Raw genomic sequence first — 447,090 nt, 5'->3', positions numbered from 1 at the left:
CTGGCGCACTCGCCCAAGGGCCTCAGTGCCAGTGAGCTGCGATACAACCGGGCGGCCTTCATGCCGCGACGGCGGGAACTGGCCGAACGCTGGGCGTCGATGATCATGATTGATGCATTGTCGGTTGACGAGATCGTCCACAGCCCCCGGCGCAAACGGCGGACCTAGTTGCCGCGCAAGGCTGCCTTTTCGCGAAGCCATGCGGCGACCTCGTCCTTGTCCCAAAGCGAGCGCGAGCCGAGCTTGATCTGCTGCGGAAACCCGTCGTCATCAATGCGCTTGTAGACGGTCGAGGTGGCCATGCCGGTCATCTCGCACACCGCTTCGATGGAAATGAGCGGAGGACCAACCCCGGCCAGATCCCTCCCGTCCGATGGCGCTTGCTGGTCTGCTGGTTCCGGCACTGGCTGCGCTTGGCGGGAGACCGCTCGTGCGGCCCGCAGCTTCGGTTCGGTTACCATCTCGATTTGCCTGGCGGTCAGCGGTCCCAGCTCGGGCAACGCAGCCAGCCATTGATCGAAGCTCTCGGCACCCACCAGGATGCGATGAGTGGGGGCGGCATCGGGATCCGCCCAGCGTTCAGGATCGAACGCGCCGGTCGCAAAGCGCGAGAGCGGCTCGTCGATTTCCCACCATTCGCTCGGGATAGGCTGCACTTCGCCGCCGCCCAGCGGGCGCATGGAGCTCGCCAGTCGTTCATACACAAACGCCTTGGTCATGTCCTCGGATTGCAGCCTGATAAGATCGCGCGCAGCGTCGTTCGGACCATCGTCTTCCGGTTGCGCGAAGATGGTTGGCAGCTCGTAGGGCATGAACCCGAGCATTGCTTCCACAAGCTGACCGAACGCCCAGACGAGCGTGACGCGGCCGACCGAACTAACGTTGGAACGCTCTTCGTATGGCGACCAAGGGTGTAGGTTATGGCTCATGGCGAACAATTATCAGAGCCGGCGGGCTTGGCCATCGGGTTTCTCGACTGACTTGCAGTATCCCCGAACGATGGCAGCTATGCGCCCCATTCCCGATCGTTCGAGCCTGCTTCTGGACTTTCCGAAAGCTGCCGTTAATCGGGCGCCGGCCTCGCGTCACCTTTGCGCCCCCCCGCTCGGTCATAGCGTGCCGCCTGAAAGCGGAAATCCTTGTCAAGTCGCGGAGATGGCAGAGACTGGGACAGGCACGTCGTTCCCAGGCAGCAGGTTGAGCGTCAGCTATTGTCAAAAGCCGACGTTCAGCGTTGTGTGCGCGGCGTGGCGGTACGACTGAAGCTGGGCCAACAAGCGCCCGCCCGGTTTGGAACCGGGGCGTTTCATCCAGATAGCGCGCGGACCGAAAGTGCAAGAGCTATGGCTGTATACTTCATCTACCAATTGAGCGCTGGCGAGCCCTTGCTGAAAATTGGACGCGCCAAGGACATCTATCGGCGCCGCGACGCGCTGCAGACCGGCAATCCGCATACGGTGGTGCTAGTCGGGTGGATCCAGTCCGATGCAGACGGCCTCCTTGAGGCAGAGTTGCACCGCAAGCATCACGCGCGCCGCGTCGCAGGCGAATGGTTCCGTCTCGAGCCAACCGAAATCTTGGAGGATCTCATGCGCGCCGGCAGCGATGGCTTCGTCGCGCGACATGCCGACGCATTCGAAATAATCGGCCATGATCGTGACGCCTTTCCCGAATATCTTGGCGTCTGGGAATGGGGGGACCTCGAACTCGATGAATGCTGTCCATTATGTGGTGCCATGTGCGGGATGCATTTCCAGGAGGCGTCCCAAGCCTATCACTGCATCAGTTGCGGGCGTTTGGGCGACTTCTCCGATCAGACGCCAGACTTCGACACTGAAGAAGTAAATCGCACTTGGCTGGCGGACAATCCTCCGCTTCTTCCTGCAGGAATGGATCGGTTTGCGATCCTGGGCGGCGCACCGGATTATCCAGAGCATCTTCGCCGGAACGGACGTCTGCGCTAGTCCGTCAGCGCCGATCTGAGATCCGTGATCGCATCTACATCTCGATCCAAAGATGATCGATTTGGATCGGATTGAGGTCGGCGCGCCGGTTATGGCGCGATCGCAATGCTGCCATGCGCCGCTTGCCGTCATGAACGATCATTGCAAGCTTGTCGGCGGCCGACCAGTTCTCGGTCGCATCCTTGACGATACCGTCGATCCAGCTGGCGATTTCCGCTTGCCAATGGCCTATGTCGTGAGTCTGGACATAACCTATCATCGCGGCCTGTTCATGACTTGCACCGTGATGTCCGGCCTTGAAACGCTGCACGCCGCCGGTGGAGCTGAACCGGCTGATCAGATATTCGCGCTCGTCACGATCGCTGGCCGATGGCGTCGGCAATCGCTTGCATTCGATCGGAAGCAAGGTGCGGTATTCGGTATATTCGCGTCCCCTTATCCAGATCACTTCACCGCTCGGCGCGACGGCGAGGTCGATTGCGCGCCGCCCGTCCGCCTCGTCCGGTTCCTCCCGTCGGAATTGCAGAAAGTCCCAGCCCGGTGCATGCCGCGAAGCGCTGTTGAGGCGCGCGCACAGCTGCGCTGTAAGTTTCGTTTCACCCGTTGCTGCTTCGCGAAATGGGTCGTCGCGCCAGTCCGGAAGGACGCCGCCGATGAATGTCACCAGTGCGCCAAGCCACTCGCCGGGAAAATGGATGCCAGTTCCGAGTGACCCTGCCCGAGCAACGCTTTCCCCGTCATCCGCCAACATCTCAGAAGCCTTGCGCGCGCAAATCGGCGAGGATGTCGTCGGCATCGCGCAACGCGACCGAGCGTGTCCAGAAACGATGTCGATCAGGCTTCAGCAGGAAGACGAAACCCTGATCGTAAAGACGTGTGATCCGGGTGATCGTGAGGCCGGACCCGCGACGTTCGTACAAAAGGCCGTCAAGCTTATGCCGTAGCGCTTCGGCATCTGACCAGTCGACCTGTCCATCACCGAAAACATAAGCCCGGCAAATCGTGCCGGACCAATGATAGGATGGCAACGCCCGCAAAGGGTTGCGGCCGTAAACAGCGTTGATCTGCTCGAGGAGCGTGCTGTCGAATTGCTCGAGCGCGTCGGCCGGCGCACTGTGCATGAGCTTGGCGCGCGTTCCCAGTCGAATGAAATCACGCTGAAAGGCGACGATGTCGTCGGTCAGAATCCGTTCGTTGGCGCTCAGGTCGAGGTTGCCGTCCTCAGGGAAGGGGAGCGCAAAAATATCGGCATTGAAGACGGCGGTTGCCCGCTGTGTGAAGAGCCGGGTACTGATACCGGCGACATAAGCCTTAAGCGCGACATGCTCTCGGTCGAGCCACTCGGCGACCGATGTGAGCCGCGCGATGTCGCCAGGCGCGGAAAAACCGACAATCTCATTCTTGAAGGCGAGATAGCCGTCCTGCCAGAGCTCGCTGTGAAGGTCCTGATGTTCCTTGATCAGCAAAAGGGGCGGCTGAAAACGGCGGCTGGTCTTCGGATCCTTGATTGGCGCGTCTGGAACGACCGTGATCCGATCCGCCTCGATACCATCGGGGCCAAGCGCATCGGTCGGAAGAAGCGGTCGGCCGATTAGGTGGTCGATATTGCTCGACGCATTTTTTTGACCGCCGAAATAGCCCTCGCCGGCATCCCACCCTTGCTGCGATGCGTATTGCTCGAGGGTCGGAAACTGCCGCAGTCGCTCAATGAAATCCAGAACCCGGCTTCCGCCGAGCAGATTGGCTCGCCAGATATCACGTGATGCGACGGCGACCGCGTTGGCGAACCAATACATGTCATAGTAGTCGATGTCGAAGCCCTGCTCGGCGCTGGCCCGGCCATTTCGCCGAAATACGGCATGGAGCAGACGGCCGTCCGGGCTGGGCTGGGCCGCTTCCGCAAGGATGACCACGACCTTGGGATCCGCATCGCCCTTTTTGAAAAGACCGCGCACGGACACGAAATCGAGCACCTCGCGTACCGCCCAACGGCCGAAAAAGGCTTGCCGGAACGTGAGGGCGTGCTGGTTGTACAGGAAGCCGGACGGCTCGATCATGGCGAGCACTCCGTCTGGGGCGAGCAGCTCCATTGCTTCGTGCAGGAACAGATAGGCAAGCTGGTTGTCGGCCAAGCTGCCATGCGCCTTCTTGTAAGCGGCATAGCAACGTTTCGCGCCATCGGTCGTCAGCTTGGACTCGAATGGCGGATTGCCCACCACCACCGCGACCGGCGCCGTGACCAGTCCACGCGCCTTCGCTTCGAAGAAGCAGCTTCCGTGAAGCGTATGGTCACCCAGCGGCGGGAAGAGCTTTACGCTGGACCGGATATCCTCCGGTTCGAGCGCATCGCACAAGCTAAGGCAAAGGCTGAACGCAGCGAGCTCGACCGCGCCTTCCTCAAGATCGATGCCATGGACGCGCTGCAGGAGCGGACGAAGCTCGTCAACGCCGGGACGTGCCCAGCCATTGCGCCAGCGCCAGTGGAGCACCAGCCGCTTATAGGCTTCCACGAGAAACACCCCCGACCCGCAAGCCGGATCGAGGATTACGCCGTCTCCCTCCATGAGCGCGTCGATCCGCTTCCAGCTGAGCGCCTCCTCAAGGATCAGCCGGACCAAAGCGGGCGGCGTGTAGATCGAACTCGCTGTGTCCTTAACGAACAACTGGTAGATATTGCTGATCAGCTCGACCGGCAGATCGCGGAACGAGTAGAGCCGCCACAGGCTAAGCTGCCCAGACGAATCCTCATATCCTTCGACAAGCCGTGCATAGCTGGCCAAGCCCTCGCTTGCGGTCAGAGCCGCCTGCTCGGAATCCTTCAACCGGAAGACATGCCCATTGAAGCGCTCCTCGAGCGCTTCCAGCAGTCTCACCAGCGCCGGACCATTTCCCAACACCTGGAAAAACTGCGTCGCACCGGGCAGGGCGCGATCGAAATCGTCGGGCAACAGCACCGAGCGTTCTTCCAGATAGGCGATCAGCAGCGACAGTATGAGAAGCCGCCGCTGCAGGCCTGCGTCTAGCAGCTTGCGCTCGCTCATCTGCTTTGCGAGCCCGCGCACTTCGTCGACAAGCTTGCGATGCGCGGACTTCTTCGCCGACAGCATCAGCCGGCAGGCATCGGGATCGTCCCAGATCGCCCCGTTGCGGATGCGGCTCGCATCCCACCACACGTCTTGGGCGGCGATCTCCGCGCCGATCGTCAAGGTCCGGATCGGCCGGCAGACAGGCGTGCCGTCCGGCCCGAGAAAGTCGGGCTCGTGCGCGCACCGGAATAGCTGAACGCGGCCGGGCCCGGCCCGATAGACGATGGGAACGCCACCCCAGCTCCACAAGCGCTTGTGGAGTTCCGCAAACTGCCCATCATCGCCATGATCGGTTATGTCGAAGATCAGCGCCTGCGCTACCGGTGCGCGGCCATGGCGTCCGGCTTCGAAAAAGACAGCGCGCGCGCCATAGGCCGCCGCCTTCTCGACCACGGCGACCTCTTCGGGCGAGCGCCCGTCAGGTGCGTAGTCCGCAATGGCAACCAAGCCGTCGACGACGGGGAGATCGCCACCGCCGCCGATGGCAAATAGCCATTCTGCGCCGACAAAACTGGCGCCCGGGCTGTGAAGTGTCATCGCCGGCTCTTCAATGAGGATGCGGCCGGCCGCCAAGGCTGACGTCGGATCACGTCTGCCGCTTCTTCTTCGAGAGCGCGTAGCCCTCCTTGAGGAGGTCGGTCATACTTAGGCCTTGAGACGCAGCAAAGCCTTTGAAATCGCGCTTGAATTCCTCGGTAACCTTGAAGTTGAGCGTCTTTCCCTTGTCGTTGTCGGACCCGGATTCATGCTCGATTGTTTCGGTCTGCCGGCTGGCCATTGCGAAGATCCTCAAACGGCGACCGCCCCAAGGTCGCAACGCCAAGGCAGAAATACAGATTTCCGACTCTCTGACAAGACCGAAAGCCAGACTGTCAGAATATTGGAAAGCCAGAAATAATGAAATCTGGGTCATGTTCGCTTCCGTTACAGCGAATGGCAGGGCTTCGCATCGGAACACATAAAGAACATGAGCAATTGACGCTAGTTTGCGTCATCGCGCGTGCATCCCACGCCGCGCGTAGCGTAGATAGAGCCACGGTGCCCGCGCAAGCGGTCAGCTGCCAGCCTCGTCGGCCGCACCACTCCCGAAATGATAATCTGGATCATCCTCTCCTTGAGAGGATCGCCATGATAGATATCAGAGGAGGTCGATCCAGGGGGCTAGACAGAAGTTTCGCGGGAGCAGTGGCAAATGGAGGGGGAAGAGGCAAAGGTCATCGACGCGCGACAGCTGGTTCGCATCGAGGCTGTGCATCGCGGTTTCCTATATCAGCACATCTACGCGTCGATATGCCTGCTGATGGCGGGCGGCGCCGGGGTCGAGCGGATCATCGTCGAGCACGACGAGGACGTTGAGGTCGTCCTGCCTGGTCGGCATATCTATGTTCAGATCAAGACGCGCCAGGATGATCTGGCGAGCGGCGACATTAGCGGAGCGCTCGACCGGTTCGCCGAGATCCGCAAGGCGCACGCGGATGGCGACCGAGCCGGCGAGGCCTCCTTCGTCATCGCGTCGAACGCGGCGCCCAATGGGCCGCTGAAGGAGAAGCTGGCGGCCGACGATTGGCCAAAGGATGTGGCTCTGCATTGGCCAGAGGGTCCGAAGCCCGAGGATCCTTGCCTCCCGGTGCCGCCAGCAAGCGTCCCTGATGCAGTCGCGGGCTGCTCGGCTCTTGCAGCGGGCCTCCCGCTTGGGTTGCTGCGGCCGGACACCTTGACCTGGAAGCTGGCGAGCATGGTCATTTACGCGTCCGCGGGCGCTCCTCCGCGGACGGATCACGACTTTGCGCGGGAGGAACTTCCCGACCTGTTCGAGCAGCTCGCCGTCCAGATGCAGGAGCTTCCTACCCCGCCCGCGCCCTATCGGGCACAGATCAACGAGCCTGCCCTGCTGGGCGATGATGAGGTCCGGATCGTCTCGGGCCTTTCAGGTGCGGGCAAGACCGCCTGGGTCGCCGAGGCGGTTGTCCACGCGCCGCTGCTGGTCACCTATCTCGACGTGGTCGACATGCCAGGCGCGGCGCTGGCAACGGCCGTTGCACGCGAGGTCGCGGGCAAGATGTTTGGACGGTCGAGCGGGAAGCTTGGCGAGATATTCCTGCCCGGCGCCATCGGCCTCGACATGCTGGGGGCGCTCAGCGTCAAGCTCGGCGAAGAGGCGATTGCGGCGCATGTGGTGATCGACAATGCGCACCGCGTCCCGCCGAGCGATCTCGAGGCCGTCGCGGCGCGCGCACCGAATCTGCGCATCCTGTTGCTGTGCCAGCCGGGCGCGGCGGTGACCGAACTGGAAGCGAAGCTCGGCATCAAGGCGGAAACGCTGAACGGCTGGGATGAGGACACGATTGCCGCGGCACTGCACGATACCGGATGCCAGGCCGATTTCGCCGATTGCGAGCGGCTGTCACGGCTGACGGGTGGCTTGCCATTCTACGTCATCAACGCTGCAGTCGTGGCGGCGCGCGAATATGGCGGGGGCGTCCGGGATTTCTGTGCCGATGTCGAGGCGCAAACCCATATCGTCGAGACCGCGCAGGAGGTCATTTTGAAGCGCGCGTTCGAGTCCCTTTCGGCGGAGGATCGCGAGACTGTTGCTGTGCTCAGCGCGGCGGATGTCCCGCTTTCGCGGGACGAGGCGATGAACCTGCTGATGAGTGCCAGCGGCCTCGACAAGAAGACGGCTGCGCTGAGGCTGAAGGCCCTGCCCGCGACCGGCGCGATGGAGATGTTCGGCAATAGCGGCTTGAAGATCCACGACGCGATCCGCGTCCTCGGGGCGGCGGACCTCGGTGCCCGCGGCAAGGGGGCGGAGGAAAAGGCCAAGAGCGCGCTACTCCAGGTGATGATCACGTCGATCCGCGAGGATTGGTCCATCGCGAAGCTCGGTCTCCTGATCCGGCTGTTCGGACAGGTGGGCGATGCCCGGATCCTCGTGGAATTCGCGACCGACGAGCTGTTTCACGAGATGGGCGTTTGGCCGGAGATCGAGCCCTACCTGCTGGCGATCGCGGCCAGTGAGGAGGCCGACCCCGAAACGCGGCTATGGGCGCTCGACGGCCTCGCCTTCAACGATCTGCGTGATGGGGAAGCCGAGCCGGCGCTCGAACGAACCAATGTGATGCGTGCGCTACTCGAGGCCCATGAACTTGGCGACGATGAATGGCTCGCCTTTGGCATGAAGCGCATGCTCGCATTTTCGCGGCTGGGCGATGCCGACGGTGTGAAAGCTATGTCCGACGAGGTGGAGAAGCGCCTGCCGGACAAGTCCGAGCATCGCCGCGTATTTCGCTACAATCGCGCCTGGGCATTGTTCAAGCTGGACCAGCGTGAAGCTGCTGCCGAGGAGGCAACAGCGCTGGTCGGGGAATATTATGGGGTACTCGGTCTGACGCCAGGCGACGTATTTGGACGCAATGCGCCGGAGCTTCGGCCGTTGTTGCGGAAGGATAAGGACGTCACCGATACCGTTAAGCACCTCGCAGATACCCTCGATCTGCTGGCTCAATCGGTCGGACAGTTCAGCCAGCGGTCGGCCATGACCCGCATCCACGCGATGAAGTTCTACGAGCTGGCTCAGGCCTACAATTCGCTCGTGCGCGTAGGTCAGGATTTGGTGGACGAATTCGTCTGGGTTCACGACTTCACCGGGGCGCGGGAAATCCTCGAGAAGAATGTTTTTCCATTCATCCAAGCGATCGGGTTGGTGTCCTGGGTGCTTCCCGTTCGCGCGCTCTATGCTGTGGTGCTTGCTTATTGCGGCGACCATGGCGCTGCAGCGGCCGAGGTTGCGCGGTTACGCCCCTATGAAGAAGCGATGCCGCCGGGACATCGCGATGCTTTCCAGAACCAGAAGAAAATGATCGAGGATCTGCGTCTCCATGGCGGCCCACCCCAGCGCCGTGTGGAGATACCGGTGCCCCTGCAGGCCCTATTTGATCAGCGGCGGGGCGCCCCGCGCGCTGTCGAGCCGCGCCGGAAGATCGGCCGCAATGAGCGCTGCCCCTGCGGATCCGGCAAGAAGTACAAGCAGTGCCATGGCCGCTGATCGGAAACGCCCCGGCAGCGACGCGATGGATCAGCATGGCTTCATCTCCAGCGTCTTCGAGGCCGCCGGCGGTGAGCCCGTCGATGCACTGGTGCCTGCGGGCTACACGGGCAAGCGCGCGGATATCCTCTTCCGGACCGATGGCATCATTGCCGAGATCAAGTCTCTGATCAACGATCGGCGCAATGATCCCAAGGTCGGGGAAAAACTGGCGAAATGCTCGCGCGTGATCCAGCAGGCCCGGTGATTTTCGGCGAGGTCACCATCGGCCTGCATGACCTGCCCGGTCGTCTGGCAGAACGCGCGCTCCGCGAGGTGGGCGACCGGGTCCGAAAGGAGGTGTCGTCGGCCGGAAAGCAAATCGAGGCGACCCGGACGATCCTCGACATGCCTGAGACCTTTGGTTTGCTCTTGTTCGTCAGCCCTCCGGACAGGATCGGGCATCAGTCGATCGCGTGGTTGGTCAACGATATCGTCCGCCAGTCCGCGGATCGGTGCAAGCTCGATGGATTGCTCGTCATGGAGACCGCGCTCGGCCTCGGTGATCCGGAGGGGATCAACGCCAACAGCTTCTCATCGGTCTGGTCGATATCGGGCCGACCGGCTCTGGTCGCTTGCCGACAGGTGGCTGTCCTCGCGCTCGGGCTTGTCGAACATCGGCTAGGCTTTCCCTTATGCCACGATCGTCACGCGCACCGGCGATCCGGGCGGACCTGTTCACGCATCTTCGAACGGCGGGGCGGCCGGGTGGCGATAAATCCGGTCGCTGATGTCCGGGCCTCCCCAATTCCTGAACGTCGCGAGCACGTCGAGCAGCGGATGCTCTTCGACCGCGGACGGGCGGTTGAGTTCGGCATATAGAAGCTCGACGGGGCGACTGTGGAACAGATGACAGAGGCTGTTGGCGAGGACATCGGCCGCCACCACGATCGGGTTCTCATCGCCCACCGACGTGATCACCAGACTGTCGACCGTAGTCGTCACCTGAAGCTCGGGCGGGATTTGCGCTTCGAACCGCATCTGAGTGCTCACCACGGTCTTCGTGACCGTGTCAAAGCCGGTGGCGCTGCTGGTGCGAGGATCCATGTCGAGCAGGTCGGCTGCCTTTTGCCGGAACAGCTTCGCGATCGGCGCATCGACATTGTCGGTAAGCACCAAGATATCGACGGGTCCCGGATTCCGCTCCTCGATATAAGCGAGGATATGGCCGTAAAGGCCCGTGAACAGGATCGCGTGGAGCGACTCCGGCTTTTCGCGCGGACTGCCGACCTTGATCCTTGGATTAGGGTTGGAAGCCGCCATATCCGCCCGCACATTCGCGTGCAGCTGCTCGACGGTTTTATGCCAGCGGTGGAAACCGGCGACATGGATCGCGTACCAGAAGCAGGGCAATTTGAGATCGAGTATCACGGCGAACAGGCCTGCCCGCAGTCCCGCCTGCTGTGACGGTTGCAGATCGGTGATGTGCAGCTTGCCGTCATCACTGCGATAGGGCGCGATTGCCGCTTCGAGCCTCGGCTCGGCGTCGGACAGCATTTCCTCCGGCACAAACAGCCCGGCGAACACGCCGACCTGCCCGGGAAATTGCTCGTCTTGGTCGGCATAGCCCTTTGCGCCGGATTCGTCGCAGGCGAGAATGATCTTCATGAGTGTTCGATGTCCTAGACCGCCCGGCCGGCACCGCTGAGCGGCGTCGACAAGATGATGGTTTCATGCGGCCCCGCCGGTTCCCGCCCAAGGACGTGCAGCGCGTTCAATCAGCGGTGCCGCTGGCGCCCCTCGACAATGATCAGTCGCACGTCGGGCAACCTCGCACCGCCGTCGATGACGCCGAACGGTGTAGATAGGAGCACCATCGGGTAGTCCCAAGTTCATTGGTCAAGCGCGACCGCCGTCGCATGACGATCGACACCGCCGCGCCCCTGGAAGGTGTCATAAATCGAACTGGGGATGCAGCTCAGCGCCCCAGGCGCGGTGGATGGCTGCCAGCAGCACTTTGTCGTCCCAGATCCGCATTTCCCAACAGAGCATTTCAGGCTCGGGAAGCTGAACGGGGAATGGGACCAGTGCCGGTAGATCCATTGCTCGATCAGGTCGGCCGGCAGGTGTGCCAGCACTTCGCGGTTGCGCGACCACTAGACGTCGAAGGGCTCTTTCGCATGCGGTGATTCGCCAACTGGCCTAAGCGTGTCCGGCCAAGCGGTAGCCGGTAAATGATCGAGGTCGAATGACTCCATTGCGCAATCATAGCGAGCAGGAGCATGAGCTGAAGCCCAGTCGACCGGACGGGAGAAGCAGGTTGGAGCAAGAGAACGGACGCTGGGGAATCTGGATCGACGTCGAGGGGTTCAGCAATCTCTGGAGCGCGGGCGACCAGGCGCTGCGTGGCATCGGCCAGCTCACCAGCCTGATCTTCGCGATCGGACGGAAATGCTACTCCCGGGACGGCGAGCGCCTGTTCGCGCATCAGATGGGCGATGCCTTCTACATTGCCAGTGACTTCCATGAGGAGAGCCTCGACCGATGCGCCGCCCTCGCGGTCATGCTGATGCGCGGGATGACGGAGATCGGCTGCGTCGCCCGCGCGTCGATCGCCGAGGGCGACATGGCCGACTATAGCGGCTGCCGGCCGCGCGAGGTGCAGACCGAGGCGCACCGCAACGGCGATGCGGACGTGGTTTCCCTTGGCGACGGGCTGATGACGCTGCAATCAGTAATGGGCCAGGGCTTAATCAACGCGGTCACGCTCGACAAGCTGACCAACACCAAGGGCGCCATCCTCACCATCGCGGCAAGCAACGCCGGCCGACTGTCGCCGGGGTTCGTCACCCGCGCGCTGGCGGAGGCGCCCGGGATTATTTCGATCGACTGGGTCCACTCGACCTCGGAGCGGTTCGACGAGATCGTCGAGCGAACAAGGCTCCCAAACCCCACATCCGGCACGCTGGAGCAGCGGCTCAGGGACTATGTCGTGGAACACGGCCTGCAGCCGAAATGGAGCGATCCGACCTTTCGATATGCCGGCCTAGACGCCTGATCGCGATTGAGACGGGCGCCTCAAGCGCCCATAGCGGCTCAAAGCAATATAGGAAGAACAACCGTGTCCGAAGCAAAACGCGGGGCGGCCGAGCGTGCAGCCGACCATTTGGTTTGCGCGACACGAATGGCGGGTCTCAGTAGGAGCTGCCTCTCGTATCAATTGCACTACACATCTTGAGCTGATCGACAGCTGCCCGAGCAGATCGTCTAATTGAACGGCAGCTATCCGCTCCCATTCGCCCAAAACCTGCCATTCAGCAAACGGCCCACAAGAGGTCGTAACTACATCAATAGAGAGCCCACGGGCTGCGCCGATTAGGAAGAGGGTTCCCGCCTCGCTTGCGGAACAGCGCCCGCGCCGCATGACCCAGGCAGCGAGAGATGATGATCCGGCGATGTGCAACATGCCCCTGTGGCGCATGGTTCAAATGGAAGTGGGCTGCGAAGGGAGGGTCGATGCCCTTAGCCATGTAGCTGGTCGTGCGCCGGGCGCGTCCAACACCTACTTCACTTACATGAACCTGGCTCGGCCTGAAGCGCGCGAAGTATTTGGCCATAGCGCGGCGAACGAGATAGAGTAGGCGCTCGATCTGGTCGGCAGGCCATTCCAGCAGGGCGTGCACGTGTTTCGGGCCGTAATGGCGTGGTCCTTCTCTCCGGTTTGGCGGGTTCTCGAAAACGGCGATCGCAGCGAACGGGCGCTGGATGGCCTGCCGCTTGCAGTGAGCGTTCCAGCGGCGCCGGATGTTGGCCCAAATCTTCGTGCGGAAGATTTCGTAGTAATTTGCTTCGGGGTCGCGAGGCAGCGTGTTGAAGTTGATGGTCAGGAAGACATTGAGATTACGCTTGAGCGCGGAAGCGAAGCGCTCCGCATGAAGCATCGACCGGGCGCTCTCGGGCCGCAGGCAGGAGCGTTTCGGTAGTCGCTTCTTGAAAGCTTCGTGTGCCCATGGACGCATGTCGCTAGGATGATGACGATTGCTTGAATTTGGGTAAAACAGGCACTTATTGCAAAACGGTTCGCCCTACGCCCCCTGTTCTAGAGTTCCTTACAGGAGGGATGGATGAGGCGAGGCGAACTGCAAAAAAGGGGGGCCGGCGACAGCCCCCCTTTCTAGTCTATGTGATTAGATCCTGCGCTCTTCGCAGTCCTGCCCCACGAAGAGCGTGAGCAGGTGCTCGGTCAAAGCGCCTGCGCGCTGCTCGCGGGCGATCCTGTACCAGTCCTGCCACCGATCGGGCTGAGCGAGGAGCCAGGCATAGAAATGATCCCGGTGATGAGCCCGCTTGAACGAGATCGACCAGTGCGTCTCCGCCATGGGCAGCTTCGCATTGGCCGCGCCCAGGAGGACGATCATCGACCGGCCCGGGCCGCCACTGCGCATGAACCTGACCGTGTCCTTGGGCAGAGCGGCTTCCGCCTTCCGGATGGCCGCTTCCATCGCTTCACGGTCGGGTTCGGGGCGAAGCTGCGCGAACGGGTGGAGACCGGAAGGCCCGATCGGCATGGCCGCCCGGTCTGCGGGTCTCGTGCTCGCGAGCATGACGAGGATTGCCTGACCTTCCGGCGTCAGCTTGGCACTGGTGAGCGTGGGGGTAGGCTCGATCAGCCGTTCGCCGGACAGCCACGCGGCGTAATGCGCGGTTGCATGCCATCCGTCTCCGAACACGTCGGCCACCACCCCTTCCACGCACACCACCCTGCGATCGATCATGGCGAGCACGGCGAGAAGGAACTCGACCTGTTCCTCGTCCACGTGACCGAACTGGTAGTTGCCGGTCATGCCGAGGCGGTCGATCCACAGCGCCTCGCGCAGCGACCTCCACCTATGGCCATACTCGTCGACCAGCGGCGGCAGGCCGCGGACCTCATCGTCGATGTAGATCCAGTAGCCCCAGGGCAGGTTGGGGTTGCGGCGGTCCTCGTAGGGGATATCGTCATACCGGGTCATCGCGAGCCCTCCTTGTCGGGCCGGGGCAAGCCCGACAGTCCGCTGTCCAGCGTCGGATCCGACGATGCCCCGTTCTCCCAGTCAAACAGCTTGCGGGCGAGCAGGGTCGCCTGCTCGAACGCGAACCGGGCATCGCGGTAGGTCTCCCCACGCTCTGCCGCCAGCTTGCGCTTCCCGCCCGCCGGCACGAGGTCGCGCGGCCCGTCGAACGTCATGCCCAGCCACCAGGCGTCGTCTTCCTGCCGCGGATTCATCGCCGCCATCCGCTGGCCGTGCGCAATCCGCGCGGAGATGTGGCAGATGCTCACCGGTTCGGGTGCGCTCCGCTGACAGGGCTCTGCGCTGGAGATGGGCCGGTGCAGGCCCTCGCTGATCTCGCCGGGCACGGCCTTTGCCTTGTATCCACTGAGCGAGTGGTTGGGAGGCACACCCACGTGCGCGCCGTATTCGCCGGTGTATTCGCGGACGACGACGGAGGGATAGCCGGTCGCCTTGTCTGTCCAGGCGAACTTGTCCGGTTCGCCTTTCCACGGACCGCTGCCGATCGGATGGTGGTCGTTGCGGTAGGCCGCCTCGGGCACGACACTCGTCCCGGGGATGACGGTGGGCGGCAGGGTGCTGACGGTGAGCGCCTTGGCGCGGGTCTTGGCTGGCTTCTTGGCCATGATAAACTTCCTTCAGATACGAAAAAAGCCACCGGCGCGGATGTGCGCGGGTGGCTGGAATGGATGGTTGTTGTTGCCGCTGGGGCGGATGATGATCAGGGCGGCTTCATGGACTGGTCTCCCTTGCGATGCGTTGTCGTGCCTGTTGCTGCTGGCATCGCCCGAGCTGGTGCGGCTCGAACGAGGGTGCGTCCGCGGTCACACAGGCTCGAGGATGGCGCCCTTGAGCCGCGAGCGAACCTGAGCGGCCTTCGCCCACGGCGAGAACTTGCGATTGACGAACTCGCTTGCGGGAAGTCCGCTCGTGGCGGCTTCCGCAATACCAACCAGCGTATTGGGCTGGCAGCACTCGACCTCGCCGTGCGATACGAGATGGCGGATGAGCAGAACAGTCGTAGCCAGCACATCGGCAGCGCACTGATCGCTCACCTCGCGCCATTTGCCGCTTTCGACCAGCTTGCCGATTGAGCGACTGGGCGAGGGTTTGCACGGAATGCCGGTCGCGATGGCCAGTTCGGGGAGATGCGGCGGTTTGGCCTGCACAGTCACTGCGCGGCACAGGTCGATGCGCCCGCGGCAGTGGGGCGAAAGATCCCGCAGCTGTAGCGGCAGGCGCAAACCCTGCGATGCCGCACAGCGGCGAAGCACCGCAAGGTCCTTGGCCTCGCCACCGTAGGTGACGAACGTGAGACCGGGATCGGCGTCGAGTGCCTCGAACAGCCGAGAGACGATCTCCGGCTCGCATAGATCGTTGCCGCTGTGTACCACGAGCGGCTCTACGCGAGGCACCTGTTCGCCGGGTTCGAAGTGCAGGATCAGCCAGCAGGCCGTGGCGATGGTGTAGAAGGGCCAGATTATTTCGTCGCGCGCATCGCGGCCTTCCAGGCATTGGTAGGCATCGATGGCAGGCCGGTTCCACCCGTATTCGAAGTCGGCGACGAGGTAGGACCGCGTTTGGTTTGCGGGCGCAGGCGCGCGCTGCGCCAGATAGAGCTGCGCTTCGCGTTCGAGCGCGTCTCCCATGGTGAGCGAGAATGGCTCGCCGGAGGGCGCCATATTGGACAGATCGTAGGTCATGGATGGTCTCCAGATACGCAAAGGCCCGCCAGTGGCGGGCCTTTGCGAGATGTCGGTGTGGTGGGGGTGATCAGTGTCTGTAGCGCTGGTGCGCGTTCAGCGCGGTCGCTGCCGGCTCTGGGTGTCCGGCTTCGCGGAAGGCTGCCTTCTCGGCGGGGTAGTCGGCCATCGGCACATCGCGCCACCAGACCCGCTTCATCGCGTCCCAGGTATAGCCGCGCGCCTTGGCCCAGTCCTTGTCATCGAACGGCAGGCCATACGCCCGAACGCGGACACAGCCGGCATCGCTGCTCCGCAGCAACGCACCGAAGTAGGTCCCGGTCGCGGCACCGGCCGCTTCGTCGCCTCGGGTTCGCACCCTGGACTGCAATAGCTGATAGAGCGCCCAGATGTCGCCCTCGGCCCGGTGCGCGTCGTAGAACGCGCCATGCTCGAGAAGCAGGTGCTCGAGCTTCCGGCAAGGATAACCCAAGCCCGTCCAGTCGATCTCCGCGAGGCTGCAGGCCCACGGGAGGCTGACAGCTTGCGGCAGGCGCTTGTCCACGAACTTGATATCGAAATTGGAATGATGCCCAACAATCAACTCGCAGCGCGACAGGATGGCCATGACGGCCCTGTCGTCGATGCGCTGCCCCGCGACATCCTCGTCGGTCAGCCCGGTCAGCCGGGTGATCTCCGGAATCAGCGGCTCGCCCGGATCTTCGCGCCAGCTCATCGGCCGCGAATGGCCCAGCACGGTGCCGTCCGCGGCAAGAGCAACGTGCATGATGGCAAGCTCGATGATCTTGTCGACCCGGGGATCGAGCCCGGTCGTCTCGACGTCGACGATGGCGACTCGCCGCGCGCCTTCAGGCAGCTCGTCGGGCAGATCGTCATAGGGGCGCGGCAAGCGCTGCAGCACGCGGTAGTCGCTGCTCGCGCGCAGCAGCTCAGCCGCGGCCGTGAGGTCCGCGTGCGGGGATCGTAGTCTTGGCATTGTTGGTCTCCAGCAATGGAAATTGGCGACCGGACGAGGCGAAGGCCGAGGACGTTGTCCTCTTTTCCTTTCACCCCTTCCGGTCACTTCCTTCCGGCATTGCCGGGCCTTCCTTTTCTTGCTGCCGAGCGGAGCGATGCAGCACTTTTCCTGGGCGAGCTGCATGCGAGCGACAACAGAGGCGCCAGCGCGCTGCCATCCTCCTGCGGCAGAGAGCCCGCTAGGTGTCCGTTATATCCCTGCCTCGGTCACGCGTGAGATCGGCGCTGCGGCCATTGTCGCCCGCCTGCTGCCCACTCGATTGCTCATGATTCTGGACAGCGTCCAGCCAATCGAACTGCTTCAAATGGTAGGGCACCAATCGCCTAGCGATCTTCATGGCTTTCCTGTCTGCTCGCACCGCCGCAAGAGCGCGCAGCAAGGCTTCATCGTCGCTATCGCGCTCAGCCTTTATCCATGCGTTGATAAGGCGGTGCAGACCCCACTTTCGCTCGATGTAGTTTCCGCGATTTCCAAGGCGGTTGTTCGCGACGCGCACCCGCTCAGCCTCCGCATCGAACTCACCATCTCGTGCCGCAGTCGATGCGGGCTTTTCGTCCAAAGCTGCTGAGACTGTGGGTCGCGACGCCGGATCGATCGAAGGATTGCTAGCGAGCGCGGACCGCGTTCCGAGCGAACGAATCCGCGGCTCGTCGTCGATGGCTTTGGCGATTGGGGCTTGGACGATAGAACCACTGCTGCGGTCCTTTTTGTTGTCCACGGCGCGCGGGTCAGGTGTCGCTGGCGGCGATGGGTCGTTTGTATTTTTCGATGGCTCTGGCGTGGGCGCGGACGACTCAGCCCGTGCCTCACTGACGGCTGCCATCGGTTCTTGGCATCGATTAGCTTGCGAGGCCGTCTGCGACGCTTCGGTAGGAGTTGTAGCAGGCTCGGGTGCCGCGGCCACGTTGACCTCGATGGCGGGGCTGTCCTGCGTGTCAGCGATCGCTCGTTCGGATTTTTTACGTAAAGCTTGCTGGTGCTGCACGCGATAGGCCGCGAGGCGTTCGGGATCAGCCGAATGGTTGGCTGCGCGGATGCGCATATCGTTAGGCGCGTTAGCGAGCAGGATAGCGCTGCTGGTGATGGTGACGTTTTCGGGCGACTTTGCGATGTAGGCCGCCAGACTTGCCCTTTCATATTCCGAGTAGCGTAACGTCGTCTTCAGCTTCTGGGCCTGCATCGAGGTGATTTCGAACTGTTGTTCGACACCGAGGCGCTCAGCCACCGCCGTCGCCAGCCGGACCGTGGCGATCTTTCCATCGACATCGATCGCTTCAACGGCGGATAGACGACGCGCGGTCGCTTCCTTGACGATAAGCGCGCCGATGTCGGCCACAGGCTTGTTCGACAGTTCAACCCGCTCGGGCTCACTTTCGGGCAGCATCTGTTGCGCGCTGCCAGGTCCGGGAGACGGCGCCGGCAGTGACGTTTTGGGGCGTGAGGCGGGCGCCGTTTCGTCGTTAACAGTGGGCGGCAGCGGGGCCTGCGATGCAATCGGTTGGGAAACTGGAATTGAAGACAGCGGCGGTGCATTCGCGCTTACGTCTGCGGGCATCAGGCGCGCTAGCTTTTCAACGCTGGAGGTGATCTCCGAAACTGCGGGGGCAGGGCGGCTCTTGGCGTCGACCTTGCCGACGTTATCGACCGCGATATCTGTCGTCAGGGCGAGCCTTGATGTCTCCTCCGACACCGCCGTGGCCGGCTCCTGCAGTGACGCTTGCGTAGCTTCGCGTTTGTCCCGCTCTCGCATCAATTCCGTGATGCTTGTCCAGCGCTCCATCGCATCGCTCAGGTCGGGAAGAATGGTATCGTTCTCGATGCTGCGGAGCGCAGCGACAGCTTCGATCGTATCGGGAAATTTCGTAACGGCCGAGGTCGCCACCAACGCTATGCAATCGATCGCCGTCTCGATCTGTTGTGCATCGTCGATACGCCACCCGAGCGCGTCAGTTTCCAGCGCCTCCTGCTTCGCTTCCGTGCGCAGAACTTCGACGCGCTGGTACTCGCTGGAGAAATGCCTCTCGGCGGCCGCGAGATGCGCCTCGGCTTCTGCCTTGCGTCTCATGTATGCGAGCTTTTGGCGTACCTCCCGCGCCATCTCTTTTCGTTTCGCTTCCTTCTCGTCTTCCGGTTTGGATTCCCAGTCGGCGATGGCAACGAGAACGCGGCTGCAGTTGTCGATGACCGCGCGCGCTCGCGAGGTACAGCGCGCAAGCTGGAGCTCGACGAACGCGGCCATGAACCGCCTGTCGATGACGGCACGCTTGCCGTTTTCGAACGCATCGATGGTAGCGTCATATTTCGCGCGCGATTGGGACGCCTTCTCGAACAGGGATCGTGCTCGCCAGCGGGCAGTCTTTGCCTCGAGATCGACCAACGCCTTGTCACGCCGGTTGCGGATCTGGGAGATGCAATACTGCGCCTCGTGGCGCTCGTTTTCGATGCCCTTAAGCGTTGGAACGCCGAAGCGTTCGAGGCGCGTTGCCGCGGTGAAAAGTTTCTCGGCCGGCTTGCGGTCTATCTTCAGATCCTCGAAGCCCAGATGGCTCACCTTGCGATGACTGCCGGCAATGCGGAGTTGCTCGTTGCAGAAGCCGGCGTAAGCCTTCCTCAGCTCGGTGATGTAGCGCGGGTGATTGACCTTGCGTACCTTGTTCTGGGCGAAGGGTTTGCGCGTCCTTTCGTGTCGACTCTTGGTGCGAAATTTCTCCTCGATTTCGAAATCCCAGCGCGGCTCGTTGAGCCTCTTATCGGCCTCATCCTTTAGCACTTTTCGAAGGCGCTCGTGCTCCGCGATTTCCTCCTCGGTGGCGTTCGAGCGGAGCGGCGGGAGGTGATCGGCTTCTAGCCCCGTGAACAGCTTGGCGGGCTGGTCGTGGAAGAGGATGTGGATGTGCCAGTTGTTGTCGTGATTGTTGTGATCGGGCCTATGGATCACGGCGACATACGGCAGTTCTAACTTCTCCAGCATGGCGCACATATCCGCAAGCACCTGCTCCATCTGGCTGATCGATAAATCGGACGGCAGCGCGGCTTCAATCCGGTACTGGACGCGGCCGTGCCGCGGCGTCGTGAAGGAGTAGCCGTATTGGTCGAGCCTGTCATCGTTGCGGAACTTGTCTCCTCCTTTCTCTGAGAAATCCGGGACCACATCCTCGCCGAGCAAACGCATGATCTCGATGACCTTGTCGTTGCCGCCGGTCTCGATCGTTTGCGGCCCACTTTTGCCGACAGTCTTGTAGAATTCTTCGACGAATATTGGTGGGCAGTCGGGCGCCTGCGCGACTCTTTCCATGAGTGCGCCGCACTTGCCCAGGTCGATAGTCATCCTGTCGACACCGGGCTCGCGTTCGTGCTTCTCCACCGCACGCCAAAACATGGCGCGTGTGGCGGGATCGTCGGAGATATTTGTGCGGAGAAGCTTGCGTCCGTTTACCGCAACGGGAACGACCTCTTCGCGGTCGATATACGGGTCGGCTTCCGCGGCCGACCGGGCGGCGTTTTGGTTCTCGTTTTCGATGGGCTTGGCTGCATCGACCGTGTCCATTTCGGGCTCGACGACGATCACGACGGCGCCCTCGCGTTCGATGTAAATGGTGTGACTACTGGCGCGCTGATCCACGCCGCCGTCCTTGCCGGTTCCGCTCGGTTGTTTGACGATCCAGGTGACCTTGAAATGGATCGTCTCGACACCGGTTCTCGACATCGCCTTGATGTTCCTAACGATCGGCACTGGCAGCCGCGTGCGCTGCACCAGAACGTTGCCTTTCTGATGCACGATCGTGATCTCGTCGTCGGTCCAGTCGAGCTCACCGACATATGTGCGGACGATGATAGGTTTGCCCCCAACTTCTCCCGTGATGTGCGCGTCGCGCGGCAAGCCGTCGGCGATCTGTCTCTCGAAGATGCCGAGCAGGGATCGCCGGGCGAGGACCGCGTCAGCCGGTCCCTTGTTAGCCGAGCCTGTCTTGCCTCGCTTCGTCGATGGCGCTGGCGTCAGCGGATGCAGGGGGAGGCCGGTCGCATCGAGCGTTCCGGCGTCGATGTAGGCGCTGACCTTGGCCTCCAGGGCACGGAGTTCAGCGGCGACCGAAAAGGGTAGCGAGAGATGAGATTGCTCTTTCATCCCAACTTATTGGATAGAGCGTCCGAAACGACAAGCGCTCCGGAAAAGAAACTCGTCTCATCCGCACACGGACGATGAAGCCACGCGAGCGTGGCTGTCTAAACTGATGCGCCATAGCGCGTCAGTTTAGACGAATTGCGCGAAAGTTTAATTGGCCTTGCTTGGCTGGGGGTGAGCCGATCTTGCAGATCGACAGCCGGCATTTGAAAGTGTGCATACGCTGGAAGCGTTATGCATGCAACAAGGCGCGAAAACGGGCCTTAAACGCTCGAAAAGCCGAGTTTAGGCCCCGAAACGGCGCGAAAACGGCGATTAAGCGGATTTTGTCGTGTGCACGTCAGCTTTTCTCGCGTGCACACACTGCGACGGCGTTGTGGTCGTTGACTGGGCGGGTGACGCCCCCCGTCAATCGGGGGCAATGCCCCAAAACCGTCGTCCCATCCTATACGGTAGTGAGGAAGGTGCGGGAGTGGACCCGCCACCGTAAACGTAAGGACCGTGGACATGCTTGGCGAGGCATCAGGGCAACGAGGAAATGGAAGCGGAGACCGCGCTTCAGCGGGTCGACCGACACGAAGGGAATATGCCGCAGAGCAGCAGCGCCGCGAGGCTTGGCTCGACGCGCTCGGCCTGGTCGACCCCGGGGAGCGCAAGCTGTTCTCCCGGCTGCTCACCTCCGGGATGGATCTGACGAGCGTCCTGAGCGAGGCGGATCCGGTCGAGCAGGTTGCGCTGGCCATGGAGTTGGTCGAGGAGAACAAGCGCAAGTTCGACCGCATGGAGCACGCTTTCGTGCCAGAACGCACCGCCCTGCGCGACACCATGCGCGTCGGGTCCAAGGCCATGGCGACGATAGTCGAAGACCGCAACGATGTCCGCCGAGCGCTGCTCTTGGTCGCCAGGATCCGGGCGGAGTTGAAGGCAAAAATCGCACGTCTGACGCTGCTCGAGAACGAGTTACTGGTGCATTTCGCAGGGCTTACGGAGCGGCAAAACGCAGCCTTCCGGGCGCTGGATTCAGGCCCCGCCGTGATAGCTCGCGTGCTGGAATTTCATGGTCTCTTGCGGTCTAAGGCAAGGCAGGAAGACGCCAATACCGTGGACGATTTCATCGCCTGGTGCGCGTCTCGCGGAAAGGCGATCAAGGGCCGAGACGAGGTTCTCGAGGGGCTGCGAGAGGGTGCCCGGACGTACATCCAGTCACTCGAACCGGCAACGGAAGATCGCTACGTAGACGATGAGCCAGGGTCTTTCACAGAAGCTCAGGATGAGGTCGGAGAGGACCTGTCGAGCGACTTCGCAACCCTGACCGATACGCCCGCGGAGTGGGACAAAGTCCATAGCGACGATGCCGAAGGTGGGCATGAAATGGCACCAGCGAAACCCGACATATCGAGGTTTGAAGAGCCCGCCAACGTACCTTCGAAAACGGGTTCGTCGGCGACGTTGGCTGGGCTTGGTGCCGATGCGAAGGTACCTAAAGATGCGGATGTGGGGCTGAGCGTCCCTGCCATGTTCTGGTACGATCTTCCCCAGTGGAAGACCGGCTACGAAGTCCTGCCTCAGTGGAAGCAGAGCGAAGAGCTCCCGTCTTACGACGAGCTGTTTCTGCCGCCGGTTTCCACCATAGTCGACCTTGCCAAGTACGCGCAGATCGATGATTTCGACCCAATGAAGCTCGCTCTATGGGACGACCCTGCGGATGTGCCCTCGGGAGTTATGAGTTCAAATGCTCTCAACCCGCGGGAAGCGCTTGCCGTCGCCAGAAAGGCTATTGAGCGGGCATTGGAAACGTCCGTTCAAAATGGGCAGGATATCCAGGCGACCAATCCTCAAATCAACCTATTGGCGAGGTTCTGGACCTTCGCCATCGTAGCTCGCAATCGCCCCGAACTCATCATGACGCAGTGGGATGAAGGCTTTTTTGTCGGCGTCCGCGGACACCATCCCGTGCTGAAAAAGATAGGTCATTTCTGGATCAAGGGCGTGCTCTGAATGGCCAGCCCCTCTCACGCCCAGGCACCGACCTTCTGCAGATACGTCTCGTGTGACGGTAGACGCCCGGCGGTCTCCGCGTAGCGAGTGCGCATGTCCGCAAGCGCGGCGGTGAGCTGCTTTTCGACCAGCGCGTCGGCAACCGGATCGTAGCGATCGGGTGTGACGTTCTGGCCTAGCATGACCGCGACCCAGCTCGGGATGTTGAACATGTCAGCTTCCTTGGGGAACACTCTCCCGTGCGCCTGCCACAGGTCCATCCGGTGCTGGAGCGTGTCGGGAACAGACATTGCTGCCATCTGCCGCCAGAAGACTGAGTCCTCGCGCTGGTTGGCCTTGTAATGGAGAATGACGAAATCGCGCACGAACTCGAAGATGCTGCGCAGGTTGCGATTATACTCCTCGCGCTCCGTGGGGTTGATCTTGCGGTCCGGGAACAGGCCGATCAGTCGTAGCACGCCGTGCTGGATGAGGTGGATGCTGGTTGATTCGAGGGGCTCGATGAAGCCTGACGCCAAGCCTAGCGACACCACGTTGTGGTTCCACGCCTGCCTGCGCATACCGGTCGTGAAGCGGATCATGCGAGGGTCGGCGAGCAGGTCGCCCTCGACGTTCTCGCGTAACGTCCGCTCCGCTTGGTCGGCGTCAGTATGCGCGCTGCAGAAGACATGGCCGTTGCCGGTCCGGTGCTGCAGGGGAATGCGCCATTGCCAACCTGCGGCATGCGCGGTCGAGCGTGTGAAGGGTGCTGGGGCCTCCGTATTGGCGGTGGGCACTGCCAATGCGCTGTCCATTGGAAGCCAGTGGCTCCAGTCCTCCCAGCCTGTCTCCAGAGCCTCTTCGATCAGCAGGCCGCGAAAGCCCGAACAGTCGAGAAACAGGTCACCGGCGAGGCGTGTCCCGCCTTCGAATTCGACCGAGGTGACATCGCCGCTTTCGCCATCTCGGTGGAAGGCGACGATCCTGCCCTCGCGCCGAACAACGCCCTGTTGTTCGGCAATTCCGCGCAGGAACCGGGCATAAAGTCCGGCATCGAAGTGATAGGCCCAGGCGATATGCTGGAGCGGCGTGGGCTCGCCGGGCCGCGCCTTGCCGAACTTTCCACGGTGCGCGGCGGCTATGCACATCGAGAAATCCTCGAGCCCGGCATCTCCTCCCAGGGCCCGATAGCGCAGCCACATCTGATGGAACGGGACGCCGTGGAAGTCCTGTCCGTAGGCCCCGAACGGGTGCATGTAGCGATCGCCGACTCGGCCCCAATTGACGAATTCGATCCCCAGCTTGAAGGTACCGCGGGTCTCGCGAAGGAAATCCTCCTCGGCGATGTCGAGCATGGAATTGAAGGTGCGGATGGGCGGGATCGTCGCCTCGCCCACGCCGACGATACCGATGGCATCGGATTCAACGAGCGTGATCGTCCGATCTCGGCCGAGGAAGCGCGACAAGGCCGCCGCCGCCATCCAGCCTGCGGTACCACCACCAACGATGACGACGTTGCGCACCGGGTCATAACCCTGTGTGCCAGCTCCCTTGTCCATAACTTCCTGCATCCTACAGCCGTCTTGCAGCGCCTCGCAGTCGAAAGGCAAGGGCAGGAGCGTCGCCCCGAACACCGGGGATTTCAAGAAACACGCCCGCGGAAGTACGCCCGTGCGGGACTGGCCCCGCATGACCAAGCAGGTCGACGCGCTCAACATCGACATTACCAAGCGCCTGCAGCAAGACCCGACCGTCCTCCGGCACGCCCAGCGCTATCGCGAACAGATCGTCGCCCTTTCGTGTGTAGCGGATATCACGAGCGGTGAAGGCGGAAGTATTGCTCTCGCCGAAGGCGCCGGCGGTCACCTGGGTCGGACCTTCCCCGAACACATGTGCGGGGCGGGTGGCGAAGATGGCATCGCCGTTGATCCGCACCCAGCCGGCGAGTTCTTCGAGAATTGCGTGTTCGTCGTCGTCCAGCGTGCCGTCCGGGCGGATCGGTACGCTCAGCATCAGGTTGCCGTTCTTCGCCACCGTGTCGCACAGGCGATGGATGATCGTCTGCGCGCTCTTGTACTCGTGGCGGCGGTAGATACCCTCGTCGTAATACCAGTCTCCGATACAGGTTCCCGATTGCCAGGGTACGGGCGAGATTTCCGCCCGATCGCCTCGTTCGACATCCACGATCACCGCACCCGCTTTATCAGCCGGAAGCAGCTTCGCGGTCGCCGCCACGCGCTGCTCGCCGTCGTGCCATTCCAAGCCGCGGTTGTAGTAATGCGCGGTCACCTCGAGCCCGGCCGCGCCGAAGGGCAGATCCTCCGAATTGTCGTAATAGAAGAGGTCGGGGCGATAGCGGTCGATCATGTCGATCGCACGCGCTTTCCATTTTGCGACAAAGGCCGGATTGTTCGGTGGAGCGTCCTCGGTCCAGACGCGATCGTTGGCCTCGTGCCACGCGTTCGCATCGGCCACGGTATCAATTCCCGGCGGCATTGGCATCATCGCGCCGGTATAGAACTGTTGCGGATCAAGCCCCTGCCAAGACTTGCCCCGACCGTCCGCTTCGCGCAGCCGCCATGCATCGTAGCGCCGTCCCCGCAACGGCCCCTCCGGGTCGTAGCCGTAAGCGGCCTGGAACCAGTGCCACGCGTGCGAGCCATGGTTGGAAATCGCAAACTTCATTCCACGTTCTCGTGCCAGCCGCTCCCACGTTCCCACGATATCGCGACGCGGGCCGATACGCATGGCATTCCAACCATGATGCTGGCTGTCGAAGCAGTCGAAGTTGTCGTGATGCACGGCGAGCGCCATGAAATATTTTGCACCCGCACGCTGATAAAGATCGAGCAAGGCGCCGGGATCCCAGCGCTCGGCAGTCCAGCCGTCCAGCAGGTCGATGAAGCCGTGCTGCGTGGGATGGCCGTAATTCGCCAGATGATGATCGTATTTCCAGTCGCCCTGAAGGTACATTCGGCGGGCGTACCAGTCACCAGCCATCGGCACGCATTGCGGACCCCAATGGGCCCAGATGCCGAATTTAGCATCGCGAAACCATTCGGGCGCGGTGAAGTTGGCGCTGAGTGAGTCCCATTTCGGGGCAAAGCGCGGGGAAGTGATGCGAGAGGGTGGCAGCGGCGCGCAGGCCGCCGCCATGCCAGTGGAAAGCCCTGCTGCAAATTGGCGACGTGTCAGCTTCATGCCGCGTGCCGCGCGAACTTTGCAAACATGTCGGCCAGGGTCAGGCGGGTATCGATTTCGTTGAAAATCCGCATCGGTCGAGCTCCAGGGCGGGGGTTATAGGTGCCGTCGGCGGTAACCATCGGCGTCGGGCGCACTACGTAGGCGCTGGATGAGGTATCGGGTTCGAAAGAACTCATGAGGGCGGTGAGCGTCACCAGTGGGTTGTCGCCCAGAATGAAGGTTTCGCCCATATGGTCGGGCCAGCGATGGCGGACGTCGCTGAGGGCATCGAGCAGGAAAGTGCCAAGCGAACCTGCCCCTTCAAGCGCCCTTTCCAATTCGGGCATCGATACCATCACTTGTCGATAGGTCTGGCGCGGAACCTGCCAGATCTCGATGCCAGAATCGTTGAACACGAACTGCGTTGCGGCAATGTCGATGTGGAAATTGTATTCCCACGAGCCGCGAGACGGCACAGGCAACGGTGTCTCTTCCCATTCGGGGCCGCCAATCCACGCCAGGCGCATTCGACCCGCGATGTGCGGCGCTGCGCGCAGAGCCTCGGCGAGTTCGGTAAGACCGGCGCCGGCAGCATAGACAAGCGGCAGGTCGGTGTCGTCACGCTCGGCCTCGGCGATGATGCGCCGGGTTAAAGCGCTTGGGCTGCTGCCAATGTCGCTGACGGCGTTGACACCGATCAGCACCTCGGGTGCCTGAGACAGACCCATTGCGGCTATGAGAGCAAGGGCCCGCGCGGCAGCATTGTCAGCCTGTGTACGCGAGCCGTCGAGGAAGTCGTCGACGTGGATGTGGGACCCGACGATGAAGGGGATCGTGACAGACGGCGAGAGCAGGTGGTGCGCGAGTTGGAACAAGCCATCGGGATCACCGGAGAAGTCGTTGTCGCAGATCACGCGCATCCGTGGAACCTGCGGAGCGTGGGACGCCAGAGCCGACAGGGGGCGTAAAGCCTGCCACGTCAGCGCCGCAGCCGATAAGCCTAGAAGATCCCTTCGATACAACCTGTCTCTCCCGGTTGACAGCATTTGTATGACAAATTACCACCAACGGCAACAGTCTGTTTGGGAAGGTGAACGATGGGTTGGATCGCGAGAGGGTCGTGCTTAGGACTGGCATGCGCAATGCTGGCATCGTGCGCCACAGCCCCCGCGTACGATCCTACCGGCGCAAACCCGATCTTCCGCAACCGCTTTACCGCCGATCCGGCTCCGCTGACGGTCGGCGACACCCTTTATCTCTATGCAGGGCATGACGAGGGCAACGAGCATTTCCGCATCGATGAATGGGTCGTCTATTCCACGACCGACATGCGTCATTGGACAGACCACGGCGCGTTCTTCCGCCCGTCCGACATCGCGTGGGCGGAGGGGGAGGCCTGGGCGTCGCAGATGGTCGAGCGCGATGGGCGCTATTTCTTCTACTTCACCGTCGAGCACGACGATACAAGCCCGGGCAAGGCAATCGGGGTAGCCGAGTGCGATACGCCGGTAGGTCCTTGCCATGATGCGCGGGGCAGCGCACTCGTACTCGACAACCCCGCCACATGGCGTGCGTGGAGCGATATCGATCCTACCGTTTTCATCGATGACGACGGCACCGCCTGGCTCGCCTGGGGCAACTCCAACCTCTATCTCGCCCGGCTGAAGGACAACATGATCGAGCTCGACGGGGAACCGCAGGAGTTGTCGATCACGAATTACCTGGAGGGCCCGTGGCTGCACAAGCGCGGCGACCTCTATTACCTGACCTACGCCTCGATCATCGAGAACGTGCAGCCCAACGAGCGCATTTCCTACGCCACGGCGCCATCTATGCAGGGACCGTGGACCTATCGCGGCGAGTTGACCGGCGAAGCGACCAACAGCTTCACCATCCATGCCGGGATCGAGCAGTTCCTCGGCGACTGGTATTTCTTCTACCACAACGGCACGCTGACCATCGATGGGGTCGAGGGGATGCAATATCGCCGCTCGGTGGCGGTGGAGCGGCTGCGTTACGATGCCAACGGGCTGATGCTGCCGATCACCCAGACGCGCGAGGGTATCACATTGCCCGCAGGTACGCCGGGAACGCCGACCTCGGCCGACTAGGCGGGGCCGCGCACTTCCTCGAGAACGGCGGAGGCCCGTTCCATCAGGAAGCCGATATCGGTCCCCACAGAGACGAACTTGAAGCCCTCCGCGATCCGCTGGCGCGCATTTTCGGGCGAGACTGAAAATACGCCGGCGGGCTTGCCCGCCGCGTCGATCACTGACTTGGCGTGGGCCACGGCCTTGCCGACCTCCGGGTGCAGCGGCTGGCCGAGATAGCCGAGCGAGGCCGAGAGATCCGCCGGCCCGACGAACAGCGCGTCTACGCCTTCGACAGCTGCGATGGTCTCGATATTATCGAGCCCCTTGGCGCTTTCGATCTGGACGATCAGCGTCACCATCTCGTTGGCCTGGTGCAGATAGTCGACGTTCCTCCCGAAGGCCGCTGCGCGGGCGGTGGCGCTCGAGACACCGCGAAAGCCGTGAGGGGCGTAGCGCATGGCACGCACCAGTTCCTCGGCTTCGGCGGCGTCCTCCACCATCGGCACCAGGATCGTGTGAAAGCCCATGTCGAGATACTGCTTGATCGCGACGGGATCGCGCGCCGGAACCCGGGCGATGGGCTCCAGCGGAAAGGCCGAGACCGCCTGCGCCTGGGCTAGCAAACTATACAGCGAATTCGGCGAATGCTCGCCGTCGAACAGCAACCAGTCGAACCCGCAATGCGCGCAGATTTCCGCGGTGTAGGGGTCGGCCAGTGCCTGCCACATCCCGATCAGCGGTCGTTCGCTAGCCAGGGCTTGCTTGAAGGCAATCCTGCTCGGGCGGAACGTCATGGCAGACCTCGCTAGAACTCGTAGACCAGGGTGAAGCGCGAAAGCGTGTCGGTCTTTTCGGCACCGCCGGGCGGATCCGTGTCGTGCTCGACGGCATAGGAAAGCCGAGCGATCAGGCCGCCTCCTACGCCCGCTTCCAGCGCGGTGACCGAGGTGAACGAACTGTTCTCGCTCTCGATGTAGGCACTGGCGTCCTGCGCCAACTTTAGTCTTTGTGCGACTTGCCAATCGAGGTCGAGCGTGCCGAGCGTGGATACAGCGCTTTCCTCTCCGCCCGCCGCCAGTTCGGTATATCGCCATGCCGGCCCAGCCTCGACCGACAGCTTGAGATCGGACTCGTTCACTACCCGGTAGCCCAGACCGCCGGATACTGAATAACGCCGATCGAAGCCTTGAAACGGATCGGCTTCGAGCTGGGCAAGCCCGAACGAGAACACGTCGTCCGACAGCGCGAACCGTGGACGATAGGCCAAGAGAAACTGCGTACGATCGTAATTGTCGTTGGCGAGATAGTCGAACCGGCCAGTCAACCGGTGTTCCCACTCGTCACCCTGTCGGGTCAACTGGAAGGCAGCTGTGGCACCGACGTTCGACCCGTTGCCGGTATTACGGTAGGCACCGACTTCGCCCCGGCCGCGCCACAGTTCAAGCGGACCGGCCGCCTCGATGGCCGCCTCGCGGCTCTCCGCTTCTCGCGCTTCCTGCTCGCGCCGGCGGCGATGGAACTCTTCCTGCAGCGTGTCCAGTTCGGTTCCCGCTGCGGGGTTGGTGGTGCGGGCCAGCGCGATGACGCTGTCGACCTGACCGGCGTCACCCTGCCGGATGGCCTCCTCGATCATGGCGAGAACGGGCTCGGGCAGCGATTGGGCGGCTACGGTCGCCGGCGCGATAGTAAAGCCGAGCGCCAGTGCGAGCAGGCCGTGCCGCACCTTAGACATCGGACGGGTACCGCAGGGGGCCGGCACCGGCAGGCGGGTTGAAGACAGGAATACCCTGATCGTCATAGCGGACGTGCTGCACGCGCGTGTGACGATTGGGATCGTAAAGCGGATCGCCCTCGATATCGGCATAGCCACGTGCATGGAAGACCATCACGTCGCGGCCGCACTCGTCGGTGGTGAAGCTGTTGTGACCGGGCCCGAACACACACCGATCGGGCGCGCTCGTCATGACCGGCACGGGCGACTTGGCCCAGCTTGCCAGATCCATCAGGTCCGCATCCCTGTGCGCCGTGAGCATCCCCACGGCATACCGCTCGTCGGTAGCGCTGGCTGAATAGGTGAGGAACAGCTTGTCGCCATGCTTGAGCAGCGCCGGCCCTTCGTTGACCTTGTAGCCCTGGATCTCCCAGTCAAGGGTGGGCACTGTCAGCCTGAGCGGCGGGGCGGCAAAGGTCAATGGCGTGGCGAGCGGGGCGAGGTAGAGGTTCGAATTCGTCTCGATCCCAGGCTCGTGCTGTGCCCAGCACAGATAGTCGGTCCCGCGATGTTGGAATGAAGTCGCATCAAGGCAGAAGCTGTCCCAAGGTGCCTGCAACTGGCCGAGCACGGACCAGCGATCGTCCATTGGATCCTCGCCCTCGCAGGCCAGGGCATAGGTGCGAATGCGGAAGACCTCGTCGGCATCTCCGGCAGCGAAGTAGACGCACCAACGCCCACCGATCTGATGGATCTCAGGCGCCCAGATATGTCCGCCCATCCGTCCGCTGACAGGGCGATGCCATAACGTGATCTCTGCTGCGCGTGACAATCCGGCCAAAGTGTCCGAACGGCGCAGGATGATCCTGTCGTACTCGGGCACCGAGGCGGTAAACAGGTAGCGTCCTTCCCCATCGCGCGTGACCCACGGGTCGGCGCGCTGGAAGATGAGCGGGTTGATGACGAGCTCACTCTCGCAAGCCTGCGCCAGGCTGCGGCCGGGTATTGTGAGAGCGCCCGCTCCCGCGAGCGAGGACGCAAGGAAACCGCGGCGTGCGATCGTGGGATTGGAAGTCATTGTAAGGGGTTTCCTTCGATCACTGGCCAGCCTGCTTCGTCCCATCCGAGCTTCGCCAGCCGCAAAGTGGCCCGCCCGTCGTTGCGACTGTCGTAGCCGTGAAACACGAGATACTCCTCGCCATCGCGGTCCAGGAAATATCCGGCGTGGCCCGGACCGCGAAACCGGTCGTCCGCGTCGGCTTCCAGCAAAATGGTGCCACCTGCCTCCAACATCGAAGAGCCGTCGCGATCGAGGTAGGGCCCGCCAATGTCACGCGCCCGGCTCATGGCAAGTTTGTAGTCGCTCTGTTCGGCGCGGCAGCAGTGGTCGAAGCCGACGATGAGGTAGTACCACCCACCGTGTTCGACGATGAATGGCGCCTCGATGGCCCAATTGGCTGCGGCGTCACGACGGGCGATGCGCCGCGGCTGCGCGCCGGGCGGCGGGATGCCGGTGGCCGGGTCGAGCTCCACGAGCTGTATCCCGCCCCAGAAGCTGCCGAAGACAAGCCAATGCCTGCCCTCGCGGTCGATCTGAAAATCGGGATCGATGGCGTTGTAGTCTGTGTCGTCGCTCGATCGCACTACGAGACCCTCATCGCGCCAGCCATAGTCGGGCGAGTTCGGATCGAGACTGACCGACGTAGCAAGCCCGATGGCGGAGTTGCGTGACCCGAACGTCGATACCGAATAATAGAGCCGGTATTGCCCACCGACCCTTTCGACGTCCGGTGCCCAGAACCCGCGCGCCGTTGGCACCATTTCGCGCGCCCAATCCGGTATCACGGCTATGGGACTGGGGAGCGAGTGCCATTCCGCCATGTCGTCGGAATAGCGCGCGGTTAGAGGCAACCTGCCACCAAGTCCGGTGGAGTAGGCATAGTAGCGACTGCCTTCCCGGATCAGAACGGGATCATGCGCGGGGACGATATCCCCGGTCAGCGCGAGGCTGCCGACTGCCGGAGCGGTCGGCACCTCGACCGCCGCGCAGGCACTGGCGAGCGCGGCGGCGAGGGTAGCGACGACTGTCCGGACGGCAGAGAGCACTACCTGACTTCGAGCATCACGACCGACTTGGCCGGCAAACTGAGACGGATGGTGTCGCCATCGATGCGTGCGCCCGTGAAGGTTTGCACTGTCACGTTGTTAGGCTGGTCGAAGGTGTTGTGCGCATCCATCGCGGCCGCCGTCACCATCCTCCCGGTCACGGCCGAGCCGGTGGCACCGTCGAGCTCGATGGTCACTTCCTCGGCATCATGCGGATTGACGTTGGTGAGACCGATCCGCAGCACGCCGTCGGTGCCGCGCACCGAACTGGCACTGACCTCGTCCATGGACCATTCGTTGACCGAGTAGGTCGGGCTCTCGACCTCCACCGGATAGACCGTACCATCCATGTAACCCTGGTAGAGATCGAAGACGTGGTAGGTGGGGGTGAGTACCATGTCGGGCCCGTCGGTGAACATCATCGCCTGCAGCACGTTCACCATCTGCGCGATATTGGCCCCGCGCACGCGCTCGGTATGGCGGGCGAAAATGTCGAAGTTAAGCGAGGTCACGAGAGCGTCGCGTAGGCTGTTCTGCTGGCGCAGGAAGCCCGGATGGGTGTCGGGATCCTGGTCGTACCACGTCCCCCACTCGTCGATCAGCAACGCCACGCGGCGATTGGGATCATGGCGGTCCATCACCTCGGAATGCGCGGTGATGAGTTCATCCATGTGCGTCGTCTTGACCAGGGTGCGCGCCCACTGATCCTCGTCGAAGCCGATCGCCGAGCCCTTGTGTCCCCAGTCGTAGGGGATCGTGTAGTAGTGGACACCGATGCCGTCGAACATGTTGCCGGCGCGCTCCATCATGACGTCGGTCCAGTTCAGGTCCATGTCGTTGGCACCGCTGGCGATGCGCATGACGCTCTGGCCGGAGGGTACCTTGACGAAGGTGGAGTAGCGGCGGGTCAAGTCGGCGGCATATTCAGGGCGCATATTGCCGCCACAGCCCCAGAGCTCGTTGCCGAGGCCGAACATGGTGAGATTCCACGGCCGGTCGCGCCCATTGGCTGCACGCTCGCGCGCGAGGCTCGAGCCGATGGGCGTGGTCATGTATTCGACCCATTCGGCCATCTCGAAGGGCGGGGCGGAGCCGATGTTGCCCGATACGTAGGGCTCGGCGCCCAGTGCCTCGGCAAAGTCCATGAACTCGTGCGTGCCGAAGCGATTTTCCTCGGTTACATAGCCCCAGTGGGTGTTGATCCGCACCGCGCGGCCTTCCTGCTCGCCGATGCCTTCGCGCCAGTGATACTCGTCGGCGAAGCAGCCACCCGGCCAACGCACTACCGGCACGTTGATCGCGCGCAGGGCCTCGAGCACGTCGGTGCGCACGCCGTTTTCGTTGGGGATTGCGCTATCGCGGCCCACCCAGATGCCGTCCTCGATACCTGTGCCGAGATGCTCGGCGAACTGGCCGAAGATACGCTTATCGTAGGCCGGCTGCGGATCGTTGGCATTTACGGTGACAGTGGTTTGCGCAAGGGCAGGCGCGGCAAGAACGAGCGCCAGGGCGGCGCCGAAAAACAGCTTCATGGTATCTACTCCGTTGCGCGCGCCGGGCGCGCGAGGTCGGGGGTGGTGCCCGGCCCGGTGAAGGGCGTGAGGCGGAAAGTGAACTGGGTGTCCTCGGCGGCGGTGCGGTATTGCTCGAGCGGCAGGCCGAAATCACTCCACTGCGTGTCGCCGCCCACGCCCCATTGTGCTGCGTCGACGAGGAGAGAGCCCTGCCCATGCGGCACGATATCGGTGGAGCGCGCGGTGCCAGGCGCACGGCGCAACAGGTCTTCGTAAGGAAAGGCGAGCGCGTTCATCATCATCGGCTGCTCGCCCTCGATGCGAACACCCCGTCCGTCGCCGCCGACCTCCATCCAGCGCACATCGACCTTGTTGCCGGTTTCTTGCGGGCGAATGTAATCGTGGTTCTGATCGGCAAGCGCTCCGCGCCACAGGCCGATGGGGGCCGAGGTCCGGCGATCGACGTAGCTTTCGTGCGGGCCGCGGCCGAACCACTCCACCATATCGAAGCTCTCCGCCATGTCGTAGCTGAGACCGATGCGGAAGGGCGGTGGCAGGTCGTCGACGAGAGGCTGGAGTTGCCCCATCACCTCGACGCTGCCGTCGCTCGACATGGAGTATGTGGTTACGAAACGTGCCTGCCCTTCGCCGAGCAGGTGCGTGACGGAGATCGCCGATCCACTGGCATCGATGTTTTCGACGCGGCGCTGGGTGCTCAGCGATTGCCACACCGCCATGTTGCGGGCCGCCGGGGTTCCGTTGTCGTTGTCGGTCAGCGCTCGCCAGAAGTAGGGCTCGCCGCCATCGACCAGCTCGGTGCCTCCAGCGGCATAGCTGTCAATCAGGCCGGTGTTTCGGTCGATCACCAGCGACGCGCCGTTCGCAGAAAGCGTGTAGGCACCACGACCGCGGTCGAGCTCTACTCGGCCTTCCACCGCTTGCGGCTGGATGGGGGTGGGCACCTGCACGGCGAACTGCTCCCAGCCCAATACCGTTCCGCCCGGCACCTGCGGAATGGCCCCGTCAGGAGCCAGAGCGCGGACGGTGACATGATATTCCGCCCGCGGATCGAGGGCTATACCGGACAGGGGCAGGGTAAGCGTCTCGCTGGCGTGGGCGGCGAGAGAGCTGGCAGGCAGGTCGCCGCCGTCGATCCTTACGCCGTCGCGTTCAAGCGACCAGTCGAAGGTGTATCCGCCGAGATCAACGAAATCGAAGCGATTTGTGCGCGTAACGACACCGGTTGCCGGATCGAATTCAGAAAATTCGATAGGCGAGTAGACCTTGCGCAATTCGTATAGCGTCGGATTGGGCGTGCGGTCCGACTGCAGCATGCCGTCGCCGATCTCTATGTCGCCGTTGCCGCTGGGGTTGTTGCCGTAAATGCTGCCGTCCCCCCAGTATCGCCGCCCGTCTTCCGTATAGGCGTACATGGACTGGTCGACCCAATCCCAGATGAAGCCGCCTTGCAGTTGCGGGTGCGCGTAGATGGTGTCCCAGTATTCGGCGAGATTGCCGCCGGAATTGCCCATCATGTGTGCGTATTCGCACATGATCACCGGCTGGTCGAAGTTCCAGTTGGTGACGTAATCTTCCAGCTTGACCGCAGGATCGTACATCGGTGCGTAGATATCGGCGTACCAGTTAGGCCGGTGATCGTCGATGCCGTCCCAGGTGCCCCAGCCAAGGTAGCTGATCAGCCTGCTCGGATCGCGCGCGCGTGCCGCGGTGGCGGCCTGCTCGAAGGCCTGGCCGATGCCCGCCTCGTTGCCGAGCGACCAGAAGATGATCGAGGGATGATTCTTGTCGCGCTCGACCATCCGCATGACGCGGCTGACGTGAGCATCGACCCAGGCGGGGTCGAACCCGACCTGCCAGTGCGCGCGTTCGAGCGGACGGCCGTTGGCGTAGTCCATGTAGCCGTGGCTCTCGATGTTCGCCTCGTCCATGACGTAGAGGCCGTAGCGGTCTGCGAGTTCGTAGAGGTAAGGATCGTTCGGGTAGTGCGAGGTGCGGATGGCGTTGATGTTGTTCTGCTTCATCAGCGCGATATCGCGTTCCATGCTTTCGCGGCTGACGACGTGGAAGGTTTCCGGATCGTGCTCGTGCCGGTTGACGCCACGAATGGTGATCGGCTGACCGTTCACCATAACCTGCGCATCGCGCACCTCGACCGTGCGGAAGCCGATCTGCCGGGCGGTTGCCTCGAGCACGTTGCCACGCGCGTCGATGAGCTCGGTCAGCAGGGTGTAGAGCCGCGGGGTCTCGGCCGTCCAGTGATCGACACCGGGCACATCCGCCGACAGGGTGACGCTGCGCGCGTCGGCGCTGCGCGCGAGGTCTGCAGACCTTTCGAGCAAGCGGCGATCCCCGTCGAGCAACGTCATGCGGGCCCGCGCCGCGGTGCCGGAACTGACGGCCACGTCCACCGACAGCCGACCGTCGCGATAGGCATCGTCCAGTCCCGCGCGCACGAAGGTGTCCTCCACGCGGGTTTCCGGAACGGCATAAAGGTAGACCGAGCGCTCGATGCCCGAGACGCGCCAGAAATCCTGGTCTTCCAGGTAACTCCCGTCGGACCAGCGATAGACCCGCAGGGCGATGGTGTTGGAGCCGGGGCGCAGATACTCGGTAAGGTCGAATTCGCTCGGCAGCTTCGAATCCTGCGCGTAGCCGACCATCTCGCCGTTCACCCAGACGTAGTAGGCCCCCCCCGCGGCGCCGATGTGGAGGATGACATTCTCGCCCGACCAGCCCGCGGGCAGCGTGAAGTCGCGGCGGTAAGAGCCGACCGAGTTGATGTCGTGCTGGATCAGCGGGCGATTGGCCGGAAAGGGGTAGCGAATGTTGTTGAACATCGCCTGCCCATATCCCTCGGCTTGCCAGTCCGACGGCACGGGGATCTGATCCCAGCCGGAAGTGTCGTAGCCGGGGCGTTCGAAACCCTGCGGCGCTTCGTCGGCGCCCGGCGAGAAATGGAAGTCCCATGTCCCGTCGAGTGACAAGTAACGCGACGAACGTTCCGGCTCGCCCTGCAAGGCCAGTTCGCCGCTTTCGAAGGGGAAACCCGTGGCACGCATGGGCAGGCGGTTGCGCTCGAAGACTGTGGGATTTTCCCAGTCAGGGCGCGACGGATCGATTTGCACGGGATCGATCCGCGGATCCTGCGCCAGCGCGCCAGTCGACAGCGCAGCCGTGGATACCGAGGCCAGGCCCAGCGCAACCAGCGCGCGCAAGCTGTTCATTCGTCCGCTCCAAAATTGTTCTTGCTTGTATCTTGTCTGACAATATACTGACTCGTCCAAACGTCAAGCGTCAAACGGCGCTGAAAAAGGTTGCTTCCCCATGGCTGCAAGGCTCATAGATCCCGGCGGATTAGTCATGCAAACCTGGGAGGCATCTGTGCCCGCCACCAAGAAAGAGCCATCGCACGTCAAGATTTCGCGCGATCTCGGCGTGGCAATCGTCACCGGGCAGCACCAGCCCGGAGACATTCTGCCCGGCGAGATCGAGATTGCCGAGAAGTTCGGGATCTCGCGCAGCGTGGTGCGCGAGGCGCTGCGGATGCTGTCCGCGCGCGGCCTGATCGAGAGCAAGCCGAAGATCGGCACGCGGATCAAGGATCGCGATTCCTGGCATCTGCTCGACCCGACGCTGCTCGAATGGATGTTCGAGGCCGCGCCGCCGCCAAAATTCGTGCAGAGCCTGTTCGAGCTGCGCCTGATCGTCGAACCGGCGGCGGCGGAACTTGCGGCCAAGAAGAAGACGGCCCGCCAACTTGCGGTGATGGGTCACGCGATCGAGGAGATGGCCCGCTACAAGCTGTCCACGGCCGAAGGCCAGCTCGCCGATCAGGAATTTCATGCGGCCATTCTTGAGGCGACCGATAACGAACTGCTGGTCAACCTGTCGGCCAGCATCGGCGCGGCCGTACGTTGGACCACCTATTTTAAATATCGACAGTCGAAGTGTCCGCGCGACCCCATAGAGGAACATCGCGCCCTCTTCGAAGCTATCGCCGGCGGCGACGGCCCAAGGGCGCGCGAGGTAACTGTCGAGTTGATCGTCAACGCTGAACGCGACACGCAGGCGGCTCTGGCCGGGTAATCGGGGAGGAGCATCATGAAGAAGCGCACCCTGTCGATCGGTGCCGTTGCCATCCTGTCAGCCTGTGCCAGCGCGCCGCAGGAGCCCGAGATTTCGTGGGGCAAGGCGGACGTGCCATTTATCGATTACCGGGTCGATTCGATTGAGTGCGCCATGCTCGGCGCGACCCAGAATATTTCCGAGCGCGAAGAACTGGCCGAGATCCTTCGGGGTGTGCGCCAGCAGGAGCGGGATCTAGATATCAGGGGCGACGGGGCGGACCTCTACGACATGCTGCGCGACTACAACATGGTCTACCAGCGCAGCTTCCGCGGCAACGTGCCGGCCCTGCAGGGCGTGATGGTTGAAACCGTGCACCAGTGCTTGCGCGACCGTGGCTACGCTGAGTTCGCGCTGACGGGTGCGCAGGAAGGGCTGCTGCGCGAACTCGACCACGGCACAGACGAGCGGTTTCGCTACCTTCACGCGCTCGCCAGCGATCCGCACGTGCTCGCCAGACAGGCTGTTACACCTGATACGTCCGCCGGCTGGTAGAGCCTAGTGGCTGTCGCGCGGCAAACCTCGTTCCTGGGCGATGCGCTGAAATTTCTCCGCACCCTCAAGGATCGCACCCGACGACATTTGTCCTACATAATTGCGCTGGATTTCCTGCCACGGAGTTTGGCTCGCGGGATAGCTGTAACCGCCATCGGCTTCCAGCTGCCGCTGTCGCTCGGCCAGATCCTCGTCGGAGACAAGCATGTTGGCGGTCTTCGCGCGAAGATCGATGCGGATACGGTCGCCGGTCCGTAACAGGGCGAGGCCGCCGCCGGCGGCAGCTTCGGGGCTGGCGTTGAGGATCGAGGGACTACCGCTGGTCCCTGATTGCCGACCGTCGCCCACGCAAGGCAGGGCATGAACCCCTTCGCTCAGCAGGTAGGTCGGCGGGCGCATGTTCACCACCTCGGCGCTGCCCGGATAGCCCACCGGGCCCACGCCGCGAATAAACAGGATCGTTTCTGGCGTGATGCCGAGAGCAGGATCGTCGATCTTGGCGTGGTATTCCTCGGGCCCGTCGAACACTACTGCGGTTCCCTCGAACGCATCCGGGTCATCGGGGTTGGACAGGTAGCGGCCGCGAAATTCCTCTGAGATCACGCTGGTCTTCATGATTGCGGAATCGAACAGGTTGCCCGAGAGCACGACGAAGCCCGCCGCTGGGCGCAGCGGATTGTCGAAGGGCCGGATGACCCGCTCGTCCTCGATCTCGACACCCCGACAGTTCTCGCCGATGGTCTTGCCGTTAACCGTCATGGCGTTCTCCGCGATCAAGCCCTGCTTGATGAGCTGGCCCACCACGGCACAGACGCCGCCGGCACGGTAGTAGTCCTCGCCGAGATATTCGCCCGCCGGCTGCATGTTCACCAGCAGTGGAATGTCGAGCCCCAACGTTTCCCACTCGCGGATGTCGAGATCGACACCGATGTGGCGGGCGATCGCCGCCAGGTGGATCGGCGCGTTGGTCGAACCGCCGATGGCGGTATTGACGCGGATGGCGTTGGCGAAGGAATCCTTGGTCATGATGTCCGAGGGTTTGACGTCCTCGTTCACCAGTTCCACTGCGCGCTTGCCGGTGTGGTAGGCTACTTCCTGCCGATCCCTGTACGGCGCGGGAATGGCTGCCGATCCGGTAAGCGACATGCCCAGCGCCTCGGCCAGCGAATTCATCGTGGTCGCCGTGCCCATCGTGTTGCAATAGCCGGTCGAAGGGGCCGAGGACGCGACGAGGCGGATAAAGCCCTGGTAGTCGATTTCGCCCGAGGCCAGTAGCTCACGCGCCTTCCAGACGATCGTGCCCGATCCCGTGCGTTCGCCCTTGAAATAGCCATTGAGCATGGGCCCGACGGAGAGCGCGATTGCCGGGATATTCACCGTTGCCGCGCCCATCAGCATGGCCGGTGTCGTTTTGTCGCAGCCGATCGTCAGCACCACGCCATCGAGGGGATAGCCGTAAAGCACTTCGACCAGGCCAAGATAGGAAAGGTTGCGATCCAGCCCCGCTGTCGGCCGCTTGCCAGTCTCCTGGATAGGATGGACGGGAAATTCGATGGCGATGCCGCCTGCCTCGCGAATGCCCTCGCGCACGCGCTCGGCCAATACGATGTGGTGACGGTTGCAGGGCGAAAGATCGCTGCCGGTCTGGGCGATGCCGATGATCGGCTTATCGCTTTGCAGCTCTTCAAGGGTAAGCCCGAAGTTCATGTACCGCTCGAGATAGAGAGCAGTCATGTCGGCATTGTCCGGGTTGTCGAACCAGGCGCGGCTGCGCAGCTTCGATCCGGGCGAGGGGGACGCGGACATCTTGGGTTACTCCTCAGCCCGCGACGGAAACGCGGTAGATCATCGTGTGGCGATAGGTCTGTCCGGGATCAAGCCGCGCTGACCCGAAATCGGACTGATTGGGTGTATCCGGGAAAAGCTGTGGCTCCAGCGCGATCCCGTCGCCCATCCGGAACACCAAATTGTCTTCGCCGACCAGTTCGCCGACGAGGAAGTTTCCCGAATAGAATTGCAGGCCCGGTTCGGTGGACAGCACCTCGAGGACACGGCCGGAAAGCGTATGCTCGACCCGCGCCGCGAGTTCGGGGCGCGCCGTTCGACCCTTGTCGAGGATCCAGTTGTGATCCCATCCGTGACCGAGCACGATCTGTTCGTCCGCTCCGTCGCGAACGCCGTCGTACATCATGCGGCCATTGCGGAAGTCGAAGACTGTGCCTTCCACTCCGCGGCGCTCTCCGGTGGGAATCAGCGTCGCGTCCACCGGCAGGTATTGGCTGGCGGGGATGGTCAGGCGCTGGTCGTAGGTGCCGTAAGGCCAACCCTCGCCGCCCAGATTGAACAGCGCATGGTTCGTCATGTTGATGATGGTCGGCGCATCGGTCGTCGCCTCGAAGGCAATGGTGAGCGACCCGCGGTCGTCGAGACTGTAGGTCACGCGCGCATTTACGGTGCCGGGATAGCCTTGGTCGCCGTTGGGGCTGCTAAGAGCGAGGGTGACGCTCGCAACCGGCCCGTCTTCATCGACCGACACGATGCGCCAGTTGCGCATATCCCAACCCTCGGCCCCGCCGTGGAGCGAATTGACGCCATTATTGAGCGTGAGCTGGTAGTTCCGTCCGTCGAGCGAGAAGCGCCCACCGGCGATGCGGTTGGCGTAACGCCCGATCGTCTGGCCCCAGTAGTTGGGTGTTTCGAGATAGGCGGCGATGTTGTCATGCCCGATGGTTATGTCGGCGACGCGCCCCTCGCGGTCGGGCACGTTGAATTCCTGCAAGGTGGCGCCGAAGGTGATAATCTTGGCACTGACACCGTTCGTGCCGGTGAGCGTCACCGCCTCGACTGCTTCGCCCGATGGCAGGCGATCGAAGGTGCCGCGCTCTGCCGTGGAAGCGCTCGACGCGGCCGCCAGGGCCCCATGCGCCAGTGACGCAAGCGCCAGCGCCGCCCATTTGTACACTTTTGTCATGCATGCCCCTTCCCGTAGTTCCGGCACTTTTAGCGATTGACCGCCTTTGCGATTTCGATATAGTCAGACATATCGAAAATTTGCAAGTGGCGAATTTGGTCGCATTGCAAAAATACGGGAGCCTTGGACGATGCCAGTGCCAACAAATACCAGTGCCCGTGTCGCGCCTGCGTCCGGTGGAGCGACACAGCCGTACGGCAGGGCGCTGGCGCTGCTCGCCAGCTTGTTCTTCATGTGGGGCTTCATCACCGTCATCAACGGAACGCTCCTGCCGCATCTGCGCAGCGTCTTCGAGCTCAACTACTTCCAGACGACCGTCATCGAATCGGTCTGGTTCATCGCCTATGGCGTGATGGGTATGCCTTCGGCCTTCCTGATCGAGCGCATCGGTTACAAGAAGGCACTGATCATCGGACTGACGGTGATGGCGCTCGGCGCGCTCGGCATGATCGGCGCGGCGGAGCTGATCTCCTATCCGGTCACGCTGATCTCGCTTTTCGTCATTGCGAGCGGAATTACCCTCCTGCAGGTCGCGGCCAACCCCTACGTGGCGGTCATCGGACCGGCGGAGAGTTCGGAATCGCGCCTCACGCTGGTGCAGGCCTTCAACTCGATGGGCACGTTCTTCGCGCCCTATTTCGGCGGCTACCTCATCCTTTCGCGAACCACCGGCGGCACCTCGCTGGCCGGGACCGAGCTGACCGCTGCGGAACGCATCGCGGACGCTCAGGCGACACAGCTGCCCTACCTGCTCGTCGCGATCGTCCTCGCAATCATCGTCTTCATCATCTGGCGCGCCAACCTTCCGCAGATGGGCGAAAGCACCCGCAAGGCCAATCGCGAAGAGCGCAAGAAGCTGTCGCTGTGGTCGCACAAGAATCTGGTCTACGGCATTCCGGCGATCTTCATTTACCTGATCGCTGAAATCGGCGTTGCCAACCTCTTCATCAACTTCGCCATCCTGCCGGAAATCGGCGGGATCACGCCCGCCGATGCGGCGAAGTATCTCACGATGATGTGGGGCGGCATGATGGTCGGACGGTTTGCCGGCAGTTATTTGATGAGTCGCTTCAGTCCGAGCCGCGTGCTCGCCTGCTTTGCCTTGTTCGCCATGGTAGTAATGATCGGCGCGGCGACCCTGCAGGGACAGCTTGCGCTGTGGTGCCTGATCCTTGTCGGGCTTGGCCATTCGATCATGTTCCCGGCGATCTTTGCGCTGGGCATCAAGGGACTGGGCCCGCTGACCGAGGAAGGCTCGGGCCTGCTGATCACGGCGATCGCCGGCGGCGCACTGGTGGCCATCCAAGGCCTGCTCGCGGATGCCTATGGTCTCCAGACCAGCTTCTGGCTGACTGTAGCCTGCGAAGTCTACGTGCTCTGGTACGCGCTCTACGGCTCCAAGCCCACCAATGCGCTGCCGGAAGGTAATCTCGCCGCGCAGGGGGCCGACGAAACCCTGGCCTGACATGGTGCAAGTCGATCGCCGTCGATGGTTGGCGGGGGTGAGTTCGCTCGCCCTCGCCGGTACCATCCCGGCGGGGGCCTTGCGAGCGGCGACGGGCGGTTATCTTACAGCCCTCGTCGAGCCTGTTCCTCTCGACAAGGTGCGTTTGGCGCCGTCGATCTTTGCCGACGCCCAGGCCGCCAACCGCAGTTATCTCGCCTCGCTCGATCCCGAGCGCTTGCTGCACAACTTCTACCTATCCGCGGGGCTCGAGCCGCCCGCTCCGGTCTACGGCGGGTGGGAGGCGATGGGTATCGCCGGGCACTCGCTCGGCCATTGGCTCAGCGCGGTCTCGTTGCTGGTCGCCAATACCGGTGATGTCGAACTCGCTGCCAATCTCGACCATGCGCTGGCGCAGATGGCCCAAATCCAGTCGGCACACGGCGATGGTTACATCGGTGGGACGACTGTCGAGCGGGACGGCGAGATCGTGGACGGCAAGATCGTGTTCGAAGAAGTGCGCCGCGGCGACATTCGCAGCGGAGGCTTCGATCTCAACGGTGGGTGGGTTCCGCTCTACACCTGGCACAAGATCCACGCCGGGCTTATCGACGCCTATCGCCTCGCAAGACGGCAGTCGGCGATGCCGATCCTGCTGGGCATGTCGACCTATCTCGCCGAGGTGCTCGAGCCACTCGACGACGAGCAGATGCAGCGGGTTCTGCACGCCGAGCACGGCGGTCTCAACGAAAGCTACGCCGACACCTTTGCGCTGACCGGAAACCGGCGCTGGCTGCGACTGGCGCGGCGCATCTATCACCGCGCCGTGCTCGATCCGCTGGTGGCGCAGGAGGACCGGCTCGAAGGCCTGCACGCCAACACGCAGATTCCCAAGGTCATCGGCCTGGCGCGTCTGCACGAAGTCGCACCTGATGCGCGCTATGCAGGGGCCGCGCAATTCTTTCACAAGCGCGTGACGCAGCATCACAGCTACGTGATCGGCGGCAATTCGGAACGCGAGCATTTCGGGCCACCGGACCAGCGCGCGCATCGCATCGGCGAGGCGACGTGCGAGGCATGCAACACCTACAACATGCTCAAGCTCACCCGGCATTTGTACAGCTGGCAGCCCGATGCGCGGTGGTTTGATTTCTACGAGCAGGCGCAGATCAACCACATAATGGCGCACCAACGCCCCGACAATGGCCGCTTTGTCTACTTCATGCCGCTCGCTGCAGGGGCCAGGCGCATATATTCGGACCCCGAGGACAGCTTCTGGTGTTGCGTGGGGTCGGGAATGGAGAGCCACGCCAAGCATGCCGATTCCATCTGGTGGCACGACGCCGCGGCGTGCACGCTCTTCGTTAACCTGTTCATTCCCTCGTCGCTCGACTGGCCGGAGCGTGAGCTGGGCTGGCGCATGGCGAGCGCCATGCCAGACGAAGGCAGTGTGCGGTTATCCGTGAGCCGTCCCTCTCTTCGTGCGACGACGCTGGCCATGCGCATCCCCGCCTGGAGCGCCGCGCCGCAGATTGCCGTGAACGGCGTGCCGGTCGAAACCGAGATGGCAGACGGATACTCTCGCATAACGCGGCCTTGGGATGTGGGCGATACGGTCGACCTGACCCTACCCATGACGCTGGGCGTCGAGCGCGTACCTGACGACCCTTCGATCCTTGCGTTCACCCGCGGGCCGCTGATCTTGGCTGCCGATCTTGGCCCGGCCGACGAAGACTTTGTCGGCACCGGCCCGGTCCTCGTCGCAGGGCAGGGCAATCCAGCCGCCGCGTTGCGGTCCGCCTCCAAATCCGGGGTATTCACGACCGAGGGCGGGCTGGGGGAAACGCTCTTTCTGAAACCGTTCTTCCGGCAGTACGACCGGCGCAGCGCCGTCTACTTCCCCACCTTTACTTCGGCGGAATGGGCTGCGCGGCGGGGTGAATACATTCGCTCGCAAGAAGCTGCACAGGCGCTGTCCCGGCGGACCGTCGACACGCTCTATCTCGGCGAAATGCAACCCGAGCGCGACCACGATTTCGTTCCGGGCCGAAGCGAGGTGGTAAACTGGAATGGCAGGGCCGCGCGGCGGCTGCCGCCCGGCGACGAGATGCGCATGACTCTGGCTCGCCGACCGGGCGACGCCGTGCTGCAAGTGACGGTGTTCAGTGCCGATGCCGCTCGTCCGTTCGGCATAACGGTGGATGGCGCGCCGCTTGAATTGGCTTGGCCGGAGCCGTCGCCGGGCGACGGGTTCGTCACCCTTTCCTTTTCCTTGCCCCCGGTCGGCGAACAGGGGCGAGCCGAGGCTGTCATCGGCGTCCGCGCACTGCGGGAGCATGCGCTACTTTACGAGGTGCGCATGATGGAGCCCGAGGGTTAAAAATCACAAGCGCGCGGGCGGCAGCGGCAGGCCCGGTACATCGACGTCAAAGGCAAACAGGCTGCCCGCGTCGGGTTGCTCGGCAAGTTGCGCATCGGTCAATCCGGCGCGCGCGGTGGTGACATAGGCCGTTGTCAGATCGGGACCGCCGAGAGCGACTTTGGTTACGTTGGATGCTGGCAGCCGCACCTCGCGCAGGATTTCTCCGGTTGGCGAATACAGCCGCGCCCGCCAGCCGCCCCACAGGCCGAGCCAGACGTTTCCTGCAGAATCGATGCTGACCCCATCGGGATGCCCGTCGGCCGGATCGATACGCGCAAACTCCTCGACGCATTCGACCGCGCCGTTTTTGTCCAGCGTGGCCACGTCAATGCGTCCGCCGATCGTATCCACGTGGTAGAGCCGATCATTGGCAGGCGAAAGGCATGGGCCGTTGGTAATGGCGACCGGAGAAAGCCCGGAGTCGACCACGCGATTGCCATCCCAGCGATAGAAACGCCCGCTCACCGCAGTCTCACGATCGTCCATCGAGCCGAACCAGACCGACCCGTCCTGTGCCACCGTCGCATCGTTTAGCCGGTTGCCGGGCAGATCGCCCTCGACATCGGCGCGATGCGTGAAACTGCCGTCACGCGGATCGAACAGCGCGAGGCCGGTTTGCAAACCGGTCAGCAAGGTTTCGCCGGCTGTGGGGAGAACCCAGCCGACCTGCGCGGGTGCGGCCCAACGTTGCACCTCGCCGTCGCGCGGGCTGTAACAGAGAACATGGCGCTGCTTGATGTCGACGAACCAAAGCACGCCGCGCCGGGAATCCCAGGCCGGCCCCTCTCCAAGAGTTGCTTCGCCGCGCCACAACTGGCGTACCTCGGTCATTTCCATGTGCCTCTCCCGGTTGCGCTGCGGCAACATAGACCATATACCCTCGCAATTGTCAGACTTAAAGAGAGAATTCATGGACCAGCAGCACACCGAGACCTTCCGTGGAGTCGAAGCGGCGACCGGCGAGCCGCTTGAGCTCGCTTTTCCGGCGCAATCGGCCGCTGACGTTGCCCCTGTCTGCAAAGCGGCCGGGGCCGCCTTCGACGCTTATCGTGCTACCTCATCGGAGGCGCGTGCCGCCTTTCTCGAGGCGATCGGAGACGAAATCATGGCCTTGGGCGACCCTCTGCTCAAGCGCGCTGAATTGGAGAGTGGCTTGCCCGCGGCACGCCTTACCGGCGAACGCGGGCGCACGGTAGGGCAACTGAGGCTGTTTGCTGACCTGGTCCGTTCGGATCGCTGGCGCGGAGTGCGGATCGATCCGGCGCTGCCAGATCGCGAACCCCTGCCGCGTCCCGATTTGCGGTTGCGGATGATCCCACTCGGCCCGGTCGCGGTATTCGGTGCATCCAACTTCCCTCTCGCTTTTTCCACCGCCGGCGGGGACACTGCCTCGGCGCTGGCGGCTGGCTGTCCTGTGGTGGTCAAGGGTCACCCGGCTCATCCTGGCACCGACAGCATGGTGGCGGGCGCCATCGCTCGTGCCGCGGAGAAGACCGGAATGCCCACTGGCGTGTTCGGCCATGTGATGGGCACGGGCAACGAACTCGGCGCTGCTCTGGTGCGCGATCCCAACATCGCGGCGGTCGGCTTTACCGGATCGCGCGCGGGAGGCCTGGCGCTGGCCGCAATCGCGCAGGAGCGCGAGGTGCCGATTCCGGTCTACGCCGAAATGTCCAGCGTGAACCCGGTCGTGCTTCTGCCAGGTGCCTTGTCGGAAAATGCAGCGGCGCTTGGCGCGGCTTTCGTCGGATCACTGACGATGGGCGCTGGCCAGTTCTGCACCAATCCGGGGCTGGTCATTGCCGTGGACAGCCCGGATTTGCGCGCCTTCGAAGCTGCCGCTGCTGAGGTGGTCGCCGGTGCGGCCGGGCAGGTCATGCTCACGTCCGGCATCAGAGAGGCCTATCAGGCTGGTGTCGCTCGGCTCGAAGCCGCCGCTCCGGTGGAGTTGCTTGCCACGGGCGGCGACAGCCTCGCTTGCCAGGCCACGGCGCGGCTGTTCGCGGTAACGGGCCGTGCGGTGGCCGATGTGCCCGAACTGTTGGACGAAGTTTTCGGTGCGTCATCCCTTATCGTGCGCTGCGAGGATGCGGACGAATTGCAGAGCGTTCTCGCCGGGCTGGAGGGCCAGTTGACCGCCACGTTGCACCTGTCTGCTTCAGACCATGCGCAGGCGGCGAGCCTGCTGCCCATCCTCGAGCGCAAGTGCGGCCGCATCCTCGTGAACGGTTGGCCCACGGGAGTCGAGGTCGCGCACGCCATGGTTCACGGCGGGCCGTTCCCGGCGACGATCGACGGGCGCACCACGTCCGTCGGCACGCTGGCCATTGAGCGCTTCCTTCGGCCGGTGAGCTATCAGAACATGCCGGCCGACCTGCTGCCGCCGGAGTTGCACGACGATGCCGGGGTCCCGCGGCTAGTCGACGGCAAACTCGCTTGACCCGAACGGCAAAATCTATATTGTCCTACAAATAACGCAACGGGAGTCTGGAGTGGCTGGGGGCGAATATCTCGCCATCGACTGGGGCACGACCAACCGCCGCATCTACCGAATGCGTGCGGATGGCGAGTGCGTTGATAGCACGTCCGACGATCGCGGTGTCCTAGCTATCGACGCTTTAGACATTCCCGGCGAGATTCAGGCCATGCGTGAGGCCCATGGAGACCTCCCCCTTATCGCGGCGGGCATGGTCGGCTCCAGCCGTGGCTGGGTGGAGGTGCCGTATGTCGCAACGCCTGCTTCGCTGGCCGATGTTGCCGCCGCCTGCGCTCATCCAGCGCCCGGCGTCAGTATTGTCCCCGGCGTTTCTCATTTGGACGAGCGCGCAGCAGATGTCATGCGCGGCGAGGAGGTGCAGGTGCTCGGTGCCGTCGCAGCCGGGCTCGCGTCCGACACGGCCCTGTTTTGCCAACCCGGCACTCATTGCAAGTGGATCGCGCTGGAAGACGGGAAGATCGCCCGGTTCTCGACCGCCATGACGGGCGAACTGTTCGCTCTTCTGCGGGGCCGCTCGATCCTTTCCGAAATGCTGGGCGGCCCTGTTGCCGCCGGGCCGGCGTTCGCCGCCGGATTGCAGCAGGGGCTCGAAGGCGGTGACGCTTTGGGCGCGCTTTTCGGAACGCGGGCTCGGGTGCTGCTCGGTAGGCTGGCACGTGAGGATGCGGCGGCTTGGTGCAGCGGGTTGCTGATCGGGGCGGACGTGCGCGGGCAGGGCGACCTTGCCGGGCGCACCATCTACCTGCTCAGCGCCGGAAACCTTGCCGACCTCTACCGCACCGCGATCGAGCATGCAGGCGCCACGGTCGTGGCTATCGATTCTTCGATCGCTTTTCTCGCCGGTATTCACGCCTTGCAGGAATCGATCGTATGTCCGGCCTGACCTTCGACCAGGCATTTGCCCGCTGCCCGCTCGTTGCCATCCTGCGCGGGCTGACACCTATGGAGGCACCCGCCATTGGCGAGGCGCTAGTTGACGCGGGCTTCACACTGGTTGAGGTGCCGCTCAACTCTCCCTCGCCGCTCGACAGCATCGCCGCGCTCGCGCGCGGGCTCGAAGGGCGGGCGGTCGTCGGGGCGGGTACGGTCTTGTCGACTCAGGATGTTTCCCGCTTGGCCGACGCGGGCGGCACCTTGTGCATTTCGCCCAACACCAATCCCGCGGTCATCTCCGAGGCGGCAAGTCGCGGGATGGCGGCGCTTCCGGGATATTTCACTCCGACGGAGGCCTTTGCCGCGCTCGATGCGGGTGCGACCGCGCTCAAGCTCTTTCCTGCCGACGGCGCATCGCCAGCCATGCTGAAGGCCCACCGCGCGGTGCTGCCCAAGGATACGCGCGTGCTCGCGGTCGGCGGAATTGATGCGGGCAACATGGCTTGCTGGTGCGATGCCGGGGCCGACGGTTTCGGCCTGGGCTCCAATCTCTACCGGCCGGGCAAGACCGCGCAGGACGTCGCGCGCGACGCAGCGGCGATGGTGGCCACGATGAAAGACCTGATATGACCCAATCCCGACTGCTCCAGCACCGAGCCGACGACGGCTCCCGGCGCGTGATCATCGCCGACGACGAGGGAGCGCATTTTCTCGCCGGTCCTGCCACGGTGATCGAACTCGCTGGTGAAGCCATCGACAGGGGCATCTCGCTGCTTACGGCTGCGGAAAGTGCGCGCTCGGGCGAGGCGGTCGATCTCGACGCGGAATTCGACGCGGGACGTCTACTTTCGGCCATCGACCACTCGGATCCGGCGCGCATGATGCTTGCCGGCACGGGGCTCACCCACATGGGCTCGGCCGAGGGGCGCGACCTTATGCACCGCGAGATGGCGGAGAGCGATAACCAGACCGATTCCATGAAGATGTTCCTCGAAGGCGTCGAAGGCGGGAAACCCGCGAATGGCGCTACTGGGCAGCAACCTGAGTGGTTCTACAAGGGCGACGGTCAAGGACTGGTCGGGCCGAGCGATCCGCTCGTGTCTCCTGCCTTTGCCAGGGATGGCGGCGAGGAACCAGAACTTGCCGGCATCTATCTCATCGGACCCGACGGCACGCCATGGCGGCTCGGCGTCGCGCTGGCCAACGAGTTCAGCGACCACGTGACCGAGCGTCACAACTATCTCTGGCTCGCCCATTCCAAGCTGCGGCCCGCGGCGCTGGGGGCTGAACTGCTGCTTGGCGATCCGCCCGGCGACCTGCGCGGAACGAGCCGCATCCTTCGTGACGGCAAGGTTGCCTGGGAAAAGCCTTTCCTAACCGGCGAGGACAACATGTCGCACCACCTCGCGAACCTCGAAGCGCATCATTTCAAATACGCACAGTTCCGCCGGCCCGGAGATGTCCACGTCCATTTCTTCGGAACGGCCACCCTCTCGTTCGCAGATCACTTCACCACCCGCGATGGCGATGTTTTCGAGATATCGGCCGAGGGTTTCGCCCTGCCGCTGCGGAACCGGCTGCAACTGGCCGAGGCCGAGCAATGGAAAGTCCGCACGCTATGACAAAGCCCATCAGGCTCGCCGTGATCGGCATGGGCAAGATCGCCTGCGACCAGCACCTGCCTTCCATCGCCGGAACGCAAAAGTTCGAGCTTGTCGCGACCGTCAGTCGTGACGGCAAGCCGAGCGTCGACGGCGTGCAGTGCGTGCGCAGCATCGAGGAACTGGCCGACAGCGGTATCGGGATCGACGCCGTCTCGATCTGCACTCCGCCGCAGGTGCGCCACGATATAGCACAGTTCGCCATCGAACAGGGCTGGCACACCATGTTGGAAAAGCCGCCCGGCGCGACGCTCGCCGAGGTGATCGCTTTGCGCGACGCGGCGAAGGCGGCAGGTGTGACTTTGTTTGCCACTTGGCATTCGCGCTACGCGGCGATGGTCGAACCTGCTCGGGCCTGGCTCAGGGGGCGTGAAATCCGCAGGGCAAAGATAACCTGGCGCGAGGACGTGCGCGTCTGGCATCCGGGGCAAGAATGGATCTGGCAACCCGGCGGATTTGGCGTGTTCGACCCGGGAATCAACGCGCTGTCCATCATCACGCGCATCCTGCCCGAACCGCTCTTCGTCACCAAGTCGCAGCTCTTCTTCCCAGGTAATCAGGCGGCGCCCATCGCGGCCGAGGTCTCGATGCGCGATCGCAAGGGCGTGCCGGTCGAGATGGATCTCGATTTCCGGCAGGAGGGCCCGCAGCATTGGGACATCGATGTCGAAACCGATGCGGGCACGCTGTCGCTGAGCCACGGCGGCGCCAAGCTTTCGATCGCCGGGGTCGAGAACCGATCTGAGGAGAACGCCATGGAGGGCGAATATCCCGGTCTTTACAAGCGCTTCGCCGCGCTCGTGTGGGCGAGCGTTTCGGACGTCGATGTCAGTCCGCTGAGGCTGGTCGCCGACGCCTTCCTGTGTGGGCGCATCACGATGGTCGAGGATTTCATCGAATGAGGATCACCAGGCGCTCGATGCTTGGCGGCTCGGCTGCGCTTGCGGCGACGCCGGCCATGACGCGCGTTGCCCAGCTTACGGACGGCGGGGGCAGGGCGCTCGCGCCGACGCCCCCAATGGGCTGGAACAGCTGGAACAGCTTCGCCACCACCATCACCGAGGAGCAGGCGCTCGAGCAGGCGACCATCATGGCGCGCGAACTGCTGCCGTCGGGCTATGATATCTTCACCGTCGATATCCAGTGGTACGAGCCCAATGCCTCGAGCTACGAATACGACAGCTCCCCGGTGCCGACGATGGACGGCTACGGCAGGTTGTTGCCAGCGCCGAACCGCTTCCCGTCTTCCGTGAACGGAGCGGGCTTCCTGCCGCTGGCCGAGCGGGTAAATGCCCTTGGCCTGAAGTTCGCCGTCCACCTGATGCGCGGCATCCCGCGCCTCGCGGTCGAGCACGACTTGCCGGTGCTGGGCACGAATACCACCGCCGGCGCGATCGCCGATCGCTCCAGCACCTGTTCGTGGAATCCCGACATGTACGGGGTCGACATGACGAAGCCCGGCGCGCAGGCCTATTACGACAGCGTCTTCGTGCTGATGGCGGAATGGAAAGTAGACTTCGTCAAGGTCGACGACCTCTCGCGGCCCTACGACGACCATGTGCCCGAGATCGAGGCGATCCGCCGGGCGATGGACAATTCCGGCAGGCCGATGGTTCTCTCGATGTCGCCCGGCGAGACGCCGGTATATCGTGGTCACCATGCTGGGACCCATTCGCAGATGTGGCGGATTTCGGACGATTTCTGGGACGACTGGCGGATGCTGGACGCACAGTTCACCCGGCTCGCCAACTGGAACCCGTTCATGGGCGAGGGCGGTTGGCCCGATGCCGACATGCTGCCGCTCGGCCGGCTGGCTCTCGGCGACCGCGACACCAATTTCACGCCCGACGAACAGCGCACGCTGATGACGCTGTGGTCGATCGCCCGCTCTCCGCTGATCATGGGCGGGGACCTGCGCTATCTCGATGCGCCGACCAAGGCGCTGCTGACCAATCCCGAGGTCTTGGCAGTCAACCAGTCGTCGCGGCTCAACCAACCGCATTTCGTGCAGGATTTCGTGCATATCTGGTCGGCGCGGGCTGCCGACGGAGGCACATATGTTGCGCTGTTCAATCCACAGGATCACCCGGCCAGCGTCGGGATCGATCTGGCGGTGCTTGGTCTGGGCGGAACGCGCCCGGTCCGCGATCTCTGGACGCGACAGGCCGACGGCTCGGCAACTAGGCGATTCGAGCGCACCATCCCCTCGCATGGTGCGGGGCTCTACAAGCTGTCGTGAGGGTTCTTGCTGCAATCGCGCTGCTGCTCGGCGCAGCCGAGCCGGCGATGGCGCAAGAACGTCCGCGCGAGGTCGTTCTGCAGCCCGATCTCGACGGCCCCCGGACAGAGTTTGAGGGCTGGGGGACGGCGCTCGCCTGGTTCGCCAATATCACGGGCGGCTGGCCCGATGCGGAGCGGGAGCGCATCGCCGACCTGCTTTACGGCGATGAGGGACTGCGCTGGTCCATCGCGCGCTACAATATCGGTGGCGGGGCGCGGCCGGGCGCCATGCCGCTGACGCAGCCGGGCGCTAACGTTCCCGGCTTCTGGCGCCAACCAGAAGGTGCACATGGCCGCGACTGGTGGCGACCCGACGATCAGCGGATGTGGGACTGGTCAGCCGACGCCAACCAGCGCTGGTGGCTGGATGCCATCGCGAGGCGGGTCGAGGCACCGATCTTCGAGGCATTCTCCAACTCGCCGCCGTGGTTCATGACGGTGTCCGGAGAGGTGTCAGGCGCGCCGCGGCGGCTGCAGGACAATCTGCGGGAGGGTATGGAGGACGAGTTCGCCGAGTATCTCGTGCGCGTCACCGCCGAGCTTCAAAAGCGTCACGCCATAGCCTTCCGCACGTTGTCGCCGGTGAACGAGCCCGGCACGGACTACTGGTATGCCGGCAATCGCCAGGAAGGCTCGCACTGGAGCCCGGCACGGCAGGCGGCCATGTTCGATGCGACCTTCGCGGCGCTGCAGCGGCACGGACTCGAAACGGTCGTGTCCGGACCGGACGAAACCAATTCCGAACTTTTCGTGAGCGACTGGGAAGGCTATCCCCAGTCCACCCGCGAGCGGATCGGCCAGCTCAATGTTCACAGCTATGGGAACACCGGCCAAGTGGCGGTTCGCGATATTGCCCGAGCCGCGGGGATACGCCTGTGGATGAGTGAGGTCGATGCGCCGCAGCCGGGCGATCCCGAGAATTTCGAGGGCATGACTTCCGCGCTCTATTTCGCTGAACACGTTATCGGCGATCTGCGGCGGCTGGAACCCTCGGCCTGGGTGTTCTGGCAGGCCGTCGAGGATATCAGCGCACGCGACGGACGGCGGGGTTCGAATTGGGGATTGCTCAAGGCAGACCTCAGGAGCGGTCCAGAGGGCCCGCACGCAATCCATATAACGCGCAAGTACTGGGCAATGGCACAGTTCAGCCGGTTTATTCGACCGGGCTTCGAACTGTTGCCAATCGAAAATCAAGACAGCGTTGCAGCAATCTCGCCCGATGGACGGCAAATTGTCATGGTGCATGTCAATTCCGACGACGAGGCGCGACCGTTCGTCACACCGCAAGGCTGGCACCGCGACTTGATCGTCACCGACGCAATGCATACCGCCCAATGCAATTTTGACAGCGAGCTTCCTCCTCGCTCAATCTCGACCTTAGTCCTGACGCTCGATACAGGCGACAGGCCTTGCACCGCACCGGCGCATTAGTTGGACAAATTGCACATTATTGCATCTGCCGTGTCAGCGATTCGTGCGTTTGGCGTGCAATTTGACGAGGCCCTGTCGCTCTTTTGCAACGTATAAAAGGAGAAAATCACTTGTTGTCTGACTAGGAATGCAGTCGGCTTCGTTGATTCCCTTGCACTTTTTTTGAACGGTCGAGATAGCGGCACCATTTCATGCTTGTAAGTCAGACAAATGTGATTTAGCAAAAGTGTCATAACTGACATGGGGTTGGGAGATCCTGAAATGCGCCGTCTTTCGTTGCTATCGTCCGTCGCTGCCGTGCCCATGATGCTGGCCGCCCAATCCGCCTACGCCCAGGATACCGATCAGGACGATCCCGCCGTCGAGGCGCAAGAAGATGCCTCGCCAGAGGCGCCTGAGGAGGCGGATGCCAACCCGGGTGAGACTATCTATGTGTCCGGCATCCGCGCCAGTCTGGAATCAGCGCAGGGCATCAAGCGGGAATCCGATTCGATCATGGACGTGATCGTCGCCGAGGACATCGGCAAGCTGCCCGATAACACCGCAGCCGAAACCATCGCCCGTATCGCCGGTGTGCAGGTCAACCGCTTTAGCGACGAGGCGAGCGGCATCCTCATCCGCGGCCTGCCCGACGTCGCCACGTCTTACAACGGCCGCGAAATCTTCACAGCCGAACTTCGCCGCGTGCAGCTTCAGGATTTCCCGGCGCAGGCACTGGCGGGGATCGAAGTCTACAAGTCGGGCACCGCCGACATTATCGAGCCGGGCTTGGCGGGCTTGGTCAACGTGCGCACCCGGCGCCCGTTCGACTTCACCGACCAGGTCATCGCCGGCGGCATCCACGGCACCTACAACGACCAGAGCGAGAAGATCGACGGCGATGGCAACATCCTGTTCTCCGATCGTTGGGACGTGGGCGACGGCGAGTTCGGCTTCCTCGCCAACTTCACCTATGCGCAGCAGCAGTACTACAACGGCGCTCGCTACAACTCGAGCTTCATTCAGAACTCCTACTGGTCGGATATCGAGACGCAGGGCCAGAACGTTCGCAACCAGCCGGACTTTCCGAACGGTCTGTTCTTCTTCCCCAATAACATCGGCCTCTACAATGACGGCGGCAAGCGCATCCGCCCCTCGGCCAATTTCGCTGCGCAGTATGCACCCAGCGACGATCTGCAGTTCTATGTCGAGGGCGTCTATCAAGGCTACCGCGGACGCGGCTTCGCTGATAACTTCGACGTGCCGCTCGAGCCTTGGGGCCCCAACTCGACCCCGGCGGTATTCAGCAACGTAGTCCTGCTTGACGGCCAGTCGTACGATCAGATCATTCTCGATGGCTACGACCCGCCTTATCGCGACAATCCGACAGTGCCGCAGGCAGCCTCGCTGACCAAGATGTCCGGCTCCGATCCGCAGGGCTATCGCAATACCACGCAGGACGAAACGAACACCTATCAGGTCGCTGCTGGCGCGATTTGGGATGCGACCGATACGCTGACGCTTTCGGCCGACGTCGCCTATAGCTGGAGTCGCTATCAGCGGGACAACTACAGCCTCGACTTCCGCACGGTCGGCGCTCGCACCGTGAATGCATCCTTCGATTCCAACGGCGGTGTCGATTTCAATTTCCCCGACTGGGACCCGTTCGATCCGGCCGGATACATTTTCCGCGGCTATTACGAAGCCCGTTACGACGTGAGTGGCGACGGCCTGCAAGCCCGTGCCGATGCGAGCTGGGATACGCCCTGGGACAATTTCCCGCGGCTCAAGTTCGGCGTTCGGGCAACCACGCGCCACAGCGAGCTCACCGAAAACGGGTTCCGTTACGCCGATGTATCGGAAGCACGTATCCCGCTGGCCGACCTGCCCATTGGCGGGTTGACACCAACGATCAATCCGTTCCGTAATAACGTAGGATTCAACTCCTATCTGTCCGTACCGCGGAGCGGGATTTATGATAACCGGGAGGCCCTGCGTCAATTCACGCTGCAGACCTCCCAGGACCTGTTGGCCCGGTTCCCCGGTAATGGTTATTATAGCAGTCTCATCGAGGATTTCTCGACCGAGAACATCCAGATTCCCGAGACATCAGGTTGGATGGGTGACGAAAATACGTACGCTGCCTACCTTCAGACCCATTGGAATTTCGACGTTGGGGCGGTGCGCGTAGACGGTATCGCAGGTCTCCGGGCCGTCATCACCGACGGGAGCACCTTTGGTATCTCTACCGTGTGCCTGCTTAACGATGGCGGGACGCCGAACAATCCGACGGACGACTCCTGCGACGAAACGCTGACGCCGCGGACCGAGTACCAGAATTACACCGACTGGCTTCCCAACATCAGTCTTCGTGCGCGCTTCACCGATAAGTTGCAACTGCGCTTGGGATACACCCAGACCCGCACGAAGCCTGATTTCGGGGCGCTCAATCCCGCGCTCCAGATCCGCCCGGTAATCTATCAGCCTTGCCTCGAATCGACGGATCCGAACTACGATCCGACCGACACGACGAGTTGCCGTATCCCCGGGCGAACCTACCCGGATTATACCGGGTCGCAGGGTAATCCGGAGCTTCAGCCCTTCACCTCGAACAACTACGACGTGAGCCTGGAATACTATTTCTCGCGCACGGGATTTGCGAGCGTGGCGGCGTTTTACCGCGATATCTACGGCTTCACCACCGGCGTGACTCGGTTCAGGAACGATCCGGTCTATGGCACCCTGCAACTCAGCAGCCCGATAAATGCGGCTGACTCCTGGATCGAGGGCTTTGAGGTCAATTTCCAGACCTTCCTCGACGATTTCCTGCCCGATGCCTTCAGCGGATTCGGCGTGTCGGCCAACGTTACCTACCTGAAGGGCGAGACCCGGCTCCCGAACGGATACAACCCGGAAACGGATGTCTTTGAGGGCGAAGGAGAGTACGTTCGCATCCCGGGTCTCTCGGAGTGGACCTACAACTTGGCGCTTTTCTACGAAGCCAACGGTATCACCACTCGCCTGTCGTATAACCGTCGGTCGGACTGGGTGAACGGTTACAACACCGATCCGGACAACGGCTTCCAGTACACTGGCAACGGTACGCTGGCCCGCGACCGCCTCGATGCGAACTTCAGCTACGACATCACGCCGAACTTCACCGTATTCGCGGACGTCGCCAACATCCTGGCGCGGCCGTTCCGAAACTTCGTCGGCTATACCTCACAGGCGACCTTCCCGATCGACGTGCGTGACGAGGGCCGGTACTTCGGCGCCGGCCTGCGCTTCCGCTTCGGCGAGTGACACGACACCAGACTGCGGCCATCTCTCCTCCCTAAGGTCGCTAGAATTACCCGGTCGGTTTCTCCAGAAACCGGCCGGGTTTTTTTGTGCCTAGAGCAATAGGCTGTATCCGATGCGCGCGCATGCTTGCTCATGCCAGGGGAGGCACTGCTGATGTTCCGGCAATGTGTGGTGCCGGAAGGGCGGGGTCAGCGGGGTAGCGAAGCTTCACCCGTGATGGTGAACGTGCCCGCCAAGCCGGGTGCGCTGGTGCCGTCCTGTCCACCGCCAACCCACAGGCGATACCGTCCTGGCTGAACACGCATCGCGCCCGCGGCATCGGCAAAAGCCAAGTCGCGCGGAACGAGGGAAAAGCCGACTATGCCGCTTTCTCCGGGCTCGAGCGCTAAGCGCGCAAAACCCTTGAGCGAGCGACGCGGGAGATCGGGCCGATCGAGCGGCTCGAGATAGAGCTGCACGACCTCGTCGCCGGCGCGCGCGCCGGTGTTGGTCACCGCGACCGACACATCCATGCGCTCGCCCGCCCTGGTCTCGCTAGGGAGCACAAGGTTGGAATAGGCGAAGCTGGTGTAGCTAAGGCCATGGCCGAACGCGAATTCCGGCGCCCCCGTGTAGTAGCGATAGGTGCGGCCATCCATGGCGTAGTCGTCGAAAGCCGGCAGGTCGTCGAGGCCACGGTAAAAGGTGACCGGGAGGCGACCTGAGGGGTTGACGGTGCCTGCCAGCACCTCGCCGATCGCCTGTCCGCCCGCCTCGCCGCCATACCATGCGTGGAGCAAGGCGGCGGCATCCTCACCCGCCTGCCCGTAGGCGACGGCCGAGCCGGTCAGGCCGACGATGATGAGCGGCTTGCCGCTGGCCTCCATCGCCTCGAGCAGCTCGCGCTGCACGGCAGGGAGGGCGATGTCGGAGCGGTCGCCACCCTGAAAGCCCTCGGCGTCGACACGCATCTCCTCGCCCTCGAGCCCGGCGGTCAGGCCGACGAGCGCGACGATCACGTCGGCATCGCGCGCGGCGTCGCGCGCTTCGGCGAGCAGGGCGGCAGCCGGTGGGCGCCAGGTCAGCGTCAGCCCGGCACCCAAGCGTGGCGAGCGATGGGTAAAGGCAAGGCTGAAAGCGTGTGCCTCGCCAGCGCGCATGAAAACCGGCTCTGTCGAGAGCGGCACGCCCTGTCCGCAGCTCGCCCAGGCTCGCCGCGTCTCGAAGCCTTCAATGGCGAGTATGTAGCTCTGGTGATCGTCGGAAAAATCGCATTTCCGGTCGCCGACGGCGAACACGTATTCGCCGTCTGCGGGAACGGTGATCGTGCCGGTGAACTCTGCGCTGAAGGCTTCGCGCTGGACGCCGGGTGCAGGCGCAACGCCGTTCCAGTCGTTGTCGATCTCTGCCTGCGTGGTCGTGGCGGTCACGGGGCCGGCAAAGCCGTTACCGTTCCAGAAGCGTGCCTGCACGCCCGCGGGCCCGAACACGGTGCGTGGCACTGTCAGGCCAACTTCCTCAACGAACGGCGAGCCCTGCGCGAAGCTGACGTTCCCGGCTCCGAAGGCTGCGATGATGCCATCGAGCGGGAGGGCCTGGCCGACGGGCGTACCCTTGTAATTGCCGTTCAGCGCCTCGCGCGAAACGGCGGCCGGACCGACTACCAGCAAGCGCCTGCCGTCGGCGGCCAGAGGCAGGATGCCGTCGTTTGCCAGCAGCACGATGGATTCTCGCGCCGCCCGAAGCGCCACCTCGGCATGAGCAGCGCTGTGGTTCTCGGTGATCGGTATCTGAGCGTAAGGCACGCGCTCAGCCGGATCGAGCATCCCCAGTCGCAATCGGGCTTCCATCAGTCGCCGCATCGCCACGTCGACACGCTCTTCGCTGATCAGGCCGCGCTCGACCGCCTCGGGTATGGCCCAGTACTCGTTGCGGAAGTTGCAGCCGGTATCAGTGCCGGCGATGATCGAGGCGGCGGACGCGGCGGCGTGATCTTCGTGGGTGCGATGGCCGCTGACGAAATCCTCGATCGCGCCGCAGTCGGAGGTGACGAAACCGTCGAATCCCCAGGCATCCCGCAGAATGTCCTGCATCAGGAAACTGCTGCCGCAGGCCGGAACGCCATCGACCGCGTTGTAGGCGCACATCAGTGAGTCCGCGTCGCCCTCGATCATGGTGCGGCGGAAGGCGGGAAGATAGGTCTCGGCGAGATCCTGCGGATCGACATCGACGTCGAATTCGTGGCGCAGCGGTTCCGGGCCGGAGTGGACCGCGAAATGCTTGGGTGTGGCGATGGCGAGGCGGTAATCGGGATCGTCTCCCTGCATTCCTTGTACGAATGCCGTCGCGAGCACGCCGGTGAGATACGGGTCTTCGCCCAGCGTCTCCTGCCCGCGCCCCCAGCGCGGATCGCGGAAGATGTTGATGTTGGGTGACCAGATGGTGAGACCGAAGTACCGGTCCGTGTTGCCCTCGCGCTGAGCCTGATTGTAGCGTGCGCGCGCCTCGGTACCGATGACGCGCCCCTCGGCATGGAGCAGCTCGCGGTCCCAGGTCGCGGCCATGCCGATCGCCTGCGGAAATACCGTCGCCTCGCCGGCGCGTGCGAGGCCGTGCAGGCCCTCGTTCCACCAGTCGTAGGCCGGCAGGTCGAGCCGGGGGATGGCGGGTGCGCTGTTTTGCATCTGCCGCGCCTTTTCCTCGAGCGTCATGCGCGCGACGTAGTCCGCGGCACGTTCCTCGATGGACGCATCCGGATCGGCATAGACCTGCGCGTGCGCCGCAACAGGAACCAGCATGGCAGTGGCGAGTAGGGCGGCTCGGAACGGGGATCGGGTCATGGCAGGTTCCGGCTTCAGCGTGCGAACCAGCGCTCGACGCGCTCGGCCTCGGCGAGGGTGATGGGCATGACCGATCCGTGCTTGGGAGAGGAAAAGTTGGTCGTCCGCATCGGCGATCCGGGCTCGTTGAAGCGGCCGAGGTTGGTGAAGTGCTCGAAGTCGGTGGTTTCAGCAAAGCCCATGTTGTGCGGATCCACGCCGAATACGTCGTACATCAGCACGTAGGTGTCGGTGCCGTACCGTCGCCAGAGATTTGGCGCCTCGGCGGCGCGCTCCTCCGGATCGACCTTCTGGCGATCCGTGACGTAGCCCGAGTTGATCGACTGCGAGTGAGCCTCGCGGATGTTCCCGGGCGCGTCGTGCGCGACATAGAACATATGCCAGGTATCGCCCACGCGGGTGATGTCCGCGTCGATCGTATTTACGCTGGGATCCGGATAGTTGAGGATCTGCTGCGGCTCGGTCGCCAGGGTATCGAATGCCTCGTTGGCGTAGGACGAGACCATGTAGTTTGGGCTCGCCCCATCGCGCGTGGTGAAGTAGACCATCATCCGTCCGTTGTCCGGGTCCATGATGCTCTGCGGCGCCCACATGTTGCCGGCGTTGGCGTAGCGCGGGAACAGTTCCGACACGGGAACCAGCGCATGGGTCCAATGTACGAGGTCGTAGGATTTCATGAAGACGAGGTTGCGATTGTTGCCCCAGCCATACTGGTCGCCCGGCCGCTCCCATTCGGTATCGCGATAACCCTCGCGCTGGCCGAAGATGTGGAGGTCGGTCATCGTCAGATAGAAGGCGCCGTCCGCTCCGCGAATGATGTGCGGATCGCGGATGCCGTGCTGGTCGGCGATGTCGTAGCCGGAGAGGATGGGTTCGCCGCTATTGATGTCGGCCCAGATGTAGCCGTCCCGCGACGTGGCAAAATAGAGCGAATGCGTCGCGTCCTTGAAATAGCTCATCAGGTAGGCCGAGCGCTCGCCACTCGCTTCGCGCCGCACGGCTGCCGTCGGGCTGACCGTCTCCACGATCTGCAGTCGCGGCTCGCCGTTTGGGGGCTCGGCGGGGAGGGTAGCGCAGCCCGCAAGATGTGCCGCCGCAGCCAAGGCGGAAAACGGCGCGCGCATGGTCAGTCCTCTATGCGCATGATGGCGACGCCCCACGGCGCCAGATCGGTGTTCTGGAAGTCGGCTTGGGAAAGCAGGCTGGTTCCGCCGCGAAGGTCTGCCGGGACGGCAATCGCGTCGCGCGAGTAGTTGAGCAAATAGCGCACCCGGCTACCGTCTCTCAGCGTGCCCTCGCGCACAATCAATGGCCAGTCGGCATCCTCGTGCCAAGTGACGCCGGCCCTATGTGCCGTATCGGCCAAGAGGCCGGCGATCAGCGCGTCGCTGGGCATGAAACCGATGTAAGTGACCTCCCCAGCGCCGTAACTGTTGCGCGTGATCGCGGCATAGTCAGGCCAGGAATGGTGTTTGTAGCGGGCAAGCACTTCGGCCGTGGTGGGATGGAGGAATTCCATCCACCAGCGCACGTTCAGCGCCTCACCCTCCAGATCGTAGAGCGGCGTGTCGAGCGACACCTCCTGCGGCTCGGTGAAGGTCTGGTAGGTGACCCCCGCGGCCTCGGCGATCGCGCCGGGCTGCGTGGCATATCGGACCTGCGTGTTCTCGTCGGAGAAGCCGCTCTTGAAGGTGTAGACGAGATGCCCGCCGGCGCGCGCGTATGCGTTGAGCCGCTCGATCTCCTCGTCGCTGGCGGCATAGAGCGCGGGCACCACGATCATGCGGTACTGCGACAGGTCCGCCTCGCCGTCGGGGGAGATGATGTCGGCCTCGATGTTCTGGCGGTAGAGCGCGTCGTAGAACGGGCGCATCACCTCGTTGTAGCCGTTATTGCCGGGCAGGCGGAACCAGTCCATCGCGCTCAGCGAGGCATTACTGACGTAGACCGCCACCTGGTTGTGTTTTTCCATGCCGTGCAGCGCGGGTCCGAGCCTCGCGATATCGGCGCCGATACCCTGCGCGGCCTCGTAAAGTTCATTCGGCTGGTAATCCTGCGCAAGCAGCCCGCGCCAATAAGTTTCCACGGCATTGGCCGTCGTCGCCCAGTGCCAATAGGCGAGCATGTCGGCGCCCGAGGCGAGGTGGCTGAAAGCCTGAAGGCGCAATTGCCCTGGGTAGGGCGTCCACTGGGGGAAACCCTGCGCTTCTGTTTCCATGACGAAGTAGTTCTGCCCGTCGCGAAGCGAGCGGGTGAGGTCTCCGCCGAAGGCGATCTCGGCCCCAGTAAGGTCGTCCTGCGTCGGGTGGTAGATATCGACGCCAGCGACATCAAGCGCCTCGGCCGCCTCCCAGTGGTTTACCTCCGGCTGGACGCCATAGGAATGTCCGCGCCAGCCGAGGTCGAAGTTCTGGGTGACGAATTGGTCCGGGCGGGCATATTCGCGCACGATGCCGGCTTGCCAGGCGAGGAATTCGGTCACCAGATCGCGCTGGAACGCGGCAAAGGCATTGCCGACGCTGGCATTCATCGTGCCGGTGGTGGAGGGGAAATCCTCCCAGCTGTTGATGCGGTTGCTCCAGTAGTTCAGCCCCCAAGCATCGTTCAACTCGTCGAGCGTAAAACGCTCGCGCATCGCCGCGACGAAGGCTGCTTGCACGTTGGGCCCGGCAGTGTTGTAGGCCTTGGTCTCATTGTCGACCTGATAGCCGATAACGCTGGGATGATCGGCCACGTGGGCAATGAGCGCGCGGATCACACGTTCGGCCGCCTCGCGGTAATGCGGGTTGGTGATGTCCATGTTCTGGCGATAGCCGAAGCGCGCCTGCCCCTCCGGACGCGTGACGAGCACGTCGGGATGTTCGCGCGCAAGCCAAGTGGGGATGGCATAGGTGGGCGTGCCGACGATAACCGAGATACCGTTGGCCTGCGCCGCGGCCAGCATGCGATCGACATGGGTGAAATCGAAGACGCCGGGCTGCGGCTCGAGAGTGCCCCAAGTCGATTCAGCGATACGGACAACAGAAATGTTCGCCTCGCGCATGAGGCGAAAGTCCTCGTCGATGCGATCGACGGGGGTGTACTCGTCATAATAGGCGACACCGTAAAGGATCGTGTCTGGCAGACGGCTTCCATCCTGTGCAGCGACAGGGCCGCTCATCACAACGCCAGCGACCGCCATCGGAAGACCAAACCGCGCGACTATCTTTGCGAATCCCGATGGCACTTTGAACCTCCCAACATAATTGTCTGACTTTATCTAAAGGCGTGGGATGGTAAGGTCAACGAAGGATCCTAGGGCGGAGCGTCACGGCAAACGCAAGGTTGGTATCACAAGAGAGGTCGTGGCCTCGCTTTGACGTCGTACAGCAGGTGCCTTCAATTTTAGGGGTAGGAATAGGGGTAAAATTATTACGCAGAGTGGAGAGCCACAAATATTTCAAAAGCTTGAGGTCATCTTTCGAATCCCACCCTCTCCGCCAGAATCTTACCTCGGTGATCGCTGGCAAACCATCGCGAAAGCCCGGAACACACAAAATTCTGCGAAATTTTGCCTATTCGCTTTTGCGACCCGTTGGCGACGGTTTGCCCTATGGCGCACGCCGACTTTCGTGACGAATAATCTAATTAAGGGGCTCTACCGGCCAGTCGGATCGAAGCTTGATGCTCACGAAACACGCTGGCAGCTGAATAAGAAGCGACGCTTACTGAACCGGCGTGCATGGCAAATATAGCGGCTTGTATGTTATATTCCTCCGGTGGGCTTTCGGAAGATGGTGGGGTAAGCTGACATTCAACTAACAATCAACCGTGGTCGCTTCTAGGCGAACATTGGATGACCCTTACAGCTTGAACTTTCCGCTACGCCCTCGGCCTTATTCCAAACGCCTGCGCGCCGATCCATCGCGACGCGTCGTTAAGGATACCGATGCACACTGTGTCATCGCTCGGCATCATGATCGGCGTGCTGATTCTCTTCGCGGTCCGTCCGATCGAACTCAACTGCGTACACCAAGCCCGATGACGCGGCACAAAGTCCGTCTTTCTGGCACCGCGTGAGGGGCCTATTGGCCAGAATTATCCTGTGCGACGCGCCGAGCGTGCGGATGCTACCGGCAGCCAGCTCAAAAATTGATTCCAGGGCAAGTGCATTGCGTGCGGAACGATACGGTTAGCGACAGGTTACATCGCTGAACCAGCGAGGAACCTGCACGTGAAAATCATGACCATTGCGCTGGGCGGATGCCTTCGTGCCCCGCCCGTCGCCTATGGCATCACCGAGGATACCGGCGGGCACATCACTTACGTGCTCGGCGCGGCCGACACGCTGTCGCGCAATCCCAACGTGGCCCGGGTCGACATCGTTACCCGGCGGTTCGAGCATTCTGCCTACGGCGCCATCCACGCGCAGGCGGAAGAGTGGATCTCGCCCCGGCTGCGGATAGTGCGGATCCAAAGCGGCAATCCGGATTACCTTGCCAAGGAAGACCTCGCCCGAGATCGGCCCGGGTTTCTGGCGGCGCTGCTGGACCATCTCGCCGATCCTGCCCAGCGGCCCGACATCATCCACGCGCATTTCGCCGATGCCGCCGACGTGGCCGCGCAGGTGCGCGAGGTGTACGGAATTCCCTTTATCTACACCGCGCATTCGCTGGGCGCCGACAAGTGCAGGGCCGACGGTCACGGTCTCCAGCTGGCCGCGCGGCTGGCGGAGGAAGACCGCGCCATCGCCGCCGCCGACGCCATCATCGCCTCCTCGCGTGACGAGTGCGAACGCCAGCTGATGGCCTACCCGTCGGCGCGGGCGGGGCGCATTAATCGCCTGCGTCCCGGCATTGCTGTGGCGACGCCGTCAGCGAGCGACCTCGCCTCGGCACGAGGACTGATTGCCCCGTTCCTTCGCGATCCCGACCGCCCCATGGTGCTCAGCATCGCGCGCCCGGTGCAAAAGAAGAACCTGCTGACGCTGGTCGAAGCCTATGCCGGCAACCAAGTTTTGCGGGAGCGGACCAACCTCGTGCTGCTGGCGGGCCTGCGCAGCGGACTGCTGGACGGTGAGGCCGAGCAGCGCGAGGTCATGCTGGGTCTCGTCGATGCGATCGACCGCCACGACCTGCACGGCCAGATCGCCTGGCCGAGGTCGCACACGCGCGCGCATGTCGACGCGCTGTACGCGCTAGCCCGCCGATCGGGCGGCGTGTTCGTCAATCCCGCGCTGGTCGAACCCTATGGCCTGACGCTGATAGAGGCGGCGGCGCACGGGCTGCCGGTCGTCGCCACGCGCGAGGGCGGGCCGCAGGACATCGTGGCCGAGCTCGAGCACGGCACGCTCGTCGATCCGCGCTCCCCGGCCGAAATCGGCGCGGCGGCCGCGGAGCTCGTTACCCGGCGCGACCGCTGGCAGGCCTGTTCGACAAATGCTCTGCGCAACGTGCGCGCGATGAACTGGGACAGTTATGCCGAGGGATTCATGACGCTCGCCCAGCGGCTGATCCATCCCCGCCCCGACTGGCGCGCCCGCTCGCCGGAGCGGCTGCTGCTGAGCGACATCGACAACACGCTGACCGGTTGCCCGGCGGGCGCGAACCGTCTGGCGCGATACCTGTCGCGCCATTACGCCACCACCCGCTTCGGCGTCGCTACCGGGCGGTCGCTGGTAGAGGCGCGGCGCCTGCTGCTCGAATGGGGCCTGCCCGAGCCGGACGTCGTCGTCTCCTCCGTCGGCACGGAAATCTACTGGCGCGACGGCGACGACTTCGTGCCCGACGTCGCTTTTGCCACCAGGATTGCCGAGGGGTGGGACACCGCCGCTATCGAGCAGGCACTGGCAGGCATTCCCGGCCTCGTCCCCCAGGCCACCATCGAACAGCGCGCCTTCAAGCGCAGCTATTTCGTCGAAGGGCCCGAAGCCGCGCCCCTCGTCGAGGCAGGCCTTCGGGCGGCGGGCGTCAGGGCCCGGGTGGTTTTCAGCCACTCGCGGTTCCTCGACGTGCTGCCGGTGAACGCGGGCAAGGGCAATGCCATGCACCACGTCTCCCAGGTGCTGGGCCTGCCGTGCGAGCGCGTGATCGCAGCCGGCGACAGCGGCAACGATGCCGACATGCTCACCGCCTGCCCCGGCGCCGTGGTAGTCGCCAATTACGACGAGGACCTCGCCGAGGTGGCGAGCCTCGATCACGTCTACCGCGCGCGGCGCGCCCATGCGGGCGGGGTGCTCGAGGGATTGCTGTGGCACACCCGGCGCCATGCCCGGATGGAGGCGACCGATGTCGCAGCGTGACCTTATTCCCGCGCCCATCGGCATCTTCGTTCACCATCAGGGGCGCGGCCATGCCGAGCGCGCGGCCGATCTCGCCAACGCGCTCGCCCCGATGCGCGAGACCGTGCTGTTCAGCGCGCGCGACGATATCTTCCCGCCGCTGGCCGACGCCGTTTCGGTGCGCCGCATCCCCTCGCTGTTCGAGGGATCGGGCAGCGGCAACGCCTTCCTCGAGAGCCGGCCCACACCCGACATCTTCCACTGTGCGCCGCTCGGCTGGGCGACGATAACCGATGCCGTGGCGACCCTCACGCGCTGGTTCGCCGAGGCGCGGCCCGCGCTATTCGTCACCGACGTTTCCGCCGAACTCGGACAGCTGGCGCGCATCGCCTCCATCCCGCACGTCGCGGTGCTGCAACACGGGGACCGCGGCGATCCCGGTCACATGGCGGCCTACGACGCCGCAGTGGGGCTGCTGGCCCCGTTCGACGAGCGGCTCGAGCAGCCAGACCGCCCCGCCGGCCTGCGCACCAAAACCTGCTATTGCGGCGGCATCGGCGTCGGCGTCGAACACACCGATCGGGACGCGGCGCGTGCCGCGCTAAGGCTTCCGAGGGGTCGCCGGATCACGCTCGTCCTCGCGGGCGGCGGCGGGCAGGGTACGCCGACCGCGCCGCTGACGCTGGGCGCGCGCGCCGATGCGGAAGGGCACTGGGTGGTCATCGGCAAGACCTACAGCGAATGGCACGAGACGCCGCCGGGCAACCTCGAACTGCGCGGCTGGGTCGAGGATGCCCCGCGCTACCTCGCGGCCGCCGATCGCGTGGTCTCGAGCTGCGGCAACACCACGGTTCATCAGGTGCTCGCCACCGGCAAGCCGTGGGTGGCCATACCCGAATGGCGCTACTTCGCCGAGCAGGAGGCCAAGGCGGCGGCGCTGGGTGCGGCCGGCGTCTGTGCGACGGCCCCTACCTGGCCTTCGGACGCGGCGCGCTGGCAGGCGCTGTGGGATCGGGCGGACCGCGTCGGCAGCGAACTGGGACCGACTTTCGTCGATGCCGCCGCGGCGACGCGCGCCGCCGAGTGGATCGACGCGCTGGCGAATCGCTGCCAATCGGCGCCGCCGATGAGGCTGGAGGCGGCGGCGTGAAGGTCTCGATCTGCACCTTGGCGCACGGGCGCGCCGATCATTTGCGCAACCTCGTGCGGGGGCTGGCGGCAAGCGTCCGGCAGCCGGACGAACTGGTCATCTCGGTCCTGCAGGAAGACCTCTACGACCTGCCGTCAACCGCCTTTCCGATCCGGCAGGTTCGGCCGGATGCCAACGGGCTCTCGCTGTCGGCGGCGCGCAATTTTGCCGCCCGCCGGGCCGAGGGCGAGTTCCTGATCTTTCTCGACGTCGACTGCATTCCTCATCCCTCGCTGATCGGCGACTACGTGCTCGCGGCAAGCGAAGCCGAGGGCCTGTTCATGGGCGAGGTCGGCTACCTGCCCAAGGGCACTCCGCTCGACCCGCTGGATTTCGCCTTGCTGGACACCGTTGCGGTCAAGCATACCGAGCGCGCAGGGCCGCCCGAAGGCGCTTTAGGACCTTGCGGCGATTACCGCTGCTTCTGGTCGCTCAACTTCGCCATGACGCGCGCCGCATTCGACGCCGTGGGCGGGTTTGACGAGGGCTATTCGGGCTACGGCGGCGAGGACACGGATTTCGGACGCCTGTGCGCCGAAGCCGGGCAGGCTCTGTGGTGGGTTCGAGGGGCAAAGACCTACCACCAGTATCACCCGCACCACATGCCGCCCGTCCACCACATCGACAGCGTGATTGCCAACGCACGGTATTTCGCCGGAAAGTGGGGCGAGCCGACGATGCAGCACTGGCTTCGGGCGTTCCGGCTGATGGGCCTGGCCGCTCCAGGTCCCCAAGGTTGGCATCGGCTGCGCGATGTGTGCGAGGCCGACCTCGCGCTGACCCGCCAGCAGGAGCATGAGCCCTTCGCCTCGACAAGGGTGGTGCTCGAACAACTCGAAAGCCGTGAAAGCCGGTTGGCCACGGCGGAAACGGTGTCCGCCTAGCTGTTTCAACCACCTTGCCTCAGCCAATATTGCGTTATCGTTTGATAAGCCTTATTTGCATGGCCAACAGCAAGACGAAGGGAAGCGGCGACAATGGTGGAGCAGTCCTGCCCGAACACGTTCCGCTTCCTCATGGGCCGCGCACGCCATGCGCTGACGGCCGAAGAGCGGCAGATCGTGGAAGCGATGATCGGCGACGTCCAGCGGCTCGAGCACGGGCAGGAGGTCGTCGCCTGCGGCGACAAGGTCGATCGCAGCACTTTCCTGATCGAGGGGTGGATCGCCCGCCTGGCCTGGCGCGAGGAGCGCAGGCACATCGTCTCGCTGCAGATCGCGGGCGATTTCGTCGACTTACATGCCTTTCCCCTGAAGCGGCTCGACCATGACGTGATCGCCATCGGTCCTGCCAAGGTCGGCTACGTCTCGCATGACAAGCTGGAAGAGCTGATCGATGCGCACCCCCATCTCGGCCGGATGCTGTGGTTCCAGACCTTGCTCGACGCAGCGATTCACCGCGAATGGATCCTGACGATGGAACATCTCACGCTCGACGGCCGCTTCGCCCACCTGCTCGCCGAAATGTGGCACCGGCTCGAATTTGTTGGCCTGGCGGAAGAGGACGGCTACGCCATGCCGCTGACGCAGGTCGAGCTGGCCGATGCCTGCGGCACTACCCCGGTCCATCTCAACCGTATCGTGCGGCAACTTCGCGAACAGGACATCTGCCACCTCTCGCGGGGGCGGGTGACCATCAAGGATCGCGCGCGGCTGGAAGCAGTGGCCAAGTTCGACGCGCGCTACCTCTACGGTGATGGTCCGCTGAAACTGCGCGACGAACTTACGGTGGACTAGCCAGCGCCGCCAGGGTCGCCTCGCGCACCTGGCGCAACGGGTGGCGCACAATCGGCGGTGAGGACTCGGTCCGTCCGCCGGTTGCATAGCCCAGGGCTTCGTATGCCGCGTCGTGAGATGCCGCGTCCTCCCGGTATCTAACATTGCCGTCGCGCACGTGGGCCACATCGGGCGCGACCGGATCGAGGCCCAGGAAGGCCCACAGCGCCGCCACGTGGCACTCAGGGTCGGACACCAGGTCTTCGTAGCGCAGCACCATGGCCGCATGGAGATAGGTCAGGTCTTCCATCACCGTGTCGTGCGCCGCCCGCCAGTGACCGGAGAACGCGTCTTCCGGACCGATCCCCCACTTGCGCATGGCCAGATCGACGAAGGCCGGATGCCGGGTGACGACGACGAACTGCGCCAGCGGATAGAGCGATTGCAGCAAGCGCATCCGCGTGAGGTTTACCGGCGACTTCTCGACCCGCCACGCTGCGCCAGCCGGAAACCATGGATTCCAGTCCGCCTCCAGCCGCTCGCGGGTGGCGAGCATATCAAGAGCGCAGCCCTCGACATGATGTTGCGCCGGGTCGGTCGCGAAATGGCCGGGGATCCCGTGCCGCGCCGTGTGGGGGATCGCCCCTTGCAGGTAGCAACCCTCGTTCTCCGGTACCGGGGCGCCGGTGATCGCGGCGATGGCCGGATGCTGGGCCAGAAGCTGCGCGACGAGGCTGGTGCCGGACCGGTGCAGGCCGGCGACGAACACGTAGCGGTGCGGGATCACGCCGCGGCGCGCCGCTTGGCGGCAGCGGCCGTGGCCACGCCGTAGAGTCGCTCGTACCCGTCGATCATGGCCGCGATGGAGAACATGCGCTCGGCCCTTGCGCGCGCCTGGCCGGCGGGAAGGGCGGGCGGCTGTCGCATCGCCGCCGCAAGTCCGCCCACGTCGCCTGCCGGCACGATCGTTCCGCAATCGCCCACGACCTCGCGCATGGCGCCATTGTCGAAGGCGATGACGGGAACGTCGCACGACAGCGCCTCTGCCGCGACGAGACCGAAGGGTTCGTCCCACATTGGCGTCATCACCAGCGCCCGCGCGCGCGAAACCCGCTCACGCAGGTCAGCACCGCTGCAGTGGCCGAGGTAGCATCGGCGCTCATCGAGAAGCGGTTCGATCTCGTTGGCGTAATAGGCTGCATCCTCGATCGTCCCGACGAGGTCGAGCGCGACATCGGCTTGCCGGGCGGCGGCCACGGCCTGCGCCGTTCCCTTGTTCGGCGTTATCCGGCCGGACCAAAGCAGCGGACCCGTTCTATCGGCTGGCTGCCATGCCGCGGTATCGATACCGTTGTAGACGCACGAGAGGTTGGCAGGCGGCGGATCGGCCCACAGAGCGAGCTGGCTGGTCGAGGTGACGCTGACCTGCAGCAGCGGGTTGCCCGCTGCGCGCCGGACCGCCTCATGCATTGCCGCGAAGGGTGGCACGTGCTGCGAGGTCAGCATCGGGACACCGTCCCGTTCGGCCCAGGCGAGCAGCTGGGGGTAAAGCGCATTGTTGTGGACTACGTCGAAAGAGCCGGCCCCGATTGCGCTCCACGCCGCCGCGAAGGCGTCCGCCTGGAAGACGTTCAGTTCGGCGGTGCCCCGCCATTGGTGCCAGGGCAGCCGCTCTTCGTAAGGTACCGGGCTGATGGGGACCAGCCGCGCTGCGGTCGCGCTGCCGGGGGCTGCGAACAGGGTGACTGTGTGCCCCCGTGCCACCAGTCCTGCGCACAGGGCCGAGCAGTGTGCCTCCATCCCGCCCATAAACGGCGGCGCGACGGGATAGCGAATATGCGCGAGGACGGCGATTTTCACGGGCCGCTACTGCGCCAAGGGAATTTCTGCAGGGGCGCGGACAGGCATCGAGGGCATGATGGCCGGACTCGTAAAGGTCGCGGATATCCGCTGCAAGGCGGCTTGTGACGGGGCGTGGACGGCTCGAGTGCCATCACTCGACGGGCCGATCGGCTGTAGGGGCAACAACGCTCGTCGTCTCATTTAACTAGGCCGGCAAGGAGGAGAGGCGGATGCCCTCGAGCAGGGCGCTCAGGAACCGCGACGCACACGGGGTCGTAATAATTAGAAAAGCGGCAGATGCATTGAATTGGCTGGCCACGGAGCGTCGTTTTCGCGCTGGTATGTTCGCTTTGCTTCCTCGCGACGCAGGTTGCCAGAAAAAACGCGCCTATTCATATGTTTGCCCCATTGAGATATGATTATGGCGAGCGAGAAAAGCCGTCGGCGTTCGGAACAAAGGGATTGCGCGGGTGTTAAGTTGCTTTCCCTGAGCACCATAGCGTCGAAAGGCCAGCAGTCCCATGTCGAATATGCTTGCCGAACCGCCGCAAGAGGCCACTTGTAAATCCCGGCATCGATCGATGACCCGCGCGCCTGCACGTGCGAGCAGGCGAACGGTCGCCGATCCGCTGGCCAAGCCCGAACTTCTCGAAGCTTTTGCGGAATTCATTCGCGAACCCGAATTCCCCTGCGTCGGCGCGAAATCGGCGCTGGCTCGCGAGACCATGCGGATGATTCCCTGTTGGTCGATCACGAGCGCTTGGAGCGACGTTCTCATCCACCGCGAACTGCTCGACTGGGCCCATTCCTACCGTCAGAATCCCGGCCTGTTCCGCTCGATCGCGTTCGTTTTCTCTGGCCCCAACGATCTAGATGAGATTGGGTTCGAGAAAGCGCTGTGGGCCCGGATCCAGTCTTTGGCCGACAAGGATGCCTGGCTCGGCCAGCCGTACGACGAGAGGGTCAGTGCCGATCCCGGCGATCCGCACTTTTCCCTGTCGTTCGGCGGGGAAGCTTTTTTCGCCATCGGCCTGCATCCCGCGGCGAGCCGGCCGGCGCGCCGCTTCCGCACCCCGGTGATAGTCTTCAACCTCCACGACCAGTTCGAACAGCTGCGCGCCGCGAACCGTTACGAGAAGCTGCGCGAATCCATCCTTGCGCGGGACGAGGCGGTTGCGGGGTCGATCAATCCCATGCTGGCGCGGCACGGGACGAGCAGCGAAGCGCTGCAATATTCCGGCCGGCGGGTCGGGGGCGACTGGCAATGCCCGTTCCAGGATCCCCGCTCACGGGAAACAAGCGCCGTCGATCCGACAGACCGGCATTTCCGCCAGCCGACGATAGTCGACGGCGAGAAAGCACAGTGATGACGCGGACGCGCACCGTCAGGCGGCTTCGCGCGTCATCGGCGCGCGCTTCGTAAAACCGCTGGCAGGAGCGACGGCCAATGGATCTTCAGGCGTTGGCGGAATGGGGCGCCCCCGCAGCGACGATGATCGCCGCCATGATGACCGCCGCCAATCTCGGCGCGCGGGTTACCGGTTCGGGCTTCATCGTATTCACCGTGGGCTCGCTGCTGTGGTCATACATCGGCATGGCGACCGGGCAGACCGGCCTGCTGGTGACCAACGGTTTCCTTACCTTAGTCAACCTCGTCGGCATCTGGCGCTGGCTCGGCCGGCAGCGCGCATACGAGGACGGAGCGAGGGCGGCGGCGGAAAAGTCCGAAACGCGGCCCGGATCGAACCTGGTCGGCGGCGCGGGCTTTGCGGCCATGCCGCTGATCGACCGCGGCGGGGACAGGATCGGCCACGGCGTCGATGTCCTGCTCTGCTCCCGCGATCGCTCCATCGCCTACGTTGTTCTCGCGGTGAATGGAGGGAAATCGCTTTCGGAGCGCGTCGTGGCCGTAGGGGGCGAGGATCTCGACTGGCACGGCGATCGCGTGGTGTTGCGGCACGACAACGCATGGCTCGATCGCGCACCCACGCTGACGGACGGCGACTGGCCGGACGAAGCGGAGGCGCTGGCATGGCGTGGCGAAGCGTAATGCCCGCGCGCATATTCCAATCCCGCGATCAGCGACCCCGCCATTGGACATTCCCGTCACTTGTCCGGCTACGTGTCCACCCACCGACGAAGACAGCATGACCCAGATACAGTCCACCGCTCACCATGCCGCCTTCCTGGCCGATGCGATGGAAGCGGGGCCCGTCGTCTACGCCGCGCCCGACGAGGCTTCGGCAATGGCCACCGCAGAGCTGCTCCGCCAGTGCGCGCCGGATGCGACGGTCGTCCACGTGCCAGCCACCGATGCGCTGCCGGGAGAGGATGCACCGGCCTCGGCAGTCAATATCGGCCAGAGAGTCGCCGCCCTGCGCCAAGTTGGCGTCGCAATGGGCGAAAAGGCTGAGCGGATCGCGCTCGTCACCAGCGGCGAGGCGTTGGCCTATGCTTACGCGCCGCCTGGGCAGTACATCGCTGCGCCGCCCGAGGTCGCGGTGGGAGCCAGGATCGATCTTGAGGCGCTTGCCGAGGAACTCGAACAGATCGGCTACCGCTCGGACGAGCGGGTCGACGAGCCCGGCGAATTCGGCCTCCACGGGCAGGTCCTCGACGTCTTTCCGGTCGACGCGCAGCGGCCGGTCAGGGTCGAGACCTCGAAGGGCGCGGTCGTGGCCATCCGCTCCTATGATGCGATCGACCAGTTGACCCTCGCCGACCTCGACAGCTGCCTTATCGGCCGCGCCGCCGAGCCGGAACCGGGCAGCGAGCCTGTACCGCTGACGGCGCATCTGCCCACCGCGCAGCTCACCATCACCCCCGCTGCCGACAAGGCGCGGCGAGCTATGCTGCGGCTTGTCGCGGACGCCGGCCTGTCGCCCGCGCAAGGCGTCGGCTTGGCGACGGTATCGGAAAAGGACTGGAAAACGGCGCGCGAGGCGATGACAGCGCTGCCTATCGACCCGCCGCAGGAGATCGCGCCGCGGTTCGTCGAGGACGACGAGCCGGCTATGTCGGCGCAGGCTTTCGTAGCCGCACAGCGCGCGGCCGGACGCCGCGTCCTCGTCCTCGCCGGCCAGCGCGACCTGCGCTTCCTGCAGCGCCAGATGCCGGAACCGGGAAAGGTTGAGATCTTCGCGACGTGGGCGGAGGCAAGGGCGAGCGATGCCCCCTTCGGCGCGCTCGCCGTCTGCGCCGATCGGGGGTTCGTGACGGATCGACTGTGCATCATCGCCGGCGCCGACCTACTTGGTGGCCGCGCCCAGCGCCGCGGCGACAGCGTGTCCGCCGTCAGCTCGGCATGCCTCTTCGCGCTTTCCGACATTCACTTGGGCGACGTGGTGGTGCACGAAGAGCACGGCCTTGCGCTGGTGAGCGGGATCGTCCCAATGCCGTCAGCCGGTGACGGCGAAGCTGGCGATGCACTGCAGCTGACCTTTGCGAAGGATACGGTCCGGCTGGTCCCCGTCGCCGAGCTCGACCGGATCTGGCGCTACGGCGCCGAACCCGAGGCGGTGACGCTCGATACCCTGAATGGCACCTCGTGGACCCGGCGACGCGCGAAAATCGAGGCGGCGATGGCGCAGACCGCCCAGCAGCTTGTGGCAATGGCGGCCGAGCGCGCCGGACGGGAGGCACCGGTGCTGGATCCTCCGGTCGATGCCTACGAACGCTTTTGCGCCGGGTTTGCTTTCAGCGAGACGGCAGATCAGTTGCGCGCGATCGAGGCCGTGCGCGACGATCTGGCGAGCGGCCGGCCAATGGACCGGCTGGTGGTCGGCGACGTGGGATATGGCAAGACCGAGATCGCCCTGCGCGCCGCCGTTATCGCTGCGCTGAGCGGACACCAGGTAGCCGTGGCTGCGCCCACCAGCGTGCTCGCGCGTCAGCATTACGAGACCTTCCGCCAGCGTTTTGCCGACAGCGGCGTCGATGTCGCCATGCTCTCGCGCCTGACGACGCCAGCGGAGGCGAAGCGGGTGAAAGAGGGGCTAGCCGATGGCACGATCGCGGTGGTGGTCGGCACCGGCGCGGTGGCGGGCGCGGGAATGACCTACGCTAGCCTGGCATTGGTGGTGATCGACGAGGAGCAGCGGTTCGGATCGAAGGACAAGGACCGGCTGCGGGAATTGTCCGCCGGGCACAGCCTCAGCCTGTCCGCAACGCCCATCCCGCGATCGTTGCAGAGCGCGCTGATCGGTCTGCAGGACCTGTCGGTACTCGCCACTCCGCCGGCGCGCCGTCAGCCGATTGCCACGCGCATCGTGGAAAGCGACGACGCGCTGCTGCGTAGCGCCCTGCTGGGCGAAAAGGCGCGCAAGGGGCAGAGCTTCGTCGTTGTGCCCCGCATCGCCGATATCGACCCGCTGGCCAGGCGGCTGGCGAAGCTGGTGCCCGAGCTGTCCGTCATCACCGTGCACGGATGCATGAAGGCCGCCGAAATCGACGAAGCGATGGTCGGGTTCGCCACGGGGCAGGGCGACGTGCTTCTGGCGACCAATATCATCGAGGCCGGGCTGGACGTGCCGCGCGCCAACACCATGATTGTGCTCGACGCGGATCGGTTCGGTCTGTCGCAGTTGCATCAGCTGCGCGGCCGTGTGGGGCGCGGCCGGCGGCGGGGGACGATCGTGCTGATGACCGACCCGGGGCGCGAACTGGCGCCGCATACCGTCAAGCGGCTCGGCACGCTCGCGGCCTTCGATACGCTGGGGGCGGGCTTTGCCATCAGCGCCCGCGATCTCGACCTGCGCGGATCGGGCGACCTCGCCGGCGACGACCAGACCGGACACATGAAACTGATCGGCGGCGACCTTTATCAGTTCCTGCTCGAACAGGCAGTGCGCACCGCGCGCGGTGAAGCGGTGCCCGAACGCTGGACGCCGCGGCTCAACGCCGGGATCGAGGGCTCACTGCCCGCCGAATGGGTGGGGGAAGACGACATCCGCATCGGCCTCTATGCCCGGGCCGCGCGCATCGCGAGCCAAGGCGAGTTGCGCGCGTTCACGAGCGAATTGCGCGATCGCTTTGGCCGCCTCCCAGCGAAAGCGAGGTTGTTCGTGCGGATGGTACAGGTGCGGCTGCTGGCCAAGCGCGCGGGGATCGCCCGCATCGATGCCGGACCCGGCGCCATCGCGCTGAACCCGCGGCCCGGCAAGGACATCACCAGCAGCACGCTTCTCGCGAAACAGGATCGCCTGATCCTGAACGAAAAGATCGCCGATCCCGACGATCGACTGAAGCGCACGCAACAACTCCTCCGCGAACTTTAACCGGATGTTTTTTGGGTTGGTCCTGATCCGATCCGAACGCGAAATTTGTGCAGTGCAGCGGAACTTTGTGTTCATCTCGGCGTAAGCCTATTTGATTGGAGTCGATGGAATGTTTTTTGGGCAAAGCAACAGTCCGCCAAAGAACGAACTTCTCAACGTCATCACTCTTAAGTCGCGCAAGCGCGCCTTTCGCGTCGCCCTGGTCAGCACGTATCCTCCCCGCAAATGCGGCTTGGCGACGTTTGCGTCCGACGTTGTGGAATACGTGGGTGGGTCGCAGGAAAATGTACGGTTCGACGTCTGGGCAATGTCCAGGCCAACCGACCAATTGGCGCCCTCTGCTGCCGGTTCCATCATTTCTGACGATGTCGCCAGCTACCGGTCGGCCGCCGCGGAGATAAATGCGACCGCTGCCGACGCGTTCTGGCTGCAGCACGAATTCGGCATCTTCGGCGGACCGGACGGCGAGTTGGTTATCGAACTCGTCGACAGGGTCGCTGCCCCGTTGATCGTGACATTTCACACCATTCTTGAAAATCCGTCCGTCAACCAGCGCCGCATCGTTGATTATCTCGTGCGCCGTGCCTCGCGCATCATGGTCATGAGCCCCTTGTCCCGTCAGCGGCTTATCGACAACCATTCCGCTCCCCAGGAGATCGTCGAGGTCATCGAGCACGGGGCGCCCGATCGTCCTTTCGGCCGCGAGGAGGAATTCAAGGCCGCGCTGGGCGTGGCGGATCGCCCGGTCCTGACGACTTTCGGCCTGCTCGGACCCGGCAAAGGCCTGGAGACCGTGATCGAGGCGCTGCCGGCGATCGTGCGCGCCCATCCCGATGTCTGCTACCGGATCGTCGGCGCGACGCATCCCAACCTCGTCGACGAAGAGGGCGAGCGGTACCGCGAAGGCCTCGAACAGCTGGCGACCCGGTTGGGCGTGGCCAGTGCGATCGAGTGGGACAATCGCTACCTGGAAACGGACGAGTTGCTCGATCAGCTTGAGGCGTGCGACGTCTATCTCACGCCTTATCCCAATCTCGACCAGTCGACGAGCGGCACGCTCAGCTATGCCGTAGCGTTAGGGAAAGCCGTGGTTTCCACGCCCTATGTGCATGCCAGGGAACTGCTTGGCGATGGAGTGGGCGTCCTGGTGCCGGCGAAATCGTCGGAGGCCATCGCCGATGCGGTGAGCGCCTTGCTTGATGACCCCGAAGTGCTCGCGGCGCAGAAACGCGCAGCCTGGGAGCGCGGGCGGCAGACGATCTGGCCGCGCTTTGCCGATGCGGTGATGAAGATGGTCGAGCGCACCGTCGCCGACCCCGCCGCGCCGCCCGCGCGCCGGGAGCCGAGCTTCGAGGCGGTCCGCCGCATGAGCGATTCGACCGGCATGTTCCAGCACGCGATCGGTGCCATTCCCGATCGCCGGCATGGATACTGCCTCGACGATAATGTCCGCGCCCTGATGCTCGCGAACGTAACCTCGGCGATGTCGCCTGCCGAAAGCCTGGACCGCGCGACGGTCTACGCATCGTTCATCCAGCACGCCTGGAACCCCGATGTGGGCGCCTTCCGCAACTTTATGCGCTTCGATCGAGGCTGGTGCGAGGATCGCGGATCGGACGATTCCAACGGTCGCACGATCTGGGCGCTGGCGCGGACGGCTCTCGACAGCCCGAGCCGCGAGCTGCGCGAATGGGCCACGCGGCTCTATGACCAGGTTTTGGAGCATTCGGTCGAACTCGATAGCCCGCGCGCGCTGTCGTTCATCACGCTTGGCGCCGCGGCCATGCTGGGTGTGCGGCCCGGGCACGACCCCTCGCGTATCGCCGTGGAGCGCGGCGGCGACATTCTCGAGCGGCTTCTCCACGCCTCGCGCCGGCCGGACTGGAAGTGGTTCGAGAGCGTCCTGGCCTACGACAACCCGCGCATGCCGCAGGCGCTGATCGCCGCCGGCGAGGTGCTCGAACGCCCTGACTGGATGGAGCTCGGCCTGGAGACGCTGGCATGGATCTGCGATCGTCAGACCGCGCCGGGCGGGCATTTCCGGCCGATCGGCTCTGAAGGGTTTGGTTTACTCTACGAGCAGATGCCGTTCGACCAGCAACCGCTGGAGGCGCAGGCCGCTCTCGATGCCTGTGCCTCAGCGTTCCGCGTACGCCCGTCGCAGCGGTGGCAAATACACGGAACTGCCGCCTGGAACTGGTTCTTCGGGGCCAACGATCGCGGGGTCGTCTTGGCGGATCCCGTTAGCGGTCTTTGCCGCGACGGAATCAATCCACGCGGGGCAAACCTGAATTGCGGTGCAGAAAGTATCCTCGCGTTTCAACTCGGCTATCATTCCATGCTAGCGCTGCTGCCCAAGGATAAGAAGGATTCGGGGAAGCCGTTTGGAAACCAGAAACAAAACGGCTCGCGGCCCCTTGCATATTCATGACCTGCGGTTGCATGCAGACCCATCTCGTGTCGTCTTGCGGCCCTTCCATCTCGGGTGGCAGGCGCGCAACGCCGAGGGCAGCCGCGCGATGCGACTGGTCCGCGATGTCGCCAGGCTGAGCGAGGCGGAGGTCGACGCCGAATATCGAAAGGTACTGGCCGATTTCGGGGAGCGTCACTGGCAGACCGAGGCGATGTTCGCCGAGCGCTGGGATGAAGTCGAACGCTCGCTGGAACTGAAAGGCGAAGAGTATTCCCCGACCCGCGAAAAGCTGATCGGCGCCTATTTTTGCCACGAATACACTTATGCGGCGGCGGCACTGATGAACCCGTCGATCGTCCCGCACCACGACCAGAGCGGTTGTGCGGGCGGCGCGGTGCGCTTCGTCATGTCGCTGCGCGCAGTTGGTGAGGGCCATATCAGCTCGATCGTTTTTCGCGAAGGAATCGCGTTCCCGGACGGCCGGATCGACCTGTGGCCCCAGAACGCCTTTGGCACCTCGGTGCAGCTCGACGATTCCACCCTGTCCGACAGCGACCTTGGGGTGACGGTTCACCGCCATCCCGACAGCAGCCTGTCCAACACCGTCATCTTCCCCATCACCGAGCAGCAGCGCAACGGGCTGGAGGATCTGCGGCTGGTGCGCTTCGAGCACGCGCCCGGCGAACACGAATGGATCGGCACCTATACCGCCTATTCGGGTTCGACGATCCGCTCGGAACTCCTACGTACGACGGACTTCCGCCGCTTCCTGCTCGAACCGATCCAAGGGCGGGCCGGTCGCAACAAGGGCATGGCGCTGTTTCCATGCAAGGTCGGCGGATACTACGCGATGATCGGCCGGCAGGACGGCAAGAATCTCTATCTGCTGCGCAGCCGCCGCATCGATCGCTGGGACAGCGAAGGCGTGTTGCTCATGCAGCCCAAATACCCTTGGGAATTCATCCAGATCGGCAACTGCGGCAGCCCGATCCTGACCGACCACGGCTGGCTGCTGTTCACCCACGGCGTCGGCGCCATGCGCAAATATGCTCTGGGCTGCGCCCTCCTCGACAGGGACGACCCGTCCAAGCTCCTCGCCCGCACAGCGCAGCCCGTGCTGACCGCGGAGAACGCGGACCGGTCCGGTTACGTGCCGAACGTTGTCTATACCTGCGGGGCCATGCGCGTGGGCGAGCAGCTGATCATTCCCTACGGCATTTCCGACAGCTCCGTCGGCTTTGCGAACGTGGCTATCGACGATCTGGTCAAGACGATGAGCTGATAGGCGTGGGCTGCCAATCCGCACAGCCGCGCGACGAGCCAGCCCGCTCGCTTACTGTAAGAACGAGCCTCATCGGGAGCATGTCATGAACGTCGGTGAACTGATGGCCGAAAGCGAAGTCGCTTTCGGCACGAGCGGTGCCCGCGGAACCGTTGCCGCGATGACCGACCGGGTTTGTCATGGTTATACCGTGGGTTTCCTCAGATATCTCGCCTCCATCGGTGAATTTAGCCCGGGCGACAGGGTTGCGCTGTCAGGAGACCTGCGCCCCTCCACGCCCTGGATCCTCGCGGCCTGTGCCGCCGCCGTCGAGGACATGGGCGGCCACCCCGTCTACTGCGGATTGCAGCCGACGCCGACGCTGGCTGTTTACGCCTTTTCCGAGGGTATCCCCTCGCTGATGGTCACCGGCAGTCACATCCCCGCGGATTGCAACGGCATAAAGTTCTACCGCCCACACGGCGAACTGCTGAAGAGCGACGAGGCGCCCATGATGGCCCAGTCGGTGGAGGTCGCCGGGCGATCGTTCGCCGACGGCGCGCTGGCTGCTCCAGCCGCGCTGCCGGACCAGCCAGCGGAAATCGGACCCGCCTATGTCGCCCGCTATGTAGCGGCGTTCGGCTCCGGCGCACTCGAGGGAAAGCGGATCGGCGTCTACCAACACTCGGCGGTCGGCCGCGAAATCGTAGTGGATATCCTCGAAGCGCTCGGCGCTGACGTAACGCCGCTTGGGCGTTCCCTGCAATTCGTTCCGGTCGATACGGAGGCCATCCGCGAAGAGGACGTGGCCCTAGCCCGAGCATGGGCTGCCGAGCACGGGTTCGATGCGATCGTCTCGACCGACGGTGATTCGGATCGCCCCCTGCTTGCGGATGAGAGCGGCGAATGGCTGCGCGGCGACGTTCTCGGCGTCATCTGTGCCCGGCATCTGGGCGCGGATCGGGTGGTGACGCCCGTATCCAGCAACACCATGCTCGAAATGTCCGGCGCTTTCCCCGTCACCACGCGTACGCGGATCGGTTCCCCTTACGTCATTGCCGAGATGCAGACGCAGATCGCGAGCGGGGGCAAGCGCGTCTGCGGATACGAGGCCAACGGCGGATTCCTGCTCGGCAGTGACATCACTTTGGGCGAGGGGCCGCTGCGGGCATTGCCGACGCGGGACGCGGTCCTGCCCGTGGTCGCGGCTTTGGTCGAAGCCGGTGACAATCCGCTTTCCGACCTCGTCGCCGCCTTGCCGCGGCGAGTTACCTACAGCGACCGCATAGCGGGTATGGCCACGAGCGCGAGCTGGCAGTTCCTCGGGCAGCTGACCGCCGGAGACACGGCGCAAACCCTGACCGAGATCGAGCGGCACTTCGGCGATATCGCCGGCCAGCCCGCCGCCATTGACGAAACCGACGGCCTGCGCATCACGTTCACGTCGGGGGACATCATTCATTTCAGACCCTCAGGAAACGCCCCTGAACTTCGCTGCTACACCGAGGCGATTTCGTGGGAAGACGCCGTTGCCCTCAATACCGGCGCCCTCGCAAGGGTGCGCGCGATCGTCGCGGCAGGCCCTGCCTAGCGCCGCGTCCGGACAAGCTGGTAAAAAGAGCAAGGTCGTAAGCGTGGCCTAATCGGCAAGAGCACTGCGATGGAAGATGTACGCCGCCTCCATCCCGTATTGCGCGTGTCTAGATGGTGGCAACTTTCGAAATGGACACAGTGCGCTTGGTGGGAAAATTTCCGCCATGCTGCTGCGAGACCGGATCGAGCAGAGCGGCGTGACCATCGAACGGCCCTCGTCTTCGCTCGCGGATACGATCGTTTGCGCCGAGCCGGTGCGGTTGGAGCAGGTTATGGTGTTATGCTGCTGGTGCTGGGAACCTTCAGGGAAATGGCCCCGCTTATCCTCATCACCACGCCCATCTTCCTGCCGATCGCCACCGCGGTCGGGATGGACCCGGTGCATTTCGGCCTCATGCTGATGCTTGCACTGGGCATAGGCCTGCTGACGCCGCCGGTGGGATCGGTGCTATTCGTCAGATGCGCGGCGCAGGGCATCCCCATCGGCCAGGCGCTGAAGACGATCTGGCCGTTCTATCTGGCGCTGCTGGTGGCGCTGCTCTGCGTCATCGCGATCCCCGTCCTCTCGCTCTGGCTGCCGGCGGTCTTGGCCTAGGCGGCATCGCTTGCGGCCCGGTGCGCGATTTGCTCGCGCAGCCACGACAGGCCCGGGTCTTCCTGTCGCGTGGCATGGAACTGCATGATTTCCTCCATTGCGGGGATCGGGAAGGGCATGGGCATGACCTCCAGCGCGAGCCGGGGTGCCATGAACCGCGCCAGGCGTTCGTGCATTACGCACAGTCGGCTGGTGCCCGAGACCATGAAAGGCGCCTGCACGAACGAGGGCACGTGGACTTCGATGCGCCGTTCGATGCCGTGTGCTCGCAGCCATTCTTCGGCAAAGGTGTAGCGGCCCGAAATGCTGACGCCGACATGGCCTGCTCGCGCAAAGGTGGACGGATCGAGCGGGGAGGTCGCAAGCGGGCCATTAGCGCATGCCACCACGACGTGCTGTTCTTCGAAGATCGCCTCCAGCGGGTGGTCGGGATGGGCGAAGCCCCGCGGCGTAAGCAGCAGGTCCAGTTCGCCGTTGGCAAGCCGCACCTGGGATGCCGGGCCGGGCAGCGTGAATTCGAAGCTTACCGAGGGAGCCAACGTCTCGAGTTCCTGCAACAACGGGGTGAGCAGCACGGTGGTAATGTAGTCGGACGCAGCGATGCGGAAGCGCCGGTCGGACCGCTGCGGATCGAAGCGCCCCTTGCGCGCGATTAGGGAGCGCAGCTCGGAAATCTTAGCGGCGATGTCGGGATGCATGGCCATGGCAAAGGGCGTGGGGATCATCCGCTTGCCATGCTGGGTGAGGATATCGTCCTGAAAGCTCTCCCGCAGGCGCTTGAGCGAGGCGCTCATGGCGGATTGCGTCACGCTCAGCCGTTCGGCTGCGCGCGTGACGTTCCGCTCCTGCAAAAGCACGTCGAAGGCCACCAACAGGTTAAGATCGAAGCTGTCGAGCCGCATCAATCATCAGTAGCATTGATGATCTGTGACAAAAACAAAAAGTTGGACTGCTTTTCTATCCCTTGCGAATTTGTGCGTGCAGCCGGGCACTATGTGATCGGCGCGGGAGAGAGAAACCATCATGTTCAAATCGTATTTGCGCGCGACCGCCGCGCTGGTCATTCTGACCCCCATTGGCGCTCATGCGCAGGATATGCCGGCGCCGCAGAGTTCCAGCGAGGAGCAGGAAGCCGAGGCCGGTCTCAACACCATCATCGTCACCGCCCAGCGCCGCGAGGAGACGTTGCAGGATGCGGCGATCCCGATCAACGCCGTCTCCGGCGAGGAACTGGTGCAGTCGGGCGTGAACGACGCGACGGCGCTCAACAAGGTCGCTCCCGCTCTCTACGTCGTTGCCGCGGGCGGTGCGAATGCCGGTTATTTCGTGCGCGGCGTCGGCAATTTCAGCAACAACGGATACACCAATCCCGCCGTCGCCTTCAATCTGGACGGCGTCTATATCGGCCGCCCCTCGTCGACCGTCGCCTCGTTCCTCGACGTCAACAGGGTCGAGGTGCTCAAGGGGCCGCAGGGCACGCTCTACGGGCGCAATGCCACGGGCGGCGCAGTCAACGTCATTCCTAATATCCCGCGCCTCGGCCAGTTCGGTGGAGAGTTCGCCGCGCAATACGGCAACTACGACGCCCTGCAGCTGACCGGCGCGCTCAACGTGCCGCTGGCCGATGGTCTCGCAACCCGCTTCGCCGCCGCCTACAGCCGGAACGACGGATACTATTCGGACGGCACGGAATCGACCGAGGACCTCGCCTTTCGCGGGCAGATCCTGGCGGAGCTTTCGGACGATGTGACACTGCGCCTGTCGGGCGACTACTCGACGCAGCAGGGCAGCGGACGCGGCCTCAACGTGCAGGGCGTCTACTCGTTCACACCCTTCAGTCCCAACGCGACGGCGGGCAATTTCACGTTTGTCCCGGCACCCGCCAACGTGACCGAACCCTTCACCGGCCTGTTCGCGCCCCAGACGCTGGACTTCATCCGCAACACGGCTGTCGGCGCACCGCTCTATTCGCCGCTGACCGACTACGCCTATCCGTTCCGCGACGACAGCTACTGGGGCATCAACGCCGAATTGAGTGCCGACCTTGGATTTGCCGAGCTGACCTTCATCCCGGCCTATCGCAAGTCGGTGCTCGACAACGGCTTCAACGGTGCGCCGTTCAAGGGCGCGCTGAACGACAACGTGGCCGAACAGACGAGCTTCGAGGCGCGGCTGACCGGCGATGTCGGCCCGGTCGAATGGCTGGTAGGCGGCTATTATTTCGACGAGAGCGTCGAAGGGCGCGATTCCTACAACCAGTTCGCGACGGTCTCGTTCAACGAATTCCAGACAGATACCCGCAGCCTCGCCGCCTTTGGCCGCCTCGTCTTCAGCGTGACGGACGACTTCCGCCTGGTCGGCGGCCTGCGTTATACCGACGAGAGGCGCGAGATCGATGCGCGTGTCGACAATCTGGCGGCCGTCTGTCTCAATCGTCCTTCCGCCTTCGGCCCGCCCAGCTGCCCGCTGGTACCGACGATTCCGGTCGGACTGACGGTGGCGGATTCGCTGGGCCAGCTCGATCCGGCGCTGTTCCGGGCGCGGCCCGTGTTCACCGGCGGTCCGATCGTGGGCACCTATCCTTACGGACCCATCGGTCCGCGCGGACCCTATGCCCTGATTATCGTGACCCCGACCGATATCGAGCGCACCTCCGGCGACGACGAGATTACCTACAGGCTCGCGGCAGAATACGACGTCACGCCCGACAACCTCGTCTACGCCAGCTTCGAGACGGGTTTTCGCGCGGGCGGTTTCAACATCACCTTCGGGCAGGAAGAGTATGCCCCGGAATACATCGACGCTTGGACGATCGGATCCAAGAACGAGTTCTTCGACAACCGGCTGCAGCTGAACCTCGAGGGGTTCTACTGGGACTACCGCGGCCAGCAGCTCGCCGCGCTCGGCGTGGACGGACGGGGCAACAACTCGTTCTACACCCGCAACGTGGGCGAATCGACGATCCTTGGCGCGGAGATGGACTTCCAGGCCCTTGTGACCGACACCACGCTGGTGCGCGGCGGGGTGCAGTATCTCGATGCCACCTACGACAGCTTCACCTACAACCAGGTCGACCTGTCGGCTGCCGGCGATCCGCCCAACTTCCTCACCCCGCTGACGGGCTGCGATTTCACCCAGGTGCTGACCCCGCGCCGCTCATTCGACATCGACTGTTCGGGCCGCCCTGCGCTCAACGCGCCGAAGTGGACGGTGAACCTCGGCGTGCAGCAGACCGTGCTGCTCGGCGGGTTCGAGCTGACGGGCAGCGTCGATGGGCGCTACCGCAGCAATCGCGTGGCCGGCTTCAACTACCTGCCGACCAGCGAGACGGGCGACGATCTCACCATCGATGCCGCGATCACGTTGCGCCCGGACCTCGGCGACTGGTACGTCACCGCCTTCGTGCGAAACCTGACCGATGAGTTCGTGCCCACGCTGTTGCAGGTGGGCGCGGGCAACGTGGCCGCAGGTGGGTACGAGCCGCCGCGCCGCTACGGCGTGCGGGTGGGATACGAGTTCTGATGGCTTTGCGCGTTTCCTGCGCGGCGCTGGCCATGGCGGCGATGTGGATGGCACCGCTATCCGCTCCTGCCTTGGCGCAGGATGCGGGCGAGGCTGCCGCCACGGTGCAATGGGTCACGCTGGGGACGAGGGGCGGCCCGGTCGCCAGCGATACCCGTTCCCAACCGGCGAACCTGCTGGTCGTCGATGGCATGAACTACCTTGTCGACGCGGGCGACGGCACGGCAGGCCAGCTGGCCAAGGCAGGCTTGCCGACCGCCGCGATTGCCGCGGTGTTCATCAGTCACCTGCATTTCGACCACACGGCGGGCCTTGCCGGACTGCTCGGCCTGCGCTGGCAGACCAATGCGCCGCGTCCGCTCGTCGTTTACGGCCCACCCGGAACGGAGGACATGGTCGAGGGACTGGTGGCGTCGATGGTGCCCGGAACGACGGCTGGCTACGGCGTGCCCGGCGCGACCGAGCGCAATCCCGCTGACGAGGTCCGCGTGGTCGAACTGCGCGACGGCGAGAGCGTGGCAGTGGGGGCCATGCGCGTTACCGTCCGCAACAACACGCACTACAGCTTCGCGGCCGAAAGCGGCCTTGCCGATCGGTTCGAGAGCCTGTCATTCCGCTTCGACACCCCGACACGCTCCATCGTCTACACCGGCGACACCGGGCCGAGCCCTGCGGTCGAGGACCTGGCGCGCGGTGCGGACCTGCTCGTTGCCGAGATGATGGACGTCGAGTTTACCGTGGCCGCGGTGCGCCGCAATTCGCCGAACCTGCCGCCGCACATTGCATCCGAGATGGAGAGCCACTTACGCGGCCATCACCTCGTCCCCGCCGATGTCGGCGCGATGGCATCGCGTGCGGGCGTAGGAGCGCTGGTCGTCACGCATTTCGTCGGACTGGAGCCGGGCGAGGACGGGCACCTGGCTTACTTGCGGACAATCGCCGAAAGCTATGACGGCCCGGCTGTCATTGCCGGCGATCTGGAAAGGTTCTGATAATGCGCGACCTCGACATCCTGGTAATCGGCGGAGGGATCGGCGGCTTGACCGCGGCCATCGCGCTGCGCCGCGACGGTCACAAGGTGACGGTGATCGAAAAGGATCCCAACTGGGCGGTCTACGGGGTCGGCATCATCCAGCAGGGCAACGTGCTGCGCGCCATGCAGCATCTGGACCTGCTCGACAATTACATGGATGCTGCCGTCGGCTTCGATTTCGTGGCCATCCACGCGCCCGACGGCACGCAGGTCGCCCGCGTGCCGAGCCCCAGGCTCGTCGAGGGCGCGCCCGCCAACGTCGGCATCGGCCGTCCCGCCCTGCACAAGGTCCTGGGCGAGCGGGCCATCGCGGCCGGTGCCGAGGTGCGGTTGGGCATCACGGCAGAGATGATCGAGGACACGGGCGAGGGCGTCGACGTGCGGTTCTCCGATGGCAGCGGGCAGTCCTTCGATATCGTCATCGGCGCCGACGGCGTCTATTCCGATACCCGCGGCAAGATCATGCCGGATGCGCCGAAACCCGAATACACCGGGCAGGCAGTCTGGCGCTACAACCTGCCGCGACCCGCCGATCTCGACGCTCTTCACGTTTACAACGGCCCGACCGGGATCGGGCTGGTGCCGATCAGCGAAGAGCTGATGTACATGTTCGTCACCACGCCCGAGCCCGGCAACCCGTGGTACGAAAAGCAGGGTCTCGCCAAGGCCATGCGTGACAAGCTGGCGGGCACCGCGCAACCGATCCGCGATCTCGCCGAAGGCATCACCGACGACGAAGGCGTGGTTTACCGCCCGCTGGAGGCGATCATGCTGCCCGGTCCTTGGCACGCCGGCCGCATCGTGCTGCTAGGCGATGCCGTGCACGCGACGACGCCGCACCTGGGGCAGGGTGCGGGAATGGCGATCGAGGACAGCATCGTCCTGGCTGAGGAATTGGCGCGGGCTGAAACGCCCGAAGAGGCCTTCGCCGCCTATCGCGATCGCCGCTTCGAACGCTGCCGCTTCATCGTCGAGAGCTCGCTTGCGATCTGCCACGGCCAGCTGGGCAAGGGCCCCCCGGTCGACAACCACAAGGCCACCGCGGAGATGTTCGCCGTCACCGCGCAGCCGATCTGATCCCTCCCTTCCAAGGAAAGATGACATGAGCCGAGTGACCGAAATCCGCTACGTCGGGTATGGCGTTCAAGACTTCGAGACGGAGCGCAAGTTCTACGCCGAGGACTGGGGCCTCGTCGAAGTCGATGCGCGCGACGACATGGCCTGGTTCAAGACCCACGGCCACGACGAGCATCACGTCGTGCGCATCCACAAGAGCGGGACGAACTGCGTGGAGGTAATCGCGTTGGCCGCCGACACCCGCGAGGATGTCGATGCGTTGCAGGCCAGGGTAGCCGAGGCCGGCTGCAGGATCGTTCACGAAGCGCGCCAACTCGATGCGCCGGGCGGCGGATACGGCTTCCGCTTCTTCTCGCCCGACGGCCTGCCTTTCGAGGTTTCCGCCGAGGTCGAGGTTCTGGACAAGCGCGCCATGCAGCGCTGGGAAGGCATGCCGGTCAAGATCAGCCACATCGTGCTGCATTCGCCCGACCATCATGCCACGGTGAAATTCTTCACCGACGTGCTGGGCTTCAAGGTCAGCGACTGGCTGGGCGACTTCATGTGCTTCCTGCGCTGCAACAGTGCGCACCACCGGCTGGCCATCCTGCCGGGGCCGCCGTGCCTCAACCACGTCGCCTTCGACATGCTGGGCGCGGACGACATGCTGCGCGGTGTCTCGCGCCTCAAGCAGCGGGAGATCGACATCTTGTGGGGCCCCGGTCGCCACACCGCGGGCGACAACACCTTCAGCTATTTCTGCACGCCCAACGGGTTCGCGGTGGAATACACCGCCGAGCTGGAGGACGTCGATTTCGACACGCACGAGCCGCAGGTGCACGAGCCTGGTCCCCGGGTAATGGACCAGTGGGGCATCGGCGTCGGCGGCCCGCAGACCATGCCCAAGCCCGCGCCCGACCCCTGCCTGTTCCAGCCGGCGGAGGCCTGACGCCGTGGCACTTTACTCTCCCTTCCCGAACTACATCTGGAACCTCTCGGTCGCCATCGCGATGGAGAGCGGAGGGCGCATCGGCGAGATCGTCGATATGTGCCAGCCCATCCTCGATGCGGCCGACAGCGGCGCCGACGCCGGAACGCCGCAGTTCATGCAGGCCTGGGCCGCGATGGGCCACAAGTTGCTCGAACTGGCGGGCGAGGACGAGGCGAAGGGCCGTGCCTTTTCCGCCTCCGACAAGCTGGAGCGCGCTGCGCTCTACCTGCTGGTGGCCGAACGGATGCAGGGCCACGGCAGCGAGGGCCGCAAGGAGACCTACGCGCTCGCCCGCGAGACTTTCGATCGCTCGACCGGGCTCGGCAGGCTGAACCGGGAGCGGGTCGAAATTCCGCTGGTTGCAGGCACGATGTCCGCCATCTTCACCCGCGCGCCGGGCGAGGGGGCCAGGCCGTGCGTCGTCTTCTGTAACGGCCTCGATAGCTGCAAGGAGATGCTCTACTGGACCGGCATGCCGGCTGCCCTCGCGCGGCGGGGCATCTCGACCCTCTGCGTCGACCAGCCCGGCACCGGCGAGGCGCTGCGCTTGCAAGGCTTGCCCGTCGATCCGCACGCGGAAAGCTGGGCCAGCAAGGCGGTAGACTGGCTGGAAAGCCGCGACGAGGTCGACGACGCCCGCATCGGCATGACCGGCATTTCCCTCGGCGGTCACTTCGCTCCCCGCGCAGTGGCCTACGAACCGCGCTTCGCCAGCGGTGCGGTGTGGGGCGCAAACCACAATTGGCGCGAGGTGCAGAACAAGCGCATGGAGCGCGAGGGCGAGAACCCCGTCCCCCACTACTGGCAGCACGTGCACTGGGCCTTCGGCGCTGAAGGGCAGGAGGATTTCCTGGCGAAGTCCGAGGAGATGAACCTTAACGGCCACATGGACCGCATCCGCGTGCCCTTCCTCGTCACCCACGGCGCGCACGACCGGCAGATCAGCCCGAAATACGCGCACGATCTCTACGACCAGCTCGTCAACTCACCGCGCCGCGAAAAGGTGATCTTCACCGAGCGCGAGGGGGGCGTGGAGCACGTCGGGGCGGACAACATGGCCTACGGGAGGGATCTGATAGCGGACTGGTTCGCCGAGACGCTGGGCGGCCATACCGCGTGACAGGTCTCGTCCTCCACTTCGCGCCGCAGACCTGCGCGCGCGTCGCGCTGGTGGCGTTGGAGGAAACGGGCGCGCCATTCGAGACACGGCTGGTGCGCTTCATGGCGGGGGATCACCGCGATCCCGCGTTTCTGGCGCGAAACCCGGCTGGAAAGGTGCCCCTGCTGGAAGTCGATGGCGAACCGCTGACGCAGAACGGCGCGATCCTGCCCTATCTCGCCCGGCGCTTTCCGGAGGCGCGGCTGCTGCCCTACACCGGGGACGCGCTGAACGATGCAAAGATCCAGTCCCGCCTCGCCTGGCTCGCGGCGGACCTTCACCCGCTCGTCACCCGCATCAGGATGCCGCACTTCTTCTGCGATCTCGATGGTGCGCCCGGCCGCGTCAGGGCGCTGGCCATGGAAGCGATGGCCTTTCAGCTTGCCGATGCCGAGCGCACGTTGCGCGGGCGGCCGTGGCTCATGGGACAGGACTGGTCGATCATCGATGCCTACCTGTCGTGGGTGTGGTTTCGCATCGCCGGCGCCGGTTTCGAGGTTGCGGCCTTTCCCGCTCTTGCAGATCATCACCACCGCGCCGATGCGCGCCCGTCGGCACAGCGCGCGCTGGCCATCGAGGCGGCGGCGCAGGACGAACTCGAGCGGGCGGGCTTCTCCGTCCCGCTCTCCTGAAGGAGAGGAATCGCCATGCCCCGCCGTTTCGTCGACTTGTCGATCACGCTGTGCAACGACGTGGTGAGCGACCCGCCCTTCATGCGGCCCGAGATCACCTACCAGAGTCACGCCGACACGGTGGAGGAGCTGAACACCTTCTTCCCCGGCGTCACCGAAAAGGACCTGCCCGATGGCGAAGGTTTTGCCGCGGCGGAATGGGTGACGCTGACGACGCACAACGGCACGCATCTCGATGCGCCTTGGCATTTCCATCCCACGCAGGACGGCGGCAAGCGGGCGTTGACGATCGACGAGATACCGCTGGAATGGTGCTTCCAGCCCGGGGTCAAGCTGGACTTTACCGCCATGCCCGACGGCTACGTCGTCACTGCCGACGACGTGGAGCGGGAATTGGCGCGCATCGGGCACGAGCTTCGCCCGCTCGACATCGTGCTGGTCAATACGGCAGCCGGCAAGGCGCTTGGCGATCCCGACTTCGTCAATCGCGGCTGCGGCATGGGCTACGAGGCGACCATGTACCTCACCAGCCGCGGCGTACGCGTGACGGGCACCGACGCCTGGAGCTGGGATGCGCCTTTCGCGCACACCGCGGCCAAGGTGGCCGAAACCGGTGACACCTCGCTTATCTGGGAAGGCCACAAGGCCGGGCGCGACATCGGGTATTGCCACCTCGAGAAGCTGCACAATCTCGAGGTTTTGCCGGGCAACGGGTTTACGGTCAGCTGCTTCCCCCACAAGATCAAGGGCGCGAGCGCGGGCTGGACCCGCGCTGTCGCCATCTTCGAGGACTAGACCATGCGGCTCGCCACCCTTCGAGACGGCACGCCCGACGGCCGCCTGATCGTGGTGTCGCCCGATGGCGAAAGCTACGCCGAGGCTCCGGCGCAGACATTGCAGGCCGCGCTGGATGACTGGGACAAGGTTGCCCCGCAACTGGGCGCCCTGACGCAGTTCCCGAACCGGTTGGATCGCTCGCGGCTGGCAGCCCCCATGCCGCGCGCATGGCAGTGGCTCGACGGATCGGCCTACACCGCGCACGGCGATCTGATGGACAAGGTCTTCGGGGTTACCAAGCCGAAGATCGATTTCCCGCTGATGTACCAAGGAGCCTCGGACAGGTTCTACGGCGCCAGCGACGACGTGCCCTTTCCCTCGGAGGATCTCGGCATCGATTTCGAAGGCGAGTTCGGCGTCATCGTCGATCACGTGCCCATGGGCACTGATGCCGGGGCGGCGATGGAGCGCATCCGGCTGGTGGTGCAGATCAACGACTGGTCGCTGCGGTCGCTGGCGGGGCCCGAGATGGCCACCGGCTTCGGCTGGGTCTGGGCCAAGCCGCATTGCAGCATGGCCCCCTTCGCCGTTACGCCGGACGAACTGGGCGGGGCATGGCGAAACGGCCGCGTCTGCCTCGATTTGCTGGTCGACTGGAACGGCGAGCGCTTCGGCGCGGCCAACGGGGAGCCGATGGCCTACGGTTTCCACGAACTGGTCGCCCGCGCCGCGCGCACGCGCCACCTGGTGGCCGGTACGATCATCGGCTCGGGCACCGTTTCCAACGCCGACTTTCGCGAGGTCGGCTCCTCCTGCATCGCCGAGCGGCGCGGCATCGAGATCGTCGACGAGGGCGCACCTAGGACCGAGTTTATGCGGTTCGGCGACACGGTCCGCATGGAGGCCGTCGCTGCGTCCGGCGAAAGCCCGTTCGGCGTCATAGAGCAGAGGGTAGTGCAAGCTTGAAAACCCGAGTCTGCATCATCGGCGCCGGCCCTGCCGGCCTTTTGCTCGGCCACCTGCTGCGTGCCGAGGGGGTGGAGTGCGTGGTGATCGAGCGGCAGACGCCCGATTACATCCTCGGCCGCATCCGTGCAGGCGTGCTGGAGGAGATCACCGTCTCGCTGATGGCGCGGCTGGGGCTCGATGCGCGGCTGAGGGCCGAGGGCCTGCCGCACGGCGGCTTCAACCTGGCCGACGGCGAGCGGCTGATCCGCATCGATATCGCCGACCTGACGGGCAAGCAGGTGGTGGTCTACGGCCAGACCGAGCTCACCCGCGACCTGATGGCGGCGCGCGAGGAGCGCGGGCTGGAGGTCGTGTACGAGGCCGCCGACGTGGCGCTGCACGACGTGGAGAGCGATGCGCCCTTCGTCACCTACACGAAAGACGGCACCGAGCACCGGGTGGACGCACGCTTCGTGGTCGGCTGCGACGGCTTCCACGGCCCCAGCCGCAAGGCCATCCCCGCTGGCGTGGCGAAGGAATACCTGCGCGAATACCCCTTCGGCTGGCTCGGCATCCTGGCCGACGTTCCGCCCTGCAACCACGAACTGATCTACGCCAACCACGAACGCGGCTTCGCGCTCGCCAGTATGCGCTCCGAGAGCCGCAGCCGCTACTACGTCGACGTGCCGCTCACCGACCGGGTGGAGGAATGGAGCGACGAGCGGCTATGGGACGAGCTGGCAATCCGTCTCGGCCCCGAGGCCGCCGCGCACATGACCCGCGGGCCTGCCATCGAAAAGAGCATCGCGCCGCTACGCAGCTACGTCTTCGCGCCCATGCGCCACGGCAGCCTGCTGCTGTGCGGCGATGCCGCGCACATCGTCCCGCCGACGGGGGCCAAGGGCCTGAATCTCGCCGCCAGCGACGTGCACTACGCCGCCGAGGCGCTGACCGGCTACTTCCGCCGCAACGATGCCGAGGCGATCGCCGCCTACTCCGACACCGCGCTCGCCCGGGTGTGGAAGTCCGAGCGGTTCAGTTGGTCGCTCACCCGGCTCATGCACCGCTTCCCCGAGGACGGGCCCTTCGAGCGCGCCATGCAGGTCGCCGAACTCGACTACATCGCCTCCAGCCGCGCAGCGCAAACCGCCATCGCCGAGAACTACGTCGGGCTGCCGGTGTAGGGAGGTCGCTTCCGGCTGGACCATCCGAGCAAGCTCCGCGGCGGCATCGCCCGACAGTCGCGCGCTCTTCGTCCACGCCGCGCGGCGCGGATGGAAGCGCGTGCCTTCGTGAAACCATAGGCGCGCTCGTTCGCTGTCCCCTGTAAAGGAGGCACGCAGGCACATGGCGGCACGCGCATACTGGCAGGGACAGATCAGGCTGGCGCTGGTCTCGATCCCGGTGGAAATCTACACCGCGACCAAGAGCGGCGCGAAGATCAGCTTCAACCAGATCCACGAACCCAGCGGCAAGCGCATCGCCTACGAGAAGGTGGTGCCCGGCCTCGGCCCGGTCGACCGGGACGAGATCATCAAGGGCTACGAGATTTCCAAGGGGGAGTACGTCCTGCTCGAGGACGAGGAGATCGAGGCGGTCAAGCTGGAGAGCAAGAAGACCCTCGAGCTCGTCCAGTTCGTCGACAGCGACGAGATCGACCCGCTTTACTACGAGAAGCCATACTACGTCGCGCCCAAGGACGAACTGGCGGAGGAAGCCTTCGTCGTGCTGCGCGAGGCGCTGCGCAAGGCCAGGAAGGTGGCGCTGGGCCAGTTGGCCGTGCGCGGCACGGAGAAGCTCGTCGCCATCAAACCCTGCGGCAAGGGCCTGCTGCTGGAGACGCTGCGTTATGCCGACGAGGTCCGCAAGGGCCAGTCGTTCTTCACCGAGATCGACGACGCCAAGCCGAAGAAGGAACTGCTCGACCTGGCCACCGCGTTGATCGAGCAGAAGAGCGCGCCCTTCGATGCCAGCGAGTTCGAGGACCGCTACGTCGATGCACTGCGCCGCCTGATCGACAAGAAGGCCAAGTCGAGGAGCAAGAAGGCCATCATCGAGGATGCGGGCGAACCGGCGGGTGGCGGCGGCAACGTCATCGACCTGATGGCGGCGCTGAAGAAGTCGGTCGGCGGCGAGGCCAAGCCGGCGGCCAAGACGACAAGTCGCCGCACGAAGAGCGCCTGACCATGGCCCGGGCGCGCAAGGCCGATCCGCTCGCGCAATACAACGCCAAGCGCGACTTCACGAAAACCCCGGAGCCCGCCGGCAAGGCCGAGAGCAGCGCGAGCGGCAATGCCTTCATCGTCCAGAAGCACGATGCCACGCGGCTCCACTGGGACCTGCGGCTCGAGGTGGACGGGGTGATGAAGAGCTGGGCCGTGACCAAGGGCCCTTCGCCCGACCCCGACATCAAGCGCCTCGCCGTGCGCACCGAGGATCACCCGCTGTCCTACAACGACTTCGAGGGCACCATCCCGAAGGGCGAATACGGCGGCGGCACGGTCATGCTGTGGGATCGCGGCACCTGGAACCCGATCGCGGGCAAGAGCGCCGAGGATATCGACGACGGCCATCTGCATTTCTGCCTGCAGGGCGAGCGGATGCAGGGCGAGTGGCTGCTTATCCGCCTCAAGCCGAGGCCGGGCGAAAAGCGCGAGAACTGGCTGCTGCGCAAATTGCAGGACAAGCACGCGGAGCCCGGCGACGCGCTGGTGCAGCGCGAGCTGACCAGCGTGGCGACCGGCCGATCGATGGCGGAGATCGCGGCCGACAAGCAGGGCCAGTTCTCGCTCGCGGGCAAGAAGGACGATGCCTTCCTCGCGCAGATGCAAAAGGCCAGCGCGCACACCGCGACAAAGCGCAAGGCGCCGAAGAAGAGCGCGCCGCTGCCGAAGTTCCGCAAGCCCCAGCTCGCCACGCTGGTGGACGATGTCCCTACTGGCAACGGCTGGATGCACGAGATCAAGTTCGACGGTTACCGCGCGCTGATCGCTGCAAAGGCCGACAAGGTGCGCGTCTACACCCGTAGCGGCAAGGACTGGACCGACAAGTTCGCACCGCTGGTCGAGGCGCTCGCCGCGCTCGACCTGCCAAGCTGCCTGGTCGACGGCGAGATCGTGGCGGTGGATGCCAAGGGCAATCCCGATTTCTCCACCCTGCAAGGCGTTCTGAAGCGCGGTCACGGCGCGCAGGGCCCGGGCGATGCGCTGCAGTTTCACGCCTTCGACCTGCTAGAACTCGGCGGAGAGGACCTTGCCGACCTGCCCAACATCGAGCGCAAGGAGCGGCTGGAGGCGCTGCTCGGCACGGCGGAACCGCCGGTCTTCGTGGCCTACCACGTCATCGGCGCGGGCGAAACACTCTACCGCCGGATGTGCGAGGCGGGACAGGAAGGCATTATCTCCAAGACCGTGGACGGGCGCTATTCCGGCTCGCGCGGGAAGCGCTGGGTGAAGGTCAAGTGCACCCGGCGGCAGGAGTTCGTCGTCATCGGCTACAAGGCGAGTAGCGCGAAGGGGCGCCCGTTCTCCTCGCTGCTGATGGCCCAGCATGAAGGTGATGCGCTTGTCTACAAGGGCAATGTCGGCACCGGCTTCTCGTCCGACGACCTCGACGACCTTGCGGCGCGGATGGCGCGGCTGGAGCGCAAGACGCCGCCCGCCGAAGCGGACAAGGCCAGCGCGCGCGGCGTTACCTGGCTGACGCCTAAGCTGGTCGCCGAGGTCGCCTTTGCCGAGTTCACGGCGGACGGCAACATCCGCCACGGCAGCTTCCTCGGCCTGCGCGGCGACAAGAAGGCGAGCGCCGTCACACCCGAAAAGGCCGAGCCCGCGCCCGCAGCCCCTGCCGAGGTCGCGATATCCAGCCGCGAGCGGGTGATCTTTCCCGACGGCGGGCAGACCAAGGGCGACCTTGCTGATTACTACGCCGCGGTCGCCCCGATCATGCTCCCCTTCGCCGCCCGCAGGCCGGTCAGCCTGGTGCGCTGTCCGCAGGGGCGGGGGAAGAAATGCTTTTTCCAGAAGCACGACAGCGGTGCCTTCGGCGATGCCGTGCACCACGTGCCGATCCGCGAAAAGGACGGGGGCAGCGAGGATTACCTGTGGATCGACGACCTCCGCGGCCTGCTCCAGTGCGTGCAGATGGGCACGATCGAATTCCACGGCTGGGCTGCGCGCAGCAGCGAGGTCGAGAAGCCCGACCGCATGATCTTCGACCTCGATCCGGACGAGGGGCTGGACTTCGCCGAGGTCAAGAGCGCCGCCACCCACATCCGCGACCGGCTGGCCGACCTCGGCCTCGTCAGCTTCGCCATGCTGTCGGGCGGAAAGGGCGTGCACGTCGTGGTGCCGCTGTCGCCCGGCCACGACTGGGAAACGCACAAGGACTTCGCCCGCCGCTTTGCCGAGGCGCTGTCGCTCGCAGAGCCCGACCGCTTCACCGCGACGATGAGCAAGGCCAAGCGCAAGGGCCGGATCTTCATCGACTGGCTGCGCAACCAGCGCGGCAGCACCGCCGTCCTGCCCTACTCGGCCCGTGCGCGCAGCGGAGCCCCGGTGGCCGCGCCCATCGCCTGGGGCGAACTCAAAGGCATGGAGAACGCCCATCCCTTCTCCATCGACGATGCGCGGCGGCTGCTCGACCGTGCGGGCAGCAAGACGCTGGCCGGATGGGGCTTTGCCGAGCAGGCCTTGCCCGAGGTCTAGATGCAGCAGGTGCCGAATTTGCGCCGGATCGGGCCTTATCCCGTTTGCGGCTACGTCAATTTGCCCATAAAGTTGCGCGCGGACCAACCATGATCACACTCGACACCACCCTCGCCATCGACGGCGCGCCGCTGGCTGCCGACGAACGCTTTGCCGGCGTGCACGAAGCGAGCAAGCTCCTGAAGTCGCTTGCCAACGAATCGCGGCTGCAGATCCTGTGCCTGCTGTGCGAGGGCGAGCTGAGCGTGGGCGAGCTGTGCAGCCATATCCCGCTGTCCCAGTCGGCGCTCTCGCAACATCTCGCACTGCTGCGTGCAGAAGGGCTGGTGACGACCCGGCGCGATGCGCAATTCGTACTTTATTCGCTGGCCTCGCCGGAGGCGCGCGCGGTCATCGAGACGCTGCACGGACTGTTCTGCTCCGCCGAGGCGCGGGCGAAAGGCTAGTCGCCGTCGAACCCGAAGCGGTGCAGCGCCATGCCGGCCAGCATGGCCGCGCAGAATATCGCCGCGGGCAGCGGCGCGATGGCGAGGGCGGCAAGGCCCGGTCCGGGGCACAGGCCCGCGATGCCCCAGCCCACGCCGAACAGCACCGCGCCTCCGACCAGCCGCGGGTCGAGATCGGTGCGATCGGGCAGCGAGAACTTCTGCGCGAACAGCGGGTGGGCGAGGCGCTTCTGGACGGCCCAGGCCACCACCATGACGGCCACGGCACCGGCCATGACGAAGGCCAGCGTCGGATCCCAGTCGCCGAACAGGTCGAGGAAACCGATCACGCGCGCAGGATCGGTCATCCCGCCGACGGTCAGCCCGGCGCCGAACAGCGTGCCAGCCAGCAGCGTTACGATGACGGTGCGGATCATGGCCGGAACCCCAAGCCGAGCGCGTTGGCGATGGCCACTGTCGCCACGCCGCTGGCGATGAAGGTGGCCGTCGCTACCAGCGATCGCTGCGACAGCCGGCTCATCCCGCACACGCCGTGCCCGCTCGTGCAGCCGCTGCCGAGCCGGGTGCCGAAGCCGACGAGGAGGCCCGCGATGACCAGCGTGATGGGATCGGCGAATTGCGGGGTGAGCGTACCGGTGAACAGCATGACGACAAGCGCGCCGAGCGGCAGCCCGACTACGAAAGCGAATGCGGCTACGCGCGGCAGGGTCGAATCCGCCAGCCCGGTGGCCCGTGCGGCGAGGCCGGAGACGCCGGCAATCCGCCCGAGCCCCAGCAGCATCAGCGCGGCGGAGAGGCCGATCAGCAGCCCGCCGGCAAGGCCCGCCAGCGGGGCGGCATCGGGAAAGCCGGGCAGCGTCATACCGCATTCACCGGAATCTTGATGTAGCTCACTCCGTTGTCCTCCGGTTCGGGCAGGCGGCCGCCGCGAATGTTGACCTGCACGCTGGGCATGATGAGCTGCGGCATGGCGAGCGTGGCGTCACGCGCGGTGCGCATCGCGACGAATTCGTCCTCGCTCGTGCCGTCCTTGACGTGGACGTTGCCGCTGCGCTGCTGGCCCACCGTGGTCTCCCAGGCATAGACATCGCGCCCAGGCGCCTTGTAATCGTGGCACAGGAACAGCCGCGTGTCCTCCGGCAGGCGCAGCAGGCGGCGGATGGAGCGATAAAGCTGGCGCGCGTCGCCGCCGGGGAAGTCGGCGCGGGCGGTGCCGAAGTCGGGCATGAACATGGTGTCGCCGATGAAGGCGGCATCGCCGATCACGAAGGCGAAGTCGGCTGGCGTGTGCCCCGGCACGTGCAGGGCGATGCCCTCCAGCGTGCCTAGCGTGAAGCGGTCGCCATCGTCGAACAGGTGGTCGAACTGCGACCCGTCGCGCTCGAAGTCGGTACCGGCATTGAACAGTTTGCCGAACACCTCCTGCACCCGCACGATTTCGCGCCCGATCGCCAGCTTGCCGCCGAGCTTCTGCTGCAGATAGGGCGCCGCGGAGATGTGGTCTGCGTGAGCGTGGGTCTCGATCACCCAGGCGACCGACAGTACGTTCTTCTCGACATATTCGACGATGCGGTCGGCCGATCCGTTCGACGTGCGCCCCGCGGCGGCATCGTAATCGAGCACCGAGTCGATGATCGCGGCCGCCTTCGTCGCCGGGTCGTGGACCACGTAGCTGACCGTATTGGTCGCCTCGTCGAAGAAGCCGGCGATGGAGGGGCGCAGCGCCTTGTCGTCCTGTGCGCGCAGCACCTGCGCCGTGGCGGCATTCAGGGCAGGATCGGAGGGCGCGTTGTCAGGCATATCAGGCTTATCTAATATGCAAGCGCGACCTGTCAATGCATGGCCGGCCGGACCTAACAGTCTTGCTCCCCGCGCCGGCGCCTGTCGTGATCGATGACGGCGATGGCCTGCGGCACCGCTTCCTTGAGCATGGCGAGACGTTGGCGAAGCGCCTCCGTGTCACCGGCCTCCAGCGATTCCAGGGCCTTGCCCATCATCCGCTCGATAGCGAAGAGCATCTGCGTGCAGTTACGCGCAGCGTGGATATAGTCTTCCAGATCGTCCCTCTCGTCCATCGCCCGCGGGCTAGAGCAAATCGCCCGCAGCGCCAATTGATGCTTGTTAAGTTATCGAGAGGCGTGACCGAGGCGCTGTCGGAGGGCAGGTGACACTGCCCGGCGAAGGGTATAGGCGGTTTCGCCTGAACCTATTTCTAGCAAGGACTTGCCCCATGCGCCGCGCCCTTATCGCCCTCTGCCTCGCCGCCGCCCCGCTCGCCATTGCCGCCTGCACGACGATGGATACGCAAAAATCGGCCGGGCCGGAGGCCTACGACATGGCCGCCAGCCGCGCGAGCATCGCCGACGTAACCATGTCGCCCGACACCAGCTATCTCTCGGCGGAGGAACAGCAGGTGGTGAACCTGTTGATCGAGGCTTCGGGCTTCATGGACGAGATATACCTGCGCCAGCGCGGTGCGAACCTGCCCGCCATGCGCGACCAGCTCGCCCGCAGCGGCCGCAATGACCTCCTCGACATGTTCGACCGCAATTTCGGGCCCTGGGACAGCGTGGCCGACAACCACCCGTTCTACGGCACGCAGGAGTGGCCCGAGGGTGCGGGCTTCTATCCCGAGGACCTGACGCGCGAGGAGTTCGACGCCTGGCTCGCCGCGCATCCCGATCAGCGTGAGGCGATGATGAGTCCCTATACCGTGGTGAAGCGGGACGGGCGGGGTGGCTTCGTCGCCGTCCCCTACAGCGTCGAATACCGCGCCCAGCTGGAGCCCGCCGCCGCCCTGCTGCGCCGCGCCGCCGCCATCACCACCAACCCCAGCCTCAAGCGCTTCCTGAACCTGCGCGCCGACAGCTTCCTGTCGGACGACTATTTCGAAAGCGAGATGGCCTGGATGGACCTCGAAGGCACGCCCATCGAGGTCGCCATCGGCCCCTACGAGGTCTACACCGATCGCCTCTACGGCACGAAGACCGCGTTCGAGAGCTTTGTGACGCTGCGCAACCCGGAAGAGAGCGCCGCGCTCGACCGCTATGTCGGCTATCTGCGCGACATGGAGGGTAACCTCCCCATCGATCCGCAGTATCACAACTTCGCCCGCGGCTTTGAAAGCCCCATCGCGGTGGCCGACCAGATCCACGGCGGCGGCGACAACGTGCCGGGCGTGCAGACCATCGCCTTCAACCTGCCCAACGACGAGCGCGTGCGCGAGGCCAAGGGCGCGAAGAAGGTGATTCTCTCCAACGTGCTCGGCGCCAAGTTCGACCGCATCCTCGACCCCATCGCCGACGAAGTGCTGGCGCCGCCGCAGGCCGCGCTGGTCAGCCGCAAGTACATGCAGCTCTTCACCCTGTTCCACGAGCTCAGCCACTCGCTCGGGCCGGGCACCATCACGCTCAATGGCAGGCAGACGACGGTGAACGCCGAGCTGCGCGAGCAGTATTCGGCGCTGGAGGAGAGCAAGGCCGATGTCATGGGCATCTACAACCTGCTCTACATGATGGAGCGCGGCGAGCTGCCGATGGCGGAAAAGAGCGAACTGCTGCAGACCTATTTCGCCGGCCTGTTCCGCTCCATGCGCTTCGGCATCGAGGAGGCGCACGGCAAGGGCGCGGCGGCGCAGTACGGCTACCTGCTGGAGCATGGCGCCTTTTCGTGGGACGAGCGGGCGGATCACTTCGTCGTCGACGAGACGCGGCTGGAGAGCGGCATCACCGAACTCCTGCGCACCGAACTGATGCTGCAGGCGCGCGGCGACTATCGCGGCACCATCGCCTTCTTCGACCGCTACGCCCGGCTGGACGACCACGCCCGCCGCGTGATCGCGGGAATGGATCACATCCCGGTGGACATCCGGCCGATCTATCCGGACCGCATCTGATCTCTGGGCGCGCTCGTCGCATCAAGCGGCGGCGCGCCCACAGGCTTGAAGTTCCGGGCAATCCCCCCATCTTGGAGGGAGCTACCAGTCGCAATCGACGGTCCGACAGGCGCACGTTGCGCCCGACTTCCTTACCGTGAGCCTCCTAGCCGCAGCCGCGACCATGTCCGGCGCGCTGCACTCGAGCGTCAAGGATAGCATCATGGCCAAGCTAGGCACCATCCGTTTCTGGAACCCGGAGCGGGGCACCGGGACGATCGACCCCGACCACGGCGGCGATGCGCTGCCGTTCAAGTGGGCCGACTTGCAGGACGGCACCGAGCGGCCGGCACCCGAGCAGCGCTACAGTTACGAAACCTATGAGGTGAACGGCGGCGGCAAGCGTGCCGTCGACCTGCGACCGCTTGCCAACGCGACGCAGGAAGGTGCGCAGCCTCGTGCGCAGGAGCAGCAAGGCACCTACGCGCAGCAGCGCCAGCAGCGCGAACAGGCCCGTAATCAGCCGAACTGACACCAGGCGGGCGCGAGCAGCGCCGCGAAAAACGACAGGAAATCACCATGCCCATCAACAAGATGTTTCACGATCACCAGCGGGCGCTCATCCTTGCCGACCACGCGGCCACCGGCGAGGACCGGCGCGATCAGGCTGAACTGGCGACGCGCCTCGGCAACGATATCGCCGATTGGCGAGAGGATCGCGGCCTGCCGGTCATGACCAGGCCCGATGGCGACGCGGAGCCGACTGCGGACGGCGCATGACCGTGTCCCAAGGGAACGGCGCGTTCGGAAATCTGCCCGGCGGCATCACTGCCATATCCGCAACGCGCTATTTCGTTGGGCCCTACGCCTATGACAATCTCGCCGATGCCAAGGCGGAGAACCGCCGCCAGAACAGGCAGTTCAGGAAGCTCTGACCGGCCCTCGCATGGGTGCCGAAACCGACCCAGCCGCCGCTCTACCCCTACCGCATTTAGGCGGCGGGTCGTGCGGGCAGGAAGCGCGAATTTTTCAGAAGCAGTGCGCTGATTAGCGGCACCAGCAGGACGACGGGGCTGATTTCCATGAAGGTCATCGGCAGGCGGGAGAGCGGGTCGCCGTAATCGGGGTAGCCCATCGCCACGATGGCATCGACATAGGCATAGCCCGTCGCGGCAAGGTAGGCCTCCCACCCGGCGACGTAGAACAGCGCCGCGATCAGAGCCATCGCCGTGCCCAGACCCCATGCCGGGAGAAAGCGGATTACGCCGCCGAGCTGCTCGTCGCGGTACCGCTTCACGCCCGCGAAGACGAACCCCATCCCCGCAATCATCGACAGGAAGCCCACCGCCATCGCCAGCGTGCCGTGGCCGAGGCCGAGTGTCATGGTGCCGAGGAATAGTGCCTCGAGCGCGATACCGGCGAGAACGCCGTAAGTGAGGATGGTGCGGGTCATGGCAAGAACTCCCTGTCGTGGAGCATCATGCCTGCCGAGCGGCGCGGTGCAAGGCTATCGCCCGATTGGGTGATTTCGCCCCGATCGCCCAAATTCACGGCAAGAGATGTAGCTCGCGCGCGCGGGCAATGGCCTCCGTGCGGTTGGCCGCGCCCAGCTTCTCGAACAGGCGGGCGAGGTGGGTTTTCACAGTGTTGGGGCTGATGCCGAGATCGCGGGCGATGACCTTGTTGGCCTTGCCCAGCGCCAGCTCGTCCAGCACCTCCACCTCGCGCGGCGAGATGCCGAGGGTGGCGAGGGCACGCTCGTTGCGAGCGAAGGGCGCGGCGGCGGCGCGCGGGGCGAGCCGGTGGCCCAGCCACAGGCCGAGCGCGGCAAACAGCAGGGCGACGACAACGACGTAGAACTCGGTCGACCAGTCGCGCGAGACGTGCCGCCAGTCGAGCCAGGCGAGGAGCAGGGCGGCAAGCGCGGCCAGCGCGCCGTAGGTGAGGGCGGGGCGGATCGTCGCCCGCATCGTCAGCCCAGCCGCGTGACCCAGCCGTGGGTGTCCTCGACCGTTCCGCGCTGGATGCCGACGAGCTTCTCGCGCAGGGTCTGCGTCAGCTGGCCGGGGCCGCCGCTGCCGATGGTGAACTCGCCGTCGTGGCCCGCCACCTTGCCCACCGCCGTCACCACAGCCGCGGTGCCGCAGGCGAAGGTCTCGACCAGCCTGCCGCTGACCGCATCCTCGCGCCACTGATCGAGGCTGTACATTTCCTCGCGCACCGTCAGGCCTTGTTCGCGGGCGAGGGTGATGATCGAATCGCGGGTGATGCCGGGCAGGATCGTGCCGCGCAGGGGCGGCGTCAGGATCGTGCCGTCGTCGAACACGAAGAACAGGTTCATGCCGCCCAACTCCTCGATCCACTTGCGCTCGGCAGCGTCGAGGAAGACGGTCTGGTCGTGCCCGCGCGCGAACGCCTCGCCCGTGGGCACGAGGCTGGCAGCGTAGTTGCCGCCGCACTTGGCAGCGCCGGTGCCGCCGGGAGCGGCGCGGGTGTAGTCGCTCACCCACACGGAAACGGCGGGCGCGCCGGATTTGAAGTAGTTGCCCGCGGGGCTGAGGATCACAAGAAACTTGTAGCGCGTCGCAGGGCGCACGCCGAGGAACGCCTCGTTTGCGAACATGAAGGGGCGCACGTAGAGCGAGCCGCCGTCCACCGCTGGAAACCAGTCCTTGTCGGCCAGCACCGCCTGCCGCACCGCCTCGACGAACACGTCCTCGGGCAGGGCGGGCATGGCGAGCCGCTCGGCCGAGCGATTGAAGCGCGCCGCATTTGCATCGGGGCGGAACAGCGCCATCGTGCCGTCCGCCAGCCGATAAGCCTTCAGCCCCTCGAAGATCTCCTGCGCGTAGTGCAGCACCGAGGCCGCCGGATCGAGCGCGATGGGTTCGCGCGGGCCGAGCGTCGGGCTATGCCAGCCGCCCTTGTCCGCGTCGTAGTCGATCGAGACCATGTGGTCGGTGAAGACCTTGCCGAAACCGGGATCGGCAATCGCCTGTTCGCGCGTGGCGCCGGGGACGGGAGCGGGATGGGGGAGGCGGGTGAAATCCATGCCTGCGCGATTATCGGGGCGCGGCGGGGGTGGCAAGGGTGACGCGGCGGGCGGGACTGCCGGGTGCGGCCTGGCGCACGGTGTCCACGGCGCGGAACGAAAGCCGGTTCAAGGGTTTGGACCTGCAATCGACCAATCGACCTGAAAAGGGAGCGATGAGATGGCGAGTATCAAGACCGTGGTTGGAAGCTTCACGCTGGCCTGCGCCGCCCTCGCGCTGGGCGGATGCGAAACCGTGCCGTCCGCGCCCGCGACATTTCTCGACGGGACGCGGTGGGCGGTCATCGACGTGAACGGCGTCAACGTCTCCGACCGCAACGATTTTTATGTCAGCTTCTCGGGTTCGCGTTTCGAAGGGCGCTTCGGCTGCCGCACCGTCTCCGGCACCTACACCCTGCGCGTCGCGGCCAACGATGCCTACCAGCCGATTTTCCAGGGGAGCGAAGGGCGTTTTTCGGGCCAGCCCTGCCTCGGCACCCTGCCCGAGGAGATCGGCCCCGAATTGATGGCCAACGCGACCTTTTCGATCGCCCGGCCGGGCGAGGGTCGGATGAACTTCCTGCAACCGCCGACCGGCATCGCCTTCCGCCAACTCTGACCGGACGCACCAAATGAGAAGGCCAGCTCCACCGGGGTGGAACTGGCCTTCGCATGGTCAGCGGCCGTGTCGACCGCCCACGTAGCCTTACTCGGCAAAAGAAGAGATTACCGAATATGCTCCGCGTGGATCGTCACCGACCTCCCTGCTGAACCATGAGACATCGGATCACCTCCTTTCGCGCTTGTAAGCCAAGAACCGCCGTTTCACCGGGGCCCGGGACCGCCGATCACCGCCGGTCTTGACGCAATATGTGAGTCAGCGCGGCCACGAAAACAAGCCTTGTATTTCGCTTATTCACTGTCAGGATCGACCATTCCGGTTTCAGCCCCGGCAGTCCTCCACCACGCGCGAGATTTCCGGATAGGCCGGCACGTAGAGCGTGCTCGTGCCCGGCACCTCCAGCGCGAAGCGGCCCTTGGTAAAGGCCATCGCGTCGAGCAGGCCGTCGCTGGCCGAAAGCTGCGCCGCGATCGTCGGCGTGCCGCCTGCCATCGTGCCCGCGGTCAGCGCGCGGTCCTGCGTCTCGGTGCGGATGGTCATGGCGACTTGTCCGGTGGCGCTGCCGGCGCGGGCGATGGTCACCCGGCGGGTCGACCTGTCGCAGCTGATCGTCAGGCGCGCGCCTTGATTAGCCTCGCCGAACAGCGCCTGCGTGGTGGTGCCCGCGCTGCGATAGGTCCAGTCGCCGGGCGTCGCCGGATAGTCCATCCAGTTGTCGTAGCTGGGTACCGCGACCGGCTCGGGGATCGGCTGGACGACGGGCGATGCTGTGGGCGAGGGCGTGGGCACCGGCGTCGGCTCGGGCGAGGGGGGGATGCAGGCGCTGAGCGCCAGCGTGCCGACGAGGGCGATGGCGGATACGGAACGGCGGATCATGCTGGCGCGGCTACCTCGGGAAACGGGATCGGTCATGCCTTGGGCAACAAGCCACTGGCACGCACGGTTCCGCACCCCTATCGCCAAGCCCATGAACGAGGACAAGCCCCCGCAAAGACCCGGCAAGGTCAGGATCGACCAGTTGCTCGTGGAGCGCGGCGAAGCGGAGAGCCGCACGCGCGCGCAGGCGCTCATCATGGCGGGCCTCGTCTTTGCCGGGCCTGCCAACCGGCTGGAACGGATGACCAAGGCCGGACACCAGGTCTTCGCCGATGCCGTGATCGAGGTGCGCGGGCGCGATCACCCTTGGGTCGGGCGCGGCGGCATGAAGCTCGACCACGCCATCCGCGAGTTCGGCCTCGACGCCGGGGGAGCGGTGGCGATGGACATCGGCAGCTCGACGGGAGGCTTTACCGAGGTGCTGCTGCACCACGGAGCGTCGCGGGTCTTCGCGGTGGACGTGGGCACCAACCAGCTCGCCTGGAAGCTGCGGCAGGACCCGCGCGTAACCGTGCTCGAACAGACCAATGCCCGCGCGCTGACCCCGATGATGATCGATGCCGATTGCGACTGGGTGGTGTGCGATGCCAGCTTCATCGGGCTCGCCAAGGTGCTGGAGGTGCCCCTCGCGCTGGCCGCGGGCGACGCGCGGCTGGTGGCGCTGATAAAGCCGCAGTTCGAGGTGGCCAAGGGCGAGGTCGGCAAGGGCGGTATCGTGCGCGATCCGGCGCTGCACGCACGCGTCTGCGACGAGGTGGCGGAATGGCTGGAGGGCGTGGGCTGGCGCGTCGCGGGCCTGATCGAGAGCCCCATCACCGGAACCGAGGGCAACGTAGAATTTCTCGTCCACGCGGTGCGCGGCAGCCGACGTTGACCGGGCAGGTGCCCCGCGGGCGGACACCGGTCTCGAGCCTGCTTGCCACCCGCTCGTGCGCTCGCCACATTCGCCGGCAGGCCGAATCGCGCCGCCCGGAGAGCCCATGAATCGCCTCGCCTCGCCTGCCCAGCTTCGCGCCAGCCTGATCCGCTGGGCGCTGTTCCTCGTGCCGCTGACGATGCTGCTGGGCTTCGCTTCGGGGCAACTCGGCGGCGACCCGTCGAGTGCGTGGTTCCAGTCGCTCACCAAGCCCGCCATCTTCCCGCCGCCCAGGCTCTTCGGCATCGTCTGGGCGGTGCTCTACGCGCTGATGGGCTTCGCCTTCGCGCTCGTCTGCGCCGCCTGGGGCTCGCGCGTGCGCGGCCGGGCGATCCTCGCCTTCCTGGTGCAGTTCGCGGTGAATCTCGCCTGGTCGCCCGTGTTCTTCGGCCAGCACCGGATCGAGGCGGCGCTGTACATCATCGTGGGGATGATCGTGCTTGCGGCGATCACGACCGTGCTGTTTTTCCGCGTGCGCAAGTGGGCGGGGCTGCTGATGCTGCCCTACCTCGCCTGGATCACCTTTGCCGCGGTGCTCAACTGGCAGTTCCTCGAACTGAACCCCGACGCGAGCGGCGCGAAAGATGCGGGCGCGGTGCAAAGTTTCGAGTTGTAGGGTTTGTTTTGCGAGCCCGCCTCCGCGGGCTCGTCATCGCTAGATACGCTTCGAAGATGCGCCCGCTGCGGGCGCACGTTCGCGCTTGCGGACCTTCGGTCCGATACTTGCGCAATCCTGCCGAGTTCTCCACATAGCCCCCATGCAAAGCGAAAACCCCATCATCGCCGACTTCGTCAAGATCGCCAACTCCGCCGCGGGCACGCTAGCGGGCATGGGGCGCGAGGCGCGCGACGGTGCGCGTGAGCGGATGAAGGAGGCGCTGGGCGGCCTCGATTTCGTCAGCCGCGAGGAATTCGACGCGGTCAAGGACATGGCCGGCCTGGCGCGCGAGAAGGTCGACGTGCTGGAGGCCCGGCTCGCCGCGCTCGAAGCGAAGATCGCCGGCAGCACGTCCGATTAGGCAATCGCAAGTCGCGGGGAACGCTGCCGCCCTTTCGGCCATTAGGCTAATGAAGGGGCAAGTGCCATGTTCACCCAGCTCAATCCGCCAATCCCGCTCCATGTACTCGACAAGGGAGATGGCCAGGCCGTGGCCATTATCGACTATGGGCCCGAACACCACCTCGTGTGGGTGACGGCCATCGATGCGACGGGCGAAATCTGGTGCGCGCCCAATCCGCAGGTGCGGATGCAGGGGAACTGGACCATGGGCCGCAAGCGCGCACCCGATGCCGAACGGCAGCCGCCCCGCAAGCCGGACATCGCCCCAGTCGCCGCCTGACCTGTTGCCCGTGCGCTGAGGCTGCGCCAAGGTCGCGGCCATGCATGTGCGCGCCCCCGCCATCCTCGTCGCCGCCCGCCAGCACGGCGAAACGGCCGTGGTCGCACGCTTCCTGACGGCGGACTTCGGCCTCGTCGCCGGCTACGTCGCGGGCGGGCGCGGACGCTTGCTCAGGCCGGTTATGATCCCCGGCAACGCGGTGGACCTGCAACTCTCCGCCCGCAGCGAGAGCCAGCTGCCTTTCGCGAAGGCGGAGCTGGTCGCCAGCCGAGGGCCGTGGCTGGGCGAGCCGCTCGCCGCTGCCGCCATCGGCTGGGTCTGCGCGCTGACCGCCACCGCGCTTCCCGAACGCCAGCCCTATCCCACGCTCTACGAGGCGCTGTCGGGCACGCTGGAAGCCGTGTGCCATGCGCCGAGCGCGCGGGGATGGGCCAGCGCGCTGGTCGGTTACGAGGCACTTCTGCTGCGCGAGCTGGGCTACGGCGGGGCGACAGGCAGGCCGCAGGGCGACCTGCCGCAGGTGCTGGAGGCTATGGATGCGCTCGGCCCGCCGCTCGAGCACTACCTGCTTGCCGACCGGCGCGGCGATGTTATGGCGGCCCGCGCGCGGCTGCGCGGCTTGCTGGGACGGATCGCCTGAGATGAAGATCGCGTGTTTCGCCGGGGACGGTATCGGGCCCGAGATCATGGCCGAGGCGCGCCGCGTGCTCGCAGCCCTCGACCTGCCGGGGCTGGTGGTGTTCGAGGGCGACGTCGGCGGCGCGGCCTATCGCCGCCACGGCCATCCGCTGCCCGAAGAGACGCTCGACATGGCGCGCGCCGCCGATGGCGTGCTGTTCGGCGCGGTGGGCGATCCCGCCTGCGACGCTCTGGAACGCCACCTGCGGCCCGAACAGGCCATTCTCGGTTTGCGCTCGGCGCTCGGCCTGTTCGCCAACCTGCGCCCGGCGACCATGTTCGCAGGCCTTGAGAGCATGAGCGCGCTTCGCCCTGAAATCGCGGCCGAAATCGACCTGCTGATCGTGCGCGAGCTAAACGGCGACGTCTATTTCGGCGAAAAGGCCATGCGGACGCTGGATGACGGTCGGCGACAAGGGTTCGACTTCATGTCCTATGCCGAGGACGAGGTGCGCCGCATCGCCCACGTCGCCTTCCGCGCGGCGCGGGGGCGCAACGGCCGGCTGTGCAGCGTCGACAAGGCAAACGTCCTCGAAACCAGTCAGCTATGGCGCGATGTCGTGATCGAGACGCACGCCGAATATCCCGATGTCGAGCTCAGCCACATGTACGTGGACAATGCCGCGATGCAGCTGGTGAAGAACCCCGGCCAGTTCGACGTGGTGGTGACGGGCAACCTGTTCGGCGACATCCTGTCCGACCAGGCGAGCATGTGCGTGGGCTCGATCGGCCTCCTCGCCAGTGCGGCGCTGGGGGAGCGGCAGACGCAGTTTGGCACCTTCGGCCTCTACGAGCCCATCCACGGCAGCGCGCCGGACATTGCCGGGCAGGGCGAGGCCAATCCCATGGCCATGATCCTGAGCCTCGCCATGCTGCTGCGCCACTCGCTGGGCCGCGAAGAGGATGCCGCCCGCGTCGAGCGCGCCGTATCGCAGGCGCTGGCGGACGGGGTGCGCGGCGGCGACCTCGGCGGCACGGCGGGCACGCGCGAGATCGGCGATGCGGTGCTGGCGCGGCTTTGACCGCCCGCGTAAACCACATGGTTAACATTTCGCGCTAGCCAGCGGGCATGGACATGAGCCACACCGACCTTTCCACCGCCGCCGATGCCGCCACTCGCGAGCTGGAACTCGCCGTCGTCCTGCCGACGCTGAACGAGCGCGCCAACATCGCTCCGATGGTCGCGCGGCTGGAAGCGGCGCTGGGGCCGACGGGCTGGGAAGCGGTCTTCGTCGACGACAACTCGCACGACGGCACCGCCGAGGAAGCGCGCCGCATCGGCCGCGCCGACCCGCGAATCCGCGTGATCCAGCGCATCGGCCGCCGCGGCCTCGCCAGCGCGGCGATCGAGGGCATGTGCGCCACCGCCGCGCCGTTCGTGGCGGTGATGGATGCCGACCACCAGCACGACCCCGCGCTGCTGGTGGAGATGCTCGCCGCGGTGAAATCGGGCGCCTACGACCTCGCCTACGCCAGCCGCTTCGCCGTGGGGGGCAATGCCGACGGCCTTGCGAGCAAGGGCCGCGAGCAGGGCAGCCGGATCGCCAACGCGCTCGCCCGCAAGCTTACCGGTACCGAGCTGACCGACGCCATGAGCGGCTTCTTCCTGCTGCGGACCGAGCAGCTGCGGCAACAGGCCGTCAACCTTTCGGGCATAGGCTTCAAGATCATGCTCGACATCCTCGCCACCGCCGAGCCGCGCCTTCGTGTAAAGGAATTCCCGTTGAAATTCGCCGAACGCCTCGCCGGGGAAAGCAAGCTCGATCACGGGGTGGTCCTCGATTTCGTCGCCGGCCTGGCCGAGCGCTATTTCGGCCGCTGGGTGCCCACGCGCTTCGTGCTGTTTGGGCTCGTCGGCGGGCTCGGTGTGTTCGTCCACATGGCCGTGCTCGCGACCATCTACTGGCCTGAGACCATCGCCTTTGGCTGGGCCCAGGCCATCGCGACGATGGTGGCCATGACTTTCAACTTCTGGCTCAACAACCTGCTGACCTACCGCGACAAGAAGCTGACCGGACCGGACGGGTTCTTCTGGGGCTGGCTCAAGTTCTGCGGCGCCTGCTCGGTCGGCGCATTCGCCAACGTGGCGGTGGCGACCGTGCTCAACGATCAGGGCGTGGTCTGGTGGTTGGCCGCGCTGGTCGGCGTGGTGATCGCCAGCGTGTGGAATTACGCGCTATCGAGCAAGTTCGTGTGGGGACGGTTCCGGTAGGTCAGGCATCCATCCCCTGACCCCCGCTCATCCTGAGCTTGTCGAAGGATGCCGCGCCACCACCCAAGCTCCGCTCATCCTGAGCCTGTCGAAGGATGCCGCGCCAACGCTAGATTAATCCTGACGATTACGCGCCAGCCTGCTGATTTCGTCCCAGTCGCCCGCAATCAGCGCTTCCTTCTTCGCCCTGCTCCAACCCTTGATACGCCGCTCGCCGGCAAAGGCCTCGTCGCGGGTCGGGAAGCGTTCCGACCAGACCAGAACGACAGGACGCCGCCGCAGGGTATAGCCATCGATCGCACCTGAGTTGAGCGCGGCAATTCGGGCGTCGATGTCTTCCGTGTGGCCGGTGTAATACGAGCCATCAGCGCAGCGGACGATGTAGGCATAGAAGTCTTTCATGTGGCGACTGTCGTGCCAGCATTATTCGACAAGCTCAGGATGAGCGGAAGTGGGTAGTCGGATGCGCCTTTAAATCTCACCGCCAACCCGCCGTCCACGCCCAGCGCAGGAACGACTGGTCGCTCTCCAGCGGCGCGGCGGTGAGGATGGGGAACCAGTAGGCGAAGAAGGCCAGCGCGCCCAGCGTCAGCGCCCAGGGCACCAGCCGCTCGCCGCGCTGCCACAGGCGCTCCACCGCCAGCGCCAGCGCGCCGGAGACGAACATCCCGGCGAGGAAGTAGTGGAAGTAGAACTGTACCGCCTTGGGCGCGACGACCCATAGCAGCAGGCTGGCGGCGTAGAGCACGACCAGCGCCAGCAAATCCTTGCGCTTCTCGCGCCAGCCCGCCCATGCGCACCAGCCCATCGCGACGAGGCCGAACCACATGGTCACCGGGTTGCCGATCAGCATGACGCCGCGCTGCGCTCCGTCGACGGGTTCGTAGAGATACCAGATAGCACGGCTGTTCGCGACCCATTGCCACCAGTTGCTCTGGTAGGGATGCGGCTCGGGAACCTGCGTCTGCAGTGCCAGCATCTCGCGGTGGAGCGAGATCAGGCCCTCGACGTTCGAGACCGGCAGGTTCCAGTAAAGGAACGGCCAGAAGGTCAGCGCATAGACGAGGAGCGGCACCAGCCCCAGCCAAACGCCCGCCTCCCACAAGGGCATCCCCGCCACCGGCCAGCCGCGCCGCGAAAGCAGCAGCCGCCGCCTACCCGCCGCCAGCCGTCCGACGAAGAAGGCGAGGCCCGGCAGCACGGCGATGGGAATGGCGTTCCACTTGGCTGCCATCGCGCAGCCCAGTGCTACGCCGCACACCGCCAGTCGCCAGCGTCCCGTCTCGTTCTCGCGCACGGCGCCCGCGAACATCCACAGCGCCACCATGACGAAGGCGACCATGAAGACGTCGAGCATGGCAATGCGTGCGTGGACGAACAGCAGAAAGTTGGTGGCAACGAACAGCCCAGTCAGCAGGCTGGCCATGCGGGTGCGGCTGGAGAACCAGGCCGCGCGCATGGCGGCGAACAGGGCGAGCGTGCCGAAGACGGCGCTCATGATCCGCCAGCCGAGCGGCCGGTCGCCGAACAGCGCCATTCCCAAGGCGATGATCTGCTTGGCGAGCGGCGGGTGCTCGAGGTTGGTCGCCATCTGCAGGTCGAGAACGGCGCGCGCGGCAGGCAGGTAGTGGACCTCGTCGAAGAACGGCGCGCTCGGCACGGTCAGCCGCACGCAGGCGAGCGCGAGGAAAGCGAGGGCGATGGCCACGTTCCAGGCGAAGGGGTCGCGGGGGTGCTCGCTCGGCAGGCTCATGCGGGGGGCAGCGTTATCGGGGCGGGCGGGGAAGGGCAATTGGCAAACCGCGCATGTCCCCGTAACAGGCGCTCACGATGAAGAAGACCACCGCCACCGATCCCGCCGTCACCCGCAACTGGCGCCCCGCCACGCAGGCCGTGCGCGCGGGCACCCACCGTTCCGAACACGGCGAGACGAGCGAGGCGCTCTACCTGACGAGCGGCTTCACCTACGACAGCGCCGAGGAAGTCGCCGCGCGGTTTGCGGGCGAGGCGAGCGGAATGCAGTACTCGCGCTTCAGGAACCCCACGGTGGAGATGCTGCAGCACCGCATCGCCGCGATGGAGGGGGCCGAGGCGTGCCTGGTGCAGGCGAGCGGCATGGCGGCGATGACGAGCTCGCTGCTCGCCATGCTGTCGGCGGGCGACCACGTGGTGGCGGGCCGCGCGGCTTTCGGCTCGTGTCGCTGGATCCTCGACAACGTGCTCAATCGCTTCGGCATCACCCACACCGCCATCGACGGGACGGACAATGCCGCCTGGGAGGCTGCGATCCGGCCGGAGACCAAGGCATTCTTCTTCGAGACCCCCGCCAACCCGACGATGGACCTCGTCGATCTCGAATTCGTCTGCGGCCTCGCCCGATCGAAAGGCATCACGACGGTCGTCGACAACGCATTTGCCACCCCCGTACTCCAGCGCCCGATGGATTTCGGCGCGGACGTGGTCGCCTATTCGGCCACCAAGCTGATGGACGGGCAGGGCCGGGTCATGGCGGGCGCGGTCTGCGCCAGCCGCCAGTGGATCGAGGAGGTGCTCAGCCCCTTCCAGCGCAACACCGGGCCGATCGCCGCGCCGTTCAACGCCTGGGTGGTGCTGAAGGGTCTGGAGACGCTGCCGCTGCGCGCCCCCGCCCAGAGCGCCAGCGCGCTCACTGTGGCGCGGCATCTGGAGGAAAAGGGCCTGCGCGTCCTCCATCCCGGCCTGCCAAGCCACCCGCAGCACGAGCTCTGCCAGCGCCAGATGAGCGCAGCGGGCCCCATCTTCGCCTTTTTCGCGCCGGGCGGACAGTCGCAGGCGATGGCGCTGTGCAACGCGCTGGAGCTGATCGACATCTCCAACAACATCGGCGATTCGAAGTCGCTCATGTGCCACCCGGCCAGCACCACGCACTACAACATGGGTGCAGAGGGTCGCGCCGAGGCGGGCATCGAGGACGGGATGCTGCGGCTGAACGTGGGGCTTGAGGACGTCGAGGACCTCATCGACGACCTCGACCGGGCGCTAGGCACGGTGGGTATCTAGCTGTCGCAGCGCCGGGGTGGCGAAGGGGATCGTTAGCATGGTGCTCGCCACCGCGCACAGCAGCAGCGCGGTAAAGGTCGCCGGCGTGATGACCTGCTTGTCGAGCAGGACATTGGCAAAGATGATCAGGATCAGCGCCTTGGTCTGCAGCAGCCAGCCGATCAGCCGCGCCTCGCCGCGCGGCCACTTGAGCAATCGGCCTGCCAGCGCCACGCCCCCCAGCTTGCCGCCGACCGAGGCGACGAGCAGTGCGAGGGCAAACATGGCGACGGCCCAGCCGCCCGCGCTCCACTGGGTCTTGAGGCCGGTCGAGAGGAAGAACACCGGCATCAGCGCCAGCAGCACGGTGTCGCGGAAGCGGTCGACTCGCTCGGTTCCGAACCATTCCCCGTCAAGCACCGCGCCCGCGAGGAAAGCGCCGACCATGAAATGCAGCCCTGACCAGTCCGCCGCGAGACCGAGCAATGCCACCCAGACGAGCGCGACGTACCAGCGGTCGCGCTCCGCCAGCCGTACCATTGCGGCGCGCATCGCCCAGACGGCGGGCACGAACAGCGCGATGAAGGCCGCCTGCCGGCCCACGCGTTCCCAGTCGAGCAGGATGAGCGCCAGCACGCCCCAGATGGCCAGGTCGTCGAGGCTGGCATAGCGCAGCACGCGCTGGCCCAGCGGCTGGCGCAGGATGGCCAGCTTCTCGAGGAACAGCACGAGAATGGGGAGCGCGGTAACGGCGCAGGCCATGCCGACCCCGGCGACGAACTGCCAGTCCTGCCCCTCGGCGCCGACCCACTCGCCGCGCGCGTCCAGCAGCAGCAGCGCGCCGGCGACCAGTGCGCCCAGCGCCATGGGCGTGGTAAAGGCCAGCGCGGCGGTCGTGCCCGTCTCCCCGCGCCAGCGCCAGGCGGCCTTGAGGTCCAGCTCCAGCCCGGCGACGAAGACGAACAGCATGACGGCCCACATGGCGATGCCGTTCAGCATGGCGATGACGTCGGGCGTGAACAGCGTGGCGTGGAGTTGGGGCAGGGCCGCGCCCAGCACGCCGGGGCCGAGCAGGATGCCGCCGACGATCTGCACCACCACCAGCGGGGCGTAGTAGTCAGTCCGGCCGAGCCGCCAGACGGCGTAGGGCAGGGCGAAGATCGCCACCAGCACCGCCAGGAACATCTCGGTCTGCGTCAGCTGCGGCATGGGGCAGAGCGATAGCAAAGCGCCCCGCCGCCGCAAGCGGGCGCGCGGCACGGCCCGGACCTTTATCCCCCCTTGTCGCAGGGCGCGAAAGCGTTACCTTGGCGGGCATGGTTGCCGATGCCATCGCCGCGCTGTTCCAGCATACCGCCATCACCGACGGGGTGACGGTGCGCGTGTCGGTGAACTTCATGCCCGAACAATCGCGCATCGGCGCGAACCGCTGGTTCTGGGTCTATCACATCCGTATCGAGAACCATCGTGACGACGCGGTGCAGCTGCGCACCCGCCACTGGCGCATCACCGATTCGAGCGGCGCGGTGAACCTCGTCGATGGCGAGGGCGTGGTGGGAGAGACCCCGCTGCTGCAACCGGGCCAGACGCACGATTACGTTTCGGGCTGCGAGCTGACGACCAATCAGGGCGCGATGCAGGGGTACTATACCTTTGCCCGCGCGACCGACGGCACGCTGTTCGACGTGACGATCCCCTACTTCCCCCTGGCCGCGCCCACCGAGCAGGCGGAGTAATCCTCCCCGGAACGGGGAGGGGGACCACCGAAGGTGGTGGAGGGGCTTCGGTCGGGCTGTAGCGTAGCGTGCCCCTCCACCATGCTGCGCATGGTCCCCCTCCCCCGGTGGGGGAGGAATTACCGCACCCGCGCCGGTGCCACGATCACCGCGTTCGCCAGCAGCAGGTCCAGCCCGTCGAGGTAGCCGCGCACGGCGGGATCGTGGGCGAAGCCGATGGCGAGGCCTCGGCCGCTCGCCTGCGCGATCATGTAGGGCTTGTAGGCCATCTGCCGCCGGTTCTCGTCCCAGACGTAGCCGCTCGCCACCAGCCGGTCGGCGGGGGCATAGCGGACCACGTTGACGCCTTCGCTGAGCGTCAGCGGCGTGAGGATCAGCGAGCCGTCGGCAAACACGGTCGGCGGTGCGCGGTCGTATCCGGCGGCGAGGAAGCTCTCGGGATCGACCACGGTGTTGAGCAGCGCGCCGGGCAGCGTGTCCGGACGACGACCGTTATCGAGGATCGCCGCGCGGTAGTCGGCATCGCTCTCGATGGCGGTACCGGGCGCGGTGTCGCCGTCGTCCTCCTCGTCCTCGCCCGGCTCGCCGCCGAGCACGGTCTCGCTCTTGGTCGCGAACAGGGCATTGTCGCCGCTGGCGAAGGCGGCCAGGCTGTCGCCGTAGGCCACCAGCACGCCGCCGCCCTGCACGAAGCGGGCCGCCGCAGCGCGCGCCGGGGCGGGCAGGGCGAGGCTGTCGGGTACGATCAGCACGTCGATGTCGGAAAGGTCCGCGCGCGCCACGGTGCCCGTGCGGATCGCCGCGACGGGCAGGCCGAAGCGTTGCTCGATGACGTAGCGCGTGGCACCGGCACTCGTCGGGCTGATGCCGTCGCCCCACAGCATCGCGACTGTCGGCGCGGTCAGGAGGGCGAAGCGGTCGCTGCCGAGGTTCGGTCCGGCCTCGGTCCAGCCATCGGCGAGGGCCACGGTCTCGGCCCCGACCTCGCGCGCGATGGCGGTCAGGCGGGAGAGGTCGCCGCCATTCTCGGCGCGGCTGAAGATCACGCTTCCCCGCGGATAGTCGCGACCCGCCACGGTAAAGGCGCGGTCGCTCGCGCGTCCGCGCAGCCCGGCGGCAAGGGCGCGGGCGACGAGTTGTACCTGTCCGCTGTCGCTCCACGGCACGACCACGCCGAAACGGCCCGCTTCGTCCGCCCGCGCCGGAATGGCCGCGCCCGCCTGCACCGGAAAGCCGGAGGCGGCACCGGCGCATTCGCGCACGGCAAGCCCGCTCATCTGCCCGACTGACCAGGCGGTGGTGTCGTAGATTTCGTGCGGCATGTCACCCGCGCGGCGCGTTTCCTGCCGCGCGATGAACTCGGCGGGCAGCTCCACGTCGTCGTCGAGCAGGCTGCGGATCAGCCGCGCGCCGGGCTGGCGCATGGAGATGGACAGATAGCCCTCGGGATAGGATTGCCCGCAGGCGCTCGCGGGGCCGTTCACGCGGCCCACGGCAATGCCCTGTGCCGTCAGCCGCTGCGCCAGCGCCTCGGCGTTCCAGCGCCGCTGGGCGAGGTCGATGACGAAGGCCCCGCTGCCCACCGCGCCCGCCGCCGCACTTCGGCGATAGGCGGTGAAATCGCGCAGGAAGGCATCGGCGTTGCGCGCCACGGTCAGCGCGGTTTCCAGGGTGGTGGTGAAGTGGTTTCGCACGCCCTGCTCGTAGGTCAGCACGTCGCCGTCGCTGCGGTTCCACACGAGGCCGCGCGCGCTTCCCTGCTCGAAGGTCATGGCGACCGCGCCGTTCAGCGTCGGCCAGGTGTCGCCGTAGCCGGGATAGAACAGGTCGAAGGTCTCGCGCGTGTAGTAGGGCTGGCCCAGCGCATCGAGCGCCGCGCCGTTGGCCCGGCCAAGCTGGATGAGGCGCGCGCGCTGTTCGGGCGTGACGTAGGGGTTGAAGGGGTCGGCGTTGGGCGGGAAAAAGTAGCTCGAATCGCCGCTCATCTCGTGCGCGTCGACCAGCACGACGGGGTGCCACTCGCGGATGGCGGCGATCTTTCCGCGCGTTTCCGGCTGGGTCATGGCGAACCAGTCGCGGTTCAAGTCGAACAGGTAGTGGTTGAAGCGCCCGCCCGGCCACGGCTGGTCGTGCCCGGCGCTGAACGGTAGGCCGGAGGGGGCCAGACCCTCGGCGGCGTAGTAACTGCTGGTGAAGCGCGCCCGCCCGTCGGGGTTCTGCATCGGGTCGATCACGACGACGCTGTTGGCGAGGATGGTGTCCGCCGCCGCGTCCCCGCGGGCCGCGACGAGGTGGTAGGCGACGGCGAGCGCGGCATCGGTGCTGCTGATCTCGTCGCCGTGGACGCCGTAGCTAAGCCAGGTCACGGGCACGCTGTCCGCCCCCGGCGCGCCGCCGCCCGCGATGCGCTGCATGTCGGCGCGGATGGCGTCGAGGCGGGCCATGTTGGCGGGGCTGGCGATGACGGCATAGACGAGCGGGCGGCCCTCCCAGCTCCTCGCGTATTCCACGAGGCGCACCCGGTCGGGCGCGGCAGCGGCGAGCGCCTCGAGGTAGTCGATGGCCACCTCGGGCCGGGTGATCTCGGCGCCCGTGCGATGCCCGGCGACCTGCTCCAGCATCGGTACGGCGGGGTCGAACTGCCCGTCGCGGAAGCTCTGGGCGGCGGCGGGCGCGGCGCAGGCGAGGGCGAGGACGGCGGCGGCTAGCAGCGTGCGGATCATGTGGCGGAAAAACCCTTTCGGGAATGCCGTCTGTGCCCGCCCGCGCGCGCGGTCAAGCGGCTTGCCGCCGCGCGCGCCTCGCCATAAAGGCAAGGCAGCCATGAAGCGCACCCATCTGCCCCTGAACGCCCTGCGCGTGTTCGACGCCGCCGCCCGGCATCTCAGCTTCACCCGCGCCGCCGACGAGCTGGCGGTGACGCCCGCCGCCGTCGGCCAGCAGATCCGCGCGCTGGAGGACGTGCTCGGCGTCGTGCTGTTCCGCCGCACCAGTCGCGGGCTGGAACTGACCGACGAGGCGGAGGCCGGGCTCGACCCCTTGCGCGACGGGTTCCTGAAGTTCGAGGAGAGCGTGCAGGCGATGCAGGCCGGGCAGGCCAGCAGCAAGTACGCCATCGCCGCCCCGCGCGAATTCTACGCTCAGTGGCTCGCCCCGCGCATCGCCGCCTTCCGCGCCGGGCATCCCGAGGTGACGATCCAGCTGACCGCCGACGAGAACGCCGACTTCACCGAGGCCAATCTCGATCTCGCCATCCGCCTGGTCGAGGGGCCGGACGAGCTGGAGGGCGCGCGGCTGGTGGGCGGCTGCAAGGTCTGTGTCGCCGCCGCGCAAGATGTGACGGGCTGGATCGACTGGCCGACCTACGAGGCGCCCGAGGGGGCGGACGTGGTACTGACCGTGGGCAACGCCGGGCAGGTGCTCAGCTCCGCGCTCGCCGGGATCGGCCGCGCCTGGCTGCCGCTGCCGCTGGTGGAAGAGGCGCTGGCCGACGGTCGGCTGGTCGCGCTGGGCGAGCCGGAGGACTGCCGCCGTGCCTACTGGCTCGTCGCCCCGCGCCCGCAGTGGCGGCAGAAGAAGGTCAAGGCGCTGGTGGCGCACCTCACCGGCACCTGAGCGCCCATTCGGGCGACATCGGGGATTAACGATTGCCGCTCTAGCAAGGCCAAGTCCGCGCGGTTAGTGTCGGACCAGCGAAACTTGCAAAGGGGGCAATTTTCTCATGCGATTCGATTTCGGCCACTACCGTCTGGGCAAGACGGCGCTGCTGCTCGGCGCCGCCGCGCTGCTCGTTCCCGTAACCGCCAGCGCGCAGCGCAATCTCGACGAAGAGAGCAGCAACGTGCGTATGTACCAGGGCACCGTCGACAGCGCGCCGGCGGAATTCCGCGTCTCGGTGCCGGCCAACTCGGTGATGCAGATCGACGTGATGACGACCTCCGAGCTCGATCCCATGGTTACCGTCACCGATGCCCGCACCGGCGAGGTGATCGCCGAGGACGACGATGGGGGCGACGATCTCAATTCGCGCGTGCGCATCCGCGGCGAGGAGCGCGGGCGGGCCATCGTGATCTCCGTCAACAGCTACGATTCGACCTGGGTGGAAGAGGGCGAAAGCTACGGCGGCAGCTTCGACCTTCGTCTCGCCACCTCGGCCTTCGTGCCGCACCGCACCCGCGCCGTGACGTGGGGCGCGCGCGAAACGGGCACCGTCAGCGGCAGCGACGAGCCCGATACCTACACCTTCCGCGCTGCTGCGGGCGACCGGCTCGAGGTGGCGCTGGTCTCGCCCGATAACAGCGGGCTCGATCCCTACCTCGAACTGCAGGATGCTAGCGGCGAGGTGATCGCGTTCAACGACGATTCGAACGGCCTCAATTCCTACATCAGCCACCGGTTCGCCGAAGCCGGGACCTACACCATCGTCGCCAAGGGCTACGGCTCCAGCACCGGCGACTACGTGCTGCGCGTGCGCGAACGGCGCGATGTCGCGCCGCTGACGGGCCTGCAATCGATCGGCATCGGCGGCGAGGCGAGCGGCGAACTCGTGCCCGGCTATGTCGACGACGACTACACGCAGCCGATGTTCGTGGAATATGCGCTGAGCGAGGCGGCCAGGGCGGCGATCCGCGCGGGCAACGGGGCGGTCACCGTCCATGTCGACGCGGACGAGGGCGGCGATCCGGACTTCGGCGGCAATATCGATCCCTTCGTGCGCGTCGGCCTCGACACGCCGCTGGGCTTTGCCATGATCGCCGAGGACGACGACGGATCGGGCACGCTCAATTCGCTGCTGCCGCTCGATCTCGGCCTGATCGCCGACCGGCCCGACCTGCTCGACCTGCTGCGCATCCGCGTGCAGAGCCTGGGCGGGAACGGCGGCGCCTACACCCTGCGCCTTGCGGAGGGGCTGGAGGAACGTGCGGGCTACGACCTGGAATCCAACGGTCCTCCTCCGCCACCGATGATCATGACTTCTCCGACGAGTTGATCGGGATCGCCGGAAGCTGTCCCTTACGCCCATCTGGTTTAAAATGCCGGTGCCAAACCCTGCCTCGCGCAGGGCGCGGCAAGTGCGCGCGCGACAGATATTCCGCACTCGCGTCGCGCTGCTCTCGCAGGGCTAGGTTTTAACGCTTAGCCGCGACGTTCGGTTGCAAAAAGTGGTTTATCCTGTCCGAAATCCAAGGCATTCATGTTAGTCAGTTGCAAACCAGAGATTGATAATTGACATAAACCGGGTCGTGAATCGAAGGCGCGAAAGGCGCGATATTCACGGAGCAAGAATGTCGAGCGAGATCGTTGACGACGTTACCGCGGGCGAGATCGTACGCGCGTTTGCCGAATGGTCGGACCGGGCAAGCAAACGCCCGGTGCGCATTACGCGGCACGGTCGCCCCACCCATGTTCTGATGGGAATAGACCGGTTCGAGGCGATGACCACGCCGATCGATGCGGACGAAGATCAGGGTGAATTTTCTCTTCGCGGACTGGCGAACTATATCAGCGAAGGCGTTTTCGTTCTCGATGCGGAAGAACGCATCATGTTTGCCAATTCCTTTGCCCGTGCCTTTTGCAATATGCACGACACGGCCAATGGATGCCGTCTGACCGAAGCCTTGCCCTCCCTCGAGCATTCCGTGGCCATCGGCCAGGTGCGGCGGACGATTGCCACCCGCATTCCCGCCCAGGCCGACCTGCCGTCGACAATGGCCCCGGGGCGATGGCTCAATTTCCAGACCTTTCCCCTGCGCAATTACACCGCCTGCCTGTTCCGCGACATCACCGACGAGGTGGAAAACCACCGCCTCGCCGACGTGAAGGAGGCCATGCTTGAGGCGATCAGCCTGCATTCGGATGTCGGGTATGTCCGCATCAACATGCGCGGCATGATCGAGCGCACGGATCAGTCGATGAGCAAATGGATGGCGATGGATGCAGAGAGGCTGAAGGGTGTGCGGCTCGTCGATCTCATCGCGACAAATCATCGCGCGGCCATGTCGCAGAGCATCGAGAAGGTGCTGAGCGGCGGCGCGGCGCACCGCTGCGAAACGGTGATGGTGCCAAACCGCGAAGGCGAGGTGAAACTGCTGTGCTCCATCGTGCCCCTCCATGGCGCCTACGGCGCCGAGGGCGCGGTATTGGTCTACACCCGCAAGGATTGATCCGATTCGCCCAAGCTCAAGTCAGCGGCGAGATCACCGCGCGCAGTTTGCATGAAACCGCCATTGCCGCGAAGTTAACCACGCGACTGGATCGGGCAACTTTCCGCCATTTGCGAGCCCTGCAGTGATACGCAAATTGCAGGAAATGGGGCCGAACGCACGTTTCAAAACGCTTGAAGCTGTTCTGCCAGTCTGCAGGAATGGAAAAGTCCCTCACCGATCGCTTCCTCCGCAAGCTCCACGCCCGCTTGCTCGCCGACGAAACGGGTACCGCCCTCATCGAGGCCGCCATCTGCATCCCGCTCGTTATCACGCTGATGGTCGGGGCCATGAATTACGGCATGTGGTTCATGGCCGCGCATTCGGTGCAGCAGGCGGCGAACGAGGCGGCACGCGCGTCCCTCGCCGCCATCGACGAGGAGGATCGCGAGGCCATCGTCGAATATACCATCGAGGAAGGCGTCCTTAATGCCGGAGCGGTGCGGGCCGAGTTCGTTGAGTGGGAGACGAGCCTGGAAGACAACCGCTTCACGGTCCACGTCTCCTACGACATCGCGCACAATCCGCTGCTGACTTCCTCCCTCGTCCCCATGCCCGAGGGCGAGAAGATCATCCGCAGCGCCAGCGTCCACCTGAGCTCGATCTGATGGGAGCCCGCGCGATGACCATGCTCGCCCGCCTGCGCCATGACGAAAGCGGCACCGCCGCGGTGCTGGTCGCCACCGCCCTGCCGCCCCTGCTGGGCTTCGCCGCCCTGTGCATCGATTTCGGCTACCTCTACCTTGCCGAGCGCCAGCTGCAGAACCTCGCCGACGATGCCGCCACCGCCGCCGTCAACGCCGGGTTCGACGAGGGGGCCGAGGCCGCCATGCTCACGGCGCTGGAGGACAGCCACCTCGAGGACGTTTCGGTCTTCGCCTTCGAGGAGGGCGAATACCGCCGCGACCCGGAGATCGCGTGGCACGAACGCTTCGACGCCGACTCGCTCGATCGCAACGCGGCCCACGTGGTCTTGCAGCAGGAGGTTCCGCTGTTCCTCGGCAGCCTGCTGACCGAGGGCACCACCACGCTCGTCACCGCCGAGGCGACCGCGACGCGGCGCGACATGGCGGGCTTCCGCCTCGGCTCGCGGCTGGTGGCGCCCGACGGCATGCTCGCCAACGCGCTGCTCTCGGGCCTCGCGGGGACGGACCTCGGGCTGACGCAGGACAACGTGAACGCGCTGACGCAGGTGCCCGTGCCGCTGCTCGACTTCGCCCAGGCGGTGAACGCGCGGCTGGAGGAGCCCGCGGGCACGCTGGGCGGGGCGATGGAGCAGCCTGTCCCGCTGTTCGCGCTGGTCGAGGCCATGGCCGATGCCTCGCCCGATCCGCAGGTGGCCGAGCTGCTGCGCGACATCGCCAGCCAGCTGGGCGGCGACACGGTGATCCCTGCACAGCTGATCGAGCTGGGCGCGCTCGGCATGACCGACATCAACGACGGGCGCTCGGGCGGCTCGGTCGATGCCTTCGCGCTGCTGCGCTCGCTGTTGCAGGCCGCGCGCGGCGAGGATTACGACATTGCGCTTGGCGCGAACGTGGCGGGGCTCGCGAGTGTCACGGTGCGGCTGGCGGGCGGAACGTCGGAGGAGACGTCGCCCTGGCTCACGCTCGATGCGGCGGGCGACGTCACGCTGCGCACGGCGCAGACGCGGCTGCTGGTGCAGGCGCGCACGAAGTCGCTCGCGGGGCTGCCGGTGGCGCTGGAGATCCCGCTCTACACCGAGCTGGCCGCGGCCGAGGCGCGCATATCCGACATCGTGTGCGGTGCGGGCGACGGCTCGGACGGGGTGATCGTGGAGGCGACACCCTCGGTCGGCACGCTCGCGCTGGCGCGGCCCGATACGAGCGATTTCGGGGACTTCTCCAGCCCCGTGTGGCTGGAGCCTGCCGTGCTGCTGAACGCGCCGCTCGCCAAGGTGCGCGGCTTCTCGGAAATCTCGCTCGGCGGCGTGACCCCGAAGGAGATCCATTTCTCCCCCGAAGAGATCGCCCAGCCGGTCACCAAGACCGTGGGCACGACCGACGCGGTGCAGACCGCGGCGAGCTCGCTGGTCAGGGATGTCGACCTCAGCCTGCAGGTGGCGGGGATCGGGCTCGGCAGCTCGACCTATACCACGCTGGTGGGCAATGCGCTGGGGACGCTGGCCCCCTCGCTCGACACGCTGATGAACCAGCTGACCGGGCTGCTGGGCGTCAAGCTGGGCGCGGCGGACGTGACGGTGGACCGCCTGCGCTGCGGCATTCCGACGCTGGTGGGCTGAGGATCAGTCCTCCGCCCCTTCCTCGTCCTCTTCCTCGTCCCCTCCCTTGTCGTCGTCATACCCGAGCCGCCGGTCCTCCTCCGCGAACTCGGCCATCATCGCCTCGTTGGCGAGCTGGCGCTGGCGCATCAGGTCGAGCTTGGCGGTGAGGCTGGCGAGGATTTCCTCCTCGTCTTCGGCGTCCTCCAGCGCGAGGCGACGCTCGACCTCGACGGTGACCTCGCGGCGGATGCGCTCGTAGAGCGGGTGGCCGGGCACCACGCCCGCGGCATAGCGATCGGCCCGGCGCGCGCGCAGCAGGAACATGACGAGCGCCTCGTTATGCCGCCGCTCGGTGCCGAGCACCTTGCCCGCCGAGACCACCAGCCGCTCCTCGCCCAGGATCGCGCGCTGGATGGCGCTGTCCTCCAGCCGCGCGATGCCGTAGTCGACCGCCCGGTCCCACGCGGCAGAGAACTCCTCCGCCCCCGGCCTGCGCCGCAGCTTGTAGAGCGCCTCCATGCTCGCCCCGATGTGCCTGGCTGCCTGCGTGACGACGCCCGTGGCCGCGAGATGCGCGATGAACCGCCGCTGCCGGTCCGGCGTGATCGAATTGCGCCTGGGCTGCGCGTGCGGGACCGGCGCGAACTGCAACAGCGGATCGGTATCGGGCAACAACTCGGCGGCGGGCGCGGTGACGTAGCTGGTCGCCTGGCGCGGCGTGGCGCGGGTGTTGAGAGCGGCGGGGGGAGGGGGCGGGGCGTCGTGCGGGGGCTGGTGCGTCATGCCCGGGGGCGGAGCATGGGGCGGGGGGTGTAGGAAAGGGGTGAATAAGCGCAAATCAATGCGCTAGACGTGGCCTACTTACCTTAATCACAAATCGGTCAGGTATTGGTTCAAGAGAGGCCATCGAAATGCTTATCGTGAATCCATTCTGGGTTTCGAAAACAGGAATGTAGAAAATACGACTCATCAGATCAGTTCGCCGTTCGCCAGACTTCGACCCGAAAGGCTTCAAAATGGTATCGAGCTCGACCACCGAAACCATGTGATCAGCTCTCAGGGAGTGATCAAATACCTCATCTCCAAGTGTGTTCTCGCGTAACACAGCGCGTTCGTCTATCAAACAGGGTGTTTTTGGCTTTAACAATTCGAGAGCACCCAAACCCCATTCCTTGATTGAATGATTTTCGATACGAAAACGTATCCAAATGAAATTTGGATCATCTTCTTTAATTCTCGTTTCACAGAATATTTCCGGTCGATGTGCCAGTCTGGCCTGTCGTTTCGCGCTTCCTGAAAGATAGAGGGCTACAATTACAGCCAAAACTGATCCAAGCGCAGAAGCCCATTCAGCGTATGTCCCGAATCCCATGGCGCCAATCATTGCTGAGTGATCTTTGAAGACCTCAGCCTTTCTAACTTTGGCAGCTCACTCGAGAGCTCTCTTTTGGCCTCGGCTAGGTCGATTTGTGCTTGGAGATTGAGCCACATCTCTGCAGAAGTATCGAGGACGTACGCCAGACGGACTGCCATTTCAGCAGTAATCGAACGTCGCGAATTCAAAATTTGATTAACGCTGATGCGCGAAACACCAAGAGCATTGGCAAGTTGCTCCTGCGTCACGTTCATACCCTTCAAAACTTTGTTCTTTAGAACATCACCTGGGGTGGTAAGATGTGTGCGCATTTCAATCCTATTCGAGGTGAATGTTAAACGCTCCGAACTCATCTATCCACTCAAATCTTATGGCACGCACGTCGATTTGTACACGCCAAGTTTTGCCATCAATGAATGAGAGTTCAGCAAACATAAAATCAAGATCGCGAAGTGTGTGACAGGCCTTGAGCAAGTCGATTGCCATAGCCATCGGGGGGTCTGGCTCGACCAGATTCGGGTCGGAAATTCGATAGAGCAACGGTCGCTCCTTCAAGCATGTGGATTGCATAGCTTAGTGTTTTGCAAGCCCACGCCGAAGGTGGTGAACAGCCGGTTCGAAGACCATATTTAAAAATGCAGTCCCTCGGATTCTCGTCTTGCTTGCGCAATTCGAGTCCTTCAGTGCAAATTCGGATTTGCAGGAACTCCTCCAAGGTCTCATACAAAACCTCTGAGATAAGTTCTTCTGCCTCCGAAAGCAGTGCATCGTTCCGGAAAATGCTAAGATCGATTTCATCAAAGACCGATGAAATTACTTTACGGCGACTCTTTGCCGAGATAAAATTCTGGATCGCGACGCACCGATGCTGTCCGTCGATGATGAACATACTGGGGTCGGAGCGGCGAAGCCAATCGGTGAAAACGCTATCTATTTCACGTTGCAGCGTATCGTGGAAAAACTCGTTCCTTAAATCCTTAATCAAGCGGTCGGCCGCCGGATACTCTGACCCGCTGTTAGGTGTGTGTTTCACTTCTTTGCACCACATAGTGGTGCCAAGCTCACGAAGTATTTCAATGAACTTGGATTTTTGCGGCCGAGCCAATCCCACGCCTGCATTTCCGGCCTCGTGCCATGCAAGAGCGAGGGACGTATCAGAATCGCGAAAAACGCTGACAGCGATAGCTTCTCGAAAGCGATCATTCTGCGCGACGCGCGTTGGCGCATCGTAATTCGTGTAGGAACGCAGGGTCAGCTTCATTGTTATGATGTAATCAACAACGTTACAATTGTCAAGCCCCTCTCATCTAAGGTTGACCCCACCCCCAAATCCAACTAAGCGCGCCTCCATCCGGTCCCCGCTCCCGTAGCGAGTCCCGGTCAGATAGAGCTGAACATTGCCGGCCAGGTCCCGGGGCTCCTCGCGCTATGCAAGGGGCTCTTTTCTATTGGGGTGGTTCTCGCGAGCAAGCGAGGCATCGCCCGGGGTCGCCGTCAAAGTAACCCGGTGCCGCTGATATCCGGGTGGAGCGTTTCAGGCCTGTCCCGGACCCGATCCGGGACCGCGTGCCGCAAGCCACAGTGCTTGTGCGGTAGCGATCCCAGCTTTCGCTGGGATGACGGCTTTCGACCTTCCATCCGGTTTGCCATGGGTGCCAACAATTGGGTGACGGGGCTTTCCCTCTCACCGCTCGTGCTGGACTTGTCGCAGCATCGTCCTGGGCCTGGTGCCCGAAGAAAGGACGACCCTTCGACAAGCTCAGGGTGAGCGGGATGGGGGAAGGCTTTCGAAAAGCCCGCAGGTGAAGAGAACCACATGCCGACTATCAACCAGCTCGTGCGCAAGCCGCGCCAGCCCATCAAGACGAAGAGCAAGTCTGCCGCGATGCAGTCCGCCCCGCAGAAGCGCGGCGTGTGCACCCGCGTCTACACGACGACCCCGAAGAAGCCGAACTCGGCGCTGCGCAAGGTGGCCAAGATCCGCCTAACCAACCAGCGCGAGATCATCGCCTACATCCCGGGCGAGGGGCACAACCTGCAGGAGCACTCGGTGGTCCTGATCCGCGGCGGCCGCGTGCGCGACCTTCCCGGCGTGCGCTACCACGTGCTGCGCGGCGTGCTCGACACGCAGGGCGTCAAGGATCGCCGCCAGAGCCGCTCGAAGTACGGCGCCAAGCGTCCGAAGTGACCTGTCCGGGGGACAGGTCATCCTGAAAAGCTCGCCACAAGCGAGCGCAGTTCAGGATCCATGGTTCCGCCAACGCAGGTTTTGGTTTTTCGAGCTTCGGTTTCCTTTGCCCGATGGACCCTGAAACGAGTTCAGGGTGACGGGTAAGGGGCCGGGCTCCAGATTAAGGAATTCGTGCAATGTCACGTCGTCGTCGTCCCGAGAAGCGGGAAATCCTGCCTGATCCCAAGTTCGGTGATCAGGTGCTCTCGAAGTTCATGAACAACCTCATGCTCGACGGGAAGAAGGCCGTTGCGGAAGGCATCGTCTACACCGCGCTCGATACCGTCGAGGCCAAGGCCAAGACCGATCCGGTGCAGGTGTTCCACGATGCGCTCAACAACGTGAAGCCGGCCGTCGAGGTGCGTTCGCGCCGCGTGGGCGGTGCCACGTACCAGGTGCCGGTCGAGGTGCGCGCCGAGCGTGCCCAGGCGCTCGCCATCCGCTGGCTGATCACCGCCGCGCGCGGCCGCGCCGAGACCACCATGTCCGCCCGCCTCTCGGGCGAGCTGATGGATGCGGCCAACAACCGCGGCAACGCGGTGAAGAAGCGCGAGGACACCCACCGCATGGCCGACGCGAACCGCGCGTTCAGCCACTACCGCTGGTAAGCGGGCTGCCTGCGGGCCGTCTTTTCGCACCGCTCATCCTGAGCCTGTCGAAGGACGGCCTTCAAGCTGTCACATCGAAGACTATATGGGGCGCGACCCTTTCGCCCCCGAACCCGAACCCGAGGAATTGAACATGGCCCGCGAATATCCGCTGGAGCGCTATCGCAATATCGGCATCATGGCGCACATCGATGCCGGCAAGACCACCACGACCGAGCGCATTCTCTATTACACCGGCAAATCCTACAAGATCGGCGAAGTGCACGATGGTGCCGCTACGATGGACTGGATGGAGCAGGAGCAGGAGCGCGGGATCACCATCACCTCGGCGGCGACCACCACCTTCTGGACGCCCGAGGATGCGACCATGGACCCCCGCTCGGAGCCCGAGGCCCTGCGCGCGGACATGCCCAAGTACCGCATCAACATCATCGACACGCCCGGCCACGTCGATTTCACCATCGAAGTCGAACGCAGCCTGCGCGTCCTCGACGGCGCGGTCGCGGTCTTTGACGGCGTCGCGGGCGTGGAGCCGCAGTCGGAAACCGTCTGGCGCCAGGCCGACAAGTACGGCGTGCCCCGGATGTGCTTCATCAATAAATTGGACCGCACCGGCGCCGACTTCTACTACTGCGTAGACAGCATCGTCGAACGCCTCGGCGCCGTGCCGCTGGTGCTCTACCTGCCGATCGGCGCGGAGAGCAACCTCAAGGGCGTGGTCGACCTCGTCAACAACCGCGGCATCGTGTGGCAGGCCGAGGATCTCGGCGCCAAGTACGAGTTCATCGACATCCCCGAAGACATGGCCGACAAGGCTGCCGAATACCGCGAGAAGCTGCTCGAAACGGTCGTCGAACAGGACGATGACGTGATGGAGCAGTACCTCGAGGGCAACGAGCCCGATGTCGCCACGATCAAGAAGCTGATCCGCAAGGGCACCATGGCGCGCGACTTCGTGCCCGTGACCTGCGGCTCGGCGTTCAAGAACAAGGGCGTGCAGCCCCTGCTCGACGCAGTCGTGGACTACATGCCGAGCCCGCTCGATGTGCCCGCCATCCGCGGCGTGCTGCCCGACAGCGACGAGGAGGCCGACCGTCCCTCGAGCGACGAGGCCCCGTTCAGCGCGCTCGCCTTCAAGATCATGAACGACCCGTTCGTCGGTTCGCTCACCTTCACCCGCATCTACTCGGGCAAGCTCTCCAAGGGCACCGTGCTTAACAGCGTGAAGGACAAGAAGGAAAAGATCGGCCGCATGCTGCTGATGCACTCCAACAACCGCGAGGACATCGAAGAGGCATACGCGGGCGACATCGTGGCGCTTGCCGGCATGAAGGACACCACCACTGGCGATACCCTGTGCGACCCGGCCAAGCCCATCATTCTCGAGCGCATGGAATTCCCCGAGCCCGTGATCGAGCTGAGCGTGGAGCCCAAGACCAAGGCCGACCAGGAAAAGATGGGCGTCGCGCTCAATCGCCTCGCCGCCGAGGATCCCAGCTTCCGCGTGTCGACCGACCACGAGAGCGGCCAGACGATCATCAAGGGCATGGGCGAGCTTCACCTCGACATCCTCGTCGATCGCATGAAGCGCGAATTCAAGGTGGAAGCCAACGTCGGTGCGCCGCAGGTGGCCTACCGCGAGTCGATCGGCCGCGAGGTCGAGGTGACCTACACCCACAAGAAGCAGTCGGGCGGCTCCGGCCAGTTCGGCGAGGCCAAGGTCATCGTCACCCCCGGTGAACGCGGCCAGGGCATCGTCTTCGAGGACGAGGTCAAGGGCGGCAATATTCCGCGCGAATACATCCCGGCGGTCGAGAAGGGCATGCGCGAGCAGGCCGAGAGCGGCTACCTGGTGGGCTTCCCGATCATCGATTTCACCATCCGCCTGATCGACGGCAAGTACCACGACGTCGACTCCAGCACGGTGGCCTTCGAGATCACCGGCCGCGGCGCCATGCGCGAAGCGGCCCAGAAGGCCGGCATCAAGCTGCTCGAGCCGATCATGAAGGTGGAAGTCGTCACCCCCGAGGACTACCTCGGCGACGTGATCGGCGATCTCAACTCGCGTCGCGGGCAGATCCAGGGCACCGACACGCGCGGCAACGCGCAGGCGGTTGAAGCCATGGTCCCGCTTGCCAATATGTTCGGCTACGTCAACGAACTGCGCTCGTTCACCCAGGGCCGCGCGCAGTACACGATGCAGTTCTCGCACTACGACGAGGTTCCCTCGAACGTGGCGCAGGAGATCAAGGAGAAGCTGGCCTAAGCAGCCTTGCGCTACGAGGGCCAAGCGTCTAGGGGCGGCGCCTGATTCAGCAGGTGCCGCTCCGGACCGGTGACAATCATTTTCTGACTAACAGAGGTTTTAGAGACATGGGTAAGGCAAAATTCGAGCGGAACAAGCCGCACTGCAACATCGGCACCATCGGTCACGTCGACCATGGCAAGACCACGCTGACCGCCGCGATCACCAAGGTGATGGCCGAGGTCAACGGCGGTGAAGCCGTCGACTTCGCCAACATCGACAAGGCTCCCGAGGAGCGCGAGCGCGGCATCACCATCTCGACCGCGCACGTCGAGTACGAGACCGAGGCGCGCCACTACGCGCACGTCGACTGCCCGGGCCACGCCGACTACGTGAAGAACATGATCACCGGTGCCGCCCAGATGGACGGCGCGATCCTGGTCGTGAACGCCGCCGACGGCCCGATGCCGCAGACCCGCGAGCACATCCTGCTCGCCCGTCAGGTCGGCGTGCCGGCGCTGGTCGTGTACATGAACAAGGTCGACCAGGTCGACGACGAGGAAATCCTCGAGCTGGTCGAGCTGGAAGTCCGCGAGCTGCTCTCGAGCTACGACTTCGATGGCGACAACATCGCCATCGTCAAGGGTTCGGCCCTGGCCGCCCTCGAAGGCCGTGACGACGAGATCGGCAAGAACTCGATCATCGAGCTCATGAACGCCGTCGACGAGCACATCCCGCAGCCGGAGCGTCCCGTGGACCAGGCCTTCCTGATGCCGATCGAGGACGTGTTCTCGATCTCGGGCCGCGGCACCGTGGTGACCGGGCGTGTCGAGACCGGCGTTGTCAACGTCGGCGACGAAATCGAGATCATCGGTATCCGCGACACGCAGAAGACCACCGTCACCGGCGTGGAAATGTTCCGCAAGCTGCTCGACCGCGGCGAAGCCGGCGACAACATCGGCGCCCTGCTGCGCGGCACCGGCCGTGACGACGTCGAGCGCGGCCAGGTCCTGGCCAAGCCCGGCACCGTGAACCCGCACACCGACTTCGATGCCGAGGTCTACGTCCTCTCGAAGGACGAGGGTGGCCGTCACACGCCGTTCTTCGCCAACTACCGTCCGCAGTTCTACTTCCGCACGACCGACGTGACGGGCGAAGTGGTCCTGCCGGAAGGCACCGAGATGGTCATGCCCGGCGACAATGTGTCGATCGGCGTCAAGCTGATCGCCCCGATCGCCATGGACGAAGGCCTGCGCTTCGCCATCCGCGAAGGCGGCCGCACCGTCGGCTCGGGCGTGGTCGCGAAGATCACCAAGTAAGTCCCGCCCTCCGGGGCAGGTAAGGTCAGGGCCCGTTCCTCAATGCGAGGGGCGGGCCCTTGCCGTTTTATAGAAGCACCTTTCCGGCGCGTCGCAGCAGGCGGGCCGGGAAGCTGAAAATCCCCGGAAACGGGGGTTGTCAGCGGCGGGATCACCCCGTATAGGCGCCTCCACAGACGGGGATTCGGTGATTCATCGGACACCCGGCAAACGAAATTCACGGGAAGGCCGCCCGCGACGGGAAACCGGACAGCAGCGGGGCGGGCCTTTTTGTTTTGTGGCGGTTCAGGCCGTCATTTGGCTCTTTCGCATCGGTAGTTGGAACATGGACGCTCAGAATATCCGCATTCGCCTCAAGGCCTTCGATCACCGCGTGCTCGACCAGGCTACCGGAGAGATTGCCGATACCGCCCGCCGCACCGGCGCGCTGATCCGTGGTCCGATTCCGATGCCGACGCGTATCGAGAAGTTCACCGTGAACCGCGGTCCGCACGTCGACAAGAAGTCGCGCGAGCAGTTCGAGGTCCGCACCTACAAGCGGCTGCTCGACATCGTGCAGCCGAACGCCCAGACGGTCGACGCGCTGATGAAGCTCGACCTCGCCGCCGGCGTGAACGTCGAGATCAAGCTCGCCTAAGCGAGCGACGCGCTCCGGAGCTTCCGGGGCAAACCGGTTCCGCCAGGGACCGTGAAGACAGCGCCCGGTGACATAGCACCGGGACACAAGGAATACCGCCGGACAACCGTCCGGGCTGCGTTCCCCGTCTCGCCTTCCTCCGGGAAGGCAATTCAGCCCGGACGGGGCTTCGCATGACAACCAGGGCTGGAGCACGCACCCATGGGATGGTCCCGCGGGTGCCTCTGTAAGGAGCATGGATCATGCGCACTGGCGTGATCGCGAAGAAAGTCGGGATGACCCGCCTGTTCCAGGAAGACGGACGTCACGTTCCCGTGACCGTCCTGTCGCTGGAAGGGTGCCAGGTCACCGGAAACCGCACGGCCGACCGCGACGGCTACTTCTCTGTCCAGCTCGGCGCTGGCGAAGCGAAGCACAAGAACGTCAACAAGCCGCAGCGCGAAGCCTTCGCCAAAGCCGAAGTCGGCCTGAAGCAGAAGGTCGCCGAGTTCCGCGTCGATAACGAGGAAGGCCTCCTTCCCGTCGGCGCGACGATTACCGCGGACCATTTCATCGCCGGCCAGATGGTCGACGTCACCGGCCACACCGTCGGCAAGGGCTTTGCCGGCGCCATGAAGCGCTGGGGCTTCGGCGGTCTGCGCGCCACCCACGGCGTCTCGGTCAGCCACCGTTCGCACGGTTCGACCGGTAACCGCCAGGATCCGGGCAAGGTCTTCAAGAACAAGAAGATGGCCGGCCACATGGGCGACAAGCAGCGCACCCAGCAGAACCTGGAAGTCGTGCGTACCGATGCCGACCGCGGCCTGATCTTCGTCAAGGGCTCGGTGCCCGGCTCGAAGAACGGCTGGCTGCTGGTCAAGGACGCGGTCAAGCTGCCGCTTCCCGAGGGCGTGCCCTTCCCCGGCGCCATGCGCCGCAACGCCGACGAGACGAAGACCGAGGATGCGACCCCCGGTCTGGTCGAGAGCGGTGCCGAGCACGAGGTCACGACCCAGGTTTCCGCCGAGCAGCAGGAAGAACTGCTGAAGACCCAGGAAGCCGGCGCCGACGACGAAACCACTGCGACCGAAGGTGGCGATACCGCTGCCTCGGACGAGAGCAAGGAGTCCTGATCGTGAAGGTCAAGGTCCAGAAAATCGACGGCAGCGCCGTCTCGGGCAAGGGCTCGGAGGTCGAACTGGCCGACGACGTGTTCGGTGTCGAGCCGCGTGCCGACATCCTGCATCGCGTCGTCACCTGGCAGCTCGAGAACCGCCGTGCCACCGCCCGCCCGACGCGCGAGCGTTCGGACGTGGCCCGCACGGGCAAGAAGTGGGGTCGCCAGAAGGGCGGCGGCACGGCTCGCCACGGCGACCGCGCGGCTCCGATCTTCATCGGCGGCGGCAAGGCCCACGGTGCCCGCAAGCGCGACTTCGAGCAGCAGCTCAACAAGAAGGTGCGCGCGCTCGGCCTGAAGATGGCCCTGTCGAGCAAGGCTAAGGACGGTCTCGTGATTGTCGACAGCCTCGAACTGAAGGATGCCAAGACCAAGGCGCTCAAGGGCCATTTCGACAAGAACGGCTGGAACGGCAAGGTGCTGGTCATCGGCGGCGAGAGCGTGGATGACGGCTTCGCCAAGTCCGCCCGCAACCTGCGCGGCGTGAACGTGCTGCCGGCGATGGGCGCCAACGTCTACGACATCCTCAACCACGACACGCTGGTGCTGACCACCGACGCGATCGAAAAGCTGGAGGCGCGTTTCGCCCCGGCCGGAGGTGCTAAGTAATGGCCAAGAAGCAGGAAATGGACGCCCGTCACTACGACGTGATCCGCGCCCCGCACATCACCGAGAAGTCGACGCTACTGTCCGAGAACAACGCGATCGTCTTCAAGGTGGCGAACGATGCGACCAAGCCGCAGATCAAGGCCGCCGTGGAAGCGCTGTACGACGTCAAGGTCGCGGGCGTGAACACGATGGTGGTGAAGGGCAAGTCGAAGCGCTGGAAGGGCAAGCCCTACAAGCGCACCGATATGAAGAAGGCGATCGTCACCCTGGCCGAAGGCCAGTCGGTTGACATCACCGAAGGCGTGAGCTGATCCCATGGCACTGAAGAACTACAAACCGACGAGCCCGGCGCGCCGCGCCCTGGTCCTGGTCGACAAGAGCGGCCTGCACAAGGGCGGCCCCGTCAAGGCGCTGACCGAAGGCAAGCGCAAGACCGGCGGCCGCAACAACAAGGGCCACGTCACCTCGCGCGGCAAGGGCGGCGGCAACAAGCAGAAGTATCGTTACATCGACTTCAAGCGCCGCAAGTGGGATGTCGAAGGCACCGTGGAGCGGATCGAGTACGATCCCAACCGCACCGCCTTCATCGCGCTCGTCAAGTATGACGACGGTGAGTTGGCCTACATCATCGCCCCCAACCGCCTCGCCCCCGGCGACAAGGTCGTGGCCGGCGAGAAGGTCGACACCAAGCCGGGCAACGCGATGCTGCTGGGCCAGATGCCCGTCGGCACCATCATCCACAACGTGGAGATGAAGCCGGGCAAGGGCGGTCAGATCGCCCGCTCGGCCGGTACCTACGTACAGCTGGTCGGCCGTGACCGCGGCATGGTGATCGTACGCCTGAACAGCGGTGAGCAGCGTTACCTGCGCGCCGACTGCATGGGCACCGTGGGCTCGGTCTCGAACCCGGACAACCAGAACCAGAACCTGGGCAAGGCCGGTCGCAAGCGCCACATGGGCGTCAAGCCGCTGACCCGCGGCGTCGCCAAGAACCCGGTCGACCACCCGCACGGCGGCGGCGAAGGCCGCACCAGCGGCGGTCGTCACCCGGTCACCCCGTGGGGCAAGCCGACCAAGGGTGCCCGCACCCGCAACAACAAGCAGACGGACAAGATGATCATCCGTTCGCGTCACGCGAAGAAGAAGAGGTAACCCGGCATGGCACGCTCCGTCTGGAAAGGTCCGTTCGTCGACCTGCACCTTCTGAAGAAGGCGCAGGAAGCGCAGGATGCCAACAATTCGAAGCCGATCAAGACCTGGTCGCGTCGCTCGACGATCCTGCCGGATTTCGTCGGCCTGACGTTCAGCGTCTACAACGGGCAGAAGTTCGTGCCCGTGTCGGTCAGCGAGGAAATGGTCGGCCACAAGCTCGGCGAGTTCGCGCCCACGCGCAACTTCCCCGGCCACGCCGCCGACAAGAAGGGTAAGCGATAATGGGCAAGGCGAAGTCCCCCCGTCGCGTAGGCGAGAACGAGGCGCTGGCCGTCGGCACCACCATCCGTGGTTCGGCGCAGAAGCTGAACCTCGTGGCGGCGCTGATCCGCGGCAAGAAGGCGGAAGAGGCGATGAACATCCTCTCCTTCTCCAAGCGCGCCATGGCTCGCGACGCCAAGAAGGTGCTGGCCTCGGCCATCGCCAATGCCGAGAACAACCACGATCTCGACGTCGACGCGCTCGTCGTCGCCGAGGCCTCGGTCGGCAAGTCGATCACCATGAAGCGGTTCGCGACGCGCGGCCGTGGCAAGTCCACGCGTATCCTCAAGCCGTTCAGCCGGCTGCGGATCGTCGTCCGCGAGCAGGAAGAGGCGTAAGATGGGTCACAAGAGCAATCCGATCGGTCTGCGCCTGCAGATCAACCGTACCTGGGACAGCCGGTGGTACGCCGAGGGCGGCGAATATGCCAAGCTGCTCAAGGAAGACATCATCATCCGCAAGTACATCACCGAGGCCCTGCCGCAGGCGGCGATCTCGAAGGTGGTGATCGAGCGTCCGGCCAAGCTGTGCCGCGTGTCCATCTATGCCGCGCGCCCCGGCGTGATCATCGGCAAAAAGGGCGCCGACATCGAGAAGCTGCGCGCCAAGCTGGCCACGATGACCGACAGCGACGTCAAGCTGAACATCGTCGAAATCCGCAAGCCGGAAATCGATGCCAAGCTCGTCGCCCAGGGCATCGCCGATCAGCTGGTCCGCCGTGTCGCCTTCCGCCGTGCCATGAAGCGCGCGATGCAGTCGGCCATGCGTCTTGGCGCCGAGGGCATCAAGGTGATGTGCGGTGGCCGCCTGGGCGGTGCCGAAATCGCCCGTACCGAGCAGTATCGCGAAGGCCGCGTGCCGCTGCACACGCTGCGCGCCAACGTCGACTACGCCGAAGCCGAGGCGCTGACCGCCTATGGTGTAATCGGCATCAAGTGCTGGATCTTCAAGGGCGAGATCTACGCCCACGACCCGATGGCGCAGGACCGTCTCATGATGGAAGCGCAGACCTCGGGCGTGCGCCCCGCGCGCTGATTGCAGGATTTAGGAAAAAACCATGCTGCAACCGAAAAAGACCAAGTACCGCAAGGCCTTCAAGGGCAAGATCCATGGCGTTGCCAAGGGCGGTACGGACCTGAACTTCGGCTCCTACGGCCTCAAGGCCATGGAACCCGAGCGCATCACCGCTCGCCAGATCGAGGCCGCGCGCCGTGCGATCACGCGTCACATCAAGCGCCAGGGGCGTCTGTGGATCCGCGTGTTCCCCGACCTGCCGGTGTCGAAGAAGCCCGCCGAAGTCCGCCAGGGCAAGGGCAAGGGCTCGATCGAATACTGGGCCGCCCGCGTTAAGCCGGGCCGGATCCTGTTCGAGCTCGACGGCGTGCCCGGCCCGCTCGCCGCGGAAGCGTTCCAGCGCGCCGCGATGAAGCTGCCGATCAAGACCAAGGTCGTCGCCCGCCTGGGTGACACCTCGCACCTGGGAGCCTGACGATGGCCAAGAAGGACCAGAAGAAGACCGGCAAGATGGAAGATCTTCGCACCAAGAGCGATGACCAGCTCGCCGAGAACCTCGTGATGCTGAAGAAGGAGCAGTTCAACCTGCGCTTCCAGGCCGCGACCAACCAGCTCGAGCGATCGGCCCGGGTGCGTGAGGTCCGCCGCGAGATCGCCCAGATCAAGACGCTTCAGGGTGAACGCACCCGCGAAGCGAGCAAGGCGTAAGGAATTACCATGCCGAAGCGTATCCTGACCGGTGTCGTCACCTCCGACAAGACCGACAAGACCGTGACCGTGAAGGTCGAACGCCGCGTGAAGCACCCGCTCTACGGGAAGATCATCAAGCGTTCGAAGAAGTATCACGCGCACGACGAGAGCAACGAGTACGTCGTTGGCGATACCGTCCGCATCGAAGAGACGCGGCCGATCTCCAAGACCAAGACCTGGGCGGTCATCGACCGTCTGCGGGCGAGCAAGGGCACCGAGGTCGAGGCCGAACTCGACGTGAAGGAAGCCAAGCCGACCGGTGCTCCGGAAGAGAAGAAGGAAGCTGCCAAGAAGGCGGCGACCAAGAAGAGCGACGACGCCAAGACCGACAAGGTCGAAGCGGACGCCGAGTAAGACGTTTTCGGAACTCCCGGGCAGGCCAGGCGGCCGGTCCCGGAAAGCCAAGTGAGAAGGAACCGGATCGATGATCCAGATGCAATCCAATCTCGACGTCGCGGACAACAGCGGCGCCAAGCGCGTCCAGTGCATCAAGGTGCTGGGTGGCTCGAAGCGTCGGACCGCGAGTGTCGGGGACGTGATCGTGGTTTCCGTCAAGGAAGCCCAGCCGCGTGCCAAGGTGAAGAAGGGCGACGTTCACCGCGCCGTGATCGTGCGCACCCGCAAGGACGTTCGTCGTCCCGACGGCAGCGTGATCCGCTTCGACAGCAATGCCGCGGTGCTGGTGAACAAGAACGAGGAGCCGATCGGCACCCGTATCTTTGGCCCGGTCGTGCGCGAACTGCGCGGCAAGGGCTTCATGAAGATCATCTCGCTCGCTCCGGAGGTGCTGTGATGGCTGCTGCGAAGATCAAGAAGGGCGACACCGTCGTCGTGCTGACCGGCAAGGACAAGGGCCAGACCGGCACCGTCCAGGCCGTGATGCCGAAGGACGGCAAGGTTGTGGTGGAAGGCATCAACGTGATGACCCGTCACCGCAAGCCGAGCCAGACCAACCCGCAGGGCGGTATCGACCGCGTTCCTGCCCCGATGGCGATCAGCAACGTCGCCGTCGCCGACAAGGACGGCAAGCCCACCCGCGTCCGTTTCGAAATCAAGGACGGCAAGAAGGTGCGCGTCGCCGTGAAGTCCGGGGAGACCATCGATGGCTGATTACACCCCCCGCATGAAGCAGCGCTATGCGGATGAAATCGCGAAGGCGATGACCGAGAAGTTCGGTTACAAGAACGCGATGGAAGTCCCCAAGCTGTCCAAGATCACGCTCAACATGGGCGTGGGCGAGGCGAGCCAGGACAAGAAGAAGGTCCAGACGGCCGCCGAGGAAATGGAAGCTATCGCCGGCCAGAAGCCGGTGATCACCAAGGCGAAGAAGTCGATCGCGCAGTTCAAGCTGCGTGAAGGCATGCCGATCGGTGCCAAGGTCACCCTGCGCCGCGACCGGATGTACGAATTCCTCGATCGCCTGGTGACCATCGCGATGCCGCGCATCCGAGATTTCCGTGGCCTCAACCCCAAGTCGTTCGATGGCAATGGCAACTACGCCATGGGCATCAAGGAGCAGATCATCTTTCCCGAGATCAGCTACGACAAGATCGAGAAGGTGCGTGGCATGGACATCATCGTCACCACCACCGCCAAGACCGACGAGGAAGCGCGCGAGCTGCTCCGCCTCTTCGGTTTCCCGTTCCCGGTCGAGCAGTCGGCCGATGAAGAAAAGGCTGCGGCGTAAGCCGCACTAGGAGAGCTTAAGTCCAATGGCGAAACTGAGTTCCATCAACAAGAACGAGAAGCGCAAGGCTCTCGTGAAGAAGTACGCGGCCAAGTACGCGAAGCTGAAAGCGATTGCCGACGACGAGTCGCTCGACGACACCGAACGTCTTATGGCGCGCCTCAAGCTGGCCGAGCTGCCGCGCAACGCGAACCCCACCCGGGTGCGCAACCGCTGCAACACCACCGGCCGCCCGCGCGGTTACTATCGCAAGTTCGGCGTCAACCGCATCGAGCTGCGCAACCTCGGCAACAAGGGCCTGATTCCGGGCCTGACCAAGTCGAGCTGGTGAGGAGTATCCAAGGATGGCAATGACCGATCCCCTGGGTGACATGCTCACCCGCATCCGCAACGGCCAGCAGGCAAAGAAGGATTCCGTCCTCTCGCCCGCGTCGCGTCTGCGTGCAAACGTGCTCGAGGTGCTCCAGCGCGAAGGCTACATCCGTGGCTTTTCCGAGGACACCACCGGCAAGCACAAGGCGCTGCGCATTGAGCTGAAGTATTTCGAAGGCGAACCGGCGATCAAGCACATCGCCCGCGTCTCGCGTCCGGGTCGCCGCGTCTATTCGGGCTCGAAGGAGCTGCCGACGGTTCGCAACGGCCTGGGCATCACCATCGTCTCGACGCCGAAGGGCGTGCTCTCGGACAACGAAGCGCGCAACGACAACGTCGGCGGCGAAGTGCTGGCGGAGGTGTTCTGATGAGCCGCATCGGCAAACGTCCGGTGGAGCTCCCCAACGGAGTGACCGCCAAGATCGACAATGGCACCCTCACCGTGAAGGGCCCCAAGGGCGAGCTCTCGATGAGCACGTCCGACCTCATCGACTATTCGATCGAGGACGGCCAGATCTCGGTGCAGCCGGCCAACAAGACGACCGCCGCCCGGCAGTTCTGGGGCATGCAGCGCACGCTGGTGTCCAACCTGGTCGAAGGCGTCACCGACGGCTTCCAAAAGGTGCTGAACATCACCGGCGTCGGCTACCGTGCGCAGGCCCAGGGCAAGTCCCTGAAGCTGCAGCTCGGCTTCAGCCACGATGTCGACCTCACCGTGCCCGAGGGCCTCGAGGTGAAGACCCCCGATCAGACCACGATCGAGATCTCCGGCATCGACAAGCAGAAGGTCGGCCAGTTCGCTGCCGAGGTTCGCGAATGGCGCAAGCCCGAACCCTACAAGGGCAAGGGCGTGCGGTATCGCGGCGAGTTTATCTTCCGCAAGGAAGGGAAGAAGAAGTAAGATGGCAAAGCTCTCTCTCTTTGAACGCCGTCGCCGCCGCGTGCGGACCGCGCTGCGCAAGCGTGCGGGCGGCAAGCCCCGCCTGTCCGTGCACCGCACCGGCAAGCACATCTACGCGCAGGTCATCGACGATGTCGACGGCCGCACGATCGCCGCGGCCAATACCCTTGGCTCCGACACGTCGGGTGCCAATGTCGATGCCGCCGCGAAGGTGGGCAAGGATATCGCAGCCGCCGCCACCAAGGCCGGCGTGAAGACCGTCGTGTTCGATCGCGGCGGGTTCCTGTTCCATGGCCGCGTCAAGGCGCTGGCCGATGCCGCTCGCGAAGGCGGGCTGGAGTTCTGATGATGGCCGACGAAAACAACACCAACGAAACCGTGGTGGACAACGCGGGCTCGACCCCGACGCCGACCACGTCCGAGACCGAGGCCTCGATCAACCAGGATCCCGCGCAGGCGGGTGACGGCAACCCGCGCGAAGCGCGTGGCAACAGCCGCGGCGGCCGCGACGGCAACCGTGGCGGCCGCGACGGCAACCGTGATGGCCGTGGCCGTGGCCGTGGCCGCGACGATCGTCGTGGCGGCAACCGCGACGACGACGGCGGCGAGGAGCTGATCGAGAAGCTCGTCCACATCAACCGCGTCGCCAAGGTGGTGAAGGGCGGCAAGCGCTTCGGTTTCGCCGCGCTGGTCGTAGTGGGTGACGGCAAGGGCCGGGTGGGTTTCGGCCACGGCAAGGCCCGCGAAGTGCCGGAAGCCATCAACAAGGCCACCGCCGCTGCGAAGAAGAAGATGATCCGCGTCCCCCTGAAGGACGGTCGTACGCTGCACCACGACGGCAAGGGCCACTTCGGCGCCGGCCGGGTGAACGTGCGTTCGGCCCCGGCGGGTACCGGCATCATCGCCGGCGGACCGATGCGTGCCGTGTTCGAGAGCCTCGGCGTCCACGACGTGGTCACCAAGTCGATCGGCACCAGCAACCCCTACAACATGATCCGCGCCACTTTCGACGCGCTGGTCAACCAGTCGTCGCCGAAGTCGGTGGCCCAGCGTCGCGGCAAGAAGGTCGCCGACCTGCTCGGCCGCGGCGGGGCGAGCGCGGTCGAGGCGGAAGCCGACGCCGCGGCGATCGCGGAGTAACGGACAATGGCTACCATCAAGATCAAGCAGATCGGCTCGCCGATCCGTCGTCCCAAGGACCAGCGCAAGATCCTCATCGGCCTGGGCCTCAACAAGATGCACAAGGTCGTGGAGCTGCAGGACACCGCCGAGGTTCGCGGTGCCGTGCGCAAGGTGCCGCACCTGGTACAGATTGTCGACTGACGCTATGCGGGCCGCGTTATAACGACGCGGCCCGCATTAGTTTGTCAACATCGGGTGGCAGGAAGAGGTAATCTGCCTCTTCACTTGAGTGGATGCCATCACAAGGCTCCAATTTGACCCGATGTATCAAGCCAAATTTCAGGGCGGGAGCAAACTTATACATGCGATATCCTGCTAGGATCTGAGACATCCTGGATCCGCTAGCTTGCAATCCTCTAAGAGTGGATTCCGAAAATTCAGCCCAAATGATCGGTTTGTCCTGTGCAATTGTATCAGCCAAGCCCATTAGGACCTGCGGTTCAAATCCCTGAACATCAATTTTGATGGCATCGACTGGGTTTAAACCCTGATCTTTCACGACGTCGTCACCGCGCGCAACTGGCAGACGAACCTCGATCGCGTTGTTAGGGGCGAAATCAGGGTCGAAGCTCCCCACCCCTTGTCCGCCACAGCCAGCCGGTGGCTGATAGAAAACGAGCGTATCGGCTCTATCCGCGAGACCCATCGGCATTGGGTCGATATTAAGCCCAGAGTTTCGAGTAATATTTCCCTGAAGCCTGGAGAAAATTTCTGGATTTGGTTCGAATGCGATGACCTTATCGAAAAATCTGGCAAACGTTAGGCTATGCCCGCCAATATTGGCGCCAATGTCTAGCAAATTTCTCCTTCTATGCTGCGGAATAACAGATAAGAATATCTGTTTCTGCCGCGTCTCATAGCCCTTTAATGTTGCGATCTGCCATTCGATATAGCTCGATAAATCGCAGGTAATTTTGATGCCATCGTTTTCGACGACAATCTCCTCGCCCGCCATTTGCGGCACGAGCGCGCGAGCTACCCTTTCACCGCCGCGCAGCTGTCGAAGTGGGCTGAGAGAACGGACGAGTGCAAGCCGAGTTGCTGTGGCCATGACAGACAGGTTCCAAGTGTTTGGGGGAATACCTGATTTCGCACGGACGAACGTTTCTCGGCAAGCAATTTTTGCCAGACCGTCATTCAGTGGTGACAAAGGTTCGATGGAGATCTAAAGGCCCCACCTTCCCAATAGCGCGAACAAAGCGAAAGCGAGTGCAAGACATGAAACTGAACGACATCCGCGACAACGAAGGTGCCCGCAAGACCCGTATCCGCGTGGGTCGAGGCATCGGCTCGGGCAAGGGCAAGACCGGCGGCCGCGGCCAGAAGGGCCAGAAGAGCCGTTCGGGCGTGGCCATCAAGGGCTTCGAGGGCGGCCAGATGCCGCTCCACATGCGCCTGCCGAAGCGCGGCTTCAACAATTCCTTCGCCAAGGACTATGCCGAGGTGAACCTGGGCATGATCCAGAAGCTGGTCGATGCCGGCAAGCTGGATGGCAACGGCACTGTGGACCACGACGCGCTGAAGGCGGCCGGCGTGGCCCGCGGCGGCAAGGACGGCGTGCGCCTGCTCGGCAAGGGCGAGCTGACCGCAAAGCTCACCTTCAAGGTCGCCGGTGCCTCCAAGGGCGCCATCGAGGCGGTCGAGAAGGCCGGCGGTTCGGTGGAAGTCATCGACAAGGGTAAGCCCGAGCACGAGAAGAAGGCGGCCCGCGCCGAGGCCAACAAAGCCGAGCGCGCCAAGAAGGCCAAGGCCTGATCGGAAATTAGGCGGCGCGGGTTCGACATCGGGCCCGCGCCACCCTATCTAGCCTTCCTCAAGCCGGGAGGGACCGGCGACAGACCAGGATCGAACACATTCTATGGCATCGCGCGCCGACAATATCGCCAGCTCGCTCAGTTTCGCCAACTTCTCGAAGGCGACCGAGCTCAAGCAGCGCATCTGGTTCACGATCGGCGCGCTGATCGTTTTCCGCTTCCTCAGCTTCGTGCCGCTGCCGGGCGTCAATCCCGCCGCGCTAAGCGATCTCTACGACCAGACCCGCGGCGGCATCCTCGACATGTTCAACATGTTCTCGGGCGGCTCGCTCGAGCGGATGAGCCTGATTGCGCTCGGTGTGATGCCCTACATCACGGCATCAATCGTGGTGCAGATGGCCGCCTCGCTGCACCCCAGCCTGCTGGCCCTGAAAAAGGAAGGCGAGGCCGGGCGCAAGAAGCTAAACCAGTACACCCGCTATGGCGCGGTGTTGCTGTGCGCAATCCAGGGCTGGTTCCTCGCCAGCGGGCTCGAGGCCTACGCCGCGCAGAGCGGTCTTCCCGCCGTCGTCGAACCCGGCATCATGTTCCGTATCGTGGCCGTCATCAACCTCGTCGGCGGCACCATGTTCCTCCTGTGGCTGGGCGAACAGATCACCAGTCGCGGCATTGGCAACGGCGTCTCGCTCATCATCATGGCGGGCATCGTCGCCCAGTTCCCGACCTTTACCGCGAACCTGTTCGAAGGCGGTCGCACCGGCTCGATCAGCGGCGTCGTCATCGGCGGCTTCCTCGTCATGCTCGTCGGCCTGATCCTCGCCATCTGCTTCATGGAGCGTGCCCAGCGGCGGCTGCTGATCCAGTATCCCAAGCGTGCGACGCAGCGCGGCGGAATGCAGGCCGACCGCAGCCACCTTCCGCTCAAGCTCAACACCGCGGGTGTGATCCCGCCGATCTTCGCCAGCTCGCTGCTGCTGCTGCCGCTGACGATCACGCAGTTCGCCGGCAACTCGATCGACACGACCACGACCAGCGGCGCCTTCGTGCAGAGCCTCAACCAGTACCTCGCACACGGGCAGCCGCTCTACATGGCGCTTTACGCCGCGGGCATCATCTTCTTCTCGTTCTTCTACACCGCCGTGGTCTTCAACCCGGAGGACACCGCCGAGAACCTGAAGAAGCAGGGTGGTTTCATCCCCGGCATCCGTCCGGGCAAGCGGACGGCCGAGTATCTCGACTACGTCCTCACCCGCATCACCGTGATCGGTGCGATCTACCTGACGCTGGTCTGCGTCATTCCTGAATGGGGCATCGCGCAGACGGGCATCCCGCTGTTCCTTGGCGGCACCAGCCTGCTGATCGTGGTCAACGTGACGGTGGACACCATCAGCCAGATCCAGTCGCATCTGCTGGCACACCAGTATGGCGACCTGATCAAGAAGGCGAAGTTGAAGGGACGGATGCGCTAGGCTAGCGCACTGGCTTGCAGCAGCGGGGAGTCGCGCGGGCATGAATATCATTCTTCTCGGCCCTCCCGGGGCGGGCAAGGGCACGCAGGCCAACCTGCTGGTCGAGCATCACGGGATGCGTCAACTCTCCACCGGCGACATGCTGCGCGCCGCGGTCAAGGCGGAAACGCCCGTCGGCCTTCAGGCGAAGGCCGTGATGGAACGCGGAGAGCTCGTCTCGGACGAGATCGTCTCCGCACTGATCGATGCCGAGCTGCTGGCGATGGGAGAACACGTCGGGGCCATCTTCGACGGGTATCCGCGCACGGCCGCCCAGGCGCACTCGCTCGACGAAATCCTCGGGAAACACGGGCGCGAACTCGACCACGTGATCGAGCTCGCGGTGGACGAGGATGCGCTGGTGGATCGCATCACCGGGCGCTTCACCTGTGCCAAATGCGGCGAGGGTTACCACGACCGCTACAAGCAGCCCGAGGTTGCCGGGGTCTGCGACAAGTGCGGCTCGACCGATTTCAAGCGGCGTCCCGACGACACCGAGGAAACGGTCCGCACCCGTATGGCCGAATACCGCGCCAAGACCGCGCCGATCCTGCCCATCTACGAGGAGCGCGGCATCGTGCAGCGGGTGGACGGTATGGCCGCAATAGGCGACGTGACCTCGGCCATCGAGAAGGTCTTGGCCTCCGCCTGATCGGGCGGCTATCCCTAGGCCACGCCAAGGAGGGATAGCCATGCACGCCGCCATCATCACCATCGCTGCCCTGGGACTGCTGGTCGGGGCACCTGCCGCGGCGGAGGTTGTCGCGAGCGGCGAGGGCGGCTTCGCCACGCGCGACAGCGTGACCGTCGCCGCGCCGCGCGAAGCGGTATGGGACGTGCTGGTGCACCCCTCGCTCTACTGGAATCCGCAGCACAGCTGGTATGGCGAGGCCGATCGGCTCTTCCTCAGCCTTGGGCCCGGCGGCTGCTTCTGCGAGATCGTGAGTGGCGATCCGGAGAACACGACCAGCCCCGCGACCTTCGTCGAACACGCCCGAGTGATCCGCTCCGTGCCTGGCGAGATGCTGCGCCTTTCGGGTGCCTTCGGTCCGTTGCAGGGTGAGGCGCTGACCGGCACGCTGACTGTCGAGCTTGAAGCGGACGGGGAGGGGACGCGGATCGAGTGGACCTACGTCGTCGGCGGCTATTCCCGCTTCGCGTTGCCGGAGGTCGCGCCGGTGGTCGACATGGTTATGAGCGAGCAGATGAACCGCCTCGCCGCCGCCGTTGCCGCGGGCGGCGCGGCAGCCTCGGAATGAGGGATTTTGACTAGCGCCTCAAACGGCGTTATAGCCCCTGTCACGACGCGGACGCGGGTGCGGGCAGCGGATCACCGCTGGCTCGTTCCGTTCGTTCACCCGGCCTGTTGACGTGGAAGGGGAATCACCCTATCTGCGCACCTCATTCGTCCATCGCGATCGGATTCCTTGCAGGCGGCAGCCATCGTGCCCGCCTTCGGCAAGGGCATCCGGTTCCGGCGGACGGGTGCAGACCGCGATGAGATAGGGTCGGCCCCAAAGCCGTAATGCCCTGTGGAGCATGGAGAAATAAGTGGCTCGTATTGCCGGGATCAACATCCCCACCAACAAGCGCGTGATCGTCGCGCTGACCTACATTCACGGTATCGGCCCTGCGACCGCGACGAAGATCGTCGACAAGCTGGGCATCGATCACGCCCGCCGCGTCCAGGACCTGACCGACGCCGAGGTGCTGCAGATCCGTGAGACGATCGACGCCGACTACCAGGTCGAGGGCGATCTTCGTCGCGATACCGCGATGAACATAAAGCGCCTGATGGACCTCGCCTGCTATCGCGGCCTGCGTCATCGCAAGGGCCTGCCCGTTCGCGGTCAGCGCACCCACACCAATGCCCGCACCCGCAAGGGCAAGGCCAAGCCGATCGCCGGCAAGAAGAAGTAAGCCGTCGGGTTTCCCGACACGCTTTTACCTTCTCTCGAGACACGAGGAATTTGAACGATGGCACGCGAACCAGGCCGTATCCGGCGCCGTGACAAGAAGAACATCTCCAGCGGCGTGGCGCACGTCAACGCCAGCTTCAACAACACCATGATCACCATCACCGACGCGCAGGGCAACGCGATCAGCTGGTCCAGCGCCGGCATGATGGGCTTCAAGGGCAGCCGCAAGTCGACTCCCTACGCCGCGCAGGTCGCCGCCGACGATGCCGGCAAGAAGGCCGCCGAGCACGGTGTGCGCACCCTCGAGGTGGAGATCAAGGGACCCGGCTCGGGCCGCGAGAGCGCGCTGCGCGCCCTGCAGGCGGTGGGTTTCACCATCACCTCGATCCGCGACGTCACGCCGATCCCGCACAACGGCGTGCGGCCGTCCAAGCGTCGCCGCGTCTGATCGAAGCCTGCCGCGGGAGGCAACTTCCGCAACCAGTCATTCGCATCGGCCGCGGCGCATCAGCGCTCCGCGGCCTTTGCGCCAGAAATCCTAACTAGGGGAAGTCCATGTCCGTCAACACCAAGAACTGGCAGGAACTCAAGAAGCCCAACACCCTCGAGGTCAAGGAAGGCGGCGACAAGAAGCGCAAGGCCACCTTCGTGGCCGAACCGCTCGAGCGCGGCTACGGCCTGACGCTCGGCAACGCGCTGCGCCGCGTGCTGCTGTCCTCGCTGCAGGGCGCTGCCATCACCTCGATCAAGATCGAGAACGTGCTGCACGAGTTCTCCTCGCTCGCCGGCGTGCGCGAGGACGTGACCGACATCGTGCTCAACGTGAAGCAGATCGCGCTCAAGATGGAAGGTGAGGGTGCCAAGCGCCTGCAGCTTTCCGCCACCGGCCCGGGTGAAGTCACCGCCGGCGACATCGCCGTGACCGGCGACATCGAGGTGCTGAACAAGGACCTGGTGATCTGCCACCTCGACGAGGGCGCGACGCTCAACATGGAGCTGACCGCGGATACCGGCAAGGGCTACGTCCCCGCCGTGTCGAACCGTCCGGTGGACGCGCCGATCGGCCTGATCCCGATCGACTCGCTGTATTCGCCGATCAAGCAGGTGAGCTACAAGGTCGAGAACGCTCGCGTGGGCCAGGAACTCGACTTCGACAAGCTCAGCCTCACGGTCGAGACCGACGGCACTGTCACGCCCGAGGACGCCGTGGCCTATGCCGCGCGCATCCTGCAGGACCAGCTGACGCTGTTCGTCCACTTCGAGGACGGCATCCCGCAGCCGCAGAGCACCATGATCGGTCTCGCCGCCGAGCCGCAGGAAAGCGACACCAACCAGCTCAACCGCTACCTTCTCAAGAAGGTGGACGAGCTCGAGCTGTCGGTCCGTTCCGCCAACTGCCTCAAGAACGACAACATCATCTACATCGGCGACCTGGTCCAGAAGACCGAGGCCGAGATGCTGCGCACCCCGAACTTCGGCCGCAAGTCCTTGAACGAGATCAAGGAAGTGCTCTCCAGCATGGGCTTGCGCCTCGGCATGGACATCCCCGGATGGCCGCCCGAGAACATCGAGGAAATGGCCAAGAAGCTCGAACAGGAACTTCTCGGCTGAAGCTTCGACGCCGCCAAGCCGTGGCTTGGGGCGAGCTGAAGCGAAGCCGGCCGGCGGGCCTCGGCCCGTTCGACGTCACGGGATTTACTCCCGTGACGGCTTGGCACAAAGGGTAGTGGTGGTCCCCCTCAAGCGGCCACCGGGATCGGGGTACCTCACACGGCCCCCCTACGAACGGAGTGAAATACAATGCGTCACGGTATCAAGGGCCGCAAGCTCAGCCGCAAGAGCCAGCATCGCATCGCGATGTTCCGCAACATGGCGGCCGCGCTCATCAAGCACGAGCAGATCACCACCACCGTCGCCAAGGCGAAGGAACTGCGCCCCTACGTGGAAAAGCTGGTGACCCTCGCCAAGCGCGGTGGCCTCAGCAATCGTCGCCTCGCGCACGCCCGCCTGCTTGACGACGCGCAGTTGGTGAAACTGTTCGACGTTCTGGCCGAACGCTATGCCGACCGTGAAGGCGGCTACACCCGCATCATCAAGGCCGGCATTCGCCAGAGCGACGCCGTGCAGATGGCGATCATCGAATTCGTCGACCGCGACGTTGACGCCAAGGGCCAGGATTCGGGCCCGGTGATGAACGAGGACGAGTACGAGGACGCCTAAGTCTTTGCCTACAAGACAAGCGGGGCCGTCGGAGCGATCCGACGGCCCTTTTCTTTTGCGCGAGTAATGCCAGAGTGACGCGCATGATCCGCCATACCCTTGCAGCCGCCGCGCTGCTTTTCGCCACGCCCGCGCTCGCCCAGTCGCAGGCCGACCTCGATGCCCGATACGACCGCGCGCTGGCAGCGGGATACAAGGCGCTGTTCCTGTGCGGCGCACTTAACTCCGATGCGCGCCACGTGCGCGATGCCGCGTCGATTGAAGAGTGGGAGCTTACCGGGGTCTACTCCGCACTCGACCCGATCGTTCGCACGCTCGAGCACCGGCTCGAATACGGGACCGATACCTCGCTTGATTACGTCGCCGTCGACTGGAGCGAAACCATGCCGGCGCGCGTGGCGGTGGCCCATGCGATGACGGGCTGCTCGCTGCTGCCGATCGGGGCCGATGCGCCGACCACCGAAGAACCTCGCTCCATGCCGATCGACCGCGTCGGCGACGAGAGCGTCTATCCCTTGAGCCGTCGTATCGTGCGCCGCGTCGACGAAGTGGCGCGCGGGGCGATGGGCGGAGGATACGGCGCCGATGCGCGCACCACCGCAGTGCTCGTACGACAGGGCGATGTGACCTTGGGTGAGGCTTTCGCGCCCGGTTTCGACGCGAACTTGCCGCAGCGCACATGGTCGGTCGCCAAGAGCATGGCGGCCACGCTGGTCGGCGTTGCGGTCCGGCGCGGCGAGGTAACCGTGGAGGCCTCGGCGGGGCTTGGGTTGTCCGAGAGCGATCCGCGCCGGGCCATTACCATAGACCAGCTTCTTCGCATGGCATCGGGCCGGTATTCCGATACGCCCGGCAGCCGCACCGATCCGCTCTATCTCGGTGGCACGACCGTGGGCGAGAGCGCGCTTGGCTGGCCGCTGATCAATCCCCCCGGCAGCACTTTCCGCTACGCCAACAACGATACACTCGCGGCGGTTGTCGCCATCAGCCCAGGTTTCGCCGAGCATCCCCCCGCTGAACTCTTCAATTTCCTTGGCATGCACCAGACTGTCGCGGAGACGGACTGGCAGGGCGACTACATTCTCTCCAGCCAGGTCTGGACCACGGCCGCCGACCTTGCGCGCTTCGGCCAGCTCTACCTCAACGACGGCGTCTGGCGCGGCACCCGTGTGCTGCCCGAGGGCTGGGTCGACTACGTCTCCACCCCAAGCGGTCCGCAGCCCGGCGGCGCGCTCGGCTACGGTGCGGGGTGGTGGCTGATGAACAACAGCGAGGGCATTCCCGCCGACACCATCGCCGCGCAGGGCAACCGCGGGCAATACGTCGTCGTAGTGCCCAGCCGCGACGTCGTTATCGTCCGGCGCGGGGAGGACCCGGACGGCGGCAGCGGGTTCGATATCGTCGCCTTCACCCGCGACGTGCTGGCGGCGCTGCCCCAATAGATGGCCGGGGAGTAGGGCCTTGCGCATACAAGGTTTCATCGCCAACTTGTTCGCATACCGGATCGCAAACGATGAGGCCCCATGCACCGCAACCTGTTCGCCGCCACCGCGGCCGTCGCCTTTCTCGCCACGCCCGCTAGCGCACAGGACATGAGCGCCCCCGACTATCCGGAGACCCGCCGCGGCGAAGTGGTGGAGACGATCTTCGGTGAGGAGGTCGCGGACCCCTATCGCTGGCTGGAGGAAGACACGCGCAACAGCGCCGAGGTGGCAGACTGGGTCGAGCGACAGAACGCCGTCACCGACCTCTACCTCGAGCAGCTTCCCGCCCGCGCCTGGTTCAACGAGCGGATCAGCCAGCTCTACAACTACGAGCGCTTCGGAATCCCCGTCTCGCGCGGCAACCGCTATTTCTACACCCGCAATTCGGGCCTGCAGAACCAGTCGCCGCTCTACGTGCGTGACGGCCTGGATGGCGAGGAGCGGCTGCTGCTCGATCCCACCACCTGGGCCGACGACGGTGCCACCGCGCTCGGCGGCTGGGTGGCTTCGCCCGACGGCTCCAAGCTGCTCTACAGCGTGCAGGACGGCGGCACCGACTGGCGCACGATCCGCGTGATGGACGTCGCCACCGGCACCGTCGCCGAGGACGAGATCAAGTGGTCGAAGTTCTCCGGCCTCGCCTGGGTCGGCGAGGAAGGCTTCATCTACTCGCGCTTTCCCGAACCTGAGGAGGGTGCGGACTTCCAGGCGCTGAACCTCAACCACCAGGTCTATTACCACGCGCTCGGCACGCCGCAGAGCGAGGACGAGCTGGTCTTCTCCAGCCCCGACTTCCCCGAGCGCAATCATTCGCTCGGCGTATCGGACGACGGGCGCTGGGCCATCGTCACCTCCTCCACCGGCACGGATTCGCGCTACGAGGTACAGGCCATCGACCTCTCGCGCCGCGATGCGCTGGGCTGGACCTCGGTGCCGCTCGTCACCGGGTTCGAGCATAGCTGGAGCCTGATCGACAGCGTCGGCTCCAAGCTGTTCTTCACCACCAATATGGATGCGCCGCTCTACCGTGTCGTCTCCATCGACATGGCCGACGCAAACCCGCAGTGGCAGGAGGTCATCGCCGAGCGCGAACAGCCCATCGCCGGGGCCTCGCTGGTGGGCGGCCACCTGATCGTCGACTATCTGGAGGACGCGAGCTCCTCGGCCTACGTCTTCGACCTCGAAGGCAACCAGGTGCGCGAGATCGAGTTTGCCGGCCTCGGCAGCGCGGGCGGCTTCGGCGGCCACGGCGATAGCGACGAGACCTTTTACACCTATTCCAGCTTCAACCAGCCGGGCACCATCTATCGCTACGACGTGGCGACGGGCGAAAGCACCGTCTTCGCCGCGCCCGAAGTGGGCTTCGATCCAGCGGACTTCAGCGTGGAGCAACGCTTCTATACCAGCCGCGACGGCACGCGCGTGCCGATGTTCATCGTGCGCCGCGCCGATGTCGCCGCCAGCGGGGAGGCGGTGCCGACGCTGCTCTACGGCTATGGCGGTTTCGACATCTCGCTCACCCCCGGCTTCTCGCCCAGCCGCCTGGCATGGGTCGAGGCGGGCGGCGCCTTTGCCATGGCCAATATCCGCGGTGGCGGCGAATACGGGCGCGCCTGGCACGACGGGGGCCGCCGCGCAAACAAGCAGAACGTGTTCGACGATTTCATCGCTGCGGGCGAGTACCTGATCGCGGAAGGCATTACGCCCGAGGATGGCCTTGCCATCCAGGGCGGATCCAACGGCGGCCTGCTGGTGGGCGCGGTCGCCAACCAGCGTCCCGACCTGTTCGCCGCCGGCAACGCCGCCGTCGGCGTTATGGACATGCTGCGCTTCGACCGCTGGACCGCGGGCCGGTACTGGGTGGACGACTACGGCTATCCGGACCGCGAGGAGGACTGGCGGATCCTGCGCGCCTATTCCCCTCTGCACAACATCCGGCGCGGCGTGGACTATCCCGCGCTGCTCGTCACCACCGCCGACACCGACGACCGCGTGGTGCCGGGCCATTCGTTCAAGTACACCGCCGCCCTGCAGGAAGCGGGGCTGGGCGAGCGCCCCCAGCTCATCCGCATCGAGACCCGCGCAGGCCACGGCAGCGGCAAGCCGACCGACAAGGCGATCGAGGAAGCGGCTGATATTTCGGCCTTCCTCGCCTACTGGACGGGCCTGCACCCGGAAACCGTCAATATTCAGGAAAGCGAGTGATTTGCTGAATATTGGCTAACGGCCGAGTTCAGCATGGTGCCAAGCTGAATCGGGTAGAACAGTCTCACAGGCGGCAGATGAGGATCCGCCACACAAGGAGACGCCCGATGACAAAGTTCAAGACCCTGGCCAAAGGCACCTTCGCCACCCTAGCGGCTGGCGCGATGACGCTGTCGGCCGCCGCTCCCGCCGCCGCGCAGGATCGCTGGCGCGACCGCGATGACGACGGCATCGGTGCGGGCGAAATCATCGCCGGCGCCGTGGTGCTCGGCGGCCTTGCTGCGATCCTCGGATCGGGGCGCAACGATCGTTACGACGACTACCGCTATCGCAACAGCCGCGACTATCGTTACGACGACTATCGCAACGGCAGCTATCGCAATGGCTATGATGGCTACGGTCAGTATTCGAGCCGCCGCGCGGTGGAGCAGTGCGTGAGCGCCGCCGAGCAGTACGCCCAGCGCCGGCTCGGCAGCCGCGCCGAGGTCTACGAGGTCAACGACCTCGACCGCGAGCGTCGCGGTTACGAGATCAAGGGCCGGATCGCGGTTCAGGACAGCTATCGCTACTCTGACCGCCGCGGTCGCTACAACTACCGCGATTACAACCGCGGCTATCGCAACCAGGGCTGGGACGAGGGTCGCTTCGAATGCGACTATCGCGATGGCCGGGTCGTCGACATCGACTTCAGCGGCATCCGCGGGCTCTGAAGCTTTCCGGCTTCAGCTGACATCACAAGGCGGTTCAGGTTGCTTGCAGCCTGGGCCGCCTAGTCGTTCGCGCTTCACAGATCTTCAGGACGGGTCTCCATGGCAATCTCGCACAGTCGTCTTTCCGCCGTCGCCGCCTTAATCGCGGCGCTTTCCATGACGGCCACTCCGGCCGCCGCTGCCGACTTGCCGCGCGCGGTCACCGCTGCGCCGGTCGAGGTCGTGACCGGAGCGCCCGAGGCTGCGAACCAGTGGGGCTACGATCGCTATGGGCGGTACGATCGCTATGGCTCGCGTTATCGCCGGGGCCTCGACGCGGGTGACGTGCTGACGGGCGTGCTGGTTCTGGGCACCATCGCCACCATCGCCAATTCCATTCGCGGACAGCAACGTTACCGTGACCGCGACTACCGCGACCGCAATTATCGCGGCGACTACCGCTACGACAACCGCGACCGGCGCAGCGACTATGATAGTCGCGGGCTCGGCCGTGCGGCGGACATGTGCGTGGACGGGGTGGAGCGCGACCGCGGCCGGGTGGCCGATGTCGACAATGCGCGGCGCACCACGGACGGCTGGTACGTTTCCGGCACGCTGGAAAGCGGCGGCGGCTGGCAGTGCTGGATCGACAACGACGGGCGCATTGGCGACATCAGTGCGGGCGGATCGTCAGGCTACTCCGCGCGCGATTACGACGGCTACGGCACCTACGCCGATGCCGCGCCCGCGGGCGACCAGTGGAGCGCGGATGCCTACGCTCGCGCCCGGGCCAGCACGCGAACCCCCGCCGACGAAGGCTACACCTATCGCCAGCCGGCTGCCTCCGACAGCGGCTATGGCCAGCCCGCCTACCCGGGCGGCCCGGTCGCGGGCGAGGAAGGCTATCCGGTGGAGGACACCGGCGGCGAGTGGCAGGACGACGGGCGCTACGCGACCGCGCAGTCCCGGTACTAGCGGTCAGGCTTCCCGCGAATAGGCGGGCAATTCGATCCGCCACACCATCGCTGCGGCGCGCAGGGCGAAGCCTGCAAGCGCGGCGATTGCCATGGCCAGCGGCTGGGCGAGCCCGGCAAGCAGCAGCCCGGCGCACAGTGCCGCGGCAAGCGCGGCGGCAGTGACGTAGAGCTCGGGCCGCATGAGGATCGAGGGCACGCCTGCGATCACGTCGCGGATGATGCCGCCCACGCATCCCGTCACCACGCCCAGGATGACCGCGGCGAGCGGCGCGACATCGAAGGCCAACGCCTTGGCCGTGCCCAGCGCGGCGAAGACTGCCAGACCCACCGCGTCCGCCCACTCCAGCCAACGCCCCTCCCACCAACGACGCGGCAGGAACCAGGCGAAGGTGGCAGTGGCAAGGATGACCGGGGCGATCCAGAAATCGCGCAGCCAGAAGGCCGGCTGGCCGAGCAGCGCATCGCGCACCGAACCGCCGCCAACGCCCGTCAGCAGCGCGAAGAAGGCGCAGGTGACAAAGGTCTGATTGAGCCGCGCAGCCATCAGCGCGCCCGACAGCGCAAATACCGCCGTGCCGACGAGATCGACGAAGGGCGGCAGTACGGGGGCAATGACGAACGGATCCATCGTCAGCGCGCCTTGCGCCGGCGGAACATCAGCACGCACCCGATCAGCGATCCGACGACCCCGAGCGCGGCGAACAGGACAAGCACCCAATGGTTGAACGGCGCCTGTCCCTCAAGGTCACGCGTTTCCAGGTCCATGATGTGCAGGCCCCAGAAGAAGTCGTAGGTCCGCCACCACCTGGTGCGAAGCGCCTGCACCTCGCCGGTCTGGGCATTGATATAAAGGTTGGTATCGTCCGCGAAATGCGCCTGCCAGACGTTTACCGGTGCCCGGAAATCGAGCGGCACGGCATCGGCGGGGAAGTAGGTCACGCTCTCCAGCGCGGCCTCGCCGGCGAAGCTGGCTCTCGCGATCTCGCGCGCGTCGTCCTCGCTGACCGGGTTGTAGAGGCTTCCGTCGCGGGCGGAATAGCGGAAGCGACCGCCGTCCCCTTCGACCACGATCCATCCGGCGCCGTCGACGAAGTTCTGCAGGGTGACGCTCCGAACCGGACCGGAAAGACGCGGAAGGACCAGCCCCTGCGCCTCGACGGGCGGCAGCTCGACACGAAGGTCCGACCCGCGCACCGTCTCGATCGGCTGTATCACCATGATGAGCCCGGACACGGTCCACATCAGGATCGGCACGCCGACCAGCCAGCCGAGCCAGATATGCCACCGGGCGAAGCGGCGCATCGTTTGCTGATGCCCCATCGGCCTAGTCCGTCGCGAACAGCTTGGTGCGATCGGAAAAGGCCTTCATCTCGATGGCGTTGCCGCTGGGATCGGTGAAGAACATGGTCGCCTGCTCGCCCGGCTGGCCCTCGAAGCGCACGTGCGGCTCGATCTGGAATGTGACGCCGGCCTCCGTCAGCCGCGCCGCCAGCGCCTTCCATTCGTCCAGTCCGAGGACAATGCCGAAATGCGGCACCGGCACGTCGTGCCCGTCGACCGGGTTGGTGCCGTGCGCGTTCCTGGCCACCACACCGGGCGTTTGGTGGGCAACGATCTGGTGGCCGTAGAAGTCGAAATCCACCCAGTCGTCCGACGAACGGCCTTCCGGGCAGCCCATGATCCCGCCCCAGAATTCGCGCGCGGCGGCGATGTCGTGGACCGGAAACGCGAGGTGGAAGGGCGAGAGGCCCGGGCTGTCTTGGGTCATCGAAGCGGTATCCTGTGCAGGCCCAGCGCAAGGCCGAAGCCGAGTATCGGGGCGGCACCATAGCCTATCAGGGGCATGGGGTAAGGGGCCATCAGCGCGGTCACGACGAAGCCGAAGAACAGGCCGGCGAGGGTGAAGCGCTTGGCCCGGTCGAAGGGGATGGCGAAGAGGATCAGGCAGAAGCTGGCGACCATGCTGGCGGCCAATAGCACGGCAAACGCGATGCTGCCTTCCGCCGCCTGCGTCAGCACGTTTTCCACGAACGGCTGCGGCGGCATCTCGCCGCGCACGGCCATCCACAGCGAGGCGAAGAAGCCGACGATGGCGGTGCCCCCGACGCGCCAGTCGCGCTTGACGTGGTGCAGCCCGACGGCTGCGAATGTCAGCGCGAAGCCGGTCGCGGCATCGGGTTGCAGCAGCGCCGCGCCGATCCCGGCGAGCAGGAGAGGGGCGGCGAGCACGCGGTTTCTCGCGGCGAGGATGCACAGCGCAGGCGTCACCAGCATCCCTGTGTGCAGGCTGATCGGCCCGAGCGGAAACCAGCGGCGCACCGTGTGCTGGGTGATCGAGGTCGCCTCCGGCCCGACCCAGACGGCGGCCAGCATGATGGCTATCAGGACTGCGGCCAGGATGTGGCGGCTGGATGCCGTGTGCGGACCACGGCCCCACAAAACCCACGGAATTACCACGCTGAGCGCGAGGGCATTCGTCGATGTGTAACGCGCAGGGGCCTCTGCCCATGCCATCCAGAAGCCACCGACCGCCACGGGCAGAACCAGCGCGAGCTGCGCCGGCATACGCTGTCGGTCGGTGGAAAGGTCGCTCACATCAGATGTGGATCGGCTTGCCCTGCACGCCCATCGCGGCTTCCTTCACCGCTTCGGAGTGGGTGGGGTGGGCGTGGCAGGTGTAGGCGATGTCCTCGCTCGTCGCGCCGAATTCCATCGCGAGCGCGGCCTCGGCGATCATGGTGCCCGCCACGCTGGCGATGGCCCAGACGCCCAGCACGCGGTCGCTTTCCGCGTCGGCGATGATCTTTACGAGGCCGTCGGGCTCATGGTTGGTCTTGGCCCGGCTGTTGGCCATCATCGGGAACTTGCTGGTCTTCAGCGTGTGCCCGGCCTCCTTGGCCTGTGCTTCGGTGAGGCCGACGCCGGCGATCTCGGGCCAGGTGTAGACGACCGACGGGATGACGTCGTGGTTCACGATGCCCGTCTGCCCGGCGATGTTCTCGGCCACCGCGATGCCCTCGTCCTCGGCCTTGTGGGCGAGCATGGGGCCGGGGATGACGTCGCCGATGGCCCAGACGCCGTCGACCTTGGTGCGGAACTCGTGGTCGGTCTCGACCTGTCCGCGCTTGTTGACCTCCAGCCCGATAGCTTCGAGCCCCAGCTTGGCGGTGTTGGGCTTGCGGCCGATGGAGACGAGCACGCAGTCCGCCTCCAGCGTCTCCGCTTCTCCGCCCTTCGCGGGCTCCATAGTCAGCGTGGCCTCGCTGCCCGCAACGGTGCAGCCGGTGACCTTGGTGCCGAGCTTGAACTCGATGCCCTGCTTCTTGAAGATCTTGCGCGCTTCCTTGCGGATATCGTCGTCCATTCCGGGCAGGATCTCGTCGAGATATTCGACGCAGGTGACCTTCGCGCCAAGGCGCCGCCACACGCTGCCGAGCTCCAGCCCGATCACGCCAGCGCCGATCACGACCATGTGCTCGGGCACTTTTGGCAGCTCGAGCGCACCGGTGGAATCGACCACGACGAAGTTGGCGTTGTCCACCTCGACGCCGGGCAGCGGGGTGACGCTGGAGCCGGTGGCGATGACGACGTTCTTGGCCGTGACCGTCTCCTCGCCCACCTTCACCGTGTGCGCGTCCTGGAAGGTGGCATGGCCCTTCTTCCAGTCGACCTTGTTCTTCTTGAACAGGAATTCGATGCCCCTGGTGAGGCCGCTCACCGCATCGATGCGCTGGCCGTGGAGCTTCTCCATGTTGAGCCGGGGCGTCACCTCGATGCCCATGGCCTCCATCGCGCCATTGGCGGCGGCGTCGTAGTACTCGCTGGCGTGCAGCATGGCCTTGGACGGGATGCAGCCGACGTTGAGGCAGGTGCCGCCCAGCGTCTCGCGGCTTTCCGCGCAGGCCGTCTTCAGCCCGAGTTGCGCCGCGCGGATCGCGGCGACGTAGCCGCCGGGGCCGGCACCGATGACAAGGACGTCGTATTGATATTCGTCGGCCATTTTAAACTCCGCTCACCCTGAGCCTGTCGAAGGGTTGCTTTCGTTCCGTCCGCCGCGCCTGTCAAACAAGGCAGGGCTTCGACAAGCTCAGCCCGAGCGGGGATGGTTGTAATCTTACAGGTCGATCAGCAAGCGCATCGGGTCCTCGATCGCTTCCTTCATGATCTTGAGCGCGGTCACCGCCTCGCGCCCGTCGATGATGCGGTGATCGTAGCTCAATGCGAGGTACATCATCGGGCGGATGACCACCTCGCCGTTGCGGGCGACGGGGCGATCCTCGATGCGGTGGAGGCCGAGCACGGCGCTTTGCGGCGGGTTGATGATCGGGGTCGACATCAGGCTGCCGAACACGCCGCCGTTGGAGATGGTGAAGGTGCCGCCGGCCATGTCGTCCATCGTCAGGGCCCCTTCCTTGGCGCGCTTGCCGAAGTCGGCGATGGCGAGCTCGATCTCGGCGAAGCTCATGGCATCGGCGCTGCGGACCACGGGCACGACAAGGCCGTTGGGCGCGCTGACCGCGACGGAGATGTCGACGTAATCGTGGTACACGATTTCGTCGCCATCGATGTAGGCGTTGACGGCGGGCACGTCCTTGAGCGCAAGGCAGGCGGCCTTGGCGAAGAAGCTCATGAAGCCGAGCTTGATGCCGTGCTTCTTGGCGAACAGGTCCTTGTAGGCCTCGCGCGCCTCGATCACGGCGGTCATGTCGCAATCGTTGAAGGTCGTGAGCAGCGCGGCGTTGTCCTGCGCGCCCTTCAACCGCTTGGCGATCGTCTGGCGCATGCGCGTCATCTTGACGCGCTCTTCGCGCCGCTCGCCCTTGGCAGCGGCGGGGACCGGAGCCGGAGCGGGCGCGGCGGGTGCGGACGCGTCGGACGGCGCGGCCTTCTTCGCCTCGGCGGCGGCGATCACGTCCTCCTTGGTCAGGCGACCGTCCTTGCCGGTGCCCTTGATCGACGTCGGGTCGACGCCGTGCTCGATCACCGCGCGGCGCACGGCGGGAGACATGGTGACGGATCCGTCGCCAGCCGGAGCCCCTGACGCGGCAGCCTTGTCGTCCGGCAGGGCGGCAATTTCGTCCGAGCTCTGCTTGTCGGCCAGCGCCTTGTCCGCCTTCGGCTGCGCCGCGGGTGCCTTTTCCGCCGGCGCGGTATCGCCAGCGGTCACCAGCGCGATGACCGCGCCGACTTCGACCGTGGCGCCGACTTCGACCGCGTGCGATTCCAGCCGTCCGGCGACGGGCGAGGGTACCTCGACGGCGACCTTGTCGGTTTCAAGGCTGGCGATGGGCTCGTCCACGGCGACGGCATCGCCGGGCTGCTTCAGCCATTCGCCGACGGTGGCTTCGGTGACCGACTCCCCGAGCGTGGGGACCTTGACTTCGGTGGACATCAGTTAGCTTCCCAGATCGTTGGTGGCGTTGCGGCGATCGGCGCATTCGAGCGCGGTCTTGCCGCGCGTGGAGAGGCCGAGCGCGACCGAGACGAGCGCTTCCTGCTGCGCCTGGTGGCGCGCGGCGAAGCCGGTGGCGGGCGAGGCACCCGGCTCGCGCCCGGCATAGCACGGGCGCATCCCCTCGTGGCCTGCATCCGTCAGCGCTTCCTCGATGCGGCTCTCGACGAAGAACCAGGCGCCGTTGTTCTTCGGCTCTTCCTGGCACCAGACCACCTCTTCGAGGTTCGTCATGCGGCTGAGGCGCTCGGCCAGCGGCTGTCCGGGGAAGGGATAGAGCTGCTCGATCCGCACGATGGAGACATCGTCGATCTGCTCGTCGTTGCGCTTCTGCATGAGGTCGTAGGCGACCTTGCCGCTGCACAGTACGAGGCGACGCACCTTGTCGTCGGCGATGTCCTTCCGGTCGGAGAGGATGCGCATGAAGTGGCTGTCGCCGGTGAAATACTCGGCATCGCTCTTCGCATCCGGGTGCCGCAGCAGGCTCTTGGGCGTCATGATGATAAGCGGCTTGCGGAACGGGCGCAGCATCTGCCGGCGAAGAACGTGAAAATAGTTCGCCGGGCTGGTGATGTTGCACACCTGGATGTTGTCGTTGGCGCACAGTTGCAGGAAGCGTTCGAGACGGGCGCTCGAATGCTCCGGCCCTTGGCCCTCGTAGCCGTGCGGCAGCAGCATCACGAGGCCGTTGGCACGCAGCCACTTGGCCTCGCCCGCGGCGATGAACTGGTCGATGATGACCTGCGCGCCGTTGGCGAAATCGCCGAACTGCGCTTCCCACAGCACCAGCGTCTTGGGGTCGGCCATGGCAAAGCCGTATTCGAAGCCGAGCACGCCGAATTCGCTGAGCGTGGAATCGTACACCTCGAACTTGCCGTGGGGCAGGGTGGCGATGGGGATGTACTTGTGCTCGTCGTTCTGGTCGATCCAGATGGCGTGGCGCTGGCTGAAAGTCCCGCGGCCGCTATCCTGCCCGGACAGGCGCACGCCGAAGCCCTCGGTCACCAGGCTGCCGAAGGCGAGCGCTTCCGCCGTCGCCCAGTCGAAGCCCTTGCCGCTGTCGAACATCTCGCGCTTGGCATCGAGCACGCGGCCGAGGGTCTTGTGGATCTCGATATCGCCGGGAACCGTGGTCAGCGTCCTGCCGAGGCTGGCGAGCAGCTTCTTGGGAATCGCGGATTCCACGTTGCGGCGCGCGGTTTCGGGATCGGCCGGCTTGTGCAGGCCGCTCCAGCGACCGGCGAACCAGTCGACCTCGTTGGGCTTGTAGCCCTTGGCCGCCTCGAACTCGGCATCGAGATGGGCGGTGAACTCGTCGCGCAGCGCCGGGGCGGTGCCGGCATCGATAACGCCTTCCGTCTTCAACCGCTCGGAATAGAGGTCCGATACGCGCGGGTGGTTGCGGATTTCCTTGTACATCAGCGGCTGGGTGAAGCTGGGCTCGTCACCCTCGTTGTGGCCGAAGCGGCGATAGCACCACATGTCGATCACGATGTCGCGCTTGAAGCGCTGTCGGTACTCGATGGCGAGCTTGCAGGCGAAGGTGACGGCTTCCGGATCGTCGCCGTTGACGTGCACGATCGGCGCCTGAATGCCCTTCGCAACGTCCGAGGGGTAGGGGGACGAACGGGCGAACTTCGGGCTGGTCGTGAAACCGATCTGGTTGTTGACGACGAAGTGGATGCAACCGCCCGTGGCATAGCCGCGCACGCCGGAAAGCCCGAAGCACTCCCAAACCACGCCCTGTCCGGCAAAGGCGGCGTCGCCGTGGATCAGCACCGGCAGCACCTTGTCGTGCTTGCCGAGGTCGTCGTGCATGGCCTGCTGCGCGCGGGTCTTGCCCAGCACGACCGGGTCCACCGCCTCGAGGTGCGATGGGTTGGGCACGAGGCTCATGTGCACCTTGATGCCGTCGAATTCGCGGTCGGTGCTGGTGCCGAGGTGATATTTGACGTCGCCCGAACCGCCGACGTCGTCCGGGTTGGCGCTTCCGCCGGAGAACTCGTGGAAGATCACGCGGTAGGGCTTGGCCATGACGTTGGCGAGCACGTTCAGGCGGCCGCGGTGGGCCATGCCGTAGATGATCTCGCGCACGCCCGTCGCGCCGCCGTACTTGATGACCGCCTCGAGCGCCGGGATCATCGCCTCGCCGCCGTCGAGGCCGAAGCGCTTGGTGCCAACGTACTTCTTGGCGAGGTACTTCTCGTATTCCTCGCCGCGGATCACCGCCTGCAGGATGGCGCGCTTGCCCTCCGGCGTGAACTGGATCGTCTCTTCCGGGCTCTCGAACCGCTCCTGCAGGAAGCGGCGCTCCTCCACGTCGGAGATATGCATGTATTCGAGGCCGACGTTGCCGCAGTAGGTGTGCTTGAGCGCCGTGTAGAGCTCGCCGATGCTGACCCAGCCGAAGCCGAAGACGCCGCCGATGTAGACCTCGAGGTCCTCCTGCCCTTCGAACCCGTGGCACTTGAGCGTCAGGTCCTCGGGGATGGCGCGGTGGGAGATGCCGAGCGGATCGAGATTCGCCGCCAGGTGCCCGCGCACGCGGAACGAGCGGATGAGCATCATCGCGCGGTTGGAATCGTCCGCGGCCTTTTCCAGCGAGGCCTGGTCGGTGGGCTTGCCGGCCTTCGCCGCCGCCGGAGCGATGGCGAGAGCGAGTTCGGTCGGGTCGAGCGCGGCCGTCAGATCGCTCTCCCCGCCCGTCAGCGGCCAGCGCGGATTGCCCCAGCTGGGGCCCGCCTGCGGCCCGTCCTGCTGCGGCATGGCGGGGAGGAAATTGTCCGGCTCTTTACCCATGATCGTCTCTCGCTTCGCTGACTTAGCGCGTCAGGGCTATGCCAGTTCCTTGAGCAGCGCATCGAGCGTGGTGCCGAGCTCGCTGGGCGATTGCGCCACGCGGATGCCGGCATCTTCCATCGCCGCGATCTTGTCGTCCGCGCCGCCCTTGCCGCCGCTGACGATGGCGCCGGCATGGCCCATGCGGCGGCCCGGAGGGGCGGTACGCCCGGCGATGAAGCCAACCATCGGCTTGTAGCGGCCGGCAGCGCGCTGCGCCTTGATGAACTCGGCCGCCTCTTCCTCGGCGCTGCCGCCGATCTCGCCGATCATGATGATCGACTGCGTCTCGTCGTCGTCGAGGAACAGGTCGAGCACATCGATGAAGTTGGTGCCGTTGACCGGATCGCCGCCGATGCCGACCGCGGTCGTCTGGCCGAGGCCGACGGCGGTGGTCTGGTGCACGGCCTCGTAGGTCAGCGTGCCCGAGCGACTGACGACGCCCACGCTCCCCTTCTGGAAGATGGAGCCGGGCATGATGCCGATCTTGCATTCGCCCGGGGTCAGCACGCCGGGGCAGTTCGGGCCGATGAGGCGGCTCTTGCTGCCGGTCAGCGCGGCCTTGGCGCGCACCATGTCGAGCACGGGGATACCTTCCGTGATGCACACGATCAGCGGCACCTCGGCCTCCACCGCCTCGCAGATGGCGTCGGCGGCAAACGGCGGCGGCACGTAGATGACGGTGGCATCGGCCCCGGTCGCCTCGCGCGCTTCGCGTACGGTGTCGAACTGCGGCAGGCCGAGGTGCTCGGTCCCGCCCTTGCCCGGCGTCACGCCCGCGACCATCTGCGTCCCGTAGTCGAGCGCCTGCTGGGTGTGGAAGGTGCCGGTGTTGCCGGTCATCCCCTGGGTGATGACCTTGGTGCTCTTGTCGACGAGAATGCTCATGCGAGGTCTCCATCGAGGTTCTTGCAGGCCTCGAGCAGTTCCTCGACCGCGTCGGTGCTGACCTTCAGGTTGCCCTTTTCCTCGTCCGACAGTTCGATCTCGACCACGTCCTCGATGCCGTTCGCGCCGATCACGGCGGGGACTCCCACGTAAAGGCCGTCGAGGCCGTACTTGCCCTCGACGTAGGCCGCGACGGGGAGCATGCGCTTCTGGTCGCCGAGGTAGGCCTTGGCCATGGCGATCGCGCTGGTCGCGGGGGCATAGTAGGCACTGCCGGTCTTGAGCAGGCCGACGATCTCGCCGCCGCCCGAGCGGGTGCGCTGGACGATCTCGTCGATGCGGCTTTCGGAAACGCCCTTGATCTTGGCCATGTCCTTCACCGGGATGCCGTTGATCGTGGTGTAGCTGGTGACGGGCACCATGGTGTCGCCGTGGCCGCCGAGAACAAAGGCGTTCACGTCCTTCACCGAAACGTCGAATTCCCAGGCGAGGAAGGTGGCGAAGCGCGCGCTGTCCAGCACGCCCGCCATGCCGACGACCTTGTTGTGCGGCAGACCGGAGAACTCGCGCAGCGCCCAGACCATCGCGTCGAGCGGATTGGTGATGCAAATGACGAAGGCTTCGGGCGCATGGGCCTTGATGCCTTCGCCCACCGCCTTCATCACCTTGAGGTTGATGCCGAGCAGGTCGTCGCGGCTCATGCCGGGCTTGCGCGGCACGCCGGCGGTGACGATGACCACGTCCGCGCCGGCGATGTCGGCATAATCGTTGGTGCCGGTGATCTTGGCGTCGAAGCCCTCGACCGGGCCGCACTGGCTGAGATCGAGCGCCTTGCCCTGTGGTATACCCTCGGCGATGTCGAACAGGACGATGTCGCCCATTTCCGCCTTGGCCGCCAAGTGGGCGAGCGTGCCGCCGATCATGCCGGCGCCGATGAGGGCGATCTTCTTGCGTGCCATGAAGGTTCGGTGTCCTTGCTGCGGGCGCATCCAGACCAGCTGTTGCAGGCGCGCGACCATGCGCCTCGGGGGGAGCCGCGCACCGGATTCGTCGCCCGCCCTAGGCCCGCGGAAAGGCCATTGCAACCGCCTTGCGCGATTAGTTTTTGCTAACAGTTCGCAGTAGCCTTTGCGCTCGCGGAGCGCGGTTCACCCGGCCTTGCGCCGCGGGTGTGCGACGATCGTCTGCGCGTGCTCCTCGCGCTCCTGCGTCAGCAGCAGAGCCGCCATGTAGTCGGGCACTGCGCGGCTGAAATAATAGCCCTGGCCGAGCGTGCAACCCGCAGCCTTCACCGCCTGGACCTGCTCGATGGTTTCCAGCCCCTCGGCGACGATGTGCATGTCGAGGGTGCTGCCCAGCTCCGCGACGGCGCGGATGATCGCATCGCTGCGGCGCCCCGTATTCGCGCCGGACACGAAGCTGCGGTCGACCTTGATCGTGCGGAACGGGTGCAAGTGGATGTAGCGAAGGCTGGAATAGCCGGTGCCGAAGTCGTCGAGCGAGAAGCCCACGCCCTCGGTCGCGAGGTCGGTCATGAAGGCCGCGGTGTTCTCGTCGTCGTCGATGAACAGGCTCTCCGTCAGTTCGAGCTCCAGTCGCGCGGGGTTGAGCCGCGCCTCGCGCAGCGCCGCCAGGATGCCCAGCGCCGCGCCGGGAGCCTTGATCTGCGCCGCCGACAGGTTGACCGCCAGCGTGATGTCGTCGGGCCAGGTCGCGGCCGCCTGCGCGGCCTTGCCGGTGATCCAGTTGCCCAGCGTGATGATCAGCCCGCTTTCCTCGGCGATAGGGATGAACTCGGCGGGCAGCAGTTCCCCCTTGTCGGGATGGAACCAGCGCACCAGTGCCTCGAACCCGCGGATGCGACCGCTGGCGAGGTCGATGATCGGCTGGAAGAAGATCGACAGTTCGTCGCGCTGGATGGCGGTCCTGAGGTCTGCCTCGATCTCCTTGCGGCGAGCGAGTGCGCGGGTCATGGAATCGTGGAAGAAGCGCACCTCGTTCGCCCGCCCGCGCTTGGCGTGGTAGAGCGCGAGGTCCGCCGCCTGCATCAATCGCGGTATCGCGATGGCATCGTCCGGCATCATCGCCACTCCGATCGACACGCCGTTGCCGATCCGGTGGCCGTTGATCCGCACCGGCTGCGAGACACGCTCGGCGATGCGCCCGGCCATTTCCTGCGCCGCGAGCAGAGAGGGCAGGCGCGCGGCGAGCACGAATTCGTCGCTGGCGAAACGCGCGAGCACCGCGTCCTCGGGCGCGGCTTCGCGCAGGCGGCTGGCCACCTCCTGCAAGACTTTATCGCCGATCTGGTGGCCGAGCCCGTCGTTGACCTCCTTGAAGCGCCTGAGGTCGAGCCACAGCAGCGCCACCTTTTCCCCCAGCGGCAGGTCCGTGGCGAACGGCTCCATCGCCGCTTCCAGCCCCACGCGGTTGGCTAGTCCGGTAACGGTATCCGTCTGCGCCTGTTCGCGCATGGAGCGGGCGAGGTCCTGGCTCGCGCGGGCAAGGTCCTGCTGTTCGTCGAAGTGGCGCAAAACGGCAAGGCTTGCCCCGGCAAGGCCCAGCACCAGCACGGGGATAGCGGCCAGCAGCAAGACGTGCGGCACGCCGAGGGCCGTCAGCGCCACGGCCAGCATCGGCGCGGCCAGTAGCAGGGCCTGGGCCACAAGGAGGCGACGCGGGACACTGCGGCAGAGCGCCGGAACCCGGTCCAAGTCTCGCAGTAATCTCATGCGGATAGAATTACGCGATCGCAATCACCCGATGGTAAATCGCGCACTAGGGAAAAGCGCAGGCGCGCGGCCGCGCGGCCGCGCGGCAGGCGCCTCAGCGGCCGTTGTCGGCGATGCGGTCCAGGCTTCGCGCCATGCGTCGGTCCAGCGCGCGGCAGACTTCCAGCCACCAGGCGTAGGTCTCGCGATCGCCCGCGTCGGCTGCGGCAAGGGCCTGCCCGTGCGCGTCGCGCGCAGCGGCGAGGCCGTGCCTGGCAAAATGGCGCAAGGCAGCGTGGAGGTGCGGCTGGTTGAATCGCGGCCCGCCTTCATCGTTCGCCGGCAGCAGGCGTATCCGGCGCACCCGCTCGGCGGGCATCCGTGCGGCGATCTGCGAGGACGGGGCGGCGAAGCGGATGGACATCGGGATGCTGGTTCCTGCCGGTTGCAAGGGAACGCGGCGATGCGTTCCCGGGTTCGGCGGGGCCCTAGCGCGAGCGGCGCTAAACAACCGTTTGGCAGCATGGTTGCCGCGCTGTTAGCAAGTGTTTGCGGGGGTTTGCGGCCCTGGCGCCTACTGGCCCGGGGAGGCGATCCAGCGCCCGCTGTTCGCGTATTCGCTGCGCACGGCTCCGCTTCCGGGCAGCACATTGTTGACAGGGTCGGGCGTGGCTGCGGCGGGCGCGGCGACGGCCGTTTGCTGTGCCGGTGCAGCGGTGCGCAGCGGCGTTGCGGAGGCTTGCACGAAATTCGTCATCGCCGGCGCGTCGACCGGATCGGGCGCGACGGGGGTGACGCTGCGGGCGCGTGCCGGTGCCGGCTCCGCGCCGCGATATGCCGAGCGGAAGGCCGAGGGCTGGCCAGCCGCGCCTTTCCAGCGATAGAAGATGTGTGCACCGATGACCGTCACCGGATCGAGGCTGGGAGCCCAATAAGGATTTACCGCCAGCGTGTGGTAATGCGTGGCCGTGCCGACAGGTGCGTAGACGATACCCGCCAGCGCCTCGCGCGCGATGCGACTGGCGCGGTTCCAGGCACTCTGGCTCGGCTGGCGCGCCAGCGATCCGTCGCAGGTAAAAGTGAACTGGCACCCGGTCGACCGCTCGCTGCCTTGGTAGACGACACCGCACACGCTGCCGGGATAGGCCGGGTGGGCCACGCGGTTGAGCACCACCTGCGCCACGGCGCGCTGCCCTGCGTCGCTCTCGCTCGCCGCTTCGTAGTAGATCGCCTGCGTCATGCACTGTTGAGCGCGGACGTGGTCGCGGTCGGAGCCGACGATGCGCAGGGGGCTGGCGGCCAGCGGCACATCGGCCAGCGTGGCGGAAGCGAGCGCGGGCCTGCCGATGACCTGCACCGTTTCGTTCCCGCTCGTCTCGACCAGCTGCGGCACGTCCTCGAGATAGTAGAAGGCCGAGCCTGGAAAGCTCTGGCCCGCAGTCTCGAACGGCATGGCCGTGGGCGCACTCTCCACCTCGCTCTCGGCGAAGAGCGCGGCGGTGCTGTTGGCGGTGAAGGCGGGCATGGCCGCGGCGATCAGTACGACCGCCACCGGCTTGAACCAGGCACGCGCCCGCTCGGCCCAGGTCGGGCGGCGGCGACGGAAATCGCGCGCGGGGTTAGCAGGCATGACAGGGGCGGTGATCACCCGCGGGCCCATAGGCGCAGGGACCTTGCCAGGCACTTGCCGCGTCTGGCGCGTCCCATTGCGGGACGGCGGTTAAGGACGATTCACCAAGATGCGCGCCTGCTTGCGCGGCATGCGGCGCGCGCCTACAGGACCGGCGACGTCACGGGTGTCGGGCTGTGCGCAAGCGCGGCCGGACCGAATAGGGAAGGGGGTTCGAAGCCTCCGCTGCCCCCGCAACTGTGACCGGGGAGCGACCCGCTCTCATGCCACTGTCCACTTCCGAGTCATTCGGCTGGGCGGGAAGGCGAGCGGGGAGCCGTGATCCGGGAGCCAGGAGACCTGCCTGCGACGGTCGTTCTGCCACGGGCGGGGTGCACCGACGGCAAACGGAGAGAGCGCGCAAGCGCTCCCTTCCGTCATGGGCGGCGAGCTCGCTTATGATAGGAGGTATCGTGTTCAATTATCTGTTTTCGGCTGTTTCCCTGCTTGCCATTTCCGTGCCCGCCGCGGCGCAGGAGGCGCTGCCGCCGGCCAGCGACAGCGTGACCGACGAGACGAGCATCACCGTCACCGCCACCGGCACGCGCACCACGGTGCAAGGCACGGGCCAGTCCGTCACCGTGATCGGACCGGATGAGATCGAGCGCGTCCAGAGCGCCGACCTGGCCCGCGTGCTCGAACGCGCTCCGGGCGTCACCTTCTCCCGCAACGGCGGGGTGGGCAGCTTCACCGGCGTGCGCCTGCGCGGGTCCGAGGCCGAGCAGGTGCTGACCGTGCTCGACGGCGTGCGCGTGGCCGATCCGGCGGCACCCTCGGGCGGGTTCGACTACGGCACGCTGCTGGCGCTCGATCTCGACAAGGTGGAGGTGCTGCGAAACTCCAATTCCACGATCTGGGGCTCGGACGCGATCGGCGGGGTCATCGTCGCATCAAGCCGGGCCGAGGGCGGCGTGGCCGCGCGGGCCGAATACGGCAGCTACGACACGCTGGACGCGATGGTTTCCGCCGCGCTTTCCGACGCTGATACAGGCTTTCTCGGCGTCTCCGGCACCTGGTTCCAGACTGACGGATTTTCCGCCGCTGCGAACGGCACGGAGCGAGACGGTTTCGAGCAATGGACCGTAAATGGCCATGGCCGTTACTATTTCTCCGATCGCTTCGAGGTCTTCGCCCGCGCGCGCTATGCCGAATCGATGCTCGACATCGACGGCTTCCCGCCGCCGAACTATGCTCTGGCGGACACCGACGAGGTGCAGGACACCACCCAGCTGTTCGGCAGCGCGGGCGCGGTCTACGACAGCGGGCCGCTGTTCCTTTCCGCCGCCTACAGCCGCGCCGAAACGGACCGCGACAACCTGGACGGTGACGGCGTCGAAACCTTCACCAGCCAGGGCACGTCCGACCGCATCGACCTGCGCGGCGAGTGGCGGCCGTTCGGCCCGTTCCTGCTGAACTTCGGCGGCGAGACCGAGTGGACGAGCTACAAAACCCTGTTCGATGCCGGCAACGACACGCGCATCTCCGGCGCCTACCTGCAAGGAGGGCTCGAATGGCGCGGGATCGCGGCGCACTTCGGCGCGCGGGTGGACGACCATGCCGACTTCGGCACGGAGGTGAGCCTCGGCGGCGATGCCAGCTATGCGTTCGCCCCGGACTGGCGCGTGCGCTTTTCGGTCGGCGAGGGCTTCAAGGCACCGACGCTGTTCCAGCTCTATTCCGATTTCGGCAACCTCGCCCTGCAGCCCGAGCGCAGCCTCGGCGCGGACGTGGGTGTCGTTTACGGCGACCGGGTATTGACGAGCGGCAGGGTTTACGCCGCCGTAAACGCCTACCGCCGCCAGACGAGAGATCAGATCGCCTTTATCGGCTGTTTCCTCAGCGCCGATCCCATCTGCGTCGATCGCCCCTTCGGCACCTACGACAATGTCGCCCGTTCCGCCGCGCAGGGCATCGAGGTCGAGGCGCGCGTGGGGCTGGGCGACGCGCTGGTGCTGGGCGGTGCCTATGCCCTGACCGATGCGAAGAACCGCGTGACCGGGCTCGTCCTGCCGCGCCGCCCGCGCCATGCCGCCACGCTGACCGCCGATCTCACGCCGTTCGACCGGCTGACGCTGGGTGCGGACCTAAGGATCGTCTCGTCCAGCTTCGACGATGCCGGAAATGCCGTGCGGCTGGACGGCTACGAGACCCTGGCCCTGCGCGCCGCCTTCGGTCTGACGGACCGGATCGAGGTCTTCGGCCGGGTCGAGAACCTGTGGGATGAGGATTATCAGACCGCCGCAGGCTACGCGACGAGCGGCCGCGCCGCCCACGTGGGGGCGAGGCTGAAGCTGTGAAAGCGGCACTGGCCGCGCTGCTGCTGCTGGGCGGCTGCGCGGCCTCGCCGTCCGCGCCGCTGGCTGACATAGCGCGCCCCACCATCGTCAGCCTCAACCCCTGCGCCGATGCAGTGCTGGCCGAAGTCGCCGCGCCGGGCCAGCTGCTGGCGATCTCGCACTGGAGCAAGGACCCGGAGACGAGCTCGATGGAGCCCGCCGCGGCTGCCCGTTTCGACGCGACCGGCGGCACGGCGGAGGAGGTCATCGCGCTGGGGCCGGACGTGGTCGTGGGCGATACTTTCATGGCCCCAACGCTGCGCGACGCGCTCGAGCGGGCGGGTATCCGGGTCGAGACCGTGGGCATCGTCGCCGACCTGCCCGCAGCCGAGGCGCAGGTCCGCCAATTGGCCGGCGTAGCGGGGGACGAGGCTCGGGGCGAGGCCATGGTCCGGCGGATGGATCGCGCCTGGAACGCGCCCCCTCCGGCAGACGCTCCGCTCGATGTGCTGGTGTGGCAGGACGGCGGCATCGTGCCGGGCGAGGAGACGCTCATCGCCGCCATGCTGACGCGAACCGGCTTTCGCCTGCACAGCGCCGCGCGCGGATTGGGGCAGGGCGCATACCTGCCGCTGGAGGAGGTGCTGGCCGATCCGCCCGCGCTGGTGCTGACGACCGGCGACGAGCGGATGCTGACCCATCCGGTGCTTGGGCAGGTGCCCGGCCTTGCGTACGCTCAGCTAGACGGCAACCTGCTATACTGCGGCGGTCCGACCATCCCGCGCGCGCTGGCGCGATTGCGCGAGATCCGGCGAGAGGCCGCATGACGCGCCCGGTCCTCGTCCTCGCGGCGCTGCTGGCGCTCGCCGTGCCGCTCTCGCTGCTGGCAGGGCGGGTGTGGATCGATCCGGCCTCTACCCCCAACGCCGCGCTGATCCTTGCCGAGCTGCGCCTGCCGCGCGCGGTGCTGGCGCTGGTGCTCGGCGGCGGACTGGGGGCGGCGGGCGCGGCGATGCAGGGATACCTTCGCAATCCGCTCGCCGACCCCGGACTGTTCGGCATAGCGCCCGGAGCGGCGCTGGGCGCGGTGCTGGCGCTGTTCATTGGCGTGAGCGCGGCGTGGATGCTGCCTGCCTTTGCGCTCGTCGGCGCGGGCGGGGCGATGGCGCTGCTGGCGCTGATTGCCGGGCGTACGGCGAGCCCGGCCAACGGCATCGCGCTGTTCACGCTGGCGGGCATGATGATCGCCAGCCTCGCGGGCGCGCTGACCAGCCTCGTCATCAGCCTCGCGCCCAATGCCTTTGCCATGAGCTCGATCGTCACCTGGCTGATGGGCGCGCTGACCGACCGCAGCTGGCAGGACGTCTCGATCGCCGCGCCGCTTACCGCGACAGGGGTGGTGCTGCTGTGGCGCGCGGGGCGTTCGCTCGACGCTCTGACGCTGGGAGAAGCTGCGGCGCGCTCGATGGGCGTGGACCCGCGGCGGCTGCTGTGGCTGATGGTCGCCGGGACTGCGCTGACCGTTGGAAGCGGCGTGGCGGTGGCGGGCATCATCGGCTTCGTCGGGCTGATCGTGCCCCACCTCGTGCGGCCCTTCACCGACCGCCGCCCCTCCAGCCTGATCGTGCCGAGCGCGCTGGCGGGCGCGCTGCTGGTGCTGGTGGCGGACATGGTCTGCCGCGTGCTCCCGCTCGTCACCGAGCTGCTGCTGGGCATCGCGCTGTCGCTGATCGGCGCTCCGTTCTTCCTCTGGCTGCTGCTGCGGATGCGAAGGGGGCTGGCATGAGCCTGGTTGCCAAAGACGTGGCACTGGCCGGACGCCTGGCCGGCGTATCCGCCGCGCTGGAGCCGGGGCGCATCACCGCCATCTGCGGCCCCAATGGCGCGGGCAAGTCGACGCTCTTGTCCGTGCTGGCGGGCTTGCTGGCACCCGATACGGGCGTGGCGCGGCTGGGCGAGCGGGCGCTTTCTTCATTGCCGCCGCGCGAGCGGGCGCGGGCTATCGGCTACCTGCCGCAGACGGGCGAAGTCGCCTGGGATGTCAGCGTGAGCAATCTCGTCGCGCTGGGTCGCCTGCCGCATGGCGACAAGGGTGACGAAGCTGTGGCGCGGGCGCTGGGGTCTTGCGACCTCGATGCCTTTGCCGCGCGCCCGGTCTCGACGCTGTCGGGCGGGGAGCGGGCGCGGGCCTTGCTGGCGCGGGTGCTGGCGGGGGAGCCCGAGTGGATACTCGCCGACGAACCGTTCGCCGCGCTCGACATCGGCCATCAACTTGCCCTGCTGCGCGTGCTGCGTGCCGAGGCGAAGGCCAGGCGCGGTGTCGTCATCGTCGTCCACGATCTTACCATCGCCATGAACCACGCCGACCGCGTGCTCGTTCTGGACGATGGCGCGCTGGCGGCGGACGGATCGCCGGACGAGGCCTTGTCAGACGAAATCATCGCCCGTGTCTGGGGCGTCACGGCCCGATGGACGGGGGAACCGCAAGCACGCGCACTCGTCGTCCACGGATGACACGCGAGGAACTCGAAGCCCGCTGGTTCGCGCTCACTCGCGAGGACATGCCCGCAGTTGCCGCCGAGCGCGGCTGGCCCGTTCGCTTCGACCACTGCTTCCAGCGCATCCTGCTCGACAACGCGGTCGGCAGGCCGTGGCGCGAGGTCATTGCCGCACCTGCCTATCGCGAGGCACCGGACGAGGTGCTGGCGCAGGCCGTCGCGCTGGGGGAGGCAGCTCTGGCGGGGAGCGCGGACCTGGCCGCGCTCAACCGGCGGTCGCTGGACCTGCGCGGCAAGTTGCGCGCGTGAAAGAAAAGGGCCGCCGGATCGCTCCAACGGCCCTTCTCGATTGTCGCTTCGAGGATTACTCCGCGCCGGTCGCGCCGATGTCTTCCTGCGAGTTGTCGTCAGCAGCCACTAGACCACGCGCTTCGAGCAGCGGCTCGACGCGCGGGGCGTGGCCGGTGAAGTCGCGGTACATCTGGTCGTAGGTCTTCGAATGACCCTGGCCGAGGAAGGTGCGACGAATGCGGTCGCCCATCTGCCGGTTCATGCCGCCGTTCGCCACGACGTATTCGTAGGCATCGTGCGCCAGCATCTCGGTCCAGGTGTAGCTGTAGTAACCGGCCTGGTATCCGTGGTTCCAGATGTGCCGGAAGTACGGCGTCTTGTAGCGCGGCTGCACGAGATCGGTGCGCAGGCCAAGGCGGCTGAGCGCCTGCCCCTCGAAGGCCATGACGTCGGTCGGCACTTCGCTAGGCGAGAGTGCGTGCCACTCCATGTCGAGCAGCGAGGCGGCAATGACCTCGCCGAAGCTGTAGCCCTGATCGAAGCGGCTCGAGCGGTCGATGGCCTGCACGAGGCGGTCGGGGATTACCTCTCCGGTCTGCCAGTGACGGGCATAACGCTGCATCACCTCGGGGCGGGCGGCGAAGGGCTCGTGGAACTGGCTGGGGAATTCCACCCAGTCGCGCGCAGTGTTGGTGCCCGAGAGCGAAGTGTACTCCTGGTCGGCGAACATGCCGTGCAGGGCATGGCCGAACTCGTGGAACATGGTCGTTACGTCGTCCCAGGTCGCCAGCGCCGGCTGTCCTTCGGCGGGCTGGGCGATGTTGAGTGTGTTGGAGATGACAGGGCGCAGGCCCAGCGCGCGGCTCTGCTCGACGTAGTTGTTCATCCACGCGCCGCCCGACTTGTTGTCGCGCGCGAAGGGGTCGAAGTAGAACAGCGCCAGGTCCGACCCGTCGGCATCCTTGACGGTGTAGACCGTGATGCTGTCGTCGTAGACCGGGATGTCGCTGCGCTTCTCGAACGTCAGGCCGTAAAGCTGGTTGGCCATGTAGAAGACGCCGTCTTCCAGCACGTTGTCGACGACGAAGTATTGCTTCAGCTCCTCGTTATCGAGCGCATAGCGTTCGCGGCGGACCATCTCGGCATAGTAGGGCCAGTCCCATGCCTGCAGCGTCAGGTTGGGGTCTTCCTGCCGGGCGCGGGCCTGCAGCACGCCGGCCTCGCGGTCCTGCGTGGCGCGCAGGGCGGGCACCATCTGCGTCATGAAGTTGATCGCGGTCTCCGGGTTCTGGGCATAGCGATCGTACATCTGCCAGGTGGCGTAGTCCGGCGCGCCGAACAGCTCGGCGATGCGCGTGCGCAGGCGGATGATCTCGGCGATGTTGGGCAGCGTGTTGTTCGCGCCGCTCTGGTTGCGGGCGATGCTGGCGTTGTACAGCCGCTCGCGCACGGAGCGGTTTTGCAACTGGCCGAGCAAAGGCTGGCTGGTGGTGTTCGACAGGCTGAGCAGATACTTGCCGCGCTGGCCACGCTCCGTGGCGGCGGCAGCGGCGGCGGCGATCTGCGCGTCGGACAGGCCGGCGAGCTCTTCGCGACTGTCGACGATCAGCGCACCGGCGGCGGCACCATCGGTGATGTCGGTGCTGATCTCTGCCTGCAGGGCGGAAAGGCGCTCGTTGATCTGGCGAAGCTCGGTCTGTGCCGCCGGGGTCAGCTGTGCGCCCTCGTGGACGAAGTCGGCGTACATGGTCTCGAGCAGCATCGCGCTCTCGGGCGTCATGCTCATGGCGGCACGGTTGTCGTAGACCGCCTTGACGCGCTGGAACAGGCGGGGGTTGAGATACATGGCGCTCGACAGGGCGGCACGCTGCGGGGCGAGCGCGGCATCGGCGGCGTTGAGCACGTCGTTGGTGTTCGCGCTCACCAGCTGGTCGAACGGCGCGGTGGCGCGGGCATAGACCCGTCCGGCATCCTCGAGCGCGACGATGGTGTTGGCGAAGGTCGGCGGGTTGGGATTGTTGGCGATGGCCTCGATCTCAGCCATGTTGATGGCGATCGCCTCTTCGATGATGCCCTGCCACTGGTTGTCGCTGACGCGGTCGAACTGCGGCGCCTGGAACGGCAGCGGGGATGGCTGGCCAAAGATGCTGGTCGCGGCGGGAATCTCGGGGTTGTAGGCGACCTCGCCCGGCATGGTGGCCATATCGCCCTCCGGCATGGTGGTGGTGCAACCGGCGGCCGCGAGAGCCATCAGCGTGGTGGAGGCGAGGAGGGGTAGTTTGCGCATTCGGGCGACTCTCTCTTGTGTTTTAAAACTAGCGATACCGGCTTGTTGCAGCTTTTGGTTGCGACGGAAACCGGTTTGAAACGGGTATAGCAGGAGCGGATGCCTCCAAGCTGAACGGCGAAGGCCGGTTTCGGTTTCCCGCGCTCCGTCAGAGAGGTGTCGCGGGGGCTTCCTGCGCGGCAACCTCGCTCGCCGCCTCGGCCGCCTCGGCAAAGGCTTGGCGGTTGACCGTGACCAGCCGCGGTCGCCCGCCCTGTCGGTCGGCGACCAGCCACAGCGAGCCCAGCTTGAAGAAAGCGCCCTGGTCAGGGACCACGGTGATGTCTTCGAGCGACAGGTCCTGCATCATCTCCAGCATTTCCGGCGAAAAGACTTCGTCGAAGCCCTCTTCCGCCAGTTCATCGGTCAGTTCGCGGCGGTTGCCCTCCGCATCGATGTAGAGCAGTGGCAGGCCAAGTTCGCGCACCAGTGCCGCCCGGTCATTGGCCGCGGCGGCGGCACGAATTGCCGCGAGCGCGGCCTCGAACTCGCTGGCGCTGGTGCCGGTGGCGCAGGAGATTGCTCCGCCCTCCACGCTGTCATGGGCACGGTCGAAGTCGCGGTTCGGTTCCGCCTGCGCGTCCCAGATGACCAGCAGGCAATCCTGCGCCGCGTCGAGCGACCCCTGCGGAAGGCCTGCGACGATGGTCTCTTCGCGTGACTGGGTATTCGGATCGGCACCGTTGCAGCCCGCCAGCATCAAGATGGCGAGCGCAATGGTGAATATGGCGAGACGAGGTTTCATCGGTCTCTGTCATTGGTTGGCGTGGCCCGCCGAGACAAGGGCGGACGCGATAGAATTGCGTCGATCAGGTCCGGATGTTGCCGGACACGCTCATGTGCGCGGGCCGCGGGTCGGAATAGGCGGCTTCCTGGAAAATGGCCGCGCGGCGCTCGCTCCGAAAAACGAGGCCGTTCGCTACCGAACCGCCTGCGTGGTGATAATTGAGCTCATCCGCGATGCCTTGGTAATCGCGCTCGGCGATCGCCTTGTTCAGACGCGGACTTTCGCGTTCCGATACGTTGCCGCTGCCGACGTTGTAGACAAGGTCGACCAAGGCATCGAACTCGTTCTGGTAGAGCGCCAGGTCGCCGACGAGATTTCGCACACCCTCTTCCGCCGTCTTCAGATCGCCCTCAAGCAGCGCGAGCGCGCGTTCGTACGAAATGCGATCACCGACCTTCAGATTGTCTTCGGGCGTCACGAGATGACCGACCCCGACCGTGGGATAGCCGGCCACGTCGCGGTAGACTGTCAGGCGCACGCCTTCTTCCTCGGCCAAGGCTTCCTTCATCGCCTCGCTTGCCGTCAGCGTGAATGCGGGCATCCGCACGTCGTAGGGGTTGGTGGCGACGCTGACCGAATAGCTCGCCCTGTCGAGGTCGACCATGCCAGGGCTCGCCGCCATGACCGCGGCCGACATGGCGAGCGCGGCCTTGCGCTTGATCATCCGGTTGCCCAGCTCGCGCGCCCGGCGATCGGCGCTGGACTTGCGGCGCAGGCGGCGGTTGAATTCCTGCACCATCTCCATCCGCATCCACTGCAGCGCGGAGCCCAACTCCTTTTGCGCGGCGGTCGGCGTCGTGCGGGGCGGGGCGGGGGGATGGCTCGAGCCGTCGGCGGAGACGAGGCTTGGCCCGCTCCTTTTATCCTGAGAAGTCACGCTGGACATGGCATTCCAATTCTTTGTTGCGGGCGGCGCTGCCTGAGTTTCGCGTGGCGCACCTCGCCCCTTGGGTTCTCGTTCAAACAACCAACGGGCAACGGGGACGACAGGTCCACGCTTCATCCGAGGAATCCACCATCCTGCACCGTATCGCTTGACGACGCGAAAGACGTCCGCACGCGCGGTAAATTATGGGAATTGCGCGATTTCCTGGTAAATCGCTTCCGATCTGCCGAGCTCGCTCTCGAACAGGGCGAAGCTTTCGGCCCGCCAAGATGGCAAGGCGAGCGCGCCGTTGGCCGCCAGCCAATCGCCGATCGGGGCACTGCCCGCGTTCAGCCGGGCGAGCGTGATATGCGGCACGAACCTGCGCGTTTCCGGCGACATGCCTGCGCGTCGGCACGCTATCTCTACGCTGTGCTGCAGGTCGGCGAGCGACGCGCTCGGCTCTACCCTAGCCCACAAGGCGCGCGGGCGGTTTCGTCCCTCGAAGTGACCGACCCCGGCCACCTTTATCTCGAACGGGTGCAGCGACACGCTCTCCATGGCGGTGATGACATCGGCAAAGGCATGGCGGTCGACCTCGCCGATGAAGCGCAGGGTTACGTGCAGGTTGTCGGCATCCTGCCAGCGCGCGCCCGGGACGCCTTCCATGGTATCGAGCAGGGCCTCGCAAACACTGTCCGGCGGGCGGAGGGCGATGAAGATGCGGCGCAGCGACATGCCAAGGTTCTAGTCGTCCGCGTGCCAACGCGAAAGGCCGGCCCCCACGCGTGGAGCCGGCCTTCCCGGATACATTCGATGGCTAGTGTCAGAAACCGAAGCCGGCACCGACCGAGAAACCGCCATGACCGTTGGTGTCGAGCGTTCCGCCGGCCTTCACCACGCCGCGCCCGTCGTTGAAGGTCGTCGACAGGCCGATGGCGAAGGCTGTTTCGCCGCGATAGTGGCCGACGCCGCCGCCCAACATGGACTGTCCCGCCTCCATGGTCTGCGGGATGCCGGCCACCGCCATCGCTGCGGCACTTCCGGCAAAGGCTTCGTCGCGCAGTTCGGCCAGATCGAAGCCCAGCGCGTCGATCCCGGCACCGAGCAGGGCGAACTGCTCGTCGGTATAACTGACGGCATCGGCCAGCACGCAACTGAGCCCGTTGTTAAGCTGCGCCACGTTGACCGCGTCGTTGGCAAGCGTTCCGGCGGCGACATTATGCAGCCGTACCGGCTCGGCGACATTCGCGCCCACCAGCGTCACGTCCTGCGTTACCGTGCCGCCGTTGGCCTGCGTCGGCGTGGCTGCATTGGCGTACTGCACGGCGGCGCGCGGGCTGTTGGCATAGCTGGTGTTGAGTATCGCGATATCGGCGGTGTTGCGATCGATGTCGGTCCGGTTCACCGCGACCTGCGCATTGGTGGCCGCCAGCTGCCCGCCATTGACGGCATCGGTCGATCCCGCCGCCAGGTTGCCGGCTGCAACGTTCGTCACTCGGACCGCACCGCCGCCTGCGCCTTCGAAAGCCGCAGTATTGGTCGGCACCGCGCTGGGGGTGGAGCCATCGGCATCCGAAACGTAACCCACGGGAACGTTGTCGACCTGCGCCTGCACCTGGGCGATGTTCGTGGTGTTCGTCGTAACCTGCGCCCCGATGGAGACGATGTTCGACGTGTTCGTCGTCACGCGGTTATCCAGGTTCGCTATGTCACCTTCGTTGACGGTCACGCGGGCGCCCAGGTTGGTGATGTCGGTTTCATTGACGGTCACCCGCGAGCCGAGGTTGGTGATGTCGCCCTCGGTCACGGTCACCCTTGCATCGAGCGCGAGCACGTCACCCTCCACCAGCGTCACGCGCCCGTCGAGGTTGGCAATGTCGCCCTCGTTCACCGTCACCCGCGCGTCGAGATTGGTGATGTCGGTCTGCACGTTCGTTATGCCGGTGGAGAGATTGGCGATGGCCGTGGTATTGGCAGCGATGTTGGTCTCGTTCTGCGTCACCCGCCCGTCGAGCGCGCTGACCGCCTGATTGGTGGCGAAGAGCTGCGCGCCATTGACCGCTTCGGTCGAGCCGGCACTGAGCTGCCCCGGCGCCACGTTGCCGATCGTCGTTCCGCCCGCTCCGTCCAGCGTGATACTGGCGTGGGTGGGATCGTCGTACATCACCGCCATGTTCTGCAGGTCCGCGATATCGCCCGTGTTCGCGGCGACCTGGCCCTGCAAGGTGGCGATATCGCCGGTGTTCGCGGTCACCTGTCCCTGCAGCGTGCCGATTGCGCCCGTGTTCGCAGCGACCTGTCCCTGCAGGGTGCCTACATCCGTTTGCAAGGCGCCGATGGCTGCCCCGTTAGTCGCCACGTTCGCATTGGTAGCGGCCAGTTGCGAGCCATTGACGGCATCGGTGGAGCCGGCGGCCACGTTACCCGCGGCGACGTTGGTCACCAGCGATCCGCCTGCGCCGCCCAGCGTGACGCTGGCCTGCGTGGCGTCGTCGTACTGGACAGCGTTGGCGAGACCGGAATTCACGCTGTCGATGGCGGCCTGTACCTGGCCCACGGTTGCCGCGTCGCTCGCGGTGGTTCCGGGAGCGACATTGGTGATCTGGCGAAGCGCCCCGGCAGCACCGACGGAGACGCTGCCGACGCTATCGAACGTGCCGGGAAGGAAAGCGGCGGTATACCCGGTGAGTGCCCCGCGGTCGGCGAGACTTCCCGCGCCGAGTGCCACGCTGTTGGAAACCGTCACGCGGGCATTGGTGCCGAGCGCCAGGGCATTGAAAGCGCCGGGATCGGTGATGGCACCGTTGCCGAAGGCGATGGCATCGAGCTCCGCGGCGCTGGCGGGAGCTCCGCTGCCCAGCCCGGTGATCTGATTGCCACCGATGGCAAGGCCAGCGGGGGTGTTGAGCGTATATCCGTCAGCCGCGAGGTTGCAGTCTCCGGGCGAGACGATGTTGCCGTCGCGGTCGAGCACCTGGAGCGAGATAGGATCGCCATTGGCGAGCGACTGCGTCGTCGCGGCCACGCCCAGGTCGACGTCGGGAATCGAAAGTAGCGGCAGCAGCGCGATCTGCACGGTCAGCAAATCATCATACAGCGCCTCCAGCCCGCTGGCGGTCGGCACGACGGTGGTTTCGAGGATATCGCGCAGGGCGCTTTGTTCCAGCGTGATGCCGGTACACACGTCGACCACCGGCTGCAGCGCTTGTGCCCGGGCCTGCGACTGGAAGGCGGGCACCGTCATCACGCTGGTGGCGACCGCTGCCATCGCGGCGGCCCGCAGGGACATGGAGCGCACAAGGTTCTTCGAAGCATAAGTCATATCATATTCCTTTCTTCTTGGGAGAGTTGGGCGGATCATTCCCAGTCCTTGCGTAATGCCGCCTGCGCGTGCCGAAGGGCGACGCCCTGGCATTTGAATCCTCGTCGCAGATGACGGTATTTCCGGCTCAGCGCGAGGTGATCGCGGGCGATCTTCTCGGCGCGGTAAAGCATCGTAGTGTCGGGCAGGTCGCGTCGGTCCGTGGTCGCATGGTCGAGGACCAGGAAGATGGTGGGCCATTCGACCCGATAGCGCAGGCGAAGCCCTATCCATTTGTCGTGGAACACGGCCTTCTGCACGTTCGGAGAGGACCGGAGAGCGGCGATGAAATCGCCCGCCCATTGCAGTTGCCTGCATGCAGCCCCCTCCTCGAGCGAGGCGGCGTGGAGAATCTCGAAGCCTACTTCGTCGACGCAGACGAAGGCTGCGCAGGTCGATCCATATGTCGCCTTGACCAGGCAGAGCAGGTTTGCCCAGAAATCGACCTGGCCATCTACAAGGAACGACGTCCGGTTAAATGCCGTACATTCCGGCTCACTGGAATAGTAACGAAGGTCGCTATCATGGCCATACTTCTCCGACCGAACGAATTTCGGTAATGAGAAAAGGGGCTTAATCAGGCGAGTATTTTAATACGGCAAAACTTCGTGATGCGGGATTTTAGTGAGAATTCTACGGCAGATCTTTAAGCAGTTTTTAACCGTGTTATATTTGATGCCGCAGTGCCGGTAGATGCGTAGAGCACGAGCGCACTGGCGAAGTTAGGCACACCCAGTTTCCTGATGATGTTCGACCGGTGCATCTCCACCGTTCGGGTGCTGAGGTCGAGCGCATGGGCTACTTGCTTGCTCGACTGCCCGAGGGCAGAGGCTTTAAGCACGTCAATCTCTCGTTCCGTCAGGCCGGTCATCACGCGGTCCTGCTGCCTCTCCCGGCGCGCGGCCTGCTGCTGCTCCGAAATCGCCATTTCTGCGCGGACGATGGCATCGAGAAGTTCGGCGCGGCGGATGGGCTTTTTAAGAAAGTCGATCGCGCCCTCTCGCATGGCTGCCACCGCATCGCTGATGTCGCAGTCTCCGGCGAGCATGACGACCTTGTGGCTTCGTTCGCAATCGCGATTGACCTGCTTCTGGAGTTCAAGTCCGTCCAAGTCCGGCAGGCAAATGTCGATGACGACGATACCGACGGGCAGCGCGGAACATTGCGAGAGAAACGATGCCGCGTCGGAGAACCATCGTGTCTGGGCGTTTCGGCCTGCTACGATCTGAACAATGCGATCCTTGTCGGTTTCGTCCCCCTCGACGATGTAGATCCACACGTTTGGCTCCATTCTGATCCTGAAATACATAAAATTTGTAATTTAGCTTCAAGAACAAACGTTTGCGCGCACTAAAAGGTTTCCATTACCGTATTTCTACGGTAGGGGCTTAAGTCTTCGCAAAGTGTCTGGCGGCTATGACGTGAGACGACGGCCGGTGCGCCGCTGACTATGTCAGCAGCCTTGACCTGCGCGAACATTTGCGGAACATGGGAGCTTCGCCGGGGTGCGGCAGACTGAAGTCATGCGCCCCTCTGGAATAGCCCCCCGCAAGCCCCCACTTGGACCGACATGGCACTCAGCAACATTACCGTGAAGGGTGCCCGCGAGCACAACCTCAAGGGCATCGACATCACCTTGCCGCGCGATGCGCTGATCGTGATCACTGGTCTGTCGGGCAGCGGCAAGAGCTCGCTCGCCTTCGACACGATCTATGCCGAAGGGCAGCGGCGCTATGTCGAGAGCTTGAGCGCCTATGCGCGCCAGTTCCTCGAGATGATGCAGAAGCCCGATGTCGAGCACATCGATGGCCTCAGCCCGGCCATCAGCATCGAGCAGAAGACGACGAGCCGCAATCCGCGCTCCACCGTGGCGACCGTTACCGAGATCTACGACTACATGCGCCTGCTGTGGGCGCGGGTGGGCGTGCCTTACAGCCCCGCCACCGGCCTGCCGATCGAGGCGCAGACCGTTAGCAACATGGTCGACAGGGTGATGGCCCTGCCCGAAGGCACGCGCGCCTACCTGCTCGCCCCCGTGGTGCGCGGGCGCAAGGGCGAATACCGGCGCGAGCTGGCCGAGTGGCAAAAGGCCGGCTTCACCCGCGTGCGCGTGGACGGCGAGTTCTACGCGATCGAGGAAGCCCCCGCGCTCGACAAGAAATTCAAGCACGACATCGAGGTGGTGGTCGACCGCATCGCCGTGCGCGAAGGCATCGAAACGCGGCTGGCCGACAGTTTCGAGCAGGCGCTGAAGCTGGCCGAAGGGCTGGTCTACCTCGACCTGGCGGACGGCGTTGTGCCGGGTCGCGAGGGCGAAGCCGAGGGCGGCGGCGCGATGAAGGGGGCGGGCCTTCCCGCCAACCGCATCGTGTTCTCCGAGAAGTTCGCCTGCCCCGTCAGCGGCTTCACCATCGAGGAGGTCGAGCCGCGGCTGTTCTCCTTCAACGCCCCGCAAGGTGCCTGCCCGACCTGCGACGGCATCGGGGAAAAGCAGCTGTTCGACCCCCAGCTCGTCGTCCCCAACGAGGACCTGACGCTGAAGAAGGGCGCCGTGGTGCCATGGGCCAAGAGCAACCCGCCGTCGCCCTATTACATGCAGGTTCTCGGCAGTCTGGCGAAGGAGTACGGCTTCAGTCTCGATACCCGCTGGGCCGACCTCAGCGCCGAGCAACAGGACGTCATCCTGCATGGCACCAAGGGCCGCCGCGTGCCGCTGACCTTCAAGGACGGGCGCAAGCAATACACGGTCAACAAGCCGTTCGAGGGCGTGATCGGCAACCTCAACCGCCGCATGGCGCAGACCGAGAGCGCCTGGATGCAGGAGGAGCTGGCCAAGTTCCAGACCGCGCAGCCGTGCGAGACCTGCGGCGGCAAGCGGCTCAACGAAAAGGCCTTGGCGGTAAAGGTGGGGCAGGGCGCTGGCGCGACCGACATTGCCGTGCCCACCAAGATGAGCGTTTCCGCGGCCAAGGACTGGTTCCTCGCCCTGCCGGACCAGCTGACCGACACGCAGAACCAGATCGCCCGCGCCATCCTCAAGGAAATCAACGAGCGGCTGGGCTTCCTCGACAACGTCGGGCTCGATTACCTCAACCTCGACCGTACCAGCGGCACGCTGTCTGGCGGCGAGAGCCAGCGCATCCGCCTCGCCAGCCAGATCGGCAGCGGCCTGTCAGGCGTGCTCTACGTGCTGGACGAGCCGAGCATCGGCCTCCACCAGCGCGACAACGACCGCCTGCTGGAAACCCTCAAGCGCCTGCGCGATCTCGGCAACACGGTGATCGTGGTCGAGCACGACGAGGATGCCATTCGACAGGCCGACCACGTGGTCGATCTCGGCCCCGGCGCGGGCGTGCACGGCGGCGAGGTGGTGGCGCAGGGCACGCTGAAGCAGGTGCTGAAGAGCAAGAAGTCGCTCACCGCCGCCTATCTCAACGGCACGCGCGAGATCGCCGTCCCGGCCAAGCGGCGCAAGGGAAACGGCCACAAGCTGACGGTGCACAATGCCCGAGCGAACAATCTCAAGGGCGTGACCGCCTCGATCCCGCTCGGCACCTTTACCTGCATCACGGGCGTATCGGGCAGCGGCAAGTCCAGCTTCACCATCGACACGCTCTACGCCTCGGCCGCGCGCACGCTGAACGGGGCGCGCGTGGTGGCGGGCGCGCACGACAAGGTGACCGGCCTCGAATACTGCGACAAGGTCATCGAGATCGACCAGTCGCCCATCGGCCGCACCCCGCGCTCCAACCCCGCCACCTACACCGGCGCCTTTACGCAGATCCGCGACTGGTTTGCGGGCCTGCCCGAGAGCCAGGCGCGTGGCTACAAGCCCGGACGCTTCAGCTTCAACGTCAAGGGCGGCCGGTGCGAGGCGTGCCAGGGCGACGGACTCATCAAGATCGAGATGCACTTCCTGCCCGACGTCTACGTCACCTGCGAGGAATGCGGCGGCAAGCGGTACAACCGCGAAACGCTGGAGGTGAAGTTCAAGGGCCTCTCCATCGCCGACGTGCTCGACATGACGATCGAGGACGCCGAGAGCTTCTTCAAGGCCGTACCCCCGATCCGCGACAAGATGCACATGCTGAACGAAGTCGGTCTCGGCTATGTCAAGGTCGGCCAGCAGGCGACGACCCTGTCGGGCGGCGAGGCGCAGCGCGTGAAACTCGCCAAGGAACTGAGCCGCCGCAGCACCGGACAGACGCTCTACATTCTCGACGAGCCGACCACCGGCCTGCATTTCGAGGACGTGCGCAAGCTGCTCGAGGTGCTCCAGCGGCTGGTCGATCAGGGCAACAGCGTGGTGGTGATCGAGCACAACCTCGACGTGATCAAGACGGCGGACTGGATCGTCGACCTCGGCCCCGAGGGCGGCGTGCGCGGCGGGGAAATCGTGGCGGAGGGGACGCCGGAGGACGTGGCACGGAACCCGCGCAGCTTCACCGGCCAGTACATGGCGCCCCTGCTGGATCGACAGGTCGAGGCGGCCGAGTAGGAGGGCGCTTCGCCCCGGGTCAGCGGGGACCTTGCGTCCCGCTCCCCCCAGCCTTTATGGCAGCGCCAGACACCAGCAGGACGGGACCCTCGCATGACCACCGCCAGGAAGGCGCCGGAATACACGGTGAAGCCGCTTTTCGCGGAGCCGTATTTCGTCATGAACCTGAAGCACGCGATCAGCCCCAGGCAGGTCAAGTTCGTGAAGAGCCTGGCGATGAACGAGAACCAGGTGAACCAGATCTCGCAGGAACTCTACCTGTTCGAGAGGCCCGAGATGGCGAGCGTGAAGGCCGCTGTGGCCGAGGCGCTCGCGGTCTACGCGCGCGAGGTGATGGGGATCGCGCACCGGCTCGAGGTGACCCAGAGCTGGTCGCTGATCAATCCACCGGGCGTGGGTATGCACGGGCACACGCACTCGAACTCGCTCATCAGCGGCTCGCTCTATTACGCGCCCATGCCCGATCCGCCGGGCAACATGATCTTTGAGCGGTTTAGTGGCTATCGGCAGATCGAGATGCAGGTGGGGACCGACCGGACGAACATTTACAATGCGCCGCGCAACGCCGTGGTGCCGAAGGAAGGCGACCTGATCCTGTTCTCGAGCGCGCTTCTGCACTACGTCGAACAGAACCTGTCGGACGAAAACCGCTACTCGATCGCCTTCAACACCTGGCCGCGCGGCACGATCGGCAGCCTGCGCGACGTGAGCGAACTGAAAATGTGAGGCGAGGGCGGGCGCGCCGGCTCAGTCGAGCAGCGCCAGCTCCACAGTGCCGTGGCCCGCGCGCACGATGCCGACCTGCTCTGCCGCAGCGCGGCTGAGGTCGATGGTGCGATTGCCTGAGAAGGGGCCGCGATCGTTGATGCGAACGACCACGCTGTCGCCCGTACGCGGGTTCGTCACGCGCACGCGGCTGCCGAAGGGCAGGGTGCGGTGCGCGGCGGTCAGCTCGCGGTTGCTGAAGGTCTCGCCGCTGGCGGTGCGGCGGCCGTTGAAGCGGTCGGCATAATAGGAAGCAACGCCGCTGTCGAGGGTGGTAGCCGCATCCACTGCGGGCTCGACTTCGGTGATGTCCACGGCGTGCCCGGGCAGTAGCGGCTCCACCGGCGCGTCGAATGCGGCAAAGGCTTCCTCGAAGGCGGCTTCCTCGCTGGGCACGAAGACGGGGGTTGCGGCAGCAGCGGCAGCGATAGAGGCGGCGGGCGCGGGCGCGCGCTCGTCCTCGGCATGACCGGTGCCGGTGGCCGCGATCAGGGCGAGCCCTGCGAGGGCTGCAGCAAGGCGAGGCGCCGTGCGGCGGAGAATAGCTTTTCCGTCCATGGGCGGGGCCAATAGCCAGCGAACCTTACCAGTTCCAAACCTGCCACTCGGCTCGTCGCTGGCTGGGCTCGCTTGGGCGCGACAATGGGGCGATAATGCGGCGAGCTGCGGGAATATGAACGGTTGTTCAGGCGCGACAGGCGCAGTTTGCTCCGCGACTCGCCCTAACAACAACGGCAAACAGGCGGTCGAACAGCGCGCAGACAGAGAAATGGGGCCGGTATCGCTACCGACCCCACTCTCACCGGCGGTGGGCCTCCGAAGAGACGCTTATCGCCTGGCGTGTCACCGATCGTTCCGTTGCCCGAAGGCCCGGTTGCGTCCGGTTATGTCGCCCGGCGCTCGCGCCGGTGCCGGAGCAGGTCTTCCGACCAGCGAGTGCCCGAAGGCCCTCAGCTCTGTCATCTGTCCTGTCCGAGACCGGTTTGGCCACCTGGTGCCTCAAGCGTCCCCTTCGACACCGAAATGTCTCCAGTTCCTCGGCACCGGATGCTTCATCCGGCCTGTCCGATGGCGAAAACTCTTGGTTTCAACGGTCCGCTTGGTCTGCGCTCTCCGAAGAGATGGCTTGTCCGCGCTTTCCTCCACCATGACCTTTACGTCATCGCGTCTCGGACTTTCAGCGTCCTCCCTGTATCCGGATCGGCAGGCGATCCTTCGTGGCGGGGACGTTTCCGTCTTCGATGATTGGAGAATGCGCCTGACCACCGAGTCGGGCAAGGGCGCGAGCGTCGACTTATCCACTTTTGGCCGGAATGCCAGTGGACAAGCATGGATAAGTCAACGGCTCGGCGTTTCAGCCGAAACTATCCCCGGATTTTGCGAAAACTCAGAGGTCTCGCTTGCCGAGAAGGCGCAGACGCAGCGCGTTGAGCTTGATGAAGCCCGCGGCATCCGCCTGGTCGTAGGCACCCGCATCGTCCTCGAAAGTGACGTGGGCCTCGGAATAGAGCGAGTTCGGCGACTTGCGCCCCACCACCATCGCATTGCCCTTGTAAAGCTTGAGCCGCACCGTGCCCGACACGCGCTCCTGCGAGAGGTCGATTGCCGCCTGCAGCATCTCGCGTTCCGGGCTGAACCAGAAGCCGTTGTAGATGAGCTCCGCGTATTTCGGCATGAGCTCGTCCTTGAGGTGCGCGGCGCCGCGATCCAGCGTGATCTGCTCGATGCCGCGGTGAGCGCGGGCGTAGATCTCGCCGCCCGGCGTCTCGTACATGCCGCGGCTCTTCATACCGACGAAGCGGTTCTCGACGAGATCGAGGCGGCCGATGCCGTGCCTGCGGCCGAGCTCGTTCAGCGCGGCGAGCAATGTCGCCGGGCTCATCGCCTCGCCGTTCAGCGCCGTGCCGTCGCCCTTCTCGAAGTCGATCGTGATATATTCGGGGGTATCGGGTGCGTTCTCGGGGTGGTCGGTGCGTGAGTAAACGTAGTCGGGCGTCTCTTCCCACGGATCCTCCAGCACCTTGCCTTCGGACGAGGTGTGCAGGAGGTTCGCGTCGGTCGAGAACGGGCTTTCGCCGCGCTTGTCCTTGGGCACCTGGATCTGGTGCTTTTCCGCCCAGTCGATCAGTGCCGTGCGGCTGGTGAGATCCCACTCGCGCCAGGGGGCGATCACCTTGATGTCCGGGTCGAGCGCGTAGGCCGACAGCTCGAAGCGCACCTGGTCGTTGCCTTTGCCGGTAGCGCCGTGTGCGACGGCGTCGGCGCCGGTCGCATGGGCGATCTCGACGAGGCGCTTGGAGATGAGCGGGCGGGCGATGGAGGTGCCGAGCAGGTAGTCGCCCTCGTACCGGGCATTGGCGCGCATCATCGGGAAGACGAAGTCGCGCACGAATTCCTCGCGCAGGTCCTCGATGAAGATGTGCTCGTCCGGAATGCCCATGGCGCGGGCCTTGGCGCGGGCGGGCTCGATTTCTTCGCCCTGGCCGAGATCGGCGGTGAAGGTGACCACCTCCAGCCCGCGCTCGGTCTGCAGCCACTTGGCGATGACGCTGGTGTCGAGGCCGCCCGAATAGGCGAGGACGACTTTCTTGATATCGGACATGCGCGCTTCCTTGGAGACTTCAGCGCGCGCGATTAGCAGCGCCGGCGGCGCGCCGCAATCAAGGTATCTCGCGCGCGCCGAGCTGCGGATTGCGCCGGGTGATGTAGTTGAGCCAGGCCTTCGGGCGGCGGATATACTCGCTCGGCACGTCGGCGCGCAGGCCGGCGAGCTGCGCCATGCGGGCCACGAAGTGGATGCAGTTGCGCTCGTCGAGGTCGTAATAGCGGCCCGGATAGTCGCGCCAGGCGATGACCTCGGCGCGCATCCGGCGGTAGGTCTGGTCGCTGATGGTGACCGAGAAATGGCGGTTGGTCTGGGCGATAGTGGCGGGCGTCTCGGACAGGATCATGTGCTGGGCGGGGCCCTGCGTGATCGCCTCGGCGCTGTTGCGCGCTGAAAAGCCGTAGTTCTCGTTTACCCGCGTCCCGTTCGCCAGCGTGCCTTCGAAGATGACGAAAGTGTGCGGATAACGGCCCCAAAGGACCGAGCCGTTGAACGACTGGAAATGCACCTGCACCTCGGCGAGGGCGGGGGTGGCCACGCCCAGGCCGGCGAGCACCAGCAGCAGGGCGGCAAGAAGCTTGCGAAGGATCATGGCGAGGTTTGCGTCCCTTGATGTTGCCGCTGGCCCAGATCGCGCAGCAGCCCGGGCAGATAGAGCGCAAGGCCGCCCGCGCGCAACAGGTAGCTTGCGAGAAGCGCCAGCCACACGCCGGTATTGCCGTGCGGACGCAGCGCCAAGTCGAGGGCGATGTAGAGCAGCGTGGCGATGAACGCGGCATTGCGCAGCGCCGGCCCGCGTGTCGCGCCGATGAACACGCCGTCGAGCATCCAGCTCGGCATCCCGATCAGCGGCACCAGCGCGGCAAAGGGGAGAAAGGCGCGGGCGGCGGCCCGCACCCCGGCATCGGTGGTGAGCAGGTCGATGACCGGGCCGCCCGCCAGCAGGAAGAGGGCCGAAAAGGCGAGACCGCTCGCCAGCGCAAACTCGCCCGTCAACCGCACCGCGCGCCCGAAGCCCTCCCGGTCGCGCGCGCCCACCGCCGCGCCCACGCGCTGCTCGGCGGTAAAGGCGAAGGCGTCGAGGATGAAGGCGGCGACGTTGACGAATTGCATTAGCACGTGGTTCGCCGCCAGCGCCTCGGCCCCCTGCCGCGCCCCGGCATTGGCGAACCAGGCGAACAGCGCGAGCAGGGCGATCGTGCGGATCATGATGTCGCGGTTGACGGCGAAGAGGCGGACGAGGCGTTCGCGGTCGAGCAGCAGGGCGCGCGGGGTGCGGCGGGCAAGGGCGAGGATGTTCGCTCCCGTCACGTGCCCGACAAGAACCAGCCCCACGGCGAGCGCGAACCACTCGGCCAGCGCCGTACCGAGGCCCACGCCGTATGCGCCCATGTCCAGCCCCCAGACGAACCACAGGTCGAGCGCGACATTGGCCGCGTTCATAGTCACTTGCAGTGCCAGCGCCGCGCGCGTGCGGCCGAGGCCGAGCAACCAGCCGTTGAGCGCGAAGACGGCAAGGGCGGAGGGAGCGCCGTAGAAGCGGGCCTCGACGTAGGCGCCCGCATCCGCCGTCACCGATTCGCCGCCCGCCATCACGGCAAAGGCGAGGCGGGCGATCGGCGCGCTCAGCAGCAGGATCAGTGCGCCGAGCCCCAGCCCGATGCCCAGCGCGCGCAGCAGCAGCGCCTCGACCTCGGCGCGCTCGCCGGTGCCGTCGGACTCGCCCAGAGCTTGGGCGGTGAGGCCGGTCATGCCCATCCGCAGGAAGCCGAAGCTCCAGAACACGAGGCCGATGATCGTCGCCCCCAGCGCCACCCCCGCCAGCGCCGCGGCATCGCCGGTGCGCCCGATCACCGCGGTATCGACCACGCCGACCAGCGGCACGGAAGCCTGCCCGAGCATGATCGGCCAGGCCTGCGCGAAAACGGCTTTCCGCGCCAGGGGGCGGCTCAGTGGCGGCGCGTCAGCCTTCACCGGCGAGAAGTGCGGCTTCGGCTTGCTCCATGTACCCGCGCGTCAGCGGCAGGGCGCGACGTTCGCGGGCGAACTGGATCTGGTAGTTGCACATGCCGCCATGCTCGAAGACCGTGGCCGCGCCCGCGAGGTAGAAGGTCCACATTCGGAAGAACCGCTCGTCGTGCAGCGCAACGATGGCATCGCGGTTGGCGAGGCAGTTGGCGTACCAGGCGCGGATGGTTTTCGCGTAGTGCAGCCGCAGCATCTCCACGTCGGTCGCCATCAGGCGCACCTTTTCGCTCGCCGCGACGGTTTCGCTGAGCGCGGGGATGTAACCGCCGGGGAAGACGTATTTTTCGGTAAAGGCGTCGGTCCTGCCGGGGCTGCCAAGCCTGCCGATGGTGTGGACCAGCATCGCGCCTTCGGGCTTCAGCAGTCGCGCGCAGCAGCGGAAGAAGGTCTCGAACTGCGGGCGGCCTACGTGTTCGAACATGCCGACCGAGACGATGCGGTCGAACTGCTCACCGCGCTCGGCGAGGTCGCGATAGTCGACCAGCTCGAAGCGCACCTTGTCGGCGACTCCCGCTGACTCGGCGCGCTGGCGGGCGAGGGCCAGCTGTTCCTCTGACAGGGTGATGCCCGTCACCCGCACGCCGGCGCGCCGGGCAAGGAAGATCGCCATGCCGCCCCAGCCGCAACCGATGTCGAGCACATGACAGCCGGGCTCCAGCCGCAGCTTGGCGGCGATGTGGGCCAGCTTGGCCTCCTGCGCCTCGGCCAGCGTCATGTCGTCGCGCGCGAAATAGGCGCACGAATACTGCATGTGCTCCGCATCCAGCATCAGTTCGTAGAGCGGATTGCCGATGTCGTAGTGGTGGGCGACGTTGCGGCGCGAGGAACCGGGGCGGTTGACCGCGGCTAGCGCCGTCTTGACCCGCCCGCGCAGCCGCCGCGCGAGGCTGGGCGTGCCGAGCCGGGCCTTGTCCTCCCAGCGGTTGTTCATCCGCACGAGGCTGACGAGCGCCATGACGTCGCCTTGCTCAATTACGATACGCCCGTCGATGTAGGCTTCGCCAACGCCCAGGCGCGGGTCGAGCAGCACGTCGCGCGCGACCTTGTCGTCGGCAAAGCGAATGGCGACGTCGGGGAAGCCGGGCTCCGGCGCGCCGAAGGTGCGGGCCGTGCCGTCGGCATGGGTCAGACGCAGGGTGCCGCGCCGGATCATGCGCGCCAGCAGCTTGTCGATCAGCTTGTCGGAGGCCGCCATCGCCGGGCTCGCCCTATTCCGCCGCCTGCTTCAGCGCGGGGTCGAGGTGCCAGCGCGGCGGCTCCTCCAGCCCGCGCAGGCGCTCGCTTTCCTCGTACATGAAATCGCGCGTCATCGGGATGGCAGCGCGATCCTTCACGTAGACGAGCTGGTGGTTGACCAGCGTGCCGTTGCGGAAGCTCTGCTCGGCCCCGGCAAGATAGAACAGCCACATGCGGTAGAACTGTTCGTCGTACATCTCGACGATCTCGTCCTTGTGCATGACGGTGCGGTTGTACCATTCCTCCAGCGTGAGGCTGTAGTGGAAGCGCATGGCCTCGTAATCCATCAGCTGCCAGCCGTACCGCTCGCTGACCGAGACGAGCTCGCTCACCGCCGGAATGTAGCCGCCCGGGAAGATGTACTTGCGCGTAAAGGCGTCGGTGAAGCCCGGAGGGCCGGTGCGGCCACACAGGTGGCTGACCATCACGCCGTCGGTCTTGAGAAGGCGCGCGGTGTGCTCGAAGAAGTGCGGGTAATGCGGCACGCCGACATGCTCGAGCAGGCCGACCGAGCTGATGCGGTCGAACTGACCGGTCACGTCGCGGTAGTCCATCAGCGCGAATTTTACCTTGTCGGAGACGCCCGCTTCCTCGGCGCGTTCTTTGCAGAAGGCGATCTGGTCGGGCGCCAGCGCCACGCCCAGCACCTCGCAGCCGTAGGTGCGGTGGAGGTAGAGCGCGAAGCCGCCCCAGCCGCAGCCGATGTCGAGCACGCGCATCTTCGGCCCGTTCTTGGGCGTGATGTAGAGCTTGGCGGCAATGTGCGCCTTCTTGTCGAGCTGGGCCTTTTCCAGGCTGTTCGACGGGTCGCGGTAATAGGCCATGGTGTACTGCCGGTCCTCGTCGAGGAACAGCTCGTAAAGGCGGCGGGTGAGGTTGTATGTGTGCTCTGCGTTCTTGCGCGCCTTGCCGCGCGGGTTGAGGCTGTCCGCCTTGGCGACGGCCTTTTGCGCCAGTCGCTTCACCGTGCCCTGCGGCTGGATCGCCTTGTCGCCCAGCGCCTTCGACTGCGCGGTGAAAAACAGCACGAGATCGCGCAGGTCGTGCGGCTCGTCGATCTCCATCCAGCCCCACATGAAGGCCTCCGCCGCGCCGAGTTGCGGGTAGCGGGCGATGTGGCCGGAGGCCTTGGGGTGGGTCAGTCGCACGTTGATCGGCGCTGCGTCGCCGGCATCGGAGGTGCCGTAGTTGTAGACCTTGCCATCGTGATCGGTGATGACGAGGCGACCGGCGCGGATGACCTTTTGCAGCAGTTTGTCGAGCAGCCACATGGCCTTCTGTCTCCCGGAATTCGATTGGTTTCGCTTGAAAACCGTTTGTGCCGGGATTTGCGGCAAGTCAATTCTCGGGCTAGCCAGATGGCCATGACCTTCGAAGACCATGTCTCGGCCGTCGACCATGCGGGCAAGCGCGACGAGGCACGCGCGCTCGATGCGCTGTTCCGGAAGGTGAGCGGACAGGTGCCCGCGATGTGGGGCAAGATCGCGGGCTATGGCACCTACCACTACCGCTACGACAGCGGGCGCGAGGGCGATTCCTTTCGCGCCGGCTTCGCCACGACCAAGGCCAAGCACTCGCTGCACCTGATGGGGCTTTACTGCGACGCCGAGGCGGGCGAGGCGAGCAAGGCGCTGCTGGCTAAGCTGGGCAAGCACTCCACGGGCGCGAGCTGCGTCTATATCAACAAGCTGGCCGACGTAGACATGGGAGTTCTCGAGGAGCTGGTGCAGCTTAATTGGAACGCGATGAACCGGGCCTATCCGCCCGCCTGAGCGTCAGATCCCGGCATACCACTGGTAGCCGCGATCCTCCCAGTAGCCGCCGTTGCCGCCGTACAGGCCGTCCAGCGTGGCGACGGCCTCGATGCGGGTGAGATACTTGGCGTGCTTGTAGCCCAGCTGCCGCTCGATCCGCATCCTCAGCGGCGCGCCGTTGCGTTCCGGCAGCGGCTCGCCGTTCAGAAGGTGCGCGACGATGGTCTGCGGATGGAAGGCATCGTCCATGTCGCAGCTCTCGTAATAGGGCGCGCCGCCGAGCGTGTCGGCGCAGTGGAAGACGATGTAGCGCGCTTCGTCGGTGGGCCGCGCCATTTCCAGCAGGGCGGAGAGCTGCGGGCCGGTCCACTCGCCAATGGCGCTCCAGCCCTCGACGCAGTCGTGCCGGGTGATCTGGGTGCGCTGGGGCAGGGCGCGGATATCGTCCATCGACAGCGAGAGCGGCTGGGCCACCAGTCCGTCCACCGCCAGCCGCCAGTCGGCGAAGCCTCCGGCGGCGGAGGCGCGATAGGCCTCGCCGGCAACCTCGGTCGTGCCGTTCCCGCGGAAGAACGGGCTGATCTGGCTGCGTGCGAATTCCGGCGCCATGGTGATGCGGCCGAAGCCGAGCGCGCGGTGCAGCCCGCGGTTCCAGCTTTCCGCCGTGTCGACCACAGCGCCGAAAGCATCGGTCTTGCCGATCTTGGAACAGCCGGCGAGGAAGGCCGCCGCGCCGGCGACGATGAAATTGCGCCGCTTCATTCCGCTCGCCCCCCGGTGATCATGGCGCGAAGTTGGCCGACAGGCCCGCTCAGCAGCACCAGCGCGATATGCAGCAGGAAGAAGCCGAACAGCGCCCAGGCGGCGAGGAAGTGGATCGAACGTGCGCTTTGCCGTCCGCCGAACAGGTCGGTGAGGAAGGGCAGCGCCGCCTCGCCACCGGGGCTCATCACGATCCCGGTGCAAATCATCAGTGGCAGCAGCACAAGGATGACCCCTGCGTAGGTAATCTTCTGCAGGATGTTGTACTTGCCGCTGCCGTGATCGAAATTGAGCTTCAGGTGCTCGCGAATGTCGACGGCGATGTTCGAGGGCCGCCACTCGCGCGCGCGGGCGAAGATGTCGCGCTGCATGTGCCGGTTGAGAAAAGCCGCGATCATGAAGGCGAGCAGCGAAAAGGCGAAGACGATGGCGAAAACCGTGTGCCAGTCGCGCGCGCCCGCCAGGCTGTAGTAGTCGGGGATGGTCGCCCATCCGGGGAAGCGGGGGACGGCGAGCCACTCGTCGCCGGGCGCGAAGCCCTCGTGCCCCCAGTAGAGGCGCGGGTGGGCGTTGGAGATGTTGAGTCCGCTCATGAACAGGATGCCGAGGCTGAGCGCGTTGACCCAGTGCCACAGCCGGGTGCTGAGCGCGTGACGTTTCTCGGGCTTGCTCACGATGCGCGGTCCATGCGCTCGAGGTAGATCACATCGCGCGGCTGGTCGAGCAGGTGCTGGCCGGAATCCACGAATAGCGTCTGGCCGGAGGCAAGCGGTCCCTCGGCGAGGAACAACATGGCGTCGGCGATCTCGTCCGCTCCGGTGCGGCGATGGAGCAGGTTCATGCGATGCGAACGCTCGGCCTCTTCCTCGCTCTGGTCGTGGCTGGCGAGGATGGCGCCGGGCGCTAGGCAGTAGACGCGGTCTTCCCCATCGGCGTGCATCGCCAGCATCCGCGCGGCGACATCGGCGGCGGCCTTGCTCATGGTATAGCTGAAGAAATCGGGATTGAGGTTGGCGAGCTTCTGGTCCGTCACCTGGATCACCCGCCGCCCGGCCGCGCTGTTCGCATGGGCGAAATAGGTCTGCGCCATCAGTGCGGGCACGGCGGCGTTGACCAGCGCGGCGCGGGCATTGGTTTCCGGGTCGAGATCGGTGACTGTGTCCGGATCGAACAGCGCGGCGGAATTGACCAGGCAGCGCCAGTCGGCCAGCCGTCCGGCCAGATCTTGGATCATGTGCGCCGCAGCCTGGGTGTCGGCGAGATTGCAGGAGACCACCTCGGCGCTCGGCAATTCGGAGGCGAGTTCCTCCGCCTCCTCGCGCGATCGGTGACAATGGATCGCCACGTGCCAGCCCGCCGCGGCGAAGTGCCGCACGGCGACCGCTCCGAGGCGCTTTGCACCACCGGTGACTAGAACCGCAGGCCGGGTCATGCGTCTCCCGTCGGCACCTTTTCCCGCAGGTCCGCCAGCCACACGTCGGCCACGGCGTCGCTGGGCGCGCGCCAGTCTCCGCGAGGTGAAAGCGCACCGCCGCTGCTGACCTTCGGGCCATTCGGAAGCGCGCTGCGCTTGAACTGGCTGAATTGGAAGAAGCGCTTGACGAAGTTTTCCAGCCATTTGGAGATGGTGCCAAGATCGTACGCATTCTTGCCGCCGTCCGGAAAGCCATGCGGCCACAGACCGGCATCGCGGTCCTTCCAGGCGTGCCAGGCGAGGAAGGCGACATGGCTGGGCGAATGGCCCCAGCGCAGCACGTGGTGTAGGAAAAAGTCGTTGAGTTCGTAGGGGCCGATCACGCTCTCGGTCGACTGGATCGTGCCGTCGGCCGCGGCGGGGACGAGCTCGGGGCTGATCTCTGTGCCGAGCACGTCCTCCAGCGCCGCGTCCACCTCGGCATCGAACTGGTCGGTGCGGGTGGCCCAGCGGATCAGGTACTGGATCAGCGTCTTGGGCACGCCGGAGTTGACCGCGTAGTGGCTCATCTGGTCGCCCACGCCGTAGGTACACCAGCCGAGCGCCAACTCGGAAAGGTCGCCGGTGCCGATGACGAAGCCCGAATGATGGTTGGCGAGACGGAACAGGTAATCGGTGCGTAGGCCCGCCTGCACGTTCTCGAAGGTGACGTCGTGGACCGGCTCGCCCTCGGCGAACGGGTGGCCCATGTCGCCCAGCATCTGCCGCGCGGCGGGGCGGATGTCGATTTCCTCCGCCGTGGTGCCGAAGGCCTCCATCAGCTTCCAGGCGTTGGCCTTGGTGCGATCCGACGTGGCGAAGCCGGGCATGGTATAGGCGCGGATGGTGCTGCGCGGCAGGCCCAGCGTATCGCAGGCCTTGGCCGCCACGATCAGCGCATGGGTGGAATCGAGCCCGCCCGATATGCCGATGACGAGGCTCTTTGTGTTCGTCGCCCGGATGCGGCGCATCAGTCCGTCGACCTGGATGTTGAATGCCTCGTAGCAGTCCTCGTCCAGCTTGTCCGCGCGGTTGGGGACGAAGGGGAAACGGCGCACGGGGCGCTGCAGGCCCTTGTCGCCGGGCGTGTGGGCGTGATCGAAGCCGATGGTGCGGAAGCTGTCCTCGGGCCGACCGACATCCTCGGCGGCGTCGTTGAAGGTCCCCATGCGCATCCGCTCGTTCAGGATACGGCGGGTGTCGACGTCCACCACGCACAGTTCGGGCTCAAGGTCGAAGCGCACGCTTTCAACCAGCAGGTCGCCCAGTTCGTAGATCATGCCCTGGCCGTCCCAGGCGAGGTCGGTCGTGCTCTCGCCAAAACCGCTGGCGGAATAGGCGTAGGCGCAGATGTTGCGGCTGGAACTCGCGCGCGAGAGCAGGTGGCGCTCGTCCGACTTGCCGATGGTAATGTTGCTGGCAGATAGGTTCAGGAGAATCGTCGCACCCGCGAGCGCGGCCATGGTGCCGGGTTGGACGGGGCTCCAGAAATCCTCGCAGATCTCGATGCCGAAGGTGAAACCGGGCAGGTTCTCGGCTGCGAAGATCAGGTCGGTGCCAAAAGGAACTTCGGCTCCGTTGACGTCAAGCCACAGGCCCTGACAGGCATTGCCGCGCGCGAACCAGCGCTTCTCGTAGAACTCGCGGTAGTTGGGCAGGTAGCTCTTGGGTACGGCGCCAAGCAGAGTGCCGTCCGCGATGACGAGCGCGCAGTTGTAGATACGCCCGCCCCGCCGCAGCGGCGCGCCGACGACGAGCACGGGGGTCAGGCCCTCGCTTGCCTCGCGGATGGTCTCTATCCCGGCCTCGACCGCATCGAGCAGCGCGGCCTGCAGGTGCAGGTCGTCGATGGCGTATGAGGAAATGCAGAGCTCGGGATAGAGGAGCAGGTCGACCGCCTGTTCGTGCGCCTTTCGCGCCTCGGCAAGAATGCCCTCGACGTTGTAGGCGACATCGGCGGTGCGCGTGCGCGGCGTGGCGGTGGCGACGCGCACGAAGCCGTGCGTGTGGAGGTCGAAGAAGGGGTGCTCGCTGGCGCTCATGCCGCAAGGCTTAGCGGCGATTCCGTGCGAAACCTAGAGCGGCCCTATCGCGACAGCGGAACCGGCTGGGGGCCAACCGCGAGCACCACTTGTTCGCGCAGGTCGGCAGGCAGGGCGGCGCGCATGGCCGCGTGCTCTGCGTCGCTGGCGGTGGTGAAGCGAAAGCGATCGGTTTGCACCTCGTAACCGCCGCTCCAGTTCCGGAAACCGCGCCAGGAAGCGATGATGCGATCCTGATCGCGCTCGATCTCCGTGCGGGTGCGGGTGACCTCGAAGAATTCCAGATCGCCGCGCAAGACCTCGGGCGCGCGGGCGAGGAAGGCGGCGCGGTCGTAAGGCGGGCGCACGTTGAGGACGATGGCAAAGGTCGGCTCGTGCCGAATCCACAGGTCGGAATAGCCTTGCGGCGGGTTTTCGTAGAGCGACGTGTTGAAGGCAACGGCCGCGTCCATGACGATATGGCGACGCGCGGCTTCCTCGTCGGACAGGCCGTAGCGTTGCTGGAGGTAGCCCCCGGACGGATATACGCGGTCGCCCACGGCTGCGCCCAGGGGGGCCGCCGGTTCCTGCGGCTCCTCGGCCGGCGCGGCGGTGCACGCAGCGCACGCGAAAAGGGCGGCAGCCGCGAGGCCACCGCCCTTTCCGGTAATCGCCGGGCGAAGACGCCTCAGCGGCAGCGCGCGGTTCCGCGTTCGATCTCGCGGCCGAGCACACCGCCCAGCGCAGCGCCCAGAAGGGTGCCGACCGTACGGTCGCCGCGGGTATCGATCATGCGACCTACCAGCGCGCCACCGGCGGCACCGATGATGAGGCCGGTCGTCCCGTTCTCGCGGCGGCAATAGTAGCGGCCATCGTCACCCTGCCAGTAGCTGTCGTTGCGGCTTACGCGGCGCGGCTCATAATAACGGCCATACTGGTCGTACTGGCTGTTGTAGCGACGCTGATCGCGGCGATCGCGGCGCTGGTCGCCGTAGCCATAGCTGTCGTAGCCGGCATTGTGGGCGCGGTGGCCGTGTGCAGGCGCCCATGGCGGCGGGCCGCCCTGCGCCATGGCGGGGACGGCAGGGATGGCCAGCGTGGAGGCCGCGGCGAGTGCAAGCAGGGTCTTTTTCATCGGTTTTTACCTTCCTTCGATTCGACATCGCTCCGGTGTCTGAGAGCGTTGTCGTTCATCGAAAGAGAACCGCAGATGAACAAATCGTTGGGTTAATTTTTGGTGGACGAGCCGTTGCAAGGCTGCGCCGAAACGATGCTCACAACCGCTTGTATGGCCTTTCCAGCCGCTTGCGCGCATCGCGTACGAGCCGGTCCGACACGCGCGGCAGAGCAATCAGCTGGGCAAGGGTGGCGGCGTCGGCGTGCGTCTTGCCATACACAGCGAAGAAGGCGCGGCGAAGGGTCCAGTCCGGCGATCCGCCCTCGACCTTGTCCAGCGTGTCGCCTGCCTGTGCTGTGCCCTTTTCCAGTACGCGGAAGAACATCCCGGTGCGTCCGCTCTCGACCATCGCCTTGACCACGCCCTTTGTGCCGAGATGCCGTTCGATGGTGGCGCAGGGCTGGCGCGGCTGGCTCGCCTCCAGCAGCGCGGTGCCGAGCCGGAAGCGGTCGCCGATGCAGACCTGTTCCTCGCCGATGCCGGAAGCGTGAAGGTTCTCGCCCATGCCGCCCGGACCGGCGAGCGCGGGCAGGTCGCCGAAGCGTTCGCGCAGCCAGGCGTAGTGCTCGGCAGGGAAGAGATGGACGGCCATGGCCGGATAGCCGTGAAAGCGGCGATTGACCTGCGTGTCGCCGGTCACGCCCGAAAGACTAACGACAACCGGACCCTCCAGCGGCGTCTTCGCAATGGCCGACACCGTGCCGCCCGGCAGCGGGGCGGGGCGACCGGCGCAGATCGCGCTGACGATCACGCTTCGGCGGTCTCCGCAGCAGCCTCGCGATCCAGCTCGGCGCGGCTCTTCTTCTCGGCGGCGGTCTTGAGCTGTCCGCATGCGGCATCGATATCGCGCCCGCGCGGGGTGCGGACGGGAGCGCTGATGCCGGCCTCGAAGACGATCTCGGAAAATCGCCTGATCCGTTCGGGCGTCGAGCACTCGTAGGGTGCGCCGGGCCAGGGGTTGAAGGGGATGAGGTTGACCTTGGCGGGCAGCCTGTAGGCCTTGAGCAGCCGGACGAGTTCGCGCGCGTCCTCGTCGCTGTCGTTCTTGTCCTTCAGCATCACGTATTCGAAGGTGATGCGACGGGCATTGCTGGCTCCGGGATAGTCGGCGCAGGCCTGCAGCAGCTCCTCGATGCCGTACTTCCTGTTGATCGGCACGATCTCGTCGCGCACGTCCTTGGTCACCGCGTGCAGGCTGACCGCGAGGTTGACGCCGATTTCCTCGCCGCAGCGATCCATCATCGGCACCACGCCGCTGGTGGATAGCGTGATGCGGCGCTTGGAGAGGGCGAGCCCGTCGCCGTCCATCACCAGGCCGAGGGCGCCCTTCACGTTGTCGAAGTTGTAGAGCGGCTCGCCCATGCCCATCATCACGATGTTGGTGAGCAGGCGGCCGTCGGAAGTGTAGGCGCTCTCGCTTTCGTCCTCGAGCGCATCCATGCGGCCCTTGGGCCATTCGCCCAGCGCATCGCGTGCCAGCATGACCTGCCCGACGATCTCGCCCGGCGTCAGGTTGCGCACCAAACGCATGGTGCCGGTGTGGCAGAAGCGGCAGTTGAGCGTACAGCCGACCTGGCTGGACACGCACAGCGTGCCGCGGTCCGCGTCGGGGATGAAGACCATCTCGAAGTCGTGGCCATCGGCGGTGCGCAGCAGCCACTTGCGCGTGCCATCAGTGCTGTGCTGCGCCTCGACCACCTCGGGCCGGCCGATGATGAAGCGTTCCGCGAGCCAGGGGCGCATGGTCTTGGCGATGTCGGTCATCGCTTCGAAATCGGTGACGCCGCGGTGGTAGAGCCAGTGGAACACCTGCTTGGCGCGCAGCTTGGCGGCCTTGGCGTCGAGCCCGGCCTCGGCGAAGAGTTCGGCGATGCGCTTCTTGGGCAGGCCGATCAGGTCCACGCGGCCATCGGCGCGCGGCGTGATGTCGCGCGCGACGGGAACGGGGTCGATTTGCCCCGGAATGGACATCAGCTGGGTATCGGCCATGGGAGGCGGTCATATAAGGGCGCAGTCACGTTTTGGCCAGCAGCCATAAGCCGATTGTCGTCGTCCCTTCGTCTCACTGGTGCGTCACTCCGTCGCTAACGATATAACCGTCATCGGTAATTATGTTGCGCAAATGTCACGCACTGATCGTTGTGTGACGTTAATGAAACCGGAGGCCGATCTAGCCATTCACCCTGTCCAACCCACGCGGATTTTCGTGGGAAAAACGGAGTGATACCAATGAAGAAGTTTGCCGCTCTCCTCGCCGCTGGTACGGCCATGGCCGTCGCCACCCCGGCCCTCGCGCAGGACAATTCCACCTTTACCGGTTTCCGCGTCGAAGCCCTCGGCGGTTATGACGTCAGCAAGGCCGGCAGCGATGTCGACAACGACCTGAACGACGAGGACGATCAGTCGATCGACGGATTCATGTACGGCGTCGGCGTCGGCTACGACTTCGCTTTCGGCGGCGTGCTGGTCGGCCTCGAGGGTGAGATCAGCGATTCGACCGCGAAGACTGAGTTCAACGACGGCGATCTCGAGGACTTGGGGCTCGGCGTCCGCGTCGATACGGGCCGGGATCTCTACGCCGGTGCGCGCGTCGGCTTCCTGGCTGGTGACAATGCCCTCGTCTACGTGAAGGGTGGCTACACCAACGGCCGTTACAACCTGCTCGCTGCAGATGGTACTAACGAGATCGAGACGAACCTCGATCTCGACGGCTTCCGCGTGGGCGCCGGTGCCGAGTATGCGCTTTCGGAGAACATGTTCATCAAGGCCGAGTATCGCTACTCCAACTATAGCGAAGGCGAATTCGACTTCCAGAACAACGGTTTCTTCGACGACGATACCGGTGAGAGCGGCCGCTTCGACGCCGATCTCGATCGCCATCAGGTTGCCGTGGGTGTCGGCCTGCGCTTCTGATAGCACGGATTGCACGGAGAATCGGAAAGGGCCGGGGGCAATCTCCCGGCCCTTTTCTTATGCCTATCTTCGCCCGGCGCAGCCCAGCGCGGCGGCATCGAGCGCGGTTGCCGCACCGTCGAGACTGTAGCGGTCGGTGAAGCGCCTGCCCGCGGCGTCGGTGGCGGAAACGCTCATGCTGCCAGCCGAGCGCATGGCGGCGACAATGGCGGCATCGGCCCGCGCATCGGCGGCCCAGGCATCGCCACCGCCCGCCACGAGGTCGAACTGCGCGCCGCTGATGGCGAGACGCACGCGCGGCTCGCTCGCCGCCCGCCGCCCGAGCCGGAAGCTGACCTGCCCACGCACTCCGCGCGCGGGCCAGGTGCCGACGCTGGCAAAGGCGCGCGCGTCGCGCCGGTCGCGTGTCGCCTCGGCCTCGGCGATGGCATAGCAGCGCGGGGTCTCCGGATCGCGAAAGGCGCCCCACTGGCCGAACACGCCCAAGCTGTCTCGCGCGGCCAGGGGCGTTGCCAGAAGCAGCAGGGCAAGAGCGGCGAAAAGGCGCATGACAGCGTCCTATCGCGGGCCGCTCACGGGGTCAAAATCGAACTCGGTTCGTCGTGTTTTTGTGGCCGAATTCGCGGCTTTCTGCCATATGAATGGGGACGGAGGGGGTACTCCTAGAAAACCCGATTTGACCAGGGATGTCCGCGGTTCGCAACCGCGCGGCAGTTGAGAACATGAGCCTTTTTGCCGACTACAACCTGCCCTTCGCGGTGGCGCTGGGGCTCATGGTGCTGCTGGGTCTGCTGCAACTGGTCGGGATCGGGGACTTCGATCTGGACGCCGATGTGGATGCCGACGTGGGCGATCCGACGAGCGCCGGTCTGGGCGGCGCCATCACCACGCTGCTGGGGCTCGGCAAGGTGCCGCTGTTCGTCTGGCTGATGGTCTGGTTGCTGCTGTTCGCCGCCATCGGCGTGGGCGTGCAGGCCTTTGCCGACAGTCTGACGGGCGCGCCGCTCTCACCGATGCTCGCGGCGCTCGTCGCGGGCGGGGCGGCAATCCCGGCGACTGCCATAGCCGCAAGGCCCGTGGGGGCGATCATGCCGAAGGACGAGACTACCGCCGTCACGCTCGACAGCCTCGTCGGGCGGCGCGGGAAGATCACCACCGGGCGCGCCACGAAAGGCAGCGCGGCCCGCACGAAGGTCTACGACCACCACGGCCAGGCGCATCACGTCATGGTCGAACCGCACGAGGATGCGAGCGAGATGCTCGAAGGCGACGAGGTGCTGATTGTGCGCCGCGATGGGCAAACCTTCTACGGAGTGCCCCTCGCCGAGCGCAAGCTCGCCCCGATGTGACCCTCACCTCGGCTGAACCAGATAACGATAAGGAGAAGACATGGAAAACCTGTTCGATAGCGGCCTGATCATGGTGGGCGGGGTCATATTCCTCGTCTTCGTGTTCCTCGTGTTCCTGACTAAGCTCTACAAGCGGGCGTCGAAGGAAATCGCCTTCGTTCGCACCGGCATGGGCGGTGAGAAGGTCGTGATGAACGGCGGCGCGCTGGTGCTGCCGGTCTTCAACGAGACGATGCCGGTCAACATGAACACGCTGGTGCTCAGCGTCGTGCGCCGCGATGCCGAGGCGCTGATCACGCTCGACCGCCTGCGGATCGACGTGAAGGCGGAGTTCTACGTCCGCGTGAAGCCCGATGCGGAGGCCATCGCCATGGCCGCGCAGACGCTGGGCATGCGCACGATGCAGCCAGAGCTTCTCAAAGATCTCGTCGAAGGCAAGTTCGTCGACGCGCTGCGCAGCGTCGCGGCGGGCATGACCATGAACGAGCTGCACGAGCAGCGCGCCGATTTCGTGCAGAAGGTGCAGCAGGTCTCGTCCAACGACCTCGCGATGAACGGGCTGGAGCTGGAGAGCGTCTCGCTCACCGGGCTCGATCAGACGAGCATCGAGCACTTCAACGCCAACAACGCCTTCGACGCAGAGGGCCTGACCAAGCTGACCGAGCAGATCGAGGCGCGCAAGAAACTGCGCAACGACATCGAGCAGGACACGCGCGTGCAGATGGAGACCAAGAACCTCGAGGCCGACCAGAAGAGCTTCCAGATCAAGCGCGACCAGGAATACGCCCGGCTGGAGCAGGAGCGCGAGGTGGAGATCCGTCGCGCCGCGCAGGCGGCCGAGATCGCCCGCGAACAGGCCGAGCGCACCCGCGAGGCCGATGCCGCGCGGATCGAGGCGAAGAAGCAGGTCGACGCGCAGCAGATCGAGGCCGACCGCCTCGTCGAGGAAGCCCGCATCGACCAGCAGCGCGCGCTCGAGATCGCCCGGCAGGAGCAGCAGATCGCGGTGCAGAACAAGAGCCGCGAGGAAAGCCAGGCCAAGGCCGACGCCGACGAGGCCCGCGCCAAGGCGGTCGCCGCCGAGGAGCAGGTCGTCACCAGCCGCGAGAGCGAGGTGGCCGAGCGACAGAAGAAGATCGAGCTGATCGAAGCGGCCAAGATCGCCGAGCGCGACGCGATCAAGATCAAGGTCGAGGCGGAGGCCGAAAAGGACGCGGCCACCAACCGCGCCGCCGCGGTCAAGTTCGAGGCGCAGGGCGAGGCCGAGGCCGAGAAGCTGCGCGCCGAAGCCGCGCGCGTGCGTTTCGAGGTGGAAGCCGCGGGCCAGCGCGCCGTGAACGAAGCGGCGAACATCCTCTCGATGGAGCAGATCAGCCTGCAAACCAAACTGGCGCTGCTCAAGGTGCTGCCCGAGGTCATCCGCGAGAGCGCCAAGCCGATGGAAGCGATCGATTCGATCAAGATCGTGCAGGTCGACGGCCTGACCCAGCGCACCGGGCCAGTGGGTATGGGGGCCGGTTCGACCAACGGGTCGGGCGGTGGCCAGGGCTCCGGCAACCTCGCCAACGACGCGGTGGCCGCCGCGCTCGCTTACCGCGCGCAGGCGCCTGTGCTCGACGGGCTGATGAAGGAGCTTGGCCTCGACGGCAGCTCGCTCGGCAAGCTGGTCGAAGGCGCGGCGGACGGGACGGGAACGGCCGCAGAGGCGCGCTTCGATCCGCCGAAAAAGGTCAGCGATGCCAAGCCCGCCCCCAGCCTCTTCGCCCGTGAATTGGCGGACAAGGACGATGACGGGGACGACCTCGGGGATGACGACGACGCGGCGCAGGCCGCCGAGTAATCGCCACGCAAACGAAGGGGCGCGCAACACCGGTTGCGCGCCCCTCTTTCTTTTCAGGATCAGGCGGTCAGCGCGTCGATCTCGTCCACCTGCTTCTGCAACTGGCCAGCAGCCCACTTGTTGAGCAGCCACACGCCGAAGAACACGGCAAACGGCGCGGCCAGCCGGATCGCCATGCCGGGAGAGGGCAGGGCCCATTGTTCCACCGGCGTCGCCAGCATGGGCGAGGCCATCAGCACCAGCATCCCCGGCACCAGCGGCAGCAGGTACCAGCTGAAGACGCTGTTCAGCGCATCGCGCTGGCGCACCAGCTCGCGCCGCTGGAATTCGAGCAGCGAGAGCGCACCGCCCTCGCGCGCCGGGTCGAGCGGAGTGCCGCGGCGCCTGAGCTGCCACATCACGTAGGCCGCGCCCAGCGCCACCATGGCCGCGCCGATCTTCATGGCGACGAAGGGCGCCAGCACCGCCATCACGGCAAAGGCGACGATCACGAAGCCGCCCGCGATGTATTCGCGCAGGTTGCGATTGGCGATGGTGTGGCGGAACTTGTCGGCACGGGCGCGCAGTTCCTCGATCGGCGGCAGGGCGGCGGTGGCGGCGCCATCGCGGTGCCAGCTGTCGCGGGCGAATTCTTCGGGGGTCATCGGTCGGTCTCCTCGGTCTGGAAAGCTTCGGCCAACAAGGCCTTCAATCGGGAAATGCGGGTGGCGACGGCGCCGGCGGACAGGCCGGTCACCTCTCCGATCTCGCCCGCGGTCAGATCTTCGAGATAGAGCAGCATCACCTGCCGGTCGGCGGGCTTGAGCCGATGGATCGTGGCCATCAGCCTGTCGGCGGCGCGCGCCTCGCCCACCTCGCGTTCAGGGTCGTCGGAAGCGGCGAGGGCATCAAGCTCGTCGAGGTCGGCCAGCGCGCCGGGCCTTGCGCGCCGGCTCGCCTGGATGTGGCTGACGCCCACGTTGTGGCCGATGCGATAGACCCAGCTCCTGACGGAGCACTGGCCTTCGAAGTAGGCGAAGCTGCGCCACAGCGCGGCGTGGATGTCCTGTACCAGGTCGCGGGCGAGATCCGGGTCGGCCTCGTATCCGCGCGCCAGCCGCTCGATGGCCGCGCCGTACTGCGTTGCAGCGCTGCGATAGGCGGCGTCCTGCGTGGTGAATGTCGTGTCCAAGCTGAAATTCCCTCGTTCCATGCAAGGGTAGTCGGCAGCGCGTGGCCGGTCTTACACGGAGTCCGCAAAAAAGATTTCAGCCGGCGGGATAAGTGATGGCGACGACTTCCCACTCCTTTTCGCCGCCGGGAAGCCGGACGCTGCGGCAATCCCCCACGCTCGCGCCTCGCAGCGCCCGCGCGATGGGGCTGGACCAGCCGACGAGGCCTTTCGAGGCGTCCTGCTCCTTGTCGCCGACCACGGTGAGCGTTCGCTCCTCGTCGTCCTCGTCCGCAATCGTCACCGTCGCGCCGAAGAAGACGCGGCTCTTGTCGGGCTGCGCGGACGGCTCGACGACGCGGGCGTGCTTCATCACCTTGGCGAGATGCGCCAGCTCCCTGTCGATCTCGCGCATCCGCTTTCGGCCGTAGAGATAGTCGCCGTTCTCGCTGCGATCGCCGTTCCCCGCCGCCCAGCTGACGATCTCCACGATCGCGGGCCGCTCGGTCCCGAGCAGGTGATCGTATCGCGCCTTGAGCGCCGCGAGACCGGCGGGGGTTATGGGGCTGGTGTCTGACATGCGCGCGGCGATACCGGGTCGCGTTACCAAAGCAAGGTTCGCTCTTGGCAACGCGCGCCCGCTCGTCTTTGAGCTGACGGCCATGTCCGCCATCACTTCCGATCTCGCCCTGCTGCTGACAGGGGCCCTGTTGTTGCTGACCGTCGCCGCCGGATCCCTGTCGAGCCGCTTCGGACTGCCGGCGCTCTTCGGCTTCGTCACCTTGGGGATGCTTGCCGGGGTCGACGGGCCGGGCGGCATCGCCTTCGACGATTTCGGTCTGACCCAGCTGGTCGGCACGGTATGTCTCGTCTTCATCCTCTTCTCGGGCGGCATGGATACCGCGTGGAAGGACGTGCGGCGGGTGGCGACGCCTGCGCTGGTGCTGGCGACCTTCGGGGTGATGGTGACTTCGGCCATCGTCGCCGGTGCGGCGGTCTGGCTGCTCGGCTTTGCGCCGTCGCAGGGGTTCCTGCTGGGCGCAGTCATCGCTTCCACCGATGCCGCCGCGGTCTTCGCCGTCCTGCGCGCATCGGGCCTCGATCTGCATGGCGACGTGCCCGCGCTGATCGAGGTCGAATCCGGTTCGAACGACCCCATGGCGATCTTCCTGGTGGGCGCGGCCATCCTGTTTCTCGCCGACCCGCAGGCGAGCCCGCTGGCGCTCGTGCCCTCCTTCGCCGTCCAGATGACGCTTGGTGCACTGGTCGGGGCGGGCTGCGGCTGGCTGCTGCCCGTCATATTGAAGCGTTTGCCCTACCGCTACGGCGGGCTCGCCTTCGTCATCGGCGTGGCGCTTGTGCTGGTTGCCTATGGCGCGGCGCAGGCGGTGGGCGGAAACGGCTTTCTCGCCGCCTATGTCGCAGGGCTGGTGGCGGGCAACCGCGCCTTTGCCGCAAAACACATCGTGACGACATTTCAGGACGCCCTGGCATGGCTGGCGCAGGTAGTAATGTTCCTTACTCTCGGTCTGCTCGTCACGCCGTCGAACTTCGGCGCCGTGCTCTGGCCCGGCCTTGCCATCACGCTCATCCTGATGTTCGTGGCGCGGCCGCTGAGCGTATTCCTCTGCCTGCTGCCTTTCCGCCGTTACGACTGGCGGGCGAAGATCTTCGTGTCCTGGGCAGGCCTGCGCGGAGCGGTGCCCATCGTGCTCGCCACCTTCCCCATGGTCGCCGGCGTCGAGGGCGCCTTTGCCATTTTCAACATCGTGTTCTTCGTCGTGCTGCTATCGAGCGTGATCCAGGGTCCGACGATCGGCTGGGTTGCAGGACGGCTGGGCGTGGCGAAGGACACCGGCAGCGCCACCCGAGCGCCCGTTAACTGATTCACGCCGTCCTATAGGGTCCTGCTGCGCGCGGCGAGGGGGCAGGAATAGGAAGCCGACGTCCGCCAGATTGGCGCTCTTCCATTCCTCGCGGCTCTGTGCGAGCGGCGCGCTCCCAGACCAACTTGGAGCAGTAAATCCATGTCGACCCCCGCCATGCCCGTATTCCTCGCCGCGCTCGCCGGGGCGCTCGTCGGCGGCTGTGCCGTGCTGACTGCCGTGGGCACGCAGGCCCGCGCCGACGAGGACACCGTGCGCATGGGCCACCTGGTGGTCGAGCGGCTGGACATCGTCGAGCCCGACGGCACGATCCGCCAAGCGCTCTATAGCAAGGCGCGCGATCCCGGCATCCTCATCCGCGGTCAGCGTTTCCCCCATCCCTCGCGCACGCAATCGGGAATGCTTTTCTTCAACGACGAGGGGAGCGAGGTCGGGGGGCTGGTCTATGCGGGCGAGCGCGCCGCGGACGGCACCCCGTCGAGCGGCGGGGCGCTCAGCTTCGATGCATATGAGCAAGACCAAATCGTGCAAGTCATCGGCGTGAAGGATGGCGAGCGGCAGCTTTCCGGCATGGCGGTGAACGACCGCCCCATGGCCCCCATGGACTTCGGGCTGCTGGCCTCACTGCCGGCCGACGCGAGCGAGGAGGAAGCCGCGCGCGTGCTCGCCGCCGCCAACGCGCAGAACACGCGGCGTGGCTTCTTCGGGCGGACATGGGACGGCACCTCGCTCGTCGAACTGCGCGACGGCGAGGGGCGCAAGAGGCTCGACATGCGGGTGACGCCCGGCGGCGAAGCGGCGATCCGCTTCTACGACGAAACCGGCACCGTCACGCGCACGCTGGAGCCCTAGCGCAGGAAGTCCGTCACCGCGCGGCTGCGGCCCATGCTGGCGCGGTCAGGGTAGAGCGCTTCGTAGACCACGGCGTTCTCGATCACGCGCTGCACGTAGTTCTTGGTCTCGAAGAACTGGATCTCCTCGATCCAGCGCAGCCAGTCGCCGGTCTGGCGGGGGTCGCCGTTCTCGCGCAGCCAGCGATTCACGTTGCCCGGCCCCGCGTTGTAGGCGGCGATGGCGAGGGGGTAGCTGCCGTCGTAATAGGCGAGCAGCCGCTCGATGTGGTTGGAGCCGAGCCGCATCGCATACTGCGGGTCGTCCATCAGGCGGCTGGCCGAATACTCGACACCCGCGCGGCGGGCCTCTTCCTGCGCGGTCGCGGGCATGAACTGCATCAGGCCGCGCGCACCTGCGTGGCTGATGGCGTTCTCCGCGAACTGGCTTTCCTGCCGGGCGAGCGCGTGAACGAGAGTCCAGTTGGCTCCGGGAGGGGTTTGCAGCGTCGGGAACCCGATCCGGGTGAAGCCGGAATGGCCGTCGGACGCGGCATAGTCGGAAAGGTTCACCGCCAGGTCGCGCCGCCCGATGTCGCGGGCGAGTTCGGCGACCAGCATATGCTCGCCCACCGTCGTCGCCTGGTCGGAGATGGCGCGGTAGAAGCGGATGCCGGTGGACCAGGGCGCGTCGCGCGCCACTTCCGCCACGGCGGCGGTGATCGGCGCCGCGGCAAAGGCCCGGCGTTCGGCATCGGTCGGCTGGCCGTTCGGCGCCTCGGCATAGGCTGGCAGCGGGCGGCCGAGGCGCTGGAGCGCCATGAGGCCGTAGAACCGGTCGGTGTACTGCGCCGCCATCTCGTAATAGCGGTTGGCTTCCGCCGTGTTGCCCGCGCGCGCCATGGCCTCGCCGGCCCAGAAGAAACCCTTGGAGCGGGTCTGGCTGGTGCGCGCGCTGGCGCCGTACTGGTAGAACAGCGGCGCGGCGCTACGACCGTCGCCGAGATGCCAGAGGGCGTTGGTACCGCCCGCCCACATCAGCGAGGTGTAATCGTCACGCAGCTTGTATTCCATGCCGCTGATGTCCTCGCTTGGCCCGAAGGCCTCGAGGGCGCGGGCGGCGACGCGCGGGGTATCGGCGCGGCTGGCGGCGCGGCCCACGGCGAGCAGTTCCTCGATCCACGCGGTGCGATCGAAGGGCAGGGCGGCCAGCGGCGGGGAATCGACGATCAGGCGCACCGCCTCGCCCGCGCGGCCTTCCTGCCGCAGCTCGCGGCTGCGGTTGTAGAGATAGCCGGGGTCGGTCCGGGCAGAGGGATCGGAGGTGTAGCCGTCGCCCGACTGCAGGATGTTGAGCCGCGTCTGGAAGACGCCCGCGCGGGCAGGCGACACGCGCATCAGCTGGCGCGCGGCGGCGCTTGCATCGCGCTGCCACAGCAGCGCGTCCATGCGCCGGTCCTGGTCTTCCTGGGTGAAGCCTGCACCGAAGTTGGCCGAGAGCGCGGCCTCGGCCGTCGGGCTCATTTCACCCCCGCGCCACGCCTCGCGCGCCCAGCGTTCGGCGGCGGCCTGGTCGGTACCCATCAGCGCTAGCGCGTAGTGCGCCTTGGCGTAGTTGGTGACGGGCTCGTGATCGCGGAAGAAATCGAGCAGCAGCTGGGCATCGACGAACTCCTCGCGCAGACGACGCTCGGCGCGCGAGCGCAGCGTCACCTCGTCGGGGTAGCCGGGGTTGGCGATCAGGAAGCTGGCGTACTGGGTAAACGGCAGCTGCGCCTGCGTATCGCCCCACAGCGACTGCCAGCGGGCGATCTCGCGCGCGACCTGCCCCGGCTGTTGCGCCACCAGGTTCGCCCGGTTGCGATCCCACTCGGCGCTGTCCTGCGCGAAGGCAGCCGGGGTGGTGAAGGCGGTGGTGGCGAGCGCGGCGAGCAGAATACGTTTGTCCATGCTGGACATGATGGGGAGGGCCTCCTTATCAGGCGCTGAACGCGAAGTTCGTTTCAACAGCAATCCGCGAGGCGCATCAATGTTTTCCGGCTCCATTCCCGCCCTCGCGACTCCTTTCCGCGACGAAACGTTCGACGAGGCGGCCTATCGCCGTTTCATCGACTGGCAGATCGACAACGGCTCGAGCGCGCTGGTGCCCTGCGGCACGACCGGTGAGAGCGCCACGCTCGACAACGACGAGCACCACCGCGTCATCGCCGTCTGCGCCGAGCAGGCCGCGGGCCGGGTGCCGGTGATCGCCGGGGCGGGCAGCAACGACACGCAGACCGCGCTGTGGCACTGCAAGGAAGCGCAGGTCGCCGGGGCCAACGCGCTGCTGCTGGTCGCGCCTTACTACAACCGCCCGTCGCAGGAAGGATTGCTCGCGCACTTCAGCTATCTCGCCGAGCGGGCCGAGCTGCCGATCGTGCTCTACAACGTACCCGGCCGCACGGTGACCGACATCCTGCCCGCCACGGTGATCGAGCTCGCGCGCCGCTTTCCCGGCAAGATCGTGGCGCTGAAGGATGCGAGCGGAGACCTCCAGCGCGTGGTCCAGCAGCGCATGGGCGCGCCGGAGCTGTGCCAGCTGTCGGGCGACGATCCGCTGGTGCTTGCAGGCTACCCGCTGGGGCAGGTCGGCTGCGTCTCCGTCACCGCCAACGTCGCGCCCAAGCTTTGCGCCGAGTTCCACGCCGCAGCGGCAAGCGGCGATTTCGAGACGGCGCGCGAGTTGAACGAAAAGCTCTACCCGCTGCACAAGGCCATGTTTGCCGACGCCTCTCCCGCGCCGGCCAAGTACGCGCTGAGTAAGCTGTTCGACTGGTTCGCGCCGGATGTGCGGCTGCCCATCGTGCCCTGTTCGGACGCGGCGAAGAAGGCGGTGGACGATGCGATGGACTTCGCCGGAGTCGTCGCATGATGCGCCCGGCCGCCCTTGCCATCGCCGCCCTCGCGCTCGGCTCGTGCTCGACGATGCCGGAGATGCCGCACAACTCGCTCGACGCGCTGGCACGGCAATATCTCGCGGTGCAGCTCGCCATCGGGGAGAAGGATCCCGGCTACGTCGATGCCTATTACGGGCCGGAGGAACTTGCGACTCGCGCGGAGGCGCAGGACGATTCCACTTCCATTCCCGAATTACAGGCGCGCGTGCTCGCGCTCGACACCACGCTCGCCGCGCTACCGGTGGCAAATGCCGAGGAGGCGAGCCGGGTGCGCTACCTGCGGGCCATGCTCGCCAGCGCCAAGGTGCGCCTGCGGATGCTCGGCGGTGAGCGCATTCCGTTCCAGGACGAGGCCGAGGGGCTGTTCGGCGTCCGCCCCGAGCTGATCGACCTCGCCACGCTCGATCCCGTCATTGCGCGGATTGAGGACCTAGTGCCGGGCGATGCGAGCGACGGTCCGTTGAACGAGCGGCTCAATGCCTTCCAGGACCGTTTCATCATCCCCGCGGACCGGCTGGACGCAGTGATCAATGCCGCCGTCGCCGAGTGCCGCACGCGCACCCTGCCGCACATCGCCCTGCCGCCGGGCGAGCGCTTCGACCTCAGCCTCGTCACCGACAAGCCGTGGGGCGGGTTCAACTATTACCAGGGCGATTATCACTCGGTGATCGAGATCAATACCGACCTGCCCACCCGGCTCGACCGGGCTGTGGATGTCGGCTGTCACGAGGCCTATCCCGGCCACCATGTCTATTCGACGCTGATCGAGCGCGACCGGGTGAATGCGCTGGGGCAGGTCGAATTCACGCTGCTGCCGCTCTACAGTCCGCGCGCCATCATCTCGGAAGGCAGTGCCAATTACGGGCGGCGCCTCGCCTTCCCCGGCGACACCCAGCTCGCCTACGAGCGTGACGTGCTCGCGCCGATGGCGGGCATCGATACGCGCGACCTTGCCGCATATTACGAACTGCGCGATGCCCTGCATGGACTGGCGCCCGCCTACTACACCATCGCCGCGGGCTACCTCGACGGCACGATGACGCGCGAGCAGGCGATCGCGGCGCAGATGCGCTATCGCCTGATGAGCCGCCAGCGCGCCGAGCAGAACCTCAGGTTCATGGATACCTACCGCAGCTACGTGGTGAACTACGGGCTGGGCGAGGAGATCGTGGGCAATGCGGTGGAGGCCGGGGGGGCGGACATGGCGACCCGCTGGGATCGCTTCACCCGTATCCTCAATACGCCCACCCTGCCGGAGGACCTGCTGCCATGACCAGACGTGCCGTTCCCGCCGCCGCGCTGGCGCTGATGCTTTCCGCCTGCGCCATCCCCACGACGCTCACCCCGCAGATCGCGCCCGCCTCGACCGCTTTCGCGCAGGCGCAGCGGATCGAGGTGACGCTGTCGAACTTCGCCTTCGCGCCGCAGACCTTGTCGCTGCGGGCCGGGCAGCCCGTGGTGCTGGTGCTGACCAACGCCAGCAACGGCGGTCACAACTTCGCCGCGCCCGATTTCTTCGCCGCCACCCAGATCGCGCAGAGCGATGCCGCGGTGATTGCCGACGGGCAGGTGGAGGTCGCGGCCAATTCCAGTGTCGAGCTGCGGCTGGTGCCGCGCGCCGGGGCCTACGATGTCGAATGCACGCATTTCGGCCACTCGATCCGCGGCATGATCGGCTCCATCGTGGTGCGCTAGGCCGGCGGCCTAAAGCGGTTCGCGGCCCGCCTTTTGCGCCGCCGCGCCATCGGTGGCCTCGCCGTCGGCCTCCATGTCCTCGACCTCGTCCTCGTCCATCATCGGCGCGGCCGGACCCTTCGGCTCGCTGACGCGGATGGCGGCGTCGAGGGAGGCAATGCGTTCGCCCGCGTGTTCGGGGTTCTCGAGCTCGGCGACGTGGAACATGGCATCGCCCTGGTAGACGACGGGCAGCGTCGCATGGCCGATGACGATGCCGCCGATGGGGCTGGTGACGTCCATGCAGTCCTCGCCGAACAGTCCGCCCACGCGCGCCAGCACGTCGCCGTGCTTCACCAGGTCGCCGGACTTGCACAGACGATGCGACACCCCGCCGCGCGGGGAACGGACCCAGCGGGTGCTGTTCGATCGGCCGGGCGCGGGCACGCTCGCCATGGCGTCGTCGCCCGGCAGCATCCCGACATGCGCCAGCACCCGCAGCACGCCGCGCGTGCCCACCTCGGCGCTGTAACGGTCGAAGCGCAGCGCCTCGCCCGCTTCCAGCAGCAGCATCGGCGTGCCGCGCTCGTGCGCCAGCTGCCGCATGGAGCCTTCGCGCAAAGGACTCTCGATCACGATCGGCGCACCGAACACGGTGGCGAGCTCGATCAGCTTCTCGTCCCCCGCCGCGATGCGGATCTGCGGCAGGTTGTAGCGGTGCACCGCCGCCGAATGCAGGTCGATGCCGAGAGTGGAGCGGCAGATCACGTTCTCGAAGAAGCAATGCGCCAGCTGCGAGGCGAGAGAGCCGTTGGCGTTGCCGGGAAAGCTGCGATTGAGGTCGCGCCGGTCGGGCAGGTAGCGGCTCTGCGCGATGAAGCCGTAGATGTTGACCGCCGGGGCAAGGATGATCGTGCCGCGAAGCTGCGCGGCATCGATGCGCGGGATCAACTGCTGGATGATCGCGGTGCCGGTGATCTCGTCGCCGTGGATGGCGGCGGAAACGAACACCGTCGGACCGGGCTCGGCGCCGTGCACCACCTCCAGCATCAGGTTGGCGGAAAGCCCGGTCAGCGTATGGCTGACGGGCAGGGCAATGCGCTCGCGCGTGCCGCGCTCGACCACGATGCCGCCGATCTCGAATGCCTCCGCCATGGGCTGCTTGTGCGGCGCTGCCGACGGGCTGGCAAGCGGCCTTTGCAATCCGTCTCGCGCGCGCCTACATCGCGCCTCCCATGGCCCGCCCCAAACCACCCACCTTCGACAAGCAGAAGATCGTCGCCGAGAACCGCAAGGCGCGGCACAACTATTTCATCGAGGATACCTTCGAGGCGGGCATCGCCTTGCAGGGGACCGAGGTGAAGGGGCTGCGCGGCGGACAGGGCTCGATCGCGGAAAGCTATGCCGAGGTGAAGGACGGACAGGTCTGGCTGGTCAACGCCACCATCCCCGAATTCAGCCACGCCAACCGCTTCAACCATGAGCCCAAGCGGCCGAGGAAGCTGCTGCTGCACGCGCGCGAGATCGACCGGATGCTGGGCGCTGTGGAGCGCAAGGGCATGACGCTGGTGCCGCTGACGGTCTATTTCAACGGCACGGGCCGGGCAAAGGTGGAACTGGCGCTGGCCAAGGGCAAGCAGGCCCACGACAAGCGCGCCACCATCAAGGACCGCGACTGGCAGCGCGACAAGGCTCGGGTAATGCGCGAGCGCGGGTGAAAAGCTGCGTCGTGCCGTTAAGCGGGGATTGCGAACTTCTCGTCTAACACCACCTACCACTTGCCTGCCGAATCTGGCAGGGCGCGCGCGGAAACCATGGTGAACAAGGCGATCAACTGGCTCGGCAGGAAAATGCCGAAGATGCCCGAGCGGGAGGAGATGGCGCGCAACAAGTACCTTGCGCCCATCGCCCACCGTTTCCTGCGCTCCGAGCTCTGGCGTTTCACCCGGCGCAGCGTGCCGCGCGGCGTGGCGCTGGGGGTGTTTGCGGGGTTCATCATCCCGGTCGGGCAGATCTTCCTCGCCGCCTTTCTCGCCCTGCCGGCGCGGGCGAACGTGCCGGTCGCGGCGCTTATCACCTTCGTCACCAATCCCTTTACACTGCCGTTCTGGCTGCTCGTTGCCAACAAGGTCGGGCAATTCACGCTGAAGATCGACCCAAGCGCGATGGGCAGCGCCAAGACCGCGCTGGAGCAGGGCTGGTGGGCCGAATTCGGGTGGTGGCTGCAGACCGCCGGCGTCACCGCCTTCGGCTTCGTGGTGCTGTCGGTCGTCGGCGCGGCGATCGGCTACCTGCTGTCGAGCTTCCTGTGGCGGTTCGTCGTCGCGCATCGCTGGGGCAGGCGACCGTGGCGCCGCCGCAGGCTGCACGCACCGGAATGAAGCTCTCCGACCTGCAGGGATCGCGCGGTCTCGTCGACGGACTGGCCGTCGCCGCCGCGGTACTCGCCAGCGTGGTGATGATCCAGCTCGCCACCGGCAGCTCCACGGTGACGCTGGCCTTTACCGGCGGTCTGGTGGTGCTTGGACTCGCTGCCTTCGTGGCCGGTCGCACCGCCGTTGGACGGCCCGCGGTCAGCGAGGGCGATGCGCCCGACTGGTCCGTCACTGTCGCCGCCATCGAGCAGCCCGACCTCGCCATCGCCATTACCGACCGCGCCAACCGGCTGGTCTGCGCCAATGCCGCGTTCGAGCTGTGGTTCGGCTCCGACTACGGCCCGCCGGTGCTGCCGGTCGACGGCACCAGCGGCGAGAAGCTGGCGCGCATCGCCCGCGCCGCCTGGCGCGACGGCAAGGGCGAAAGCGTGACCGTGGCCGACGAACAGCGCAGCTGGACCGCGACCGCCGAACGCGCGGGCCGCGCCGACGACTACCTCGTCTGGCGTTTCGCCCCGGTGGTTCGGGCAGAGCCCGTCGCCGCCATCGGCAAGCATATCTCCGGCCTGTTCGGGCGGGTGCTAGGGGCGGCGGGCATCTCGGTCGCGCTGGTCACGCCCGGAGGCATGGTGCGCGCCGCCAACGCCTCGCTCGCCCGCCGCGCGCTGGGGGACGAGAACGCCAGCATGGCCGGGCAGGAGTTCGTGCAACTACTGCGCTCCGACGACCGGGAGCGCATCTTCTTCGCGCGGGAGGGCAAGAAGGGCTCGCCCCAAACGCTGGTGCAGGTGCCGCTCGTCGACCCGGACGAGGCCGCGCGCGAGCGGATCCCCGGCAAGGCGATGGCGGAAAGCCCCTCGCTGATGCTGCTGATCGATGCCGGGATCGGGCTCGGCGGCTGGGGCGGGGAGGCCAAGGGCCAGGCGGCGCAGCTACAGGGCCTGCTCGAGCAATTGCCGCTGGGCCTCGCCACGACCGACCGCGAAGGGAAGTTTCTGTTCGCCAACCCCGCTTTCCAGCGCGCGGCGGGCGTGGCAAAGGGCCAGCTGCCGCCCTATCCCAGCGATCTCGTCGTGCCGCGCGATAAGACCGCGCTCTCCGACGCGGTGCGCCGCTATGCGCAGGGACCCGCCTCCAGCGGCGACATTGCCGTGCGTATGCGCTCGGAGCCGGACGAGCCGGTCAGCATGGGCATGGCCGGGGTGCGCGGGCTGGGCGAGGCGGCGGTGCTTCTCAGCCTCGCCGATACCACCGAGGAAGTGCGCCTGAAGCGGCAGGTGGCGCAGGCGACCAAGATGCAGGCGGTGGGCCAGCTGGCGGGCGGCGTGGCGCACGATTTCAACAACGTGCTGACCGCCATCATCGGTTATTGCGACCTCATGCTGCTGCGCCACACGCCGGGCGACAGCGACTACGACGACATTCAGCAGATCAAGGCCAATTCCAACCGCGCCGCCAGCCTGACGCGCCAGCTTCTCGCCTTCAGCCGCCAGCAGACCTTGCAGCCCGAGGTCATCCAGCTGCCCGATATCATCTCCGAAGTAAGCCAGCTGCTGAAGCGGCTGCTGGGTGCGAAGATCACGCTGAAGGTGCGCCACGACCGCGATCTCGGCCACGTGCGCGCCGACCCGCGCCAGCTCGAGCAGGTCATCGTCAACCTTGCCGTCAACGCGCGCGATGCCATTCAGAGCAAGGGCGGAGAAAGCGCGACCGGCACACTCGCCTTCGCCACGCGGCGGGTCGAGGCGAAGGATATCCGCCGCATGGGATCGGAGATCATCCCGGCGGGCGATTACACCGTTCTCGTCGCCGAGGACACCGGCGGCGGCATTCCGCAGGACATCATCGGCAAGCTGTTCGAACCCTTCTTCACCACCAAGGAGCAGGGCAAGGGCACGGGGCTGGGCCTCTCGACCGTCTACGGCATCGTCAAGCAGTCGGGCGGCTTCATCTTCGCCGGCAACGCCAAGGGGCCGGACGGCACCGTGAAGGGCGCGCGCTTCACTATCTACCTCCCCGTCCACCATGCGAGCGAGGAGGAACTGGCGCGCGGCAAGGCCGAGGAGGTGCAGGCGCGCGAATGGTCGGGCGGCGGCTGCATCCTGCTGGTCGAGGACGAGGACATGGTCCGCGCCGTCGCCACGCGCGCGCTGGAACGCGAAGGCTATGCCATCGTCTCGGCCTCGGACGGGGACGAGGGGCTGGAGCTGTTCCGCGGCGAGCCCGACAAGTTCGATCTCGTCGTCACCGACGTCGTCATGCCCAGCATGGACGGCCCGGCGATGGCCAAGGAAATCCGCAAGGTGCGCGGCAACATCCCGGTCCTGTTCATGTCCGGCTATGCCGAGGAACAGCTGCGCGCCGATATCGACATCGACCAGATGCATTTCATCGCCAAGCCGTTCAGCGTGAAGCAGATCGGCGAAAAGGTGAGCGGCGTGCTGCGCAAGGCGGCGGCGCGGGCGGACTGATCCCCTGTTGGAAATTATTTTCGTTCCACTCTTGTTCTCATGGAACAAAGTGGGTACATGATCCTTCCATCGAGGCAGGGCAGGCCGGGTGAAAACCCCCGGCGCGGCCTAGCGAACAGGCGGAGACGGTGTCATGGCAAGTGCGAATCTGAAGCTCGTCGAAAAGGAAGGTAACGTGGACCGTCAGAAGGCGCTCGATGCAGCGCTCGCACAGATCGATCGTGCATTCGGCAAGGGCTCGGCGATGAAGTTGGGCTCGAAGGAAACGATGAACGTGGAGGCGATCTCCACCGGATCGCTGGGCCTCGACATCGCTCTCGGCATCGGCGGCCTGCCCAAGGGCCGCGTGATAGAGGTCTACGGACCGGAAAGCTCGGGCAAGACCACGCTGGCACTGCACGTCATTGCAGAGGCGCAGAAGAACGGCGGCACCGCGGCCTTCGTGGATGCCGAGCACGCGCTCGACCCGGTCTACGCCAAGAAGCTGGGCGTCGACATCGACGAACTGATCGTCTCGCAGCCCGACACGGGTGAGCAGGCGCTCGAGATTACCGACACGCTGGTGCGCTCCAACGCCATCGACGTGCTGGTGGTGGACTCGGTCGCCGCGCTGGTGCCGCGTGCCGAGATCGAGGGCGAGATGGGCGACAGCCATGTCGGCCTGCAGGCGCGCCTCATGTCGCAGTCGCTGCGCAAGCTGACCGGATCGATCAACCGCTCCAAGTGCATGGTGATCTTCATCAACCAGCTGCGCATGAAGATCGGCGTGATGTACGGCAACCCGGAAACCACGACCGGCGGCAACGCGCTCAAGTTCTACGCCTCGGTCCGCCTCGACATCCGCCGCACCGGCGCGATCAAGGACCGCGACGAGGTGATCGGCAACTCCACCCGCGTGAAGGTGGTCAAGAACAAGGTGGCCCCGCCGTTCAAACAGGTCGAGTTCGACATCATGTACGGCGAAGGTATCTCCAAGATCGGCGAGATCCTCGACCTCGGCGTCACCGCCGGGCTGGTTGAGAAGAGCGGTTCGTGGTTCAGCTACGACAGCATCCGCATTGGCCAGGGACGTGAGAACGCCAAGACCTTCCTGAAGGAAAACCCCGAGATTTGCAGCCGCCTCGAAGCCGCCATCCGCGGCCGGACCGAAGCGGTTGCCGAGGAGATGATGACGGGCCCGGACGCGGACGCCGACGACTGATCCTCAAGAAGGTGTAGCTGCCGGCTCCCCACCTGGAACCGGCAAACCCTGCCACACCTTGCGAAACCGGAGCCGGCGACGGCGGGTCAGCCCGCCACCGCCGGCTTCTTCGCATCTGCTCGTTGTCCTGCGCCGCGCGTTCGATATAGGAGTGCCGCGAAACTAGGGGGACTTCATGACGGGCAAGAGCGAGTGGCAGGGCCGGGTGGGAGGAACCTGGTCGCAGGAATGGCCGCGTACCGATCGCTCCTTCGCGCAGGTGACCGAGGCCTTGCTCGGCCGCGTCCGCGCCGCAGGAGCGAGCCGCGTGGTCGACATCGGCTGCGGTGCGGGCGAACTTTCGCTCGCCATCGCGCGCGGACAACCCGAGTGCTCGGTCACCGGCATCGACGTCTCTCCGGATCTCGTCGCCACGGCCCGTTCGCGCGGCACGAACCACGCCAACCTCCGCTTCGATTTGGCCGATGCCGCGACCTGGCAGGCACCTGCCGGCGAGCGCCCCGACCTCTACGTTTCGCGCCACGGGGTGATGTTCTTCGACGACCCCGCCAGTGCCTTCGGCCATCTCGCCGAGCAGGCGGTGGAGGGGGCGGGCCTCTTGTTCTCCTGCTTCCGCGATCGACAGGACAATCCCTTCTTCACCGAGATCGTCCGGCTCCTGCCCGAGCCTCCTGCAACCGCCGATCCTCGCGCGCCCGGTCCGTTCGCCTTTGCCGATCCCGAATACGTCGCCGGACTGCTGGCCGCCGGCGGCTGGAGGGGAGTGTCGATGGAGCCGCTCAACGTGGCAATGGTCGTGGGTGCCGGCGCGGATCCGCTCGCCGATGCCGTCAGCTACTTTAGCCGCATCGGGCCGGCGGCCAGCGCCGCTGCCGAGATGGACGTGGCCGCGCGCGAACGATTCCTCGGCCGCATCCGCGACACGGCGGAGCGACGTCTGTCTGACGGGATCGTCGCCTTTCCCGCTTCGGTATGGATCGTTACCGCGCAGCGCGCCTGACGATCGGCGGCGCGCCCGCCGGGGTGGGGGCGCACAGCCCACTTGTCCCCACGCGCGCCAGCGCCTAATTCGCCGCCATGCACTCGACCAACGACATCCGCCGGACCTTCCTCGATTACTTCGCGTCCGAGGATCACCTCGTGGCGCCGTCCGCGCCGTTGGTGCCGTACAACGACCCGACGCTCATGTTCGTCAATGCCGGCATGGTGCCGTTCAAGAACGTCTTCACCGGCGTCGAGACCCCGCCCGCGCCGCGCGCTGCCAGCAGTCAGAAATGCGTGCGCGCAGGCGGAAAGCACAACGATCTCGACAACGTCGGCTACACCGCGCGGCACCTCACCTTCTTCGAGATGCTGGGCAACTTCAGCTTCGGCGACTATTTCAAGGAACGCGCGATCGAACTCGCGTGGACCCTCGTTACGAAGGATCTCGGCCTCGATCCGAACCGGCTGACCGCCACCGTCTACCATACCGACGACGAGGCCTTTGACCTCTGGCGCAAGATCGCCGGCCTGCCCGAAAGCCGCATCATCCGTATCCCCACCAAGGACAACTTCTGGGCGATGGGCGCTGACGGTCCGTGCGGCCCGTGCTCGGAAATCTTCTGGGACCACGGTGACAGCGTGGCCGGCGGCCCTCCCGGCTCGCCCGACGAGGACGGCGACCGCTTCGTCGAGATCTGGAATCTCGTCTTCATGCAGCACGTGCAGGAGAACGACGCGATCGTGGGAAACCTGCCGCGCCCCAGTATCGACACCGGCATGGGCTTGGAACGCATCGCCACCGTGATGCAGGGCGTTCACAACGTGTTCGAGACCGACACCTTCCGCACCTTCATCGCGGCGAGCGAGGAGCTCGTGAAGGCGAAAGCGACGGACGAGACCATCGCCAGCCACCGCGTGATCGCCGATCACCTGCGCTCGACCAGCTTCCTCATCGCCGATGGCGTGCTGCCGTCGAACGAAGGCCGCGGCTATGTGCTTCGCCGCATCATGCGCCGCGCCATGCGCCACGCGCACCTGCTGGGCGCGGACAAGCCGCTCATGCACCGCATGGTCCCCGCGCTGGTGGGCGAGATGGGGCAGGCCTATCCAGAACTCGGCCGCGCGCAGGCGCTCATCACCGAGGTGCTGGAGCGCGAGGAGACGCGTTTTCGCCAGACGCTGGAGAAGGGCCTGCGCCTGCTCGACGACGAAAGCGCCGACCTCACCGAGGGCGACAGCCTGCCCGGCGAAACCGCTTTCCGGCTCTACGATACCTACGGCTTCCCTTATGACCTTACCGAGGATGCGCTTCGCAGCCGCGGTATTGCGGTGGAGCGCGAGGGTTTTGATGCCGCCATGGCGCAGCAGAAGGCGGCGGCGCGCGCGGCCTGGAAGGGTTCCGGCGCGGCCGCCGACAGCGAGGTGTGGTTCGACATCGCGGAGCGCGAGGGCGCGAGCGAGTTCACCGGCTACAGCGCCACCGAGGGCGAAGGCAGGGTGGTCGCGCTGGTCGTTGATGGCAAGGAGGTGCAGTCCGCCGACGCCGGGCAGGAGGTGACCGTGCTCACCAACCAGACCCCGTTCTATGGCGAAAGCGGCGGCCAGATGGGCGACACCGGCACCATCACCGGCGACAATCGCCTGCATATTGCCGTCAGCGATACCGCCAAGCCGCTCGGGCGCCTGCACGCACACCACGGCCGCATCGAGGCGGGCAAGGTCGCGGTTGGCGATACCGTGCACATGGCCATCGACGCCGAGCGACGCGACCGCGTGCGCGCCAATCATTCCGCCACGCACCTGCTCCACGCGGCGCTGCGCCATCACCTGGGCGAGCACGTGACGCAGAAGGGCTCGCTGGTGGCGGAGGATCGCTTCCGCTTCGACTTCTCTCACCCCAAGCCGCTGCTCCCGTCCGAGATCGCCGCGATCGAGGCCGAGGTGAACGGCGAGATCCGCGCCAATGCCGAGACCGTCACCCGCCTGATGAGCCCGGACGAGGCCGTCGAGGCAGGTGCGCTGGCGCTGTTCGGCGAGAAATACGGCGAGGAAGTGCGCGTCCTCTCCATCGGCAGCCCGGATCACGGCGGTTCAGGACGCAACTATTCGGTCGAGCTGTGCGGCGGCACCCACGTGCGCGCTACCGGCGACATCGGCCTGTTTCGCATCGTCGCGGAAAGCGCGGTGTCTTCCGGCGTGCGGCGTATCGAGGCGCTGACGGGCGAGGCTGCGCGCCAGTGGGTCGTGGGCCGCGAGGAGGCGCTCAAGTCGGTCGCCGCCACGTTGCGCACCGCACCCGAGGAAGTCGAGGAGCGTGTCGCCGCGCTGGTTGACGAGCGCAAGCGTCTGGAGCGCGAACTGGCCGAGGCGAAAAAGGCGCTGGCGCTGGGCGGTGGTGGCTCGGGCGAGGCGCAGGCGGACGAAGACGTCGGCGGCATCGCCTTTTCCGGCCAGGTGCTTGAAGGGATGGACCCGCGCGAACTGCGCGGACTGCTCGACGGTGCCAAGACGAGGCTTTGCAGCGGTGTCGCGGCAATCGTCGCGGTGAATGAGGGCAAGGCGGCGGTTGCTGTCGGCGTGACGGACGATCTCGCCGGTCAGGTCAGTGCGGTCGATCTCGTGCGCGCCGGGGTCGAGGCCGTCGGCGGCAAGGGCGGCGGCGGTCGGCCCGACATGGCGCAAGGCGGCGGACCCGACGGGGACAAGGCCGCCGCGGCCATCGCCGCCGTGCGCGATGCCCTCGCCCGGGTCAGCGTCTAGCCGACCCGGTTTCCGGACGCGCCGCGGCGGTCGGGTTCGCTGCCGCGCGGCACGTTCTTCATGTCGCGATCCGGACGACCGTGAGCATCGTCGCCCGCGACGTTCTTGGGCGCGAACTTCTCGGCATTCGGCGTCGGCTTGGTGGGATCGTCGGTGTGGCTCATCGAAAGTCTCCTTTCCCCACCAACGCCCCAGTCGCCCGGACGGTCCGAGAAAGTCAGCCTTCGACGCGCCCCGTGCGAAGTTTGGGCGTGTGCGCGATGGCGCCGCCCTCGCGGATCTCGGCGCGGAACTCGTCGCGCTTTTCGTGGATCGAGGCGATGACCGGCCCCATCGCCACGCCGAGGTCGACCAGCGCGGCCTCGCTCAGTTGCAGCGAGCTTTCGAGCGTTTCGGGCACGGCGGTGGTTGCACCGCTGCGGTAGAGCTCGGCCGCGTGGCCGCTGTCGCGCGCGCGGGCGATGATCGGCAGGTCGGGCCGAAGGGCGCGCAGCTTGCGGGTCAGCCGGCCGGCCAGCACGTGCTCGTCCATCGTCAGGATCACCGCGGGCGCCTGCTCGATGCCGAGCCCGCCCAGCGCATCGTCGCGCATGGCGTTGCCGTAGATCGCGTTATAGCCCTCGCGCCGGGCCCGCTCCACGATGTCGGGGTCGAAATCGATGGCGACATAGGGCTTGCCGTGGACGCGCAGCATCTGCGCCACCAGCCGGCCCACGCGGCCCAGGCCCACGATGATGGCGCGCGGCTCATCCTCAGCCACGTCCACCGGATCGAGCACGGGGGCGGGCTCCACCTGCCTGGCCACCAGCTTGCCGAGCGCGGCCAGCAGCGGCGTGACGGTGAGGCCGACGGCGGTGACGATCTGCCAGAACTGCGCCGTCTCGCGGTCGATCAGCAGCGCCGAACCGGCCGCGGCGAGGATGATGAGCGTCGTCTCCGAAGGGCTCGCCATCAGGATGCCGGTCTCGGTAGCGGTGGCCCGGCGCGCGCCCATCAGGCGCAGCAGGACGCCCGTCACCACGGCCTTGAGCGACAGCACGGCGACCACGGCCAGCACGATTGCCGGCAGCTGCGCCCAGACCACCGCAAGGTCGATGCTCATGCCCACGGTCATCAGGAACACGCCTAGCGCGAGGCCCTTGAACGGCTCGATGATGCCCTCGACCTCGGAGTGGTACTCGGTCTCTGCGATCAGCAGGCCCGCCACCAGCGCGCCGACGATTGGCGACAGGCCGACGAGCGCGGTGGCGAGGCTCGCCCCAATCACCACGAGAAGGCTGGCGGCGAGGAACAGCTCGGGGCTCTTGGTGCGCGCGGCCTGGGCGAAGAGATGCGGCAGCAGGTAACGGCCCGCGACCATCATCACCGCCACCACCAACGCGCCCTGCCACAGGACGCCGACGATTTCGCCCATGCCCTCCTCGCCCACCGCCGGGCCGAGGGCGCCGAGGAGGAAGATGATCGGGACGATCATGATGTCCTCGAACAAAAGCATCGACAGCGCCGCGCGGCCCACCGGCGTGGTCGTGCCGCTGATAGGCAGCACCAGCGCAGTGGAACTGAACGCGAGGGCGAGGCCGAGCGCCAGAGCGCCAGTCCAGTACTGTCCCATCGCCCACAGGGCCGTCGCCAGCAGCCCGCCCGAGACCAGCACTTCCAGCGCGCCGAGGCCGAAAACCAGTTTCCGCAGCTGCCACAGGCGGTTGAAGCTCAACTCCAGCCCGATGGTGAACAGCAGCAGAATGATGCCGAACTCGGCGAAAGGCTCCAGCGCCTCGGGCTGGGAGATGGAGACGTAGTAGAGCCAAGGAGCCTCGCCCACCAGTCGCCCGAGACCGAAGGGTCCGACCAGCAGTCCGATCAGGATGAAACCGATGATCGGGGTGACGCGAAAGCGCGCGAACAGCGGGATGACGATGCCGGTAGCGCCCAGGATCACCAAGGCATCGCTCATTGTGGTGGAAAGTTCGGCGCCGTGCATCGGGCGTCTATTGCAGATGCGAAGGGCGCGCGGCAACGGGCAAAGCGGTAACTGAACCCTAGCCAGCACGCGCGCTATCGTTACACAGGGCAGCCATGCAGACGCCCACGATCATCGCGCTCGCCCTCTATTTCATCCTGATGCTCGCCATCGGCCTCTATGCATGGAAGCGCTCGACGGCGGACAGCGAGGGCTATCTGCTTGGCGGGCGCAACCTCAGCCCCGCGGTCGCGGCGCTCTCGGCCGGAGCCAGCGACATGAGCGGCTGGCTGCTGTTGGGCCTGCCGGGCGCGCTCTATGCCACGGGGCTGGTGGAGGCGTGGATCGGCATCGGCCTGTTCGTGGGCGCGCTGGTCAACTGGATCGTCGTCGCGCCGCGCCTGCGCCGCCAGACGGTGGAATACGGCAACGCGCTGACCATCCCCGAATTCCTCGCCAACCGCTTTCCCGACAAGGCCGTGCTGCTGCGCGTGGTCTCCGCGCTGGTGATCGTCGTGTTCTTCGCCGTCTATTCGGCAGCCAGCTTGGTCGCCGGCGGCAAGCTGTTCGAGACGATGTTCCTAGATGGCGAGGTGCTGGGCATGAGCCCCTATTTCGCCGGCGTCCTCGTCACCGCGCTGGTGGTGCTGGCCTATACCGCGGTGGGCGGGTTCCTGGCGGTGAGCCTGACCGACTTCGTGCAGGGCCTCATCATGGTGACCGCCCTCGTCATCATGCCGCTGGTGGTGCTCTACGGGCAGGGCGGGGGCGGGCTGTCGCAGATGCGCGAGACGCTGGCCGGGGTCGATCCGGGCTTTCTCTCGCTGTTCTCGGGCCTTACGCTGATCGGCTTCCTCAGCGCGGTGACATGGGGCCTCGGCTATTTCGGGCAGCCGCACATCATCGTGCGCTTCATGGCGGTGCGCGAGGGTGGCATTCCGGCGGCGCGCAACATCGGCATGACGTGGATGGCGGTGGCCCTGATCGGTGCCATCGGCATTGGGCTGGCGGGCCGGGCCTATGTCGAGCGCAACCCCGCCGTGGCGCTGGAGGACCCGGAGACGATCTTCATCCTGCTCGCCGACCTGCTGTTCCACCCCTTTGTCACCGGCTTCCTGCTGGCCGCGCTGCTGGCGGCGGTGATGAGCACGATCTCGAGCCAGCTGCTCGTCGCCTCCAGTTCGCTGACCGAGGACTTCTACCGCCTGTTCCTGAAGAAGGACGCAAGCGAGCGCGAGGCGGTGACGGTCGGTCGCGTCAGCACGGTGCTGGTGGCCATTGCGGCCATCGCCATCGCGAGCGATGCGGACAGCGGCGTGCTGTCGCTGGTGAGCAATGCCTGGGCGGGCTTCGGCGCGGCCTTCGGACCGCTGATCATTCTGGCGCTGACCTGGAATCGCATGACCGGTGCGGGCGGCGTGGCCGGCCTCGTCACCGGGGCGCTGGTGGTTATCGTGTGGATCTTCAGCGGGCTGGGCGAGGCGACGGGAATCTACGAGATCATCCCCGGCTTCATCGCCGCCTGGCTGGCGATCTGGCTGGTCAGCCGCGCCACGGCCGGAGCCGTGCCCGCACGCGCCGGAGAATGAATCCTCGCTATTTTCGCGGCAAGTCCCTAAGTAGGGATCGCTGACGTCGAAATTTGCGACGGACTTCGAGATTTGCCGACCGCCGATTGCCTTTCAGGCCCCGGCGTAAACCAGACGACGACTTCCTTTCTTCGGACGAACTGACGCGACGACCAGCCGGCAATCTCGCCGGCGGGCACATACGTTCTCGAAAGGAACACATCATGTCGAAAACCGGCACCGTAAAATTCTTCAATGCCGACAAGGGCTATGGCTTCATTCAGCCGGACGACGGCTCGAACGACAGCTTCGTGCACATCTCGGCCGTGCAGGCCGCGGGCATGCAGACGCTCGATAAGGAGCAGCGCCTGAACTACGAGGTCGAAACCGGCCGCAACGGCAAGGAAAGCGCGATCAACCTGTCCTCCGCGGACTGATCGAACCGGCGGGCGCGGGGCATCGGCCTCGCGCCCGCCATCCCTCCGGCGCGCAGGAGACAGTCATGGCCGATACTTACGAAATGTGCTGCGAACGTGCCGATGCGGCCGCGCTCGCTGCAAGCAATGCCCAGCTAGACAACGTGCGGGACAGGGAGCTTCGGGCCGAGAAGACCTGGCGCGGGCTGGCCGAAAAGGCGCGCTCGGTCGCCGAGTCGCGCGAAAAGGTGGAGCGGGAGAAGCTTGCCGAGCGTCAGATGCTGGCCCGGCAGGCCGACGACCCCGTAGAGGCCGCGCAGGAAGCTGCCGAATAAGGCGGGTCAGCCGCCGCCCGGCCCATGCTGGCGCGTGGGCGGAGGGCCGCTCGGCTCGGTGGCCGTGTCGCCGTCGAGCTTTTCCTTCTGCTCCCACTCGATACGGTAGAGATCGAAGCGCCGGTCGGCCAGGTTGCGTACCGTGCCCTCGGCCCTCGCCCAGGCGAGGTCTGCCAGGTTCACGTCGCTGATCGTCAGCGTCTCGACGTTCTCCGATGCCTCCGCCGCGATGCCGTCGCGGGCGAAGGGGAAGTCGCAGGGGGTCAGGATGCAACTCTGCGCGTACTGGATGTCCATGTTGGCGACGTTGGGCAGGTTGCCGACGTTGCCGCTCAAAACCATGAAGCACTGGTTTTCGATCGCGCGCGCCGCCGAGCAATAGCGCACGCGCATGTAGCCCTGCCGGCTGTCGGTGCAGAACGGCACGAAGATGATCCGCGCGCCCTCGTCCACCAGGCGGCGGGCGAGTTCGGGGAATTCGCTGTCGTAGCAGATCAGCACGCCGATGGGGCCGCAGTCGGTCTGGATCACGTCCACCGCATCGCCGCCGCGGATGTTCCACCAGTAGGCTTCGTTCGGCGTGGGGTGGATCTTCTCCTGCGTGTGCACGCTGCCATCGCGCAGGCAGACGATGGCGATGTTGTGGATGTCGCCGTCCTCCATGCGCGTGGGATGGCTGCCGCCGATGATGTTGATGTTGGACTTGAGCGCCATCTCGGACAGCGCCTCGCGGATGCGCGGCGTGTATTCGGACAGGCGCTCGATACTGGCGATGGGACTGAGTTCCTCTTCCTCGGCGCTCAACAGCATCAGCGTGAACAGCTCGGGGAAGAGGATGAAGTCCGCCTCGTAATCGCTTGCGACATCGACGAAATAGCGGATCTGGCCGATGAACTCGTCGAAGTCCTTCACCGCGCGCGCCTGCAGCTGGCAGGTGGCGACGCGCACGTTCTCGACCCCGCGCGGGACACGCGGGCGCGGGCCCGATTCTTGGTCGACGAAGGGATTGCGCCAGATCATCTGCACGGCGTTGCCGCGGCTGCGCTTGTCCTCGGGCAGGTAGCCCTTGAGCACGCCCACCGGCTCGAAACCGTTGGCGAGCTGGAAGCGGATGACGGGATCGTGGATCTTGCCCGCCACGACCTGGTCGAGATAGTCCTGCGGCCCGTCCACCCGGCGTGCCATGCGACCGTAGTTGGGCATTCGCCCACCGAAGACGATGCCCTTCAGCTCCAGCTGTTCCGCCAGCGCGCGGCGTTCCTCGTACAGCCTGCGCCCGATGCGCGTGCCGCGGGTCTTGGGATCGACGCAAAGCTCGTAGCCGTAGAGCCAGTCGCCATTCGGATCGTGCCGCGCGCCATAGCCGTTGCCGGTGATCTCGTCCCAGCTGTGCGGCATCAGCGCCTTGTCGCCGCCGATTCGCATGGTGGCGCAATATCCGATCAGCTTTCCGTCGAGCAGGGCGACGAAGCAGCCTTGCGGATAGTTGTTGATCTGCCCGCGGATCTCGCTGGCGGTGTAGGGGGCAAAGTCCTCGTACACGCGCTTCGCCAGCGCCGCGATGCGGCGGATGTCGGCGATTTCGGCCTGGCGGATCTCGAGGCGGGCCTTGGTCACTCGGGGTCTCCGGTAAAAAGTGCGTCCACATCGCCGCCGTTGGCTTCCAGCGCGGCGGCAACGCGCTTGCGGCCCTCCCAGTAGGACAGGGCGGGGTGGTTCTCGCCGCGCGCCATCATGGCCTCGGCCTCGCCATCGGACAGCGTACTTTCCTGCGCGACATGGTCGGCATAGCCCTCGGTCAGCCACTGCGGTTTCAGGGCGATGCCAAGGCCGTAGCGGCGGCGCTGGATGCCGTGGACGAACTCGTGCGCGAGAATTGCGGAGAGCGTGCGGGTGGCGGAGCCGTTGTCGACGGTATTCGCCGCCACGTCGGCATCGTTGACGATCACCGCCTCGCTCACCGGACGGGTCAGGCCGAAGCCGCCGCGCGAGGTATTGGCGAGCCACAGCCAGCGCCAGCCGCCGTCGGTGAGGAAGACGGGCCGCCGCTCGTCCGGTTCGGCGATCGGACTGGCGGCGAGCAGTGCGCGCGTCTCGCCCGCCACCGCGCCCAGCCTAGCAGTATCAATCGGCCGTTCCGACCAGACGGTGCCGATTTCACTCTCGGCCTTGTAGGGAAAGGCCAGCAGTTGCGGCGCGGCGAGCGGGGAGAGCGCGATCAGCGCCGCCGCTCCGCCGGCAATGCCCAGCCAGCGCACGGTGTTAGCCGAGTCCCTGCGCCGCCATTTCCTTTTCCAGCCCCTCGACGATGGCCTCGAAGAACTGCTCGGTGGTCATCCACGGCTGGTCCGGCCCGATGAGGAGCGCGAGATCCTTGGTCATCTTGCCGCTTTCCACGCTCTCGATGCACACGCGCTCGAGCGTCTCGGCGAACTTCACCACGTCCGGCGTGCCGTCGAAGCGGCCGCGGTACATCAGGCCGCGGGTCCAGGCGAAGATGCTGGCGATCGGGTTGGTGCTGGTCGCCTTGCCCTGCTGGTGCTGGCGATAGTGGCGGGTGACGGTGCCGTGCGCAGCCTCGGCCTCCACGGTCTTGCCGTCGGGCGTCATCAGCACGCTGGTCATCAGGCCGAGCGAGCCGAAGCCCTGCGCCACGACGTCCGACTGCACGTCGCCGTCGTAGTTCTTGCAGGCCCAGACGAATTTGCCGCTCCACTTGAGCGCGCTCGCCACCATGTCGTCGATCAGGCGGTGTTCGTAGCCGATGCCCTTTTCGGCGAACTTCTCCTTGAAGCCCTCGGTGTCGAAAACCTCCTGGAACAGGTCCTTGAAGCGGCCATCGTACTTTTTCATGATGGTGTTCTTGGTGGAGAGGTACACCGGCCAGCCACGGTCGAGGCCGTAATTGAAGCTGGCCCGCGCGAAGTCGCGGATGGACTCGTCGTGGTTGTACATCGTCATGGCGACGCCGGGCTGGTCGAAGGTATGAACCTCGAGGTCGATGGTTTCGCCGTTGTCGCCCTCGAACACCATGCGCAGCTTGCCCGCGCCGGGGATCAGCGTGTCGGTGGCGCGGTACTGGTCGCCAAAGGCGTGGCGGCCGACAACGATGGGATCGGTCCAGCCCGGCACCAGGCGTGGCACGTTATCGATGACGATGGGCTCACGGAAGATCGTGCCGCCCAGGATATTGCGGATCGTGCCGTTGGGGCTGCGCCACATGGACTTGAGATTGAATTCCTCGACGCGCGCCTCGTCGGGCGTGATGGTGGCGCACTTCACGCCTACGCCGTATTTCTTGATCGCCTCGGCGGAATCGATGGTGATCTGGTCGCCCGTCTCGTCGCGCTTCTCGACGCTGAGATCGTAGTATTTCAGGTCCACGTCGAGATAGGGCAAGATCAGCCGCTCGCGGATCCATTCCCAGATGATGCGGGTCATTTCGTCGCCGTCGATCTCGACGATGGGGTTCTTTACCTGAATCTTGGCCATCGGTTTCCCTGCTGTGAGCGTGGAGTTTGGCCGCGTCCTAGCAGACGCTTACCGGGGCGCAAGGGAGGGGGCGGCAATCCGGGCGCGGTCGGCGAACCCGGCGACGAGCGAAGGCGCGATGCGGGCAAGCGCAAGCGCGGCGCGTGCGCCGAGGCGGGTCTCGGCGGCGTGCCATGCGGCAGAGGCGAGGGTGACGGGCAGGCGGGCGCTGGAGGCGAAGGCGCGCTGGTAGGCGGGGGCGGCGGCGGGTCCGCCGTGGGTCCAGTGCTCGGCCGCCATGGCGCCGCTGGCGAGTGCGATGGAGATGCCTTCTCCCGCCAGCGAGGGGATCACCGCGGCCTGGTCGCCGAGGCGGAACAGGCCGGGGGACGTATCGCGGGCGATGAAGCCATAAGGCACCGCGCCGATGGTGTCGCAGCGCACCTGTCGCCAGTCGTCACCGAGGCGGGCGGCGAGGGCGGGGTTGGCCTGCGCCAGCCGCGCGAACAGCGCCTCGGGCGAGCCACCGGCCTTGGCCAGCGCGCTCTTGCGCATGGCGAGGCAAAGGTTGGCACTGCCGCCTTCCTGCAGCACGATGCCGACATATCCGCCGGGGAAGAGGTGCAGCTCGATTGCGCCGCCGAGCAGGCGCAGGCGCTCGGGCGTGGGCGGGAGGCGCAGGCGCAGGCCGAGTGCAGTGTCCTTGGCCTCGCGCGGGCGGGTTTCGCCGCGAACGTCGTGCTTGCCGGTGGCGAGGAAGAGGCTTTGCGGACGATAGCTGGCGGCGCGGCCCTCCACAGCGAGGCCGTCGACGGCGCGCACGGCGTCGAACTCCAGCTTTGCGCCGCTCGCCAGCGCGCGGGCGCGCATGGCAGTGTCGAGCGCGTGGCGGGAGAGGCCCCAGGCGGCGTGCGGCAGGTCGAGCGCGGCCTCGCGTGGGCCGTCGAACAGGCGCAGCCGGGTTACGCGGTGCGCGCCGAGTGCCGCAGGCGATAGGCCGAGCGAGGCGAGTTGCTCCGCCGTGCGCCAGCTGAGGAAGCCGCCGCACAGGGGATCGCCGACCTCTTCGTCACGGTCGAGCAACAGCGGCGCGGCGCCCGCCTGCCCGAGCCGGATGGCCGCCGCGCAACCGGCGGGCCCGGCTCCGACGATCAGCGGGTCTTCGATACGCACAGGCGAAAGGGGAAATACCGCTCGATCCGCTGGCCCTCGACGCCGGCTTCGGCGAGCAGGGCGGGCCATTCGGCAGGACGGTAGGAGCGGGCGATGGAGGTGCGCCCGTCGGCGCGAACGATGGGATGCCAGCGCGCCGCCCAGGCGAGCAGCGGGTAGCCCGAATAGCTGACGGCGTGGCGGTGGAGGTCGTTGATAAACCACCCGGCACGCGCCTCGGCCTCCATGAAGCGCATGAACAGCACCAGCTCCTCGCGGCTCATGTGGTGGGCGACGAGGCTGGAGACGACGACGTCCCAACTGCCGCCGAGCAGATCGGCGTAGTCGCCGGTGTGGTAGGAAATCGGCAGACCCGCAGGTGTCGCCTCGCGCGCGACTACGGCGCTGTTAGGGTTTAGGTCGACGCCGACCAATTCGGCTGTCTTGCCATTCGCCTCTGCCCATTGCGCGATCCGGCGCAGCATGTCGCCCTGGCCGTAGCCGACATCGAGCAGGCGGAAGCTGTCGCGGCCCGCAAGCGCGCGCTCGAGAAAAGCGAGGGTGGGGCGATAGGCAAGGGTGGCGCGGTTGACGCGGGCGAGGTCGGCCAGCACCTCGCGATATGTCGCCTCCGGCAAGGCCGGATCGTCCATCAGTTCCTCGGTTTCGAGGCGCTGGGCCAACATGCCGCTCATTCCCCGTCGTCCCAATGAAAGCGCACCCCTTCCATCGCCAGCCCCGGCCCGAAGGCGAGGGCGAGGCCGTTGCGCGGCCGCTGTTCCATCATCCGCTGGATGACAAACAGGACCGTGGCCGAACTCATGTTGCCGACTTCGCGCAGCACGGCGCGCGAGGTATCGAGAGCATCGGCGGGCAGGTGCAGCCCGCGTTCGACCGCGTCGAGGATCGACTTGCCGCCGGGATGGACGGCCCAGGCGTCCGGCTCGCCGCCGGCGCGCAGTTTCTCGGCCATGCGCTCGTCCGCCAGGGCTTCGGCGAGGCGGCCCGGCACCGCGCCCGAAAGATGCATCACGAAGCCCGTCTCGCCGATGGTCCAGGTGATGAGATCGCCCGAATCCTCCAGCGCCGCGGAGAGTCCTTCGCCCAGCACCAATCCCGGCCCGCTGCCGGTGACGAGCGCGGCGGCGGCCCCGTCGGCGAACTGGCCCATGGCGAGGAGCTGTTCGAGCGTCGCGCCGTCCTGCAGGTGGAGCGAGCACAGCTCCACCGATACGGCCAGCACTCGCGCCGCCGGGTTGCCGCGCACGATGTGGCCGGCGGTCCTGAGCAGCGTGATGCCGGCGTAGCAGCCCATGAAGCCGATGCTCACCCGCTCCACGCTCGGCGAGAGGCCGAGGCGGCGGGCGATGACCTGGTCGAGGCCCGGGGCCATGAAGCCAGTGCAGCTGGCGACGACGATATGGGTGATGCCCGCGAGGTCGGGCAGCTTGTCGATGGCCGCCAGCGCCAGCTCGGGCGCTTCGGCGGCGTAGCGCCGCATCCTTCCAGCCGTGCCGGTGGGATTGGCGGCGTCGTAGAAGCTGCCCGCCTCCATGGCGATGTCTGCGGGTTCGAGGACGGAGTAGCGGTGGTCGATGCCGCCGCGCTCGGTCATGCGGCGAAACAGCTTTTCCTCGCGCGGATCGGCAATCTGCCGTGCGGCATACTCGTTGTAGCTGGCGTGCGCATCGCGCGAAGGTGTGGCCGTGCCGAGCGCGTTTATGCGCGGCACTCCCTGCGGTTGCAGGGCGATGGCACCGCGGGCGACCAGTTCGGTGACGTCATTCATCCACGCCACCAACGGTCCGCGGCGCGCTTCGTGCCATCAGCCGCAGATTTTCGCCTTGGCCGCGTCATACTCCGCTATCAGCTGCGCGGCGAGATCGGCGGTGGGGCGCACGTCCTTGACCGCGCCGACGCCGTGGCCGGCAGACCAGACGGTCTTCCACGCCCGCGCTTCCTCGTTCAGCGACATCTCGCCCGAATGCTCGTGCGAGGCGGCGGCGAGGCTGGGGGTCATGAAGTTGGCGCCGACGCCCGTCACCTTGTCGGTGTAGGTGATGTCCTTGGCGCTCGCGCCAATCATCATCGCCTTCTGCTCGTCGGAGGCCATGCTCTCGCTTGCGGCGATGAAGTGGCTGCCGAGGTAGCCAAAGTCCGCGCCCATGGCCTCTGCGGCCAGGACATGGCCGCCGTGGCTCATCGAGCCCGACAGGATGATGGCACCGTCGTAGAACTCGCGGATCTCGCTGACGAGCGCGAAGGGGCTGAAGGTGCCCGCATGCCCGCCCGCACCGGCGGCGACGGCAATGATGCCGTCCACACCGGCCTCCACGGCCTTTTCCGCGTGGCGACGCATGATGACGTCGTGGAAGACGAGACCGCCGTAGGAATGCACCGCGCTCACCAGGTCCGGCACCGCGCCCAATGAGGTGATGATGAGCGGCACCTCGTACTTCACGCACAGCTCCAGGTCCGCCTGAACGCGCGGGTTCGAGTGGTGGACGATGAGGTTCACGCCATAGGGCGCATCGTCCGGGCCGAGGCGATCCTTGATCTCGACCAGCCAGTCCTCGAAGCCTTGCGAGGTGCGCTGGTTGAGCGCGGGAAAGGTGCCGCAAAGCCCCGCCTTGCACGTCTCCACCACCAGGTTCGGTCCGGAGACCAGGAACATGGGGGCGACGATGGCGGGGATACGCAGGCGGCTGGCGAAAGCCCCAACCCTTTCGTTTGGGCCACCGGCGTTCATCAGAAGGCTTCCGCCGGCATGTCCATCATGCTCGCCTTGCCGCTGCGGATCGCCATGAACTGCGCGGTGGCAGGCGGCAGCAGGCGGTCGAAGAAGAACTGCGCGGTGACGAGCTTGGCCTTGTAGAAATCGGCCTCGCCCGTGCCTTCGGCCAGTTTTGCGTGGGCGACCTTGGCCGCCTTGGCGAAGCAGTAGCCCATGGCGACGAAGCCCAGCAGGCGCAGGTAATCGGTCGCCGCGGCGGCCGCTTCCTCGGGGTCCTTCATGCCCTTCTGCGCGATGTGCCCGGTGGCGAGCTGCAACGCGCCGAAGCTCTGCTGCAGCGCGCCCACCATCTTGCCGATGTTCGCATCCGCGCCGTTGTCCTCGATGAACTGGCTGACCGGGTGGAAGAAGCTGCGCAGGTTGCGGCCCATGCGGTCGGGCAGCTTGCGGCCGACCAGGTCGAGCGCCTGGATGCCGTTGGTGCCTTCGTAGATCATGGCGATACGGGCATCGCGGGCGAACTGCTCCACGCCGCTTTCCTGGATGTAGCCGTGTCCGCCGTAGACCTGCACCGCGAGGTGCGCGCTCTCGTGGCCGAGATCGGTGAAGAGCGCCTTCACCACCGGCGTCATCAGGGCGACGAAGTCCTTGGCGCGGGCGCGGGCTTCGGGCTCCTTCGCGGCGTGCTCGGCATCGAGCGCGCGACTGACCCAGGCGCTCAGCGCCCGGCAGCCCTCGTTATAGGCACGCATGGTCATCAGCATGCGGCGCACGTCGGGGTGGACGATGATCGGATCGGCGGGACCGGACGGGTTCTTCACGCCCGAGAGCGAGCGACCCTGCAGGCGGTCCTTGGCGTAGTAGACGGCGCTCTGGTAGGCGATCTCGCCTACGCCGAGGCCCTGGATGCCCACGGCCACGCGCTCGGTGTTCATCATGGCGAACATGGCCTCGAGGCCGCGGTTCGGCTCGCCCACGAGCCAGCCCTTCGAGTTCTCGAAGCTCATCTGGCAGGTGGCCGAGGCCTTGAGGCCCATCTTGTGCTCGATGGCGGTCGGGCCGGCACCGTTGCGATCGCCGAGCGTCCCGTCGTCCTTGGGCAGGTACTTGGGCACGAGGAACAGGCTGATCCCCTTCACGCCCGCGGGCGCATCGGGCAGGCGGGCGAGGACGAGGTGGACGATGTTGTCCGCCAGGTCATGGTCGCCGGCGCTGATGAAGATCTTGTTGCCGGTGACGAGGTAGCTGCCGTCGTCCTGCGGCACGGCCTTGGTCCGCAGCATGCCCAGATCGGTACCGCAGTGGCTTTCCGTCAGGCACATGGTGCCGGACCATTCGCCGTTCGCCATCTTAGGCAGGTAGAGGTTCTTGAGGTCGTTGGAGCCATAGGCCTCCAGCGCCACCATCGCCCCGCCGGTGAGGCCGGGGTAGAGGCCGAAGCTGAGGTTGGTGGAACAGCTCATCTCCTCGACCATCTTGGCGAGGGAGTGCGGCGCGCCCTGGCCGCCCCACTTCTGGTCGACGACCAAGCCGGCCCAGCCCGCCTCGCAGAAGGCCTTGTAGGCTTCGGGGAAGCCGTCGGGCGTGCGGACCACGCCGTTCTCGATCCGGCAGCCCTGCTGGTCGCCCGGCCAGTTCAGGGGCAGCAGCACGTCACGGCACAGCTTGTTCGCTTCCTCAAGGATGGCGGAGCGCATGTCCTCGTCGAAATCCTCGAACCCTTCGAGATCGCCGAAGCCGTCGTCGGTGTGGAGTTCCTCCAGCACGAAACGCATGTCGCGGATGGGAGCTTCATAGACTTGCATGGGACAGGTCCTTTCGGGTTTCGAGAACGTGGGTCAGTTACGGAGCGGCTTGCCGGTCTCGAGCATCTGCTCGACCCGGGCCTGCGATTTGGGATCGCGCACGAGCTTCATGAAGCCCTCGCGCTCGAGCTTGAGCAGGTCGGCCTCGGTGGTCACTTCGGTGATGTCGGTGTTGCCGCCGGTCAGGATGTGCGCCAGCACGCCCGCGACGGTCTCGTCGTGGGGCGTGGCCATGCCCTGCTTGCGGAAGCTGTCCACCGCCAGCTTGAGCGCCGCCGCGCCGGCGGGGCCGGGCAGGCGATACTCGGGCTTTTCGGGCGGGGTGTAGCCGTCGACCATGGCCAGCGCGCGCTGCTTGGCGTCGTAGAGCAGGCGGTCGCGGTTCATGGTCACGCCGTCGCTTTCGCGCAGGAACTTGAGGTCCTTGGCTTCGGCGGCGGACTTGGCGACGGTGGCTGTCGAGACGATCTCGAATACCTTGCTGACCGCGGGCATGGGGCCGCGCGGCTGGCGCTTGTCATCCTGCCAGCGGCTCAGCATCTCGCCGCAGCCGCCCCAGCCGGGGATCAGGCCCACGCCGGTCTCGACGAGACCGATGTAGGTTTCCGCGTGCGCCTGGATGGCATCGGAGTTGAGGCACACCTCGCAGCCACCGCCGAGCGCGAGGCCAGCGGGTGCGGCGACGACGGGGAAGGGGGCGTACTTCAGCGCCTTGTAGGCATCCTGCCCGCCCTTGATGAGCTTCTCCACCTCGCCCCAGGCCGCGATGTTGAGCGCGAACATGGCGAGGCCGAGATTGGCACCGGCGGAGAAGTTGGAGCCTTCGTTGTAGACGACGAGCGCCTTGTAGTCCTTCGCCACCATCGGCACGGCCTGGGCGATCAGCTTCATGACCTGCTCGTCGAGCGCATTCATCTTGCCGGTGAATTCGAGCGCGACGACGCCGTTGCCCACGTCCCACAGCGCGGCGCTGCCGTTCTTCAGCAGCGGCTCGGCGGTGCGCTTGATGTCCTCCAGCAGCAGCACGCCCTCGGGCCGCTCGATGTCGTGGTAGGCGCCATCGGTACCGAAGTACTGCCGCTTGCCGTTCTCGATGCGGTAGAAGGTGCCGTCACCCACGGCCTCGAGGATCGGCGGCACGGCGATGCCGTCCGCCTTCAGGCGCTCGACGAAATGGGCGGCGCCGATGTTGTCGATCATCTCGAACGGGCCGGCCTTCCAGTTGTAGCCGAGGCGCATGGCATCGTCGACGCCGGTGACCGTGGCGGTCGCTTCGGGCACGATGGAGGCAGCGTAGGCGAGAGTCGGGCCGAGCACGGACCAGGCATAGTCGCCGACCTTGCCCTTGGCCGAGATCAGCGCCTTCAGATCGCCTCGCGCGGCCGAGCCGCCGACGAGGCCGGGACGCGCGGCGGCACGGTACTCGCCGCTCTTCAGGTCCTTGGCCATCTTGGTGCGGCTGCCGTCCTCGGCCTTGGCCATGGAATAGAAGCCGCCCTTGCCCTTGCGGCCGGTATATCCGTCGGCGATCATCGCCTCGATCAGCGGCTCGCTGCGGGCGATCTTCTGGTAGGGATCGTCGGCGGGCAGGGTGCTGGTCAGCGACTTCATCAGGTGCGGCATCAGGTCGATGCCGATGAGGTCGATCAGGCCGAAGACGCCGGTCTTGGGCACGCCCATCGGCTTGCCGCCGATCTCGTCCGCTTCCTCGACACTGATGCCCTGCTCGAAGGCGGAGTTGACCGCCTGCTGGATCCAGAAGGTGCCGACACGGTTGGCGATGAAGCCGGGCGAGTCCTCGGCATCGACCACACTCTTGCCAAGCTTGCGGTCGACGAAATCGCGCACGCGGGCGACGGTCGCGGCATCGCTCTGCGGCCCCGCCACGATCTCGATCAGGCGCATGTAGCGCGGCGGATTGAAGAAGTGCGTGATGAGGAAGTCGCGCTTGAAATCCTCGCTGCGACCGTCGGTAAGCTGCGCCAGCGGAATGGTGCTGGTGTTGCTCGATACCGCGGTGCCGGGCGTGCGGACGGCCTCGAGCTTGGCGTAGAGGTCCTGCTTGATGTCGAGCCGTTCGATGATCGCCTCGACCACCCAGTCGCAATCGGCGACCTTGTCGAGGTGGTCCTCGATATTGCCGGTCTCCACCAGCTTGGCCGCGCGCTTGCCCATGAAGGGGGCGGGGTCGGTCTTGAGCATCTTGGCGACCGCGCCCTCGGCCACGGCGTTGCGGTTGGTCGCACCCTCGGGCACGATGTCGAGCAGCAGCACGGGAACGCCCGCATTGGCGACCTGCGCGGCGATGCCGGCGCCCATAGTGCCCGCGCCGATCACGCAGACCTTCTTGATGGTCTTGTCGCTCATTCCGCGGCCTCCAGGATGGTGGCGATGCCCTGGCCGCCGCCGATGCACTGGGTGGCGAGACCATAACGCTTGCCTTCGCGCTTCAGCAGGCTGGCGACCTTGCCGGTGATGCGCGCGCCGGTGGCGCCGAGCGGGTGGCCGACGGCAATCGCGCCGCCGTCGAGATTGATGCGGTCGGCCTTGATGCCGAGGTCGCCGATGCAGGCGAGCGCCTGGCTGCCGAAGGCCTCGTTCAGTTCGACCACGTCGATGTCGTCGATGGTGAGGCCGGCACGCTCGAGCGCCTTCTTGCTCGCCTCGACCGGGCCGATGCCCATGATCTCGGGCGCGCAGCCGCTGATGGCCATGCTCTTGATCCTGGCGAGGACCTTGAGGCCATTGCGCGCGGCATAGTCGGCGCTGCACACCAGCAGGGCGGCGGCGCCATCGGTCAGCGGGCTGGCGGTGCCGGCGGTGACGGTGCCGTTGGCGTCAAAGGCGAGCTTGAGGCCGGAAAGCCCCTCGGCGGTCGTCTCGGGGCGCGGGGTGCCGTCGGTGTCGACCACGGTGCCGTCGGCGAGCGTAATCGGGACGATCTCGTCCTTGAACTTGCCTTCCTGCATGGCGACGCCGGCCTTGCGCTGGCTCTCGACGGCGAAGGCCTCCTGCGTCGGGCGGTCGATCTCGTACTTCTTCGCGAGGTTCTCGGCAGTGTCGCCCATGCCGACATAGGCCGCGCTCTTCTCGGCCAGCTTGGGGTTGGGCATGGGGTTGAAGCCGGTCATCGGCACGCGGCTCATGGCCTCCACACCGGCGGCGATGAACACCTCGCCCGCGCCAGCGGCGATCTGGCCGGCGGCATAGTGGACCGCGCTCATCGAGCTGCCGCAAAAACGGTTCATGGTGATGCCGCCGATGCTTTGCGGCAGGTCGGCCAGCAGCACGACGAGGCGGGCGAGGTTGAAGCCCTGCTCACCCTCGGGGAAGGCGCAGCCGAGCACCAGGTCCTCGATGTCCTCGGCCTTCACGCCGGTGCGCTCGATCAGGCCCTTCACCGTGTTGGCGGCCAGGTCGTCGGGACGGACCTTGGCGAGCGCCCCGCGGTGCGCGGGATGGAAGGGAGAGCGGACATACCCTGCGATGACGACGTCGGTCATTCTTCATGCCTTTCAGGTTTGAAAGCGATTCGAACGCGCGGATTGACCTTTCGCGTCGAATGCTTACGATAAAGTCTGTTACTTGACGTATACGTTAAGCAGACCGGAATCAAGAGGGAAGCTCATCATGGTCGCCGCTCAGGCCGCATCGCATCCGATCGACACCAGCCGTATCCTGGCCGCCGACGGCACCCTGCGCCCGCGCCTGTTGACCGAGCTGCTGGATCACGCGGTCACGACCTATCCCGAGCGTGTCTGCGTCGATTTCCTGGGGAGGGAATGGACCTACGGCGCCATCGGTTCCCTCGTCGACCGGGTCGCCGCCGGGCTGCAGGCGCGGGGGATGGAGAAGGGCGACCGCTTCGCGCTTTGCCTGCCCAACACGCCCTATTCGGTCATCATGTACTTCGCCGTGCTGCGCGCGGGCGGAACGGTGGTGAACATCAATCCGCTCTACACCGAGGACGAGCTGCAATTCCTCGTCACCGATTCGGGCGCGAAGTGGGTGGCGGTTCCCGATCTCGAACAGCTCCACGCCAAGGTCGCCTCGGCTTGGGGCAAGGGAGACCTGGAAGGCATCGTGCTGTGCCCGATGGCCGACGTGCTGCCGTGGGCGAAGTCGATCGGCCTGCGCACGCTCAAGCGGTCCGCGCTGGCGAAGAAGCGCAAGGGCGTGACTTATATCGATTACCGCGATCTGGCCGCCCACCGCGCAGCGCCCGCACCGGTGGCGCAGGATCCGCACGACGTGGCGGTGCTGCAATATACCGGCGGCACGACCGGGCGGCCCAAGGGCGCGATGCTGACCCACGCCAACCTTGCCGCCAATGCCGCGCAGATGCTGCTGCACGTGGGCGAGGAGCGCGACATGCAGGAACGCTCGCTGGGCGTGCTGCCGCTGTTCCACGTCTTCGCGCTGACCTGCGTGCTGAACTACGGCATCCTGACCGCCGCCGAGCTCGTCCTGCTGCCGCGCTTCGAGATCGACGAGGTGCTGAAGACCATCAAGCGCAAGCCGCCCACGCAGATGTTCGGCGTGCCCACGATCTACAACGCATTGGGCAGCCTGCCCGACGACAAGGTGCCCGACCTTTCCGCGGTCCGCACCAGCATCTCGGGCGGGGCACCGCTGCCGCTGGAGGTGCGCCAGCAGTACGAGAAGCGCACCGGATCGCCGGTGGCGGAAGGCTATGGCCTGACCGAGGCGAGCCCGATCATCACCAGCAACCCGCTGCTCGGCCGCACGCCGGTGAAGGACAATTCCGCCGGTCCGGCCTTTCCGCACACCATCGTCGAACTGCGCGATGAGGAAGGCAATCTGGTCGAGGGCATCGGCCCGGACCATCGCGGCGAGATCTGCGCGCGCGGGCCGCAGGTGATGAAGGGCTACTGGAACCGGCCCGAGGACACCGCCAAGACCTTCTTCGGCGATTCGCTGCGGACCGGGGACATCGGCTACCTCGACAAGGACGGCTACCTGTTCATCGTCGACCGCATCAAGGACCTGATCCTGTGCAGCGGTTACAACGTCTATCCGCGCATGATCGAGGACGCCGCCTACGAACATCCGGCGGTGAAGGAGGCGGTCGCCATCGGCGTGCCCGACGACTATCGCGGCGAGGCACCCAAGCTGTTCATCGCCCTGCACGAGGGCGAGGAGCTGGACGCCGGCACGCTCGACGCCTTCCTCAGGATGCGGCTCAACAAGATCGAGATACCCGCCAGCTACGAGTTCCGCGACGAGCTGCCCAAGACACTGGTCGGCAAGCTGGAGAAGAAGGCGCTGGTGGCCGAGGAAAAGGCGAAGCGCGAGGCCGCGGCCGCCGCAGCCGGAAAGGACGCGCAATGAACGATAGCGTCGCCCGCATGAACGAGGCGCAGGGCAACGAGCCCCTGAAAAGCATCGCCGAGGCCGCCGACGCGCTCGCCGTCACCCAGCGCACCTTGCGCTTCTACGAGGACAAGGGCCTGATCTCGCCGCAGCGGGTGGGCACCATGCGCGCCTACTCCAAGCGCGAGATGGGACGGATGCAGCTGATCCTGCGGGGCAAGCGGCTGGGCTTCTCGATTCGCGAGATAGGCGAGTTCTTGGCGCTCTACGATCAGGACCCGGACCAGGTGGTGCAGGCCAGCCGGATGTTGGAAGCCACTCAGCATCGTCTCGGCGAACTGCGTCGCCAGCGCGATGCCATCGACCAGACCATCGCCGAGCTCGAAAGCATCGAGGCGATGTCGCGCCGGCACCTGGCGGAGCGCGGCGACTAGATTTCGTCAGACCGGGAAGCGAATGGTGGGCGTAGCAAGGATTGAACTTGCGACCCCTACGATGTCAACATAGTGCTCTACCACTGAGCTATACGCCCGCACCATTCGGGTGCCGCATCGCCCGGTGGGGCTGCACGGCAGGCGGGCCATCTAGCGCCGCCTCATCAGCGATGCAAGACCCTAGAGCTGGGCGACCAGTTCATCCTCGAACAGTCGCTCGACCTCCATCACCAGGTCGTTCAGGTGGAACGGCTTGGACAGCATCCGGGCCTGCGGCGCATCGCGGCTGGCACGCAGCGAGACGGCGGCGAACCCGGTGATGAACATCACCTTCGTCTGCGGGCTCAGTTCGTTGCAGTGCTGGGCGAGCTCGATCCCGTCCATTTCCGGCATGACGATGTCGGACAGCAGCAGGTCGAAGATCTCGATCTTCATCAGCGGCAAGGCTTCCACGCCCGAGGCAACCGCGACGACCGAGTAACCCGCCTTTTCCAGCGCCCGCTTGAGGTAGCTGCGCATGGCGAGGTCGTCTTCGGCCAGCAGGATGCGGATCATGCGAAATCTCTCTCTCGTTCGTCGGTGCCTGCAGCCCCATACGCTTGAAGATTTGAGAAAGTCTTGTCCGCTCTGGCACCTGCCCAGCTTTGACACAGGGGATAATCGCGGCCACGCAGGGCCCGGTATGGACCGGAGAGAGACAGGTTTGGGCGAGTCGGCCAAGGCGGCCTTCGGAAGCATTCCCGGCACCGAGGGAATGCCGGCCTTCTCGCTGCGACGGCGGCGCGATGCGGCCATGCCGGTGCTGATCGCGGTGCCCCATGCCGGGCGGCAGTACACCGATGGCCTGCTGGCGCGGCTGCGCCATCCGGGCGAGGCATCGCTGCGGCTGGAGGATCGCTACATCGACCTCGTCGCCGAGGGGGTTTCCCGCGCCACCGGGGCGCCGCTGCTGGTCGCTCATGCGCCGCGCGCGATGATCGACCTCAACCGCGCGCCCGACGACATCGACTGGGACATGGTGGCAACGGGCGATTCGCCGACCGGCGTCGCTCGCGGCGCGGCAGGACGGCGGGCGCGCAGCGGGCTGGGCCTCGTTCCCCGCCGCCTGCCGGGGCTGGGCGAACTGTGGAGCGGGCAACTGGCGGAATCGGAGCTGACGGCGCGCATCGCAGGCGTGCACCGGCCCTACCACCAGGCCCTGGCGCGCACGCTGGAGGCCCTGCGCGACCGCTGGGGCGCTGCGCTGCTGGTCGACCTGCACTCGATGCCGCCGCTCGGCCCGAAGCGCGGCGCGGACCCGGCGGCGGACTTCGTGATCGGCGACCGCTTCGGGGCCGCTTGCGACAGCCGGCTGGCGCGGGTCGCGCTGGACTATCTGGAGCGCGAAGGCATGCTCGCGGTGCACAATCGCCCCTATGCGGGCGGCTACGTGCTCGACCGCCACGGCAGCCCGGCACGGCGGATAGACGCGCTGCAGCTCGAGGTATGCCGCAGCCTCTATCTCGATCGGCACTTGCGCGAGCCGGGCGCTGGGCTGGCGGAAACGGTGCGCATCGTCAGTGCGCTGGTGCGGCGGCTGGCGGACGAGGTCGCGGGCGGGGCGGCACCCTCTAAACTGGCTGCGGAATAACCCGTAAACCTTTCACTTCCCAAAGAAAAAGCCACCTCGCGCATGTCGCACGAGGTGGCCAAGGTTCAGGGAGGAAGTGTACCGAAGTACACTTATCCGATCAGGCCATGAGGGGAGCGCCGACCGGACGTTTGCAAGATGGGAAATCCCGCCCGCCGCTTCAAGGGTAAACGAGAGGCGCGGGCCGTTTCCGGACCGCGCCTCGTCGCAAATTCGGTGCCTTTCGGCGTTGGGTCAGTGACCTTACTGCCCGTCGACTATCGGGGTCTCGGCGGGCTGCGCGGCGGCGCCGTTGAACATGTTGGCGTTGATGGGCCCCCTGCCCATGTCCACCTGCTTGGCGAAGATCGTGCTCATCAAGCTGAGCGAGAACAGGTGCGCGAAGATCAGCGGCAACAGGCCGTTCTGGTTCCAGGTGCGCAGCTGGTCGCCGCGCAGCTCGCGCAGCTTGTCCTGGTTGACCATCGAGAACCCGCGGTAGGTAAACGGCTGGTCCGGAGCGTCGCGACGCTGGATTGAGATTTCGCCGTCCATCAGCAGGTCGTGCTTCTTGAGCTCTTCCATGAACAGGCCGGTGCGGTTGCCCGCTTCCTCGAACTTCTCGCAGAAATCGAGCAGCGCCTGGGTGTGCTGGCTGGGCTGCATGTCGTCGGCGAACAGGCGCTCGCCCTCGTCGAACTGGCCGACAAGATCGCTGGTCGGATCGAAGCAGAGCGAGAGGTTGTCGCTGTCCTGCTGCAGGCGCGCGAGCAGGAACGGATAGCGGCGGATGTAGGCCGGGATGTAGGGAGTGCCGATGGCCGAACCGTCGTCGTTGAAGAAGACGTTCACGCCCTCGTTGAGGCCCATCAGCGCCAGCGGGACGGGCCGCTCGCCGACCGAGAACACGATCGGATAATCGCGCTGGGCGAGGGGGAATTCCTCCACCGTCAGCGGGATGGCGTGCTGCTTGGCGACCCACGGCGCCTTGTCCGTGGCGCGGCCCTTCCAGTCACCGTGCTGGTTGCTGTTCAGGGGGACGAGCTCGTTGTAGAGGAGCGGCAGGGTGGGGTTCGGCGCGCTGGCCATGTGGTCTCTCCGGCAGGGAATGGTTCGGATGGCACTACGGGCCGGGAGGCGATCCCCCGCGTCCTTTGCGCCTGGATTCAGGGTGCCGCCCTTAGAGGGTGGCGGGCGCGGGTGCAAGCGCGCCGCTGGCGCCATCCTCCGGCGCCACGAGCTTGCCGGGATTCAGCAGTCCCGCCGGGTCGAGCGCGCGCTTGACCTGCCGCAGTAAGGCGAGGTGTACCGGGTCGGCGAGGCGCTCCAGCTCGCCCAGCTTCAGCTGGCCGATGCCGTGTTCGGCACTGATCGAGCCGCCCCAATGCGTAACCAGGTCATACACTTGCGCGCTGATGTTCTTGCCGTCTCCAGCATGCCAGGTGAGTGCATCGACGCCGGGCGGGGCGATCACGTGGAAGTGGACGTTGCCGTCGCCAAGATGCCCGAAGGCGACCGCCTCGGTGCCGGGCCAGTCACGCTCGAGGATGGGCACGGCGGCCTCGACGAAGCGGGGCATTTTCTCGGTCGGCACCGAGATATCGTGCTGCACCGCCGGGCCCTTCTCGCGCTCCGCCGGGGCAATGGAATCGCGTAGCAGCCAGAACGCCTCGGCCTGCGTTTCGTTGGCAGCGATCACGGCGTCTTCGAGCAGGCCCCTCTCCAGCGCGCCTTCGAGCATGGTCCCGGCCAGCGCGGGCAGGGCGGCTGCGCCCGCGCGGTCGGCGACCAGCTCGATCAGCGCGTGCCAGGCATGACGCTCGCCGAGCGGCTGGCGCGCGCCGGGCAGGTGCGCGACCACGTCGTCGAGCGTCGACTGGGCCAGAACCTCGAAGCCTTCCAATGCGGAGCCCGCCGCGTCCTCGCAGTGTAGCAGCAGTTCGCGCGCGCCTTCCAGCGAGGGCACGCCCGCCCAGATCACCACCCGCTCCGCCACCGCGGGCACCAGCCGCAGTGTGGCGGCGGTGACGATGCCCAGCGTGCCCTCCGAGCCTATCAGCAGCTGTTTCAGGTCCCAGCCGCGATTGTCCTTCTTCAGCGGCACCAGCCCGGAGAATACCGAGCCGTCGGCCAGCACCGCCTCCAGGCCCAGCACCTGTTCGCGCATGGAACCGTGGCGCAGCACCTGCGTGCCGCCCGCGTTGGTGGAGACGAGCCCGCCGACGGTCGCCGAACCCTTGCCGCCGAGCGTCAGGGGAAAGCGCAGGCCGCTGCCCTCGACCGTATCGTGCAGGGTCTGGAGGATGACGCCCGCCTCGCACACGATGCGCCGCGCATCGGGATCGAACTCGCGCACCGCGTTCATGCGCCGCAGCGAGAGGAGGATCGCCCGGCCGCCCTTGTCGGGCGTAGCGCCGCCGCACATCCCGCTGTTGCCGCCCTGCGGCACGACGGGCACCTCGTGCTCGCCGCACAGCTTCACCAGCGCGCTCACTTCGGCGGTCGAGGCGGGGGAGGCGAGGGCGAGCGCGCGCCCGGTGAAGCGCCCGCGCCAGTCCGTCAGCCACGGGTCCAGCAAGTCGGGATCGGTGGTCAGCCCGCGCTCGCCCAGCAAGGCCCGCGCCGCCGCCAGAAAGGTGTCGTTGCTCATGCCGCGTCATCTGCCATCGGGCGCGCTGGTTGCAAAGGGCTGGGGCGGGTTAAGCCGTCATTCAATCCGCGGGCGTAGGGATGCCAGCCGTTCGCCCGATGAAACGTCTCCTAGCCCTTGCCGCGCCCGCCGCCCTCGTCACTGCACTGCTTGCGGGCGGACTGGTGGCGCAGGACACCGCGCCGCCGCGACCGGGCCAGCAGGCGGCGCCGACCATGGGCTTCGAGCCCGCCTCGACCGCACCGTTCGACGTGCTTGGCCGCGCGCGAGAGCCGCAGTGGGGCAATCAGGTGCGGATCGAGCGGCGCGTCGTCATCCGCATCGGCCCCGCCGCGCCCGCCGCGCGCAATTCCATGATGGCCGAGCTGCCCCGCCGCCAGATGCGCGCCCGCTATGCCGAGGTGGACCACGGCAGTTGCATCGAGCCGGGCAGCGTCGTCGGCGTGCAGCCCACGCCCGACAATCGCCTGCTTTTCTACACCGACCAGCGCCAGATCCTCGCCGCCCGGCTGGCGGACGGCTGCTCCGCCCGCGCCTTCTATGCCGGGTTCTACATCGAGCGGAACGAGGACGGGCGGCTGTGCATCGCGCGCGACCAGCTGCGCAGCCGCGCCGGGGCGAGTTGCCAAGTGACCGGCTTCACCCGCCTGGTCGCCGCCGCCGACTGAGCCGCTTTCCCCAGCCGGACCTATCCGTAAATCTTGACTTTTCGCCCGCACGCGGCTTAGGGCGCGCACAACCAGCCGACGGGCGCTCCCCCTGCCTGCTCAAACATCCGGAAACCATCGATTTGACCACTTTCGCCGATCTCGGCCTGTCACCCGAATTGCTCAAGGCCGTCGAGGAGGCGGGCTATACCGAGCCGACGCCCATCCAGGCCGAGGCGATCCCGCCCGTGCTGATGATGAAGGACATCATCGGCATCGCCCAGACCGGCACCGGCAAGACGGCCAGCTTCGTGCTGCCGATGATCGACATCATGGCCAGCGGCCGCCGCCGCGCGCTGATGCCGCGCAGCCTTATCCTCGAACCGACGCGCGAACTGGCCGCGCAGGTCGCCGAGAACTTCGAGAAGTACGGCAAGAACCACGACCTCAAGATGGCGCTGCTGATCGGCGGTGTGCAGATGGGTGAACAGCTGAAGGCGCTGAACGAGGGCGTCGACGTGCTGATCGCCACGCCGGGCCGCCTGATGGACCTGTTCGAACGCGGCAAGATCATGCTCAACGGCTGCGAACTGCTGGTGATCGACGAGGCGGACCGGATGCTCGACATGGGCTTCATCCCCGATATCGAGTTCATCTGCTCCAAGCTGCCCGAGAACCGGCAGACCATGCTGTTCTCGGCCACCATGCCGCCGCCCATCGCGAAGCTGGCCAAGACCTTCCTCACCAATCCCAAGCGGATCGAGGTGAGCCGCGCGGCAAGCACCAACGAGAACATCACCGCCTTCAAGGTGCCGGTCCCGAACCGCGAGAAGGAATCGACGCTGCGCTGGCTGCTGAAGAACGACCTGGTGGAAACCGCCATCGTCTTCGCCAACCGCAAGACCACCGTGCGCGAGCTAAACAAGAGCCTGCAACGCGCGGGCTTTTCCAGCGGCGAGATCCACGGGGACATCGACCAGGCGACGCGCAACAAGGAACTGCAGCGCTTCAAGGACGGGGACATCAACATTCTCGTCGCCAGCGACGTCGCCGCGCGCGGGCTGGACATCAAGGGCGTCTCCCACGTCTTCAACTACGACACGCCCTGGCACCCGGACGATTACGTCCACCGCATCGGCCGCACCGGCCGCGCGGGCAACAAGGGCCGCGCATTCACCTTCGTCGCCCCCGAGGATGCCGAGGCGATCGAGAACGTCGAGAAGCTGACCGGCGCCAAGGTGCCGGTGTTCGGCAAGAAGGACGTGCGCGTCGAACTGCCTGCTCCGGCGGCGAAGAAGGCCGAACGGCGCGACGTGACCGACGATGCGCAGGACGAGCCGCGCGACGAGGATCGGGGCCGTTCGCGCAGCCGGTCCGCCGGTCGCTCCCGCGACGAACGCGGCGGGCGGGACGAGGGCCGTGCCCCGCGCCGCGCCGAGCGCGAACCGCGCGAGGGGCGTGTGCCCCGGGCGGAACGCGCCCCGCGCCGCGAGCCGGAGGACGATCCCGTGCCGGCAGGCGAGTGGAACGGTCCGAAGCCGGGCTTCCTCGGCATCGGTTTCGACTGATCCCGCGCAAAACGCGGTTAATCCGCGTTAACGCTTCACCGCAACCACCACGCGAGCCGTCCCGCAAACGCGCGGGGCGGCTGTTTTCGTTCATCTGCCAGCAGGGTGAGGGCCGACAGCCGTGCCGTGAGCGACAGGGCGCCCATTCAATTCGGGGGCGAATTGCAGTTCCAGCAGGAGAACATTCTATGAAATCCCTCCCCTCGATCCTCGGCATGACCGCGCTCGCGGTCGCCAGCTTTCCCGCCGCCGCGCAAAGTGTGGACGATCGTTATTCGGCCACGCAAGACATCACCGTCAGCGCCGATGTGCCCTCCGATCTCGAAGGCATGGCGGACGGTCCCGACCTGGAAGGCATGATCGCTGCGCGCAACGGCACCACGCTGCGGATCGCAAACGAGGACGGCACCACCAGCGACGTGCGACTGTCGTCCGCCACCGAGGTCCGCTCGCGCGGCGGGTTCCTCGGCCTCGGCCGCACCGAGCGGGCGACCAGTTCGCTGCTCAACGGCCTGCCGGTGAAGGTGGAAACCGTGCAATGGGGCTCCAGCCTCATCGCCAGCCGGGTGGTCTACGACAATTCTGACCACGAGGTCGCGGCGATGATCCGTAACGGCACCGCGCAGGGCTTCGCCGAGCAGACCGCCGCCACCGAGGCGCTGCGCGGCCGCGTGGCGAACATCGATCAGTACAACATTCACGGCGTCACCAACGTCTATTTCGACACCGCGCGCCACAACCTAGACGGCAACGACATGGCGAGCCTATGCCAGGCCGCCAACCAGGCGCAGAACACGGAAAACGCGCTGCTGCTGGTGGTCGGCTACACCGACAACGTCGGCGACTACGACTACAACCAGGAGCTCTCCGAGCGTCGCGCCACCCGCGTCGTCAACTACCTTCAGCAGGAATGCGGTTGGGAGCCGTGGCGGATGCTGACGCCGACCGGCATGGCCATGTCCGACCCCACGGCGGACAACTCGACCGAGGCGGGCCGCGCGCAGAACCGCCGCGTGGCGGTTAACATCCTCGTCAGCAAGGCCGTCGACGGCATCTGATTACCCTAGCCCATAGGGTCGCAAGGAAGGGGCGGGCTGCAAGGCTCGCCCCTTTTTGCGTGCGGGCTATTCGGCGGGCCTGTCCCAGCCGTCGCGGTAGCGTTCGAACCAGCCGAGGATGGCGGCGGCCTTGGCGGCGCTCTGCGACGGGCGCGCAGCGATCGAACCATGGCTGGCGCCCGGCACCTGCACCAGCGCGGTGGGCACGCCGACGAGGCGAAGGGCGGAATAGTACTGCACCGATTCGCTAACAGGCGTGCGGTAGTCCTCTGCCCCGACCACGACCATCGTCGGCGTCTCGACATTGCCGACCAGCGACAGCGGCGAATGTGCCCAGAACGCCTCCTGGTTTGTCCACGGATAGCCGCCGACCCAGTACGGCCCGAAGTAGGCGCTGCTGTCGGCGGTCAGCGCCTGCGTCGTCCAGTTGATGACCGGCTTCTGCGTCACCGCGGCCTGGAAGCGGTCGGTCTGGCCGACGATCCACGCGGTCAGCACCCCGCCGCCCGATCCGCCGGTGACGAACAGGTGGTCGGGATCGGCCACGCCCTCGGCGATGGCGGCGTCCACGATGCTCATCAGGTCGTGATAGTCGTCGCCCGGATAGTCCTTGTCGATGAAATTGGCCCACTCCGCCCCGTAGCTCGTCGAGCCGCGCGGATTGGCCGAGAGCACGGCGTAGCCGGCGGCGGCGTAGAGCTGGTTGTCGGTGGCGAAGTGCGGGCCGTAGGCCGCGAAGGGTCCGCCGTGGATCTCCAGGATCAGCGGCACGCGGGTGCCCGCGGCGTAGCCCGGCGGCAGGGTCAGCCAGCCCTCGACCTCGCGCCCGTCGACGCTGGAGGCGGCGGTGATGCGGCGCACCTCGCCGAACGACTTGGTAGCGCGCAGGCTGGCGTTGAGGTCGGTCAGCATCCGCGCCTCGCCCCCGGCACGCTGCACCTGCACCTCGGCCGGGCGCTGCGCGCTGCCGCCGGTAAAGGCGATGGTGTCGTCGTCCGAGACCGAAAAGCTGCCGCCTGTGTAGGGCCGGTCGAGCGAGCCGCCGCCGAGCCCGCTGGCGACAACGCGCGAGCTCCCGTCGAGGCCGAAGCGCGCGACATAGGTCTGTCCGCGATCGTCGTATTGCGCGTAGATGCCGCGTCCGTCCGCGTCCCACGTGATGCCGCCGGGATCGTAGTCCCAGTTGCCGGTCAGCAGGCGACGATTGCTGCCGTCGATGTTCATGACCCAGAGCTCGCTCTGTTGGTAGGCGCGGCCGTCGTCGTCGTTGCCGAGGTAGGCGACCATGCGCCCGTCGGGCGAGACCTGCGGCGCGCCGTCGGGTCCGTCGCGGCTCGTCAGGCGGGTGAGCGCACCGCTGGCGACATCGAGCGACCAGACCTCGCCCTCCACCGGGTCGGTCTGCCAGTCAGCATTGCGGTTCGCGCCGAACAGGATACGCCGTCCGTCGGGCGTCCAGCTGAGCGGGCCGTCGTCGTGGTTGGTGCCGAAGGTCAGCTGGCGCGGCGCGCCGCCGGTGGCGGGGATGACGAAGATCTTGGAATAGCCCGGCGTCAGGACGCCCGCCCCGTCGGCGCGAAAGGTGAGGAGGTCGGTGACTTCCAGCGGCGCGGCCCATTCGGCGCCCTCGGGCCGGTTGGCGGGCGCGGCGCCGAAGCTGGGCGCGGCATCGTCCACCTGCATGGTGTAGGCGATCTGCCGCCCGTCGGGCGACCAGGTGATCGAGGAGGGGCTGGAAGGCAGGCCGGTCAGGCGCACTTCCTCCCCGCCGTCCATCCAGCGCACCCACAGCTGCGCCCCGCCGCCCTCGGTCGAGATGTAGGCGAGCCGCTCCCCGTCGGGCGACCAGACGGGCGAAAAGGCACCGCCGTTGCGTCCTGCCAGCGGCGCCTCGGCCCCGGTGCGGGTGTCGATCAGCCAGATCGAACTGGTGGCGCGGTCGGTCATCACGTCGTTCTGGCGGCGCACGTAGGCGATGCGGCTGCCGTCGGGGCTGATCTGCGGATCGCTGGCCCAGGCGAGGTCGAACAGGTCCTCGCCGGTGAAGCGGCTGTTGGGCCCGGTGCGCGCACTGCCGCGGGCGGCGGCGGACATGGGGGTGGGCGTGATCGTTTCCGGGCTCGCCTCGGCCTCCGGGGTGATGACAGCGGGCTCGGCCCCTTCCTCCTCCTGCGCCTGTTGCTGCGCGTGAGCGGGCAGGGCGACGACGGCGAGCGTTGCCACGGCGGCGAGGAAGGTGTGGCGCATGAACTGTCCTTGATAGCTATAGTTGCGCGAGAATTAGCCGCGCGCGGCGCTTCGTCAATCGCCCGCCGCCACGCCCCCCGGCGGCAGGTTGGCGAGCAGGTAGTTGGTCATCGTGCGATAGAGGTGGCGGCTGGTGTTCTCGCGCTCGTAGATGCCGTGGCTGCGATTGGGATAGACCATCACCGAAAAATCGCGGTCGGTGGCGATCAGGCGGTCGATCAGCTGCTCGGTGCCCTGGTAGTGGACGTTGTCGTCGCCGGTGCCGTGGATCACCATGAGGTTGCCTTCCAGGTTGCCGGCAAAGGTGATGGGCGAGCCCTGCGCGTACTCGGCCGCATTGTCCTGCGGCAGGCCCATGTAGCGTTCCTGGTAGATGGTGTCGTAAAGGCTCATGTCCGGCACGGGCGCGACGGCGATGCCGGTGGCGTAGACCTGCGGGTAGCGGAACATGGCGTTCAGCGTCATCGATCCGCCGCCGCTCCAGCCCCAGATGCCGACGCGCTCCGGATCGAGGTAGGGGCGACTTGCCAGCATGGCCTCCACCGCCTGCGCCTGGTCGGCCGAGGCGAGCACGCCCACCTGTTCGTAGATCACCTTGCGCCAGTCGCGCCCGCGCGGGGCGGGAGTGCCGCGGTTGTCGACGCTGGCGACGATGTAGCCTTGCTGGGTCAGCAGGGTGTGCCAGGCGAAGCGGCTACCGACCCAGGCGTTCTGCACCGTCTGCCCCCACGGCTCGCCATAGACGTACATCAGCAGCGGGTATTGCCGCGAGGGGTCGAAGTCGGGCGGAAACATCATCCAGCCGTCGATCTCGGTGCCGTCGGGAATGGTGACGGTGAAGAACTGGCTCGCCCCCCGCGGAGTGCCGGCGAGCGTCTCGCGAATGCCGGCGTTCTCCACCAGCGTGCGCTGCACCGCGTGGTCGGGCAGCGAGATCAGCTCGGTCGTCGGCGGCGTGTCGAACTGCGAGACAGTGTGGATGGCCCAGCGCGCATCGTCGGACAGGCTGTAGCCGTGCGAGGCCGCAGGGCCGGCGGGGGTCAGCCGCTCGGCGCTGGCATCGCCCGCCAGCGGCGAGCGGTAAAGATATCGCGCTGCGTGATCCTCGGGCGAGGCGAGGTAGTAGACATAGCCGCCATCCGTATCGATGCTGACGAGCGAAATCACGTCGGTGGCGGGGGGCGTGATGGGCTCCGCCGCGCCGGTCGCGCGGTCCACGCGGTAGAGCCGCCGCCAGCCGTCGCGCTCGCTCATCCGTGTGAAATGCCGGCCTTCGTCGAAGAAGGTCACGTCGAAATCGACATCGACCCAGGCATCGTCGGTCTCGGTGAACAGGGTGCGCGGCTGCCCGGTGGCGGCATCGACCAGCATCACCTCGTCGCGGTTCTGCAAGCGGTTCATGTACTGCACCAGCAGCTCGTCGGAACTGTCCGCCCATTCCATCGCGGGGACATAGGTGTTGCGTGGATCGCCCTCGAGGTCGGCCCAGGTCGTCTCGCCGCTTGCCACCTCCACCACGCCCACGCGCATGGCGGAGTTGGTGGTGCCGGCCTTGGGGTACTGCAAGGGAACGGGCTGGGCGTAATTGCCCGCGAGGTTGTCCATCATGTAGAAGGTGCCCACGCCCTCGGTGTCGAACTGCCAGTAGGCGATGCGGCTAGAATCCGGGCTCCACATGAAGCCGTCGCGCAGGAAGAATTCCTCCTCGTTCACCCAGTCGCCGGTGCCGTTGACGACGAGGTCGGTGCCGTCGGTGGTCATGGCGCGGGTCTCGCCGGTCGCGATGTCCTCCACGTAGATGTTGTTCTCGAACAGGTAGGCGACCTGCCGCGCGTCGGGCGAGACCTTGGCGTACATCAGCGAGGCTTCCGGCCGGTCGGCGCCGATACGGCGCAGGCTGTCGTCCGACAGGTCGAGCAGCCAGTAGTCGCCCAGCGGCTCGTAGCGGCGGAACGGGCGGGTGTTGGTGTGGATGAGGACGTAGCGCCCGTCGTCGGACCACGCGTAGTCGCTGATCGAAAGCGGCTGGCCGCCATCGGGCGTCAGCTGCTCGGCGGTGACGAGGATGTTGCTTTCGCCGGTGGCCGGATCGTGGCGGACGATGTCGCGGCCGCCCTCGCTGGTCGTCGAGGCGTCGACCGTGGTGTAATATCCGGCACCCGAGCCCTCCATCCAGCGGACCGGCACGGAGCGTTCCGATTCGAACACGCGGTCGGTGAAGATGGCATCGATGGTGAGCGGGGTCTGCGCAGGCTCTGCGTCCTGCGCCAGCGCGGGCGGAGCCGCTGCCATGAGCGCGAGCGCCGCCAGCCCCATGCGAAATGTGAAAGTGCCCACGTTCGTCTCCCCGATTTCGGGAGAAACTACTGCGTGGCGGGCGTCATGCAAGCGTTACGAAGCTGTCGATCACCCGCTTGGTGCCGGCCTTGTCGAATTCGATTTCCAGCTTGTTGCCTTCTTGGCCCATGACCTCGCCGTAGCCGAACTTCTCGTGGAATACGCGCGCGCCTATTTCCACGTCGGTGCGCGGCTTGGCAGCGAAGCTGGCGGCGCTGCGCTTGTTCTCGGGGATGCGGGCCTGCTTGGTATCGTAACCGGTGGCGAGCGCGCGTTGCCAGCCGGGGCCGCGGGCGCTGGAGCGGTCGGGGCGGCTTTGCGAGACATGGGCGAAAGGATCCTCGCTCTCCGACCAGTTGGCCTGCCACAGGCTGCGCCCCCCGGTCATGGTGGTCTCGCTCTCGATGTGGTCGGCGGGCAGCTCGTCCACGAAGCGGCTGGGGATGCTCGATTGCCAGGTGCCGAAGATGCGGCGGTTTGCCGCGTGCATGATCGTGCAGCGCCGCCGCGCGCGGGTGATGGCGACGTAGGCGAGGCGGCGCTCCTCCTCCAGGCTGGCGAGCCCGCCTTCGTCGAGCGCGCGCTGGCTGGGGAAGACGTTTTCCTCCCAGCCCGGCAGGAAGACGTGGTCGAACTCCAGTCCTTTCGCGGCGTGCATGGTCATGATGGTGACCTTTTCCTCGTCGTCGCGGGCATCGTTCTCCATCACCAGCGCCACGTGTTCGAGGAAGTCGCCGAGCGTGGGATATTCCTCCATTGCGCGCTGCAGTTCGACGAGGTTTTCCGCGCGGCCTGCGCTCTCGCTCGATCGGTCGGCCTTGAGCATGGCGTCGTAACCCGATTCCTCGAGCACGTTCCGCAGCAACTCGGACGGGGTCATCGCCTCGGCCATGCCACGCCAGCGCAGGAAGTGGCGCATCAGCTCGGCGATGGTGCCGCGAGCGCGAGCGGGAAGTTCGTCACTGTCGGCCAGTTCCAGCGCGGCGGCGGCGAGCGGCTGCTGGGTGCGGCGCGCGTGCTGGTGCATCTTTTCCAGCGTCTTCGCGCCAAGCCCGCGCTTGGGCTGGTTGTAGATGCGCTCGAAAGCGAGGTCGTCCGCCGGCTGGGCGATGACGCGCAGGTAGGCGAGGGCATCGCGGATTTCGGCGCGCTCGTAGAAGCGGAAGCCGCCAACGATGCGGTAGGCGAGGCCGATCTGGATGAAGCGGTCCTCGAACTCGCGCGTCTGGTACTGCGCACGCACGAGGATGGCGACCTGTTCGAGGCTGGCGCCCTCGCGCTCCAGCCGCTCGATCTCCTCGCCCACGCGGCGCGCTTCCTCGGGCGCGTCCCACACGCCGATGACGCGCACCTTTTCGCCAGTCGGCAGGTCGGTCCACAGCGTCTTGCCGAGCCGATGGCTGTTGGCGGCGATGAGGCCGGATGCGGCGGCGAGGATCTGCGGGGTGGAGCGATAGTTCTGCTCCAGCTTCACCGTCTTTGCGCCGGGAAAATCCTTTTCGAAGCGCAGGATGTTGGCCACCTCCGCCCCGCGCCACGAATAGATCGACTGGTCGTCGTCCCCCACCACGCAGATGTTCTTGCGCTCCTGCGCCAGCAGCCGCAGCCACAGGTACTGGACGGCGTTCGTATCCTGGTATTCGTCGACGAGGATGTACTTGAAGCGCTTCTGGTAGCTCTCCAGCACGTCGCGGTGCTGCTTCAGCACGTTGAGCATGTGCAGCAGCAGGTCGCCGAAGTCGCAGGCGTTCAATGCCTTCAGCCGCTCTTGGTAGAGCCGGTACATCTCCTGCCCGCGCCCGTTGGCGTAGCTTTCGTTCTCCACCGCATCGAGGTCCGCGGGATTGAGGCCGCGGTTCTTCCAGCGGTCGATCAGCCCGGCGAGCTGGCGCGCGGGCCAACGCTTGTCGTCGATGTCGTTGTCCTGGATCAGCGCCTTCAGCAGCCGCAGCTGATCGTCGGTGTCGATGATCGTATAGTTGCTCTGCAGCCCCACCAGTTCGGCATGGCGGCGCAGCATCTTCGCGCCGATGGAGTGGAAGGTGCCGAGCCAGGGCATCCCCTCCAGCGCGCCGCCCGTCAGCTTGCCCACGCGCTCGCGCATCTCGCGCGCGGCCTTGTTGGTAAAGGTGACGCAGAGGATCTCGCTCGGCCAGGCCAGCCGCTCGCGCACGATGTGGGCGAGGCGGTGGGTGAGCGCGGCGGTCTTGCCCGTTCCCGCGCCCGCCAGCATCAGCACCGGGCCTTCCGTGGTCATCACCGCCTGCTGCTGCGGCGCGTTCAGGCGTTGCAGCCACTCGGGCACCATGGCGGCGGGCAGGGTTTCGGGCGAGGTGTCGGACACGGGTGAACAACTAGGGAACGCAGGCGACGCGCGCAAGGCTTGGCGGTGGCCATCGACAGCGGGGAGGCGGCGCTGCGACGGGGCGAGTTGCAGGAACCGCAAGCCTTTCCCGTCCGTTGCCCCGACATCAAGACAGTTGGAGAAATGCCATGAAGACCATCTTGCTCGCCGGCGCTGTCGCGCTCGCTTCGATTTCCCTTCCTGCAATCGCGCAGGCGCAAACGGTCGTGCTGACCGCGCCCCAGCAGACCATGTACGATGCCTGGCCGATGGAACGGCGCACCATGTACGATGCCTGGCCCGCCGGCGTGCGGACCTATTACTGGACGCTGCCCGCCGACCGGCAGAACATGTGGTGGATGATGAACGACGCCGACCGCATCCGCATCTACGAAATGCCGGTGAACGCGCGCGATGCCGCATGGCGCCAGCACATGGAAATGCACGCGGCCATGCCGAACGCCAATGCCAGCGCTACCGCGATGACCACGCCCTCGCGCACCACCAACAGCAGTGCGATGCCCGCCATGCGTAGCGGCGGCATGGTGCAGCAGACCGGTGCTGCACACAGCGGCGAATATCCGCCGTGCCGCGGCGCGGTGCAGGACAGCTGCGTCAACCCGCGCGAGGCCGGGCTCAACTACGGCAACCGCCCGCTCGACCACTGGCCGGGCCAGCCCGCCAGCACGATGCGTCGCGGCAATCGCAACTGATCGGCGTCACGATGCAGCAAAGGGCGGTGGAGCGCAGGCTCCGCCGCCCTTTCGTTATGCGGAAACGGCGCGCAACAGGGTCAGTTTGGCTCGGCCGACCTTTCGTTCGCTCTCGATCGTGAGGCCGGCGATCTCCACCTTTTCGTTGGCGGCGGTCTCCAGCGCTATCCACGTCGCCTCCCCGATCCAGCCGAGCCGCAGCAGGCGGTGCAGCGCGACTGACCCCGCGCCGGTATCGTAGGGCGGGTCGAGAAGCACGAGGTCGCGGGCGATCTTCGCCGGGCCGAGGCCGGTGACAGAGCCCGCCACCACTTCGCACCGGCTTTGCGCGCGCAAGGCGGCGATGTTCTCGCGGATGGCGCGCAGGGCGGCAGCGTCCTGCTCCACGAACAGGCAATTGTCAGCCCCCCGGCTCAGCGCCTCCAGCCCCAAAGCGCCCGATCCCGCGAACAGGTCCGCCACGCTCAGCCCCTCGAAACTGCCGAGCCGGCTGGCGAGCATGGAGAACAGCGTCTCGCGCGTGCGGTCGGCGGTGGGCCGCGTCGCCTCGCCAGCGGGGGCGCGCAGCAGGCGGCGCCGCCAGTCGCCGGCGACGATCCGCATCCCCGGAGGTTTGGACGCGGGCGCCTTCATGCCTTCAACGTGCTACGGAAGCGTTCGAGGTCTTCCTTGCGGATTTCCACCGCTTGCCCGCGCCGCAGCTGGTCGAGCGCGAAGGGGCCGTAGCCCACGCGGATGAGGCGGCTGACCTCCAGCCCAAGATGCTCGAGCACGCGGCGCACCTCGCGGTTCTTGCCCTCGGTCAGCGTCAGTTCGATCCACTGGTTGCGGCCTGTGCGGCGCTCCAGGTTCGCATCGATCCGGTCGTAGCGCATGCCTTCGACCTCGACGCCCTCCATCAGTTCCTCGAGCTGTTCCTGCGTCACGTCGCCGAAGGTGCGCGCGCGGTAGGTGCGCTTTACGGCGGTGGCGGGCAGTTCGAGCTGGCGCTTGAAACCGCCGTCGTTGGTCAGCAGCAGCAGCCCCTCGGTATTGAGGTCGAGCCTACCCACCGGCATCAGCCGAGGCGTGTCCTTGGGCAGCGCGTTCCTGAGCGCGGTGTAGATGGTCGGACGGCCGGAGAAATCGCGCTCCGCCGTCAGCAGGCCGGACGGCTTGTGAAAGGCGAACAGGCGCGTGCGTTCTGGCTTGGCGACTTGCTTGCCGTCCACGCTCACGCCGCGCAGCGACGTGAGAAAGGTGGCGGGCGTCGTGACCACCTCGTCGCCGATCTTGACGCGCCGGTCCTCGATCATGCGCTCCACCTCGCGGCGGCTGGCAACGCCCGCGCGGGCGAGGAGCTTGGCGATACGGTCGCCTTCTGGCCTGGGTTCATCCGACATGAGCGCGCCATAGGCGTTGAAAGCCCGTTCATCCAGCCTTCCAAAAGCGCCGATTAGGTCTAGACCGGCGAAAACGCATCGGACGAGGGTAGCATATGGTCGAAGCCGCAGCAGACGACACCGTGGTGACGAAGAAGGCGAAGCCCGGCTGGGGCACGCTGCTGCGCTCGCTGCGCAATCCCAAGAGCGGGTTCATGCTGCTGTTCGGCTTCGCGCAGGGCCTGCCGCCCGCGCTGTTTCTCGGCACGCTCTATGCCTGGCTGTCGGAGGCCGAGGTGGACCTGGAGACCATGGGCGTCTTCAGCCTCGTCGGGCTCGCCTATGCCTTTCAGTTCCTGTGGTCGCCGCTGCTCGACAAGGTGGACATTCCGGGGCTCAGGCGCCTAGGCAAGCGCAAGCAGTGGATCGCGCCGATGCAGCTTATCATCGGCATCGCGCTGGTGGTGATGGCCGGGCTGGATCCGAAGAGCGCGCTTGCGACCTTCAGCCTGCTCGCCGCCATCGGTGCCTTTGCCAGCGCCACGCAGGACATTGGTATCAACGCCTGGCGCATCGACGTGGCGGACGAGGTGGCGACGCTCGACATCCTCTCCACCATCACGCAGATGGGCTTCCGCCTCGCCAGCCTGGTGGGCGGCGCCTTCGGCCTCATCATGGCCGACCGCTACGGCTGGCCCTTCGTCTACGTGCTGTTCGGCGGCTTCATGCTGGCGATCGGTTTCGCGGCCCTGTTCGCGCCCGACGCGCGCGTTTCGGGCGACCGCGCGGCCAACGCCGCCGTCGCCGATGCCGAGGTGGCCGAACTCTACAACGTGGGCGAGGTGACCGAAAAGGTCCGCAACCGCGCCCTGCTGGCCGTCGGCGTGCTGTGGACCTGGGCCATCGGCACGGTGGTGGTGTTCATGGTCCGCTCGATGACCGCCGCGCCCGAAAACCGGCCCGACGTGACCGAGTTCACCACCTTCTACGGTCCGCTGATCGTGCTCGCCACCATCGTGCTGCCCGCGTTCATCGCCGCCTGGGTGGTCAAGCAGCAGCGCGAAGGCCGCCACGTCATCGTCGCCGCGCCGGGCGTGGGCGCAGGGCACGGCGTCAAGTTCACCGACCACCTGTATCGCGCGCTGGTTCAGCCGCTGACCGAGTTCGTCGGCCGCATGGGCTGGTCTCTGATGCTGATCCTCGCGCTGGTGCTGACCTACCGCATCACCGATTCGGTCTGGGGCGTGTTCGCCTATCCGTTCTACCTCGGCGAGCTGGGCTTTACCGGTGAGGACGTGGCCTTCGCCTCCAAGATCCTCGGCATCATCGCCATCCTGCTCGGCCTCGCGATTGGCGGGTGGATGATCACCAAGCTGGGGCGCATGTTCATGCTGACCTTCGGCGCGGTAATCGCGGCAGCGACCAACCTGCTCTACGCCGACCTGGCGGTGGGCGGCGCGCGGATGCAGGCGGCGAGCGATGCGATCGGCTTTACCGCGCTGGTCAACGGCATGGCCGGCTGGTTGCAGCCGCTGTTCTTCGTCGCCGCGCCGCCGAGCGAGGGGCTGGCGCGCCTCGCCTTCACCATCTTCTGGGAAAACCTCGCCATTGGCATCGCCGGCGCGGCCTACATCGCCTGGCTCTCCAGCATCGTCGCCAAGCGGTACGCGGCGACGCAGTTCGCGCTGCTGGCCTCGCTGACGTTGCTGATCGGCACGCTGGGCCGCGGCGCGCTCGGCCAGATGATCGAGGAGCGGGGCTACTACTACGTCTTTATCTTCACCGCACTGATCGGCGTGGTTGCGGTGGTGCTGTGCGCGCTGGAATGGGCGCGCGAGGCGCGTGCCGGCCGGCGCAGCGGCGTGGTCCAGCCCGATCCCTACGCGGGCGAGGCCGTGGCCGCGGAGTAGGGGTCAGTCCGGATACTCGCGGTTCGCGGCGAGCACCTTGCCCGCGAGGTAGAGCGAGCCGCAGATCAGCACGGTGCCGCCGTCCGCACGGTGGGGCAGGCCGGCAAGCGCGGTCTCGAGGTCGGGCGCGCTCGAGGCTTGCGCCACGCCCGCTTCCATCGCCAGCGCCGCCAGTTCTCCCGTCGCCACGTGGTCGCTCCCCTGGATCGGCACGGCGGTAACGCTGGCAAGGTGCGGTGCGACGATGGCGAGGAACCTCCGCGCGTCCTTGGCCGCCATCATCCCGATGACCGCGTCAACCGGCTTCCTGACGCCCTCGAGGTAGCGCGCCAGCGCCTCCGCCGCGTCCGGGTTGTGGCCACCGTCGAGCAGCACGCGGCGCGGGGCGACGAGCTCGGTCACCGGGCCCTTCGCCAGCGTCTGCAACCGCGCGGGCCAGCTGGTCGACACGATCCCGCGCTCCATCGCGTCGAGCGAGACCTCGACCCTGTCCTGGTGCCGCAGCATCGCGACGGCGAGCGCGGCGTTGTCGGCCTGGTGCGCGCCGGGCATGGTCGGCAGCGACAGGTCGAGCCGGCCGCGGTTGTCGCGGTAGTCGATGCGGTCGGCGCGCACGTCGGCCCGCCAGCGCTTGCCGCGCATGTGCAGCGGCGCCCCGGCCAGCGCCGCACAGCGTTCGACCATCGCCTCGACATCGGGCGCATAGTCCTGCGTGACGAGCGGACTGAGGGGCCGGGCGATGCCCGCCTTCTCGAACGCCACGCGCACAAAGGGTTTGTCGGGGGACGGCGCGGCGGGGTCGGGCGTGAGCAGGAAGGCTTCGTGATCGACGCCCAGCGAGGCGATGCCGCAGGCGGCGGGGCGTTCCAGCACGTTGGTCGCGTCAAACCGGCCGCCGAGCCCCACCTCGATCACGCAGGCGTCCGCCGGTTCGCGGTGGAAGGCGAGGAAGGTGGCCGCCGTCGTCACCTCGAAGAAGCTCGGGTCGAGCCCCGCGGCGGCGTCCAGCACCTCTTCCAGCAGGCTCGCCAGCATGAAGTCGGAGATGAGCTCCCCGCCCACGCGAATGCGCTCGTTGTAGCGTACGAGGTGCGGCTTGGTGGCGACGTGGACCAGCAGGCCCTGCGCCTCCAGCATGGCGCGCAGGAAGGCGCAGGTCGAACCCTTGCCGTTGGTGCCCGCGACGTGGAACACGGGCGGCAGCTCGGTCTGCGGATTGTCCAGCCGGGCGAGCAGTTCGCGGATCGTCTCCAGCCCGATGCGCCCCTGCGGCAGGCTCAGCGCGCCGAGCCGGTCCAGCTGGCGCTGCACCGCCGGGTTGTCGGAGATGGCGAAGTCCTTCATGCCGCCCCCCAGCGCTTCGTCAGGCTGCCTGTGCCGGACTGAGATAGCCGAGAAGGCTCGCCAGCGTCTGCTTGAGCTCGTTGCGATGGACGACCATGTCGACCATGCCGTGCTTATGCAGGTACTCCGCGCGCTGGAAGCCTTCGGGCAGCTGCTCGCGGATGGTTTCCTGGATCACTCGCTGGCCGGCGAACCCGATCAGCGCGCCGGGTTCGGCCACGTGAACGTCGCCCAGCATGGCGTAGCTGGCGGTGACGCCGCCGGTGGTCGGGTCCGCCAGCACGACGATGTAGGGCAGGCCCTTTTCCTTCAGCCGCCTCGTCATCACCGTGGCGCGCGGCATTTGCATGAGGCTGAGTATACCCTCCTGCATCCGCGCCCCGCCCGCGGCGGTGACGCAGACGAAGCCGCAACGCGCGTCGATCGCGGCCTGGGCTGCGAAGACGAAGGCATCCCCCACGGCCATGCCCATGCTGCCGCCCATGAACATGAAATCCTGCACGCCGATCACCGCCTGGTGGCCCTCGACGGTGCCGATCCCGGCGGTGAAGGCGTCACGGTGCGGGTTGGCCGTGCGCGCGGCCTTGAGGCGGGCGGGGTAGGGCTTGGTGTCCTTGAACTTGAGCGGATCTTCCGTGACCTCGGGCGAGGGGAGCAGGCGGAAGCCTTCGTCGAACAGCATTTCCAGCCGCCGGTCGGCGCCGATGCGGCCGTGGTGATCGCACTTGGGGCAGACGTTGCCGTTTGCCTCGTACTCCTTGACGAAAATCATCTCCTGGCAGCGCGGGCACTTGATCCAGAGATTGTCCGCCGTCTCCCGCTTGGGAGCGAAGGGCAGGCGTTCGCGTACTTTGGTGAGCCAGCTCATGGATTGGCCTTTCGCGCAGAATGCACGGCCTTGGCAAGTCTCGCCGTGAGGTCCCGGAGATGCCGGGGCGCGTGGGTGCCGTGCTGCTCGACCAGCCGGACGAGCGCGCTGCCGACGACGACACCGTCCGCCACGCGGGCGATTTCCGCGGCCTGCTCAGGTTCGCGCACGCCGAATCCGACCGCGACGGGCAGTGCGGTGTGGCGCTTGATGCGGCTGACGTTGGCCTCGATGTCGGCGATGGCCGCGCTCTGCAGCCCGGTGATGCCCGCCACGCTGACGTAGTAGAGAAAGCCGCCCGAGCCATCGAGCACGTCGGGCAGCCGGGCGTCGGAGGTCGTCGGGGTGGACAGGCGGATGAGGGCGATGCCCTTGTCGCGCAGCGCGGGGCCCAGGTCGGGGTCCTCTTCGGGTGCCAGATCGACGCAGATGACGCCGTCGACGCCCGCGGCGGCGCAATGGTCGGCGAACCAGTCCGGCCCGCGCCGGATCATCGGGTTGGCATAGCCCATCAACACCAGCGGCACCTGCGGATGGCGCTGGCGGAACTCGGCGGCGTGGCGCAGCACCTCGGCGGTGGTGGTGCCAGCGCCCAGCGAACGGATGTTCGCCGCCTGGATCGCCGGGCCGTCCGCCATCGGATCGGTGAAGGGCATCCCCAGCTCGATCACGTCCGCGCCGCCCTCGACCAGCGCATCGAGATTGGCCGCTGTGTCGCCGTCGCCTGCGGTGATGAAGCAGACGAGGGCGGGGTGGGGGGCGGAGAAGGTGGTGGCGAGGCGGGTCATCGTGCCACTCTACGTCCTGCCAGAACGCTGAAGACAGCTGTTAAAAGAAGGGCTCGCGCAATATGCTCCGACCAATCGAAAAAATAAGGCGTGAACTGCTCAAACAACATGCCTACGGCGACCGACACGACAAGAAAAATCGGGAAACTCCAAACAGCTGTTCGGATTGCTTTGCTGGCCTTGAAGGTCACATCTCCACTCCCAGCGCCTCGGCGACAGTGAAGATGTCCTTGTCGCCGCGACCGCACAGATTGGCGAGGATGATCGCGTCCTTGGGCATGGCGGCGGCGCGCTGGGCGATGGCGGCGATGGCGTGGCTGGGTTCAAGCGCAGGGATGATCCCCTCGGTGCGGCAGAGCAGCTGAAAGGCCTGCAGCGCCTCGGTATCGGTGGCGCTGGTGTATTCGACGCGGCCGGTTTCCTTGAGCCAGGCGTGTTCCGGCCCGATACCCGGATAATCCAGCCCCGCGCTGATCGAGTGGCCTTCGGTGATCTGGCCGTCCTCGTCCTGCAGGAGGTAGGTCTTGTTGCCGTGCAGCACGCCGGGGAAACCGCCTGCAAGGCTGGCCGCGTGTTCCTCGCCGTGCAGCCCCTTGCCCGCCGCTTCCACGCCGAGAAGTTTGACGCTCGGATCGTCGAGGAAGGGGTGGAACAGGCCGATGGCGTTCGACCCGCCGCCGATGGCCGCCACGGCGAGGTCGGGCAGCCTGCCGGTGCGGTCGAGCAGCTGCGCGCGCGCCTCCTTGCCGATCACGCTCTGGAAATCGCGGACGAGCTCGGGATAGGGATGCGGGCCCGCCGCAGTGCCGATGATGTAGAATGTGTCGTGGACGTTGGCGACCCAGTCGCGCAGCGCCTCGTTCATGGCGTCCTTCAGCGTGCCGCGCCCGGCGGTAACGGGGCGGACCTCCGCGCCCAAGAGCTTCATCCGGAACACGTTGGGCGACTGCCGCCGCACGTCCTCGGCGCCCATGTAGACCACGCAGGGCAGGCCGAAGCGCGCGCAGACGGTGGCGGTAGCGACGCCGTGCTGGCCCGCGCCGGTCTCCGCGATGATGCGCGTCTTGCCCATGCGGATCGCGAGCAGGATCTGCCCGATGCAGTTGTTGATCTTGTGCGCGCCGGTATGGTTCAGCTCGTCGCGCTTGAACCAGATCTGTGCGCCGCCCAATTCCTCGGTCAGACGCGGCGCGAAGTAGAGCGGGCTGGGGCGACCGACGTAGTGCTCCAGCAGGTCGTCGAACTCTTCCTGGAAAGCCGGATCAGCCTGCGCGCGGCGATACTCCTTCTCCAGGTCGAGGATCAGCGGCATCAGCGTTTCGGCGACGTAGCGGCCGCCGAACTGACCGAAATGGCCGCGCTCGTCGGGCTGGTTGCGGAAGCTGTTGGGTGTATTCTCGGTCATGGCGTCAAACCCTCGCCGGCTGCGCGTCGCGCGCCGCCGCGCAGAACGCCTTGATCTTGCCCACGTCCTTTACCCCCGGTGCGCTTTCGAGGCCGCTCGAGGCGTCGACCAGCGGCGCGCCGGTGAAGCGGATGGCATCGGCCACATTCTCGGGCGTGAGGCCGCCCGCGAGGCCCCAGTCGACCTGGTGGCGGTAGTTCAGCAGCAGCCGCCAGTCGAGCGTCAGCCCATTGCCGCCCGGGAGGGCGCCCGGCACGGCCTGCGCGGCGGCATCGTAGATGATCCGGTGCGCCGCGCCCTTGAACCGCTCCGATCGCTCCAGCGTGCCGCGATCCTTGAGGCCGACGGCCTTCCAGATCTCCAGCGTGGAATTGTCGCGCAGCAGTTGCAGCCATTCCACCGTCTCGTTGCCGTGCAACTGCAGCACCTCGGGCTCGATGGCCTGCAGCGCCAGCGCGGTCGCCTTGGGGTCGAGATTGACGGTCAGCAACACCGCCCGCACGCTCTTGGGCAGGCGCTGGCGCAGCTTGGCGGCATCGCTGATGCCGATGTGGCGCGGGCTGTCGGGGAAGTGGACGAAGCCGACGTGCGTCGCCCCCGCCTCCACCGCCGCGTCGACGGTTTCGGGCGTGGTCAGGCCGCAGATCTTGATGAGGGTTTCGGGCATGGGGATGCAGATAGCCGCAAGCGGCGCGCGCGCAAGCCTCGCCTGGGCTAGAGCGTCCCTTCGATTTCTCGCGCGGCGGCAAGCGGATCTTCGGCGCGGCTGATCGGGCGGCCGATGACCAGCACCGAGGCGCCGTGATCGCGTGCCTCCCGCGGAGTGACGACCCGCTTCTGGTCGCCCGCGGCCTTGCCGCCGGGGCGCAGGCCGGGGACGACGAAAAAGCCCTTCTTCCACTGGTCGTGAACCGCCTTCACCTCGTGGCCCGAGCACACGATGCCGTCAAGGCCGCTCGCCTCGGCCAGCTCGGCAAGGCGCAGGACCTGGTCGTGCGCGCTGCCGGGTACCCCGGTGCGGTTGAGGGCCGTGTCGTCGAGGCTGGTGAGCACGGTGACGGCCACGACCTTGCAGTTCTCTCCCGCCGCAGCCTTGGCATCCTCCATCATCGCGCGCCCACCGCCCGCGTGGACGGTGACGATGGCGGGTTCGAGCACGTGGATCGCCTGCATCGCGCCCGCCACGGTGTTGGGGATGTCGTGCAGCTTGAGGTCGAGGAAGATCGGCAGCCCGACGTGCGCGATCTCGTGCACGCCGTGGTGGCCGTGGGCGCAAAAGAATTCGAGCCCCAGCTTCACCCCGCCGACGTGGCCCTTGACCTTCCGGCACAGCGCCACCGCCGCATCGAGCTGCGGCACGTCGAGCGCGAGGTAGACGGGGTTGCCCATGCGGGTGGCCCTATGCGCCGGGGGCGCGGTAGGTGCCCGGACCGGTCGTCGCCCCGGAGGTGGCGGGCGGATCGGCTTCCACCGCGTCGGGCACGCCATCGCCGTCGCGGTCGGTGCGGGTGGGGGTCGTCACCGTGCCATCGGGCGTGAGCGGGTGCGGATCGGCGCGATCGGGGATGCCGTCGCGGTCCGCGTCAAGGGCGCCGCCATGCGCGACGGGCGTGACGGCGGCGGTGCGTGCGGCGTTCTCGAGACTCGCGACCTTGCGCTGCAGCCGCCACCTGGTGCCGCGATAGAACAGCCACATCGGCACGAAACCGATCAGGAAGCTGACGATCACGATCGCCGGGATCTTCGTATCGACCACGATGCCGTCCCAGATCCGCACGGTGACGGTCGGGTCCCAGTTGGCCAGCGAGAACAGCAGCAGCGCCACCAGCAGCAGCACCCAGATCACGGTCTTGACGATTTGCATGGCGGCGTTCCTTCGCTTCTCGTTGCCCGGCGGATGCTAGGCAAATGCACGGGGCTTGGAAAGAGGCCCCGACCTCACCCGAAAACGCGGTCGAACACGGTGTCGACGTGCTTGAAGTGGTAGGCGAGGTCGAACTTCTCTTCCAGTTCCGCCTCGGACAAGGCGGCGGTCACATCGGCGTCGGCCTTGAGCAGCTCCAGCAGCGAGAGCCGCCCGTCCGATTCCCACACCTTCATCGCGTTCCTCTGCACCAGGCGGTAGGCATTATCCCGGGTCACGCCCGCCTGCGTCAGCGCGAGGAGCACGCGCTGCGAGTGGACGAGGCCGCCCATGCGGTCCATGTTGGCCTGCATCCGCTCGGGGTAGACCAGCAGCTTGTCGACCACGCCCGTCAGCCGCGCCAGCGCGAAGTCGAGCGTGATGGTGGCATCGGGCCCGATGAACCGCTCGACGCTGGAGTGGCTGATGTCGCGCTCGTGCCACAGCGCGACGTTCTCCAGCGCGGGGAGCGCGTAGGCGCGGATCATGCGGGCCTGGCCGGTGAGGTTCTCGGTCAGGATCGGGTTGCGCTTGTGCGGCATGGCCGAGCTGCCCTTCTGGCCGGGCGCGAAATATTCCTCCGCCTCCAGCACCTCGGTCCGCTGCAGGTGGCGGATTTCCACCGCGAGCCGCTCGATGCTGCTCGCGATCACGGCGAGGGTGGAGAAATACATCGCGTGCCGGTCGCGCGGGATGACCTGCGTGCTGACGGGCTCCACCGCCAGCCCCAGCTGGTCGGCGACATAGGCCTCCACCTCGGGAGAGATATTGCCGAAGGTGCCGACCGCGCCGCTGATGGCGCAGGTGGCGATCTCGGCCCGGGCGTTCACCAGCCGCGCGCGGCAGCGGTCGAACTCGGCATAGGCCTGCGCCAGCTTGAGGCCGAAGGTGGTGGGCTCGGCATGGATGCCGTGGCTGCGGCCGATGGTGGGGGTGTAGCGGTGTTCCTCCGCCCGGCGACGGATCGCGGCGAGCAGGCCGTCCATGTCCTCCAGCAGCAGGTCGGTCGCGCGGGCGAGCTGCACGGCGAGCGTGGTGTCGAGCACGTCGGAGCTGGTCATGCCCTGGTGCATGAAGCGCGCTTCCGGCCCCACCTGCTCGGCCACCCAGTCGAGAAAGGCGATGACGTCGTGCTTGAGCACGGCTTCCTTGGCATCGATCGCGGCGACGTCGATGCCGGGGTTGGTGCCCCACCAGTCCCACAAGGCCGTGGCCGCCGCCTGCGGCACCACGCCGAGGTCGGCAAGCTTCTGCGTCGCGTGCGCCTCGATCTCGAACCAGATCGCATACTTCGCCTCCGGCTCCCAGATCGCGGTCATGGCGGGGCGGGCGTAACGGGGGACCATGGGGAGACTCCGGATTGCGGGCGAGAGGTTCGCCGGAGCCGCTAGGGGGGCGGGGCGGTTATGGCAAGGTTGGGGGGAGCCGCTCAGCCCTTGCGCTGGCGGGCGCGGGCGGTGCGCTTGTTGGCCTTTTCCGCGCCGGAGAGCGGGTTCACCAGTTTCTCGTAGAGCCCGAACAGGTGCTCCACCCGGTCGCGGTCGCTCTCGAAGGGGGCGCGCCGATAGAGCCGATCTACCGCCACATCGAGCGCGGCGTGGGCCTTGCGCAGGTTCGCGGGCATGGTGTCGGGATCGTAGAGATCGGCGAGGCTGGAGGTCGGATGCGCGGCGCGCGCGTCGAGCACGGCCTGCGCGAGCGCCTCGATCTTGTCGCGCTGGGCGGGGGAGGCTTCGGGCCAGGGGAAGGTGTTGTAGACGGTTGGCGAATAGCTGTAATCGCTCTTAAGACGTCCCGTTACCGTGCGCATCCACGCCATATGCATCCACGAAGTTAGCACGCCCAAGTGGTATGCTGTTCCCCCGACGACAATTTGAAGTTTGTTTGAGGCCACAACTTCCGGCGCCAAAAAATCGATCGGAATGTAGTCGCGTGTTTCTGATGAAACCTCTGGCAATGCGACATAGGACTCGTTCGGTTGCCGGTCTTGCGTGAAGATTGTCGGATAGTCCGCATACCGTCGCACTGATTCAGTTGGGCTTTGTGCTCTCCCAATTCTTACGCGTTCGAGGCGTTCCCTTATCTCCACGGATGACCGCAGTTCTTTTGGTGAAGCCTCCTTAAGCCAAAGACACCATCGCCAATTCCCAGAAATGAGCTCCTCGCCGCCGACAAACGGTCTGAGCCATTTAACAATTCCTGGATCGCGAGCGAGGGCGCGATCTCTTTCTCCAGCATCAAGGATTAAATTGCTTGTGGTCACATATCGACCGTCCACTTTTAACCGCGCACCATCGGTCGGTTGGCTCCCCTTTATCATCCTCGGAAGATCCGGCGGTGCCGCCGTGCGCGCTGGCAATGTTACAAACGGACCATCGATCAGATAACCGTTGATCTGTTTAACAGCGACGACAAACGGTTCTGCCCGAGGATTAGGATAATCAAAAATTTTGGGAGCTTTTGGTTCGGTGAACGTCAAACCAATGATCACACAATGAACTGCGGCTTTGCCGGAAGCTTCGTTTGACCAAACGAATGTGCGGTGTGCGAAGCTAATTTGTATCCCGTCCGCGAATAGAGCTGGCCAGAGTATGCCAGCCTGCTCACCTTGAGATATGGAATTTGTGGCGACGAAGGCGATTTCAATTCGCTTGTTTGCCTTGCCGTAGACGACTGCCTTCTTCAGCCATGCGGTCACATAATCCAGCCGATTGACTTGACCAGTTCTCCCCCAAACGCGGTGCATCCCAGCTTGCTGCTCGGGGGTTCGCCACTGGTGACCAATAAACGGCGGGTTCCCCATCACGAAGCTGCACTGCTCCGCCGGCAGCACCTCGTTCCAGTCCACCTCCAGCGCGTCGCCGTGGCGGATGGTCGCGCCGCCGGTCAGCGGGATGCGGGCGTAGTTGAGGCGGAAGGCTTCATTGATGGCGTTGTTCGCGATGTGGTCGGCCATCCACATCGCCACCTCGGCGATCATCGCGGGGAATTCCTCGTACTCGATGCCGTAGAACTGGTCGACCGTCACGCGGGTCAGCAGCGCGGCGTCGATACGCTGGTCGCCGTAGAGTTCCTGCAGGCATTCCAGCTCCAGCTGGCGCACCTCGCGGTAGGCGATGACGAGGAAGTTGCCGCAGCCGCAGGCCGGATCGAGAAACCGCATCCGCGACAGCCGCGCCTGGAATTCGAGCAGCGACTTTTCCTTGGCCGTCTTGCGCGCCTTCAGCGTCTCCAGCTCCTCGCGCAGTTCGTCGAGAAACAGCGGGCCGATGACCTTGAGGATGTTCTCCTCGCTGGTGTAGTGCGCGCCCTTCGCCCGTCGCTCCTTGGCGTCCATAACGGACTGGAACAGGCTGCCGAAAATTGCCGGGCTGACCGCCGCCCAGTCGTGACGGCAAGCGTCCAGCAGGTCCTCTCGCATCTGCGCGTCGAAGATGGGCGTGCGCAGGTTCTCGCGGAACAGCCGCCCGTTGACGTAGGGAAACTGTTTGAGTTCGCCCGACAGATTGGCCTGCCGCTCGTCCTCCGGCGTGTCGAGCACCTCGAACAGTTCGTTGATGACCCGGCCCACATTGCTGCCGTCTGGCAGTGTGTCGTTCTCGACCAGCTGGAGGAAGATGTCCTTGGGCTGGAAAATGCCGGTATCGTCGGCGAACATGCAGAACAGCAGGCGCACGAGAAACCGCTCGAGATCGTGGCCGGTGTAGTTGTTCGCCTCCAGCGCATCGTGGATGCGGCCCATCAGCTCGGCAGCCTTGATAGTGACCTGTTCCTGCCGCTCGAAGGTGACGCGGCGACCGAACATGAAGTCGAAGGCCTGCACGTGCTTGTGCAGGTCGGCGAGCTTGAAGCGCAGTTCCTGCTTGGCCTCGAGATCGACCAGCACCCAGTTCTGGAAATCGCACACCAGCACGAAGCGCGGCTTCTCGGTCGGGTGCAGGCCGTCAATGTATTCGAGTGCCTGCTGCTCGGCGGCGACGAGGTTCTTGCCCAGCGATTTCATCTCGACCAGCACCTGCCCCGGCCAGAAGAAATCGATGAAGCCGCGCTCCTTGTTGAGCAGGCCGGACACGCGCCGCTCGTATCGCCCGATCTGGCGGGAGGAGAGGCCGAACATCTTGAAGAGGTCGTTGACGAACAGCTGCGCGTCGGCACGCTCGTCCGACGAGTTCGCGTGCCGCTCGCTGAACGCGCGTGCCCGCCGTGCCAGTTCGTCGTAGCCCAAACGCATCGGATCGCCCCTTCGCCCGCCTTCCTAACGCCCCCGACCCACCCCGCAAGCCAAACCCCGCAAGACAAAGCCCTTTCCTACAGCGCGCCGCCGTGCTCCCTCGCTCGCGCTCTTTCAGATCGTCCGCTCGCCGCCGCCCGCTCCCTTGGTTTGCTGCAAGGGCCGCGTCTGTATCAACTTCGTCAACTTGCGCGGCCGGATCGCGCTGCGACTCGGCTTCCGCGGCGCCTAGATCACTCCCTTCGCCCGCAGGCTGACGTGCCCCTCGCGCCCCACGATCACGTGGTCGTGGACGATGATGCCGACGTGGCGGCCGGCCTCGGCGATGGCCTGGGTGATGCGGATGTCGGCGCGGCTGGGCTCGGGGTTGCCGCTGGGGTGGTTGTGGACGAGGATCAGCGCGCTCGCCCCCACGTCGAGCCCGCGGCGGATCACCTCGCGCGGGTGGATCGCGGCCTCGTCCACCGTGCCGTCGCCCACCAGGTGGTCGAGCAGCAGGCGGTTCTTCGTGTCGAGGTAGAGCACGCGCACCCGCTCGATCGTCAGGTGCGCCATGTCGATGGCGAGGTAGTCGAGCAGCGATTGCCAGCTGCCGAGCACCGGCTTGTTGGTCAGTTCGCTGCGCGCCATGCGCCGGGCCACCAGCGCCGCTATCTTGAGCTGGGCAATGCTGGCGTCGGACACGCCCTTCACCTGCCTGAGCGCGCCAGCTTCCGCGTTCAGCACGCCCGACAGGGTGCCGAACCGCGCCAGCAGGGCCTTGGCCATGGGCTTGGTATCCCCCCGCGCCAGCGCCCCGAACAGCAGGTATTCGAGCACCTCGTAGTCCGCCAGCGCCTCCGCCGCGCCCGACAAGAGCTTCTCGCGCAGGCGCGCCCGGTGCCCCGCTCCCGGCGGCTTCGGCGCTGATCCTGCGGCATTTTCCGCCATGCGAAGTTCATCCCCCGTGCTGCATCTCGCGCATTGCCTTTGCGGCAGGGACCGCGCAAGTGTCGGGATGCGATGGCGCAGGATGATGCTCTGACAGTCGAAGCACGCCCGCGCGGCCGCAAGCGGCGCATCGCGCGCGGCGGGGGTCTTGCGCTGCTCGTCATCCTGCTGGCGGTGATCGCCGCGGCCTGGCTGATGCGAAAGACGCTCGCCGACGATTTCATCGCGCAGACCTTCCGCGACAACGATATCGAGGCGACCTGGACCGTCGAGAGCATTTCGCCCCAGCGGCAGGTGCTGACGGACCTCGTGATCGGCGACCCTGCGCGCCCCGATCTGACCATCGACCGGCTCGAGCTGTCGATCCGCCCCCGCTTCGGCCTGCCCGACGTGACCGCGCTGAAACTGGTGCGCCCCGTCATCCGCGGCACTTATCGGGGCGGCCAGCTCAGCTTTGGACAGCTCGACCCGCTGATCTTTCCCGAGGAAAGCGGCGAACCGTTCGAGTTTCCGAACCTCAGGCTCTCCGTCGAGGAAGGGCGGGGCCTGCTGCTGACGGACTTCGGCCAGGTCGATCTCGCGCTGTCGGGGGGCGGGCACCTGCGCGGCGGGTTCGCGGGCGTGCTGGCGGCGACGTCCGAGCGGCTGGACGGCGGCGGCTGCACCGCGAATGCGCCGCGCCTGCATGCCCGCCTGTCCATCGACGCCGAGCGTCCGCGCCTTGCCGGGCCGCTGCGCTTTGACCGGCTGGCTTGCCACGAAAGCGAGCTGGCGGTGAACGACGGCACGGCAATCCTCGACGTCCGGGTGGACCGCAACCTCGAGGACATGGCGGGCACCTGGCGTCTCGCCACCGCCGACGCCGCCTTCGCCGGCAACCGGCTGGCGGTGATGGCGGGCGAGGGCGAGGCGAGCTGGCGCGGCGGCGAGCTGGCGGCGACCTATGATCTTGCCGCGCGCGATCTCGGTACCGTCGCCGGTAGCGCCCGCATCGCTGCGCTGGAGGGTCAGGTCAGCTTCCGCGACGGGGCCTGGGCGGCGCTTTATGATCTCGCCGCAAGAGAGGTGGCCTCACCCCACGCGAGCTTCACCCGGTTGGAGGTGGACGGGCGGGTCCGCACCCTGTCCGACCTCGCGCGCATCGATGCCGAGGGCGAGGTGAGGGGGATCGGGCTTTCCATGGGCGGGGACCTCGACGGGGCCATCGCCGGTGCGGCCGAGCGAACCCGCGGGACGCTACTCGCACCCTTGCTGGACCGCCTCGGCCTCAATCTCGCGCGCGAACTGCGCGGCAGCACGCTGGCCGCAAGTTTCGACGCGCGCAGCACCGGTGCGCTCACCAGCGTGGCCATTCCGGAGGCGCGGTTGCGCGGCGGCAGCGGGCGCACGGTTCTGGCTCTATCGCGCGGGCAGCTGACGCTCGGCAGCGCGACCTTGCCGCGATTCGCCGGCAACTTCGCCACCGGCGGCGAGGGGCTGCCGCAGATCACAGGGCGCATGGAGCAGGCGGCGGGCGGCGCGCTCGACCTGCGGCTGGCGATGCGCGAATACGGTGCCGGCCAATCCAGCCTCGCCGTGCCGCAGATGCGGGTGGTGCAGGCGCGTGACGGGCGCGTGGCGCTCGACGGGCGGGTGCTGGCGAGCGGGCCGCTGCCGGGCGGCTTCGCGCAGGGGCTCGACCTGCCGGTGGACGGCACCATTGCGCCGGACGGCTCGCTGGCATTGTGGAACGGCTGCCGCGCGGTGCGCTTCGAACGGCTCGCCTATGCCAACCTGACGCTGGACCGCCAGTCGCTGACGCTGTGCCCCACCAATGGCCGCCCGATACTCGCCTATGGCCCCGGCGGTCTGCGGCTGGCGGCGGGGGCGAGTTCGCTCGATGTGTCGGGCAGACTGGCGCAGACGCCCATCCGCGTTCGCAGCGGCCCCGTCGGCGTAGCCTATCCGGGCGCGCTGGCCGCCCGCAATCTCGACGTGACGCTGGGCCCGGCGAGCAACGCCCAGCGTTTCCGCATCACCGACTTGCGCGCCGATCTATCGGGTGATGCCATCGGCGGCGACTTCGCCGGGGCCGACGTGTTCCTCGCCAGCGTGCCCCTCGACGTGCTCGGGGCCAGCGGAACCTGGCGATATGCCGGGGACCGGCTGACGCTCGCGGACACGAGCTTCATGTTGCACGACCGGCAGGACGACGCGCGGTTCGAGCCGCTGAGCGCCCAAGGGGCGAGCCTGTCGCTTTACGACAACCGCATCGTCGCCGACGCCGCGCTGCGGCATCCGGGCAGCGGGCAGGTGGTGACCGAGGCGCATATCGAGCACGACCTCGCCAGCGGCACCGGCTTTGCCGACCTGCCCGTGCCCGGCCTGACCTTTGCCGTGGGCGGCCTCCAGCCCGCCGATCTCACTCGTCTGGCGCTGGGCGTCGTCGCCAACGTCGAGGGCACGGTCGCGGGCGGCGGGCGCATCGACTGGGGCGCGGGCGGGGTGACCAGCACCGGCAGCTTTTCCAGCGACTCGCTCGACCTCGCCGCCAGTTTCGGCCCGGTGCAGGGGGCGAGCGGAACGGTGGTCTTCACCGATCTCCTCGGCCTCACCACCGCCCCCGACCAGCGCATCCGCGTCGCCAGCGTGAACCCCGGCATCGAGGTGTTCGACGGCGAGATAGGCTTCCAGCTGGTGAACGGCGAGCGCATCGCCATCTCCGGCGGCACTTGGCCGTTCATGGGCGGCACGCTGACGCTGCGCTCCGTCGACATCAATCTCGGCGTCGAGGAATCGCGCACCTACGTGCTCGACATCGTCGGGCTGGAAGCGGCGCAGTTCGTCGAGCGCATGGAGGTGGGCAACCTGGCCGCCACCGGCACTTTCGACGGCTCCGTGCCCATCGTCTTCGACGCCGAGGGCAACGGCAGCCTGGTGGGCGGCCGCCTGCTCTCGCGCCCGCCGGGCGGCAACGTCAGCTACGTGGGCGAACTGAGCTACGAGGACCTCTCGTTCTTCGCCAACTACGCCTTCCGCACGCTGCGCGACCTGCAGTACGACCGGATGGAGATCCTGCTCAACGGTTCGCTGACGGGCGAGCTGGTGACGCAGGTGAACTTCAGCGGCATCCGCCAAGGCCCGACGGCGGAACGCAACCTCGTTAGCCGCGTGATCGGCGACCTGCCGATCGAGCTGCGCGTCAACATCCGCGCGCCGTTCCTCAAACTCATCTCCTCGCTGCGCGCGCTGAACGACCCGACGGCCGTGCGCGATCCACGCTCGCTCGGCCTCATCGGAGCCGACGGCGAAGTGTTGCGCGAAACCGTGGACCAGGCCACCGTCGACCGGCTGGACGAGGAGGCCGCCGAGGATGCGGCCTGCGAACTGCTCGGCGGCGCGGCCTGCGAAACGGACGAAGACCATACTGCCAACATTCAGCCCCAGGAAAGCGAACCCATGCCATGACAGGTCTCAAATTGACGAATTGCGTCCGCAGCGCGCATAACCGCCGGATGATCGGGGCAAGGCGCGCACGGGCGGTGATGGCGATGGCGGCGGTTGCGCCGCTCGCGGGGTGCATTACCTTGGAAGCACCCGACGAGCCGATCGTGATCGAACTGAACATCAACATCACGCAGGAAGTGATCTATCGCCTGGCCGAGGATGCCGGGAACACGATAGACGACAATGCCGAGATCTTCTGATCCGGCGACACGGAGTAGACGAGATGAAGACGACCATGAAAGTCCTGCTCGGCGCGCTGGCCCTCGGCCTTGCCGCGACCCCGGCGCTGGCGCAGCGCGACCCGGCCTATGCCGCCGCGCGCTCCGCCGGGCAGGTGGGCGAAAAGATGGACGGCTATCTCGGCATCGTCGGCGCGGCGACGCCCGCGCTGCGCGCCATGGTGGACGACATCAACATCCGCCGCCGCGCCGTCTACGCCCAGCAGGCACAGGCCAACAACGCCACGCTGGAGGAATACGCCTTCACCGCCGGCTGCCTCGCCATCCAGCGCACGCAGGCGGGCGAGATGTACCAGGCCCCCAACGGCAGCTGGGTCCAGCGCGGCAGCGGCCCGGCCCAGCGCGACCCGCGTTGCCCGTAGGCCAGCCTGCCGGACAACCAATTCCCGCCACCGGTTGACTCGCCACAACCCCCCGCCTAAGGGGGCGGCGCCCTTGGCGGGCACCTCTTCGCCCATGCCATTTCCCATTACGGAGGATCAGGCGTGAGCGACGAGAAACCCGCTCGGGAACCCATCGGTGAGGATGCGCGGATCGACGCGCTCGAAGCGCGGCTCGCTGCCGCACGCGAGCGGGAAAATCAGCGCAACCGGCCGCAGGTACAAGGCGTTGATGCGGGCGGCAAGGCTGCCAGCCGGGCGCTGTCGGACCTGCTCGGTGGGCTTCTTGGCGGTGCGCTCGTCGGCTGGACCATCGGCTGGTTCTTCGGCGTCAATCCGTGGGGTCTTTTGGGCGGTCTCGGTGTCGGCATCGTGGTCGCCTTCTGGAACATCATTCGCAATTCTTCGCGCCCCCCGGCCTCGGGTGGCGACACGCAGGACGGATAAGGACGCACAGTGCTGGCAGCTGCCGAAACCGCCAAGGTCGATCCGATGCACCAGTTCACGGTCGAGCCCCTGCTCGGCCACGACTGGAACGTTGCCGGTTACAACCTCGCCTTCACCAACTCCGCGCTGTGGATGCTGATCACGGCGGTGGCGCTGTTCGTGTTCATGCTGGGCGGCATGCGTCAGCAGCTCGTGCCCGGTCGCTGGCAGATGATGGTGGAAAGCTTCACCGGCTTCATCGACGACATGCTGGATGCCAACATCGGCAAGAACGGGCGCAAGTACCTGCCCTACATCTTCAGCCTGTTCATGTTCATCCTGTTCGCCAACATCCTCGGCCTCATGCCGCTGGGCGTGGTGGGCGTGCATCCCTTCACCTTCACCAGCCATTTCACCATTACCGGCATCCTGGCGATCCTCTCGTTCGCCATCGTGCTGATCGTCGGTTTCTGGAAGCACGGCCTGCATTTCTTCAGCCTGTTCGTGCCCGCCGGCACGCCGCTGCCGATGGTCTTCGTGATCGCGCCGATCGAGTTCATCTCGTTCCTCTTCCGCCCCTTCAGCCTCGGCCTGCGACTGTTCGTCGCCATGATGGCCGGCCACGTGCTGCTGGAAGTGCTCTCCAGCTTCGTGATCGACGGCTGGAACGCGGGCGCCGGGTTCGGCGTGCTCGTGGGCATTCCCAGCTTCGTGCTGATGGTCGCCATCTGCGCGCTGGAAATCCTCGTCGCCGGTATCCAGGCCTACGTCTTCGCGCTGCTCTCGTCGCTCTACATCAACGACGCCGAGAACCTGCACTAAGTTCACCGTTTCAAACGCTTACAAGTACACTCGAAAGGAAATTCTCATGGATCTCGAAGCTGCCAAGATGGTTGGTGCCGGTCTCGCCGCGATCGGTGCGGGCATGGCTGCGCTGGGCGTGGGCAACGTGTTCGGCTCGTTCCTCGATGGCGCGCTGCGCAACCCGGGTGCCGCCGACGGCCAGCAGGGCCGCCTGTTCATCGGCTTCGCCGCTGCCGAGCTTCTCGGCCTGCTGGCGTTCGTCGTGGCGATGATCATCCTCTTCGTCTGATCCACCCGATCCGGCCGGGCGGTTCGCGTCCGGCCGATCGTCCTGACCTGACCTGTTGCCGATAGGCGGAATCCGTCCATGCCCCAGATAGATCAAATGTTCGAAATCTGGTCCAGCCAGCTGTTCTGGCTGGCCGTGATCTTCGGGCTCGTGTTCTTCGTCGTGGGCAAGGGCATGGTGCCCAAGGTCACCTCGACGGTCGACGCGCGCGACACGCAGATCGCCAGCGATCTGGCCGCTGCCAAGGCCGCGCGCGATGCGGCGGACGAGCAGGAAGAGGCCTGGCGCACCCGCGAGAACGCCAACCGCGAGAGCGCGCAGGCCATCGTGGGCGAGGCCAAGGCCAGGGCCCAGGCCGCCACCGAGGCGCGCCTGGCCGAGGCGCAGGGCGGGATCGATGCTCGCCTTGCAGAGGCCGAGGCGCGCATCGCCGCCAGCCGCGATGCCGCCGCCGCCGAAATCGAAACCGTCGCCGTGGATGCCGCGCAGGACATTGTCCGCCAGTTCGCGCATGTCTCGGTCGACGAGGCCGCGGCCCGCGCCGCCGTGCAGGAGGCCATGACCCGTGGTCAGTAACGAACCCATGCCCGAAGTCTTCGCCACCAGCGAGGCGCAGATCGAGGTAGCCGATGCCCACGGCGGTGCCGGTCAGCACGCCTCGCCCGAACTGCTGGGCCTCGCGCCCTACCAGTGGGTCAGCGTGGCCATGCTCGTCCTGCTGCTGATCGCCTTCCTCGGCGCCAAGGTGCACAAGACCGTGGCCGGCGGCCTCGATGCCAAGATCAAGGCCATCAAGAACAACCTCGACGAGGCGAAGCAGCTGCGCGCCGAGGCCGAGGCCCTGCGCGAGGAATACGCCGCCAAGATCGCCGGGGCGGAAAAGAACGCGGAGGCCATGCTCGACAATGCCCGGCGCGAGGCCGAGGGCATCGTCGCCAAGGCCGAGACCGACACCGCCGCGATGGTCGCCCGGCGCGAGCGCATGGCTCAGGACAAGATCGCCGCTGCCGAGCGCACCGCCATCGACGAACTGCGCACCCGCGCCGCCGAGGCCTCGACCCGCGCCGCCGCGCAGCTGATCGCCGCCAACCACGATGCCGCCGCCGACCGCGCGATGGCGGACGAGGCGATCGCCAGCATCTGACCTTTGTTGATCCGGCGGGGCGGATAGTCTTGCGGTCTGGGGCGTTACCCTTCTGAACACTCAGGAGAATGCCCCATGGCCGCCGATACCAAGATTTCCGCCATCGCCATCAATTGTTCGCTCAAGTCGAGCAAGGCGGGGGAGGCCAGCTCCACCGACGCGATGATCGCGGTGCTCGAAAAGGCGTTCGGCGAGCACGATGTCGAGATTGCCGAGACCATCCGCATCGCCGACTACGACGTGAAGCCCGGCGTCACCTCGGACGAGGGCGAGGGCGACGACTGGCCGGCCTTGCGCGAAAAGATCCTCGCCCACGACATCCTCGTCTTCGGCGGCCCCATCTGGATGGGCCAGATCGGCTCCATCGCCAAGCGCGTGCTGGAGCGCATGGACGCCTTCCTCTCCGAGACCGACGATGTTGGACGGATGCCCAGCTACGGCAAGGTCGCGGTCGCCGCCATCGTCGGCAACGAGGACGGCGCCCACTGGGCCAGCGCGCAATTGTTCCAGAGCCTCAACGACACCGGCTGGACCATCCCCGCCGTCGCCGCCTGTTACTGGGTGGGCGAGGCGATGGGCTCGAAGGACTTCAAGGATCTCGAGCACACGCCCAAGAAGGTGACCCAGACCGCCGCGATGACCGCGGGCAATGCGGTGCACCTGGCGAAGCTGCTCAAGGCCGATACCTACCCCGGCAGCGGCGACTGAGCCGCCTCGGCGAGCAGGGCCAGCAACGCGCGCGTTTTCAGCGTTTGATAACGGGTCCGCTCGCCGCCGGACCTCGCCAGCGCGTCTCGCTTGGCGGCGGCATAGAGCATGCGCGCCTGATCATCCGCTTGTAGAAGGTCACGGAAGGCGAGGTGTTTCGCGATTTCCGGTGCGCCTCGTGCGAAGCCATGAAGATGCACGGGCATCTCGCCATCGACCCGGCGCACGAAATACCGCCGGCCAGCGATTCCGTATTCGCCGCGTGCCTCGTAACCGAGTTATTCGAGTTCGGGCGTAGCCTCGTCCAGCGGCTGGAGCGCGTCGGTGACCAGCAGCACGTCGATGATCGGCTTGGCCACGAGGCCTGGCACCGCGGTGCTTCCGATGTGATGGGCCTCGCCCTTTGCCAGCGCCGGGATGGCGGACAGGGAGTCCTGCGTCCGCCGGAATTGCTCCGCCCAGTGCGGCTGCCAGTCGTCGAGCACCACCACGCCTGTCAGAACGCGTCCTTCGCCGCCCTCAGCGCCGCGAACGTCTCGTGCGGAGCCTCGCCGCCCCAGTGTGCCGCCATCTCCGGATCGTCGGCGCGCAGGAAGGGGTTGGTTTCAAGCTCGCGGGCGAGGGGGAAGGGTACGGTCGGCTCGCCGCGCTCGCGCAGGGCCTCGACCTCGCGGGCGTAGTCGAGCAGGGCGTCGTTGCCCTGGTCGGCATGAAGCGCGAAGCGGGCGTTCGCCAGCGTGTATTCGTGGGCGCAGTAGATCGTCGTCTCGGGGGGCAGGGCCTTGAGGCGGGCGAGGCTGTCCCAGAACTGCTCCGGCGTGCCCTCGAACATCCGCCCGCAGCCGAGCGCGAACAGGCTGTCGCCGACGAAAGCGATGCCGTCCGCCGGCAGGTGATAGGCGACATGGCCTGCGGTGTGACCACCCACGTCGATCACCCGCGCTTTGTGCGCTCCGAGTGTCACCACCTCGCCGTGCGCCACCACCCGGTCGATGGGGGAGATGCGCTTCACCTCGTCCGGCGCGATGACCTTGGCGCCCGTCGCCGCGACGATGGCCGCGTTGCCGCCCGCGTGGTCGGGGTGCCAGTGAGTGTTCCAGACCTGCGTGATGCGCCAGCTCTTCGCCTCGGCCTGCGCCAGGTATTCCGCGCCGTCGGGCGTGTCGATCGCGGCGGTCTCTTCGCTGGCCGGATCGTGGACGAGGAAGCCGTAGTTGTCGGACAGGCAGGGGAACTGGTGGATTTCGAGCATGGGCGCACTCTAGGCCCAGCCCTGAAAGTAGGAAAGGCCCGCCTGCCGATCGGGCAAGCGGGCCTTCCGATAGCCTAGCCGAAGCTATAGCTTACTTCTTGTCGGCGTCCTTGTCGGCGCCGCCCTTCAGGGCCGCACCGAGGATGTCGCCGAGCGAGGCGCCCGAGTCGGCCGAGCCGAACTGCGCCACGGCTTCCTTCTCCTCGGCGATCTGATGCGCCTTGATGGAGAAGTTGGGCTTCTTCGAACGGTCGAAGCCGGTGACCATGGCATCGACCTTCTGGCCCGCCTGGAAGCGGTCCGGACGCTGCTCGTCGCGGTCGCGGCCGAGATCCGAGCGCTTGATGAAGCCGGTCGCGCCGTCGTCGCCGACCTGCACTTCCAGGCCGCCGTCGCGCACTTCGAGCACGGTCACGGTGACCACCTCGCCGCGGCGCAGCGAACCCGCCGCACCCGCTTCGGTCGGGGCACCCTTCTCGAGCTGCTTCATGCCGAGGCTGATGCGCTCCTTGTCGATGTCGACGTCGAGCACCACGGCCTCGACCTCTTCACCCTTGCGGTGCAGCGCCAGCGCATCCTCGCCCGAGATGCCCCAGGCGATGTCGGACATGTGGACCATGCCGTCCACGTCGCCCGGCAGGCCGATGAACAGGCCGAACTCGGTGGCGTTCTTGACTTCGCCGGTGACGGTCGAGCCGACCGGGTGAGCATCGGCGAACTCTTCCCACGGGTTGCGCTGGGCCTGCTTGAGGCCGAGCGAGATGCGGCGCTTCTCGGCGTCCACTTCCAGCACCATGACTTCGACTTCCTGCGAGGTCGAGACGATCTTGCCGGGGTGCACGTTCTTCTTGGTCCAGCTCATCTCGGAGACGTGGACGAGGCCCTCGATGCCCGGCTCCAGCTCCACGAAGGCGCCGTATTCGGTGATGTTGGTGACGGTGCCGTTGACCTTGGCGCCGACCGGGTACTTCGCGCCCACGCCGTCCCACGGATCGCTCTCCAGCTGCTTCATGCCGAGGCTGATGCGCTGGGTATCCTGGTTGATGCGGATGATCTGCACGGTCACGGTCTGGCCGATCTCGATCACTTCGCTGGGGTGGTTGACGCGCTTGTAGCTCATGTCGGTGACGTGGAGCAGGCCGTCGATACCGCCCAGGTCCACGAAGGCGCCGTAGTCGGTGATGTTCTTGACCACGCCGTCGGTGACCTGACCCTCGGCCAGACCCTCGATCAGCTCGCTGCGCTGCTCGGCACGGGTTTCCTCGAGCACGGCGCGGCGCGACACGACGATGTTGCCGCGGCGACGGTCCATCTTCAGGATCTGGAAGGGCTGCGGCATGTCCATCAGCGGGGTGACGTCGCGCACGGGGCGGATGTCGACCTGGCTGCCGGGCAGGAAGGCCACGGCGCCGTCGAGGTCGACGGTGAAGCCGCCCTTGACGCGGCCGAAGATGCGGCCCTCGACGCGCTTGCCTTCGCCGAATTCGTTCTCGAGCTTGTCCCAGGCGGCTTCGCGGCGGGCGCGGTCGCGGCTGAGCATGGCTTCGCCGTCGGCGTTCTCGACACGGTCGACGAAGACTTCGACTTCGTCACCGACGGAAAGGCCGTGGCTGCCGTCTTCCTCGCCGCGCTCGAATTCGCGCAGGGAGATGCGGCCTTCGCTCTTCAGGCCGACGTCGACGAGCGCCATGCCGTTCTCGATGGCGGTGACGGTGCCCTTGACGACACGGCCTTCGAAGCCGCCGTCGGCGCCGCCGAGCTGTTCGTCGAGCATCGCGGCGAAATCGTCGCGGGTGGGGTTGGCAACAGATGCCATATTCAGTTCCTTCACGTTTGCTACCGGCCACGGGTTCTACCCGGGTCTTGGTCCGCCTCCCGAGCACGATTGCGCGGGCGTACGGGGCAAGAGGCCGATGTCCGCGCGGGGCCGGATGCCACCGTGCGGGTTCCTTGCACCCAGAGATGTAAGAGAACGGGCGCGCGCCTAGGCGAAATGCCGCGCAAAGGCAAGCGGAATGGCGCGGGCCAAGGGCGCGGCGAAGTTGACAGTGTCAAGCGGGCGGCGGGTCGGGAATGGCGGAATTGCGCGCCTTGCGGCCGGTCGCGAAGTTGACAGATCGCGTGGGTGGCGCGGAAAAGCGGCTGCGTCATGGCCAGCGCGTCGTGCGCCGGCCCGATCCCTGTAGGAAAGCGCGACTGTCGCCGGCTCAGCCCGCGCCCTCGTGGTCCATGTCGCCGATCACCGTCCACGTGGCGGGATAGATGTCGAGATCGGCGCTATCGAGGCCCTTGATCCACTGGCGCGGGCAATAGACGCGCGCTCCGCGTTGCATGGCGAACCAGCCCGCCCACCACGAATAGGAGCTGTTGGCGATGACCAGCGCGGCGCAGCGCGACATCCGCACGAGGTCTGCCCAGGGGCTCTCGCCCGCCACCGGCTCCATGAACTGCGCGCCCGCGAACAGGTCCTGCTCGCGGCACCAGGGGATGTCGTCGGAGAAGACCACTAGCGGCGCACCGGGCAGCGCTTCCCGAGCCTTCGCGAGAGCCTCGCGGTAGTAGGCAAGCGGGTCGGTTAAAACGTAACCGGGATTAACAAGGTAATCGCCACGTCGGACATGAAGGTTTATGGCATCATCTGGCGAGCGGGATTCAAACCTGGAGAATGTCTGGTCGATTTTCGTGTCGGCAAATATTCGATCTTCATTTCCCGCAAAGTAGCGAGGTGATTGAAAGCATCCGACAAGATATGCACCGTCGCAGATATCTTCGAAGTCTTCGAAATACCCCAAGCTTGGCTCGACATAATGCCTGCGTCTTTCTTGTTTCAACCAGCGATATCCGCGCAACGGAAGCCCGTGCGCTCGAAAAGGCTTCGGGCGAAGTTGCTTTATCCTCTCTGGGATGCCGATTTCTTCCAGGCGGAACATCTTGTCCGCTTCGGTGACTGACTGAAAGTGCCGTGCATCGATTATCAGTTTGGTTCCCAAGTTCATAGCCAGCGATTTGCCAGCGGCATATTGGAATAGTTGGTTACCTAAACCGCTGTTACAGATAGATGTTATAGCCATTTTCGATCGCTAACGTTGAGGGTGCACGCTGCGCTTTTGACGATCCGTTCGACACTGTCTACCCGCATTGCATCGCCCTTCCAAATCATCGCGAATGTTTCGCCTCGAACCACAGGTGCGACGCGTGGAGTAAACCCGACTAGAACCCGCTCGACGATGAGATTAGGAGTCAATCTGTGAGGACCTTGACAGAAACGCTCGCCAGCTACGGCGAATACCACCGCGACCATCGCAACGTGGCAACCCACGCGCTGGGCATTCCGCTGATCGTGCTGGCGGTGGAGGTGCTGCTCTCGCGGCCTGTGTGGACGCTTGGCGGCCTGGTGCTGACCCCGGCCATTGTCGGCAGCGCGCTGGCGGCCCTTTGGTACCTGCGGCTGGACATCAGGGTGGGCCTGCTGATGAGCGGGCTGCTGTCGTTGTTCTGCGCGGCGGGCCACTGGATCGCGCAGATATCGACGGCCGCGTGGCTGGGCGGCGGCGTTGCGCTGTTCGTGGTGGGCTGGGCGCTGCAGTTCCTCGGCCACCATTACGAGGGGCGCAAGCCCGCCTTTCTCGACGACCTCAGGAGCCTGCTGGTCGGCCCGCTGTTCGTGGTGTGCGAGGGGCTTTTTGCGTTGGGGCTGATGCCGAGCCTGCGGCGACAGGTGGAGGGCGCCTGACTGCGGCGCCCGGAGGTCAGTCGCCTCTCGCGTGCTCCACCGCCGCAATCGCCGCGGCTATGGCCTCATCTACGGTCATCTCGCTGGTGTCGAGGACGTGCGCGCCCTCGGCCTCGCGCAGGGGCGCCTCGGCACGGTTGCGGTCGCGTTCGTCACGGGCGGCGAGGTCGGCCATGATGTCGGCGAGCTCCACCTCGCGCCCGCTCTCGCGCATCTCGCGGAAACGGCGTGCCGCGCGCGCGGCGACGCTGGCGGTGACGAACAGCTTGGCCTCGGCCTCGGGCGCGATGACTGTGCCGATGTCGCGCCCGTCGAGCACCGCGCCGCCCGGCTGCAGGGCAAAGGCGCGCTGCCGCTCGTAAAGCGCCTGCCGCACCGCCGGGTGGACCGAGACGCGGCTGGCGAGTCCGCCGGTCGCCTCGCTGCGCAGCTCGGGATCGGCCAGCAGGTCGTCGGGGAAGCGGGTAGCGGCGAGCGCCGTCCCGGCCTCGTCCGGATCGCCGCCGAGCCGCGCGACCTGGTAGCCGACGGCGCGGTAGAGCAGGCCAGTGTCGAGGTGCGGCAGGCCGTAATGCCGGGCGAGTGCGCGCGCCACGGTGCCCTTGCCGCTGGCTGTGGGGCCGTCGACGGCGATGATCATTGCGCGTCCTCGCGGCTGTCCACCCGGTCCATCCACGCCCGCAGCAGCGCCTCGGTCTCCGCCGGGCGCTCGCCGGGGAAGCTGTGCGATCCGCCGGGGACCACGGCCAGTTCCGCGCCGGGGGTCAGCGTCACGAAGTCGAGCACCTGGTCCAGCTGCGCCTCGTCGTACTGGCCGACCATGAACAGCGTGCGGCTGCCGTCCACACGGACGAGGAGCGGCGTGCCGTCGTAGCCGACGAGGCTCCCAGAGGCGCGGAACTCGCTCGGGCCCCACATGGCGTTGTAAAGCACGGGGTTGAACCCCTCGCCATTGTAGCGGGCGCGGTATGTGCGCGCTTCGGGCGGAGGAGCGGGGCGGTCGGGGCGGCCGTTGTAGGCGGCGTAGAAGGCGGCGGTCGCGGCCTCGCAGACCTCGGCGGCGGGCGGGGCGGGGCTCTCGCAGGCGAGGATGTCGGCCTGCACTTCGTCCGGCAGCTCGCGGATCAGCAGATTGGTGCCCATGATCCAGTGCGGGGTGGAGATGAAGGTGCCGCCGAGCACGGTGCTGGCCACGTGCTGCGGAAAGCGGGCCGCGTATTCGAGCGCGATGGCGCTGCCCCACGAGTGGCCGACGACGTGCCAGCGCTCGACGCCCAGCGCCGCGCGGATCGCCTCCAGTTCGTCCACGAAGCGCTCGACGCGCCAGTTGGCGGGGTCGTTCGGGTGGTCGGACTTGCCGCTGTCGAGCTGATCGTAGAGGATGACCGCGCGCTCGTCGGCCAGCGAGAGCAGGTTGCCGAAGCCCATGTGCGTGCCGCCCGGCCCGCCGTGGATGAATACCGCCGGGGGATGGCCTGCGTCTATGTCGCCATTGACCCGCACCCACACGCGGCCGCCCTCCACGGGGACCATCAACTCGCGGTCGGGCGCGGACCAGTCGGCGGGGGTGGCGGGCAAGTCTTGCGCGGCAGCGGGCGCGGCGAGCAGGGCGAGGGCGGCAAGGGCGGTCGGCAATCTCATGCGGTATCCTCTCCGGCCCCGCGCGAGCGCAGCGCCTTGACCAGCCCCCACAGCGCGATAGCGGCCCAGAACCCTTCCAGCACCAGCGAGGGCACGTTGGTGTGTACCAGCAGCGAAACCGTCAGCAAGGCCGCACCCGCTAGGTTGGTGCCGTGGAGGATGAAGGGGTTGGGCGCCTTCACCGCGGTCAGGTAGAAATAGGCGCCGATGATGCAGGCGGTGCCGACAAATCCGATGACGGAGTAGATGTCGAGCGGGGTCTGCATCACGGGTGCGAGGCGAAGACCGACTGACCCGCCTCGCCGAATGCGATGACCTGGTAGGGCTGCGCGCGGTCGCCCATCTCCATGCCGGGCGAGCCGGCGGGCATTCCGGGCACGGCGAGGCCCGTCACGCCCTCGGGCCGTTCTGCCAGCAGGCGGGCGACGTCCTCGGCGGGCACGTGGCCTTCGATGACATAGCCGTCAACCACCATGGTGTGACAGCTGCGCAGTTCCTGCGGCACGCCGAGCCGGTCCTTGATGGCGCCCATGTCCGCGCTGTCGGTGACGGTCACGCTTTCCGGCACGGCTTCGTCCATGTGCCGCGCCCAGGCGAGGCAGCAGCCGCAATTGGGGTCGCGGAACATCTCGTAGGTGGCGGCCTGCGCGGCCTGCGAGCACGCGGCGAGGGCGAGCAGGGCGAGCGAGAGGATACGGCGGGGAATCATGCGTGTTCTCCGTGCATGGCGCGTGTCAGCAGCGCCTCGAATGTCGGGAAGCTGGTTGCGATGGGGCCGGTGTCGTCCACCTGAACGCCGCGCTCGCTGGCGAGGCCCGCCACGGCCATGCTCATGGCGATGCGGTGGTCGAGGTGGGTGACGACGCTCGCGCTCTCGGGCGTGCCGGGGAGGGGATCGCCGCCCGTGCCGTGGATGACGAGGCCGTCCTCGAGCTCCTCCACCCGCGCGCCCGCCAGCGACAGCGCCTCGGCCATGGCGGTGATGCGGTCCGATTCCTTGACGCGCAGTTCCTCGAGGCCGCTGGTCGTGGTCGTGCCCTGCGCCAGCGCGGCGGCGACGAACAGCACGGGGAATTCGTCGACCATGGCCGGGACAACGGCGGGATCGACCTCGACGCCGGTCAGCGCCGAGTGCCGCACGCGCAGGTCCGCCACCGGCTCGCCGCCGACCTCGCGCCGATCGAGTTCCTCGATGCTCCCGCCCATCTGCCGCAGCACGTCGAACAGCGCGGCGCGGGTGGGGTTGAGGCCGACGTTCTCAATCACGAGGTCGCTGCCCGGCACCAGCAGGGCGGCGGCGGCGAAGAAGGCGGCGCTAGACGGATCGCCGGGGACGGTGATCGTCTGCGGTATCAGGTCTGCCTCGCCGTGGATCCGGATAACACGCGCGCCTTTATCCTCGCCGACTTCGAGGTTCGCCCCGAACCCGCGCAGCATCCGCTCGGAATGGTCGCGGGTGGGGACGGGCTCGATGACGGTCGTGATGCCGGCGGTGTTGAGTCCGGCGAGCAGCACGGCGCTCTTTACCTGCGCGCTGGCGACGGGCAGGCGGTAGGTGATCGGCACGGCGGGCGAAATGCCGCGCAGCAGCAGCGGCAGGCGGCCGCCCTCGCTCGCCTCGAAGCTGGCGCCCATCTGCGAGAGCGGCTCGATCACCCGGCCCATCGGCCGCTTGGAGAGGCTGGCATCACCGGTGAACACGGCGCGGATCGGATGGCTGGCGACCAGGCCCATCAGCAGCCGTGTGGAGGTGCCCGAATTGCCCATGTCCAGCGCGCGGTCCGGTTGCAGCAGGCTGCCCACGCCGACGCCGTGAATGCTCCACACCCCGTTGGCCCCGCGTTCGATCGTGGCCCCCATCGCCCGCATGGCGGCGGCGGTGGCGAACACGTCCTCGCCCTCCAGCAGGCCCGTCACCCGCGTCTCGCCCACCGCCAGCGCGCCGAGCATGATGGAGCGGTGGCTGATCGACTTGTCGCCCGGCACCGCCACCCGGCCCGTCAGCGGTCCGCTTGCCGCGAAGCGTCTGGGGGAGGGCGGGTTGGAATGGCTCACGCGCGTGCCTATCTGCTGCTGGACGCGCGCGGCTTTGACAGGGGCAGGCCCCTATGGCAAGGCGCGCCCGCTTCGCGTTTCCGCCAGCATGACAGGTGGCCGGGCGCGCACACGAATTCTCCGATTTTTGAGGACATCACCATGGTCAAGCCAGAATGGGGCACCAAGCGCACCTGCCCCAAGTGCGGCACGCGCTTCTACGATCTGAACAAGGAAGACCCCGTCACCTGCATCGAATGCGGCAACGAGTGGACGCCCGAGCCCGTGCTCAAGTCCAAGCAGCCGATTCCCTTCGACGAGCAGGACAAGGCCAAGAAAAAGGACGAAAACGCCGATTCGGACCTGGCCGATGACGATCTGGAAGACATCGACGTCGACGACGACGAGGATTCGCCGGATAACGACGTCGACCTCGGCGGCGACGACGACCTCGGCGTTGCCACCGGCGACGACGACGGCGATGACGAGAATTGAGGATTTGGGCCGGGCGCTGGCTTGACGGCGTCCGGTCTGATATTAGCTCTTGTCACGAGGCCGGTCCTTCCATAAAGGGCCACCTCCGCAGCGCCGCAAGGCACTGCACGCATGAATGGAACGGGGCCTTAGCTCAGCTGGGAGAGCGCAACACTGGCAGTGTTGAGGTCAGCGGTTCGATCCCGCTAGGCTCCACCATTCTACTGTCTTTTGCCCCGTGTCGGGCTGCAAATCGCGCCGCCTTGCGCTTCCGGTGCTCACGGACTTGAAGTCCGCTCCGCGCCGGTTCTCAGGCAACACGATTTTCGCTTCCGACACACGGCAAAATCCAGCAGAATGGCCCTGACACAATCGCCCGGTTTTTCGGGTGGCACGACAAGCCGGTCTCATCCGGGACCGCACGCTGGCCGACGAGTTCTCGTCCGCCGGCGTTTTTCGCGTTTTGGAGTATCGCATGTTCGATAGCCTGTCCGACCGTCTCGGTACCGTCTTCGACCGCCTGCGCGGTCGCGGTGCCTTGTCGGAACAGGACGTGCGCGATGCCATGCGCGAGGTGCGCGTCGCGCTGCTGGAGGCGGACGTGGCGCTGCCCGTGGCGCGCGACTTCATCGCCCGCGTCACCGAGCGCGCCATCGGGCAGGAAGTCCTGAAGTCCGTCACCCCGGGGCAGATGGTCGTCAAGATCGTCAACGACGAACTCGTCGCGATGCTCGGCGGCGAGGAGGCCGTGGGCAAGGGCCCGATGGGCGAGGGCGAGGCGCTGAACCTCTCGGTCGCGCCGCCCGCCGTGGTGATGATGGTCGGCCTGCAGGGCTCGGGCAAGACCACCAGCACCGCCAAGATCGCCAAGCTGCTGAAGGACAAGCAGGGCAAAAAGCCGCTCATGGCCTCGCTCGACGTCAACCGCCCCGCCGCGCAGGAGCAGCTGGCGGTGCTGGGCGAGCAGGCGGGCGTCGCCACCCTGCCGATCGTCGCCGGGCAACAGCCGGTCGACATCGCCCGCCGCGCGCTGGGGGCGGCCAAGCTGCAAAATTTCGACGTGCTGCTGCTCGACACCGCCGGCCGCCTGCACGTGGACGAGGCGCTGATGGCGGAGATGAAGGCGGTCGCCTCCGTCTCCACGCCCGCCGAAGTGCTGCTGGTCGTCGATTCGCTGACCGGTCAGGACGCGGTCAACGTCGCGCAGAGCTTCTCGGACGAGGTGCCGCTGACCGGCGTGGTGCTCACCCGCATGGACGGCGACGCGCGCGGCGGCGCGGCGCTCTCGATGCGCGCCGTCACCGGCAAGCCGATCAAGTTCGCCGGCACGGGCGAGAAGCTCGATGCCATCGAGCGCTTCCACCCCGCGCGCGTGGCCGACCGCATCCTGGGCATGGGCGACGTCGTCAGCCTGGTGGAGCGTGCGGCGGAGACGATCAAGGCGGAGGACGCCGAGGATCTCGCCAAGCGCATGATGGCCGGCAAGTTCGACCTGAACGACCTGCGCAAGCAGCTGAAGCAGATGCAGAACATGGGCGGGCTGGGGATGCTGGCGGGCATGATGCCGGGCATGAAGAAGGCCAAGGCCGCGATGGCTTCCAGCGGCATGGACGACAAGGTTTTGGTCCACATGGACGCCATCATCGGCTCCATGACCGAAAAGGAACGCGCGCGTCCCGAACTGCTCAACGCCAAGCGCAAGAAGCGCGTGGCCGCGGGCAGCGGCACCTCGGTGCAGGAGGTCAACAAGATCCTCAAGATGCACCAGGAAATGGGCCGCGCGATGAAGCAGATAAAGAAGATGGGCGGGCTGAAGGGCCTCGGCGCGCTGCTGGGCGGCGGGGGCGGTTTCGGCGGCGGCGGCGGGCCGATGGGCGGTGGCGGCTCAATGCCCGGCCTGCCCGGCGGCCAGCTGCCCCCGGACATGCAGGATTTTCTCAGGAAGAAGTAATCGATTTCAACGGTTTGATTTGGAAAGGTAGACTACAATGGCAATCTCTCTCAGGCTCGCGCGCGGTGGCGCCAAGAAGCGTCCGTACTATCGCATCGTGGCCGCCGACAGCCGCCGCGCTCGCGACGGCAAGTATCTCGAGCAGATCGGCACCTACAACCCGATGCTCGCGAAGGACGACGAGAACCGCGTGAAGCTGGACGAGGACCGCGCCCGCTACTGGCTCGGCGTCGGCGCGCAGCCGTCCGACCGCGTCCACCGCTTCCTCGATGCCGCCGGCATCCTCGAGCGCAAGGCGCGCAACAACCCCAAGAAGGGCGAGCCGGGCGAAGCCGCCAAGGAACGCGCCGAGGAGAAGGCTGCCAAGGCCGCCGAGGCCGAGGAAGCCCGCAAGGCCGCCGAGGAAGAGGCCAAGAACGCTCCCGCCGCTGAAGAGGCGCCCGCCGCCGACGAGAGCAGCGCCGAGAACGACGCGACCGGCTCGGTGAAGACCGAAGAGACCGCCGAAGCCGTGGCCGAGGCCTCGACCGAAGCCCCCGCCGACGCGACCGCCGAGGACGCCGCTGCCGTGGCCGAGGAAGTCAACGAGGGCGGCCCGCCGCTGCCGGAAGACGCCCCCGCTGCCGAGGGCGGCGAAGACAAGGCCGAGGGCTAAGCCTTGGCCAAGGACAAGCCCGTCATCCTGGCCGCCGTCGCCGGCGCGCACGGGGTGGCGGGCGAGGTCCGCCTGAAGCTGTTCGGCGAGCGGCTGGACGGCCTCAAGGCGCACAAGACCTTCAATGCCGGAGAGACCGGGGGCGCGTTGACGCTCAGCAAGGTCCGCGACGACAACAAGGGCGGCGCCGTGGCGCGCTTTGCCGAAATCACCGACCGCACCGCCGCCGAGAAGCTGCGCGGCACCCTTCTCACCGTTTCGCGCGATGCCCTGCCGCCGCTGGGCGAGGGCGAATACTACCACGCCGACCTCATCGGCCTCGCCGCCGTCAGCGACACGGGCGAGGCGCTGGGCGAGGTCGTTGCTGTGCACAACTTCGGCGCGGGCGACGTAATCGAGATCCGCCGCGAGACCGGCAAGCTGTTCATGGTCCCCATGCACGCCCGCGCTGTGCCCTGCTGGGACGAAACGACCCTGACCGTGTCCGCCGACTTCGCCGAGGAATGAGCGCGCCGCCAGTCCGGATCGAGATGGCTCCTGCCGATGCGTCACCTGCCGTGCCTTACGAAGTTTGGGCCACGGCTGCTGGCATGGCCATCGTCTTCGGGATCGTGCTCAGCCTGATCGTGTGCCTGCCGATGCGCCGGTTCGCCACAGATCAGCGCCGCGCGGTCTTCGCGCGCAATTCCGTGCTGCGCGCCGGGTTGATAGAGTTCGTGCTGCTCTTGATTTTCGGCATATTCATGAGGGGCTGGGTGAACGGAGCGGCGATTTTCCTGACCATGCAGTGGCAGGCCTGGGTGCTGATCGCAGTGTCGCTTTTCACCGTATGGCTGATGGCGCTGCTGCTGGCGCCGCGGCGGGATCCCGCAACTTTCGCCGAAGTTTTCGACTAGCGCAGCAGCGGTCGCTCGTCCGCCAAGTCGTTGCGGATGGTGGTGGCGGCCACGCCTGCCTGGCCCATCGCGTGGCTGATCTGGTCCAGCCCCAGCACCACGTCGCCCGCCGCGAAAAGGCCGGGCACGCTGGTGCGCTGGTGGTCGTCCACCTTGATGCATCCGACATCTGTGCAATCCGCGCCCGCATCCTGTGCAAGCTGCGAGCGCACGTCGCTGCCGAGCGCGGGATAGACGCTGTCGAACTCCTGCCAGCCCTCGGCGGTCTTCACTGCCAGCTTATCGCCGCGCAGTTCATAGTCGCCGCATGGCCCATCGACCCGCGCGACGCCCGCCTCGTCCAGCTTGGCGAGGCATTCAGAGCCGAGATCATGGTCGTCGGTGGGCGAGATCAGCGTCACATCCCTAGTGAAGCTGCGGAGGAAGATCGCCTCCGCCGTGCCGTGGCTGCCGGTGCCGATGATGCCCACGCGCTTGTCGGTCACCTCGTAACCGTCGCAGACCGGGCAATAGCGCAGCAGGCCCTTGAACAGCGCCTCGTCGTGGAAGGCGTCGTCCATGCCGGGCGGGTGGCGGTTGAAGACGCCGGTGGCGAGCAGCACCTTGCGTGCGCGAAAGGTGCCCTCGTCGGTGCCGACCACGAAGCAGTCGCCGGTCTTGGCGAGGTGCTCGACGCGCTTCTCCTCGTGCACGACGCCGTACTTCTCCGCCTGCTCCAGCATCCGCCCGACCAGATCGAGGCCCGCGATGCCGTCCGGATATCCGGCATGATTGTGCGTGCACGGAATCAGCGCCGCGCGGCTGGTGCCGCAGTCGAACAGGCGGATCGAGAGGTGATAGCGCGCGAGATAGATTGCCGCCGTCAGCCCCGCCGGCCCGCCGCCCACGATGATGCAGTCGTCGATGTCTTTGGCGTCGATTGTCTCGTCCATGTGCCGCCAACGCGCGGGATGGCAAAGCGTTGCGCGGGGCGCTAGGCGCTTGCGGACATGACCTTCGCCGCCACCATCCTCACTCTCTATCCCGAGATGTTACCCGGGCCGCTCGGCGTTTCGCTCGCGGGGCGGGCGCTGGAGCGGGGGGACTGGTCTTGCGAGACCGTGCAGATCCGCGACTTCGCCACCGACAAGCACCGGACCGTTGACGATACGCCCGCAGGCGGCGGGGCGGGGATGGTGCTGAAGGCCGACGTGCTGGCCTCCGCCCTCGACAGCGTGGCGGGTGAACGCCCCGTCCTTGCCATGACGCCGCGCGGCAAACCCATCACGCAGGCGCGCATCCGCGAGATCGCCGCCGGGCCCGGCGTCACCCTGATCTGCGGCCGGTTCGAGGGGTTCGACGAGCGCCTGTTCGAGGCGCGTCCGCACATCGAGCAGGTCAGCCTCGCGGACGTGGTTCTCTCGGGCGGAGAGCCCGCCGCGCTCGCCATACTCGATGCTTGCATTCGCCTGCTTCCCGGCGTAATGGGCGCGGCCTTGAGTGGGCACGAAGAATCGTTCGAGGACGGTTTGCTCGAATACCCGCAATATACCCGACCATTCGAATGGGAAGGGCGCACGATCCCCGAAGTGCTGCGATCGGGGGATCATGCGAAAATCGCCGCGTGGAGGAAAGCCCAGGCGGAGAACGATACACGGTTACGCAGGCCCGATCTTTGGGAGCGCCACGGGGGTGCTCCGGGTCAGCCTGCCTCTGGCGCGCGGCGTGAAAATAAGGATACGGACCAGTGAACCTGATCCAGACTCTCGAGGCCGAAGCGATCGAAGCGCTCGGCAAGGACATTCCGACCTTCCGCCCCGGCGACACGCTGCGCGTGGGCGTCAAGGTGAAGGAAGGCAACCGCGAGCGCGTGCAGAACTACGAGGGCGTGTGCATCGCCCGTTCGAACCGCGGCATGGGCTCCAACTTCACCGTTCGCAAGATGAGCTTCGGCGAGGGCGTGGAGCGCGTCTTCCCGCTGTATTCGCCGATCATCGACAGTATCACCGTGGTCCGCCGCGGCGTGGTGCGCCGTGCGAAGCTGTATTACCTGCGCGGCCGCACCGGCAAGCGCGCCCGCATCGCCGAGCGTCGCGAGAACGTCAGCCAGTAAGGCGCAGCGTCTCTCCGCAGACATTGCGAGACACGAAGAAACGGGGCGGCTTTCCGATGGGAAGGCCGCCCCGTTCTCGTTTCCTCATCTTGGGCATCGATGAAGCGGCCAGGCCGGACTCCAGGGGCGGTCCGGTCGAGGCTGCGAGGGTCACGCTGCGCCTCGATTGGTTAAGACGGGGTTGCCGAGCATGGTTGACGCCGGGTTAAGGGCAACCGCACGCGAAAGCCGTTTCCGCCGTAACCGCCTTTCGGGTTGCACCTGCGAAACGGGGCGCTAGGCAGGCGGCTTCTCACAAACAGACGAGGCAGACGATGGGTTACCGGGTAGCGGTGGTGGGTGCGACGGGCAACGTGGGGCGCGAGATGCTCGCGATCCTGGCCGAGCGCGAATTCCCGATGGACGAAGTGGCCGCCGTCGCCAGCTCGCGCTCCGTCGGTACCGAGATCGAAGTCGGCGATTCGGGCCGCATGGTGAAGTGCAAGAACATCGAGCATTTCGACTTCGCCGGCTGGGACATCGCCCTGTTCGCCTGCGGCAGCGAGGCGACCAAGGTCCACGCCCCGCGCGCGGCGGCGGCGGGCTGCGTGGTGATCGACAACTCCAGCCTCTACCGCATGGACCCCGACGTGCCGCTGATCGTGCCCGAGGTGAACCCCGATGCGATCGACGGCTACAAGGCCAGGAACATCATCGCCAACCCCAACTGCTCGACCGCGCAGCTTGTGGTGGCTCTAAAGCCCCTGCACGACGCCGCCACGATCAGGCGCGTGGTCGTCAGCACCTACCAGTCGGTTTCCGGCGCGGGCAAGCAGGGCATGGACGAGCTGTTCGAGCAGAGCCGCGCGATCTTCGTCGGCGACCAGGTCGAACCGCGCAAGTTCACCAAGCAGATCGCCTTCAACGTCATACCGCACATCGATGCCTTCATGGATGACGGGTCGACCAAGGAAGAGTGGAAGATGGTGGTCGAGACGAAGAAGATCCTCGACCCCAAGATCAAGCTCAATGCCACCTGCGTGCGCGTACCGGTCTTCGTGGGCCACTCGGAAGCGGTAAACATCGAGTTCGAGAACGAGCTGTCCGCCGATGAGGCCAAGGACATCCTGCGCGAGGCGCCCGGCATCATGCTCGTCGACAAGCGCGAGGACGGCGGATACGTCACGCCGGTCGAGGCGGCAGGCGACGGCGCCACCTACATCAGCCGCGTGCGCGACGACCCGACCGTGGACAACGGTTTGACCTTGTGGTGCGTATCGGACAACCTGCGCAAAGGCGCCGCGCTGAACGCGGTGCAGATCGCCGAGCTGCTGGGCCGGCGGCACTTGCAGAAGGGATGATGATGCTGCGCCGAACCGCTTTCCTTAGCTTGGCCCTTGCCCTGGCGGCCTGCACGCCGGCCGCCGACGACAGCGCCGATACCGCCACCGATGCGGGCGCGTCGACGGCAGAGGTCTCCGACGATGGGGCGGACGCGGCGCCGCGCGCCGGCACGCTCGACCTCCTCGCAACCGGCATCACCGTGCCCGCGCAGGGCGGGTTCGAGGAATATTCGGTGCCCTTCGGCTCTCCCCGCGCGGCGACGGAAACGACGCTCGGCACGGTGCTGGGCGAGCCTCGGGCCGCCAACCAGCCCAACGATTGCGGACTGACGACCACCAGCTACGAAGGCATGGCGCTGCACTTTCGCGACGACGAATTCGTCGGCTGGTACGCCAACGCGCCCTATGTCCCGCAGCTTTCGCGCGAGGAAATGCTGGCCGATCCCGCGGTCGAGATGGCCGACAGCACCATCGACGGGGAATTCACCATCGAGCGCGGCGGCCAGATCATCTCCGGCGTGTTCGCGGGCGACGAGGTGCGCGGGCTCTGGGCGGGCGACAACTGCATCGCGCGTTGACGCGGTGAGCCAGATCCCCAAAACCGGCGGCTGCCAGTGTGGCCGCGTCCGCTACCGGGCCAAGGTCGACCCTGCCGATGCCTACCTGTGCCATTGCCGCATGTGCCAGCGCGCGACCGGCGGCGTGTCCATCGCCTTCGTCAATGCCCAGCGGGTGGACGTGACGTGGGAGAGCGGGCCGGACTGGTACGCCAGTTCTCCCATCGCGCGGCGACCCTTCTGCTCTGCCTGCGGCACGCCGCTCGGTTTCCAGTTCGCCGATGATGGGGCGAAGATGGACCTGACCGTCGGCAGTTTCGACGATCCCTCCGATTTTCACCCCAAGCACCATTTCGGCGTGGAATCGATGCACGAGGCGTGGCTCGATACCTCGCACCTGCCGCGCTATCGCGCCGACGAGTACGATGTCCTCTCGCAAAAGTGGGAGGAGTCGGGCGCCTCTCCGCCGGAAAACTAGGCCGCGCGTGGCTTCGGCCCGCGCATCAGCATGACCAGCGGCACGGCGGCCAGGCTGAGCCACATCATCACAGTAAAATCGTCGAGGTAGGCGATCATCGCCGCCTGCCTCGTCACCTCGCCGTTGAGGGCTGCGAGCGCGGCATCGCCATAACCCTGGTACCGGTCGAGCGCTGTCAGGTCGATGGCGCTGGTGGCCTCGGCCGTCAGGTGCTCGGAAAGCTGGGCGTGGTTGACCTGCAGGTTGCTCGCCAGCAGCGTCACCATCGCCGAAATGCCTACCGAGGATCCGACCGAGCGCGTCAGGTTGAGCAGGCTCGACCCGTCGGTCCGCAGCTCGGGCGGCAGGGTGGCAAAGGCGCTGGTGTTGAGCGGGATGAAGACCAGCCCGATGCCTAGGCCTTGGAGAAAGCCGGTGGCGACGAAGTGCCAGCGATCCGCCTCCAGCGACCAGCCCGCCATCAGGTGCAGCGACCAGGCGCCGATGAGGAAGCCCAGCGCCACGATCCACCGCGCGTCGAAGCCGCGCCGCACCAGCAGGCCGGAAACCTGCATCGAGATGAGCACGCCCACTCCGCGCGGGGCGAGCACGAGGCCGGTATCGATGACGTCGTAGCCGAACAGGTTCTGCAGCATCGGCGGAAGCAGCGCGAGCGTGGCGAACATGACCGCGCCGACGACCACCATGAACAGCAGTGCCACCACGAAGTTGACGTCGGCGAACAAGCGCCGGTCGAAGAGCGGTTCGCGCGCGGTGGCGAGGTGGATTGCCGCCACCCAGGCGCACGACAGCATGACGCCGGTGTAGATCCACGTCTCCAGCGAATCGAACCAGTCGACCACCGCGCCGCGGTCCAGCAGCAGTTGCAGGCTGGCCAGCGCAATCGCGAGCATGGCGTAGCCGAACAGGTCAAAGCGCCGGTCGCGCGAGGGGCGCGAGGGCAGGGTGGCGAGCAGGATGGCGATGCAGACCGCGCCCATCGGCACGTTGACGAAAAACACCCAGCGCCAGCCCGCGGTCTCGGTCAGCCAGCCGCCTAGCACCGGGCCTAGGATCGGCCCGATCATGATGCCCATGCCCCACAGCGCGATAATCTGCGGCTGTCGGCTGGGGCGCGTCGAATCGAGCAGCGCGCTCTGGCTCAGCGGCGCGATGAAGGCGCCGCCCACGCCCTGCACGGCGCGGAAGATGACCATTTCGGTCAGGTTCTGCGCCATGCCGCAGAGCATCGAGGCGGCGACGAACATGACCACCGAGATCAGGAACAGCCGCCGCGAGCCGACGCGGTCGGCCAGCCAGCCGGTGATCGGCATGGCGACGGCGCTGGCGATGATGTAGCTCGTCAGCACCCAGCTCACCGTGTCGGGCGTGGCCGAAAGGCTCGCCTGCATGTGCGGGATGGCGACGTTGGCGATCGTCACGTCGAGCACCTGCAGCAGCGAGGCGATCATCACGCCGACGATCAGCAGCGCCGGGTTGGCGACGGGCAGGAAGGCGACGTCCGCCGTCTGCGGTTGTGAGGCCGGAGCGGCCGCGGCGGCCCGCGTGGGCGCGGCGCTCGCCATGTCAGTCGGCGGTCAGGACCGTGACGTGGGCGGAAAGCCCGGCGATCAGCGTGCGATCGCTACGCTCGTCGAGCGCGATCCGCACCGGCACGCGCTGCGTCACCTTGACCCAGTTGCCGCTGGCGTTCTGCGCCGGAATCACGGAGAATTCCGAGCCCGTTCCCGCGCCGATGGAGGCAACGTGGCCGGTCAGCACGAGATCGGGATAGGCGTCGAAGCGCACCTCGGCCCGCTGGCCCACGGCCATCTCGGCGAGGTCGGTTTCCTTGAAATTGGCTTCCACCCAAGTGCTTGCGTCCTCCACCAGAGTGAGGACGGGAAGGTTGGGAAGGAGCTGCTGGCCGACCTGCAAGCGGTCCGCCTGCGCCACTCGGCCTGCGGCAGGCGCGTGGACCTCCGTGCGGCGCAGGGCCAGCGCCGCGCCCGCGCGCTGCGCTTCGGCGGCGGCGACTTGTGGGTTCTCGCCCGGCACCGCGCTGCCGGTGGCGAGCCGCGCGCGCGCCTCCGCCTGTCGCGCCTCGGCCTGGTGCAGCGCCTCGCGCGCCTGGGCGACGGCGTGCTGCGCCGCGTCGTAATCGGCTCGGGTGGTGAAGCCGCGGTCCCACAGCTCCTGCTGGCGCTGGAAGCGGCTCTGGGCAAAGGCGATGTCCTCGCGCGCGGCGGCGATGTCGACGCCGGTAAGCGCGCTGCTGCCTTCCAGCGCCGTCACCTGCGCCTGAGCCCCGGCGATGGCAGCGTCGGCCTGCTGAATTTGCAGTCGATAGCTCTCGGGATCGAGGCGGAACAGCACCTGCCCGGCCATGACCTGGTCGCCTTCGCCAACCATCACCTCGACGATGCGCCCGCCGACCTCGGCGGAGACGGCGACCATGTCCTGCTTGACGTAGGCGTTGTCGGTGGTGACCTTGCCCTCCAACCCCTGCCAGTAGACGATGCCGCCCGCCAGCAGCGCCAGCGGCACCGCCAGCATCAGCGCCAGCCTGCCCCAGTGTCGCTTCGGTTTCGTATCGAGGCGCGGCTCGTCGGGCAACGGGACGTGCTCTTCGGCTTCGAGCTCTGGGGTGTAATCGGCCATGCGGTTTCCTGGCGGCGCGGCGACGCGCCCACGGCCATGTAAGGAATCGAGTTGCCAATCGCAATCTATTGTCGCTGCCGCTTGCACGGGGCCGTGCGTGCTGCCACGCGAGGGATGATGGCAGATTTCACCACCACTTTCATCGACAGCGCTGACGCCACGCGCATGGCCGTTCACCGCATGGGGCAGGGAAGGCCCGCGCTGTTGCTTCACGGGCTGTTCTCCGACGCGAACACCAACTGGATCAAGTTCGGCACCGCCGCACGGCTGGCCGAGGCCGGGTTCGAGGCGATCATGCCCGATTGGCGCGTGCACGGTGCCAGCGAGGCGCCGGTGTTGCCGGAGCGCTATCCCGCCGGCGTGCTGGTGGGCGATGCCCTTGCCATGGTCGAGGCGCTGGAGCTGGCGGACTACGACCTCGTCGGCTTCTCGCTGGGCGCGCGCACGGCGGTGAGCGCGGTGATCGACGGCCTGACGCCGCGCCGGCTGGTGCTGGCAGGCATGGGGATCGAGGGGCTGACAAACTGGGACCGGCGCGCCGGCTTCTTCGTCGACATGATCGACCGCTTCGACGAGATCGCGCACGGCGACCCGGCCTTCTTCGCCCGCGCCTTCATGAAAACGCAGGGGATCGACCGGGTGGCGGCGCGGCTGCTGCTTACGCAAGGGGTGGAGCCGATCGATGCCGCGCAGCTGGGCAAGCTCTCGATGCCGACCATGGTGCTGATCGGCGACGAGGATCGCGACAACGGCTCGCCCGACGAACTGGCCGCGGCCCTGCCCGACGCGCGGGTGGTCGAGGTGCCGGGCACCCACATGTCGAGCGTAATGAAGCCCGAATTCGGCGCGGCCATCGTGGACTTCCTTTCCCGCCCATAGGCGCTAGTCTGCCGGCGAAGGGGAGAGCTATGCGAAGCGTGCTTTTCGGGCTGGCGGCAACGATGCTGGCCGGCTGCGCGACGGCAAATGGGTCCGCGCCGCGCGACGGGACGATGTTCGTCGCCAACAAGCGAGATGCCAGTCTCAGCCGGATCGATCTTGCCACCGGCGCCGAAACGCATCGCGCGACGACCTGCGAGAACCCGCACGAGCTGACGGTCTCGCCCGACGATCGGCATGTCATGGTGGCATGCTATTCGGGCCGGACGCTGGAAATCTATCGCATCGCGAACCTTGCTCCGGCCGGGCGGCTGACGCTGGGCGAGAATGCCCGCGTACACAGCGCCATATGGCTGGAGGGGGACCGGGTGATCGCGGGCGCCGAAGGGCGCGGCTCGCTCTACCTCGTCGGTCTGACCATGACGGACCGGGGCATGCCGCCTGCCATGTCCCTGCAGGAAATCAGCGAGGGCACCGCGCCGCCGGGACCGCACCTGCTCACCGTCGCGCCCGATGGCCAGACTGCCTGGGGCACCGTCATCCCGCGCGGTGAAGTCGTGCGCTACGACCTCGCCAGCGGACGCGAGACCGCACGCCGCCGCGTCGGCAACCAGATCGAGGCCCTTGCCCTGTCGCCTGACGGCGCGCATCTGTGGGTCGCTTCGAACGAGGACAGTCTGGCCTATCGCCTCGATCCGGTGACGCTCGAAACGCGTGCTTCGGTGGCGACCGGCGCGGTCCCCATCCGGCTTGCTATGCACCCGTCGGGACGGTGGCTAGTGAGCAGCAACTACGGCGGTGGCGAGCTCTCGGTCATCGATACCGTGACCGACCGCATGGTCCGCACGATACCTGTCTCCGGCACGCGCGAGGCGGCGCAGGTGACGCTGGTCTTCAGTGCCGACGGCAGCCGGCTTTACGCCGCCGAGACCGGCACAGATACCGTGGCCGAGATCGACTTTGCCAGCGGCACCGTGTTGCGCCGCATCGCAACCGGACCGGGCGGCGACGGGCTGGCGGTACTCGACTAGCGTGCCTACATCGCAGGCATGAGATCCTCGTTCAAACTCGCCGGACCGCTGGCGCTGCTCGCCGGCACCGTGATCCTCGGTGTCCTCATCCTGCTGCCCGTCCTGCTGCTGGTCGGCGCCGCCGAGGTGAGCGCGGCCATGCTGGGGGCCATGCCGTGGCTGTTCGCGGGCGTGGTGGGGGCCAGTCTCGTGCTGTTTGGTCTTCCGGCGCTGCTGTCCCGCAAGCGCGCGAAGCCCGGTATCGGGTTCCTCGCCAGCGCCACGGTGCTCGGCGCGCTGCTGTGGATCTGGTCGCTGGCCTTTACCTACGAGAGCTGGGGCATCCTGCCCGTCATCCTCGGCCTGCTGCTGGCGGGCGTGGGCATCGTGCCCGTCGCCCTGCTTGCCGCGGTGGTCGAAGGCGCGTGGGCGACGCTCGCCATGCTGCTGGCGCTGATGGCCTGCGTTTATGCCTGGCGGGCGATCGGTGGCCGGCTGCTGGCAGGGGCAGTGGCGCGCGCCGGGGAGCGGGTCGGCCAGTCGCCGGGCCAGTCGCCGGGGCAGGGCGAGGGCGCAATCATTGAAGGCAAGGTGGTCGAGCGCGACTAGCGCGCCGTAACGAAAAAGGGCGCCGCCATCGCTGGCAGCGCCCTCTTTATCTGTCCGTCAGGAGCGAGAAGCTCAGGCCTCGTCGCTGCCCTCGTCGGCGTCGGTTTCGGCCGGGGGGAGGTCGCCCAGCTCGCGGTCCGGGTCGATGGCTTCCTGGAAGCCCTCGCCGGCGCGCGCGTCGGCTTCGTCCTCGGCGGCCTGGGCGAGGATGTCCACGCCCTGGCTCTGCAGCTCGGCCTCGTCGTCGGAGCGGGCGACGTTCGCCTTCACCGTGATCTCGACTTCCGGGTGCAGGGCAACGGTCACGTCGAACATGCCGATGGTCTTGATGGGCGAGCCCATGACGACCTGGCGCTTGTCGATGTCGTGACCCTTGGCCTTCAGGGCCTCGGCGACGTCGCGCACGTTGACCGAGCCGTAGAGCTGGCCGGCGTTGGACGCGGCGCGGATTAGCACGATCTCGGTGCCGGCGACCTTCTCGCCCGCCTTCTCGGCTTCGGAGCGGCGCTCGGTGTTCTCGGCTTCCAGCTTGTCGCGGTTGGCCTCGAACACCTTCTTGTTCGCTTCGTTGGCGCGCAGCGCCTTCTTCTGCGGCAGCAGGAAGTTGCGGGCGTAGCCGTCCTTCACGGTGACGACGTCGCCGATCTGGCCGAGGTTGCCCACGCGCTGGAGGAGGATGATATCCATGTGCCTGTCTCCCTTACTTCACGATGTAGGGCAGCAGGCCCAGGTGACGGGCGCGCTTGATCGCCTTGGCCAGCTCGCGCTGCTTCTTGGCGGAAACGGCGGTGATGCGGCTCGGCACGATCTTGCCACGCTCGGACATGAAGCCCTGGAGCAGGCGGACGTCCTTGTAGTCGATCGCGGGGGCGTCCTTGGCCTCGAACGGGCAGGACTTGCGGCGGCGGTAGAACGGGCGGGCCATCAGTCGCGGTCCTCACGGTCGGAACGGCGCTTCTTGTCGCGCTCGTTCTTGCGCATCATCACGGAGGGGCCTTCCTCGTGGTCTTCCACGGCGATCGTCAGCCAGCGGATGATGTCTTCGTTGATACGGTTCTGGCGCTCGAGCTCGGCCACCAGCGAGCCGGGCCCGTCGATGTTGAGCATGACGAAGTGCGCCTTGCGGTTGCGGTCGATCTTGTAGGCGAGGGACTTGAGGCCCCAGGTCTCGGTCTTCACGACCTTGCCGCCCTGGCCTTCCACGATTTCCGTGGCGCCGGCAGCAAGCGCGTCGACCTGAGCCTGGCTCAGATCCTGACGCGCGAGGAACACGTGCTCGTATCGAGCCATGTCGCGCTTCCTTTCATTTCATGCCGATCGCTGGCATTGGCACGGCGAATTCCGTGCGCGCCCCTCCGGCTTTCTGGATTTCCCTGCGGCCCACGGCCATCCGGGAAGGCGCGCACATAGCGGGATTGGCGCGGAATGCAAGTCTGCTAGGCTGGCCCGCGCAAGGAGGGGAGACGCGATGCGGATTGCTGCAACCATCATTGGAGCCATTGCCATGACCGCCACCCCCGCCGCCGCGCAGGAAGCTCCGCCCCGGCTCGTCCCCGCATTCACCATCGTCGCCGAGATCGGCCCGGCGGAGGAACTCGGCGCCACCGCACGCGGACCGCGGCGCATCATCCCCATCACCGGCGGCACCATAGAGGGGGAGGGCATCAGCGGCACGGTCCGCCCCGGCGCGTGGGACTGGCAGGTCGACCGCGCCGACGGCTGCACCGAGCTGGAGGCGGTCTATTTCGTCGAAACCGACGATGGCGCGGTCATCAACGTCAACAACCGCGCCACGATCTGCCCGCCCGCGCAGGGGGAGGAGAGCGCGCCGGTTTTCACCCGCCCAATTTTCGAGGCGCCGCTGGGCGCGTATCAGTGGCTGGGGCAGGGCACTTTCGTGGGCCGCCTCGGCCTCGCCACCGATCACCCGGTGCCCGCCGTGCGGATCGAGGTTTTCCGCGTGCAATAGCGGCCCGGCACTGGACAGCGCCCTCGTGCGTTGGAAAGGCTGAAACCGCACGACCATTCATCTCCCGGAGAACCGCACCATGCCCGGTGGCCTTACCGCCCTGCTCGACGACGTTGCGATCATCGCGCGCGCCGCTTCCGCGAGCGTGGACGACATCGCCGCCGCCGCGGGCAGGGCAGGCAGCAAGACCGCGGGCGTGGTGATCGACGATACGGCGGTGACGCCCAGCTACGTGACCGGGCTCTCGCCCGCGCGCGAGTTGCCGATTATCTGGCGCATCACCCGCGGCAGTCTGTTCAACAAGCTCGTCATCCTGCTGCCCGGCGCGCTGCTGCTGAGCGAGTTCCTGCCGCAGGCGATCGTCTTCATCCTGATGCTGGGCGGCTGCTACCTGTCGTACGAAGGCGCGGAAAAGGTGCTGGAGAAGCTCGGCGGCGAGAAGCACGGCAAGACCGTGGACGACGTGATCGAAGACCCCGTCGCCTTCGAGAAACAGCGCATCGCGGGTGCGGTGCGGACCGACCTCATCCTCTCGGCAGAGATCATGGCCATCACCCTCAACGAGGTTGCGGCGGAAACGCTGGTGACCCGCGCGGGCGTGCTCGCCATCGTCGCCGTGCTGGTGACCGTGGGCGTCTACGGCGTCGTCGGGCTGATCGTGAAAATGGACGACATCGGCCTTCACCTGACCAAGCGCAGCAGCAGGCTGGCGCAGGGTTTCGGGCGCGGACTGGTGGCCTTCATGCCGCACCTCCTCACCATCCTCAGCTTCGTAGGCACCATCGCCATGCTGTGGGTCGGCGGCGGCATCATCCTGCATGGCCTGGCCGAGATCGGCATCGAGGGGCCGGAGCACTGGATCGAGGGCATCGAACATGGCGTGTCCGCCATCGCGGGCTCCGCTGGCGGCGTGCTGGGTTGGCTGACCTTTGCAGGACTGGCGGCGCTGACCGCGCTGGTGATCGGCGGGGTAATCGTGTTCGTGCTGCACAAGGTGCTGGGCGTCGGCCACGACGACAAGGAAGCGGCCGCCGCGCACTGATCGGAGCGGGTCAGGCCGCCCGGCGGCGTGCCTTGCGTTCCTCGTCCAGCCAGGCATCGCGGTTGTCCCAGCCGCGCCCGTCGCTCGCTTCCACGCGCCCGTCAGGGTGGACGACGAACCACGGATCCTCGTCCGCCGCGCGCACATCGAGCGTCAGCGGGGTCAGCCGCCGGTCCTTGCCGACCTGCCAGCCGAGCACGTTGCAGGTGACGAGATCGACCTGGTTGTCGTCGAAATAGGCGGAAACGAGGTAGGTGCCGGGTGCCGCGTCGAGCAATCCCACGCCGCCCTCGCGGTAGTTCTTCTGCATGGGGCGCTGCGCCTCCCTTTCGTGGGAGGGTTGTGCCTTACAAACGTTGCAAAAGGCTTGCCGCGAATTCGGTCAACGTGTCGTCGCGCGCGCCCATGACCACGACGCGGTCGCCGGCCCTGGCGTTCTCGACGATGAAGTCGCCGCAACCCTCGCGGGTGTTGATGTGCAAGGCCTTGCCGCCGGCGGCATGGATCATGTCGACGATCCGCTCGCTGCCGACCGAGCGGTCCACCGTGCCGCCGAAGTAGACAGGGTCGCACAGCAGGGTGAGATCGTCGGGGCCGAGTTCCTGCGCGAAAGTCTCCGCCAGTTCGTGGCCCATCTGGCGCAAGGGGCCATAGCCGTGCGGCTGGAAGAAGGCGATGACGCGGCCCGGGTGCGCCTTCAGCGTCTTTAGGGTCGCGCGGGCCTTTTCCGGGTTGTGGCCGAAATCGTCGATCACCGTTACGCCGCTGGCCGAGGTGCCGAGCACGTCGAAACGGCGGGCGAGGCCCTTGAAGCTGCCCAGCGCCGCCACCGCATCCGCCACCGGCACGCCAGCGGCGTTGGCGGCTGCCACGGCGGCGAGCGCGTTCGACAGGTTGTGCCCCCCCGGCATGGCGAGGGTCAGCGCGTGCTCGCTGCCGTCGCGCCGGTCGACGACCATCGCCGCCTGCCGCGTCGGCCCGTCGGCTACGCTGCCTTCCACCACTCCGAGCGCAGCGCAGGTGTTCGTGATGCCGAACGTCACCGGCTCCTTGGCGCGCGCCACCAGCCGGAAGGCCTCGACATCGTCGGCGTTGACCACACCGCGCTCCGCCCGCTCGAGGAAGTCGCCGAACAGGTCGCGCAGTTCGTCCATGCTCTTGTGGTCGAGGCTGACGTTGAGCAGCAGCGCCACGGTGGGGCGGTAAAGCGCGATGGAGCCGTCGCTCTCGTCCACTTCGGAGACGAAACAGCCGCCGTCGCCGACCACGGCGCTGGCGAAGGGACGGTCCTCGGTGACGAAGTTCTTCATCACCGCGCCGTTCATGATGGTGGGCGACTTGCCCGCACTCTCCATGATCCAGCCGAGCATGGCGGTGGTTGTGGACTTGCCGCTGGTGCCGCCCACGGCGAGCGATCGCGGCGCGGCGTTGAACAGGCGGGCGAGCAGTTCGGCGCGGGTCAGGCGTTGGCAGCCGAGTTCGCGGGCGCGGGCTACCTCCGGTACGGTGTCCTCGATGGCGGCGCTGGCAACGAGAATCTGTTCGGCCGAGGTAATGCCGCTGCCGTCCTGCGGGAAGAGGCGGAATCCCTGCCGCTCCAGCGCGGCGAACTTCTCCGGCGTGCGCCCCTGGTCGAAGCTGCGATCCGATCCCGCGACCTCGCCGCCCATGCCCTTCACGATCTGCGCCAGCGGCAACATGCCCGATCCGCCGATGCCGCAGAAGAAATAGGGGTGGGCGACGACGTCGGTGTCCTGATTCATGGGGATGTGCCTATGCGGGCGGTGGCGCTTTGTGAAGCGGATGTTAGGGAGGGCGGGCCATGACCCGCGTCGCCCTCGTCTGCCCCGGAAAGCCCATCCGCCGCGAGCGCGCGGACGCCGTGCTGGCCTTGGCGGCAGCGGAATTCCCCCACGTAGAGCTCGCCTTCCACCCGCAATGTTTCGTGGAGCACGGCCACTTCGCCGGCGACGACGCGATGCGCCTCGCGGCCTTCGTAGAGGCTGCGAACGATCCCGACGTGGACGCGGTGTGGTTCGCCATGGGCGGCTACGGCGCCTGCCGCATCGCGCCCGAAGCCATGGCCGCACTCGGCGAGGCAACGCGTGCGAAGACTTACCTCGGCTATTCCGACACCGGCATTCTGCTCGGCGGCCTCTACCGCCACGGCATCGGCCGCCCGGCCCACGGCCCGCTCGCCGGCGACATCCGGCGAGAGGGCGGGGAGGACGCCATTCGCCGCGTGCTGCGCTTCTTCTCGGGCGAGCCCGCGCCAGAGCCGCTCGACGCCGCGCCCACGGTTGCCTTCAACCTCATGACGCTCGCCATGCTGGCGGGCACCGAACTCATGCCCGACCTCACCGGCCACGTCGTGATGGTGGAGGAGGTGGCCGAGCATCTCTACGCCGTCGATCGGCTGTTCTTCCACGTCACGCAGGCGCTGAAGGGCGCGGCGGGCCTGCGGCTGGGGCGCGTTTCCGACGTGCCGGAGAATGACCGGCCCTTCGGCATGGACGAGGTCGCCATCGCCCAATACTGGTGCGCCAAATCGGCCATTCCCTACCTCGGCCGTGCGGACATCGGCCACGACGCAGCCAACATCATCGTGCCTTTCGGCGCGCGCAATTGACAAGGATTTCCAGCATGATCGCATTCCTCTTTCCCGGACAGGGCAGCCAGAAGGTCGGCATGGGCCACGATCTCGCCCAGGCCAGCGCCGCCGCGCGCGAGGTGTTCGAGGAGGTGGACGATGCGCTGAACCAGAAGCTGTTCGCGCTGATGGGCGAGGGGCCGGAGAGCGAGCTGACCATGACCGCCAATGCCCAGCCCGCGATCATGGCCAACGCCATGGCCGTGGTGCGCGTGCTGGAGGCGGGCGGCTTCGTGCTGTCGGAGAAGGGTACGGCGGTCGCCGGACACTCGCTGGGCGAATATTCGGCGCTGGCGAGCGTGGGTGCCTTCGATCTCTCGACCACTGCCAAGCTTCTGCGAACCCGCGGCATCGCGATGCAGGACGCCGTGCCGATCGGCGTGGGCGGAATGTGCGCGCTGCTGGGGGCCGATCTCGAAAAGGCGCAGGCGCTGGCCGATGCGGCGGCGCAGGGAGACGTTTGCGAGGTCGCCAACGACAACGATCCGGGGCAGGTCGTCCTTTCCGGCCATCTCGCCGCCATCGACCGCGCGGTGGAACTGGCCAGGGACCACGGCATCAAGCGCGCGATCAAGCTGCCGGTCTCGGCGCCGTTCCATTGCTCGCTCATGCAGCCCGCCGCGCTGCGGATGCAGACCGCGCTCGGCAACACGCCGCCCGCGCCTTTCCGCCTGCCGGTCTACGCCAACGTCACCGCCGCGCCTGTTACCGACGCGGCGGAGGAGCAGCGCCTGCTGGTCGAGCAGATCACCGGCCGCGTGCGCTGGCGCGAAAGCATCGCGGCGATGGCGGACGCAGGCATAACCCATTTCGTGGAACTGGGCGGCAAGGTCGTCGGCCCGATGGTCAAGAAGATCGCACCCGATGCGACGGTGACGAGCGTGGTGAGCATGGACGAGATCGAGGCGCTGGCGGGCAGCGTCTGATCCGAACGGGAGGGCAGTACGGAATGACAATCCGCACGACATCGGCCGCCGCGCTGGCTCTGATGCTGACGCTGATTGCGACGCCGGTCGCCGCGCAAGGGACCGGGCTCGCGTGCATGGGCACGACCTATTCCTCCGAACAGTTGGCCTCGGTGCCGCGGCTCGGCGCCAGCGTCAGCGCGTCCGAGGATGTCGTCGGCACGATCATGCGGGGCGCCGGGGATCTCGCAGCGCCTGCGGTACGGACCTGCGCCGAGCGCGAGGGCTGGGACCAGGAGCGGATGCAGGCCGCCATGTTCTACGAAATGGGGCGCCTGGCGGAAATCGCGGTGCGGGGGTCTTCCGTGTTGACGCAGGGCCAGATCGCCAATCTCGATGCCGCGCTGGAAAGCGGCGACACCAGCCGCCTGTGGGAACTCGTCGAACGACAGGTGACCGAGGCGATGGGCGGGCCGGCAGCCGACCTGACGCAGGCCGACATCGCCTATCTGGGCCAGTATGTCGTCGATGCCGGAGTGATGGCGGACGAGCCGCCCGGCACGTCGCCGCTCGAGACCGGTCAAAAGGTCGGCGTGCTGCTGGCGACCATGGCGCTGCAGCGCATGGCCAGTCGCGAGTTTCCGTGACCCACCGGCGATAAATCGGCGGTTCAGGTCGCGAACGGTTTTTGTAACAGTGTCACATCAGGCTGAAGGGGAACGCCTCATGACCTTGCCGATCCGCGTCTTGCCGCTGCTCGCGGTTGCCACCGGGCTGCTCGCCGCCTGCCAGTCGGTCGCGCCGGGCGAAAGCTCGCTCGTGGCTGGCGAAGCCACGGGCGGGGGGCTCGAGGCCTTCGACGGCGAGGCGGACTTCGAGCGCTATGTGCGCCGCATGCAGGGGCTTCAGCAGCAGGAGCGGGAAGAGGCGCAGAACATCGTCGTCACCGGGTCTTCGGTCGTGTCGGCCCCGCCACCCCCTCCGCCTCCGCCACCTCCGCCACCGCCACCTCCGCCGCCTCCGCCGCCCGCTGCCTCTGTCTCCTACGATTCGCCCAGCCCGATGATCGCGGTCACGTCGGAGCGGGCAGGGGGCGAGCAGATCACCAACACGCAGGAGCAAGGCGTCGACGAGGGGGCGATCGTCAAGGACGCGGGCGACTATCTCGTCATCCTGCGGCGCGGGCGCATCTTCACCGTCCGGCATGATGGCGAAGGGGGCGGCAACGTCCTCCAGCCCGCAGGCCAGATCGATGCCTTTCCGCCCGGCACCAACAACGCCCGCGGCGCCTGGTACGACGAGATGCTGGTGCGCGGCGACCAGGTCATCGTGATCGGCTACAGCTACGGAAATTTCGGCACGGAGATCAACCGCTTCCGTCTCGGCGACGATGGCTCGTTGACCTACCGCGACACACATTACCTGCGTTCGGGCGACTATTATTCGTCCAGCAATTACGCCAGCCGCATGATCGGCGACGAGCTGATCTTCTACGCGCCCGTCGGCCTCAACTGGAGCGACTGGCGCTCCACCATGCCCGCGCTGCGCCGGGGCGGGGAGGATGGCGAGGTCGTGGCGCTGGTCGACCCGCAGGACATCTACGTCACCGAGGGGATGCGCCGCGGTAAGATGGTCCCGCAGATCGCGCACACCGTCACCCGCTGCGATCTCTCCGCCGCGGAGCTCGATTGCGACGCGACCGCCGTTCTGGGCGGCTGGGGCCGCACCTTCTACGTCTCGCCAGGTTCGGTGTATGTCTGGACGAACCCGCAGTCCGGCTACGGCCGTGCGCGAGCCATGCTCGGCCAGCTCTTCCGCCTGCCGCTCGACGGATCGCGCCCCGGCTCCGTACCGGTCGAGGGTGCGCCGATCGACCAGTTCTCCTTCACAGAGGACGCGGGCGACGGCGTGCTGCGCGTCGTGCTGCGCGCCGAGGGCAACGGCGAGGGGATGTGGGGCAGCGAGTTCTCGGGCGGGGACTTGGGCCTGCTCACCGTGCCGCTCGCCGCCTTTACCGACGGCACCCGCGAACTGCCCCAGCGCGCGCTGCGCGAATTGCCGAGCGTCGCGGGCTATCGCTTCCAGAACCGCTTCGTGGGCGACTACCTGCTCTACGCCGCGAGCAATTACGGCAACGAGACCGACGCGCGCTACTTCTACGCCGTCCCGGTCGACGGGCGCGAGGCGCAGCGCATCGAACTAACCCACGGCGTGACCCGTTTCGACGTGATGGGCAGCGATGCCATCGCCATCGGCCCGGGCCGCGAGAATGCTCTCGGCTTCTCGGCGGTGTCGCTCGGCCAGCAGGCCCGGGTGGAAGACACCTATCTGCTACCCGCCGCCAGCGAGGGCGAGGTGCGGAGCCAGGCCTTCTTCTACCGCGCAGACCCCGGTTCGCCGGGAGGCGTTTCGGGCACGCTCGGCCTGCCGGTCAGTCGCACGCGCACCGGCACGGGCGGCGAGTTCCTCGGCAACGGCTCGGCGATCTTCTTCCTGCGCCGCGACGACCGGGCGTTCTCGCCCGCAGGCGACCTCGCCAGCCGCGCCAAGGCGAGCGTGGACGACAATTGCGTGGCGAGCTGCGTCGACTGGTACGGCAACGCCCGGCCCATCTTCCTGCGCGACCGCGTGTTCGCCCTGCTCGGCTACGAATTGGTCGAGGGGCGCCTGGACAACGGCCGCATCCGCGAATTGCGCCGCGCCAATTTCATCCCGAGAGAGGCGCGGGCCGAGGATTGACCCCGGCCCCGTGAAGCGCAAGAGCACCGGCCAGCTTTTTGGAGATGGTTCGATGTTTGCACTCACCGGAATGAACGCCCTCGTCACCGGCGCCAGCGGCGGGATCGGTTCGGCGATCGCCACGGCGCTGGCCAGGCAGGGCGCGCGGGTGGCGCTGTCGGGCTCGAACGGCGGCAAGCTGCGCGCCTTTCGCGAACAGCTGATCGAGGAGGTCGGCGGCGAGCACGTCGAGATCACCTGCAATCTTTCCGACGCGACGCAGGTGGAGGAACTGGTCCCCGCCGCGCTCGATACGCTGGGCGGGCTCGACATCGTGGTGAACAACGCCGGCATCACTCGTGACAACCTCGCCATGCGGATGAAGGACGAGGAGTGGGACGAGGTGATCCGCATCAACCTCGAGGCCGCCTTCCGCCTGATGCGCGCCAGCGTTCGCCCGATGATGAAGGCGCGCTTCGGACGGCTCATCAATATCACCAGCGTCGTGGGCGCGACGGGCAATCCGGGGCAGATGAACTACACGGCGGCCAAGGCCGGCCTCGTCGGCATGTCCAAGAGCCTCGCGCAGGAGGTCGCCAGCCGCAACATCACCGTCAACTGCGTGGCCCCCGGCTTCATCCGCTCGGCCATGACCGAGGCGCTGGACGACAAGCAGAAGGACGCGATCAATGCGCGCATCCCGATGGCGCGCATGGGCGAGGGCGAGGACATCGGCGCCGCCGTCGCCTATCTCGCCAGCCGCGAGGCGAGCTACGTCACCGGACAGGTGCTGCACGTCAACGGCGGCATGGCGATGCTGGGCTGAGCCTCCTTCCAGTTTTCCCCAGCGAATCCGGTCTCCCGCGGCCAAATCCTTGCCCGTATCCGCCCTGCCGCTAAGGGTAATCGGGCAATTTACCGGCGCTGGCAGGCGATTCCGGGGTCTCCCGGACAACACGGCGCACGAATGGGGAAGAACTTGCGATGAAGGTCACCATCGAACGCGCCGAGCTCCTGCGGAGCCTCAGCCACGTGCAGAGCGTGGTAGAGCGGCGCAACACCATCCCGATCCTCTCCAACGTGCTGATCGAGGCGGAAGATGGCGGCCACGTCCGCATGATGGCGACCGACCTCGACCTGCAGGTGGTGGACAACCTGCGCGCCAACCGGGTGGAGCGCGCGGGCGCCATCACCGTCTCGGCCCACCTGCTGTTCGACATCGCGCGCAAGCTGCCCGACGGCAGCGAGGTCAGCCTCGACTGCGCGGAAAATCGCATGGAGATCAAGGCCGGGCGCAGCCGCTTCAAGCTGCCGACCCTGCCGCGCGACGATTTCCCTGTGATCGTGGAAGGCGACCTGCCGACCAGCTTCGAGGTGCCCGCCAAGACGCTGGCCGAGCTGATCGACCGCACGCGCTTCGCCATCTCTACCGAGGAAACGCGGTATTACCTCAACGGCATCTTCCTCCACGTTTCGGACGAGGACGGCGGCGTGCTGAAGGCCGCGGCGACCGACGGCCACCGCCTCGCCCGCTTCACCCTGCCGCGCCCCGCCGGGGCCGAGGGCATGCCCGACGTCATCGTGCCGCGAAAGGCCGTGGCGGAGCTGCGCAAGCTGCTGGAGGAAGCGACCGAGGGTAGCGTGCAGGTCGACCTCAGCCCCAGCAAGATCCGCTTCACGCTGGGCGGCGAGGGCGGGGTGGTGCTGACCAGCAAGCTGATCGACGGCACCTTCCCCGATTACAGCCGCGTGATCCCGACCGGCAACGACAAGCTGCTAAAGGTCGATCCCAAGAGCCTGTTCGCCGGCGTCGACCGCGTGGCGACGATCGCCACCGAGAAGACCCGCGCGGTCAAGATGGGCCTGGAAGCGGACAAGGTGACGCTGACCGTCACCAGCCCCGACAACGGCAACGCGGTGGAGGAAGTGAGCTCGCAGTACGGCTCCGACCCGCTGGAGATCGGTTTCAACGCCGGCTACCTCAAGGACATTCTCGCCCAGCTCGGCAACGACACGGTGGAACTCCACTTCGCCGACGCCGGCGCGCCGACGCTAATCCGCGAGAACGAGAAGAGCGCGGCGCTCTACGTGCTCATGCCGATGCGGGTTTAAGGTGTCGACGAGTGATGAGCATCTGGCAATCCTCTTTATCGTTGCCTTTCCCTTTGCATTCATCGCGTTGGGTTGGCTTGTCTTGAAGTTGCTGCATTTGCTTTCGGGCTGGGAGTGGCTCGAAAACAAGTACCCCGATCGGGTTGATAACGCGCTTTGGCGAATTTCGCGGGTTAGCGGAGTAATGGGAAACGCTCCGCCTTTTGGTACTAGTTTGTCGCGCACGTTGACACTCGAGGTCTGCGACGCCGGCATTCGCGTTCGCAACGGTTTCCCATTTTCGCTGCTTTGGCATCCCTTCTTTGTTCCTTATGAGGAAATTGAGATCAGATCGCACCACATTCTCTTCAGGTACTACGTAAAGATGATCTTCGGGCGACCGGAGGTAGGCAATCTCGCTCTGCGTCCAAGCGCCGCGGCCAAGTTGGCCCGCGCCTCGCAAGGGAAACTTGACTTGCCCTGCGCTTAAGTCAGGGCCCTGATCATCGCCTCGATATCGACGAACTTCTCGCGCGGCGATCCCTCGCGCGCAGCGCGCTCCTCGGCTTCCTCGATGCGCTTCCAGTCCTTGAACGTCACCACGTCCAGCCCGCGCTCCGCCGCCAGCGCGTCGAAGCCCGCGCGGCCCTGCTTGCCGCCGTTGCCGAGCCTGCCCGCCGCCACGTCCTCGGCGATGGCGTCGACCACCGCGAACCCGTCGGGCTTGTTGGTGCCGATGGTGCCCGACGGCCCACGCCGGGCCCAACCGACGCAGTATAGGCCGGGTAGGATCCGCCCAGCGTCGTTGGCGAAGCGGCCCTCGCGCTCGTCGAAGGGGACACCGGGGATGGGGTGGGTGCGATAGCCGATGCAGGAAACGACCATGTCGGCGCGCAGCCGCTCCACCTCGCCCGTGCCCACCGCGCGCCCACGCTCGAGCACGGTGCGCTCGACCTCGATCGCCTCCACCTTGCCGTCCCCCAGCAGCGCGACCGGCTGGGCGAAGAAGGCGAACTCGATGGCGACGCGCTTTTCGGCGCGGATATGTTCGGGGGTGGCGGCGAATTCGCGGATCAGGGTGACGGACTTGCGCAGGCCGGGCTCGAGCATGGCATCCTCGCCCGCGTCGGGAAGGTCGCGAGCATCGACGTGGGGCGCGGCGCGTTCAAGGTGCGCCAGTTCGCCCAATTCCTTAGGCGTCATCATGATCTGGTGCGGGCCGCGCCGGCCGAGGATGATCACCCGCTCGATCCGGCTCGCCTCCAGCGCCTGGTAGGCATGGGCGACGATGTCACTGCCCGCCAATTCCTCCGGCGTCTTGGCGAGGATCCGTGCCACGTCGAGCGCGACGTTGCCCATGCCGATGACCACCGCCGTGGTGCCCGATAGGTCGGGATTGAGTTGGGCGAACTGCGGGTGGCCGTTGTACCAGCCGACGAAGGCCGCGCTGCCGAAGACGTTGGAAAGCTCCGCCCCCGGCAGGCCCAGCTCGCGGTCGCTCGGCGCGCCGGTCGCCAGCACCACGGCATCGTAGAGCGATTGGATTTCGGCCACTTCGACGTCGCGGCCAACGGCCACGTTGCCGACGAAACGGACGTTGTCTGTCAGCGCGGTCTTCTCGTAGCGGCGCGAGACGCCCTTGATCGACTGGTGATCGGGCGCGACGCCGGTGCGGATGAGGCCGTAGGGCACCGGCAGCAGGTCGAAGATGTCGACGCGAACGTCGTCTCCGAAGGCCTTTTGCGCCGCTTCCGCCGTGTAATATCCCGCCGGGCCCGAGCCGATGATCGCGATATGCCGCATAGGTTTCCCGCCCGCCTCCAGCGCCCTCTTCCGCGGCCATCTTAACCATTTCGCCTGCCGCGGCAATGCGCCCGACCACCGCCTTGTCCGGCGTCCGGAAGAGCCCTCGGAAAATTGCCGAGGATTAACCGTTCCCCAAGGGGTTTGCGGCAAGGCAGTGCCATGAACCGTGCCACACGTCTGGTCAGGCAACAGGCATCGCAATCTTCCGAGCCCGCTCGCGAAGAGAAGCGATCGAACGTGCCTGCTCCGGTCAGGCCGGTCGCACCGCCGCCGCAAGCCCGCCAGGCGCTGCGGCGCGACCAGTCCGAGCGCGATCCCGAGGCAATTCGCCCGCGCGGCGATCTCGACCGGCGGGACCATTCGCGGCGCACGCCGGAAATCGACCGCGCCTTCAACGCGCCCGAGCTGTTCAATCCGGAAAAACACTGGTTCCCGCGGACCTGGCCGTACCTGGTGCTGAGCATGGTGGCGACCATCGCCTTCTGCACCATCGCCTCGGTCAAGTTCCCGCGCGTTACGACACTCGCCATCATGCTGGCCGCGATCGCCTGCGCCGCGCTGGTGCGGCAGGTACACGACCTCGTGCTCGAGCGCGGCCGCGTCGCCAAGACGTTGGGCATGGTCGCTGTCGTCGTGGTGCCGATGTTCCTGTTCGGCCTCGGCCTGACGATATGGGCCCGCAACGGCGGCATCGCCTGGGACGTATCGCTGGCGGGATTGCTGTGCATCAGCGGCATCGCCGCGACCTATCTTCGCCGACAGCCCGCGGCGATTTTCGGGGCGCAGCTGGCGCTTTGGAGTGCGGCCGTGGTGATCCACTCCTCGCTTGCCGGAATGATGGGCCTCGCCGTCGCCTTCGTCGTCGCCGCGCTGGTGACGCGGGAGCAGATGAACGTGCAGCGCGTCGAACGCGACCGGCTGGACGCGCAGGAACGAGCGATGACGCGCGCGCGCGACATTCTCGCCGATTACGAGGAAACCGGGCAGGGCTGGTTCTGGGAAACCGATCGTCGCTCGCTGCTGACCTACGTGTCTCCACCCGTCGCCAAGGCGCTCAAGCGCAATCCCGACCGCCTGCTCGGCCAGCCGCTGACCAAGCTGTTCGATCTCGAGGATACCGGCGACGAGGGCGAGCGCACGCTGAAATTCCACCTTTCCGCCCGATCGGCCTTCGGCGAGCTGCCGGTGCGTGCCGCCATCGACCAGGAAGAACGCTGGTGGTCGATCAGCGGGCGCCCGATTTACGACCAGTTCGACAATTTCGTCGGCTTCCGCGGCTCTGGCACCGACCTGACGGAGAAACGGCGCAGCCAGGAGCAGGCGACCCGCCTTGCGCGCTACGACGCCCTGACCGGCCTCGCCAACCGCTTCCAGATGTCGCAGGCGCTCGAACGCATCCTCGAGGCGCCGGTGGAGGCGAACCGCCATTGCGCCGTCATGCTGCTGGACCTCGACCGGTTCAAGCAGGTCAACGACACGATGGGGCACCCGGCGGGCGACGCGCTGCTCAAGCAGGTGTCGGGGCGGTTGGAGCGGGCGGTCGGAACGATGGGCCAGGTCGGTCGGCTGGGCGGCGACGAGTTCAAGGTGATCGTGCCCACGCGGGTCGAGGAAGCGACGCTGGTGGCGCTCGCCCGCGAGATCATCCACTCGCTGTCGCAGCCCTATTCGATCGACGGACAGCGCGTGGTGATCGGTGCCTCGATCGGCATTGCCGTTTCGCCGGAACACGGCGACAATTCCGAGGAGATCATCCGCAACGCCGACCTTGCGCTCTACGCTGCGAAGGACGGCGGGCGAGGGCGCCACCATTTCTATGCCGAGGACCTGCACGCGGCGGCAGAGGCCAAGGCCAAGCTGGAAGAAGACCTGCGCGACGCGCTCGCCAACGGCGAGCTGGAACTGCACTACCAGCCGGTCGTGTCGATGGCGACGGACCGGATTTCCGGCTTCGAGGCGCTGCTGCGCTGGCATCATCCGGTCAAGGGATGGATACCGCCCGACAAGTTCATCGCCATCGCGGAGGACAGCGGGCTGATCCAGCCCATCGGCGAGTGGGCGCTGCGCCAGGCGTGCAGCGATCTTGCCCGGTGGCCGGACGAGGTGCGCGTGGCGGTGAACGTATCGCCGGTGCAGTTCTCCAACACGCAGCTGCCCGCCATCGTCGCCAGCGCCATCGCCAGCGCTGGCATTCGCGCATCGCGGCTGGAGCTGGAGATTACCGAGAGCGTGTTCCTGGGCGACGACGAGGGCACGGACGCCATGTTCTCGGCGCTCAAGCGCATCGGTGTGCGGCTGGCGCTCGACGATTTCGGCACCGGCTATTCCTCGCTCGGCTATCTGAAGAAGGCGCCGTTCGACAAGATCAAGATCGACCAGAGCTTCGTGCGCGGCATGACCGAGCCAGGCAGCCGCAACGGCGCGATCATCACCTCCATCACCAGCCTCGCCAAGTCTTTGGGCATGGACACCACGGCCGAGGGCGTGGAAACCCACGACGAGCTCGACCTCATCCGCAAGCACGGGTGCAGTCACGTGCAGGGATACATCTTCGACAAGCCGCTAGACGCCGAGCAGACCAGGGCGCGCATCGAGAGCGGATTGCAGGCCATCGCCAAGGGCCCCAAGTCGAGCCGCGCCCCGCGCCAGACGATGCTGCGGCGCGTGGTGCTCGACCATTCGGGGCATCTCTACAACGGGCAGGTGCGCAACATCTCGACCACAGGCGCGATGATCGAAGGCCTGTGGAACGTGCCGCCGGCCACCGTCTTCGCGCTCAGGCTCGCCGAGAATTTCGCCGTCGCCTGCATCACCATCTGGAGCGAAGACGACCGGATGGGGGTGCGCTTCGCAGAGCCGTTGCAACGCGACAAGGCGGGCCAGCTCATCGCGCTGCACGGCAAGCCTCCGCAGCATGCGGGGACCACCGACGAGCAGGCATCCGGATAAGGCCGCACACTTAGCGAAATCGTAAGGAGCCATGCGTAAATTGCGAATTTACGGATGGGCGTGCCGTCATCGGACGGCGCGCGGTTGTCCGCGACGCGTCGAAGGAGCCGGGTGCGATGGGAGTGCGTGGCATGTTCAGGACCTTGGGCGGCCATGGAGCCGATCCCGTCCGCGTGCCCGATGCCGAAGCCGCCGCCGCTGCCGTCGCTACCGTCAGCCCGCTCAAGGACAGCGAGCGCCTCGCCCTGCTAGACAGCTTCGAACAGAGCGGCGTTGCCTGGCTGTGGTCGACCGATGCCGAGGGGCGGGTGACATACCTGTCTCCGACCGCCAGCGAATGTCTCGCCGGTGCGGGCACGATCCTCGGCCAGCCGTTTGGGAAGCTGTTCGAAACCGTGCGCGATGGCGATCACGAGCACGGCGGCCGGCCGCTGTCCTTCATGATGAGCGCGCGCACCAGGTTCAGCGATCAGACGGTGCGCTTGCAGCGCGTCGAGGGCGCGTCGCCCGAAGCGGGCAAGGAAATGTGGTGGAGCCTGTCGGGCAAGCCGCATTTCAATCACAAGCAGGAATTTCAGGGCTATCGTGGCAGCGCGAAGGACGTGACCGCCACTTACCAGCAGCAGCGCGACCGCTCGCGCATGGCCGAATACGATTCGCTGACCGGCCTCGCCAACCGGCACCGGATGAATCGGCGGCTCGATGCGATCCTGACCGCCTACCGCGTGGAGAAGCGCAGCTGCGCGCTGGTCATGCTCGATCTCGACCGCTTCAAGGCCGTTAACGACACGCTGGGCCATCCGGCGGGCGACGAGCTGCTTCGGCAGGTCGGGCAGCGGCTCCAGCGCATCGTGCCCGAAAGCGCGGAGGTGGGCCGCCTGGGCGGCGACGAATTCCAGATCATCCTGCCCGATATCGACGATCGCGGCCGGCTCGGCGATATCGCCAATCGCATCATCCAGATGATCTCGCAGCCCTATTCGATCGAAGGCAGCCGGGCGACGATCGGCACCTCGATCGGCGTCGCCGTCGCGCCGTACGACGGGATCGAGCCGGCCGAACTGGTCAAGGCCACCGACCTCGCGCTCTATGCGGCCAAGGGCGGTGGACGCGGACAGTTCCGCTTCTATTCCAACGATCTCAAGGAAACCGCGCAGGATCGGCGCGAGATCGAGGAGGACCTGCGCGACGCGCTGGCCCGAGGCGAGCTGGAAATGCATTACCAGCCCTCGGTCGACGCGCGCACCCACATCGTGCGGGGTTTCGAGGCGCTGATGCGCTGGAACCATCCCGAACGCGGCATGATGAGCCCGGCCGTTTTCATCCCTATTGCCGAGGACAGCAACCTCATCGAGGAACTGGGCGAATGGGCGCTGCGGCAGGCGTGCAAGGACGCCGCGCAATGGCCTTCCGACATCTGCGTGGCGGTGAACGTCTCCGCCCAGCAATTCGCCAACGACGATCTGCCTCAGATCGTCTCACGCGCGATTGCGGCGGCGGGCATTGAGCCCAGACGGCTAGAGCTGGAAATCACCGAGAGCGTCTTCATGGGCGATGCCGGGACCACCGATGCCATGTTCCAGCGGCTGCGCAAGCTCGGCGTGAAGCTGGCGCTCGATGACTTCGGCACCGGCTATTCCTCGCTCAGCTACTTGCGCCGCGCGCCGTTCGACAAGATCAAGATCGACCAGAGCTTCATCCGCGGGTGCAGCGAGCCGGACGACACGGCCTGCGCGATCATCACCGCCATCGTCTCGCTGGCCAAGGCGATGAACATGACGACCACCGCGGAGGGCGTGGAGGCGCTCGACGAGCTCGACCAGATTGCCGGTCTCGGCGCAGACCTGGTGCAGGGTTTCATCTTCTCGCGCGCGGTCGGACAGGAAGACGTGCTCGACAAGCTGGAAAGCGGAGAACTGCGCTACGAGCCCGTCGGCCCGGCCAAGCACCGCGCCGATCGCCGCACGCTGTTCCGCCGCGTGGGCGTGATCCACGAGGACCACCACTACAGCGCCATGCTGCGCGATCTCTCGCGCACCGGCGCTCGGATCGAGGGGCTGGTGGACGTGCCGGTCGGCACGCAGCTGGTGCTCGACCTCGGCGAGGGACAACTGGTCGTCGGCACCGTCCAGCGCTCGCAGGACGCGACGCAGGGCCTGTCGTTCGAGACGCCGCTGGTCAGCGACGGGGCAGGGGGCCTGTGCACCCGCCACCGCGTGTCTCCCTACATGCTTGCCTCCGCCGGAATGCCGCTCCAGGCCCTGCCTGCGGGCCACTACGCGCCCCCGGTGGAGCGCCGCTCCTCCCAGTCGCGCCCGCGCTTCCTGCAGGTGGACATCACGATGGGTTCGGCCCGCGCCGGATAAAATTGCAGCATGCTGGCGACCCCGCTAGAGGCGCGCCATGACCGACCTGTCTCTCATCCGCAATTTTAGCATTATCGCCCACATCGACCACGGCAAGTCCACCCTCGCGGACCGTCTCATCCAGGCGACCGGCGGGTTGACCGACCGTGAGATGAGCGAGCAAGTCCTTGATAACATGGACATCGAGAAGGAACGCGGCATCACCATCAAGGCGCAGACCGTGCGCCTGAATTACACCGCGAAGGACGGCAAGACCTACGAGCTCAACCTCATGGACACGCCCGGCCACGTCGACTTCGCCTACGAGGTCAGCCGCAGCCTGGCCGCGTGCGAGGGCGCGCTGCTGGTGGTGGACGCGGCCCAGGGGGTGGAGGCGCAGACGCTCGCCAACGTCTACCAGTCAATCGAGCACGACCACGAGATCGTCCCCGTCATCAACAAGATCGACCTGCCCGCTGCAGAGCCCGACAAGGTCAAGGCCGAGATCGAGGAGATCATCGGCCTCGATGCCAGCGAAGCCGTGCTCACCAGCGCCAAGAGCGGCATCGGCATCGCCGACGTGCTCGAGGCCGTGGTCGCCAAGATCCCGCCGCCCAAGGGCGACCGCGACGCGCCGCTGAAGGCCATGCTGGTCGACAGCTGGTATGACCCCTACCTCGGCGTGGTCATCCTAGTGCGCGTGATCGACGGCGCCATCCGCAAGGGGCTGGACGTGAAGTTCATGCAAGGCGGCACCCAGCACCTGGTCGACCGCGTCGGCTGCTTCACCCCCAAGCGCACCGACCTGCCGGAGATCGGCCCGGGCGAGATCGGCTTCATCACCGCGCAGATCAAGGAGGTGGAGCAGGCCCGCGTCGGCGACACCATCACCACGGTCAAGGGCGGGGCGGCAGAGGCCCTCAAAGGGTACAAGGAAGTGCAGCCCGTGGTCTTCTGCGGCCTGTTCCCGGTCGACGCGGCGGACTTCGAGAAGCTGCGCGAGAGCATCGGCAAGCTGCGCCTGAACGATGCGAGCTTCAGCTACGAGATGGAATCGAGCGCCGCGCTGGGCTTCGGCTTTCGCGCGGGCTTTCTCGGCCTGCTGCACCTCGAGATCATCCAGGAGCGCCTGAGCCGCGAATACGACCTCGACCTCATCACCACCGCGCCATCGGTCGTCTACCGCGTCCACCTCGGCAAGACGAAGAACGAGGACGCGAAGACCATCGACATCCACAACCCCGCCGACTGGCCCGACCCCAACCGCATCGACACCATCGAGGAGCCGTGGATCAAGGCGGTGATCTACACGCCCGACGAATACCTCGGCGCGATCCTGAAGCTGTGCCAGGACCGCCGCGGCATCCAGACCGACCTCACCTACGTGGGCGGCCGCGCGCAGGTGACCTACGAGCTGCCGCTGAACGAGGTCGTATTCGACTTCTACGATAGGTTGAAAAGCATCAGCCGAGGCTATGCCTCCTTCGATTACGAGCAGATCGGCCTTCGCGAAGGCGACCTCGTGAAGATGAACATCCTCGTCAACAACGAGCCGGTCGACGCGCTATCGCTGATCGTCCACCGGGGCGTTGCCGAGGAACGCGGCCGCGGCATGTGCGAGCGCCTGAAGGACCTCATCCCCCGCCACCTGTTCAAGATCCCCATCCAGGCCGCGATCGGCGGCAAGGTGATCGCCCGCGAAACCATCGCCGCCCTGCGCAAGGACGTGACCGCCAAATGCTACGGCGGCGACATCACGCGCAAGAAGAAGCTGCTGGAGAAGCAGAAGAAGGGCAAGGCGCGGATGCGGGAGTATGGCAATGTGAGCATTCCGCAGGAGGCGTTTATTGCGGCGTTGCGGATGGGGGAGGAGTGAGGGGTTTTCATCCGTCAAATACGAAGTACACCGTAAGGGTGGCAGCTGCGCCTTTCTAAGAGCGGTCGCGGTGGCTGAGGTCTTGGAGGGGCCGAGAGAATGTATCCAGTATTTTTCTCGGTATCGTCTCAGGATATCGCATTTGCAGAGGCGGTTTGGGAATACTTCTCCGCCGACAAGATCTACCTTTATTCAAAATCTGGAGAGGAAGGCGTCGAACTCTGGGAGGAGATAGCCGAAAGAGCGCTGCCTGAGAGCCGCCTATATGTGGCATTCTGGTCGAAGCATTTTGTGACAGCTCCTGGCGCGGTGGCAGAGCTGCACCAAGCGGCCCAGCTCGCCAGGCAGGGAGTTCTCAAGCCTTTAGTCCTTCGCTTAGACGATTATCCAATCAAATACGATCCAGCTCTGGGCGTACCTCGGGATATATTCGACTCCTTAGATTCGATATTAGATGTACGAACCTCAAGAACATCTATCAATGTGCAAGATGCGCGGCACTTGGTCGATAAAGTGTCTGAGACGCTACTATCCCAAGATCATCCACAGCTGATCAGAGGAGATGTGGAAAACGTTATTTCGGACATCTCGAAGAAGGACAGATTTCTCTCGTTTCCGGCCCTTTGGTTGTCTGGTTATAACGGCGTAGGACGTCAGACATTAGCGGCCAATTTCCATCGACGGTTTTCGCCGAATGCGCGGCCCATCGTCGTTGATGTGAACGAAACGTCTCTCCCAAATCAAATAAAGTTACGTCTCGATGACGAGGGTCTCGGCGCTACCATTGATGAGCTTCGAGACGAGGTGGAAAATGCAGAGGACATAGATGGTCTATTAAAAACAATTGGGAGGATTCACGACTCTGGAAATTATGTTGTCTTAAGGCAGAGACGCATCGTCGAGGAGGGGCTGGAACTGCCTGAGTGGATGGACGATGTAATCAATGGATTGACCGCAAGTACCCGGCCAAAAGTGTACGTCATCTCGCAGATGCCTCTTTCAGCTACGCGGCGTGCGAGGTGCGAAGGGAATCTGGCTGATTACAGAATTTCCACTGTAGCCGAGGATGAGCTGAAAGAGTTTGCTTATAAGCTCATAGGCCATTTCGATAAGCATCCGGAGCGTTGGGACGAGCAAAGCATCGATGCTGTAATTCGCGCGGCAGCGGGCACAGTTGGAATGCTGGTAACCATCATCCGATCGGCATCACGCATCCAAGACTTTGACCAGATTGGCGAGATGGTCGGCCGCGAAGCTGACAAAATGGGTGAGTCCATCTCAGTCTACGCGAGATGGGCGTTTAATCAAATTGAAGAACTCGATTCCGAGAAGAAGGTGCTCGTCTTCCTGAACGATGTCAGCCCGTGCGATCCAATAGATTTAGAAGCGGCCATCAAGCCTAACCGTCCCATGACGCGGATTCTTGGGAAGCTTCTAGACTTAGGACTTGTCGAAAGAGATGTTGCAGGTCTTTACAGACTTACACCGCTTCTTTCACGGCGCCTTAGCCGAGACCTTATCAGATCAGACCTATTGGTATGGCAGCGAGCTACACTGCGTAGCTTCGCTTCTACGGGGCTCGAGATTGACGACGGCGAACACGAGTACGTGCGAATTGAGGCGCGCCTCCAAGCTGCAATGTGGGCCGGCGAGACGGAGCTACCTGAGGGGATACGAGATTTCCAATCAGCTGCGCATTGGTTTCAAGCCGGTGTGCGACTTTATCACGCTCGTCATCGCGATGCAGCATATCGCGTTCTCAAAAAGGCTTTCGAAAAAAGATCTGCGTTTCGGGATGCGTCGCGGTTCGAGCTCATCAGATATTTTGGCCTCAGCGCGGTCCGAAATCACAAGGACGCCGAGGCCGATCTCTGCATCACTCTATTAAAATATGACCATAGGACGTCTGATCTTGCGATCTATCTTGAAGCTTTCAAGCTCGAGACGCAGCGTCACTACATTCAGGCGGCGAAGAAGTATGAAGATGCGCTAACCGCCGCAGCGGGAAAAAGTGATAGGCAGCAGAGGATACTTAGAGCTCTGGTTTATTGCATATTGAACACTCCGCATCCGGATTACGTCAAGGCTGAGAAGTACGCGAAGCAATCGGTCCGATTGAAGGAGACAGTGTTCAGTCTGATGGCGTTGGCTCGAGTGTACTTGGAATGGTACTATAGGCCCAGAGGTTCTTCGGTGCCAAGGAGTGTCCGCGAGCAATATGATCTAATATTAGATAAGTTGCGGGATGAACGAATCGGAGGCAGCGCATATCATGAGGTCCGCGCACAGGAACTTGAATATTTGAATAGATACCCGGAGGCCATTGCCGAGCTAGACTTTGCCTTGCGAGTTGATTCGAGATTTGAGCTGCGAACAGATCGCTGGATGATGATGGCACGTTCGCGAGATAAGGCCATTGCTGTACAGGTAATCGATGAACTTGAAGCAGCGTCGCGTGATCCGCGCTACGTAGGAACTTGGGGCGCGCATCTACGGCGTTTAACGGAAATATATGCTAAGGCTCTGTCGGTGCTGGGTCGTCTCAACGCAAACAGGCTTGCTCAGTTTGCGCCTTCCTTGGAAGGCCACGTAATCGCGTCAACCGTTTCTCGTGCGCGGACGGACCCGTGACTCGAGAGTTATGTGACAGCGGAATTACGGGACAGTATAGTTATCTCACCCCGCCGCCCGCTCAATCAGCGCCAGCGCCGCCTTCGGGTCCGCATCCACCATCCCCAGCAGCGTCCGCGCGGGGGCATCCGGCGAGCGCCGGTGCTGCTCCCAGTCGCGCACGGTGCCGACCGGCACGCGCAGCATGGCGGCGAACTTGGTCTGGCTGAGCTTGGTCTTGGCGCGGATGGCCTTGACGTCGGGGCCTGCGGCGACGCGGCCCTTGGTGGTGTCGCCTTCCATGTAGGCGATGGCATCGGCCAGTCCGGCCGCGATCTTGTCGAATGCTTTACCCATTACATTTGGGCCTCCATGCCCGTTACCCGGTCCTGAGTGACCTTGGTCATTACCTCGCGCTTAGACTGCCCCTCAAAGTTCCCGTGAACGAGCGAAGCGCGTTGCGCTCGCCTTGGGTCAGGTTTGCTTTCTCGTCTTTGCCGAACACGGTCAGCAGGAACACCGGAATGTCGCTGCCGCCGAAGTACCAGACGATGCGATAACCGCCGGACTTTCCTTTGCCGCGACCAGCAAGTCGCGCCTTGCGGACGCCGCCCGTGCCCTGCATCACATCGCCCGCTTCCGGATTGTCCGCGACCAGATCGACCGCAGCCACCATCTCGTCCACGCTCATCCCGGCGTCCTTGGTGGCGCGCAGGTAGCTTTCGGTCTCGATGACGGTCTGCATGAAGGTGGTCATACGGCAATGCCGTAGTGTTGGCAAGACCGTTTGAAGCGTGTTGCCGCGCTGCCTTGCCGTCGGCCCACCCCCAGCCCCTCCCGCAGGCGGGAGGGGAGGCTATCCCTCCTCCCGCCGCGCCCTGTTGCGCGCCGCGCCGCCGAAGGGGTCCTGGGCGGCGGACCAGTCTTCGTAGGTCGGCGGGCCGGCGGGTTCGGGGTCTCGTTTTGCGCCGGGTAGGTAGGGGAGCATCTGGCGGGACGGGGCGTGGGGGTTGGGCTTCTCGAGCGAGAATGTGCCCGGGCCGTCGCCCGACCCCTCGTCGTCCCCGTCGCCCCGGCCCAGCCGCGCGTCGTCCATCCAGCTGTAGCCTTCGCGGCGGTCGCGCTCCATGCTGGCCTGCCAGGCGGCGTGCAGGCGGCGGGTGCGCGGGCTCATCAGGGTGTCGGCCTGCGCCTTCATCCGCTCCAGCTTGGCGGTGAGGCTGGCGAAGATGGCCTCCTCGTCTTCCTCCGCCTCCAGCGCCTTGGCCTTTTCCCACTCGGCGCGCCATTCCTTCTTCAGCCGCCGCAGGGTCTGCTTGTCGACCGCGTTCATGCCGCGCGCCCCGTCCGCGGCGAAGCGCTTGGGTGCGCGGTTCCTCAGCATGAACATCAGCAGCCGGTCGTTGTAGATGGTGCGGGTGCCGACGATCTTGCCGTATGAGTAGACCGGCTCCTGCACGCCGTTCAGCGCGCGGTCCATGGCGACATCCTCGACCCGCTGCATGCCGATGTCGAGCGCGGCCTCCCACGCCTTGCGGAAGGTGCCCGCCTCCGGGTGGCGGCGCAGGAGGTAGGCGCTCTCGGGCGTCATCCCCACGCTGTTGGCGGCTGCGCGGATGGAGCCGTAGTCGGCCAGCGCCTCGATGAATTCGCGTTGCCGGTCGGGCGTCCACCCGTCGTAGCGCTGGCACTTGCGCGGCACGGGGGCGAATGCGGGCAGGGTGGTGCGGGGCTTGGCGGGCATGGCCCGCGCCCGTGGAGCGCCCGCAAGGCTGTAGGAAAGCGGTTTGTCGCCGCTCTCCCCGGCTGGCCCTGCCGGTTCGCCTTACTGGTTTGCGGTGTTGGCCGTGCTGAGCTCTGTGTCGATGTTGTTGAACGTGGTCGACAGCTCGTTGCCCAGGCTCTGCAGCGCGGCGATCGCGGCGACGGCGATCAGCGCGGCGATGAGGCCGTACTCGATGGCGGTGGCGCCGGTCTCGTCGGCGCGGAGGCGGTGGAAAAGGCTCGTCATGGCATGGTCCGGTTGCTCGTCCGCACCGCTTGCGGACCGCCGGAAAATGCGCGGCAAAGGGTTGGCGTCGGCTCAACCGGAATGGTTAACCGGGCCCTGATGCGCCGCGCGTCAGTTGCGCGGCACGTTGGCTGCGTCGTGGTACTGGGTGCCGACGGTCTCGTAGTGGCTCTCGACGGAGTTCCCCATCGTCATCATCGTACCCAGCAGGGCGATGCCGATCTGCATGGCGAGGAGGCCATACTCGATCGAGGTCGCGCCGCGCTGGTCGGCGGCGATACGGATTGCAATGCTTTTCATGGCCACGGCCCCCCAGTTGCCAAGTGTCGTTCGAGCGGAGGTTTAGGCGGACAAGGTAAATGCGCGGTTTACAAGGACAGGTTGCGAGTACTCATGGCCTGGTGGCATCGGTAACAACTCAACACGCGCAAGCCGGATGAAGGCCGTCTGGGCGGAAGCCTCGCCGCTTCGTGATCGGACGCGGTCCGTCGGCTAAATAAAAGTCAATCCGGCCAAAATCAGCGGAAATCGCGCAGTTCTGCCATTGTCGGCCTGCCTCGTGGGATTGTTTCAAAAATGTCACACGTAATCGTCTCGTTTGAAACCGGGCGTGTCTGCGATTGTGTGTGACAGGGCGAAGTGCTTTGGGGCTGCGTCAGGAAGGAGGGTTTGGTTGCCAGACCCTGCCGACGGGTAATTGCTCGCGGCGTCCGGTGCCTCTTTCCAGTCAGTTTCCTACTCTTACCAGGAGCGTTTGAATGTTTACTCCCAAGACCAAGGCAGCGTTGCTCGCCAGTTCGGTGATCTACGGGTCGCTGATCGCCGCGCCCGCGATGGCGCAGGCCGATCCGTCGATCGAGCCCGCCGCCGCCGAAGATCGCATCGTCGTCACCGGCTCGCGTATCGAGCGCCGCAACACGGAAACCGCCGCTCCCGTCGCCGTCGTCGACGACGCCGAGTTCGAGCTGTCGGGCACCGTCAACGTCGAGAACGTCGTCAACCAGCTTCCGCAGGTTGTCCCGGGCCTTACCTCGGCTTCGAACAACCCCGGTAACGGCACCGCCACGCTGAACCTGCGCGGCCTGGGCGCCGCGCGCTCGCTGGTCCTGGTAAACGGCCGTCGCTGGATGTTCTTCGATACCTCGCAGCTGGTCGACCTCAACACCATCCCCTCGTTCCTGATCGACTCGGTCGACGTCGTAACCGGCGGTGCCTCGGCCGTTTACGGTTCGGACGCGCTCGCGGGCGTCGTCAACTTCCGTCTGCGTCACGTCGACGGCATCGAAGCCGGTGGCCAGTACTCGATCACCGATCGCGGTGACGGCGACCGTTACGAAATCCACGGCGCCATCGGCACCGATTTCTCCGACGGTCGTGGCCGTGCCACCGTCTTCGGCGAATACTACAACCGCGACTCGATCTTCCAGGGCGACCGCGAGTTCTCGAACTTTGCCCTCGGTGGCGAAACCTTCGGCGAGCCGCTGCAGCAGTTCGGTTCCTCGACCCTGCCGGCCCTGCGGTTCAACGCGCCGGGCAGCACTGCGGTCAACGGCACCACGTTCCTGCTCGGCAGTGGTCTGACCATCGACGACGCGATCTTCGACGTCGGCAATGGTGCTGCACGTGCGCGCGCCGGCGACACCTACAACTATGCGCCGGTGAACTACCTGCAGATCCCGCAGGAACGTTACCTGCTGGGTGGCTATGCCGAATACGAGATCACCGACTGGGCGGTTCCGTATGCCGAGGTGGCCTTCGTCAACAACCGCGTCGCGACCGAACTGGCCGCCACTCCGGTGACCGGCACGTTCAACGTGAACCTGGCCGCGGTGCAGCCGTTCGTCAGCACGGCCGTGTTCCAGCAGCTGCAGACCCTGGACGCGCGTGAAACCGCTGCCAACGCCGCGCGTATCGCCGCCGGCCTGTCGCCGCTCAACGGTGCCGCTCCGGGCGTGGTCAGCGCCTCGCTCCAGCGCCGTGTGCTCGAAACCGGTTCGCGTAACTCGCTCGACGAGCGTAACGCCTTCCGCGTCCTGGCCGGTATGCGTGGCGACATCACCGATTACCTGCAGTACGATGCCTATTACACGTACAACCGTACGCGTAATGCCAACATCCAGGCCGGTAACATCTCGCGCTCGGCCTTCCAGAACGGCCTCAACGGCACTGCTCCGACGATCAACATCTTCGAAGAAGGTGGCCTGACGCAGGACATGGTCGACCAGATCTCGATCCTGGCGCAGAACTCGGACATCTCCACCCTCGAAGTCGCCTCCGCGGCGATCTCGGGCACGCTGGGCGACTTCGCCCTGGGTGCGGCGGAGCCGGTCGGCTTCGCGCTGGGTGGCGAGTATCGCCGGGTTGCCTCGCAGTTCATTCCTGACACCGCGCTGGCCTCGGGCGACGTCATCGGCTTCAACGCCGGCGACCCGACCGAAGGTTCGTACAACGTCAAGGAAGTCTTCGCCGAGATCAACGTCCCGTTCGAGACCGAGAGCGGCATGCGCATCGAGCTTTCGGGCGCCGGTCGTTACTCCGACTACTCGCTCGAGCAGATCGGTGGCGTCTGGACCTACGCCGGCGGCGTCGAGTTCCAGCCGATCCCGGACGTGACCTTCCGCGGCCAGTACCAGCACGCCATCCGCGCGCCCAACGTGGCCGAGCTGTTCCAGGGAACCGCCATCGGCTTCCCCGGCGCAACCGACCCGTGCGGCCGTCCGGATGCGACCTCGGGCACGCTGCGTGACCTGTGTCTCGCCAACGGTGTTCCGGCTGCCAACCTCGGCCGGGCGGCGATCATCCAGCCCAACACGCAGATCCCCGCGCTGTTCGGCGGCAACCCGAACCTCCAGGAAGAAACCTCGGACAGCTACACCTTCGGTGTCGTGCTGCAGCCGCAGGCCATTCCGGGTCTGACGGTCACGGCCGACTACTTCAACATCAAGATCGAGGATGCCATCACCACGATCTCGTTGCAGCAGTCGTTCGACCTCTGCTTCGACCAGTTCCAGGATCGGGCGAACCCGCTTTGCGATCCGTTCTTCGCGTTCGGTAACATCCGTAACGCCGAAGGCGCGATCGACGTGGACGCCACCCCGGTTCTCGGCGGTCAGAACATCGCCGAGTTCGTGGTTTCGGGTGTGGACCTTCAGGTCAACTACGGAATGGACCTCGGGTTCTCGCTGCTGGGTAACGGCTCTTCGGACCTGAACCTGAACTTCCTGGGTACCTGGACCGAGGAAAGCTCGTTCCTGGCTACCCCGGATTCGGACCTGCTCGACTGTGCCGGCATCTTCGGTGCCTCGTGCGGCCAGCCGACCCCGACGTTCAAGTGGACGGCCCGTGCGACGCTTATCGACGGTCCGCTCACCTTCTCGACCCGCTGGCGCCACCTGTCGGCGGTCGACGATGACGATGCCACCGTCGATTACGGCGATTTCAACGGCTCGGAGCGTATCCCGGCCTACGATCTCATCGACCTGACCGCGGCGTTCGACATTCGTGAGAACGTGACCCTCACTGCAGGTGTGAACAACGTGTTCGACACCCTGCCGATGACGCCGACGTTCGATGGCATCATCGTCAGCAACACCAACAACGGCACGCTGCTGGGCGACAACCAGGAGCAGGCCAACACCTACCCGTCGGTCTACGACACGCTGGGTCGCGACTTCTTCGTCTCGGTCGACTTCCGCTTCTAAGCGAACGACCGGGCGAGACATCGCTCAGGAAAAAGGGGCGGGGGACCTTCGGGTCTCCCGCCCTTTTTCGTTGGAGCTGACAGGACGCGACAACCTGCCGGATTTTTGGAAAGGGAGTCAGCCGGGCTTGCGCAGGGTCAGGAAGCTGGCGAATGGCTTGGCGGCGCGGTCGTCCCTGAGGTCTCGGCACTCGCCGGCTGTCAGACCTGCTTCGACCAGATGCGCGACCATGCGCTCGCCCGTGCCCGATCGTTCGGCGGCGGCCGAGAGAGTGGCGATACAGGTTAGCTCGTGACGGCCCCGGACGGCGATCTCCTCGACCGTCGCCCTCACCTCGGCTGGATGGGCGTGGGCACCGCCAGCCAGCGCGCGCCTCGTCGCCTCGGCGATTTCCCACGCGGCGGATCCCGGCCCGAACATGCGGGCCGCCCGTTCGGGACCGCTGGCGACGTCGGGCGGGATAATCGTCAGGCCGCTCAGCCGCAGGCGCAGGCTCGCCAGCGCCTTGGCAGGCAGCGCTTCCTGCTCGATGGCCCAGGCGATGCCCTCGGCGCGGGCACGGTTATGTGCGACGATGAGCGAATCCTCGCGGTGGACGATGAGGCCAACCACGCCTCCGGGTTGCAGGACCCGCGCAATCTCGCGAGCGGCGGCGTCCACCTCGCCGTATTCCAGCCCGAACTGGCTGGTGACCGCGGCAAAACTCGCGTCGGGAAAGGGCAGGGCGTCCATCTCGATCCCGCCGCGCAGCTTCGCGCCGCGCGGGGCGGGCGGCAGGGCCTTGGCCTGGTCGATACCCACCGGCTTCAGGTCGGACCGCGCGCGCAAGAGGTCGGCCATGACGCAGCCGTCGCCACTGGCAATGTCGAGCACCCGCGCCTTGCGCGGCAGACCGCGAGCGAAGCCGGCCCAGGTTTGGCCAAGAGCGGATTGCATCGGCGGGGACGCGCCGGGCAGGCAGCGGGAGCCCGCCGAGCCGCCATTGGCCCAGAAGGCGCTCCAAGCCGCGCGACCATTATCCCCCGTCGTCATCCCACAGGCATGATGCCGTCAGGTCACGTCGAAGGCAACCGTCATGCGCCGACCGCGGGCAAAGGCGCGGGTGCCGTGGTAGAGCGTGCTGGGAAACAGCGCGAGATGGCCGACCCGCGGCTCCAGCGCGGTGATGGGCGGAAGGTCGAGGCGCAGGTCGGGGGCAGGCCGACCGAGCTCGATCCAGCCGGCGCGATCGTCGCCCGTGCCCAGGTCACCGGGCAGCACGAGATACAGCGCCGATGAAACCACGCCTTCCGGATGCAGGTGCGGCGCATGGTAATCGCCGCCGTTCGCCAGCCGCACCGACCAGGACCCGGCCAGTTGCCACCCGGCATCACGTCGCGACAGCAGCGGGTGGGCCGGATCGGCCGGGGGCAGCTGGCAGCGATAGTCCTCGACGCTCGCGGTTATCGCGTCACGCAGGGCGGCGAGCTCGGGTTCCTGGCGGTGGAAAAGAATGCCGCGTGTCTGCGTTCCCCCGCGCAGCGACTGGCCGAGCGGGAAGGGCGAGGCATCGTGCAGCGCGTCGAGCACGCGGAGGGCTGGCGGCAGAACCGTTTCGGCATCGGGAAGCGGCACTATTCGTATCAGGCCTTCCTGCCCGTGGAGCCACTCGTGCCGCGGATCGCCCGACAGGCGCCAGCCGAGATCGCGCAGCGCCCATGCGGCGATCATGCGCGGATCGAGCGTCAGCGCGCGCGCAAGGACACGCTCCGCCCGGTCGAGCTCCCCGCGCCGCAGGGCATGGCGGCCCTCCTGCATGAACCGAGTCTCGCTCTCCAGCGCCAGAGCGGCAAACAAGGCCTCTGCGGCCTCATCGTGGCCCGCCGCGCCAAGATAGCTTGCGTGAAGGAGGCGCAATTGCGCGTCGTCGGGAAAGGCGGCGCTGGCGCGCGCCATGACCTCGGCGGCTTCCTCGTCGCGGTCGTGGCCGGAGAGGACGCGCGCCCATTCGATTGGCACGGCGGGATCGCCAGGCACGCGCAGCGCCGCTCGCGCAAAGTGCGCAGCAAAATCGTCCTCCCCCGCCGCCAGCCTCAGCTGGGCAAGGAACCGCAGACCCTCGGTCCAGCCCGGCAACTGCTCCGCCACCTGCTCCATCAATGCGCGCGCGCCTGCCGCATCGCCCGCGGCATCCATGGCCTGTGCCTTGCCCAGCCAGAGATCGGGGTCGCCGGGGTTGACCGCCAGCGCCCTGTCGAAACGGGTCAGCGCATCGGCTTCGCCGCGCTCGAACGCGGTGCGCGCGCGGCCGTGCAGCGCGCGCGGGCGATGGGGTTCGAGGGCGAGGGCGCGGTCGTACCACAGCGCCGCCGCCGCCATGTCGCCCAGCGCGCGTGACACCGTTCCGCGCGTCGAGCAATAAACGGCGCTGGCCATGCCCGCGGCCTCCACCGGCTCCATTTCGCGCAGGGCATCGGCGGCGCGGCCCGCGGCGCTGAGCGCAATGGCGTGGTTCAGGCGAAAGTCGAAGGCATCGGGCGCCAGCGCGGTGGCACGGGCAAAGTGATTGGCGGCGCTTGCCGCGTCGCCTGCCTTCATCGCGGCGTTGCCGGCGCTGTTGGCCTGCGCCGCCTCCGCCGACACCGCGCCTGTCTGCCTCACCGGTCGCGCAGCCAGCCGCTGATCGCGTAGCGGCCCTTCGGCGCGAAAGGCGGGACATAGGTGACCGCGTGGCTCTGCGGCACGGCGAACAGGTTCAGCGTGTTGAACAGCGGGCGAAAGCCCTGAACAATGTCGCCCGCTTCGTCGTAGAACACGAGGTAGCCGCCCCAGTCCGGGTGCCAGTCGTCGATGGTGAGGTTTAGCACGTAGGCGACGCGCCAGCCCTCGGCCACGTGGCTGTCGATGTGGCGGCCGAGGAAATGCTGCGGGGCGAAGCAGGTGGCGCTGCCGTCGGCCTTGGCGAGTTCGGGAATGCCCGTCACCTCGCGCATCAGGTCGAGGAAAGGCTCGGCATTCAGGTGTTCGAGCAGGATCTGGTGCGGGCCATCAGGGTCCCAGCCCTGCTGCACGCTTTCCACCAGCGAATAGCGCAGCGCGCGGTAGGCATAGTCGCCGCCCGCCGCGGCCTTGTCGGTCGCCTGGCCCATCGCCAGCGCCTGCTGCTGCACGGCGGGATCGCGCATCGCCTCTGGCGTGAAGGTGCGCGCTTCGCCGTGTGTTCCGGCCTGCAGGGCAATGCCCCACGGCGTGGCGCGCGTCAGCACGTCGCGCACCTCGCGCGCGGTCTCGGGTGTCAGCACGTCGGCGATCTGCAACCGCGTGTCGCGCGCGAAACGGGCGGCAAGCGCTTCGCGGTCGAGCGCGGGATTGAGTTCGAACAGGGCCTTTGCCATCGCGCCGGTCTATAGGCAGCGGCGACGCAGATCGCCAGTGGGGAGAGGCGCAGCGCGAGATGCCGACTTCACTTGGCGTTCAGCCCGCGGGTAGCTATAGGCCTGCCATGATTTCGACGAAGACGATGCGCGTTGCGCTTGTTGCGGCGGCTTCCGCCACGGTCCTGACGGGTTGCGCGCGCGGCGGCGGCAGCGGGGCCAATTCCAACGACCTCGCCTATGTCGCGCGCGACGTGGAGACGCTCTATAGCGCTGCCAAGGACCGTCTCGACCGCGGCGATCTCGAAACGGCCGCTGCGCTGTTCGACGAGGTGGAGCGCCAGCATCCCTATTCGCCCTGGGCCCGCCGCGCCCAGTTGATGAGCGCCTTCGCCTATTACGCCAATCGCGATTACAACGAATCGATCCAGGCGGCGACGCGCTTCCTCTCGATCCACCCCGGCAACCAGGATGCGCCCTACGCCTATTACCTGATCGCCATGAGCTATTACGAGCAGATCAGCGATGTGGAGCGCGACCAGGCGATCACCCGTCAGGCACTCAGCGCGCTGACCGAGATTACCCGCCGCTATCCGAACACCGATTACGCCGCCGACGCGCGCGCCAAGATCGACCTCGTCAACGATCACCTCGCCGGCAAGGAGATGGAGATCGGGCGGTTCTACCAGCGCACCGGCCAGTGGCTCGCCTCCGCGCTCAGGTTCCAGAACGTGATCGAGGACTACCAGACCACCAGCCACGCGCCCGAGGCGCTCTATCGCCTGGTCGAATCGAACCTTGCGCTGGGCGTGCCGGAAGAGGCGCAGCGCTATGCCGCCGTGCTCGGTGCCAACTATCCGGGCAACGAGTGGTACGAGCGTGCCTACGGCCTGATGGAAGAGCACACGCCCGAGCGCGTGGGCGGCTAGGCCGCTTCGGTCAGCCTCAGGCCGCGGCGTTCTCGCGCCGATAGGTATCCAGCATCGCGCTGAGTTCGGGGGCGTGGAGCGATTGCTCCAGCCGCACTCCCGCGCGCCCGTCGTGCGCCCAGCGGATCGTGCATTCCAGTTCGGTGCCGCACTCGGTCAGCAATCGCACGCTGTCGCCGGGACGAAAATCGACCTGGTCGAGATTGCTCAACCGGGCACCCTGCTGCGACAGCTCGATCAGCAGGCACGGCGCGCTCTTGCGCCCCTCGCCCTTCAGGCGCGCGGGCATCCGCAAGGCATAGCGGCGATGGGCACGAATGGTGAGCACCGACATGAGAAAACGACCCTCCTCAACTTCCGCCCCCATTGCGCCACATAAACCTTAACAATTTCCGACTCCTCCACCCAATAGCGACGAGCCATCGTTGCGCCGCGACGGGCCGAGCCTTATTGCATGGAGGCAACGCCCATGCTCACTACGCTCGCCATCCGGAACATCGTGCTGATCGACGCGCTCGACCTCGCCTTCGGGCCGGGGCTGGGCGTGCTGACGGGCGAGACGGGGGCGGGCAAGTCCATCCTGCTCGACGCACTGGGGCTGGTGCTGGGCGAGCGGGCCGACAGCGCGCTGGTCCGCGCGGGCGAGGATCAGGCGAGCGTTACCGCCAGTTTCGAGTTCGATCGCCTGCCCGCCGCCGTGGCCGATGCGCTGGCGGCTGCCGAGGTGGAGGTCGAGCCGGGCGAGGCGCTGATCGTGCGGCGGCGACTTAAGGCGGACGGCGGATCGAAGGCTTGGGTCAACGACCAGCCCGTTGGCGTCGCGCTGCTGCGCCAGCTCGCCGGATCGCTGGTGGAACTGCACGGCCAGCATGACGATCGCGGCCTCGTCAATCCGCGCGGCCACCGCGCCTTGCTCGATCGCTTCGCCGGGGCGGACACGGTCGGGGTGGCGGCGGCGTGGGAGGCATGGCGCAAGACGCGCGAGGCGCTGGCATCGGCGCGCACGGCCATCGAGCAGGCCAAGGCGGACGAAGACCTGCTGCTCGCGCACCTAGCCGAACTGACCGCCATCGAGCCGCAGGAGGGCGAGGAGGAGACGCTCGCAGGCACGCGGGTCGATATGCAGAAGGGCGAGAAGCTGCAGGGTGACCTCGAGGAATTGCGCCTCGTCTGGGACGGATCGGATTCGCCGCTCGCCCGCCTGCGTTCGGCGGCGCGCAAGCTCGACCGCATCGCGCCGGAACACACGCTGCTGGCGGAGGCTCTGGCCGCGCTCGACCGCGCGGTGATCGAGGCGGGGGAGGCGGAGGAAAAGCTGGAGGCCGCGGCGCAGGCGCTGACGCACGATCCACTCGAACTCGACCGCATCGAGACGCGCCTGTTCGAACTGCGCGCGCTGGCCCGCAAGCATTCGGTGCAGGTGGACGAGCTGCCGGCGGTGATGCAGAGCTTGCGCGCCCGGCTCGACGCCATCGAACAGGGCGATGCCGATATCGCCGACCTCGAGCGCGCCGAACTGGCGGCGGGCGAGGCCTACCGCGCGGCGGCCGAGGCCTTGCACGCGGCGCGCGTGGCGGCGGGCGAAAGGCTCGACGCGGCGGTGGCGGCCGAACTCGCGCCGCTCAAGCTGGACGCGGCGCGCTTCCGCACCGAGGTTCGCGAATTGCCGGAGGAACGCTGGGGCGCATCTGGCATGGACGCGGTCGAATTCCTCATCGCCACCAATCCCGGCGCGGATTTCGCCCCGCTCGGCAAGATCGCCAGCGGCGGCGAGCTCAGCCGCTTCATCCTGGCGCTGAAGGTGGCGCTGGCCGAGGAAGGCGGGGCCGCCACGATCATCTTCGACGAGATCGACCGCGGTGTCGGCGGCGCGGTGGCGAGCGCCATCGGTGAGCGTCTGGCGCGGCTGGCAAGCGGCGGACAACTGCTCGCTGTCACCCATTCCCCGCAGGTCGCCGCGCGCGGCGGCACGCACTACCTCATCGCCAAGTCGAACGAGGGCACGGTCACCCGCACCTCGGTCGCGTTGCTCGACGAGGGCGGACGGCAGGAGGAAATCGCCCGGATGCTGAGCGGCGCGGAGGTCACGCCCGAGGCGCGGGCTCAGGCGGATCGGTTGCTGGAGGATATTTCATGAGATCGCTTCTGACGCTCGGCCTGCTGGCTGTTTCCGCCTGCGTCGTCACGCCCCCCGGGGGCGAGCCCGGCGCGCTGCCGTCGCTCGCCGCGCGGCAGGATGCGCCTCGGCTCGCCATGATGGAGCACGTGCTGGCGCGCTATTTCTCCGCCGACATCACCGACCGTCCCACGGTCTGCGCCGCGGTGCACGAAGGGCGGGAGGCGGTGGCGCTTTCACCGGAGGACGAGACTGCGCTGATCGCACGCTTCCCGCAGCTCGCTCCGTTTGCGCGCTGCACGCCGACCGCCGAAGGATGGATGGACCGGGAGACCGAGGAGCCCGCGCTGGTGCACACGATCCACGGATTCACCTGTCCCTCGGCCACCCGTTGCACCGGCTATGCAAGCTACAATGTGCGCGGCGCGGTCTCGCCGAGTTACCTGTTGACCGCCGAGTGGCGCGGCGGCGAATGGCACTTCACCACAGATCCGCAGATCATGGCGCAATAGCCCATGCCTGAACTGACGGAAGCCGAGGCCGCGAACGAGTTGATGCGGCTGGCAAAGGCCATCGCGCGGGCGAACAGGCTTTATCACGCAGAGGACGCGCCGGAGATTTCGGACGCGGAATACGATGCGCTCGTGCGCCGCAACGCAGAGCTGGAAGCGGCTTTCCCGCACCTGGTGCGCGCGGATTCGCCGTCGCAGGCGGTGGGGCATGAGGTAAGCGCCTCGCCGCTCTCCAAGGTCCAGCACGCGGTGCGGATGATGAGCCTCGACAACGCCTTTTCGGACGAGGAGGTGGCCGAATTCGTCGCGCGGGTGCGGCGGTTCCTGTCGCTCGGCGAGGATGAGCCGGTCGACTTCACCGCCGAGGACAAGATCGACGGCCTGTCCTGCTCGCTGCGCTACGAAAAGGGGGAGCTGGTGCTGGCGGCCACGCGCGGGGACGGCAGCACGGGCGAGAACGTGACGGCCAACGTCGCGCATATTTCCGATATTCCGCAGCGACTTGCGGGCAATGTGCCAGACCTGTTCGAGATTCGCGGCGAGGTGTATATGAGCAAGGCGGACTTTGCCGCGCTCAATGCGGCGCAAGCGGATGCGGGCGGCAAGCTGTTCGCCAATCCGCGCAACGCGGCGGCCGGCTCCCTGCGGCAGAAGGACGCGAGCGTCACCGCCGCGCGGCCGCTCAGGTTCTGGGCACACGGCTGGGGCGCGGCGAGCGAGGTGCCGGGCGAAACGCAGGCCGAGGTCGTGCGCGCCATCGCAAGCTGGGGCCTGCCCGTCAGTCCGCTCTTCGCGCGGGTCGAAGGCGTCGAGTCCATGCTCGTCCATTATGCCAAGATCGCCGCACAACGCGCTGAATTGCCGTACGAAATCGACGGCGTGGTCTACAAGGTCGACCGGCTCGACTGGCAGCAGCGGCTGGGCTTCGTCGCAAAGGCGCCGCGCTGGGCGCTGGCGCACAAGTTCCCCGCCGAGCGGGCCGAGACCGTGCTTGAGGCCATCGACATCCAGGTCGGCCGCACCGGCAAGCTGACCCCCGTAGGCCGCCTCGCGCCGGTGCTGGTGGGCGGGGTGACGGTCACCAACGTGACCCTGCACAACCGCGACGAGATCGCCCGCCTTGGCGCGCGGCCGGGCGACCGGGTGGTGATCCAGCGCGCGGGCGACGTAATCCCGCAGGTGGTGGAAAACCTGACGCGCGGTGAGGATCGCCCCGCTTTCGTTTTCCCCGACCATTGCCCCGAGTGCGGCAGCGAGGCCGTGGCGGAGGAGGGCGAGGTCGACGTGCGCTGCACAGGCGGTCTCATCTGTCCGGCGCAACGTACGGAAAGATTGAAACATTTCGTCAGCCGTGCCGCGCTCGACATCGAGGGGCTGGGGGAGAAGACCATCGACCACTTCTTTGCGCTCGGCTGGCTGGAAAGCCCGGCGGACATTTTCCGCCTCCGCCGGCGCCGGGCGGAGATTGTCGCGCTCGAGGGCTGGCAGGACAAGTCTGTGGACAACCTGTTGGCATCCATCGAGGCCAAGCGCGCGCCGGATGCCGCGCGGCTGCTCTTCGGGCTGGGCATCCGTCACATCGGCGCGGTGACGGCCCGCGACCTGATGAAGCATTTCCACGAGCTTCCCGCCCTGCGCGCCGCTGCCGAGGCCGCGCGTGCCGGAGATGCGCAGGCCGAGGCCGAACTCACCGCCATCGACGGCATCGGCGGCGCGGTGGTCGAGGCGCTCGGCGATTTCTTCCACGAGGATCACAACGTCGCCGTGTGGGACGACCTGCTCGGCGAGGTGACGCCGCCCCGATACGAGGTCGCCACGGTCGACAGCCCCGTCGCGGGAAAGACCGTGGTCTTCACCGGCAAGCTCGAAACCATGAGCCGCGACGAAGCCAAGGCGCAGGCCGAGCGGCTGGGTGCCAAGGCGGCCGGCTCGGTCAGCGCGAAGACCGACCTCGTGGTCGCCGGGCCGGGCGCGGGCAGCAAACTGAAGAAGGCCGCCGAGCTCGGCATCGAGGTGATCGACGAAGCGGGCTGGGCGGCAATCGTCGCCGCCGCGAGCTAGGCTGAACGGCCGTTCGTCAAAAGGCGTGGAACCGCGCACGGGTACGGTGACTTGATCCGCCATGCGCCGCCTGCCTCTCCTCGCTGCCCTGCTGCTGGCCGGATGCGTCACCGAGGCACCGTTGCCGCCGGACGCTGGCGGACCGGTTGGTCAGCTCGATCCCGCCGATGTCGAGCGGATCGTCTTCGAGGCGGCGCGCGATCGCTATGGCGCGGCGCTGGTGCGCGAGGCGCGAGATGCGCGCGAGCACGTGATTGCCTTTCGCGCCCATGGCGGCATTCCCGTGCCCCCGCCGCCGGGCGAGCCGTTCCCGCCTCCGCCCGCCCCGTCGATGGCGCTCATGATGAAGCGCGGGGGGCAATGGCTTGTCGCCGAAACTGGCACTTGGCGGCAGGCGCGCTCCGCGAACGTGGCCGAAATGCTCGCCATCGCCGCCTCGGCAGACTTTCGCGCCGAACCCGTCCACGTGCCGCCGTGCCCGGACTATGGCGCGGTCCGCCTCGTCGCGCAGCTGGACGGCCTTTCAGGAGTGGCGCGCGATCATGGCTGCCCGAGCCGCACCGACCGCTTCGTCAGCGCCGCGCTCGGCGCCTAGTCGTTCGGCATCAGGTGGATTTCGCGCACGCAGCTCGTCTTGCGCTGCGAGAGCGCGAAGACGACTGCGGCAGCCACGTCCTCGGCCTGCAGCTTGCCGGGCTTGGCCTCGTCGAAGAAGGGCGTGTCGACCATGCCGGGCGAGATGACGGTGCAGCGTCCGCCCCATTCGCGCATTTCTTCGGCAAGATTGCCGGCGAAGCCGTGCACGAACCACTTGGTTGCGCCGTAGATCGAGCCCTTCAGGTGGTCGCGCCCGGCCTTCGATCCCGTCACAACGAAATGCCCCTTGCGCTTGCGTAGCTCGGGGAGCGCGGCGTGGGCGGTGTAGAGCACGGCCATCACGTTGAGATGAATCATGTCGTGCCACTCGGCGGGATCGCCGTCCTCGACACCCGGCGTGTCCACGCCCTTGCCGGCATTGGCGAAGACCGCGTCGAGCCCGCCGAATCGCTCCACGGCCTGCGATACCGCGCCCATCACCGCGTCGCGGTCGGTCACGTCGCAGGCGATGGCCATGGCACCCTCGCCGATCTCCTCAACAAGCGCGTCGAGCTTGTCCTGCGAGCGGGCGAGGAGAGCGACGTTCCAGCCCGCCTCGGCGGCTGCGCGGGCGGTGGCGGCACCGATGCCGGAGGAAGCACCGGTGATGAGCAGGGTCTTGGTCATGAGAAAGATCCGTAAAGGCTGAATGCGACGAGAGCCGGAACGCCCGTCTGGCGCTCCGGCTCCCGATAAGACGGAGGGCGAGGCTTTATGCCTTGGCCTGCAGGTTCTGGCTGCGCTCGGCGAGCTCGCTCATGTTTTCGTCGGCCTGGTAGCAGTCGGCGGTGATTTCATCGAGCTTGGCGACGTGGTCGGACTTGCCCAGCGCCTCGGCAAAGGCCTTGGCGGTGCCGAAGCCGCAGATGCCGTAGTGACACATGCGCTGGTACTGCGAGATGATGACGACATCGCGCACGTCGTCGTCGGAAATTTCGGCCTCCAGCGCGTGCTTCTTGGCCTCTTTCACCAGGCCTTCCATGCCCTTGCAGTGCTCCTTTTCGGAGACGCCGCATTCGTCCAGCAGGCCCTTCACCGTTTCGGTGTGCTTGTCGATGCCGTCGGCGCTCTTGGTGAGGCGCTGCTTGAGCTTGTCGTCCTTGGTGGCATCCGCCAGCTCGCGCACGCATTTCGCCATCTGGTCGTTGGCGGACCAGTTGTCCTGCAGTTCGTGGGTGTAGCAATCGGTCAGGTTCTTGGGGGCCGACATCGGGTTCTCTCCTGTTGGAGGCGTTAGCGGAATCGCTGCTTCGCCTGTGGACCCTACGGTTGCCGCGCCCGTCCTATCCGGTGAGCATACCGGCTATCGACCAAGCGAGCGCCATAACGGCCAGTCCGAGTTATCCGATTGATAATTGTGGGTTCTTGTCGCTTCGATCTTCGAGCGGAGAGACAGGGGGAGGGGCCGGGATCCACTTCATCACGCCGCCCGCCAAGGGCGTCCACCGGCCCATCGGCAGCCCCGCTTCGGCCAGCCGCGCGCCCACCCAGGTGTTGCAGGTGTTGGCCATCGAATAGCCGCCCGTCGCCTCGTAATAGCTGTCGAGCACGAAGGTGCCGTGCAGCTCTTCGCGCAGTCCCTCGGCAGGCGGCAGGTGGCGTTCGATCGCGGCGACGAGGCGGGCGTATTGCTCGCGGCTGATGGTGACGGGGCGGTAGTTCTGGCCGGGCGCGGGGCGGACGTAGGGACTGACGCGGATCAGGGCATCGCCGCCGACCGTGGCGATGCGCAGCGCGGTGGTGGCGGTCAGGTCGCCCCAGGTCGGCACCTCCGTGAAGACCTCGCGCTCGCCGTAGCCGATGGCGAGGTGGGTGGGCATCTCGCCGTAGTAGGGCGCGATCCGGGCGGCGCTGGGAAAGGTCTCGCGCCAGTCCTTGATGTCGTTGGCGACGGGCACGACGATGCCGGTGTGCATGCCGTTGGTCTCGACCATGATCTCGACCCCCTCGGCGGGCTCGCGCCAATGGCCGTTGACGGGCAGGGAACTGCCGATCCAGCCCGCCAGCAGGTAGCCGCCGACGATCAGGGCCAGCCCGGCTGCCAGCCCCAGGGTGGCCCGAAGCGCGCGCTTCGTCAGCCGCGATAGCGCTGGCGCAGCCACAGGATGGACCAGTCGCCCGAAACGATGCGCCGCTGCAGTCGGAAGCCCGCGCGGCGATAGGCGTTCTTCACCGCGTCCTCCTGCCGGGTGAGCAGGCCCGCCAGCAGGATAGAGCCGCGCGGGGCGACGGCATCGGCGAAGTCCCAGGCCATCTCGATCAGCGGCGCGGCGAGGATGTTGGCGATCAGCAGGTCGAAGGGCGCGGCGGCCTCGAGCAAGGGATTGTCCATCCCGTCTGCGACGAGCATGGTCAACTCGCCCGGTCCCTTACCGATGGCGACGCCATTGCGCGCGGCATTCTCCAGCACGGCGGGCTCGCAGACCGGATCGTTGTCGCTGGCCGTGGCAACGGCGCGGGGCCACAGGTCCATGGCGGCGAAGGCCAGCAGGCCCGTGCCGGTCCCGATGTCGGCCACGTGGCGCGGGCGCAGCCCGGCGGCGTGGATGGCGGTCAGCATGGCGAGGCAGCCCGCCGTCGTTTCGTGGTGCCCGGTGCCGAAGGCCTGCGCGGCGGGGATGCAGAAGCTGGTGACGCCCGGCTCGTCGCTTGCCGGATGCTCGGGCGTGTGGACGTGGAAGCGGCCGGCCCGGATGGGTTCGACGCCGCGCTGGCTCTCGGTCACCCAGTCAGCGTCGGGCAGCTTCTCGGCGCTCAGTTCGGGCGGATCGGCGTCGAACAGCGTGAGCACGGCGGCGCGCTGGGCCTTGCGGGGCTTGTCCTCGCAATAGGCGTCGAGCTGCCAGATCGTACCGTCGTCGGGATCGACCTCGAACCCGGCGAGGGTGATCGCTTCGTCCCAGCCCTCGGCGCGCTCGAGCGCGGCCTCGACGATCTCGCGCGGGGCGATGGCGGAAAGTTTCCAGCTCATCGCCCGGCCTCGCGGGCAAGGAGAGCATCGAAGCGGGCCTCGGCCCCGCGGGCGTAGGTGGCGCAGGCCTGCGGGACGGCGAGATCGCCTGAAGCCAAGCGCTCGTCCATCGCGCTTTGCGATGGATGGGGTGTCAGCAGGATGTCGCAGGGCAGGGCGGCGACGGCGGCGAACCCGCGGCGGACCTGCGCGACGTAGTCCGGATGGTCGGAGAAGCGGTAGCCCTCGGCGGCGGGGGTCGAGAGCGAATCGGCGTAGGCCATCGTGCGGCACACGCCGTCCTCGCAACTGCGCCAGGTCCAGCTCGCCGAACCGGGCGTGTGCGCCGGGTTGGCGTGGACGGTGAAGGCGAGGGAGCCGACGCGCAGCGTCTCGCCGTCCTGCATGGCGCGGGCGACGGGGAAGCCTTCGAACGGCGGGATGCCGCCGGCCTGAGGGTCTTCGGGGAGCGGTTGGCCGCTTGCCATCTGCGGCGCGGCGGCGGCGAGCACGGCGGCGCGGGCACCTGTGCGGCGCAGGATCTCCGCCGTCGCGCCGACATGGTCGAGGTGTTCGTGGCTGGACAGCACCCATTCCACGTCCGCCGGATCGGCGCCGAGCGCGGCGATGTTGGCGAGCACGAGGTCCGCCGCTTCGGGCATACCGCTGTCGAGCAGGACGTGGCCGTCGGGCGAGGTCACCAGCAGCGCGGTGATGCCGCAGGTGCCGACGTCGTAGGTGTTGCCGAAGACATGGACCGGCGGCGCGGGCGCGACCCAGCTCCCCTGCATGTCGGTGATGCCCTCGCACCGGGCCTGCTTCTGCGCGAAACTGGCGGGGGTGAGCACGGGTTCGGCGGGCACAACAGCGCAGGCGGAGAGCAGCGCCAGCACGGGTGACGAAGTTGACATCGTGACGATGGCCGGTCGCCGATGTTTACGAAGCGAAATCATGCAGTAAGACCCGTTTTGCGAAGTTGACACTTCACGTGTTTCGGCGGGAAAACGCAGGTCACGCCAAGGCCGCCGCCTTGCGTCCGGCGCTGCCTGTAGGAAAGCCTCACCTGACGAAGCTCGCGCCGTTGGCGTCGATCACCGCGCCGGTCATGCTGGCGGGCGCGTCGAGCGCGCAGAAGACGGCGATGTCGGCAATTTCCTCGGGCTCGGCCACGCGGCCCAGCGGAATGTCGGCGAGCAGCCCCGCGCCACCCCGGCTGGCAAGATAGTCGTCCGCCATGCTGGTGTCGGTGAAGCCCGGGGTGATGGCGAAGCTGAGGATCCCCTCGGCGGCATAGCCCCGGGCGATGGACTTGTGCATGCCCACCATGCCCGCCTTGGCCGCGGCATAGTGCCAGTGCGCCGGGCTGTCGCCCCGATAGGCGGCGCGGCTGGCGATATGCACGAGGCGGCCTCCGCCCTTTTCGCCCTTTTGGGCGCGCTCCTGCCAGTGGCGCACGGCGAAGCGGCTGAGCTGCGCGGCGCTCGTCAGGTTGATGCGCAGCGTATCCTCCCAGTTGTCGAGCCATTCGATGTCCGAGCCATCGAGCGGATTGGCGGCGAACATGCCGGCGTTGTTGACCAGCACGTCGATCCGGCCGTCCAGCATCTCCAGCGCGTCCTGCCACAGCACCTGCGGGGCGGGCGGGTCGGAGAAGTCGGCAGGCACCGTCTCCTCGTCGATCTGGGTGGTGGCGTGGCCGACGACGCGGGCGCCGCGCTCGCGAAGCTGGTCGGCGATGGCCTGGCCGATGCCGCGGCTGGTGCCGGTGACGAGAATATGGGTCATGCCGCCCGCCATAGCGAGGCCGGGTTATGGGCGAAAGGCCGCGCTTGCCTCGCGCCGAGCAATCGCTAGAGGGAGGGCACCCTAGCAAAGCAACGGAATTGTCATGGCCACCCGCCCGCTATCGCCGCATCTCAGCATCTGGAAATGGGGGCCGCACATGGCCGTCTCCATCCTCCACCGAGTCTCCGGCGACGGGATGGCGCTGGTCGGCCTCGCGGTGCTGGTCTGGTGGCTGGGCGCGCTCGCCAGCGGGCCCGATGCCTACGCCACCTTCTCCGCCCATGCGGGCAGCTGGTATGGCATCGTGGTGCTGATCGGGCTGACCTGGGCCTTCTTCAACCACGCGAGCTCGGGCATCCGCCACTTCGTGCTCGATACCGGCGCGGGCTACGAGCTGGAGAGCAACCGCCTGTGGTCGTGGGTGTCGATGGCGAGCGGCGTGGTGCTGACCGCGATCGTCTGGCTGTTCATCATCGTCGAGAAGGGCATCTGACCATGCGGCACGGCACCTCCATCGGCCGCGTGCGCGGTCTCGGCTCCTCGCACCACGGCGCGCACCACTGGCTGGTCCAAAGATTCACCGCGGTCGGCAACCTCGTCACCGTGCTGTTTCTCATCGTTTCGCTGATCATGCTGCCGGATCTCAGCCACGCCACCGTCACCGGCTGGCTGGCGAGCCCCGTCCCGGCGCTGATGATGGCGCTGATGATCGTCTCCACCTTCTGGCACGCGCGGCTCGGCCTGCAGGTGCTGGTGGAGGATTACGTCCACACGGCGGGCAACCGCTTCGCCGTCATGCTGGCGCTGAACCTCGCGACCTTCGTGGGCGCGGCGGCGGCGCTGTTCTTCCTTTTCATGGTGGTGACTGGGGCGGGAACGCCCGCTCCGGCGCCCGCCGCGCCCGCAGGGGGCATGTGACATGACCGAGACCTCCACCAGTACCCAGCCCGCCTACAAGATCATCGACCACACCTACGACACGGTCGTGGTGGGCGCGGGCGGAAGCGGCCTGCGCGCCACGATGGGCAGCGCCGAGGCGGGCCTGCGCACGGCCTGCATCACCAAGGTCTTCCCCACCCGCAGCCACACCGTGGCGGCGCAGGGCGGCATCGCCGCCTCGCTCGGCAACAACAGCCCCGATCACTGGACCTGGCACATGTACGACACCGTCAAGGGGTCGGACTGGCTGGGCGACCAGGACGCCATCGAATACATGGTGCGCGAGGCGCCCGCCGCGGTCTACGAGCTGGAGCACGCGGGTGTGCCCTTCAGCCGCAACGAGGACGGCACGATCTACCAGCGCCCCTTCGGCGGGCACATGCAGAACATGGGCGAGGGCCCGCCCGTGCAGCGCACCGCCGCCGCGGCGGACCGCACCGGCCACGCCATGCTCCACGCGCTCTACCAGCAGAGCCTGAAGTACGACGCCGATTTCTTCATCGAATACTTCGCCATCGACCTCATCATGGCGGGCGAGGGGGCGGACCGCCGCTGCGTCGGCGTCATCGCCATGTGCCTCGACGACGGCACCATCCACCGCTTCCGCGCGCAGGCCGTGGTGCTGGCGACGGGCGGCTACGGCCGCTGCTACTTCACCGCGACGAGCGCGCACACCTGCACCGGCGATGGTGGCGGCATGGTGCTGCGCGCCGGGCTGCCGATGCAGGACATGGAGTTCGTGCAGTTCCACCCAACCGGCATCTACGGCGCGGGCGTGCTGATTACCGAGGGCGCGCGGGGCGAGGGCGGATACCTCACCAACTCCGAGGGCGAGCGGTTCATGGAACGCTACGCGCCGAGCGCCAAGGACCTCGCCAGCCGCGATGTCGTGAGCCGCTCGATGGCGCTGGAGATGCGCGAGGGGCGCGGCGTGGGTCCGGAGAAGGACCACATCTACCTCCACCTCGACCACATCGACCCGGCGGTACTGGCCCAGCGGCTGCCCGGCATCACCGAGAGCGGCAAGATCTTCGCCGGCGTGGACCTCACCCGCCAGCCGCTGCCCGTCACCCCGACGGTGCACTACAACATGGGCGGCATCCCGTGTAACTATCACGGCGAGGTCGTGACGCTGGGGCCGGACGGCAATCCGGACCACGTCGTGCCCGGCCTGTTCGCCGTGGGCGAGGCGGCCTGCGTCTCGGTCCATGGGGCGAACCGCCTCGGCTCCAACTCGCTGATCGATCTCGTGGTCTTCGGCCGCGCGACCGGGCACCGCCTGCGCGACATCGTGAAATCCGGCGCCTCGCAGCCCGAGCTCGCCAAGGACAGCGCCGATTTCGCGCTCGGCCGGCTCGACCATTTCCGCCACGCGAGCGGAGGCTCGCCCACCGCCGCGGTCCGGCGCGAGATGCAGCAGACCATGCAGAAGCACGCCGCCGTCTTCCGCGACAGCGCGCTGATGGCCGAAGGCGTGCGCCAGCTCGAGGCGACCAACAAGCGGATGGAGGACATCCACGTCACCGACAAGTCGCTGATCTGGAACAGCGACCTGATCGAGACGCTGGAGCTCGACAACCTCATGGCCCAGGCCAACGTCACCATGGCAAGCGCCGAGAACCGCAAGGAAAGCCGCGGCGCCCACGCGCACGAGGACTTCCCCGACCGTAACGATGCGGAGTGGATGAAGCACACCGTGGCCTGGTTCGAGGGCTGGGGCGGCAACGGCGGCAAGGTCACCATCGATTACCGTCCCGTGCACGAGTACACGCTGACGGACGACGTGAGCTACATCGAGCCCAAGAAGCGGGTGTATTGAGGCTTCGCGCCGCAGCAGTCCGTATCGCGTCCGCCGTCATGCTGGCGGGCTGTGCCACGGTGCAGCCCGCCAGCGGCGACGAGCCTTTCTACACCAAGCAGGTCGAGGCCGCCGGCATCCCGATCCGCTCCAGCGCCCGCGTTTCGGACGAGGCGCTGACGGCATCGCGTGCGATGATCGCCGATATGCTCGCGCATCGCCCCGACCTCGCCGCCCAGCTGGTCCGGCAGGATTACACCGTCTCGGTCATCGGCTTGGAGGAAGCGCTGCTCGACCTGCCGGAGAACGCCGGCTGGAGGAAGCCCGCGCGCGACGATCCGCGCCTGACCCGCTGCGAGCGCATCCATTACGACGAGCGCATCGGCCGCCTGACCGACCGCGAATACTGGGACGCCCGCGCGCGCGGGATCGGCGGGCAGCGAACGGCGGTGGCGGAGGAGGACGTGCTCGGCCTGCCGATCAGCCGCTATTACGGCGAGACGATCCTCGTCCACGAATTCGCCCACAACGTGCTTTTTGCGATTCAGGCGGCGGACCCGGCGCTCTACGCCGAGGTCGAGGCCGCCTATGCCGATGCGCGGGCACAGCGGTTGTGGTTCAACGAATACGCCATGACGACGGTGCAGGAATACTGGGCCGAGGGTACGCAGTTCTGGTTCGACAGCAACAAGCTGGTGGTGGTGGACGGACGCCGCGTGCTGAACCACGACGATCTCGCCGCCTACGACCCCGCGCTCTACGCGCTGCTGGCGCGGGCCTATGCGCCCACCCACCGGCTGACCGGCGACCCGTTCTGGATGCACCCGGCGCGCGTGCCGCCCGGCCCGATCCCGGAGAACACCGCCGAGGTGTGCTGACAGGGATCGCCCACGTCCAGCTCTCTCCGGCCGAGGAGCCGAACGTGCAGGACACCCACACGCAAAAACCTCGAGCGATGCTGGCGCAATGGGCGCGGCGTTCATTTCGCAGCCACCGCCGTGCGTTACCGGTTGCGAAATCCGCACGAGGTGCATAGGCAGTCCGCTCGCCGGTCCGCTGACCGGTCCGGCGCAGCAATCAAGGGTCCCGACTTTGCTCAACTTCCGCAAGATCATCGCGATGGCGGCAGTCTCGCTGCTCGCAGCCTGCGCCTCCACCCCGCCGGTCGGCGGTGCGCCGAACACGCAGGTGGCAACCGTGTCCGATTTGCCTACGCCCGGCGTGGCCGACCTGGCACCCAGCGTCACCGATGCGCAGCTGCGCCCGCTCGACGTGCTGCAGGTCGATCTGTTTGGTGTCGAGGATCTCAGCCGCGAGGTGCAGGTGGGTGCCAACGGCACCTTCGATTACCCGCTCATCGGCGCGGTCAATGCAGTGGGTCGCACGCCCGAGGAACTGGCGCGCGAGCTGGAGAGCCGTCTGCGCCAGTCCTACGTGCTCGACCCCAATGTCACCGTGCGGTTGAAGGGCCGGGCGCAGCAGTACGTTACCGTCGGCGGAGAGGTGTCCTCGCCCGGCCGCTTGCCCATAGAAGGTCCGGTCACACTCATGGAAGCGGTGGCGATGGGCGGCGGCTTGGACGAATACGCCAAGCGCGACGAGGTGCTGGTGTTCCGCACCGTGGACGGCGAGCGTTACATCGGCGTCTACAATCTGCAAGGCATCCAACGCGGCAACTACGCCGATCCCACGGTCTACCCGAACGACATCGTGATGGTCGGCGATTCGCCGGGCCGCCGACGGCTGGAGAACATCCTGTCGCTGGCTACGGCCATCAGTTCGCCGCTGGTCATCCTGGAGCGGGTTCTCCAATAGGTTCCGGGCCAGGGCGCGGGGATTCCCCGCCTCCGCCTTATCCTACTCCATCCGGTGGGCGTCGACGATGACGACCGGGTCGGCGAGCATCTGCCCGCGCATCCATCCCTCGCCCTTCGCCGGGTCGACCGGGGCGGCGTGGATGGCGGCGACCACGTCCATCCCCTCCACGACACGGCCGAACACGGCATAGCCGTTGCGCCAGACGGGGTCGTCGGCCTCGGGGTTGGCGTCCAGTCCGGTCTGGTCGCCCAGCATGATCGAGAAGTCGCCGTTGGCCGTGCCGGGATCGCCCATCGCCATCGACACCGCCCCGCGCACGTGGCTGAGCCCGGTCTGCGTCGTCGGCTCGTGCGCGATGCCGGGCAGCACGCGCGCCGGATCCCACTGCGTTCCGCCCTGGATAAGGCCGTTGGGCTGCTCGCCCCAGTCGAGCGGCAGGGCGCGGGAGAAAACAGTCCCGTCGAAGCGTCCCTCGTCCACGTAGCGCAGGAAATTGCCCGCGGTGATCGGCGCGCGCCCGGTTTCCAGCGCGATGACGATGTCGCCCATCGTGGTTTCGAGCACGACGTCCACCGTGGCTGGCGCTGCCTCTTCCTGCGCGGCGAGCGGGGTGGCGACGAGAAGGGCGGCGAGGGCGAATCGTTTCAGCATGGCGACAGTGTGCCGGGAGGCGGGTGAATCGCCAATGACCCGCAAGCCTTCGTCGGCCAATCGGTTCGTCGCTCAAAAACAACGGTTCATCGCTCATTCAATTCGTCGTTCACAATGCACGCTTCGTCGCACAACATGAGGAGACGAAACGATGGCCCGCGAGCGAACGGCAGGGATGAAGCTGGTGATGGTGGGGCTCGTGGCGGCGGTGCTGATGGTGCCGCTGTTGATGGTCTATGGCCTCGTCTACGACCGCGAGAGCCAGTCGCGGCAGGCCGAGGCGCAGATCACGCGCGGCTGGGGCGGGGCGCAGGTCGTCACCGGGCCGGTGCTGGTCGTGCCCTACAGCGATACCTCGGTCGAGTACGAGGAGGTGGGCGGCGAGCAGCGCGAACGCCGCCGCCAGGTGCGCCGCGAGCTGTTCGTGTCGCCGACCGCGCAGCAGGTCGAGACGACGATCGATCCCGACCGCAAGGGCTACGCCATCTATGAAAGCGTGGTCTACGAAGGCACGATGCAGGGCACGGCGCGATTTGCCCTCACCGACGATCTCGCCCGCCTCGGCATCGCGCGCGGGGCGCTGCAGCTTGACCGGGCGGAGCTGCGCTTCGGCGTGTCCGACCCGCGCGGGCTCAACCAGGCGGCGAGCGTCACCGCCAACGGCCGGCCGGTCGCGCTCAGCCCCGGCAACGGCCCGGCGGCGACCGATGGGCGCGGCTTCTCGGCCCCGGTGACGTGGGACGGCACGGCGCCGCTGACCGTCGGCTGGCGCTACGGCCTGCGCGGCAGCCATTCGCTGGCTCTGGTGCCGCGCGGCGGGCAGACGCAATGGCGCGTCACCTCGTCCTGGCCGCACCCCAGCTTCACCGGCAGCTTCCTGCCCGACGAGCGCGCCATCTCCGGCGACGGTTTTACCGCCACCTACGCCGGCATCACCAACCTCGCACTCGGGCGGCGGCTGATCGAGACGCGCGATGTCGGCGCGCCCGTCGCAGATGGCATGGAGGTGCCTAACGACATGGAGCCCGCCTACGACGAGCGGCGCGGCGATAACCCCGCGACCATCGCCACCATCGGCCTGACCGACCCGGTCGATCTCTACAGCCAGGTCAATCGCGCGGTGAAATACGGCTTCCTGTTCATCGGCTTCACCTTTGCCGCCTTCCTGATGTTCGACGTGGTCGGCGGGGCGCGGGTGGCGACGGCGGAATACCTGCTGACGGGCGCGGGGCTGGTGCTGTTCTTTGTGCTGCTGCTGGCCTTTGCCGAGGTGATCGGCTTCGCGTTCGCCTACGTGGTGGCAGCCGCCGCGATCATCGGCCTTCTGACGGCCTACAGCGCCGCGGTGCTGGGCACATGGCGGCGCGCGGGCTTCATCGGCGCGATGCTGGCGGGCCTTTATGCCGTCCTGTTCGTCCTCCTGAGCATGGAGACCTGGTCGCTGGTGATCGGCGCGCTGCTGCTCTTCGCCGCGCTGGCGGGCGTGATGTATGCCACCCGCCGGGTCGACTGGTCGGCGGTGGGCGGCGACAGGGCGGACGAGGCTCTCGCCGACTGACGCTGTGCCAGATGCGAAAAGGGAGCTGGGTCAGATCACCTCGGCGATCAGGCCCAGCTCCTTCGCTTCCCGGCACGAGAGATACCAGTTGCTCGGAGCCTTTTCGCGCACCTGCTCGAAGCTGACCTGGCTGCCCTCGACGATCTGGCGGAAGCCCTGCTCCTCGATGGCGATCGATTGCTCGATCTCGTTCAGTGCGGCCTTGAGCTGCGCGGTGCAGCTGCGCAGCGGGCCGGAAAGCTCGATGGTCTTGGAAATCTGCCGCTCGTGCAGCAGCAGGCTGGTATCCTTGGTCATGAAGCGGTGCGAGACCGGAAAGCCCGCCATGAAGGTCGCACCCGCGGAATAGACCGCCGCCTTGCCGAGAAAGCAGATGTCGCGCCCGCATTCGCGCAGCAGCCGCACGTCGTCGGCCATCGCGCGGGCGACCTCGGGGTTGCCGCCGAGCGTGGTGATGGCGACGAGCAGCGGCTGGTCTGTCGGCGCGGCGCCGAGCTGGTTGCGAAATTCGGCATACATCGCCTCGTCCACGCTGCCGATCAGCCGGATCTGCGGCCAGGTAAGGATGTCGTTCTTGGAAAAGCTCATGGCCGGTCAACCGCTCCGGCCCACCGCCGTTCCGCAGGGTTTCAGCGAAAGCGCAGGTTTTCGCGCGAGAGATCGGCAAGGCTTCGCTTGCCCATCAGCTGCATCGCGCGGGTTATCTCGGCCTCGAGCAGGTCGACGGCGCGCTCCACCCCCGGCTCGCCCGCGGCGGCCAGCGCGTAAAGGTAGAGCCGCCCGCCGCTGACTGCCCTCGCGCCAAGGCTCAGCGCCTTGACCACGTGCGTGCCGCGCCGCACCCCGCCGTCGAGGATGACCTCGACCCGGTCGCCCACGGCATCGACGATCTCGGCCAGCTGGTCGAAGGGCGCGCGGCTGCCGTCGAGCTGGCGGCCGCCGTGGTTGGAGACCATGATCGCATCCGCTCCGATGTCCGCCGCGCGGCGCGCGTCGCCGACCGACATGATGCCCTTGAGGCAGAAGGTGCCGCCCCAGTCGCTCCGCAACTTTTCCGCCGCCTGCCAGTCCAGCCCCGGGTCGAGCATCGAATTGAAGTAGTCCTGGATGGAAATCGACTGCCCCGATCCCGCCGCGACATGGGTGGAAAGGTTGGGCAGGTCGAATTTCTCGCGAAAGAGGAAGTTCGCCGCCCAGCCCGGGTGCGTGGCGTAGCTGAGGAGGTTCGCGGGCGTGAAGCGCGGCGGGGTCTGGAACCCGGTGCGCTTGCACCGCTCGCGGTTGCCGGAAACGACGGTATCGACCGTCAGCGCCAGCGCATCGAACTTGGCCGCCCGCGCCCGCTCCACCAGCGCCGCGTTGAGGCCGCGGTCCTTGTGGTAGTAGAATTGCAGCATCTTCGGGCCGGACCATCGCGCGCCGACCTCCTCGATGCCGACGGTCGAGAGGCTGGACACACCGAACCACAGGTTGTGCCGTTCGGCCACGGCGGCGACCGCGCGCTCGCCATGCCAGTGGAACAGGCGTTGCAGCGCCGTGGGGCTCAGCATCAGCGGCATGGCGACCTGGCGGCCCATCACCGTGGTGGAAAGGTCCGGCGAACCGGCACCGGCGAGCACGTCGGGCACGAGGTCGACGGTGTCGAAGGCCGCGGTGTTGCGATCCTTCGTCACTTCGTCGTCCGCCGCGCCGTCGATATAGTGGAACACGGGGTAGGGCAGGCGTCGACGGGCCAGCGCACGAAAATCGGCGACGTTGTGGCAGTCGGCGAGGCGACGGACCTTGTGCCTAAGGGCGATGCTCATGCCGCAACCTATCGAGCGACGGACAACGCTTGTCGAGTGCGGCTTTGCATTCACAGCGCATTCAGTTTACAAACGTAATCGTCGGAGCGACAACCAAGAGCGCCTGGGGAGGGCGTCATGAGCGAACGAGACGAGAGCCTGTCCGCCGAGCGCATCAGCGAAGCCGAGCACGCCGTGATGGAGGCGCTGTGGGAGAAGAGCCCGCAGACCGCCGCCGAGGTGTGCGACAATGTCTGCGATCGGCGCGGCTGGTCGATCCCCACGGTCAAGACGCTGCTGTCCCGCCTCGTGGCCAAGGGCGCGCTCGCCACCGAGCCCCAGGGCCGCCGCTTCCTCTACACCCCCACCATCGAGCGGGCCGCTTATGTCGGCACCGAGTCGCGCCGGCTGGTCGATCGCCTGTTCGGCGGCCGCGCCGCGCCGCTGTTCGCGCACCTCGCCGAGAGCGAGGCCCTGAGCGCCGAGGACATCGCCGAGATCGAACGCCTGCTGGCGGAGATGAAGAAATGAGCGCCGCAGTGGGACTGATCGGGCCGAATTGGGTGGGGCTGGGCAGTGTGGGCCTGACCGACTGGCTGGTCGAAACCTTCGTCTACACCGGCCTGCTGATCGCCGCGGTGCTGCTGCTGCGCCGCCCGGTGGCGCGGCATTTCGGGCCGCAGGTGGCCTATGCCCTGTGGGCGCTGCCGTTGCTGCGACTGGTCATGCCGCCGCTGGTGCTGCCCGCCTGGATGGCGCCTGCCGAGACAACTTCCGGCGTTGCGGGAGAGGCGCTGGTCGTCATCCTGCCCCAGGCCGCTGCCGCCGGATCGCAAACGGCCGCGCCAGCCGCAGGATTGGGCGTGGCCGACGTGCTCGTGCCGCTGTGGCTGGCGGGGGCGCTGGTGTTCGTCGCGTGGCGCGTGCGCGATTACGTGCGGATGCGCCGCAGCCTGCTCGCCGATGCGCGGCCGATGGGCGAAGCGGGCAAGGTGCGCCTCGTCGAGACGCCGATGGTCGCCGCGCCGGTTGCCTTCGGCATTCGCGACAAGGTGGTGGCGCTGCCCGTCGATTTCATGGGCCGCATCGATACCAGGGCCCGCGACATGGCCATTGCCCACGAACTGGCGCACCATCGCGGGCACGATCTTCTCGCCAACATCGCGGCCCAGCCGCTGCTGGCACTGCACTGGTTCAATCCGCTCGCCTGGTGGGGCTGGAGAGCGATGCGACGCGATCAGGAGGCGGCCTGCGATGCGCGTGTCGTCGCCGGGCGCGCGCGGTCGGACCGGGTGGCCTATGCCGAGGTGATCGCGGGCTTTGCCGCCGGTCGTCACCTCGCTTTGGCTGCTCCTATGGCCTGCCCTGTGCTCGGCGAGAAGTCGATCATCCATCGTCTCAGGAGCCTCACCATGACCGAGCATTCCCTCTCCCGTCGCCGACTCGGCGTTGCCGCCATCGCCGCCACCGCGCTGGCGCTGCCGCTGACCGCCTCGATCACCTACGCCCAGCCCGACGAGCAATCCGCCTCAGGCGAGCACTCGCGGGGCGTGACGCGGCTTGCTGACGGATCGCGCCAGTGGCGGCAGGATACCGTCGAGGAGGATGGCTCGCGCCATACGGTCGTGATCCGCGTGAGCGAGGACGGCAACGACGTGACCACGCACGTCGTCAGCGACAGTCACGGCGACAGCGACCAGGCGATGATTGCAGCCGAGCACGCCGCCGCGATGGCGGACCACGACGCCGAGATGGCCGATCTCGACGCGGAACTGGCCGATCTCGATGCCGAACTGGTCGGCCTCGATTCCGAAATCGAGAGCGAGGTGCGGGCGGCCATGGCTGAGGCGCGCGAGGCGTCACGCGAGGCCGCCGCCGAGGGCCGCCGCGCTGCCGCCGAGGTGCGCCGCATCGCCGTGGTTCGCGATGGCGCGCTGGCCGATGCCGGTTGTTCGGGCGACGAGCCGGTTATCGAACGCCAGCTGAGCGACGGCAGGCGCGCGATGATCGTGTGCCGCGGTGCGGTGAATGCCCAGGCCGTGGCTGGCCTTCGCGAGGCGCTCGCAGAGATCCGCGCCGAGCGCGATATGCCAGCTGCCGCGCGCGAGCAGATCATCCGCCAGCTCGAACGCACGATCGAGGAGATGGAGCGCGGCCAGCGCGGCGCTTTCCGCATGGAGGTGACGCTGCCCGGCACCGGCGCTCCGGACCGGATCGCCGCGCTGCGCGCCATGCCTGTGCCGCCGATGCCACCCGCGCCCCCGCCGGTGCCAGCCGTCTGGACAGGTGCGAGTGCGACGGGCGTCGTCGTGCCCGCCGTCACCGTCCGTTTCTCGGCCACCGCCCCCGTTCCGCCGAAGCAGGAGGGCTAGGCCCTAGCTGCGCAGGTAGCGGTTGTCGCAGGCTACGTCGTCGCCGCTTTCGATGCCCAGCCGCAGCGCTTCCATGCGCTGCTGGCTGGTGCCGTGGGTGAAGTTCTCGCTGCTCACCCGGCCGCGGGTGAGCGTGTCGTCGCCGATGGCGGCGGCGGCGGCCATGCCTTCCTCGAAGTCGCCCGGCTCGACGGCGGAGCGGTTCTTGCCCGCCCAGACGCCGGCGTAGCAGTCCGCGTGCAGCTCCATGATGACCTGCAGCTGGTTGGCCCCGCGCGGGTTCTGCTGCTGGGCGCTGCGGATCTGGTCGGCGAGGCCGGTGATGGCCTGCACGTGGTGGCCGTATTCGTGCGCGATCACGTAGTAGCGTGCGAAGTCACCGCCGCGCCCGCTCATCTGGCCGAGCTGGTCGTAGAAAGCGGTATCGATGTAGATCGTCTCGTCCGCCGGGCAGTAGAACGGACCCATGCCGACCGAGCCCGCCCCGCATCCGGTGCGGAAATTGCTTGCGGTGGCGAAGCGCAGCGTCGGCTGGCGGAATTCAAGGTTCTGCTGCGCGAACAGCGGCTGCCAGGTCTGGTTGAGCGACTGCAGCGCGTTGCAGGTCTCGGTCGCATAGGCGTTGCTGGTGCAGATGGCCTGCTCGTCCTCGCTCTGCGGCTGGCTCTGGCTGGCGCTGCCGCCCTGCACCGATTCCATCGTGCCGAGCATGGAGGCCGGGTCGATGCCGAAGACCAGTGCGCCGATCAGCACGACGATCAGGCCGCCGCAGCCGATCTTGCCGCCGGGCATTCCGCCCCCGCCGCCGGTGGTGCCGACATTGATGTTGCCGGTGTCGAACGGATTGAGCCTCATGCCTTTTTCCCCTGCGCAGGAATTTTCTGTTTTCGCTGGACCGTGGCGGTTGTCGCTCTAGGACCGGCGCAAGTTCCAACCGCAGGACAGACCAAATGTTCCTTCAAGGCAAGCGCGCCCTCGTCACCGGATCGACCTCGGGCATCGGTCTAGCCGTGGCCCGCGCCCTCCATGCCGAGGGGGCCGCGGTGGTGCTGAACGGCTTCGGCGACGCGGACGAGATCGCGGCGATGTGCGAGGAACTGGATGCGGTTCATTCGGGCGCTGACCTCACCAGCGCGGCGGGGGTGGAAGAGCTGATGGCGGCGGCGGGCGAGGTCGACGTGCTCGTCAACAATGCCGGCATCCAGCACGTCGCGCCGGTGGACGATTTCCCGGTCGACAAGTGGGACAAGGTGATTGCGCTCAACCTATCGGCCGCCTTCCACACCTGCCGCCTTGCGGTGCCGCACATGAAGCGCGCAGGGTGGGGGCGCATCGTCAACGTCGCCAGCGCGCACTCGACCACCGCCAGCCCGTTCAAGAGCGCCTACGTCGCCGCCAAGCACGGCATCGCTGGGCTGACCAAGGCCGTGGCGCTGGAACTTGCCGAGCGGAACATCACCGCCAACTGCATCAGCCCCGGCTACGTCTGGACCCCGCTGGTCGAAGCGCAGATCCCCGACACCATGGCCAGCCGCGGCCTGACGCGCGAGCAGGTGATCAACGACGTGATGCTGGAACGCCAGCCGACCAAGAAATTCGCCCAGCCCGAAGACATTGGCGCGCTCGCCGTGTTCCTGTGCCGCGACGTGGCGGCGAACATCACCGGCGCGAACTACGAGATCGACGGGGGCTGGACGGCGCAGTAGCGCGGGCGGGAGAGCAAATCCCCCTTGAAGAATCACCCCCCGCTATGACAGGGGGCCGGATGGCTCAGATACTCACCAGCGACATCCCCACCGGCCTCACCTTCGACGACGTGCTCCTGCGTCCGGCCGAGAGCGACATCCTGCCCTCGCAGGCCTCCACCAAGACGCAGCTGACGCGGGGCATCGCGCTCAACATCCCCGTGCTCAGCGCGGCGATGGACACCGTCACCGAGAGCGAGATGGCCATCGTCATGGCACAGCTGGGCGGCATCGGCGTGCTCCACCGCAACCTGACGATTGAGGAGCAGTGCGACGCGGTGCGCAGGGTCAAGCGGTTCGAGAGCGGCATGGTGGTCAACCCCATCACCATCGGCCCCGATGCCACGCTGGGCGAGGCGCAGGCGCTGATGCAGCAGCACCGCATCAGCGGCATTCCCGTGACCGACGCGGGCGGCAAGCTGTGCGGCATCCTGACCCACCGCGACACCCGCTTCGCCGAAAACCCGGCGCAGCCGGTGCGCGAGTTGATGACGGCGGAGAACCTCGCCACCGTCAGCGAGGGCGTGACGCAGGAGGAAGCGCGCCGCATCCTCCACCAGCGCCGGATCGAGAAGCTGCTGGTGGTCGACGACAACCGCCGCTGCGTCGGCCTCATCACCGTCAAGGACATCGAGAAGGCCGTGCTCAATCCTGATGCCACCAAGGACGGCGCGGGCCGCCTGCGCGTGGCGGCGGCGACGACGGTCGGCGACAAGGGGTTCGAGCGGACCGAGGCGCTGGTCGATGCCGAGTGCGACGTCATCATCATCGACACCGCGCACGGCCACAACAAGGCCGTAAGCGAGGCCGTGGCGCGGGTGAAAAAGATGTCGAACGAGGTGCAGGTGGTGGCGGGCAACGTCGCCACGGCGGAAGCCGCGCGCGCGCTGGCCGATGCGGGCGCGGACGGCATCAAGGTGGGCATCGGCCCGGGCTCGATCTGCACAACGCGCATCGTTGCGGGCGTGGGCGTGCCGCAGCTGACCGCGATCATGGAGAGCGTTTCGGGCGCTGGCGGCGTGCCGGTGATCGCCGACGGCGGCCTTCGCACCAGCGGCGACGCGGCCAAGGCGCTGGCGGCGGGCGCCTCCGCGGTGATGATCGGCAGCCTGCTGGCGGGCACCGAGGAAGCGCCGGGCGAGACATTCCTCTACCAGGGCCGCGCCTACAAGGCCTATCGCGGCATGGGCAGCGTGGGCGCCATGGCGCGCGGCAGCGCCGACCGCTATTTCCAGCAGGACATCAAGGACCAGATGAAGCTGGTGCCCGAGGGGATCGAGGGACAGGTGCCCTACAAGGGCCCGGCGCGCGACGTGGTCCACCAGCTCGTCGGCGGGATCAAGGCGGCCATGGGCTACACCGGCAGCGCCACCATCGCCGACCTCAAGGACCGCGGCCAGTTCATCCGCATCACCAATGCGGGCCTTTCCGAGAGCCACGTCCACGACGTTTCCATCACCCGCGAAGCGCCGAACTACCCGACCCGGTGACGGGAGCGCCAGACGACCTGCTCGCCCGCTGGGTGGCGGCGCGCTCGGTAGCGCGGGGGCTGCCTGCACCGGTCGCGGATCGGGGGGGATGGCGGGTCGACACCGCGAGCGAGGCCGAGCTTTGCCGCTGGGTGTTTCCGCGCGTCGGCGAAGGTTTGCGCGAACTGGGCCGCGAAGTCGTGGAGCCGCGTCGGCTGATCAAGCTGTGCGGCACGGTCGCAGAACTGGCTGACGCCTTGCCGGACACTTGGCAGGTCGAGAACACCGGGGCCTTCATGCGTTTTGCGGGCAATCATGGCGCACCGGCTCTGCCCAAAGGCTACCGGCTGCACGTGCAGACCACTGGTGAGATCATATTTGCCGCCATCCATCACGGTGAGGACGAGGTCGCCAGCGGCTACGGCGCCGGCAAGGATGGCGCGTTCGTTTTCGACCGCATAAAGGTCGATCCCGCGCATCGCCGGCGCGGGCTGGCCAGCGCGCTGATCGCCGCTCTCGGCGCGCGGTCGGGAGAGCGCCACCAACTGCTCGTCGCCTCGATCGAAGGCATCCCGCTCTACCGCCATCTCGGCTGGGATTTGCTGAGCCATTATGCGACGGCGCAAATACCCGCTAGGGCGCGCGCATGACCCCTGCCGCCCGTATCCAGTCCGCCATCGAGGTGCTCGACGCCGTCATCGCCGCCGCTAGGACGCGCGGGGCACCCGCCGACCGGCTGCTTGCCGACTGGTTCAAGGCCCACCGCTTCGCCGGATCGAAGGACAAGCGCGCCATTCGCGAGCTCGTCTACGACGCCATCCGCATCTGCGGCCCCGTGCCCGCCAGCGGGCGCGCGGCCATGCTGGCGCTGTCGCGCGAGAGCGAGGCGCACGACTGGATCGAGCCCATGTTCGATGGCTCGCAGTACGGCCCAACAAAGATCGCTCCGGGAGAGCAAGCGGCGGAGGTGGGCTATGCGCCGGAGTGGCTGGAAGACCGCCTGATCGCCAGCGGGCTGGACGAGGAGGAGGCCGCCGCGCTCCTCGACCGCGCTCCGCTCGACGTGCGGGTCAACCGGCTGAAGACCAAGCGCGAGGCCATCGAACTGCCGGTCGAGGCCGAAGAGCTCGCCGCGCCCGATGCCCTGCGCCTGCCCACCGGCGCGCAGGTGCAGCAGTGGGAGGCGTTCGAGAAGGGTCTGGTCGAGGTGCAGGACCTCGGCAGCCAGCTCGCCTGCGCGGCCGTGGGGGCGCAGCCGGGGGAGAGCGTGATCGACCTGTGCGCGGGCGCGGGCGGCAAGACGCTGGCACTCGCCGCCGCCATGGCGAACCGGGGCACGCTGGTCGCCGCCGACACCGACCGCCGCCGCCTCAGCCAGCTCGGCCCGCGTGCGGAGCGCGCCGGAGCGGAGATCGGCGATACCGTGTTGCTCGATCCGGGCCGCGAGGCAGAGGCGCTGGCTGGCTGGGTAAACGCGGCGGACCGCGTGCTGATCGATGCGCCGTGCTCGGGCACCGGCACCTGGCGGCGCAATCCCGAGGCGCGCTGGCGCCTCACGCCCGCCGAGCTGGAGAAGCTCACCGCTCTGCAAGCCCGGCTGCTGGAGATCGGCGCCGGGCTGGTGCGGCCCGGCGGCAGCCTCACCTACGTCGTATGCTCGCTGCTCGACGAGGAGGGGGCGGGGCAGGTCGAGGCCTTTCTCGCCGCAAATCCCGAGTGGCGCGCCGCGCCGCCGGAGCTGCCGTTGGGCACGGCACGCGGCGCTGGAATCCGGCTCACGCCCGCGCACGACGGCACCGACGGATTCTTCATCGCACGTCTAGAAAAGGCGTGATACCAAGCCTCTCGAATGACCGACCCCGACGCCCCTCGCGCCTCCGGTCGCCCGACTGGCTTCAAGGAGCAAATCATGCGCTACGCCCCCTTCGCCGCCGCCCTCTCGCTGTTCGTGGCGGTTTCCGCCAGCGTGGGCAGCGCGCAGGACTACCGCGCCGTGGCGCTGGTGGGAGAGGGTCGCGCCCAGCTTGCGGGCGGTGAGACGCAGGCCGCCATCGACAGCTTCGAGGCGGCGCTGGCGATCGATCCCGCCTACACCGACGTCTACATCGACCTCGCCAACGCGGCACGGGCCGAGGGGCTGCAGGGCAAGGCCATCCATTTCTACCGCGAGGTGCTGGAGCGCGATCCGCAGAACGTCGCCGCCATCGCGGGCGAGGGCGAGGCGCTGGCCGAGCGCGGCGCGCTGACCGCCGCGCGCGAGAACCTCGCCACGCTCACCAGCCTGTGCGGCGCGACCTGCACGGAAACGATGGCGCTCGCAGCCGCCATCGACCGCGGCCCCATGCTCGCCACCAGCGGCACCGACGACGGGGTGACGCAGAATTAACGCGGGCGGGCTAGGTAGGCGGCCCATGCACCGCTCGCGCCTCCGCTCCGTCTGCTACGCCGTCGCCACCGGGATGCTGCTCGGCTGCGGCAGCGTGCTGGGCATTTTCCTTCTTGCGACGCCGGGTTATGCCAACGAGGCCACGGGCGGCACGGCGGGAATGCTGGCGCTTATGATGCCGGGCACGATCTTTCTCGGCCTGCTGTTCACGCTGCCGAGTGCCTGCGCGCTGGTGTTCACGATGGCCGGCATCCAGCGCAGCGGGATCGACGTTTTGGCACCATGGCGCTGGGCGCTGGGCGGGTTTCTCGCGAGCCTTCCGGTCGCCTGGCTGTTCGGCTTCATGCTCAGGGAGAGCCTGTTCGACCTGCCGAGCGCGCACATGATCCTGCTCGGCTTCGGGGTGCTGAGCGGTCTCGCCGCGCGCTGGGGCTACCGCGAGGTGGCTGACGATAATTTCGAGCGGAACGCGGCCACCACCGTCTCGTAGATCGGCTTCTTGAACGGCACGATCAGCTCGGGCAGCAGCTCGGCATCGACCCATTTCCACTCGCAGAATTCCGGGTGCTTGTGCGCTTCGAGATCGATGTCGCCGTCCTCGCCGGTGAAGCGCACGAGGTACCAGGTCTGTCGCTGCCCGCAGTACCGGCCGCCCCACAGCTTGCCCTGCAAGTCGGCGGGGAGATCGTAGAAAAGTTCTTTCGCCATCCGGTCGACGATCTCCAGATGACGCGGCTCGAGCCCCGTCTCCTCGCCCAGTTCGCGCAACATGGCCGCATCCATGTCCTCGCCTGGATCGACGCCGCCCTGAGGCATCTGCCACCAGTCGCCTTCCTTGTTGTCGATCCGCTTGCCCACGAACACGCGGCCCTCGCCGTTGACGAGCATGGTGCCCACGCAGGGGCGGTATTGCGAAGAGTCCTTGTCTGTCATGCATGCGCGTCTAAGGGGGAGGGCAGAACAACGCCAGCCATTGCGCACCCACAGAAAAACTTGATTGTGGGCGCGTTTGCGGGACTCTAGCCCGCAGCCTTACGCTGGCAGCGGCAGGAAAGACTTTCGATGGCAACCCAGACGGCCGACGCGCGGCCCGACCTCTCCTCGCAGGATGCGATCGTCGTGCGCTTCGCGGGCGACTCCGGCGACGGCATGCAGCTGACGGGCGGGCAGTTCACGCTTTCCACCGCGCTCGCCGGCAACGACCTGTCGACCTTCCCCGATTTTCCCGCCGAGATCCGTGCGCCGCAAGGCACGCTGTTCGGCGTCTCGGCCTTCCAGATCAACTTCGGCAGCCGCCAGATTTCCACCGCGGGCGACGCGCCGGACGTGCTGGTGGCGATGAACCCCGCCGCGCTGAAGACCAACGTCGCGGCGCTCAAGCCCGGCGGCCTGATCATCGCCGACACCGGCGCCTTCACCAAGCGCAACCTCGACAAGGCGGAGTACGAGACCAATCCGCTGGTAGACGGCAGCCTGGCGAAATGGGAGGTGCTGGCCTTCGACATTTCCGAGCGCACGATCGAGGCGGTCAAGCCCTTCGGCCTCGGCAACAAGGACGCACTGCGCTCCAAGAACATGTGGACGCTGGGCCTCGCGCTGTGGATGTTCGACCGCAGCCGCGAGCCGATCCACCAGTGGCTGCGCGACAAGTTCGCCAAGAAGCCCGAGATCGCCGACGCCAACATCGCCGCGCTCGACGCGGGCCATGCCTACGGCGAGACGGCGGAGCTGGCCGGACCGCTGCGACAGGTCTCCATGCCGCCGGTCGAAAGCGCGCCGGGGCTCTATCGCACGATCACGGGCGCGGAAGCCGTATCGCTCGGCCTCGTCGCGGGCGGACAGCTGGCCGAACTGCCGCTGTTCTTCGGCGGCTATCCCATCACGCCCGCGAGCGCGATCCTGCACCATCTCGCCCGGCTCAAGGAGTTCGACGTCACCACCTTCCAGGCGGAGGACGAGATCGCCGCGATCTGCGCCGCCATCGGGGCGAGCTATGCCGGCTCGCTCGGCGTCACTTCCTCGTCCGGCCCCGGCATTGCGCTGAAGGGCGAGGCGATGGGCCTAGCCATCATGGTCGAGCTGCCGCTGGTGATCGTCAACTCGCAGCGCGGCGGGCCTTCGACGGGCCTGCCTACCAAGACCGAGCAGAGCGACCTCTACCAGGCCGTCTACGGCCGCAACGGCGATGCGCCCATGCCGGTCATCGCGGCGCGCAGCCCCGCCGACGCTTTCGAGGTCGCCATCGAGGCCTGCCGCATCGCGGTGGAATACATGACGCCGGTCATGCTGCTGACCGACGGTTACATCGCCAATGCCGCAGAGCCGTGGAAGGTGCCCGACCCGGCGAACTACGCGCCGTTCCCGGCCGTGTTCTGCGACAAACCCAACGACGGTGACAACTTCCTCCCCTACAAGCGCGACGCGAAGGGCGCGCGGCCGTGGGTCAAGCCCGGCACGCCCGGCCTGATGCACCGTGTCGGCGGCATCGAGAAGCACGAGCTCACCGGCAACATCGACTACTCCCCCGCCAACCACCAGCGCATGACCGAACTGCGCGCCGCAAAGGTCTCGGGCGTCGCCGTGCCGCCGCAGGACGTGGCATTGGGCGACGAGACGGGCGAGCTTGCCGTGGTCGGCTGGGGCAGCACCTACGGACCGATCCACCAGGCGGTGGGACGCTGGCGCGAGAAGGGCCGCAAGGTCAGTCACGTCCACGTCCGCCACATCTGGCCGCTGCCTGCGAACCTCGGCGAGCTGCTCGCCGGGTTCGACCACGTGCTCGTCCCCGAGATGAACACCGGCCAGTTCAAGACCGTGCTGCGCGATCAACTTCTTATCGACGCACAGAGCCTCACCAAGACCAGCGGCCAGCCCTTCCAGATCGCCGAGCTGGAGGCCGCCATCGGCGCCTACTTCGACGGCATCGAAGGCAACGAGGGCGGTGAGGTGCCGGTGAACAAGCAGCAACTTCCCAGCCCGCTGGCGGAGAACGAATAGATGAACGCGCCCGTCAAGATCGAGACCACCCTGAAGGACTGGGAAACCGACCAGGAGGTGCGCTGGTGCCCCGGCTGCGGGGACTATGCCATCCTGAAGGCCGTGCAGCGCACGCTGCCCACGCTCGGCGCGGACCCGAAGAACACCGTGTTTGTCAGCGGCATCGGCTGCTCCAGCCGCTTTCCCTATTACATGGAGAGCTACGGCTTCCACACCATCCACGGCCGCGCGCCCGCATTCGCGACCGGCGTGAAGCTGGCCAATCCTGATCTCGACGTGTGGCTGGTGACGGGCGACGGCGATGGTCTCTCCATCGGCGGCAATCACATGATGCACGTCCTGCGCCGCAACGTGAACATGCAGATCATGCTGTTCAACAACGAGATCTACGGCCTCACCAAGGGCCAGGCGAGCCCGACCAGCCGCGTCGGCACGCGCAGCCCGTCCACGCCCGTCGGCAGTTTCGATGCGCCGATCAACCCGTGCAGCTTCGCGCTGGGTGCCAACGCCCGCTTCGTCGCGCGCGGGTTCGACGTGTCGAAAAAACTGCCCGAGGTGCTCGCCGCCGCCCACGCGCACGAGGGCGCGGCCTTCATCGAGATCTTCCAGAACTGCATCGTCTACAACAAGGACGTGTTCGACGCCTTTGCCGCGCCCAAGGGAGCGGAGGACCAGCAGTTGTGGCTGGAGCATGGTGAGCCCATGCTGTTCGCCGGCGGGGCGAAAGGCATCGCGCTCGACCGCGAGGCGCTGGAACTGAAGGTGGTCGAGGTGACGGACGGCGACTGGCAGGCGGCGGACGTCCTCGTCCACAACGCGAAGAACCGCTCCATCGCCCACATGCTTGTGGAGATGCCGTTCGGCCCGTTCCCGATGGCGCTGGGCGTGCTCTACGACGATCCGCGCCCGACCTACGAAGCCGCCGTCGCCGACGAGCGCGAGCGGGCGACCAGAGGCAAGACCCGCGACCTCGCCGCGCTGCTTGCGACCGGCCAGACCTGGACCGTCAGCGGAACCGCCGCCGACCCAGTGTAGGGCCGCCGCGAATTATTCCAAGAGCTTACTGCACTTGCGATAGGCGGACATGACGCGTAGAGCCGCCCCGCCTCTGCGCGCATATGATGATTGCAAGCGTGGCCTCACAAGCGTTCGATAAAGACAATTTTGGGGATAGTCCCGCAATGCTGATGGCGGGCCAGAACGAGCTGATCCAGGATCGGAGGAGTCTCTATCACTCCTTCACTCTACAGGTGCTGGCCAGCACCGTGTTCGGCGCAATGGTGCCGGCCATCCTGTGGTTCGGCGTAGAAACGGCGCTTTTCGAATTTGCCCCCGTCCGGACCAGCGTCTTAGGCTCAATGCTCGCCACTCTGCTGGGCATCGTTTCGGCGCGCCGTGTGAATGTCTATCCGGGCGTCAAGCAGCTCGGCTCGATCATTCCGAGTTTCATCGCCTCCTACGGTATCGTTGCCATCGGCATTCTCGTATTGCGGCTGGGGTATTCGATCCCGGTCTTCGGCGTTGGTTTTGTTACTTCGCTATCGATCTACCTGGCCTTCATGACGCTGGCGACGCGGTCCGACCAGAACGTGTTCTACACGGTGCCGGGCGGTCGGATAAACCGGCTCGCCAACGTCGGGCTGCACACCCGGCGCCTGACCGAGCCCATGCTACCGAACCACCGGGGTGCCATCATTGTGGCGGATCTGCATGCAGATCACGATGACTCATGGGAGCGAATGCTGGCTAATGCGGCGCTGCAAGGCGTGCCGGTCTTTCACTTCAAGCAGGTGTACGAAGCGGCGACGGGCAAGGTGCAGGTCGAGCACCTGTCGGAAAACAGCTTCGGTTCGCTGCTTCCGAACATGAGTTTCATGCGGATCAAGCGCATAGCCGACGCGGGCTTGATCCTGCTTGTCGCGCCGTTCCTCCTACTACCGCTGGCGTTGGTGGCCGTTCTCATCAAACTCGATTCGCCGGGTCCCGTCTTTTTCCGCCAGTTTCGCATGGGCTACCGTTCGCAGCCGTTTCGCGTGCTTAAGTTTCGCACCATGCGGGTCGCCACCGAAGAATTGGACGAGGAAACCCGCCGCCGCCTTGCGATGACCGGCGACAAGGACCCGCGCATCACGCGGCTCGGCGCCTTCCTGCGCAAGACCCGCATCGACGAATTGCCGCAGATGTGGAACATCCTCGCCGGCCACATGAGCTGGATCGGCCCGCGGCCCGAGGCGGTGGAACTGTCGCGCTGGTACCAGCAGGAAATCGCTTTCTACGATTACCGCCACATCGTGCGCCCCGGCATCACCGGCTGGGCGCAGGTGAACCAGGGCCACGTTACCGAGCTGTCGGAGATCGACGACAAGCTGCAGTACGATTTCTTCTACATCAAGAACTTCTCGTACTGGCTGGACTTCCTGATCCTCGCGCGCACCGCGCTGGTAGTGCTGACGGGCCACGGCGCGCGCTAGGCGCGCAGCAGCCTTCGCGCGAGCAATTCCCAGTCGCCGAGCACGCGCGCGCGGGTGAAGTGGCGGTCCACCAGCGCGCGGGCGTTGCGGCCCTGCTCGGCGCGGCGGGCGGGGTCGTCCGCCAGTTGGCGCAGGATCGCGGCCATGCGCGCGCTGTCGCCGGGCGCGACGATGGCGCCGCCGTCGCTCGCCGGGATCACGTCGCCCAGTTCGCCCGCCTCGCTGCCGACGAAGAGCACCGGCCGCCCGCTCGCCGCCGCGCCGTAGAACTTGCTCGGCACGATCAGGCCCTCGAGCGCGGGTTGCAGCGCGACCCAGTGGACATCGGGCACGGTCAGTGAAAGGTGCAGGCGCTCGCGTGGCTGGTAGGGCTGGAGGTCGATGTTGGCGAGGCCGCGCGCGGCGATCTCCCGCTCCAGCCTCTCGCGCAGGAAGCCGCCGCCCACGAACAGGAAGCGGACGTCCTCGCGCCCCTCGCGCTGCAAGGCCTCGGCGGCGGCGAGAACGGTGTCGATCTCGTGCGCGCGGCCGAGATTGCCCGAATAGCCGACGACGAGCTGGTCGTCTCCGTAACCCCATTCGCGGCGCAGCGGATTGTCGGCGGCGGGCACGGGGACGATGGCGGCATCGTCGGTCATGTTGGGGATGACGGCGATGGTCTCGTCGGGAATGCCCTCGCGCCGCAGCAGGTCGGCCATGCGGTTGCCGATGGCCACGTTGCAATCCGCGGCGGCGAGCGAGCGATTGCGAAGCGCGCGCACAATTCGCGTGACGAGGCCTTGCTCGCGCACCATGCCGAAGGCGACGGCGACCTCGGGGTAGAGATCCTGCAACCAGTTCGCCCGGCGTGCACCCTTGAGCCCGGCGGCGATGCCGATGGGCCAGGAGAGGACCGGCGGATCGGTCTTGGCCACCACCACGTCCCCGCGCTTGGCCAAGGCCAGCACCTTGAAGAACGAGGTGACGTAGAAGCCGAGATAGTCGGCGATGCGCCCGACCACGGTGCCGCGTCCGAAAGCCGGGGTCGCGACGCGGTGAAGTTCGACGCCGCGATGGCTCTCGCGCGCCGGGAAGGGGCCCTCGTCGCCCTCGTAGGCGAGGCGGCTGGCGACGATCTTCACCGCGAACCCGGCCTCGGCGAGGTGCACTGCGACGTCGGTGAGGATCTGCGAGGTCGCGCTGCGATCGGGCCAGGCGTAGCGGTTGACGAAGATGAGGCTGGGCTCGCGGGACATCGGGCGGCCTCTAGGAATGTTGCCGGGGTCCGTCTAGCGTTCGTGCACAGGGCAAAAGGGCAACAGGCTTGGACAATCTTACCCATTCGCTGGTCGGTGCGCTGATCGGGCAGGCGGGGCTGAAGCGGCGCACGGGGCTGGCCATACCGGCGCTCATCATCGGGGCCAACCTGCCGGATGTCGACGCCGCCTGCTTCTTCTGGCTGCACGGGACGGAGCCGCTCGCCTTTCGCCGTGGCATCACCCACGGCCCGCCCGCGCTGGTTCTGCTGCCGCTGGTGCTGGCGGGGTTGCTGTGGGGTTGGGACCGCTGGCAGACCGCTCGCGGGACGAGACCCGAGGCGCGGTTGCCGGTCCGCTTCGACTGGCTCTACCTGCTGGCGCTGATCGGTTGCCTGACGCACCCCGCGCTCGACTGGATGAACGTCTACGGCATCCGCCTGCTCGAGCCGTTCTCCAGCCGCTGGTTCTACGGCGACGTGCTGTTCATCATCGACGTGTGGCTGTGGCTGGGCATGGGCATCGGGCTGTGGCTGTCACTGCGGCGGGAGAAGCGGGGCGGGGACTGGCGGCGGACGGCGCGGGTTACGCTCTCGGCGGTGCTGGCCTACATCGGATTCCAAGCGTTCGGTGCTTGGCACGACGAGAACTTTTATTCCTACGCACCGATAACGCCCACCAAGACAATCAGCAGTCCCCGGCCAGTCTGGGGCCGCGACCTCATATTCTGGAATGCGCAGCAATTTGCCGTCGAAACACGTATGCAGGACACTCTTCCGCTCACAACCTGCGACCTCGCCGCCGCCCGCGCCGCCGACCGCCAGGTCGACGCCTTCCTGTTCTGGAGCCGAGCCCCGGTGCTCGACCGGTTGCCGGACGGCTCCTTCATGCTCGGCGACGCGCGCTATTACGGCGTCGAGCGCGGGCAGTTCAGCGTGCCGGTTCCCTCGCGCTTTTGTGCAGGTCGCTAGTCGGGTCGAGCCGCTCGGCCGCATGGCTGTCCGCCGCCGCCCGGGCCGGGTGATAGAGCAGCGCCGCCGCGAGGAAAGCCCAACCCGCTCCGCCAAGCCACCCGGCGAGTACGTCGCTCGGAAAGTGAACGCCCAGCATCACGCGGCTCCACGCGACCATGGCCGACAGCACCATCGCGCCCACCACCAGCGTGTAGCGCACCGAATGGCGGCGGCTGAGCGCGGCAAAGGCCAGCGCCATGCCGATGTAGACGACGGCGGCGGAGAAGCTGTGCCCGCTGGGAAAGCTCTCGCCGCCCGCCTCGGTCAGGTGCGGCACGATCTGCGGGCGGTCGCGGCCGACCAGCAGCTTGGCGCCGGTGTTGGCGAGCCAGCCGCCGATGACGGTGAACGCGAACAGCACCGCCTCGCGCCGCAGCTTGAGGAAGACCAGCGCCACGACGGCGGCGAGCGCGAACAGGTTGCGCAGGAACACGCCGCCGAGCGCGGTCACGTCGCGCACGCTTTCGAACACCAGCTCAGGCCCGCGCGGGTGCAGGTCCGCGCCCGTGCGATAGGAGAGCAGTCCCCAGGTATCGAAGCCGCCGGTGAGGCCGTGGGTCACGGCATAGACCACGGCGGCAAAGCCCGCCCAGAACACCGCCGCGGCGATCAGCGCCTTGCGCCGGTCGATGGTAAAGCCGCGTTCCGGCAGGCGCACGCTTTCGGCGGGGAGGGGCGCTTGGCCCTCGATCGCATCGCTGGTCATGCCCCTTGGAACCGCGCGGGGCGCTTTCCCGTTCCCCCGGCATGAGCTCCCCGCAAATCGTCTGGCTCCGGCGCGACCTGCGCCTTTGCGACCACCACGCCTTCACCGCCGCCGCCGAGGCCGGGCCCGTCATCCCCGTTTATGTCCTCGACGACGAGACTCCCGAAGACCGCAGGATGGGTGGGGCAAGCCGCTGGTGGCTGCACCACTCGCTTGCCGCGCTGGCGGACGATCTCGGCCGGCATCGCTCGAAGCTGGTGCTGCGCCGCGGCCGCGCGTCGGACGTGCTGGGGGCACTTGTCGAGGAAACGGGCGCAGAGGCCGTTCACGCGACCCGCCACTACGAGCCGTGGTGGCGCGAGGCGGAGGAAGAGCTGGCCGAGCGGATCAGGCTGTGCCTTCACGACGGCAACTACCTGCTGCCGCCCGGCACCGTCACCACCGGATCGGGCAGCCCCTACAAGATCTACTCGCCCTTCCGCGACGCCATGCGCGAGGCCATCGACGGCTTCGATCCGCTGCCCGAGCCTTCGCTGACCAACCCAGACACTTGGCCCGAAAGCGACGACCTTGCCGACTGGGGCCTCCTCCCCACGAAGCCCGACTGGGCGGGCGGCATGGTGGACGTCTGGGACGGCACATTCGGCACGTCCGCCGCGATGGCGCGGTTCGAGCGGTTCCTGGACGGGGTCAAGGATTACGGCGTCGATCGCAACCTGCCCGCCGAGGACGGCACCAGCCGCATGTCCCCGCACCTCCATCACGGCGAGGTCAGCCCGCGCATGCTGTGGGACGCGATGAGCCGGTACACCACCGACGGCGCCAACACCTTTCGCAACGAACTGATCTGGCGCGACTATGCGCAGAACGTCATCCAGCAGTTCCCGAAATATGCCGAGGAGCCCTACCGCGACGGCTATGACGACAGCTTCTGGCGCAATCCCAACCGCGGCCACCTGATCGCGGAGGAACTGGAGGCCTGGCAGCGCGGGCTTACCGGGTACCCCATCGTCGATGCCGGGATGCGCCAGCTCTGGGCGACGGGATGGATGCACAACCGCGTCCGCATGATCGCGGCCAGCTTTCTCGTGAAGCACCTGCTCATCGACTGGCGCCACGGCGAGCAATGGTACTGGGACTGCCTCGTCGATGCCGACTACGGCAACAACGGCGTCAACTGGCAGTGGATCAGCGGCACGGGCGTGGACAGCAACATGTTCGTGCGGATCATGGCGCCCCTGTCGCAGAGCGAGAAATTCGACGCGGCGGACTACATCCGCGAATGGGTGCCCGAGCTGGCGGACCTGTCCGATGCCGAGATCCACGACCCGTCCGACAAGTGCCGCCCCGACGACTATCCGGCCAAGATCATCGGCCACAAGGAAGCGCGCGAGCGGGCGCTGGAGACCTACCGCGCCAGCAAGCGCTGACGGGGGATTGCCTCGCTTCTCGCGGCGCTGGCCCATTGAACGGACGGCCCGCCCCCGTCATAGAACGGGGCATGGAGGCAGGCAAAGCGAGGGGATGGGCGCTGATTGAGGCCGGGCGGCGCTATGCGACCGAGCCGGGGTTTGCCGCGCGCCTGCTCGCGCCCGCCGTGGGCCGGCTGGTCGACCGGATCGACGCCGGGCTCGCCACCGGCACGCTGCGCGCCACCTTGCCCGACGGCTCACGGCGCACGCTGGGTGGGCGGGCCAAGGGCTTCGAGGCCGAGGTGACGCTGCACGACTGGCGCGGCCTGTTGCGCGTGGCGACGGGCGGTTCGGTCGGGCTCTACCAGGCATGGGCGGCGGGCGAGTGGTCGAGCCCGGACCCGGCCACCTTTTTCGCGCTGTTCGTCGCCAATGCGGGCACGCTGGGCGACACGGCGCGCGCCAAGGGTCCGTGGCGCTGGATGGCGCGCTGGCTGCACCGCCTGAACCGCAACACCAAGGCGCAGGCCGAGCGCAACATCCACGCGCACTACGATCTCGGCAACGATTTCTACGCCGCCTGGCTCGATCCGACGATGAGCTATTCCTCGGCATTGGACTACCGCGCGGGCACGGACCTTGCCGCCGGGCAGCACCGCAAGTGGGACCGGCTGGCCGAACGACTGGGCACGCCCGAACGGATGCTCGAGATCGGTTGCGGCTGGGGGGCGCTGGCGGGGCATTTCGCGCAAGGCGGTGCCGAGGTCGATGCCATCAGCCTCTCCGATGAACAGCTCGCCTGGGCGCGTGCACATCATCCCGGCCCGCGCTTCCTCAAGCAGGACTATCGCGACACCGCCGGCCAGTACGACGCCTTGGTCAGCGTCGAGATGGTCGAGGCGCTGGGGCGCGAATACTGGCCCGCCTTCATGGACTGCGTGGCGCGCAACCTGCGCCCCGGCGGCCGCGCCGCGATCCAGTTCATCGCCATGCGCGACGACCTGTTCGACGCCTATGCCCGCAGCGCCGATTTCATCCAGGCCTATGTCTTCCCCGGCGGCATGCTGATCCGCACCAGCGAGTTTCGCGCGCTGGCCGAGGCGCGCGGGCTGGCATGGCGGGAGGAGGAGCACTTCGGTCTCGACTATGCCGAGACGCTGAAGGAATGGCTTGCCCGCTTCGATGCCGCCTGCGACGAAGGCCGCCTGCCGCGCGAATTCGACCGCCGCTTCCGCGATCTCTGGCGCTTCTATCTCATGTATTGCGAGGGCGGCTTTCGCGGCGGCGGGGTGACGGTTGCACAGGTGACGCTGGTGAAGGAGGACGCATGAACAAGCTGCTCGGACTGACGATAGCACTCGCGCTGGCGGGCTGCGCGCAGCAGCAAGTCGCCGTCGAGGCAACGCCTGCGCCAGTGGCTCCGGCCTCGTCGGCCATGGCGCTGCCGACCGATCCCAACCCCCTGTTCTGGCCGCGCGAGGTGCGCGCCGTCGCCTTCCAGAACCTCGACCAGATGCCGCAGATGGCCGCATCGCGCACGATCGCGGCGGGCGGGGCGGTGCATCCGCTGCCCGCAGGCGCGCCGCTCGACATGGGCGATTTCGATCTCGAAGCCTTCATGGAGGCGCAGGGCACGGCGGCCATCGTCGTGGTGCTGAACGGCGAGGTGGTGCTGGAGCGCTACGGCCTCGGCTTCGGGCCGACGGGGCGCTGGACGAGCTTCTCGGTCGCCAAGAGCCTCAATTCCACGCTGGTCGGCGCGGCAGTGCTGGACGGCGCGATCGAGAGCCTGTCCGATCCGGTCTCGCGCTACATTCCCGACCTCGCGGGCTCGGCCTACGACGACGTGACGATCCGCCAGCTGCTCACCATGACCTCGGGCGTGCGCTGGAACGAGAACTACTCCGACCCGCAGTCGGACGTCTCGCGTTTCAATAGCCACGTGCCCGAACCCGGCATGGACGCGACGGTCAGCTACATGCGCACCCTCCCGCGTGAGAACGAGCCGGGCACCCGCTGGCGTTACAGCACGGGGGAGGCGAACCTGATCGGCGTGCTGGTCTCCAGCGCCACGGGCAAGCCGCTGGCGGACTATCTCTCCGAGAAGATCTGGCGCCCCTATGGGATGCAACAGGACGCGACCTGGCTGCTCGGCCCGACCGGGCACGAGATCGCCGGCTGCTGCGTGCAGGCGGCCACCCGCGACATGGCGCGCTTCGGACTGTTCGTGCTCGGCGACGGCATGGCGGGCGGCGAGCGTGTCGTGCCCGAGGGCTGGTTCGCCGAGGCGACCTCGCCCATCGTCTCGCTCGGCGAGGATGCCGGCTACGGCTACCAGTGGTGGACCTACGGCGGCGGCACCTATGCGGCCAACGGCATCTTCGGGCAGGGACTGTATATTGATCCGGCGCGCGATCTCGTCATCGCCACCAATGCCAACTGGCCGCAGGCGACCGGCGGCGAGGCTCCGCGCCAGCGCGCCGCCTTCATCCGCGCGGTGCAAGCCGCGGTCGACGCGCGCGCCCGGTAAAGCATAGGGTGAATGGCGCGGTAGCATTATTTTTACATGCCGCGCGTAGGGCGGGCGCGTGGTTGAACTTGCTCCCCGCTCCATGCTCGGCGCCTCCGCGGTGACGCGCGTCCTGCTCGTCATCGGCACGCGGCCGGAGGCGATCAAGATGCTGCCCGTGGTCCGCGCGCTGCGCGCCGTGCCCGAGGTCGACCTGAAGGTCGTCACCACCGGCCAGCACCGCCAGATGCTCGACCAGGTCTTCGCCGTGTTCGGCGAGCGCGCCGACATCGACCTCGACCTGATGACGCCGGGCCAGACGCTGTCCGACATCACCGCCCGCGTCATGCGCGAGATGGACGCCCTTATCGCCGAACACGCACCCGGCATCATCCTCGTCCACGGCGACACCACCAGCGCCATGGCCGCCGCGCTTTCCGCCTTTTACAACCGTGTGCCCGTGGGCCACGTGGAGGCGGGACTGCGGAGCCACGACATCCACCGTCCCTGGCCCGAGGAATACAATCGCGTCAGCATCGACGCGGTGGCGGAATTGCTCTGGGCCCCGACCGAAGGCTCGGCGCAGAACCTGCGGAACGAACGACCCACGCAGCGGCGTATCGAGGTGACCGGCAACACCGGCATCGACGCGCTGCTCCACGTCGCGCGCAGCCTCGAGGGCGACGAACTCGCGGGCCTGCCCGTCGCGCTCGACCCGGCCAAGAAGCTGGTGCTCGTCACCGGCCACCGGCGCGAGAGCTTCGGTGACGGGTTTGCCCGCATCTGCGACGCGCTCGCCGCCATCGCCGCACGGGGGGATGCGCAGATCGTCTATCCGGTCCACCTCAACCCGCAGGTCAAGGACGTGGTCGAGGCGCGGCTGGGCGGCATCTCCAGCGTGCATCTCATCCCGCCGGTCGACTACGTGCAGATGGTTGCGCTGATGCAGGCGGCGCATATTGTCCTGACCGACAGCGGCGGCATCCAGGAGGAAGCGCCCGCGCTGGGCAAGCCAGTGCTCGTCATGCGCGAGGTGACCGAGCGCCCCGAGGCGGTCGCCACCGGGGTCGCCAGCCTGGTGGGCACCGATACGCAGGCCATCGTCGAAGCGGTCGCACGCCTGCTGGACGACGAGGCCTACTACGCCAGCCGCGCCCGCGCGGTTTTCCCCTACGGCGACGGCACGGCGGCGACGAAGATCGCTGCCAGCGTCGCGGCTTTCGTGAAAGAGCAGGTTCGATGAAAGTCTGTACCGTTGGCCTGGGCTACATCGGTCTGCCGACCGCCGCCATGCTGGCGAGCCGGGGGCACGAGGTCGTCGGCCTCGACGTGAACGAGCGCGTGGTCGCCGCGGTCAATTCCGGGCAGGCGCATTTCCAGGAACCTGACCTGCAGATGCTGCTGAGCGCAGCGGTCGATACGAAGCGCCTGCGCGCCACGACGACGCCGGAGCCGGCCGAGTTCTTCCTCATCGCCGTGCCCACGCCCATGGTGGACGAGGGGCCGGACATGACCTTCGTCGAGGCCGCCGCCCGCACCATCGCGCCGGTGCTGGAGAAGGGAAACGTCGTCATCCTCGAGAGCACCTCGCCCGTCGGCAGCACCGAGCGGCTGGCGGAAATCTTTGCCGAGGAACGGCCTGACCTCACCTTCCCGCGCTACCGCGACGAGGACCGCGAGGCCGACGTTGCGCTGTGCCATTGCCCCGAACGCATTCTTCCCGGCCAGATGCTGCGCGAGCTCGTCAGCAACGATCGCATCATCGGCGGCCTGACCACCGACTGCGCGCAGAAGGCGGCGCGGCTTTACCAGAGCTTCGTGATGGGCACCTGCTACATCACCGACAGTCGCGTGGCCGAGCTCTGCAAGCTGTCCGAGAACGCCTACCGCGACGTCAACATCGCCTTTGCCAACGAGCTTTCGATCATCTGCGACAAGCTGGGCACCGACGTGTGGCAGGTGCGCGAGCTGGCGAACCAGCACCCGCGCGTGAACATACTGATGCCGGGCGCGGGGGTGGGCGGGCACTGCATCGCGGTCGACCCGTGGTTCATCGTCTCCAGCGCTCCGCAAGAGGCGCGGCTCATCCGCACCGCGCGCGAGGTGAACGACGACAAGCCGCACCGCGTGGTGGCGCAGGTCCGCCGCCTCGCCGACAAGTTCAAGGTGCCCACGGTCGCCTGCTACGGCATCACCTACAAGCCCGACGTCGACGACGTGCGCGAGAGCCCGGCGATGGAGATTGTCGAGGCGATCGCCGACATTGAAGGCGCGGAGGTGCTGGTGGTCGAGCCCAACCTCGACGCCTTGCCACCCGCGCTGGCGAGCCGCGCCAACGTGCGCCACGTCACCAGCGATGAAGCGCGCGAGGCGGCAGACATCGTCACCTTCCTCGTCGGACACCGCCAGTTCCGGCGGCTGGAGGCGGACAGCTATCTGGCGAAGGCGGTGGTCGATACGACCGGGATGTTCTCAACCCGCAAGGCCAGGGCGGTGGAGCGCGACTAGATCGCCCTTGCCCGGCGCGCCGCTTCATCGGTAAGCCCGCGCCCGTCATGTTCGCGCCTTACCAGCAATTGCAGCAGCTTGCCGATGCCCTGCGCCCCGCGCTGGGGCTTGCCGGCGGGGGCGAGGTCGACGCGGCGATGGCGCGCCTTGCCGAGCATCGCCACCGGGTCGCGCCGCTGCTGCACCGCGCGGTTGTCGCGGGGGGAAGCCTTGCCGGGGACGAAGCAGCCGGCCTTCTCGAGGAATCGGCACGCGCCAACGCCCGTCGCACCTTGCGCCAGCAAGGCGCGGCGCAGCGTGTCTCGCGGCTGCTCGATGCCGAGGGCGTGGCCCATGCCTTCGTCAAGGGCTTCGACCTCGGCCCGGCGCTTTACGGCTCGGCGGCCCTGCGCCAGGCCAAGGACGTGGACCTGCTGGTGGACCCGGCGCGTCTGGACACGGCGATCGCGCTGCTGGCGGACGCGGGCTTCGTCGGCAGGGGCGGCTCGCCGCTGGAACTGGAGTGGGCGCAAAAGATGCTGCGCTTTCACTGGGAGGTGGCAGTCTACGATCCGCAGTTCGGCGTGCAGGTCGAGGTCCATGCCCGGCTGCTCGCCGATCCGCCGCCGGGCTGGGACGATACACGCTTCCTGCACGGTTCGCTCGATCTCTCGCGGCCCGACTACCTGCTCTACCTCGTGATACACGGCGCGGGTTCGCGCTGGCACCGGCTCAAGTGGCTCGCCGACCTCGCCGTGATCGTGCAGCGCACGGCCCCGGACGTCGTCTCGCAGACGGTGGCGCTGGCCCGCCGCTACGACTGCTTGCATACCCTGTCGGCGAGCCTGCGCGCCTGCGACGTGTTGTGGGGCGAGGGCCTGGCCGCCAAATGGCACGCGGCCGTCGGCCCATCGGCAGACGAGGCGCTGGTGGCGGCGCATCTCGCGGCCTTCGGCAAGGCCATCCACAGCGACGAGAGCAATCCGCAGCGCGAGTCCCTTGCCCGGCGGCTGGAGATCGTACGGGCGGTGCCGCTTTTCGGCACGCGCAGGCCTTCACGGATGGCGGAACTGGGGAAGCGGGTCGGGTTCTGGTACACCCACCGGTTCTGAACCGGCACGCGCCGGATGGTCAGCCGCGAAACGATCCGTCACCGCGATAGCGGGCGAGGATGTTGTCGTGGACGATCGGGCTCAGCAGGTTGGCAAAGGCGCAGCCGGCCACGCCGTTTTCCCACCAGACGACCTCGGCCTGCAGCGATTCGAGACCGGGCAGGGTCAGCCAGCACACCGATCCCAGATGCATCCGGTTGATCGCCGTGGCCGAGAAGCCCGACAGCGAGAGGTCGTTGACCACGGTCTGGAAGGCGCGTGCGCCCGAAGCGCGCAGCTGGGCGGGGATCATGATGCGCGTGCGCGGAGCGGAGCGATCCTCCTGCGCGGCGATCTCGTAACGACCGATCGATTTCTGCAAAGTCATCGCACCTGAGCCCTATCCAAGCGTTACGGTCCCCACCGTGTCCGCCACCAGTTTGGTCAGTGCAGAATGTCGGGATTTAGTTACCCGGTCCCTGCCGGACGGGGTTAACGCGGTCTTTACCCGTGCTTTTCGATGCGCTCGCGGTGCAGGTTGGCGAAACCCTCGCTCAGCATTTCGGCCACGCGCTCGCCCACGGCTTCGGGCGGCTTGACCGTCTGCGGGTCTTCGCCTGGATAGGCGCGGGCGCGCATGGCGGTGCGGGTGGCCCCGGGATCGACGATGGCGACGCGCGTCTGCGAAATGCGCTCGATCTCGCGTCCGTGCGTTTCGAGCAGGTTCTCGAACGCGGCCTTGCTGGCACCGTAGGCGCCCCAGAAGGCGCGCGGCTCGGCGCCGACGGAGCTCGTCAGGCCGACGATGCGGCCGGCCTCGGCGCGCTTGAGCAGCGGGTCGAACCCGGCCAGCAGGGCCTGCGTGGCGAGCACGTTCAAGGTCAGCGCCTGGTTGAACTGCTTGGCGTCGATCTGCGTCACCGGCGTCAGCGTCGGCAATTGGGCGGCGCAGATGACCAGGATGTCGAGCCGGTCCCACCGCTCCGCCACGGCCTGCGCCAGTCGACCGATGGATTCGCCGTCGGTCAGGTCCATCGGCGCGATGGTGGCGCTGCCGCCGTCTTGGTGGATGGCTTCCTCCACCGCTTCCAGGTCCTTCACCTTGCGCGCGGTGATGACGACGTGCGCCCCGCGTGCGGCCAGCGCCCTGGCGACGGCGGCCCCGATACCCCGGCTCGCCCCGGTGACGAGCGCGATCTTGCCGTCGAGCGGCTTGGCGGCGGCGGTATCGGTCATTTCTAAGCGTTCTCACCTACGGGAAGGATCAGCTGCGCATCGGCCTGGTGGTGGCGGCGCAGGTCGGTCAGCGGCGTGGGATATTCGCCGGTGAAGCAGGCGTCGCAATACTGCGGGCAGGCGTTGTCGCGGCCCTTCAGGCCCACGGCGCGGTAGAGCCCGTCGATGCTGACGAAGGCGAGGCTGTCGGCCTGGATGAACTCGCGCATGGCGGCAAGATCCATCCGGCCCGCCAGCAGCTTGCTGCGTTCGGGGGTGTCGACACCGTAATAGCAGCCGTTGCCGGTGGGCGGACTGGCGACGCGGAAATGCACCTCCGCCGCGCCCGCGTCGCGCATGATCTGCACGATCTTCATGCTGGTCGTGCCGCGCACGATCGAATCGTCGATGAGGACGATGCGCTTGCCTTTCACGATGGCGCGGTTGGCGTTGTGCTTGCGCTTCACGCTGGCGTGCCGTGCGCCGTCCGACGGCTGGATGAAGGTGCGCCCGACGTAGTGCGAGCGGATGATGCCGAGCTCGAACGGGATGCCCGATTGCTGGGCGTAGCCGATGGCCGCGGGCACGCCGCTGTCGGGCACGGGCACCACCAGGTCCGCCTCGCACGGCGATTCCTTGGCGAGCTCCATGCCGATGTTGCGGCGGCTGGCGTAGACGGAGCGGTCGTTGAAGACCGAGTCCGGGCGGCTGAAATAGACGTGCTCGAAGATGCAAGGCCGGGCAGGGCGGTCGCCGAAGGGGCGGTGCGAGCGGGTGGCGCCGTCGAAATCGACCTCGATGAATTCGCCGGGGTCGACCTGCCGCACGAACTCCGCGCCGACCACGTCGAGCGCCACGGTCTCGCTGGCGAAGACGGTGGCATCGCCCAGCTTGCCCATCACGAGCGGGCGGATGCCCAGCGGATCGCGGCAGGCGGCCATGCCGCGCGGGGTCATGACGATGAGGGCATAGGCGCCCTCGACCAGCCGCAGCGCGTCCACCAGCTTGTCGAGCATGGTGGGATAGCGGCTGGTGGCGACGAGGTGGATGATGACCTCGGTGTCGGAAGTGGACTGGAAGATCGAGCCCTTCTCGACCAATTCCTGCCGCAGCTTGCGCGCGTTCGAAATGTTGCCGTTGTGCGCCACCGCGAAGCCGCCGCTGGCAAGGTCGGCGAACAGCGGCTGCACGTTCCTGAGGCCCGCGCCGCCGGTGGTGGAATAGCGCACGTGGCCCGCCGCCATGTGGCCGGGCAGTTCGGCAATCGATTCGCCGGTGGAAAAGTTTTCCGCCACGTGGCCGAGCCCGCGGCGGGTGAAGAATTCCGCGCCGTCGAAGCTGGTGATGCCGACGGCTTCCTGCCCACGGTGCTGCAGGGCGTGCAGGCCCAGCGCGGTGACCGCGGCGGCCTCGTCGCCGCCGATGATGCCGAACACGCCGCACTCCTCGTGCAGCTTGTCGTCACCGTCTTCGTGGTCGAAGGGAGGGGTGAGGGGCATCGATTTCCGCGAGTTGTGACAGGCGCGCCCCCAATGGCGGTGTTGCGCGGCGATTACAAGGGTACAGGCGTTGGCCGATGCCCATGCACTTGCCCGTCCTTCGCCTCGCCGCTATCGGCTCGCGCTCGCTTGCCGAAGGTGCCCCGCGCCCGGCCATTGTTGAAGGACACGAGCCATTCCCGCGCGCAAGACCAACCGCTTCGCGATGACTTCGGACAGGGCCGCCTGGCTGTTCGTCGTCTTCGCCGCGCTCGTCTTCCTGATGGGCGGCGGCTCGCGCTTCGATATCGAGAGTCTCGCGCCGCTGCGGGCGCTGGCCTCCGTGTTCCTTGCCATCGGCATCTGGTACCAGACCGCCGACACCTTCCGCCCCTTTCGCTGGCCGGTCGGCCTGCTGCTGGCGCTGGCGGTGTGGATGGGCGTGCAGCTCATCCCGCTCCCGCATTCCGTCTGGAGCGCCCTTGCGGGCCGCGACGTCATCGCAGAGGCGGACGCGGCGGCGGGGCTCGGCGCCATATCGCGGCCCATCACGCTCTCGCCCCTGCGCACGATGAACTCGCTCGCCTCGCTGGTGGTACCGCTGGCGACATTGCTGCTGCTCGCACTGCTCGACAAGGATGGCTGGGCAAAGGTGCGCAAGGTCATCTTCGTGGCCGGCATCGCCAGCGCGCTGCTCGGCATCGCACAGCTCGCCCTGCGCGGATCGAGCGGGCTCTATCTTTACGAAATCACCAACGCGGACAGCGCCGTGGGGCTGTTTTCCAACCGCAACCACAACGCGCTGTTCCTCAACATCGCGCTGCTGTTCGGGGTGTTCGAGCTGGAACGCGCCTACGAGCGCAAAGCCAAGGGCGCGCTCGGCCTCGTGCTCGTCGGCCTTGCCATACTGGCCGTCTCGATCCTGCTGAATGCCTCGCGCGCGGGGCTGATCCTGCTGGCGCTGACGGGGCTGGTGGTCGTGGTGCGGCTGGTGGTGCGGGCGCGGGCCGTACCGGGCAAGGCCAAGTCCCGCCGCGGTCTCGTCGTGGCGGCAGCGATGCTGGGGCTGGCGGCGCTGGCCGTGATGGCGCTTTTCGCGATGGCCGACAGCATTCCGGCGCTGAACCGCCTGTTCGCCCAGTCGCTCGACGACGAACAGCGCATCGAAACCTTACCCACCGTGCTGGCGCTGGCGCGCGCAAACATGGTGCTGGGTGTCGGCTTCGGAGCCTTCGAGCAGGCCTTCCGCGCGGTCGAACCGTGGGATTGGCTCTCCCCGCATTACCTCAACCAGGCGCACAACGACTGGTTGCAGATCGTCATCGAGGGCGGCCTGCCCGGCGTCGCTATCGCGCTGGTCGCAGCCGTGCTTGCCGGCGCGGTCGCTGTCAGGACGTGGCGGGAGGGGCGCGCCGACGGCCGCTTCGCCGCGGTTACCGACCCGCGCTGGCTGGGCCTGCTCACGCTGCTAATGATCGCATTGCACAGCGCCGTCGACTATCCCCTGCGAACGCCGTCGATCATGCTGACCGCGGCGGTGGCCGCCGGATTGCTGGCCTATCGCGGCCCCCGGCGTACGGGGTGATTGCCGGTTGCTTGTAGTTTACTCTTGGTTCAAAAGGCTCGCCCTATGGGATATCCCACGGGGGATCCGCAATTCATCAGGGTCACGTGACACACTTCTCCAGCTCTAGGTCGCCCGCGCGCAATGGCGGGCCCGTCGTTCTTCATCGTGGCGAAATGCCGCGCGCCGCACAGCGCGCCGCAGCCACACTCAGCGGACGGATTGTGCGATGAACGACCAGGCCGGAACCCTGCCCGCGGACGCGGCGGTCTACGAGGCACCGATCGAGCGGGAGCGCGGCTTCTTCTCGGGCGTGACCGATTTCGAGAAGTATCTCGATATCGCCCGCAATAACAAGCTCATCATCGCGGCCGTGCTGGCGCTGGCGCTGGCGGCCGGGCTGGTGGCCACGCTGCTGGCGACGCCGCTGTACCTGGCGACCACCCGCATCGAGATCACGCTCGACGAAAAGAACGTGTTCAACGTCGAGGGCGTCGAGGACGAGCGTGTCCGCGCCGACCGGGCCTTCCTGCCCACGCAGTACGAACTGCTGGAATCGCGGTCGCTGGCCGACCGCGTGGTGCGCGAGCTCGATCTTGGCAACGACGAGGAGTTTCTCTCGGCCTACAACAACGTCGTGCCCGAGAACGCCGACATCGAGCCTGCCTTGGCGGGCACACTGCTGAACAATGTCTCGATTACGCCGATCATAAATTCGACGCTCGTGGACATCAGCTTCAGCAGCCCTGATCCGCAGGTGTCGGCACGAATCGCCAACGCCTGGGCCGACGCCTACATAGCCGAAAACCTCGATCGCCGCTTCGGGGCGACGCGCGATGCCCGCTCCTCGCTGGAGGAGCAGTTGCAGCAATACCGCCAGCGGCTGGAAGAAGCCGAGCGGGCGGTGATCGCCTATGCCACCGCGCAGGGCCTCGTCTCCATCGACGTCCCGCGCGAGGATGGCGACAGCGCCGGCACCGCGTCGCAGACGCTCGTCGCCACCGAACTGGCCGCGTTCAATAGCGCGCTTCAGCAAGCCACCACCCAGCGCATCGCCGCCGAGGCAGCACTTGCCGCGCGTTCGGGTGCGAACGCAGGTTCCACAGAAGCGTCTGCCACGGCGGACGCGCTGCGCGCACGGCGGGCCGAATTGCAAGTCGAACTGGCGGAACTCCGATCGCGGTTCAGCCCGTCTTACCCGCCGGTACAGGCATTGCAGGTTCAGATCGATGAACTCGAGCGCGCAATCCGGGAAGAGCAAGCAGGTGCGCAAAGTGGTTCGCAGTCGCGCCTGCGCGCAAACTACAATGAGGCGCTCGCCGCCGAGCAGCGCCTGCAGGCGCAAGTCAACCGGTTGCAGGCCAACTACACCGACCAGCGCCAGGACAGCGTGGAATACAACATCCTTCAGCGCGAGGTCGACACCAACCGCGAGATCTACGCCGGCCTGCTCCAGCGCTATCGCGAGATCGGCGTCGTCGGCGTCGGCGAGAGCAACGTGCTCGTCGTCGATCCCGCGCAGGTGCCCGGCGGGCCCTATACGCCCAGCCTGATCCGCAACCTGCTGATCGCGCTGGTGGCCGGTCTCGTCGTCGTGATCCTGGGCCTCTACGCCTACGACTTCCTCAACCAGACGCTGCGCGATCCGCGGCAGGTGCGCGACCGCCTCGGTCTCAACCTGCTGGCCAACATCCCGCGCATCGACGAAGGCGACATCGTGGAGGAGCTGCAGCATTCCTACTCGGAGCTGTACGAGGCCTATTTCAGCCTGACTTCCAGTGTAGCCTTTGCCGCCGGCGGCTCGATGCCGCGCTCGCTGATGATAACCTCGTCGCAGCCTGGCGAAGGCAAGAGCCTGACCGCGGTCGCCATCGCCTACCTGCTCGCGCGGCAGGGCAAGAAGGTGCTGCTGGTCGATGTCGACCTGCGCAAGTCGGGCGTGGGCAAGTACCTGTCGATCGACACCGCGCAGGGCATGAGCCAGTACCACATGGGCAAGGACGACTGGCGCTCGATGGTGCTGCCGTCCACACCGCTTGAGGATTTCCACGTCATCCCCGCCGGGCGCAAGCCGCTCTCGGCTGCCGAGCTGCTGTCGAGCGGTCGATTCCAGCGGATGCTGGACGAGGCGGAGGCCGAATACGACCACGTGGTGATCGACGCGCCGCCGGTGCTCGGCCTCGTCGATGCGCCGATGATCGCCCCCTCGCTCGACGGCGTGGTGCTGGTGATCGAGGCCAACGGCGGCAAGTGGCGTCACCTCGAATCCGCCGTGTCGCGTCTCCGGGCTTCCAACGCCGAACTGCTCGGCGCGGCGGTCACCAAGCTGGATGAGCGCAACGCCATGTACGGCTACGGCTACGGCTATGGTTACGGCTATGGCTACGGCCATGACCGCAAGAAGGAAGGCGAGGAAGAGGGCCTGCCCGCCTGATGCGCGCGCTACGTGCCGTCCTGGCGGTCGCGGCATTGCTGTGCGCGCCCGTGCTCGCGTTGCAGGCGCTCGCTAACACGCGCGAACTGCCGGGGCCGCTCGGCTGGAACGGTTTCTGGCAGGCCAGCATCGCGCGCCAGTTCGTCACCGTCGCCATCGAGGACGAGCGCCCCGTCATGGCGATCCGGCCGGGCGGCGTGGAAATGGCGCGCGCGGCCTATGCCCGCGAACCCTTCGCCACCGATGCACTGTTCCTGCTGGCGAGCGCCATGCAGGTCGAGGGCCGCAGCGACGAGGCTGCCCGCGTGCTGGCCGCCGGGCTGACGCTCGACAAGCGCAGCCAGTATCTCGGCGCGATGGAAATCCAGGCCGCCGTCGCCGCCAGCGACTACGAGCGGGCGCTGGGCGCGATCGATCGCCTCGCGCGGGTGCGGCCCATGATGACTGGGGACTTCGTCGGCGCCTTCGCCACCGTTCTCGGACAAGAGGGCGCCGAGCCGGTCGTGCTGCAAGCGTTGGAAAACAAGCCCGTATGGGCCGTGCCGTTCTGGCTGCAGGTGCCGACCGACCCCGGCACGCTCGCCCGCTTTTACAACCTTCGCCTGCTTACCGACGAGGGCACGAGCGCGAACAGCGATGCGCGGCTGATGACCGCGCTGGCGGCCGCGGGCATGCACCAGCAGGTGTTCGAATTGTGGGACCGCGCCGGCAAAGGCGCGGATAACCCCACCGGCTTCGTGCAGACCGGCGGCGAGAATGCCTTCGGCTGGCAGGCGCCGCCCGGGCAGACGGGCAATTTTTCGCAGCGTGGCGAGGGGCGGTTCCGCCTTTACGTCGACGCTGGTCAAGAGGTCGAACTCGCGCGCCAGTTGGTAAGGTTGGCGCCGGGAAGCTATCGGTTTGAGGCGCAGGTCGACCCTGCCAGCGACGCCGAGGCGGTTTCGGTCAAGCTGCAATGCGCGGCCGCCCCGGACGGTGCCGGGGCGCAGGAGCATACGCTCGCGCAATTCGCCGATTTCACCGCCAGCTCCGGATGTCGCTTTTACTGGCTGATCCTGACGGGAGATGCCTTCGAGAACCGCTCGGCGTTGCAGGCGACCGTTTCGGCGATACGCTTCGGCCCGGCGGGCGGCGCGTAGGCGATGGCCTCTCGCGCGATGCCCTTGCCGACCGCGCCCCGGCGCGCGCGGATATTCGTCTTTCCGCCCTACTTCGGCTTTGTCGCCGCCGTGCTGGGGGCGATTCTCCTGCTTGGCCCGCACCCGGCGCTCGGCCTGCTTTCGCTGGTGGTATTGGTGCTTGGCGTCGGCCTGCTGTGGCGACCGAACGAGATCCCCAGCATGCTGTTCTTCTTCGGTTACCAGTGGCTTGAATCCTCCCTCAATCTGGTTCGCGCCTTTTTCTCGGGCATGACGGTATACGAGCAGACGACAACTCCAGGTGCCCACGAGACCGCGGTGGCGCTCACATTAACGGGTTTGCTGTGCGTGGTGGCGGGCCTGCGTTTTTTTGCCGGCCCAACCACGATAGAGGCCAGCGTACTGGTCCGCCAACAAGTCCTTGCGGTGCCTGTGCGAAAATGGATCACCGCCTATCTCGTCTCGATGGTGACTTCATTAATCCTACTCGAGCTCAGCCGTTTTTCGGGCGGCCTGTCTCAACCTCTTCTGGCTCTGGCGTCGCTCAAATGGGCGTTCTTCCTGATTTTGACCTATGCGGTCTTCGCCGAGACCCGCGGTTACAAACTGGTTTGGCTGGCAATCTTTGGTTTCGAATTTTTGCTCTCGCTCGGTGGATATTTTTCCTCTTTCCGTCTGGTGTTTATCTATGCCTTCCTCGGCATTTTGGGTGCGGCGCCGCGGATGACCAGCAAGCAGGTGACGCTTCTTGCCCTGACAGCGACCGTCGCGGTTTTCCTCGGTACGGTCTGGACGGCGATCAAGCTCGACTATCGCGAATACGTGAACCAGGGCACCCGCTCGCAAACCGTGCTCGTGTCGCGCTCGCAGCAGGTGGAGCGCATGGTGACTTTGTCGACACAGCTTTCGGCAGACGATATCGGCGTGGCGCTCAGCAGTTTGGCCGACCGAATTTCCTACACCCAGTTCTTCGGCGCGGCGATCAGCTACGTGCCGGCCATCCGGCCGCATACCGAGGGAGCGATCGCAGCCAGTGGCATTACCCGGCCGTTCATGCCGCGCGTCCTGTTTCCCAACAAGGAGCCGATCGACGAGTCCGAACACACCAACGAATTCACCGGGCTGGGCGTTTCGGGTATCGAGCAGGGCACGCAGATTTCCATTGGCTACATGGGCGATGCCTACATCGATTTCGGCAAATTGGGGATGATGGCTGCGCTCTTCACGCTAGGCTGTGGGCTGGGCCTTTTCTACCGCCGTATGACGCAGGGCCAGCATACGCGTGGGATCATCGGCGGGGGAATTGCGGCCGTGCTGATGGTCGATATGAGCGATATTGGTATCGGTGGCGAAAAGTTGCTTGCCGGGATCGTCATTTGGATCGTGATGATCTCTATTTTTGTCTACTCCGCTCTGCCGAATATGCGTCGATGGTTGGGATTGGTGCAACGAACGCTTTCGCCACGAAATCGCTAGTGAGCCCGCGCGCCCGCGGCCATGTCTGTCACACTGCTGGCAACAAGGGCCCGCGCTTATCATGTGCGGAATCATGGGCATCGTTGCGCAGTTCACAAGGGCGGCGCTGGTGGCAAGGGCTTCGGCCATGCGCGCATAGCCACAATCGACCTGACCGGGGGCGTCGCGCACCATATATCCGCCGAGAATCGGCGCTACGACGTTACCTTCACCGGCGAAGTTTACAGCTACCGCGATTTGCGCTCCGAGCTGAAGACTGAGGGCGCTTTTCGCAGCGATAGTGATGCCAAGGCGCTGCTGCTCCTATTAACAGAGCGCGGGCCGGACATGGTCACGGCGCTGGTTGGCATGCTCGCCTCCTTTCTCTAAAAAGAAGCGGTGGCGCAGTGAGGGCCCCCCTTCGCTATGACGTGATTGCCACCACTTTCGCGAAGAGCTGGGCCGGAGCGCGCGATGGTCTATCGCTTGAAGATCCTCACTATTTCTATCAATAGGTCTGGTTAGACAGCAACTCGTGGCCGACGTGTCGGTCGGCGCCTTCCTCTCCGCGGGGATCGATTCTGGCGCGCTCGTGGGTCTTATGTGCGATGCCGGGCAGAGCGCGATCGAAAGGGTCACCCTATCCTTTGCCGAGTATCGGGGTACGGCCGCCGACGAGAGCCCCTTGGCCGAGCGCGTGGCGCTGACCTACGGCACGCGGCACACCACCCGCGTCGTCACCGCCGAGGAGTTTACCGACGATTTGCCCGCCATCATCGCGGCGATGGACCAGCCGTCGATCGACGGCATCAACACCTGGTTTGTTTCCAAGGCCGCGCGCGAGCTGGGGCTGAAGGTCGCCATTTCCGGTGTCGGCGGAGACGAGCTGATGGGCGGTTACCCCTCGTTCCGCGACGTGCCACGCTGGGTCAAGACCTTGGCCGCGCCTGCCGCCGTGCCGCTGCTGGGCACCGCCATCCGCCGCGGCGTGATGCTGGTCGGGGCCCCAGCGCTTCGGCGTCAGCCCGAAGGCCGTCGGCATGCTCGAATACGCGGCACTTTCCCGGCGCTTGGTTCCTTCGCCGGGGCCTGAGGATGCCGTGGGAACTCGATGCCCTGCTGGACCCCGCCGTGGTGGCCGAGGGGCTGAACCGGCTCGACCTGTTCGGCCTCCTGCGCGCGGCCATGGCACCGCAGCCTCGCTCGGCCTTTGCCGGACGCGGTGATCAACCGCAGCAAGATGGGGCTCTCGATCCCCTTGGGCGACTGGATCAAGGGATTGAAGGATGGCGCGCGCAGCCTGCCGATGGCGGAAATGCGCGACTAACCCGGGCATTTGCTGGCGCACTGGACCATGGACGACAAAGCGGCGAGCGAGGCGGCCTGAGATGCACGTCCTCATGCTCGCGACCGATGCCCACGGTGGGGATCGCAAACTACAATCGTGCCGTGCCCCTGAGGCGTCGCGGACCTTCCAGTCGTGACAAGTCCGGACGGCGGACCTTCGAAGCCTAGCACGGTTGGCTGCTGGGTCCGCTCGTCGATGCGGCAGTCCGCGTTTTCTAAATGAGAGAATTCTTTCGGCGCTCGACCGACCCAAGCGTATCCCGGAAGGCCTCTCGTTCACTAATCCTCGGGAAGTTCAGCAAGCGATTGCGGTATACGCTGCCGTTTCTTAAAGCCTCGTAATGGACCGCACCTGCATCATCGTCAGCCCCTATTTTCCGCCCTCGGCGCTGGCCGGGGTGCACCGCGCGCGGCACTTGGCAAACAATCTGCCGGGGGCTGGATGGACCCCGATCGTGGTCAGCGTGAATGAGAGGTTTTATGAGGAGCCGGCGGATTTTGAACTGGCGAAACTCGTCGATCCGTCGGTGGAACTCGTCCGAGTCGATGCCTTAGATCAGGCCTACGCCCGCCCGTTTGGACTGGGAGACATTGGTTTACGCGGCTATCGCAGTATCCGCCGCGCCATGACCGACCTGATGCGGAGCCGACGGATCGACGCGGTGCTGATCACGGGCGCACCATTCTATCCAATGTTATTATCGGGTTGGATCAAGCGCACATTCAGCGTGCCGGTTGTGCTGGATTTTCAAGATCCATGGCATTCCGATTGGGGGGAAACGCTGCCGTTTCTGTCCAAAGGTGGAGTATCCCACGCCCTTTCCAAGCTGATGGAGCCGCGCGCCATAACTGGCGCTTCGCATGTGACGACCGTATCGCAGGAACAGGCGCGCAAGCTGGTGGCACGCTACGACGCGCTTGGTCCGCAGGATGTAACGGCCATTCCCATCGGCTCCGACCCCGCTGATTTCGAGGCTTTGCGTCGCGGCGCCGCGCCCATCACCTCCGCCATCGACGAGAGCCGATGGAACCTTACATATCCCGGCACGATCTGGCCCATGGTATTGCCGACGCTGAAGGCATTTTTACAGGGCTTAGCGGCTTGGCGGGAGCGGTACCCAGACGCCGCGGCAAACGTTAAGGTCAATTTCATCGGCACGACAGCTCAGCCCAATAATCCGTCCGAATACCGGGTGATGCCGCTGGCCGAACGAGCGGGTATCGCTGACCTAATCAACGAAATTCCGCAGCGACTACCTTACGTAGACGCGCTTTATGCGCTTTCGCGGTCTGATGCAGGACTGATGCTGGGTTCGGAAGAAGCACACTACACCGCCTCCAAGCTTTCGCTGTTCCTGATGTCGCAGCGGCCTTACCTGTCACTGTTTCACGAACGGAGCGATGCGCATCGCTCGCTGGTCAAGGCGGGTGGAGGAATCGCTCTTGGCTTCACTAAGGCCGATGATCTTCTCTCCCGTCAGGACGAATTGGTAGAGGCTTTGGAACGTCTGCGCTCGCAAGGTGATACCATTCCCCGCGCGAGGCTGGAAAGCTATGCCGAGTATACCGGGGCCAACGTTGCCCGGCAGTATGCCGATGTGTTCGAAAAGCTAATGGCGCAACGATGAACAGCAAGTCGCGCCTTGCCGTGGTCGTATCGCATCCGATCCAATATTACGCGCCGCTGTTCCGCACGCTGGCCCGGAGATGTGAGCTGGAAGTTTTCTATGCTTTTCAGCCGAGTCCCGACCAGCTTGGCGCAGTGGATTTCGGCAAGGCTTTCTCTTGGGATGTGGACCTGCTTGAAGGTTATTCGTCGACGTTCTTGACGAATGTTTCGACGCGCCCTGGTACCAGCGATTCTGCCGGGTGCGACACACCTGAAATCGGCAGACATTTGCGCGACGGAAATTTCGATGCCGTGCTTATCTTCGGCTGGTACCTCAAGAGTTATCGGCAGGCGCTCTTGGCTGCCAAACGACACGGCCTCCCCGCATTGGTGCGCGGCGATAGCAACCTTGCTATGCCTGCCTCGCCCGTAAAACGGCTGGCCAAGGCGATAGCAAACCCGCCATTCTTACGTCTGTTCGATCGCGCATTGTATGTCGGTGAGCGATCCCGCGCTTTTTATCGCCATTACCGCTACCCTGATTGCCGCCTCTTTTTCTCTCCGCATTGTGTCGACAACGACTGGTTCGCGGCCCGCACTAAGCCCGCGGAACGACAGCGGATGCGCGAAGAACTTGGAATTGCAGACGACGCCTTCGTGGTGCTTTTCGCGGGCAAGCTGATAAAGCGCAAGCGCCCGCTCGACGCAGTGAAAGCACTAGCCATGTGCCAAACTCAAGGGCGCAAGGTCGCATTGCTGGTCGCCGGGTCTGGCGTTCTCGAGAATGCTATCCGGACAGAGGCCCAAGCGGCTGGGCTGCCGCATTACATGCTAGGCTTCTGCAATCAAACGGAAATGCCACCTGCCTATGCTGCGTCAGATGTGCTGATATTGCCATCGGACGGCTCGGAAACGTGGGGTCTCGTCGCGAACGAGGCAATGGCATGTGGGAAACCGGTTATCGTCTCCGATGCCTGCGGTTGTGCGCCTGACCTCGCAGCGGACGGCGCTGCAGGCAGGATGGTGGCTGTCGGCGATGTGGCGGGGCTCGCCGCCGCAATTGTTTCGGTCATGGACGATCCTCCTACGCAGTGGGCCATCGCAGAGCGGATTGCTCATTATAGCTTGGACAGTGCGGCTGACGGAGTACTGCAAGCTCTTGAGACGCTGCCGCGGCGGCATCGGCCTTTGAAACCCGTTGGCAACGGGTCCTGCTAGATCGGGATAAGTATAGTATGTCGATAACAGCGATAAAACAGCAGATGAGAACGATTAGAGAGCGCAACTGATTGCTCTTAGAACCTAATTCTTGGCGTTGCACCCATGAATATCGCGCGAATATCAGGCTTCGTAAGGCCATCTGGACCTTAACAAGCGCGAGAGTTTTGAGAAAAAGGAGTATTTCGCCACGCACCGATGATCGGCCAATTAGAATCGTAGCGCTGCAATCTAATCGCTTGTACGTGCGACTGGAGGCCGGTAGATTGATTTGCTCGATTAGGCGGAATGCAGAGTCTGGGGAACTGCCACCGCTAGTTTCATGTCCTTGCGTGGACGCGGGCTAGAAATCAGGGTCTTCTGCGTTGCAGGGTGACGATGATTTGCCAAGGGTTCAAATCAGCCCTCAATCACTTCGCACCTAAGAAGGACCAATCTTCGCTGGCAAACAATCCCAATCCTTGGCATGGCTGTGGCCCAGTCGACCCTAATTCCCTGACGCAGAAAGAAACCGTTGTTGATCACTAGTACCGCTGAAGAGCAAAATGCTTTTTTCGACTTCACACGCATTTGTAGCACGAAAATCCACGATTTCGGTCTCAAGTGCTTCACGATGGTGAGAATTAAGGTCGTCAGTGTAACTTCTCATGATCAAATTTAAGGAGTGAACAAATTGCGTTTGCTTGCATTGGTTACTGACGCGTATGGAGGCTATGGCGGAATCGCGCAGTATAGTCGCGATTTTCTCGAGAGCGCAATCTCTGCAAGTTTTGTGGATGAAGTGGTTGTTCTCCCACGCACTCTACACTCACAGCACTTTGTGACGCCCCCCAAATTGCGCCAATTGCCTCCCCACCGCTCTCGGTTATCGTACAGCATTGAAGCGCTCAGGCAATGTGTTCGCGCGCGGCCCGATGTGATTTATTGTGGCCACCTTTACCACGGGCCACTCGCGCTGTTACTGGCGCGCCTATTTAATGCTCGCCTAATTATCCAATTACATGGGGACGAGATTTGGAAACCCGTATCGAAGCTTTATCGTACACCTCTAGAGCAATGTGACAGGCTGATAGCAGTTAGTCATGACACTCGTGATCGCGCGCTCGCCGTAGCGTCTCCGCAACACGACAGTTTCTCTGTAATTTCATGTACGGTCGGGCCGCAATTCGTCCCGGGCGATCGCCAATCGGCGAGAGACAAATTCAAAATCGATTCCCGCGAAAAAGTGGTCTTAAGTGTCGCGCGGCTTGACGGCAGGGAAGATGCTCGAGGCTATAAAGGGCATGATCTCGTAATGGATCTGGTCGCACGTCAAAATCAGGACGGAGAGAAAATTCGATATCTTATCGCAGGGGATGGTGACGATCGAGAGCGTCTCGTTCAGTTGGCAGATCGCTTAGGCATTTCGAACCTTGTTGATTTTCTTGGGATCGTGCCTGCCGAAGATCTTCCTGATCTCTATCGGGCTGCCGATCTGTTCGCCTTGCCATCGACAGGGGAGGGGTTCGGTATCGTGTTTGTCGAATCCATGGCTTGCGGAACGCCAGCTATCGGATTGAATGTGGGCGGCAGTCCGGATGCTTTGTGCCACGGCGAACTGGGGCACTGTTCATCTCTCGAAGGTTTCCCAGCCTTGTTTACCGCGTCTTTGATAAGCAGCGGAACACGTGATCCGGACCTAGCCAGGCGGACGCGCGAGAGGTTTGGTTTTGCGGTTTTTCGACGGCGGGTATTGGACATCCTTCAGCCTCTTATCCGAAATTAGAAACAGTCAACGGCGAGTGCGAAATTGACGATGACATCTCTGCACGTTGTTACTGACCTTGCGCGTCCCGCGAATGGGGTGGGCGTGGCAGTCGATGAGCTGAGAAACAGTTTGATCGAGGCGGGGTCCCCGGCAATAATCTTGACCACCGGTATCGGGAATGGGGAAGGTACATACTATTTCCCGGTCGATTTTCACAAAGTTCCTTTGTTACGCAAATTGAAATATTCTCGCGCTCTGTTGAGCGAATTGACTCGCCAAATAGCTGATGTGCAACAAATGGGTCGTCATGTGGTTTTGCACGCCCATGGACTATGGCAGTTGCCATCAGCACAGGGCTCAATGCTAGCTAGGGCTTTGAATGTACCAGTCATTTTATCCCCGCATGGTATGCTGTCTCCAGCGGCTCGCAGCTACTCAGCTTTGCGCAAGAAGATCCTTTGGAACAGTTTTCAAAGACGAGCTATTGAAGCGGCTTCGTGTTATCATGCCACGAGCAGGCTGGAACATGACGAAATTCGGTCGTTGGGATTTCGCGGGCCCGTCGCGATTATACCTCTTGGCGTAGATCTTAAACCTTTCGGGACTGTCAGCGATGACGCTGCAAAGACGAACACCGTGCTGCATCTAGGTCGCGTCCACCCGAAAAAGGGGACAGATTTGCTCATTGAAGCATGGGGTAAAGTCGAATCAGACTTTCCCGATTGGAAGCTGAGGATTGTTGGTCCGTCTGAAGTCGGTTTCGTTGATACCTTGAAGCAGCGAGTGAAGACCCTAAATTTACGTCAGGTCGAATTCAGTCCTGGTGAATTCGGAGCGCAAAAAATAGAAACTCTGAAACGCTCTTCTATTTTTGTTCTACCGACGCGAAGCGATAATTTCGGAATCGCTGTTGCGGAAGCTCTCGCATGCGGGACTCCGGTGATCTGTAGCAAAAACGCTCCTTGGTCTGGTCTGATAAGCAACCAATGTGGTTGGTACATCGACTTGGGGGTGGAGCCGCTCGCTAAGGCGTTGCGCGAAGCGATGGAGCTCAATTCGCGAAAAAGAGAAGCAATGGGTGCCAACGGTCGCGAGTGGATCTCCAAAGAATTTTCTACTGAGAAAGCTGCGAACTCCTTTGTCGCCTTGTACAACTGGGTGGCCGGCAAAGCCGAACGTCCTTCGTTCATCGAAATTTAAGACAAACTAAGGCGCAGAGCTGGTCAATGGGACAAGCTAAGACGCTTACGCCGGCACAGCGGGAGGCGATGGTTCTCCGCGGCTGAGGTTCTGGATGGAAGAATTTTTGATCTGACCGTCAAGCGGGCGCGACATGGCCGCCTTTCGCCGCTGGCTGACGCAGGGCGGCGAGCGCCCCGCTTTCGTCCGCCTCTAGCCCGGAAGCCTCAGTTCGCGCCGCTCTTCACAAGCAGGTAACGACCCAGGCACAGCGCATCCATGTCGGTCCGCAGGAAGCAGTCCAGCGCCTGCTGGGGGGTGTCGACCACCGGCTCGTTCTCGTTGAAGCTGGTGTTGAGAACCACGCCGTAGCCGGTGTGCTGCTTCACCTTCGAGATGAGCTTGTAATACAGCGCGTTGCTGTCCGGATCGACGCTCTGCAGGCGGCCCGTGCCGTCGACGTGGGTGATGGCCGGCAGGGCCTCGCGGTACTGCGGCTTCAGCTTGGTGACGTGCATCATGAACGGGCTGTAGATGTCCTGTTCGAAGTATTCGCCGACATCCTCCTGCAGTACGCTGGGCGCGAAGGGACGGAAGGATTCGCGCCGCTTGATCTTGGCGTTGATCGTTTCCTTCATCGTCTTGATCGCCGGGTTGGCGAGGATCGAGCGATTGCCCAGCGCGCGCGGGCCCCATTCGCTGCGACCTTGGTACCAGCCGAGCACGAGGCCGTCGGCGATGTGCCTGGCGACGCGCTCCACCACCTCGGCCTCGTCGGCGCATTCGACGACGTGGAGCCCGGCGCTTGTCGCCACGCGGCGCATTTCCTCGTCGCTGTACTGCGGACCCCAGAAGGCGTGCTTCATGTGGAAGCGTTCCTGGCTGCCGACGACGTTGTGCCAGGTCCACATCGCCGCGCCGAGGCAGGTGCCGTCGTCCGACGCGGCGGCCTGAAGATAGGGCGTGGTAAAGGGCGTATCGCGCAGGATGCGGGCATTGGCGACGCCGTTGAGCGCGCAGCCGCCGGCCATCACCAGTTGCTCGCTCGGCACGAGCCTGTGCATCCGCTGGAGCGAGTGCATCGACGCCTGCTCGAAACGGATCTGCACCGACTTGGCGATGTCCATCTCGCGCTGGGTGATCTCGCCGCGCCGGGTCGCCGGACCGAGTTCGGCCACGATCCTGTCGGTGTAGAGGCGGCCCATCACGAGATGGCCGTCCTCGGTCATCTCGCCGCTCGCGCCGCCTTCGTGCATCCCGAAGTAGCCCTTGCCGAGGCGGAAGAATCCGTCCTCCGGCAGCACGACCAGCTTCTGCATGACGTCGGCGTACTTGTCCTCGCCATAGGGCGCGAGGCCCATGACCTTGTACTCCTCGCCGAAGCTGTCGAAGCCGATGTACTGGCACAGCGCGGTGTAGAAGAAGCCGAGGCTGTCGGGCAGCGTCACGCGGTCGAGCACCTCCATGCGCGGCCCCTCGCAGCGCACGGCCATGGCCGAGGCAAAGTCGCCCGAGGCATCGTAGGAGAAGCCCGCGGTCAGCCCGTCGAAGGGCGAGCAGTAGTAGGACGAGGCGACGTGGGCGATGTGGTGTTCGACCGGCACGGTCTCGAACTTCACGGTCGCCGGATCCTCGCCGCAGATCTCGGCCAGCTTCTCGATCATCGATTGCGTGGTGCTGGAGCGGCGCAGGTGCTCCATCGCCGCGCGCAATCCGCGCACCGGGTTGGCGGCGATGTAGGCGGCCTTGGCCCCTCGGTTGGCGCGGGTGTCGCGCGGCAGGGCGACATAGTCGACGTCCGACAGCTTCAGGCCGTTGTCCGCCAGCAGCCAGCGCACTGCATTGGCGGGAAACTCGCTGGTGTGCTTAAGCCGCTTGCCCAGCCGCTCCTCGGCCACCGCGCCGACCAGCTTGCCGTCGATCACGAGGCAGGCGGCGGAATCCGCGTGAAAGGCGTTCAAACCAAGAATTGCGGTCATTGGAATACTCGACTGAGAAAGGGGATTTCGAAGGGCGCTGGCGCGGTAAACGCTAAGTCGGCGGTGGGCAAGTCTCGCCGGATCAGCGGGTTACCGAAGGCCGCGTTATCGGTTCGCCCCTTGCAGTTGGCAGCAAATGTGCGCAAAGGCGCAGCCGCATCAGATCGGCTGCATTGCCGCAGTCCCGCAGTCCGAGTGTCCTTCGCGCCCCAATGTCGAGCACCGTCCTTCCTGTCACCGTCGCCGTTCCGGCCAAGAACGAGGAGGCGAATCTCGCCCGCTGTCTCGAACGACTGGGCCGTTTCGCAGAGGTGGTGGTGATCGACAGCGCCTCCACGGACCGCACGCCGCAGATCGCGCAGGAGCACGGAGCGCGCGTTGTCGATTTCACGTGGGACGGGAAGTATCCAAAAAAGCGCAACTGGTTCCTGCTGAACGAGCCGCTGACAACTCCCTTCGTTCTGTTTCTGGATGCCGACGAATTCGTCGATGATGTTTTCTGCGACGCGCTCGAGGCCGAATTGGCAAGCGGCGGACTCGATGGGTACTGGCTTAATTACACCAACTATTTTCTCGGCAAGCCTATGCGGCACGGACTGGCGCAGCGCAAGCTGGCGCTGTTTCGCGTCGGTTCCGCTTTATATGAGCGAATTGCAGAGGACGGGTGGAGCCAGCTTGACATGGAAATTCACGAGCACCCTATCGTCAAGGGCAAGGTAGGCGAGATCGCCGCGCCGATAGACCACCGCGATTACAAGGGCCTCGCCAAGTTCATCGAGCGTCACAAGGATTACGCCCTGTGGGAAGCGCGGCGTTACGCGGATATCGCCAGCGATCCGGCGCGCTGGCAGCATTTCACTCCGCGCCAGCGCTTCAAGTACCGCCATCTCGCCCAGTGGTGGTATCCTTGGTTCTATTTCGTGATGGCCTACGTGGGTAAGCGCGGCTTTCTCGACGGCGGCGTGGGCTTCCACTACGCCTCTTACAAGACGTGGTATTTCCAGACCATTCGTCTGCTCATTCGCGAATTTCAGCAGCAGGGGCGGGGCTGAACCGTCCATCGAAGGAGGCATTCTTGCCGAGACTTTACGAAAGCCGGAAGCGCATCCTGGTGACCGGCGGTGCCGGGTTCATCGGCTCGCACCTGATCGACCGCCTGCTCGGCCAAGGGCACGAGGTCTTGTGCGTGGACAACCTGTTCACCGGTACCAAGCGCAACCTCGACCACCTGCACGACAACCCGCGCTTCGAGTTCATGCGCCACGATGTCACCTTCCCGCTCTACGTCGAGGTGGACGAGATCTACAACCTCGCCTGCCCGGCGAGCCCGGTGCATTACCAGCACGATCCGGTCGCCACGACCAAGACGTCGGTGCACGGCGCGATCAACATGCTGGGCCTCGCCAAGCGGCTGGGGGCGAAGATCTTCCAGGCCAGCACCAGCGAGGTCTACGGCGACCCTCACGTCCATCCGCAGCCGGAGGAATACTGGGGCAACGTCAATCCCATCGGCCCGCGCTCGTGCTACGACGAGGGCAAGCGGTGCGCGGAGACGCTGTTCTTCGACTATCACCGCCAGCACGGGGTGGAGATCAAGGTCGCGCGCATCTTCAACACCTACGGGCCCAGGATGCATCATGCGGACGGGCGCGTGGTCTCGAACTTCATCGTGCAGGCTTTGCAGGGCGAGCCCATCACCATCTACGGCGACGGCTCGCAGACGCGCAGCTTCTGCTACGTCGACGACCTCGTCGAGGGTTTCATCCGCCTGATGGAGAGTGAAAGCGACGTGACGGGGCCGATCAACCTCGGCAATCCGGGCGAGTTCACCATGGTCGAGCTGGCCGAAAAGGTGATCGCGAAGACCGGGGCAAGGTCGGAACTGGTGTTCCACGACCTGCCCGCAGACGATCCCAAACAGCGCAAGCCGGACATCTCCAAGGCACAGGAAAAGCTCGACTGGGAACCGAAAGTGGCGCTCGACGCGGGGCTGGAAAAGACCATCGCCTATTTCGACAACCGGCTGAAGGAACTGGCGGCAGGCTGACTGGTGCCGACCTGAAACAAAGCTGCGTGTCGGCTCAGTCGTAGATCGCGCCGACGACGTAGCACCACGGTGCGTCGCAGTCTTCGGGATAGTACTGTATGCGGTACGCTTGTCCCGCGGCGAGATAGGCGTAAGTGGTTGTCGAACCGCTATATCCGATCTGCCGTGCCACGTCGGTTCCCCGGAAGTCGAGCACTGTCACGCGAAAAGTGGAACAATCGCTGTCGCACGCGCCGACAAAGCGGAAGCGCCCGCTCTGCTGCGGTGTGAAATTGACTATCCAGGCATTCCCCTGATTGACGCGACCCGCGAACCAATCGTTCGCGCTTTCGTTCGAATAGCCCGCCTCTGCGTTGAACCGGTCGTAGGCCTGCTCTATCCACTCTAGTGCGCCCGCCTGGCTCGCAACCGGAGCAGCCAGAAGTCCAATGCACAGAACGGCGCCAAGATATTCCCGCATGATGATAATCCCCCTCGATTACGAAGGTGGATCTATCATCGCTGGAGGATGTTGAAAGGGCAAATTGGTCGGGGAGAGAGGATTCGAACCTCCGGCCCCTGCCTCCCGAAGACAGTGCTCTACCAGGCTGAGCTACTCCCCGACCGGTGCGTTGCAGGGGCGGACCCCTGCGAGGCAGAGGCGGCCCTATAGGCAGCGCTCGCGCGGCTGGCAACCGCTCTTTTCACGCCATCATAACCCTCCCGTGCCATTGCGCCGCGCTCGTCGCTTTGCCATCAGGAGCGGCACGACACGAAAGGCAGGCGGGCAGTGACACGGGTGCTGGTAACAGGCGCGGCAGGCTTCATCGGCGCGGCCGTGTCCGAGGCGCTGCTGGCGCGCGGCGACGGCGTGGTCGGCATCGACGCGATGAACGACTATTACGATCCCGCGCTCAAGCAGGACCGGGTGGAGCGGGTGCGCGCGAAGGGCGGCGACTTCGCTTTCCGCCGCCTCGATTTCGCCGACATGGATGCACTCGAAACCGCGCTCGCGGGCGAGGCGTTCGACGCCATCGTCCACCTCGGCGCGCAGGCGGGCGTGCGCCATTCCATCGACAATCCGGCCAGCTACGTGCAGTCCAACCTCGTCGGCCATGCCAACGTGCTCGAACTGGCGCGGCGGCGGCAGGTGGCGCACCTGGTCTATGCCAGCTCAAGCTCGGTCTATGGCGGCAATGAGAAGATGCCGTTCTCGGTGACCGACCGGGCCGACCACCCCGTCAGCCTCTACGCCGCCACCAAGCGCGCGGACGAGATGATGAGCGAGGCCTACGCCCACCTCTACCGCCTGCCGCAGACGGGCCTCAGGTTCTTCACCGTCTACGGCCCGTGGGGCAGGCCCGACATGGCCTATTGGAAGTTCACCCAGAAGATCCTTGCGGGCGAGCCGATCCAGGTGTTCAACCAAGGCGAGATGTGGCGCGACTTTACCTACATCGACGATATCGTCGCCGGCGTGGTGGCCGCGCTCGATAGTCCGCCGGCGGACGACGGCGCTGTCAAGGCGGGCGGATCGGTCAAGCCGCACGCGCTCTACAACATCGGCAACAACCGCTCGGAAAAGCTGACGGATTTCATCGCCGTGCTGGAACAGGCCTGCGGCACGCGGGCGCAGATCGACTGGCAGCCGATGCAGATGGGCGACGTCACCCGCACCTTTGCCGATATCGACGCGATCGCCAACGACCTCGGCTATGCGCCGACCATCACCATTGCCGAGGGCGTGCCGCGCTTCGTCGAATGGTATCGCGGCTATCACGAGGTCTGACATGGGCGAGCCGCGCCATCCCGAATGGCAGTATCTCGACCTGATGCGTCACATCTGGGAGCACGGGGACGAGCGGGTGGACCGCACGGGCGTGGGCACGCGCTCGGTCTTCGGCACCATGCTGCGCTTCGACCTCGGCGGAAACCGCGTGCCGCTGCTCACCACCAAGCGGGTGTTCTGGAAGGCCGCGGCCAAGGAGATGCTGTGGTTCCTGACCGGCAGCACCAGCATCCGCCCGTTGCTGCAGCAGGGCGTGACGATCTGGAGCGACTGGCCGCTCAAGAAATACCGCGAGGCGAGCGGCGAAGCGATCGGCCAGGAGGAATTCGAGCGCCGCGTCGTGGAGGACGAGGCCTTTGCCGCGCGCTGGGGCGATCTCGGCCCGGTCTACGGCAAGCAATGGGTCGACTGGCCGACCTACCGCTACGGCCCGGACGGCAAGTACGAGAAGGGCCCCGGCATCAACCAGGTGGCCGAGGTCGTGGAAAGCCTGAAGACCAATCCCGGCAGCCGCCGCCACATCATCGAGGGCTGGAACGTCGCCGAGCTCGATCGCATGGCCCTGCCGCCGTGCCACAAGACCTACCAGTTCCACGTCGCGGGCGACCGATTGAACTGCCTGCTCTACCAGCGCAGCTGCGACGTGGCGCTGGGGCTGCCGTTCAACCTGTTCGGCGCCGCGTTGCTGATGCGCTTGATGGCGGCGCAGACGGGGCTTGAGCCGGGCGAACTGGTGTGGAGTGGCGGCGACACGCACCTCTATCTCAACCACGGCGAGCTGGTGAAGGCGCAGCTGGCGCGGGAACCCGCGGGAGAGCCACGGCTTCTCATCCACAGGGTGCCCGATACGATTTTCGACTACCGTTTCGAGGATTTCGAGGTCGTCGATTACCAGCCCCAAGGCGTGCTGCGCGCCCCCGTGGCGGTCTAGGCGGATTGACCGTTACAGCTGAAACTAATATCGGGTCGCGCGAGAGAAATTTTCTTACCGGGAGCAGGCGATGACGGCGGACAGGCAGGACGAGGGCAGCAACCGCCCGAAACTCTCTCTGCACGTTCCCGAACCGCGTTATCGCCCGGGCGACGCCGTCGACTTCGGCCACCTTAACATCCCGCCCGCAGGCGCGCAGGCGCGCCCCGACGAGGTGTGCGAAGCGCGCGAGACCCACGCGCTCGCCGACGACTTGATCCGCGTGCTGGGGGACGACGACAGGGCTCACGGTCCCTGGGACCCGCGCCTGTCGCCGGATACCCTGCGCCGGATGCTGCGCGAGATGGCCTTGGTGCGCGCCTTCGACGGGCGGATGTACCGCGCCCAGCGACAGGGCAAGACAAGCTTCTACATGAAGTGCACGGGCGAAGAGGCGACCAGCGTCGCCGCCACCCACGCGCTGGCGGCGGACGACATGATCTTCCCCAGCTATCGCCAGCAGGGCTGCCTAATCGCGCGCGGCTATGCGCTGACCGAGATGATCAACCAGATCTACTCGAACAAGGGCGACAAGCTGAAGGGTCGCCAGCTGCCGATCATGTACTGCTCGAAGCGGCTCAGCTTCTTCACCATCAGCGGCAACCTCGCCACGCAGTTGCCTCAGGCGGTGGGCTTCGCCATGGCGAGCGCGAGCAAGGGCGACAGCCGTATCGCCGCGACCTGGGTGGGCGAGGGCAGCACGGCCGAGGGCGACTTCCACTCCGCCATGACCTTTGCCACCGTCTACAACGCGCCGGTCATCTTCAACGTCGTCAACAACCAGTGGGCGATCTCCAGCTTCTCGGGGTTCGCGGGGGCCGAGCGGGCGACCTTCGCCGCACGCGCCGTTGGCTACGGCATCGCCAGCCTGCGGGTGGACGGCAACGATCCGCTCGCCGTCTATGCCGCCGAGCGCTGGGCCGCCGACCGCGCCCGCGCCAACGGCGGGCCGACGCTGATCGAGCACTTCACCTACCGCGCCGAGGGGCACTCCACCTCCGACGATCCCAGTGCCTACCGCAGCGCCGAGGAGAGCACCGGCTGGCCGCTCGGCGACCCCGTCACCCGCCTGCGCGACCACCTTATCGCGCTCGGCGAATGGTCGATCGAGCAGCACGAGGCGCAGGACGCCGAGCTCGACCAGATGGTGAAGGACGCGCAGAAGGAAGGCGAGAAGAACGGCATTCTCGGCCACGGCCTGCACCACCCGTTCCACACCATGTTCGAGGACGTCTACGAGGAACTGCCCTGGCACCTCGAGGAACAGGCCGCGCAGGCCATCCGCGAAAGGCAGATCAAATGGCCGGAGGAGCCGGCGCAATGAGCGAGGTCGAAACCCTGTCCGACACTCGGCAAATGAACATGATCGAGGCGATCAATTCCGCGCTCGACGTCATGCTGGACCGCGATCCCGATGTCATCCTGCTGGGCGAGGACATCGGCTATTTCGGCGGCGTCTTCCGCGCGACGGCGGGCCTGCAGGAGAAGTTCGGCAAGCACCGGGTGTTCGATACGCCGATCTCCGAATGCGGCATCATCGGCGCGGCGGTAGGAATGGGAGCATACGGCCTCAGGCCCGTGCCGGAAATCCAGTTCGCCGATTACATCTATCCCGGCCTCGACCAGCTCATCAGCGAAGCGGCGCGGCTGCGCTATCGCTCGGCAGGCGAGTTCGTCGCGCCGATGACCGTGCGCTCGCCCTTCGGCGGCGGCATCTTCGGCGGGCAGACCCACAGCCAGAGCCCGGAGGCGCTGTTCACCCACGTCGCCGGTCTCAAGACCGTGATCCCGGCCACGCCCTATGACGCCAAGGGCTTGCTCATCAGTTGCATCGAGGACAACGACCCCGTCATCTTCTTCGAGCCCAAGCGCATCTACAACGGCCCTTTCGACGGCTATTACGACAAGCCCGCCAAGAGCTGGAAGGGCCACGCCGACGCGCAGGTGCCCGAGGGCTACTACAAGGTGCCCCTCGGCAAGGCCCGTCTGGCGCGCGAGGGCGAGGCGCTGACGGTGCTCGCCTACGGCACCATGGTCCACGTCGCGCAGGCGGTGTGCGAGGCGAAGGGCGTCGATGCCGAGATCCTCGACCTGCGCACGCTCGTCCCGCTGGACATCGAGGCGATCGAGGCGAGCGTGGAGAAAACCGGCCGCTGCCTGATCGTCCACGAGGCCACGCGCACCAGCGGCTTCGGCGCGGAGCTGAGCGCGCTGGTGACCGAGCGCTGTTTCTACCACCTCGAGGCGCCGGTAGAGCGCGTGACCGGCTTCGACACGCCGTACCCCCACAGCCTCGAGTGGGCCTATTTTCCCGGCCCCGTCCGCATCGGCGAGGCCATCGACAAGATCATGCAGGACTGACCCCGATGGCGAAATTCACCTTTCCCATGCCCGATATCGGCGAAGGCATCACCGAGGCCGAAATCGTCGCCTGGCACAAGCAGGTCGGCGACCGGGTCGAGGAAGACGAGGAATTCGTCGACATGATGACCGACAAGGCGACCGTCCCGCTGGAAAGCCCGGTCACCGGCACGATCGTCCAGATCGCGGGCGAGGTGGGCGACATGGTGGCCATCGGCAGCCCGCTGATCGTGGTCGAGGTGGAGGGCGAGGGCTCGGACGAGGGGGAGGCGGAGGCCGAAGCGGAAGTGCCGTCGCCCAAGGCCGAGATCGTCGAGGAGCGCATCGAGGTCGAAAACCCCGATGCCAGTGATGCAGACCGCGCCATTGCAGCGGCTCCCACTCCCCCCGCTCAGGCTGAGCCTGTCGAAGCCCCGCAACCCAGCGCCAAGGCCGGTGCTTCGACAAGCTCAGCACGAGCGGGTCATGGAGATGCGGCGAAAGTGCTCGCCAGCCCGGCGGTGCGCGCCCGCGCGAAGGACCTCGGCGTCGACCTCGCGCAGGTCCGCGCCGACGGCCGCGTGCGCCACGCCGATCTCGACAGCTTCATCGCCTATTCGGGTGGCTATTCCGGGGCCGGCAAGGCGCGCGCGGACGAAGAGATTCGCGTCATCGGCCTGCGCAAGCGCATCGCCGAGAACATGGCCGCCGCCAAGCGCCACATCCCGCACTTCACCTACGTCGAGGAATGCGATGTCACTGCGCTGGAAGAAACCCGGGCGCAGCTGAATTCCGACCGCGGTAACCGTCCCAAGCTGACCATGCTGCCCCTGCTCATCACCGCGATCTGCAAGGCGCTGCCCGATTTCCCCATGATCAACGCCCGCTACGACGACGAGGCGAAGGTCGTCACCCGCCACGGCGCGGTACACCTGGGCATGGCGACCATGACCGACAATGGCCTGATGGTCCCCGTCATCCGCGACGCGCAGGCGAAGAACCTGTGGCAGCTCGCCACCGAGATCGGCCGCCTGGCCGAAGCGGCCCGCAGCGGCAGCGCGAAGTCCGAGGAGCTGAGCGGCTCGACGCTGACGGTGACCTCGCTCGGCCCGCTGGGCGGGGTCGCCACCACGCCCGTCATCAACCGCCCCGAGGTCGCCATCATCGGCCCCAACCGAATCGTCGAGCGGCCCATGTTCGTGAAGGGTGCGGACGGCATCGAGCGGGTGGAGAAGCGCAAGCTGATGAACATCTCCATCTCCTGCGATCACCGTGTCGTCGACGGCTACGATGCCGCCGCTTTCGTGCAGGAAGTGAAGAAGCTGATCGAGGCCCCGGCGCGCATTCTGGCGGGCTGAGAAAAGGACTGCAAAAACCCGCGCGATGCGTGTTGACACCCTCCCGGTGCTAAACTAGACGCGCGGCTCCCAAGAGGCGCTAGAGCCGCTTAAATGCGCGGGTGTAGCTCAGTTGGTTAGAGTATCGGCCTGTCACGCCGAGGGTCGCGGGTTCGAGTCCCGTCACTCGCGCCACTTGGGACCTTTTCCTTATTTTGCCGCCTGGTGCGTGTCGCAGTAATAGGCGCTGCGCCCGCCGACCTTCACCTTGGCGATGGTGCCGTCGCAGCGCGGGCAGGGCTTTCCGGCCTTGCGGTCGCCGATCAGCCAGTCCTTTGGCAGCTTCTTGTACTGCGCGCCGGTCTTGCAGACGGCGACCAGCACCTCGCGCATGCAATCGAACATCGTGCCTAGCGCGTCATCATCGATGGTCTTCGCCACGGTCTCCGGATGCCAGCCGGTCTGGAACAGGATTTCGTCCGACCACAGGTTGCCGATCCCCGCCAGCTTGCGCTGCGCCATCAGCGCGCCCTTGATGGTGCCGCTCGTCTTGCCCATCAGCGCCACGAAGTCATCGCGCGAAATCGTAAGCGCATCCGGCCCGAAGCCGATGCGCGCGATCTCCGCTTCGGGCGAATCGACCACGCGCACCCAGCCAAGCTTGCGCGGGCAGCGAAAGGCGAGTCGGCGGTCGCCCTCGAAAACGATCAGTAGCTTCGTGTAATCGGGCGCTTCGTCCGGCGCGTCGAAGGGCAGCAGCTTGCCCGTCATGCCCAGGTGCACGCAGATCCACGGGCCGGTCTTGCTGCCCGCGAAGATCAGCTTGCCGTGACGGCGTGTTTGCGTGAATTGGTGCCCGACGAGGCGCCTTCGCTCGTTGTCGCCGGGAAGCTCGATGTAGGTGACATCGTCGCCAAGTTCGACGGCCTCGATCGTGCGGTTGAGGCACCGGTCCTCGATCCGCTGGCGATTGGTCTGGGCTTCGGGAAGCTCGGGCATGACATGGCAATCCGCCGGGCTGCGCCGCGGTTCCGCTCTTGCCAGCGGCGGCGCGGCGGGCGACGGTGGCGGGCATGAGCTTCACTTTCGAATTCGGCCCGGCGGTCACCCTGCGAAACGGCGTTGCCGAGGACATCGGCGCCTTCCTGCCCGACGGCCCGGTGCTGTTCGTGACCGACGCGAACCTGCGCGCCATCGGCCTGACCGAACCTGCGCTCACGGAATTGCGCGAATGGCACGACGTCGCGGTCTTCGACGCGGTCGAGGAAGACCCGAGCGAGGCGAGCGTACTTGCGGCTGTGGCGCTGGGGCGCGAGGCGGGCGCGGTCTCGGTCGTCGGCTTCGGGGGCGGAAGCCCGATGGATGTCGCCAAGGCGGCGGCCTACCTGCTCGGCAGCGGCGACGAGATCGCCGGCATCTACGGCGTCGGCCGGGCGAGGGGTGAGGGATTGCCGCTGGTGCTCGTGCCGACCACGGCGGGCACCGGCAGCGAGGCGACGTCGATCAGCATACTGACCGTGGGCGGGACGGAGAAGAAAGGCATCGTCGCCCCCGCGCTCTACGCCGATCACGCCCTGCTCGACCCCCTGCTGACGACGGGCCTGCCGCGCCACATCATCGCCGCGACGGGTGTCGACGCGATGGTCCACGCCATCGAGGCTTTTACCAGCCGCGACCTCAAGAACCCGCTGTCCGACCTGCTGGCGAAAGAAGCACTGGGCCTCCTCGCCGCCAACATCCGCACCGCCTGCGACGCGCCGGGCGATCTCGCGGCGCGGGAGGCGATGCTGCGCGGGGCCTTCCTCGCGGGCGTCGCCTTTGCCAATGCCCCGGTGGCGGGCGTGCACGCGCTGGCCTATCCGCTGGGCGGACATTTCCACGTGCCGCACGGTCTCGCCAACACCCTGATGCTGCCGCACGTGCTGGCGCACAACATGGAAGCCGCTGGGCCAATGTATGCAGAACTCGCGCCGCTGGTCGATCCTGCGCTGGCGCCGCTCGGCATCGAGGGGCGGGCGCAGGGTTTCGTGGAGGCGCTGGTCGCCATCGCTGCCGACATCGGCCTCAGCCCGCGGCTGGCGGATGTCGGAGTGGGCGCGGCCGATTGCGCGATGCTGGCGGACGAAGCGATGAAGCAGCAGCGCCTGCTGGTGAACAACCCGGTCGCCATCACCCGCGAGGATGCGCGGCGGATTTACGAGGCGGCCCTGTGACCCGCGAGCCGCCTCGGGCCCGCGCGCATTACCGCGCCTGGCGCACGATCCCCACGCGCTGGGCCGACAACGATGTCTACGGCCACGTCAACAACGTCGTCTATTACGGCTGGTTCGACACCGCGGTGAATGCCGAGCTGGTGGCGCGCGGCGTGCTCGACATCGCCGGCGGGCGGACCATCGGCCTGGTCGTGGAAACGGGCTGTCGCTACTTCGCTCCGCTCGCCTTTCCGCAGGTGGTCGAGGCGGGTGTGCGGGTGGCGCACATCGGCACTTCGAGCGTGCGCTACGAGGTCGGCATCTTTGCCGAGGGAAGCGACGCGGCTGCCGCAGAGGGCCACTTCGTCCACGTCTACGTCGACCGCGAGACGCGTCGCCCCGTGCCGTTACCCCTGGACTGGCGCGAGGCGCTGGGCGCGCTGGCCTAGCCCCAGCGGCCGGTTTCCATCCAGATCAGGAAGCGGCGCAGCGGCAGCAGCCATACCAGCCCCAGCGCGAGGTAGACCACGCCCTGCAACAGCGAAGGCCAGCCGCCGATCAGCGGCGGCAGGAAAACGGCGACCAGCACGGCGTAGACCAGCAATGCGGCGAGCAGGCCGAGAATGCCGACAGGGATGCGCCAGGTGGGCTCGGTCCTCATGCGAAAGGTCCGTAGATGCGCGTCGGGGTGACGATGGCGGTGAGCGGCATATCGTGATCCTCCACGGGCAGCTCGTCCACGCGCTGCACGTCCCAGCCCATGCCGATGGCCACGGTTTCGGGATGATCGGCCAGCCAGCGATCGTAGAACCCGCCGCCCTGTCCGATCCGCTCGCCGCGCTCGGTGAAGCCGACCAGCGGCATGAACAGCACGTCCGGCACGACGAGGGGCGCGGAGAGGCGCGGCTGGCGCAGGTTCATCGGTCCGGGCTCGAGATCGCTCTCGTCCCAAGGGTCGGTGTGCACGTGGAAATGCATGGGCTCGGCCCGCTTGACCACACGGGGCAGCGCGACGGTGTGCCCGCGCTCGTGGAAGAAGCGGGTGTAGGCAGCGGCTGGGGCTTCGCCTTCCCCGGCGCGGTAGAGGCCGATGACGGCGCCTTCCGGCACCAGCGCCAGCACGGGGGCGGGCGGCTGGCGGAAGACCAGCGCGGATACCTCGGGCGGCAGCGCGCGGGCATGGTCGAGCCGCGCCTTGCGCAGCGCCTCGCGCAGCTGCGCCTTGTGCTGGGAAATGTCGGTCACGAGAGGGGCCCTAGCGCCGGATGGTGAGTGGCGGAACCACCATGGGTCGTTTTCCGGGAAATCCTCTGACGCCTAACGTCAGGTGGGCGCCGTATATCCGAAACCCCAGGACGAACCCAGCAGCCTCGGTAGGGACAGCTCCCATGGATTGCTTATAGCCTCAGGGATATTCGAAACGGCTCGTGCCGGGCAGTCCCGCCAAGGCCTATCTAGGATGCCGACGGGCCGGTCTCAAGCTGCATTGCGAGGCTTTCGAGCCGGTCCGCCATGCTTTCGAGCCGGATCGCGGTGGCCTCGTCCGGCTCAGCCGTGGCGGGCGCGTTGCTGGTGGCCTCGTAGAGCTCGTCCGCCAGCAGCAGCGAGGCGTAGAGCAGCACGCGTTCGGGCGACTGGCCGTTCAGGCCGTCGAGCTGCGCGAGCTTGGCGGAAATCGAGCGGCCGAGCTCCTCGATGTGCTGCTCTTCGCCCGGGGCGCAGGCGATGGTGTACTTGCGCCCGGCGATCTCGAGCGTGACGTTGCTCATGCCTCGATCTCCGCGATCATGGCGTCGAGTTCGCGCAGGGCCGCCCCCGCTTCGCGTCGCAGGGCGTCGTAGCGCTGTTGCAGGCCGTCGTCCGTTGCCACGGCGGGGGAGGACGCGGTGGCGACCGCCTCGATCCGCGCAGCGGCGGCATCGATGCGGCTCATGGCGTCGGCAATCCGCCCGGCAATGTCTCCCGCGTTCATGGCGGCGCAAATTAGGGCGGAGTGGCGTGTCGGCAAGCACTTGCCGGCGAAAGTTGTGAATAATCCTCGCAAGCCTCGGGCCTCCCGTCGGATTTCGTGCGCGCGGGGCGGGGCGACCTGCTTGACCTCGCCGCCCCTCGCCACCACACACCCCTGCATCCGAATCGGCCCGCTTACGGGCAACCCTGCCGCGCATCCGGAGCCTTGCATGAGCGACGAGACCATCCGTTTCACCAACATGGCCAACGCCATCCGTGCCCTGTCGATGGACGGCGTGCAGGCGGCGAATTCCGGCCATCCCGGCATGCCGATGGGCATGGCCGACGTGGCGACGGTGCTATGGCAGGACTATCTGAAGTTCGACCCCAAGGCGCCCGACTGGGCCGACCGCGACCGCTTCGTGCTGAGCGCGGGGCACGGCTCGATGTTGATCTACTCGCTTCTCTACCTCTCGGGCTACGAGGCGCCGACGCTGGAGGACCTGAAGAACTTCCGCCAGTTGAACAGCCCCTGTGCAGGGCATCCGGAGAACTTCCTGCTCGACGGCGTGGAGGCGACCACCGGCCCGCTCGGGCAGGGGCTGGCGATGGCGGTCGGCATGGCCATGGCCGAGCGGCATCTCAACGCCGAGTTCGGCGACGATCTGGTCGACCACCGCACCTGGACAATCGCCGGGGACGGCTGCCTGATGGAAGGCATCAACCACGAGGCGATCGGCCTTGCCGGGCACCTCAAGCTCGGCCGCCTGATCGTGCTGTGGGACGACAACGACATCACCATCGATGGCAAGGTGTCGCTGTCGTCGTCCGAGGACATTCCGGCGCGCTATCGGGCAACCGGCTGGCACGTGGCGGAGTGCGACGGGCATGACCCGGCCGACATCCGCCGCGCCATCGACGAGGCGCTGGCCGAGACCGGCAAGCCCTCGCTGGTGCGTTGCACCACCGTCATCGGCAAGGGCGCGCCGACCAAGCAGGGCACCAGCGCCACCCACGGCAGCCCGCTGGGCGAGGCCGAGATCGAGGGCGCGCGCAAGGAACTGGGCTGGAGCCACGGGCCCTTCGTGGTGCCGGACGATGTGCTCGCCGACTGGCGCGCCACCGGCGAGCGGGGCGGCGCGGCGCACGGCGAATGGCGCGACCGGCTCGGCGCTTCGGCCAAGAAGGCCGAGTTCGAGCGTCGCATGGCAGGCGACCTGCCCAAGCTCGACCAGGCGACAAAGGCGTTTCGCAAGTGGCTGGAAAGTCCGGAAAAGGTCGCCACGCGCAAGGCCAGCGAAAATGCCCTCGACGTGCTCAATCCGCTGGTGCCCGAACTGGTCGGCGGCAGCGCGGACCTGACCGGATCGAACAACACCAAGGCCGGCGGCATCACCGCCTTCACCGCAGACGATTACGCCGGGCGCTACATGTATTACGGCATCCGCGAATTCGGCATGGCCGCGGCGATGAACGGCATGGCGCTGCACGGCGGGATCATCCCCTATGGCGGCACCTTCCTGATCTTCACTGACTACTGCCGCGGTGCCATCCGCCTGTCCGCGCTTCAGCAGGTGCGCGTGATCTACGTGATGACGCACGACAGCATCGGGTTGGGGGAGGACGGCCCGACGCATCAGCCGATCGAGCACCTGCAGTCCCTGCGCGCCATGCCCAACCTTCTCGTCATGCGCCCGGCGGACCGGGTGGAGACGGCGGAGTGCTGGGAGATCGCGCTGAAGCAGAAGGACCGTCCTTCGGTCATCGCGCTCAGCCGGCAGAACTTGCCGCAGGTCCGCAACGCGCCGGACGAGGTCGATATGAGCGCGAAGGGCGCCTATCGCCTGAAGAAGGCCGGGAACAAGCGCCGCGTCATCCTGATCGCCACCGGCAGCGAGGTGCACCTGGCGCTCGAATGCGCCGAAGCGCTGGAGAAGCAGGGCGTGGGCGCGGACGTTGTTTCCATGGTCTGCACCGAACTGTTCGACGAGCAGGACGCCGCCTACCGCGCCGAAATCCTGCCCGATGTCGACCCATCGGAAATCCTCCGCGTCAGCATCGAGGCGGGCACGACTTTCGGCTGGGAGCGCTATACCATGGCGAACGGCCTGCGCTTCGGCATCGACCGCTTCGGCGCCTCTGCCCCGGCGGAGCAATTGTACGAGAAATTCGGTCTGACTGCGGAGGCCATCGTCCCGCAGATCGTCAACGCAATCAAGAACTAAGCAGGAGCACCTCACATGGCGACCAAGGTAGCAATCAACGGTTTCGGGCGCATCGGCCGGCTCGTGGCGCGGGCCATGCTGGAGCGTGACGACCACGATCTGGAACTCGTGGCGATCAACGATCTCGCCGATACCGACGCCAACGCCCTGCTGTTCGGGTTCGACTCCACCCACGGCCGCTTCCCCGGCACGGTGGAGGTCGACGGCACCAATCTGGTCGTCAACGGCAAGCGCATCGCCGTGACCTCGGAACGCAACCCCGGCAATTTGCCGCACAAGGACATGGGCGTCGACATGGTGTTCGAATGCACCGGCTTCTTCCAGAGCGACGAGCAGTGCCGCCCGCACCTCGACGCCGGTGCCAAGCGCGTGCTGATCTCGGCGCCTGCCAAGGGCGTGTCCGCCACCGTGGTCTACGGCGTGAACCACGACGTGCTGACCGCCGACGACGTGATCGTCTCCAACGCCAGCTGCACCACCAACTGCCTCAGCCCCGTGGCCAAGGTGCTGCACGAGACCGTGGGTATCGAGCGCGGCTTCATGACAACGATCCACAGCTACACCAACGACCAGCGAATGCTCGACCAGATGCATTCCGACATGCGCCGGGCGCGCGGCGGGGCGCAGAACATGATCCCGACCACCACCGGCGCGGCGCGCGCGGTGGGCCTCGTGCTGCCGGAACTGGCGGGCAAGCTCGATGGCTCGTCGGTCCGCGTGCCGACGCCCAACGTCAGCCTGATCGACCTCGTCTTCACGCCGGGCCGCGATTGCACGGCGGAGGAACTGAACGCCGCGCTCAAGACCGCAAGCGAGGGCGCGATGAAGGGCGTTCTCGACTACACTGACAAGCCGCTGGTCAGCAGCGACTTCAACCACCACCCGGCCAGCTCCACCGTGGACAGCCTGGAAACCGCCGTCCTTGAGGGCAAGCTGGCCCGCGTGGTAAGCTGGTACGACAACGAGTGGGGCTTCTCCAACCGCATGATCGACACCGGCGGCGTGATGGCCTCGTTCCTCTGAGCATGGCCGCCTTCAAGACCCTCGACGACCTGCCCCGGGACCTGACCGGCCAGCGCGCGCTGGTGCGCGTCGACCTCAACCTGCCGATGGCGGAAGGGCGGGCGACCGACCTGACGCGGGCCGAGGCGGTGGCACCCACGATCCGCGAACTTAGCGAGCGCGGGGCCAAGGTGCTGCTGCTGGCGCACTACGGCAGGCCCAAGGGCGAGCGCCACTCGACCATGAGCATGAGCGAAATCGTCGGCGCGCTGGAGAGCGTGATCGACGTGGAGGTCATGTTCGTGCCCGAGGTCGCCGGTCCGGTGGTCGAGCAGTCGGTCGGCATCCTCGCGCCGGGCGACGTTGCCCTGCTGGAGAACACCCGATTCTGGCCGGGCGAGGAGGCGAACGACGCCGACTTCGCCCGCGCCATCGCGGCCAACGGCGACTTCTACGTCAACGACGCCTTTTCCGCCTCGCATCGCGCCCACGCGACGACCGAGGGGCTGGCGCACCTGCTGCCCGCCTATGCCGGGCGGGCCATGGAAAAGGAGCTGAAGGCGCTCGACACCGCGCTCGGCAATCCGCAGCCGCCGGTCGCCGCCGTGGTCGGCGGGGCCAAGGTCAGCACCAAGCTCGCAGTGCTCGAACACCTCGTCGAAAAGGTCCAGCACCTCATCATCGGCGGGGGCATGGCCAACACCTTCCTCGCCGCGAACGGGGTCGATGTCGGCAAGAGCCTGTGCGAGCACGACCTCGTCGACACGGTCAATCGCATCGTCGAGGCCGCCGACGCCGCGGGTTGCACGGTGCACCTGCCTTACGACGTCGTCGTGGCCAAGGAATTCGCCTCCAATCCGCCCAGCTTGCGCACCTGCAACGTCCATGAGGTTGCCGCCGACGAGATGATCCTCGACGTTGGCCCGCAGGCGGTCGAAGCGCTTGGCGACGTGCTCAAGACTTGCGCCACGCTCGTCTGGAACGGGCCGCTGGGTGCCTTCGAGACGCCGCCCTTCGACGAGGCGACCGTGGCGCTGGCGCGCACCGCCGCCGCGCTGACGCAATCGGGCGCGCTCGTTTCCGTGGCGGGCGGGGGCGATACCGTCGCCGCGCTGGCACACGCGGGCGTGGCCGACCAGGTCACCTACGTATCGACCGCGGGCGGGGCTTTCCTCGAATGGATGGAGGGCAAGGAATTGCCCGGAGTGGCTGCGCTCTCCGCCTGATGCGGGCCTTGCCCAGCCATCAGTCCGGCCCGCGCCCCTCGTAGACGAAGCGGTAATCTTCGGACCGGGTTTGGGTACCGGCAACCTTGCCCGGCTCCGCGCTGACCAGAACGACGATCCGGCCATGCACCTGCGCCGGTTCGCCCAGCGTCAGCGGCGCGCTTTCCTGCCAACCCCGGCCCGCCACGCGGGTCTGGACGACGATCCGGCCCGCCCACACGCAGCGCGCGTTGATCGGGCAGCGCGAATCCTCGACCACCGCCAGCGGGGTCAGCGCCATGTCGTCCAAGGCAACCGCCTGACCCAGCGGCACCGGTGTGCCCTCGGCGGACGGCACGGTGGCGGCAGTGGTGGCGCAGGCGGACAGCGCGAGCGCGGCGAACAGGGGGAGGGGCAGGTATCGCATCCCCCGCTCATCACGCCCCGCGCGCTGTCGGGAGGTTGAACGCCGGACGCCAGATTTCGCTTTCCTACAGGCCGCGATCCGTGCTGGCGGCGCGGCAATCACCATCTGCCCGGACGGATGTATCTCGCCAACTTGCGCTCCCGCCCCCGCCGCAATAGAGCCCGCTTCATCTTCACAAGTTCGACTGGGAGCATCGAATGAACACCGCCGAAATGACCGACCGCATCGCCAACGGACAAGGCTTCATCGCCGCGCTCGACCAGTCGGGCGGATCCACCCCCAAGGCCCTGCGCGGTTACGGCGTGGAGGACGATGCGTGGAGCGGCGAGGACGAGATGTATGCCGAGATCCACAAGATGCGCAGCCGCGTGATCACCGCGCCCAGCTTTTCCAATGGCAAGGTGATCGGCGCGATCCTGTTCGAGAAGACGATGGACGGCATGGTCGACGGAAAGACCACCGCCGAGGCGCTCAAGGACCGCGGCGTGGTGCCCTTCATCAAGGTCGATCAGGGCCTGGAGGACGAGGAAAACGGCGTTCAGCTGATGAAGCCGCTCGACAAGCTCGACGCGCTGCTGGCGAAATCGGTGGCGGCGGGCATGTTCGGCACCAAGATGCGCTCGGTCATCAAGTCCGCCAACCCGAAGGGCATTGCCGACATCGTGGCGCAGCAGTTCGAGGTGGGGCGCACCATCCTCGCCGCCGGGCTGATGCCGATCCTCGAGCCGGAGTACGACATCACCGCCGCCGACCGGGCCGAGGGCGAAGAGATGCTCAAGAGCGAGATCCTGACCCGTCTCGACCGTCTGCCCGAAGGCGAGCAGGTCATGCTCAAACTGTCGATCCCGGTGAAGGACGATCTCTATCGCGAGCTGATCGACCACCCCAAGGTGCTGCGCGTGGTGGCCCTCTCGGGCGGTTATTCGACCGACGAGGCGTGCGAGAAGCTGGCGAAGAACCCCGGCATGATCGCCAGCTTCAGCCGCGGCCTGCTGCAGGACCTGCGTGCCGGCCAGTCGGACGAGGAGTTCGACCGTTCGCTGGGCGGCGCGATCGACCAGATCTGCGAGGCTTCCGTCGCCTGACATGAGCGCCTGCCAGCTCTACCTCATTTCCCCGCTCGAGACGGGCGGGGACTTTCCGGCCCGGCTCGAACGCGCGCTGGCGGCGGGGGCGGGGCTGGCGAGCGCGTTCCAGTTCCGCGTGAAGGGGCTGGACCAGCACGAGGCGGCGCGGCTCGCGGCACCTTTGCAGGAAATCTGCGCCTCGCGCGACGTCGCCTTCATCGTCAACGATGACGTGGCGCTGGCGCGCCGCCTGAAGGCCGACGGTGTGCACCTGGGGCAGGGCGACGGCGACCCGCGAGAAGCGCGTGAGGAACTGGGCCGCGAGGCGCAGATCGGCGTCACCTGTCACGCCAGCCGCCACCTGGCCATGGAAGCGGGGGATGCGGGTGCGGACTACGTCGCCTTCGGAGCCTTCTTTCCCAGCGAAACCAAGGCCAGCGAGCATCGCCCCGACATCGACCTCGTCGAATGGTGGAGCGGCCTGTTCGAGATACCCTGCGTCGCCATCGGCGGCATCACCCCTGCCAATTGCGGCCCGCTGGTGGCCGCGGGCGCGGATTTCCTCGCCGTGAGCCATGCCGTGTGGGGCGGGGACGAGGTTGCCGCCGTCCGCGCCTTCGCCAAGGCCATGCAGCCGGAAACCTGAAGCGCCGCGACACGTTGAGCCCTGCAAGCCGGCAGTTCCGCCCGGTCGTCACGAGGGTCTTTTCATGTCGCGCAAGTTCATCGCCATTATCGCCGCCATTCCGCTCACCGTCGCCATCGCCGCCTGCGATTTCCGCGGCACCGACACCGCCGACAGCGAAGCCGAGGTCGCGAACACCGATACCGGCGCGGACTACGGCTACGACACCTACGGCAACGATAACCTCGCCGATCCGATGGCCTCCAACGATGCTGAATTCATGGGCGACGGCGACATGGCGGGGGCAACCACGCCCGATGGCATCCCCGACAGCGAGGAGCGCCCGATCATGCAGGCGCAGGTCGTGCTCGATCGCGTCGGCTTCGGCCCGGGCGTCATCGACGGGCGCATGGGCATGTCGACCGAGAACGCACTGCGAGGTTTCCAAGAGGCCAACAGCCTCGAGGTTACCGGCGAACTCGACGATGCGACGAAGTCCGCGCTCGCTCGGTGGGAGCGTATTCCGGCGACGCGCGTGGTCACCATCCCGGCGAGCTGGGGGCAATTGACCTTCGACCAGATCCCGGACGAGACCGCCGACCAGGCCGAGATGGAGCGCATGGGCTACGAAAGCCTCGACGAGAAGCTGGCCGAGCGGTTCCACACGACGGTGGAGGTTCTGCGTCAGCTCAATCCGAACGGTCGCCCGGCGGGCATGACCGGCGGTGACCGCGCGATGCGCACCACGGGCGGCAACGCGACGCCGTCACCCACCGCCAGCGCCAGCAGGTCCGCAAGTCCCACGCCGACGCCCACGGCATCGGGCAGCGCGAATTCGCCCGCGACGCAGAGCTATTTCACCGCCGGACAGCAGATTCGCGTGCCCAACATCGGTGCCGACCGCATCGCGCCGGGCGCGGTCGAGGATCGCGGCTGGCAGCAGACGCTCGCCTCGCTCGGTGTCGGCACGGAGCAGCCCGAGGTGGACCGCATCGTCGTCAGCAAGGCGGGCAAGACGCTGAAGGCTTACCAAGGCGACAAGCTGGTCGCGCTGTTCACCGTCAGCAGCGGGTCGAGCGAGTTCCCGCTGCCGTTGGGCGAATGGGACATCGTGGGCGAGGCCTTCAATCCGCCGTTCAATTACAGCCCCGAGGTGCTCACCGGCGGCCGCGAGACGGGCGAGGAATATACCCTGCCGCCGGGACCGAACGGACCGGTCGGGGTGGTTTGGATCGACCTCAGCAAGGAGCACTACGGCATTCATGGTACGCCCGACCCCAGCACCATCGGCCGCGCCCAGAGCCACGGCTGCGTGCGCCTGACCAACTGGGATGCCGCGCGGCTGGCGCAGATGGTCTCCACCAGTACGCAAGTCATCTTCGAAGCCTGATGGCCAGCCCCTTCGTCGAAAAGGTTCAGGTCGCTCTCGTCACGGCCACGCTCGTCTCGGCGGGCTGGATCGTGGCGGGCGCCTTCCTGCTCGACCGCGACGAGACGGCGGCGATCCGCGAGGACATGGGCTATCAGAGCGAGGCGGACCCGGTCCCAGCGCAGGAGGAACAGCGCAGCCGGCAGGCCGAACGCGCGCCGGATACCACGCCGCGCGTGACCACGCAGCCCGCGAGTCAGTCGGCCCAGCTGATGATCCCCGTGCTCGGAAAGTCCGCCGCCGATCTGACCGATACCTTTACCGACGATCGCGGCGGCGGCACGCGGTTGCACGAGGCGATCGACATCATGGCCGAGGCGGGCACCTCGGTTGTCGCCGCGGCACCGGGCAAGCTGGAGCGGATCTTCCTGTCCGACGCAGGTGGCAACACGCTCTACATCCGTTCCGACGATGGGGAGACGATCTACTACTACGCGCACCTGCGCGACTATGCGCCGGGGCTGACCGAAGGCATGGCGATCCGGCGCGGCCAGCGACTGGGCACCGTCGGCTCCAGCGGCAACGCCGATCCAACCGCGCCGCACCTGCACTTCGCCATGATGCGCACCCTGCCGGAGGCGGACTGGTGGGAGCCGTCGACCGCGGTCAATCCGTTCCCGCTGCTGACCGGGCGGCAATAGGTCGGCGCGGATTGCCTAGCGAGAACGGCGAATACAGCGCAGGCGGGTCGTCTCGCCGCCGTGCAACTTGCGCAGCGAGCCCTCGTCGAGCACGCGGTAGGCATCGCCATTGCGCGGCCCACTCGTCATCTGCACCCGGTCGCCGCGGCGCAGGTAGGTCCCGTCGCCCTGCGGCGAGGTATAGCGCGAGGCGCTGAGGATGCGGAAACTCTGCTGCGGCAGCGCGATGCTTGCCTCGCCCGATGCGTCGCCCGGCAGTTCGCAGACGTAGAAGCCCCGGCGGATCGTGCCGATCTCGCCCTGCGCCAATACGGGCACTGCAACCGTCGCGGCAAGCGCGGCAGCGAGGAAGGCATGGCGGAACGTCATGCCGGGGCGCATAGCATGCCGGGCTGAGCGCGTCATGAACCAAGCCATGCTTGCCGCGCCGCCCGCCAGCGTCTAGGGCGCGGGCCAATCCCGATAATCCAGCGAAAGACGCGTGGCATGAAGATCTCCGGCGTGGACATCCGTCCCGGCAACATCCTCGAATACGAAGGCGGCATCTGGAAGGTCGCCAAGATCCAGCATACCCAGCCCGGCAAGGGCGGCGCCTACATGCAGGTCGAGATGAAGAACCTGATGGACGGCCGCAAGACCAACGTGCGTTTCCGCAGCGCCGACACGGTCGAAAAGGTGCGGCTGGACACCAAGGACTATCAGTTCCTCTACGAGGACGGCGACCAGCTCGTCTTCATGGATGCCGACACCTACGACCAGATCAACCTCGACAGCGACCTGCTGGGCGACGCGCGCCCGTTCCTGCAGGACGGGATGCAGGTCTCGCTCGAGCTGTGGGAGGAGCGCCCGATCAGCGTGCAGCTGCCCAACCAGGTGGAGGCCACCATCGTCGAGGCCGACGCCGTGGTGAAGGGCCAGACCGCCAGCTCCAGCTACAAGCCCGCCATCCTCGACAACGGCGTTCGCATCATGGTGCCCCCGCACATCGAGAGCGGCACGCGCATCGTGGTCGACGTGTACGAGCAGAGCTACGTCGGCAAGGCGGGCTGAATTTAGATGGCTGCGATTTCCGGTCTCATCCGCGTGATGGAAAAGGCTGCCCGCAAGGCGGGTGGCCGCCTGCGGCGCGATTTCGGCGAGGTCGAGGCGCTGCAGGTCAGCCGCAAGGGACCGGCGGACTTCGTCTCCAAGGCCGACATGCGCGCCGAGCGCACGCTGTGGGACGAGCTGAAGGTCGCGCGCCCCGGCTGGGGCTTCCTGCTCGAGGAATCGGGCGAGATCGAGGGCGACGAGGACGCGCCGCGCTTCATCATCGATCCGCTCGACGGCACCAGCAACTTCCTCCACGGCATCCCGCATTTTGCCATCAGCATCGCCGTGCAAGAGCGCAAGCTGGGCAGCAGCGAGTGGGGCGACGTGACCGCCGGGGTCATCTACCAGCCGGTCACCGACGAGACCTTCTGGGCGGAGAAATCGCGCGGCGCGTGGCTGCATGACGCGCGCCTGCGCGTTTCCAGCCGCCGCCAGCTGACCGAGGCGCTGTTCGCCACCGGCATGCCCTATGCCGCGCACGGCGACTTTGCCGAATGGACGCGCATCTACGGGGCCGTCGGATCCGAAGTCGCCGGTGTGCGCCGTTTCGGCAGCGCCGCGCTCGATCTCGCCTGGGTCGCCGCGGGCCGCTTCGACGGGTTCTGGGAAAGCGACCTTTCGCCGTGGGACACCGCGGCGGGCTGCCTGCTGGTGCGCGAGGCGGGCGGTTTCGTTTCCGACTATCGCGGCCGCTCGCAGCCGATTTGCGACAAGCAGGTCATCGCCGGCAACGATCAGCTGCACTCCCGCCTGCACAAGCTGATTGCCGGGGCGCTGAAGTAGGGCTAGGCGCGCCGGGAATGCCCCTGTGGCGGAATTGGTAGACGCGCTCGACTCAAAATCGAGTTTCTTACGAAGTGCCGGTTCGAGTCCGGCCAGGGGTACCAGCCACTTGACCTCCAGCCACCTTGCCAAGCGGGCGCGCAGGCCCGATGGTCGCGACCGGTGATCGAGCTTCCAACTCCCCACGCGCTGGCCGCCATGATCATGACGGTCGGCGTGTTCGTGGCCTTTGCCCGCGGGAAGCCGTCGATCGAGATCGTCTCGCTGTTCACCATCGCGCTGATCGGCGTCGGCCTGTATTTCTATCCGTTGCCGGACAGCCTGCCGACCGACGGGCTGGCGCTGGCCTTTGCCGGCTTCGGCCACCCGGCGCTCATCACCATCTGCGCGCTGATGATCATGGGCCGGGGCCTTGTCGTCACCGGCGCGCTTGAACCCGCCGCGCTGGTGCTGGAGCGCGTGTGGAAGCTGAACGTGCAGCTGGGGATGCTCGTCTCGCTGCTGCTGGCGCTCTTCCTCTCAATGATCGTCAACGATACGCCCGTGCTGGTGCTGCTGATGCCGATCTTTGTGGCGCTGGCCCAGCGCGGAGCCATGCCGGCATCGAAGACGCTGATACCGCTTAACGCCGCGGTGCTGATCGGCGGCATGGCGACGACCATCGGCACCTCGACGAACCTGCTGGTCGTCGGCATCGCCCAGGATCTGGGGATGCCGCAGATGTCGGTGTTCCACTACACCCCCATCGTGCTGATGGCCGCGGCGGTGGCGCTGCCCTACCTTTGGCTGGTGATGCCGCGGCTGCTGCCCGACAACACGCCGGAGCAGACGCAGGCGGTGCGGCGCTTCTTCAGCCACCTCCGGGTGACGCCGAGCAGCGAGCTGGCGGGACGGCATTTCGACGAGATCGTGGACCGTCTGCACGACGACTTCCGCTTCGAGGAACGACCCAAGGGCAAGTTCGAGCCGGGGCAGCGCTTTCTCATCTCCGGAACGCACGACGGGCTCGAGAGCGCCATCCGCGTGCTGCGCGGACAAGTCGCGCCTTCATGGGTGATCGACCAGATCGTCGAACAGTCGCAGCAGCGGCGCGAGGATATCCAGGTGGTCGAGATGGTCGTGACGGCCGACAGCCGACTCGTCGGCCGCACGCTGGCCTCCTCCGGCATCGCCGACCGCTACGGCGTGGCGGTGCTCGGCGTCCACAAGCCGCGGCGCGCGCTGCTGGGTGAGGAGGCCGCGCCGATCGGCCCGGACATCCGGCTCGAGGAAGGCGACGTGCTGCTCGTCATGGGCCTTGCCGACGGCATCGATCCCTTCCGCAGCACCGACAGCCTGTTGCAGCTGGAAGGCGTGCGCGAGGTGCCGCGCAGGTCCAAGGCCCTGCTGGCGGCGGCGATCATGTTCGGCGCGGTGGCGCTGGCATCGGTCGGGCTGCCGTGGATCGGCTCTGGCGGGCTCTACCTCGTCAAGGTGCCCATCGCCATCTCCGCGCTGGCGGGCGCCATCGTCATGTTCGTGACCGGCTGCGTCAAGTTCGACCGGGTGGGCAGGGCGCTTTCGGCCAAGGTGATCGTCCTCGTCGCGGCCAGCATCGCCATCGGCCGCATCGTGCTGGAAAGCGGCGCGGCGGGCTGGCTGGGCGAGACGCTGGCGCTGGGCCTGCAGTACTTGCCGCCCGCCGGCGTGCTGATGGCGATCATGCTGTTTGTGACGGTGCTCACCAACTTCGCCTCCAACGCCACGGCGGCGACGGTGGGCACACCCATCGCCTTTGCCATCGCGACCGAGCTCGGCCTGCCGACCGAACCGCTGGTGCTGGCCGTGCTGTTCGGCTGCAACCTGTGCTATGCGACACCCATCGCCTACCAGACGAACATGCTTATCATGGCCGAGGGCAACTACAGCTTCGCCGACTACGTTAAGACCGGCGTGCCCCTGGTGCTGATTATGGTCACGACGCTGAGTATCCTGCTGGTCACGACCTACGGGATGTAACCGGCGCGGCCGTCAGACCGGCGCATCTGCCCCGCCGCCGCCCGCGCCTGCGCGCCGGGCCGAGGCGCGGGAAATCGCGTCCATCTGCGCCGCCGTGGGGCCCGAAGACGCGGCGGCCTCGGCGCGCTGTTCGGGCGGCAGCGCGGCAACGAGGGACTGGTACTGCTCCTCGCTCATCGCCGCGACCTGCTCTGCGCTGTAGCCGGGAATGGCGACCCGCCGCGAAGCGGCGGCGCGCCGGCGGCTGCCGGTGCCGTTGACCTGCGCGGCGACATCGGGCGCTCCGTAGCCGTAGCCCTCGTCGCCGAACGTTCCACCGCCATCGAGGTCGCGGCGGATGAGTTCGCGCGTGCGGAAACGCTGGGCGCTGAACTCGCGCAGGTGCTGCTCGTCCCGATGTTCGTCGATCTGCTGGGCCATGGCTTCGCGATTGTCGGAGTCGGCGAACATGGCTATCCCCGCCGTCAGCGTCAGCGTGACGACGGCGAAGTGCTTGTACATCTTGAGCGGAATCGGGGGTTTCGACAGCTTCGCCATGCGCGCGTCCTAGCCCGGCGGGATTAAGGGAGCGCGCGGGAGCATGGTTAAATGCCGCTTACCATCATTCGCGCCGGCGATACGGAACCCGCGCATATCGCGTTAGTTTCACGAGGCAGTTTGGTGGAGAAAATTCATGACGGAAGAACGCATTACCGAAGTCGAAACCCCTTCGGGCAACACCCATACCCACACAACCGTCGTCACCGACGGCGAGCCGCGCCGTAGCGGCGGGGCGGGCTGGGGCCTGGTCATCGTGCTGCTGGTGCTGGGCGCAATCGCGGTCTTCGCCTTCATGCAGATGAGCGGGTCGGAAGCCGCCAAGGACAATGCCGTGGCCGATGCCGCGAACAGCGTGGGCGATGCGGCCGGACAGGTCGGTGACGCGGCGCAGGATGCGGCCGACAATCTGTCGAACTAGGTGCTTTTCTCCCGTTTTCATGACGGGGTGTAAAGTTTACCGACATTTCACCTGTCGCCGCTAGACCGGGTCGCACGCGCGGAAATCTCTCCGCCCGCAGCGATCCGGTCCGGTGATGGTACGTCTCTTCAAGCACTACATTCCGCACGCGGTCTTGCTGCTCGGGCTGCTGGACTTCGCCCTGCTGCTGCTGGCGGGCGATCTTGCCTGGCAGTTTCGCGCGGCGCAGATCGGCACCGATGTCGGCCCGCTGCTCGGCCGCCTCATGCCGCTGGTCGGTTTCTCGGTAACGACGCTGGCCGCGCTCATCGCGGTCGGGGTCTATGGTCCCGACGCGCTGCGCTCCATGCGCTTTGCCTGCGCGCGCCTGATGGTGGGCGTAAGCCTCGCCATCCTTGCGCTGGCACTGCTCGATTTCGTGCTGCCGGGCCTGACATACTGGCGCTCGACGCTGCTCTACGCGATGGTGCTGGCGATCGGGTTGCTGGTGGCGAACCGGCTGGTGACGGGCGGACTGCTGGGCACCAGCGCCTTTCGCCGTCGCATCCTGGTGCTGGGCGCGGGTGAGCGGGCCAAGCGGCTCAAGCTGATGGCCGAGCGGCCAGAGAGCGGATTTTCCATCGTCGGCTACGTCAGCATGGCGGACAGCCAGCCCGCCGTACCCGAAGCCATCGCCCGTTCCAGCATCGCCGACCTGTCCGCCCACGTGGCGAACCTCGGCGCGAGCGAGGTCGTCATGGCGCTGGAGGAACGCCGCAACGCCCTGCCGCTGAAAGACCTGCTGCGCGTCAAGACTGCGGGCGTGCACGTCAACGAATTCACCAGCTTCATGGAGCGCGAGACGGGCCGTGTCGATCTCGACACGCTCAACCCCAGCTGGCTGATCTATTCCGACGGTTTCAGCTCCGGCCGCGCCTTTACCAAGGTCGCCAAGCGCGGCTTCGACATCCTGGCGAGCGGCCTGCTGCTGCTGCTGACTTTCCCTGTCATCCTGCTGTTCGCGGCCATCGTGAAGCTCGACAGCAAGGGCCCGGCCTTCTTCCGCCAGAAGCGGGTGGGCCTCTACGGGCAGCCCTTCGAGCTGGTGAAGCTGCGCTCCATGCGCACCGATGCCGAAAAGGACGGCGCGAAGTGGGCGCAGAAGAACGACGCGCGCGTCACCCGCGTCGGTGCCTTCATCCGCAAGGTCCGCATCGACGAGCTGCCGCAGGTTTGGACCGTGCTGATGGGCCACATGAGCTTCGTAGGCCCGCGCCCCGAAGTGCCCACCTTCGTCGACGCGCTCGAACAGGAGCTGCCCTATTATGCCGAACGGCACATGGTGAAGCCCGGCATCACCGGCTGGGCGCAGATCAACTTTCCCTATGGCGCCAGTGTCGAGGATTCGCGCCAGAAGCTGGAATACGACCTCTATTACGCCAAGAACTACACCCCCTTTCTCGACCTGCTGATCATGCTGCAGACGCTGCGCGTGGTGCTGTGGCCGGAGGGTGCGCGCTGATGGACCTCGCATGGTCGATGGCGAGTTACCTCGGCTGCATCGTCGCGGCCTGCGCGGCCGTGGCGATGAGCCTGTGGCTCAACACCGCGCGGCGCGGGCACGGCCCGGCCATCAATGCTGCCGCCGCGGCGCTGGCGCTGGCTGCGCTATGGTGCTTCTCGGTCGCCGGATTTGGCGGCGAGAGCGTGGCGAGCGAATTGCTGCTGGTGGTCAGCAACCTTGCCTGGCTGTGGATGCTTTACCGCCTGTTCGGCTACGACCAGCGCGACAAGAGCCTCGGCCCGATCCGCCCGGTCGTGTTCACGCTGGCCTTCGTCGAGCTGCTGCAGTTCGCCCTGATCGCCGCGCGCCTGCAATATCCCGCGCAGCCCGACGCCGAGTTGCTGATCCTGCGCTTTGCTTGCACGTTCCGCCTGCTGATGTGCATCGGAGGACTGGTGCTGGTGCACAACCTCTACGTCGGCGCATCGCAGCAGGCGCGACTGACGCTGCGCTGGCCTGCGGCGGCGCTCGCCTTCGTGTTCCTCTACGACCTTAATTTCTACACCATCGCTTACCTCGGTGGCGACATCCCCAACCTGCTCGGCGACCTGCGCTGGCTGCCCGTGCTGGGCGCCGCGGGCCTGCTGGCGCTGGGGCTTCTGCGCAACGAGGGCGACCTGCGCCTGCGCCCGTCGCGCGGATTCGCCTTCCAGTCGTTCTCGCTGCTGCTGATCGGGGCCTACCTGGTGGTGATGGTCGTGGTGGCGAAGGGGCTCGCCTACGCGGGGAGCGACTACGGGCGAGTGCTGCAGACGGGCTTCGTGCTCCTCGCCAGCCTCGTCGCGCTGACGGTCTTGCCCTCGGCCCGGCTGCGCGGCTGGCTGCGGGTGACGCTGTCGAAGAACCTGTTCCAGCACCGTTACGATTACCGGTCCGAATGGCTGCGCTTCACCGATACCATCGGGCGCGCGGGACAGGATTCGCCGCTGCCGCAGCGCGCCGTGCAGGCGATTGCCGACATTACCGACAGCCCATCGGGCCTACTGCTCGCCCCGCGCGAGGAAGGCGGCATGGCGCTCGCCGCGCGCTGGCAATGGCACGGCATCGAGGTGCCGGCGGAGGCGCTGAGTGGGGAAGGTATACGGTTCTTCGAGGAGAGCCAGTTCATCCTCGACCTCGACGACATCAGGCAGGGCCGCGCCGGCGAGGTGCCCGCGGCGGCACGCCCGGCCTGGCTGTTCGAGGACTCGTCCACATGGGCGCTGGTGCCGCTGCTGCATTACGAGCGGCTGGTCGGCGTGATCCTGCTCGCCCGCCCGCCGGTGGCCCGGCGGCTGGACTGGGAGGATTTCGACCTGCTGCGCGTCGTCGGTCGCCAGCTCGCCAGCTATCTGGCCGAGCAGACAAGCCAGGATGCGCTGGGCGAGGTGCAGCGATTCGACGAATTCAACCGCCGCATCGCCTTCGTCATGCACGATATAAAGAACCTCGCCAGCCAGCTGTCTCTGCTTGCCAGGAACGCGGAAAAGCACGCGGACAAGCCGGAATTCCGCGCCGACATGATCATCACGCTTAGGAACTCGACCGACAAGCTGACCGGCCTGCTTGCCCGCCTCGGACGCTACGGCACCTTGGGCGGTCAGGAACGGCAGGAGTTCGATCTCGCGGCATTGCTTGCAAAGGTCGCCGATCGTTACCGGACCAACCGCGAGGTCGTGCTGCTCGAGCAGGAGCCGTGCATGGTGCGCGCCGATGCCGACGCGCTGGAGCAGGCGCTGGTCCATCTCGTCCAGAATGCCATCGACGCCAGCGATGCCGATAAACCGGTGTTCCTGCACCTGCGCGCCGAAGCCGGCAGCGCCGTGGTCGAGGTGGTCGATTCGGGCGAGGGGATGAGCCCCGATTTCATTCGCACGCGCCTGTTCCGGCCGTTCCATTCGTCCAAGCCCGGCGGCTTCGGCATCGGTGCCTACGAAGCGCGCGAACTGGTGCGCGCGATGGGCGGGCGGCTCGACGTGGAATCGCGCGAGGGGCTGGGCACCCGCTTCCTGCTGCGCCTGCCGCTCAGCGAAACATCCCAGATGCTGCGCGCCATGCAGCAGCACATGAAAGAGGTGGCGTGATGGCCAGTACCAAGTCCGATGCCCTGCCGCGTCTGCTGATCGTCGAGGACGACGAGGGGCTGCAGGCGCAGCTCAAGTGGGCCTACGAGGATTTCGACGTGACGATCGTCGGCACGCGCGACGCGGCGATCGCCGCGCTGCGCGCCGAGGAACCGCCCGTCGTCACGCTCGACCTCGGCCTGCCGCCTGACCCGGACGGCACGAGCGAGGGGTTCGCCGTGCTCGACGAGATCATGGCACTCAAGCCCGATACCAAGGTCATCGTCGCATCCGGCCACGGCGCGCGGGAAAGCGCGCTGAGCGCGATCGAGCGCGGGGCCTACGATTTCTACCACAAGCCCGTCGACATCGAGCAGCTCGGCCTGATTGTGCGCCGTGCGCTGGGCCTACACCGCATCGAGGCGGAGAACCGCAAGCTCGCCGAGCGGGCGGGCGAGGGCAACCGCGTGCTCGGCAGCCTCATCACCTCGGCCCCGGAGATGGTCAAGGTCGCCCGCACCATCGAGCGCGTGGCGAACACCAAGGTCTCCGTCATGCTGCTGGGTGCGAGCGGCACCGGCAAGGAGCTGCTTGCGCGCGGGCTCCACGATGCGAGCGACCGGCGCGGAGGCAACTTCGTTGCCATCAACTGCGCGGCGATCCCGGAGAACCTGCTGGAAAGCGAGCTGTTCGGGCACGAAAAGGGGGCCTTCACCGGTGCGGTCAAGACCACCGAGGGCAAGATCGAGATGGCCGACGGCGGCACGCTGTTTCTCGACGAGGTCGGCGACATTCCGCTGCCGCTGCAGGTCAAGCTGCTGCGCTTCTTGCAGGAACGCACCATCGAGCGGATCGGCGGGCGCAGCGCCATCGCGGTGGACACCCGCATCGTGTGCGCCACGCACCAGGACCTCGAGGCGATGATCGCCGATGGGCGGTTCCGCGAGGACCTGTTCTACCGCCTCGCAGAGGTCGTCGTGAAGATCCCCTCGCTGGCCGAGCGGCCGGGCGATGCGGGCCTGCTCGCCAAGGCCTTCCTCAAGCGGTTCGCCAGCGAGATGAATCCGTCCGTCATCGGCTTTGCGCCCGATGCGCTTGCTGCCATCGACGGCTGGGGCTGGCCGGGGAACGTGCGCGAGCTGGAGAACCGGGTGAAGCGCGCCGTCATTATGGCCGACGGCAAGCTGGTGGGCGCGGGCGACCTCGATCTGCAGGACGGCGTGGAGGCCGAGGATGCCAACGTCCTCAACCTCAAGAGCGCGCGCGAACAGGCGGACCGCAAGGTTATCCGACACGCGCTTGCGCGCAGCGAGGGCAACATCTCCAGCACGGCCAAGATCCTCGGCATCAGCCGCCCGACGCTTTACGACCTGCTCAAGCAGTACGACCTGAGCGCCTAGACAGCGCCCTTCGCAGCGGGCAGGGGCGAGGCCGATGCTCGCCCGCCTGTCCGCCGCGATCGACCCGCTGGTGCGCCTGCTGCTGCTGGCGATCGTGCTGGCGAGCCTGTTCCCGGTCGAGGGGCGCTCGCGCGAGATCGCCACGAGCGTGTCGGATGCGGCGATCTTCCTGCTGTTCCTGCTCAACGGCCTTCGCCTGCCGCGCGCCGAGGTCGCACGCGGCCTTCGCCATGCGCGCTTCCTGCTGCCGCTCATCGTCTGGGTGTTCGGAGCGATGGCGCTGGCGGGCTTGGGCGCGGCGCAGCTCGGCTCGGCTTTTCTGCCGGCCAGCGTGGCGCTGGGCTTCGTGTTTCTGGGCGTGCTGCCATCCACCGTGCAATCGGCGACGGCCTACAGCTCCATCGCCGGCGGCAATGTCGCCAGTTCGGTGATCGCGGCCGCTGTGCTCAATATCCTCGGCGTATTCGTGACGGCGCCGCTGGTCGGCCTGCTGGCTTCGAGCGGAATGCCGGGCATCGACGTCGGCGGGCTGGAGCGGATCGGCCTCATCCTGCTGCTTCCGTTCGCGATCGGTCAGCTGGCGCAGCGACGGGCGGGGCCGCTGGTGGCGGAGCGAAAGGCCCTGTTCGCCTGGGCCGACCGCATCGCCATCGCCATCGCCGTCTACGTCGCATTCTCGGGCGCGGTGGTGCAGGGGCTGTGGAGCCTGCTGTCGCTGGCCGAGTGGGCCATGCTGCTCGGCATGGTGGGCGCGCTGCTGGCGCTGGGGTTTGGCGGGGCCTGGTGGACGGGCGGGCTGTTGCGGCTTGGGTGGCCCGACCGCATCGCCTTCCTCTTTGCAGGCGCGCAGAAGAGCATCGCCATGGGCGCGCCGCTCGCCGCCATCCTGTTCCCGCCCGCCACCGCCGGGCTCGTGCTGCTGCCGGTGCTGCTCTATCACCTGCTGCAGCTGGTGATCTCCGCCCCGCTGGCAGCGCGCATCAGGAATGCGGGTTCAGCGCCTCCGCATCCGGATGCCGCTTGTTGAAGCGCACCGACCACCACAGGCTGAGGCCGATCAGGATGGCGCCGATGAGGCCAGTGATCGTCTCGGGGATGTGGAAGCGGGCGGAAAACAGCATGATGCCGCCCAGCGCGATGATCGCCCAGAAAGCCCCGTTCTCGAGGAAGCGATACTGCGCCAGCGTGCCCTTCTCGACGAGGTGAATGGTCATCGATCGCACGAACATCGCACCGATGGAAAGGCCCAGCGCGATGACGATCATGTTGTTTGACAGCGCAAAGGCCCCGATCACGCCGTCGAAGCTGAAGCTCGCGTCCAGCACGTTGAGGTAGAGGAATCCGCCGAGCCCGCTCTTGACCACCGCGCCCGCCAGTCGCTGCTTCTCCTCGTGCAGTTCGAGGATGGTGTTGATGCCCTCCACCGCGATGAATGTGACGAGGCCGAGGATGCCGGCAATGAGGAAGGTCAACGCCTCCTCGTCCGGCAGCATTCCCGAAATGCCCCACAGCACCAGCAGCAGGATGGCGATTTCCGCCGCGGGCAGGGCGGCGAACTTGCTCAGCCATTCCTCGATCTTGCGGATCCAGTGAATGTCCTTGTTGGGATCGAAGAAGAACTTGAGCCCGACCATGGCGAGGAAAGCTCCGCCGAAGCCCGCGATGCCGACGTGAGCGGAGCTGACGATGCGCTCGTATTCCGCCGGGTTGTTGAGCGAAAGATTGATGGTCTCCATCGGGCCCAGCCCCGCTGCGATGGCGACGATGGCGAGCGGGAAGACCACGCGCATACCGAATACGGCAAAGGCGATGCCCCAGGTGAGGAACCGGCGTTGCCAGATTTTATCCATGCCCTTGAGCACGCTGGCGTTGACCACGGCGTTGTCGAAGCTGAGCGAGATTTCCAGGACCGAGAGCACGAGGATGATCCACAGCATTGCCGCCGTGCCGCCAAGGCTGCCCGTGGCGGACCATCCGTACCACGCACCCAGCGCCAGGCAGATGACGGTGAAGACTAGCGAGAAGCCGTAGTATTTGCGAAACGTGCCCAACTTCAATCGTCCTTTGGCTGGTAGAGCTGGTCGGGGCCGGGAAAGCTGCGCTCGCGCACCTCGGCGGCGTAGCGTTCTGCGGTCTCGGAAATGGTGGCGGCGATGTCGCCGTAACGCTTCACGAAGCGGGGCGTGCGCTCGAACATGCCGAGCATGTCCTCGGTGACGAGCACCTGCCCGTCACACCTGGCCGAGGCACCGATGCCGATGACGGGGCAGCCGAGCGCCTCGGTCACGGCGACGGCGATGGGTTCGACCACGCCCTCGACCACCACGGCGAAGGCCCCGGCCTGTTCCAGCGCCCTGGCATCGCCGAGGATCTTGTCCGCCTCCGCATCGTCGCGGCCGCGCGCGGCATAGCCGCCCAATACGTTGACCGCCTGCGGAGTGAGGCCGACGTGGCCCATCACCGGAATGCCGCGCTGGACGAGGAAGGCGACGGTCTCGGCCATCGCCGCGCCGCCCTCCAGCTTTACTGCCGCCGCGCCGCTCGTCTTGAGCAGGTGCGCCGCCGCCGCGAACGCGGCCTCGGGGCTCGCCTCGTAGGCGCCGAAGGGCATATCGACCACCACCACCGAGTGATAACTGCCGCGCACCACGGCTGCGGCGTGATTGGCCATCATCTCCAGCGTGACGGGAATGGTCGAGGGCAGGCCGTAGATGACCTGCCCCAGCGAATCCCCCACCAGCAGCAGGTCGCAGTGCGGATCGAGAAGCTGCGCCTGGCGCGCGGTATAGGCGGTGAGCATCACGATCGGCTCTGCCGTCGCGCCGTCCACCTTGCGCGCGCGGATCTTCGGCACGGTCAGCCGCCGCATCGGCTGCGGCGTCGGGTTCGCGCGGCTGGTCGCGGTGTCGAGCGTGAAGGTCGTGGACATGGTCATCCCCTTAGCGCCGGGGAAAGAAACCGCCAACCGCGCCCTTGGCCTCGCGGACAAAAGTTGCAAGGGTAACCTTTAGCAAGAACAGACAGCATCGGAGAGACGACGGGCATGGCGATTTCAGGCACCCCCACGGGCGACGGTTGGTCGTCGCGCAGCGCATTCATCCTGGCGGCAATCGGCGCGGCGGTGGGGCTGGGCAATCTCTGGCGGTTTCCCACGCTCGCGGGCGAGAACGGGGGCGGGGCCTTCGTCATCTTCTACATCGGCTGCGTCGTGCTGCTGGGCCTGCCGCTGCTGCTGGCCGAGATCTTCATCGGCCGCGCCGGGCAGACCGATGCCGTGGGCTCGATCCGCAAGGTGGCCAAGACATCCAAGGTCTCGCCGCGCTGGTCGCTGTTCGGCGGGCTCGGCGCACTGGCGGCCTTCCTGATCGTCAGCTTCTATTCCGTCGTCGCGGGCTGGGTGCTCTATTACGTCGGCGTGTTCGCCGGGGACTTCGTGCAGGCACTTCTCGCGGGCGAACCCTTCCGCGGCGCGCTGCAAGGCGAAACGCAGGAACAGATCGCCGGGCGCATGGGCGACCTCTTCGCCTCGCCCGGCCTGCTGCTCGCCATGCACCTCGTCTTCATGGGCGCGACCCTGTTCATCGTGGCGCGCGGCGTTTCCGGGGGGATCGAGAAGGCGGCGACCTGGCTGATGCCCGCCTTTTTCGTGCTCCTTCTCGCCATCACCATCTACGGCGCCATCGTCGGCGACGTGGGAGAGGCGGCGGCCTTCCTGTTCACGCCCGACTGGTCGAAGCTGGATGCGCGGGTGATGAACGAGGCGCTGGGACAGGCGCTGTTCTCGCTCTCGCTGGGGGTCGCCGGCATCATCACCTACGGCTCCTACATCCGCGAGGGGACGCGGCTCGGCCCCACGGCCTTTGCCATCGGTTTCGCCGATACGGCGGTGGCGCTGATCGCCGGCCTGATGATTTTCCCCATCGTCTTTGCCGTCGGGCTTGACCCCGCGGCCGGACCGACGCTGGTGTTCCAGACGCTGCCCTTCGCCTTCGAGGCGATGCCGGCGGGGGCGCTGGTGGGGATGCTGTTCTTCATCCTCGTCCTCGTCGCCGCGATCACCAGCTCGATCTCGCTGCTCGAGGTGCCGACCGCCTGGGCCATCGGAGAGCTCGGCTGGAGCCGCCAGCGCTCGGCGCTGACCTTCGGCATCGGCGCATTCGCCATCGGCGTTGCCTGCCTCTTGGGCTACAACGTTTGGGCCGACGTTCGCCCGCTGGGCTTCTGGCCACTGTTCGCGGAGACCGACATTCTCGATACCGTCGACGGCTTCACCGGCAAGATCATGCTGCCGCTGGGAGCCCTTTGCACCTCGCTTTTCGTCGGGTGGCGGGCGGACCGGCGGCTGACCGAGCAGACCACCGGCCTTTCGCGGCCGATGTTCACGCTGTGGCGCTTCCTGCTGGCATGGCTGTGCCCGCTGGCGGTCGCCGCGATCCTACTCTTCGGGCTTTTCCCACAGTTGCTTGAACGGCTTTCGTTTTCCTGATTGTCAGCCGGTGAAATCGGCATAATACCCCTGCCATCGCGCTGCGATCGTCGCAGCGCCGGGAGGAGACGTCACGGCATGATTCTTGACCGTGTGAAACCGCTCGACGCGATACTCGCGACGGCGGAAAAGAAATCGCTGCACCGTTCGCTCGGTGCCTTCCAGCTCATGCTGTTCGGCATCGGCTGCATCATCGGCACCGGCATCTTCGTGCTGACCGCCGCCGGCGCGCAGAAGGCGGGCCCGGGCCTGATGCTGGCCTTCGTGATCGCGGGTCTCGTGTGCATCGTGGCTGCGCTTTGTTATGCCGAAATCGCCGCGATGATCCCCGTCGCGGGCAGCGCTTATACCTACAGCTATGCCACCATGGGCGAGTTTCTCGCCTGGACCGTGGGCTGGGCGCTGGTGCTGGAATACGCCATTGCCGCGTCCGCCGTGTCGGTGGGCTGGTCGGGATATTTCTCCGGCACCATACTCAACGAATTCCTCGGGATAACGCTGCCGCAATGGCTGGCCGCGGGGCCGCTGGCGTTGGGCGGAGAGCCGGGCGGGTTCATCAACCTGCCGGCCATGGTCATCGCCCTGCTCGTCACCTGGCTACTGATGATCGGCACCTCGGAGAGCGCCAAGGTCAATGCCGTGCTGGTCGCCATCAAGGTGACGGCGCTGACGCTGTTCATCGGCCTCACCCTGACGAGCGCCTATTTCGATCCCGACAGGTTCAACCCCTTCCTGCCCGCCGGCGTGTTCGGCGGCTTCGGCACGGGCGTGGGCGCGGTGGGCGCGGCGGCGACCATCTTCTTCGCCTACGTCGGTTTCGACGCGGTCTCCACTGCGGCGGAAGAGACCAAGAACCCGCAGCGCAACGTGCCCATCGGCCTCGTGGGTTCGCTGCTGTTCTGCACCGTGTTCTACATCCTGGTCGCGGCGGGTGCCATCGGCACTATCGGCGGCCAGCCGATCATGGGGCCGAACGGCGTGCCGTTCCCGGCCGGTTCGGAAGAGCTCGCCCGCCAGTGCGCCATGGCGCAGTATTCGGGCGCGCTGGTCTGTTCGGACGAGGCGCTGGCCCACGTCCTGCGCGAAATCGGCTTCTCCGGCATCGGCAACGTGCTCGGCATCGCCGCCTTCCTGGCGCTGCCTTCGGTCATCCTGGTGCTGCTGTTTGCGCAGACCCGTATCTTCTTCGTGATGAGCCGTGACGGCCTGCTGCCCGAGGGGCTCAGCAAGGTGCATCCGAAGTGGAAGACACCCTACGTCGTGACCGCCATCACCGGCGTGATCGTGGCGATCGGCGCTGCCTTCTTCCCGGTGGGCCAGCTGGCCGACATCGCCAACGCGGGCACGCTCTACGCCTTCCTGATGGTGGCCGTGGCGGTGATGTTGCTGCGCAAGAGCGATCCGACGCGCCAGCGCGCCTTCCGCACGCCGGCGCTGTGGCTGGTTGGACCGCTGACGATCTTCGGCTGTGCCTTCCTGTTCCTCAACCTGCCGTTCGAGGCCATGATGGTGCTGCCGATCTGGAGCGCCATCGGTCTGCTCGTCTACTTCGGTTACGGCCGCAGCCGCAGCCACCTGGGCCGCGGCGTGGTGGAGGTCGTCGACGAGATCGGCGGACAGGACCACGACTTCCCGATCGACACGCCGGAAAGCCATCCGGACCGCTAAGTCGCCAACCGGCGCATGAAAAGGGCCGCCGCTCCCCCGGAAAGGGAGCGGCGGCCCTACGCGCGTGACGGACGCGTCTTGGTGACCGGCAGGCGCTAGAGCGCCGTCTCGGTATGTTCCTTGGCGGCTTCGTCGCGCACGTCGAAGCCGAGCAGCATCTTGGCCGTGTCGATCATGCCGAGGTCGCCCCAGATCTCCGCCTGGCCCAGGTCCATGCGTAGCAGCAGGATCTTGGGATCGTCCTTGCCGCCGGGGAACCACGCCTCGACCGGCTTGCTCCACATTTTCTCGAATCGCTCGCGGCTCGTTTCCTCGCTCAGCACGCCGGTAAAGCGGCTGAACATGTCGTGCCCCTTGCCGCTGAAGGTGGCCGTCGCCGGACCGCCCGCGGCCAGCGTGTGATCGCGGGTTGTGAAGAACCAGATCGCGCTGTTCGCATCCTTGTCGAGCTGCGCGGTCATCGGCACGGCATCGTGCGGTGCGCTGTCGAGCTGGAGGAACAGGAAGGGGCTGTCGGCCAGCGTCTTCCAGAACGTGTGCTTCAGGTCTTCGGTGTCGCTCATTCTCGGTCTCCTTTTTCCCGCTCAACGGCAGGGCGGTGCCTGCGGTTCCGCGCCTGCCCAAAAGTCCACACCCGTTTCGGGCCTGCGGTTGCGTGCCGCCGCGAACGGGAACATAAGTGGAACAAAGGAGTCGATTCGCCATGGATATGGCACCCCACATCTCGCCAGCTTGCGGCGGCCTGATGCGTGCGGGCGAGCTGGCTTCGGCCGGTGCGCTCGCGCCGCGCTGGCAGCCGGGCGCGGCGCACGCGCTGCACGCCGAGGTCTTCGCTCCCGCCACGGAAGGGAGCGGGGCGGGGCTGGCGCTCGCCCTCGCGAGAGACGGCCTGCGCACGGCGGCGCGGGCGGCGGGTGCGGGCGCGGGCATGGGGGCCGAGGCGGAGGAGAAGCCGGTGCTGTGGGTGCAGGACAAGCGCGCGCGGCGGCTGGCGGGCACGCCGTACCGTCCCGGCCTGCCGCGCTGGCTCGCCCACCGGCTGATCCACGTCGCCGCCGACAAGCCGGAGGACGCGCTGTTCGCGCTGGAGGAGGGCGTGCGCTGCCGCGACCTCGCCTGCGTCATCGGCGAACTGGCGGGCAATCCGAAGGCGCTCGACTTCACCGCCTCGCGCCGCCTCACGCTGGCGGCGGAGCGGCACGGGGTTCCGCTCGTCATGGTGCGGCTCGATGCCGAGGCGGAGCTGAGCTCGGCCCGGATGCGCTGGCGCGCGCGCGCCGCGCCCTCCGCCCCGCCGCTGTGGAACACCGCCGCCCCCGGCCGCCCGGCCTGGCACGCCGAGCTGTTCCGCGCCCGCGGCCACATTCCCGGAGAGTGGATTTTGCGCGATGAGGACGACATCCTCGCCGCCGAGCGTCCCGCAACCGGCACGACGGATCATGGCGATCTGGTGCCGGGAGCTGATGCTCGATCGCTGGCGACACTCTGAAGGCTGCGGCGCCGGGGAGGGCGCGGACGCCCAGCCGCTGGTGCTGATCGCGGAAACCGCGCATGGCCCGCGGATCGAGGCGGCGAACGCGCTCGCCCGCGCGCACGGGGCGGCGCGCGGCATGATGCTGGCCGACGCGCGCACGCTGTGCCCGCAGATCGCCGTCCACCCCAGCGACCCGGCGGGCGACCTCGCCTTCCTCGAACGCTTCGCCGTGTGGAGCCTGCGCTGGGGCCCGTGGAGCGCGATGGACGCGCCCGACGGCGTGCTGGTGGACGTATCCGCCGTCGCTCACCTGTTCGGTGGGGAAGCGCGGCTTCTGGCCGACGTTGCCAAGTGCTGCGCCGCGCGCGGGCTGACCGTTTCGGCCGGCATCGCCCCCACCGCCGGCGCGGCCTGGGCGCTGGCGCACTATGCCGCACCAGGCACCGTCATCGGCCCGGACGAGGATGTCGCCGAGCGCCTCGCCGGGCTGCCGGTCGCCGCGCTGCGTCTCGATGCCGACGTGCTGCTGGTGCTGCGCCGCCTCGGCCTGAAGCAGCTCGGCGACCTTTCCGGCATGAGCGGCGATACGAGAGGCCGCGATTCGCTCCACCGCCGCTTCCGCAACCGCAAGTCGCCCGCCGCCAACCCGCTCGTGCGCATGGACCAGCTGACCGGCCGCGTGCCCGAACCGCTGCTGCCGGTCGTGCCCATGACCATGCCCATCGTCCAGCGCCGTCTGCTCGAGCCGATCCGCCACCGCGAACTGCTCGACCAGGTGGTGAGCGACCTCGCCGACGACATGGCGCGCACGCTGGAGGGGCGGGGCGAGGGCGCGCGGCGGCTGCAACTGGGCATGTGGCGGGTGGACGGCGAGGTGGTCTGGCGCCAGCTCGAACTCGCCGCCGCCACGCGCGAGGCGGCCCACATCACCCGCCTCTTCGCCGCCAGGCTGGACGACGTGGACGCGGGCTTCGGCATCGAGATGCTGCGCCTGCGCGCCAGCTGGGCCGAGCCGCTGGCGTTGGCGCAGGCCGATATCGAGGCGGCGGCGGAGGGCCACGGCACCAGCCTCGCGGCCTGCATGGACCGGCTCACCGTCCGCCTCGGCGCCAAGGCCGTGCGCCGCCCGGTGCTGAAGGCCAGTCACCTGCCAGAGCGCGCGCAAGGGTGGCAGCCGCCGCTCGAGGCCGAGCCCGCGCACCAGCACCAGCTCGCCTTCCACCAGCGCCCGGCCAAGCTGCTCGACCGCGCCGAGCCCATCGCCGTGCTTTACGCCAGCCCCGACGGCGAGCCGCGCCGCTTCCGCTGGCGGGGCGAGGTGTTCGAGGTCGCCCGCGTCGAAGGCCCCGAACGCATCGCGCCCGAATGGTGGCGCGAGAACGGCCGCACGCGCCTGCGCGACTACTACCGCATCGAGGACGAGGCCGGCCGCCGCTACTGGATCTACCGCAACGGCCTCGCCACCGACGGGCGCGGGGGAATGCCGGAGTGGTATTTGCAGGGGCTGTTCGCCTGATTCGCGAGGGGCGGCGAAGTTGACACTGTCACCCGCGTCCCGCACGACAAACCGCGGAAATCGGCCGAAAACGCGCCCGCGCGAAATTGACAATTCCGCGGGCGGGGGCGGAAAACATCGGGCTCGGCGGTCGCGGAAAACATCTCGCGCCGCTGCCCGGAAGGACTGCCTGTAGGAAAGGCCCTCGCGGTGCCGGACCCCGAAGCGTGGGGCCCGGCACCGAGCTAGAGGCTAGACCGCCTCCGCCGCCGCTGCCTTCTTCAGCCGCTTGTTGCGCTGGACCATGTTGAGCAGCTCCACGCCGACCGAGAAGCCCATCGCCACGTAGATGTAGCCCTTGGGCACGTGGAAGCCGAGGCCGTCGGCGATCAGCACCAGGCCGATCATCACCAGGAAGGCCAGCGCCAGCATCACCAGCGTCGGATTTTTCTCGATGAAGCGCGAGAGCGGGTCTGCGGCGACCATCATCACGCCTACGGTGATGACGACGGCGGCGACCATGATCGGCACCTCGTCGGTCATGCCCACGGCGGTGAGGATCGAATCGACCGAGAACACGAGGTCGATGGCGATGATCTGCGCGATGACCGCGCCGAAGCTCGCCTTGGCGACAGCGGCCATGCCCGAAGTCGTGTCAGGCGTCTCGCCCGCGTCGGGCGTCTTGTCGAGCAGGTCGCCCGAGTTGTCGAGCGGCTCCATCGAGTGGTGGATTTCCTTGGTCGCCTTCCACAGCAGGAACAGACCGCCCGCCAGCAGGATGAGGTCGCGGCCCGAGAAGGCGGTCTCGAAGCTCGGCTCGCCATATTCGTTGAGCGCGCCCACCAGGCCAAGGTCGAACAGCGGCGTCTGCAAGGTGACGATCCAGCCGATCAGCATCAGCAGGCCGATCCGCATGATCAGAGCGAGCGAAAGGCCGATGCGCCGTGCCTTCGATTGCAGGTGTACGGGCAGCTTGTTCGACAGGATGGCGATGAAGATGAGATTGTCCACGCCGAGGATCACCTCGAGCATGATCAGCGTGCCCAGCGCCAGCCAGGCGGCGGGGTCGGAGAGGAGGGCGAGGATGTCCATCTGGGTGTTCCCACTGAAAGGTTTTGCCAGTGCGCGGGGAACGAACGCGCCGCCCCCTGTGCAGCGTCCGACATCACGAGCCTTGCGGCTCGCCAGAGGGGCCCGGTACGCGGGGCTCGCCTAGCCGATGGCGGGCGACATGGAAAGTGGGCGCGTGCCCTCCCTCAGCACATGAAGCGGCGGCGCGGAGGGTAGGGATTGGCGACAGGCGCGCGCGGTTCGGCGAGCGGATCGTCGTCGTCCGGCAGGTCGGGAAGGCTCATCAGCGAACGCGGGCCCGCGGGGCATTCGCGCGCCAGCCGGTCGACCGCCTGCTGCGAGATCGGACGGTCGAACTCCACCCCGCACATCCCTGGTCGCTGCCACGAGACCATGCAATAGGCCTCGTAATCGGCCCACTCGAGAATCGCGCTCATGCCCTTGGGCGGCGGGCTTTGCGTCATGAAGCGCGCGCCGTCGGTAGACACGTCGAAGATATGGCCGGGACGATCGCCGCTCGGCATCAGCAGCTTGGCGGGCGCGTTCACGCGCACGCGCGCGGCGGCGCGGCGCTCGGGATGCGGATCGGGCTTGGCGCGCATGAACAGTTTCATCAGGTATCCCCTTTCCCGCAACGCTGCGCGGGCCGTGGTGAAGACCGGGTTACGGGGCAGGGTTAAGACCGCGTTGCGCATGAAAAGGGGCGCGAACCGCTCCGGTCCGCGCCCCCTGTCCATGACCGAGGTGGGTATCAGCCGCCGGTCTTGCCGAGGAAGGCCAGCAGGTCATTGCACAGCCGCTCGGTCTGCGTGGCGAAGACCGCGTGCGGCTCGCCGTCGTACTCGATGATCGAGGCGCTCGGCACCTGTTCGGCCACGGCGCGGCCGGTGGCGTCGATCGGAACGGTCTGGTCGCTGGTGCCGTGGATCACCAGGGTGGGCACCGTGATGCTCGGCAGGTCGGGGCGGAAGTCGGTGGTGGCGAACGCCTCGGCGGACTTCATGGTGGCGTACTTCGATGCCATCATCGTGGTCATCCAGGCCCAGTGCTTCTCCTCGTCGGTGACCTTGTCGCGCAGCACGCCGTCGCCGTAGAAATCCTTGAAGAAGCCGGTGAAGAAGTGCCGGTAGTCGGTTTTCATGCCCTCGGTCATTTCGTCGAAGGTGGACTGCGGCACGCCGTCGGGGTTGTCGTCGGTCTTGAGCATGTAAGGCACGACTGAACTGACCAGCACCGCCTGCGTCACGCCCTGGCCGCCGTGGCGCGACATGTAGCGGGCGATCTCGCCGCCACCCATCGAGAAGCCGACCAGCGCGACGTTGTCGGTGGCGCCGGTTTCCTTCATCACGTCGGCGAGGTCGTCGGCAAAGGTGTCGTAGTCGTAGCCCTTGGCGGCATGGTCGGAATGGCCGAAGCCGCGGCGGTCGTAGGCGATGGCGCGGTAGCCGTTGTCGGCCAGCGCCATCATTACCGGGTCCCAGCTATCCGCGGAGAGCGGCCAGCCGTGGATGAGGATGACGGGGCGACCGGAGCCAAGCTCCTTCCAGCGCAGATGCGTGCCGTCGCGGGTCTTCAGATAGGCCATGGGAAATCTTTCCTGTTGTTGGAGTTAACATTCTTAACGCCGAAAAAAGCGCAATCGTTCCCGCACGTTGGACGGGCCTTCCGCCGATTGCGCTTGCGAATCCAACAGGCGAACATATAAGGAACATATGGCCGCGCTCGACATCATTGAGAAGCTGGGTATCCTCGCCGACGCGGCGAAGTACGATGCCTCGTGCGCGTCGTCCGGCACGGCCAAGCGCAACAGCAAATCGGGCGGCATCGGCTCGACCGAGGGGATGGGCATCTGCCACGCCTATGCGCCCGACGGACGGTGCATCTCGCTGCTCAAGATCCTGCTGACCAACCACTGCATTTTCGATTGCCACTACTGCATCAACCGCAAGAGCTCGAACGTGCGCCGCGCGAGGTTCACGCCGCAGGAGGTCGCGGACCTGACGCTGACCTTCTATCGCCGCAACTACATCGAGGGGCTGTTCCTCTCCTCCGGCATCATCAAGAGCTCCAACCACACGATGGAGCTGCTGGTCGAGACCGCGCGCATCCTGCGCGAAGAACACGACTTCAGGGGCTATATCCACCTCAAGACCATTCCCGAGGCCGACCCGGAACTGGTGCACCAGGCCGGGCTCTATGCCGACCGTGTGTCCATCAACGTCGAGCTGCCGACCGATGCCGGCCTTACCCGCCTCGCGCCCGACAAGGACGCGGTGCAGATCGAGGGGGCGATGGGCGGCATGAAGATGGCGATGAAGCAGGCCAAGGACGAGAAGAAGCGCTTCAAGCACGCCCCGCGCTTCGCGCCCGCGGGCCAGTCGACGCAGATGATCGTGGGGGCCGACGCGGCGAGCGATGCGGACATCGTGGGCAAGGCCAGCCGCCTCTACGACCGCTTCCGCTTGCGCCGCGTCTATTACAGCGCTTTCTCGCCCATTCCCGATGCCAGCGCCGTGCTGCCTCTGAAGCGCCCGCCGCTGATGCGTGAGCACCGACTCTACCAGTCCGACTGGCTGATGCGCTTCTACGGCTTCGCCCCGCGCGAGGTGATGCAGGCCACTGAAGCGGACGGCAACCTGCCGCTCGACATCGATCCCAAGCTTGCCTGGGCGCTGAAGTTCCGCGAGCACTTTCCGGTCGACGTCAACCGCGCCAGCCGCGAGCAGCTGCTGCGCGTGCCGGGGCTGGGCACCAAGGCGGTCGCGCAGATTCTCGCCAGCCGCCGCCACCGCACGCTGCGACTGGAGGACGTCGCCAAGCTGACCGTCTCGATCAGCCGCGTGCGCCCGTTCCTGATCGCCGCCGACTGGCGCCCGCTGACCCTGACCGACCGCGCGGACCTGCGCGCGCTCCTCGCGCCCAGGCAGGAGCAGCTCGAACTGTTCGCAGCATGAGGACCGGGGCATGACCGCGCTCCAGCACGTCAAGCTCGGCACCTACTATGTCGTCAACCTGCCGGACCCGGACGACTTCGCCTTCTGGCGCGAACGGGCGCGGGCGCTGGTGCAGTGCGACGTGCCGCCCGACCGCGTGGCTTGGGTAGAGCCCGGTGCCACCGGCTCGCTGTTCAGCCACGGCGAGCGGCGCATGCCCGTGCCCGACGATCCGGACCGCCCGGTGCGCGCCAGCAAGCGATACCTGAGCCTGGCCCGTAACGCGGCGCTGCATTCAGACCCCGACCGCTTCGCGCTGCTCTATCGCCTGCTGTGGCGGCTGCAGTCCAATCCGCGGATGATGGAGGACAAGGCCGACGCCGACGTGCGGCGGATCGAGGAGCTCGACAAGGCCGTGCGCCGCGACGCGCACAAGATGCACGCCTTCGTGCGCTTCCGCATGGTCGAGGAGCGCGACGAGGAGGGCCAGCCGCACGAGCACTACGTCGCCTGGTTCGAGCCCGACCACCACATCCTGCGGCGCGAGGCGGGCTTCTTCGTGCGCCGCTTCGCCTCCATGCGCTGGTCGATCCTGACGCCGGCGGGCACGCTGCACTGGGACGGCGAGGTGCTGCGCGAAGGCCCGCCCGCCCAGCGCGGCGACGCGCCGCAAGGCGATCCTGCGGAGGATCTGTGGCGCAAGTATTATGCATCCATCTTCAATCCCGCGCGTTTGAAGATCGGGGCCATGCTCAAGGAAATGCCCAAGAAATACTGGAAGAACATGCCCGAGACCGCGCTCATCCCCGAGCTGGTGGCGGGCGCGCAGCGGCGGGAGAGCGCGATGGTGGCGGCAGGAGAACTGGAATTCGCCGAGCGGCCCGAGACGCTGGACGCCATCGACAAGGCCATCCACGCCTGCCGCCAGTGCCCGATCGGCAGCCTCGACAACCAGGCGGTGATGGGGGAGGGGCCCTTGGGCGCCGTCCTCATGATCGTGGGCGAACAGCCGGGCGACCAGGAAGATCTTGCCGGGCGGCCCTTCGTCGGCCCCGCCGGGCAAGTGCTCGACGCCGGGTTGGAAGAGGCGGGGATCGACCGCCGCCGCGCCTACGTCACCAACGCGGTCAAGCACTTCAAGTACGTCCAGCGCGGCAAGCGGCGGCTGCACCAGTCGCCCACCGCCAAGGAGATCGACACCTGCCGTTGGTGGCAGGAGGCCGAGCGCGCCATCGTGAAGCCCAAGCTGGTGCTGGCCCTGGGCGCGTCCGCCGCGCGCGGGCTGCTCGGCAAGACCGTCAGCATCGCCAAGGCCCGCGGCGAGCCGATCCCGCTCGATGACGGCAGCGAGCTATGGGTCACGGCGCACCCTTCCTACCTGCTCCGCCTCGATGGCCCCGCGCGCGAGGAACAGCAGCGCCTCTTCGCCGCCGACCTTGCCGCGGTGAAGGAACGGCTCGACCAGATGGCCGAGGCCCCCTGATCCGCTCACCCTGAGCTTGTCGAAGGGTCGTCCTTCACTTCTGGTGCACCGCCGGAATCAAAGCAGTCCTTCGACAGGCTCAGGATGAGCGGGATGTTTGCGCCATGCCCGAAAACGACCTCCTCCAACCGCGCCGCACGATCGAGCTCGACCCCGACACGATCGACGCGCCGCCGCGTGCGCCTTTCGTCGAGCTTGGCCTCGTCACCTGCTTCACCTTCCTGCGCGGCGCGTCGGACGCGGTGGACCTCGTGCTGACGGCGCGCGCGCTCGGCTACGATGCCATCGGCGTGGCGGACGCGAACTCGATGGCGGGCGTGGTGCGCGTGCATACCGAGGCCAAGACGCTCAAGATGCGCCCCGTCATCGGCACCCGGATCGAGACGGTCGAGGGCCTCGCCTTCCTCGCCTATCCGACGGACCGCGCCGCCTACGGCCGCCTCTGCCGCCTCATCAGCGCGGGCCGGATGGCGACGCTGGAGGGCGAATGGCAGGAGAAGGGCGCCTGCGACATCAGCCTCACCATGCTGGCACGGCACAGCGAGGGCGTGCAGCTGATCCTGCTGCCGCCGCGCGACCTGGAGCAGCTCTTCACCATCGCCGTGCCGAGCAACGTCGTCGCCTTTCCGGGCCGCGAGGAGGCAGAGTTCGCGCCGCGCGAGGTGACCGCCGCGTTCCCCGACCTCGTTCAGCACCTGAAGCAACAGCTCCCCACGCTGCGCCATCTCGCCGCGAGCTACCTCTATCAGGGCAACGACATTGCCCGGATCGACCGGCTCGACGCCCTCGCGCGCGCGAACGGGATGCGGCTGCTCGCCACCAACGACGTCCACTACCACGCGCCCGACCGCCGCCCCTTGCAGGACGTGATGACCGCCATCCGCCACAAGACGACGGTCGCCGCCGCCGGGCACCTGCTCCACGCCAATGCCGAGCGGCATCTGAAGAGCCCGGAGGAGATGGCGCGCCTGTTCGCCCGCTGGCCCCACGCCATTGCCGCCGCGCGCGCGGTGGCCGACGCCTGCCGCTTCAACCTCGAGGAGCTGCAGTACGAATACCCGGAAGAGCTCTACCCCGACGGCATGGACCCGCAGGAATACCTCGAGGTCGAGACCTTCTGGGGCGCGAGCGACCGTTATCCGCTGGGCATTCCCGACCACATCCTCGCCACGCTGGAAAAGGAACTGGCGCTCATCTCCAAGATGGGTCTCGCGCGTTATTTCCTCACCATCAAGGGCATCGTCGACTTCGCCCGGTACGAGGTCGATCCGCCGATCCTGTGCCAGGGGCGCGGCAGCGCGGCGAACTCGGCGGTGTGCTACTGCCTCGGCATCACCAACGTCGATCCGGCGCACCACCAGCTGCTGTTCGACCGCTTCATCTCGGAAGATCGCAAGGAGCCGCCCGACATCGACGTCGATTTCGAGCACGAGCGGCGCGAGGAAGTCATCCAGCACATTTACAAGCGCTACGGTCGCCATCGCGCGGGGCTGTGCGCCACGGTCATCCACTACCGCCCGCGCATGGCGATCCGCGAGGTGGGCAAGGCCATGGGGCTGACCGAGGATGTCACCGCCGCCCTCGCGCGCACCGTGTGGGGCGGGTGGGGCAAGGAGGTGAGCGAGCGCCACGCCGCCGAAACCGGCATGGACGTGACCGACCCGCACCTCAGGCGCGTTCTCAAGCTGACCGAGCAAATGGTTGGAATGCCGCGCCATCTCTCGCAGCACGTCGGCGGGTTCATCCTGACCGAGGGTGCGCTCACGCAGACCGTGCCGGTGGGCAATGGCGCCATGCCCGATCGCAGTTTCATCGAGTGGGACAAGGACGACATCGAGGCGCTCGGCATCCTCAAGGTCGACGTGCTGGCGCTGGGCATGCTTACCTGTATCAGGAAGTGCCTGAACCTCCTGGAAGACCACCACGACCGCCGCCTCACCCTCGCCAGCGTCCCGCGCGAGGATCCGGAAACCTACGCCATGCTGCGCAAGGGCGACTCGCTGGGCGTGTTCCAGGTGGAAAGCCGGGCGCAGATGAACATGCTGCCGCGCCTGCGCCCGCGCCAGTTCTACGACCTCGTCATCCAGGTCGCCATCGTGCGGCCCGGCCCGATCCAGGGCGACATGGTCCACCCCTACCTCAAGCGCCGCCGCGGGGCCGAGCAGGTGCAGATCCCCGCACCGGGCCCGGAGCATGGACCGCCCGACGAGCTTTCCAGCATCCTCGAGCGCACATTGGGCGTGCCGATCTTTCAGGAACAGGCGATGAAGATCGCGCTCGATGCGGCCAAGTTCTCCAGCAAGGAGGCGAACAGGCTGAGAAAGGCCATGGCGACCTTCCGCAGCCGCGGCATGGTGGACGAACTGCAGGACATGATGGTGGAGCGCATGGTCGCGCGCGGGTACGACCGCGACTTCGCCCAGCGCTGCTTCAACCAGATCCGCGGCTTCGGCGAATACGGTTTTCCCGAGAGCCACGCGGCGAGCTTCGCGCACCTCGTCTACGTCTCGAGCTGGCTCAAATGCCACTTCCCCGCCGCCTTCGGCTGCGCTCTGCTAAACTCGCAGCCGATGGGCTTCTACGCCCCTGCGCAGATCGTGCGCGACGCTGCGGAGCACGGGGTGGAGGTGCTGCCGGCGGACGTGAACCGCAGTGACTGGGACTGCACGCTGGAGGTGACCGGCAGGGCGGACGAGGCGGACGGCGAAGTTTCCGGCCGGCAGGATAGGCACATCGCCCTGCGCCTCGGCCTCCGCCAGATCGACGGCTTGCCCGAACATATCGCCGCGCGCATCGTCGCCGCGCGGGCGGAGCAGGGACCCTATGCCGACGTCGCCGAGCTGCGCGACCGGGCGCGGATCGGCCCCGCATACGTGGAGCGGCTCGCCAGCGCCGATGCCTTCCAGTCCATGGACCTTACCCGGCGGCAGGCGCTGTGGGACGCGCGCAGCCTCGTCGCCGCGCCCGACCTGCCGCTGTTCGCCCATGCCGACGAGCGCGACGAGGGGGCCGAGCGCCGCCGCGCGATCCTGCCGCGCATGCCGCTATCCGAGGAAGTCGTCGCCGACTACCAGACCACGCGCCTCAGCCTGAAGGCGCACCCCATGGCCTTCCTGCGCGCGAGCCTGGCCGATCGCGGTTTCGTGCGCGCCTGCGACCTCAGGGCACGCAAGTTCCGGAGCATGGTGCAGGTGGCGGGCGTGGTGCTCATCCGCCAGCGGCCGGGCAGCGCGAAAGGCGTGTGCTTCATCACGCTGGAGGACGAGACCGGCGTCATCAACCTCGTCGTCTGGCCCGATCTCAAGGAGAAGCAGCGCACCGTGGTGATGGGAGCGCGGCTGATGGAGGTACGCGGCCGGGTGGAATACGACGACGAGGTGATCCACGTCATCGCCCAACACATGACCGATGCCACGCGCGAGCTGCATCGCCTCTCTGACGACCTGCTGCGTCCCGTCATCGCGCGCGCCGACCACGTCAACTCGCCGCTGGGCTGCGGCAAGGCCAACCCGCGCGACGACCTGCGAACCGGCGCGGACGATCCGCACAACCGGCAGAAGGGCGGGCCTGTCGAGCCGTGGCAGGAGCCCCCGCCGGGCAACCGCGAATGCGGATTCCACGGGCCCGAAGCCGGCGGCCACCCGCGCGACGTGCGGATCATTCCCAAGTCGCGCGACTTCCACTAGCGACGCCACCTTGGTAGCGGGAGCCGTGATCGACCCTGCCAAGCTTGCCGCCTTCGCGCTGGTGACCGGTGCCACCAGCCTGGTGCCGGGGCAGTCGATGCTGTTCGTCATGGCGCAGGCGATCTGGCGCGGCCCAAGGTCGGGCTGGGCGGCGCTCCTGGGGCTGCAACTGGGATACATCTTCTGGTGGCTGCTCGCCGCGCTGGGCCTCGGCACGCTGGCGGCGGCCTATCCCGCGGCATTCACGGCCCTGGCGGTGGCGGGCGCGGCTTACCTCGCATGGCTGGGCATCGGCGCCATCCGCCACTCTTTCCGCGACGACGAGGCGGCGAGCGGCCCGGCGCGCGCGCCGTCGCGCCATGCCTTTCGGGACGGCGCGGCGGTCGCCGTGGGCAATCCCAAGTCGCTCATCTACATGATCGCGATCATCCCGCCCTTCATCGATACCGGCAGCCCCGTCGGCGGACAGATCGTGGTGCTGGCGTTGATCGCCATGGTCGTCGATCTCGCGGTGGGCGCGCTCTACATCGGCGCGGGACAACGCCTTGCCCGGTTCATAGCCGAGGGGCGCTCGCGGCGCTGGGTCGAGCGGGCGATCGGCGCGGGCTTCCTCCTGATCGCCGCTCTGGTGCTGGTGGAAACCTTGCGGACCATGCCATGATCTCGCGCGCGATCGGACGGTTTCGCGGCGACCGGCGGGTATTGCTGGGACTGCTGGCGGTGGCGACTCTCGTCGGCGGGCGCGCCTGGCTCGCCGAGCATCCCGAACACGACCCTTGGGCGCCGCTCGACCTGCGCGACCCACGGGGCTTGGCGACGGCGAGCAAGCTCTCGGCCCTGCGCGGCAACGTGGCCGAGTGCCGGGCGGTGCTGGAGCGAAGCGACGTCGCCTTCACCGCGCTCGAGCCGGCTGGCGAGGGCGAATGCCGGCGCGAGGATCGGCTGACGCTCGACGAAGCGCCATTGTCGCCCGCCGCGCCGCAGTTCACCTGCCCCGTCGCCGCCGGGCTCACCTTGTGGATCGAGAAGGATGTGCAGCGTCTTGCCGAAGAGCATCTCGGAATGCGAGTCGCGCGAATCGAGCAGCTCGGCACCTACAGTTGCAGGCGGATGTACGGCGCGGCCACGGGGCAATGGAGCGAGCACGCGACCGGCAATGCCATCGACATCGCCGGCTTCGTGCTCGATGACGGCAGCCGCATCAGCGTACTGAGTGACTGGGATAGCGCCGGGCCCGAGGCGCGTTTCTTGCGGGACGTGCGCGATGCGGCCTGCAGCAACTTCGGCGTCGTCCTCTCGCCGGACTACAACGCCGCCCACGCCGATCACCTGCATTTCGACCAAGGGCGCACACCGGGATTCGGTGCCTGCCGCTAATGTGTTGCAGGCAAACAAAAACCCCCGCCGAAGCGGGGGTTTCGTAAAGCTATCTGCTGGCAGCCATTAGGGGCTGGTGGGCAGGTCTTCGCCGTCCTCGTTGTCTTCGATCAGGAAGACGACGCCGGCCGCGATCAGCGCGAACAGCAGGACGATCAGGGCCGAACCGCCACGGAAGCCTTCGGCATCCGAGACTTCGACGGCATCACGGTCGACGGCGGGAGCCGACTGGGCCTGGGCCGCAGCGGCGGAGCCGAGCACGAAGCTGGCGGCGGCAATACTGGTAACGATCTTCTTCATATCTTCCCTCATTCTGTCGGAGGTCTTCAAAATTGCGAGACTGCATCTAGCGAGGAGCTGGGCATCTGTGAACCCCAAATCCAATCAACTTGTCCCACAATCGCGCATCGAGAAATCGATTGTTGCCCGATTGTCACAGAAATTAATGAGCAAAATTCCGTAATTATGCGCTCGCAACATGAAATGCTGCGCTTGCGGCATGGTTCCCGGATGGGAAAAGAATCACGACGGCTCGAGTGCGTAGCCCGCCGAACGGACTGTGCGGATCGGATCTGGAGCGCCGGGGACCGCAATGGCCTTGCGCAGGCGACGAATGTGCACGTCGACCGTACGTTCCTCGATTTCGCTGCCCGTTCCCCAGACCGCGTCGAGCAGCTGCGCCCGCGAGAACACCCGCCGGGGATGCTCCATGAAGAACTTTGCCAGCCGGTACTCGGTCGGCCCGAGCTT

Annotated in this window: 412 protein-coding genes, 5 tRNA genes, 1 other RNA gene, 3 pseudogenes and 1 riboswitch (1 of these 422 cut by a window edge); of the genes and pseudogenes, 241 read left to right on the top strand and 180 right to left on the bottom strand. The window is 66.4% G+C overall.

Annotation, left to right across the window (positions count from 1 at the left end; translation table 11 throughout):
* Positions 1–164 precede the first annotated feature (164 nt).
* The gene (locus AAW00_RS15325; protein ID WP_206539319.1) at positions 165–929 is read right to left on the bottom strand and encodes a helix-turn-helix transcriptional regulator; all 765 of its coding nucleotides are present in this window, start codon (positions 927–929) and stop codon (positions 165–167) included.
* Positions 930–1,247: 318 nt separating this feature from the next.
* Between AAW00_RS15325 and AAW00_RS14585 the strand changes: the two genes are divergently transcribed.
* A complete protein-coding gene (locus tag AAW00_RS14585) occupies positions 1,248–1,964 on the top strand; it encodes a GIY-YIG nuclease family protein (protein ID WP_206539318.1) in 717 nt (238 codons plus the stop codon).
* 34 nt (positions 1,965–1,998) lie between these two features.
* Here the strand turns inward: AAW00_RS14585 and AAW00_RS06385 are convergent, their stop codons facing one another.
* Genes AAW00_RS06385 through AAW00_RS15320 form a run of 3 tightly spaced genes read right to left on the bottom strand, consistent with a single transcriptional unit; the run spans position 1,999 to position 5,963 of the window.
* Positions 1,999–2,715, bottom strand: coding sequence for a hypothetical protein (locus AAW00_RS06385; protein WP_047003377.1), 717 nt, complete (start codon positions 2,713–2,715; stop codon positions 1,999–2,001).
* Between the two features lies 1 nt (position 2,716).
* Positions 2,717–5,623, bottom strand: coding sequence for an HsdM family class I SAM-dependent methyltransferase (locus tag AAW00_RS06380; RefSeq protein ID WP_206539317.1), 2,907 nt, complete (start codon positions 5,621–5,623; stop codon positions 2,717–2,719).
* Positions 5,624–5,636: 13 nt separating this feature from the next.
* Positions 5,637–5,963: a hypothetical protein gene (locus AAW00_RS15320; RefSeq protein ID WP_206539316.1), complete on the bottom strand. Its 327-nt coding sequence runs from the start codon at positions 5,961–5,963 to the stop codon at positions 5,637–5,639.
* A gap of 279 nt (positions 5,964–6,242) precedes the next feature.
* Between AAW00_RS15320 and AAW00_RS15385 the strand changes: the two genes are divergently transcribed.
* A complete protein-coding gene (locus AAW00_RS15385) occupies positions 6,243–9,095 on the top strand; it encodes an SEC-C metal-binding domain-containing protein (protein WP_047003374.1) in 2,853 nt (950 codons plus the stop codon).
* Entirely contained in the window at positions 9,085–9,342 is a 258-nt protein-coding gene (locus AAW00_RS06365; protein WP_156169954.1) for a hypothetical protein, read from the top strand. Before AAW00_RS15385 ends, AAW00_RS06365 begins: the two co-directional genes overlap by 11 nt.
* Before the next feature lie 470 nt (positions 9,343–9,812).
* On the opposite strand, the gene AAW00_RS06360 is transcribed toward AAW00_RS06365, so the two are convergent.
* A complete protein-coding gene (locus AAW00_RS06360) occupies positions 9,813–10,742 on the bottom strand; it encodes a hypothetical protein (RefSeq protein WP_047003372.1) in 930 nt (309 codons plus the stop codon).
* A 652-nt stretch (positions 10,743–11,394) separates the two neighbouring features.
* On the opposite strand from AAW00_RS06360, the gene AAW00_RS06355 reads away from it, so the two are divergent.
* Complete coding sequence (locus AAW00_RS06355; RefSeq protein ID WP_047003371.1) at positions 11,395–12,132, top strand: hypothetical protein; 738 nt, start codon at positions 11,395–11,397, stop codon at positions 12,130–12,132.
* A 289-nt stretch (positions 12,133–12,421) separates the two neighbouring features.
* Here AAW00_RS06355 and AAW00_RS14915 read toward each other — a convergent pair whose 3' ends face one another.
* The 6 genes from AAW00_RS14915 to AAW00_RS06325 all read right to left on the bottom strand — a co-directional run bounded on the left by AAW00_RS14915 (position 12,422) and on the right by AAW00_RS06325 (position 20,972).
* A complete protein-coding gene (locus AAW00_RS14915) occupies positions 12,422–13,093 on the bottom strand; it encodes a hypothetical protein (RefSeq protein ID WP_156169952.1) in 672 nt (223 codons plus the stop codon).
* A 168-nt stretch (positions 13,094–13,261) separates the two neighbouring features.
* A complete protein-coding gene (locus AAW00_RS06345; RefSeq protein ID WP_047003369.1) occupies positions 13,262–14,086 on the bottom strand; it encodes a hypothetical protein in 825 nt (274 codons plus the stop codon).
* Positions 14,083–14,751, bottom strand: a complete 669-nt coding sequence (locus AAW00_RS06340; protein ID WP_047003368.1) for a hypothetical protein — start codon at positions 14,749–14,751, stop codon at positions 14,083–14,085. The genes AAW00_RS06345 and AAW00_RS06340 overlap by 4 nt, the downstream gene beginning before the upstream one ends.
* Before the next feature lie 198 nt (positions 14,752–14,949).
* Complete coding sequence (locus AAW00_RS06335; RefSeq protein WP_047003367.1) at positions 14,950–15,828, bottom strand: 3'-5' exonuclease family protein; 879 nt, start codon at positions 15,826–15,828, stop codon at positions 14,950–14,952.
* 70 nt (positions 15,829–15,898) lie between these two features.
* Positions 15,899–16,804: a 3'-5' exonuclease gene (locus tag AAW00_RS06330; protein ID WP_047003366.1), complete on the bottom strand. Its 906-nt coding sequence runs from the start codon at positions 16,802–16,804 to the stop codon at positions 15,899–15,901.
* 220 nt (positions 16,805–17,024) lie between these two features.
* Positions 17,025–20,972 (bottom strand): MobA/MobL family protein, encoded by a 3,948-nt coding sequence (locus AAW00_RS06325; RefSeq protein WP_047003365.1) that lies wholly within the window; start codon positions 20,970–20,972, stop codon positions 17,025–17,027.
* A gap of 504 nt (positions 20,973–21,476) precedes the next feature.
* Here AAW00_RS06325 and AAW00_RS06320 point away from each other — a divergent pair.
* Positions 21,477–22,967: a hypothetical protein gene (locus AAW00_RS06320; RefSeq protein ID WP_156169950.1), complete on the top strand. Its 1,491-nt coding sequence runs from the start codon at positions 21,477–21,479 to the stop codon at positions 22,965–22,967.
* Between the two features lie 14 nt (positions 22,968–22,981).
* Here AAW00_RS06320 and AAW00_RS06315 read toward each other — a convergent pair whose 3' ends face one another.
* Genes AAW00_RS06315 through AAW00_RS06305 form a run of 3 tightly spaced genes read right to left on the bottom strand, consistent with a single transcriptional unit; the run spans position 22,982 to position 27,049 of the window.
* Positions 22,982–24,556, bottom strand: a complete 1,575-nt coding sequence (locus tag AAW00_RS06315; RefSeq protein ID WP_241461650.1) for a tryptophan halogenase family protein — start codon at positions 24,554–24,556, stop codon at positions 22,982–22,984.
* The gene (locus tag AAW00_RS06310) at positions 24,519–26,147 is read right to left on the bottom strand and encodes an alpha-L-fucosidase (protein ID WP_047003363.1); all 1,629 of its coding nucleotides are present in this window, start codon (positions 26,145–26,147) and stop codon (positions 24,519–24,521) included. Before AAW00_RS06310 ends, AAW00_RS06315 begins: the two co-directional genes overlap by 38 nt.
* A complete protein-coding gene (locus AAW00_RS06305; RefSeq protein ID WP_052761789.1) occupies positions 26,144–27,049 on the bottom strand; it encodes a nucleoside hydrolase in 906 nt (301 codons plus the stop codon). Before AAW00_RS06305 ends, AAW00_RS06310 begins: the two co-directional genes overlap by 4 nt.
* 222 nt (positions 27,050–27,271) lie before the next feature.
* On the opposite strand from AAW00_RS06305, the gene AAW00_RS06300 reads away from it, so the two are divergent.
* The gene (locus tag AAW00_RS06300; RefSeq protein ID WP_047003362.1) at positions 27,272–28,240 is read left to right on the top strand and encodes a family 43 glycosylhydrolase; all 969 of its coding nucleotides are present in this window, start codon (positions 27,272–27,274) and stop codon (positions 28,238–28,240) included.
* Here the strand turns inward: AAW00_RS06300 and AAW00_RS06295 are convergent.
* The 6 genes from AAW00_RS06295 to AAW00_RS06270 are packed head-to-tail and all read right to left on the bottom strand — an operon-like array spanning position 28,237 to position 36,798.
* On the bottom strand, positions 28,237–29,016 hold the full coding sequence (locus AAW00_RS06295; protein ID WP_047003361.1) for an HpcH/HpaI aldolase family protein: 780 nt from the start codon (positions 29,014–29,016) through the stop codon (positions 28,237–28,239). The genes AAW00_RS06300 and AAW00_RS06295 overlap by 4 nt on opposite strands.
* A gap of 11 nt (positions 29,017–29,027) precedes the next feature.
* A complete protein-coding gene (locus AAW00_RS06290) occupies positions 29,028–29,954 on the bottom strand; it encodes a DUF481 domain-containing protein (protein ID WP_047003360.1) in 927 nt (308 codons plus the stop codon).
* Positions 29,947–31,011, bottom strand: coding sequence for a glycoside hydrolase family 43 protein (locus AAW00_RS06285; protein WP_047003359.1), 1,065 nt, complete (start codon positions 31,009–31,011; stop codon positions 29,947–29,949). Before AAW00_RS06285 ends, AAW00_RS06290 begins: the two co-directional genes overlap by 8 nt.
* The gene (locus AAW00_RS06280) at positions 31,008–32,039 is read right to left on the bottom strand and encodes an arabinan endo-1,5-alpha-L-arabinosidase (protein WP_047003358.1); all 1,032 of its coding nucleotides are present in this window, start codon (positions 32,037–32,039) and stop codon (positions 31,008–31,010) included. The genes AAW00_RS06285 and AAW00_RS06280 overlap by 4 nt, the downstream gene beginning before the upstream one ends.
* Complete coding sequence (locus AAW00_RS06275) at positions 32,039–33,571, bottom strand: alpha-N-arabinofuranosidase (RefSeq protein WP_047003357.1); 1,533 nt, start codon at positions 33,569–33,571, stop codon at positions 32,039–32,041. The genes AAW00_RS06280 and AAW00_RS06275 overlap by 1 nt, the downstream gene beginning before the upstream one ends.
* Positions 33,572–33,576: 5 nt before the next feature.
* Positions 33,577–36,798 (bottom strand): glycoside hydrolase family 2 TIM barrel-domain containing protein, encoded by a 3,222-nt coding sequence (locus tag AAW00_RS06270; protein ID WP_047003356.1) that lies wholly within the window; start codon positions 36,796–36,798, stop codon positions 33,577–33,579.
* Positions 36,799–36,955: 157 nt separating this feature from the next.
* On the opposite strand from AAW00_RS06270, the gene AAW00_RS06265 reads away from it, so the two are divergent.
* Positions 36,956–37,660, top strand: coding sequence for a FadR/GntR family transcriptional regulator (locus AAW00_RS06265; protein ID WP_241461649.1), 705 nt, complete (start codon positions 36,956–36,958; stop codon positions 37,658–37,660).
* A gap of 15 nt (positions 37,661–37,675) precedes the next feature.
* Complete coding sequence (locus AAW00_RS06260; protein ID WP_047003354.1) at positions 37,676–38,194, top strand: hypothetical protein; 519 nt, start codon at positions 37,676–37,678, stop codon at positions 38,192–38,194.
* A 3-nt stretch (positions 38,195–38,197) separates the two neighbouring features.
* Here AAW00_RS06260 and AAW00_RS06255 read toward each other — a convergent pair whose 3' ends face one another.
* Together AAW00_RS06255 and AAW00_RS06250 are read right to left on the bottom strand one after the other, a co-directional pair.
* A complete protein-coding gene (locus tag AAW00_RS06255) occupies positions 38,198–40,000 on the bottom strand; it encodes an IlvD/Edd family dehydratase (protein WP_047003353.1) in 1,803 nt (600 codons plus the stop codon).
* Between the two features lie 13 nt (positions 40,001–40,013).
* Complete coding sequence (locus AAW00_RS06250; protein ID WP_047003352.1) at positions 40,014–41,165, bottom strand: aldose epimerase family protein; 1,152 nt, start codon at positions 41,163–41,165, stop codon at positions 40,014–40,016.
* A 130-nt stretch (positions 41,166–41,295) separates the two neighbouring features.
* Here AAW00_RS06250 and AAW00_RS06245 point away from each other — a divergent pair, with 130 nt between their 5' ends.
* Both AAW00_RS06245 and AAW00_RS06240 read left to right on the top strand, forming a co-directional pair.
* Positions 41,296–42,630, top strand: a complete 1,335-nt coding sequence (locus AAW00_RS06245) for a sugar MFS transporter (RefSeq protein WP_047003351.1) — start codon at positions 41,296–41,298, stop codon at positions 42,628–42,630.
* A gap of 37 nt (positions 42,631–42,667) precedes the next feature.
* Positions 42,668–44,989: a glycoside hydrolase family 127 protein gene (locus AAW00_RS06240; protein WP_162199412.1), complete on the top strand. Its 2,322-nt coding sequence runs from the start codon at positions 42,668–42,670 to the stop codon at positions 44,987–44,989.
* A gap of 3 nt (positions 44,990–44,992) precedes the next feature.
* Here AAW00_RS06240 and AAW00_RS06235 read toward each other — a convergent pair whose 3' ends face one another.
* Positions 44,993–45,868 carry an SMP-30/gluconolactonase/LRE family protein gene (locus AAW00_RS06235; protein ID WP_082124965.1) on the bottom strand — a complete coding sequence of 292 codons (876 nt, stop codon included), beginning with the start codon at positions 45,866–45,868 and terminating at the stop codon, positions 44,993–44,995.
* A gap of 73 nt (positions 45,869–45,941) precedes the next feature.
* Here AAW00_RS06235 and AAW00_RS06230 point away from each other — a divergent pair, with 73 nt between their 5' ends.
* From AAW00_RS06230 to AAW00_RS06195, 8 genes are all read left to right on the top strand, one after another.
* A complete protein-coding gene (locus tag AAW00_RS06230; protein WP_047003349.1) occupies positions 45,942–47,471 on the top strand; it encodes an aldehyde dehydrogenase (NADP(+)) in 1,530 nt (509 codons plus the stop codon).
* Between the two features lie 52 nt (positions 47,472–47,523).
* Positions 47,524–48,411, top strand: a complete 888-nt coding sequence (locus tag AAW00_RS06225; RefSeq protein ID WP_156169944.1) for a 2-dehydro-3-deoxygalactonokinase — start codon at positions 47,524–47,526, stop codon at positions 48,409–48,411.
* Positions 48,399–49,031, top strand: coding sequence for a 2-dehydro-3-deoxy-6-phosphogalactonate aldolase (locus tag AAW00_RS06220; protein WP_047003347.1), 633 nt, complete (start codon positions 48,399–48,401; stop codon positions 49,029–49,031). The genes AAW00_RS06225 and AAW00_RS06220 overlap by 13 nt, the downstream gene beginning before the upstream one ends.
* Complete coding sequence (araD1, locus tag AAW00_RS06215; protein WP_047003346.1) at positions 49,028–50,023, top strand: AraD1 family protein; 996 nt, start codon at positions 49,028–49,030, stop codon at positions 50,021–50,023. The genes AAW00_RS06220 and araD1 overlap by 4 nt, the downstream gene beginning before the upstream one ends.
* Entirely contained in the window at positions 50,020–50,964 is a 945-nt protein-coding gene (locus tag AAW00_RS06210; RefSeq protein WP_047003345.1) for a Gfo/Idh/MocA family protein, read from the top strand. Before araD1 ends, AAW00_RS06210 begins: the two co-directional genes overlap by 4 nt.
* On the top strand, positions 50,961–52,301 hold the full coding sequence (locus AAW00_RS06205) for a glycoside hydrolase family 27 protein (RefSeq protein ID WP_047003344.1): 1,341 nt from the start codon (positions 50,961–50,963) through the stop codon (positions 52,299–52,301). The genes AAW00_RS06210 and AAW00_RS06205 overlap by 4 nt, the downstream gene beginning before the upstream one ends.
* A complete protein-coding gene (locus tag AAW00_RS06200; RefSeq protein WP_241461648.1) occupies positions 52,298–53,773 on the top strand; it encodes a glycoside hydrolase in 1,476 nt (491 codons plus the stop codon). Before AAW00_RS06205 ends, AAW00_RS06200 begins: the two co-directional genes overlap by 4 nt.
* A 303-nt stretch (positions 53,774–54,076) precedes the next feature.
* Positions 54,077–57,055 (top strand): TonB-dependent receptor, encoded by a 2,979-nt coding sequence (locus tag AAW00_RS06195; protein WP_241461647.1) that lies wholly within the window; start codon positions 54,077–54,079, stop codon positions 57,053–57,055.
* A 188-nt stretch (positions 57,056–57,243) separates the two neighbouring features.
* Here AAW00_RS06195 and AAW00_RS06190 read toward each other — a convergent pair whose 3' ends face one another.
* From AAW00_RS06190 to AAW00_RS06180, 3 genes are read right to left on the bottom strand one after another with little or no spacing between them, the layout of a single operon-like run.
* On the bottom strand, positions 57,244–59,832 hold the full coding sequence (locus tag AAW00_RS06190; RefSeq protein ID WP_047003342.1) for a glycoside hydrolase family 3 C-terminal domain-containing protein: 2,589 nt from the start codon (positions 59,830–59,832) through the stop codon (positions 57,244–57,246).
* A 56-nt stretch (positions 59,833–59,888) separates the two neighbouring features.
* The gene (locus AAW00_RS06185; RefSeq protein WP_047003341.1) at positions 59,889–60,998 is read right to left on the bottom strand and encodes a glycoside hydrolase family 43 protein; all 1,110 of its coding nucleotides are present in this window, start codon (positions 60,996–60,998) and stop codon (positions 59,889–59,891) included.
* A gap of 2 nt (positions 60,999–61,000) precedes the next feature.
* Positions 61,001–63,034, bottom strand: a complete 2,034-nt coding sequence (locus AAW00_RS06180) for a beta-galactosidase (protein ID WP_047003594.1) — start codon at positions 63,032–63,034, stop codon at positions 61,001–61,003.
* Positions 63,035–64,096: 1,062 nt separating this feature from the next.
* On the opposite strand from AAW00_RS06180, the gene AAW00_RS06175 reads away from it, so the two are divergent.
* The 4 genes from AAW00_RS06175 (at position 64,097) to AAW00_RS06160 (ending at position 69,058) form a co-directional block, all read left to right on the top strand.
* The gene (locus AAW00_RS06175) at positions 64,097–66,154 is read left to right on the top strand and encodes an HAD-IIB family hydrolase (protein WP_052761787.1); all 2,058 of its coding nucleotides are present in this window, start codon (positions 64,097–64,099) and stop codon (positions 66,152–66,154) included.
* Positions 66,141–67,283 (top strand): hypothetical protein, encoded by a 1,143-nt coding sequence (locus AAW00_RS06170; protein WP_047003339.1) that lies wholly within the window; start codon positions 66,141–66,143, stop codon positions 67,281–67,283. The genes AAW00_RS06175 and AAW00_RS06170 overlap by 14 nt, the downstream gene beginning before the upstream one ends.
* The gene (locus AAW00_RS06165) at positions 67,280–68,206 is read left to right on the top strand and encodes a glycosyltransferase family 2 protein (protein ID WP_047003593.1); all 927 of its coding nucleotides are present in this window, start codon (positions 67,280–67,282) and stop codon (positions 68,204–68,206) included. The genes AAW00_RS06170 and AAW00_RS06165 overlap by 4 nt, the downstream gene beginning before the upstream one ends.
* Before the next feature lie 93 nt (positions 68,207–68,299).
* Positions 68,300–69,058 (top strand): Crp/Fnr family transcriptional regulator, encoded by a 759-nt coding sequence (locus AAW00_RS06160; protein ID WP_047003338.1) that lies wholly within the window; start codon positions 68,300–68,302, stop codon positions 69,056–69,058.
* On the opposite strand, the gene AAW00_RS06155 is transcribed toward AAW00_RS06160, so the two are convergent.
* Positions 69,045–69,824, bottom strand: coding sequence for a sulfotransferase family protein (locus AAW00_RS06155; RefSeq protein ID WP_047003337.1), 780 nt, complete (start codon positions 69,822–69,824; stop codon positions 69,045–69,047). The genes AAW00_RS06160 and AAW00_RS06155 overlap by 14 nt on opposite strands.
* Complete coding sequence (locus tag AAW00_RS06150) at positions 69,821–70,897, bottom strand: glycosyltransferase (RefSeq protein WP_047003336.1); 1,077 nt, start codon at positions 70,895–70,897, stop codon at positions 69,821–69,823. Before AAW00_RS06150 ends, AAW00_RS06155 begins: the two co-directional genes overlap by 4 nt.
* Before the next feature lie 563 nt (positions 70,898–71,460).
* Here AAW00_RS06150 and gntA point away from each other — a divergent pair.
* From gntA to AAW00_RS15380, 7 genes are all read left to right on the top strand, one after another.
* Positions 71,461–72,246, top strand: a complete 786-nt coding sequence (gene gntA, locus AAW00_RS06145) for a guanitoxin biosynthesis heme-dependent pre-guanitoxin N-hydroxylase GntA (RefSeq protein WP_063359798.1) — start codon at positions 71,461–71,463, stop codon at positions 72,244–72,246.
* Between the two features lie 80 nt (positions 72,247–72,326).
* Positions 72,327–72,929 (top strand): PRC-barrel domain containing protein, encoded by a 603-nt coding sequence (locus AAW00_RS06140; protein WP_156169942.1) that lies wholly within the window; start codon positions 72,327–72,329, stop codon positions 72,927–72,929.
* Between the two features lie 43 nt (positions 72,930–72,972).
* Positions 72,973–76,155, top strand: a complete 3,183-nt coding sequence (locus tag AAW00_RS06135; protein ID WP_241461645.1) for a helicase-related protein — start codon at positions 72,973–72,975, stop codon at positions 76,153–76,155.
* 109 nt (positions 76,156–76,264) lie between these two features.
* Complete coding sequence (locus AAW00_RS06130; protein WP_082124935.1) at positions 76,265–78,586, top strand: glycosyltransferase family 4 protein; 2,322 nt, start codon at positions 76,265–76,267, stop codon at positions 78,584–78,586.
* Positions 78,540–79,850, top strand: coding sequence for a glycoside hydrolase family 130 protein (locus AAW00_RS06125; protein ID WP_241461644.1), 1,311 nt, complete (start codon positions 78,540–78,542; stop codon positions 79,848–79,850). The genes AAW00_RS06130 and AAW00_RS06125 overlap by 47 nt, the downstream gene beginning before the upstream one ends.
* Before the next feature lie 85 nt (positions 79,851–79,935).
* Complete coding sequence (locus AAW00_RS06120) at positions 79,936–81,420, top strand: phosphomannomutase (protein ID WP_241461643.1); 1,485 nt, start codon at positions 79,936–79,938, stop codon at positions 81,418–81,420.
* A 282-nt stretch (positions 81,421–81,702) separates the two neighbouring features.
* A complete protein-coding gene (locus tag AAW00_RS15380; protein ID WP_047003333.1) occupies positions 81,703–82,017 on the top strand; it encodes a TRAP transporter large permease subunit in 315 nt (104 codons plus the stop codon).
* Here AAW00_RS15380 and AAW00_RS06110 read toward each other — a convergent pair.
* On the bottom strand, positions 82,014–82,919 hold the full coding sequence (locus AAW00_RS06110; protein ID WP_047003332.1) for a LysR family transcriptional regulator: 906 nt from the start codon (positions 82,917–82,919) through the stop codon (positions 82,014–82,016). The two genes, AAW00_RS15380 and AAW00_RS06110, sit on opposite strands and share 4 nt — an antisense overlap.
* A gap of 193 nt (positions 82,920–83,112) precedes the next feature.
* On the opposite strand from AAW00_RS06110, the gene AAW00_RS06105 reads away from it, so the two are divergent.
* From AAW00_RS06105 to AAW00_RS06050, 12 genes are all read left to right on the top strand, one after another.
* Positions 83,113–85,539, top strand: a complete 2,427-nt coding sequence (locus AAW00_RS06105; protein WP_162199411.1) for a TonB-dependent receptor — start codon at positions 83,113–83,115, stop codon at positions 85,537–85,539.
* A complete protein-coding gene (locus AAW00_RS06100) occupies positions 85,539–86,531 on the top strand; it encodes an MBL fold metallo-hydrolase (RefSeq protein WP_047003330.1) in 993 nt (330 codons plus the stop codon). The genes AAW00_RS06105 and AAW00_RS06100 overlap by 1 nt, the downstream gene beginning before the upstream one ends.
* A 2-nt stretch (positions 86,532–86,533) precedes the next feature.
* Complete coding sequence (locus tag AAW00_RS06095) at positions 86,534–87,649, top strand: FAD-dependent oxidoreductase (protein WP_047003329.1); 1,116 nt, start codon at positions 86,534–86,536, stop codon at positions 87,647–87,649.
* A 25-nt stretch (positions 87,650–87,674) separates the two neighbouring features.
* Positions 87,675–88,577, top strand: coding sequence for a VOC family protein (locus AAW00_RS06090; protein WP_047003328.1), 903 nt, complete (start codon positions 87,675–87,677; stop codon positions 88,575–88,577).
* A 4-nt stretch (positions 88,578–88,581) separates the two neighbouring features.
* Positions 88,582–89,739 (top strand): alpha/beta hydrolase family protein, encoded by a 1,158-nt coding sequence (locus AAW00_RS06085; RefSeq protein WP_047003327.1) that lies wholly within the window; start codon positions 88,582–88,584, stop codon positions 89,737–89,739.
* Positions 89,736–90,410, top strand: coding sequence for a glutathione S-transferase family protein (locus AAW00_RS06080; protein WP_047003326.1), 675 nt, complete (start codon positions 89,736–89,738; stop codon positions 90,408–90,410). The genes AAW00_RS06085 and AAW00_RS06080 overlap by 4 nt, the downstream gene beginning before the upstream one ends.
* Before the next feature lie 15 nt (positions 90,411–90,425).
* Complete coding sequence (locus tag AAW00_RS06075; RefSeq protein WP_047003325.1) at positions 90,426–91,205, top strand: cyclase family protein; 780 nt, start codon at positions 90,426–90,428, stop codon at positions 91,203–91,205.
* A gap of 3 nt (positions 91,206–91,208) precedes the next feature.
* Positions 91,209–92,153: a fumarylacetoacetate hydrolase family protein gene (locus tag AAW00_RS06070; RefSeq protein ID WP_047003324.1), complete on the top strand. Its 945-nt coding sequence runs from the start codon at positions 91,209–91,211 to the stop codon at positions 92,151–92,153.
* The gene (gene pobA, locus AAW00_RS06065; RefSeq protein WP_047003323.1) at positions 92,150–93,319 is read left to right on the top strand and encodes a 4-hydroxybenzoate 3-monooxygenase; all 1,170 of its coding nucleotides are present in this window, start codon (positions 92,150–92,152) and stop codon (positions 93,317–93,319) included. The genes AAW00_RS06070 and pobA overlap by 4 nt, the downstream gene beginning before the upstream one ends.
* Positions 93,320–93,482: 163 nt before the next feature.
* On the top strand, positions 93,483–94,319 hold the full coding sequence (gene ku / locus AAW00_RS06060) for a non-homologous end joining protein Ku (protein WP_047003322.1): 837 nt from the start codon (positions 93,483–93,485) through the stop codon (positions 94,317–94,319).
* 2 nt (positions 94,320–94,321) lie between these two features.
* Positions 94,322–96,841, top strand: a complete 2,520-nt coding sequence (gene ligD, locus AAW00_RS06055; protein ID WP_047003321.1) for a DNA ligase D — start codon at positions 94,322–94,324, stop codon at positions 96,839–96,841.
* A gap of 89 nt (positions 96,842–96,930) precedes the next feature.
* Positions 96,931–97,287: an ArsR/SmtB family transcription factor gene (locus tag AAW00_RS06050; protein WP_082124933.1), complete on the top strand. Its 357-nt coding sequence runs from the start codon at positions 96,931–96,933 to the stop codon at positions 97,285–97,287.
* Here AAW00_RS06050 and AAW00_RS06045 read toward each other — a convergent pair.
* Genes AAW00_RS06045 through AAW00_RS06030 form a run of 4 tightly spaced genes read right to left on the bottom strand, consistent with a single transcriptional unit; the run spans position 97,284 to position 99,362 of the window.
* Positions 97,284–97,703 carry a DUF6691 family protein gene (locus AAW00_RS06045; RefSeq protein WP_187331009.1) on the bottom strand — a complete coding sequence of 140 codons (420 nt, stop codon included), beginning with the start codon at positions 97,701–97,703 and terminating at the stop codon, positions 97,284–97,286. The genes AAW00_RS06050 and AAW00_RS06045 overlap by 4 nt on opposite strands.
* On the bottom strand, positions 97,700–98,149 hold the full coding sequence (locus AAW00_RS06040) for a YeeE/YedE family protein (protein ID WP_047003320.1): 450 nt from the start codon (positions 98,147–98,149) through the stop codon (positions 97,700–97,702). The genes AAW00_RS06045 and AAW00_RS06040 overlap by 4 nt, the downstream gene beginning before the upstream one ends.
* Positions 98,146–99,087 carry an MBL fold metallo-hydrolase gene (locus tag AAW00_RS06035; RefSeq protein WP_047003319.1) on the bottom strand — a complete coding sequence of 314 codons (942 nt, stop codon included), beginning with the start codon at positions 99,085–99,087 and terminating at the stop codon, positions 98,146–98,148. Before AAW00_RS06035 ends, AAW00_RS06040 begins: the two co-directional genes overlap by 4 nt.
* A gap of 53 nt (positions 99,088–99,140) precedes the next feature.
* Entirely contained in the window at positions 99,141–99,362 is a 222-nt protein-coding gene (locus AAW00_RS06030) for a hypothetical protein (protein ID WP_047003318.1), read from the bottom strand.
* A 155-nt stretch (positions 99,363–99,517) separates the two neighbouring features.
* On the opposite strand from AAW00_RS06030, the gene AAW00_RS06025 reads away from it, so the two are divergent.
* The 4 genes from AAW00_RS06025 to AAW00_RS14905 all read left to right on the top strand — a co-directional run bounded on the left by AAW00_RS06025 (position 99,518) and on the right by AAW00_RS14905 (position 102,096).
* A complete protein-coding gene (locus AAW00_RS06025; RefSeq protein WP_052761785.1) occupies positions 99,518–101,182 on the top strand; it encodes a dipeptidyl-peptidase 3 family protein in 1,665 nt (554 codons plus the stop codon).
* Positions 101,183–101,318: 136 nt separating this feature from the next.
* Complete coding sequence (locus tag AAW00_RS15275; RefSeq protein ID WP_187331008.1) at positions 101,319–101,693, top strand: cold-shock protein; 375 nt, start codon at positions 101,319–101,321, stop codon at positions 101,691–101,693.
* Between the two features lie 47 nt (positions 101,694–101,740).
* Positions 101,741–101,941: a hypothetical protein gene (locus tag AAW00_RS06015; RefSeq protein ID WP_047003317.1), complete on the top strand. Its 201-nt coding sequence runs from the start codon at positions 101,741–101,743 to the stop codon at positions 101,939–101,941.
* Entirely contained in the window at positions 101,938–102,096 is a 159-nt protein-coding gene (locus AAW00_RS14905; RefSeq protein ID WP_156169940.1) for a hypothetical protein, read from the top strand. The genes AAW00_RS06015 and AAW00_RS14905 overlap by 4 nt, the downstream gene beginning before the upstream one ends.
* A 56-nt stretch (positions 102,097–102,152) precedes the next feature.
* Here AAW00_RS14905 and AAW00_RS06010 read toward each other — a convergent pair whose 3' ends face one another.
* The 3 genes from AAW00_RS06010 to AAW00_RS06000 all read right to left on the bottom strand — a co-directional run bounded on the left by AAW00_RS06010 (position 102,153) and on the right by AAW00_RS06000 (position 104,213).
* Positions 102,153–102,614, bottom strand: coding sequence for a DUF4199 domain-containing protein (locus tag AAW00_RS06010; RefSeq protein ID WP_047003316.1), 462 nt, complete (start codon positions 102,612–102,614; stop codon positions 102,153–102,155).
* 94 nt (positions 102,615–102,708) lie between these two features.
* Entirely contained in the window at positions 102,709–103,131 is a 423-nt protein-coding gene (locus tag AAW00_RS06005) for a response regulator transcription factor (protein WP_047003315.1), read from the bottom strand.
* A 2-nt stretch (positions 103,132–103,133) separates the two neighbouring features.
* Positions 103,134–104,213 (bottom strand): branched-chain amino acid aminotransferase, encoded by a 1,080-nt coding sequence (locus AAW00_RS06000; RefSeq protein ID WP_047003314.1) that lies wholly within the window; start codon positions 104,211–104,213, stop codon positions 103,134–103,136.
* A gap of 160 nt (positions 104,214–104,373) precedes the next feature.
* Here AAW00_RS06000 and AAW00_RS05995 point away from each other — a divergent pair, with 160 nt between their 5' ends.
* Positions 104,374–104,811 carry an META domain-containing protein gene (locus tag AAW00_RS05995; protein ID WP_047003313.1) on the top strand — a complete coding sequence of 146 codons (438 nt, stop codon included), beginning with the start codon at positions 104,374–104,376 and terminating at the stop codon, positions 104,809–104,811.
* 324 nt (positions 104,812–105,135) lie between these two features.
* On the opposite strand, the gene AAW00_RS05990 is transcribed toward AAW00_RS05995, so the two are convergent.
* The gene (locus tag AAW00_RS05990; protein ID WP_047003312.1) at positions 105,136–105,690 is read right to left on the bottom strand and encodes a hypothetical protein; all 555 of its coding nucleotides are present in this window, start codon (positions 105,688–105,690) and stop codon (positions 105,136–105,138) included.
* Positions 105,691–105,781: 91 nt separating this feature from the next.
* Here AAW00_RS05990 and AAW00_RS05985 point away from each other — a divergent pair, with 91 nt between their 5' ends.
* The 7 genes from AAW00_RS05985 (at position 105,782) to AAW00_RS05955 (ending at position 110,836) form a co-directional block, all read left to right on the top strand.
* Positions 105,782–106,564 (top strand): TlyA family RNA methyltransferase, encoded by a 783-nt coding sequence (locus AAW00_RS05985; RefSeq protein WP_047003311.1) that lies wholly within the window; start codon positions 105,782–105,784, stop codon positions 106,562–106,564.
* A gap of 106 nt (positions 106,565–106,670) precedes the next feature.
* Positions 106,671–107,222, top strand: coding sequence for a TspO/MBR family protein (locus tag AAW00_RS05980; RefSeq protein ID WP_047003310.1), 552 nt, complete (start codon positions 106,671–106,673; stop codon positions 107,220–107,222).
* A 142-nt stretch (positions 107,223–107,364) separates the two neighbouring features.
* Complete coding sequence (locus tag AAW00_RS05975; protein ID WP_047003309.1) at positions 107,365–107,625, top strand: accessory factor UbiK family protein; 261 nt, start codon at positions 107,365–107,367, stop codon at positions 107,623–107,625.
* A gap of 66 nt (positions 107,626–107,691) precedes the next feature.
* Positions 107,692–107,946 carry a hypothetical protein gene (locus AAW00_RS05970; protein ID WP_047003308.1) on the top strand — a complete coding sequence of 85 codons (255 nt, stop codon included), beginning with the start codon at positions 107,692–107,694 and terminating at the stop codon, positions 107,944–107,946.
* Positions 107,947–107,986: 40 nt separating this feature from the next.
* Positions 107,987–108,586 (top strand): DNA repair protein RecO, encoded by a 600-nt coding sequence (recO, locus tag AAW00_RS05965; RefSeq protein WP_047003307.1) that lies wholly within the window; start codon positions 107,987–107,989, stop codon positions 108,584–108,586.
* Between the two features lies 1 nt (position 108,587).
* A complete protein-coding gene (gene leuB, locus AAW00_RS05960) occupies positions 108,588–109,646 on the top strand; it encodes a 3-isopropylmalate dehydrogenase (protein ID WP_047003306.1) in 1,059 nt (352 codons plus the stop codon).
* A gap of 47 nt (positions 109,647–109,693) precedes the next feature.
* On the top strand, positions 109,694–110,836 hold the full coding sequence (locus AAW00_RS05955; RefSeq protein ID WP_047003305.1) for a glycosyltransferase family 2 protein: 1,143 nt from the start codon (positions 109,694–109,696) through the stop codon (positions 110,834–110,836).
* Positions 110,837–110,950: 114 nt separating this feature from the next.
* Here the strand turns inward: AAW00_RS05955 and AAW00_RS05950 are convergent, their stop codons facing one another.
* Positions 110,951–111,238 (bottom strand): GIY-YIG nuclease family protein, encoded by a 288-nt coding sequence (locus AAW00_RS05950; protein ID WP_047003304.1) that lies wholly within the window; start codon positions 111,236–111,238, stop codon positions 110,951–110,953.
* A 76-nt stretch (positions 111,239–111,314) separates the two neighbouring features.
* Positions 111,315–112,589, bottom strand: a complete 1,275-nt coding sequence (locus AAW00_RS05945) for a glycosyltransferase family 39 protein (RefSeq protein ID WP_047003303.1) — start codon at positions 112,587–112,589, stop codon at positions 111,315–111,317.
* A gap of 77 nt (positions 112,590–112,666) precedes the next feature.
* Between AAW00_RS05945 and AAW00_RS05940 the strand changes: the two genes are divergently transcribed.
* On the top strand, positions 112,667–113,875 hold the full coding sequence (locus AAW00_RS05940; RefSeq protein WP_047003302.1) for a trans-sulfuration enzyme family protein: 1,209 nt from the start codon (positions 112,667–112,669) through the stop codon (positions 113,873–113,875).
* On the opposite strand, the gene AAW00_RS05935 is transcribed toward AAW00_RS05940, so the two are convergent.
* On the bottom strand, positions 113,855–115,063 hold the full coding sequence (locus AAW00_RS05935) for a cation:proton antiporter (RefSeq protein WP_047003301.1): 1,209 nt from the start codon (positions 115,061–115,063) through the stop codon (positions 113,855–113,857). The two genes, AAW00_RS05940 and AAW00_RS05935, sit on opposite strands and share 21 nt — an antisense overlap.
* A gap of 122 nt (positions 115,064–115,185) precedes the next feature.
* On the opposite strand from AAW00_RS05935, the gene apaG reads away from it, so the two are divergent.
* Positions 115,186–115,590, top strand: a complete 405-nt coding sequence (gene apaG / locus AAW00_RS05930; RefSeq protein ID WP_156169981.1) for a Co2+/Mg2+ efflux protein ApaG — start codon at positions 115,186–115,188, stop codon at positions 115,588–115,590.
* A 119-nt stretch (positions 115,591–115,709) separates the two neighbouring features.
* Here apaG and AAW00_RS05925 read toward each other — a convergent pair whose 3' ends face one another.
* Positions 115,710–118,313 (bottom strand): M14 metallopeptidase family protein, encoded by a 2,604-nt coding sequence (locus tag AAW00_RS05925; RefSeq protein WP_047003299.1) that lies wholly within the window; start codon positions 118,311–118,313, stop codon positions 115,710–115,712.
* 100 nt (positions 118,314–118,413) lie between these two features.
* Between AAW00_RS05925 and AAW00_RS05920 the strand changes: the two genes are divergently transcribed.
* From AAW00_RS05920 to AAW00_RS05900, 5 genes are all read left to right on the top strand, one after another.
* Complete coding sequence (locus AAW00_RS05920) at positions 118,414–119,205, top strand: LysR substrate-binding domain-containing protein (RefSeq protein WP_047003298.1); 792 nt, start codon at positions 118,414–118,416, stop codon at positions 119,203–119,205.
* A gap of 106 nt (positions 119,206–119,311) precedes the next feature.
* Complete coding sequence (locus tag AAW00_RS05915; protein ID WP_047003297.1) at positions 119,312–120,580, top strand: PPC domain-containing protein; 1,269 nt, start codon at positions 119,312–119,314, stop codon at positions 120,578–120,580.
* Between the two features lie 295 nt (positions 120,581–120,875).
* A complete protein-coding gene (locus AAW00_RS05910) occupies positions 120,876–121,754 on the top strand; it encodes a PAS domain-containing protein (RefSeq protein WP_047003296.1) in 879 nt (292 codons plus the stop codon).
* A 200-nt stretch (positions 121,755–121,954) separates the two neighbouring features.
* Positions 121,955–122,401 carry a TadE/TadG family type IV pilus assembly protein gene (locus tag AAW00_RS05905; RefSeq protein WP_047003295.1) on the top strand — a complete coding sequence of 149 codons (447 nt, stop codon included), beginning with the start codon at positions 121,955–121,957 and terminating at the stop codon, positions 122,399–122,401.
* Between the two features lie 14 nt (positions 122,402–122,415).
* Positions 122,416–124,056 (top strand): pilus assembly protein TadG-related protein, encoded by a 1,641-nt coding sequence (locus AAW00_RS05900; protein WP_047003294.1) that lies wholly within the window; start codon positions 122,416–122,418, stop codon positions 124,054–124,056.
* 3 nt (positions 124,057–124,059) lie between these two features.
* Here AAW00_RS05900 and AAW00_RS14240 read toward each other — a convergent pair whose 3' ends face one another.
* From AAW00_RS14240 to AAW00_RS14895, 4 genes are all read right to left on the bottom strand, one after another.
* Positions 124,060–124,821 (bottom strand): hypothetical protein, encoded by a 762-nt coding sequence (locus AAW00_RS14240; RefSeq protein WP_063359797.1) that lies wholly within the window; start codon positions 124,819–124,821, stop codon positions 124,060–124,062.
* Positions 124,822–124,876: 55 nt separating this feature from the next.
* Positions 124,877–125,422, bottom strand: a complete 546-nt coding sequence (locus AAW00_RS14900) for a hypothetical protein (protein WP_156169938.1) — start codon at positions 125,420–125,422, stop codon at positions 124,877–124,879.
* Entirely contained in the window at positions 125,419–125,766 is a 348-nt protein-coding gene (locus AAW00_RS14470) for a HigA family addiction module antitoxin (RefSeq protein WP_206539315.1), read from the bottom strand. Before AAW00_RS14470 ends, AAW00_RS14900 begins: the two co-directional genes overlap by 4 nt.
* 86 nt (positions 125,767–125,852) lie before the next feature.
* On the bottom strand, positions 125,853–126,674 hold the full coding sequence (locus AAW00_RS14895) for a hypothetical protein (RefSeq protein ID WP_156169936.1): 822 nt from the start codon (positions 126,672–126,674) through the stop codon (positions 125,853–125,855).
* Between the two features lie 555 nt (positions 126,675–127,229).
* Between AAW00_RS14895 and rpsL the strand changes: the two genes are divergently transcribed.
* From rpsL to rpmD, 24 genes and pseudogenes are all read left to right on the top strand, one after another.
* Positions 127,230–127,601, top strand: coding sequence for a 30S ribosomal protein S12 (gene rpsL / locus AAW00_RS05885; RefSeq protein ID WP_047003292.1), 372 nt, complete (start codon positions 127,230–127,232; stop codon positions 127,599–127,601).
* Between the two features lie 179 nt (positions 127,602–127,780).
* Positions 127,781–128,251 carry a 30S ribosomal protein S7 gene (gene rpsG, locus AAW00_RS05880; protein WP_047003291.1) on the top strand — a complete coding sequence of 157 codons (471 nt, stop codon included), beginning with the start codon at positions 127,781–127,783 and terminating at the stop codon, positions 128,249–128,251.
* Between the two features lie 133 nt (positions 128,252–128,384).
* Positions 128,385–130,517 carry an elongation factor G gene (fusA, locus tag AAW00_RS05875; protein ID WP_047003583.1) on the top strand — a complete coding sequence of 711 codons (2,133 nt, stop codon included), beginning with the start codon at positions 128,385–128,387 and terminating at the stop codon, positions 130,515–130,517.
* A 107-nt stretch (positions 130,518–130,624) separates the two neighbouring features.
* Positions 130,625–131,815 (top strand): elongation factor Tu, encoded by a 1,191-nt coding sequence (tuf, locus tag AAW00_RS05870; RefSeq protein WP_047003290.1) that lies wholly within the window; start codon positions 130,625–130,627, stop codon positions 131,813–131,815.
* Positions 131,816–132,140: 325 nt separating this feature from the next.
* Positions 132,141–132,452, top strand: a complete 312-nt coding sequence (gene rpsJ / locus AAW00_RS05865) for a 30S ribosomal protein S10 (protein WP_047003289.1) — start codon at positions 132,141–132,143, stop codon at positions 132,450–132,452.
* A 242-nt stretch (positions 132,453–132,694) separates the two neighbouring features.
* On the top strand, positions 132,695–133,564 hold the full coding sequence (rplC, locus tag AAW00_RS05860; protein WP_047003288.1) for a 50S ribosomal protein L3: 870 nt from the start codon (positions 132,695–132,697) through the stop codon (positions 133,562–133,564).
* Between the two features lie 2 nt (positions 133,565–133,566).
* Positions 133,567–134,217 (top strand): 50S ribosomal protein L4, encoded by a 651-nt coding sequence (rplD, locus tag AAW00_RS05855; RefSeq protein WP_047003287.1) that lies wholly within the window; start codon positions 133,567–133,569, stop codon positions 134,215–134,217.
* Positions 134,217–134,528 (top strand): 50S ribosomal protein L23, encoded by a 312-nt coding sequence (locus AAW00_RS05850; RefSeq protein WP_047003286.1) that lies wholly within the window; start codon positions 134,217–134,219, stop codon positions 134,526–134,528. The genes rplD and AAW00_RS05850 overlap by 1 nt, the downstream gene beginning before the upstream one ends.
* Positions 134,529–134,532: 4 nt before the next feature.
* The gene (gene rplB / locus AAW00_RS05845; protein WP_047003285.1) at positions 134,533–135,369 is read left to right on the top strand and encodes a 50S ribosomal protein L2; all 837 of its coding nucleotides are present in this window, start codon (positions 134,533–134,535) and stop codon (positions 135,367–135,369) included.
* 6 nt (positions 135,370–135,375) lie between these two features.
* Complete coding sequence (rpsS, locus tag AAW00_RS05840) at positions 135,376–135,651, top strand: 30S ribosomal protein S19 (protein ID WP_047003284.1); 276 nt, start codon at positions 135,376–135,378, stop codon at positions 135,649–135,651.
* Positions 135,651–136,028: a 50S ribosomal protein L22 gene (rplV, locus tag AAW00_RS05835; RefSeq protein ID WP_047003283.1), complete on the top strand. Its 378-nt coding sequence runs from the start codon at positions 135,651–135,653 to the stop codon at positions 136,026–136,028. Before rpsS ends, rplV begins: the two co-directional genes overlap by 1 nt.
* Before the next feature lies 1 nt (position 136,029).
* Positions 136,030–136,725, top strand: coding sequence for a 30S ribosomal protein S3 (rpsC, locus tag AAW00_RS05830; protein WP_047003282.1), 696 nt, complete (start codon positions 136,030–136,032; stop codon positions 136,723–136,725).
* Positions 136,726–136,747: 22 nt separating this feature from the next.
* Positions 136,748–137,179, top strand: coding sequence for a 50S ribosomal protein L16 (gene rplP, locus AAW00_RS05825; protein WP_047003281.1), 432 nt, complete (start codon positions 136,748–136,750; stop codon positions 137,177–137,179).
* Between the two features lie 2 nt (positions 137,180–137,181).
* A complete protein-coding gene (rpmC, locus tag AAW00_RS05820) occupies positions 137,182–137,412 on the top strand; it encodes a 50S ribosomal protein L29 (protein ID WP_047003280.1) in 231 nt (76 codons plus the stop codon).
* A gap of 9 nt (positions 137,413–137,421) precedes the next feature.
* Positions 137,422–137,652, top strand: a pseudogene (gene rpsQ, locus AAW00_RS15375) (30S ribosomal protein S17); the annotation flags it as partial.
* 226 nt (positions 137,653–137,878) lie between these two features.
* Positions 137,879–138,247: a 50S ribosomal protein L14 gene (gene rplN / locus AAW00_RS05810; protein ID WP_047003279.1), complete on the top strand. Its 369-nt coding sequence runs from the start codon at positions 137,879–137,881 to the stop codon at positions 138,245–138,247.
* Positions 138,247–138,564 (top strand): 50S ribosomal protein L24, encoded by a 318-nt coding sequence (gene rplX, locus AAW00_RS05805; RefSeq protein ID WP_047003278.1) that lies wholly within the window; start codon positions 138,247–138,249, stop codon positions 138,562–138,564. The genes rplN and rplX overlap by 1 nt, the downstream gene beginning before the upstream one ends.
* Entirely contained in the window at positions 138,557–139,141 is a 585-nt protein-coding gene (gene rplE / locus AAW00_RS05800) for a 50S ribosomal protein L5 (protein ID WP_047003277.1), read from the top strand. The genes rplX and rplE overlap by 8 nt, the downstream gene beginning before the upstream one ends.
* 25 nt (positions 139,142–139,166) lie before the next feature.
* Positions 139,167–139,472, top strand: a complete 306-nt coding sequence (gene rpsN / locus AAW00_RS05795; protein ID WP_047003276.1) for a 30S ribosomal protein S14 — start codon at positions 139,167–139,169, stop codon at positions 139,470–139,472.
* A 13-nt stretch (positions 139,473–139,485) separates the two neighbouring features.
* Positions 139,486–139,881 carry a 30S ribosomal protein S8 gene (gene rpsH, locus AAW00_RS05790; protein WP_047003275.1) on the top strand — a complete coding sequence of 132 codons (396 nt, stop codon included), beginning with the start codon at positions 139,486–139,488 and terminating at the stop codon, positions 139,879–139,881.
* On the top strand, positions 139,881–140,414 hold the full coding sequence (gene rplF, locus AAW00_RS05785; RefSeq protein WP_047003274.1) for a 50S ribosomal protein L6: 534 nt from the start codon (positions 139,881–139,883) through the stop codon (positions 140,412–140,414). Before rpsH ends, rplF begins: the two co-directional genes overlap by 1 nt.
* Before the next feature lies 1 nt (position 140,415).
* Positions 140,416–140,760 carry a 50S ribosomal protein L18 gene (rplR, locus tag AAW00_RS05780; RefSeq protein ID WP_047003273.1) on the top strand — a complete coding sequence of 115 codons (345 nt, stop codon included), beginning with the start codon at positions 140,416–140,418 and terminating at the stop codon, positions 140,758–140,760.
* Positions 140,760–141,554 (top strand): 30S ribosomal protein S5, encoded by a 795-nt coding sequence (gene rpsE, locus AAW00_RS05775; RefSeq protein WP_241461642.1) that lies wholly within the window; start codon positions 140,760–140,762, stop codon positions 141,552–141,554. The genes rplR and rpsE overlap by 1 nt, the downstream gene beginning before the upstream one ends.
* 6 nt (positions 141,555–141,560) lie before the next feature.
* Positions 141,561–141,737 carry a 50S ribosomal protein L30 gene (gene rpmD, locus AAW00_RS05770; protein ID WP_047003272.1) on the top strand — a complete coding sequence of 59 codons (177 nt, stop codon included), beginning with the start codon at positions 141,561–141,563 and terminating at the stop codon, positions 141,735–141,737.
* A gap of 16 nt (positions 141,738–141,753) precedes the next feature.
* Here the strand turns inward: rpmD and AAW00_RS14575 are convergent, their stop codons facing one another.
* Entirely contained in the window at positions 141,754–142,746 is a 993-nt protein-coding gene (locus AAW00_RS14575; protein WP_156169934.1) for an FkbM family methyltransferase, read from the bottom strand.
* 68 nt (positions 142,747–142,814) lie between these two features.
* On the opposite strand from AAW00_RS14575, the gene rplO reads away from it, so the two are divergent.
* The 12 genes from rplO (at position 142,815) to AAW00_RS14235 (ending at position 154,350) form a co-directional block, all read left to right on the top strand.
* Entirely contained in the window at positions 142,815–143,351 is a 537-nt protein-coding gene (gene rplO / locus AAW00_RS05765) for a 50S ribosomal protein L15 (protein ID WP_047003271.1), read from the top strand.
* A 103-nt stretch (positions 143,352–143,454) separates the two neighbouring features.
* A complete protein-coding gene (gene secY, locus AAW00_RS05760; protein WP_047003270.1) occupies positions 143,455–144,819 on the top strand; it encodes a preprotein translocase subunit SecY in 1,365 nt (454 codons plus the stop codon).
* 40 nt (positions 144,820–144,859) lie between these two features.
* Complete coding sequence (locus AAW00_RS05755; RefSeq protein ID WP_047003269.1) at positions 144,860–145,510, top strand: adenylate kinase; 651 nt, start codon at positions 144,860–144,862, stop codon at positions 145,508–145,510.
* 40 nt (positions 145,511–145,550) lie between these two features.
* Entirely contained in the window at positions 145,551–146,117 is a 567-nt protein-coding gene (locus AAW00_RS05750) for an SRPBCC family protein (protein ID WP_047003268.1), read from the top strand.
* 292 nt (positions 146,118–146,409) lie between these two features.
* The gene (gene rpsM, locus AAW00_RS05745) at positions 146,410–146,778 is read left to right on the top strand and encodes a 30S ribosomal protein S13 (protein WP_047003267.1); all 369 of its coding nucleotides are present in this window, start codon (positions 146,410–146,412) and stop codon (positions 146,776–146,778) included.
* Between the two features lie 57 nt (positions 146,779–146,835).
* Positions 146,836–147,225 (top strand): 30S ribosomal protein S11, encoded by a 390-nt coding sequence (rpsK, locus tag AAW00_RS05740; protein ID WP_047003266.1) that lies wholly within the window; start codon positions 146,836–146,838, stop codon positions 147,223–147,225.
* Between the two features lie 107 nt (positions 147,226–147,332).
* Positions 147,333–148,388: a DNA-directed RNA polymerase subunit alpha gene (locus tag AAW00_RS05735; RefSeq protein WP_047003265.1), complete on the top strand. Its 1,056-nt coding sequence runs from the start codon at positions 147,333–147,335 to the stop codon at positions 148,386–148,388.
* A 189-nt stretch (positions 148,389–148,577) separates the two neighbouring features.
* The gene (rplQ, locus tag AAW00_RS05730; RefSeq protein ID WP_047003264.1) at positions 148,578–148,997 is read left to right on the top strand and encodes a 50S ribosomal protein L17; all 420 of its coding nucleotides are present in this window, start codon (positions 148,578–148,580) and stop codon (positions 148,995–148,997) included.
* 83 nt (positions 148,998–149,080) lie between these two features.
* Positions 149,081–150,439, top strand: a complete 1,359-nt coding sequence (locus AAW00_RS05725) for a serine hydrolase domain-containing protein (protein ID WP_047003263.1) — start codon at positions 149,081–149,083, stop codon at positions 150,437–150,439.
* Between the two features lie 81 nt (positions 150,440–150,520).
* On the top strand, positions 150,521–152,686 hold the full coding sequence (locus AAW00_RS05720; protein WP_047003262.1) for a prolyl oligopeptidase family serine peptidase: 2,166 nt from the start codon (positions 150,521–150,523) through the stop codon (positions 152,684–152,686).
* 107 nt (positions 152,687–152,793) lie between these two features.
* On the top strand, positions 152,794–153,396 hold the full coding sequence (locus AAW00_RS05715) for a hypothetical protein (RefSeq protein WP_047003261.1): 603 nt from the start codon (positions 152,794–152,796) through the stop codon (positions 153,394–153,396).
* A 99-nt stretch (positions 153,397–153,495) separates the two neighbouring features.
* Complete coding sequence (locus AAW00_RS14235) at positions 153,496–154,350, top strand: hypothetical protein (RefSeq protein WP_156169933.1); 855 nt, start codon at positions 153,496–153,498, stop codon at positions 154,348–154,350.
* A 3-nt stretch (positions 154,351–154,353) separates the two neighbouring features.
* Here AAW00_RS14235 and AAW00_RS05705 read toward each other — a convergent pair whose 3' ends face one another.
* From AAW00_RS05705 to AAW00_RS05650, 12 genes are all read right to left on the bottom strand, one after another.
* Entirely contained in the window at positions 154,354–154,980 is a 627-nt protein-coding gene (locus AAW00_RS05705; RefSeq protein ID WP_047003260.1) for a trimeric intracellular cation channel family protein, read from the bottom strand.
* Positions 154,981–154,982: 2 nt separating this feature from the next.
* Positions 154,983–155,672, bottom strand: a complete 690-nt coding sequence (locus tag AAW00_RS05700) for a PepSY domain-containing protein (RefSeq protein WP_047003259.1) — start codon at positions 155,670–155,672, stop codon at positions 154,983–154,985.
* 4 nt (positions 155,673–155,676) lie between these two features.
* The gene (locus AAW00_RS05695; protein WP_047003258.1) at positions 155,677–156,120 is read right to left on the bottom strand and encodes a VOC family protein; all 444 of its coding nucleotides are present in this window, start codon (positions 156,118–156,120) and stop codon (positions 155,677–155,679) included.
* The gene (locus AAW00_RS05690) at positions 156,117–156,917 is read right to left on the bottom strand and encodes a hypothetical protein (RefSeq protein WP_052761782.1); all 801 of its coding nucleotides are present in this window, start codon (positions 156,915–156,917) and stop codon (positions 156,117–156,119) included. Before AAW00_RS05690 ends, AAW00_RS05695 begins: the two co-directional genes overlap by 4 nt.
* A 31-nt stretch (positions 156,918–156,948) precedes the next feature.
* Complete coding sequence (lpdA, locus tag AAW00_RS05685; RefSeq protein ID WP_047003256.1) at positions 156,949–158,352, bottom strand: dihydrolipoyl dehydrogenase; 1,404 nt, start codon at positions 158,350–158,352, stop codon at positions 156,949–156,951.
* 114 nt (positions 158,353–158,466) lie between these two features.
* Complete coding sequence (gene odhB, locus AAW00_RS05680) at positions 158,467–159,744, bottom strand: 2-oxoglutarate dehydrogenase complex dihydrolipoyllysine-residue succinyltransferase (RefSeq protein ID WP_047003255.1); 1,278 nt, start codon at positions 159,742–159,744, stop codon at positions 158,467–158,469.
* A gap of 3 nt (positions 159,745–159,747) precedes the next feature.
* The gene (locus AAW00_RS05675) at positions 159,748–162,603 is read right to left on the bottom strand and encodes a 2-oxoglutarate dehydrogenase E1 component (RefSeq protein WP_047003254.1); all 2,856 of its coding nucleotides are present in this window, start codon (positions 162,601–162,603) and stop codon (positions 159,748–159,750) included.
* A 36-nt stretch (positions 162,604–162,639) separates the two neighbouring features.
* Positions 162,640–163,530: a succinate--CoA ligase subunit alpha gene (gene sucD / locus AAW00_RS05670; protein ID WP_047003253.1), complete on the bottom strand. Its 891-nt coding sequence runs from the start codon at positions 163,528–163,530 to the stop codon at positions 162,640–162,642.
* The gene (gene mdh / locus AAW00_RS05665; protein ID WP_047003579.1) at positions 163,527–164,489 is read right to left on the bottom strand and encodes a malate dehydrogenase; all 963 of its coding nucleotides are present in this window, start codon (positions 164,487–164,489) and stop codon (positions 163,527–163,529) included. Before mdh ends, sucD begins: the two co-directional genes overlap by 4 nt.
* Before the next feature lie 189 nt (positions 164,490–164,678).
* On the bottom strand, positions 164,679–166,262 hold the full coding sequence (locus AAW00_RS05660) for a putative bifunctional diguanylate cyclase/phosphodiesterase (protein WP_082124929.1): 1,584 nt from the start codon (positions 166,260–166,262) through the stop codon (positions 164,679–164,681).
* A gap of 94 nt (positions 166,263–166,356) precedes the next feature.
* Positions 166,357–166,665: a hypothetical protein gene (locus AAW00_RS05655; RefSeq protein ID WP_241461641.1), complete on the bottom strand. Its 309-nt coding sequence runs from the start codon at positions 166,663–166,665 to the stop codon at positions 166,357–166,359.
* Between the two features lie 150 nt (positions 166,666–166,815).
* Positions 166,816–167,871: a cell wall hydrolase gene (locus AAW00_RS05650; RefSeq protein ID WP_241461640.1), complete on the bottom strand. Its 1,056-nt coding sequence runs from the start codon at positions 167,869–167,871 to the stop codon at positions 166,816–166,818.
* 147 nt (positions 167,872–168,018) lie between these two features.
* Positions 168,019–168,232, top strand: a riboswitch (cobalamin riboswitch).
* Between the two features lie 91 nt (positions 168,233–168,323).
* Between AAW00_RS05650 and AAW00_RS05645 the strand changes: the two genes are divergently transcribed.
* From AAW00_RS05645 to AAW00_RS05625, 5 genes are read left to right on the top strand one after another with little or no spacing between them, the layout of a single operon-like run.
* On the top strand, positions 168,324–170,207 hold the full coding sequence (locus AAW00_RS05645; RefSeq protein ID WP_156169932.1) for a TonB-dependent receptor plug domain-containing protein: 1,884 nt from the start codon (positions 168,324–168,326) through the stop codon (positions 170,205–170,207).
* Positions 170,204–171,013 carry an ABC transporter substrate-binding protein gene (locus tag AAW00_RS05640; protein WP_241461639.1) on the top strand — a complete coding sequence of 270 codons (810 nt, stop codon included), beginning with the start codon at positions 170,204–170,206 and terminating at the stop codon, positions 171,011–171,013. Before AAW00_RS05645 ends, AAW00_RS05640 begins: the two co-directional genes overlap by 4 nt.
* Positions 171,010–171,972, top strand: a complete 963-nt coding sequence (locus tag AAW00_RS05635; protein WP_047003251.1) for a FecCD family ABC transporter permease — start codon at positions 171,010–171,012, stop codon at positions 171,970–171,972. The genes AAW00_RS05640 and AAW00_RS05635 overlap by 4 nt, the downstream gene beginning before the upstream one ends.
* On the top strand, positions 171,969–172,700 hold the full coding sequence (locus AAW00_RS05630; RefSeq protein ID WP_047003250.1) for an ABC transporter ATP-binding protein: 732 nt from the start codon (positions 171,969–171,971) through the stop codon (positions 172,698–172,700). Before AAW00_RS05635 ends, AAW00_RS05630 begins: the two co-directional genes overlap by 4 nt.
* Positions 172,697–172,993 (top strand): hypothetical protein, encoded by a 297-nt coding sequence (locus AAW00_RS05625; RefSeq protein ID WP_047003249.1) that lies wholly within the window; start codon positions 172,697–172,699, stop codon positions 172,991–172,993. The genes AAW00_RS05630 and AAW00_RS05625 overlap by 4 nt, the downstream gene beginning before the upstream one ends.
* Positions 172,994–173,048: 55 nt before the next feature.
* Here the strand turns inward: AAW00_RS05625 and AAW00_RS05620 are convergent, their stop codons facing one another.
* The 7 genes from AAW00_RS05620 to AAW00_RS05590 all read right to left on the bottom strand — a co-directional run bounded on the left by AAW00_RS05620 (position 173,049) and on the right by AAW00_RS05590 (position 181,596).
* Positions 173,049–175,262, bottom strand: a complete 2,214-nt coding sequence (locus AAW00_RS05620) for a M3 family metallopeptidase (protein ID WP_047003248.1) — start codon at positions 175,260–175,262, stop codon at positions 173,049–173,051.
* A gap of 148 nt (positions 175,263–175,410) precedes the next feature.
* Positions 175,411–176,046 carry a hypothetical protein gene (locus tag AAW00_RS05615; RefSeq protein WP_241461638.1) on the bottom strand — a complete coding sequence of 212 codons (636 nt, stop codon included), beginning with the start codon at positions 176,044–176,046 and terminating at the stop codon, positions 175,411–175,413.
* 64 nt (positions 176,047–176,110) lie between these two features.
* Positions 176,111–176,860, bottom strand: coding sequence for a lysozyme (locus tag AAW00_RS05610; protein ID WP_241461637.1), 750 nt, complete (start codon positions 176,858–176,860; stop codon positions 176,111–176,113).
* Between the two features lie 297 nt (positions 176,861–177,157).
* Positions 177,158–177,691, bottom strand: a complete 534-nt coding sequence (gene thpR / locus AAW00_RS05605) for an RNA 2',3'-cyclic phosphodiesterase (RefSeq protein ID WP_241461636.1) — start codon at positions 177,689–177,691, stop codon at positions 177,158–177,160.
* 88 nt (positions 177,692–177,779) lie between these two features.
* The gene (locus AAW00_RS05600) at positions 177,780–180,278 is read right to left on the bottom strand and encodes a YadA family autotransporter adhesin (protein WP_047003247.1); all 2,499 of its coding nucleotides are present in this window, start codon (positions 180,276–180,278) and stop codon (positions 177,780–177,782) included.
* A 35-nt stretch (positions 180,279–180,313) separates the two neighbouring features.
* Entirely contained in the window at positions 180,314–180,577 is a 264-nt protein-coding gene (locus AAW00_RS15160; RefSeq protein WP_047003246.1) for a hypothetical protein, read from the bottom strand.
* Between the two features lie 386 nt (positions 180,578–180,963).
* Positions 180,964–181,596 (bottom strand): response regulator transcription factor, encoded by a 633-nt coding sequence (locus AAW00_RS05590; protein WP_162199410.1) that lies wholly within the window; start codon positions 181,594–181,596, stop codon positions 180,964–180,966.
* Between the two features lie 291 nt (positions 181,597–181,887).
* Here AAW00_RS05590 and uvrA point away from each other — a divergent pair, with 291 nt between their 5' ends.
* Together uvrA and AAW00_RS05580 are read left to right on the top strand one after the other, a co-directional pair.
* The gene (gene uvrA / locus AAW00_RS05585; RefSeq protein WP_047003244.1) at positions 181,888–184,815 is read left to right on the top strand and encodes an excinuclease ABC subunit UvrA; all 2,928 of its coding nucleotides are present in this window, start codon (positions 181,888–181,890) and stop codon (positions 184,813–184,815) included.
* A 93-nt stretch (positions 184,816–184,908) separates the two neighbouring features.
* Entirely contained in the window at positions 184,909–185,541 is a 633-nt protein-coding gene (locus AAW00_RS05580) for a TIGR02466 family protein (RefSeq protein WP_047003243.1), read from the top strand.
* Between the two features lie 21 nt (positions 185,542–185,562).
* Here AAW00_RS05580 and AAW00_RS05575 read toward each other — a convergent pair whose 3' ends face one another.
* The 6 genes from AAW00_RS05575 to AAW00_RS05550 all read right to left on the bottom strand — a co-directional run bounded on the left by AAW00_RS05575 (position 185,563) and on the right by AAW00_RS05550 (position 192,720).
* Positions 185,563–186,138, bottom strand: a complete 576-nt coding sequence (locus AAW00_RS05575) for a septal ring lytic transglycosylase RlpA family protein (protein ID WP_047003242.1) — start codon at positions 186,136–186,138, stop codon at positions 185,563–185,565.
* Positions 186,139–186,967: 829 nt separating this feature from the next.
* Positions 186,968–188,182, bottom strand: a complete 1,215-nt coding sequence (locus AAW00_RS05570; RefSeq protein ID WP_047003241.1) for an argininosuccinate synthase — start codon at positions 188,180–188,182, stop codon at positions 186,968–186,970.
* A 58-nt stretch (positions 188,183–188,240) separates the two neighbouring features.
* Positions 188,241–188,777, bottom strand: coding sequence for a hypothetical protein (locus AAW00_RS05565; RefSeq protein ID WP_082124926.1), 537 nt, complete (start codon positions 188,775–188,777; stop codon positions 188,241–188,243).
* The gene (locus tag AAW00_RS05560; RefSeq protein WP_052761806.1) at positions 188,774–190,087 is read right to left on the bottom strand and encodes an MATE family efflux transporter; all 1,314 of its coding nucleotides are present in this window, start codon (positions 190,085–190,087) and stop codon (positions 188,774–188,776) included. The genes AAW00_RS05565 and AAW00_RS05560 overlap by 4 nt, the downstream gene beginning before the upstream one ends.
* 61 nt (positions 190,088–190,148) lie before the next feature.
* Positions 190,149–191,408, bottom strand: coding sequence for an SAM-dependent methyltransferase (locus AAW00_RS05555; RefSeq protein ID WP_047003239.1), 1,260 nt, complete (start codon positions 191,406–191,408; stop codon positions 190,149–190,151).
* 13 nt (positions 191,409–191,421) lie between these two features.
* Entirely contained in the window at positions 191,422–192,720 is a 1,299-nt protein-coding gene (locus AAW00_RS05550) for an SAM-dependent methyltransferase (RefSeq protein ID WP_047003238.1), read from the bottom strand.
* A 93-nt stretch (positions 192,721–192,813) separates the two neighbouring features.
* On the opposite strand from AAW00_RS05550, the gene AAW00_RS05545 reads away from it, so the two are divergent.
* Positions 192,814–193,221 carry a DUF1801 domain-containing protein gene (locus AAW00_RS05545; protein ID WP_241461635.1) on the top strand — a complete coding sequence of 136 codons (408 nt, stop codon included), beginning with the start codon at positions 192,814–192,816 and terminating at the stop codon, positions 193,219–193,221.
* Positions 193,222–193,224: 3 nt separating this feature from the next.
* Here the strand turns inward: AAW00_RS05545 and AAW00_RS05540 are convergent, their stop codons facing one another.
* The 8 genes from AAW00_RS05540 to rlmN all read right to left on the bottom strand — a co-directional run bounded on the left by AAW00_RS05540 (position 193,225) and on the right by rlmN (position 200,605).
* Positions 193,225–193,965, bottom strand: coding sequence for a molybdopterin-dependent oxidoreductase (locus AAW00_RS05540; RefSeq protein WP_047003236.1), 741 nt, complete (start codon positions 193,963–193,965; stop codon positions 193,225–193,227).
* Positions 193,962–194,639 (bottom strand): cytochrome b/b6 domain-containing protein, encoded by a 678-nt coding sequence (locus AAW00_RS05535; RefSeq protein WP_047003235.1) that lies wholly within the window; start codon positions 194,637–194,639, stop codon positions 193,962–193,964. Before AAW00_RS05535 ends, AAW00_RS05540 begins: the two co-directional genes overlap by 4 nt.
* Positions 194,636–195,397 (bottom strand): SDR family oxidoreductase, encoded by a 762-nt coding sequence (locus AAW00_RS05530; protein ID WP_047003234.1) that lies wholly within the window; start codon positions 195,395–195,397, stop codon positions 194,636–194,638. Before AAW00_RS05530 ends, AAW00_RS05535 begins: the two co-directional genes overlap by 4 nt.
* A complete protein-coding gene (locus AAW00_RS05525; protein WP_047003233.1) occupies positions 195,394–197,460 on the bottom strand; it encodes an NAD(+) synthase in 2,067 nt (688 codons plus the stop codon). The genes AAW00_RS05530 and AAW00_RS05525 overlap by 4 nt, the downstream gene beginning before the upstream one ends.
* A gap of 44 nt (positions 197,461–197,504) precedes the next feature.
* Complete coding sequence (locus tag AAW00_RS05520) at positions 197,505–197,999, bottom strand: hypothetical protein (RefSeq protein WP_047003232.1); 495 nt, start codon at positions 197,997–197,999, stop codon at positions 197,505–197,507.
* Positions 198,000–198,127: 128 nt separating this feature from the next.
* Positions 198,128–198,574, bottom strand: a complete 447-nt coding sequence (locus tag AAW00_RS05515) for a glycine zipper 2TM domain-containing protein (protein ID WP_047003231.1) — start codon at positions 198,572–198,574, stop codon at positions 198,128–198,130.
* A 139-nt stretch (positions 198,575–198,713) separates the two neighbouring features.
* Positions 198,714–199,367 (bottom strand): MOSC domain-containing protein, encoded by a 654-nt coding sequence (locus tag AAW00_RS05510; RefSeq protein ID WP_047003230.1) that lies wholly within the window; start codon positions 199,365–199,367, stop codon positions 198,714–198,716.
* Positions 199,364–200,605 carry a dual-specificity RNA methyltransferase RlmN gene (gene rlmN, locus AAW00_RS05505; RefSeq protein WP_047003229.1) on the bottom strand — a complete coding sequence of 414 codons (1,242 nt, stop codon included), beginning with the start codon at positions 200,603–200,605 and terminating at the stop codon, positions 199,364–199,366. Before rlmN ends, AAW00_RS05510 begins: the two co-directional genes overlap by 4 nt.
* 240 nt (positions 200,606–200,845) lie before the next feature.
* Here rlmN and AAW00_RS05500 point away from each other — a divergent pair, with 240 nt between their 5' ends.
* Positions 200,846–201,529: an outer membrane protein gene (locus AAW00_RS05500; protein ID WP_047003228.1), complete on the top strand. Its 684-nt coding sequence runs from the start codon at positions 200,846–200,848 to the stop codon at positions 201,527–201,529.
* Between the two features lie 63 nt (positions 201,530–201,592).
* Here AAW00_RS05500 and AAW00_RS05495 read toward each other — a convergent pair whose 3' ends face one another.
* Entirely contained in the window at positions 201,593–202,078 is a 486-nt protein-coding gene (locus AAW00_RS05495; RefSeq protein ID WP_047003227.1) for a hypothetical protein, read from the bottom strand.
* A gap of 173 nt (positions 202,079–202,251) precedes the next feature.
* Between AAW00_RS05495 and AAW00_RS05490 the strand changes: the two genes are divergently transcribed.
* Both AAW00_RS05490 and AAW00_RS05485 read left to right on the top strand, forming a co-directional pair.
* Positions 202,252–202,878 carry an OB-fold-containig protein gene (locus AAW00_RS05490; RefSeq protein ID WP_047003570.1) on the top strand — a complete coding sequence of 209 codons (627 nt, stop codon included), beginning with the start codon at positions 202,252–202,254 and terminating at the stop codon, positions 202,876–202,878.
* Positions 202,879–202,948: 70 nt separating this feature from the next.
* Complete coding sequence (locus AAW00_RS05485; protein ID WP_241461657.1) at positions 202,949–204,718, top strand: flotillin family protein; 1,770 nt, start codon at positions 202,949–202,951, stop codon at positions 204,716–204,718.
* A 59-nt stretch (positions 204,719–204,777) separates the two neighbouring features.
* On the opposite strand, the gene AAW00_RS05480 is transcribed toward AAW00_RS05485, so the two are convergent.
* The 3 genes from AAW00_RS05480 to AAW00_RS05470 form a co-directional block, all read right to left on the bottom strand.
* The gene (locus tag AAW00_RS05480) at positions 204,778–205,362 is read right to left on the bottom strand and encodes a hypothetical protein (protein ID WP_047003225.1); all 585 of its coding nucleotides are present in this window, start codon (positions 205,360–205,362) and stop codon (positions 204,778–204,780) included.
* Positions 205,359–205,889 carry an RNA polymerase sigma factor gene (locus AAW00_RS05475; RefSeq protein ID WP_241461634.1) on the bottom strand — a complete coding sequence of 177 codons (531 nt, stop codon included), beginning with the start codon at positions 205,887–205,889 and terminating at the stop codon, positions 205,359–205,361. The genes AAW00_RS05480 and AAW00_RS05475 overlap by 4 nt, the downstream gene beginning before the upstream one ends.
* A 76-nt stretch (positions 205,890–205,965) precedes the next feature.
* Positions 205,966–206,448 (bottom strand): GreA/GreB family elongation factor, encoded by a 483-nt coding sequence (locus AAW00_RS05470; RefSeq protein ID WP_047003223.1) that lies wholly within the window; start codon positions 206,446–206,448, stop codon positions 205,966–205,968.
* 82 nt (positions 206,449–206,530) lie between these two features.
* Here AAW00_RS05470 and AAW00_RS05465 point away from each other — a divergent pair, with 82 nt between their 5' ends.
* Both AAW00_RS05465 and AAW00_RS05460 read left to right on the top strand, forming a co-directional pair.
* Complete coding sequence (locus tag AAW00_RS05465; protein WP_052761780.1) at positions 206,531–207,754, top strand: potassium/proton antiporter; 1,224 nt, start codon at positions 206,531–206,533, stop codon at positions 207,752–207,754.
* A 141-nt stretch (positions 207,755–207,895) separates the two neighbouring features.
* Entirely contained in the window at positions 207,896–208,606 is a 711-nt protein-coding gene (locus tag AAW00_RS05460; RefSeq protein ID WP_052761779.1) for a hypothetical protein, read from the top strand.
* On the opposite strand, the gene AAW00_RS05455 is transcribed toward AAW00_RS05460, so the two are convergent.
* A complete protein-coding gene (locus AAW00_RS05455) occupies positions 208,603–210,534 on the bottom strand; it encodes a lytic transglycosylase domain-containing protein (protein WP_241461633.1) in 1,932 nt (643 codons plus the stop codon). The two genes, AAW00_RS05460 and AAW00_RS05455, sit on opposite strands and share 4 nt — an antisense overlap.
* 79 nt (positions 210,535–210,613) lie before the next feature.
* Between AAW00_RS05455 and dapA the strand changes: the two genes are divergently transcribed.
* From dapA to AAW00_RS05440, 3 genes are read left to right on the top strand one after another with little or no spacing between them, the layout of a single operon-like run.
* Complete coding sequence (dapA, locus tag AAW00_RS05450) at positions 210,614–211,495, top strand: 4-hydroxy-tetrahydrodipicolinate synthase (RefSeq protein WP_047003221.1); 882 nt, start codon at positions 210,614–210,616, stop codon at positions 211,493–211,495.
* Positions 211,492–212,793, top strand: a complete 1,302-nt coding sequence (locus AAW00_RS05445; RefSeq protein ID WP_052761778.1) for a hypothetical protein — start codon at positions 211,492–211,494, stop codon at positions 212,791–212,793. The genes dapA and AAW00_RS05445 overlap by 4 nt, the downstream gene beginning before the upstream one ends.
* Positions 212,790–213,215: a cupredoxin domain-containing protein gene (locus AAW00_RS05440; protein WP_052761777.1), complete on the top strand. Its 426-nt coding sequence runs from the start codon at positions 212,790–212,792 to the stop codon at positions 213,213–213,215. Before AAW00_RS05445 ends, AAW00_RS05440 begins: the two co-directional genes overlap by 4 nt.
* A gap of 9 nt (positions 213,216–213,224) precedes the next feature.
* On the opposite strand, the gene AAW00_RS05435 is transcribed toward AAW00_RS05440, so the two are convergent.
* Positions 213,225–214,349: a succinylglutamate desuccinylase/aspartoacylase family protein gene (locus AAW00_RS05435; protein WP_063359795.1), complete on the bottom strand. Its 1,125-nt coding sequence runs from the start codon at positions 214,347–214,349 to the stop codon at positions 213,225–213,227.
* 80 nt (positions 214,350–214,429) lie between these two features.
* On the opposite strand from AAW00_RS05435, the gene smpB reads away from it, so the two are divergent.
* From smpB to alaS, 6 genes are all read left to right on the top strand, one after another.
* Positions 214,430–214,912 (top strand): SsrA-binding protein SmpB, encoded by a 483-nt coding sequence (smpB, locus tag AAW00_RS05430; RefSeq protein WP_047003220.1) that lies wholly within the window; start codon positions 214,430–214,432, stop codon positions 214,910–214,912.
* Positions 214,913–215,008: 96 nt separating this feature from the next.
* The gene (locus AAW00_RS05425; protein WP_047003219.1) at positions 215,009–215,575 is read left to right on the top strand and encodes a DUF2062 domain-containing protein; all 567 of its coding nucleotides are present in this window, start codon (positions 215,009–215,011) and stop codon (positions 215,573–215,575) included.
* The gene (locus AAW00_RS05420) at positions 215,572–218,040 is read left to right on the top strand and encodes a hybrid sensor histidine kinase/response regulator (protein ID WP_047003564.1); all 2,469 of its coding nucleotides are present in this window, start codon (positions 215,572–215,574) and stop codon (positions 218,038–218,040) included. The genes AAW00_RS05425 and AAW00_RS05420 overlap by 4 nt, the downstream gene beginning before the upstream one ends.
* 133 nt (positions 218,041–218,173) lie before the next feature.
* Entirely contained in the window at positions 218,174–219,241 is a 1,068-nt protein-coding gene (gene recA, locus AAW00_RS05415) for a recombinase RecA (RefSeq protein ID WP_047003218.1), read from the top strand.
* Positions 219,242–219,416: 175 nt separating this feature from the next.
* Entirely contained in the window at positions 219,417–220,241 is an 825-nt protein-coding gene (locus AAW00_RS05410; RefSeq protein ID WP_047003217.1) for a class I SAM-dependent methyltransferase, read from the top strand.
* Positions 220,242–220,318: 77 nt separating this feature from the next.
* Positions 220,319–222,985: an alanine--tRNA ligase gene (alaS, locus tag AAW00_RS05405; protein WP_047003216.1), complete on the top strand. Its 2,667-nt coding sequence runs from the start codon at positions 220,319–220,321 to the stop codon at positions 222,983–222,985.
* Here the strand turns inward: alaS and AAW00_RS14890 are convergent.
* Positions 222,982–223,149, bottom strand: coding sequence for a hypothetical protein (locus AAW00_RS14890; RefSeq protein WP_156169931.1), 168 nt, complete (start codon positions 223,147–223,149; stop codon positions 222,982–222,984). The two genes, alaS and AAW00_RS14890, sit on opposite strands and share 4 nt — an antisense overlap.
* 53 nt (positions 223,150–223,202) lie before the next feature.
* A complete protein-coding gene (locus AAW00_RS05400) occupies positions 223,203–224,939 on the bottom strand; it encodes a cation:proton antiporter domain-containing protein (protein WP_241461632.1) in 1,737 nt (578 codons plus the stop codon).
* Between the two features lie 122 nt (positions 224,940–225,061).
* Here AAW00_RS05400 and putP point away from each other — a divergent pair, with 122 nt between their 5' ends.
* The 3 genes from putP (at position 225,062) to AAW00_RS05385 (ending at position 227,264) form a co-directional block, all read left to right on the top strand.
* Positions 225,062–226,534 carry a sodium/proline symporter PutP gene (gene putP / locus AAW00_RS05395; protein WP_047003214.1) on the top strand — a complete coding sequence of 491 codons (1,473 nt, stop codon included), beginning with the start codon at positions 225,062–225,064 and terminating at the stop codon, positions 226,532–226,534.
* A 203-nt stretch (positions 226,535–226,737) separates the two neighbouring features.
* Positions 226,738–226,950, top strand: coding sequence for a cold-shock protein (locus AAW00_RS05390; protein ID WP_047003213.1), 213 nt, complete (start codon positions 226,738–226,740; stop codon positions 226,948–226,950).
* Positions 226,951–227,015: 65 nt separating this feature from the next.
* Complete coding sequence (locus tag AAW00_RS05385; protein ID WP_047003212.1) at positions 227,016–227,264, top strand: hypothetical protein; 249 nt, start codon at positions 227,016–227,018, stop codon at positions 227,262–227,264.
* Between the two features lie 6 nt (positions 227,265–227,270).
* Here the strand turns inward: AAW00_RS05385 and AAW00_RS05380 are convergent, their stop codons facing one another.
* The 10 genes from AAW00_RS05380 to AAW00_RS05335 are packed head-to-tail and all read right to left on the bottom strand — an operon-like array spanning position 227,271 to position 239,929.
* Complete coding sequence (locus tag AAW00_RS05380) at positions 227,271–228,881, bottom strand: bifunctional GNAT family N-acetyltransferase/carbon-nitrogen hydrolase family protein (RefSeq protein WP_047003211.1); 1,611 nt, start codon at positions 228,879–228,881, stop codon at positions 227,271–227,273.
* Positions 228,878–229,522: a hypothetical protein gene (locus tag AAW00_RS05375; protein ID WP_047003210.1), complete on the bottom strand. Its 645-nt coding sequence runs from the start codon at positions 229,520–229,522 to the stop codon at positions 228,878–228,880. The genes AAW00_RS05380 and AAW00_RS05375 overlap by 4 nt, the downstream gene beginning before the upstream one ends.
* A 4-nt stretch (positions 229,523–229,526) precedes the next feature.
* Positions 229,527–230,756 carry an NADP-dependent isocitrate dehydrogenase gene (locus AAW00_RS05370; RefSeq protein WP_047003209.1) on the bottom strand — a complete coding sequence of 410 codons (1,230 nt, stop codon included), beginning with the start codon at positions 230,754–230,756 and terminating at the stop codon, positions 229,527–229,529.
* Between the two features lie 48 nt (positions 230,757–230,804).
* Positions 230,805–231,908 (bottom strand): NAD(P)/FAD-dependent oxidoreductase, encoded by a 1,104-nt coding sequence (locus AAW00_RS05365; protein WP_047003208.1) that lies wholly within the window; start codon positions 231,906–231,908, stop codon positions 230,805–230,807.
* Positions 231,887–232,573, bottom strand: coding sequence for a methyltransferase domain-containing protein (locus tag AAW00_RS05360; protein ID WP_047003563.1), 687 nt, complete (start codon positions 232,571–232,573; stop codon positions 231,887–231,889). The genes AAW00_RS05365 and AAW00_RS05360 overlap by 22 nt, the downstream gene beginning before the upstream one ends.
* A 5-nt stretch (positions 232,574–232,578) precedes the next feature.
* Positions 232,579–233,676 carry a type III polyketide synthase gene (locus tag AAW00_RS05355; RefSeq protein ID WP_047003207.1) on the bottom strand — a complete coding sequence of 366 codons (1,098 nt, stop codon included), beginning with the start codon at positions 233,674–233,676 and terminating at the stop codon, positions 232,579–232,581.
* 36 nt (positions 233,677–233,712) lie between these two features.
* On the bottom strand, positions 233,713–234,636 hold the full coding sequence (locus tag AAW00_RS05350; RefSeq protein ID WP_047003206.1) for an NAD(P)H-dependent flavin oxidoreductase: 924 nt from the start codon (positions 234,634–234,636) through the stop codon (positions 233,713–233,715).
* On the bottom strand, positions 234,636–236,426 hold the full coding sequence (locus AAW00_RS05345) for an acyl-CoA dehydrogenase C-terminal domain-containing protein (RefSeq protein WP_047003205.1): 1,791 nt from the start codon (positions 236,424–236,426) through the stop codon (positions 234,636–234,638). The genes AAW00_RS05350 and AAW00_RS05345 overlap by 1 nt, the downstream gene beginning before the upstream one ends.
* A gap of 33 nt (positions 236,427–236,459) precedes the next feature.
* Positions 236,460–238,793 carry a 3-hydroxyacyl-CoA dehydrogenase/enoyl-CoA hydratase family protein gene (locus AAW00_RS05340; RefSeq protein ID WP_047003204.1) on the bottom strand — a complete coding sequence of 778 codons (2,334 nt, stop codon included), beginning with the start codon at positions 238,791–238,793 and terminating at the stop codon, positions 236,460–236,462.
* Positions 238,790–239,929: a thiolase family protein gene (locus AAW00_RS05335; RefSeq protein ID WP_047003203.1), complete on the bottom strand. Its 1,140-nt coding sequence runs from the start codon at positions 239,927–239,929 to the stop codon at positions 238,790–238,792. The genes AAW00_RS05340 and AAW00_RS05335 overlap by 4 nt, the downstream gene beginning before the upstream one ends.
* A gap of 127 nt (positions 239,930–240,056) precedes the next feature.
* Between AAW00_RS05335 and AAW00_RS05330 the strand changes: the two genes are divergently transcribed.
* Both AAW00_RS05330 and AAW00_RS05325 read left to right on the top strand, forming a co-directional pair.
* On the top strand, positions 240,057–241,778 hold the full coding sequence (locus tag AAW00_RS05330) for a long-chain-fatty-acid--CoA ligase (protein WP_082124922.1): 1,722 nt from the start codon (positions 240,057–240,059) through the stop codon (positions 241,776–241,778).
* A complete protein-coding gene (locus AAW00_RS05325) occupies positions 241,775–242,194 on the top strand; it encodes a MerR family transcriptional regulator (protein ID WP_047003202.1) in 420 nt (139 codons plus the stop codon). Before AAW00_RS05330 ends, AAW00_RS05325 begins: the two co-directional genes overlap by 4 nt.
* A 23-nt stretch (positions 242,195–242,217) precedes the next feature.
* Here the strand turns inward: AAW00_RS05325 and AAW00_RS05320 are convergent.
* Together AAW00_RS05320 and cpdR are read right to left on the bottom strand one after the other, a co-directional pair.
* Positions 242,218–242,292, bottom strand: a tRNA-Val gene (locus AAW00_RS05320).
* Between the two features lie 82 nt (positions 242,293–242,374).
* Positions 242,375–242,749 carry a cell cycle two-component system response regulator CpdR gene (gene cpdR / locus AAW00_RS05315; RefSeq protein ID WP_047003201.1) on the bottom strand — a complete coding sequence of 125 codons (375 nt, stop codon included), beginning with the start codon at positions 242,747–242,749 and terminating at the stop codon, positions 242,375–242,377.
* A gap of 148 nt (positions 242,750–242,897) precedes the next feature.
* On the opposite strand from cpdR, the gene AAW00_RS05310 reads away from it, so the two are divergent.
* Positions 242,898–243,824 carry an N-formylglutamate amidohydrolase gene (locus AAW00_RS05310; protein ID WP_241461631.1) on the top strand — a complete coding sequence of 309 codons (927 nt, stop codon included), beginning with the start codon at positions 242,898–242,900 and terminating at the stop codon, positions 243,822–243,824.
* Between the two features lie 243 nt (positions 243,825–244,067).
* Here AAW00_RS05310 and AAW00_RS05305 read toward each other — a convergent pair whose 3' ends face one another.
* A complete protein-coding gene (locus AAW00_RS05305; RefSeq protein ID WP_047003199.1) occupies positions 244,068–244,892 on the bottom strand; it encodes a SapC family protein in 825 nt (274 codons plus the stop codon).
* Between the two features lie 91 nt (positions 244,893–244,983).
* Positions 244,984–246,453 carry an FAD-binding oxidoreductase gene (locus AAW00_RS05300; RefSeq protein WP_047003198.1) on the bottom strand — a complete coding sequence of 490 codons (1,470 nt, stop codon included), beginning with the start codon at positions 246,451–246,453 and terminating at the stop codon, positions 244,984–244,986.
* A gap of 98 nt (positions 246,454–246,551) precedes the next feature.
* Here AAW00_RS05300 and AAW00_RS05295 point away from each other — a divergent pair, with 98 nt between their 5' ends.
* The 3 genes from AAW00_RS05295 to AAW00_RS05285 all read left to right on the top strand — a co-directional run bounded on the left by AAW00_RS05295 (position 246,552) and on the right by AAW00_RS05285 (position 249,726).
* A complete protein-coding gene (locus tag AAW00_RS05295) occupies positions 246,552–247,121 on the top strand; it encodes a hypothetical protein (protein ID WP_047003197.1) in 570 nt (189 codons plus the stop codon).
* Positions 247,122–247,243: 122 nt separating this feature from the next.
* A complete protein-coding gene (locus AAW00_RS05290) occupies positions 247,244–248,668 on the top strand; it encodes a DEAD/DEAH box helicase (protein ID WP_047003196.1) in 1,425 nt (474 codons plus the stop codon).
* 188 nt (positions 248,669–248,856) lie between these two features.
* A complete protein-coding gene (locus tag AAW00_RS05285; protein WP_047003195.1) occupies positions 248,857–249,726 on the top strand; it encodes an OmpA family protein in 870 nt (289 codons plus the stop codon).
* 66 nt (positions 249,727–249,792) lie between these two features.
* On the opposite strand, the gene AAW00_RS05280 is transcribed toward AAW00_RS05285, so the two are convergent.
* The 3 genes from AAW00_RS05280 to AAW00_RS05270 are packed head-to-tail and all read right to left on the bottom strand — an operon-like array spanning position 249,793 to position 256,618.
* Entirely contained in the window at positions 249,793–251,973 is a 2,181-nt protein-coding gene (locus AAW00_RS05280) for a S9 family peptidase (protein ID WP_052761775.1), read from the bottom strand.
* Positions 251,974–252,027: 54 nt separating this feature from the next.
* Complete coding sequence (locus AAW00_RS05275; RefSeq protein WP_156169929.1) at positions 252,028–254,310, bottom strand: S9 family peptidase; 2,283 nt, start codon at positions 254,308–254,310, stop codon at positions 252,028–252,030.
* Between the two features lie 43 nt (positions 254,311–254,353).
* A complete protein-coding gene (locus AAW00_RS05270; protein WP_047003560.1) occupies positions 254,354–256,618 on the bottom strand; it encodes an ATP-dependent helicase in 2,265 nt (754 codons plus the stop codon).
* 185 nt (positions 256,619–256,803) lie between these two features.
* Between AAW00_RS05270 and AAW00_RS05265 the strand changes: the two genes are divergently transcribed.
* Positions 256,804–257,367 carry a hypothetical protein gene (locus tag AAW00_RS05265; RefSeq protein ID WP_047003193.1) on the top strand — a complete coding sequence of 188 codons (564 nt, stop codon included), beginning with the start codon at positions 256,804–256,806 and terminating at the stop codon, positions 257,365–257,367.
* Between the two features lie 54 nt (positions 257,368–257,421).
* Here AAW00_RS05265 and rsmD read toward each other — a convergent pair whose 3' ends face one another.
* Together rsmD and AAW00_RS05255 are read right to left on the bottom strand one after the other, a co-directional pair.
* Complete coding sequence (gene rsmD, locus AAW00_RS05260; protein WP_047003192.1) at positions 257,422–258,000, bottom strand: 16S rRNA (guanine(966)-N(2))-methyltransferase RsmD; 579 nt, start codon at positions 257,998–258,000, stop codon at positions 257,422–257,424.
* Positions 257,997–258,749 carry a pseudouridine synthase gene (locus AAW00_RS05255; RefSeq protein ID WP_047003191.1) on the bottom strand — a complete coding sequence of 251 codons (753 nt, stop codon included), beginning with the start codon at positions 258,747–258,749 and terminating at the stop codon, positions 257,997–257,999. The genes rsmD and AAW00_RS05255 overlap by 4 nt, the downstream gene beginning before the upstream one ends.
* Positions 258,750–258,844: 95 nt before the next feature.
* Here AAW00_RS05255 and AAW00_RS05250 point away from each other — a divergent pair, with 95 nt between their 5' ends.
* Positions 258,845–260,638: an AmpG family muropeptide MFS transporter gene (locus AAW00_RS05250; RefSeq protein WP_047003190.1), complete on the top strand. Its 1,794-nt coding sequence runs from the start codon at positions 258,845–258,847 to the stop codon at positions 260,636–260,638.
* 3 nt (positions 260,639–260,641) lie between these two features.
* Here the strand turns inward: AAW00_RS05250 and AAW00_RS05245 are convergent, their stop codons facing one another.
* The 11 genes from AAW00_RS05245 to radC all read right to left on the bottom strand — a co-directional run bounded on the left by AAW00_RS05245 (position 260,642) and on the right by radC (position 272,107).
* Positions 260,642–261,982, bottom strand: coding sequence for a bifunctional folylpolyglutamate synthase/dihydrofolate synthase (locus AAW00_RS05245; RefSeq protein WP_047003189.1), 1,341 nt, complete (start codon positions 261,980–261,982; stop codon positions 260,642–260,644).
* A gap of 19 nt (positions 261,983–262,001) precedes the next feature.
* The gene (gene accD, locus AAW00_RS05240) at positions 262,002–262,850 is read right to left on the bottom strand and encodes an acetyl-CoA carboxylase, carboxyltransferase subunit beta (protein WP_047003188.1); all 849 of its coding nucleotides are present in this window, start codon (positions 262,848–262,850) and stop codon (positions 262,002–262,004) included.
* Positions 262,847–263,638, bottom strand: coding sequence for a tryptophan synthase subunit alpha (trpA, locus tag AAW00_RS05235; RefSeq protein WP_047003187.1), 792 nt, complete (start codon positions 263,636–263,638; stop codon positions 262,847–262,849). Before trpA ends, accD begins: the two co-directional genes overlap by 4 nt.
* Positions 263,635–263,829 (bottom strand): hypothetical protein, encoded by a 195-nt coding sequence (locus tag AAW00_RS14885; protein ID WP_156169928.1) that lies wholly within the window; start codon positions 263,827–263,829, stop codon positions 263,635–263,637. Before AAW00_RS14885 ends, trpA begins: the two co-directional genes overlap by 4 nt.
* Entirely contained in the window at positions 263,826–265,043 is a 1,218-nt protein-coding gene (gene trpB, locus AAW00_RS05230) for a tryptophan synthase subunit beta (RefSeq protein WP_047003186.1), read from the bottom strand. Before trpB ends, AAW00_RS14885 begins: the two co-directional genes overlap by 4 nt.
* 4 nt (positions 265,044–265,047) lie before the next feature.
* Positions 265,048–265,710 carry a phosphoribosylanthranilate isomerase gene (locus AAW00_RS05225; protein ID WP_047003185.1) on the bottom strand — a complete coding sequence of 221 codons (663 nt, stop codon included), beginning with the start codon at positions 265,708–265,710 and terminating at the stop codon, positions 265,048–265,050.
* Between the two features lie 47 nt (positions 265,711–265,757).
* On the bottom strand, positions 265,758–266,432 hold the full coding sequence (pyrF, locus tag AAW00_RS05220) for an orotidine-5'-phosphate decarboxylase (protein ID WP_047003184.1): 675 nt from the start codon (positions 266,430–266,432) through the stop codon (positions 265,758–265,760).
* A gap of 10 nt (positions 266,433–266,442) precedes the next feature.
* Positions 266,443–266,907: a LapA family protein gene (locus tag AAW00_RS14880; RefSeq protein ID WP_052761774.1), complete on the bottom strand. Its 465-nt coding sequence runs from the start codon at positions 266,905–266,907 to the stop codon at positions 266,443–266,445.
* A 74-nt stretch (positions 266,908–266,981) separates the two neighbouring features.
* Complete coding sequence (gene purB, locus AAW00_RS05210) at positions 266,982–268,292, bottom strand: adenylosuccinate lyase (protein WP_047003183.1); 1,311 nt, start codon at positions 268,290–268,292, stop codon at positions 266,982–266,984.
* 83 nt (positions 268,293–268,375) lie between these two features.
* On the bottom strand, positions 268,376–271,177 hold the full coding sequence (locus tag AAW00_RS05205) for a class I SAM-dependent DNA methyltransferase (RefSeq protein ID WP_047003182.1): 2,802 nt from the start codon (positions 271,175–271,177) through the stop codon (positions 268,376–268,378).
* Between the two features lie 228 nt (positions 271,178–271,405).
* A complete protein-coding gene (gene radC / locus AAW00_RS05200; protein ID WP_047003181.1) occupies positions 271,406–272,107 on the bottom strand; it encodes a RadC family protein in 702 nt (233 codons plus the stop codon).
* A gap of 72 nt (positions 272,108–272,179) precedes the next feature.
* Between radC and AAW00_RS05195 the strand changes: the two genes are divergently transcribed.
* The 9 genes from AAW00_RS05195 (at position 272,180) to AAW00_RS05155 (ending at position 279,583) form a co-directional block, all read left to right on the top strand.
* Complete coding sequence (locus tag AAW00_RS05195; RefSeq protein WP_052761773.1) at positions 272,180–275,554, top strand: intermembrane phospholipid transport protein YdbH family protein; 3,375 nt, start codon at positions 272,180–272,182, stop codon at positions 275,552–275,554.
* A gap of 47 nt (positions 275,555–275,601) precedes the next feature.
* Positions 275,602–275,793 (top strand): YnbE family lipoprotein, encoded by a 192-nt coding sequence (locus tag AAW00_RS05190; RefSeq protein ID WP_047003557.1) that lies wholly within the window; start codon positions 275,602–275,604, stop codon positions 275,791–275,793.
* 23 nt (positions 275,794–275,816) lie between these two features.
* The gene (locus AAW00_RS05185; RefSeq protein ID WP_156169927.1) at positions 275,817–276,194 is read left to right on the top strand and encodes a YdbL family probable chaperone protein; all 378 of its coding nucleotides are present in this window, start codon (positions 275,817–275,819) and stop codon (positions 276,192–276,194) included.
* Positions 276,195–276,317: 123 nt separating this feature from the next.
* Positions 276,318–276,659 carry an AtpZ/AtpI family protein gene (locus AAW00_RS05180; protein WP_047003180.1) on the top strand — a complete coding sequence of 114 codons (342 nt, stop codon included), beginning with the start codon at positions 276,318–276,320 and terminating at the stop codon, positions 276,657–276,659.
* A gap of 12 nt (positions 276,660–276,671) precedes the next feature.
* Positions 276,672–277,460 carry a F0F1 ATP synthase subunit A gene (locus AAW00_RS05175; RefSeq protein ID WP_277619336.1) on the top strand — a complete coding sequence of 263 codons (789 nt, stop codon included), beginning with the start codon at positions 276,672–276,674 and terminating at the stop codon, positions 277,458–277,460.
* 46 nt (positions 277,461–277,506) lie between these two features.
* A complete protein-coding gene (locus AAW00_RS05170; protein WP_047003179.1) occupies positions 277,507–277,731 on the top strand; it encodes a F0F1 ATP synthase subunit C in 225 nt (74 codons plus the stop codon).
* 78 nt (positions 277,732–277,809) lie between these two features.
* The gene (locus tag AAW00_RS05165; RefSeq protein WP_047003178.1) at positions 277,810–278,307 is read left to right on the top strand and encodes a F0F1 ATP synthase subunit B family protein; all 498 of its coding nucleotides are present in this window, start codon (positions 277,810–277,812) and stop codon (positions 278,305–278,307) included.
* Complete coding sequence (locus AAW00_RS05160; RefSeq protein ID WP_241461629.1) at positions 278,297–278,875, top strand: F0F1 ATP synthase subunit B family protein; 579 nt, start codon at positions 278,297–278,299, stop codon at positions 278,873–278,875. The genes AAW00_RS05165 and AAW00_RS05160 overlap by 11 nt, the downstream gene beginning before the upstream one ends.
* Before the next feature lie 75 nt (positions 278,876–278,950).
* Entirely contained in the window at positions 278,951–279,583 is a 633-nt protein-coding gene (locus tag AAW00_RS05155) for a flavodoxin family protein (RefSeq protein ID WP_047003176.1), read from the top strand.
* Here AAW00_RS05155 and AAW00_RS15370 read toward each other — a convergent pair.
* From AAW00_RS15370 to AAW00_RS14565, 4 genes and pseudogenes are all read right to left on the bottom strand, one after another.
* Positions 279,562–280,068 (bottom strand): annotated as a pseudogene (locus AAW00_RS15370) (GrpB family protein). The gene AAW00_RS05155 and the pseudogene AAW00_RS15370 sit on opposite strands and share 22 nt — an antisense overlap.
* An 11-nt stretch (positions 280,069–280,079) precedes the next feature.
* A complete protein-coding gene (gene gloB / locus AAW00_RS05145; protein ID WP_047003175.1) occupies positions 280,080–280,835 on the bottom strand; it encodes a hydroxyacylglutathione hydrolase in 756 nt (251 codons plus the stop codon).
* 91 nt (positions 280,836–280,926) lie between these two features.
* Complete coding sequence (gene rpsA, locus AAW00_RS05140) at positions 280,927–282,651, bottom strand: 30S ribosomal protein S1 (RefSeq protein ID WP_047003174.1); 1,725 nt, start codon at positions 282,649–282,651, stop codon at positions 280,927–280,929.
* A 391-nt stretch (positions 282,652–283,042) separates the two neighbouring features.
* Positions 283,043–283,825, bottom strand: coding sequence for an alpha-1,2-fucosyltransferase (locus tag AAW00_RS14565; protein ID WP_162199409.1), 783 nt, complete (start codon positions 283,823–283,825; stop codon positions 283,043–283,045).
* Positions 283,826–284,082: 257 nt separating this feature from the next.
* Here AAW00_RS14565 and AAW00_RS05125 point away from each other — a divergent pair, with 257 nt between their 5' ends.
* A complete protein-coding gene (locus tag AAW00_RS05125; RefSeq protein WP_047003171.1) occupies positions 284,083–284,568 on the top strand; it encodes an Mpo1 family 2-hydroxy fatty acid dioxygenase in 486 nt (161 codons plus the stop codon).
* Between the two features lie 16 nt (positions 284,569–284,584).
* Here AAW00_RS05125 and AAW00_RS05120 read toward each other — a convergent pair whose 3' ends face one another.
* The 5 genes from AAW00_RS05120 to aroA are packed head-to-tail and all read right to left on the bottom strand — an operon-like array spanning position 284,585 to position 288,264.
* Entirely contained in the window at positions 284,585–285,208 is a 624-nt protein-coding gene (locus AAW00_RS05120) for a (d)CMP kinase (RefSeq protein WP_047003170.1), read from the bottom strand.
* Positions 285,205–286,209 (bottom strand): proline iminopeptidase-family hydrolase, encoded by a 1,005-nt coding sequence (locus AAW00_RS05115; RefSeq protein ID WP_047003169.1) that lies wholly within the window; start codon positions 286,207–286,209, stop codon positions 285,205–285,207. The genes AAW00_RS05120 and AAW00_RS05115 overlap by 4 nt, the downstream gene beginning before the upstream one ends.
* Positions 286,206–286,475 (bottom strand): CBU_0592 family membrane protein, encoded by a 270-nt coding sequence (locus AAW00_RS05110; protein WP_047003168.1) that lies wholly within the window; start codon positions 286,473–286,475, stop codon positions 286,206–286,208. Before AAW00_RS05110 ends, AAW00_RS05115 begins: the two co-directional genes overlap by 4 nt.
* Positions 286,475–286,918 (bottom strand): DUF411 domain-containing protein, encoded by a 444-nt coding sequence (locus AAW00_RS05105; protein ID WP_047003167.1) that lies wholly within the window; start codon positions 286,916–286,918, stop codon positions 286,475–286,477. The genes AAW00_RS05110 and AAW00_RS05105 overlap by 1 nt, the downstream gene beginning before the upstream one ends.
* Positions 286,915–288,264 carry a 3-phosphoshikimate 1-carboxyvinyltransferase gene (aroA, locus tag AAW00_RS05100; RefSeq protein ID WP_047003166.1) on the bottom strand — a complete coding sequence of 450 codons (1,350 nt, stop codon included), beginning with the start codon at positions 288,262–288,264 and terminating at the stop codon, positions 286,915–286,917. Before aroA ends, AAW00_RS05105 begins: the two co-directional genes overlap by 4 nt.
* Before the next feature lie 141 nt (positions 288,265–288,405).
* On the opposite strand from aroA, the gene AAW00_RS05095 reads away from it, so the two are divergent.
* The 6 genes and pseudogenes from AAW00_RS05095 to AAW00_RS05070 all read left to right on the top strand — a co-directional run bounded on the left by AAW00_RS05095 (position 288,406) and on the right by AAW00_RS05070 (position 292,219).
* Entirely contained in the window at positions 288,406–288,738 is a 333-nt protein-coding gene (locus AAW00_RS05095; protein WP_047003554.1) for a TIGR02300 family protein, read from the top strand.
* A gap of 122 nt (positions 288,739–288,860) precedes the next feature.
* Positions 288,861–288,936, top strand: a tRNA-Ala gene (locus AAW00_RS05090).
* Positions 288,937–289,192: 256 nt separating this feature from the next.
* A complete protein-coding gene (ffh, locus tag AAW00_RS05085; RefSeq protein ID WP_047003165.1) occupies positions 289,193–290,668 on the top strand; it encodes a signal recognition particle protein in 1,476 nt (491 codons plus the stop codon).
* Positions 290,669–290,705: 37 nt separating this feature from the next.
* Positions 290,706–291,203 (top strand): annotated as a pseudogene (rpsP, locus tag AAW00_RS15365) (30S ribosomal protein S16); the annotation flags it as partial.
* A gap of 123 nt (positions 291,204–291,326) precedes the next feature.
* Entirely contained in the window at positions 291,327–291,830 is a 504-nt protein-coding gene (rimM, locus tag AAW00_RS05075) for a ribosome maturation factor RimM (protein ID WP_047003163.1), read from the top strand.
* Positions 291,831–291,913: 83 nt separating this feature from the next.
* Complete coding sequence (locus AAW00_RS05070) at positions 291,914–292,219, top strand: hypothetical protein (protein WP_047003162.1); 306 nt, start codon at positions 291,914–291,916, stop codon at positions 292,217–292,219.
* On the opposite strand, the gene AAW00_RS05065 is transcribed toward AAW00_RS05070, so the two are convergent.
* Positions 292,216–293,151, bottom strand: coding sequence for an NAD(P)/FAD-dependent oxidoreductase (locus AAW00_RS05065; protein ID WP_241461628.1), 936 nt, complete (start codon positions 293,149–293,151; stop codon positions 292,216–292,218). The two genes, AAW00_RS05070 and AAW00_RS05065, sit on opposite strands and share 4 nt — an antisense overlap.
* Positions 293,152–293,208: 57 nt before the next feature.
* Here AAW00_RS05065 and trmD point away from each other — a divergent pair, with 57 nt between their 5' ends.
* The 5 genes from trmD (at position 293,209) to AAW00_RS05040 (ending at position 296,668) form a co-directional block, all read left to right on the top strand.
* Entirely contained in the window at positions 293,209–293,949 is a 741-nt protein-coding gene (trmD, locus tag AAW00_RS05060; protein ID WP_047003161.1) for a tRNA (guanosine(37)-N1)-methyltransferase TrmD, read from the top strand.
* Complete coding sequence (gene rplS / locus AAW00_RS05055) at positions 293,946–294,311, top strand: 50S ribosomal protein L19 (RefSeq protein WP_047003160.1); 366 nt, start codon at positions 293,946–293,948, stop codon at positions 294,309–294,311. Before trmD ends, rplS begins: the two co-directional genes overlap by 4 nt.
* A 314-nt stretch (positions 294,312–294,625) precedes the next feature.
* The gene (locus AAW00_RS05050) at positions 294,626–295,651 is read left to right on the top strand and encodes an aspartate-semialdehyde dehydrogenase (protein ID WP_047003159.1); all 1,026 of its coding nucleotides are present in this window, start codon (positions 294,626–294,628) and stop codon (positions 295,649–295,651) included.
* A complete protein-coding gene (locus AAW00_RS15360) occupies positions 295,648–296,211 on the top strand; it encodes a hypothetical protein (RefSeq protein ID WP_047003158.1) in 564 nt (187 codons plus the stop codon). The genes AAW00_RS05050 and AAW00_RS15360 overlap by 4 nt, the downstream gene beginning before the upstream one ends.
* A gap of 4 nt (positions 296,212–296,215) precedes the next feature.
* Positions 296,216–296,668 (top strand): GFA family protein, encoded by a 453-nt coding sequence (locus AAW00_RS05040; protein WP_241461627.1) that lies wholly within the window; start codon positions 296,216–296,218, stop codon positions 296,666–296,668.
* On the opposite strand, the gene AAW00_RS05035 is transcribed toward AAW00_RS05040, so the two are convergent.
* A complete protein-coding gene (locus tag AAW00_RS05035; RefSeq protein ID WP_047003157.1) occupies positions 296,665–298,233 on the bottom strand; it encodes a DHA2 family efflux MFS transporter permease subunit in 1,569 nt (522 codons plus the stop codon). The two genes, AAW00_RS05040 and AAW00_RS05035, sit on opposite strands and share 4 nt — an antisense overlap.
* 1 nt (position 298,234) lies before the next feature.
* The gene (locus AAW00_RS05030; protein WP_047003156.1) at positions 298,235–299,308 is read right to left on the bottom strand and encodes an HlyD family secretion protein; all 1,074 of its coding nucleotides are present in this window, start codon (positions 299,306–299,308) and stop codon (positions 298,235–298,237) included.
* A gap of 117 nt (positions 299,309–299,425) precedes the next feature.
* Here AAW00_RS05030 and AAW00_RS05025 point away from each other — a divergent pair, with 117 nt between their 5' ends.
* Genes AAW00_RS05025 through AAW00_RS05015 form a run of 3 tightly spaced genes read left to right on the top strand, consistent with a single transcriptional unit; the run spans position 299,426 to position 301,806 of the window.
* On the top strand, positions 299,426–300,187 hold the full coding sequence (locus AAW00_RS05025; RefSeq protein ID WP_047003551.1) for an alpha/beta fold hydrolase: 762 nt from the start codon (positions 299,426–299,428) through the stop codon (positions 300,185–300,187).
* Positions 300,188–300,216: 29 nt separating this feature from the next.
* On the top strand, positions 300,217–301,218 hold the full coding sequence (locus AAW00_RS05020; protein ID WP_063359794.1) for a YncE family protein: 1,002 nt from the start codon (positions 300,217–300,219) through the stop codon (positions 301,216–301,218).
* Positions 301,219–301,236: 18 nt separating this feature from the next.
* Complete coding sequence (locus AAW00_RS05015; RefSeq protein ID WP_047003154.1) at positions 301,237–301,806, top strand: hypothetical protein; 570 nt, start codon at positions 301,237–301,239, stop codon at positions 301,804–301,806.
* A 72-nt stretch (positions 301,807–301,878) separates the two neighbouring features.
* Here AAW00_RS05015 and rplI read toward each other — a convergent pair whose 3' ends face one another.
* The 3 genes from rplI to rpsF are packed head-to-tail and all read right to left on the bottom strand — an operon-like array spanning position 301,879 to position 303,096.
* On the bottom strand, positions 301,879–302,493 hold the full coding sequence (gene rplI / locus AAW00_RS05010) for a 50S ribosomal protein L9 (RefSeq protein ID WP_047003153.1): 615 nt from the start codon (positions 302,491–302,493) through the stop codon (positions 301,879–301,881).
* 13 nt (positions 302,494–302,506) lie between these two features.
* Positions 302,507–302,731 (bottom strand): 30S ribosomal protein S18, encoded by a 225-nt coding sequence (rpsR, locus tag AAW00_RS05005; RefSeq protein WP_047003152.1) that lies wholly within the window; start codon positions 302,729–302,731, stop codon positions 302,507–302,509.
* Entirely contained in the window at positions 302,731–303,096 is a 366-nt protein-coding gene (rpsF, locus tag AAW00_RS05000) for a 30S ribosomal protein S6 (RefSeq protein ID WP_047003151.1), read from the bottom strand. Before rpsF ends, rpsR begins: the two co-directional genes overlap by 1 nt.
* 214 nt (positions 303,097–303,310) lie before the next feature.
* Here rpsF and AAW00_RS04995 point away from each other — a divergent pair, with 214 nt between their 5' ends.
* Both AAW00_RS04995 and AAW00_RS04990 read left to right on the top strand, forming a co-directional pair.
* The gene (locus tag AAW00_RS04995; protein ID WP_052761770.1) at positions 303,311–303,775 is read left to right on the top strand and encodes a DUF3237 domain-containing protein; all 465 of its coding nucleotides are present in this window, start codon (positions 303,311–303,313) and stop codon (positions 303,773–303,775) included.
* Positions 303,776–303,854: 79 nt separating this feature from the next.
* Positions 303,855–304,817, top strand: a complete 963-nt coding sequence (locus AAW00_RS04990) for a DUF808 domain-containing protein (protein WP_047003149.1) — start codon at positions 303,855–303,857, stop codon at positions 304,815–304,817.
* A 10-nt stretch (positions 304,818–304,827) separates the two neighbouring features.
* Here the strand turns inward: AAW00_RS04990 and AAW00_RS04985 are convergent, their stop codons facing one another.
* Both AAW00_RS04985 and AAW00_RS04980 read right to left on the bottom strand, forming a co-directional pair.
* On the bottom strand, positions 304,828–305,127 hold the full coding sequence (locus tag AAW00_RS04985) for a hypothetical protein (protein ID WP_047003148.1): 300 nt from the start codon (positions 305,125–305,127) through the stop codon (positions 304,828–304,830).
* Between the two features lie 37 nt (positions 305,128–305,164).
* Positions 305,165–306,580: a glutamate ligase domain-containing protein gene (locus tag AAW00_RS04980; RefSeq protein ID WP_047003147.1), complete on the bottom strand. Its 1,416-nt coding sequence runs from the start codon at positions 306,578–306,580 to the stop codon at positions 305,165–305,167.
* 59 nt (positions 306,581–306,639) lie between these two features.
* Between AAW00_RS04980 and AAW00_RS04975 the strand changes: the two genes are divergently transcribed.
* The 7 genes from AAW00_RS04975 to AAW00_RS04945 all read left to right on the top strand — a co-directional run bounded on the left by AAW00_RS04975 (position 306,640) and on the right by AAW00_RS04945 (position 313,671).
* On the top strand, positions 306,640–307,446 hold the full coding sequence (locus tag AAW00_RS04975) for an LD-carboxypeptidase (RefSeq protein WP_047003146.1): 807 nt from the start codon (positions 306,640–306,642) through the stop codon (positions 307,444–307,446).
* A 14-nt stretch (positions 307,447–307,460) separates the two neighbouring features.
* Positions 307,461–308,393 (top strand): ACP S-malonyltransferase, encoded by a 933-nt coding sequence (fabD, locus tag AAW00_RS04970; protein WP_047003145.1) that lies wholly within the window; start codon positions 307,461–307,463, stop codon positions 308,391–308,393.
* 23 nt (positions 308,394–308,416) lie between these two features.
* On the top strand, positions 308,417–309,019 hold the full coding sequence (locus AAW00_RS04965) for a hypothetical protein (protein WP_156169926.1): 603 nt from the start codon (positions 308,417–308,419) through the stop codon (positions 309,017–309,019).
* A gap of 79 nt (positions 309,020–309,098) precedes the next feature.
* Positions 309,099–311,111 carry a beta-propeller domain-containing protein gene (locus tag AAW00_RS04960; RefSeq protein WP_052761769.1) on the top strand — a complete coding sequence of 671 codons (2,013 nt, stop codon included), beginning with the start codon at positions 309,099–309,101 and terminating at the stop codon, positions 311,109–311,111.
* Between the two features lie 52 nt (positions 311,112–311,163).
* Positions 311,164–311,916 carry a 3-oxoacyl-[acyl-carrier-protein] reductase gene (gene fabG, locus AAW00_RS04955; protein WP_047003549.1) on the top strand — a complete coding sequence of 251 codons (753 nt, stop codon included), beginning with the start codon at positions 311,164–311,166 and terminating at the stop codon, positions 311,914–311,916.
* A 158-nt stretch (positions 311,917–312,074) separates the two neighbouring features.
* The gene (gene dnaN / locus AAW00_RS04950; protein WP_047003143.1) at positions 312,075–313,202 is read left to right on the top strand and encodes a DNA polymerase III subunit beta; all 1,128 of its coding nucleotides are present in this window, start codon (positions 312,075–312,077) and stop codon (positions 313,200–313,202) included.
* Position 313,203: 1 nt separating this feature from the next.
* Entirely contained in the window at positions 313,204–313,671 is a 468-nt protein-coding gene (locus AAW00_RS04945) for a hypothetical protein (protein ID WP_047003142.1), read from the top strand.
* Here AAW00_RS04945 and AAW00_RS04940 read toward each other — a convergent pair.
* Positions 313,668–314,984: an FAD-dependent oxidoreductase gene (locus AAW00_RS04940; protein ID WP_047003141.1), complete on the bottom strand. Its 1,317-nt coding sequence runs from the start codon at positions 314,982–314,984 to the stop codon at positions 313,668–313,670. The two genes, AAW00_RS04945 and AAW00_RS04940, sit on opposite strands and share 4 nt — an antisense overlap.
* Positions 314,985–315,146: 162 nt before the next feature.
* Between AAW00_RS04940 and AAW00_RS04935 the strand changes: the two genes are divergently transcribed.
* From AAW00_RS04935 to AAW00_RS14875, 4 genes are all read left to right on the top strand, one after another.
* Positions 315,147–317,936, top strand: coding sequence for an EAL domain-containing protein (locus AAW00_RS04935; protein ID WP_082124916.1), 2,790 nt, complete (start codon positions 315,147–315,149; stop codon positions 317,934–317,936).
* 131 nt (positions 317,937–318,067) lie between these two features.
* Positions 318,068–320,302, top strand: coding sequence for a putative bifunctional diguanylate cyclase/phosphodiesterase (locus AAW00_RS04930; protein ID WP_241461626.1), 2,235 nt, complete (start codon positions 318,068–318,070; stop codon positions 320,300–320,302).
* A 37-nt stretch (positions 320,303–320,339) separates the two neighbouring features.
* Positions 320,340–322,157 (top strand): translation elongation factor 4, encoded by a 1,818-nt coding sequence (lepA, locus tag AAW00_RS04925; protein WP_047003139.1) that lies wholly within the window; start codon positions 320,340–320,342, stop codon positions 322,155–322,157.
* 99 nt (positions 322,158–322,256) lie between these two features.
* Positions 322,257–324,788, top strand: coding sequence for a TIR domain-containing protein (locus AAW00_RS14875; RefSeq protein ID WP_156169925.1), 2,532 nt, complete (start codon positions 322,257–322,259; stop codon positions 324,786–324,788).
* 45 nt (positions 324,789–324,833) lie between these two features.
* On the opposite strand, the gene AAW00_RS04920 is transcribed toward AAW00_RS14875, so the two are convergent.
* The 5 genes from AAW00_RS04920 to AAW00_RS04900 all read right to left on the bottom strand — a co-directional run bounded on the left by AAW00_RS04920 (position 324,834) and on the right by AAW00_RS04900 (position 327,078).
* A complete protein-coding gene (locus tag AAW00_RS04920; RefSeq protein ID WP_047003138.1) occupies positions 324,834–325,124 on the bottom strand; it encodes a helix-turn-helix domain-containing protein in 291 nt (96 codons plus the stop codon).
* A gap of 49 nt (positions 325,125–325,173) precedes the next feature.
* Positions 325,174–325,512, bottom strand: coding sequence for a type II toxin-antitoxin system RelE/ParE family toxin (locus AAW00_RS04915; protein ID WP_047003547.1), 339 nt, complete (start codon positions 325,510–325,512; stop codon positions 325,174–325,176).
* 111 nt (positions 325,513–325,623) lie between these two features.
* A complete protein-coding gene (locus AAW00_RS14215) occupies positions 325,624–326,511 on the bottom strand; it encodes a hypothetical protein (RefSeq protein ID WP_052761767.1) in 888 nt (295 codons plus the stop codon).
* Positions 326,512–326,592: 81 nt separating this feature from the next.
* Positions 326,593–326,778: a Flp family type IVb pilin gene (locus AAW00_RS04905; protein ID WP_047003545.1), complete on the bottom strand. Its 186-nt coding sequence runs from the start codon at positions 326,776–326,778 to the stop codon at positions 326,593–326,595.
* Positions 326,779–326,889: 111 nt separating this feature from the next.
* Positions 326,890–327,078, bottom strand: a complete 189-nt coding sequence (locus AAW00_RS04900; RefSeq protein ID WP_047003137.1) for a Flp family type IVb pilin — start codon at positions 327,076–327,078, stop codon at positions 326,890–326,892.
* Positions 327,079–327,536: 458 nt separating this feature from the next.
* Here AAW00_RS04900 and AAW00_RS04895 point away from each other — a divergent pair, with 458 nt between their 5' ends.
* Positions 327,537–330,479, top strand: coding sequence for a TonB-dependent receptor domain-containing protein (locus AAW00_RS04895; protein WP_047003136.1), 2,943 nt, complete (start codon positions 327,537–327,539; stop codon positions 330,477–330,479).
* A 117-nt stretch (positions 330,480–330,596) separates the two neighbouring features.
* Here the strand turns inward: AAW00_RS04895 and AAW00_RS14210 are convergent, their stop codons facing one another.
* From AAW00_RS14210 to AAW00_RS04880, 3 genes are all read right to left on the bottom strand, one after another.
* Positions 330,597–331,415 carry a class I SAM-dependent methyltransferase gene (locus AAW00_RS14210; protein ID WP_052761766.1) on the bottom strand — a complete coding sequence of 273 codons (819 nt, stop codon included), beginning with the start codon at positions 331,413–331,415 and terminating at the stop codon, positions 330,597–330,599.
* A 114-nt stretch (positions 331,416–331,529) separates the two neighbouring features.
* Positions 331,530–333,119: a tetratricopeptide repeat protein gene (locus AAW00_RS04885; protein ID WP_156169924.1), complete on the bottom strand. Its 1,590-nt coding sequence runs from the start codon at positions 333,117–333,119 to the stop codon at positions 331,530–331,532.
* Positions 333,116–333,853, bottom strand: coding sequence for a 2OG-Fe(II) oxygenase (locus AAW00_RS04880; RefSeq protein WP_047003135.1), 738 nt, complete (start codon positions 333,851–333,853; stop codon positions 333,116–333,118). Before AAW00_RS04880 ends, AAW00_RS04885 begins: the two co-directional genes overlap by 4 nt.
* Before the next feature lie 107 nt (positions 333,854–333,960).
* On the opposite strand from AAW00_RS04880, the gene AAW00_RS04875 reads away from it, so the two are divergent.
* Positions 333,961–334,761: an outer membrane protein assembly factor BamD gene (locus AAW00_RS04875; protein ID WP_047003134.1), complete on the top strand. Its 801-nt coding sequence runs from the start codon at positions 333,961–333,963 to the stop codon at positions 334,759–334,761.
* Between the two features lie 16 nt (positions 334,762–334,777).
* On the opposite strand, the gene AAW00_RS04870 is transcribed toward AAW00_RS04875, so the two are convergent.
* The gene (locus AAW00_RS04870) at positions 334,778–335,095 is read right to left on the bottom strand and encodes a PilZ domain-containing protein (protein WP_047003133.1); all 318 of its coding nucleotides are present in this window, start codon (positions 335,093–335,095) and stop codon (positions 334,778–334,780) included.
* 135 nt (positions 335,096–335,230) lie between these two features.
* Between AAW00_RS04870 and recN the strand changes: the two genes are divergently transcribed.
* From recN to AAW00_RS04850, 4 genes are all read left to right on the top strand, one after another.
* Positions 335,231–336,898 (top strand): DNA repair protein RecN, encoded by a 1,668-nt coding sequence (gene recN, locus AAW00_RS04865; protein WP_047003542.1) that lies wholly within the window; start codon positions 335,231–335,233, stop codon positions 336,896–336,898.
* On the top strand, positions 336,895–337,389 hold the full coding sequence (locus AAW00_RS04860; RefSeq protein WP_047003132.1) for a hypothetical protein: 495 nt from the start codon (positions 336,895–336,897) through the stop codon (positions 337,387–337,389). Before recN ends, AAW00_RS04860 begins: the two co-directional genes overlap by 4 nt.
* Positions 337,390–337,392: 3 nt before the next feature.
* A complete protein-coding gene (gene ligA / locus AAW00_RS04855; protein WP_047003131.1) occupies positions 337,393–339,450 on the top strand; it encodes an NAD-dependent DNA ligase LigA in 2,058 nt (685 codons plus the stop codon).
* 61 nt (positions 339,451–339,511) lie between these two features.
* Complete coding sequence (locus AAW00_RS04850; protein ID WP_047003130.1) at positions 339,512–340,045, top strand: hypothetical protein; 534 nt, start codon at positions 339,512–339,514, stop codon at positions 340,043–340,045.
* On the opposite strand, the gene AAW00_RS04845 is transcribed toward AAW00_RS04850, so the two are convergent.
* The 6 genes from AAW00_RS04845 to AAW00_RS04820 form a co-directional block, all read right to left on the bottom strand.
* The gene (locus tag AAW00_RS04845; protein WP_047003129.1) at positions 340,042–340,713 is read right to left on the bottom strand and encodes an SDR family oxidoreductase; all 672 of its coding nucleotides are present in this window, start codon (positions 340,711–340,713) and stop codon (positions 340,042–340,044) included. The two genes, AAW00_RS04850 and AAW00_RS04845, sit on opposite strands and share 4 nt — an antisense overlap.
* An 85-nt stretch (positions 340,714–340,798) precedes the next feature.
* Positions 340,799–341,296 carry a YciE/YciF ferroxidase family protein gene (locus tag AAW00_RS04840; RefSeq protein ID WP_047003128.1) on the bottom strand — a complete coding sequence of 166 codons (498 nt, stop codon included), beginning with the start codon at positions 341,294–341,296 and terminating at the stop codon, positions 340,799–340,801.
* Between the two features lie 130 nt (positions 341,297–341,426).
* A complete protein-coding gene (locus AAW00_RS04835; protein ID WP_082124913.1) occupies positions 341,427–342,188 on the bottom strand; it encodes a DUF2459 domain-containing protein in 762 nt (253 codons plus the stop codon).
* Positions 342,161–343,057: a 50S ribosomal protein L11 methyltransferase gene (locus AAW00_RS04830; RefSeq protein WP_047003127.1), complete on the bottom strand. Its 897-nt coding sequence runs from the start codon at positions 343,055–343,057 to the stop codon at positions 342,161–342,163. The genes AAW00_RS04835 and AAW00_RS04830 overlap by 28 nt, the downstream gene beginning before the upstream one ends.
* A complete protein-coding gene (bla, locus tag AAW00_RS04825) occupies positions 343,054–343,947 on the bottom strand; it encodes a subclass B3 metallo-beta-lactamase (protein ID WP_047003126.1) in 894 nt (297 codons plus the stop codon). Before bla ends, AAW00_RS04830 begins: the two co-directional genes overlap by 4 nt.
* Before the next feature lie 148 nt (positions 343,948–344,095).
* A complete protein-coding gene (locus AAW00_RS04820; protein ID WP_047003540.1) occupies positions 344,096–344,821 on the bottom strand; it encodes an SDR family NAD(P)-dependent oxidoreductase in 726 nt (241 codons plus the stop codon).
* Positions 344,822–344,924: 103 nt separating this feature from the next.
* On the opposite strand from AAW00_RS04820, the gene sdhC reads away from it, so the two are divergent.
* From sdhC to AAW00_RS04795, 5 genes are all read left to right on the top strand, one after another.
* Complete coding sequence (gene sdhC / locus AAW00_RS04815) at positions 344,925–345,314, top strand: succinate dehydrogenase, cytochrome b556 subunit (RefSeq protein ID WP_047003125.1); 390 nt, start codon at positions 344,925–344,927, stop codon at positions 345,312–345,314.
* 2 nt (positions 345,315–345,316) lie between these two features.
* Entirely contained in the window at positions 345,317–345,739 is a 423-nt protein-coding gene (gene sdhD, locus AAW00_RS04810) for a succinate dehydrogenase, hydrophobic membrane anchor protein (RefSeq protein ID WP_047003124.1), read from the top strand.
* 1 nt (position 345,740) lies between these two features.
* On the top strand, positions 345,741–347,579 hold the full coding sequence (gene sdhA / locus AAW00_RS04805; protein WP_047003123.1) for a succinate dehydrogenase flavoprotein subunit: 1,839 nt from the start codon (positions 345,741–345,743) through the stop codon (positions 347,577–347,579).
* Complete coding sequence (locus AAW00_RS04800) at positions 347,576–348,436, top strand: glycoside hydrolase (protein ID WP_241461625.1); 861 nt, start codon at positions 347,576–347,578, stop codon at positions 348,434–348,436. The genes sdhA and AAW00_RS04800 overlap by 4 nt, the downstream gene beginning before the upstream one ends.
* 214 nt (positions 348,437–348,650) lie before the next feature.
* Positions 348,651–349,373 carry a polysaccharide biosynthesis/export family protein gene (locus AAW00_RS04795; protein WP_052761763.1) on the top strand — a complete coding sequence of 241 codons (723 nt, stop codon included), beginning with the start codon at positions 348,651–348,653 and terminating at the stop codon, positions 349,371–349,373.
* Between the two features lie 42 nt (positions 349,374–349,415).
* Here AAW00_RS04795 and AAW00_RS04790 read toward each other — a convergent pair whose 3' ends face one another.
* Complete coding sequence (locus AAW00_RS04790) at positions 349,416–350,027, bottom strand: peptidylprolyl isomerase (protein ID WP_047003121.1); 612 nt, start codon at positions 350,025–350,027, stop codon at positions 349,416–349,418.
* Between the two features lie 151 nt (positions 350,028–350,178).
* On the opposite strand from AAW00_RS04790, the gene creD reads away from it, so the two are divergent.
* On the top strand, positions 350,179–351,585 hold the full coding sequence (gene creD / locus AAW00_RS04785) for a cell envelope integrity protein CreD (RefSeq protein WP_047003120.1): 1,407 nt from the start codon (positions 350,179–350,181) through the stop codon (positions 351,583–351,585).
* Between the two features lie 30 nt (positions 351,586–351,615).
* Here the strand turns inward: creD and AAW00_RS04780 are convergent, their stop codons facing one another.
* Both AAW00_RS04780 and AAW00_RS04775 read right to left on the bottom strand, forming a co-directional pair.
* The gene (locus tag AAW00_RS04780; RefSeq protein ID WP_047003119.1) at positions 351,616–352,173 is read right to left on the bottom strand and encodes a ClpP family protease; all 558 of its coding nucleotides are present in this window, start codon (positions 352,171–352,173) and stop codon (positions 351,616–351,618) included.
* Positions 352,174–352,214: 41 nt separating this feature from the next.
* A complete protein-coding gene (locus AAW00_RS04775; protein WP_047003118.1) occupies positions 352,215–353,390 on the bottom strand; it encodes an alpha-hydroxy acid oxidase in 1,176 nt (391 codons plus the stop codon).
* A gap of 117 nt (positions 353,391–353,507) precedes the next feature.
* On the opposite strand from AAW00_RS04775, the gene AAW00_RS04770 reads away from it, so the two are divergent.
* Both AAW00_RS04770 and AAW00_RS14205 read left to right on the top strand, forming a co-directional pair.
* Positions 353,508–353,900, top strand: a complete 393-nt coding sequence (locus AAW00_RS04770; RefSeq protein WP_047003117.1) for a BlaI/MecI/CopY family transcriptional regulator — start codon at positions 353,508–353,510, stop codon at positions 353,898–353,900.
* The gene (locus AAW00_RS14205; RefSeq protein ID WP_052761762.1) at positions 353,897–355,741 is read left to right on the top strand and encodes a M56 family metallopeptidase; all 1,845 of its coding nucleotides are present in this window, start codon (positions 353,897–353,899) and stop codon (positions 355,739–355,741) included. Before AAW00_RS04770 ends, AAW00_RS14205 begins: the two co-directional genes overlap by 4 nt.
* Positions 355,742–355,744: 3 nt before the next feature.
* Here the strand turns inward: AAW00_RS14205 and ypfJ are convergent, their stop codons facing one another.
* On the bottom strand, positions 355,745–356,596 hold the full coding sequence (ypfJ, locus tag AAW00_RS04760; RefSeq protein WP_047003116.1) for a KPN_02809 family neutral zinc metallopeptidase: 852 nt from the start codon (positions 356,594–356,596) through the stop codon (positions 355,745–355,747).
* A gap of 95 nt (positions 356,597–356,691) precedes the next feature.
* Between ypfJ and AAW00_RS04755 the strand changes: the two genes are divergently transcribed.
* From AAW00_RS04755 to AAW00_RS04730, 6 genes are all read left to right on the top strand, one after another.
* The gene (locus tag AAW00_RS04755; protein WP_047003115.1) at positions 356,692–357,447 is read left to right on the top strand and encodes a 3-hydroxybutyrate dehydrogenase; all 756 of its coding nucleotides are present in this window, start codon (positions 356,692–356,694) and stop codon (positions 357,445–357,447) included.
* 59 nt (positions 357,448–357,506) lie between these two features.
* Positions 357,507–358,976, top strand: coding sequence for an IMP dehydrogenase (gene guaB / locus AAW00_RS04750; protein WP_047003114.1), 1,470 nt, complete (start codon positions 357,507–357,509; stop codon positions 358,974–358,976).
* On the top strand, positions 358,973–359,605 hold the full coding sequence (locus AAW00_RS04745; RefSeq protein ID WP_047003113.1) for a GNAT family N-acetyltransferase: 633 nt from the start codon (positions 358,973–358,975) through the stop codon (positions 359,603–359,605). Before guaB ends, AAW00_RS04745 begins: the two co-directional genes overlap by 4 nt.
* Positions 359,602–360,789 carry an RsmB/NOP family class I SAM-dependent RNA methyltransferase gene (locus tag AAW00_RS04740; protein ID WP_047003112.1) on the top strand — a complete coding sequence of 396 codons (1,188 nt, stop codon included), beginning with the start codon at positions 359,602–359,604 and terminating at the stop codon, positions 360,787–360,789. Before AAW00_RS04745 ends, AAW00_RS04740 begins: the two co-directional genes overlap by 4 nt.
* Before the next feature lie 75 nt (positions 360,790–360,864).
* On the top strand, positions 360,865–361,341 hold the full coding sequence (locus AAW00_RS04735; protein WP_156169922.1) for a hypothetical protein: 477 nt from the start codon (positions 360,865–360,867) through the stop codon (positions 361,339–361,341).
* 25 nt (positions 361,342–361,366) lie between these two features.
* Positions 361,367–361,831 (top strand): hypothetical protein, encoded by a 465-nt coding sequence (locus AAW00_RS04730; RefSeq protein WP_047003110.1) that lies wholly within the window; start codon positions 361,367–361,369, stop codon positions 361,829–361,831.
* Here the strand turns inward: AAW00_RS04730 and AAW00_RS04725 are convergent.
* Entirely contained in the window at positions 361,774–362,274 is a 501-nt protein-coding gene (locus AAW00_RS04725; RefSeq protein ID WP_047003109.1) for an RNA pyrophosphohydrolase, read from the bottom strand. The genes AAW00_RS04730 and AAW00_RS04725 overlap by 58 nt on opposite strands.
* Before the next feature lie 129 nt (positions 362,275–362,403).
* On the opposite strand from AAW00_RS04725, the gene AAW00_RS04720 reads away from it, so the two are divergent.
* The 3 genes from AAW00_RS04720 to AAW00_RS04710 all read left to right on the top strand — a co-directional run bounded on the left by AAW00_RS04720 (position 362,404) and on the right by AAW00_RS04710 (position 366,809).
* Complete coding sequence (locus tag AAW00_RS04720) at positions 362,404–364,338, top strand: 2-oxoacid:acceptor oxidoreductase subunit alpha (protein ID WP_047003108.1); 1,935 nt, start codon at positions 362,404–362,406, stop codon at positions 364,336–364,338.
* Complete coding sequence (locus tag AAW00_RS04715; protein ID WP_047003107.1) at positions 364,339–365,373, top strand: 2-oxoacid:ferredoxin oxidoreductase subunit beta; 1,035 nt, start codon at positions 364,339–364,341, stop codon at positions 365,371–365,373.
* Positions 365,374–365,519: 146 nt separating this feature from the next.
* On the top strand, positions 365,520–366,809 hold the full coding sequence (locus tag AAW00_RS04710; RefSeq protein ID WP_052761761.1) for a sugar transferase: 1,290 nt from the start codon (positions 365,520–365,522) through the stop codon (positions 366,807–366,809).
* On the opposite strand, the gene AAW00_RS04705 is transcribed toward AAW00_RS04710, so the two are convergent.
* Positions 366,806–368,044 (bottom strand): glycosyltransferase family 4 protein, encoded by a 1,239-nt coding sequence (locus AAW00_RS04705; protein WP_047003106.1) that lies wholly within the window; start codon positions 368,042–368,044, stop codon positions 366,806–366,808. The genes AAW00_RS04710 and AAW00_RS04705 overlap by 4 nt on opposite strands.
* A gap of 68 nt (positions 368,045–368,112) precedes the next feature.
* On the opposite strand from AAW00_RS04705, the gene AAW00_RS04700 reads away from it, so the two are divergent.
* Positions 368,113–369,015, top strand: a complete 903-nt coding sequence (locus tag AAW00_RS04700; protein WP_047003105.1) for a metal-dependent hydrolase — start codon at positions 368,113–368,115, stop codon at positions 369,013–369,015.
* Here AAW00_RS04700 and AAW00_RS04695 read toward each other — a convergent pair.
* The gene (locus AAW00_RS04695; protein ID WP_082124911.1) at positions 368,975–369,763 is read right to left on the bottom strand and encodes a phosphatase PAP2 family protein; all 789 of its coding nucleotides are present in this window, start codon (positions 369,761–369,763) and stop codon (positions 368,975–368,977) included. The genes AAW00_RS04700 and AAW00_RS04695 overlap by 41 nt on opposite strands.
* Before the next feature lie 41 nt (positions 369,764–369,804).
* On the opposite strand from AAW00_RS04695, the gene AAW00_RS04690 reads away from it, so the two are divergent.
* From AAW00_RS04690 to AAW00_RS04665, 6 genes are all read left to right on the top strand, one after another.
* On the top strand, positions 369,805–371,193 hold the full coding sequence (locus tag AAW00_RS04690; protein ID WP_047003104.1) for a cryptochrome/photolyase family protein: 1,389 nt from the start codon (positions 369,805–369,807) through the stop codon (positions 371,191–371,193).
* 71 nt (positions 371,194–371,264) lie between these two features.
* On the top strand, positions 371,265–372,506 hold the full coding sequence (locus AAW00_RS04685; RefSeq protein ID WP_047003103.1) for an SAM-dependent methyltransferase: 1,242 nt from the start codon (positions 371,265–371,267) through the stop codon (positions 372,504–372,506).
* Entirely contained in the window at positions 372,503–373,705 is a 1,203-nt protein-coding gene (locus tag AAW00_RS04680; RefSeq protein ID WP_052761760.1) for a serine hydrolase domain-containing protein, read from the top strand. Before AAW00_RS04685 ends, AAW00_RS04680 begins: the two co-directional genes overlap by 4 nt.
* 82 nt (positions 373,706–373,787) lie before the next feature.
* On the top strand, positions 373,788–374,927 hold the full coding sequence (gene wecB / locus AAW00_RS04675; RefSeq protein WP_047003102.1) for a non-hydrolyzing UDP-N-acetylglucosamine 2-epimerase: 1,140 nt from the start codon (positions 373,788–373,790) through the stop codon (positions 374,925–374,927).
* Positions 374,924–376,192 (top strand): UDP-N-acetyl-D-mannosamine dehydrogenase, encoded by a 1,269-nt coding sequence (wecC, locus tag AAW00_RS04670; RefSeq protein ID WP_047003101.1) that lies wholly within the window; start codon positions 374,924–374,926, stop codon positions 376,190–376,192. Before wecB ends, wecC begins: the two co-directional genes overlap by 4 nt.
* Positions 376,193–376,239: 47 nt before the next feature.
* Positions 376,240–377,283 carry a nucleotidyltransferase family protein gene (locus AAW00_RS04665; RefSeq protein WP_047003100.1) on the top strand — a complete coding sequence of 348 codons (1,044 nt, stop codon included), beginning with the start codon at positions 376,240–376,242 and terminating at the stop codon, positions 377,281–377,283.
* A 19-nt stretch (positions 377,284–377,302) separates the two neighbouring features.
* Here the strand turns inward: AAW00_RS04665 and AAW00_RS04660 are convergent, their stop codons facing one another.
* From AAW00_RS04660 to purF, 3 genes are all read right to left on the bottom strand, one after another.
* Positions 377,303–377,650 (bottom strand): PilZ domain-containing protein, encoded by a 348-nt coding sequence (locus AAW00_RS04660; protein ID WP_047003099.1) that lies wholly within the window; start codon positions 377,648–377,650, stop codon positions 377,303–377,305.
* 116 nt (positions 377,651–377,766) lie between these two features.
* On the bottom strand, positions 377,767–378,498 hold the full coding sequence (locus tag AAW00_RS04655; RefSeq protein WP_047003098.1) for an SDR family NAD(P)-dependent oxidoreductase: 732 nt from the start codon (positions 378,496–378,498) through the stop codon (positions 377,767–377,769).
* A 2-nt stretch (positions 378,499–378,500) separates the two neighbouring features.
* Entirely contained in the window at positions 378,501–379,976 is a 1,476-nt protein-coding gene (gene purF, locus AAW00_RS04650; RefSeq protein WP_047003097.1) for an amidophosphoribosyltransferase, read from the bottom strand.
* A 205-nt stretch (positions 379,977–380,181) separates the two neighbouring features.
* Here purF and AAW00_RS04640 point away from each other — a divergent pair, with 205 nt between their 5' ends.
* From AAW00_RS04640 to AAW00_RS14555, 10 genes are all read left to right on the top strand, one after another.
* Entirely contained in the window at positions 380,182–381,540 is a 1,359-nt protein-coding gene (locus AAW00_RS04640; protein ID WP_052761759.1) for an O-antigen ligase family protein, read from the top strand.
* A 208-nt stretch (positions 381,541–381,748) separates the two neighbouring features.
* The gene (locus tag AAW00_RS04635; RefSeq protein ID WP_052761758.1) at positions 381,749–383,953 is read left to right on the top strand and encodes a GumC family protein; all 2,205 of its coding nucleotides are present in this window, start codon (positions 381,749–381,751) and stop codon (positions 383,951–383,953) included.
* A complete protein-coding gene (locus AAW00_RS04630; protein ID WP_156169920.1) occupies positions 383,953–385,092 on the top strand; it encodes a hypothetical protein in 1,140 nt (379 codons plus the stop codon). Before AAW00_RS04635 ends, AAW00_RS04630 begins: the two co-directional genes overlap by 1 nt.
* A 3-nt stretch (positions 385,093–385,095) precedes the next feature.
* Positions 385,096–386,568 (top strand): hypothetical protein, encoded by a 1,473-nt coding sequence (locus tag AAW00_RS04625; RefSeq protein ID WP_206539314.1) that lies wholly within the window; start codon positions 385,096–385,098, stop codon positions 386,566–386,568.
* Between the two features lie 21 nt (positions 386,569–386,589).
* A complete protein-coding gene (locus tag AAW00_RS04620; RefSeq protein ID WP_047003092.1) occupies positions 386,590–386,937 on the top strand; it encodes a class II glutamine amidotransferase domain-containing protein in 348 nt (115 codons plus the stop codon).
* A 121-nt stretch (positions 386,938–387,058) separates the two neighbouring features.
* On the top strand, positions 387,059–387,640 hold the full coding sequence (locus AAW00_RS04615) for an asparagine synthase-related protein (RefSeq protein ID WP_082124910.1): 582 nt from the start codon (positions 387,059–387,061) through the stop codon (positions 387,638–387,640).
* A gap of 595 nt (positions 387,641–388,235) precedes the next feature.
* Positions 388,236–389,522, top strand: coding sequence for a glycosyltransferase (locus AAW00_RS04610; RefSeq protein WP_047003090.1), 1,287 nt, complete (start codon positions 388,236–388,238; stop codon positions 389,520–389,522).
* On the top strand, positions 389,519–390,721 hold the full coding sequence (locus AAW00_RS04605) for a glycosyltransferase family 4 protein (RefSeq protein ID WP_047003089.1): 1,203 nt from the start codon (positions 389,519–389,521) through the stop codon (positions 390,719–390,721). Before AAW00_RS04610 ends, AAW00_RS04605 begins: the two co-directional genes overlap by 4 nt.
* Before the next feature lie 673 nt (positions 390,722–391,394).
* Entirely contained in the window at positions 391,395–392,486 is a 1,092-nt protein-coding gene (locus AAW00_RS14560) for a glycosyltransferase (protein ID WP_162199408.1), read from the top strand.
* Positions 392,487–392,516: 30 nt separating this feature from the next.
* Positions 392,517–393,668, top strand: coding sequence for a glycosyltransferase (locus AAW00_RS14555; RefSeq protein WP_082124908.1), 1,152 nt, complete (start codon positions 392,517–392,519; stop codon positions 393,666–393,668).
* A gap of 206 nt (positions 393,669–393,874) precedes the next feature.
* Here AAW00_RS14555 and AAW00_RS04600 read toward each other — a convergent pair whose 3' ends face one another.
* Positions 393,875–395,626 (bottom strand): carbamoyltransferase family protein, encoded by a 1,752-nt coding sequence (locus tag AAW00_RS04600; RefSeq protein WP_047003088.1) that lies wholly within the window; start codon positions 395,624–395,626, stop codon positions 393,875–393,877.
* Between the two features lie 212 nt (positions 395,627–395,838).
* Between AAW00_RS04600 and AAW00_RS04595 the strand changes: the two genes are divergently transcribed.
* Positions 395,839–396,678 (top strand): glycosyltransferase family 2 protein, encoded by an 840-nt coding sequence (locus tag AAW00_RS04595; protein ID WP_047003087.1) that lies wholly within the window; start codon positions 395,839–395,841, stop codon positions 396,676–396,678.
* 23 nt (positions 396,679–396,701) lie between these two features.
* Positions 396,702–397,673 carry a UDP-glucuronic acid decarboxylase family protein gene (locus AAW00_RS04590; protein ID WP_047003086.1) on the top strand — a complete coding sequence of 324 codons (972 nt, stop codon included), beginning with the start codon at positions 396,702–396,704 and terminating at the stop codon, positions 397,671–397,673.
* Positions 397,674–397,707: 34 nt separating this feature from the next.
* On the opposite strand, the gene AAW00_RS04585 is transcribed toward AAW00_RS04590, so the two are convergent.
* Positions 397,708–398,133, bottom strand: a complete 426-nt coding sequence (locus AAW00_RS04585; RefSeq protein ID WP_047003085.1) for a hypothetical protein — start codon at positions 398,131–398,133, stop codon at positions 397,708–397,710.
* A gap of 65 nt (positions 398,134–398,198) precedes the next feature.
* Positions 398,199–398,275 (bottom strand) — tRNA-Pro (locus tag AAW00_RS04580).
* Positions 398,276–398,442: 167 nt separating this feature from the next.
* On the opposite strand from AAW00_RS04580, the gene AAW00_RS04575 reads away from it, so the two are divergent.
* The 6 genes from AAW00_RS04575 to AAW00_RS04550 all read left to right on the top strand — a co-directional run bounded on the left by AAW00_RS04575 (position 398,443) and on the right by AAW00_RS04550 (position 404,283).
* Positions 398,443–399,441 (top strand): NAD-dependent epimerase/dehydratase family protein, encoded by a 999-nt coding sequence (locus AAW00_RS04575; RefSeq protein ID WP_047003084.1) that lies wholly within the window; start codon positions 398,443–398,445, stop codon positions 399,439–399,441.
* Position 399,442: 1 nt separating this feature from the next.
* Positions 399,443–400,372: a thymidylate synthase gene (gene thyA / locus AAW00_RS04570; protein ID WP_047003083.1), complete on the top strand. Its 930-nt coding sequence runs from the start codon at positions 399,443–399,445 to the stop codon at positions 400,370–400,372.
* Between the two features lie 70 nt (positions 400,373–400,442).
* Positions 400,443–401,735 carry a 3-methyl-2-oxobutanoate dehydrogenase (2-methylpropanoyl-transferring) subunit alpha gene (locus tag AAW00_RS04565; protein WP_047003082.1) on the top strand — a complete coding sequence of 431 codons (1,293 nt, stop codon included), beginning with the start codon at positions 400,443–400,445 and terminating at the stop codon, positions 401,733–401,735.
* The gene (locus AAW00_RS04560) at positions 401,732–402,772 is read left to right on the top strand and encodes an alpha-ketoacid dehydrogenase subunit beta (protein WP_047003081.1); all 1,041 of its coding nucleotides are present in this window, start codon (positions 401,732–401,734) and stop codon (positions 402,770–402,772) included. Before AAW00_RS04565 ends, AAW00_RS04560 begins: the two co-directional genes overlap by 4 nt.
* Positions 402,773–402,777: 5 nt before the next feature.
* Entirely contained in the window at positions 402,778–404,109 is a 1,332-nt protein-coding gene (locus AAW00_RS04555; RefSeq protein ID WP_047003080.1) for a dihydrolipoamide acetyltransferase family protein, read from the top strand.
* Positions 404,110–404,206: 97 nt separating this feature from the next.
* Positions 404,207–404,283, top strand: a tRNA-Asp gene (locus AAW00_RS04550).
* 15 nt (positions 404,284–404,298) lie between these two features.
* Here AAW00_RS04550 and AAW00_RS04545 read toward each other — a convergent pair.
* A complete protein-coding gene (locus AAW00_RS04545) occupies positions 404,299–405,087 on the bottom strand; it encodes an Fpg/Nei family DNA glycosylase (RefSeq protein ID WP_047003079.1) in 789 nt (262 codons plus the stop codon).
* 74 nt (positions 405,088–405,161) lie between these two features.
* Here AAW00_RS04545 and AAW00_RS04540 point away from each other — a divergent pair, with 74 nt between their 5' ends.
* Complete coding sequence (locus tag AAW00_RS04540) at positions 405,162–406,301, top strand: iron-containing alcohol dehydrogenase (RefSeq protein WP_052761757.1); 1,140 nt, start codon at positions 405,162–405,164, stop codon at positions 406,299–406,301.
* Positions 406,298–406,729, top strand: coding sequence for an acyl-CoA thioesterase (locus AAW00_RS04535; RefSeq protein ID WP_047003078.1), 432 nt, complete (start codon positions 406,298–406,300; stop codon positions 406,727–406,729). The genes AAW00_RS04540 and AAW00_RS04535 overlap by 4 nt, the downstream gene beginning before the upstream one ends.
* Here the strand turns inward: AAW00_RS04535 and AAW00_RS04530 are convergent.
* The 5 genes from AAW00_RS04530 to AAW00_RS04515 all read right to left on the bottom strand — a co-directional run bounded on the left by AAW00_RS04530 (position 406,726) and on the right by AAW00_RS04515 (position 408,252).
* Positions 406,726–406,941, bottom strand: a complete 216-nt coding sequence (locus AAW00_RS04530; protein ID WP_047003077.1) for a DUF2842 domain-containing protein — start codon at positions 406,939–406,941, stop codon at positions 406,726–406,728. The two genes, AAW00_RS04535 and AAW00_RS04530, sit on opposite strands and share 4 nt — an antisense overlap.
* On the bottom strand, positions 406,938–407,525 hold the full coding sequence (locus tag AAW00_RS04525; RefSeq protein WP_047003076.1) for a 5-formyltetrahydrofolate cyclo-ligase: 588 nt from the start codon (positions 407,523–407,525) through the stop codon (positions 406,938–406,940). Before AAW00_RS04525 ends, AAW00_RS04530 begins: the two co-directional genes overlap by 4 nt.
* A gap of 29 nt (positions 407,526–407,554) precedes the next feature.
* A non-coding RNA gene (gene ssrS, locus AAW00_RS15530) (6S RNA) lies at positions 407,555–407,724 on the bottom strand.
* 10 nt (positions 407,725–407,734) lie between these two features.
* A complete protein-coding gene (locus AAW00_RS04520; RefSeq protein ID WP_047003075.1) occupies positions 407,735–408,049 on the bottom strand; it encodes a cell division protein ZapA in 315 nt (104 codons plus the stop codon).
* Complete coding sequence (locus AAW00_RS04515; protein ID WP_047003074.1) at positions 408,046–408,252, bottom strand: hypothetical protein; 207 nt, start codon at positions 408,250–408,252, stop codon at positions 408,046–408,048. Before AAW00_RS04515 ends, AAW00_RS04520 begins: the two co-directional genes overlap by 4 nt.
* A gap of 208 nt (positions 408,253–408,460) precedes the next feature.
* Here AAW00_RS04515 and tkt point away from each other — a divergent pair, with 208 nt between their 5' ends.
* Genes tkt through AAW00_RS04500 form a run of 3 tightly spaced genes read left to right on the top strand, consistent with a single transcriptional unit; the run spans position 408,461 to position 412,683 of the window.
* Complete coding sequence (gene tkt / locus AAW00_RS04510; protein ID WP_047003073.1) at positions 408,461–410,455, top strand: transketolase; 1,995 nt, start codon at positions 408,461–408,463, stop codon at positions 410,453–410,455.
* A gap of 15 nt (positions 410,456–410,470) precedes the next feature.
* The gene (gene gap, locus AAW00_RS04505) at positions 410,471–411,478 is read left to right on the top strand and encodes a type I glyceraldehyde-3-phosphate dehydrogenase (protein WP_047003072.1); all 1,008 of its coding nucleotides are present in this window, start codon (positions 410,471–410,473) and stop codon (positions 411,476–411,478) included.
* A 2-nt stretch (positions 411,479–411,480) separates the two neighbouring features.
* Positions 411,481–412,683 carry a phosphoglycerate kinase gene (locus AAW00_RS04500; protein WP_047003071.1) on the top strand — a complete coding sequence of 401 codons (1,203 nt, stop codon included), beginning with the start codon at positions 411,481–411,483 and terminating at the stop codon, positions 412,681–412,683.
* Between the two features lie 19 nt (positions 412,684–412,702).
* Here the strand turns inward: AAW00_RS04500 and AAW00_RS04495 are convergent, their stop codons facing one another.
* The gene (locus AAW00_RS04495) at positions 412,703–413,089 is read right to left on the bottom strand and encodes a hypothetical protein (protein ID WP_047003070.1); all 387 of its coding nucleotides are present in this window, start codon (positions 413,087–413,089) and stop codon (positions 412,703–412,705) included.
* 197 nt (positions 413,090–413,286) lie between these two features.
* Here AAW00_RS04495 and AAW00_RS04490 point away from each other — a divergent pair, with 197 nt between their 5' ends.
* The 4 genes from AAW00_RS04490 (at position 413,287) to AAW00_RS04475 (ending at position 416,851) form a co-directional block, all read left to right on the top strand.
* Entirely contained in the window at positions 413,287–414,174 is an 888-nt protein-coding gene (locus AAW00_RS04490) for a fructose bisphosphate aldolase (protein WP_047003069.1), read from the top strand.
* 1 nt (position 414,175) lies between these two features.
* Complete coding sequence (gene thiE, locus AAW00_RS04485) at positions 414,176–414,802, top strand: thiamine phosphate synthase (protein ID WP_047003068.1); 627 nt, start codon at positions 414,176–414,178, stop codon at positions 414,800–414,802.
* A 64-nt stretch (positions 414,803–414,866) separates the two neighbouring features.
* Entirely contained in the window at positions 414,867–416,171 is a 1,305-nt protein-coding gene (locus AAW00_RS04480) for a L,D-transpeptidase family protein (RefSeq protein ID WP_047003067.1), read from the top strand.
* A complete protein-coding gene (locus AAW00_RS04475; protein WP_047003066.1) occupies positions 416,171–416,851 on the top strand; it encodes a M23 family metallopeptidase in 681 nt (226 codons plus the stop codon). The genes AAW00_RS04480 and AAW00_RS04475 overlap by 1 nt, the downstream gene beginning before the upstream one ends.
* Before the next feature lie 15 nt (positions 416,852–416,866).
* Here the strand turns inward: AAW00_RS04475 and AAW00_RS04470 are convergent, their stop codons facing one another.
* A complete protein-coding gene (locus AAW00_RS04470) occupies positions 416,867–417,220 on the bottom strand; it encodes a hypothetical protein (RefSeq protein ID WP_047003532.1) in 354 nt (117 codons plus the stop codon).
* A gap of 117 nt (positions 417,221–417,337) precedes the next feature.
* Between AAW00_RS04470 and efp the strand changes: the two genes are divergently transcribed.
* The 4 genes from efp (at position 417,338) to AAW00_RS04450 (ending at position 420,724) form a co-directional block, all read left to right on the top strand.
* The gene (gene efp / locus AAW00_RS04465) at positions 417,338–417,901 is read left to right on the top strand and encodes an elongation factor P (RefSeq protein WP_047003065.1); all 564 of its coding nucleotides are present in this window, start codon (positions 417,338–417,340) and stop codon (positions 417,899–417,901) included.
* Between the two features lie 6 nt (positions 417,902–417,907).
* Positions 417,908–418,726 (top strand): inositol monophosphatase family protein, encoded by an 819-nt coding sequence (locus AAW00_RS04460; RefSeq protein ID WP_047003064.1) that lies wholly within the window; start codon positions 417,908–417,910, stop codon positions 418,724–418,726.
* Positions 418,727–418,745: 19 nt separating this feature from the next.
* Positions 418,746–418,830: transfer RNA gene (locus tag AAW00_RS04455), tRNA-Leu, on the top strand.
* A gap of 58 nt (positions 418,831–418,888) precedes the next feature.
* Positions 418,889–420,724 carry an SLC13 family permease gene (locus AAW00_RS04450; protein ID WP_187331007.1) on the top strand — a complete coding sequence of 612 codons (1,836 nt, stop codon included), beginning with the start codon at positions 418,889–418,891 and terminating at the stop codon, positions 420,722–420,724.
* A 12-nt stretch (positions 420,725–420,736) separates the two neighbouring features.
* Here the strand turns inward: AAW00_RS04450 and AAW00_RS04445 are convergent, their stop codons facing one another.
* On the bottom strand, positions 420,737–421,261 hold the full coding sequence (locus AAW00_RS04445; protein WP_047003063.1) for a hypothetical protein: 525 nt from the start codon (positions 421,259–421,261) through the stop codon (positions 420,737–420,739).
* A 136-nt stretch (positions 421,262–421,397) separates the two neighbouring features.
* Between AAW00_RS04445 and AAW00_RS04440 the strand changes: the two genes are divergently transcribed.
* From AAW00_RS04440 to AAW00_RS04420, 5 genes are all read left to right on the top strand, one after another.
* Positions 421,398–421,682 (top strand): hypothetical protein, encoded by a 285-nt coding sequence (locus AAW00_RS04440; RefSeq protein ID WP_047003062.1) that lies wholly within the window; start codon positions 421,398–421,400, stop codon positions 421,680–421,682.
* Positions 421,683–421,797: 115 nt separating this feature from the next.
* Positions 421,798–423,183: a TIGR03013 family XrtA/PEP-CTERM system glycosyltransferase gene (locus AAW00_RS04435; RefSeq protein WP_047003061.1), complete on the top strand. Its 1,386-nt coding sequence runs from the start codon at positions 421,798–421,800 to the stop codon at positions 423,181–423,183.
* A complete protein-coding gene (gene prsK, locus AAW00_RS04430) occupies positions 423,183–425,288 on the top strand; it encodes an XrtA/PEP-CTERM system histidine kinase PrsK (protein WP_047003060.1) in 2,106 nt (701 codons plus the stop codon). Before AAW00_RS04435 ends, prsK begins: the two co-directional genes overlap by 1 nt.
* Positions 425,288–426,667, top strand: a complete 1,380-nt coding sequence (gene prsR / locus AAW00_RS04425) for a PEP-CTERM-box response regulator transcription factor (protein ID WP_047003059.1) — start codon at positions 425,288–425,290, stop codon at positions 426,665–426,667. The genes prsK and prsR overlap by 1 nt, the downstream gene beginning before the upstream one ends.
* Before the next feature lie 34 nt (positions 426,668–426,701).
* Positions 426,702–427,694 (top strand): bile acid:sodium symporter, encoded by a 993-nt coding sequence (locus AAW00_RS04420; RefSeq protein WP_047003058.1) that lies wholly within the window; start codon positions 426,702–426,704, stop codon positions 427,692–427,694.
* Here the strand turns inward: AAW00_RS04420 and AAW00_RS04415 are convergent.
* Together AAW00_RS04415 and panB are read right to left on the bottom strand one after the other, a co-directional pair.
* On the bottom strand, positions 427,648–428,718 hold the full coding sequence (locus AAW00_RS04415; protein WP_047003057.1) for a DUF475 domain-containing protein: 1,071 nt from the start codon (positions 428,716–428,718) through the stop codon (positions 427,648–427,650). The genes AAW00_RS04420 and AAW00_RS04415 overlap by 47 nt on opposite strands.
* 2 nt (positions 428,719–428,720) lie before the next feature.
* Positions 428,721–429,596, bottom strand: coding sequence for a 3-methyl-2-oxobutanoate hydroxymethyltransferase (panB, locus tag AAW00_RS04410; RefSeq protein ID WP_047003530.1), 876 nt, complete (start codon positions 429,594–429,596; stop codon positions 428,721–428,723).
* Between the two features lie 114 nt (positions 429,597–429,710).
* On the opposite strand from panB, the gene AAW00_RS04405 reads away from it, so the two are divergent.
* Positions 429,711–431,153 (top strand): sodium-dependent transporter, encoded by a 1,443-nt coding sequence (locus tag AAW00_RS04405; protein ID WP_047003056.1) that lies wholly within the window; start codon positions 429,711–429,713, stop codon positions 431,151–431,153.
* 78 nt (positions 431,154–431,231) lie between these two features.
* Positions 431,232–432,821 carry an amino acid permease gene (locus AAW00_RS04400; RefSeq protein ID WP_047003055.1) on the top strand — a complete coding sequence of 530 codons (1,590 nt, stop codon included), beginning with the start codon at positions 431,232–431,234 and terminating at the stop codon, positions 432,819–432,821.
* 95 nt (positions 432,822–432,916) lie between these two features.
* On the opposite strand, the gene AAW00_RS04395 is transcribed toward AAW00_RS04400, so the two are convergent.
* Positions 432,917–433,384 (bottom strand): pyridoxamine 5'-phosphate oxidase family protein, encoded by a 468-nt coding sequence (locus tag AAW00_RS04395; RefSeq protein ID WP_047003054.1) that lies wholly within the window; start codon positions 433,382–433,384, stop codon positions 432,917–432,919.
* 140 nt (positions 433,385–433,524) lie between these two features.
* Here AAW00_RS04395 and AAW00_RS15270 point away from each other — a divergent pair, with 140 nt between their 5' ends.
* Together AAW00_RS15270 and AAW00_RS04385 are read left to right on the top strand one after the other, a co-directional pair.
* Positions 433,525–434,310 carry a recA-like protein gene (locus AAW00_RS15270; RefSeq protein ID WP_187331006.1) on the top strand — a complete coding sequence of 262 codons (786 nt, stop codon included), beginning with the start codon at positions 433,525–433,527 and terminating at the stop codon, positions 434,308–434,310.
* Positions 434,261–435,811 carry a DUF6504 family protein gene (locus AAW00_RS04385; protein WP_156169919.1) on the top strand — a complete coding sequence of 517 codons (1,551 nt, stop codon included), beginning with the start codon at positions 434,261–434,263 and terminating at the stop codon, positions 435,809–435,811. The genes AAW00_RS15270 and AAW00_RS04385 overlap by 50 nt, the downstream gene beginning before the upstream one ends.
* A 231-nt stretch (positions 435,812–436,042) precedes the next feature.
* On the opposite strand, the gene AAW00_RS04380 is transcribed toward AAW00_RS04385, so the two are convergent.
* The 3 genes from AAW00_RS04380 to AAW00_RS04370 all read right to left on the bottom strand — a co-directional run bounded on the left by AAW00_RS04380 (position 436,043) and on the right by AAW00_RS04370 (position 438,446).
* Positions 436,043–436,882: a TerC family protein gene (locus AAW00_RS04380; protein ID WP_047003051.1), complete on the bottom strand. Its 840-nt coding sequence runs from the start codon at positions 436,880–436,882 to the stop codon at positions 436,043–436,045.
* Positions 436,883–437,046: 164 nt separating this feature from the next.
* Complete coding sequence (locus AAW00_RS14200; protein WP_052761755.1) at positions 437,047–437,475, bottom strand: PilZ domain-containing protein; 429 nt, start codon at positions 437,473–437,475, stop codon at positions 437,047–437,049.
* A 137-nt stretch (positions 437,476–437,612) separates the two neighbouring features.
* On the bottom strand, positions 437,613–438,446 hold the full coding sequence (locus AAW00_RS04370) for an alpha/beta fold hydrolase (RefSeq protein WP_047003050.1): 834 nt from the start codon (positions 438,444–438,446) through the stop codon (positions 437,613–437,615).
* A 127-nt stretch (positions 438,447–438,573) separates the two neighbouring features.
* Between AAW00_RS04370 and AAW00_RS04365 the strand changes: the two genes are divergently transcribed.
* The 5 genes from AAW00_RS04365 (at position 438,574) to AAW00_RS04345 (ending at position 446,340) form a co-directional block, all read left to right on the top strand.
* Positions 438,574–439,815: a putative DNA modification/repair radical SAM protein gene (locus AAW00_RS04365; RefSeq protein WP_047003049.1), complete on the top strand. Its 1,242-nt coding sequence runs from the start codon at positions 438,574–438,576 to the stop codon at positions 439,813–439,815.
* Positions 439,816–439,825: 10 nt separating this feature from the next.
* Positions 439,826–441,277, top strand: a complete 1,452-nt coding sequence (locus AAW00_RS04360) for a UdgX family uracil-DNA binding protein (RefSeq protein ID WP_047003048.1) — start codon at positions 439,826–439,828, stop codon at positions 441,275–441,277.
* Between the two features lie 104 nt (positions 441,278–441,381).
* Positions 441,382–444,963 carry an error-prone DNA polymerase gene (locus AAW00_RS04355; protein ID WP_047003047.1) on the top strand — a complete coding sequence of 1,194 codons (3,582 nt, stop codon included), beginning with the start codon at positions 441,382–441,384 and terminating at the stop codon, positions 444,961–444,963.
* A gap of 25 nt (positions 444,964–444,988) precedes the next feature.
* Positions 444,989–445,624: a LysE family translocator gene (locus AAW00_RS04350; RefSeq protein ID WP_047003046.1), complete on the top strand. Its 636-nt coding sequence runs from the start codon at positions 444,989–444,991 to the stop codon at positions 445,622–445,624.
* Positions 445,621–446,340, top strand: a complete 720-nt coding sequence (locus tag AAW00_RS04345; RefSeq protein ID WP_047003045.1) for an extensin-like domain-containing protein — start codon at positions 445,621–445,623, stop codon at positions 446,338–446,340. Before AAW00_RS04350 ends, AAW00_RS04345 begins: the two co-directional genes overlap by 4 nt.
* 66 nt (positions 446,341–446,406) lie before the next feature.
* Here the strand turns inward: AAW00_RS04345 and AAW00_RS04340 are convergent, their stop codons facing one another.
* On the bottom strand, positions 446,407–446,640 hold the full coding sequence (locus AAW00_RS04340) for a hypothetical protein (RefSeq protein ID WP_047003044.1): 234 nt from the start codon (positions 446,638–446,640) through the stop codon (positions 446,407–446,409).
* A gap of 222 nt (positions 446,641–446,862) precedes the next feature.
* Positions 446,863–447,090, bottom strand: the final stretch of a protein-coding gene (gene phoB / locus AAW00_RS04335) for a phosphate regulon transcriptional regulator PhoB (protein ID WP_047003043.1). Its footprint extends 462 nt past the window's final position; the window shows 228 of its 690 coding nt (coding positions 463–690); the start codon falls outside the window, past its right edge; its stop codon occupies positions 446,863–446,865.

The organism is Aurantiacibacter luteus, from assembly GCF_001010945.1.
GTDB classification, from domain to species: Bacteria; Pseudomonadota; Alphaproteobacteria; order Sphingomonadales; family Sphingomonadaceae; genus Alteraurantiacibacter; species Alteraurantiacibacter luteus.
The sequence above is the reverse complement of the archived record's forward strand: the minus strand, read 5'-3'. Positions and strand labels throughout refer to the sequence as shown.

Bases quoted from the DNA above. Each gene is read 5' to 3' on its own strand.
- AAW00_RS15325 (WP_206539319.1), bottom strand. From the start codon at position 929: ATGAGCCATAACCTACACCCTTGGTCGCCATACGAAGAGCGTTCCAAC.
- AAW00_RS06385 (WP_047003377.1), bottom strand. From the start codon at position 2,715: ATGTTGGCGGATGACGGGGAAAGCGTTGCTCGGGCAGGGTCACTCGGA.
- AAW00_RS15320 (WP_206539316.1), bottom strand. From the start codon at position 5,963: ATGACCCAGATTTCATTATTTCTGGCTTTCCAATATTCTGACAGTCTG.
- AAW00_RS15385 (WP_047003374.1), top strand. From the start codon at position 6,243: ATGGAGGGGGAAGAGGCAAAGGTCATCGACGCGCGACAGCTGGTTCGC.
- AAW00_RS06365 (WP_156169954.1), top strand. From the start codon at position 9,085: ATGGCCGCTGATCGGAAACGCCCCGGCAGCGACGCGATGGATCAGCAT.
- AAW00_RS06360 (WP_047003372.1), bottom strand. From the start codon at position 10,742: ATGAAGATCATTCTCGCCTGCGACGAATCCGGCGCAAAGGGCTATGCC.
- AAW00_RS14915 (WP_156169952.1), bottom strand. From the start codon at position 13,093: ATGCGTCCATGGGCACACGAAGCTTTCAAGAAGCGACTACCGAAACGC.
- AAW00_RS06345 (WP_047003369.1), bottom strand. From the start codon at position 14,086: ATGACCCGGTATGACGATATCCCCTACGAGGACCGCCGCAACCCCAAC.
- AAW00_RS06340 (WP_047003368.1), bottom strand. From the start codon at position 14,751: ATGGCCAAGAAGCCAGCCAAGACCCGCGCCAAGGCGCTCACCGTCAGC.
- AAW00_RS06335 (WP_047003367.1), bottom strand. From the start codon at position 15,828: ATGACCTACGATCTGTCCAATATGGCGCCCTCCGGCGAGCCATTCTCG.
- AAW00_RS06330 (WP_047003366.1), bottom strand. From the start codon at position 16,804: ATGCCAAGACTACGATCCCCGCACGCGGACCTCACGGCCGCGGCTGAG.
- AAW00_RS06325 (WP_047003365.1), bottom strand. From the start codon at position 20,972: ATGAAAGAGCAATCTCATCTCTCGCTACCCTTTTCGGTCGCCGCTGAA.
- AAW00_RS06320 (WP_156169950.1), top strand. From the start codon at position 21,477: ATGCTTGGCGAGGCATCAGGGCAACGAGGAAATGGAAGCGGAGACCGC.
- AAW00_RS06310 (WP_047003363.1), bottom strand. From the start codon at position 26,147: ATGAAGCTGACACGTCGCCAATTTGCAGCAGGGCTTTCCACTGGCATG.
- AAW00_RS06305 (WP_052761789.1), bottom strand. From the start codon at position 27,049: ATGCGCGTGATCTGCGACAACGACTTCTCCGGTGATCCCGATGGCTTG.
- AAW00_RS06300 (WP_047003362.1), top strand. From the start codon at position 27,272: ATGCTGGCATCGTGCGCCACAGCCCCCGCGTACGATCCTACCGGCGCA.
- AAW00_RS06295 (WP_047003361.1), bottom strand. From the start codon at position 29,016: ATGACGTTCCGCCCGAGCAGGATTGCCTTCAAGCAAGCCCTGGCTAGC.
- AAW00_RS06290 (WP_047003360.1), bottom strand. From the start codon at position 29,954: ATGTCTAAGGTGCGGCACGGCCTGCTCGCACTGGCGCTCGGCTTTACT.
- AAW00_RS06285 (WP_047003359.1), bottom strand. From the start codon at position 31,011: ATGACTTCCAATCCCACGATCGCACGCCGCGGTTTCCTTGCGTCCTCG.
- AAW00_RS06275 (WP_047003357.1), bottom strand. From the start codon at position 33,571: ATGAAGCTGTTTTTCGGCGCCGCCCTGGCGCTCGTTCTTGCCGCGCCT.
- AAW00_RS06270 (WP_047003356.1), bottom strand. From the start codon at position 36,798: ATGAACAGCTTGCGCGCGCTGGTTGCGCTGGGCCTGGCCTCGGTATCC.
- AAW00_RS06260 (WP_047003354.1), top strand. From the start codon at position 37,676: ATGAAGAAGCGCACCCTGTCGATCGGTGCCGTTGCCATCCTGTCAGCC.
- AAW00_RS06255 (WP_047003353.1), bottom strand. From the start codon at position 40,000: ATGTCCGCGTCCCCCTCGCCCGGATCGAAGCTGCGCAGCCGCGCCTGG.
- AAW00_RS06250 (WP_047003352.1), bottom strand. From the start codon at position 41,165: ATGACAAAAGTGTACAAATGGGCGGCGCTGGCGCTTGCGTCACTGGCG.
- AAW00_RS06245 (WP_047003351.1), top strand. From the start codon at position 41,296: ATGCCAGTGCCAACAAATACCAGTGCCCGTGTCGCGCCTGCGTCCGGT.
- AAW00_RS06235 (WP_082124965.1), bottom strand. From the start codon at position 45,868: ATGGAAATGACCGAGGTACGCCAGTTGTGGCGCGGCGAAGCAACTCTT.
- AAW00_RS06230 (WP_047003349.1), top strand. From the start codon at position 45,942: ATGGACCAGCAGCACACCGAGACCTTCCGTGGAGTCGAAGCGGCGACC.
- AAW00_RS06220 (WP_047003347.1), top strand. From the start codon at position 48,399: ATGTCCGGCCTGACCTTCGACCAGGCATTTGCCCGCTGCCCGCTCGTT.
- araD1 (WP_047003346.1), top strand. From the start codon at position 49,028: ATGACCCAATCCCGACTGCTCCAGCACCGAGCCGACGACGGCTCCCGG.
- AAW00_RS06210 (WP_047003345.1), top strand. From the start codon at position 50,020: ATGACAAAGCCCATCAGGCTCGCCGTGATCGGCATGGGCAAGATCGCC.
- AAW00_RS06205 (WP_047003344.1), top strand. From the start codon at position 50,961: ATGAGGATCACCAGGCGCTCGATGCTTGGCGGCTCGGCTGCGCTTGCG.
- AAW00_RS06195 (WP_241461647.1), top strand. From the start codon at position 54,077: ATGATGCTGGCCGCCCAATCCGCCTACGCCCAGGATACCGATCAGGAC.
- AAW00_RS06190 (WP_047003342.1), bottom strand. From the start codon at position 59,832: ATGCTGGTTCCTGTTGCGGCGCACGCGCAGGTCTATGCCGATCCGGAT.
- AAW00_RS06185 (WP_047003341.1), bottom strand. From the start codon at position 60,998: ATGCGCGCGCCGTTTTCCGCCTTGGCTGCGGCGGCACATCTTGCGGGC.
- AAW00_RS06180 (WP_047003594.1), bottom strand. From the start codon at position 63,034: ATGAGCGGCCCTGTCGCTGCACAGGATGGAAGCCGTCTGCCAGACACG.
- AAW00_RS06175 (WP_052761787.1), top strand. From the start codon at position 64,097: ATGACCATTGCGCTGGGCGGATGCCTTCGTGCCCCGCCCGTCGCCTAT.
- AAW00_RS06170 (WP_047003339.1), top strand. From the start codon at position 66,141: ATGTCGCAGCGTGACCTTATTCCCGCGCCCATCGGCATCTTCGTTCAC.
- AAW00_RS06160 (WP_047003338.1), top strand. From the start codon at position 68,300: ATGGTGGAGCAGTCCTGCCCGAACACGTTCCGCTTCCTCATGGGCCGC.
- gntA (WP_063359798.1), top strand. From the start codon at position 71,461: ATGACCCGCGCGCCTGCACGTGCGAGCAGGCGAACGGTCGCCGATCCG.
- AAW00_RS06140 (WP_156169942.1), top strand. From the start codon at position 72,327: ATGGATCTTCAGGCGTTGGCGGAATGGGGCGCCCCCGCAGCGACGATG.
- AAW00_RS06130 (WP_082124935.1), top strand. From the start codon at position 76,265: ATGTTTTTTGGGCAAAGCAACAGTCCGCCAAAGAACGAACTTCTCAAC.
- AAW00_RS06120 (WP_241461643.1), top strand. From the start codon at position 79,936: ATGAACGTCGGTGAACTGATGGCCGAAAGCGAAGTCGCTTTCGGCACG.
- AAW00_RS15380 (WP_047003333.1), top strand. From the start codon at position 81,703: ATGCTGCTGGTGCTGGGAACCTTCAGGGAAATGGCCCCGCTTATCCTC.
- AAW00_RS06110 (WP_047003332.1), bottom strand. From the start codon at position 82,919: ATGCGGCTCGACAGCTTCGATCTTAACCTGTTGGTGGCCTTCGACGTG.
- AAW00_RS06105 (WP_162199411.1), top strand. From the start codon at position 83,113: ATGCCGGCGCCGCAGAGTTCCAGCGAGGAGCAGGAAGCCGAGGCCGGT.
- AAW00_RS06100 (WP_047003330.1), top strand. From the start codon at position 85,539: ATGGCTTTGCGCGTTTCCTGCGCGGCGCTGGCCATGGCGGCGATGTGG.
- AAW00_RS06095 (WP_047003329.1), top strand. From the start codon at position 86,534: ATGCGCGACCTCGACATCCTGGTAATCGGCGGAGGGATCGGCGGCTTG.
- AAW00_RS06090 (WP_047003328.1), top strand. From the start codon at position 87,675: ATGAGCCGAGTGACCGAAATCCGCTACGTCGGGTATGGCGTTCAAGAC.
- AAW00_RS06075 (WP_047003325.1), top strand. From the start codon at position 90,426: ATGCCCCGCCGTTTCGTCGACTTGTCGATCACGCTGTGCAACGACGTG.
- AAW00_RS06070 (WP_047003324.1), top strand. From the start codon at position 91,209: ATGCGGCTCGCCACCCTTCGAGACGGCACGCCCGACGGCCGCCTGATC.
- ku (WP_047003322.1), top strand. From the start codon at position 93,483: ATGGCGGCACGCGCATACTGGCAGGGACAGATCAGGCTGGCGCTGGTC.
- ligD (WP_047003321.1), top strand. From the start codon at position 94,322: ATGGCCCGGGCGCGCAAGGCCGATCCGCTCGCGCAATACAACGCCAAG.
- AAW00_RS06050 (WP_082124933.1), top strand. From the start codon at position 96,931: ATGATCACACTCGACACCACCCTCGCCATCGACGGCGCGCCGCTGGCT.
- AAW00_RS06045 (WP_187331009.1), bottom strand. From the start codon at position 97,703: ATGATCCGCACCGTCATCGTAACGCTGCTGGCTGGCACGCTGTTCGGC.
- AAW00_RS06040 (WP_047003320.1), bottom strand. From the start codon at position 98,149: ATGACGCTGCCCGGCTTTCCCGATGCCGCCCCGCTGGCGGGCCTTGCC.
- AAW00_RS06035 (WP_047003319.1), bottom strand. From the start codon at position 99,087: ATGCCTGACAACGCGCCCTCCGATCCTGCCCTGAATGCCGCCACGGCG.
- AAW00_RS06030 (WP_047003318.1), bottom strand. From the start codon at position 99,362: ATGGACGAGAGGGACGATCTGGAAGACTATATCCACGCTGCGCGTAAC.
- AAW00_RS06025 (WP_052761785.1), top strand. From the start codon at position 99,518: ATGCGCCGCGCCCTTATCGCCCTCTGCCTCGCCGCCGCCCCGCTCGCC.
- AAW00_RS06015 (WP_047003317.1), top strand. From the start codon at position 101,741: ATGCCCATCAACAAGATGTTTCACGATCACCAGCGGGCGCTCATCCTT.
- AAW00_RS14905 (WP_156169940.1), top strand. From the start codon at position 101,938: ATGACCGTGTCCCAAGGGAACGGCGCGTTCGGAAATCTGCCCGGCGGC.
- AAW00_RS06010 (WP_047003316.1), bottom strand. From the start codon at position 102,614: ATGACCCGCACCATCCTCACTTACGGCGTTCTCGCCGGTATCGCGCTC.
- AAW00_RS06005 (WP_047003315.1), bottom strand. From the start codon at position 103,131: ATGCGGGCGACGATCCGCCCCGCCCTCACCTACGGCGCGCTGGCCGCG.
- AAW00_RS06000 (WP_047003314.1), bottom strand. From the start codon at position 104,213: ATGGATTTCACCCGCCTCCCCCATCCCGCTCCCGTCCCCGGCGCCACG.
- AAW00_RS05995 (WP_047003313.1), top strand. From the start codon at position 104,374: ATGGCGAGTATCAAGACCGTGGTTGGAAGCTTCACGCTGGCCTGCGCC.
- AAW00_RS05990 (WP_047003312.1), bottom strand. From the start codon at position 105,690: ATGATCCGCCGTTCCGTATCCGCCATCGCCCTCGTCGGCACGCTGGCG.
- AAW00_RS05985 (WP_047003311.1), top strand. From the start codon at position 105,782: ATGAACGAGGACAAGCCCCCGCAAAGACCCGGCAAGGTCAGGATCGAC.
- AAW00_RS05980 (WP_047003310.1), top strand. From the start codon at position 106,671: ATGAATCGCCTCGCCTCGCCTGCCCAGCTTCGCGCCAGCCTGATCCGC.
- AAW00_RS05975 (WP_047003309.1), top strand. From the start codon at position 107,365: ATGCAAAGCGAAAACCCCATCATCGCCGACTTCGTCAAGATCGCCAAC.
- AAW00_RS05970 (WP_047003308.1), top strand. From the start codon at position 107,692: ATGTTCACCCAGCTCAATCCGCCAATCCCGCTCCATGTACTCGACAAG.
- recO (WP_047003307.1), top strand. From the start codon at position 107,987: ATGCATGTGCGCGCCCCCGCCATCCTCGTCGCCGCCCGCCAGCACGGC.
- leuB (WP_047003306.1), top strand. From the start codon at position 108,588: ATGAAGATCGCGTGTTTCGCCGGGGACGGTATCGGGCCCGAGATCATG.
- AAW00_RS05955 (WP_047003305.1), top strand. From the start codon at position 109,694: ATGGACATGAGCCACACCGACCTTTCCACCGCCGCCGATGCCGCCACT.
- AAW00_RS05950 (WP_047003304.1), bottom strand. From the start codon at position 111,238: ATGAAAGACTTCTATGCCTACATCGTCCGCTGCGCTGATGGCTCGTAT.
- AAW00_RS05945 (WP_047003303.1), bottom strand. From the start codon at position 112,589: ATGAGCCTGCCGAGCGAGCACCCCCGCGACCCCTTCGCCTGGAACGTG.
- AAW00_RS05940 (WP_047003302.1), top strand. From the start codon at position 112,667: ATGAAGAAGACCACCGCCACCGATCCCGCCGTCACCCGCAACTGGCGC.
- AAW00_RS05935 (WP_047003301.1), bottom strand. From the start codon at position 115,063: ATGCCGCAGCTGACGCAGACCGAGATGTTCCTGGCGGTGCTGGTGGCG.
- AAW00_RS05925 (WP_047003299.1), bottom strand. From the start codon at position 118,313: ATGATCCGCACGCTGCTAGCCGCCGCCGTCCTCGCCCTCGCCTGCGCC.
- AAW00_RS05920 (WP_047003298.1), top strand. From the start codon at position 118,414: ATGAAGCGCACCCATCTGCCCCTGAACGCCCTGCGCGTGTTCGACGCC.
- AAW00_RS05915 (WP_047003297.1), top strand. From the start codon at position 119,312: ATGCGATTCGATTTCGGCCACTACCGTCTGGGCAAGACGGCGCTGCTG.
- AAW00_RS05910 (WP_047003296.1), top strand. From the start codon at position 120,876: ATGTCGAGCGAGATCGTTGACGACGTTACCGCGGGCGAGATCGTACGC.
- AAW00_RS05905 (WP_047003295.1), top strand. From the start codon at position 121,955: ATGGAAAAGTCCCTCACCGATCGCTTCCTCCGCAAGCTCCACGCCCGC.
- AAW00_RS05900 (WP_047003294.1), top strand. From the start codon at position 122,416: ATGACCATGCTCGCCCGCCTGCGCCATGACGAAAGCGGCACCGCCGCG.
- AAW00_RS14240 (WP_063359797.1), bottom strand. From the start codon at position 124,821: ATGACGCACCAGCCCCCGCACGACGCCCCGCCCCCTCCCCCCGCCGCT.
- AAW00_RS14900 (WP_156169938.1), bottom strand. From the start codon at position 125,422: ATGATTGGCGCCATGGGATTCGGGACATACGCTGAATGGGCTTCTGCG.
- AAW00_RS14470 (WP_206539315.1), bottom strand. From the start codon at position 125,766: ATGAGTTCGGAGCGTTTAACATTCACCTCGAATAGGATTGAAATGCGC.
- AAW00_RS14895 (WP_156169936.1), bottom strand. From the start codon at position 126,674: ATGAAGCTGACCCTGCGTTCCTACACGAATTACGATGCGCCAACGCGC.
- rpsL (WP_047003292.1), top strand. From the start codon at position 127,230: ATGCCGACTATCAACCAGCTCGTGCGCAAGCCGCGCCAGCCCATCAAG.
- rpsG (WP_047003291.1), top strand. From the start codon at position 127,781: ATGTCACGTCGTCGTCGTCCCGAGAAGCGGGAAATCCTGCCTGATCCC.
- fusA (WP_047003583.1), top strand. From the start codon at position 128,385: ATGGCCCGCGAATATCCGCTGGAGCGCTATCGCAATATCGGCATCATG.
- tuf (WP_047003290.1), top strand. From the start codon at position 130,625: ATGGGTAAGGCAAAATTCGAGCGGAACAAGCCGCACTGCAACATCGGC.
- rpsJ (WP_047003289.1), top strand. From the start codon at position 132,141: ATGGACGCTCAGAATATCCGCATTCGCCTCAAGGCCTTCGATCACCGC.
- rplC (WP_047003288.1), top strand. From the start codon at position 132,695: ATGCGCACTGGCGTGATCGCGAAGAAAGTCGGGATGACCCGCCTGTTC.
- AAW00_RS05850 (WP_047003286.1), top strand. From the start codon at position 134,217: ATGGCCAAGAAGCAGGAAATGGACGCCCGTCACTACGACGTGATCCGC.
- rplB (WP_047003285.1), top strand. From the start codon at position 134,533: ATGGCACTGAAGAACTACAAACCGACGAGCCCGGCGCGCCGCGCCCTG.
- rpsS (WP_047003284.1), top strand. From the start codon at position 135,376: ATGGCACGCTCCGTCTGGAAAGGTCCGTTCGTCGACCTGCACCTTCTG.
- rplV (WP_047003283.1), top strand. From the start codon at position 135,651: ATGGGCAAGGCGAAGTCCCCCCGTCGCGTAGGCGAGAACGAGGCGCTG.
- rpsC (WP_047003282.1), top strand. From the start codon at position 136,030: ATGGGTCACAAGAGCAATCCGATCGGTCTGCGCCTGCAGATCAACCGT.
- rplP (WP_047003281.1), top strand. From the start codon at position 136,748: ATGCTGCAACCGAAAAAGACCAAGTACCGCAAGGCCTTCAAGGGCAAG.
- rpmC (WP_047003280.1), top strand. From the start codon at position 137,182: ATGGCCAAGAAGGACCAGAAGAAGACCGGCAAGATGGAAGATCTTCGC.
- rplN (WP_047003279.1), top strand. From the start codon at position 137,879: ATGATCCAGATGCAATCCAATCTCGACGTCGCGGACAACAGCGGCGCC.
- rplX (WP_047003278.1), top strand. From the start codon at position 138,247: ATGGCTGCTGCGAAGATCAAGAAGGGCGACACCGTCGTCGTGCTGACC.
- rplE (WP_047003277.1), top strand. From the start codon at position 138,557: ATGGCTGATTACACCCCCCGCATGAAGCAGCGCTATGCGGATGAAATC.
- rpsN (WP_047003276.1), top strand. From the start codon at position 139,167: ATGGCGAAACTGAGTTCCATCAACAAGAACGAGAAGCGCAAGGCTCTC.
- rpsH (WP_047003275.1), top strand. From the start codon at position 139,486: ATGGCAATGACCGATCCCCTGGGTGACATGCTCACCCGCATCCGCAAC.
- rplF (WP_047003274.1), top strand. From the start codon at position 139,881: ATGAGCCGCATCGGCAAACGTCCGGTGGAGCTCCCCAACGGAGTGACC.
- rplR (WP_047003273.1), top strand. From the start codon at position 140,416: ATGGCAAAGCTCTCTCTCTTTGAACGCCGTCGCCGCCGCGTGCGGACC.
- rpsE (WP_241461642.1), top strand. From the start codon at position 140,760: ATGATGGCCGACGAAAACAACACCAACGAAACCGTGGTGGACAACGCG.
- rpmD (WP_047003272.1), top strand. From the start codon at position 141,561: ATGGCTACCATCAAGATCAAGCAGATCGGCTCGCCGATCCGTCGTCCC.
- rplO (WP_047003271.1), top strand. From the start codon at position 142,815: ATGAAACTGAACGACATCCGCGACAACGAAGGTGCCCGCAAGACCCGT.
- secY (WP_047003270.1), top strand. From the start codon at position 143,455: ATGGCATCGCGCGCCGACAATATCGCCAGCTCGCTCAGTTTCGCCAAC.
- AAW00_RS05755 (WP_047003269.1), top strand. From the start codon at position 144,860: ATGAATATCATTCTTCTCGGCCCTCCCGGGGCGGGCAAGGGCACGCAG.
- AAW00_RS05750 (WP_047003268.1), top strand. From the start codon at position 145,551: ATGCACGCCGCCATCATCACCATCGCTGCCCTGGGACTGCTGGTCGGG.
- rpsK (WP_047003266.1), top strand. From the start codon at position 146,836: ATGGCACGCGAACCAGGCCGTATCCGGCGCCGTGACAAGAAGAACATC.
- AAW00_RS05735 (WP_047003265.1), top strand. From the start codon at position 147,333: ATGTCCGTCAACACCAAGAACTGGCAGGAACTCAAGAAGCCCAACACC.
- rplQ (WP_047003264.1), top strand. From the start codon at position 148,578: ATGCGTCACGGTATCAAGGGCCGCAAGCTCAGCCGCAAGAGCCAGCAT.
- AAW00_RS05725 (WP_047003263.1), top strand. From the start codon at position 149,081: ATGATCCGCCATACCCTTGCAGCCGCCGCGCTGCTTTTCGCCACGCCC.
- AAW00_RS05720 (WP_047003262.1), top strand. From the start codon at position 150,521: ATGCACCGCAACCTGTTCGCCGCCACCGCGGCCGTCGCCTTTCTCGCC.
- AAW00_RS05715 (WP_047003261.1), top strand. From the start codon at position 152,794: ATGACAAAGTTCAAGACCCTGGCCAAAGGCACCTTCGCCACCCTAGCG.
- AAW00_RS14235 (WP_156169933.1), top strand. From the start codon at position 153,496: ATGGCAATCTCGCACAGTCGTCTTTCCGCCGTCGCCGCCTTAATCGCG.
- AAW00_RS05705 (WP_047003260.1), bottom strand. From the start codon at position 154,980: ATGGATCCGTTCGTCATTGCCCCCGTACTGCCGCCCTTCGTCGATCTC.
- AAW00_RS05700 (WP_047003259.1), bottom strand. From the start codon at position 155,672: ATGGGGCATCAGCAAACGATGCGCCGCTTCGCCCGGTGGCATATCTGG.
- AAW00_RS05695 (WP_047003258.1), bottom strand. From the start codon at position 156,120: ATGACCCAAGACAGCCCGGGCCTCTCGCCCTTCCACCTCGCGTTTCCG.
- AAW00_RS05690 (WP_052761782.1), bottom strand. From the start codon at position 156,917: ATGCCGGCGCAGCTCGCGCTGGTTCTGCCCGTGGCGGTCGGTGGCTTC.
- lpdA (WP_047003256.1), bottom strand. From the start codon at position 158,352: ATGGCCGACGAATATCAATACGACGTCCTTGTCATCGGTGCCGGCCCC.
- odhB (WP_047003255.1), bottom strand. From the start codon at position 159,744: ATGTCCACCGAAGTCAAGGTCCCCACGCTCGGGGAGTCGGTCACCGAA.
- AAW00_RS05675 (WP_047003254.1), bottom strand. From the start codon at position 162,603: ATGGGTAAAGAGCCGGACAATTTCCTCCCCGCCATGCCGCAGCAGGAC.
- sucD (WP_047003253.1), bottom strand. From the start codon at position 163,530: ATGAGCATTCTCGTCGACAAGAGCACCAAGGTCATCACCCAGGGGATG.
- mdh (WP_047003579.1), bottom strand. From the start codon at position 164,489: ATGGCACGCAAGAAGATCGCCCTCATCGGCGCCGGCATGATCGGCGGC.
- AAW00_RS05660 (WP_082124929.1), bottom strand. From the start codon at position 166,262: ATGAGATTACTGCGAGACTTGGACCGGGTTCCGGCGCTCTGCCGCAGT.
- AAW00_RS05655 (WP_241461641.1), bottom strand. From the start codon at position 166,665: ATGTCCATCCGCTTCGCCGCCCCGTCCTCGCAGATCGCCGCACGGATG.
- AAW00_RS05650 (WP_241461640.1), bottom strand. From the start codon at position 167,871: ATGCCTGCTAACCCCGCGCGCGATTTCCGTCGCCGCCGCCCGACCTGG.
- AAW00_RS05635 (WP_047003251.1), top strand. From the start codon at position 171,010: ATGACGCGCCCGGTCCTCGTCCTCGCGGCGCTGCTGGCGCTCGCCGTG.
- AAW00_RS05630 (WP_047003250.1), top strand. From the start codon at position 171,969: ATGAGCCTGGTTGCCAAAGACGTGGCACTGGCCGGACGCCTGGCCGGC.
- AAW00_RS05625 (WP_047003249.1), top strand. From the start codon at position 172,697: ATGACACGCGAGGAACTCGAAGCCCGCTGGTTCGCGCTCACTCGCGAG.
- AAW00_RS05620 (WP_047003248.1), bottom strand. From the start codon at position 175,262: ATGCGCAAACTACCCCTCCTCGCCTCCACCACGCTGATGGCTCTCGCG.
- AAW00_RS05615 (WP_241461638.1), bottom strand. From the start codon at position 176,046: ATGAAACCTCGTCTCGCCATATTCACCATTGCGCTCGCCATCTTGATG.
- thpR (WP_241461636.1), bottom strand. From the start codon at position 177,691: ATGTCGCTGCGCCGCATCTTCATCGCCCTCCGCCCGCCGGACAGTGTT.
- AAW00_RS05600 (WP_047003247.1), bottom strand. From the start codon at position 180,278: ATGACTTATGCTTCGAAGAACCTTGTGCGCTCCATGTCCCTGCGGGCC.
- uvrA (WP_047003244.1), top strand. From the start codon at position 181,888: ATGGCACTCAGCAACATTACCGTGAAGGGTGCCCGCGAGCACAACCTC.
- AAW00_RS05580 (WP_047003243.1), top strand. From the start codon at position 184,909: ATGACCACCGCCAGGAAGGCGCCGGAATACACGGTGAAGCCGCTTTTC.
- AAW00_RS05575 (WP_047003242.1), bottom strand. From the start codon at position 186,138: ATGGACGGAAAAGCTATTCTCCGCCGCACGGCGCCTCGCCTTGCTGCA.
- AAW00_RS05570 (WP_047003241.1), bottom strand. From the start codon at position 188,182: ATGTCCGATATCAAGAAAGTCGTCCTCGCCTATTCGGGCGGCCTCGAC.
- AAW00_RS05565 (WP_082124926.1), bottom strand. From the start codon at position 188,777: ATGATCCTTCGCAAGCTTCTTGCCGCCCTGCTGCTGGTGCTCGCCGGC.
- AAW00_RS05560 (WP_052761806.1), bottom strand. From the start codon at position 190,087: ATGCTCGGGCAGGCTTCCGTGCCGCTGGTCGGCGTGGTCGATACCGCG.
- AAW00_RS05555 (WP_047003239.1), bottom strand. From the start codon at position 191,408: ATGGCGGCCTCCGACAAGCTGATCGACAAGCTGCTGGCGCGCATGATC.
- AAW00_RS05550 (WP_047003238.1), bottom strand. From the start codon at position 192,720: ATGTGGCTGCTCGACAAACTGCTGCAAAAGGTCATCCGCGCCGGTCGC.
- AAW00_RS05545 (WP_241461635.1), top strand. From the start codon at position 192,814: ATGACCTTCGAAGACCATGTCTCGGCCGTCGACCATGCGGGCAAGCGC.
- AAW00_RS05540 (WP_047003236.1), bottom strand. From the start codon at position 193,965: ATGAAGCGGCGCAATTTCATCGTCGCCGGCGCGGCGGCCTTCCTCGCC.
- AAW00_RS05530 (WP_047003234.1), bottom strand. From the start codon at position 195,397: ATGACCCGGCCTGCGGTTCTAGTCACCGGTGGTGCAAAGCGCCTCGGA.
- AAW00_RS05525 (WP_047003233.1), bottom strand. From the start codon at position 197,460: ATGAGCGCCAGCGAGCACCCCTTCTTCGACCTCCACACGCACGGCTTC.
- AAW00_RS05515 (WP_047003231.1), bottom strand. From the start codon at position 198,574: ATGAAAAAGACCCTGCTTGCACTCGCCGCGGCCTCCACGCTGGCCATC.
- rlmN (WP_047003229.1), bottom strand. From the start codon at position 200,605: ATGGCCGATACCCAGCTGATGTCCATTCCGGGGCAAATCGACCCCGTT.
- AAW00_RS05500 (WP_047003228.1), top strand. From the start codon at position 200,846: ATGAAGAAGTTTGCCGCTCTCCTCGCCGCTGGTACGGCCATGGCCGTC.
- AAW00_RS05495 (WP_047003227.1), bottom strand. From the start codon at position 202,078: ATGCGCCTTTTCGCCGCTCTTGCCCTGCTGCTTCTGGCAACGCCCCTG.
- AAW00_RS05490 (WP_047003570.1), top strand. From the start codon at position 202,252: ATGAGCCTTTTTGCCGACTACAACCTGCCCTTCGCGGTGGCGCTGGGG.
- AAW00_RS05485 (WP_241461657.1), top strand. From the start codon at position 202,949: ATGGTGGGCGGGGTCATATTCCTCGTCTTCGTGTTCCTCGTGTTCCTG.
- AAW00_RS05480 (WP_047003225.1), bottom strand. From the start codon at position 205,362: ATGACCCCCGAAGAATTCGCCCGCGACAGCTGGCACCGCGATGGCGCC.
- AAW00_RS05470 (WP_047003223.1), bottom strand. From the start codon at position 206,448: ATGTCAGACACCAGCCCCATAACCCCCGCCGGTCTCGCGGCGCTCAAG.
- AAW00_RS05465 (WP_052761780.1), top strand. From the start codon at position 206,531: ATGTCCGCCATCACTTCCGATCTCGCCCTGCTGCTGACAGGGGCCCTG.
- AAW00_RS05460 (WP_052761779.1), top strand. From the start codon at position 207,896: ATGTCGACCCCCGCCATGCCCGTATTCCTCGCCGCGCTCGCCGGGGCG.
- AAW00_RS05455 (WP_241461633.1), bottom strand. From the start codon at position 210,534: ATGGACAAACGTATTCTGCTCGCCGCGCTCGCCACCACCGCCTTCACC.
- dapA (WP_047003221.1), top strand. From the start codon at position 210,614: ATGTTTTCCGGCTCCATTCCCGCCCTCGCGACTCCTTTCCGCGACGAA.
- AAW00_RS05445 (WP_052761778.1), top strand. From the start codon at position 211,492: ATGATGCGCCCGGCCGCCCTTGCCATCGCCGCCCTCGCGCTCGGCTCG.
- AAW00_RS05440 (WP_052761777.1), top strand. From the start codon at position 212,790: ATGACCAGACGTGCCGTTCCCGCCGCCGCGCTGGCGCTGATGCTTTCC.
- AAW00_RS05435 (WP_063359795.1), bottom strand. From the start codon at position 214,349: ATGGCGGAGGCATTCGAGATCGGCGGCATCGTGGTCGAGCGCGGCACG.
- smpB (WP_047003220.1), top strand. From the start codon at position 214,430: ATGGCCCGCCCCAAACCACCCACCTTCGACAAGCAGAAGATCGTCGCC.
- AAW00_RS05425 (WP_047003219.1), top strand. From the start codon at position 215,009: ATGGTGAACAAGGCGATCAACTGGCTCGGCAGGAAAATGCCGAAGATG.
- AAW00_RS05420 (WP_047003564.1), top strand. From the start codon at position 215,572: ATGAAGCTCTCCGACCTGCAGGGATCGCGCGGTCTCGTCGACGGACTG.
- recA (WP_047003218.1), top strand. From the start codon at position 218,174: ATGGCAAGTGCGAATCTGAAGCTCGTCGAAAAGGAAGGTAACGTGGAC.
- AAW00_RS05410 (WP_047003217.1), top strand. From the start codon at position 219,417: ATGACGGGCAAGAGCGAGTGGCAGGGCCGGGTGGGAGGAACCTGGTCG.
- alaS (WP_047003216.1), top strand. From the start codon at position 220,319: ATGCACTCGACCAACGACATCCGCCGGACCTTCCTCGATTACTTCGCG.
- AAW00_RS14890 (WP_156169931.1), bottom strand. From the start codon at position 223,149: ATGAGCCACACCGACGATCCCACCAAGCCGACGCCGAATGCCGAGAAG.
- AAW00_RS05400 (WP_241461632.1), bottom strand. From the start codon at position 224,939: ATGAGCGATGCCTTGGTGATCCTGGGCGCTACCGGCATCGTCATCCCG.
- putP (WP_047003214.1), top strand. From the start codon at position 225,062: ATGCAGACGCCCACGATCATCGCGCTCGCCCTCTATTTCATCCTGATG.
- AAW00_RS05390 (WP_047003213.1), top strand. From the start codon at position 226,738: ATGTCGAAAACCGGCACCGTAAAATTCTTCAATGCCGACAAGGGCTAT.
- AAW00_RS05385 (WP_047003212.1), top strand. From the start codon at position 227,016: ATGGCCGATACTTACGAAATGTGCTGCGAACGTGCCGATGCGGCCGCG.
- AAW00_RS05370 (WP_047003209.1), bottom strand. From the start codon at position 230,756: ATGGCCAAGATTCAGGTAAAGAACCCCATCGTCGAGATCGACGGCGAC.
- AAW00_RS05360 (WP_047003563.1), bottom strand. From the start codon at position 232,573: ATGTTGGCCCAGCGCCTCGAAACCGAGGAACTGATGGACGATCCGGCC.
- AAW00_RS05355 (WP_047003207.1), bottom strand. From the start codon at position 233,676: ATGAATGACGTCACCGAACTGGTCGCCCGCGGTGCCATCGCCCTGCAA.
- AAW00_RS05350 (WP_047003206.1), bottom strand. From the start codon at position 234,636: ATGAACGCCGGTGGCCCAAACGAAAGGGTTGGGGCTTTCGCCAGCCGC.
- AAW00_RS05345 (WP_047003205.1), bottom strand. From the start codon at position 236,426: ATGCAAGTCTATGAAGCTCCCATCCGCGACATGCGTTTCGTGCTGGAG.
- AAW00_RS05340 (WP_047003204.1), bottom strand. From the start codon at position 238,793: ATGAGCGACAAGACCATCAAGAAGGTCTGCGTGATCGGCGCGGGCACT.
- AAW00_RS05335 (WP_047003203.1), bottom strand. From the start codon at position 239,929: ATGACCGACGTCGTCATCGCAGGGTATGTCCGCTCTCCCTTCCATCCC.
- AAW00_RS05330 (WP_082124922.1), top strand. From the start codon at position 240,057: ATGGTCGCCGCTCAGGCCGCATCGCATCCGATCGACACCAGCCGTATC.
- AAW00_RS05325 (WP_047003202.1), top strand. From the start codon at position 241,775: ATGAACGATAGCGTCGCCCGCATGAACGAGGCGCAGGGCAACGAGCCC.
- cpdR (WP_047003201.1), bottom strand. From the start codon at position 242,749: ATGATCCGCATCCTGCTGGCCGAAGACGACCTCGCCATGCGCAGCTAC.
- AAW00_RS05305 (WP_047003199.1), bottom strand. From the start codon at position 244,892: ATGGCCAGCGCGCCGAACCCCACCCTGCCGCTCCTCTACAACGAGCTC.
- AAW00_RS05300 (WP_047003198.1), bottom strand. From the start codon at position 246,453: ATGAGCAACGACACCTTTCTGGCGGCGGCGCGGGCCTTGCTGGGCGAG.
- AAW00_RS05295 (WP_047003197.1), top strand. From the start codon at position 246,552: ATGAAACGTCTCCTAGCCCTTGCCGCGCCCGCCGCCCTCGTCACTGCA.
- AAW00_RS05285 (WP_047003195.1), top strand. From the start codon at position 248,857: ATGAAATCCCTCCCCTCGATCCTCGGCATGACCGCGCTCGCGGTCGCC.
- AAW00_RS05280 (WP_052761775.1), bottom strand. From the start codon at position 251,973: ATGCGCCACACCTTCCTCGCCGCCGTGGCAACGCTCGCCGTCGTCGCC.
- AAW00_RS05270 (WP_047003560.1), bottom strand. From the start codon at position 256,618: ATGGTGCCCGAGTGGCTGCAACGCCTGAACGCGCCGCAGCAGCAGGCG.
- AAW00_RS05265 (WP_047003193.1), top strand. From the start codon at position 256,804: ATGAAGACCATCTTGCTCGCCGGCGCTGTCGCGCTCGCTTCGATTTCC.
- rsmD (WP_047003192.1), bottom strand. From the start codon at position 258,000: ATGAAGGCGCCCGCGTCCAAACCTCCGGGGATGCGGATCGTCGCCGGC.
- AAW00_RS05255 (WP_047003191.1), bottom strand. From the start codon at position 258,749: ATGTCGGATGAACCCAGGCCAGAAGGCGACCGTATCGCCAAGCTCCTC.
- AAW00_RS05250 (WP_047003190.1), top strand. From the start codon at position 258,845: ATGGTCGAAGCCGCAGCAGACGACACCGTGGTGACGAAGAAGGCGAAG.
- AAW00_RS05245 (WP_047003189.1), bottom strand. From the start codon at position 261,982: ATGAAGGACTTCGCCATCTCCGACAACCCGGCGGTGCAGCGCCAGCTG.
- accD (WP_047003188.1), bottom strand. From the start codon at position 262,850: ATGAGCTGGCTCACCAAAGTACGCGAACGCCTGCCCTTCGCTCCCAAG.
- trpA (WP_047003187.1), bottom strand. From the start codon at position 263,638: ATGACCCGCCTCGCCACCACCTTCTCCGCCCCCCACCCCGCCCTCGTC.
- trpB (WP_047003186.1), bottom strand. From the start codon at position 265,043: ATGACCGAGAATACACCCAACAGCTTCCGCAACCAGCCCGACGAGCGC.
- AAW00_RS05225 (WP_047003185.1), bottom strand. From the start codon at position 265,710: ATGCCCGAAACCCTCATCAAGATCTGCGGCCTGACCACGCCCGAAACC.
- pyrF (WP_047003184.1), bottom strand. From the start codon at position 266,432: ATGGGCAACCCCGTCTACCTCGCGCTCGACGTGCCGCAGCTCGATGCG.
- AAW00_RS14880 (WP_052761774.1), bottom strand. From the start codon at position 266,907: ATGCAAATCGTCAAGACCGTGATCTGGGTGCTGCTGCTGGTGGCGCTG.
- purB (WP_047003183.1), bottom strand. From the start codon at position 268,292: ATGGTCCCCCGTTACGCCCGCCCCGCCATGACCGCGATCTGGGAGCCG.
- AAW00_RS05205 (WP_047003182.1), bottom strand. From the start codon at position 271,177: ATGCGTTTGGGCTACGACGAACTGGCACGGCGGGCACGCGCGTTCAGC.
- radC (WP_047003181.1), bottom strand. From the start codon at position 272,107: ATGGCGGAAAATGCCGCAGGATCAGCGCCGAAGCCGCCGGGAGCGGGG.
- AAW00_RS05195 (WP_052761773.1), top strand. From the start codon at position 272,180: ATGGCGCAGGATGATGCTCTGACAGTCGAAGCACGCCCGCGCGGCCGC.
- AAW00_RS05190 (WP_047003557.1), top strand. From the start codon at position 275,602: ATGATCGGGGCAAGGCGCGCACGGGCGGTGATGGCGATGGCGGCGGTT.
- AAW00_RS05185 (WP_156169927.1), top strand. From the start codon at position 275,817: ATGAAGACGACCATGAAAGTCCTGCTCGGCGCGCTGGCCCTCGGCCTT.
- AAW00_RS05170 (WP_047003179.1), top strand. From the start codon at position 277,507: ATGGATCTCGAAGCTGCCAAGATGGTTGGTGCCGGTCTCGCCGCGATC.
- AAW00_RS05165 (WP_047003178.1), top strand. From the start codon at position 277,810: ATGCCCCAGATAGATCAAATGTTCGAAATCTGGTCCAGCCAGCTGTTC.
- AAW00_RS05155 (WP_047003176.1), top strand. From the start codon at position 278,951: ATGGCCGCCGATACCAAGATTTCCGCCATCGCCATCAATTGTTCGCTC.
- gloB (WP_047003175.1), bottom strand. From the start codon at position 280,835: ATGCTCGAAATCCACCAGTTCCCCTGCCTGTCCGACAACTACGGCTTC.
- rpsA (WP_047003174.1), bottom strand. From the start codon at position 282,651: ATGGCATCTGTTGCCAACCCCACCCGCGACGATTTCGCCGCGATGCTC.
- AAW00_RS05120 (WP_047003170.1), bottom strand. From the start codon at position 285,208: ATGATCATCGCCGTCGACGGCCCCACAGCCAGCGGCAAGGGCACCGTG.
- AAW00_RS05115 (WP_047003169.1), bottom strand. From the start codon at position 286,209: ATGAGATTGCCGACCGCCCTTGCCGCCCTCGCCCTGCTCGCCGCGCCC.
- AAW00_RS05110 (WP_047003168.1), bottom strand. From the start codon at position 286,475: ATGCAGACCCCGCTCGACATCTACTCCGTCATCGGATTTGTCGGCACC.
- AAW00_RS05105 (WP_047003167.1), bottom strand. From the start codon at position 286,918: ATGATTCCCCGCCGTATCCTCTCGCTCGCCCTGCTCGCCCTCGCCGCG.
- AAW00_RS05095 (WP_047003554.1), top strand. From the start codon at position 288,406: ATGGTCAAGCCAGAATGGGGCACCAAGCGCACCTGCCCCAAGTGCGGC.
- ffh (WP_047003165.1), top strand. From the start codon at position 289,193: ATGTTCGATAGCCTGTCCGACCGTCTCGGTACCGTCTTCGACCGCCTG.
- AAW00_RS05070 (WP_047003162.1), top strand. From the start codon at position 291,914: ATGGCCATCGTCTTCGGGATCGTGCTCAGCCTGATCGTGTGCCTGCCG.
- AAW00_RS05065 (WP_241461628.1), bottom strand. From the start codon at position 293,151: ATGGACGAGACAATCGACGCCAAAGACATCGACGACTGCATCATCGTG.
- trmD (WP_047003161.1), top strand. From the start codon at position 293,209: ATGACCTTCGCCGCCACCATCCTCACTCTCTATCCCGAGATGTTACCC.
- AAW00_RS05050 (WP_047003159.1), top strand. From the start codon at position 294,626: ATGGGTTACCGGGTAGCGGTGGTGGGTGCGACGGGCAACGTGGGGCGC.
- AAW00_RS15360 (WP_047003158.1), top strand. From the start codon at position 295,648: ATGATGATGCTGCGCCGAACCGCTTTCCTTAGCTTGGCCCTTGCCCTG.
- AAW00_RS05035 (WP_047003157.1), bottom strand. From the start codon at position 298,233: ATGGCGAGCGCCGCGCCCACGCGGGCCGCCGCGGCCGCTCCGGCCTCA.
- AAW00_RS05030 (WP_047003156.1), bottom strand. From the start codon at position 299,308: ATGGCCGATTACACCCCAGAGCTCGAAGCCGAAGAGCACGTCCCGTTG.
- AAW00_RS05025 (WP_047003551.1), top strand. From the start codon at position 299,426: ATGGCAGATTTCACCACCACTTTCATCGACAGCGCTGACGCCACGCGC.
- AAW00_RS05020 (WP_063359794.1), top strand. From the start codon at position 300,217: ATGCGAAGCGTGCTTTTCGGGCTGGCGGCAACGATGCTGGCCGGCTGC.
- AAW00_RS05015 (WP_047003154.1), top strand. From the start codon at position 301,237: ATGAGATCCTCGTTCAAACTCGCCGGACCGCTGGCGCTGCTCGCCGGC.
- rplI (WP_047003153.1), bottom strand. From the start codon at position 302,493: ATGGATATCATCCTCCTCCAGCGCGTGGGCAACCTCGGCCAGATCGGC.
- rpsR (WP_047003152.1), bottom strand. From the start codon at position 302,731: ATGGCCCGCCCGTTCTACCGCCGCCGCAAGTCCTGCCCGTTCGAGGCC.
- rpsF (WP_047003151.1), bottom strand. From the start codon at position 303,096: ATGGCTCGATACGAGCACGTGTTCCTCGCGCGTCAGGATCTGAGCCAG.
- AAW00_RS04995 (WP_052761770.1), top strand. From the start codon at position 303,311: ATGACCGCCACCCCCGCCGCCGCGCAGGAAGCTCCGCCCCGGCTCGTC.
- AAW00_RS04990 (WP_047003149.1), top strand. From the start codon at position 303,855: ATGCCCGGTGGCCTTACCGCCCTGCTCGACGACGTTGCGATCATCGCG.
- AAW00_RS04985 (WP_047003148.1), bottom strand. From the start codon at position 305,127: ATGCAGAAGAACTACCGCGAGGGCGGCGTGGGATTGCTCGACGCGGCA.
- AAW00_RS04980 (WP_047003147.1), bottom strand. From the start codon at position 306,580: ATGAATCAGGACACCGACGTCGTCGCCCACCCCTATTTCTTCTGCGGC.
- AAW00_RS04975 (WP_047003146.1), top strand. From the start codon at position 306,640: ATGACCCGCGTCGCCCTCGTCTGCCCCGGAAAGCCCATCCGCCGCGAG.
- fabD (WP_047003145.1), top strand. From the start codon at position 307,461: ATGATCGCATTCCTCTTTCCCGGACAGGGCAGCCAGAAGGTCGGCATG.
- AAW00_RS04965 (WP_156169926.1), top strand. From the start codon at position 308,417: ATGACAATCCGCACGACATCGGCCGCCGCGCTGGCTCTGATGCTGACG.
- AAW00_RS04960 (WP_052761769.1), top strand. From the start codon at position 309,099: ATGACCTTGCCGATCCGCGTCTTGCCGCTGCTCGCGGTTGCCACCGGG.
- fabG (WP_047003549.1), top strand. From the start codon at position 311,164: ATGTTTGCACTCACCGGAATGAACGCCCTCGTCACCGGCGCCAGCGGC.
- dnaN (WP_047003143.1), top strand. From the start codon at position 312,075: ATGAAGGTCACCATCGAACGCGCCGAGCTCCTGCGGAGCCTCAGCCAC.
- AAW00_RS04940 (WP_047003141.1), bottom strand. From the start codon at position 314,984: ATGCGGCATATCGCGATCATCGGCTCGGGCCCGGCGGGATATTACACG.
- AAW00_RS04935 (WP_082124916.1), top strand. From the start codon at position 315,147: ATGAACCGTGCCACACGTCTGGTCAGGCAACAGGCATCGCAATCTTCC.
- AAW00_RS04930 (WP_241461626.1), top strand. From the start codon at position 318,068: ATGTTCAGGACCTTGGGCGGCCATGGAGCCGATCCCGTCCGCGTGCCC.
- lepA (WP_047003139.1), top strand. From the start codon at position 320,340: ATGACCGACCTGTCTCTCATCCGCAATTTTAGCATTATCGCCCACATC.
- AAW00_RS14875 (WP_156169925.1), top strand. From the start codon at position 322,257: ATGTATCCAGTATTTTTCTCGGTATCGTCTCAGGATATCGCATTTGCA.
- AAW00_RS04920 (WP_047003138.1), bottom strand. From the start codon at position 325,124: ATGGGTAAAGCATTCGACAAGATCGCGGCCGGACTGGCCGATGCCATC.
- AAW00_RS04915 (WP_047003547.1), bottom strand. From the start codon at position 325,512: ATGCAGACCGTCATCGAGACCGAAAGCTACCTGCGCGCCACCAAGGAC.
- AAW00_RS14215 (WP_052761767.1), bottom strand. From the start codon at position 326,511: ATGCCCGCCAAGCCCCGCACCACCCTGCCCGCATTCGCCCCCGTGCCG.
- AAW00_RS04905 (WP_047003545.1), bottom strand. From the start codon at position 326,778: ATGACGAGCCTTTTCCACCGCCTCCGCGCCGACGAGACCGGCGCCACC.
- AAW00_RS04900 (WP_047003137.1), bottom strand. From the start codon at position 327,078: ATGAAAAGCATTGCAATCCGTATCGCCGCCGACCAGCGCGGCGCGACC.
- AAW00_RS04895 (WP_047003136.1), top strand. From the start codon at position 327,537: ATGTTTACTCCCAAGACCAAGGCAGCGTTGCTCGCCAGTTCGGTGATC.
- AAW00_RS14210 (WP_052761766.1), bottom strand. From the start codon at position 331,415: ATGCAATCCGCTCTTGGCCAAACCTGGGCCGGCTTCGCTCGCGGTCTG.
- AAW00_RS04880 (WP_047003135.1), bottom strand. From the start codon at position 333,853: ATGGCAAAGGCCCTGTTCGAACTCAATCCCGCGCTCGACCGCGAAGCG.
- AAW00_RS04875 (WP_047003134.1), top strand. From the start codon at position 333,961: ATGATTTCGACGAAGACGATGCGCGTTGCGCTTGTTGCGGCGGCTTCC.
- AAW00_RS04870 (WP_047003133.1), bottom strand. From the start codon at position 335,095: ATGTCGGTGCTCACCATTCGTGCCCATCGCCGCTATGCCTTGCGGATG.
- recN (WP_047003542.1), top strand. From the start codon at position 335,231: ATGCTCACTACGCTCGCCATCCGGAACATCGTGCTGATCGACGCGCTC.
- AAW00_RS04860 (WP_047003132.1), top strand. From the start codon at position 336,895: ATGAGATCGCTTCTGACGCTCGGCCTGCTGGCTGTTTCCGCCTGCGTC.
- ligA (WP_047003131.1), top strand. From the start codon at position 337,393: ATGCCTGAACTGACGGAAGCCGAGGCCGCGAACGAGTTGATGCGGCTG.
- AAW00_RS04850 (WP_047003130.1), top strand. From the start codon at position 339,512: ATGCGCCGCCTGCCTCTCCTCGCTGCCCTGCTGCTGGCCGGATGCGTC.
- AAW00_RS04845 (WP_047003129.1), bottom strand. From the start codon at position 340,713: ATGACCAAGACCCTGCTCATCACCGGTGCTTCCTCCGGCATCGGTGCC.
- AAW00_RS04840 (WP_047003128.1), bottom strand. From the start codon at position 341,296: ATGTCGGCCCCCAAGAACCTGACCGATTGCTACACCCACGAACTGCAG.
- AAW00_RS04830 (WP_047003127.1), bottom strand. From the start codon at position 343,057: ATGAGCTGGAAACTTTCCGCCATCGCCCCGCGCGAGATCGTCGAGGCC.
- bla (WP_047003126.1), bottom strand. From the start codon at position 343,947: ATGTCAACTTCGTCACCCGTGCTGGCGCTGCTCTCCGCCTGCGCTGTT.
- AAW00_RS04820 (WP_047003540.1), bottom strand. From the start codon at position 344,821: ATGACCCATATTCTCGTCACCGGCACCAGCCGCGGCATCGGCCAGGCC.
- sdhC (WP_047003125.1), top strand. From the start codon at position 344,925: ATGGCCACCCGCCCGCTATCGCCGCATCTCAGCATCTGGAAATGGGGG.
- sdhD (WP_047003124.1), top strand. From the start codon at position 345,317: ATGCGGCACGGCACCTCCATCGGCCGCGTGCGCGGTCTCGGCTCCTCG.
- sdhA (WP_047003123.1), top strand. From the start codon at position 345,741: ATGACCGAGACCTCCACCAGTACCCAGCCCGCCTACAAGATCATCGAC.
- AAW00_RS04790 (WP_047003121.1), bottom strand. From the start codon at position 350,027: ATGCTGAAACGATTCGCCCTCGCCGCCCTTCTCGTCGCCACCCCGCTC.
- creD (WP_047003120.1), top strand. From the start codon at position 350,179: ATGGCCCGCGAGCGAACGGCAGGGATGAAGCTGGTGATGGTGGGGCTC.
- AAW00_RS04780 (WP_047003119.1), bottom strand. From the start codon at position 352,173: ATGAGCTTTTCCAAGAACGACATCCTTACCTGGCCGCAGATCCGGCTG.
- AAW00_RS04775 (WP_047003118.1), bottom strand. From the start codon at position 353,390: ATGAGCATCGCCCTTAGGCACAAGGTCCGTCGCCTCGCCGACTGCCAC.
- AAW00_RS04770 (WP_047003117.1), top strand. From the start codon at position 353,508: ATGAGCGAACGAGACGAGAGCCTGTCCGCCGAGCGCATCAGCGAAGCC.
- AAW00_RS14205 (WP_052761762.1), top strand. From the start codon at position 353,897: ATGAGCGCCGCAGTGGGACTGATCGGGCCGAATTGGGTGGGGCTGGGC.
- ypfJ (WP_047003116.1), bottom strand. From the start codon at position 356,596: ATGAGGCTCAATCCGTTCGACACCGGCAACATCAATGTCGGCACCACC.
- AAW00_RS04755 (WP_047003115.1), top strand. From the start codon at position 356,692: ATGTTCCTTCAAGGCAAGCGCGCCCTCGTCACCGGATCGACCTCGGGC.
- guaB (WP_047003114.1), top strand. From the start codon at position 357,507: ATGGCTCAGATACTCACCAGCGACATCCCCACCGGCCTCACCTTCGAC.
- AAW00_RS04740 (WP_047003112.1), top strand. From the start codon at position 359,602: ATGACCCCTGCCGCCCGTATCCAGTCCGCCATCGAGGTGCTCGACGCC.
- AAW00_RS04735 (WP_156169922.1), top strand. From the start codon at position 360,865: ATGCGCTACGCCCCCTTCGCCGCCGCCCTCTCGCTGTTCGTGGCGGTT.
- AAW00_RS04730 (WP_047003110.1), top strand. From the start codon at position 361,367: ATGCACCGCTCGCGCCTCCGCTCCGTCTGCTACGCCGTCGCCACCGGG.
- AAW00_RS04725 (WP_047003109.1), bottom strand. From the start codon at position 362,274: ATGACAGACAAGGACTCTTCGCAATACCGCCCCTGCGTGGGCACCATG.
- AAW00_RS04720 (WP_047003108.1), top strand. From the start codon at position 362,404: ATGGCAACCCAGACGGCCGACGCGCGGCCCGACCTCTCCTCGCAGGAT.
- AAW00_RS04715 (WP_047003107.1), top strand. From the start codon at position 364,339: ATGAACGCGCCCGTCAAGATCGAGACCACCCTGAAGGACTGGGAAACC.
- AAW00_RS04710 (WP_052761761.1), top strand. From the start codon at position 365,520: ATGCTGATGGCGGGCCAGAACGAGCTGATCCAGGATCGGAGGAGTCTC.
- AAW00_RS04705 (WP_047003106.1), bottom strand. From the start codon at position 368,044: ATGTCCCGCGAGCCCAGCCTCATCTTCGTCAACCGCTACGCCTGGCCC.
- AAW00_RS04695 (WP_082124911.1), bottom strand. From the start codon at position 369,763: ATGACCAGCGATGCGATCGAGGGCCAAGCGCCCCTCCCCGCCGAAAGC.
- AAW00_RS04690 (WP_047003104.1), top strand. From the start codon at position 369,805: ATGAGCTCCCCGCAAATCGTCTGGCTCCGGCGCGACCTGCGCCTTTGC.
- AAW00_RS04685 (WP_047003103.1), top strand. From the start codon at position 371,265: ATGGAGGCAGGCAAAGCGAGGGGATGGGCGCTGATTGAGGCCGGGCGG.
- AAW00_RS04680 (WP_052761760.1), top strand. From the start codon at position 372,503: ATGAACAAGCTGCTCGGACTGACGATAGCACTCGCGCTGGCGGGCTGC.
- wecB (WP_047003102.1), top strand. From the start codon at position 373,788: ATGCTCGGCGCCTCCGCGGTGACGCGCGTCCTGCTCGTCATCGGCACG.
- wecC (WP_047003101.1), top strand. From the start codon at position 374,924: ATGAAAGTCTGTACCGTTGGCCTGGGCTACATCGGTCTGCCGACCGCC.
- AAW00_RS04665 (WP_047003100.1), top strand. From the start codon at position 376,240: ATGTTCGCGCCTTACCAGCAATTGCAGCAGCTTGCCGATGCCCTGCGC.
- AAW00_RS04660 (WP_047003099.1), bottom strand. From the start codon at position 377,650: ATGACTTTGCAGAAATCGATCGGTCGTTACGAGATCGCCGCGCAGGAG.
- AAW00_RS04655 (WP_047003098.1), bottom strand. From the start codon at position 378,498: ATGACCGATACCGCCGCCGCCAAGCCGCTCGACGGCAAGATCGCGCTC.
- purF (WP_047003097.1), bottom strand. From the start codon at position 379,976: ATGCCCCTCACCCCTCCCTTCGACCACGAAGACGGTGACGACAAGCTG.
- AAW00_RS04640 (WP_052761759.1), top strand. From the start codon at position 380,182: ATGACTTCGGACAGGGCCGCCTGGCTGTTCGTCGTCTTCGCCGCGCTC.
- AAW00_RS04635 (WP_052761758.1), top strand. From the start codon at position 381,749: ATGAACGACCAGGCCGGAACCCTGCCCGCGGACGCGGCGGTCTACGAG.
- AAW00_RS04630 (WP_156169920.1), top strand. From the start codon at position 383,953: ATGCGCGCGCTACGTGCCGTCCTGGCGGTCGCGGCATTGCTGTGCGCG.
- AAW00_RS04625 (WP_206539314.1), top strand. From the start codon at position 385,096: ATGGCCTCTCGCGCGATGCCCTTGCCGACCGCGCCCCGGCGCGCGCGG.
- AAW00_RS04620 (WP_047003092.1), top strand. From the start codon at position 386,590: ATGTCTGTCACACTGCTGGCAACAAGGGCCCGCGCTTATCATGTGCGG.
- AAW00_RS04610 (WP_047003090.1), top strand. From the start codon at position 388,236: ATGGACCGCACCTGCATCATCGTCAGCCCCTATTTTCCGCCCTCGGCG.
- AAW00_RS04605 (WP_047003089.1), top strand. From the start codon at position 389,519: ATGAACAGCAAGTCGCGCCTTGCCGTGGTCGTATCGCATCCGATCCAA.
- AAW00_RS14555 (WP_082124908.1), top strand. From the start codon at position 392,517: ATGACATCTCTGCACGTTGTTACTGACCTTGCGCGTCCCGCGAATGGG.
- AAW00_RS04600 (WP_047003088.1), bottom strand. From the start codon at position 395,626: ATGACCGCAATTCTTGGTTTGAACGCCTTTCACGCGGATTCCGCCGCC.
- AAW00_RS04595 (WP_047003087.1), top strand. From the start codon at position 395,839: ATGTCGAGCACCGTCCTTCCTGTCACCGTCGCCGTTCCGGCCAAGAAC.
- AAW00_RS04585 (WP_047003085.1), bottom strand. From the start codon at position 398,133: ATGCGGGAATATCTTGGCGCCGTTCTGTGCATTGGACTTCTGGCTGCT.
- thyA (WP_047003083.1), top strand. From the start codon at position 399,443: ATGGGCGAGCCGCGCCATCCCGAATGGCAGTATCTCGACCTGATGCGT.
- AAW00_RS04565 (WP_047003082.1), top strand. From the start codon at position 400,443: ATGACGGCGGACAGGCAGGACGAGGGCAGCAACCGCCCGAAACTCTCT.
- AAW00_RS04560 (WP_047003081.1), top strand. From the start codon at position 401,732: ATGAGCGAGGTCGAAACCCTGTCCGACACTCGGCAAATGAACATGATC.
- AAW00_RS04555 (WP_047003080.1), top strand. From the start codon at position 402,778: ATGGCGAAATTCACCTTTCCCATGCCCGATATCGGCGAAGGCATCACC.
- AAW00_RS04545 (WP_047003079.1), bottom strand. From the start codon at position 405,087: ATGCCCGAGCTTCCCGAAGCCCAGACCAATCGCCAGCGGATCGAGGAC.
- AAW00_RS04540 (WP_052761757.1), top strand. From the start codon at position 405,162: ATGAGCTTCACTTTCGAATTCGGCCCGGCGGTCACCCTGCGAAACGGC.
- AAW00_RS04530 (WP_047003077.1), bottom strand. From the start codon at position 406,941: ATGAGGACCGAGCCCACCTGGCGCATCCCTGTCGGCATTCTCGGCCTG.
- AAW00_RS04520 (WP_047003075.1), bottom strand. From the start codon at position 408,049: ATGAGCAACGTCACGCTCGAGATCGCCGGGCGCAAGTACACCATCGCC.
- AAW00_RS04515 (WP_047003074.1), bottom strand. From the start codon at position 408,252: ATGAACGCGGGAGACATTGCCGGGCGGATTGCCGACGCCATGAGCCGC.
- tkt (WP_047003073.1), top strand. From the start codon at position 408,461: ATGAGCGACGAGACCATCCGTTTCACCAACATGGCCAACGCCATCCGT.
- gap (WP_047003072.1), top strand. From the start codon at position 410,471: ATGGCGACCAAGGTAGCAATCAACGGTTTCGGGCGCATCGGCCGGCTC.
- AAW00_RS04500 (WP_047003071.1), top strand. From the start codon at position 411,481: ATGGCCGCCTTCAAGACCCTCGACGACCTGCCCCGGGACCTGACCGGC.
- AAW00_RS04495 (WP_047003070.1), bottom strand. From the start codon at position 413,089: ATGCGATACCTGCCCCTCCCCCTGTTCGCCGCGCTCGCGCTGTCCGCC.
- AAW00_RS04490 (WP_047003069.1), top strand. From the start codon at position 413,287: ATGAACACCGCCGAAATGACCGACCGCATCGCCAACGGACAAGGCTTC.
- thiE (WP_047003068.1), top strand. From the start codon at position 414,176: ATGAGCGCCTGCCAGCTCTACCTCATTTCCCCGCTCGAGACGGGCGGG.
- AAW00_RS04480 (WP_047003067.1), top strand. From the start codon at position 414,867: ATGTCGCGCAAGTTCATCGCCATTATCGCCGCCATTCCGCTCACCGTC.
- AAW00_RS04475 (WP_047003066.1), top strand. From the start codon at position 416,171: ATGGCCAGCCCCTTCGTCGAAAAGGTTCAGGTCGCTCTCGTCACGGCC.
- AAW00_RS04470 (WP_047003532.1), bottom strand. From the start codon at position 417,220: ATGACGTTCCGCCATGCCTTCCTCGCTGCCGCGCTTGCCGCGACGGTT.
- efp (WP_047003065.1), top strand. From the start codon at position 417,338: ATGAAGATCTCCGGCGTGGACATCCGTCCCGGCAACATCCTCGAATAC.
- AAW00_RS04460 (WP_047003064.1), top strand. From the start codon at position 417,908: ATGGCTGCGATTTCCGGTCTCATCCGCGTGATGGAAAAGGCTGCCCGC.
- AAW00_RS04445 (WP_047003063.1), bottom strand. From the start codon at position 421,261: ATGGCGAAGCTGTCGAAACCCCCGATTCCGCTCAAGATGTACAAGCAC.
- AAW00_RS04440 (WP_047003062.1), top strand. From the start codon at position 421,398: ATGACGGAAGAACGCATTACCGAAGTCGAAACCCCTTCGGGCAACACC.
- AAW00_RS04435 (WP_047003061.1), top strand. From the start codon at position 421,798: ATGGTACGTCTCTTCAAGCACTACATTCCGCACGCGGTCTTGCTGCTC.
- prsK (WP_047003060.1), top strand. From the start codon at position 423,183: ATGGACCTCGCATGGTCGATGGCGAGTTACCTCGGCTGCATCGTCGCG.
- prsR (WP_047003059.1), top strand. From the start codon at position 425,288: ATGGCCAGTACCAAGTCCGATGCCCTGCCGCGTCTGCTGATCGTCGAG.
- AAW00_RS04420 (WP_047003058.1), top strand. From the start codon at position 426,702: ATGCTCGCCCGCCTGTCCGCCGCGATCGACCCGCTGGTGCGCCTGCTG.
- panB (WP_047003530.1), bottom strand. From the start codon at position 429,596: ATGTCCACGACCTTCACGCTCGACACCGCGACCAGCCGCGCGAACCCG.
- AAW00_RS04405 (WP_047003056.1), top strand. From the start codon at position 429,711: ATGGCGATTTCAGGCACCCCCACGGGCGACGGTTGGTCGTCGCGCAGC.
- AAW00_RS04400 (WP_047003055.1), top strand. From the start codon at position 431,232: ATGATTCTTGACCGTGTGAAACCGCTCGACGCGATACTCGCGACGGCG.
- AAW00_RS04395 (WP_047003054.1), bottom strand. From the start codon at position 433,384: ATGAGCGACACCGAAGACCTGAAGCACACGTTCTGGAAGACGCTGGCC.
- AAW00_RS15270 (WP_187331006.1), top strand. From the start codon at position 433,525: ATGGATATGGCACCCCACATCTCGCCAGCTTGCGGCGGCCTGATGCGT.
- AAW00_RS04385 (WP_156169919.1), top strand. From the start codon at position 434,261: ATGGCGATCTGGTGCCGGGAGCTGATGCTCGATCGCTGGCGACACTCT.
- AAW00_RS04380 (WP_047003051.1), bottom strand. From the start codon at position 436,882: ATGGACATCCTCGCCCTCCTCTCCGACCCCGCCGCCTGGCTGGCGCTG.
- AAW00_RS14200 (WP_052761755.1), bottom strand. From the start codon at position 437,475: ATGAAACTGTTCATGCGCGCCAAGCCCGATCCGCATCCCGAGCGCCGC.
- AAW00_RS04370 (WP_047003050.1), bottom strand. From the start codon at position 438,446: ATGGCCTATCTGAAGACCCGCGACGGCACGCATCTGCGCTGGAAGGAG.
- AAW00_RS04365 (WP_047003049.1), top strand. From the start codon at position 438,574: ATGGCCGCGCTCGACATCATTGAGAAGCTGGGTATCCTCGCCGACGCG.
- AAW00_RS04360 (WP_047003048.1), top strand. From the start codon at position 439,826: ATGACCGCGCTCCAGCACGTCAAGCTCGGCACCTACTATGTCGTCAAC.
- AAW00_RS04355 (WP_047003047.1), top strand. From the start codon at position 441,382: ATGCCCGAAAACGACCTCCTCCAACCGCGCCGCACGATCGAGCTCGAC.
- AAW00_RS04345 (WP_047003045.1), top strand. From the start codon at position 445,621: ATGATCTCGCGCGCGATCGGACGGTTTCGCGGCGACCGGCGGGTATTG.
- AAW00_RS04340 (WP_047003044.1), bottom strand. From the start codon at position 446,640: ATGAAGAAGATCGTTACCAGTATTGCCGCCGCCAGCTTCGTGCTCGGC.